General features: G+C 52.4%; 418 protein-coding genes, 6 tRNA genes, 2 other RNA genes, 8 pseudogenes and 1 riboswitch (2 of these 435 only partly in view). Of the genes and pseudogenes, 233 read left to right on the plus strand and 201 right to left on the minus strand.

Translation table 11 applies throughout. The features are described 5' to 3' along the window. Positions 1–257 carry the final stretch of an ATP-dependent RNA helicase DeaD gene (gene deaD, locus JM656_RS02475; RefSeq protein ID WP_203359855.1) on the plus strand. It extends 1,669 nt beyond the left edge of the window, so 257 of the gene's 1,926 nt are visible here — the last part of the coding sequence; its start codon lies beyond the left edge, outside the window; it ends in the stop codon at positions 255–257. A gap of 153 nt (positions 258–410) precedes the next feature. Next, complete coding sequence (mtr, locus tag JM656_RS02480; RefSeq protein WP_203359856.1) at positions 411–1,655, plus strand: tryptophan permease; 1,245 nt, start codon at positions 411–413, stop codon at positions 1,653–1,655. 84 nt (positions 1,656–1,739) lie between these two features. On the opposite strand, the gene JM656_RS02485 is transcribed toward mtr, so the two are convergent. The 3 genes from JM656_RS02485 to JM656_RS02495 all read right to left on the minus strand — a co-directional run bounded on the left by JM656_RS02485 (position 1,740) and on the right by JM656_RS02495 (position 4,708). Next, positions 1,740–2,747, minus strand: a complete 1,008-nt coding sequence (locus JM656_RS02485) for a luciferase-like monooxygenase (protein ID WP_203359857.1) — start codon at positions 2,745–2,747, stop codon at positions 1,740–1,742. A gap of 78 nt (positions 2,748–2,825) precedes the next feature. Continuing rightward, positions 2,826–3,704 carry a U32 family peptidase gene (locus JM656_RS02490; RefSeq protein WP_203359858.1) on the minus strand — a complete coding sequence of 293 codons (879 nt, stop codon included), beginning with the start codon at positions 3,702–3,704 and terminating at the stop codon, positions 2,826–2,828. Between the two features lie 8 nt (positions 3,705–3,712). Beyond that, a complete protein-coding gene (locus JM656_RS02495; protein WP_203359859.1) occupies positions 3,713–4,708 on the minus strand; it encodes a peptidase U32 family protein in 996 nt (331 codons plus the stop codon). A gap of 220 nt (positions 4,709–4,928) precedes the next feature. Between JM656_RS02495 and JM656_RS02500 the strand changes: the two genes are divergently transcribed. After that, positions 4,929–5,453: an SCP2 domain-containing protein gene (locus JM656_RS02500; protein WP_203359860.1), complete on the plus strand. Its 525-nt coding sequence runs from the start codon at positions 4,929–4,931 to the stop codon at positions 5,451–5,453. Further along, a complete protein-coding gene (locus JM656_RS02505) occupies positions 5,447–5,950 on the plus strand; it encodes a GNAT family N-acetyltransferase (RefSeq protein WP_203359861.1) in 504 nt (167 codons plus the stop codon). The genes JM656_RS02500 and JM656_RS02505 overlap by 7 nt, the downstream gene beginning before the upstream one ends. Here JM656_RS02505 and JM656_RS02510 read toward each other — a convergent pair. After that, positions 5,937–6,239, minus strand: coding sequence for a GIY-YIG nuclease family protein (locus tag JM656_RS02510; RefSeq protein ID WP_203359862.1), 303 nt, complete (start codon positions 6,237–6,239; stop codon positions 5,937–5,939). The two genes, JM656_RS02505 and JM656_RS02510, sit on opposite strands and share 14 nt — an antisense overlap. Before the next feature lie 50 nt (positions 6,240–6,289). On the opposite strand from JM656_RS02510, the gene JM656_RS02515 reads away from it, so the two are divergent. Together JM656_RS02515 and JM656_RS02520 are read left to right on the plus strand one after the other, a co-directional pair. After that, positions 6,290–6,730: a YhbP family protein gene (locus JM656_RS02515; protein WP_203359863.1), complete on the plus strand. Its 441-nt coding sequence runs from the start codon at positions 6,290–6,292 to the stop codon at positions 6,728–6,730. Positions 6,731–6,767: 37 nt separating this feature from the next. Beyond that, positions 6,768–7,403 (plus strand): NAD(P)H-binding protein, encoded by a 636-nt coding sequence (locus JM656_RS02520; RefSeq protein ID WP_203359864.1) that lies wholly within the window; start codon positions 6,768–6,770, stop codon positions 7,401–7,403. A 49-nt stretch (positions 7,404–7,452) separates the two neighbouring features. Here JM656_RS02520 and dolP read toward each other — a convergent pair whose 3' ends face one another. From dolP to JM656_RS02540, 4 genes are read right to left on the minus strand one after another with little or no spacing between them, the layout of a single operon-like run. Beyond that, positions 7,453–8,028, minus strand: coding sequence for a division/outer membrane stress-associated lipid-binding lipoprotein (gene dolP, locus JM656_RS02525; protein WP_203359865.1), 576 nt, complete (start codon positions 8,026–8,028; stop codon positions 7,453–7,455). 9 nt (positions 8,029–8,037) lie between these two features. Then, on the minus strand, positions 8,038–8,628 hold the full coding sequence (diaA, locus tag JM656_RS02530; protein WP_203359866.1) for a DnaA initiator-associating protein DiaA: 591 nt from the start codon (positions 8,626–8,628) through the stop codon (positions 8,038–8,040). Positions 8,629–8,648: 20 nt separating this feature from the next. After that, positions 8,649–9,044: a YraN family protein gene (locus tag JM656_RS02535; protein WP_203359867.1), complete on the minus strand. Its 396-nt coding sequence runs from the start codon at positions 9,042–9,044 to the stop codon at positions 8,649–8,651. Continuing rightward, the gene (locus JM656_RS02540) at positions 9,002–11,056 is read right to left on the minus strand and encodes a penicillin-binding protein activator (protein WP_203359868.1); all 2,055 of its coding nucleotides are present in this window, start codon (positions 11,054–11,056) and stop codon (positions 9,002–9,004) included. The genes JM656_RS02535 and JM656_RS02540 overlap by 43 nt, the downstream gene beginning before the upstream one ends. A gap of 62 nt (positions 11,057–11,118) precedes the next feature. Here JM656_RS02540 and rsmI point away from each other — a divergent pair, with 62 nt between their 5' ends. Further along, complete coding sequence (rsmI, locus tag JM656_RS02545) at positions 11,119–11,982, plus strand: 16S rRNA (cytidine(1402)-2'-O)-methyltransferase (RefSeq protein ID WP_203359869.1); 864 nt, start codon at positions 11,119–11,121, stop codon at positions 11,980–11,982. 2 nt (positions 11,983–11,984) lie between these two features. Further along, positions 11,985–12,998, plus strand: coding sequence for a Fic family protein (locus JM656_RS02550; protein ID WP_203359870.1), 1,014 nt, complete (start codon positions 11,985–11,987; stop codon positions 12,996–12,998). Positions 12,999–13,224: 226 nt separating this feature from the next. Here the strand turns inward: JM656_RS02550 and JM656_RS02555 are convergent, their stop codons facing one another. The 6 genes from JM656_RS02555 to kbaZ all read right to left on the minus strand — a co-directional run bounded on the left by JM656_RS02555 (position 13,225) and on the right by kbaZ (position 20,894). After that, positions 13,225–14,397, minus strand: coding sequence for a MalY/PatB family protein (locus tag JM656_RS02555; RefSeq protein ID WP_203359871.1), 1,173 nt, complete (start codon positions 14,395–14,397; stop codon positions 13,225–13,227). A 12-nt stretch (positions 14,398–14,409) separates the two neighbouring features. After that, positions 14,410–15,981 carry a maltose/glucose-specific PTS transporter subunit IIBC gene (malX, locus tag JM656_RS02560; RefSeq protein WP_203359872.1) on the minus strand — a complete coding sequence of 524 codons (1,572 nt, stop codon included), beginning with the start codon at positions 15,979–15,981 and terminating at the stop codon, positions 14,410–14,412. A 121-nt stretch (positions 15,982–16,102) separates the two neighbouring features. Beyond that, the gene (gene kbaY / locus JM656_RS02565) at positions 16,103–16,975 is read right to left on the minus strand and encodes a tagatose-bisphosphate aldolase subunit KbaY (RefSeq protein WP_203359873.1); all 873 of its coding nucleotides are present in this window, start codon (positions 16,973–16,975) and stop codon (positions 16,103–16,105) included. 12 nt (positions 16,976–16,987) lie between these two features. Next, positions 16,988–18,142 (minus strand): AgaS family sugar isomerase, encoded by a 1,155-nt coding sequence (locus JM656_RS02570; protein ID WP_203359874.1) that lies wholly within the window; start codon positions 18,140–18,142, stop codon positions 16,988–16,990. A gap of 308 nt (positions 18,143–18,450) precedes the next feature. Then, a complete protein-coding gene (nagA, locus tag JM656_RS02575; protein ID WP_203359875.1) occupies positions 18,451–19,584 on the minus strand; it encodes an N-acetylglucosamine-6-phosphate deacetylase in 1,134 nt (377 codons plus the stop codon). A 32-nt stretch (positions 19,585–19,616) separates the two neighbouring features. Further along, positions 19,617–20,894, minus strand: a complete 1,278-nt coding sequence (gene kbaZ, locus JM656_RS02580; RefSeq protein ID WP_203359876.1) for a tagatose-bisphosphate aldolase subunit KbaZ — start codon at positions 20,892–20,894, stop codon at positions 19,617–19,619. Between the two features lie 249 nt (positions 20,895–21,143). Between kbaZ and JM656_RS02585 the strand changes: the two genes are divergently transcribed. The 3 genes and pseudogenes from JM656_RS02585 (at position 21,144) to rnpB (ending at position 22,473) form a co-directional block, all read left to right on the plus strand. Then, a complete protein-coding gene (locus tag JM656_RS02585; protein WP_203359877.1) occupies positions 21,144–21,953 on the plus strand; it encodes a DeoR family transcriptional regulator in 810 nt (269 codons plus the stop codon). Between the two features lie 14 nt (positions 21,954–21,967). Next, positions 21,968–22,063: pseudogene (locus JM656_RS22200) on the plus strand (hypothetical protein); the annotation flags it as partial. 32 nt (positions 22,064–22,095) lie between these two features. After that, positions 22,096–22,473: RNase P RNA component class A (gene rnpB, locus JM656_RS02590), an RNA gene on the plus strand. A gap of 166 nt (positions 22,474–22,639) precedes the next feature. On the opposite strand, the gene JM656_RS02595 is transcribed toward rnpB, so the two are convergent. Genes JM656_RS02595 through JM656_RS02620 form a run of 6 tightly spaced genes read right to left on the minus strand, consistent with a single transcriptional unit; the run spans position 22,640 to position 26,548 of the window. Beyond that, positions 22,640–23,335, minus strand: coding sequence for a 6-phosphogluconolactonase (locus JM656_RS02595; protein ID WP_203359878.1), 696 nt, complete (start codon positions 23,333–23,335; stop codon positions 22,640–22,642). A 3-nt stretch (positions 23,336–23,338) separates the two neighbouring features. Next, positions 23,339–24,052 (minus strand): GntR family transcriptional regulator, encoded by a 714-nt coding sequence (locus JM656_RS02600; protein ID WP_203359879.1) that lies wholly within the window; start codon positions 24,050–24,052, stop codon positions 23,339–23,341. After that, on the minus strand, positions 24,042–24,479 hold the full coding sequence (locus tag JM656_RS02605; RefSeq protein ID WP_203359880.1) for a PTS sugar transporter subunit IIA: 438 nt from the start codon (positions 24,477–24,479) through the stop codon (positions 24,042–24,044). Before JM656_RS02605 ends, JM656_RS02600 begins: the two co-directional genes overlap by 11 nt. After that, entirely contained in the window at positions 24,479–25,291 is an 813-nt protein-coding gene (locus JM656_RS02610) for a PTS system mannose/fructose/sorbose family transporter subunit IID (protein ID WP_203359881.1), read from the minus strand. Before JM656_RS02610 ends, JM656_RS02605 begins: the two co-directional genes overlap by 1 nt. A gap of 1 nt (position 25,292) precedes the next feature. Next, complete coding sequence (locus JM656_RS02615; protein WP_203359882.1) at positions 25,293–26,072, minus strand: PTS sugar transporter subunit IIC; 780 nt, start codon at positions 26,070–26,072, stop codon at positions 25,293–25,295. 5 nt (positions 26,073–26,077) lie between these two features. Next, entirely contained in the window at positions 26,078–26,548 is a 471-nt protein-coding gene (locus tag JM656_RS02620) for a PTS sugar transporter subunit IIB (RefSeq protein ID WP_203359883.1), read from the minus strand. A 1,075-nt stretch (positions 26,549–27,623) separates the two neighbouring features. Here JM656_RS02620 and tdcA point away from each other — a divergent pair. From tdcA to JM656_RS02665, 9 genes are all read left to right on the plus strand, one after another. After that, complete coding sequence (gene tdcA, locus JM656_RS02625) at positions 27,624–28,562, plus strand: transcriptional regulator TdcA (RefSeq protein WP_203359884.1); 939 nt, start codon at positions 27,624–27,626, stop codon at positions 28,560–28,562. Positions 28,563–28,657: 95 nt separating this feature from the next. Continuing rightward, the gene (gene tdcB, locus JM656_RS02630; RefSeq protein ID WP_203359885.1) at positions 28,658–29,647 is read left to right on the plus strand and encodes a bifunctional threonine ammonia-lyase/L-serine ammonia-lyase TdcB; all 990 of its coding nucleotides are present in this window, start codon (positions 28,658–28,660) and stop codon (positions 29,645–29,647) included. A gap of 20 nt (positions 29,648–29,667) precedes the next feature. Then, positions 29,668–30,999, plus strand: coding sequence for a threonine/serine transporter TdcC (tdcC, locus tag JM656_RS02635; protein WP_203359886.1), 1,332 nt, complete (start codon positions 29,668–29,670; stop codon positions 30,997–30,999). Between the two features lie 26 nt (positions 31,000–31,025). Beyond that, a complete protein-coding gene (gene tdcD, locus JM656_RS02640; RefSeq protein ID WP_203359887.1) occupies positions 31,026–32,234 on the plus strand; it encodes a propionate kinase in 1,209 nt (402 codons plus the stop codon). 33 nt (positions 32,235–32,267) lie between these two features. Then, entirely contained in the window at positions 32,268–34,562 is a 2,295-nt protein-coding gene (gene pflB, locus JM656_RS02645; protein ID WP_203359888.1) for a formate C-acetyltransferase, read from the plus strand. Positions 34,563–34,575: 13 nt separating this feature from the next. Continuing rightward, complete coding sequence (locus JM656_RS02650) at positions 34,576–34,965, plus strand: enamine/imine deaminase (RefSeq protein WP_162379416.1); 390 nt, start codon at positions 34,576–34,578, stop codon at positions 34,963–34,965. Between the two features lie 94 nt (positions 34,966–35,059). After that, entirely contained in the window at positions 35,060–36,424 is a 1,365-nt protein-coding gene (gene tdcG / locus JM656_RS02655; RefSeq protein ID WP_203359889.1) for an L-serine ammonia-lyase, read from the plus strand. Positions 36,425–36,734: 310 nt separating this feature from the next. Next, positions 36,735–38,066, plus strand: a complete 1,332-nt coding sequence (locus JM656_RS02660) for an amino acid permease (protein WP_203359890.1) — start codon at positions 36,735–36,737, stop codon at positions 38,064–38,066. A gap of 27 nt (positions 38,067–38,093) precedes the next feature. Next, positions 38,094–39,404: a serine dehydratase subunit alpha family protein gene (locus JM656_RS02665; RefSeq protein ID WP_203359891.1), complete on the plus strand. Its 1,311-nt coding sequence runs from the start codon at positions 38,094–38,096 to the stop codon at positions 39,402–39,404. Positions 39,405–39,488: 84 nt separating this feature from the next. Here the strand turns inward: JM656_RS02665 and JM656_RS02670 are convergent, their stop codons facing one another. Beyond that, the gene (locus tag JM656_RS02670) at positions 39,489–39,650 is read right to left on the minus strand and encodes a hypothetical protein (RefSeq protein ID WP_203359892.1); all 162 of its coding nucleotides are present in this window, start codon (positions 39,648–39,650) and stop codon (positions 39,489–39,491) included. A gap of 25 nt (positions 39,651–39,675) precedes the next feature. Further along, positions 39,676–40,377, minus strand: a complete 702-nt coding sequence (locus tag JM656_RS02675; protein WP_203359893.1) for a pirin family protein — start codon at positions 40,375–40,377, stop codon at positions 39,676–39,678. A 104-nt stretch (positions 40,378–40,481) separates the two neighbouring features. On the opposite strand from JM656_RS02675, the gene yhaJ reads away from it, so the two are divergent. After that, the gene (gene yhaJ, locus JM656_RS02680; RefSeq protein ID WP_192613565.1) at positions 40,482–41,378 is read left to right on the plus strand and encodes a DNA-binding transcriptional regulator YhaJ; all 897 of its coding nucleotides are present in this window, start codon (positions 40,482–40,484) and stop codon (positions 41,376–41,378) included. A 39-nt stretch (positions 41,379–41,417) separates the two neighbouring features. Here yhaJ and JM656_RS02685 read toward each other — a convergent pair whose 3' ends face one another. The 11 genes from JM656_RS02685 to JM656_RS02735 form a co-directional block, all read right to left on the minus strand. After that, positions 41,418–41,783: a DUF805 domain-containing protein gene (locus JM656_RS02685; protein ID WP_203359894.1), complete on the minus strand. Its 366-nt coding sequence runs from the start codon at positions 41,781–41,783 to the stop codon at positions 41,418–41,420. A gap of 124 nt (positions 41,784–41,907) precedes the next feature. Next, entirely contained in the window at positions 41,908–42,894 is a 987-nt protein-coding gene (locus tag JM656_RS02690) for a glutathione S-transferase family protein (RefSeq protein ID WP_203359895.1), read from the minus strand. A gap of 71 nt (positions 42,895–42,965) precedes the next feature. Continuing rightward, the gene (locus tag JM656_RS02695; protein ID WP_193568566.1) at positions 42,966–43,358 is read right to left on the minus strand and encodes a DoxX family protein; all 393 of its coding nucleotides are present in this window, start codon (positions 43,356–43,358) and stop codon (positions 42,966–42,968) included. A 221-nt stretch (positions 43,359–43,579) separates the two neighbouring features. Then, complete coding sequence (locus JM656_RS02700; protein ID WP_203359896.1) at positions 43,580–43,879, minus strand: YqjK-like family protein; 300 nt, start codon at positions 43,877–43,879, stop codon at positions 43,580–43,582. Continuing rightward, complete coding sequence (locus JM656_RS02705) at positions 43,876–44,274, minus strand: phage holin family protein (RefSeq protein ID WP_203361199.1); 399 nt, start codon at positions 44,272–44,274, stop codon at positions 43,876–43,878. Before JM656_RS02705 ends, JM656_RS02700 begins: the two co-directional genes overlap by 4 nt. 2 nt (positions 44,275–44,276) lie before the next feature. After that, complete coding sequence (locus JM656_RS02710) at positions 44,277–44,582, minus strand: YqjD family protein (RefSeq protein WP_162379426.1); 306 nt, start codon at positions 44,580–44,582, stop codon at positions 44,277–44,279. Between the two features lie 41 nt (positions 44,583–44,623). Then, complete coding sequence (locus JM656_RS02715; protein ID WP_203359897.1) at positions 44,624–44,992, minus strand: DUF1090 domain-containing protein; 369 nt, start codon at positions 44,990–44,992, stop codon at positions 44,624–44,626. A gap of 147 nt (positions 44,993–45,139) precedes the next feature. Continuing rightward, on the minus strand, positions 45,140–45,523 hold the full coding sequence (gene mzrA, locus JM656_RS02720; protein WP_203359898.1) for an EnvZ/OmpR regulon moderator MzrA: 384 nt from the start codon (positions 45,521–45,523) through the stop codon (positions 45,140–45,142). A 3-nt stretch (positions 45,524–45,526) separates the two neighbouring features. After that, complete coding sequence (yqjA, locus tag JM656_RS02725) at positions 45,527–46,189, minus strand: DedA family general envelope maintenance protein YqjA (RefSeq protein ID WP_203359899.1); 663 nt, start codon at positions 46,187–46,189, stop codon at positions 45,527–45,529. A gap of 346 nt (positions 46,190–46,535) precedes the next feature. Beyond that, entirely contained in the window at positions 46,536–47,312 is a 777-nt protein-coding gene (gene exuR / locus JM656_RS02730) for a transcriptional regulator ExuR (RefSeq protein WP_203359900.1), read from the minus strand. 132 nt (positions 47,313–47,444) lie between these two features. Beyond that, a complete protein-coding gene (locus JM656_RS02735) occupies positions 47,445–48,746 on the minus strand; it encodes an MFS transporter (protein ID WP_203359901.1) in 1,302 nt (433 codons plus the stop codon). A gap of 475 nt (positions 48,747–49,221) precedes the next feature. On the opposite strand from JM656_RS02735, the gene uxaC reads away from it, so the two are divergent. The 3 genes from uxaC to JM656_RS02750 all read left to right on the plus strand — a co-directional run bounded on the left by uxaC (position 49,222) and on the right by JM656_RS02750 (position 52,767). Then, positions 49,222–50,634 (plus strand): glucuronate isomerase, encoded by a 1,413-nt coding sequence (gene uxaC / locus JM656_RS02740; protein WP_203359902.1) that lies wholly within the window; start codon positions 49,222–49,224, stop codon positions 50,632–50,634. 13 nt (positions 50,635–50,647) lie between these two features. Beyond that, on the plus strand, positions 50,648–52,135 hold the full coding sequence (locus JM656_RS02745) for a UxaA family hydrolase (protein WP_203359903.1): 1,488 nt from the start codon (positions 50,648–50,650) through the stop codon (positions 52,133–52,135). A gap of 77 nt (positions 52,136–52,212) precedes the next feature. Continuing rightward, positions 52,213–52,767 carry a YgjV family protein gene (locus JM656_RS02750; protein ID WP_203359904.1) on the plus strand — a complete coding sequence of 185 codons (555 nt, stop codon included), beginning with the start codon at positions 52,213–52,215 and terminating at the stop codon, positions 52,765–52,767. Between the two features lie 15 nt (positions 52,768–52,782). Here JM656_RS02750 and sstT read toward each other — a convergent pair whose 3' ends face one another. From sstT to JM656_RS02770, 4 genes are all read right to left on the minus strand, one after another. After that, entirely contained in the window at positions 52,783–54,024 is a 1,242-nt protein-coding gene (gene sstT, locus JM656_RS02755) for a serine/threonine transporter SstT (RefSeq protein ID WP_203359905.1), read from the minus strand. A 252-nt stretch (positions 54,025–54,276) separates the two neighbouring features. Beyond that, complete coding sequence (locus tag JM656_RS02760) at positions 54,277–55,245, minus strand: TerC family protein (protein ID WP_203359906.1); 969 nt, start codon at positions 55,243–55,245, stop codon at positions 54,277–54,279. Positions 55,246–55,517: 272 nt separating this feature from the next. Further along, positions 55,518–56,516: a Gfo/Idh/MocA family protein gene (locus JM656_RS02765; protein ID WP_203359907.1), complete on the minus strand. Its 999-nt coding sequence runs from the start codon at positions 56,514–56,516 to the stop codon at positions 55,518–55,520. 72 nt (positions 56,517–56,588) lie between these two features. Then, entirely contained in the window at positions 56,589–57,089 is a 501-nt protein-coding gene (locus JM656_RS02770) for a M48 family metallopeptidase (protein ID WP_203359908.1), read from the minus strand. Between the two features lie 86 nt (positions 57,090–57,175). Here JM656_RS02770 and rlmG point away from each other — a divergent pair, with 86 nt between their 5' ends. Next, a complete protein-coding gene (gene rlmG / locus JM656_RS02775) occupies positions 57,176–58,312 on the plus strand; it encodes a 23S rRNA (guanine(1835)-N(2))-methyltransferase RlmG (protein ID WP_203359909.1) in 1,137 nt (378 codons plus the stop codon). Positions 58,313–58,397: 85 nt separating this feature from the next. Here rlmG and JM656_RS02780 read toward each other — a convergent pair whose 3' ends face one another. The 5 genes from JM656_RS02780 to ebgR all read right to left on the minus strand — a co-directional run bounded on the left by JM656_RS02780 (position 58,398) and on the right by ebgR (position 66,812). Then, positions 58,398–60,416, minus strand: coding sequence for an NADPH-dependent 2,4-dienoyl-CoA reductase (locus tag JM656_RS02780; RefSeq protein ID WP_203359910.1), 2,019 nt, complete (start codon positions 60,414–60,416; stop codon positions 58,398–58,400). Between the two features lie 173 nt (positions 60,417–60,589). Continuing rightward, positions 60,590–62,023 carry an amino acid permease gene (locus tag JM656_RS02785; protein ID WP_203359911.1) on the minus strand — a complete coding sequence of 478 codons (1,434 nt, stop codon included), beginning with the start codon at positions 62,021–62,023 and terminating at the stop codon, positions 60,590–60,592. A gap of 59 nt (positions 62,024–62,082) precedes the next feature. Then, on the minus strand, positions 62,083–62,532 hold the full coding sequence (locus JM656_RS02790; protein ID WP_203359912.1) for a beta-galactosidase subunit beta: 450 nt from the start codon (positions 62,530–62,532) through the stop codon (positions 62,083–62,085). After that, on the minus strand, positions 62,529–65,621 hold the full coding sequence (gene ebgA, locus JM656_RS02795) for a beta-galactosidase subunit alpha (RefSeq protein ID WP_203359913.1): 3,093 nt from the start codon (positions 65,619–65,621) through the stop codon (positions 62,529–62,531). The genes JM656_RS02790 and ebgA overlap by 4 nt, the downstream gene beginning before the upstream one ends. Positions 65,622–65,828: 207 nt before the next feature. Then, a complete protein-coding gene (gene ebgR / locus JM656_RS02800) occupies positions 65,829–66,812 on the minus strand; it encodes a transcriptional regulator EbgR (protein ID WP_203359914.1) in 984 nt (327 codons plus the stop codon). 217 nt (positions 66,813–67,029) lie between these two features. Between ebgR and JM656_RS02805 the strand changes: the two genes are divergently transcribed. Next, positions 67,030–67,362 carry a tRNA-binding protein gene (locus JM656_RS02805; RefSeq protein WP_203359915.1) on the plus strand — a complete coding sequence of 111 codons (333 nt, stop codon included), beginning with the start codon at positions 67,030–67,032 and terminating at the stop codon, positions 67,360–67,362. A 102-nt stretch (positions 67,363–67,464) separates the two neighbouring features. On the opposite strand, the gene ygjG is transcribed toward JM656_RS02805, so the two are convergent. Continuing rightward, positions 67,465–68,844 carry a putrescine aminotransferase gene (ygjG, locus tag JM656_RS02810; RefSeq protein ID WP_192613541.1) on the minus strand — a complete coding sequence of 460 codons (1,380 nt, stop codon included), beginning with the start codon at positions 68,842–68,844 and terminating at the stop codon, positions 67,465–67,467. A gap of 430 nt (positions 68,845–69,274) precedes the next feature. Here ygjG and JM656_RS02815 point away from each other — a divergent pair, with 430 nt between their 5' ends. Next, the gene (locus tag JM656_RS02815) at positions 69,275–70,795 is read left to right on the plus strand and encodes a PAS domain-containing methyl-accepting chemotaxis protein (RefSeq protein ID WP_203359916.1); all 1,521 of its coding nucleotides are present in this window, start codon (positions 69,275–69,277) and stop codon (positions 70,793–70,795) included. A gap of 72 nt (positions 70,796–70,867) precedes the next feature. Here JM656_RS02815 and JM656_RS02820 read toward each other — a convergent pair whose 3' ends face one another. Then, positions 70,868–71,605 carry a PadR family transcriptional regulator gene (locus tag JM656_RS02820; RefSeq protein ID WP_203359917.1) on the minus strand — a complete coding sequence of 246 codons (738 nt, stop codon included), beginning with the start codon at positions 71,603–71,605 and terminating at the stop codon, positions 70,868–70,870. A gap of 240 nt (positions 71,606–71,845) precedes the next feature. Here JM656_RS02820 and JM656_RS02825 point away from each other — a divergent pair, with 240 nt between their 5' ends. The 3 genes and pseudogenes from JM656_RS02825 to JM656_RS02835 all read left to right on the plus strand — a co-directional run. Next, positions 71,846–72,628: a siderophore-interacting protein gene (locus tag JM656_RS02825; RefSeq protein ID WP_203359918.1), complete on the plus strand. Its 783-nt coding sequence runs from the start codon at positions 71,846–71,848 to the stop codon at positions 72,626–72,628. 237 nt (positions 72,629–72,865) lie between these two features. Continuing rightward, positions 72,866–73,189: a DUF1889 family protein gene (locus JM656_RS02830; protein ID WP_192613537.1), complete on the plus strand. Its 324-nt coding sequence runs from the start codon at positions 72,866–72,868 to the stop codon at positions 73,187–73,189. Between the two features lie 150 nt (positions 73,190–73,339). After that, positions 73,340–73,423: pseudogene (locus tag JM656_RS02835) on the plus strand (inovirus-type Gp2 protein); the annotation flags it as partial. Positions 73,424–73,491: 68 nt separating this feature from the next. Here JM656_RS02835 and JM656_RS02840 read toward each other — a convergent pair. The 6 genes from JM656_RS02840 to JM656_RS02865 are packed head-to-tail and all read right to left on the minus strand — an operon-like array spanning position 73,492 to position 78,878. Next, on the minus strand, positions 73,492–74,145 hold the full coding sequence (locus tag JM656_RS02840; RefSeq protein ID WP_203359919.1) for a hypothetical protein: 654 nt from the start codon (positions 74,143–74,145) through the stop codon (positions 73,492–73,494). Positions 74,146–74,160: 15 nt separating this feature from the next. After that, entirely contained in the window at positions 74,161–74,916 is a 756-nt protein-coding gene (locus JM656_RS02845; RefSeq protein WP_203359920.1) for a PD-(D/E)XK nuclease family protein, read from the minus strand. Between the two features lie 23 nt (positions 74,917–74,939). Beyond that, positions 74,940–75,206 (minus strand): YkgJ family cysteine cluster protein, encoded by a 267-nt coding sequence (locus JM656_RS02850; protein WP_203359921.1) that lies wholly within the window; start codon positions 75,204–75,206, stop codon positions 74,940–74,942. Then, on the minus strand, positions 75,203–76,774 hold the full coding sequence (locus JM656_RS02855) for a cobalamin adenosyltransferase (protein WP_203359922.1): 1,572 nt from the start codon (positions 76,772–76,774) through the stop codon (positions 75,203–75,205). The genes JM656_RS02850 and JM656_RS02855 overlap by 4 nt, the downstream gene beginning before the upstream one ends. Positions 76,775–76,821: 47 nt before the next feature. Beyond that, on the minus strand, positions 76,822–77,919 hold the full coding sequence (locus JM656_RS02860; RefSeq protein WP_203359923.1) for a chemotaxis protein: 1,098 nt from the start codon (positions 77,917–77,919) through the stop codon (positions 76,822–76,824). Between the two features lie 38 nt (positions 77,920–77,957). Further along, on the minus strand, positions 77,958–78,878 hold the full coding sequence (locus JM656_RS02865) for a YafY family protein (RefSeq protein ID WP_203359924.1): 921 nt from the start codon (positions 78,876–78,878) through the stop codon (positions 77,958–77,960). 126 nt (positions 78,879–79,004) lie between these two features. On the opposite strand from JM656_RS02865, the pseudogene JM656_RS22205 reads away from it, so the two are divergent. After that, a pseudogene (locus tag JM656_RS22205) lies at positions 79,005–79,360 on the plus strand (hypothetical protein); the annotation flags it as partial. A 144-nt stretch (positions 79,361–79,504) separates the two neighbouring features. Then, positions 79,505–80,029, plus strand: a complete 525-nt coding sequence (locus tag JM656_RS02870; RefSeq protein WP_203359925.1) for an SMI1/KNR4 family protein — start codon at positions 79,505–79,507, stop codon at positions 80,027–80,029. 847 nt (positions 80,030–80,876) lie between these two features. Here JM656_RS02870 and JM656_RS02875 read toward each other — a convergent pair. After that, on the minus strand, positions 80,877–81,560 hold the full coding sequence (locus JM656_RS02875; protein ID WP_238929184.1) for a hypothetical protein: 684 nt from the start codon (positions 81,558–81,560) through the stop codon (positions 80,877–80,879). Positions 81,561–81,657: 97 nt separating this feature from the next. On the opposite strand from JM656_RS02875, the gene JM656_RS02880 reads away from it, so the two are divergent. After that, positions 81,658–81,915 (plus strand): hypothetical protein, encoded by a 258-nt coding sequence (locus JM656_RS02880; protein ID WP_203359926.1) that lies wholly within the window; start codon positions 81,658–81,660, stop codon positions 81,913–81,915. A gap of 164 nt (positions 81,916–82,079) precedes the next feature. On the opposite strand, the pseudogene JM656_RS22210 reads toward JM656_RS02880, so the two are convergent. Further along, positions 82,080–82,415, minus strand: a pseudogene (locus JM656_RS22210) (Presumed portal vertex protein); the annotation flags it as partial. 2 nt (positions 82,416–82,417) lie between these two features. Between JM656_RS22210 and JM656_RS02885 the strand changes: the two are divergent. Further along, positions 82,418–82,683: pseudogene (locus JM656_RS02885) on the plus strand (hypothetical protein); the annotation flags it as partial. 565 nt (positions 82,684–83,248) lie between these two features. Further along, positions 83,249–84,405 (plus strand): IS3 family transposase gene (locus tag JM656_RS02890; protein ID WP_203359927.1). Its coding sequence is split into 2 segments (ribosomal slippage): positions 83,249–83,495 and positions 83,495–84,405, totalling 1,158 coding nucleotides; the frame shifts between segments, so codons are not numbered across the junction. A gap of 90 nt (positions 84,406–84,495) precedes the next feature. Here the strand turns inward: JM656_RS02890 and JM656_RS02895 are convergent. Genes JM656_RS02895 through JM656_RS02910 form a run of 4 tightly spaced genes read right to left on the minus strand, consistent with a single transcriptional unit; the run spans position 84,496 to position 89,073 of the window. Continuing rightward, positions 84,496–85,776: an efflux RND transporter periplasmic adaptor subunit gene (locus JM656_RS02895; RefSeq protein ID WP_203359928.1), complete on the minus strand. Its 1,281-nt coding sequence runs from the start codon at positions 85,774–85,776 to the stop codon at positions 84,496–84,498. Beyond that, positions 85,769–87,196 carry a TolC family protein gene (locus tag JM656_RS02900; protein ID WP_370552328.1) on the minus strand — a complete coding sequence of 476 codons (1,428 nt, stop codon included), beginning with the start codon at positions 87,194–87,196 and terminating at the stop codon, positions 85,769–85,771. Before JM656_RS02900 ends, JM656_RS02895 begins: the two co-directional genes overlap by 8 nt. A 22-nt stretch (positions 87,197–87,218) precedes the next feature. Further along, complete coding sequence (locus JM656_RS02905; RefSeq protein ID WP_238929185.1) at positions 87,219–88,445, minus strand: ABC transporter permease; 1,227 nt, start codon at positions 88,443–88,445, stop codon at positions 87,219–87,221. Beyond that, entirely contained in the window at positions 88,438–89,073 is a 636-nt protein-coding gene (locus tag JM656_RS02910) for an ABC transporter ATP-binding protein (RefSeq protein WP_203361203.1), read from the minus strand. Before JM656_RS02910 ends, JM656_RS02905 begins: the two co-directional genes overlap by 8 nt. A 726-nt stretch (positions 89,074–89,799) precedes the next feature. Here JM656_RS02910 and JM656_RS02915 point away from each other — a divergent pair. Beyond that, positions 89,800–90,222, plus strand: coding sequence for a flagellar protein FlhE (locus JM656_RS02915; RefSeq protein WP_203359930.1), 423 nt, complete (start codon positions 89,800–89,802; stop codon positions 90,220–90,222). Positions 90,223–90,314: 92 nt separating this feature from the next. Here JM656_RS02915 and JM656_RS02920 read toward each other — a convergent pair whose 3' ends face one another. From JM656_RS02920 to JM656_RS02995, 16 genes are all read right to left on the minus strand, one after another. Continuing rightward, positions 90,315–90,482, minus strand: a complete 168-nt coding sequence (locus tag JM656_RS02920; protein ID WP_370552282.1) for a hypothetical protein — start codon at positions 90,480–90,482, stop codon at positions 90,315–90,317. A gap of 710 nt (positions 90,483–91,192) precedes the next feature. After that, positions 91,193–92,761, minus strand: a complete 1,569-nt coding sequence (locus JM656_RS02925; RefSeq protein WP_203359931.1) for an SUMF1/EgtB/PvdO family nonheme iron enzyme — start codon at positions 92,759–92,761, stop codon at positions 91,193–91,195. 50 nt (positions 92,762–92,811) lie between these two features. Continuing rightward, positions 92,812–94,026 carry an ABC transporter permease gene (locus JM656_RS02930; RefSeq protein ID WP_203359932.1) on the minus strand — a complete coding sequence of 405 codons (1,215 nt, stop codon included), beginning with the start codon at positions 94,024–94,026 and terminating at the stop codon, positions 92,812–92,814. Beyond that, entirely contained in the window at positions 94,016–94,741 is a 726-nt protein-coding gene (locus tag JM656_RS02935; protein WP_203359933.1) for an ABC transporter ATP-binding protein, read from the minus strand. The genes JM656_RS02930 and JM656_RS02935 overlap by 11 nt, the downstream gene beginning before the upstream one ends. Continuing rightward, entirely contained in the window at positions 94,741–96,702 is a 1,962-nt protein-coding gene (locus JM656_RS02940) for a vWA domain-containing protein (protein ID WP_203359934.1), read from the minus strand. Before JM656_RS02940 ends, JM656_RS02935 begins: the two co-directional genes overlap by 1 nt. Further along, complete coding sequence (locus JM656_RS02945; RefSeq protein ID WP_238929186.1) at positions 96,699–97,712, minus strand: hypothetical protein; 1,014 nt, start codon at positions 97,710–97,712, stop codon at positions 96,699–96,701. The genes JM656_RS02940 and JM656_RS02945 overlap by 4 nt, the downstream gene beginning before the upstream one ends. Next, the gene (locus tag JM656_RS02950; RefSeq protein ID WP_203359935.1) at positions 97,706–100,420 is read right to left on the minus strand and encodes a virulence factor SrfC family protein; all 2,715 of its coding nucleotides are present in this window, start codon (positions 100,418–100,420) and stop codon (positions 97,706–97,708) included. Before JM656_RS02950 ends, JM656_RS02945 begins: the two co-directional genes overlap by 7 nt. Further along, a complete protein-coding gene (locus tag JM656_RS02955) occupies positions 100,420–103,488 on the minus strand; it encodes a virulence factor SrfB (RefSeq protein ID WP_203359936.1) in 3,069 nt (1,022 codons plus the stop codon). Before JM656_RS02955 ends, JM656_RS02950 begins: the two co-directional genes overlap by 1 nt. A gap of 17 nt (positions 103,489–103,505) precedes the next feature. Then, complete coding sequence (locus JM656_RS02960) at positions 103,506–104,966, minus strand: SrfA family protein (protein ID WP_203359937.1); 1,461 nt, start codon at positions 104,964–104,966, stop codon at positions 103,506–103,508. A gap of 50 nt (positions 104,967–105,016) precedes the next feature. Next, entirely contained in the window at positions 105,017–106,162 is a 1,146-nt protein-coding gene (locus JM656_RS02965) for a tellurite resistance domain protein (RefSeq protein ID WP_203359938.1), read from the minus strand. A gap of 131 nt (positions 106,163–106,293) precedes the next feature. Next, the gene (locus JM656_RS02970) at positions 106,294–106,776 is read right to left on the minus strand and encodes a hypothetical protein (protein ID WP_133522718.1); all 483 of its coding nucleotides are present in this window, start codon (positions 106,774–106,776) and stop codon (positions 106,294–106,296) included. A gap of 88 nt (positions 106,777–106,864) precedes the next feature. Further along, a complete protein-coding gene (locus JM656_RS02975; protein WP_203359939.1) occupies positions 106,865–107,602 on the minus strand; it encodes a hypothetical protein in 738 nt (245 codons plus the stop codon). A gap of 1,044 nt (positions 107,603–108,646) precedes the next feature. Continuing rightward, positions 108,647–109,963: an inovirus-type Gp2 protein gene (locus tag JM656_RS02980; protein WP_203359940.1), complete on the minus strand. Its 1,317-nt coding sequence runs from the start codon at positions 109,961–109,963 to the stop codon at positions 108,647–108,649. A 105-nt stretch (positions 109,964–110,068) separates the two neighbouring features. Then, the gene (locus tag JM656_RS02985) at positions 110,069–110,272 is read right to left on the minus strand and encodes an AlpA family transcriptional regulator (RefSeq protein ID WP_203361206.1); all 204 of its coding nucleotides are present in this window, start codon (positions 110,270–110,272) and stop codon (positions 110,069–110,071) included. 132 nt (positions 110,273–110,404) lie between these two features. Further along, positions 110,405–111,199 carry a hypothetical protein gene (locus JM656_RS02990; RefSeq protein ID WP_203359941.1) on the minus strand — a complete coding sequence of 265 codons (795 nt, stop codon included), beginning with the start codon at positions 111,197–111,199 and terminating at the stop codon, positions 110,405–110,407. Positions 111,200–111,315: 116 nt separating this feature from the next. Continuing rightward, positions 111,316–111,391: transfer RNA gene (locus JM656_RS02995), tRNA-Ile, on the minus strand. A gap of 125 nt (positions 111,392–111,516) precedes the next feature. Between JM656_RS02995 and mug the strand changes: the two genes are divergently transcribed. After that, on the plus strand, positions 111,517–112,023 hold the full coding sequence (gene mug, locus JM656_RS03000; protein ID WP_203359942.1) for a G/U mismatch-specific DNA glycosylase: 507 nt from the start codon (positions 111,517–111,519) through the stop codon (positions 112,021–112,023). A gap of 45 nt (positions 112,024–112,068) precedes the next feature. Here mug and JM656_RS03005 read toward each other — a convergent pair whose 3' ends face one another. The 4 genes from JM656_RS03005 to rpsU all read right to left on the minus strand — a co-directional run bounded on the left by JM656_RS03005 (position 112,069) and on the right by rpsU (position 116,799). Next, complete coding sequence (locus JM656_RS03005; RefSeq protein WP_203359943.1) at positions 112,069–112,632, minus strand: NADAR family protein; 564 nt, start codon at positions 112,630–112,632, stop codon at positions 112,069–112,071. Between the two features lie 58 nt (positions 112,633–112,690). Continuing rightward, positions 112,691–114,535, minus strand: a complete 1,845-nt coding sequence (rpoD, locus tag JM656_RS03010) for an RNA polymerase sigma factor RpoD (protein ID WP_192613530.1) — start codon at positions 114,533–114,535, stop codon at positions 112,691–112,693. Positions 114,536–114,685: 150 nt separating this feature from the next. Continuing rightward, positions 114,686–116,431, minus strand: a complete 1,746-nt coding sequence (dnaG, locus tag JM656_RS03015; protein WP_203359944.1) for a DNA primase — start codon at positions 116,429–116,431, stop codon at positions 114,686–114,688. A gap of 152 nt (positions 116,432–116,583) precedes the next feature. Then, complete coding sequence (gene rpsU, locus JM656_RS03020) at positions 116,584–116,799, minus strand: 30S ribosomal protein S21 (protein WP_001144069.1); 216 nt, start codon at positions 116,797–116,799, stop codon at positions 116,584–116,586. A gap of 236 nt (positions 116,800–117,035) precedes the next feature. Here rpsU and tsaD point away from each other — a divergent pair, with 236 nt between their 5' ends. Both tsaD and JM656_RS03030 read left to right on the plus strand, forming a co-directional pair. After that, positions 117,036–118,049 carry a tRNA (adenosine(37)-N6)-threonylcarbamoyltransferase complex transferase subunit TsaD gene (gene tsaD, locus JM656_RS03025; protein ID WP_203359945.1) on the plus strand — a complete coding sequence of 338 codons (1,014 nt, stop codon included), beginning with the start codon at positions 117,036–117,038 and terminating at the stop codon, positions 118,047–118,049. Positions 118,050–118,066: 17 nt separating this feature from the next. After that, positions 118,067–118,522: pseudogene (locus JM656_RS03030) on the plus strand (LysR substrate-binding domain-containing protein); the annotation flags it as partial. 2 nt (positions 118,523–118,524) lie between these two features. Here the strand turns inward: JM656_RS03030 and plsY are convergent. Continuing rightward, entirely contained in the window at positions 118,525–119,142 is a 618-nt protein-coding gene (gene plsY, locus JM656_RS03035) for a glycerol-3-phosphate 1-O-acyltransferase PlsY (RefSeq protein ID WP_203359946.1), read from the minus strand. Positions 119,143–119,248: 106 nt separating this feature from the next. Between plsY and folB the strand changes: the two genes are divergently transcribed. Both folB and bacA read left to right on the plus strand, forming a co-directional pair. Next, complete coding sequence (folB, locus tag JM656_RS03040) at positions 119,249–119,617, plus strand: bifunctional dihydroneopterin aldolase/7,8-dihydroneopterin epimerase (protein WP_203359947.1); 369 nt, start codon at positions 119,249–119,251, stop codon at positions 119,615–119,617. Positions 119,618–119,708: 91 nt separating this feature from the next. Beyond that, on the plus strand, positions 119,709–120,527 hold the full coding sequence (gene bacA / locus JM656_RS03045; protein ID WP_203359948.1) for an undecaprenyl-diphosphate phosphatase: 819 nt from the start codon (positions 119,709–119,711) through the stop codon (positions 120,525–120,527). Between the two features lie 54 nt (positions 120,528–120,581). Here bacA and JM656_RS03050 read toward each other — a convergent pair whose 3' ends face one another. Both JM656_RS03050 and JM656_RS03055 read right to left on the minus strand, forming a co-directional pair. Further along, positions 120,582–121,820: a multifunctional CCA addition/repair protein gene (locus tag JM656_RS03050; RefSeq protein WP_203359949.1), complete on the minus strand. Its 1,239-nt coding sequence runs from the start codon at positions 121,818–121,820 to the stop codon at positions 120,582–120,584. A 63-nt stretch (positions 121,821–121,883) separates the two neighbouring features. Continuing rightward, positions 121,884–122,504, minus strand: coding sequence for a TIGR04211 family SH3 domain-containing protein (locus JM656_RS03055; protein WP_203359950.1), 621 nt, complete (start codon positions 122,502–122,504; stop codon positions 121,884–121,886). Between the two features lie 241 nt (positions 122,505–122,745). Between JM656_RS03055 and JM656_RS03060 the strand changes: the two genes are divergently transcribed. The 4 genes from JM656_RS03060 (at position 122,746) to glgS (ending at position 128,840) form a co-directional block, all read left to right on the plus strand. Continuing rightward, positions 122,746–124,047 carry an inorganic triphosphatase gene (locus tag JM656_RS03060; protein WP_203359951.1) on the plus strand — a complete coding sequence of 434 codons (1,302 nt, stop codon included), beginning with the start codon at positions 122,746–122,748 and terminating at the stop codon, positions 124,045–124,047. A 21-nt stretch (positions 124,048–124,068) separates the two neighbouring features. Further along, a complete protein-coding gene (gene glnE / locus JM656_RS03065) occupies positions 124,069–126,909 on the plus strand; it encodes a bifunctional [glutamate--ammonia ligase]-adenylyl-L-tyrosine phosphorylase/[glutamate--ammonia-ligase] adenylyltransferase (RefSeq protein ID WP_203359952.1) in 2,841 nt (946 codons plus the stop codon). A gap of 47 nt (positions 126,910–126,956) precedes the next feature. Continuing rightward, positions 126,957–128,390, plus strand: a complete 1,434-nt coding sequence (gene hldE, locus JM656_RS03070; RefSeq protein WP_203359953.1) for a bifunctional D-glycero-beta-D-manno-heptose-7-phosphate kinase/D-glycero-beta-D-manno-heptose 1-phosphate adenylyltransferase HldE — start codon at positions 126,957–126,959, stop codon at positions 128,388–128,390. Between the two features lie 240 nt (positions 128,391–128,630). Beyond that, complete coding sequence (gene glgS / locus JM656_RS03075) at positions 128,631–128,840, plus strand: cell surface composition regulator GlgS (protein ID WP_192613516.1); 210 nt, start codon at positions 128,631–128,633, stop codon at positions 128,838–128,840. A 34-nt stretch (positions 128,841–128,874) separates the two neighbouring features. On the opposite strand, the gene ubiK is transcribed toward glgS, so the two are convergent. Further along, on the minus strand, positions 128,875–129,171 hold the full coding sequence (gene ubiK, locus JM656_RS03080; RefSeq protein WP_203359954.1) for a ubiquinone biosynthesis accessory factor UbiK: 297 nt from the start codon (positions 129,169–129,171) through the stop codon (positions 128,875–128,877). 132 nt (positions 129,172–129,303) lie between these two features. Then, positions 129,304–129,453: riboswitch (FMN riboswitch) on the plus strand. Positions 129,454–129,558: 105 nt separating this feature from the next. Between ubiK and ribB the strand changes: the two genes are divergently transcribed. Together ribB and JM656_RS22455 are read left to right on the plus strand one after the other, a co-directional pair. Then, positions 129,559–130,212 carry a 3,4-dihydroxy-2-butanone-4-phosphate synthase gene (gene ribB / locus JM656_RS03085; RefSeq protein WP_203359955.1) on the plus strand — a complete coding sequence of 218 codons (654 nt, stop codon included), beginning with the start codon at positions 129,559–129,561 and terminating at the stop codon, positions 130,210–130,212. 282 nt (positions 130,213–130,494) lie between these two features. Then, entirely contained in the window at positions 130,495–130,671 is a 177-nt protein-coding gene (locus JM656_RS22455) for a hypothetical protein (RefSeq protein WP_370552283.1), read from the plus strand. 74 nt (positions 130,672–130,745) lie between these two features. On the opposite strand, the gene zupT is transcribed toward JM656_RS22455, so the two are convergent. Beyond that, the gene (zupT, locus tag JM656_RS03090; RefSeq protein ID WP_192613513.1) at positions 130,746–131,519 is read right to left on the minus strand and encodes a zinc transporter ZupT; all 774 of its coding nucleotides are present in this window, start codon (positions 131,517–131,519) and stop codon (positions 130,746–130,748) included. A gap of 142 nt (positions 131,520–131,661) precedes the next feature. Here zupT and ygiD point away from each other — a divergent pair, with 142 nt between their 5' ends. Beyond that, complete coding sequence (gene ygiD / locus JM656_RS03095) at positions 131,662–132,450, plus strand: 4,5-DOPA dioxygenase extradiol (RefSeq protein ID WP_203359956.1); 789 nt, start codon at positions 131,662–131,664, stop codon at positions 132,448–132,450. 85 nt (positions 132,451–132,535) lie between these two features. On the opposite strand, the gene JM656_RS03100 is transcribed toward ygiD, so the two are convergent. Together JM656_RS03100 and JM656_RS03105 are read right to left on the minus strand one after the other, a co-directional pair. Continuing rightward, on the minus strand, positions 132,536–133,696 hold the full coding sequence (locus tag JM656_RS03100) for a glutathionylspermidine synthase family protein (RefSeq protein WP_203359957.1): 1,161 nt from the start codon (positions 133,694–133,696) through the stop codon (positions 132,536–132,538). Between the two features lie 5 nt (positions 133,697–133,701). After that, complete coding sequence (locus tag JM656_RS03105) at positions 133,702–134,373, minus strand: DUF1190 family protein (RefSeq protein WP_203359958.1); 672 nt, start codon at positions 134,371–134,373, stop codon at positions 133,702–133,704. Between the two features lie 28 nt (positions 134,374–134,401). Here JM656_RS03105 and JM656_RS22215 point away from each other — a divergent pair, with 28 nt between their 5' ends. Then, the gene (locus JM656_RS22215) at positions 134,402–134,557 is read left to right on the plus strand and encodes a hypothetical protein (RefSeq protein ID WP_238929187.1); all 156 of its coding nucleotides are present in this window, start codon (positions 134,402–134,404) and stop codon (positions 134,555–134,557) included. Between the two features lie 32 nt (positions 134,558–134,589). On the opposite strand, the gene tolC is transcribed toward JM656_RS22215, so the two are convergent. Beyond that, positions 134,590–136,062 carry an outer membrane channel protein TolC gene (gene tolC, locus JM656_RS03110; RefSeq protein WP_203359959.1) on the minus strand — a complete coding sequence of 491 codons (1,473 nt, stop codon included), beginning with the start codon at positions 136,060–136,062 and terminating at the stop codon, positions 134,590–134,592. 205 nt (positions 136,063–136,267) lie between these two features. Here tolC and nudF point away from each other — a divergent pair, with 205 nt between their 5' ends. The 5 genes from nudF to parE are packed head-to-tail and all read left to right on the plus strand — an operon-like array spanning position 136,268 to position 140,673. Next, positions 136,268–136,900 carry an ADP-ribose diphosphatase gene (gene nudF / locus JM656_RS03115; protein WP_203359960.1) on the plus strand — a complete coding sequence of 211 codons (633 nt, stop codon included), beginning with the start codon at positions 136,268–136,270 and terminating at the stop codon, positions 136,898–136,900. After that, a complete protein-coding gene (locus JM656_RS03120) occupies positions 136,897–137,319 on the plus strand; it encodes a DUF1249 family protein (RefSeq protein WP_012135164.1) in 423 nt (140 codons plus the stop codon). The genes nudF and JM656_RS03120 overlap by 4 nt, the downstream gene beginning before the upstream one ends. Positions 137,320–137,343: 24 nt before the next feature. Continuing rightward, the gene (gene cpdA, locus JM656_RS03125; RefSeq protein WP_203359961.1) at positions 137,344–138,171 is read left to right on the plus strand and encodes a 3',5'-cyclic-AMP phosphodiesterase; all 828 of its coding nucleotides are present in this window, start codon (positions 137,344–137,346) and stop codon (positions 138,169–138,171) included. Next, complete coding sequence (gene yqiA, locus JM656_RS03130; protein ID WP_192613506.1) at positions 138,171–138,752, plus strand: esterase YqiA; 582 nt, start codon at positions 138,171–138,173, stop codon at positions 138,750–138,752. Before cpdA ends, yqiA begins: the two co-directional genes overlap by 1 nt. Before the next feature lie 28 nt (positions 138,753–138,780). After that, entirely contained in the window at positions 138,781–140,673 is a 1,893-nt protein-coding gene (parE, locus tag JM656_RS03135) for a DNA topoisomerase IV subunit B (RefSeq protein ID WP_203359962.1), read from the plus strand. A gap of 57 nt (positions 140,674–140,730) precedes the next feature. Here the strand turns inward: parE and JM656_RS03140 are convergent, their stop codons facing one another. The 8 genes from JM656_RS03140 to qseB all read right to left on the minus strand — a co-directional run bounded on the left by JM656_RS03140 (position 140,731) and on the right by qseB (position 148,594). Next, positions 140,731–141,960 carry a NupC/NupG family nucleoside CNT transporter gene (locus tag JM656_RS03140; RefSeq protein ID WP_203361207.1) on the minus strand — a complete coding sequence of 410 codons (1,230 nt, stop codon included), beginning with the start codon at positions 141,958–141,960 and terminating at the stop codon, positions 140,731–140,733. After that, positions 141,960–142,925 carry a nucleoside hydrolase gene (locus tag JM656_RS03145; protein ID WP_203359963.1) on the minus strand — a complete coding sequence of 322 codons (966 nt, stop codon included), beginning with the start codon at positions 142,923–142,925 and terminating at the stop codon, positions 141,960–141,962. The genes JM656_RS03140 and JM656_RS03145 overlap by 1 nt, the downstream gene beginning before the upstream one ends. 18 nt (positions 142,926–142,943) lie before the next feature. Next, positions 142,944–143,678 carry an outer membrane protein OmpK gene (locus tag JM656_RS03150; protein ID WP_203359964.1) on the minus strand — a complete coding sequence of 245 codons (735 nt, stop codon included), beginning with the start codon at positions 143,676–143,678 and terminating at the stop codon, positions 142,944–142,946. Between the two features lie 26 nt (positions 143,679–143,704). After that, positions 143,705–144,925 carry a PfkB family carbohydrate kinase gene (locus JM656_RS03155; RefSeq protein WP_203359965.1) on the minus strand — a complete coding sequence of 407 codons (1,221 nt, stop codon included), beginning with the start codon at positions 144,923–144,925 and terminating at the stop codon, positions 143,705–143,707. A gap of 570 nt (positions 144,926–145,495) precedes the next feature. Continuing rightward, positions 145,496–145,810 carry a putative quinol monooxygenase gene (locus JM656_RS03160; RefSeq protein WP_203359966.1) on the minus strand — a complete coding sequence of 105 codons (315 nt, stop codon included), beginning with the start codon at positions 145,808–145,810 and terminating at the stop codon, positions 145,496–145,498. Positions 145,811–145,898: 88 nt separating this feature from the next. Further along, a complete protein-coding gene (locus JM656_RS03165) occupies positions 145,899–146,480 on the minus strand; it encodes an NAD(P)H-dependent oxidoreductase (RefSeq protein WP_203359967.1) in 582 nt (193 codons plus the stop codon). Positions 146,481–146,588: 108 nt separating this feature from the next. Then, positions 146,589–147,938 (minus strand): quorum sensing histidine kinase QseC, encoded by a 1,350-nt coding sequence (gene qseC, locus JM656_RS03170; RefSeq protein WP_203359968.1) that lies wholly within the window; start codon positions 147,936–147,938, stop codon positions 146,589–146,591. Next, on the minus strand, positions 147,935–148,594 hold the full coding sequence (qseB, locus tag JM656_RS03175; RefSeq protein WP_203359969.1) for a quorum sensing response regulator transcription factor QseB: 660 nt from the start codon (positions 148,592–148,594) through the stop codon (positions 147,935–147,937). The genes qseC and qseB overlap by 4 nt, the downstream gene beginning before the upstream one ends. A 152-nt stretch (positions 148,595–148,746) precedes the next feature. Here qseB and JM656_RS03180 point away from each other — a divergent pair, with 152 nt between their 5' ends. From JM656_RS03180 to JM656_RS03205, 6 genes are all read left to right on the plus strand, one after another. Beyond that, positions 148,747–149,139 carry a YgiW/YdeI family stress tolerance OB fold protein gene (locus JM656_RS03180; protein WP_162379494.1) on the plus strand — a complete coding sequence of 131 codons (393 nt, stop codon included), beginning with the start codon at positions 148,747–148,749 and terminating at the stop codon, positions 149,137–149,139. Between the two features lie 118 nt (positions 149,140–149,257). Next, positions 149,258–150,865 carry an ABC transporter substrate-binding protein gene (locus JM656_RS03185; RefSeq protein WP_203359970.1) on the plus strand — a complete coding sequence of 536 codons (1,608 nt, stop codon included), beginning with the start codon at positions 149,258–149,260 and terminating at the stop codon, positions 150,863–150,865. Between the two features lie 145 nt (positions 150,866–151,010). Next, entirely contained in the window at positions 151,011–153,269 is a 2,259-nt protein-coding gene (gene parC / locus JM656_RS03190; RefSeq protein WP_203359971.1) for a DNA topoisomerase IV subunit A, read from the plus strand. 185 nt (positions 153,270–153,454) lie between these two features. Continuing rightward, positions 153,455–154,192 carry a 1-acylglycerol-3-phosphate O-acyltransferase gene (gene plsC / locus JM656_RS03195; protein WP_203359972.1) on the plus strand — a complete coding sequence of 246 codons (738 nt, stop codon included), beginning with the start codon at positions 153,455–153,457 and terminating at the stop codon, positions 154,190–154,192. 71 nt (positions 154,193–154,263) lie between these two features. Further along, a complete protein-coding gene (ftsP, locus tag JM656_RS03200; RefSeq protein WP_203359973.1) occupies positions 154,264–155,676 on the plus strand; it encodes a cell division protein FtsP in 1,413 nt (470 codons plus the stop codon). 108 nt (positions 155,677–155,784) lie between these two features. Continuing rightward, positions 155,785–158,004 carry a YgiQ family radical SAM protein gene (locus JM656_RS03205; RefSeq protein ID WP_203359974.1) on the plus strand — a complete coding sequence of 740 codons (2,220 nt, stop codon included), beginning with the start codon at positions 155,785–155,787 and terminating at the stop codon, positions 158,002–158,004. A 103-nt stretch (positions 158,005–158,107) separates the two neighbouring features. Here the strand turns inward: JM656_RS03205 and JM656_RS03210 are convergent, their stop codons facing one another. The 3 genes from JM656_RS03210 to yqhD all read right to left on the minus strand — a co-directional run bounded on the left by JM656_RS03210 (position 158,108) and on the right by yqhD (position 161,854). Continuing rightward, positions 158,108–159,511, minus strand: a complete 1,404-nt coding sequence (locus JM656_RS03210; RefSeq protein WP_238929227.1) for a DASS family sodium-coupled anion symporter — start codon at positions 159,509–159,511, stop codon at positions 158,108–158,110. 247 nt (positions 159,512–159,758) lie between these two features. After that, a complete protein-coding gene (gene dkgA / locus JM656_RS03215; RefSeq protein ID WP_203359976.1) occupies positions 159,759–160,586 on the minus strand; it encodes a 2,5-didehydrogluconate reductase DkgA in 828 nt (275 codons plus the stop codon). 104 nt (positions 160,587–160,690) lie between these two features. Further along, positions 160,691–161,854, minus strand: a complete 1,164-nt coding sequence (gene yqhD, locus JM656_RS03220; RefSeq protein WP_203359977.1) for an alcohol dehydrogenase — start codon at positions 161,852–161,854, stop codon at positions 160,691–160,693. A 193-nt stretch (positions 161,855–162,047) separates the two neighbouring features. On the opposite strand from yqhD, the gene JM656_RS03225 reads away from it, so the two are divergent. Next, entirely contained in the window at positions 162,048–162,947 is a 900-nt protein-coding gene (locus JM656_RS03225; protein ID WP_203361208.1) for an AraC family transcriptional regulator, read from the plus strand. Between the two features lie 39 nt (positions 162,948–162,986). Here the strand turns inward: JM656_RS03225 and yghB are convergent, their stop codons facing one another. Together yghB and metC are read right to left on the minus strand one after the other, a co-directional pair. Beyond that, on the minus strand, positions 162,987–163,646 hold the full coding sequence (gene yghB, locus JM656_RS03230) for a DedA family general envelope maintenance protein YghB (RefSeq protein ID WP_203359978.1): 660 nt from the start codon (positions 163,644–163,646) through the stop codon (positions 162,987–162,989). 131 nt (positions 163,647–163,777) lie between these two features. Next, a complete protein-coding gene (gene metC / locus JM656_RS03235; RefSeq protein ID WP_203359979.1) occupies positions 163,778–164,965 on the minus strand; it encodes a cystathionine beta-lyase in 1,188 nt (395 codons plus the stop codon). A 253-nt stretch (positions 164,966–165,218) separates the two neighbouring features. On the opposite strand from metC, the gene exbB reads away from it, so the two are divergent. Further along, positions 165,219–165,953 carry a tol-pal system-associated acyl-CoA thioesterase gene (exbB, locus tag JM656_RS03240; protein WP_203359980.1) on the plus strand — a complete coding sequence of 245 codons (735 nt, stop codon included), beginning with the start codon at positions 165,219–165,221 and terminating at the stop codon, positions 165,951–165,953. A 6-nt stretch (positions 165,954–165,959) separates the two neighbouring features. Next, positions 165,960–166,385: a TonB system transport protein ExbD gene (gene exbD, locus JM656_RS03245; protein ID WP_162379505.1), complete on the plus strand. Its 426-nt coding sequence runs from the start codon at positions 165,960–165,962 to the stop codon at positions 166,383–166,385. 134 nt (positions 166,386–166,519) lie between these two features. On the opposite strand, the gene JM656_RS03250 is transcribed toward exbD, so the two are convergent. Together JM656_RS03250 and JM656_RS03255 are read right to left on the minus strand one after the other, a co-directional pair. Next, positions 166,520–166,930, minus strand: coding sequence for a cytoplasmic protein (locus JM656_RS03250; RefSeq protein WP_203359981.1), 411 nt, complete (start codon positions 166,928–166,930; stop codon positions 166,520–166,522). Position 166,931: 1 nt separating this feature from the next. After that, positions 166,932–167,336: a hypothetical protein gene (locus JM656_RS03255; protein ID WP_203359982.1), complete on the minus strand. Its 405-nt coding sequence runs from the start codon at positions 167,334–167,336 to the stop codon at positions 166,932–166,934. Between the two features lie 107 nt (positions 167,337–167,443). On the opposite strand from JM656_RS03255, the gene JM656_RS03260 reads away from it, so the two are divergent. Beyond that, complete coding sequence (locus tag JM656_RS03260) at positions 167,444–167,947, plus strand: ESA_00282 family adhesion-associated protein (RefSeq protein ID WP_203359983.1); 504 nt, start codon at positions 167,444–167,446, stop codon at positions 167,945–167,947. A gap of 90 nt (positions 167,948–168,037) precedes the next feature. Here JM656_RS03260 and JM656_RS03265 read toward each other — a convergent pair whose 3' ends face one another. Next, complete coding sequence (locus JM656_RS03265; RefSeq protein ID WP_203359984.1) at positions 168,038–169,078, minus strand: aldo/keto reductase; 1,041 nt, start codon at positions 169,076–169,078, stop codon at positions 168,038–168,040. Positions 169,079–169,234: 156 nt separating this feature from the next. Between JM656_RS03265 and yghX the strand changes: the two genes are divergently transcribed. The 13 genes from yghX (at position 169,235) to JM656_RS03330 (ending at position 180,907) form a co-directional block, all read left to right on the plus strand. Next, the gene (gene yghX / locus JM656_RS03270; protein WP_203359985.1) at positions 169,235–170,122 is read left to right on the plus strand and encodes a YghX family hydrolase; all 888 of its coding nucleotides are present in this window, start codon (positions 169,235–169,237) and stop codon (positions 170,120–170,122) included. 204 nt (positions 170,123–170,326) lie between these two features. Continuing rightward, positions 170,327–171,967: a methyl-accepting chemotaxis protein gene (locus JM656_RS03275; protein ID WP_203359986.1), complete on the plus strand. Its 1,641-nt coding sequence runs from the start codon at positions 170,327–170,329 to the stop codon at positions 171,965–171,967. Between the two features lie 81 nt (positions 171,968–172,048). Next, positions 172,049–172,336 (plus strand): DUF2623 family protein, encoded by a 288-nt coding sequence (locus tag JM656_RS03280; RefSeq protein WP_203359987.1) that lies wholly within the window; start codon positions 172,049–172,051, stop codon positions 172,334–172,336. Between the two features lie 188 nt (positions 172,337–172,524). Then, positions 172,525–173,643, plus strand: coding sequence for a hydrogenase 2 small subunit (hybO, locus tag JM656_RS03285; protein ID WP_203359988.1), 1,119 nt, complete (start codon positions 172,525–172,527; stop codon positions 173,641–173,643). A gap of 2 nt (positions 173,644–173,645) precedes the next feature. Next, complete coding sequence (gene hybA, locus JM656_RS03290; protein ID WP_203359989.1) at positions 173,646–174,632, plus strand: hydrogenase 2 operon protein HybA; 987 nt, start codon at positions 173,646–173,648, stop codon at positions 174,630–174,632. Then, positions 174,622–175,800: a Ni/Fe-hydrogenase cytochrome b subunit gene (gene hybB / locus JM656_RS03295; protein ID WP_203359990.1), complete on the plus strand. Its 1,179-nt coding sequence runs from the start codon at positions 174,622–174,624 to the stop codon at positions 175,798–175,800. Before hybA ends, hybB begins: the two co-directional genes overlap by 11 nt. Next, positions 175,797–177,500 carry a hydrogenase 2 large subunit gene (gene hybC, locus JM656_RS03300; protein ID WP_203359991.1) on the plus strand — a complete coding sequence of 568 codons (1,704 nt, stop codon included), beginning with the start codon at positions 175,797–175,799 and terminating at the stop codon, positions 177,498–177,500. Before hybB ends, hybC begins: the two co-directional genes overlap by 4 nt. Further along, positions 177,500–177,994, plus strand: coding sequence for a HyaD/HybD family hydrogenase maturation endopeptidase (locus tag JM656_RS03305; protein WP_203359992.1), 495 nt, complete (start codon positions 177,500–177,502; stop codon positions 177,992–177,994). Before hybC ends, JM656_RS03305 begins: the two co-directional genes overlap by 1 nt. Next, the gene (hybE, locus tag JM656_RS03310; protein WP_203359993.1) at positions 177,987–178,475 is read left to right on the plus strand and encodes a hydrogenase-2 assembly chaperone; all 489 of its coding nucleotides are present in this window, start codon (positions 177,987–177,989) and stop codon (positions 178,473–178,475) included. Before JM656_RS03305 ends, hybE begins: the two co-directional genes overlap by 8 nt. Next, the gene (gene hypA, locus JM656_RS03315; RefSeq protein ID WP_203359994.1) at positions 178,468–178,809 is read left to right on the plus strand and encodes a hydrogenase maturation nickel metallochaperone HypA; all 342 of its coding nucleotides are present in this window, start codon (positions 178,468–178,470) and stop codon (positions 178,807–178,809) included. Before hybE ends, hypA begins: the two co-directional genes overlap by 8 nt. A gap of 27 nt (positions 178,810–178,836) precedes the next feature. Beyond that, positions 178,837–179,085 carry a hydrogenase maturation factor HybG gene (hybG, locus tag JM656_RS03320; protein WP_192613473.1) on the plus strand — a complete coding sequence of 83 codons (249 nt, stop codon included), beginning with the start codon at positions 178,837–178,839 and terminating at the stop codon, positions 179,083–179,085. A gap of 77 nt (positions 179,086–179,162) precedes the next feature. Further along, complete coding sequence (locus JM656_RS03325) at positions 179,163–180,215, plus strand: ABC transporter substrate-binding protein (protein ID WP_203359995.1); 1,053 nt, start codon at positions 179,163–179,165, stop codon at positions 180,213–180,215. Next, complete coding sequence (locus tag JM656_RS03330; protein ID WP_203359996.1) at positions 180,215–180,907, plus strand: molybdate ABC transporter substrate-binding protein; 693 nt, start codon at positions 180,215–180,217, stop codon at positions 180,905–180,907. The genes JM656_RS03325 and JM656_RS03330 overlap by 1 nt, the downstream gene beginning before the upstream one ends. Before the next feature lie 89 nt (positions 180,908–180,996). On the opposite strand, the gene yghU is transcribed toward JM656_RS03330, so the two are convergent. After that, positions 180,997–181,863 carry a glutathione-dependent disulfide-bond oxidoreductase gene (gene yghU / locus JM656_RS03335; protein WP_203359997.1) on the minus strand — a complete coding sequence of 289 codons (867 nt, stop codon included), beginning with the start codon at positions 181,861–181,863 and terminating at the stop codon, positions 180,997–180,999. 238 nt (positions 181,864–182,101) lie between these two features. Between yghU and gss the strand changes: the two genes are divergently transcribed. The 4 genes from gss (at position 182,102) to JM656_RS03355 (ending at position 186,617) form a co-directional block, all read left to right on the plus strand. Then, positions 182,102–183,961, plus strand: coding sequence for a bifunctional glutathionylspermidine amidase/synthase (gss, locus tag JM656_RS03340; RefSeq protein ID WP_203359998.1), 1,860 nt, complete (start codon positions 182,102–182,104; stop codon positions 183,959–183,961). A 620-nt stretch (positions 183,962–184,581) separates the two neighbouring features. Beyond that, positions 184,582–185,082: a hypothetical protein gene (locus tag JM656_RS03345; RefSeq protein ID WP_203359999.1), complete on the plus strand. Its 501-nt coding sequence runs from the start codon at positions 184,582–184,584 to the stop codon at positions 185,080–185,082. A gap of 262 nt (positions 185,083–185,344) precedes the next feature. After that, positions 185,345–185,755, plus strand: coding sequence for a hypothetical protein (locus tag JM656_RS03350; protein ID WP_203360000.1), 411 nt, complete (start codon positions 185,345–185,347; stop codon positions 185,753–185,755). Between the two features lie 427 nt (positions 185,756–186,182). After that, complete coding sequence (locus tag JM656_RS03355; protein ID WP_203360001.1) at positions 186,183–186,617, plus strand: nuclear transport factor 2 family protein; 435 nt, start codon at positions 186,183–186,185, stop codon at positions 186,615–186,617. Between the two features lie 64 nt (positions 186,618–186,681). On the opposite strand, the gene JM656_RS22475 is transcribed toward JM656_RS03355, so the two are convergent. From JM656_RS22475 to JM656_RS03370, 3 genes are all read right to left on the minus strand, one after another. Further along, on the minus strand, positions 186,682–186,807 hold the full coding sequence (locus JM656_RS22475) for an IS1 family transposase (protein WP_203360002.1): 126 nt from the start codon (positions 186,805–186,807) through the stop codon (positions 186,682–186,684). 167 nt (positions 186,808–186,974) lie between these two features. Further along, positions 186,975–187,050, minus strand: a tRNA-Phe gene (locus JM656_RS03365). 105 nt (positions 187,051–187,155) lie between these two features. Next, the gene (locus JM656_RS03370; protein WP_203360003.1) at positions 187,156–187,863 is read right to left on the minus strand and encodes a DUF554 domain-containing protein; all 708 of its coding nucleotides are present in this window, start codon (positions 187,861–187,863) and stop codon (positions 187,156–187,158) included. A gap of 427 nt (positions 187,864–188,290) precedes the next feature. Between JM656_RS03370 and JM656_RS03375 the strand changes: the two genes are divergently transcribed. Further along, the gene (locus tag JM656_RS03375; protein ID WP_203360004.1) at positions 188,291–190,426 is read left to right on the plus strand and encodes an ornithine decarboxylase; all 2,136 of its coding nucleotides are present in this window, start codon (positions 188,291–188,293) and stop codon (positions 190,424–190,426) included. Between the two features lie 52 nt (positions 190,427–190,478). Here JM656_RS03375 and JM656_RS03380 read toward each other — a convergent pair whose 3' ends face one another. The 4 genes from JM656_RS03380 to mutY all read right to left on the minus strand — a co-directional run bounded on the left by JM656_RS03380 (position 190,479) and on the right by mutY (position 194,446). Beyond that, a complete protein-coding gene (locus JM656_RS03380) occupies positions 190,479–191,735 on the minus strand; it encodes a nucleoside permease (protein ID WP_203360005.1) in 1,257 nt (418 codons plus the stop codon). Between the two features lie 216 nt (positions 191,736–191,951). Continuing rightward, on the minus strand, positions 191,952–193,037 hold the full coding sequence (mltC, locus tag JM656_RS03385) for a membrane-bound lytic murein transglycosylase MltC (protein WP_203360006.1): 1,086 nt from the start codon (positions 193,035–193,037) through the stop codon (positions 191,952–191,954). 53 nt (positions 193,038–193,090) lie between these two features. Then, a complete protein-coding gene (locus tag JM656_RS03390; protein WP_192613456.1) occupies positions 193,091–193,366 on the minus strand; it encodes an oxidative damage protection protein in 276 nt (91 codons plus the stop codon). Positions 193,367–193,393: 27 nt separating this feature from the next. After that, positions 193,394–194,446 carry an A/G-specific adenine glycosylase gene (gene mutY / locus JM656_RS03395; protein ID WP_203360007.1) on the minus strand — a complete coding sequence of 351 codons (1,053 nt, stop codon included), beginning with the start codon at positions 194,444–194,446 and terminating at the stop codon, positions 193,394–193,396. 161 nt (positions 194,447–194,607) lie between these two features. On the opposite strand from mutY, the gene trmB reads away from it, so the two are divergent. The 4 genes from trmB (at position 194,608) to ansB (ending at position 197,662) form a co-directional block, all read left to right on the plus strand. After that, complete coding sequence (gene trmB / locus JM656_RS03400; protein WP_203360008.1) at positions 194,608–195,327, plus strand: tRNA (guanosine(46)-N7)-methyltransferase TrmB; 720 nt, start codon at positions 194,608–194,610, stop codon at positions 195,325–195,327. Beyond that, positions 195,327–195,653 carry a YggL family protein gene (locus tag JM656_RS03405; protein ID WP_046497219.1) on the plus strand — a complete coding sequence of 109 codons (327 nt, stop codon included), beginning with the start codon at positions 195,327–195,329 and terminating at the stop codon, positions 195,651–195,653. The genes trmB and JM656_RS03405 overlap by 1 nt, the downstream gene beginning before the upstream one ends. 52 nt (positions 195,654–195,705) lie before the next feature. Further along, entirely contained in the window at positions 195,706–196,425 is a 720-nt protein-coding gene (locus tag JM656_RS03410; RefSeq protein WP_203360009.1) for a DUF2884 domain-containing protein, read from the plus strand. A 190-nt stretch (positions 196,426–196,615) separates the two neighbouring features. Continuing rightward, positions 196,616–197,662: an L-asparaginase 2 gene (ansB, locus tag JM656_RS03415; protein ID WP_203360010.1), complete on the plus strand. Its 1,047-nt coding sequence runs from the start codon at positions 196,616–196,618 to the stop codon at positions 197,660–197,662. Positions 197,663–197,770: 108 nt separating this feature from the next. Here ansB and hemW read toward each other — a convergent pair whose 3' ends face one another. Genes hemW through JM656_RS03440 form a run of 5 tightly spaced genes read right to left on the minus strand, consistent with a single transcriptional unit; the run spans position 197,771 to position 201,078 of the window. Further along, positions 197,771–198,907, minus strand: coding sequence for a radical SAM family heme chaperone HemW (gene hemW, locus JM656_RS03420; protein WP_203360011.1), 1,137 nt, complete (start codon positions 198,905–198,907; stop codon positions 197,771–197,773). Beyond that, positions 198,900–199,493 (minus strand): XTP/dITP diphosphatase, encoded by a 594-nt coding sequence (locus JM656_RS03425; RefSeq protein ID WP_192613450.1) that lies wholly within the window; start codon positions 199,491–199,493, stop codon positions 198,900–198,902. The genes hemW and JM656_RS03425 overlap by 8 nt, the downstream gene beginning before the upstream one ends. An 8-nt stretch (positions 199,494–199,501) precedes the next feature. Further along, positions 199,502–199,792, minus strand: a complete 291-nt coding sequence (gene yggU / locus JM656_RS03430) for a DUF167 family protein YggU (RefSeq protein WP_203360012.1) — start codon at positions 199,790–199,792, stop codon at positions 199,502–199,504. Beyond that, positions 199,789–200,355: a YggT family protein gene (locus JM656_RS03435; RefSeq protein WP_203360013.1), complete on the minus strand. Its 567-nt coding sequence runs from the start codon at positions 200,353–200,355 to the stop codon at positions 199,789–199,791. The genes yggU and JM656_RS03435 overlap by 4 nt, the downstream gene beginning before the upstream one ends. Positions 200,356–200,373: 18 nt before the next feature. Then, positions 200,374–201,078 carry a YggS family pyridoxal phosphate-dependent enzyme gene (locus tag JM656_RS03440; RefSeq protein ID WP_203360014.1) on the minus strand — a complete coding sequence of 235 codons (705 nt, stop codon included), beginning with the start codon at positions 201,076–201,078 and terminating at the stop codon, positions 200,374–200,376. A 17-nt stretch (positions 201,079–201,095) separates the two neighbouring features. Here JM656_RS03440 and JM656_RS03445 point away from each other — a divergent pair, with 17 nt between their 5' ends. After that, the gene (locus JM656_RS03445) at positions 201,096–202,076 is read left to right on the plus strand and encodes a type IV pilus twitching motility protein PilT (protein ID WP_203360015.1); all 981 of its coding nucleotides are present in this window, start codon (positions 201,096–201,098) and stop codon (positions 202,074–202,076) included. 47 nt (positions 202,077–202,123) lie between these two features. Here the strand turns inward: JM656_RS03445 and ruvX are convergent, their stop codons facing one another. The 8 genes from ruvX to metK all read right to left on the minus strand — a co-directional run bounded on the left by ruvX (position 202,124) and on the right by metK (position 209,380). After that, positions 202,124–202,540 carry a Holliday junction resolvase RuvX gene (gene ruvX, locus JM656_RS03450; RefSeq protein ID WP_203360016.1) on the minus strand — a complete coding sequence of 139 codons (417 nt, stop codon included), beginning with the start codon at positions 202,538–202,540 and terminating at the stop codon, positions 202,124–202,126. Then, the gene (locus tag JM656_RS03455; protein ID WP_203360017.1) at positions 202,540–203,103 is read right to left on the minus strand and encodes a YqgE/AlgH family protein; all 564 of its coding nucleotides are present in this window, start codon (positions 203,101–203,103) and stop codon (positions 202,540–202,542) included. Before JM656_RS03455 ends, ruvX begins: the two co-directional genes overlap by 1 nt. A gap of 177 nt (positions 203,104–203,280) precedes the next feature. Then, on the minus strand, positions 203,281–204,228 hold the full coding sequence (gshB, locus tag JM656_RS03460; RefSeq protein WP_203360018.1) for a glutathione synthase: 948 nt from the start codon (positions 204,226–204,228) through the stop codon (positions 203,281–203,283). 12 nt (positions 204,229–204,240) lie between these two features. Next, positions 204,241–204,972, minus strand: coding sequence for a 16S rRNA (uracil(1498)-N(3))-methyltransferase (rsmE, locus tag JM656_RS03465; protein WP_203360019.1), 732 nt, complete (start codon positions 204,970–204,972; stop codon positions 204,241–204,243). Positions 204,973–205,049: 77 nt separating this feature from the next. After that, positions 205,050–205,757 carry a deoxyribonuclease I gene (gene endA / locus JM656_RS03470; RefSeq protein WP_203360020.1) on the minus strand — a complete coding sequence of 236 codons (708 nt, stop codon included), beginning with the start codon at positions 205,755–205,757 and terminating at the stop codon, positions 205,050–205,052. Positions 205,758–205,851: 94 nt separating this feature from the next. Then, positions 205,852–206,349, minus strand: coding sequence for a SprT family zinc-dependent metalloprotease (locus JM656_RS03475; RefSeq protein ID WP_192613440.1), 498 nt, complete (start codon positions 206,347–206,349; stop codon positions 205,852–205,854). A gap of 79 nt (positions 206,350–206,428) precedes the next feature. After that, entirely contained in the window at positions 206,429–207,823 is a 1,395-nt protein-coding gene (galP, locus tag JM656_RS03480; protein WP_203360021.1) for a galactose/proton symporter, read from the minus strand. A gap of 402 nt (positions 207,824–208,225) precedes the next feature. Then, positions 208,226–209,380 (minus strand): methionine adenosyltransferase, encoded by a 1,155-nt coding sequence (gene metK / locus JM656_RS03485; RefSeq protein ID WP_203360022.1) that lies wholly within the window; start codon positions 209,378–209,380, stop codon positions 208,226–208,228. A 413-nt stretch (positions 209,381–209,793) separates the two neighbouring features. Here metK and JM656_RS22460 point away from each other — a divergent pair, with 413 nt between their 5' ends. The 4 genes from JM656_RS22460 to speB all read left to right on the plus strand — a co-directional run bounded on the left by JM656_RS22460 (position 209,794) and on the right by speB (position 213,239). Then, positions 209,794–209,937: a hypothetical protein gene (locus tag JM656_RS22460; RefSeq protein WP_301699346.1), complete on the plus strand. Its 144-nt coding sequence runs from the start codon at positions 209,794–209,796 to the stop codon at positions 209,935–209,937. A gap of 93 nt (positions 209,938–210,030) precedes the next feature. Continuing rightward, positions 210,031–210,162, plus strand: a complete 132-nt coding sequence (yqgB, locus tag JM656_RS03495; protein ID WP_162380248.1) for an acid stress response protein YqgB — start codon at positions 210,031–210,033, stop codon at positions 210,160–210,162. 8 nt (positions 210,163–210,170) lie between these two features. Next, positions 210,171–212,147 (plus strand): biosynthetic arginine decarboxylase, encoded by a 1,977-nt coding sequence (gene speA, locus JM656_RS03500; RefSeq protein ID WP_203360024.1) that lies wholly within the window; start codon positions 210,171–210,173, stop codon positions 212,145–212,147. A gap of 171 nt (positions 212,148–212,318) precedes the next feature. Further along, positions 212,319–213,239, plus strand: coding sequence for an agmatinase (gene speB / locus JM656_RS03505; protein ID WP_162380198.1), 921 nt, complete (start codon positions 212,319–212,321; stop codon positions 213,237–213,239). Between the two features lie 3 nt (positions 213,240–213,242). Here the strand turns inward: speB and JM656_RS03510 are convergent, their stop codons facing one another. Next, a complete protein-coding gene (locus JM656_RS03510; protein WP_203361209.1) occupies positions 213,243–214,454 on the minus strand; it encodes an MFS transporter in 1,212 nt (403 codons plus the stop codon). A gap of 415 nt (positions 214,455–214,869) precedes the next feature. Between JM656_RS03510 and JM656_RS03515 the strand changes: the two genes are divergently transcribed. The 14 genes from JM656_RS03515 (at position 214,870) to JM656_RS03580 (ending at position 227,577) form a co-directional block, all read left to right on the plus strand. Then, positions 214,870–215,193: a non-heme iron oxygenase ferredoxin subunit gene (locus JM656_RS03515; RefSeq protein WP_035892012.1), complete on the plus strand. Its 324-nt coding sequence runs from the start codon at positions 214,870–214,872 to the stop codon at positions 215,191–215,193. Further along, the gene (locus JM656_RS03520; protein ID WP_203360025.1) at positions 215,190–215,498 is read left to right on the plus strand and encodes a recombinase-like helix-turn-helix domain-containing protein; all 309 of its coding nucleotides are present in this window, start codon (positions 215,190–215,192) and stop codon (positions 215,496–215,498) included. Before JM656_RS03515 ends, JM656_RS03520 begins: the two co-directional genes overlap by 4 nt. Before the next feature lie 10 nt (positions 215,499–215,508). Then, positions 215,509–216,531, plus strand: a complete 1,023-nt coding sequence (locus JM656_RS03525) for an aromatic ring-hydroxylating dioxygenase subunit alpha (protein ID WP_203360026.1) — start codon at positions 215,509–215,511, stop codon at positions 216,529–216,531. Continuing rightward, on the plus strand, positions 216,531–217,280 hold the full coding sequence (locus tag JM656_RS03530) for an SDR family oxidoreductase (protein ID WP_203360027.1): 750 nt from the start codon (positions 216,531–216,533) through the stop codon (positions 217,278–217,280). The genes JM656_RS03525 and JM656_RS03530 overlap by 1 nt, the downstream gene beginning before the upstream one ends. 14 nt (positions 217,281–217,294) lie before the next feature. Next, positions 217,295–218,083 carry an IclR family transcriptional regulator gene (locus tag JM656_RS03535; protein WP_203360028.1) on the plus strand — a complete coding sequence of 263 codons (789 nt, stop codon included), beginning with the start codon at positions 217,295–217,297 and terminating at the stop codon, positions 218,081–218,083. 88 nt (positions 218,084–218,171) lie between these two features. Continuing rightward, positions 218,172–219,098: a VOC family protein gene (locus tag JM656_RS03540; protein WP_203360029.1), complete on the plus strand. Its 927-nt coding sequence runs from the start codon at positions 218,172–218,174 to the stop codon at positions 219,096–219,098. Further along, a complete protein-coding gene (locus JM656_RS03545; protein ID WP_203360030.1) occupies positions 219,095–220,282 on the plus strand; it encodes an NAD(P)/FAD-dependent oxidoreductase in 1,188 nt (395 codons plus the stop codon). Before JM656_RS03540 ends, JM656_RS03545 begins: the two co-directional genes overlap by 4 nt. A 26-nt stretch (positions 220,283–220,308) precedes the next feature. Continuing rightward, entirely contained in the window at positions 220,309–221,565 is a 1,257-nt protein-coding gene (locus tag JM656_RS03550; protein ID WP_203360031.1) for an MFS transporter, read from the plus strand. 10 nt (positions 221,566–221,575) lie between these two features. Next, a complete protein-coding gene (locus JM656_RS03555) occupies positions 221,576–222,106 on the plus strand; it encodes a cupin domain-containing protein (protein ID WP_203360032.1) in 531 nt (176 codons plus the stop codon). 9 nt (positions 222,107–222,115) lie between these two features. After that, complete coding sequence (locus JM656_RS03560; RefSeq protein WP_203360033.1) at positions 222,116–222,886, plus strand: alpha/beta fold hydrolase; 771 nt, start codon at positions 222,116–222,118, stop codon at positions 222,884–222,886. Further along, a complete protein-coding gene (locus JM656_RS03565; RefSeq protein WP_203360034.1) occupies positions 222,870–223,664 on the plus strand; it encodes an SDR family oxidoreductase in 795 nt (264 codons plus the stop codon). The genes JM656_RS03560 and JM656_RS03565 overlap by 17 nt, the downstream gene beginning before the upstream one ends. A 9-nt stretch (positions 223,665–223,673) precedes the next feature. Next, a complete protein-coding gene (locus JM656_RS03570) occupies positions 223,674–224,444 on the plus strand; it encodes an aspartate dehydrogenase (RefSeq protein ID WP_203360035.1) in 771 nt (256 codons plus the stop codon). Positions 224,445–224,453: 9 nt separating this feature from the next. Then, positions 224,454–225,923, plus strand: coding sequence for an aldehyde dehydrogenase (locus JM656_RS03575; protein WP_203360036.1), 1,470 nt, complete (start codon positions 224,454–224,456; stop codon positions 225,921–225,923). 13 nt (positions 225,924–225,936) lie between these two features. Then, positions 225,937–227,577: a thiamine pyrophosphate-binding protein gene (locus JM656_RS03580; RefSeq protein WP_203360037.1), complete on the plus strand. Its 1,641-nt coding sequence runs from the start codon at positions 225,937–225,939 to the stop codon at positions 227,575–227,577. A gap of 72 nt (positions 227,578–227,649) precedes the next feature. Here JM656_RS03580 and JM656_RS03585 read toward each other — a convergent pair whose 3' ends face one another. Next, positions 227,650–228,408, minus strand: coding sequence for a M48 family metallopeptidase (locus tag JM656_RS03585; protein ID WP_192613435.1), 759 nt, complete (start codon positions 228,406–228,408; stop codon positions 227,650–227,652). Between the two features lie 280 nt (positions 228,409–228,688). On the opposite strand from JM656_RS03585, the gene tkt reads away from it, so the two are divergent. Then, positions 228,689–230,680 (plus strand): transketolase, encoded by a 1,992-nt coding sequence (tkt, locus tag JM656_RS03590; protein WP_203360038.1) that lies wholly within the window; start codon positions 228,689–228,691, stop codon positions 230,678–230,680. Positions 230,681–230,736: 56 nt separating this feature from the next. On the opposite strand, the gene JM656_RS03595 is transcribed toward tkt, so the two are convergent. From JM656_RS03595 to JM656_RS03615, 5 genes and pseudogenes are all read right to left on the minus strand, one after another. Beyond that, positions 230,737–231,408, minus strand: coding sequence for an ABC transporter ATP-binding protein (locus tag JM656_RS03595; protein ID WP_203360039.1), 672 nt, complete (start codon positions 231,406–231,408; stop codon positions 230,737–230,739). Then, a complete protein-coding gene (locus JM656_RS03600) occupies positions 231,402–232,079 on the minus strand; it encodes an ABC transporter ATP-binding protein (protein ID WP_203360040.1) in 678 nt (225 codons plus the stop codon). The genes JM656_RS03595 and JM656_RS03600 overlap by 7 nt, the downstream gene beginning before the upstream one ends. Further along, entirely contained in the window at positions 232,067–232,774 is a 708-nt protein-coding gene (locus tag JM656_RS03605) for an energy-coupling factor transporter transmembrane component T (RefSeq protein ID WP_203360041.1), read from the minus strand. The genes JM656_RS03600 and JM656_RS03605 overlap by 13 nt, the downstream gene beginning before the upstream one ends. Then, positions 232,774–233,352, minus strand: coding sequence for an ECF transporter S component (locus tag JM656_RS03610; RefSeq protein WP_203361210.1), 579 nt, complete (start codon positions 233,350–233,352; stop codon positions 232,774–232,776). The genes JM656_RS03605 and JM656_RS03610 overlap by 1 nt, the downstream gene beginning before the upstream one ends. 33 nt (positions 233,353–233,385) lie before the next feature. Beyond that, positions 233,386–233,802: pseudogene (locus JM656_RS03615) on the minus strand (PPC domain-containing DNA-binding protein); the annotation flags it as partial. 375 nt (positions 233,803–234,177) lie between these two features. Here JM656_RS03615 and epd point away from each other — a divergent pair. From epd to JM656_RS03650, 7 genes are all read left to right on the plus strand, one after another. Next, the gene (gene epd, locus JM656_RS03620; protein ID WP_203360042.1) at positions 234,178–235,197 is read left to right on the plus strand and encodes an erythrose-4-phosphate dehydrogenase; all 1,020 of its coding nucleotides are present in this window, start codon (positions 234,178–234,180) and stop codon (positions 235,195–235,197) included. 48 nt (positions 235,198–235,245) lie between these two features. Further along, positions 235,246–236,409 (plus strand): phosphoglycerate kinase, encoded by a 1,164-nt coding sequence (gene pgk, locus JM656_RS03625; protein WP_203360043.1) that lies wholly within the window; start codon positions 235,246–235,248, stop codon positions 236,407–236,409. Positions 236,410–236,501: 92 nt separating this feature from the next. Continuing rightward, positions 236,502–237,581: a class II fructose-bisphosphate aldolase gene (fbaA, locus tag JM656_RS03630; RefSeq protein WP_203360044.1), complete on the plus strand. Its 1,080-nt coding sequence runs from the start codon at positions 236,502–236,504 to the stop codon at positions 237,579–237,581. A 190-nt stretch (positions 237,582–237,771) separates the two neighbouring features. Then, positions 237,772–238,632, plus strand: coding sequence for a small-conductance mechanosensitive channel MscS (locus JM656_RS03635; protein WP_203360045.1), 861 nt, complete (start codon positions 237,772–237,774; stop codon positions 238,630–238,632). Positions 238,633–238,840: 208 nt separating this feature from the next. Further along, positions 238,841–239,476: an arginine exporter ArgO gene (argO, locus tag JM656_RS03640; protein ID WP_203360046.1), complete on the plus strand. Its 636-nt coding sequence runs from the start codon at positions 238,841–238,843 to the stop codon at positions 239,474–239,476. A 93-nt stretch (positions 239,477–239,569) separates the two neighbouring features. After that, a complete protein-coding gene (locus tag JM656_RS03645) occupies positions 239,570–240,316 on the plus strand; it encodes an oxidative stress defense protein (protein ID WP_203360047.1) in 747 nt (248 codons plus the stop codon). 149 nt (positions 240,317–240,465) lie between these two features. Continuing rightward, positions 240,466–241,362: a LysR family transcriptional regulator gene (locus JM656_RS03650; RefSeq protein WP_203360048.1), complete on the plus strand. Its 897-nt coding sequence runs from the start codon at positions 240,466–240,468 to the stop codon at positions 241,360–241,362. On the opposite strand, the gene JM656_RS03655 is transcribed toward JM656_RS03650, so the two are convergent. From JM656_RS03655 to argP, 5 genes are all read right to left on the minus strand, one after another. Then, positions 241,359–242,825: an acetyl-CoA hydrolase/transferase family protein gene (locus JM656_RS03655; RefSeq protein ID WP_203360049.1), complete on the minus strand. Its 1,467-nt coding sequence runs from the start codon at positions 242,823–242,825 to the stop codon at positions 241,359–241,361. The genes JM656_RS03650 and JM656_RS03655 overlap by 4 nt on opposite strands. Positions 242,826–242,849: 24 nt before the next feature. Further along, complete coding sequence (gene scpB / locus JM656_RS03660; protein WP_203360050.1) at positions 242,850–243,635, minus strand: methylmalonyl-CoA decarboxylase; 786 nt, start codon at positions 243,633–243,635, stop codon at positions 242,850–242,852. Between the two features lie 10 nt (positions 243,636–243,645). Further along, complete coding sequence (gene meaB, locus JM656_RS03665; RefSeq protein ID WP_203360051.1) at positions 243,646–244,641, minus strand: methylmalonyl Co-A mutase-associated GTPase MeaB; 996 nt, start codon at positions 244,639–244,641, stop codon at positions 243,646–243,648. Further along, a complete protein-coding gene (gene scpA, locus JM656_RS03670) occupies positions 244,634–246,778 on the minus strand; it encodes a methylmalonyl-CoA mutase (protein WP_203360052.1) in 2,145 nt (714 codons plus the stop codon). Before scpA ends, meaB begins: the two co-directional genes overlap by 8 nt. A 194-nt stretch (positions 246,779–246,972) precedes the next feature. Continuing rightward, the gene (argP, locus tag JM656_RS03675) at positions 246,973–247,866 is read right to left on the minus strand and encodes a DNA-binding transcriptional regulator ArgP (RefSeq protein WP_203360053.1); all 894 of its coding nucleotides are present in this window, start codon (positions 247,864–247,866) and stop codon (positions 246,973–246,975) included. 158 nt (positions 247,867–248,024) lie between these two features. Here argP and rpiA point away from each other — a divergent pair, with 158 nt between their 5' ends. Then, positions 248,025–248,684, plus strand: coding sequence for a ribose-5-phosphate isomerase RpiA (gene rpiA, locus JM656_RS03680; protein ID WP_203360054.1), 660 nt, complete (start codon positions 248,025–248,027; stop codon positions 248,682–248,684). Positions 248,685–248,951: 267 nt separating this feature from the next. Further along, positions 248,952–250,184 carry a phosphoglycerate dehydrogenase gene (gene serA / locus JM656_RS03685; protein ID WP_203360055.1) on the plus strand — a complete coding sequence of 411 codons (1,233 nt, stop codon included), beginning with the start codon at positions 248,952–248,954 and terminating at the stop codon, positions 250,182–250,184. A 433-nt stretch (positions 250,185–250,617) separates the two neighbouring features. Here the strand turns inward: serA and JM656_RS03690 are convergent, their stop codons facing one another. From JM656_RS03690 to zapA, 3 genes are all read right to left on the minus strand, one after another. Continuing rightward, positions 250,618–251,232: a 5-formyltetrahydrofolate cyclo-ligase gene (locus JM656_RS03690; protein WP_203360056.1), complete on the minus strand. Its 615-nt coding sequence runs from the start codon at positions 251,230–251,232 to the stop codon at positions 250,618–250,620. A 19-nt stretch (positions 251,233–251,251) separates the two neighbouring features. Beyond that, a non-coding RNA gene (ssrS, locus tag JM656_RS03695) (6S RNA) lies at positions 251,252–251,435 on the minus strand. A gap of 41 nt (positions 251,436–251,476) precedes the next feature. Then, positions 251,477–251,806 (minus strand): cell division protein ZapA, encoded by a 330-nt coding sequence (gene zapA / locus JM656_RS03700; protein WP_162380175.1) that lies wholly within the window; start codon positions 251,804–251,806, stop codon positions 251,477–251,479. Between the two features lie 166 nt (positions 251,807–251,972). Between zapA and JM656_RS03705 the strand changes: the two genes are divergently transcribed. From JM656_RS03705 to JM656_RS03740, 8 genes are all read left to right on the plus strand, one after another. Next, positions 251,973–252,551 (plus strand): YecA family protein, encoded by a 579-nt coding sequence (locus tag JM656_RS03705; protein ID WP_203360057.1) that lies wholly within the window; start codon positions 251,973–251,975, stop codon positions 252,549–252,551. A gap of 25 nt (positions 252,552–252,576) precedes the next feature. After that, complete coding sequence (gene pepP / locus JM656_RS03710) at positions 252,577–253,902, plus strand: Xaa-Pro aminopeptidase (RefSeq protein WP_203360058.1); 1,326 nt, start codon at positions 252,577–252,579, stop codon at positions 253,900–253,902. Next, complete coding sequence (ubiH, locus tag JM656_RS03715) at positions 253,899–255,077, plus strand: 2-octaprenyl-6-methoxyphenyl hydroxylase (protein WP_203360059.1); 1,179 nt, start codon at positions 253,899–253,901, stop codon at positions 255,075–255,077. Before pepP ends, ubiH begins: the two co-directional genes overlap by 4 nt. Positions 255,078–255,198: 121 nt before the next feature. Then, on the plus strand, positions 255,199–256,401 hold the full coding sequence (gene ubiI / locus JM656_RS03720; protein ID WP_203360060.1) for an FAD-dependent 2-octaprenylphenol hydroxylase: 1,203 nt from the start codon (positions 255,199–255,201) through the stop codon (positions 256,399–256,401). Positions 256,402–256,850: 449 nt separating this feature from the next. Next, the gene (gene gcvT, locus JM656_RS03725) at positions 256,851–257,945 is read left to right on the plus strand and encodes a glycine cleavage system aminomethyltransferase GcvT (protein ID WP_192613412.1); all 1,095 of its coding nucleotides are present in this window, start codon (positions 256,851–256,853) and stop codon (positions 257,943–257,945) included. A 25-nt stretch (positions 257,946–257,970) separates the two neighbouring features. Then, positions 257,971–258,360 carry a glycine cleavage system protein GcvH gene (gcvH, locus tag JM656_RS03730; RefSeq protein ID WP_162380169.1) on the plus strand — a complete coding sequence of 130 codons (390 nt, stop codon included), beginning with the start codon at positions 257,971–257,973 and terminating at the stop codon, positions 258,358–258,360. Positions 258,361–258,487: 127 nt separating this feature from the next. Beyond that, entirely contained in the window at positions 258,488–261,361 is a 2,874-nt protein-coding gene (gene gcvP / locus JM656_RS03735) for an aminomethyl-transferring glycine dehydrogenase (RefSeq protein WP_203360061.1), read from the plus strand. Positions 261,362–261,421: 60 nt separating this feature from the next. Further along, positions 261,422–262,165, plus strand: coding sequence for an SDR family oxidoreductase (locus JM656_RS03740; RefSeq protein WP_203360062.1), 744 nt, complete (start codon positions 261,422–261,424; stop codon positions 262,163–262,165). Between the two features lie 44 nt (positions 262,166–262,209). Here the strand turns inward: JM656_RS03740 and bglA are convergent, their stop codons facing one another. Together bglA and JM656_RS03750 are read right to left on the minus strand one after the other, a co-directional pair. Further along, entirely contained in the window at positions 262,210–263,643 is a 1,434-nt protein-coding gene (gene bglA, locus JM656_RS03745; protein ID WP_203360063.1) for a 6-phospho-beta-glucosidase BglA, read from the minus strand. A gap of 121 nt (positions 263,644–263,764) precedes the next feature. Beyond that, on the minus strand, positions 263,765–264,493 hold the full coding sequence (locus JM656_RS03750) for a MurR/RpiR family transcriptional regulator (protein ID WP_203361212.1): 729 nt from the start codon (positions 264,491–264,493) through the stop codon (positions 263,765–263,767). A gap of 52 nt (positions 264,494–264,545) precedes the next feature. Between JM656_RS03750 and yqfB the strand changes: the two genes are divergently transcribed. Together yqfB and JM656_RS03760 are read left to right on the plus strand one after the other, a co-directional pair. Next, positions 264,546–264,857, plus strand: a complete 312-nt coding sequence (gene yqfB / locus JM656_RS03755; RefSeq protein ID WP_203361211.1) for a N(4)-acetylcytidine aminohydrolase — start codon at positions 264,546–264,548, stop codon at positions 264,855–264,857. A 162-nt stretch (positions 264,858–265,019) separates the two neighbouring features. Further along, positions 265,020–265,679 (plus strand): hemolysin III family protein, encoded by a 660-nt coding sequence (locus tag JM656_RS03760; RefSeq protein ID WP_192613408.1) that lies wholly within the window; start codon positions 265,020–265,022, stop codon positions 265,677–265,679. Positions 265,680–265,772: 93 nt separating this feature from the next. On the opposite strand, the gene ygfZ is transcribed toward JM656_RS03760, so the two are convergent. Then, the gene (gene ygfZ / locus JM656_RS03765; RefSeq protein ID WP_203360064.1) at positions 265,773–266,753 is read right to left on the minus strand and encodes a tRNA-modifying protein YgfZ; all 981 of its coding nucleotides are present in this window, start codon (positions 266,751–266,753) and stop codon (positions 265,773–265,775) included. Between the two features lie 256 nt (positions 266,754–267,009). Between ygfZ and sdhE the strand changes: the two genes are divergently transcribed. Beyond that, positions 267,010–267,276: an FAD assembly factor SdhE gene (sdhE, locus tag JM656_RS03770; protein ID WP_162380161.1), complete on the plus strand. Its 267-nt coding sequence runs from the start codon at positions 267,010–267,012 to the stop codon at positions 267,274–267,276. Beyond that, a complete protein-coding gene (locus JM656_RS03775) occupies positions 267,257–267,670 on the plus strand; it encodes a protein YgfX (protein ID WP_203360065.1) in 414 nt (137 codons plus the stop codon). The genes sdhE and JM656_RS03775 overlap by 20 nt, the downstream gene beginning before the upstream one ends. Before the next feature lie 67 nt (positions 267,671–267,737). On the opposite strand, the gene fldB is transcribed toward JM656_RS03775, so the two are convergent. Continuing rightward, the gene (gene fldB, locus JM656_RS03780; RefSeq protein ID WP_192613405.1) at positions 267,738–268,259 is read right to left on the minus strand and encodes a flavodoxin FldB; all 522 of its coding nucleotides are present in this window, start codon (positions 268,257–268,259) and stop codon (positions 267,738–267,740) included. A 112-nt stretch (positions 268,260–268,371) separates the two neighbouring features. Between fldB and xerD the strand changes: the two genes are divergently transcribed. The 5 genes from xerD (at position 268,372) to lysS (ending at position 274,460) form a co-directional block, all read left to right on the plus strand. Continuing rightward, positions 268,372–269,268, plus strand: coding sequence for a site-specific tyrosine recombinase XerD (xerD, locus tag JM656_RS03785; protein ID WP_192613404.1), 897 nt, complete (start codon positions 268,372–268,374; stop codon positions 269,266–269,268). A 23-nt stretch (positions 269,269–269,291) separates the two neighbouring features. After that, positions 269,292–270,005: a bifunctional protein-disulfide isomerase/oxidoreductase DsbC gene (gene dsbC, locus JM656_RS03790; protein WP_203360066.1), complete on the plus strand. Its 714-nt coding sequence runs from the start codon at positions 269,292–269,294 to the stop codon at positions 270,003–270,005. A gap of 5 nt (positions 270,006–270,010) precedes the next feature. Then, positions 270,011–271,744 carry a single-stranded-DNA-specific exonuclease RecJ gene (recJ, locus tag JM656_RS03795; RefSeq protein ID WP_203360067.1) on the plus strand — a complete coding sequence of 578 codons (1,734 nt, stop codon included), beginning with the start codon at positions 270,011–270,013 and terminating at the stop codon, positions 271,742–271,744. A 90-nt stretch (positions 271,745–271,834) separates the two neighbouring features. Then, positions 271,835–272,933, plus strand: a protein-coding gene (prfB, locus tag JM656_RS03800; RefSeq protein WP_203360068.1) for a peptide chain release factor 2 whose coding sequence is annotated in 2 segments (ribosomal slippage) — positions 271,835–271,909 and positions 271,911–272,933 — 1,098 coding nt in all. Because the reading frame shifts where the segments join, the coding sequence is not laid out codon by codon here. Between the two features lie 9 nt (positions 272,934–272,942). Continuing rightward, the gene (gene lysS, locus JM656_RS03805; protein ID WP_203360069.1) at positions 272,943–274,460 is read left to right on the plus strand and encodes a lysine--tRNA ligase; all 1,518 of its coding nucleotides are present in this window, start codon (positions 272,943–272,945) and stop codon (positions 274,458–274,460) included. A 49-nt stretch (positions 274,461–274,509) separates the two neighbouring features. Here lysS and idi read toward each other — a convergent pair whose 3' ends face one another. From idi to JM656_RS03815, 3 genes are all read right to left on the minus strand, one after another. After that, complete coding sequence (gene idi / locus JM656_RS03810) at positions 274,510–275,058, minus strand: isopentenyl-diphosphate Delta-isomerase (RefSeq protein WP_203360070.1); 549 nt, start codon at positions 275,056–275,058, stop codon at positions 274,510–274,512. 140 nt (positions 275,059–275,198) lie between these two features. After that, positions 275,199–275,324, minus strand: a complete 126-nt coding sequence (locus JM656_RS22225; RefSeq protein ID WP_238929190.1) for a hypothetical protein — start codon at positions 275,322–275,324, stop codon at positions 275,199–275,201. 1 nt (position 275,325) lies between these two features. Continuing rightward, positions 275,326–276,774, minus strand: coding sequence for a nucleobase:cation symporter-2 family protein (locus tag JM656_RS03815; protein WP_203360071.1), 1,449 nt, complete (start codon positions 276,772–276,774; stop codon positions 275,326–275,328). Between the two features lie 455 nt (positions 276,775–277,229). On the opposite strand from JM656_RS03815, the gene ygfT reads away from it, so the two are divergent. Next, positions 277,230–279,149, plus strand: coding sequence for a formate-dependent uric acid utilization protein YgfT (gene ygfT / locus JM656_RS03820; protein WP_203360072.1), 1,920 nt, complete (start codon positions 277,230–277,232; stop codon positions 279,147–279,149). 51 nt (positions 279,150–279,200) lie between these two features. Here ygfT and ghxQ read toward each other — a convergent pair whose 3' ends face one another. The 8 genes from ghxQ to mocA all read right to left on the minus strand — a co-directional run bounded on the left by ghxQ (position 279,201) and on the right by mocA (position 292,526). Further along, positions 279,201–280,568: a guanine/hypoxanthine transporter GhxQ gene (ghxQ, locus tag JM656_RS03825; protein WP_203360073.1), complete on the minus strand. Its 1,368-nt coding sequence runs from the start codon at positions 280,566–280,568 to the stop codon at positions 279,201–279,203. 32 nt (positions 280,569–280,600) lie between these two features. Continuing rightward, entirely contained in the window at positions 280,601–281,917 is a 1,317-nt protein-coding gene (guaD, locus tag JM656_RS03830; protein ID WP_203360074.1) for a guanine deaminase, read from the minus strand. Positions 281,918–281,934: 17 nt separating this feature from the next. Then, positions 281,935–283,335 carry an NCS2 family protein gene (locus JM656_RS03835; RefSeq protein ID WP_203360075.1) on the minus strand — a complete coding sequence of 467 codons (1,401 nt, stop codon included), beginning with the start codon at positions 283,333–283,335 and terminating at the stop codon, positions 281,935–281,937. 161 nt (positions 283,336–283,496) lie between these two features. Beyond that, the gene (locus tag JM656_RS03840) at positions 283,497–286,367 is read right to left on the minus strand and encodes a molybdopterin-dependent oxidoreductase Mo/Fe-S-binding subunit (protein ID WP_203360076.1); all 2,871 of its coding nucleotides are present in this window, start codon (positions 286,365–286,367) and stop codon (positions 283,497–283,499) included. Beyond that, the gene (ygfM, locus tag JM656_RS03845; protein WP_203361213.1) at positions 286,364–287,143 is read right to left on the minus strand and encodes a molybdopterin-dependent oxidoreductase FAD-binding subunit; all 780 of its coding nucleotides are present in this window, start codon (positions 287,141–287,143) and stop codon (positions 286,364–286,366) included. The genes JM656_RS03840 and ygfM overlap by 4 nt, the downstream gene beginning before the upstream one ends. 45 nt (positions 287,144–287,188) lie before the next feature. Then, positions 287,189–288,517 carry a putative aminohydrolase SsnA gene (gene ssnA, locus JM656_RS03850; RefSeq protein ID WP_203360077.1) on the minus strand — a complete coding sequence of 443 codons (1,329 nt, stop codon included), beginning with the start codon at positions 288,515–288,517 and terminating at the stop codon, positions 287,189–287,191. A gap of 2 nt (positions 288,518–288,519) precedes the next feature. Next, positions 288,520–291,624 carry a putative selenate reductase subunit YgfK gene (gene ygfK / locus JM656_RS03855; RefSeq protein ID WP_203360078.1) on the minus strand — a complete coding sequence of 1,035 codons (3,105 nt, stop codon included), beginning with the start codon at positions 291,622–291,624 and terminating at the stop codon, positions 288,520–288,522. A 332-nt stretch (positions 291,625–291,956) separates the two neighbouring features. After that, entirely contained in the window at positions 291,957–292,526 is a 570-nt protein-coding gene (gene mocA / locus JM656_RS03860) for a molybdenum cofactor cytidylyltransferase (protein WP_203360079.1), read from the minus strand. Between the two features lie 70 nt (positions 292,527–292,596). Between mocA and yqeC the strand changes: the two genes are divergently transcribed. Together yqeC and yqeB are read left to right on the plus strand one after the other, a co-directional pair. Further along, the gene (yqeC, locus tag JM656_RS03865; protein ID WP_203360080.1) at positions 292,597–293,367 is read left to right on the plus strand and encodes a selenium cofactor biosynthesis protein YqeC; all 771 of its coding nucleotides are present in this window, start codon (positions 292,597–292,599) and stop codon (positions 293,365–293,367) included. Positions 293,368–293,414: 47 nt separating this feature from the next. Continuing rightward, complete coding sequence (gene yqeB, locus JM656_RS03870; protein ID WP_203360081.1) at positions 293,415–295,040, plus strand: selenium-dependent molybdenum cofactor biosynthesis protein YqeB; 1,626 nt, start codon at positions 293,415–293,417, stop codon at positions 295,038–295,040. Positions 295,041–295,144: 104 nt separating this feature from the next. Here yqeB and arcC read toward each other — a convergent pair whose 3' ends face one another. From arcC to ygeW, 5 genes are read right to left on the minus strand one after another with little or no spacing between them, the layout of a single operon-like run. Beyond that, positions 295,145–296,077, minus strand: a complete 933-nt coding sequence (arcC, locus tag JM656_RS03875) for a carbamate kinase (protein ID WP_203360082.1) — start codon at positions 296,075–296,077, stop codon at positions 295,145–295,147. A gap of 52 nt (positions 296,078–296,129) precedes the next feature. Continuing rightward, on the minus strand, positions 296,130–297,515 hold the full coding sequence (hydA, locus tag JM656_RS03880; RefSeq protein WP_203360083.1) for a dihydropyrimidinase: 1,386 nt from the start codon (positions 297,513–297,515) through the stop codon (positions 296,130–296,132). Between the two features lie 52 nt (positions 297,516–297,567). Then, positions 297,568–298,779 (minus strand): YgeY family selenium metabolism-linked hydrolase, encoded by a 1,212-nt coding sequence (locus tag JM656_RS03885; RefSeq protein ID WP_203360084.1) that lies wholly within the window; start codon positions 298,777–298,779, stop codon positions 297,568–297,570. Between the two features lie 57 nt (positions 298,780–298,836). Beyond that, on the minus strand, positions 298,837–300,033 hold the full coding sequence (gene dpaL / locus JM656_RS03890) for a diaminopropionate ammonia-lyase (RefSeq protein WP_203360085.1): 1,197 nt from the start codon (positions 300,031–300,033) through the stop codon (positions 298,837–298,839). Between the two features lie 57 nt (positions 300,034–300,090). Continuing rightward, complete coding sequence (gene ygeW, locus JM656_RS03895) at positions 300,091–301,278, minus strand: knotted carbamoyltransferase YgeW (protein WP_192613383.1); 1,188 nt, start codon at positions 301,276–301,278, stop codon at positions 300,091–300,093. Between the two features lie 485 nt (positions 301,279–301,763). On the opposite strand from ygeW, the gene JM656_RS03900 reads away from it, so the two are divergent. Next, positions 301,764–303,542 carry a sigma-54-dependent Fis family transcriptional regulator gene (locus JM656_RS03900; RefSeq protein ID WP_203360086.1) on the plus strand — a complete coding sequence of 593 codons (1,779 nt, stop codon included), beginning with the start codon at positions 301,764–301,766 and terminating at the stop codon, positions 303,540–303,542. A 40-nt stretch (positions 303,543–303,582) separates the two neighbouring features. Here the strand turns inward: JM656_RS03900 and xdhC are convergent, their stop codons facing one another. From xdhC to xdhA, 3 genes are read right to left on the minus strand one after another with little or no spacing between them, the layout of a single operon-like run. Then, the gene (gene xdhC / locus JM656_RS03905; RefSeq protein WP_203360087.1) at positions 303,583–304,062 is read right to left on the minus strand and encodes a xanthine dehydrogenase iron sulfur-binding subunit XdhC; all 480 of its coding nucleotides are present in this window, start codon (positions 304,060–304,062) and stop codon (positions 303,583–303,585) included. Next, complete coding sequence (gene xdhB / locus JM656_RS03910; RefSeq protein WP_203360088.1) at positions 304,059–304,937, minus strand: xanthine dehydrogenase FAD-binding subunit XdhB; 879 nt, start codon at positions 304,935–304,937, stop codon at positions 304,059–304,061. The genes xdhC and xdhB overlap by 4 nt, the downstream gene beginning before the upstream one ends. A gap of 10 nt (positions 304,938–304,947) precedes the next feature. Next, the gene (xdhA, locus tag JM656_RS03915; protein WP_203360089.1) at positions 304,948–307,248 is read right to left on the minus strand and encodes a xanthine dehydrogenase molybdenum-binding subunit XdhA; all 2,301 of its coding nucleotides are present in this window, start codon (positions 307,246–307,248) and stop codon (positions 304,948–304,950) included. Between the two features lie 317 nt (positions 307,249–307,565). Here xdhA and actS point away from each other — a divergent pair, with 317 nt between their 5' ends. From actS to JM656_RS03930, 3 genes are all read left to right on the plus strand, one after another. Beyond that, positions 307,566–308,324: an amidase activator ActS gene (gene actS, locus JM656_RS03920; protein ID WP_203360090.1), complete on the plus strand. Its 759-nt coding sequence runs from the start codon at positions 307,566–307,568 to the stop codon at positions 308,322–308,324. A gap of 79 nt (positions 308,325–308,403) precedes the next feature. Next, a tRNA-Gly gene (locus JM656_RS03925) sits at positions 308,404–308,477 on the plus strand. Positions 308,478–308,775: 298 nt separating this feature from the next. Beyond that, the gene (locus JM656_RS03930) at positions 308,776–309,603 is read left to right on the plus strand and encodes a hypothetical protein (RefSeq protein ID WP_203360091.1); all 828 of its coding nucleotides are present in this window, start codon (positions 308,776–308,778) and stop codon (positions 309,601–309,603) included. A 340-nt stretch (positions 309,604–309,943) separates the two neighbouring features. Here JM656_RS03930 and JM656_RS03935 read toward each other — a convergent pair whose 3' ends face one another. Beyond that, entirely contained in the window at positions 309,944–310,831 is an 888-nt protein-coding gene (locus JM656_RS03935; protein WP_203360092.1) for a LysR family transcriptional regulator, read from the minus strand. 90 nt (positions 310,832–310,921) lie between these two features. Here JM656_RS03935 and JM656_RS03940 point away from each other — a divergent pair, with 90 nt between their 5' ends. The 6 genes from JM656_RS03940 (at position 310,922) to JM656_RS03965 (ending at position 319,121) form a co-directional block, all read left to right on the plus strand. Beyond that, a complete protein-coding gene (locus tag JM656_RS03940; RefSeq protein ID WP_203360093.1) occupies positions 310,922–312,289 on the plus strand; it encodes an MFS transporter in 1,368 nt (455 codons plus the stop codon). Continuing rightward, the gene (locus tag JM656_RS03945) at positions 312,268–312,669 is read left to right on the plus strand and encodes a hypothetical protein (protein WP_203360094.1); all 402 of its coding nucleotides are present in this window, start codon (positions 312,268–312,270) and stop codon (positions 312,667–312,669) included. The genes JM656_RS03940 and JM656_RS03945 overlap by 22 nt, the downstream gene beginning before the upstream one ends. 940 nt (positions 312,670–313,609) lie before the next feature. Then, complete coding sequence (locus tag JM656_RS03950; RefSeq protein WP_203360095.1) at positions 313,610–314,761, plus strand: DUF2920 family protein; 1,152 nt, start codon at positions 313,610–313,612, stop codon at positions 314,759–314,761. 701 nt (positions 314,762–315,462) lie between these two features. After that, positions 315,463–316,902, plus strand: a complete 1,440-nt coding sequence (locus JM656_RS03955; protein ID WP_203360096.1) for a DASS family sodium-coupled anion symporter — start codon at positions 315,463–315,465, stop codon at positions 316,900–316,902. A 34-nt stretch (positions 316,903–316,936) separates the two neighbouring features. After that, a complete protein-coding gene (locus JM656_RS03960; RefSeq protein WP_203360097.1) occupies positions 316,937–317,629 on the plus strand; it encodes an RraA family protein in 693 nt (230 codons plus the stop codon). A 595-nt stretch (positions 317,630–318,224) separates the two neighbouring features. Further along, positions 318,225–319,121, plus strand: coding sequence for a LysR family transcriptional regulator (locus JM656_RS03965; RefSeq protein ID WP_203360098.1), 897 nt, complete (start codon positions 318,225–318,227; stop codon positions 319,119–319,121). A 200-nt stretch (positions 319,122–319,321) separates the two neighbouring features. Here JM656_RS03965 and JM656_RS03970 read toward each other — a convergent pair whose 3' ends face one another. Continuing rightward, positions 319,322–320,155, minus strand: a complete 834-nt coding sequence (locus JM656_RS03970; protein ID WP_203360099.1) for a sugar phosphate isomerase/epimerase — start codon at positions 320,153–320,155, stop codon at positions 319,322–319,324. Between the two features lie 407 nt (positions 320,156–320,562). Between JM656_RS03970 and arsR the strand changes: the two genes are divergently transcribed. The 5 genes from arsR to arsC are packed head-to-tail and all read left to right on the plus strand — an operon-like array spanning position 320,563 to position 324,867. After that, positions 320,563–320,916, plus strand: coding sequence for an As(III)-sensing metalloregulatory transcriptional repressor ArsR (arsR, locus tag JM656_RS03975; RefSeq protein ID WP_192613370.1), 354 nt, complete (start codon positions 320,563–320,565; stop codon positions 320,914–320,916). Between the two features lie 46 nt (positions 320,917–320,962). Continuing rightward, complete coding sequence (gene arsD / locus JM656_RS03980) at positions 320,963–321,325, plus strand: arsenite efflux transporter metallochaperone ArsD (protein WP_203360100.1); 363 nt, start codon at positions 320,963–320,965, stop codon at positions 321,323–321,325. A 17-nt stretch (positions 321,326–321,342) separates the two neighbouring features. Beyond that, on the plus strand, positions 321,343–323,094 hold the full coding sequence (gene arsA, locus JM656_RS03985; RefSeq protein WP_203360101.1) for an arsenical pump-driving ATPase: 1,752 nt from the start codon (positions 321,343–321,345) through the stop codon (positions 323,092–323,094). 45 nt (positions 323,095–323,139) lie between these two features. Further along, on the plus strand, positions 323,140–324,429 hold the full coding sequence (gene arsB / locus JM656_RS03990; protein ID WP_203360102.1) for an arsenite efflux transporter membrane subunit ArsB: 1,290 nt from the start codon (positions 323,140–323,142) through the stop codon (positions 324,427–324,429). A 12-nt stretch (positions 324,430–324,441) separates the two neighbouring features. Then, positions 324,442–324,867, plus strand: coding sequence for a glutaredoxin-dependent arsenate reductase (gene arsC / locus JM656_RS03995; RefSeq protein WP_203360103.1), 426 nt, complete (start codon positions 324,442–324,444; stop codon positions 324,865–324,867). A gap of 30 nt (positions 324,868–324,897) precedes the next feature. Here arsC and arsA (JM656_RS04000) read toward each other — a convergent pair whose 3' ends face one another. From arsA (JM656_RS04000) to JM656_RS04020, 5 genes are all read right to left on the minus strand, one after another. Then, complete coding sequence (gene arsA, locus JM656_RS04000) at positions 324,898–326,655, minus strand: arsenical pump-driving ATPase (protein ID WP_304521082.1); 1,758 nt, start codon at positions 326,653–326,655, stop codon at positions 324,898–324,900. 20 nt (positions 326,656–326,675) lie between these two features. Next, positions 326,676–327,038: an arsenic metallochaperone ArsD family protein gene (locus JM656_RS04005; RefSeq protein ID WP_203360104.1), complete on the minus strand. Its 363-nt coding sequence runs from the start codon at positions 327,036–327,038 to the stop codon at positions 326,676–326,678. A 74-nt stretch (positions 327,039–327,112) separates the two neighbouring features. Beyond that, the gene (locus JM656_RS04010) at positions 327,113–327,658 is read right to left on the minus strand and encodes a sigma-70 family RNA polymerase sigma factor (RefSeq protein ID WP_203360105.1); all 546 of its coding nucleotides are present in this window, start codon (positions 327,656–327,658) and stop codon (positions 327,113–327,115) included. A 287-nt stretch (positions 327,659–327,945) separates the two neighbouring features. Further along, positions 327,946–329,061: a hypothetical protein gene (locus tag JM656_RS04015; protein WP_203360106.1), complete on the minus strand. Its 1,116-nt coding sequence runs from the start codon at positions 329,059–329,061 to the stop codon at positions 327,946–327,948. Positions 329,062–329,084: 23 nt separating this feature from the next. Next, positions 329,085–330,395 carry an MFS transporter gene (locus JM656_RS04020; protein WP_238929192.1) on the minus strand — a complete coding sequence of 437 codons (1,311 nt, stop codon included), beginning with the start codon at positions 330,393–330,395 and terminating at the stop codon, positions 329,085–329,087. 360 nt (positions 330,396–330,755) lie between these two features. On the opposite strand from JM656_RS04020, the gene JM656_RS04025 reads away from it, so the two are divergent. Then, positions 330,756–332,549, plus strand: coding sequence for a glycoside hydrolase family 2 protein (locus JM656_RS04025; RefSeq protein ID WP_203360107.1), 1,794 nt, complete (start codon positions 330,756–330,758; stop codon positions 332,547–332,549). 131 nt (positions 332,550–332,680) lie between these two features. Here the strand turns inward: JM656_RS04025 and JM656_RS04030 are convergent, their stop codons facing one another. After that, positions 332,681–334,261 (minus strand): hypothetical protein, encoded by a 1,581-nt coding sequence (locus tag JM656_RS04030; protein ID WP_203360108.1) that lies wholly within the window; start codon positions 334,259–334,261, stop codon positions 332,681–332,683. Between the two features lie 252 nt (positions 334,262–334,513). On the opposite strand from JM656_RS04030, the gene yjdI reads away from it, so the two are divergent. Together yjdI and JM656_RS04040 are read left to right on the plus strand one after the other, a co-directional pair. Further along, positions 334,514–334,744: a 4Fe-4S mono-cluster protein YjdI gene (yjdI, locus tag JM656_RS04035; RefSeq protein ID WP_203360109.1), complete on the plus strand. Its 231-nt coding sequence runs from the start codon at positions 334,514–334,516 to the stop codon at positions 334,742–334,744. Positions 334,745–334,755: 11 nt separating this feature from the next. Further along, positions 334,756–335,028: a GNAT family N-acetyltransferase gene (locus JM656_RS04040; protein ID WP_203360110.1), complete on the plus strand. Its 273-nt coding sequence runs from the start codon at positions 334,756–334,758 to the stop codon at positions 335,026–335,028. A gap of 78 nt (positions 335,029–335,106) precedes the next feature. Here JM656_RS04040 and JM656_RS04045 read toward each other — a convergent pair whose 3' ends face one another. Next, positions 335,107–336,036 (minus strand): LysR substrate-binding domain-containing protein, encoded by a 930-nt coding sequence (locus JM656_RS04045; protein ID WP_203360111.1) that lies wholly within the window; start codon positions 336,034–336,036, stop codon positions 335,107–335,109. A gap of 391 nt (positions 336,037–336,427) precedes the next feature. Between JM656_RS04045 and JM656_RS04050 the strand changes: the two genes are divergently transcribed. From JM656_RS04050 to JM656_RS04080, 7 genes are all read left to right on the plus strand, one after another. Beyond that, positions 336,428–337,033: an ankyrin repeat domain-containing protein gene (locus JM656_RS04050; protein ID WP_203360112.1), complete on the plus strand. Its 606-nt coding sequence runs from the start codon at positions 336,428–336,430 to the stop codon at positions 337,031–337,033. 15 nt (positions 337,034–337,048) lie between these two features. After that, entirely contained in the window at positions 337,049–337,948 is a 900-nt protein-coding gene (locus JM656_RS04055) for a DUF2877 domain-containing protein (RefSeq protein ID WP_370552329.1), read from the plus strand. Beyond that, the gene (fdrA, locus tag JM656_RS04060; protein WP_203360113.1) at positions 337,926–339,473 is read left to right on the plus strand and encodes an acyl-CoA synthetase FdrA; all 1,548 of its coding nucleotides are present in this window, start codon (positions 337,926–337,928) and stop codon (positions 339,471–339,473) included. Before JM656_RS04055 ends, fdrA begins: the two co-directional genes overlap by 23 nt. Continuing rightward, the gene (locus JM656_RS04065; RefSeq protein WP_203360114.1) at positions 339,473–340,891 is read left to right on the plus strand and encodes a DUF1116 domain-containing protein; all 1,419 of its coding nucleotides are present in this window, start codon (positions 339,473–339,475) and stop codon (positions 340,889–340,891) included. The genes fdrA and JM656_RS04065 overlap by 1 nt, the downstream gene beginning before the upstream one ends. Before the next feature lie 118 nt (positions 340,892–341,009). After that, entirely contained in the window at positions 341,010–342,560 is a 1,551-nt protein-coding gene (locus JM656_RS04070; RefSeq protein ID WP_203360115.1) for a xanthine permease, read from the plus strand. A 24-nt stretch (positions 342,561–342,584) separates the two neighbouring features. Further along, positions 342,585–343,535: a carbamate kinase family protein gene (locus JM656_RS04075; protein WP_203360116.1), complete on the plus strand. Its 951-nt coding sequence runs from the start codon at positions 342,585–342,587 to the stop codon at positions 343,533–343,535. Between the two features lie 12 nt (positions 343,536–343,547). Next, the gene (locus JM656_RS04080; protein ID WP_203360117.1) at positions 343,548–344,930 is read left to right on the plus strand and encodes an amidohydrolase family protein; all 1,383 of its coding nucleotides are present in this window, start codon (positions 343,548–343,550) and stop codon (positions 344,928–344,930) included. A gap of 72 nt (positions 344,931–345,002) precedes the next feature. On the opposite strand, the gene JM656_RS04085 is transcribed toward JM656_RS04080, so the two are convergent. Continuing rightward, positions 345,003–345,932: a nickel/cobalt efflux protein RcnA gene (locus tag JM656_RS04085; protein ID WP_203360118.1), complete on the minus strand. Its 930-nt coding sequence runs from the start codon at positions 345,930–345,932 to the stop codon at positions 345,003–345,005. Positions 345,933–346,051: 119 nt separating this feature from the next. Here JM656_RS04085 and rcnR point away from each other — a divergent pair, with 119 nt between their 5' ends. Continuing rightward, positions 346,052–346,324, plus strand: coding sequence for a Ni(II)/Co(II)-binding transcriptional repressor RcnR (gene rcnR, locus JM656_RS04090; RefSeq protein WP_192613352.1), 273 nt, complete (start codon positions 346,052–346,054; stop codon positions 346,322–346,324). 31 nt (positions 346,325–346,355) lie between these two features. Here rcnR and JM656_RS04095 read toward each other — a convergent pair whose 3' ends face one another. Beyond that, positions 346,356–346,670, minus strand: coding sequence for a hypothetical protein (locus JM656_RS04095; protein ID WP_203360119.1), 315 nt, complete (start codon positions 346,668–346,670; stop codon positions 346,356–346,358). A 71-nt stretch (positions 346,671–346,741) separates the two neighbouring features. Continuing rightward, positions 346,742–347,443, minus strand: a complete 702-nt coding sequence (locus JM656_RS04100; RefSeq protein WP_203360120.1) for a LuxR C-terminal-related transcriptional regulator — start codon at positions 347,441–347,443, stop codon at positions 346,742–346,744. A gap of 595 nt (positions 347,444–348,038) precedes the next feature. On the opposite strand from JM656_RS04100, the gene JM656_RS04105 reads away from it, so the two are divergent. Both JM656_RS04105 and JM656_RS04110 read left to right on the plus strand, forming a co-directional pair. Beyond that, complete coding sequence (locus JM656_RS04105) at positions 348,039–348,884, plus strand: winged helix-turn-helix domain-containing protein (protein WP_203360121.1); 846 nt, start codon at positions 348,039–348,041, stop codon at positions 348,882–348,884. Beyond that, complete coding sequence (locus JM656_RS04110) at positions 348,874–349,341, plus strand: hypothetical protein (protein WP_203360122.1); 468 nt, start codon at positions 348,874–348,876, stop codon at positions 349,339–349,341. Before JM656_RS04105 ends, JM656_RS04110 begins: the two co-directional genes overlap by 11 nt. Before the next feature lie 64 nt (positions 349,342–349,405). Here the strand turns inward: JM656_RS04110 and JM656_RS04115 are convergent, their stop codons facing one another. Beyond that, positions 349,406–350,635, minus strand: a complete 1,230-nt coding sequence (locus tag JM656_RS04115; protein ID WP_203360123.1) for an amino acid permease — start codon at positions 350,633–350,635, stop codon at positions 349,406–349,408. Between the two features lie 142 nt (positions 350,636–350,777). Next, complete coding sequence (locus JM656_RS04120) at positions 350,778–351,233, minus strand: multidrug/biocide efflux PACE transporter (protein WP_192613346.1); 456 nt, start codon at positions 351,231–351,233, stop codon at positions 350,778–350,780. A gap of 104 nt (positions 351,234–351,337) precedes the next feature. Between JM656_RS04120 and JM656_RS04125 the strand changes: the two genes are divergently transcribed. From JM656_RS04125 to JM656_RS04145, 5 genes are all read left to right on the plus strand, one after another. Beyond that, entirely contained in the window at positions 351,338–352,213 is an 876-nt protein-coding gene (locus tag JM656_RS04125; RefSeq protein WP_203360124.1) for a LysR family transcriptional regulator, read from the plus strand. 112 nt (positions 352,214–352,325) lie between these two features. Beyond that, positions 352,326–353,504 (plus strand): acetyl-CoA C-acetyltransferase, encoded by a 1,179-nt coding sequence (locus JM656_RS04130; RefSeq protein ID WP_203360125.1) that lies wholly within the window; start codon positions 352,326–352,328, stop codon positions 353,502–353,504. 440 nt (positions 353,505–353,944) lie between these two features. Beyond that, complete coding sequence (kduI, locus tag JM656_RS04135) at positions 353,945–354,781, plus strand: 5-dehydro-4-deoxy-D-glucuronate isomerase (protein ID WP_203360126.1); 837 nt, start codon at positions 353,945–353,947, stop codon at positions 354,779–354,781. A 56-nt stretch (positions 354,782–354,837) separates the two neighbouring features. Beyond that, complete coding sequence (kduD, locus tag JM656_RS04140) at positions 354,838–355,599, plus strand: 2-dehydro-3-deoxy-D-gluconate 5-dehydrogenase KduD (protein WP_192613342.1); 762 nt, start codon at positions 354,838–354,840, stop codon at positions 355,597–355,599. Between the two features lie 205 nt (positions 355,600–355,804). Further along, positions 355,805–356,512: an aspartate/glutamate racemase gene (locus JM656_RS04145; protein ID WP_203360127.1), complete on the plus strand. Its 708-nt coding sequence runs from the start codon at positions 355,805–355,807 to the stop codon at positions 356,510–356,512. Here the strand turns inward: JM656_RS04145 and JM656_RS04150 are convergent. Further along, positions 356,484–357,419, minus strand: coding sequence for a LysR family transcriptional regulator (locus JM656_RS04150; RefSeq protein WP_203360128.1), 936 nt, complete (start codon positions 357,417–357,419; stop codon positions 356,484–356,486). The genes JM656_RS04145 and JM656_RS04150 overlap by 29 nt on opposite strands. Positions 357,420–357,538: 119 nt before the next feature. Here JM656_RS04150 and lysA point away from each other — a divergent pair, with 119 nt between their 5' ends. Then, on the plus strand, positions 357,539–358,801 hold the full coding sequence (gene lysA, locus JM656_RS04155; protein ID WP_203360129.1) for a diaminopimelate decarboxylase: 1,263 nt from the start codon (positions 357,539–357,541) through the stop codon (positions 358,799–358,801). Here lysA and JM656_RS04160 read toward each other — a convergent pair. Further along, the gene (locus JM656_RS04160) at positions 358,793–359,809 is read right to left on the minus strand and encodes a LacI family DNA-binding transcriptional regulator (RefSeq protein WP_203360130.1); all 1,017 of its coding nucleotides are present in this window, start codon (positions 359,807–359,809) and stop codon (positions 358,793–358,795) included. The two genes, lysA and JM656_RS04160, sit on opposite strands and share 9 nt — an antisense overlap. 4 nt (positions 359,810–359,813) lie before the next feature. Next, entirely contained in the window at positions 359,814–360,851 is a 1,038-nt protein-coding gene (gene galR, locus JM656_RS04165) for an HTH-type transcriptional regulator GalR (RefSeq protein WP_203360131.1), read from the minus strand. A gap of 601 nt (positions 360,852–361,452) precedes the next feature. Between galR and aas the strand changes: the two genes are divergently transcribed. Beyond that, positions 361,453–363,612 carry a bifunctional acyl-ACP--phospholipid O-acyltransferase/long-chain-fatty-acid--ACP ligase gene (aas, locus tag JM656_RS04170; RefSeq protein ID WP_203360132.1) on the plus strand — a complete coding sequence of 720 codons (2,160 nt, stop codon included), beginning with the start codon at positions 361,453–361,455 and terminating at the stop codon, positions 363,610–363,612. Then, positions 363,605–364,798: a lysophospholipid transporter LplT gene (gene lplT, locus JM656_RS04175; protein ID WP_203360133.1), complete on the plus strand. Its 1,194-nt coding sequence runs from the start codon at positions 363,605–363,607 to the stop codon at positions 364,796–364,798. Before aas ends, lplT begins: the two co-directional genes overlap by 8 nt. 91 nt (positions 364,799–364,889) lie before the next feature. Here lplT and JM656_RS04180 read toward each other — a convergent pair whose 3' ends face one another. From JM656_RS04180 to mutH, 4 genes are all read right to left on the minus strand, one after another. Continuing rightward, a complete protein-coding gene (locus JM656_RS04180; RefSeq protein WP_203360134.1) occupies positions 364,890–365,930 on the minus strand; it encodes an NADP(H)-dependent aldo-keto reductase in 1,041 nt (346 codons plus the stop codon). Between the two features lie 119 nt (positions 365,931–366,049). Further along, complete coding sequence (ygdR, locus tag JM656_RS04185; protein ID WP_042288923.1) at positions 366,050–366,268, minus strand: lipoprotein YgdR; 219 nt, start codon at positions 366,266–366,268, stop codon at positions 366,050–366,052. A 144-nt stretch (positions 366,269–366,412) separates the two neighbouring features. After that, on the minus strand, positions 366,413–367,126 hold the full coding sequence (locus tag JM656_RS04190; protein ID WP_203360135.1) for a TerC family protein: 714 nt from the start codon (positions 367,124–367,126) through the stop codon (positions 366,413–366,415). Between the two features lie 75 nt (positions 367,127–367,201). Beyond that, the gene (gene mutH, locus JM656_RS04195; protein ID WP_203360136.1) at positions 367,202–367,897 is read right to left on the minus strand and encodes a DNA mismatch repair endonuclease MutH; all 696 of its coding nucleotides are present in this window, start codon (positions 367,895–367,897) and stop codon (positions 367,202–367,204) included. A gap of 684 nt (positions 367,898–368,581) precedes the next feature. Between mutH and rppH the strand changes: the two genes are divergently transcribed. The 12 genes from rppH (at position 368,582) to recD (ending at position 387,082) form a co-directional block, all read left to right on the plus strand. Further along, positions 368,582–369,112, plus strand: coding sequence for an RNA pyrophosphohydrolase (gene rppH / locus JM656_RS04200; protein ID WP_162381426.1), 531 nt, complete (start codon positions 368,582–368,584; stop codon positions 369,110–369,112). A 12-nt stretch (positions 369,113–369,124) separates the two neighbouring features. Continuing rightward, positions 369,125–371,371 carry a phosphoenolpyruvate--protein phosphotransferase gene (gene ptsP, locus JM656_RS04205; RefSeq protein ID WP_203360137.1) on the plus strand — a complete coding sequence of 749 codons (2,247 nt, stop codon included), beginning with the start codon at positions 369,125–369,127 and terminating at the stop codon, positions 371,369–371,371. Between the two features lie 287 nt (positions 371,372–371,658). Beyond that, a complete protein-coding gene (gene lgt / locus JM656_RS04210) occupies positions 371,659–372,534 on the plus strand; it encodes a prolipoprotein diacylglyceryl transferase (RefSeq protein WP_192613330.1) in 876 nt (291 codons plus the stop codon). Positions 372,535–372,540: 6 nt separating this feature from the next. Continuing rightward, a complete protein-coding gene (thyA, locus tag JM656_RS04215; protein WP_203360138.1) occupies positions 372,541–373,335 on the plus strand; it encodes a thymidylate synthase in 795 nt (264 codons plus the stop codon). Between the two features lie 183 nt (positions 373,336–373,518). Beyond that, positions 373,519–373,992: a prepilin peptidase-dependent protein gene (locus JM656_RS04220; RefSeq protein WP_203360139.1), complete on the plus strand. Its 474-nt coding sequence runs from the start codon at positions 373,519–373,521 to the stop codon at positions 373,990–373,992. Then, the gene (locus JM656_RS04225) at positions 373,983–374,546 is read left to right on the plus strand and encodes a prepilin peptidase-dependent protein (RefSeq protein ID WP_203360140.1); all 564 of its coding nucleotides are present in this window, start codon (positions 373,983–373,985) and stop codon (positions 374,544–374,546) included. The genes JM656_RS04220 and JM656_RS04225 overlap by 10 nt, the downstream gene beginning before the upstream one ends. Next, positions 374,543–374,950 (plus strand): DUF2509 family protein, encoded by a 408-nt coding sequence (locus tag JM656_RS04230; RefSeq protein ID WP_203360141.1) that lies wholly within the window; start codon positions 374,543–374,545, stop codon positions 374,948–374,950. The genes JM656_RS04225 and JM656_RS04230 overlap by 4 nt, the downstream gene beginning before the upstream one ends. After that, positions 374,935–375,258 carry a prepilin-type N-terminal cleavage/methylation domain-containing protein gene (locus JM656_RS04235; RefSeq protein WP_203360142.1) on the plus strand — a complete coding sequence of 108 codons (324 nt, stop codon included), beginning with the start codon at positions 374,935–374,937 and terminating at the stop codon, positions 375,256–375,258. Before JM656_RS04230 ends, JM656_RS04235 begins: the two co-directional genes overlap by 16 nt. Before the next feature lie 12 nt (positions 375,259–375,270). Continuing rightward, on the plus strand, positions 375,271–378,639 hold the full coding sequence (gene recC, locus JM656_RS04240; protein WP_203360143.1) for an exodeoxyribonuclease V subunit gamma: 3,369 nt from the start codon (positions 375,271–375,273) through the stop codon (positions 378,637–378,639). A 178-nt stretch (positions 378,640–378,817) separates the two neighbouring features. Beyond that, positions 378,818–381,706: a pitrilysin gene (gene ptrA, locus JM656_RS04245; RefSeq protein WP_203360144.1), complete on the plus strand. Its 2,889-nt coding sequence runs from the start codon at positions 378,818–378,820 to the stop codon at positions 381,704–381,706. Then, the gene (recB, locus tag JM656_RS04250) at positions 381,699–385,238 is read left to right on the plus strand and encodes an exodeoxyribonuclease V subunit beta (RefSeq protein ID WP_203360145.1); all 3,540 of its coding nucleotides are present in this window, start codon (positions 381,699–381,701) and stop codon (positions 385,236–385,238) included. The genes ptrA and recB overlap by 8 nt, the downstream gene beginning before the upstream one ends. Beyond that, complete coding sequence (recD, locus tag JM656_RS04255; protein ID WP_203360146.1) at positions 385,238–387,082, plus strand: exodeoxyribonuclease V subunit alpha; 1,845 nt, start codon at positions 385,238–385,240, stop codon at positions 387,080–387,082. The genes recB and recD overlap by 1 nt, the downstream gene beginning before the upstream one ends. Before the next feature lie 159 nt (positions 387,083–387,241). Here recD and argA read toward each other — a convergent pair whose 3' ends face one another. Then, the gene (gene argA, locus JM656_RS04260; RefSeq protein ID WP_203360147.1) at positions 387,242–388,573 is read right to left on the minus strand and encodes an amino-acid N-acetyltransferase; all 1,332 of its coding nucleotides are present in this window, start codon (positions 388,571–388,573) and stop codon (positions 387,242–387,244) included. Between the two features lie 233 nt (positions 388,574–388,806). Here argA and amiC point away from each other — a divergent pair, with 233 nt between their 5' ends. Then, positions 388,807–390,060 carry an N-acetylmuramoyl-L-alanine amidase AmiC gene (gene amiC, locus JM656_RS04265; RefSeq protein WP_203360148.1) on the plus strand — a complete coding sequence of 418 codons (1,254 nt, stop codon included), beginning with the start codon at positions 388,807–388,809 and terminating at the stop codon, positions 390,058–390,060. Between the two features lie 87 nt (positions 390,061–390,147). Here the strand turns inward: amiC and JM656_RS04270 are convergent. The 3 genes from JM656_RS04270 to JM656_RS04280 form a co-directional block, all read right to left on the minus strand. After that, positions 390,148–390,224, minus strand: a tRNA-Met gene (locus tag JM656_RS04270). Between the two features lie 46 nt (positions 390,225–390,270). Then, positions 390,271–390,347 (minus strand) — tRNA-Met (locus JM656_RS04275). A 49-nt stretch (positions 390,348–390,396) separates the two neighbouring features. Next, a tRNA-Met gene (locus tag JM656_RS04280) sits at positions 390,397–390,473 on the minus strand. Positions 390,474–390,679: 206 nt separating this feature from the next. Between JM656_RS04280 and mltA the strand changes: the two genes are divergently transcribed. Beyond that, positions 390,680–391,777, plus strand: coding sequence for a murein transglycosylase A (gene mltA, locus JM656_RS04285; protein WP_203360149.1), 1,098 nt, complete (start codon positions 390,680–390,682; stop codon positions 391,775–391,777). A 76-nt stretch (positions 391,778–391,853) separates the two neighbouring features. Continuing rightward, the gene (gene tcdA, locus JM656_RS04290; RefSeq protein WP_203360150.1) at positions 391,854–392,660 is read left to right on the plus strand and encodes a tRNA cyclic N6-threonylcarbamoyladenosine(37) synthase TcdA; all 807 of its coding nucleotides are present in this window, start codon (positions 391,854–391,856) and stop codon (positions 392,658–392,660) included. Between the two features lie 84 nt (positions 392,661–392,744). On the opposite strand, the gene csdE is transcribed toward tcdA, so the two are convergent. Both csdE and csdA read right to left on the minus strand, forming a co-directional pair. Then, positions 392,745–393,188: a cysteine desulfurase sulfur acceptor subunit CsdE gene (gene csdE / locus JM656_RS04295; RefSeq protein ID WP_203360151.1), complete on the minus strand. Its 444-nt coding sequence runs from the start codon at positions 393,186–393,188 to the stop codon at positions 392,745–392,747. Beyond that, positions 393,188–394,393 (minus strand): cysteine desulfurase CsdA, encoded by a 1,206-nt coding sequence (gene csdA, locus JM656_RS04300; protein WP_203360152.1) that lies wholly within the window; start codon positions 394,391–394,393, stop codon positions 393,188–393,190. Before csdA ends, csdE begins: the two co-directional genes overlap by 1 nt. A gap of 192 nt (positions 394,394–394,585) precedes the next feature. On the opposite strand from csdA, the gene JM656_RS04305 reads away from it, so the two are divergent. The 4 genes from JM656_RS04305 (at position 394,586) to rlmM (ending at position 397,587) form a co-directional block, all read left to right on the plus strand. Continuing rightward, positions 394,586–394,813, plus strand: a complete 228-nt coding sequence (locus tag JM656_RS04305) for a YgdI/YgdR family lipoprotein (protein WP_203360153.1) — start codon at positions 394,586–394,588, stop codon at positions 394,811–394,813. 350 nt (positions 394,814–395,163) lie between these two features. Continuing rightward, positions 395,164–396,081 carry a glycine cleavage system transcriptional regulator GcvA gene (gene gcvA, locus JM656_RS04310; RefSeq protein ID WP_203360154.1) on the plus strand — a complete coding sequence of 306 codons (918 nt, stop codon included), beginning with the start codon at positions 395,164–395,166 and terminating at the stop codon, positions 396,079–396,081. Between the two features lie 17 nt (positions 396,082–396,098). Next, the gene (locus JM656_RS04315) at positions 396,099–396,494 is read left to right on the plus strand and encodes a DUF423 domain-containing protein (RefSeq protein ID WP_192613313.1); all 396 of its coding nucleotides are present in this window, start codon (positions 396,099–396,101) and stop codon (positions 396,492–396,494) included. Next, positions 396,487–397,587 carry a 23S rRNA (cytidine(2498)-2'-O)-methyltransferase RlmM gene (gene rlmM, locus JM656_RS04320; RefSeq protein WP_203360155.1) on the plus strand — a complete coding sequence of 367 codons (1,101 nt, stop codon included), beginning with the start codon at positions 396,487–396,489 and terminating at the stop codon, positions 397,585–397,587. Before JM656_RS04315 ends, rlmM begins: the two co-directional genes overlap by 8 nt. Positions 397,588–397,606: 19 nt before the next feature. Here rlmM and fucR read toward each other — a convergent pair whose 3' ends face one another. The 4 genes from fucR to fucI form a co-directional block, all read right to left on the minus strand. Further along, positions 397,607–398,326 (minus strand): L-fucose operon activator, encoded by a 720-nt coding sequence (gene fucR / locus JM656_RS04325; RefSeq protein WP_203360156.1) that lies wholly within the window; start codon positions 398,324–398,326, stop codon positions 397,607–397,609. Between the two features lie 42 nt (positions 398,327–398,368). Further along, positions 398,369–398,791 carry an L-fucose mutarotase gene (fucU, locus tag JM656_RS04330; protein ID WP_203360157.1) on the minus strand — a complete coding sequence of 141 codons (423 nt, stop codon included), beginning with the start codon at positions 398,789–398,791 and terminating at the stop codon, positions 398,369–398,371. Position 398,792: 1 nt separating this feature from the next. Continuing rightward, positions 398,793–400,211 (minus strand): L-fuculokinase, encoded by a 1,419-nt coding sequence (gene fucK / locus JM656_RS04335; protein WP_203360158.1) that lies wholly within the window; start codon positions 400,209–400,211, stop codon positions 398,793–398,795. Between the two features lie 125 nt (positions 400,212–400,336). Continuing rightward, on the minus strand, positions 400,337–402,112 hold the full coding sequence (gene fucI, locus JM656_RS04340) for an L-fucose isomerase (protein ID WP_203360159.1): 1,776 nt from the start codon (positions 402,110–402,112) through the stop codon (positions 400,337–400,339). Between the two features lie 450 nt (positions 402,113–402,562). Here fucI and JM656_RS04345 point away from each other — a divergent pair, with 450 nt between their 5' ends. The 7 genes from JM656_RS04345 to fucO all read left to right on the plus strand — a co-directional run bounded on the left by JM656_RS04345 (position 402,563) and on the right by fucO (position 410,741). Further along, the gene (locus JM656_RS04345; protein ID WP_203360160.1) at positions 402,563–404,062 is read left to right on the plus strand and encodes a sugar ABC transporter ATP-binding protein; all 1,500 of its coding nucleotides are present in this window, start codon (positions 402,563–402,565) and stop codon (positions 404,060–404,062) included. Between the two features lie 3 nt (positions 404,063–404,065). Next, positions 404,066–405,049 (plus strand): ABC transporter permease, encoded by a 984-nt coding sequence (locus JM656_RS04350; RefSeq protein ID WP_203360161.1) that lies wholly within the window; start codon positions 404,066–404,068, stop codon positions 405,047–405,049. 73 nt (positions 405,050–405,122) lie between these two features. Continuing rightward, positions 405,123–406,073, plus strand: a complete 951-nt coding sequence (locus JM656_RS04355) for an ABC transporter substrate-binding protein (protein WP_203360162.1) — start codon at positions 405,123–405,125, stop codon at positions 406,071–406,073. A gap of 54 nt (positions 406,074–406,127) precedes the next feature. After that, entirely contained in the window at positions 406,128–407,708 is a 1,581-nt protein-coding gene (locus JM656_RS04360; RefSeq protein WP_203360163.1) for an FGGY-family carbohydrate kinase, read from the plus strand. Between the two features lie 64 nt (positions 407,709–407,772). Then, positions 407,773–408,771 (plus strand): LacI family DNA-binding transcriptional regulator, encoded by a 999-nt coding sequence (locus tag JM656_RS04365; protein ID WP_203360164.1) that lies wholly within the window; start codon positions 407,773–407,775, stop codon positions 408,769–408,771. A gap of 146 nt (positions 408,772–408,917) precedes the next feature. After that, positions 408,918–409,565: an L-fuculose-phosphate aldolase gene (gene fucA / locus JM656_RS04370; protein WP_203360165.1), complete on the plus strand. Its 648-nt coding sequence runs from the start codon at positions 408,918–408,920 to the stop codon at positions 409,563–409,565. A gap of 27 nt (positions 409,566–409,592) precedes the next feature. Then, complete coding sequence (gene fucO / locus JM656_RS04375) at positions 409,593–410,741, plus strand: lactaldehyde reductase (RefSeq protein ID WP_203361217.1); 1,149 nt, start codon at positions 409,593–409,595, stop codon at positions 410,739–410,741. Positions 410,742–410,846: 105 nt separating this feature from the next. On the opposite strand, the gene xni is transcribed toward fucO, so the two are convergent. The 5 genes from xni to queF form a co-directional block, all read right to left on the minus strand. After that, positions 410,847–411,602 carry a flap endonuclease Xni gene (gene xni, locus JM656_RS04380; RefSeq protein WP_203360166.1) on the minus strand — a complete coding sequence of 252 codons (756 nt, stop codon included), beginning with the start codon at positions 411,600–411,602 and terminating at the stop codon, positions 410,847–410,849. A gap of 110 nt (positions 411,603–411,712) precedes the next feature. Beyond that, the gene (gene sdaB / locus JM656_RS04385; RefSeq protein ID WP_192613299.1) at positions 411,713–413,080 is read right to left on the minus strand and encodes an L-serine ammonia-lyase II; all 1,368 of its coding nucleotides are present in this window, start codon (positions 413,078–413,080) and stop codon (positions 411,713–411,715) included. A gap of 59 nt (positions 413,081–413,139) precedes the next feature. Beyond that, positions 413,140–414,429 carry an HAAAP family serine/threonine permease gene (locus JM656_RS04390; protein WP_192613298.1) on the minus strand — a complete coding sequence of 430 codons (1,290 nt, stop codon included), beginning with the start codon at positions 414,427–414,429 and terminating at the stop codon, positions 413,140–413,142. 537 nt (positions 414,430–414,966) lie between these two features. Further along, positions 414,967–416,331, minus strand: coding sequence for a nucleotide 5'-monophosphate nucleosidase PpnN (gene ppnN, locus JM656_RS04395; protein ID WP_203360167.1), 1,365 nt, complete (start codon positions 416,329–416,331; stop codon positions 414,967–414,969). Between the two features lie 112 nt (positions 416,332–416,443). Beyond that, positions 416,444–417,292 carry an NADPH-dependent 7-cyano-7-deazaguanine reductase QueF gene (gene queF / locus JM656_RS04400; RefSeq protein ID WP_203360168.1) on the minus strand — a complete coding sequence of 283 codons (849 nt, stop codon included), beginning with the start codon at positions 417,290–417,292 and terminating at the stop codon, positions 416,444–416,446. 67 nt (positions 417,293–417,359) lie between these two features. On the opposite strand from queF, the gene syd reads away from it, so the two are divergent. From syd to JM656_RS04430, 6 genes and pseudogenes are all read left to right on the plus strand, one after another. Beyond that, positions 417,360–417,905, plus strand: coding sequence for a SecY-interacting protein (gene syd, locus JM656_RS04405; RefSeq protein ID WP_203360169.1), 546 nt, complete (start codon positions 417,360–417,362; stop codon positions 417,903–417,905). A gap of 633 nt (positions 417,906–418,538) precedes the next feature. Further along, positions 418,539–418,868: a YqcC family protein gene (locus tag JM656_RS04410; protein WP_203360170.1), complete on the plus strand. Its 330-nt coding sequence runs from the start codon at positions 418,539–418,541 to the stop codon at positions 418,866–418,868. Next, positions 418,868–419,650, plus strand: a complete 783-nt coding sequence (gene truC / locus JM656_RS04415; RefSeq protein ID WP_203360171.1) for a tRNA pseudouridine(65) synthase TruC — start codon at positions 418,868–418,870, stop codon at positions 419,648–419,650. Before JM656_RS04410 ends, truC begins: the two co-directional genes overlap by 1 nt. Positions 419,651–419,668: 18 nt before the next feature. Beyond that, positions 419,669–420,118: a flavodoxin gene (locus JM656_RS04420; protein ID WP_203360172.1), complete on the plus strand. Its 450-nt coding sequence runs from the start codon at positions 419,669–419,671 to the stop codon at positions 420,116–420,118. Positions 420,119–420,235: 117 nt separating this feature from the next. Further along, positions 420,236–420,464: pseudogene (gene gudD, locus JM656_RS04425) on the plus strand (glucarate dehydratase); the annotation flags it as partial. 81 nt (positions 420,465–420,545) lie between these two features. Continuing rightward, positions 420,546–421,688, plus strand: coding sequence for a glycerate kinase (locus JM656_RS04430; RefSeq protein WP_203360173.1), 1,143 nt, complete (start codon positions 420,546–420,548; stop codon positions 421,686–421,688). An 82-nt stretch (positions 421,689–421,770) separates the two neighbouring features. On the opposite strand, the gene barA is transcribed toward JM656_RS04430, so the two are convergent. After that, positions 421,771–424,527, minus strand: coding sequence for a two-component sensor histidine kinase BarA (gene barA, locus JM656_RS04435; protein WP_203360174.1), 2,757 nt, complete (start codon positions 424,525–424,527; stop codon positions 421,771–421,773). A gap of 57 nt (positions 424,528–424,584) precedes the next feature. On the opposite strand from barA, the gene rlmD reads away from it, so the two are divergent. The 5 genes from rlmD (at position 424,585) to eno (ending at position 432,324) form a co-directional block, all read left to right on the plus strand. Beyond that, positions 424,585–425,883: a 23S rRNA (uracil(1939)-C(5))-methyltransferase RlmD gene (gene rlmD, locus JM656_RS04440; protein ID WP_203360175.1), complete on the plus strand. Its 1,299-nt coding sequence runs from the start codon at positions 424,585–424,587 to the stop codon at positions 425,881–425,883. Between the two features lie 51 nt (positions 425,884–425,934). Next, positions 425,935–428,172, plus strand: coding sequence for a GTP diphosphokinase (gene relA / locus JM656_RS04445; RefSeq protein WP_203360176.1), 2,238 nt, complete (start codon positions 425,935–425,937; stop codon positions 428,170–428,172). Positions 428,173–428,284: 112 nt separating this feature from the next. Next, the gene (mazG, locus tag JM656_RS04450) at positions 428,285–429,076 is read left to right on the plus strand and encodes a nucleoside triphosphate pyrophosphohydrolase (RefSeq protein ID WP_203360177.1); all 792 of its coding nucleotides are present in this window, start codon (positions 428,285–428,287) and stop codon (positions 429,074–429,076) included. A 227-nt stretch (positions 429,077–429,303) separates the two neighbouring features. Beyond that, a complete protein-coding gene (gene pyrG, locus JM656_RS04455) occupies positions 429,304–430,941 on the plus strand; it encodes a glutamine hydrolyzing CTP synthase (protein WP_135324499.1) in 1,638 nt (545 codons plus the stop codon). Between the two features lie 87 nt (positions 430,942–431,028). Beyond that, positions 431,029–432,324 carry a phosphopyruvate hydratase gene (eno, locus tag JM656_RS04460; protein WP_203360178.1) on the plus strand — a complete coding sequence of 432 codons (1,296 nt, stop codon included), beginning with the start codon at positions 431,029–431,031 and terminating at the stop codon, positions 432,322–432,324. A gap of 56 nt (positions 432,325–432,380) precedes the next feature. Here eno and JM656_RS04465 read toward each other — a convergent pair whose 3' ends face one another. Then, entirely contained in the window at positions 432,381–433,205 is an 825-nt protein-coding gene (locus JM656_RS04465) for a MurR/RpiR family transcriptional regulator (RefSeq protein WP_203360179.1), read from the minus strand. A gap of 166 nt (positions 433,206–433,371) precedes the next feature. On the opposite strand from JM656_RS04465, the gene JM656_RS04470 reads away from it, so the two are divergent. The 3 genes from JM656_RS04470 to queE all read left to right on the plus strand — a co-directional run bounded on the left by JM656_RS04470 (position 433,372) and on the right by queE (position 436,360). Continuing rightward, the gene (locus JM656_RS04470; protein WP_203360180.1) at positions 433,372–434,931 is read left to right on the plus strand and encodes a PTS transporter subunit EIIC; all 1,560 of its coding nucleotides are present in this window, start codon (positions 433,372–433,374) and stop codon (positions 434,929–434,931) included. Next, entirely contained in the window at positions 434,928–435,617 is a 690-nt protein-coding gene (locus JM656_RS04475; RefSeq protein WP_203360181.1) for an N-acetylmannosamine-6-phosphate 2-epimerase, read from the plus strand. Before JM656_RS04470 ends, JM656_RS04475 begins: the two co-directional genes overlap by 4 nt. Positions 435,618–435,688: 71 nt before the next feature. After that, a complete protein-coding gene (queE, locus tag JM656_RS04480) occupies positions 435,689–436,360 on the plus strand; it encodes a 7-carboxy-7-deazaguanine synthase QueE (protein WP_203360182.1) in 672 nt (223 codons plus the stop codon). A 97-nt stretch (positions 436,361–436,457) separates the two neighbouring features. Here the strand turns inward: queE and queD are convergent, their stop codons facing one another. Continuing rightward, positions 436,458–436,820, minus strand: a complete 363-nt coding sequence (queD, locus tag JM656_RS04485; RefSeq protein WP_203360183.1) for a 6-carboxytetrahydropterin synthase QueD — start codon at positions 436,818–436,820, stop codon at positions 436,458–436,460. A 305-nt stretch (positions 436,821–437,125) separates the two neighbouring features. On the opposite strand from queD, the gene cysJ reads away from it, so the two are divergent. The 3 genes from cysJ to cysH all read left to right on the plus strand — a co-directional run bounded on the left by cysJ (position 437,126) and on the right by cysH (position 441,469). Further along, a complete protein-coding gene (gene cysJ, locus JM656_RS04490) occupies positions 437,126–438,925 on the plus strand; it encodes an NADPH-dependent assimilatory sulfite reductase flavoprotein subunit (RefSeq protein WP_203360184.1) in 1,800 nt (599 codons plus the stop codon). After that, positions 438,925–440,637 carry an assimilatory sulfite reductase (NADPH) hemoprotein subunit gene (cysI, locus tag JM656_RS04495; RefSeq protein ID WP_203360185.1) on the plus strand — a complete coding sequence of 571 codons (1,713 nt, stop codon included), beginning with the start codon at positions 438,925–438,927 and terminating at the stop codon, positions 440,635–440,637. Before cysJ ends, cysI begins: the two co-directional genes overlap by 1 nt. 97 nt (positions 440,638–440,734) lie before the next feature. After that, on the plus strand, positions 440,735–441,469 hold the full coding sequence (gene cysH, locus JM656_RS04500; RefSeq protein WP_203360186.1) for a phosphoadenosine phosphosulfate reductase: 735 nt from the start codon (positions 440,735–440,737) through the stop codon (positions 441,467–441,469). A 65-nt stretch (positions 441,470–441,534) separates the two neighbouring features. On the opposite strand, the gene JM656_RS04505 is transcribed toward cysH, so the two are convergent. Next, positions 441,535–442,578 carry an aminopeptidase gene (locus JM656_RS04505; protein ID WP_203360187.1) on the minus strand — a complete coding sequence of 348 codons (1,044 nt, stop codon included), beginning with the start codon at positions 442,576–442,578 and terminating at the stop codon, positions 441,535–441,537. Positions 442,579–442,825: 247 nt separating this feature from the next. On the opposite strand from JM656_RS04505, the gene cysG reads away from it, so the two are divergent. From cysG to rpoS, 13 genes are all read left to right on the plus strand, one after another. Then, entirely contained in the window at positions 442,826–444,175 is a 1,350-nt protein-coding gene (gene cysG / locus JM656_RS04510) for a siroheme synthase CysG (RefSeq protein WP_203361218.1), read from the plus strand. A gap of 9 nt (positions 444,176–444,184) precedes the next feature. Then, complete coding sequence (gene cysD / locus JM656_RS04515) at positions 444,185–445,093, plus strand: sulfate adenylyltransferase subunit CysD (protein WP_203360188.1); 909 nt, start codon at positions 444,185–444,187, stop codon at positions 445,091–445,093. A 9-nt stretch (positions 445,094–445,102) separates the two neighbouring features. Beyond that, a complete protein-coding gene (gene cysN, locus JM656_RS04520) occupies positions 445,103–446,530 on the plus strand; it encodes a sulfate adenylyltransferase subunit CysN (protein WP_203360189.1) in 1,428 nt (475 codons plus the stop codon). Then, on the plus strand, positions 446,530–447,135 hold the full coding sequence (gene cysC / locus JM656_RS04525; RefSeq protein WP_203360190.1) for an adenylyl-sulfate kinase: 606 nt from the start codon (positions 446,530–446,532) through the stop codon (positions 447,133–447,135). The genes cysN and cysC overlap by 1 nt, the downstream gene beginning before the upstream one ends. A 49-nt stretch (positions 447,136–447,184) precedes the next feature. Next, positions 447,185–447,508 (plus strand): DUF3561 family protein, encoded by a 324-nt coding sequence (locus tag JM656_RS04530; protein WP_203360191.1) that lies wholly within the window; start codon positions 447,185–447,187, stop codon positions 447,506–447,508. A gap of 205 nt (positions 447,509–447,713) precedes the next feature. Further along, on the plus strand, positions 447,714–448,025 hold the full coding sequence (ftsB, locus tag JM656_RS04535) for a cell division protein FtsB (protein WP_192613270.1): 312 nt from the start codon (positions 447,714–447,716) through the stop codon (positions 448,023–448,025). Positions 448,026–448,042: 17 nt separating this feature from the next. Continuing rightward, positions 448,043–448,753: a 2-C-methyl-D-erythritol 4-phosphate cytidylyltransferase gene (gene ispD / locus JM656_RS04540; protein ID WP_203360192.1), complete on the plus strand. Its 711-nt coding sequence runs from the start codon at positions 448,043–448,045 to the stop codon at positions 448,751–448,753. Beyond that, positions 448,753–449,232, plus strand: coding sequence for a 2-C-methyl-D-erythritol 2,4-cyclodiphosphate synthase (gene ispF / locus JM656_RS04545; RefSeq protein ID WP_003034167.1), 480 nt, complete (start codon positions 448,753–448,755; stop codon positions 449,230–449,232). The genes ispD and ispF overlap by 1 nt, the downstream gene beginning before the upstream one ends. After that, complete coding sequence (truD, locus tag JM656_RS04550; protein ID WP_203360193.1) at positions 449,229–450,278, plus strand: tRNA pseudouridine(13) synthase TruD; 1,050 nt, start codon at positions 449,229–449,231, stop codon at positions 450,276–450,278. The genes ispF and truD overlap by 4 nt, the downstream gene beginning before the upstream one ends. After that, positions 450,259–451,020, plus strand: coding sequence for a 5'/3'-nucleotidase SurE (gene surE, locus JM656_RS04555; protein ID WP_203360194.1), 762 nt, complete (start codon positions 450,259–450,261; stop codon positions 451,018–451,020). The genes truD and surE overlap by 20 nt, the downstream gene beginning before the upstream one ends. After that, positions 451,014–451,640 (plus strand): protein-L-isoaspartate(D-aspartate) O-methyltransferase, encoded by a 627-nt coding sequence (locus JM656_RS04560; protein WP_192613265.1) that lies wholly within the window; start codon positions 451,014–451,016, stop codon positions 451,638–451,640. The genes surE and JM656_RS04560 overlap by 7 nt, the downstream gene beginning before the upstream one ends. Positions 451,641–451,780: 140 nt before the next feature. Continuing rightward, positions 451,781–452,911 carry a murein hydrolase activator NlpD gene (gene nlpD, locus JM656_RS04565; RefSeq protein ID WP_203360195.1) on the plus strand — a complete coding sequence of 377 codons (1,131 nt, stop codon included), beginning with the start codon at positions 451,781–451,783 and terminating at the stop codon, positions 452,909–452,911. 62 nt (positions 452,912–452,973) lie between these two features. After that, positions 452,974–453,966, plus strand: a complete 993-nt coding sequence (gene rpoS / locus JM656_RS04570; RefSeq protein ID WP_000081498.1) for an RNA polymerase sigma factor RpoS — start codon at positions 452,974–452,976, stop codon at positions 453,964–453,966. A 118-nt stretch (positions 453,967–454,084) separates the two neighbouring features. Here rpoS and JM656_RS04575 read toward each other — a convergent pair whose 3' ends face one another. Beyond that, positions 454,085–454,489 (minus strand): MarR family winged helix-turn-helix transcriptional regulator, encoded by a 405-nt coding sequence (locus tag JM656_RS04575; protein ID WP_203360196.1) that lies wholly within the window; start codon positions 454,487–454,489, stop codon positions 454,085–454,087. 170 nt (positions 454,490–454,659) lie between these two features. Here JM656_RS04575 and JM656_RS04580 point away from each other — a divergent pair, with 170 nt between their 5' ends. Genes JM656_RS04580 through JM656_RS04590 form a run of 3 tightly spaced genes read left to right on the plus strand, consistent with a single transcriptional unit; the run spans position 454,660 to position 456,927 of the window. Beyond that, positions 454,660–455,253, plus strand: coding sequence for a non-oxidative hydroxyarylic acid decarboxylases subunit B (locus JM656_RS04580; protein ID WP_203360197.1), 594 nt, complete (start codon positions 454,660–454,662; stop codon positions 455,251–455,253). Beyond that, on the plus strand, positions 455,253–456,680 hold the full coding sequence (locus JM656_RS04585; protein ID WP_203360198.1) for a non-oxidative hydroxyarylic acid decarboxylases subunit C: 1,428 nt from the start codon (positions 455,253–455,255) through the stop codon (positions 456,678–456,680). The genes JM656_RS04580 and JM656_RS04585 overlap by 1 nt, the downstream gene beginning before the upstream one ends. A 10-nt stretch (positions 456,681–456,690) precedes the next feature. After that, positions 456,691–456,927 carry a non-oxidative hydroxyarylic acid decarboxylases subunit D gene (locus JM656_RS04590; protein WP_203361219.1) on the plus strand — a complete coding sequence of 79 codons (237 nt, stop codon included), beginning with the start codon at positions 456,691–456,693 and terminating at the stop codon, positions 456,925–456,927. 82 nt (positions 456,928–457,009) lie between these two features. Here JM656_RS04590 and mutS read toward each other — a convergent pair whose 3' ends face one another. Then, positions 457,010–459,571, minus strand: coding sequence for a DNA mismatch repair protein MutS (mutS, locus tag JM656_RS04595; RefSeq protein ID WP_203360199.1), 2,562 nt, complete (start codon positions 459,569–459,571; stop codon positions 457,010–457,012). A 144-nt stretch (positions 459,572–459,715) separates the two neighbouring features. Here mutS and JM656_RS04600 point away from each other — a divergent pair, with 144 nt between their 5' ends. The 3 genes from JM656_RS04600 to tssJ form a co-directional block, all read left to right on the plus strand. Continuing rightward, positions 459,716–459,901: a hypothetical protein gene (locus JM656_RS04600; protein WP_203360200.1), complete on the plus strand. Its 186-nt coding sequence runs from the start codon at positions 459,716–459,718 to the stop codon at positions 459,899–459,901. 612 nt (positions 459,902–460,513) lie between these two features. Then, the gene (locus tag JM656_RS04605) at positions 460,514–461,008 is read left to right on the plus strand and encodes an SH3 domain-containing protein (RefSeq protein WP_203360201.1); all 495 of its coding nucleotides are present in this window, start codon (positions 460,514–460,516) and stop codon (positions 461,006–461,008) included. Between the two features lie 23 nt (positions 461,009–461,031). Further along, a protein-coding gene (gene tssJ / locus JM656_RS04610; RefSeq protein WP_203360202.1) for a type VI secretion system lipoprotein TssJ crosses the window boundary here: on the plus strand, positions 461,032–461,373 show its 5' portion. Its footprint extends 162 nt past the window's final position; the window shows 342 of its 504 coding nt (coding positions 1–342); the start codon lies at positions 461,032–461,034; its stop codon lies off the right edge, out of view.

Genomic DNA, 461,373 nt, shown 5'->3' on the forward strand with positions numbered 1-461,373 from the left:
TGAACAAGCCGATGAACATGCAACTGGTTGGCGATGCAGTTCCGCATACCGGTGGCGAGCGTCGTGGTGGCGGCGGTGGTCGTTTCAGCGGCGAGCGTCGTGAAGGCGGTCGTAGCGAAGGCGGTCGTGGTTTCAGCGGTGAGCGCCGTGAAGGTGGTCGTGGTGACGGCCGTCGTTTCAGCGGTGAGCGTCGTGAAGGCCGTGCGCCGCGTCGCGATGATTCCACTGGTCGTCGTCGTTTCGGTGGTGACGCGTAATTTACGCTGATCAACGCACCCGTACTGTAAAGTAAAATATACAGCCCCGATATTTATCATCGGGGCTTTTTTTATTTCTTTTGTACTCATGTACTGGTACAGTGCAACACAATAAAATGCAGTTGCAATATTATTCACTGGAGAGATGGCTGAATGGCAACACTAACCACCACCCAAACGTCCCCTTCGCTGCTTGGCGGCGTCGTGATTATTGGCGGTACCATTATTGGCGCAGGGATGTTTTCCCTGCCGGTGGTGATGGCGGGTAGCTGGTTCTTTTGGTCAATGGCGGCGCTGATCTTTACCTGGTTTTGTATGCTGCACTCGGGGCTGATGATCCTGGAAGCTAACCTCAACTACCGGATTGGTTCGAGCTTTGACACCATCACCAAAGACCTGCTGGGTAAAAGCTGGAACGTGGTCAACGGCATTTCCATCGCCTTTGTGCTGTACATCCTGACCTATGCCTACATCTCTGCGAGTGGTTCGATTCTGCACCACACCTTTGCCGAAATGTCTTTGAACGTACCGGCGCGAGCGGCAGGTTTGGCGTTTGCGCTGTTGGTGGCGTTTGTGGTGTGGCTGAGTACCAAAGCTGTCGGTCGGATGACGGCGATCGTGCTGGGCGCGAAGGTCATTACATTCTTCCTGACCTTCGGCAGTCTGTTGGGGCACGTGACGCCAACAACCTTGTTTAACGTGACGGAAAGCCATGCATCGTATACGCCTTATCTGTTGATGACCCTGCCGTTCTGTCTGGCCTCGTTTGGTTATCACGGTAATGTACCGAGCCTGATGAAGTATTACGGCAAAGATCCGCGTACTATCGTTAAGTGCCTGGTCTACGGAACGCTACTGGCGCTGGTGTTGTACGCCGTTTGGTTGCTGGGGACGATGGGCAATATTCCACGCCCGGAATTTATCGGCATCGCGCAGAAGGGCGGCAATATTGATGTGTTGGTGCAGGCGCTTAGCGGCGTACTGAATAGCCGTAGTCTGGATCTGCTGTTGGTGGTGTTCTCTAACTTTGCGGTCGCGAGCTCTTTCCTCGGTGTCACGCTGGGTCTGTTTGACTATCTGGCGGATCTGTTTGGTTTTGATGATTCTGCATCGGGCCGCTTTAAAACGGCATTGCTGACCTTTGTTCCGCCAATTATTGGTGGCCTGCTGTGGCCGAACGGCTTCCTGTACGCTATCGGCTATGCAGGACTGGCGGCGACCATCTGGGCGGCAATTGTACCGGCACTGCTGGCGCGTGCGTCACGTAAGCGCTTTGGCAGCCCGAAGTTCCGTGTCTGGGGTGGCAAGCCGATGATTGCGCTGATTCTGGTATTTGGTGTCGGTAACGCGCTGGTGCATATTCTGTCGAGCTTTAATCTGTTGCCAGTGTATCAGTAAAACCGTTTGCCGGATGGCGGCTACGCCTTATCCGGCCTACAGATCTCGTAGGCCCGGTAAGGCGTAGCCGCCACCGGGCAAAAGTTACCCCAACAGTTCCTCTTTCACATCCATCGCTAGCCCAAACGAGTGCAGCCGTGCCTGGTGATCGAAGATCTGCCCGTTGACCATGATCTCATCCGCCTGGGTTTCACGCAGGATGGATTCCAGACCGTGACGCACTTTTGCTTTATCCCCCACCAACGACATGCTCAGCGCCTGCTGCACACCATACTGCTCAGACGCAGACCATAACTGATGCATATTCTCTACCGGCGGCGGCAGTTGCCCTGTCTCGCCACGGCGTAATTTTACGAACGCCTGCTGCATCGAGGTAAACAAGAACTCAGCATCACGGTTGCTGTCGGCGGCGATAATGTTGATACACACCATGGCATAGGGCTTCTCAAGGCGTTCAGACGGCTTAAACTGGGTGCGGTAGAGATGCAACGCCTGGAACAGCATATCTGGTGCGAAGTGGGAGGCAAACGCAAACGGCAGACCGAGTTGTGCGGCCAATTGAGCACCATACAGGCTGGAGCCGAGCAGCCACACCGGGATTTTTTCGCCGTAACCGGGGACCGGGCGCACGTGCGGATTAGGATCGCGGGCGTCGAACCAGTCGACCAGTTCGGTCACGTCGCGCGGGAAGTTATCGATATCGCTGCTCATATGACGACGCAGCGCGCGCATTGTCGGCTGATCGCTGCCCGGCGCGCGACCTAACCCTAAGTCGATACGCCCCGGATAAAGCGTGTTGAGCGTACCGAACTGTTCGGCAATCACCAGCGGGGAATGATTTGGCAACATGACGCCGCCGGACCCCAGGTGCAGGGTGGCCGTATTCGCCGCCAGATAGCCAATCAGCACCGACGTTGCCGCACTGGCAATACCGGTCATGTTGTGATGTTCTGCCAGCCAGTAGCGATGATAGCCACGCTTTTCTGCCAGCCGGGCGAGATCCAGTGAGTGCGAGAAAGCTTCTTTGGCGCAGGAGCCTTCGGGGATCGGTGCCAGGTCCAGCACCGAAAAGGGAATAGTGTTGTCTGTCATAACGGCTCACTTTGTCGACGGTGAATTATTTAATACTGCATTAAAATTTGATTATCGTTGTTAACAAAGTGAGCTTTTTTACGCCTGTAACTCCAGACCGGCGAGACGCTTCCAGTAACCGTTGCAATCGCTGTTAGCCGTCAGAGGCAGCGGCGATAAACCATTTTCGTTGGCACGGAAGGCGTCGAGCATGGAGAGCGTCTCTGTGCCAAGCGGCGACAAGCGTACGATATCGACCAACCCTTGCATGGAGTTCAGTTCATTTCCGAGGTTGTAGACGTACCCACTCATCGTCTGAATCCCGTTCAACACGAACACCTGCTGATTCTCCTGAGACAGTACATTGCGACCATTCGGATAGTGGATACAGCAGGTTTCACACTCATCCTTCGGACGGTCTTCCGAGCGGGCGGTAAAGCAGCGAGCTGAATAGGCCAGCGGCAAATGACCGTAGCTCAACACTTCCACTTCAAACTGCTGGCGAATGCCCAGTTCATCGCACTGGTTGAGCAGATTCACCAGCCAGTCGCGTGAAAGCTCCACCGGCATACACCAACGCACCATCCCCTGTTTGAGCAGCAGGCGCAGCGTCACGGCGTTGTAGCAGTTGAGCGCATGCCCGGCGACAAACGGCAGTTTGCGTTCAGCGCACATGTTCACGACACCGAGATCGCTGGCTTCCAGCAGGAAGTCGCCATTTTCAACATAACGTTTCAGTTCGCCCAGTTCGGACGATGCCTGAACCAGCGCCAGCGTTGAAAGCACAATCTGCTTGCCGCTTCCAGCGAGCGATTTCGCCATATCCAGCCAGTCACCGACTTTGGTTGCGCGGCGCTTACTACAGACCGCCTCGCCGAGATAAATCACGTCGGCATGACTGGTGGCGGCTTGCTGGTAAAACGCTTCCAGCGTCTCTTTCGGCCAGTAGTAGAGCACCGGCCCTAAGGAATATTTCATTGCTTTTCTCACTGCCATTTACGGTGATATGCGCCAAGCGTTGTTTGCGTGCCTTCGGACATCGAACCGAGTGTTTCCATCCAGGCGCGTTGCGGGACAAAGTTTTGTGGGTCAGCTTTACAGCGATCGATCGCCTGGCGCCACACTTTCGCCACCTGGCTAACGTAGGCCGGGCTACGCTGACGGCCTTCGATTTTCACGGAGGCGATATTGGCGGCCAGCAGTTCCGGCAACAGCTCTAACGTGTTGAGACTGGTCGGTTCCTCCAGCGCATGATAGCGCTCGCCATCCACCAGATAACGGCCTTTGCACAGTGTTGGGTAACCGGCATTCTCACCGTCCTGATAGCGGTCAATCAGCACTTCATTCAGGCGGGATTCCAGGCCCTGCGGCGTTTGCTGCCAGCGTACAAATCGGGCAGGGGAACATGCGCCTACCGTGTTAGGCGACTCTCCTGTCAGATAAGAAGAGAGATAGCAACGACCTTCCGCCATGATGCACAGGCTGCCGAAAGCAAACACTTCCAGTGGTACAGGCGTTGAGCGCGCAAGCTGTTTGACCTGATGAATCGACAGTACGCGTGGGAGTACAACACGTGCGACGTCGAAATTACGATGATAAAAGTTCACCGCTTCCTCATTGGTCGCAGATGCCTGAACAGAGACATGGCGCTCAATATGGGGGTAACGTTCTGCGGCATACTCAAGCATGGCAAGATCAGCCAGAATCAGCGCATCCGCACCGAGTTGTGCCGCCATATCCACAGCACGCTGCCAGCGGGCGTAACCGTCCGGGTGTGCAAACGTGTTAATCGCGATGTGCAGCTTACGGCGATGTTGATGGACAAAACTCACCGCTTCCTGCAATTTTTTCTCGGTAAAGTTAAGGCCGGCGAAGTGGCGGGCGTTGGTGTCATCTTTCAGCCCGATATAAACGGCATCAGCGCCGTTCTCAATGGCCGCCTTAAGCGCCGGGAGATTTCCGGCAGGGCAGAGCAGCTCCATAATTTATCCTGAAGGTTGCGCCGCCTGGGACGCATAATTGTTAACGAACAGGGATTTTAGTTAACCTTGCTGCGACAATTTTTGATTTAAGGCAGTTAAAGTCGTATTGGTAACACCAATAACGGGGTAGCAATTTCACACGTAATTGTTGATTTACGCCGCTACGTTGTTTATCTGATATGGCAAAATAGCAGGATTAATGAAACAGGGAGTAAAGCTCGTGTTGGAAAAACTGCGTTCACGCTTAGTACATGTTGGTCCTTCTCTGATGAGTGTACCGGTTAAACTGACGCCCTTTGCGTTAAAGCGCCAGGTTCTGGAACAGGTCCTGAGCTGGCAATTCCGCCAGGCGCTGGCAGATGGGGAGCTGGAGTTCCTCGAAGGCCGTTGGTTAAGTATTCATGTTCGTGATATTGATCTCAGATGGTATACCTCTGTTGAGAATGGCAAACTTATCGTTAGCCAGAATGCCGAGGCCGACGTGAGTTTTAGTGCCGACGCCAGTGATTTGTTGATGATCGCGGCACGTAAACAGGATCCGGATACGCTTTTCTTTCAGCGCCGCCTGGTGATCGAAGGTGATACCGAGTTAGGGCTGTATGTGAAAAACCTGATGGATGCAATCGAACTGGAGCAGATGCCAAAAGCGTTACGCGTTATGCTGATGCAACTGGCAGATTTTGTTGAGGCGGGCATGAAACACTCGCCGGAAACCAAACAGACATCGGTAGGTGAACCATGCTGATTCGAGTAGAAATTCCCATTGATGCCCCTGGTATTGATGCCCTGTTACGCCGCTCGTTCGAAAGCGATGCGGAAGCGAAACTGGTCCATGACCTGCGTGAAGATGGTTTTCTGACGCTGGGCTTGGTTGCCACTGACGATGAAGGTCAGGTGATTGGTTACGTTGCATTCAGTCCTGTTGATGTGCAGGGCGAGGATCTGCAATGGGTAGGGATGGCGCCGTTGGCGGTGGATGAAAACTACCGTGGACAAGGGCTGGCCCGTCAACTGGTCTACGAAGGACTGGATTCGCTTAATGAGTTCGGCTATGCCGCCGTCGTTACATTAGGCGATGCGGCATTATACAGCCGTTTTGGCTTCGAACTGGCCGCGCATTACGATCTGCATTGCCGCTGGCCGGGAACAGAAAGCGCCTTCCAGGTGCACCGACTGGCAGAAGACGCGCTAAACGGCGTCACCGGTCTGGTGGAATACCACGACCATTTCAATCGTTTTTAAGCGATGGGGTTTGCAGGCTGGCTAACAACGCCTCAAACCCTTCCCCTTTCGCCACCAGACGCTCTTTCTGGGGCTTTGTCAGCTGCTTGACCCGATATTCCATGCGCAGAGCGAGAGAGCGATCGCCGACGGGTGCCGCAAAAGCCAGCGTTAATTCCCCTTTCCCCCGTAACGCTTTCGCCCCTTTTCCACTTTGATGCTGTCGGTAACGGCGATCCACATCGGTGGTGATCCCGGTGTAGAGAGCGTTGTCTGCGGTGCGGATGAGATAAAGATACCAGGGTGTCATTGAATGATCATATGTTAATGTTCAGGCGCTCAGTATAAGAGAGAACAGAGATGGAAACACTGACTGCTATATCGCGCTGGTTGGCGAAACAACACGTTGTGACCTGGTGTGTACACCATGACGGCGAACTGTGGTGCGCCAATGCCTTTTACCTGTTTGATGCTCAGAAAATGGCATTTTATGTGCTGACGGAAGAGAAAACCCGCCACGCCCGGATGTCCGGACCACAAGCGCCCGTCGCCGGGACGGTGAATGGTCAGCCTAAAACCGTCGCCCTGATCCGCGGCGTACAGTTTAAAGGGGAAATCCGGCGTCTTGACGGTGAGGAAAGTGACTCCGCGCGCAGGCTCTACAACCGCCGCTTCCCCGTAGCCAGAGTACTGCCTGCACCGGTTTGGGAAATTCGCCTGGATGAAATCAAGTTCACTGACAACACAATGGGTTTTGGCAAAAAAATGCACTGGTTACGTGAGCAAGCCGGTGTTCTATAGTTAGAAGGCGTATTGATGCCAGAAACCAGGAGATGCGATGAGCCAGGTGTTAATCACGGGAGCGACAGGGCTGGTGGGCGGCCATCTACTGCGAATGTTGCTGAACGAACCGAAGATCCATTCAATCGCCGCGCCTACACGTCGTCCTCTCCCGGATACGCCAGGTATCTATAACCCGCACGATCCCCAACTCACCGATGCGCTGGCACAGGTCACCGATCCGATTGATATCGTCTTTTGCTGTCTGGGAACGACCCGGCGCGAGGCGGGAAGTAAAGAAGCGTTTATTCATGCGGACTATACGCTGGTGGTGGACACTGCTCTGACGGGGAAGCGTCTGGGGGCGCAACATATGTTGGTGGTGAGCGCGATAGGGGCCAATGCCCATTCGCCTTTTTTCTACAATCGGGTAAAAGGCGAGATGGAAGAGGCGCTGATGGCGCAAAACTGGCCAAGATTGACCATTGTGCGTCCGTCCATGCTGCTCGGCGAGAGATCAAAGCAACGCATGAATGAAACGATCTTTGCGCCGTTGTTTCGGCTGCTGCCAGGGAACTGGAAATCGATTGAAGCGCGTGATGTGGCAAGCGTGATGCTGGCACAAGCCCTGTCACCGGACCAACAAGGGGTGACTATTCTGAGCTCTTCACAGCTTCGTGAAAGAGCGGCGTGAAGGTGTCGTAAACATGCCCGGTGAAGCGTCACCGGGCAATGGATGATGGCTACTTAATAAAAGTAAAGGCGGTAGTGACGCGTTTCACACCGCTGACGCGACTGGCCATATCCGCCGCTGCTTTCGCTTCACGGTCGGTCACCAGACCCATCAGGAAGACTTCTCCATTTTCGGTGGTCACTTTCACGTTAGACGATTTTACCTGGTCGCTGGTGAGCAACTGGGAGCGTACTTTGGTCGTAATCCAGGTGTCGTTAGAAGCTTCACTCAGGCTAATCGGCTGGCCCTGGCGGACCTCGTTAAACACCTCAGTCGTTCCTTCCACACCCATCGCAATTTGTTTTGCTCGTGAGGAAAGCTCAGCATTCGGCGTCTGGCCGACGAGCAGAACTTTACCCTGATACGCTGTTACGTTGATGCGTGCTTCTTTCTTGATTTGTGCGTCTTTAGACAGCGCACTGCTCACGCGTAACTCCAGGGTACTGTCGTCTACTTGGGTCCCTACGCTACGTGGGTCAGTGACGGCTTTTGTGCCAACGGCTGCAGTACCGACAACGGCAGCAGCGACGCAACCTTGCAACAGCAACGCAGAAATAAGGACTGCGAGCGGCGAAAGTGCCTTCATGTGTACTCCTTAATCATCCTGGTGAGGGAAAAGCGTGTTATCGATCAGATCGCACAAGCAGTTTACCGTCAGCATATGCATTTCCTGAATGCGCGCGCTATGGTGTGAAGGGATACGAATCTCAACATCCTGCGGCCCTAACAATCCGGCCAGTTCGCCCCCGTCATAACCGGTTAGCGCCACAATAGTCATGTCACGAGTGACGGCAGCTTCTACGGCTTTTACGATATCGCGGCTATTGCCACGCGTTGAAATTGCCAACAGGACATCTCCCGCGTGTCCCAGCGCGCGGACCTGTTTGGCATAGATTTCATCATGCAGACGATCGTTAGCAATCGCTGTTAAGACCACATTATCGGTATTAAGTGCAATGGCAGGTAAACTGGGCCGTTCTGTTTCAAAACGGTTGATCATGTTGGCAGCAAAATGCTGTGCGTTGGCAGCGGAGGTACCATTACCACAACAGAGAATTTTGTTGCCATTGAGCAGGGAGTGAACCAGCGTCATGGCGGCACGGGAGATAGCATCCGGGAGCGCTTCTGCCGCAGCAATTTGAGTTTGAATGCTTTCTGTAAAGCAAACTTTGATTCTTTCTAGCACGCTAATCCTTAAATCTTCAATTACGAGCGATCGTTAAACGCATCCTGAATCCACTCAACGTCGTTTCCGGTGAAGGCTAACACATCGAACCGGCAATCCACAGTATCAAAACTTCCGTTATGGCGCGCGAGCCACACGCGGGCGGTCTGTAATAATTTGTGTTGTTTGCTCCGGGTCACACTGGCTGCCGCTCCACCGAACAAGGCGGAGCGGCGGTATCGGACTTCAACAAAAACCGTGGTATTGCCTTCACGCATGATCAGATCGATTTCGCCACCGCGCTCATGCACGTTGGCGGCAATAAAATGCAGTCCTTTGCGCTCCAGCCATCGACGCGCGGCAGCTTCCCACGCGTCTCCGGTCTGTTTATGCGTTAACTGGCGGGAACAACCTGTCCTTGTTGGTATTTGAGCCATGATAACTTCCTGTTAATCACACAATCCGGCGTGGCAGTTAATGTGCCGGTATTTCCGTTAAGCTCAAAACCTTGCATCTGGCGCATTTGCGAGAAATGGTTGGCCAGAGACCAGGCGTCAACGCCCATGGCATACATACGGGCGAGAGAGTAGTCATTACCCACAGCGCTGAGTGCTTGCTGCATCAACGGGGCATTATTGCCCGCCAGCATGGGGATTTCACTGTATTGCAGACCTTCCATTTCCAGACGGAAGTCTGGGCCTGCGGTCCCTTGTGCGCTGCGTGAACTGGCGTACAGCGTCGCACCGCTCTGGCTACCGTTACGCATGGCGATCATCGGCTTAATAAAGGCGATTTCTTCTGGCGTTGCCAGAATATAGACCGCATCCACTCGACCACCGCTGCCTGTGATTTGCGCGTCTGTCGGCGGGGCTGGAATCGTTAGATCGCCAATTGTAACGCCAGGTTGCGACGTAGTGCTGGTGGTGACAGGGCTTCCGCTCAGCGCGATACCTGCACCACCGTTGACGCCCATTCGCAGCTCAGCGGTTGAGCCAAACTTCTGCTGCAACACGGTACCGCCGCCCAATTTCTGCCACTCCTGAGCAAACGCGTTTGTCACGCGATCGCCCAGCCCACTACGCGGAACCAGCAACAGGGGCGCTTGTTTCCCCTGCTCACGGATGTGGCGCGCCGCATCGCGAGCTTCATCTTCCGGCGAGAGGGCAAAGTAACAAATATTGGCGTGGTTCTGTACCGCTTCTGGCTGATTCAGCGCCAGCACATTCAGCGGAGTGTTGCTCTTCATCAGCTCTTCGACGTTATTTTTCAACAGCGGACCGACAACAATGCTGGCGCCATCTTGCTGAACCTGGGCCAGAACCTGGCTCAGTGGTTGGGAATTGGTGTCATAGACTTTCAGTTCCGCCGAAGGGTTCGCTGGGGCGCTTGCCGTTACCGGTTGAGCAGGTGCGGCTTGCACCGCGCTAACCGGTGCGTCGGGTTGCGTCTGCTGATCGTTCGTCAGGTCGCTGACGGAGGCCTGAGAAGGGCTGGCAACGCCGTCGGTGACTTGCGGTTGACTCTCTGCTACGACAGGTTCCGCTGCGGGGGCGGGTACTGCTGCCGGTTGTGAGGCTACCGGCTGAGTCCCCATATTTTTTGCCGCTTCAAAGCCTTTCTGGATAGTGCGACCAAAGACGGCAGCCTGGCCATTCAACGGCAGCAGAAGGGCGATTTTACTGGTGGAGGCGGGTTTGAAGCTCTGAACATTCGTCAGCTGCGTTGGCAACATTTTCGCCCCCGGGTTTTGCGGGTAGCGTTTTTGCCAGTCAACAATGCCAGCCTTCATCATGTTCGGATCGTTACGGTTATCAAACCAGACACGCTGCAGATCCAGCCATCCTTGCAGGACATTTTCATCCGCGTTGATGACCAGCGCCTGAGCTTGCTCCTGCGTCATGGACGAAAGCGCCTGCCAGGTAGCATCGATATTCTTCTGCTTGTCTTTAGCGGCCAGCAACGGCTCCTGAGCGATTAAGGCTCGCAGCAAAGAGAGGGAAGGCTGTCCCTGGCTGGCATCAATTTGCGCCTGCCAGTAACGCGCCTGTTGATTTTGATCGAAATCAGCAGGGGTCAGCTTATCCAGCAACGCCTGCGCGCCAGCCACATCTTTTTGCGCCAGCTTGATTTCCACCGCCAGCAGAGACTGTTCACGGCGTTGGCTATCGTTCAGATTTTGCGGCAACTGGTTAAACAATTCGACCGCCTGCTGACTTTTACCTTCCTTCAGCAGTGCACGAATGGCGAGTAATTGCCAGTTGGTCTTGCTATCATCTGAACTTTGCTGCATCTGTTGCAGATAAAAACCGGAATCAGCCTGTGCAGTGCCCTGCATATGGGCTGCACTCTGATCGGGCGCCTGGGTGCCACAACCGGCGAACATCAAGGCTGCCAGGATAACGGGCAGACAGCGCGCGGCTTTCAAACGACAAAATGTTGAGGGTACCATACTGTATCCAGTGATATTTTTTACGCAATGCTCAATATTAAATCGGCAATACGGACGACACAATGAAACAACACGAATCGGCGGATAATTCTCAAGGCCAGCTCTTTATTGTACCTACTCCTATCGGGAATTTGGCTGATATTACCCAACGAGCGCTCGAAGTTTTGCAAGCCGTTGATTTAATTGCTGCTGAAGATACTCGCCACACGGGTTTATTGTTACAACACTTTGCGATTAACGCTCGCCTGTTTGCGCTGCATGACCATAACGAGCAGCAAAAGGCCGAAACGCTGGTGGCGAAACTCAAAGAAGGGCAGAACATTGCGCTGGTTTCCGATGCGGGAACGCCGCTCATCAACGATCCTGGCTACCACCTGGTGCGTACCTGCCGCGAAGCAGGGATCCGCGTGGTGCCTTTACCGGGGCCGTGTGCCGCGATTGCGGCCTTAAGTGCGGCCGGACTGCCGTCGGACCGTTTTTGCTACGAAGGATTTCTGCCGGCAAAATCCAAAGGGCGTCGCGATGCGATGAAAGCTATCGAAGCAGAACCGCGTACGCTGATTTTCTATGAATCCACCCACCGTTTATTGGACAGCCTGGAAGATATGGTCACCGTGTGGGGGGAGTCCCGCTATGTGGTACTGGCCCGTGAGCTGACAAAAACCTGGGAAACGATTCACGGCGCGCCGGTGGGTGAGCTGCTTGCGTGGGTTAAAGAGGACGAAAACCGCCGCAAAGGTGAGATGGTACTGATTGTCGAAGGGCATAAGGCGCAGGACGACGATCTTCCCGCCGATGCGCTACGCACGCTGGCATTATTACAGGCAGAACTGCCGCTGAAAAAGGCCGCCGCGTTGGCCGCCGAAATTCACGGCGTGAAAAAAAATGCGCTGTATAAGTATGCGCTGGAGCAGCAGGGAGAATAAGAGTGGGTGGATATCAGCCTCCTTTCGTTGTTACCCCATTGATACTCAATCAAGTGATTGAGATTGGTGAGCTTATGGGACACTGGGCGGCGATGGCGGGTAGAACATCCCCTCTTTTACGCAAAGAGAATCGCATTCGTACAATTCAAGCTTCTTTGGCGATTGAACATAATTCGTTGACGACAGAGCAGGTTACCGCTCTGATGGAAGGTAAGCGAATTCTGGCGCCGGCTAAAGATATACAGGAAGTCAGAAATGCCATTCTGGCCTATGAAAAAATGTCGGAGTGGAAAAGTGAACGGCTATCCGATCTCCTACTTGCCCACCGGGTCCTGATGCTAGGGCTGGTCGATAACCCCGGCCAATTGCGTTCCGGGAATGTCGGTGTCTACAGGGAAAATCATCTTATTCATATGGCCCCTCCTGCCTCACAAGTTCCGCGTTTGGTTAATGACTTGCTGGGTTGGTTAAAAACGACAGAACACCACCCGCTTATTGCAGGGGCTGTTTTCCACTATGAATTTGAATTTATTCATCCTTTTGCTGATGGTAATGGGCGAATGGGGCGGTTGTGGCAAACATTAATTCTCCGTGAGTGGCGTACCGAATTGGCATGGCTGCCGGTAGAAACACTGATTCATTACCAGCAGGATCGGTATTATCAGGTGTTAGGGCAGTGCGATCGGCAAAGTAGTTGTACGCCATTTATAGAATTTATTTTGGGCAATATCATCTACGCTTTGAAAGAAGGATTAGGGCAAGCTCCGACGATGTCGGAAGAAATGTCGGAAGAAATGTCGGAAGAAATGTCGGAAGAAATGCCGTTTGAGTTGGTGGAAATAGAAAGACGCATTCTACAGCTCTTATCGACTCAGCCTAAGTTAACCGCTAAAAATATTGCTGATGGATGCGAAATCTCATCCCGAACCGTTGAACGATATCTGAAAGCGTTGCAGCAAAAAGGAAAGTTGCAACGCGTTGGCGCGAAGAAAGGCGGGACGTGGCGAGTGTGCTGAAAGCTATCGGTCTGAATAACGCAAGCCTTCCAGTAAGCATGTCGTATTGTCATGCAGCCACAAAAACGAGGCCGGAATGGCCGCCGTCACGGCAGTGGTCAAGTATTTTTCACCGCTATAGCCTGAAGTGTATTTTGCAGTTGGTTTCGTTTCACGGTGAGTTTTGGTTTTCGTTTTTTAAGATAAACAGTACTGCCCCAAAAGGGACAGTACTGTTGTTCGAGGATCAGTAATGCTTCAACATTCTGTCTATTGACTGTTCCAGCCAGTAACGTTGGGTGCCGAAGTTAATGCGCAAGTAGTTTTCACCGTCTTGTACATAATGGCTGCCATCCTCAATTACCACTCCCGCCTGCCGGGCAAAATGCTGAGTTAATTGCGTCGCACTGCGTTTATCGGCACTGACATCTATCCACGCCAGATATGAAGATTCTGGATTCATCATTTTCCAGTCAGGGAAATGTGATCTGATGGCATCCGTCAGATATAACGCGTTGCTGCGTAGATAGCCATTTAACGCATCCAGCCACGGAAGTCCCTGTTGATAGGCGAAAATAATTCCCCAGACGCCAAAGATATTTGGAGAGGTAATCGAGTTTTTCTCCAACTGCTGGCGAAAACGCTGCCGGAGTGTTGCATCCGGAATCATTGAGTAAGAGGTTTTCAACCCACCTAAGTTAAAGGCTTTGTTAGGTGACGTGAGGACAATCAGGTTATCCGGCGCTGCGCACCCCGATGTCAGGCAACTGACAAACTCCCCGTCAAGAATATGCTCAGCATGCACTTCATCGACGACCAGTATCACACCGTAGCGTTTACACAGTTCTGAAACCTGACGAATTTCAGCGGCGCGCCATATCCGCCCTGACGGGTTATGCGGAGAGCAGAAGAACCACAGTTTCGGGTGATAGGTTTTGAGCTGGCTTTCAATGAGATCAAAATCCAATTGATAGCGATTGTCCTCTACACGCAGTGGATTAGCGAGAACGCGTACATCCTGTCGCTGCGCTGCCATTGCAAACGGATCGTAGACTGGCGTATTCATCATTACGTAATCACCAGGCTGGCAAAATGCCTGAACCGTGTAGTGCAATGTAGAAACGGTACCGTAGGTTAATGTTATCCATGATTTTTCAACACTGACGTGATGACGTTGCCGCTGGAAATTAATAACGGCATCGTAAAATTCGTCAAAGCACCATGTGTATCCGAAAGTCCCGTGCGTGACTATCCGCTGGAAACCCTCAATAACCTCAGGCGGTGAAGTGAAATCCATGTCGGCAATCCACAGTGGAATAAAGTCCGCAGGAACCTCCCCAAAGCGAGAACAGACAAAAGCGTGATCCCATTTCCGGCATTTATCGCTTTTTCGTTCGATGATTTTATCAAAATCAAACACAACAACCTCCTGTTAGATTAACGCTTCAATGCCTGTTTTTACGCTCTGGACTTGTGGTCCGATAATGACCTGCACGCTGTGCGCATCAAGGACAACCACTGACAATGCACCGGCATCCTTTAGTGTTTGCTGATCAATTTTGCTCATATCTTTCACTACCAGACGCAGGCGAGTAATGCAGTTGTCCAGCGAATCAATGTTCTCTTTCCCGCCAAGGGCGCGGAGAATCAGACCATGATCGTATTTCGATTTCCCTCGTGCTTTGGTGTTAGCTTCAACCGCTTGCGATGCCCCTTGTTGATCCTCCTCGCGTCCTGGTGTTTTGATATCGTGTTTGAGGATGTACCAACGGAAGACAAAGAAGTAGGTGGCAAACCATACAATCCCAACAGGGAAGACCAGGTACCATTTTGTTGACAAGCCCTGCATGACACCGAAGATCAGTAAATCAAGAATACCGCCGTCGGTGTTACCGATTGTGACGCCTAACAGCGCCATGACCATCAAGGCCAGGCCTGACATCACAATGTGGAAGACATACAACGCTGGGGCAATAAACAAGAACAAGAATTCGATAGGTTCAGAAATCCCCGTTACCACTGACACCAGCACGCCAGAAAGCAACAGACCTTTAATCACCGGGCGGTTTTCCGGGCGAGCAGTGCGATAAATGGCGTAAGCCACGGCAGGCAGGCCGAAAATGAACGTTGGCATAAACCCTTGTGACAGAAATGCCGTAACATGTGGGCTAAACGGTAAGCCCGCTTTAAGCTCTGCATAGAAGATATTCAGTGCCCCAGCGACCTCATGACCGTTAACAATCTCCATGCCACCCGCTGGGGTGAAACGCACCATCGCGAGCAGAATGTGGTGCAGACCAAAGGGTTTGAGCAACAGTACACCCACGCCGTACAAGAATGGCCCAAAGACGCTGGTACCCTGAATGAGATGACCAATCCCTGCAATGCCAAGCGCGACGTACTCCCACAGAAGAGGAATAAACAGACCCACCAGCGAGAGCGTTAATGCAGTAATAATCGGGACAAAACGGATGCCGCTAAAAAATGCGAAAGCATCATGCAGCACGGTGTCCTGAAAACGCTCATGGAGAAAATAGGTAATTACACCAACCACAATACCGCCAAGTACCCCCATCTCAAGAGTCTGGATACCTAACACGATTGACTGACCCACTTGTTTCATTGCCGCAGGATCAGCAAGTTGGTGAGTAACGCTAAGATAGTAGTTAATGCTCATGTTCATCAGCATGTAACCCACAAAACCGGCAAAGGCGCCTACGGCTTTGTTACGTTTGGCGAGACCCATAGGGATAGCCATGGCAAACATGATAGGAAGATAGGTGAAGGCGAACCCACCTACCATAGCAATAAAGCCGAAGGTTAATTGGGTGAGCTCTCCTCCCAAAAAAGGGAAACTTTTAATTGTTGAAGGACTGGTGACTGAGCTACCAATGCCCAGTAATAAACCCATAAATGCAAGGAGGGATACTGGGAACATAAATGTTTTTCCCAGACTCTGAAAAAACTCCCACGCCTTCGATTTAAACGACTTTACCTGCGTCATGTAGGGACTCCTCGGAATCGATAATATTAATTGAAGGTCCGCCTTGTATTAAGAACGCACCTTCATATTTGAGAGGTTTAGAATTATTTTTTTATGTCGTGATTCTGGTACCTGATATTTTTCAGGCTTCAGCAGTGAGCAGCAGGCGGTTAGCCGAGCCGCAGACATTAACTTTGCTTCTCACCACGTCTTTCATGGCATTCATACCGACGCGCATGTAGTAGCGCGGGTCGTTACCCTGCGGATTTTCAGCAAACCATGCTTTGACAGCGTCGGCGAAGGCGATTTTCAGCTCTGTCGCGACATTGACTTTACATACCCCCAGTTCGATAGCGCGGCGCACATACTCGTCTGGAACATCGCTTGCGCCGTGAAGAACCAACGGCACATTAACCACTTCGCGTATTTCCGCCAGGCGCTGAAAATCAATTTTGGGGCGTTTGGTGTAGAGCCCGTGTGCAGTACCAATTGCAACGGCAAGGCTGTCGACACCGGTCTGCTCAACAAAACGCTTCGCTTCGTGTGGATCGGTCAGGAAGGCGCTTTCTGCATCAACGCTCATGTCATCTTCTACACCACCCAGACGTCCCAGTTCTGCCTCCACGCTGCAGTCACGCGCGTGGCAAAAATCGACAACCGATTTCACCAGTTTCACGTTTTCCTCGAACGGGAAGTGGCTGCCGTCGATCATGGCGCTACGAACGCCTGCATTCACTTTACGGCGGATGTCGTCCAGCGATTCATGGTGATCAAGATGCAGCGCCAGCGGCATGTCATAGGTCGTGGAATAGGCGTTGCACAGCGCGTAAATCTCTTCCAGTGCGATATGTTTGAAGGTGCCCGGCGTCCCGGCAAGGATCACCGGCGATCGCATTTCAGTGCAGACCTCGAGGATCGCCTGGATCGTTTCGGCGTTATGGATGTTGAAGGCGGGAACCGCATAGCCTTTTGCCTGGGCATCCAGAAGAAGATATTTGGTGGAAATAATGCTCATTGCGGGATCCTCTTACGCATTCCAGGGGTGAATAACGACGCCTTGCACAACACGATTTACCGTGCCGCTGGCGGAAGGTGTATCTGGGGTATTACCGACGCTGATGGATTGCGTCAGGGCAAACACTTGCGCGTACATCAGGAAGCAAAATGCCTGCTCCATATCGATAAATGGGCGCGAAGGGGGCAGCAGGATATGTGGACCTGCCTCGATGATGGCGTCGCTTTCAGCCGCAATCGCCATGACGCGCATTGCCTGCTGGTCGCGACGTAATTCAGCCAACAGATCAAGATCGTACTGGCGTGTGTATGGATGGCTGGAGACAAACACCACAACCAGTGTTTCGTCATCGACCAGCGATTTTGGACCGTGGCGGAAACCGGTAGGGGAGTCATAGAACGCAACCAGTTTACCCGCCGTCAGTTCCAACACTTTCAATGCCGATTCGCGCGCAGCACCCTGTAGTCCACCGCTACCGAGATAAACGATGCGTTTCCATGGCGCATTGCCGAACACGCCGTGACTGAAATCGCCGAGGGAAGTGAGGATCGCATGGCAACGATCGGCCACATCACGAAACGTCTGGCTGTTAATAGCTTCAGGGGCGAAAACAGCCAGGCAACTGGCCATCATGGTGGTGATGCTGCTGGTCATTGCAAACCCACGATCGTGGGTTTCTGCAGGCATCAGCAGAGCGAAGGCGTTATCGCTTTCGGCGGAATTTCGATACAAGCTTCCGGCTTCATTGCAGGTGATGGAAAGGTGGTAGCACTCGGGGATGAATTGATTTGCCAGTTCAACGGCGGCAACGCTCTCCGGACTGTTGCCAGAGCGGGCGAAAGAAACCAGCAACAGAGGGTGTGCAGGATTCAGGTAATCCATCGGATTGGTAACCAAATCAGTAGTCGGTACGGCGCTGATGTTTTTTCCGGTGTGGCGTGCGAGCCAGGGAGCGATGATGTCGCCGATAAAAGCCGAGGTGCCTGCACCGGTCAATACGATCCGCAGATCATCCTTACGCAACAGCGGTGTAAGAAAATCGTTGATAGCGGCTCGAAGAGTGTCGATGTTCTTGAGCGAGCGGATCCAGCTTGCGGGTTGCTGGCGGATCTCTTCTTCAGTCCAGGTGCCGGTTGCGGCGGTGGCGGAAGTATAGGTTTCGGGCATAACTCAATCCTTAGTCGTGTGAATTCCACATCAGACGCTGGTCAAAAGACCATAGACTTTCGTTTCATTTCACTTGTTCACATGATCAATTGAATGAAATCTATAAGAAAGAAATCGAAACTTCAATGAAAGAAAAAGGAATAAAACGAAAATTGTGATCAATGAAATGAAAGTGAAATCTATCTCATTGAAATTTAATCTATTGAATTTGGACTCTGGAGCCAGAGAAAGTTGATTAAACGAAAGGAAAAGAAAGAAAAGGCCTTTCGGGTAAACACCGAAGGCCTGTGTGAGACAACGTATCAGGGCTAAAGAGGGTGGGGGTGACCCTGAATCCAGATCTGCTGAAGATGGAGCCCACTATCGAGGGCGATAATGTTGGCGCACTTGCCTGCTCTTAATGATCCGAGTTGGCGCTCTATGCCGAGTAATCGGGCCGGGTGAAGCGAGGCCATGTGGATGGCATCTTCTGGCGAGACAGCTGTGTGTTCAACCATATTACGTACCGCCGCATCAAGTGAGAGTGTGCTGCCAGCGAGTCCGCCTGCGGCGGTTCGCACAATGCCATCACGCATCTCTACTTGCTCGCCACACAGCGAGTAACGCCCATCAGGCATCCCTGCGGCTTGCATTGCATCGGTAATCAGTACCACCCGTTCTTTTGCACAGCAGCAGCAAACTTGCATAGCGCCCGGGTGGACATGATGTCCGTCTGCAATAAGTTCCAGCCAGGCACGCGAATCAATGAGTCCGGCGCCGGCCATCCCAGGTTCACGATGATGCAGTCCGGTCATACCGTTAAAGCAGTGCACTAACCCATCGGCCCCCGCATCAAATGCCTCACGCGTTTGCTCATAGGTGGCTGCGCTGTGTCCAAGCATTACCCGAATGCCTTGTTGCCTGAGATGCTGAATAGCCGCCAGCGCCCCCGGCTTCTCCGGGGCCAGCGCCACCACGCGTAACGTGTGTTGCGAGACAGAAATCAGTGTGTCCAGCTCGGCGATATTCAGTTCGCGAAACAGCTCAGGCGGATGCGCGCCCTTGTTCTGCGGCGTGAAATACGGACCTTCCAGATAACTGCCCAACACTTGCGCGCCAGGCCCCCCGTTTTGGCAACGCTGTGCGATACGCGCCAGCGTGTTGTGGATAGCACTCAACGGAGCCGTGACGGTCGTGGGCAGCCAGCCGCCCACGCCTTCACGTGCCTTATACAGCGCCAGTTTGTCGAGCGTATCGGGAGCCTCATCCATAACATCTATACCGTTGCCGCCATGCACATGAGTATCAATGTACGAAGGGCAGAGTAATTCCGCATCGCGCTGACTGATTCCCGTAGGAATAGGTTCAATGGCGGTGATAACGCCGTTATCGACCCTTAGCTGATAATCATCGAGCCAGCCCTCTTCAGTGAGCAGGCGTCTTGCGCGCAGTAGCATGGCCATATTTTTCCTAATCCTCTGTCTGTGACGGGATGCTATTCCTGACAGGCTGCATGGTACTGTCGCAGGATGTCCTGGATATGGTCGATGATGAGGTCTCGTGGCGCAGCCTTGAGAACCCCCTCGCGGACTTTGACGTACTGCAGCGGTAAATATTGGCTAATGAGCGGCAGTGGAATTGGTTCGTCAGCCAGGTTGCGTACCAGACGGGCAAAAGCGTCATCAATGTGCTGATCCGGCCAGTAATAGCGGATGCGGTCGGAATAGCTGTAGCCGCGAGCAAACCGGCGTGCATTGCCATCGCCGTGGTAGTGGCTTTGCCAGTACTCAGGGCGGTCAATCATCACGCTCTCAAGGACCTGACGTAGTCCGGAGCCTGCTTTTGCAGGGAGTAATTCTTCTTCAATGGCCGCCAGCGAGAAGAGAGCCTCGCGCAACGCGAAGGTGAGAGCCGGTCCTACTTTCAGGATCGCGAAATGATCTTTCACCAGTTGGCGCAACGACTGCGGTGTTTGATAGTCCGTTGAATGCGCTTCAAAGATCAGCGTGTCGTACGCTTCTACCATCGTGCTGAGTGCTTCTGCTTTTTGCGGCTGGTAGTCAATAACATGCGTGTGATCGAACTCGACGCCGGGTTGTACCACCAGTCCAACGATGCGGGGCCAGATGGAATTTAACCCTTGCTTTTCAAATGCGTGTCGATGGGCTTCCAGTGTCGCGCGTGCCGCATCTGGTGTCGTGACTTCAAGTTCGGTGAGTGTCTCATGAGCGCCGCCGGGGACAGGGACTTCGGTGCCGATGACATAAACCAGATCGGCTTCGCCAAAATGTTCGCAGCAGGTTTCTTCCGCGATCCTCGCGAGGCGAGCGGCGCGCTCTGCGACAATCTCGTCAGTCAACGGAACAGGATCGTTGGCGCAGGACATACTGCAATCAAGGTGGATCTTTTTGAATCCTGCGGCAACATAGCTTTTGATCAGCTCGTCTGCATTATCCATGGCCTGATCGGCGGGGAGATTTTGCCAGCGGTTTGGGCCGAGGTGATCGCCTCCCAGAATGAGCTGCGACTGGGGGAAGCCAAGTGAGTCGGCAAGACTGCAAATAAAACCGCGAAAATCGGCGGGCGTCATACCGGTGTAGCCACCGAACTGATCAACCTGGTTCGACGTTGCCTCTACCAGCAACGGAGCCTGGTGTTGGTGGGCATAGCGTATTGCGGCTTCAAGCACCAGTGGATGTGCGGAACAAACGGCATAAATCCCGTTTGTTTTTCCCCGTTTATGCTGTTCCACCATTTCTGTCAGATGTTTCACTTCCCTCTCCCGGTCAGATATCTATGACATTAATCTTTCGTTTTGTTTCGATTGATACTGCTTTATGGTGTCGTAAAAATAAAACGAAAGATATTGGTTTTTCGATCTGTTTCACAAAAGAAACATAATGAAAGGTTTCAGCGGTGTGTTGACGGGGGCATGGCAGGCTTATGGGACTTGCATTCCGCTAAAGGAAAGGCGTTAATAAGAAAAACGAAATGAAACGAAAGATTTACTAAAGGATTTTTTATGAGTAATACCGACGCTTCTGCAGATAAGCGGGTAACGGGTACCAGCGAAAGGCGTGAGCAGATTATTCAGCGGTTGCGACAGCAGGGAAGTGTGCAGGTAAACGATCTTTCAGCATTGTTCGGGGTTTCCACGGTCACAATCCGCAACGATCTGGCGTTTCTGGAAAAACAGGGAATTGCCGTTCGAGCTTACGGCGGCGCGCTGATTTGCGATAGCAATATGCCTGCCGCGGAACCTTCGGTTGAAGATAAAAGTTCGCTTAATACGGCGGTGAAACGCAGTATTGCCCGAGCGGCCGCGGAACTGATCAAACCCGGGCATCGCGTGATCCTTGACTCCGGTACTACCACCTGTGAAATTGCCCGCATGCTACGCCAGCATACCGATGTGATTGCGATGACCAACGGTATGAACGTTGCCAATGCGTTACTCGAAGCGGAAGGGGTTGAACTGCTGATGACGGGCGGGCATTTGCGTCGCCAGTCGCAGTCGTTTTACGGCGATCAGGCGGAACAGTCATTGCAAAATTACCACTTTGATATGCTGTTTCTCGGCGTCGATGCGATCGATTTAGATCGCGGCGTCAGCACGCACAACGAAGATGAGGCCAGACTTAATCGCCGAATGAGTGAAGTGGCGGAACGGATTATCGTCGTCACAGACTCCAGCAAATTTAACCGCTCCAGCCTGCACAAAATTATTGATATGCAGCGTATTGATATGATTATTGTTGATGAAGGCATTCCCGTTGAGTGTCTGGAAGCATTACGGAAAATGGGTATTGATGTGATTCTGGTCGAGAATTAAAGCTCCCTCTTGCACTGGAAGAGACCTTTCGGGGCGCATTTGACAATATTTATCGTGCCTCGCGCAATATTGCAGCCACGCTGGCCGTCGGGATGCACAGTGCGGGGTGACAAGGGCACGCAAACCCTCTATACTTCGCGCCGAAGCTGACCAGACAGTCGCCGCTTCGTCGTCGTCCCTTTCGGGGGAGACGGGCGGAGGGGAGGAAAGTCCGGGCTCCATAGGGCAGGGTGCCAGGTAACGCCTGGGGGGGAAACCCACGACCAGTGCAACAGAGAGCAAACCGCCGATGGCCCACGCAAGTGGGATCAGGTAAGGGTGAAAGGGTGCGGTAAGAGCGCACCGCGCGGCTGGTAACAGTCCGTGGCACGGTAAACTCCACCCGGAGCAAGGCCAAATAGGGGTTCATAAGGTACGGCCCGTACTGAACCCGGGTAGGCTGCTTGAGCCAGTGAGCGATTGCTGGCCTAGATGAATGACTGTCCAACGACAGAACCCGGCTTATCGGTCAGTTTCACCTAATTATGTAAAAACCCGCTTCGGCGGGTTTTTACTTTTACGGGACAGGGAAGATGAATGACTGTCCACGACGCTATACTCAAAAGAAAGCGGCTTATCGGTCCGTTTCACCTATTAAAAAACCCCGCTTCGGCGGGGTTTTTGCTTTTCAGGGGATGGCGTTGAAATCAAATTACATCTTCGGAATACACTATTTCAGCATTAGGATGTATTTTCACCAGCGATGCAGGTAGGGACGTCGTCACGTTACTTTTGAGTAACTTGTCAAAGATCTCCTTTTTATGCTCGCCAGTCACCATCAAAATGACTTTTTTGGCTGACATAATTTCCTGCAATCCTAATGAGATACCAAATTCAATATTATTCTTACCTGATACCATCGGATGCGCTTTTGAAGCCGAGTGCAGCGTAACTTTACTGACGTTCACTGGCAAGCCGTCGTTAGGTTCGATAAAACCAATATGCCCGTTCATACCCAGACCAATAATGCACAGGTCAGGATTTTTCATTGAGTCCATGACTTCCTGAATACGTTCAACTTCGGTTTCCGGTAATTCACCACCATCGAACGCGATGTAATTTTCGGGTTGAATACCCCATGGCTTAACAACATGTTCAGTTAAATAGTGTTCACACGAGTCTTTATCCGAATTACTGAGACCCACCCATTCATCTAATTTAATGATTTTTGCTTGGCTGGCAGGACTGGACAGCATTGACGGTACCATATCAAATGCTTTAGTCGGTGTTCCACCTGAAGCAAGAATAAATGAAGCGTCTTCTTTTCTCGCGATAGTGTCGGCAATCTGTTGTGCTACATGGGCCGCAACATCTTCCTGGGTCGTTAATTTAACCAATTGCATCAGTTAACCTCTTTTCATATTTCGTGTAAATTCAAGAATGCCTGAATCAGTGATTGAGACGGTATATTCAAATACGCCATTCTCATTTGAACCGATGCGAATAACGCTCATCATGGGAGTGGGTTCATTCACCTCAAAAATTTTGCACTGCTCTTCATTGAGAATAATGGGTGTGAGCTTCTCTTTAATGCTCATTTCGCCGCTCTTGCCGATATCATCAAGGGCCCGGTACAAGCCAACCTGTTCAACATGTTCAATATTAAGCAAGTTAAATGTTGATTGCAGAAGATAGGTATCTTCAAGCACAGCCAGAGCGTCGTTGACATAACGACGACGGGATATGACTGCAAAACATTCATCTGCGGCAACACCAAAAATATTTGCGACAAACGCAGACTTTAGAAAATCAACTTTCTCAATAATGGTTTTATGTTTCAGCCCTTTTTTATCGACATCCTGAGTAAAGCTCAACTCAGGTTCGACTTCCTCACGGAGCATCGGAATGGTCACAATATTACCAATGCCCTGTTTCGAGACGAGGTAGCCACGTTCAATCAGGTAGGCAATAGCGCTACGAATGGTTGAGCGGCTGCATTGATAATTTTCTTTTAGCATCAATTCTGACGTTAATTTATCACCTTCCTGTAAGCCGCGAATCTCTTCTAAAATCAGTTCAGAAATCTGCAGATACTTCGGCAATAAATGTTTAGATTCCATCGTCTTCTTCCTCAAAGGATATCTGCGTATCTTCTATAACAAACGCAGATATTGATTCTTTCCCCTGCTCTAACACTATTTCAACAAGCTCAGGCATGGTATCGACGTCATCTCGAGCCTCGATAGCGGCCACCACCATATTGAAATTTGTACCGGTTAGAACCTCAATGTCATAACCTTTTAGTTTTAACTCTACTGACTTATTAAAAGGGGTACCACCCTTCATGTCAGTGAGGACTAAAAATGCAGAGTTCGGTTCCTGAGATGTCACCAGACATTCCAGTTGATCCCTGAAAACGGCGGAAGACATATCGTAGGCATAGGGAACGGCATAAAAATTGTCTACATCACCCAATACGCCTTTAATCAGACTCTGTAGCCCTTGAGAGAATTCTCCGTGACCGCTAATGATCACCACAACGTTCATTACACAATCCCCACTGCTGCGCCAAGGATTGAAAGTGCAGTGATGGCACCAATCATGACCAGCGGTTTGATTTTTTTCACCTTAACGGCGTAGAACACAGCGATGGCGACCAGTGCAGGCAGTAAGTTAGGCATCACTGCGTCCAGCAGATCGCTTTGCAGTTTAACCACCATGTCTCCGGCATCGAGCGTTAGCGGTGTCGATATCGATATATAGGAGGCCATTAGGCCGCCTATTACCGTCATCCCAAGAATGGTGGCGGTACGTGAAAGCTGTGCAGAAACCGTCTTGATGTTGGCAAAGGCCTTTGTGCCATTTCTGTAGGCAAAGTGCATCAGGCCAAAACGGATCGAAAACTGAATCACGAAGAAGCTGATCAGATAAAAGAACGGCGCGAACACATTACCGTGGCTTGCCAGACTCGCGGCAATACCGGCAATGATGGGGATCGCCGTCGCCCACAGTAATGAGTCGCCTAAACCCGCCATTGGCGCCATCGCGCTGATTTTAATGCTACGGATAACGTCAGGCGCCGCTTTCTTACGTTCGGCGGCCAACGCCAGGCCAAAGGCAAATGTGGGTACAAAGGTGTTGGTGTTGAAAAACTCACTGTGCAAATTCAACGACTTTTTAAGATCGTCAGGATTGGTGTGGATCTTCTTCAGTGCAGGCAGCATTGAGTAAATGACACCGCCTGCCTGCATACGCTCGTAGTTAAAGCTGGTATTCAACAGCATTGAGCGCCAGCACACCTTATTTAAGTCTGCTTTGGTTAACTCAGGCGCTTCAGTTTGGTCGATAAAATCGCTCATCTTAGATCCCTTCTTCTTCGGCTTCTGGCGCCGTTTTAGTCATAGTCTGCTGACGATGTTGATTAGAAAAGAAATCGTAAGCGGCGAAACAACCCCCAAAGATAGCCAGCGCGAGGATCGGCATCTTCAGGTAACTCACTGCGGCGAAACCGGCAATCAGGAACAGGATATGCTGGCGTTGCCACATCATTTTAAGCAGCATGGCAAAACCAACGGCAGGCAGGATCCCGCCAGCGACGCTCAGACCGTGGATGACAAACTCAGGTAACGATTTGATGAAACCGGAGGCTTGTTCGGCGCCAAAGTAAATCGGAATAAAAGCGACAACAAAGTACAAGATGAAGGCGAGGCTAAGACCCGTCCATTGAGTACGGGCAAAACCAGAGAAATTCATGGTTTCGATATAGCGATCGTTTTTATGCATGTACACCGCAAGGAAAGTACAAAATGCGGTCATGATCGCCTGCATCAGAATGGCGAATGGCACCGCCAGCGCAACAGAAACCTTTGGATCGAGCCCGCTCACAATCGTGAACGTTACGCCGATAACGGTACCGATCACCATGTTAGGGGGTTGGGCACCGCCAAATGCCGCAGTCTGACCCAGAAAGACCAGTTCCAGAATCGCACCGACCATCAAACCTGTTTTGACGTCACCCAGCACCAGGCCAACCAAAAAGCCAACAACCACCGGGCGATAGGTTTGAAACTGCTCAGCAAACGAATCTGCACCGGTAAATGCGGCAACAAGCGCAATGAGCAAAACTGTTGTTAATTCCATGAAATTTAACCTTTGTAGACTTGTTTGCTGTCATTAGGCGTCAGCGCGTAGTACACAGTAATTCCCTTGCTTACCAACGTGTCCAGGGCGGCTTTCTCTTCAGAGCTTACGTGATAGGACTTGTAAACTTTAATGTCGTGCTCGGCGGACCAGGCGCGATTCCCCAGGTTGATCTCTTTGATCGGCACGCCGTTTTCAACAAGCTTTAATGCATCCAGCGGGTTGTCCGTCATCAGCAGAATGTGTTGTTTCTGCGAGGCCTGGTGAATGACATCGATCGTTTTTTGGACTGAAAAATAGCGAACCCCAACTCCCTCTGGTGCGGCAATGGATATCAATTGTTTTCTCAATTCATCTCCGGCTACAGCGTCATTGCAGATAACAACCAGATTTGACTGTGTATGCGGAATCCATCCCGTCGCAACCTGACCGTGAATGTAGCGGTCATCTAAGCGGGTGTGCACGATATTCACCATGGTTCATTCTCCAGACCGTTGAGTGATTATTTGTCCGGATGTCCGGACAAGTGCAATTATCAACCATAACCCAGAGTAAAAATGAGAACGTGGTCAAAAAAGAGAACAAAATGAAAAACCATTTCAGACCAGAATGGAGAACGCTGAAAACTTCAGTGAGAGGCGTGGAGGGGCTGATAGCACATGAACACAGCGAATTGTGTTGCTCTGGGGACCTTGTCTGGCCTTCATTGTGGCGTAAAGGCAACGGATAATCGGCGAGAATTTCCGCGCATTTTGCGGTTTTGTGGTGAAAGAAATGAGTCAGGGGGAGGGACGTGCTTACCTCTGGAAGCCAGCACTGCGTCCGATAAACGTTTTATTAGCGGATAATGTACTCGTTGCTGGCATGAATTTAGCGCTCCTGGAGTGCAATAAACGGGAGGGATCGGGTAATAAATCGGCATATTTGAAATAACGCGGGCAGCATCCCTCTGGAGAGATTTCTTGTTTTGTGACGATTAACACAAAACGCTACCACTGCGGATTTATGCCAGATAAAAGAAATGCTGATGATCAAAATCACAAAATTACGCGCTGCAAAAACTGACAAACAAAGTGTTAAAATATTGTTTAAAATGATAATGAAAATAGCTGAATAGTTTAGCAAATGATAAATGTAATATTTATTCACACACAAACAAGGTAGAAAAATGTGATGTGCCACAATTTTTAACGGCAATTTTGTCCTGCTTATACAGATAGTTGATAAATTACTTTATAAATTTAAATGTAAATTTGCGTGATAATTACGCCGTAATTGCTTGAATTATCGTCTGTGTGGTCTTTTTAAAATAACCTCTAAAACGCAGATGTTATCGCCATAAAATATCGTTATCCCCTGTGTTTTTTCTTGATAAAAGCCCATCAAAAGTCTCTGGAGAAATGCATATGACTATGATTTATAAGTGTTTATTTTGAAAATCATAGGTCTGGCAAATGTAAGGTAAGGTAATTTGTGAGTGGTCGCACATAACCACATAACTTTTATTTGGTACACTTCCTGCCGTCAATAAAGTAATTAGTGTAGGCCGATATGAATACTATTCTTCTCCCTAAAACACAGCACTTAGTGGTCTTTCAGGAAGTCATTAGAAGCGGTTCTATCGGCTCGGCTGCAAAAGAATTAGGATTAACTCAGCCAGCGGTAAGCAAAATTGTTAGTGATGTCGAAGCCTATTTTGGTGTTGAGTTAGTTGTTCGTAAAAATACGGGTGTGACGTTGACGAGTGCGGGTCAGGTATTGTTATCCTGGTCCGAAACAATCACCCGCGAAATGAAAAAAATGGTGAGTGAGATGAACAGCATGACCTGCAATACGGTCGTCGACGTCTCGTTTGGTTTTCCTTCGCTAATTGGCTTTACGTTCATGTCAGACATGATTCACAAGTTTAAAGAGGTGTTTCCGAAAGCGCAGGTTTCGATGTACGAAGCGCAGCTTTCCTCTTTTCTACCTGCGATTCGTGATGGCCGACTGGATTTCGCTATCGGTACGCTGAGCGATGAGATGAAACTGCAAGATCTGCATGTGGAGCCGCTCTTTGAATCCGAGTTTGTGTTAGTTGCCAGCAAGTCCCGAACATGCACCGGCATCACTACGCTGGAATCGTTAAAGAACGAACAGTGGGTGTTGCCACAAACGAATATGGGCTACTACAGCGAACTCCTCACCACGTTACAAAGAAATGGCATCAACAGTGAAAACATCGTTAAAACAGATTCTGTTGTCACCATTTATAATCTTGTTCTCAATGCTGATTTTCTGACAGTCATTCCTTGCGATATGACCACACCTTTTGGTTCAAATCAGTTTATTACTATTCCAGTTGAGGAGACTTTACCGGTTGCGCGTTATGCCGCGGTATGGTCTAAGAATTATCGAATTAAAAAGGCAGCATCGGTTTTGGTTGAATTAGCCAAAGAATATTCATCATATAATGGTTGCAGACGAAAGCAATTAATCGAAATTAACTGAATTTAGTTTTAATACGCAATTGACGCCATATGTCTAAATATCAGACAGTGGTAACAGCTATTCATATTAGTTTAATACCCAGGTAAGAGGTTTTCATGCACATTACATACGATCTCCCGGTTGCTATTGAAGATGTCATCGAAGCGAAAAAAAGACTTGCGGGCAAAATCTATAAAACGGGGATGCCTCGCTCCAACTATTTGAGTGAACGTTGCAAAGGTGAAATATTCCTGAAGTTTGAAAATATGCAACGTACCGGCTCATTTAAAATCCGTGGCGCATTTAATAAACTCAGCTCTTTAACGGAAGCTGAAAGACGCAAAGGTGTCGTGGCCTGTTCAGCGGGTAACCACGCGCAAGGGGTTTCTCTCTCCTGTGCCATGCTCGGTATTGACGGCAAGGTTGTCATGCCTAAGGGCGCGCCGAAGTCTAAAGTCGCAGCCACCTGTGACTATTCTGCAGAAGTGATCCTGCACGGCGACAACTTCAACGACACGATTGCCAAAGTCAGTGAAATTGTTGAAACCGAAGGGCGTATTTTTATTCCACCTTATGATGATCCGAAAGTGATTGCCGGTCAGGGTACAATTGGCCTGGAAATCATGGAAGATTTATATGATGTCGATAACGTAATTGTGCCAATCGGCGGCGGCGGCTTAATTGCAGGTATTGCGATTGCAATTAAATCCATCAACCCGACCATTAAAATTATCGGCGTACAGTCTGAAAACGTACACGGTATGGCGGCATCTTACCATGCCGGTGAAATAACCACGCATCGAACGACCGGCACCCTGGCGGATGGTTGTGATGTCTCTCGCCCGGGTAATTTGACCTATGAAATTGTTCGTGAATTAGTTGACGACATCGTACTGGTCAGCGAGGACGAAATTCGCAGCAGTATGATTGCGTTAATACAGCGTAATAAAGTTGTCACCGAAGGCGCTGGTGCTCTGGCTTGTGCAGCATTATTAAGCGGGAAATTAGATAGCTATATCCAGAACAGAAAAACAGTCTGCATTATTTCTGGCGGTAATATCGATCTTTCTCGTGTATCTCAAATTACTGGTTTAGTTGACGCTTAATATTTCGTTGAGGATAGGATATGAGTACTACTGATAGCATTGTATCCAGCCAGACAAAACAGTCGTCCTGGCGCAAATCGGACACCACCTGGACACTGGGTTTATTTGGTACAGCCATCGGCGCAGGGGTATTGTTCTTCCCTATCCGCGCAGGTTTTGGCGGACTGATCCCCATTTTGTTGATGCTGGTGTTAGCATACCCCATCGCGTTCTATTGCCACCGCGCACTGGCACGCCTGTGTCTTTCCGGTTCTAATCCATCCGGGAACATTACAGAAACGGTTGAAGAGCATTTTGGTAAAACAGGTGGCGTGGTTATCACGTTCCTCTACTTCTTTGCGATTTGTCCACTGCTGTGGATTTATGGTGTCACCATCACCAACACCTTTATGACTTTCTGGGAAAACCAGTTGCAGATGCCAGCGCTTAACCGTGGCTTCGTGGCACTGTTCCTGCTGCTGCTGATGGCATTCGTCATCTGGTTCGGTAAAGATCTGATGGTTAAAGTGATGAGCTACCTGGTATGGCCGTTCATTGCCAGCCTGGTGCTGATCTCCATGTCGTTGATCCCTTACTGGAACTCAGCGGTTATCGATCAGGTGGATCTCAGTAATATCGCGTTGACCGGGCATGACGGTATCCTGGTTACCGTATGGCTGGGTATTTCCATCATGGTGTTCTCTTTCAACTTCTCGCCGATTGTCTCTTCTTTCGTGGTCTCTAAACGCGAAGAGTATGAGAAAGACTTTGGTCGTGAGTTCACTGAGCAGAAATGTTCCAAGATCATCTCCCGCGCCAGTATGTTGATGGTTGCCGTGGTGATGTTCTTCGCGTTCAGCTGCCTGTTCACGCTCTCTCCGGCAAACATGGCGGAAGCCAAAGCGCAGAACATTCCGGTGCTTTCTTACCTGGCAAACCACTTTGCTTCACTGTCCGGCACGAAATCGACTTTCGCGACGGTTCTGGAGTATGGTGCTTCTATTATCGCACTGGTTGCCATCTTCAAATCTTTCTTCGGCCACTATCTGGGCACCCTGGAAGGTCTGAACGGTCTGGTACTGAAGTTTGGTTATAAAGGCGATAAAACCAAAGTTTCCTCCGGCAAACTTAACACCATCAGCATGATCTTCATCATGGGTTCCACCTGGGTTGTGGCATACGCCAACCCGAACATTCTGGACCTGATTGAAGCCATGGGTGCGCCGATTATTGCATCGCTGCTCTGCCTGCTGCCGATGTACGCCATCCGTAAAGCGCCGTCTCTGGCGAAGTACCGTGGTCGTCTGGATAACGTGTTTGTTACCGTCATTGGTCTGCTGACCATTCTGAACATCGTGTACAAACTGTTTTAATCCTTAAACGCAGGATGAGTAGTGAAATGAATGAATTCCCGGTAGTTTTGGTTATTAACTGTGGATCATCTTCAATTAAGTTTTCAGTGTTGGATGCAACCCATTGTGATGTTTTGATGGCGGGTATTGCGGACGGAATTAATTCTGAAAATGCTTTTTTGGTCGTGAATGGGGGAGAGCCAGCGCAGCTGGCTCACCACAGCTACGAAGGTGCATTCCAGGCGATAGCCGTTGAGCTGGAAAAACGTAATTTAATCGATAGCGTGGCCTTAATTGGCCACCGTATCGCCCACGGCGGAAATATCTTTACTGAGTCGGCCATTATCACTGATGAGGTTATTGAAAATATTCGCCGGGTTTCTCCTTTAGCACCATTACACAATTACGCGAATTTAAGCGGAATTGAATCGGCAAAGCAGCTGTTCCCTGGTGTTCAGCAGGTGGCCGTTTTTGATACCAGCTTCCATCAAACGCTGGCACCTGAAGCTTACCTGTACGGTTTACCGTGGAAATATTATGAAGAGCTGGGTGTGCGCCGATATGGATTTCATGGCACATCGCATCGCTACGTTTCACAACGTGCGTACGATCTCCTCGAACTTCAGGAGCAGGATTCCGGCCTGGTGATTGCTCATCTCGGCAATGGCGCGTCAATCTGCGCGGTCCGTAACGGACAGAGCGTCGATACCTCAATGGGGATGACGCCGCTGGAAGGGCTGATGATGGGCACGCGCAGCGGCGACGTGGACTTTGGCGCCATGGCGTGGGTAGCCAGCGAAACCAACCAGACGCTGAGCGACCTTGAGCGAGTGGTCAACAAAGAGTCCGGCTTACTGGGCATTTCGGGTCTGTCTTCTGATTTACGCGTGCTGGAAAAAGCCTGGAACGAAGGCCATGAACGCGCACAGCTGGCGATCAAAACGTTTGTGCATCGCATTGCACGCCATATTGCTGGCCACGCTGCGTCGTTACATCGTCTGGACGGCATTATTTTCACTGGCGGTATCGGTGAGAACTCCGTGTTAATTCGCCGCCTGGTGATTGAACATCTGGCCGTACTGGGCGTGAGTGTAGACAGCGATATGAACAGTCTGCCTAATTCCCATGGCGAAAGAATTATCTCAGGCAAAGAGGCCCGTGTTATTTGCGCCGTCATTCCAACGAATGAAGAAAAAATGATTGCACTTGATGCTATTCATTTAGGCAAAGTTAACGCCCCCGTGGAATTTGCATAACTTATTTGTTGTTCTGTAGAGAGATTATTTTTCATGAAGGTAAATATCGATACCAGCGATATGCTGTATGCCGACGCCTGGCTTGGTTTTAAAGGTACGGACTGGAAAGAAGAAATTAATGTCCGTGATTTTATTCAGCACAACTATACGCCATATGAAGGGGATGAATCTTTCCTTGCAGAAGCGACCCCGGCAACCACAGCATTGTGGGAAAAAGTCATGGCGGGAATTCGTATTGAAAACTCAACCCATGCCCCGGTTGATTTCGATACCAATATAGCGACAACGATCACCGCGCATGATGCGGGATATATTGAACAAGAGCTGGAAAAGATCGTCGGTCTGCAAACGGATAAACCGCTGAAGCGTGCCCTGCACCCATTTGGCGGCATCAATATGATCAAAAGCTCGTTTGATGCTTATGGTCGTGAGATGGATGCCGATTTTGAGTACCAATATACTGAACTGCGTAAAACCCATAACCAGGGCGTGTTCGACGCCTACTCTCCGGATATGCTGCGCTGCCGTAAGTCCGGCGTATTAACCGGTCTGCCAGACGGCTATGGTCGTGGTCGTATTATTGGCGATTACCGCCGCGTCGCGCTGTACGGTATCCGCTATCTGGTGCGTGAGCGTGAACAGCAATTTGCCGATCTCCAGTCGAATCTGGAGTGGGGGCAGAATCTTGAGGCGACCATTCGCCTGCGTGAAGAGCTGTCTGAACACCGTCGCGCACTGCTGCAGATGCAGGAAATGGCCGCGAAATACGGTTGCGATATTTCCCGTCCAGCGCGTAATGCGCAGGAAGCCGTACAGTGGGTTTACTTCGCCTATCTGGCTGCGGTGAAATCGCAGAACGGCGGTGCAATGTCACTGGGCCGTACCGCGTCGTTCCTTGATATCTACATCGAACGCGACTTTAAAGCCGGCGTCCTGACGGAGCAGCAGGCACAGGAACTGATCGACCACTTCATCATGAAGATCCGTATGGTGCGCTTCCTGCGTACGCCGGAATTCGACACCCTGTTCTCCGGCGACCCTATCTGGGCGACCGAAGTGATCGGCGGGATGGGGCTGGATGGTCGCACCCTGGTGACCAAAAACTCCTACCGTTACCTGCATACGCTGCACACCATGGGGCCAGCGCCAGAACCAAACCTGACCGTGTTGTGGTCAGAAGCGCTGCCGATTGCGTTTAAAAAGTATGCTGCGCAAGTCTCTATCGTCACCTCATCGTTGCAGTATGAAAACGACGATCTGATGCGTGCTGACTTCGACAGCGACGATTATGCCATTGCCTGCTGCGTGAGCCCGATGGTAATCGGCAAGCAAATGCAGTTCTTTGGTGCGCGTGCCAACCTCGCGAAAACCCTGCTGTACGCAATCAACGGCGGTGTTGATGAGAAGCTGAAAATCCAGGTTGGGCCGAAAACGGCGCCATTGATGGATGACGTGCTGGAATACGACACGGTGATGGAGAGCCTGGACCACTTTATGGACTGGCTGGCGGTGCAGTACATCAGCGCCCTGAACATCATCCACTACATGCATGACAAGTACAGCTACGAAGCGTCACTGATGGCACTGCACGATCGCGATGTTTATCGGACGATGGCGTGCGGAATGGCGGGCCTGTCCGTTGCAGCGGATTCCCTCTCTGCAATCAAATATGCACGAGTGAAACCGATTCGTGATGAAAACGGACTGGCTGTCGACTTTGAAATTGAAGGCGACTACCCGCAGTACGGGAATAACGACGAACGTGTGGACAGCATTGCCTGCGATCTGGTTGAACGCTTTATGAAGAAAATTAAAGTGTTGCCAACCTACCGTAACGCAGTGCCGACGCAGTCCATCCTGACCATTACCTCTAACGTGGTGTATGGCCAGAAAACCGGGAACACCCCGGATGGTCGTCGCGCCGGTACGCCGTTCGCGCCAGGGGCTAACCCGATGCATGGCCGTGACCGTAAAGGGGCTGTAGCGTCGCTGACATCGGTAGCAAAACTGCCGTTCACCTACGCCAAAGACGGTATTTCGTACACCTTCTCCATTGTGCCAGCGGCGCTGGGTAAAGATGACGGCGTGCGCAAAACCAACCTGGTCGGCCTGTTGGACGGTTACTTCCATCATGAAGCGCACGTTGAAGGTGGACAGCACCTGAACGTGAACGTGATGAACCGTGAAATGCTGCTGGATGCCATTGAGCACCCGGAAAACTATCCAAACCTGACAATCCGTGTCTCCGGTTACGCTGTGCGCTTCAATGCGCTGACCCGCGAGCAGCAACAGGATGTCATTTCGCGTACTTTCACCCAGGCGATTTAACGCCGGAGGCGATATGAGAAAGAGTATTGAGACCCAACGTGCACCGGGGGCCATCGGCCCCTACGTACAGGGCGTCGATTTAGGTAGTATGGTACTGACGTCGGGTCAGATCCCGGTTTGCCCACAAACGGGCGCGGTCGCAGAAAATGTTGCCGATCAGGCGCGTCAGAGCCTTGAGAACGTGAAGGCAATCGTGGTTGCAGCCGGGTTAGAGGTGGGCAGCATCGTGAAAACAACCGTCTTCATTACCGATATGAATGACTTTGCCACCATCAATCAGGTTTACCAGCAGTTCTTTGACGAACACCAGGCTATCTATCCCGCGCGCAGCTGCGTTCAGGTTGCCCGTCTGCCGAAGGACGTGAAACTGGAGATTGAAGCCATCGCGGTACGCAGCGCGTAAGTCATCCTCTGCGGGGCGATCGTCAGGATCGCCCCGATCCCAATAATGAGTGTGAAACCTGGTCTTCACTGAACGGCAATCCGAGGGTGTGGATATGATTAGCGCATTCGAAATTTTTAAGATTGGCATTGGACCTTCCAGCTCGCATACCGTAGGGCCAATGAATGCTGGAAAATGTTTTATTGATCAACTGACCCATTCTGGAACGCTGCTGCAGACGACGCGTATGGTGGTCGATCTGTATGGATCGTTATCGCTGACCGGAAAAGGGCATGCGACCGATATCGCCATCATGATGGGACTGGCTGGAAATAGTCCACAGGATGTTGATATTGATGGTATTCCTGCGTTTATTCAGGAAGCGACCCGTACCGGACGCCTGCTCGTGGCGGACGGCGCTCACGTGGTCGATTTTCCCGTCGCAGACAGTATTCTTTTCCATGAAGAAACGCTCCCGCGCCATGAGAATGGGATGCGCATCACTGCGTGGAACGGGCAGGAAAAACTGTTAAGCAAAACCTATTACTCCGTTGGCGGTGGCTTTATCGTCGAAGAGGAGCGTTTTGGTCAGGCGCATGACGTTGAAACGTCGGTTCCTTATGGCTTTCACTCCGCCAGCGAACTCCTGAAACTGTGTGAAAGAAATGGACTCTCCGTCTCCGGCTTGATGATGCAAAATGAGCTGGCGATGCGCAGTAAAGACGAAGTGGATGCGGGATTTGCGCGTATCTGGGAGGTGATGCATGCAGGGATAGAACGTGGCATGAACACCGAAGGCGTGTTGCCTGGGCCGCTTAATGTGCCGCGTCGTGCGGTCGCGCTGCGTCGGTTACTGGTCTCCAGCGACAGCCTGTCGAGCGATCCGATGAATGTCATCGACTGGATCAACATGTTCGCCTTAGCCGTGAGTGAAGAGAACGCGGCGGGAGGACGGGTCGTGACCGCGCCTACGAACGGGGCGTGTGGCATTATCCCTGCCGTACTGGCCTATTATGACAAGTTCCGCCGTCCGGTGAATGCAAACTCAATTGCCCGTTATTTACTGGCGGCTGGCGCCATCGGCGCATTGTACAAGATGAATGCTTCCATCTCCGGGGCGGAAGTCGGCTGTCAGGGCGAGATTGGCGTCGCCTGTTCGATGGCGGCGGCAGGGCTTACGGAATTGCTGGGCGGTAGCCCGGCGCAGGTCTGTATTGCGGCGGAAATCGCGATGGAACACAACCTGGGATTAACCTGTGATCCGGTAGCCGGACAGGTACAAATTCCGTGCATTGAACGTAACGCGATTAATGCTGTAAAAGCGGTGAATGCGGCGCGCATGGCGTTGCGCCGGACATCTGAACCACGGGTTTCTCTCGATAAAGTCATCGAGACGATGTATGAGACCGGTAAAGATATGAACGATAAATACCGTGAAACCTCACGTGGCGGTCTAGCAATTAAAGTCGTTTGTACCTGACAGAACCCCCTTCTTCTCTTCCCCCTTTAGGCGCATCCTGGTGCGCCTTTTTTTATGTTGTGATCTCCCTCAAATTCATGTTGTGATCCCCTTCAAATAGAGAAAATGCACTCACTTAATGCATTTTAAATAGAAAATATTTCTTAACTTTTAGAAATTGTAAGGTCTTTATTGTGAAGTTTTTCTCTGACCCTGCGCGTATGATTTCTTCATTACAAAAGCTCGCCTGCAGAAAACGTACCGCGTATCGCCTTGATGCGGCACGAAAAAAATAATAAATACCTCTACCTGAACATTAAGCGAGAACCTTATGGAAACGGCAACGAATAACAGCGTCATACTCGACGCATCGGCCCCGGCGCGCCGGGCTGGAATGAGTGAAAGTGAGTGGCGTGAAGCGATTAAATTCGACAGCATGGACACTGGCTGGGTCATTATGAGTATCGGCATGGCGATTGGCGCGGGGATTGTTTTTCTCCCTGTCCAGGTGGGATTAATGGGGCTGTGGGTCTTTTTGCTCTCCTCCATTATAGGCTACCCGGCGATGTACCTGTTTCAGCGTTTGTTTATTAACACCCTGGCGGAATCCCCTGAATGCAAAGACTACCCCAGCGTCATCAGTGGCTATCTGGGTAAAAACTGGGGGATCTTGTTAGGCGCGCTTTACTTTGTGATGTTGGTTATCTGGATGTTTGTGTACTCCACCGCCATAACCAATGACAGCGCGTCATACCTGCACACGTTCGGCGTCACTGAAGGTTTACTCTCTGACAGCCCGTTCTATGGCCTGGTGCTGATTTGTGCTCTGGTGGCCATCTCATCACGTGGTGAAAAGCTCCTGTTTAAAATCTCTACCGGCATGGTGCTGACCAAGCTGTTAGTGGTGGCGGCGTTAGGGGTTTCTATGGTCGGGATGTGGCGTCTGTATAACATTGGCGCGCTGCCGCCGATGGCGCTGTTGGTAAAAAACGCAATCATCACGTTGCCCTTTACGCTGACCTCAATTCTGTTTATCCAAACCTTAAGCCCGATGGTTATCTCTTACCGTTCACGTGCAAAATCCATCGAGGTGGCGCGTCATAAAGCGCTGCGCGCCATGAATATTGCGTTCGGGATCCTGTTTGTCACGGTCTTCTTCTATGCAGTCTCTTTCACTCTGGCGATGGGCCACGATGAAGCGGTGAAAGCGTATGAGCAAAATATTTCCGCCCTTGCGATTGCCGCACAGTTTATCAGTGGCGAAGGGGCTGGATGGGTCAAAGTGGTCAGCGTCATTCTGAACATCTTTGCAGTGATGACGGCGTTCTTCGGGGTTTATCTGGGCTTTCGTGAAGCCACGCAAGGGATTGTGATGAACCTGCTGCGCCGTAAAATGCCTGCCGAGAAGATCAACGAAACCCTCGTCCAGCGCGGCATTATGCTGTTCGCCATCTTACTGGCCTGGAGCGCAATTGTGTTGAATGCGCCCGTCCTCAGCTTTACCTCAATTTGTAGCCCAATCTTCGGCATGGTGGGATGTTTGATCCCGGCGTGGCTGGTCTACAAAGTTCCTGCACTGCACAAATACAAAGGCGCGTCGTTATATCTGATTATCTTCACTGGCCTGTTGCTGTGCGTTTCTCCGTTCCTGGCATTTTCTTGATATTGATGAAATTTTAAGGTCATTGTTATGTTTGAGACTACAGCAAATCCATTATGGCAGCGTTTTATCCTGGCGGTGCAGGAAGAAGTCAAACCGGCGCTGGGATGTACTGAACCGATTTCACTGGCCCTGGCGGCGGCCGTTGCGGTCTCTGAGCTTGAAGGCCCGGTCGAACGCATTGATGCGTGGGTCTCGCCAAACCTGATGAAAAACGGCATGGGAGTTACCGTACCGGGCACGGGGATGGTCGGGTTGCCCGTCGCGGCAGCGCTGGGTGCGCTGGGGGGCGATGCTCATGCGGGTCTGGAAGTCCTGAAAGATGCGTCTGCTGAGACGATTGCAGAGGCGAAAAACCTGCTGGCGGCTGGCAAGGTTTCGGTGATGTTGCAGGAGCCTTGCGAAGATATCCTGTTCTCACGCGCTAAAGTTTATAGCGCGTCAGGATGGGCATGCGTGACGATTGTCGGCGGTCATACCAACATTGTGCGTGTTGAAACAAACAAGGGTGTGGTGTTTACGCAGGATGAATGCCGTCAGCATGAAGAGCAGGCATCGCCGCTGGACGTACTTGCAGAGACGTCGCTGGAGGAGATTTTAGCCTTTGTGAACGCGGTTCCGTTCGAATCGATCCGTTTTATTCTCGACGCCGCGAAGCTCAACGGCGCGCTGTCTCAGGAAGGCCTGCGTGGCGCCTGGGGGTTGCATATCGGGGCGACGATGGAGAAACAGTGTGCACGGGGTCTGCTGGCAAACGATCTGTCCACCGCCATTCTGATCCGCACCAGTGCGGCGTCAGATGCGCGGATGGGGGGCGCAACGTTACCTGCAATGAGTAACTCTGGCTCGGGTAATCAGGGGATTACCGCGACGGTGCCGGTCATGGTGGTTGCGGAGCATTTCGGTGCCGATGAGGAACGTCTCGCACGTGCGTTGATGTTGTCACACCTGAGCGCGATTTACATTCATTACCAGTTGCCGCGTTTGTCCGCCCTGTGTGCGGCGACCACGGCGGCGATGGGCGCTGCCGCGGGAATGGCGTGGCTGATTGACGGGCGTTACAACACCATTGCGATGGCAATCGGCAGTATGATCGGCGACGTCAGTGGGATGATTTGCGACGGTGCGTCGAACAGCTGCGCAATGAAAGTGTCCACCAGCGCATCGTCGGCATGGAAAGCGGTGTTAATGGCACTGGATGATACGGCGGTGACCGGTAATGAGGGGATTGTGGCGCATAACGTCGAACAGTCTATCTCGAACCTGTGCGCGCTGGCGTCTCGTTCCATGCAGCAAACGGACAAGCAGATCATTGAGATTATGGCCAGTAAGGCACATTAATCGCCAGGCCGGATAAGATGCGTTGGCGTCACTATCCGGCAATTTACCGTCTGACTCCCCGATGGCGTTGCGCTTATCGGGTTGTCAGGCGGCGTCTTCTTCCGCCAGCCGGATTTCGGCATCCGCGACAATCGCTTCCAGCTCGGTCAACATCTCTTCATAACCAAACGGAGCAGGTTTGCTCACGGTTTCCTGCACGCTTTTTTTTGATACGGATTGACGCTGTTTAGCCGACTTTTTGCTCATAGTCATACTCCCTTGTTTTTCCAGACTATATAGGCAAATCTATCAGCAATGCGCGCAATGGCGTATCGGCCACTAACGTTATGTTAGCTTCATCACGAATAAATGCGCCGTCACCGCAGGTTAGCGCTTCTTTTTCTTCGTTATGGGTCACCGCATGGAACGTACCGTGAATCGATTGCAGGTAGGCGCGTGGGCCATACAGTTGAAAATTCACGGATTCACCCTGATTGAGCATGATGTGATGCACCCACACCTGTTGGCGCAGTTGCAGACTTTCCTGAGCGCCGTCCGGGGACGCGATCAGTTGCTGTTTACCCATTGTTAGCGCGGTTTTTTGTACCAGCGCATTTTCCCTTTCAGGACAGGCGTCCAGCCACAGCTGCATCCGGGTCAGCGGCTTTTCTTTGCTGAGATTGTGTTCGCTGTAGCTGATTCCCGGCTGGGTGGCGAGCAGTAATGCCTCTCCCGCTTTCGCCTGGACATGGTTTCCTTCGCTGTCGCGATACTCAGCTTCGCCTTCCAGAATCAGGTTTAAAATATCCACCTTCGGATAGGCGCGCGGCTGGAAAGAGGCGCCAGGCGCCAGGACTTCCTGGTTCAGGACGCGCAGCGAGGCGTATCCCAACAGTTTGGGGTCAAAGTAGTGTCCAAAAGAAAAGGTATAACGGGCCTGCAACCATCCATAATCTGCCTGGCCGCATTGTTTGGCTGTTCGGGTAGTAATCATAATTCTTGACCTCTCTTTACTTCCTTTTATGTTAAGGGGCTGGACGCTGCATTGTTAGCCAGATATTCTGCCCGGTATGTTCAAATTTCCTGAATGAGAACGCTATGGCCAAAGAAAGGGCATTAACGCTGGAAGCGCTACGTGTAATGGATGCGATTGACAGGCGTGGCAGCTTTGCCGCCGCGGCGGATGAGCTGGGGCGCGTGCCGTCTGCGCTCAGCTACACCATGCAAAAACTGGAAGAAGAGCTGGATGTGGTGCTGTTTGACCGCTCGGGCCACCGGACGAAGTTCACTAATGTCGGGCGTATGTTGCTGGAGCGCGGGCGGGTACTGCTGGAAGCGGCTGACAAGCTCACGACGGATGCGGAAGCGCTGGCGCGTGGCTGGGAAACGCATCTGACGTTGGTGACTGAAGCTCTGGTGCCGACGTCGGCTTTCTTCCCGCTTATCGACAGGCTGGCCGGTAAAGCGAATACCCAGCTTTCGGTGATCACCGAAGTGCTGGCGGGTGCATGGGAACGTCTGGAGCAGGGGCGTGCCGATATTGTCATCGCGCCGGATATGCATTTTCGTTCCTCGTCAGAAATTAACTCCCGCAAGCTGTACACCCTGATGAACGTCTACGTGGCGGCACCTGACCATCCGATCCATCAGGAGCCTGAACCTTTATCGGAAGTCACTCGCGTCAAATACCGTGGGATTGCGGTGGCGGATACTGCCCGTGAGCGTCCGGTGTTAACCGTTCAGCTTCTGGATAAACAGCCTCGTCTGACGGTGAGCACCATCGAGGATAAGCGTCAGGCGCTATTGGCCGGACTTGGTGTCGCAACGATGCCGTATCCGCTGGTGGAGCAGGATATCGCCGAAGGGCGGCTACGTGTTGTCAGCCCGGAATCGACCAGCGAGATCGATATCATCATGGCGTGGCGACGTGACAGCATGGGAGAAGCGAAGTCCTGGTGTCTGCGGGAGATCCCCAAGCTGTTTGCCGGAAAGTAAAAGTGAAACGCACCTCTGACGAGAGGTGCGAAGATGACATCAGGCGTTAAGCTTCGGATCCGCTCCGAAACGGTTTTCGCCCGACACGCCGCTCTGGCAGGTAAAGATAAAAATGACCAGCCAGCCTATGATGGGGATGAGTAATATCAATAGCCACCATGCTGTGCGGTCTGTGTCATGCAGACGGCGAAACAGTACCGCTAAGCCGGGTAAAAAGATCAGAACCCCATAAATGCTGGTCAGCATGCCTTCTCCCGCAGTGCCCTCCCAGCCAAACATCTTGTCCAGTACCGCCAGTACCACTGTAAAGATGCCGTTGACCAGAACAAACATCCAGTACTCTTTGCGGCGCGCACGACCGCCAAAACCGATGTAGTTCTTTAATACTTTTAAATACCAGTCCATTTTTTCCTCAATCGTGGTCAATCACTTGTTTTTAAAGTAATCAAACCAAGAATAGCCGCGAATGGGAAAGTGGTAAATATTTGAGGTGTGAATAAACAAAGCACCCTGAAGGGTGCCCTGTAAACTAGCGAAAACGGAGATCGCGTCCGTGAGGCTCGTTAAGATCCTGCCACGGGCCGACAGAAATAATGCCGGTTGGGTTGATGGTTTTGTGACTGCGGAAATAGTGGTGACGAATATGGTCGAAATTGACCGTTTCCGCGATGCCCGGAATTTGATAAATATCGCGCAAAAAGCCATACAGATTCAGGTAGTCGCTGATACGGTGCTTGTCGCACTTGAAATGTGTCACGTACACCGGGTCGAAGCGCACTAATGTCGTCCACAGCCGGATGTCTGCTTCCGTTAACCGATCGCCGGTCAGATAGCGATGCTGCCCCAGAATCTGCTCCAGGCGCGCCAGCGAGTCAAAGACGTGGGTCACGGCGTCATCATAAGCCTGTTGGCTGGTGGCAAAACCGGCTTTATAGACACCGTTGTTCACATTGTCATAAATCCAGCTGTTCAGTTCGTCTATTTCAGTGCGCAGTTCCGGAGGGTAGTAATCGCCCGCTTTCGCGCCCAGCGCGTCAAACGCCGTGTTGAACATACGGATGATTTCCGCCGATTCGTTACTGACGATGGTGTGATTCTTTTTATCCCACAGCACCGGCACGGTGACGCGACCGCTGTAATGCGGGTCGGCGTGCAGGTAGAGTTGGTAGAGAAATTCATGCTGATAGAGCGTATCGCCCGTCGCCGCGGGAAAATCATCGTCGAACGTCCAGCCGTTTTCCAGCATCAGCGGATTGACGACCGACACCGAGATGAACGGTTCCAGGCCTTTGAGTTTACGTAAAATCAGTGTGCGGTGCGCCCAGGGGCAGGCAAGAGAGACGTACAGATGATAGCGGTCTTTTTCCGCGGCAAAACCCCCGTTGCCAGATGGACCCGGTGCGCCATCCGCAGTGAGCCAGTGGCGGAAAGCTGATACGGAACGTTGAAATTTCCCTCCGGTAGATTTGGTGTCATACCAGACATCATGCCAGACGCCGTCAATCAGTTGTCCCATTTTCTCTCTCCTGCGGATAGTAAAAACGAGGAGTAAACCTCCTCGTTTTTTGATTCTTAATTATAGTGCGCTTACCACTTTTTATTCAGCACACGGTCGATGCTGAATGCGCCCGGACCCGTGATAGCCAGCAGCAGGAAGCCGCCAGAGATGGTCAGGTTTTTCATGAACATCAGCGAGTTTACGCCTTCGGCAAAGTTGCTGTGGAACAGGAATGCCGTTAACAGTGTAAAGCCCGCAGTGAACAGCGCAGTGGTACGGGTCAGGAAACCAAACAGGATTGCCAGACCGCCGCCAAACTCAAGCAAAATCACCAGCGGCAACATAAAGCCAGGGACGCCCATCGCTTCCATATATTGTTGGGTACCCGCATATCCGCTGATTTTTCCCCATCCTGCGGTAATAAACAGGATTGGCATCAGAATGCGCGCTACCAGTACACCAACATCTTCTAATTTTTTCATTTTACTCTCCAGGAAACCACTCAGGCTGCTGATTATGTTTTTTTATGCTATTACGCGGTAAAGCGCGTCGTTGCTGTCGATGGAGGGAATCATAAACGTGGCTAATGACAATTGTTAGCAAGGAAAACTGTCAGTATTTTTCAAAAAATTTGAGTGATGCGCAGAAGAAAGGGTGTGTAGCCTGATAAGCGAAGCGTTATCAGGCTTGAGGTGTGGCAAGGTTAATCGCGTAAATGCTGCTGCCGTAGCGTCGACTTAACCAAACGCCAGGCGCTCCAGAGGCCGAATCCTCGTTTCGTCCAACGCACCAGCCTGTTGGGGTGACGAAGTGTCCAGATGGCCATCACGCTGCTGCCCACTAGCGCCCATGAGCGTAGATTGAGCAGCGTGTTCCAGCCGCGATCGTACGTACGGGTGGTTTCAAGCCAGTCCCGGCGACAGACAGACAGATCTAACCTTTGCTGCTGGATCTGACTAAGCAGGATGGCCTTACGCTTTTGGCGTTCGACTTTGCTGCTCATCGGGGATCATCCTCAAGGATTTGTCTGTCGTTCGCCAGTTCGCGTCGTGTGTGGCGCAACAAGGTAGAGCGACGCGCCTTGCGTAACGTCCAGATTCCGCCGATCAATGCCATCACCAGCAGCACCACTGTCGTGGCGATCATGACATTGAGGCGATACTGAGGATCAACGGCCCAGATGATCAGAATCATCAGGCTCATCAGACCGAAAGCGGCAAACAGCATGGTGAGACCCAGCATCAGCAAAAGCTGGATGAGATTTGCTTTTTCTTCTTCCAGCTCAACAACAGCCAGTCGCAAACGGGTCTCCACCATCTCAACGAGAATAGTGACAATTCGCTGGCCAATCCCCAGAACGCTTTTACCCGGTCCTGGTGTTTGATGGGAATCCGCCATCATTAACGACGCGTCAGCAGTACGCCCAGCACGACACCTACTGCAGCGCCGATGCCGACGCCCGTCCACGGATTTTCACGCACATAGTCATCGGCGCGGGCCGCAGCTTCACGGGTCTGTTTTGCAATCGCGTCTCCGGTTTCTCCCAGACGATGGCGGCTTTCTTTCAGCGCGCGCTCGGCTTTGCTACGAATCTTACTCAGCTCTTCTTTTGACTTATCGCCAGAGGAACTGAGCACCTCTTCAAGCGTATCGGCCAGGGATTTCAACTCAGCGCGCAGATGTTCCGTAGTGTTATCATTCGACATAGTTTTCTCCAGGTGAGTGAGTAGTGATTGTTACAGATAAATCAGTAGTCGCGAGCTTCCAGTTTTTTCAGGTCTTCCTGAGCTTCCGCAAGCTTATGTTCGCGTTTTGCAATCTTATCCGCATCGCCTTTTTGTTTCGCCTCTGCTAAGTCACGCTGACGCTCAGAGATCTCTTTTTTCTGTTCTGAGATTTTTTTCTCATGGTCAGCACGCAACTGACTGTCGCTACAGTTTGCTCTGACTTCACTGAGTGCTTTATTCAAACCGTTGATGCGGTTCTGGTTGTTGTGCTTCTCGGCATAGCTGATTTCCCGCTGAATATCCTGCTCTTTTTCCTGACAGAGGGTGTTGGCGTAGCTGCCTGCACTGAGCGTGAAAAGGGTAATAGCTAAAGCAATGCGGTATTTCATTCTTGAACCTTCCATTGTGACTCGTACCCATTTTTCGGGCGCGATGATCCAAATAACAAAGCGGCGGGTAATGTACCCGCTAACTTAATCATAGCCAGTAAACAGCGAAATCACCAAAGTGAGTGATATGATTCGGATTGTTTGAAATTATCCGAAGCGAAGCGGGGTATCTCGTAAACGGGAAATCCACTGCACCGCTGAGTTTTGGCCATCTTGTTGGGCAATGATGTAGCCACGGGGCAACGTTCTGACTAACACCGCCCGGGCGGCCGCGCTTTGCGCGTGAGAGTCGAATGTGATCAGTAAGGTGTCGTTATGCGGGGTGATGCTTTTGAAACGAATACCATTGGCATCCAGATGATGCCAAATTGAAAAACCATCCGGCATGCTGGCACCCTGAGTAATTGCGCGGATAGCCAGCGTCGACTCTTGTTGACGAATCGCTGACCACACCAGAATCAGTACGGTCAGCAGCACCAAAAATGAGGTTGTCCAGCCCAGTTGTCGAAGCGTCAGGCGTGGTTTCAGCATCACTTACCCTCGATTACCGTATTTCTTTTTCCACACCACGACCAGCGAACCTCCCAGCCCAAATACCAGCAGGACCACGGGAAGTAACATCAAGCACGACATCAACTGATCTTCGTACTTCAGGAAGACGGGCGTTTTGCCCAGCATGTAGCCCAGGGTGGTCAGTATCAGCACCCACAATAAGCCGCTCATCCAGTTGAAGAACTGAAAACGTGCATTATTGAGGCCGGACAAACCGGCGATGGTGGGCAGTAATGTACGCACAAAGGCAATAAAGCGGCCGACCAATAATGCCGATAAGCCATGCTTGTGGAAAAGGTGGTGCGCGCGTTGGTGATAGTGCGCCGGTAAATGAGACAGCCAGTTCTGTACGATTCGGGTGTTGCCTAACCATCGACCCTGTATATAGCTGACCCAGCAGCCTAAGCTGGCGGCGGTGGTGAGTAACAGAATCGTTTGTGGGAATCCCATGGCGCCTTTTGCAATGAGTACGCCGACCAAAACCAACAGGCTGTCGCCAGGCAAAAAGGCAGCAGGAAGCAACCCGTTTTCCAGGAACAAAATCATAAACAAGACTAAATAAAGCATGCCAATCATCGAAGGGTTGGCCAGTGTTTCAAAGTCCTGCGCCCAGAGGGCATGCAGCAATTGGGTAAAAAGTTCCATTCAGTATTCCTGGAGAATCGGTTATCGTCATGCCGGTTTTCTGGAGTTTGCAACATTGCGACATTCTTCGTTTTTTGTATGGGTCGCTGTAGGGTGCAAAGTCACGGGCTTGCACAATTCATTGTTAAGTTATGAAGTAAGCAAGCACTAACACACATAATTTAAAAAACATCTAAGTGTAACAAAGGTCAACGTAGTCCGTTATAGAAATTGCCGTCGATACACGCTGATTTTGCTTATCGCAAAGGAGGGTGGCGAGAGGATTTACACAGGCTGACACTTTATACCTTCCGCTTACTGAATACCGCAGACAGGCGCATTGCCGCGCCTGCCGAAGTCAGAGTGTTTATTTTGCGCCGTTGGCCGCAGTATCGAGATGAACCACGGGATTTTCCGCAAAAAGATAACGGTCGGCGTTGAACTCAAAATCGTCGCTGGTTTCATTGAATAACATCTGTTTTGTATTCTCAAGATGCTGCCACATCGCCAGTTTGGCCGCGTGGGGATCTTTGCGAATCAGCGCTTTCAGGATCTGATCATGGTCGTCGCACCAGTTATCCACAGTGCGGAGATCGATGTGATCGTGAAGTTTCTTCCAGTAGGGGTTATGCACGCGCTGAGTCCACATTTTCTCAACGATAGCGGCCAGTGCGGTATTTTGTGTGGCCAGTGCGACCTGAACATGAAACTGGAGATCCCACTCGGAGTCGCGGAAACATTTTTCGTTACGCGCATTCTCCTGAATTTGCATCAATTTCATGATGTCTTGTTTGGTCACCTGGGTGGCAGCAAATTCGGCAATATTACTTTCGATGAGTTGTCGAGCCTGGAGCAGTTCAAACGGACCATAGCTGGCGAACTCAAGGTTTTCATCTGGCGTAACATATTGCTTTGGCTGGTTCGAAACGACGTGAATACCAGAACCTTTACGCACTTCTACATAGCCTTCAACTTCCAGCATGATGATGGCTTCGCGAACCACAGTGCGGCTGACATTCTTTTCATCGGCAATAAAACGTTCTGCAGGCAGTTTTTCGCCCACGAGATAAGCGCCTTTTTCGATACGCTCTTTAAGGTCAGCAGCTAATTGTTGATACAAACGTCGTGGTTCGGTGATTTCCATATGCGCTCCAGGCATGATACGGCAGGCTACATTTGTTATACCACTTTTGCGAGTCTGGCTCCACTTGTACTGATGAAAAAGCCGCCTGTGAACAGGCGGCTGTGGCGGTAATTGATGACAGATTGTGTTGGGTCAATTTTGCGGGGCAGGTTCATTGAGCGATTCGCCTGAACCTGAATCGTCCGCCGATTTGTTTTGCAACACGGTCCAGATGACCAGCGCGCCCAGCAGGTCGAACACCGCCAGCACCGCAAACAGCGGGCTAAAGCCAATGGTGTCGGCCAGTGCACCAACCACCAGCGCAAACATCGTACTCGCCATCCAGGCGGACATCCCGGTCAGGCCATTTGCCGTCGCTACTTCGTTACGACCAAAGACGTCCGAAGAGAGCGTAATCAGTGCGCCGGAAAGCGCCTGGTGAGCAAAGCCGCCGACGCAAAGCAGCGCGATGGCGGCATAGGGGCTGGTAAACAGGCCGATCATGCCCGGGCCAATCATCAGAAATGCGCCCATGGTGACGACCATTTTACGGGAAACGATCAGATTCACGCCAAACCAGCGTTGGAACAGCGGCGGCAGATAACCCCCAACGATACAGCCCAGATCGGCAAACAGCATTGGCATCCAGGCGAACATGGCGATCTCTTTCAGGTTAAAGCCGTAGACTTTAAACATGAACAGCGGGATCCATGCGTTGAAGGTACCCCAGGCTGGTTCAGCCAGGAAACGCGGCAGTGCAATACCCCAGAACTGGCGGTTACGCAGGATCTGGCCAACGGACATTTTCTTCGCCGCCCCCACCTGGTGCTGTGCTTCCTGGCCATTAATGATGTAGTCACGCTCTTCGTCAGACAGCTTTTTCTGATCGCGAGGATGTTTGTAGAAAACCAGCCATGACATCGCCCAAATAAAGCTCAGCGCGCCGGAGATAATGAACGCCATTTGCCAGCTGTGCATGACGATCGCCCAGACCACCAGAGGCGGAGCTATCATCGCGCCAATCGAGGAACCGACGTTGAAATATCCCACTGCAATGGAGCGTTCTTTTGCCGGGAACCATTCAGAACTGGCTTTCAGACCTGCCGGGATCATGGCAGCTTCTGCGGCACCGACGGCACCACGCGCCAGGGCCAGGCCGCCCCAGCTTCCTGCCAGCGCTGTTGCACCGCAGAAAATGGCCCACAGTACGGCGAACATCGCATAGCCCACTTTCGTACCGAGTATATCCAGGACGTAGCCCGCGACAGGTTGCATAACGGTGTAAGCAGCAGAATAGGCTGCGATGATATAGGAGTACTGTTGGGTGGAGATGTGTAACTCTTCCATCAGCGTTGGCGCAGCGGCCGCAACCGTGTTACGTGTCAGGTAACCCAGCACGGTGCCTAAGGTCACCAGTGCGATCATGTACCAACGTAACCCTTTAATTTTACGCATGTAAAGCCTCATCGTTTTGTTATTTCCGCAAAAAATGCGGCTATCCTCCTGCTCGGGGCGGAGGATGTTCTTTAACGAAAGGGGGGTAGCCGTAAAATGAGATACTCCCCGAACCTTGCCATTTAAGTGATCGTGCTAATTCGGTTTCCGTACCGATTAATCCGAGGGGGAACCCTCGATATTTTTATATTCAGTCGGTTTATATATCGCGACGAAAAAAAGATAACTTGTCATACAACTTCAAAGGGTGAGTGACATCACAAAAGTATGAATCTTCGCAGGGGTATTATTTTGATTCCACGAAGCCAGTGCTGGTGCGGCCTGGAGCACTGTTTACTCCGTAAAGGGGAATTTAATTGTTTAGGTTTATTGATCTATCTCACGAAAAATTCTTCAGTGACTGGAAATTGGTGTGATAACTTTGCAGCATCTAAACATAAGCAATCTGACGCACTCGTTGAGAGGAAGACGATAAATGACTCCGTTTATGACTGAAGATTTTCTGCTGGATACCGAATTTGCCCGTCGTCTGTACCATGATTACGCCAAAGACCAGCCCATCTTCGACTACCACTGCCATCTGCCGCCGCAGCAAATCGCTGAAAACTACCGTTTCAACAACCTGTATGACATCTGGCTGAAAGGCGATCACTACAAGTGGCGTGCCATGCGTACCAACGGCGTCGCTGAACGCCTGTGTACCGGCGATGCTTCCGATCGTGAGAAGTTTGATGCCTGGGCAGCGACCGTTCCGCACACTATCGGCAACCCGTTATACCACTGGACGCACCTTGAGCTGCGTCGTCCGTTTGGCATCACTGGCAAACTGCTTTCTCCGTCTACCGCCGACGAAATCTGGAGCCAGTGCAACGAATTGCTGGCGCAGGATCAATTCTCCGCGCGCGGCATCATGCAGCAGATGAACGTGAAAATGGTCGGCACCACCGATGACCCGATCGACACTCTGGAGCACCATGCAACGGTGGCCAAAGACAGCACCTTCTCCGTTAAAGTGCTGCCGAGCTGGCGTCCGGATAAAGCCTTCAACATTGAGCAGGCGACCTTCAACGATTACATGGCGAAGCTGGGTGAAGTTTCCGATACCGATATTCGTCGTTTCACTGACCTGCAAACTGCACTGACCAAACGTCTGGATCACTTCGCCGCACACGGGTGTAAAGTCTCCGACCATGCGCTGGATGTCGTGATGTTTGCTGACGCGAACGAAGCGGAGCTGGACAGCATTCTGGCGCGTCGTCTGGCTGGCGAAACTCTGAGCGAGCACGAAGTAGCGCAGTTCAAAACAGCTGTACTGGTGTTCCTTGGCGCAGAATACGCGCGTCGCGAGTGGGTACAGCAGTACCACATTGGCGCGCTGCGTAATAACAACCAGCGTCAGTTCAAACTGCTTGGCGCAGACGTCGGCTTTGATTCCATCAACGACCGCCCGATGGCGGAAGAGCTCTCCAAACTGCTGAGCAAGCAGAACGAACAGAACCTGCTGCCGAAAACCATCCTCTACTGCCTGAACCCGCGCGATAACGAAGTGCTGGGCACGATGATCGGAAACTTCCAGGGTGAAGGGATGCCGGGCAAAATGCAGTTCGGTTCCGGCTGGTGGTTCAACGACCAGAAAGACGGCATGGAACGTCAGATGACCCAACTGGCACAGCTTGGCCTGCTGAGCCGCTTTGTCGGTATGCTGACCGACAGCCGCAGCTTCCTGTCCTATACGCGCCATGAATATTTCCGTCGCATCCTGTGCCAGATGATTGGCCGCTGGGTCGCGGCTGGCGAAGCACCGGCGGATATCCAGCTGTTGGGTGAGATGGTGCGTAATATTTGCTTTAACAATGCGCGTGACTACTTCGCCATTGAACTGAACTAAGGTCTGGGTTGATATGCAATACATCAGGATCCATTCGCTGGATAACGTTGCAGTTGCCCTGGCCGATTTGGCGCAGGGCACAGAAGTCAGCATTGATAGCCACATCGTGACGCTTGGTCAGGACATTGTCCGCGGACATAAATTTGCGTTAAGCCAGATCGCAAAGGGCGAAAACGTTATTAAATATGGCCAGCCGATCGGTCATGCTCTGGCGGACATTGCGGCGGGGGAGCACATTCACGCCCACAATACCCGTACCAATCTGAGCGATCTGGATACGTATCGCTATCAACCCGATTTTCAGGCCGAAGAAGCACAGCCTGCCGATCGCAATGTGCAGACCTATCGCCGCGCCAACGGCGAGGTGGGTGTGCGCAACGAATTGTGGATTTTGCCGACGGTCGGCTGCGTGAACGGTATTGCACGCCAGATCCAGACTCGCTTCCTGAAGGAGACCAACGACGCCAAAGGTACTGACGGCGTGCATCTCTTCAGCCACACTTACGGCTGCTCTCAGCTGGGTGACGATCACATCAATACCCGCACCATGCTGCAAAATATGGTGCGCCATCCGAATGCCGGAGCGGTGCTGGTGATTGGCCTGGGCTGTGAAAACAACCAGGTGGATGCCTTCCGCGAAACGCTGGGTGAGTTTGATGCCGATCGCGTTCACTTTATGATCTGTCAGCACCAGGACGACGAAGTGGAAGCGGGCCTCGAGCATCTCCATCAGTTGTATAACGTGATGCGTCACGACAAGCGCGAACCGGGCAAACTGGGCGAACTAAAGTTCGGTCTGGAGTGCGGGGGTTCAGATGGCCTGTCTGGCATCACTGCCAACCCGATGCTGGGACGCTTCTCCGATTACGTGATTGCCAATGGCGGAACGACCGTATTGACGGAAGTGCCGGAAATGTTTGGCGCAGAGCAATTGCTGATGACGCATTGTCGTGACGAAGAGACGTTTGAAAAACTGGTCACCATGGTTAATGACTTCAAACAGTACTTCATTGCGCATAACCAGCCGATCTACGAGAACCCGTCACCGGGCAACAAAGCGGGCGGTATCACTACGCTTGAGGATAAATCGCTGGGCTGCACCCAGAAAGCGGGGGCCAGTCAGGTAGTGGATGTGCTGCGCTACGGCGAGCGTCTGAAAACGCCGGGCCTGAATCTGCTGAGCGCACCGGGTAATGATGCTGTCGCCACCAGTGCGCTGGCGGGGGCTGGCTGTCACATGGTGCTGTTCAGTACCGGTCGCGGCACGCCTTACGGCGGCTTTGTACCGACGGTAAAAATTGCCACGAACAGCGAGCTGGCGGCGAAGAAAAAGCACTGGATCGATTTTGATGCCGGGCAACTGATCCACGGTAAAGCGATGCCGCAGCTACTCAATGAGTTCGTCGATACGATCGTTGATTTTGCCAATGGTAAGCAGACCTGCAATGAGCGTAATGACTTCCGGGAACTGGCGATCTTTAAAAGCGGCGTGACGTTATAAAACGATCGCTTTAAAATTGAAACGGCGTTTCATATAATGAGGCGCCGTTTCTTTTTGCCTGTCTACAGGGACTCTTCATGACCGCGTATTGGTTGGCTCAGGGCGTTGGCGTCATCGCCTTTCTGATTGGTATTACCACCTTTTTCAACCGCGACGAACGTCGTTTCAAACTGCAACTTGCTGTCTATAGCGCCACCATTGGCGTGCATTTCTTTTTGATGGGGGCCGCCCCAGCCGGGATGAGTGCTGAACTGAACACCGTACGTACGCTGATTTCGATGTATACCCGGCGGCTTTGGGTGATGACCGTTTTCATCGTGCTCACGTTGGTTCTCGGCCTGGCAAAACTGCAACATGCGATGGAACTGTTGCCCATTATGGGCACGCTCGCCAGCACCTGGGCGCTGTTTCGCTGTAAAGGATTAACCGTGCGTTGCGTGATGTGGTGTGCCACGGCCTGTTGGGTCATTCATAACTTCTGGTTGGGATCGATTGGCGGTACGCTTATTGAGGGCAGCTTTTTGGTGATAAATGGTCTCAATATCATCCGCTTCAGACGTATGCAAAAACGCGGTATTGATCCTTTCAGAATGGAGAATGCAGCGTCGCAGGAAAACCCCTCCGCACGTTGACGGAGGGGGAAGAGATTACCCGCGCAGTGCGTTGTTAGCCAGACGTTCGTCTTCTGCCTGGCAGGCTGCTGCGGTGAACAGGACGTCAGTCGACGAGTTCAGCGCCGTTTCGCAGGAGTCCTGCAGTACGCCGATGATGAAGCCGACGGCAACCACCTGCATGGCAATATCGTTAGGAATACCGAACATATTGCACGCCAGCGGGATCAGCAGCAGAGAGCCACCCGCCACACCCGACGCACCACACGCGCACAGCGAGGCAACCACGCTCAGTAACAGCGCTGTCGGGAGATCCACCGGAACGCCTAACGTGTTAACCGCGGCCAGCGTCAGGACGGTAATGGTGATCGCCGCTCCGGCCATATTGATGGTCGCGCCCAGCGGGATAGAGACGGAGTAGGTATCCCTGTCCAGGTTCAGCTTTTCGCACAACGCCATGTTTACCGGGATATTGGCGGCTGAACTGCGGGTAAAGAAGGCATAAACGCCGCTTTCACGCAGACAGGCCATGACCAGCGGATACGGGTTACGGCGAATCTTCCAGAATACCAGCAGCGGGTTAATGACCAGCGCGACCAGCAGCATACAGCCAACCAGTACGACCAGCAGTTGCGCGTAGCCCCAGAGCGTTGCAAAACCGGTCGTGGCGAGCGTGGATGACACCAGCCCAAAGATACCGATAGGGGCGAAACGGATAACCAGTTTCACCATGAAGGTCACGGCGTTTGCCATGTCATTCACGAGATTTTTTGTCGTCTCATTACCGTGGCGAAACGCAAAGCCCAAACCTACGGCCCAGACCAGAATACCGATGTAGTTTGCATTGAGCAGGGCATCAATCGGGTTGGTGACCATGCTCATCAGCAGGCCGCGTAACACTTCTACAATGCCTGAGGGCGGTACGATATCCCCAGCGCTGGTGGATAAATGCAGCGTTGACGGAAAGGCAAAACTGAACACTACTGCCGCCAGGGCAGCAGAAAATGTGCCCAGAAGATACAGGAACAGAATCGGACGGATATTGGTTTTCTGACCCTGCTGGTGATTGGCGATAGACGCCATAACCAGCGTTAGCACCAGGACAGGGGCAACGGCTTTCAGGGCGCCAACAAACAGCGTTCCCAGCAGACCCGACGCTTCTGCCGCAGGTTTAGATACCAGAGCCAGCAAAACGCCGAGCACTAAACCTACGAGGATTTGTTTTACGAGACTACCTTGCGACAGGCGCGCAAGCAGGCCTGAAGTTGATGACTTCATGGAGATTTCCTTAAGTGATATTGCGTCCATCCTGGAACGTACTCTTTGTTACGTTTATGCCCGGATGTAATAAATGTTTGCCTGAGTGAGTATAAGGAAAGATGCGCTCTGGGGAAGCGTAAAATGCTGAAATTTACGTGTCGCATCATATTTTTTAACTATTTGTTTACGTATTGCCAGGGGGCGCTACGTTTGTCGGTCTGCGGAACGCATTTTTGCTGGCCCGGCAGGCATACTGCCGGGCCATGGAGGTTACTGCGCTTGCTGTTTCTTATCGTTTTGATGGTTTACCCATGCGTTAACGAGCAGCGTAACGGCCAGGATGCCAAACACCACACCTAACGAGATGGCGATAGGAATATGATAGAAGTCGACAATCAGCATCTTGATACCAATGAACACCAGAATTACCGACAAACCATATTTGAGCATTGAGAAGCGCTCCGCGACCCCCGCCAGCAGGAAGTACATCGCACGCAGGCCCAGAATCGCGAACAGGTTAGAGGTCAATACAATGAACGGGTCGGTCGTCACGGCAAAGATAGCCGGAATACTGTCGACGGCGAAAATGACGTCGCTCAGTTCAACCAGAATCAGTACCAGCATCAGCGGCGTTGCGAACAGCAGGCCGTTCTTACGCACGAAGAAATGCTCGTTCTCGATGGTGTCGGTCATGCGCAGATGCCCACGCAGCCAGCGGACCACCGGTCTGTCGCCGATGCCGGACGCATCATCTTTCGCCAGCGCCATTTTTACACCGGTAAACAGCAGGAAGGCGCCGAACACATACAACAGCCACTCGAACTGCGCGATCAGCCAGCTTCCGGTAAAGATCATGATGGTACGCAGCACGATCGCACCCAGTACGCCATAGACCAACACCCGACGTTGCAGCGCGGGCGGGACAGAGAAGTAGCTGAACAGCATCAGCCAGACAAAGACGTTATCCACCGCCAGTGATTTTTCGATCAAATAACCGGTCAGAAACGCCAATGCTTGCGGATCGGCAACCGCACGTCCTTGCGTTTGAGCCAGATACCACCAGAATACGGCGTTAAACAATAATGAGAGCGTTACCCAGACCAGGGACCAGACTGCCGCCTGCTTCATTGACATCGTATGTGCGCCACGACGCCCTTGTAGCAGAAGATCAATAGCCAGCATAATCACCACAACGACAGCGAATCCACCCCATAACAACGGTGTGCCGACAGTATTCATAAAATTTCCTTACACATAAAAAAACGGCTGACGTCAGAAGACGACAGCCGTTGCTTTTTATATGCATAGACCTCGCCTTCCGGCAAGGTCTCACTTACAACAAAACAGGAATACGATGACGCATTCCTGTTTTGTTGCCCGGTGACCGGATGTGGTTTTTCACACATCGTAATGACGATCCACCGGCAATGAAGTTACTCCCCTTTGCGGGTAACAAAATATGACAGGCCATGCTTCCAGTCAATGGCCTGTTACATCTGTTTTACATTGATTTACGCAGTGGCTGCGGGGTTTTGATCATCCGCCGGGAATACTACCCCAGTCTGGCGACGAATTTCCGTTTGCAGTTTCGCAGTAATGCGGCTGACTTCCAGAGCGGGATGGTTCACCTCATGCGCTTCAACCAAATGTGCAAAGACCTCTGCCTCATAGAGCATAGTATTAATATGCTGAGGTGCAGTGAGATCCTGCGTCTTCCCGCCGCGTGGAATAAAGCAGACTTTCTGACACTCGGCGATTTTCTCAATCACCAGGGAACCCGCTTCTCCCTGAATTTCGCTGGCCAGTACAGAGTCGCTGACTTTGGAGTGCTGCAAGGTCACGCTGAAATCACCGTAATTCAGCACCACGACGCCGTGGGCATCAACGCCGCTTTCCAGCAGGCTGGCAGAAGCCTGCACGCTGCAAGGTTCACCCCAGAGTGCGATGGCGGACGCCAGGCAATAAAAGCCGATATCCATGATCGAGCCATTTGAAAACGCCGGATTAAAGGTGTTGGGGTTTTCACCGTCCAGATAGCGCTGGTAACGCGAGGAGTACTGGCAGTAATTGATAAAGGCCTTACGTACTTTCCCCACCTTCGGCAAGGCTTGTTGCAGCAGCAGAAAATTGGGCAGGCTGGCCGTTTTAAAGGCTTCAAAGAGCACGACCTGATTTTCGCGGGCACAGGCGATAGCCGCTTCAACCTCAGCCAGATTCGATGCCAGCGGCTTCTCGCAGATCACATGTTTTTGGTGACTGAGAAAGAGCCGGGTCTGGGAAAAATGCAGGGAATTCGGGCTGGCAATATAGACCGCATCAATCGCCTCGCTTTGTGCCATGGCGTCCAGCGAGGTAAACAGATGTTCGACGGGATAGTCGTTAGCGAACGTTTGCGCCTGTTCGAGGCTGCGGGAATAGACTGCGGTTAACTTATATTTGCCGGTTTCATGAGCGGCATCGACAAACTGGCGGGTGATCCAGTTTGTGCCAATAACAGCGAAACGTATCATAAACGCCTTCAGGCTCCATAAAGGGATTCTCGCGCCAATGTATCACGCCTTTATGGCAAAGCCAGTGCGCGACTACGCAGTTTCCTTTAACGACAACTGCGTCAGCCACAGGCGGGTATCAAACTCAAGCTGGTGATACTGCGGCTCCATATGACAGCACAACTGGTAGAACGCTTTGTCGTGCTCTTTTTCCTTCAGATGCGCCAGTTCATGGACGACGATCATCCGCAGGAACGGCTCCGGCGCGTTGCGAAAAACCGTGGCGACGCGGATCTCCGCCTTCGCTTTCAGCTTTCCACCCTGGACACGTGAAACGGCGGTATGCAAACCCAGTGCGTTATTCAGCACGTGGATCTTATTGTCATACATTACTTTATTGATCGGTGGCGCATTACGCAGAAACTGGCTTTTCAGATCCTGGGTGTACTGCCAGAGCGCCTTATCGGTCGCGAAGCTGTGTGTGCCTGGGTAACGTTTTTCAAGAACGCTGCCCAGCCGCTCTTCGGCAATTAAGGTGCGTACCTGGGAAAGTAAGTTCTCCGGATAGCCCTGCAGATAACTAAGATTGCTCATCAACAACGCCCCAACTGAATAATAAAAAGGTATACTCACGCACCCTTTTCAGGGATAACGCCAAATTTTACCACTCAGGAGGGCCGATGAGCCACTTAGACAACGGTTTCCGTTCACTCAATCTTAAACGTTTCCCGGAAACGGACGACGTTAACCCGCTTCAGGCGTGGGAAGCGGCGGATGAATATCTGCTGCAACAGTTGGATGACACTGAAATTGTCGGTCCGGTTCTGATCCTGAATGATACCTTCGGAGCACTGGGTTGCGCACTGGCTGAACACACGCCTTACAGCATCGGTGATTCCTATTTAAGCGAACTCGCGACGCGCGAAAACCTGCGCCATAACGATATTGCGGAATCCAGCGTCAAGTTCCTCGACAGCACTGCGGAATACCCGCAGGCACCGGGCGTGGTGCTGATTAAAATTCCTAAAACGTTGGCCCTGCTGGAACAGCAACTGCGCGCACTGCGTCAGGTGGTCACCCCAGAAACGCGCATTATCGCGGGCGCTAAAGCGCGTGACATTCACAACTCCACGCTTGAGCTGTTCGAAAAAGTGCTGGGTCCGACCACCACCACGTTGGCGTGGAAAAAGGCGCGTCTGATCAACCCAACGTTCACGAAGCCCGAACTTGCTGACGCGCCAGAAACGCTGAGCTGGAAACTGGACGGGACCAACTGGACCATCCACAACCATGCCAACGTCTTCTCGCGCACGGGACTGGATATCGGTGCCCGTTTCTTTATTGAGAATTTGCCCGACAATCTGGAAGGGGAGATCGTGGATCTCGGATGTGGCAACGGGGTGATTGGTCTGACGCTGCTGGAGAAAAACCCGGAAGCCAGCGTCATCTTTACCGATGAATCACCGATGGCGGTGGCGTCCAGTCGTCTGAACGTAGAAACCAACATGCCTGAAAACCTGGATCGCTGCGAGTTTATGATTAACAACGCGCTGTCCGGCGTGGAGCCTTTCCGCTTCAACGCGGTCATTTGTAATCCACCGTTCCACCAGAAGCATGCGCTGACCGATAACGTCGCCTGGGAGATGTTCCATCACGCGCGCCGTTGTCTGAAGATCAACGGTGAGCTGTATATTGTGGCGAACCGTCACCTCGACTATTTCCACAAACTGAAGAAGATCTTCGGGAACTGCGAAACCATCGCCACCAACAATAAATTCGTGGTGCTCAAAGCGGTGAAGCTGGGGCGTCGCCGCTAAACTATTGTTTGCCGGGCGGCGCTTCGCTTGCTCCGGCCTACGAGGTTTTGTAGGCCCGATAAGCGTAGCGCCATCGGGCAACCGGTTATATCGCCAGCGCTAGCTTTGTCCCCTGCGCAATGGCTCGTCGGGCATCCAGTTCCATTGCCACATCGCATCCGCCAATCAAATGCACCACCTTACCTGCCGCGTGCAACGGATCGGCCAGCTCGCGTCTTGGATCCTGCCCGGCGCAAATCACCACGTTGTCGACGGCCAGGAGTTGCGGCTCGCCGTTGATCAATACGTGTAACCCTTCATCATCGATCTTCTGATAACTGACCGCCGGGATCATTTTTACCCCGCGAGAGAGCAAGGTCGCGCGGTGGATCCACCCCGTTGTTTTCCCCAACCCCTGACCGGGTTTGCTGGCCTTACGTTGCAGCATCACGATTTGTCGCGGACTGCGTGATAAATGCGGACCTTCCGGGCGCAGGCCGCCCGCCTGTTGCAGGCTGGTGTCGATACCCCACTCCACGCAAAACTCGGCAATGCTCTGACTGGTGGGATCGCCTGGCTGGCTAAGGTACATGGCGGTATCAAAACCGATCCCGCCACAACCAACAATGGCCACGCGCTTCCCGACCGGGGCTTTGTCGCGCAAGACGTCAAGATAGGTCAGTACTTTCGGATGATCGATACCGGCGATCGGCGGTTTACGCGGTTCGATCCCACTGGCGAGGATCACTTCATCAAAGGACTGAAGGGTGTCGGCGCTCACGAACTGATTCAGTTTGAGCGTGACGCCAGTGACGTCGATCATTCGGCGGTAATAGCGCAGCGTTTCATAAAATTCTTCTTTGCCGGGGATCTGTTTAGCGATGTTAAATTGCCCGCCGATCTCGGCGTTGGCATCAAACAGGGTGACAGCATGACCACGCGCGGCGGCGTTGATCGCAAAAGCAAGACCTGCTGGCCCGGCCCCTACCACCGCCAGTTGTTTCTTCACCACCGCCGGCAAGACAGGCATTTTTGTTTCGTGGCAGGCGCGTGGGTTTACCAGGCATGAAGTGACTTTGCCAACGAAGATCTGATCCAGGCAAGCCTGGTTACAACCGATGCAGGTGTTGATCTCATCGGCACGTCCGGACTGCGCCTTTGAAAGCAGTTCAGCGTCGGCGAGGAACGGACGCGCCATCGACACCATATCCGCGTCGCCACGGGCCAGAATATCGTCGGCCACCTGCGGATCGTTGATGCGGTTGGTGGTGACCAGCGGGATCGTCACATGACCTTTCAGCTTGCGGGTTACCCAGCTAAATGCACCGCGCGGGACCGGCGTGGCGATGGTAGGAATGCGGGCTTCATGCCAGCCGATGCCCGTGTTAATGATCGTTGCGCCTGCGGCTTCAATGGCCTGCGCAAGCTGTACGGTTTCCTCAAAGGTGCCGCCGTTTTCCACCAAATCCAGCATCGACAGGCGATAGATAATGATGAAATCGTTGCCGACGCGCTGGCGTACAGCCCGCACGACTTCTACAGCAAAACGCATCCGGTTGGCATAGTCGCCGCCCCATTGGTCCTGGCGCTGGTTGGTACGCACGGTGAGAAACTCGTTAATCAGATACCCTTCAGAGCCCATCACCTCCACGCCGTCGTATCCTGCTTCGCGCGCCAGTTGTGCGCAGCGCGCGAAGTCGTCAATCAGTTGCAGGATCTCGTCATGGGTCAGCTCATGAGGCGTAAAGCGGTTTATCGGCGCCTGTAGCGCGGAAGGGGCCACCAGGTGCGGTTGGTAGCTGTAGCGCCCGGTGTGCAGGATCTGAAGGGCGATTTTACCGCCTTCATCATGAACCGCATCGGTAATGGTGCGATGGAATGGTAATTGCCTGGCGTCATTCAGCGTTGCGCCGCCTTCCATTCCCACGCCGGAGAGCGCAGGGGCGATACCGCCGCTGACAATCAGCGCGACGCCATGCTTCGCGCGCTCGGCGTAGAAGGCCGCCAGACGTTGTGCGCCGTCGGGATACTCCTCAAGGCCGGTATGCATTGAACCCATTAGCACGCGGTTTTTAAGCTGGGTAAAGCCCAGGTCGAGTGGGGCGAACAGCGACGGATAGCTCATAAGGGTGTCCAGTATGTAAAATTATTGTTATGTGGTCGGATGAGTTCTAATTTAGCTGTCGGCGCGCAAAAGGGAAAAGAGGAATGTAATGATTGTGATGGGATTCAAAAAAGAGGCTCCCCCCGAAGGGAGAGCAAACCGGAGATGGTGCTTTTTTTTTAGTATGCTGGTCGTTACTGAATGTTTGAAGCGGGGGCGGCTTCGATTGCTTGCTCTTCTTTGGTTAAGCCTTTTATATACCTGCTGTATTTCCACCAGGCAAAACCGAGGAAGATAACAATGCCACCCACGTTATAAAAAATAATGGTCATGATGTTACCGCCGGTAGGGAACGTAGAGGCGATAAATCCGACGGTAAACAGCGCAATCAGCATGGAAACCACAATAATGCCGGTGCGTTGTGATCCCATGCGGAAGTCGCGCGGTAAATGATCCAGTTTTACCCGCAGATTCAGATAAGCCAGCATAATAAACAGCGGCGGCAGCATGGAGGCAGCGGCAGTCATATTAATGATGGTGTTCATAAGATCCTGCACGGTATTGGAGCCGAGCATTGGGATTATCATCAGCGGAATAACAATCAGATACTGGATCCAGGCGGCTCGCGCCGGTACGCCGTTTTCATTCAGCGAGACGGTTTTCTTGCCGAAAATACCTTCCGGGATCTCAGAGAAGAAAATTTTCACCGGCGTTGCGGTCCACATCAGCAAGGAGCCGAACATGGCGGTAAAGGAGACTAGACCGACAAAACGATTGACGATGAGTTCTGGCAGACCGAAATACGCGGCCAGGCCGTGGAATACCTGCACAGAGCCGCCGGTAAACTTCAGCTCTTTGCTGCTGACAAAGACGTTGATCAGCACCGATGAAATGGAATACAGCACGCCGATAAAGATCCCGGCAATAATGATCACTTTTACGAACGATTTCGAACCGCCTTTGACGTCGTTAACGTAAACGGCGACGGATTCTGCACCGCCTGCGGCCATGAAAATCCAGGTGGTAATGCCGAGGAATGCCCAGTTGAAATTCGGGATCATCGCATCAACGGTAATCGGATCGGCAGGCTGGACGCCACCAACCAGCGCGGTGCCTGCCAGTAAAATGTAGGACAAGGTGAGCAACAGCATCAGCGTGGACGTGACTGAAGTGATGGGGCCCAGCATTTTCGCCCCGTTGGTGGAGACCCAGGTTGAGAAGGCGAACAGCACCATACTCAGGACGGTGGTCGCAATCGGCGTCAGAATATATTCGTAGCCGAGAAACGCGTAAGAGGCATAGGCAATAACGCGCGGCAGCAGCGAAGTGAAAAAGAACAGATTGACGAACCAGTAGGTGTAGGCGGTAATAAACGCCCAGCGACCGCCCAACGAACTTTTTACCCACGCATAAACCCCTGCCTCTGAGTTCTTATTCAGCGAGACAAATTCCGCGATGATTAAGCAGAAGGGAATAAAATAAAAAATCGTGGCCAGGAAAAACATCGGTGCGGATGCCAGCCCAAGCTCAATATTATTATTGATGACGTTATTGAAACTATAAACGGCGGCAAACGTGAGTGACAGTAAACCGAATTTACCGATTGTATTACGTTTGGTATCAGACATAACACATCTCCGAACATTTGTAGGGTAGGGCGATACCATTCTGACATCGCCCGTTTTTTTTATTTGTTATGGAAGTAACCGTCTTCGATGGTCACTCTGAGTACGACTTTCTTAACTGCGTTATTGCAAATAAAACGGTAAGCCTCATGGTTATCACAAATAACTATCTGGCCTTCATGCACTTCGACGGTTTGTCCGCACCCTTTCAGGTATTCGCGATCGGTTTCATCACGGTAATATTCAACAATTTGCAATTCATCCTTGGGCGCAAATTCAATTTTTTGCTGCCCCTGTAAGTAATAATGCACGTCAAAATAACGGCGATGCCCGGTAAATAGCGCATCGGTGGCAGAATCGGTTTCCACGCGATAACTGAGCGAATCGCCGATGGAATGGGCGACACCGGGTCGAATGTTATCAATATTTTCGATCGCTTCGACGCAGCGCTGCCATTTCCGACCGGAGGCGTAGAGTTGTCGGAACTGTTCTAAGTTATCGAGGATTCTCATTTTTCATTCTCGCTGTGCAAATTCGTGGAAAAGAAACCCGCGCCAAAGGCGTGACAAGCGTAGGTCTGAGCGGTGGTTTCTCCGCCAGAAACCGGCAGCAATGTAAAACCGTAGCGGAAAGGTCTAAACCAGACGCGCCAGCTATCAAGCACTTCGCTTCCCCAGGAGTTAGAACCAAGCCCGAGCAACTGGTGGTCCAGATTCAGCGTGATGTCATCGCGACGCTGCAGCTCATTACAATGCTGTGCGGAATGAATATCCTCTGTAGCGTAGTGCCAGGCGCTAAAGTTGATCGGCTGTTGCGGCACAACCAGTAGGCCATTGCCGTGACGATTAGTTAGCGCAGCCCAGCGCACATGCTGGCGGTTGCCGTTGTTTTGCGGGAAGGGATAGTTCTCGAACATCTCATCCACGGTAGCACGCCAGATGTCGATGATATTGGCCTGCTGACTGTCGGCGTAGTTTTCACCCGGACCACGGCCATAGTAAGCGACCTGGTCGAGCGCGCCGTTGATGCCCAACGTGAAACCGATGCACGGAATAATGTGCGGGTACTCGCCGTAACGCTCGCCCGAAAGCTCGACATTCACCTGACCGTCCGCCGCAATGCGCCAGCGATAGGTGCAGCGCATCCCGAAATCAAACACCGGCGGCGCGATGATGGTGCGGCTGGTGATAAGAATCGCGTCGTCAGATTGTTCAATGGCGAAATCGCGCAAATGCTCCTGCATGATCTGCAAATGGTTCGGCTGCCAGAGACCTTCAAACTCCTGTTTGTGGTTATCAATCATCGGCTTGAAGAAGTTAATCTTCGGCTCACGGGTGATCAGCTCCTCACCGTTAACCTGCCAGGAGGTGGGTTTTCCACTCAGCTTTGAGAAGGTCAGCGCGAAGTTAAAACCCCCAATAGTACAGTGCTGGCGATCTTCTTCCAGAGTCAGAGGACGCGCATTTTTCTGGCTGAACGGCACCGGTGCGGTGGTGCGAGCCTTCAGCGGGAACTGGTAAGTGGCGATGTGATGTCCGGCGTCGCTGTAGAGCGTACGGGAATCTTTCGTCACGGTGATATTGAGGAACGCTTCGCGGGCGTCCAGCGTCGGCAGCGCGCATGTCACGAGCGCGTCACTGTCTGGCGCGACACCGTGCAGTTTGATGCTCTGTGTGGAGAGCGTTTCGCCTTCTGCGCGAACGTCAATGTGCAGGGTGTAATCGTCGAGGGTGGTAAACCACAGCTTGTTTTCCACCCGCAGTTCGCCGCGCGCCAGATCCACCGCGTGAACCTTCACCGGCGCGATAACCTGTTTGTACTCTTTCAGACCCGGCCCCGGTGTTTGATCGGAATAAATCAGACCATCGAGGCAGAAGTTGTAGTTGTTCGGGTAATCACCGTAATCACCGCCGAATTTGTACCAGACGTTACCGTTGTCATCTTTTGCCTGAATGCCGTGGTCGCACCATTCCCATACATAGTGGCCCTGGATGCAGTCATGCTGGTAAAAAACGTTTTGATACTCCGTCAGTCCGCCTGGACCGTTACCCATTGCGTGGGCGTATTCGCAGATAATGCGCGGCTTGGGATGAGGATACTCACCAAATTCGTTCATCAGCGGTACACGGGTGTACATGGTGGAGATGATATCCACGACTTCCGCGTCGCGATCTTCTTCGTAATGAATCAGTCGTGTGTCGTCCAGCGCTTTGGCGGCGTGGTACATGGCACGGATATTACAGCCGTATCCGGACTCGTTACCGAGCGACCAGATAATGATCGAAGGATGGTTTTTCTGCGCGTGGACGTGGCGCACAATGCGCTCAACATACACATGTTCCCAGGCGGGATCGTCGGTGATCTGGCTGATATTGCCGACGTTGGCAAATCCATGCGATTCAACATCGGTTTCCGCCATCACAAACAGGCCATAGATATCGCACAGTTCGTAAAAACGGGGATCGTTAGGGTAATGCGCGGTACGCACTGAGTTGATGTTGTGCTGCTTCATCAGCAACAGATCTTTTTCGACGCGATCCATCCCGACCGCGCGGCCTTTGAGATGATCATTATCGTGACGGTTGACGCCGTGCAGCATCACATAGCGGTTGTTTATGTAAAACAGCCCGTCGCGAACTTTAATATCGCGGAACCCGACGCGCTGTGGCACCACTTCCAGGATATTACCGTTGGCGTCTTTCAGCACCATCACCAGATGGTAGAGATACGGCGACTCTGCGGACCACTGTTGTGGCGCGTTCACTTCAATCGCAAAATCAGCGTGGGTGAGCCCGTCTACGTTTAGCGTTTCGATAACGCCGGTGTGAACGACACGCTCGCCGTCAAACAGGGTATATTCCAGCGAGGTGAGCGCCGGGACACAGCCCAGGTTTTCCAGCGTCATCTGACAGCTCAGCTTGGCGTCGCGGTAGTTGTCGTGAAAATCGGTACGGACGGTAAAATCCTGAATGTGGGTTGCATGCTTACCGACCAGATAAACGTCGCGGAAGATCCCCGCAGACCACCACATATCCTGATCTTCAATATAGGTGGAGTCCGCCCACTGCATGACCCGCACGCACAGCAGGTTGTCGCCTGTCGTGGCGACTGCGCTAATATCGAACTCTGCTGTCAGACGACTGCCTTTGCTGAACCCAACATAATGGCCGTTAACGTAGACTTCGAAATAGGTTTCGACACCGTCAAACTTGATAATCGTCTGCTTGTCTTTCCAGTCTTCGCTAAGGGTAAAAATACGCTGGTATGCGCCGGTGGGGTTATCGCTGGGAACATAAGGCACATCGATCGGGAACGGGAACCCTTCGTCGGTGTACTGGAGCTTTCCGTGGCCTTCCATCTGCCACATGCCGGGAACCGTAATAGACCCCCAGTCATTCATATACTCAGTAGTAAACGCGTCCGGTACCTGCAGCGGATGGTCAAAGAACTGGAAGTTCCACTGACCGCTCAACGGCAAAAAGTAGCTGCTGGTTTCGCGAACAAATGAGCGAGCCTGGGCAACCGAATCATAAGAAAAAAAGTACGCACGTGGCGCCAGTCGATTTTCGTGGGTGAGCTGAATGTTTTCCCAGCGATTCATAGGGCCTCCCGGTGGAGAGAAATCGGAACCATTCATGTAGATGGTGAGTAAGTGTTATTGGAAGTGATTTTAGTAAAAGTTTTACTAAAATATAGCAATAAAGATGATTAACTTTAACTTGATCACAAAACCAGCGCGTAAGCGGGCAGCGGGTGAATGAAAATGCGCGCCCGGCGTGCTAAGTCGCCGGGCGGGAGAAAAGGGGGATTAGCGGGTGGTGCCGCGCAGCTTTAACTTGCTGGGAACGAAGACTAAAAGCGGGAGTGCGCGCCCGTCGCGGGCTTTTTCATACAGCAGGTTTACGCCCTGGCTGCCCATCATTTCAGAATGAATACGTACGGTGGAGAGGGGAGGAAAGGTAAACCGCGCGGTTGGGATGTCGTTTACGCTGATCAGTGAAATATCGCGGGGAATCTCCAGCCCACGTTCATGGATGGCACGCAGCACGCCAATGGCGATAGAGTCGGAGGCGACAAACAGCGCGCTGGGGAAATCATCTTTGGCCAGCATCTGTTTTGCCAACTTATATCCCGATGAGCTGGAGAAGCCACCGCGCCAGATATCCTCTTCACGGACAACTTTCTTCAGGCGGCCATATTCCACAAATGCCGCTTCGCGGATATCCGCTTTGCCGGGTTCATCTTCTCCGCCAATAAAGCCGATACGGTTCATGCCCTGCGCGATGAAAAAGTCGATGATTTCTTTGCTTATCCGCGCCAGATCGATGTCGATGGCGTCATATTCGCTGCTGGATTCATGAAAGTCGATAAAGCAGATATTGTCAGTTAACGCCGTTGCCGCGTCACGCAGTTCGCTAGAGGGTTTACCGACGATCAAAATGCCCGTGATGTTCCTGATTTCCGGCAATCCGCTGTGTTCATAGCAGTTGGTCAGCTCGATCCCGAGTTTTTCGCACTGTGTTTCAATCCCGTGACGGATCGCGAGATAGTAAGGATCGTTAATCTCCAGCTCCTGCTGGTAGCTGTAGATCGCCAGAATATGTTGCAGACTCACCGTGGCAGACTGGCTCTTACGGGCGCTGCTGGTTTTGTACTCCAGCTTCTCCGCAATCTCCAGAATGCGATGTTTGGTCTCTTCTTTGACATTCAGCGTGGGGTCATCGTTTAAAACCCGCGACACGGTCGCCAGGGATACGCCAGCTTCGAGTGCAATATCTTTAAGTGTTGCCATAATTACCTTTTTCGACTTTTCCCTGAGTAGCGTTTTCATTGTAAAGGAAGTGCTTATCTATTCATCTGTTTTCAGTAAATAAAGCGTGTTTATTTGACTCGCACGGGGTAAATCCTTGCCTGAAGAGTGTGATCTGCACGTCATTTTCCCTTATTTCAGCGAAGTGAAAGGAAAACATTTTGCTATGATTTAGTAAATTTTTACTAGCGGAGGAAAAATGGATACTGTCGCATTTGAGGAGTTCGCCCGACTGGAAATACGGGTTGGAAAAATTGTTCAGGTTAAGCGCCATGAAAACGCCGATAAGCTTTATATCGTTCAGGTCGATGTTGGTGAGCGGACGTTGCAAACCGTCACCAGCCTGGTGCCTTACTACAGTGAGGAGGAACTGGCAGGGAAAACGGTGGTGGTGCTGTGTAATCTCGCCAAAGCCAAAATGCGCGGCGAAACCTCGGAGTGCATGTTGCTGTGCGCCGAAACCGACGATGGTAGCGAGAGCGTCCTGTTGACGCCGGAACGTGTGATGCCCGCTGGTGTGCGGATTGTGTGAGTGGTGTGAACAGGCCGGATGGCGATGCTAATGCATCTTATCCGGCCTACGGTGCGGTGCCTGCGTAGGCCGGTTAAGAACGTCGCTGCCATCCGGCATCTGTCACACTTGCTCCACGCTGACGCGCATGGCCGCCAACGCTTTGCGAGTCGCTTTGAGTACCAGTTCACACTGCTCAATAGTCAGCGTGAGCGGCGGTTCGATACGAATCGTTTTCGCGTTGTTGAGCGTTCCGGCAACCAGTACGCGCTGGCGGAACATCTCGCTGGCAAAGTTGTAGCCGATCTCGTTATCGACAAACTCAATCGCCATCAGCATTCCTTTCCCACGCGCTTCCTGGATCAGATCCGGATATTCCCGACCCAACTGACGGAAACCATCCAGCAGGATGTCACCTTTCTGTTCCGCCTGAGCCGGTAAGTTCTGCTCCAGCAGCACGTTAATGGTGGCCAACGCCGCCGCACAGGCCAGCGGGTTACCGCCAAACGTCGTGGTATGCAGGAAGGGGTTGTCGAACAACACCGAGAACACTTCTTCGGTTGCGATAGTGGCGCCAATCGGCATCACCCCGCCCCCCAGCGCTTTTGCCAGGCACAGAATGTCAGGTTGCACATTCTCATGCTCACAGGCGAACATTTTGCCGGTGCGTCCCATTCCGGTCTGCACTTCATCCAGAATCATCAACGCGCCGAACTCATCGCAGAGTTTACGCACGGCGGTCAGATAACCTGGCGGCGGCAGGATCACCCCACCTTCGCCCTGGATCGGTTCCAGAATGACGGCGGCCACATCGTCACCGGTTTTTTTACACTCGCTAAGCGCGGTACGCATGGCCTCTACGTTACCAAAAGGCACATGACGGAACCCCGGCAGCAGCGGCATAAACGGTTTACGGAAGGTGGATTTTGCCGTCGCGGAAAGTGCACCCAGCGATTTTCCGTGGAACGCGCCGCTGGTGGCGATGAAGGTATATTTGCCACGCGGCGACTGATACGCCTTCGCCAGCTTCAGCGCGGCCTCCACAGACTCTGTTCCACTGTTACAGAAGAAGCTGTATTTCAGTTTACCGGGCGCCAGCGCGGCGAGTGTTTTCGCCAGCATGGCACGAAGCGGGTCAAGTAATTCCTGACTATGCAATGGTTGTTTCGCGAGTTGATTCTGTACGGCGGAAACCACAACTGGATTACGGTGCCCCACGTTGAAAATTCCAAAACCACCCAGGCAATCAACAAACTCCTGTCCCTGAGTGTCGACAAGCGTATTCAGACCTCCTGCTTGCCACTCTACGGCTCCGTAATCCCCGCCTGCAGTCACAGATTTTCGGTACTCTAAAAACCCCGGATTGACGTGCTCTTTGAAATACTCAATCACCTCTCGGTTCAGTGCTTTCATCTCCTCATGATCAAGCGTTCGCTTCTCAATGAGATTCAGTGCGTGCGCGCTGCAGGCTAAGGCTGAGGCGCTGGAAGGTAACCTGTTCAAAATGTGCTCCCGGGGATCGCGTATCACATGATACCGATTTAAGTATTGCAGGGATTGCGCCATCCCGAAGGCGTTCATGAAAATCGGGATAAACACCAGGAATAATCGCATTTACGCAACATTTAATCTTATTTGTTAACAATCGAGACGGCATAACCGACTTTACGTACGCAGATGCGCCCATTTTTACCCGCAAAACGCCCCGAAAAAGTGCAAAAAACGCCCAAAAATAGGGCGGAGGATTCAGCATGGCTTGATAGTTACGCAATGAAAGTAATTTAAATCAATGGATTAGATTGCGTACAAATATTGAGGTTTAATCGCAAATTGCGATCTAAATCAATTTTAACAACTAAAGATAAATCGATTAGCGCCGAAATAACATCTGACAGAAAAGTTAACACCAAAATAACCTGCATAGGACGCGATCATGTCTTCTCATCTCTACGTCAGCCAGAAAAGCATTCCGCTGGACGACGATACGACCCTCATGTCCACGACTGATTTACACAGCTATATCACGCATGCGAATGACACCTTCGTGCAGGTGAGCGGCTATTCGTTGAGCGAACTCCAGGCGCAGCCGCATAACCTTGTGCGTCATCCAGATATGCCGAAAGCGGCATTTGCGGATATGTGGTACACCCTGCAACAAGGGGAACCGTGGAGCGGCATCGTGAAAAATCGCTGCAAGAATGGCGATCACTACTGGATCCGCGCCAACGCGGTGCCGATGGTTCGCGAGGGAAAAGTGACCGGGTATATGTCCATTCGTATCCGCGCGACGGAAGATGAAATTGCGGCGGTTGAGCCGTTGTATCACGCTCTGAAGGAAGGACGCTGCCGTAAACGCCTCCACAAAGGGCTGGTGGTGCGTAAGGGCTGGTTAGGCAAACTTCCGGCGCTCCCTATCCGCTGGCGGGTACGTTGTGTGATGGTGTTTATCTTCGCGGTACTGGCGGCGAGCCTGATGCAGCAAAATGCGCCTGTGGCGTCAATCGTGATCGGCGCGCTGGTCATGCTGCTGGGGACGGCAATATTTGAGTGGCAAATTGTGCGTCCGATTGAAAATGTGGCCCGGCAGGCATTGAAGGTGGCGACAGGGGATCGTAACAGTGTGACGCATCTGAATCGCAGCGACGAGTTGGGTTTGACGCTGCGGGCTGTGGGTCAGCTCGGGTTGATGTGTCGCTGGCTCATCAATGATGTCTCAAGTCAGGTTTCCAGCGTCAGAAATGGCAGTGAAACCCTGGCGAAAGGGAACGACGATCTGAACAAACATACCCGCCAGACGGTGGAAAATGTGCAGCAAACTGTAACGACCATGAACCAGATGGCGGAGTCGGTAAAGAAAAATACTGCCACCGCATCGGCTGCCGACAAACTTTCCATCGCGGCCAGCGGTGCGGCAACTCAGGGTGGGGAAGCGATGGAGACCGTCATCAAAACGATGGATGACATTGCCGACAGTACGCAACGGATCGGCACGATCACTGCACTCATTAACGATATCGCGTTTCAGACCAATATTCTGGCGCTGAATGCCGCAGTCGAAGCTGCACGAGCTGGTGAACAGGGCAAAGGATTCGCCGTCGTCGCCGGAGAGGTTCGCCACCTTGCCAGCCGAAGCGCCAGCGCGGCGAACGATATTCGTAAGCTAATTGATGCCAGTGCTTCCCGGGTACAGTCTGGCTCAGAACAGGTTCATGCGGCAGGAAGGACGATGGATGACATTGTGGCGCAGGTGCAAAACGTTACTCAGCTCATCGCCCAAATCAGTCATTCGACGCTTGAGCAGTCGGACGGGCTTTCCAGCCTGACGCTGGCGGTGGATGAGTTAAATAACATCACACATAAGAATGCCGAACTGGTGGAAGAGAGCGCCAGAGTTTCAGCAATGGTGAGACACCGCGCCAGCCGTCTGGAAGATGCCGTCACGGTTCTGCACTGAGTCCGCGTCCCTGACGCGGTTTATCTCGCCTCCAGAGGGAGGCGGGGGCAGGGACGCGAATACACAGCCCGTTTAATCGAGTTGGGTGATGTCCAGCGATGCACGGTCAATCACACCGATGATTTTTTTGATCTGTGCTTCACTGATATCAGCCTGATTCACCCGCAGATCCAGCACGGCTTTGAAGTTATCCAGCGCCCGCTTCATCTGCGGGTTTTTACGTAATTCGAAGCCCACGCAGCGTGCTTTTACGCGCTCCTGAATACGTTCGAGCTGTTCATTATTTTCATCCAGCCACTGCTGTCCGGCCTGGGTGATGGCTATCTTCTTCCGACCGCCTTCTTCTTCGCTAATGCGGATAAATTCCTGATCTTGCAGGAAATCCAGCGTCGGATAAATCACGCCCGGGCTTGGGGTGTAGTTACCCTGCGTCAGTGTTTCAATGGCTTTGATAAGCTCATAGCCGTGGCTCGCGTCGCGGGTCAGGATATCCAGAATCACCAGACGTAACTCGCCGTGGCCGAAAAATCGCTGGCGGCGTCCGCCTCCGCCCCGACCGTGGCGATGCTCGCAGCCATGTTCATGGCCGTGATGGCGTTCCCTGCCGCAACCTTCTTGATGATGCTCTTGATGACAGCCTTCGTGCTGATGTCCTTCACCTTTACAGCAACCTTCTTGATGATGCTCTTGATGACCGCCATCGTGCTGATGTCCTTCACCTTTACAGCAGCCCTCTTGATGATGCTCGTGATGGCAGCCTTCGTGCTGATGTCCTTTGCCTTTACAGCAACCCTCATGTGGATGTTGCATGATCATCTCCTGATGTTATTTCGATATATCTAATTTATATCTAAATGTTTTTGCTATGCAAGTTTTAAGTGGGGTTGTTTTATATCTATATGAATTTATTTGTTTTTATTTTGTTTGTGGTTACAAGGTGAAGAACGCGATGTATATCATAAAAATCTTGCAATATTTTCAATTAACAATCATTATCATTTGCGATAAAAAATTTAGATATATCGTAATATATTCACGAAGGCGAAAAGAATGACCAAAAAAACCTCACACTATCCACAGCGCGTTCGTAATGAACTGCGCTTTCGCGAACTGACCGTCCTGCGTGTTGAACGTATCAGCGCGGGTTTTCAGCGTATTGTGCTGGGTGGTGATGCTCTGGAAGGCTTTCGCTCACTGGGATTTGACGATCACACCAAGGTCTTTTTCCCGGCACCGGGCAGTCACTTTGTACCGCCGACGGTAACTGACGAAGGTATCGTCTGGGCGGATGGCATTCGCCCAACAACACGTGATTACACACCGTTATACGATGAGGAACGCCATGAACTGGCGCTGGACTTTTATCTCCATGATGGCGGGGTGGCGAGCACCTGGGCAAAACAGGCCCGCGAGGGGGGCACCCTCACGATTGGCGGACCGCGCGGTTCGCTGGTGGTGCCAGAAGATTACGCATACCAGGTTTATGTTTGTGATGAATCGGGAATGCCGGCATTGCGCCGCCGCCTGGAGGCGATCAGTCGCCTGACCGTGCGCCCGAATGTCACGGCGCTGGTCAGTGTGCAAAACGCGGCGTATCAGGATTACCTCTCCCATCTTGATGGATTTGCGATTGAGTGGTTCGTCGGACAGGACGAGCAGGCGGTGGATGCGCGATTGTCACAGCTTTCGATCCCTGCAGAAGATTATTTCATCTGGATCACCGGTGAAGGGAAGGTTGTCAAAAACCTCAGTCAACGGTTCGATACTGAGGCTTTTGATCCTCATTTGGTGCGGGCGGCAGCCTACTGGCACAACAAGCCATCGCTCGATTAATTCATCAGCAATCTCCCTAACAATGCAATTAGGGGAGCCAACGATGAGGCTTGCCCGACGACCACGAACCGTGTTGCGTCGGTGCTGTCAGCATAGATATGGCATCGCCAGAACCCTCGCGCCGTTACGTACCAATGAATCAGAAACGAAGGAATGAACCGCGTAAACCGACATAAATTTAATGATTTCTTTGATATTAAGATCGGTTTAAGGTCATAGTGTAGATGTGATGTTTACGTGGTTAATTTTAAGGATAAGAGCATGCCAACAGCAATTGAGAAAGCACTGGATTTCATTAACGGTATGAATACATCCGTCGCCCCCCCAGACTCAATGGATGAAAGTACCACAAAGGGAATTTTGAAATATTTGAATGAGTTAGGTGTGCCAGCCAGCGCAGCCGAGATTACTGCACGAGGCGAGCAGGAGGGGTGGAACCCCGAATTCACCAAAAAAGTGGCCGGATGGGCTGAAAAAATTGCGTCAGGGGAGCGTGTACTGATCAAAAACCCTGAATTTTTTACTTCCTATATGCGTGAGCAACTTCAGGCTCTGGTATAGGCTGAACACGCTTTAAAAGATCACCTTATTCCCGATGCTCTCACCTCCGATGTGGGAGCATCCATTTCTGCCATAAAGGATAGGCAGAACAGCCCGCCTCTCTGGACCCTGGCCTAAAATCAGTGCAGTACTAAAACAGAGATCAACCCCATGAATCGGATTGATTATATGAGAAAGGTACGTACTAAATTCGTTGGCGATGGAGAACGTAACTTCGGCTGTAGCCGAGGATGATTTATTATGTGTAGCACTGGCCTTTCCTCCATCAGAAAGGCCAAACTGAATCAGGTGATATTCATTATTTAAACGGACTCACTTACTGCAGTCTGTGCTTCTGAAAAAAATATGGCATCCAGAATTTTTGTAGCTTGCAGCATTTTCTCAAGAACAGTTCGCAATGGCGAAAATACTTCATGTTCCACAGGAAATTCACCATACTCTTTCCAGCATTCAGTAAGTAAATTAGATTCAATAGTGACAGGTAGGAAATAGTTACCTTTCCCTTGATCCAATAGTCCTAATTCATGAAGTTGCTCACGATAGGATTGCTGAATAGTATTGGCGTAGTTGGCTATCTTCCTGACCCCACCAAAATATCCGGCATTCAGTTTAAACTCAAAACCGAACTGACCCTGTTCGGTTCCTGTACCCGTCAGGACCGCCAAAATATAATCATTTCCTTCACTAACTGTTGAACTGCTCTCAAACCAACATTTGCAGTTAACACCTTCAATGACCCAGCCGGGATGCGCCAGCCAGCAATAGTCCTGGCGCTCATAATTGGCTTTGCCAGTCCAGTTATTGTCTTTCATAAATCGTTCAATACACTGATCAAAGCTTTTCCAGAATACCGGGCTTAAATGCTGTTCAAAATAAACTACAGCTTCGTTAAACATCTTTAGTTGTGAGAGAATCAGTGTACCGGCCTGACGTTCTACATCGCTGTGTTGATTCATGTCTATTCCCTTTGATTAAAATGTACGAATCCGATTAAGAAAGCAAAATACGGCATGTGCAGCCATTTGACGCGAAGGTGAGGATTTATCGTCTGCAATAAGTTCTTTGTAATACGGTTGCAGTGAAACCTCCAGGGTTGTGGCAAGTTGCCGCCATGAAAGGCAGGGGACATCCTCAGGTGTAAAAGCCGACCCACTGGTAAACGGTTTTCCACCATGGGGCGTTAAAAATACAACGGCCCAGGGGCGTGATATGGCACGTATTTTGGCATCAGAACAATATCGGGCGACTTGTTCCTGCTGCTCACAGGCATCAATTTTCACTTCGACAAGCAGAAAAAAATTATCCGCATCGATTTCAATATCGACACGATTAGTACTATCCCCAGTGGGATTCGTTTCGACCTGAACCCGACAATAGTGGTGATAATCTTCAGGGATATCATTCCTTTTGTGCCTTATACCACTAAGAAATGCTTTTAAAGGTAGTCTCCCAAAACCATGAGTTCCTTCGGGGTCAAGAAGCCAGGCCAGGATTGCCGTGTTGCGAACTTCTTTACGCCCAAGGCCTGCAACTTCCCATGGATCAAAAGATAAAGAGCGATTCTGCACAACTTTCAGTGGCTCAGAGAGTTGGCTGAAAAACTCCGCTAAATGGGTGGCATCAATATTTATTTTTTTGTCTTTTTCTCTGGCCCACGCCATGTTTTGCGGCCATTGCTGAAAAAATTCCGGTAGCCACTCAACCAGTGAAGAATTGTTATGTTCCATCAGATTTCCCTCCCTTTTTCGCTTTAGAGCTTTTCAAGAATCAGACATGCCTCACGATTCAGCGTAATGAACTCCTGCCAGCTATAATGCTGCTGGTAGTTAAGCTGATACTGCTTCTCAACATGGCAAATCAGCGGACGCGTTTCATAAATTGCGCACAGCTTTGTCTCCATCTGATAGTGCTGACAAATACCGTCGCCTCGATCGAGGAACTGTGTTTCACTGGCGCGATCGACGTGACGACAGCAGGCGCCGCACTGGTTGCAGGGAAATTCCGGAGTGAGTGTCATAACTTGCTTAACCAGTTACGTACGGAGCGGGTATTTCCGGCCTCAAACGGCAGTGCGATATTCCGGCGGTCGACCTCGGCTTGCAGCAACAAGCCACGCTTAATTTCGCTATTCACTACGTTAAGATGCAGGGTAAATCGCGTCAACGCTGACGAATCTATCGCGAATTCCAGCGCCGTAAGCTCCAGTAGGTAACGATCGAGTTCGGTATTAACCTGTTGATAATACTCAAGCGCTTTCTGGTACTTATCTTTAAAGGTGTCCAGAAACGCCCAGACTTTTTTCATCAACGCGCTGTGTTCGAGAAAATAGTTCATCACTAGCGTCAGGATACCGGTCGCCAGCGCGCCGCAGAAGGCGGCTAATTCCGGGCCAAAGGGAAAAACGAGAATTTTTGCTAATGCTTCGTTAACCACGACACCCGCTGCGACAGCCACCCCGGCAGCCACCAGCTTACTGACCGCCTTCGCCAACTGCCCCGGTGGCAAACCCTCTGGATTAAAAACCATCACTTTGAAGGCCTGCACCAGGTTGTTCCACATCTCGCGAATGAGCCTCACCATCATTTTCTTTGTGGTAAAGAAGATATTGAAGAGCGTAGTTGTAATGCTGGACAGCATGCCGCCAATCGCACCGTCTTTAAAGGAGGTAAGGAAGGTGTGAAATTTGGTTTGTACCCGCAACCAAACGGCGCGTAATGCTTCAGTAGCATCCTGCAGGAAATCTCCGGCATCAAATGCGCGACGATGTTTCTCAAACATCACTGGAATACGCTCGCGAAATTCAAACCAGGTCTCCGCCAGAATGAGTCCAAGCATCTGCCGCGTTCCCATGCGAAAGGCGTTGTTCAGCGTAGCGCTGGCGACATTCTTCGCAAACTTGCTGCTGGTGTAATACTCTTGGTGGATAGTGCTGTTGTATTTTGCCCGCGCCTGCTTATCCGCCTCTTTCATGCGTTCAAAATCAGCGGCAGCTTTATTTTCCAGCTTATTCAGTTGCTTCTGTTCTTGCTCGGAGAGTGCTGGCTGGCTGCGTAACCGGGCAATTTCCTGCGTTGTGGCGGCATGCTGGTCTTGCAGCGTTTGCACGAAGGCATCCATCGTTTTCGCCTTCTTCGCCTTATTTAGCGACTCATTCGTGAAAGTAAGATTCGATGAGTCATTGGCCAGATCGGCGCCATCGCACTCGGCGAGAACACGTCCGGGATCGTTGTGAATCTCATGGGCGGAAATAATGTGGTCGAGATTTTTTTTATCATTGGCCGCAAAATGTTCACCGGTATAGGTATCAGTTAGCGTACCGACCTCATGCGCCTTTTTTCCTGCTCGGTTGGTGGCGATGTAGTTTTCGTGGCTGTGGTAATGATGCGAATCATACCCTTCGCGCTGTTCATACCGTTGACGTTCGGCATCTGTGGCATACACCCCCTGACGGACATTGTGAATGGTATTCACATCGCCGCCGTGCTTATCCTCCAGCAAGAGAAAATCTAACCCAAACGAGGTGGTGAGGCTCTTGACCACCGTCTGATGTAACTCTTCACCCCAGTCAAACCTGGCTGCGTTCATTGTGCTCTACCCATAGCAATGCCGGGCTGGTTAGCCCGGCCAGTCGATTAAATACGAGAGGAAAACGTGTCGAAATCAGAGGCTGATGCCGTCAGTTTTTCATCCAGCGCCTCTTTGTTAAGCAGATTCATACCGTTGCTGTCGGTCTGCAGCTGGATCACGCCATCTTCAATAACGGCTTCGCCGTTTTCCTGCGTCACCGGTTTGAATAGTGGTGTGGTAATCACGTCGGTCATGATGGCAGCTAATTCGTAGCCGTGGTCGATAAGCGTCATGATCTCTTCCGACTCATCAATTTCGGTGGTGATATTTTTTTGATGACGTTCGACGATGACCGCGTGCATCGCTTTCAGCGGCTCAAAATAGTGCTGAACGAAGACGGCATGCATACCGGTGATCGATTCATAAATGCTATTTACATATTGCTGCACCTTTGTCAGATGCGCTTCAGCTGCATTCATTTTCTCTACCGCCGCGGTTACTTCACGGGAGCTTTGGTAGGCGTTGTTGAGCGCTTTTTCCGCATGGTTATCGTAGGCCCAGCCAGCAATAGCAATCAGTGGAGCCACCACTGCACCGCCAAGCACCATCGCGCCGCCTGCCATCCCCCAACCACCTGCAGCCAGCGAACCGCCGCCAATTGCCGCCATCGTGGCATTATAAGCTGCCGCACCCGACAGCGCCGCAATCGGCGTTCCGGTAGAGGCGGCAGCAAAAGCCATCACTCCGCTGTACACGGCAAAACCGGCGGCGGCACCAGACACGCCTGCACCGACGACCGTGGTCAGGTATTCTGTTGCCGAAATAGCCAGGTTCTGAATCTTATTAATGCTGTGCTTTGGTACCGTCAGCTTGAGATTCTTATGCCCATCCTTTGCCATTCGCTCAAGAAGATCAATGGCTATTGTATTGAATTCATTGAAATCATTACCGATTTTCAGTTCCACTTCGCCTAATTCTGCGAGTTTTTCCGACGTCGTCTTGTTAGCTGTCTCAAAACTATCTTTATGCTTATCAAAACGACGCTGTGCGCGATCTAATACGTCGTCGGCTTCCGATTTTTTCTGGTAGCCGTCATACGCTTTTTTGCCACCAAAAGCTGTTGCCGCTGCCGCGACGCCCAAAATAATGAAAGGTAATGCCATAGATAATTATCTCCTGTGCAATGAGTCGTCGTTACTAGCTATCCATCACATTCCAAAACAGGAACTGAGTTGTGATCGCCAGTGACGTAGTTATGCAACATGTTGATGACGGTTGTTTTTAACCATTCAGGTTCCAGAATTTCGATATTGGGTAACCAGAATAAAATTAATGGAATAATTTGATTCTGATGTGCGGCCTGGCAGAGTAATGTCACCCCGTCGTCCCCTTCGCACAATAATTCTTGCTGAGGCAGCAAATCGCGTCTTCTGAAGTAGCTAGAAATGCTATGGTTAATACGCACCCGAACCTCAAAAGTCTCTTCGCTCACCCAAGGGTCACGATGCTCATCAATTAATGAAAGCGTGAAACTATCAACCGCAAAGTGTTCTTTTCTTATATCCAGCCAATGTATTTTGTTTAACGAAAATGACTTTAACTTACCGCCCTCTGTCGCCTGCAGATACCAGATATTTTTCTGGTTAACCAGCTTATAAGGATGAATAGTGCGCGTTTTACTTTTATATAAAATATGGCAAACACTATTTTTCTGAATCGCTTTCTCTAATAAATTAAAGTACTTTCGCAAAGCATTTCTGACCGAATGCTCAGGGCTGTTAAAATGAACTCTCACATGCTGTTCCGCAGCCCGTTTTTCCAGGCTGCCCCAGAAGTCCTCATCTCTGTCGGGAAACACCGCGTCGGCATCCAGCAGCGTTGCCAGCGGGTTATGCAGAGCATCATGGCTATTATTCTGAGCTCTTGACGGAATTAACCGATATTCCCCGCCACCACAGCCTTCAACGAATGCGGAGAGCATGTTGAGATCGCGATAAACCGTTCGTTCAGTGATATTAAATTTCTTCATCAACCGATAGCGACTGACCACGCCATAAGTTTGTAGCTCCATCAGGATATCCACTAAACGTTCTGCTGAGCGACTCCGTGCTGAATCAGCCATAAGCTCCTACCAGTCTGTTTGTCTAAAGCGAATTATATATAAAGGTCTGACACACTCTGTCAGTACATCGGCAGATGTGTATTTTTTTTTAGAGCTACCAAAAATTTATTTGATTATCATCAAGCTTCCCCGGACCGTAGGCAAACCACCAAATCGCTGGAAATGGCCTGGGAAGTCTGTGGTAAACCAGACTGCGCGATGTTGCTCCGCGAGCGGGGAAGCTATTACACAAGAAGGCAGTTACTATAGCGTGACCCGATCAAGCAAAGTATGAGCTGACGCGGAAACTGATGGGATTACAGCACGATGAAGCGTTTCTTCAGGAACTAGAAAAACGCTCGGATGTCGGTGGCAGGCCACACGAATATAACGGTAGATTACCACCAAACGAATCGGAAAACCGATACAGGAAAACTCCAAAGCGGTGGCTATGGTCACTATTTACACCACCACCACCACCAGCAAGAAAACAATGTAGTTAATCTGTTTGAAGAGGTGCGTTTGCAAAATGATCTTCGTTGATAAAGATATACATACAGCATACAAAAATAGTGAGACAAGTCTTGTTAATAGTGGGACACTTCATGTAGTTGGTGATTCAATGTGACGTGGTGAGGGTTTTTAGTATGAAAATACAGAAAGATGACTTGGTGAAATGGGAAGTAGATGAGCCAGATTTAATCGCTGACCCACTCTTGATAAGAAAAGGAATTACTGATGTCGAAAAATCGTTGTTGATTAGCTTGCCAAATGAATATAAGGATTATATTCATTTGGTAGCTGATCAAGCATGTACTCCATTATCTAATTTAGATAACTTTATAGCGAGGTACAACGAAAAAAACAGGATAATAGTAATGGCTACCTTATCTTCTACAAATAGAGTTGTGACTTCAACAAAATTGTTACAAGAATCAATATATGATCATAGATCATTACTACCTGATGGCTTGATTGTCATTGGTTCAGATTATGATGATGATGGTGATGCGTATATTATTTATGATGTGAGGGCTGATTCTCCTACTTATAGAAATGTATTTCATTGGCGATATTATGCGGACAATTTAGTAGTGGGTGATGGGTTAGGGTTATTGGCTCTATCGTTAAGAGAGTTTTTACATAAACCCGCATTAGAAGATGAGCTATAGTTCATTGAACTTAGTTAGCTGAATTTTTGTGAAAATTCATACGCCTCACAAATGCGATCGAGTGCATCAACGTAGCTCCATCCTAAAGAATCTATTCTCATCTCGATAAAGCCTATTTATTGCTTCTCAATTGGGAAGTATATTTTGTCTAAACCTATGCAATTGATGCCCCAATGTTGGTAAACGGTGGCCCTTTAATTGCAAACGTTAGTAAATAGGGAATCATGCTACATGGCTTCTGAAATCGCGATTATCAAAGTGCCTGCTCCTGTCGTCACCCCGTAACAGTTTGCTGAGCTTGGGGGGAGCAGCGAGCATCGCGAGGCGGTAAGAGGTTTTATGGGGGGGCGTGACTACAATTTCCAGGTTGTCTATCGTGGTGAAACACTACAGAGCTTTGTTGAGGGCGGGTGGATATTTTCCCAGCGTTTAAAAGAGAATGGTGGCGGTTATTCGATCGGGCGGACGTACCAGGAAAAATTTGTTTTCAGTTTTGACAGGCCAATATTTTTTGTCTAAGGGGGTAGGGTTTATTTTTACTCAGGAAATTGCTGAACGAAAACGTAATGAATCTACGATGCTGAATGATGATCAAGATTATTTACTGTTTTGAGGTGTCTTAAATATAGCTAAAATGCTCCTAAAGGAGCATTTTAGCTGCGGTAAATGCGGTTCTTATACCAACGGTTATATTTTATATATAAAAACAAAATAATAACAACCCATATTATGCTAAGTAGCGCAGCTTGATTTGGAACAAATATTGCAAATAGGAAAATCCCGCAGATAAGCAACGCGAAAGGGATTCAGTAAAAATGCGTTTGAAGCAACCATAAAAGGGACTTTTTCATTGTTTATGCATCTCATATAGCACATCTGCAACCACTTTCTCATTATTTCCTCCTGATTCAACTTGGTAAATAACCGTTGACATCTGAGGTTCAATAAGAAAGTAAAGCATCTCTGGTTTTTCATTGCGTAAACTTTGGTAATAAGCAGCATCTTGGAGTTTTAGCCTGTTTGCCGCTAAAGCCTCGATTTGAATTTTTGAATACATCGCCGCGCCTTTAACAAACCATGTCGACATATTGTTGACCATATTGATATGCGATTCCTGGAAATAAGCACTGTCAATTATTAGCATTAAAATACTTAAAGATATTGCTAATTTACTAGATTTGACGGCGGCATCGTGAGATTTATCCCCTATTTTCTTTTTGATAAAAGACACGAGATTAAAGCTCTTTTTCTCGCCAAGTCTGTTAAGATTTTTCCGAAAATAAAGTTCAGCTATGTCGAGTACAACATCATTACGTTTGTACATTTCGCTAAAGCAGAGGAAAAAACGTTTGTCTTCCTGCCATTGCTCATAGCAAGTACTACGATAGTCATCGCCAGGAATCAGGTACGAACCATAGTTTATGAATCGCTGAGCGCCTAATTTCACTTGCTTAACAGTTTCCATATGGCTCGCATGTAACTCGCACAATGCTTTTGTTACAGCGACAGCCATCCGTTTATCAGACTGCATTTTCAATTTAAGATAGTTTTCTGCAATTTCAATTAGCCTTGTTTTAGCATTGTAACTTAATAATTGATCACGCTCGTCGAAGGGGGCAAGAAAGAAAATGACAAAGGGAAAGAAAACAGCGAGTTATGTTGTTGTTGCAATTATTTTCTTTCTAATTATTCCGGAGTTCGCATTAAGGTATATTTCGACGAATTTGCTGGGTAGAATTAGTGACTTTACGAGTCTGTGGGGGACATTTAGCCCCTTTCTTTCCATGCTTGTTTTTCTTGGTTTATCTTCAATAACTCTGGCTGTTATCACCGTTGCTCTTGTGGGGAAAATTTACCGAGTTTTATCCCGTTCCGGCGGTCAATAAATCCGACCCAAAAAGCGGGCAGGCGAGGTGGGGATAGCACTGCGCGCCAGCGGCGGTGACAGCATTTAATTTTATGCGTCTGCGGGCGTCCTGACTGCGCTCATTTGTGACGCCGTGGGGACAATTGCGTGACGTATGGCGTGTCTGAGGCGCTCAGTGATGATGCCGCCCGTGCGCTGAAACGGCACGCGTGCGTTTCGAGCAGGACGCGGCGCTGACCTTCTTGATGTTGAAAAAGTCATCTTTTGTGGCGACCTCGCTCAGCAGGACAATTTTGATGCCGTCCGGCTTTCCGTTAGGCGCATAGAAAAACAGGTTTTTAAAATTCCCGAGCCCTTTCGAGTCACGCATCGCGTTGCGGAGCGATTCAACGTCGGTGCTACTCGGTGACGTACATGGTGTACCCCCGCATGTGCGTCGTTCTGGTAATACTTGCGACGAAACAGGATGGCGGATTCATTCAGCCAGGTGGAAATAAGCGCGCTCAGGTATTCCGGCAGTCGGTGCTGTGACAGTTGATGTGGGGGAAAGCCTGACAGAAAAGATTGCCGCGCTACGCAAATCTGTGGCCGCTGGCGGTCAGCAGGTTATGGGGGCAACTGTGCATATTGGCAGTGAGAGTACCAACGCCCTGACCATGATGCTGGGCACCATTGATTTGCTGGCAGAACTGGCGCGGCAGTGCGCGAGCCATGCACACACCCCAGTGCCAGTACGCCGACCAATGCCGGAGCTTTCACCCAGACGGCGACAACGCGTAACACCTGAAAAGGATCTGTGCCGTCACGTTGCGCTGACCTAGCCACATGCAGACAAAATAAATCTTTCGCAGACAAAAACGGCACTACACCGCACCCGCCTGCGGTTTCTGGATCGATAAAATTTATCAGTTTTATTTTTCTTCAAACCAGACTGCCAGACCGCGCCATTGCTGGCGGCTTTGCGGAAAACCTAAACTGAAATGATTGAAAAGAATTTCAGTGCTTTTCAGTGACAAGGATCTGTAGTTGAATCATGAAATAACATAACCAACAGATAAATAAAGATATTTTTTTTTGCGTGAAATTTTAAGATCTAATTGTTCGGTGCTGTATAGGAAACGAAATGCCTCCAATCCTGGAACGATGCGGCTAAGTTGCTAAGTAGGCATGTTTGGAAACTGAAAAACGGTGGTTAACGTGCTCCTTCCTAAACCATAGTTTGGATTCAACTAAATGAACCTAACATAAAGAGCATCTTTAAAAACCTGCGAATATTTTTTCTCAAGTCTGAATCGCCACAGGTTTAACAGACACCTCAGAGTCATATAAGATGACTTAAAAGAGAGGTGCCCATGAGCGGTAAACGTTATCCCGAAGAATTTAAAATTGAAGCGGTAAAACAGGTTGTTGAGCGTGGCTATTCTGTTTCCAGCGTCGCAACACGTCTCGATATCACTACTCACAGTCTTTACGCCTGGATAAAGAAGTACAGGCCGGACTCCTCCACCAATAAAGAACAGTCAGATGCTCAGGCCGAGATCCGCCGACTCCAGAAGGAGTTGAAGCGGGTTACTGACGAACGGGACATATTAAAAAAAGCCGCGGCGTACTTCGCAAAGCTGTCCGACTGAGGTACGCCTTTATCCGTGACAACAATCGTTGCTGGCCTGTCCGCCTGCTCTGCCAGGTGCTGGATGTGCATCCGAGTGGGTTTTACGCCTGGCTTCAGCAGCCACATTCACGACGGTATCATGCTGACCTGAAGCTGACGGGGCATATCAAACAGTTCTGGCTGGAATCGGGTTGTGTTTATGGCTATCGCAAGATCTATCTCGATCTGCGGGATACCGGGCAACAATGCGGTGTAAACAAAGTCTGGCGGTTGATGCAACGTGTGGGGATAAAGGCTCAGGTCGGATACCGAAGCCCACGGGCGCGTAAAGGTGAAGCCAGTATTGTGACTCCCAACAAACTCCAGCGGCAGTTCAACCCGGAAGCACCGGATGAACGTTGGGTGACAGACATAACCTATATACGAACCCACGAAGGCTGGCTGTATCTTGCCGTGGTCGTTGATCTGTTCTCGCGCAAAGTCATCGGTTGGTCAATGCAACCCCGAATGACAAAAGATATTGTCCTGAATGCGCTTCTGATGGCCGTGTGGCGACGTAAACCAGCCGGGGTGATGTTCCATAGCGACCAGGGCAGCCATTACACAAGCAGGCCGTTCCGGCAGTTACTGTGGCGTTACCGGATCAAGCAGAGTATGAGCCGACGCGGAAACTGTTGGGATAACAGCCCGATGGAACGCTTCTTCAGAAGCCTGAAAAACGAGTGGGTGCCGGTGACAGGTTATATAAACTTTAGCGAAGCAGCTCATGCAATCACAGGCTATATCGTCAGGTATTACAGCTCGCTCAGGCCACATGAATATAATGGTGGATTATCACCAAACGAATCGGAAAACCGATACTGGAAAAACTCTAAAGCGGTGACCAGTTTTAGTTGACCACTACAGCGTTTTCATCTTCATTAAATTTCTTTACCCATAAGTCTTCCTTATAACGATAAATATATTTCGTGAGAGATGCAGGAACATTTAATTGGTTTTCTGCAATATCATATTTTTTATAAGAACCTCCCCGGATTCTATCCCATGCACTTCAATTCCTTGAGGAACTGATTTACCGGTAGTGATCACTACCTTATGGGAAAGGTCTGTTGATAAACGACGATAAATAACATAAGTCGCACTTGTGGATTCATCAGTATTTAATGCCTGAGTCGGAACAACAAAACCATTTTTATTTTGATAAGTAATGATAGACAATCTTGCACTCATACCCAGACGAATATTTTGCCGTTGAATTTCGGATGGAGTATCTACAGATACAATAATATTAAAATACGCCCCCTGCGCCTCTCTTGGATCGCTCTGTACTGCAATATTGCGAACATATCCCTTAAAGATTTTGCCTTCAAATCCATCGCCAGTCACTTCAACCGGCATTCCTTCCTTGATTTGATGTACGTCGGCCTCTTCCACTCTGGTCTGGATCTGAATATGTTCAAGTCCAATGATATTCACCAAAGGAGTTCCCTGGTTTACCTGCAGGCCCGACTGAATTGGAGTTTCTTTCCCTCTTTCCGTGTCAGTTGGGGGGACAATAAATCCGGTAAAAGGGGCAACAACCCTTTGTTTTTGAAGCTTCGATGCAAGAGATTGATATCTGGAACGAGCGTTTTCCTGCATCATTTGTGCGATCTCAAGCTCCTCTCCTTTTCCTCTGGCTTCAGTTAAACGCAACTCTTCTTCAGCAGCTCTAAGCTCCTGCTGTTGGTTTTGAACCTGTTGCGTCAACGAATCAACCTCCATACGAGAAACAATCCCTTTTTCGTACAGAAATTGTGTATCACGAAGATTAGCTCGGATGTTACCAAGTCTGGTACGGATACTATGCAGACTCCACTTGGCACGGGATACTTCCTGACTGTTTTCCCAGTCGAGCAATTGCTGAACATCTTTCCGAGCTTTCAGTAGCTCAGCCTGAGCTTGGCGTAATTGAATTTCGATTTGTCCGGGGTCTATTTCCATCAGAAGCTGACCCTTTTCTACCCTTTGTCCCTCATGTACAGCTACTTTACGAATAATACCGTCAAAAGGAGCCGTGAGAATCTCACTCTGGGCTGGCTGGATCTTACCGATTAACCCCAGTTGATTCTCCAGCCTTTGCGGTTTAACACTTACCCAGAGTTCCTGAGGTTCAGAGGATAGCCGAGGCTTTTTCATCAAGAAAAAAATCATTACTCCAATCAGTATAATGGCCATCAGAATAACAAGTTGTTTTCCGTTTTTTAATTTTTCATTAATGTTAATCATTCAGTACAATATCCCAACTCTGAAGAGTAGTCCCTAAGGTCTGATCAAGGTTTGCCTGCGCATTTAAATAGTTAATGAGTGCATTGAGGCTGGTATTTTCAGCGTTACGCAAATCATTTTCAAAACTCAGCACCTGGAAGTTATTAGAGCGACCGGCACTGAGTTTTTCACGTTCAATTTCCAGCTTACGTCTAGAAAGATCCCTTGCCCGTTGTGCTATCTCAAATTGTCGCCAGCGCGTATTGATATCACGTACAGCATTTGAAGTATCCCGTTCCAACTGCTGACGTGCTTCGGCAAGCTGGATACTCTGATTTTTTACTCTGACCCTAGCCTGTACTTCAGCCTGTTGGGTACTTAAATCACCAAGTGGGATTTCGACCTGAATGCCAACATAATTATTCCAAGTATGAGAAGCAGTATTTTGCGCTGATGAATTACGTTGCTGTTCAGCCCCTCCAACTAAGGAAACATCCCAAAGCCTGTCATTGCGTGCTACTACCAGATTGATATCCGCTTGCTTGCTTGCAAGCAACTGAGCAAGATAACTTGGTTGGGATAATTCAGCCTGCTGGATAGCCAGTTCAGAAGAAATATTAACTGGTTTTACCTTCAACGATTCTGTTGCCTCCACAGGAGAACTTAAATCCAGTGCAAGTAGCTGTAGCAGTCCAAGACGAGCCATATCAAGCCTGTTACGGTTCTCTTCATAGGCTAGTTCCTGGGATGCCACTTCAGCTTCAGTCTGGACTATCTCAAACTCCGCCATTCGCCCAGCAGCAATCATAGCCCTGTTAACCTCAATCAACTGTCGTGCACGAGCCAGAGAATCCTGAGCTATCTTTAGCTGCTCTTGTGCCAGTAATAGTTCACGATACGCTATGATAATCTGCGTGATAGTTTGTGAGATTGTTGATTTAAGATTTAGTCGGTTAATTTGTTCATTCAGACGTGCAAGTCTTACCGTAGCGGTAGCAATATCTTTACCTGCACCACGCAGCAATGGCTGGATGACCGTGATGCTTGCCCCGTCATTCTGGGATATCCCTCTATTGTTTGAGGCAGTATGTTGATAACTCCACCCCAAACTTACTCGCGTGCCATAAGGCGTCAATAACGTTGAGTTCGGTGACACATTCCCCTGCCGGTTGCGGTCATTTTGATCGCGTGTAGACAAATAACCACCTGATATCATTAGTTTCGGTGTGAAACTGTCCTCGGCAACCCTCAGATCAAATTTTTGTGCGATTCGCTCAAGATAAGCACTTCTAATCGTCCGGTTATCACGCAACCCAAGATAAATAGCATCACTAAGAGTTAAATCAATGACTCTAACATTACCCTCGATTTGAATACTATGAAGAGGGTCTGAGTGATATATCCTGGCATTACCAGATGTAGGCAGAATTATTCCGCACATCAACACTAATAACAGTGAAAATCTATGCATCACGCAGCGCCTCTACAGGTTCGAGCCGGGCAGCAGAAAACGCTGGTGATAATCCAAAAAAGAGCCCAGTTCCAATGGAGCTAATAACCCCCAGAGGTAAAGACGACACTGATAGAGCAAATTCCGACCATCCAGAAAGATGGACAAAAAGCCACGCTAATCCGATCCCTGTAATGGCACCGGTCAGTGCGCCGATCAGTGCAAGTATCAATGCTTCAAGGAGAAATAACAGGGTAATATCGCGTGGTCGTGCTCCGAGAGCCATACGTACTCCAATTTCCTTGCGCCGTTCTGAAACATTCATAACCATCACATTCATTACGCCAACACCACCGACCAAAAGGGCAATCACTCCAAGACCAGCCAGCAACCAGGTAAACAAACGAGATTGATGATTGATGCTTTCAAGCAACATTTGAGGTATTTGTACGTTGATTTCGGTATCTGGCAATCTTTGTGAAAGCCATTCTTGAAGCTCTGATGCAGACCCTGTCAGGGTTTCAGAATCTGCGTTACGTGCAACGATACCTGTAATCTGTGCGTAAGGGGTTACACGACGCATACCTGCTGCGGGAAGAATAACAGCATCGTTTGTAGATATCGGTACCAGTGGGTTTTGTTCCTGCTTTTTTAAGATGCCGACAACTTTAAAAAGGTATCCCCCTAGTTGAATGTTGCTTCCAATGCTCACTCCGGGCCATTGCTCTGCTATATTTGCACCAATAACTGCATAAGTGTTGTGCCTGTCAAAGTCACTAAGGAAACGGCCAGCAGCAAGCCTGAGATTTAATACTATGGGATAGTCTGCACTGGTTCCAACAACTATAACATTCGCCGATTTACCATTGAGGCGGGCCAGCGTATTGGAAGGAACAATAACTGATGCAGCTTTAATGTTCGGCAGATCGCGTTGTAATGACTTACGATCGATATCTGAAGTAAACCTGTACAGGCTTTCCTGAGTACCGGTCGCCTGTTGTATATCTGCTATCAATAAGTCGCTTCCCATTCCGTGGAAAATACTTAAGGCTTCTTTCTGAGCATTGTAGCCAATGTTGAGTAAGGCCACGACTGCCGCACAACCGACAGCGATTCCCAACAGAGCCAACACGGAACGCCTGCCAAGCAGCCGGAGATCCTCCACAGTTTCAGACAGGGTTTGTAGCCCCGACATACCATAACGATTATTTAATTCACCCGATGATTTATGTTCAGTCACTACGGGTATCCCACAATTTTCCATCGCAAACCCGAACACAACGCTCCATATGCTGAGCAATTTTATTGTCATGGGTTATCATCACCAGAGTTGTGCCGAGTGTAGTATTGAGATCAAGCAGGAGTTCTATAATGTCGGATGCGGTGTTACTGTCGAGATTACCTGTAGGTTCATCTGCAAGCAGTAACGAAGGTTCTCCAACCAGAGCACGGGCGATAGCAACACGTTGACGCTGGCCTCCTGAGAGTTCAGATGGACGATGGTGAACTCGTTCGCTCAAACCGACTTTCGATAGCTGCTTAAAGGCTGACTCTTTTGCTATCTTGCGGGATACGCCACGATACAAAAGTGGCAGAGCCACATTTTCCAGTGCACTAAATCTGGGTAGCAAATTGAAACTCTGAAAAATGAATCCAATGCATCTGTTTCGGGTGACAGCTCTGACATCTGAAGTACAGCGTGACATATCTGTTCCCTTAAGCAGAATCTGTCCTGATGTCGGAATATCTAAAAGGCCTATCAGACTAAGGAGGGTGCTTTTCCCTGAACCTGAAGGCCCTACAATTGCGCAGCTTTGCCCTACAGGAATCGATAGTGAAACATTCTGTAGAACAGGCTGTGATTGCATGCCAGTCGAGTAGGTATGAGATATGTTATTTAGTCGGATTAAATCCTGCACAGGTTGCCCAGATATGTAGGTTATGTTGTAAGACTATTATTTGTTTTATCAAAGCAGATCACGAAATAAGATCAGTATGTTTTTGCATCTTTGAGTGTTCTGAACTGATATCCACAATACTGCACAGCAGGAGTAAACGATACGTAAAATCTTAAGCCATCCCGCCTTTTGTTCATTTATCATTTAACGGCAGAAAATCAGTAAACTTTAGTATCATATCCTAAAATATTTTGTCGTAAGAGTATTGCCTAATCACCGGACCTTCCTTTCCCTAACGACATAGTCAATCAAATTTAATTAAGCCACAAAACTGATTAATACGAACTATGAAGGATATGCGCTTAAATAAAAAATTTGGTATTTACCAAAACAAAACACCTTCGCGACAAACAACCTAATAATCTCACTTAAATGAAATTATCAGAATGATACTCTTCGTTATTTCTTTGGAATCTCTCTTTGAGAGCGTCATAAACGACTAAATTAGTGCTAAATAAATCATGGGCAGTTGACAATGAATAAAGTATTACTTATTTTTAAAAAGAAAATTAAATCATTACAAAGAATGTCTAAGTACTAAATATGCTTCGAAGGTTGCAGGGATGTGCAACATACCCTCTGACATAAATCAAATATCAGTGATTCACGAATTGCTAACTCAATGACGAGGTTTCAATGAAACAGAAAGCTATTACTTTTGCTTTGTCAGGTCTACTTCTTCTGTCTGCTGGCGCATATGCTACAGGAGGGTCTTATTCAAGCACAATCAGTGCCCCAACAGTCACTTTAAAAAATCAATGGTACCAGAAGGCTTTTCCTGTAACATCAGGCACACCATCGGCCGGAAAGATTAGTATGGTGTATTACAACTGGGCTTATGGGCGTGATCAGGCTGGGTTGAGAGTCTCATTATGTACAAGTACCAGTACTGTATGTATTAATGTGACTAATGCAAAGTCTGGATCAGTTAACTTCTCATCTTATAATTTATCACCTAATCAATCGTTTAGCCTAAAGGCTATCGTCGAAGGTACCGGTAAAATGGTTCCTCTGTATGGGAATCAAAGTCAGGTTATTGTTAATTATTCTTTTAATTAACATTTTATATGTGGGTTTGAGTAATTCTGACAATTAAATTATTTCTCCAGATTATTCATAACCCACTTTGTTATAAAGAACACATCTCGTTGTTATGATTCTGGTAATGCCCAGTTAACAGTTAAATGGGTGGTACCATTTCCTGTAATAAATCCAATAGCATTATGACTTACAACTTGGTGGTAAAGTGTAAAATGCGTTTCTGCACTTTCATTATGAAATAAAGCCATTTCGCCAGATTGCGAGCCAGAGATGTCCACACATCGTGAAGTTCCTCCACTACATAATTTAATGTGGAGTGTCCAATAATTAATATCACTCTGATCCAGAGCATATTGATAGGATATTTTCGGTGATATGATTTTGTTACTTTCAATATAATATGTTCATTAATGGTGGGTAATGGCAGCCACTGTCGGTATGTGATTCGTAATATTATAACTAGTTGAAAATTAGTGTGGTCAGAGCAAGTGGCTTAACTGGTTCTCTGCAAGGGATGCCCACGACATCCTCTGTCTAACGGGCCAATAGTATGTAACTTGTTAATTAAGTCGATGATACGATCGATATCCGCATCTTCTTGTGACACCCCGCTGAAGATACTACCATCCCTTTTCTTGCCCACTTTGATTAGGAAGCGTATCCCATATAAGGGTTCGCCAGCGCTCATTCCTGCGTTGTAATAAGCTGCGCCCCCCGACTGATTGGTCACGAGATTCAGCTCAGTAATGGGGGACGACGCTGTCCCCAACGCGTATCCTGAGACATCTTGAGCAATAAAGGCACTAGCTATTTATTATTGGTTAGCTGGCACCCAAATGTTAATTGCTCCTGAACATTTGCGCTATACGGCTCCGCGAAGGCGGTTTGGGGGATGACAATACAGCCAAAGGCAATTGCTGCTATTTTTAAGCTTAATTTCATCGTCTTCCCTCCTTAATAAACATGTGCATTTAATCATTGTTTGAAATTAGTTACCGTTTTTTATTTGCTTGCAGGTTTCCAGCCAGCCAGCAGTATCAATTTTGCCGTTTGTCAGGTACTTTTGCTGATTCTGCCAGTGAGCAGCGAGGAAGGGTTTAAGACCTGAGAGTCGTTTGTTAAGGGTAAGCATTTGATCGAAAATGGTTACTTCGTGCTTCAGGGCGTCCTGACCATAAAGAGTGGCTGAATCTACCAGACTACTGGCGTAGTAACTCGTCAGTTGCTGCAAGCTGTTGTTTTGTTCACTGAGTTTGTTTTTTCGGATTGCGCAGTTTTTGTCACCGTCGTCTTTATCCTTGCACAGCAATTCATAGTTGTGGTTCAGGAAGTCAAGAAAACGTCCGTCATCCTGCAATTTTGTGCACAGGAAGGAGCCTAGGTTTAGGCTGGCACGAATTGATTGCGCTCGTTCTTCTTGCTGCAGCTGGTTGCTGGCGCGAAGCTGGTTTTCCAGATCTTTAAGTTTCTTTTTCAGCTCAGTGTCTTCAACGCCGGACGCCAGACTTCCCAGCGCTTTCGCGGTATCTTTTGACGCCTCATTTTTCTTATCCACATCCGGTTTATCTTCGCCGAGTGTAGCCCAGTTTTTCTCCAGCAGTTTTACGCGGTTCGTCGATGTAATGGCAGGGGAAACCAATACCAGGCGCATGCCAGTCGTTTTGCTGGTGGAAGGATGGGTTTCATCGTAATAGTTAATTTCTTTACGAACGGCACTGCGGATCTCTGACTCATTCGACAACACGTTGCCTCCGCGCACCACAAAACCGCCGGCTTGACCGTGAAGTCTGTTGATTTTATTAAGATAAAATGGAGAAAATATCATCTCAGAAACGTTGCCCAGCATATCGTACAGGCCGAGGGGGTTAGGATTTAGCAGACCGACAAGCTGTACTTTGCCGTTAGAAGATTGCGAGCCGGAATACCACTCATAATTTTTCATGTCATCCATCGGATAATGGGAATCACGGAATTCCGCACTATTCACCTTCAGACCGCCACGTGCCGCAAATTCCCATTCGACTTCAGTGGGCAGGCGTAAAAATCCTAGATTACCATCTTCCTTTGGTAATTTATCAATGGCGTTACTGCGTAACCACTGATTATATTTATCGGCGAGGTTTACTGCATCGAACCAGCTAATATTGGTTTCTGCGATGCTCAGCTTACGCGATGGGGAAGGGCAGGTACCGCTGGTTAATGCCTGATACTGCAGCGCCGTCAGTTCATATTTGGCCATCAGATAGTAGCGGCCTTTGCTTTTTTTGGTTTCGGTAAAGCTACCGGCGATAAAGGTCGGATAACTGTGTTCTACAAAGCCCCATTCCCCACCGTCTTCTCCTAAAGTAATCGGTATATCATCCAGAGGGCCGGATACCGGGATCTCAACCCGACGGAATACCATAGAGCCTTCGCAGGGCATGGGCAAAATAATATCTTCGTTATCTGGTTTCGGGTTATAGGTTTTCTCTGCCCAAGGCTCTGCCAGCACGGGGGACATCTTCACCAGCAGGGCAAGCGCCAGCCAGCGCGATAATATGGAAGGAGTATGGGCCATGAACAATCTCCGCGAAAAATTAATGCTTTGAGCAAGTAAAGGAATTAGGGTCATACCTCGCGCAGGCTCTGCGCAGGTTCAATATTAATGGCGCGATAGGCGCCAATGCCAGCGACCAGTATCGCCACGACAATGGTCAGTAACAGGGCCACGAGGCTATGCAGCGATGTGATCTTGCAAATCATCTGTCCCGTAGCATGGTTGCCGGCTAACGCGTGGTTAAAGACCTGACTGGCCAGGAGATAGATAGCGAAACCGCCCAGATAGGCTATCAGGCTGAGCAGGCAGCCCTGGGTAATCACATAGGCTCCCACAGCCGGTCGGGTAAAACCAAGCAGGCGTAGTACCGCAATATGTTTACGCTTGCGGTCGACATTGGCGATAAAGGAGCCAATAAGCGAGGCGATACAGCCAATCAGCGCAGTGGCGGCGATGGTGTTAAAAATAATACCTAAGACACGACTGATGCTTTTTACATTCTCGATATCGGCCAGGCGGCTAGTGGTTTCGATACGTCGGGCTCTGAGGTCGCGTTCAAGGCTGGCGACCTGATCAATATCCCGGGCATATAATCTGGCGCGAGCATAAAGCGGCGGTTTGCCGTTAAGCTGAGTGCCGCTGGCAACCCCAAATTCAGTGACCGCAAAGCCATCACGGAAATGTTCAAGGGCCAGCAATAATGAAGGATGGATAAAAATGGCCGCGCGGTTGAAATAGGTCGCGGGCAAAATACCCACCACGGTAACGCTTTTGCGGCCCCATTCTCGGCGTTCGTCAAGCAGTCGCCCCACCCGTATTGTCAGAGAATCGCCCACACTAGCAGACAGTTTCCGTGCCGCTTCTTGGGTGATAACCACTTCGCTTTCCTGATGAAGTTCAAGAGTACCTAATAATGGATCTCCGGCACCAGTCGGGATAACTTCCGCATTTTCAATAAAATGAGTGCTGCTGGTTTGCAGGTCGACCAGCGTATTCAGCGAGCGCGTTTGCCCTATGGCAAAGCCTACATCGGGTCGCTGCTGTAGCTGCGTGATCCAGTTCTGGTCATAGCTACCGCTACTTAACATGCGGATCTCAAGGTTGCGAGGATCGTGGGTCAGATCTTCTTGTAACTGGTTCACAATCCCAAACCGCAGACCAAAAAGGAGCAGTAAAGGCGCGATGACGGCGACAAGAGAAGATGCGATGCAAAAAGAGATGATGCGATCGTGCCATAGATCTTGCAGGGCCAGACGGCCCAACAGTCTGGCTTGGTTAAAGGACAAAATAGGTTCCTCCCTGTTTGTGCTCCGCTAATGCCGTCGACAGTTCAGGTTGGGCAGTTAAACAGGGTAAATTGAAGTGTTGCACCAGCGGCCAGTCATGGCAAACAACTAGTGCCATCATGCCTTCCTGGCGGACTAACTCAATAAACAGACTGAATAATTTCTGCGCGTTGTAAGGGTCAAGTGCCGCAGTCGGCTCATCCGCCAGCACCAGTGCAGGACGGTGTAATATCGCGCGCGCGAATGCGGTTCTCTGTCTTTCGCCAAACGATAGCTGGGTCGGATATTTAGCCAGTAACGGCGCCAGTTTTAGCGCGTCGATAACCCTCTCAAGCATGGCGTTGTCGGGGGTTAACCCCAACAACTGGCACGGCAAAAGGATATTATCTTTGACATTCTGGTAGGGCAGCAGGCCACCGTTTTGCAGCACAAAACCCAGTTGGCGGGCGCGAATAGCGGCTAGCTCGTTATGCCGATTGCCATTCAGCAGCGTCGCAATACTAAATTGCTGCGTGCCTTCGCTGAGCTCAAAACGCCCTATTTTACTGGGCTGCAGCAATAGACCAATGGCCTCCAGTAAGGTGCTTTTACCACAGCCGCTTTCACCTGTTACCGCCACCACCTGCCCTGGTCGCAGCGTGAGCTTTGGCAGGTAAACTCGGTGGGCATTGTTTCCCTGACCACGAACAACGCACAGCTCTTCAATGTGCAACATCAGGGCATCATTTCCAGCGGAATCGGATAAACGCGATCGCGCGGGTCGCTGTCTTTCGCCAGCTCGACCCAGCGATCCACATCGGCGTTATATTTCTGGTAATGGCGAAGCTTGGATGACAGAGTGCGGATAAATTTCTCCTGCGACAATCCATCCCAACTTTTCCATGTCTCTTCGTCGAGGTTCAGGACATCGCTCTTGTACGGAAGATCGGTCAGATATTCTCCCAGTACACCCAGATCGCCGATCCGGGCATTGTCCTTCTGTTTGAGCTGGTTAGGGTCTGTCCCCATCGTTGCAGCGACGGTACGCAACTGTTCAAACATTTTGGTTGGCGAGATCATCCCTTCATTTGCCGCTTTCAGGATCTGGCTGACAGCATCGCTTAAGTCGCTAAGCTGTCCCTTGGTCAGCAAAACGCGGACGTCGGTGGTGGGGATATTCTGTTTGATCAGATCGCGGTCACTGATCCAGGCCTGGAAAACTAACGGTGCCTGGGTACTGTTGCGTTTACCCAGATAAGCTAACTGCATGGCGTGCCCAATTAACGCGGTATCCTGCAGCAGTTTCTGTTCCGGCGTCAGTTTTTTCCCATCATCCTTTGCGTACAGGGCGCTGCCAATTGCAGCATCCCCCATGTATGCCGATTTCACCTGCTCAGTAATCGCGGTGGCAAGGGCATCCACCTGCAGGCCAAACGTCTTCAGATCGCCGGCATTTACCGCCTGATAAAGGTTGGATTGGGTACTATCAAAGTTGGAGAGATCGCGATACTGGCTTTCGGCTTTAGCATGATTCTCTTTGCCACTTGGCGTTTTTAAGTGCAACGTATAGATAGCAATGCCGCGGTTACCAGCTTCCAGACGAAGTTGACTGGCATCAAGGCCGGAACCTGACAGCTTGTTGCTACCGTCAATGGCACCTGCATCGGTGATCAGAACCATGTAGCGCGCACCGAACGGGCTCCAGTCAATGTCATCAATAGCGGACATAACGCCGGAATACGCATCCTCATCATACAGAGAACTGGATACCTTCGCTTCTTTAAGATCGGCAACCTTCTTCAGGAAGTCCGGACCATCTTTAACATGGTTAGGATCTGCATAAATCTTGGTGCGATACTCAAGACCCGGTACGGCTTTGGTGTTTGAACGATAAGAGACCAGGCCAAACTTGACCTGTCCATCCAGATGCTCAGCTTTGATCTTGTCATAGATTTTATTGACCGCTTCTTTGGTGCGCTCAATATACGGCCCCATCGAAATGGTCGAGTCAATCACAAAGACCACCGAGGCGTTAAAACCTTTCAATTGGTTAACGCTATCTTCTTGTTTCGGCGCAGTATCTGCTTTGCTGACAGAGGCCACGTTAAGCAGGCGGGTGTAGAAGCCATCTTCGGTCATAACCTCTTCACCGCTCAGGATGGGCAGCAGATAGAACTGTTTTTGCATATCGACAAAATATTCTGGTTCCTCTGCCTGAATGCCCTCGGCGTGTCCGTCACGTTTCATTTTGGCACGCAGTGGTGCGACCAGTGACACCGGATCGGGGGCGGAGAGAATGTTATCAATGCTTTGTTTGTCTTTGAAAAACAGCAAACGGTCACGGTTTGCCGGGTTGGTAAATGCCAGCGTTAGCTGCATTTTCCAGTCCACGGTGCATGACTTTGGTAACCAGCCGATGGTTTTGCCATAGCTGTCTGGCCCAACTTTGAGCCAGCTTTGACCATTTGCTTCTTCCTTTTGATAAACATACAGGCTGCTAAAGGCGGGCTGTAGCTGACCTTTATCATCACCTGCAGTTGTCCCGAGTTTGCAACCTGGCGTGGTGAGCACGCGCTGGAATAATGTTTTCTTCCCTTCCTGGAGCAGCGGTTTGTCGCCATCGGTGGCAAAGACATGTCCGCTAAGCAACATACTGCACAAAGGCAGGACCAGGCGACGAATTGGATTGCGGATCATTTTCCTAACTCCTCAAGACGCTGTTTAGCCGTTTGGTTGCCGGGTTCCGTTTGCAATACTGTTTCGTACCAATAGGCTGCGGTATCTTTATCGGGCTCTTTGAAACATTCGCTTGGCTGGTGGAATTTAGGATCGTATTCACTGGCATAAACGAGTGCGATTTTTGTATCACCACCCTGAGCACGGTTAGCGTACAGACGCTGTGCGATGCCACATTTCTTAGCCTCTTTCGCGGCCTGAATAATGGTCAGCAGTTTGTCGCTGTCAAATTTTTCCTGAACGCAGCTCTGTACGAAATCAAGCTCGTTGAGGTCGTTTAAATTCTCCGCAGAACAGCTGTTGTGTGCCGCGGGTTCGGGGGCTGGGGTTGGTGCAGCAGCCGGGGTTTCCTGCTGCGCTTGTACTGCTGGGACAACGTCTGGCGCTTTATCCCGACCTAAAAACCACCACAGTACGCCGGCAATCACTACTAAGGACAGCACCGCTGCGCCAATCAGCGGAAGGCGGGAGGGGCCGGATTTCTGTTGCGGTCTCTCCTCGGCGTGGATTACTGGTACGACAGGTTCGGGGTCAACGACTGCTTCTGCCTCAGCGACTGGTGCAGCAGTGGGGGCTGGAGGCGTCAGCATACTACTACTGCTGTAGTCACCCGTTTCACCTCTGGCTCCTGATGAAAGCAGTTCATCTCGCACCAGTTGCAGGGTGGTATTGCGCGTATCTCCTGACGGCAGTTTGATCTGAATCTGCACCTGGCTTGCGGTCGCCAGTAGGGGGTCAAGCAAGGTTGGACCTATACGGAAGCCGCTGCCATTGGCAAGAGCGTAACCGCCGTTCACGGTAAACCAGTGTGGTGCTGAGCTCCAGTCACCATCGGGTTGCAGATATTCCTGCTTATTATTGCAAAGCGTAAACGTCAGATCGGGCAGTATTGCGGTATCGCCGCGCAGCCGAACCATCAGTTGTGCAGTACCCGGTGCTGCCGGTTGGCAGGCGATGATTTTAGCTAGCATGGCATGTTCTCTTGTTTCAATTGGCTGATAATCTGACCCAGTTGACGATTATGTTCGAAGGAAATATCCCGCGTGGCGCTATGGCCCGCATTGTCCAGGACGATGCTCATCAAAGCGGATAGCCAGTCTCCCAGATAGGCGACGCCAGGTTGCGGCGCGACGGCTGCTAGTTTGGGCAATTCATCGTGGGTAAGCTGCGTCTGGCGCAAAAATACTTTGTTTTTCTCGCCAACATAGCTGTTGGGTACCTTCTCTGGGGGCAGGGTGAGATAGCCAAACCAGGCAATAAAATCATGCATTGTCAGCTGAGCGCGCAAAACCTGGCGTGCCATCAGATGTTCGCGACGCGTTCCCGCCTGTTCCTGACCTGCAAGGGCGTGTTTCAATGTGCCTTCCAGATCCAGACGCGTGGCGGCAGTGATCAGTTCTTCGCTGAGCTGATTAATCAGTTCACAGCTCATGCCGAGCTGACGCCACTGTGACATCTGTTGCGGCAGTTCTCGCAGGTGTGCCACCCAGGCTTTAAAGGCCTGGTGGGCGAAATCATCATCCTGGCCTACTCTTTCTGGCGCTGAAGTTGAAGGAGTGTTAACTACGGTGTCTTCAACAGGCGTAGCCGTGAAGGGATCGCTGGCAAAGGGGTTATCGGCGAACGGATTACCACCAAACGGGTTGGCGGCAAAAGCGTTCGTCACCTGGCTTTCGCTATCTGTTTGTGGTTCTTGGTAGCGATCGCGAATACTCAGATAGATGTTATTGAGATCCTGGGTGGGTAAAACCAGACGATCGAGCATCTCCCCTATACTGTGGGAACACGCTGTCAATCCCTGCCATAGCTCTTTGGCAATGGCCTGTTTTTTCACGATCTGTCCGTCACCATCTTTTTCGTACCAGCGGCCGAGGTGTTGATCGCCGGTTTCCAGGCGACACTGAATGAGTTGTTGTTGTAAACGCTGCAGTTTGAAGTCCAGATGGGCGACCCCACGCAGAGCCTTCGTCAGGCGTGCCATTCCCCCATCGTTGAGTTCGAGCATCGCCTGCCAGGCGGTTCTCGGCTCGGCGATGTGGCGAAGCACTTTTTCACCGCAGACAAAGGTGTTGCCCATAGTGTCGAGCACGTCGCGATAACGATCAGTTATACCCACTTCCTGGAGTCGCTCCTGGCCGGTACCGCCTTCCAGTCTCAGGAAGGGGTTATCGAGCCCCGGTTTGCGCACCAGGAAACAGTTGTTGAACGGTTGATTGGGAGCCCACTGTTTGAGCCAGTCATAATGTGAGAAGCGCTCCAACAAGGTCATGTGCAGCATACCTTCCCAGCCTTCTTTTAACTGACCCACCGTATGTTGCAGGCTGTTGTTGATACGCATATCGCACATGGTAATTGCCCAGAACAGACCGGGTTTACTGCCCTCGCGTTCTTCGGCGCTCTTACCCTGGGTTTTCTCTACCCAGCGGTTTAATACCGGACCAACGTCAGCAACGTCACTCTGTTTGGCGGAGCTGGCACACACCACAAGCGCATTCATCTCCTGGTTATCGGTGTAGCGCTCGAACAGGTAAGCGACTTTGCCGCGAAGCAGCAGTTGCGAAATAGCGTTAAGCCCATCTCTGCCTGCTTCTTCCAGGGCGGTGACCTTGAGGCGACCGCGATAGCCCGGGAAGTCGAGCAAATCAACCTGTTCCACGACGCTGTTGGCTTCTACTTCCGCCAGAGGGAAAATCAGCTCGGTGGTTAATGCCGCCAACTCAGCCTGCGTTAAACTGGCGCTACCAATTTGTTGTTCTTCCTTCCAGTAGCGGATCTCGACGTTGCGATCCTGGCTGGAGCCCAGCCGATTAAGGCTGTCTACGTTCATGATGCTGCCACTGCTGTGGTCAATCAGTGTCTCCAGAGGGGCAAATACCATCCGGGCATGATTGAGTTTGGCCAGCACATTCGCTAATGAACGGTAGGTTTCGGTGAGGGCGGGCTGCTCTCCCCACAGCAGTGAAAATAGCTTTGCGCGTTCATTTGGGCTCAACGCAGGGGCAATTTTCAATACCTGCGGCCACCAGGCGTGTTCGAGCTTCTCAACCGACTTTTTAAAAGAGGCGTTAAGGTAATCCCACAAGGCGACGACATCTTCCTGGCTGACACCATTATACCCCGGGGCCTGAGTTGTACACTTCAGGAAGGGGCGTAGGTGCTCTTCAACCCGGTTTTGGTCAAGCTGATAGCTCAGTTGCTCATGGTTAAAGTCGTTAAACCAGGCGTTTGCCAAAATTTTAGCCAGGTCGATTTCACTGAACAGGCGCAATGGCACCGGGTAACCGGCGGGGGCGTCCGGTGCCTGGCGAGTAAAACGGGTGACCAAACCGGTGGCTTCTTTACCGCCGCCTACCGGGTTAACCTCTTTGATAAAGTCGACGCGCCTCTCGCCATAGAGCGCTTCCAGGGAACCGTTGCTGCCTGCTGCCAGTGCTGAAATGAGATACGATTTTCCCGCCTGGGAAATACCGAAAAAACCGACTGTCATCGGCGTTCTGGCGACCTGAGTCAGGCTATTGGCCAGATTACGCGTGCGTAGCAAACTCAGGCTGAGCTTATCGGCTTCGTTGTCCAGACGACGTGACCCGGTGCGTACGCTGTCGACCCAACCGAGCGCCTCCAGACATCCCTGAGCGATCGCTGCCCAACCTTGAGTGAGAGATTTTTGCTCGCTATTCATTATTTTTTAACACTCCCGCTATCGAGCCAGTGCCGGCTATCAATTAGCCCCGTATCGGGCATAGTATTGAGTTCCAGATCTACATCACGTTTGCTAAACGACTTATCAGTGTTGCTGCTGACATCGGCGATCGTCAGGCGATCACTAATCAACCCGAGCTGATGGGCTCGCTTCCCTTTGTCGATCGTCAGCCTGACTTTGAGATATGGAGAACCGTTATCCGTAGACGTAGCAGCGGAAAATTTTTTACGACCTTCTTCGCTAAAACGTAAGGTATAGAGCGGAGCCGCAGCCCAGCGTTCAGCATCCAGTTGACGATAACCTAAGCGCAGATCACCACGCATAATGATGCTTTGCGTAGTCTTCTCTCCATTTTCATCGGTGATGGCCGGCAGTTTTATCTGTCCATTTTCCGATTCAATATGTCGGTAAACGATGTCGGCATTGCGGATCAGATTGTCCATATCAATGGTACCAATATGGCGAATCGTGGAATATGGCTTCAGCGCCGAAGTACGGAAATGGAAGTTCGGAATGCTGTGGTTGGCGCACAGCTGTGTGAGCATCGCACCAACGGAGGCCGTGCTTTTCGGATCGTCGATATGACCGTTTTTATGGAACGGGTACCAGGTTCCGGTCTGATAGCCATGCAACGGTAAAATTCGCCCTGGGGGTAACGGAAGATTGCGGCGAATAATCGCCTGAATCCCCGGAAGCTGGGACGGACGACCAGTCAGCAGCAGCAGGTCACAATGATAACAAGACAGCACTTCACAGAGTGCGGTAAGGACTTTATCGATGTTGAACTTACCTGCACACAGATCGCTATGCAGTTTTGCCAGCGGAAGGTTAAGCATGATCTCCGCCAATTTGAAATCAGTTGGACCACCGGCTTTCTGCACTTCGCGACGAACAAATCCCTCGACTTCATCCCGAATACATCCCGCCGGCAGCAGTTCGTCGACACGTTGGTTAATCAGAGTGTGTGTTTGTTCATCCAGTGGATCGTATTGCTCGTATTTGCCAAGGATATGCAACGCGAGTGGCACGAACAGTTGCAGGCTGAGCTGCTGGCGAAGCACGGCTTCAGCTGCGCTAATATTCTGTGAGCCGCACAGCTGGGACATCAGCGTTTCAACGGACATCACGCCGGCTTCACGCAGCGCCAGCTCAAATGCGGGGAGGACGTACGACTGAATCACATCCAGCAGAATGTCATCGCCTGCGATCTTAAAGCTGTCACGAAAACGCTGGTGGGGGATGATATGCACGTTGGTGCCGCCACCGGCAAGACCATTACGATCGAGACGGTAATCACTGATCACCAGATCCGTGGTACCGCCGCCGATGTCGATTGACGCAATGGTAATGCTTTCACGATCGGTGCGGTCAGGTTGGCCAATGGCATCGAAAAACTCCTCCGGGTGACCGGCAAAGTTCTGGTTAACCTCGGTGTAGAGGTAGACCAGCTGTGCACAGGACGCTTCATCCCATTCAACCCTGATTCTGGGCAGCGGGATCTTGATGCTGCTCTGGCTGTGCTCTCCTTGCTCGTCCTCGTACGGATCGTTCTCGCCATTGTGCCAGCGTAGTGATTTCCAGACTAAACCGACGGCCTGGCGCATCCGCTCGTCAAGGACGCAGCGCTCAGCCATGGGCATACCGGGTGGTACGGTGAGAATAATATGGCGCAGCTGACGCGGGATACCCGCGTGCCCTTGGCGGATACGTTGCTCCGGGCTGTTAATCTGGCTAATGGCCTGGGTCAGCACTTCGGCCAGCATGAAGGTCATCAACGAGCTACGTGAGTAGCGCGGTGTAAACACCGGAATGCGATCCATCTCATCTTCAATGGTATGCAGCGCCTCGCCTCTTTCATCGATCAGGTTGGCAAACGGAGCCGCAGTGGCGAGTGGGTTACTGTCCTGCACGTAGCTGCCGTTAAAGCGCCAGCCCTGACCATAAAACTTCTCATCCCAGAGATAGCGTTTAGGACTGGATAAACCCGTTGATCCTTCGCTGCCCTTACGACGTGCGGCTAAACGGCTGGCTTCGCCGCCAATACGGGCGATAGTCGGCCACTGGAACGCGTCGTGGCGACCGCTGCGCACAGAGCAGTGATCTTTGCCGAAGAAGGCTTGTGAAAACTCGACCCGGCTTTCAAAGGGATCGGTATAGACATGTTCCGGCTCGCTGAGATCGCGTAGTTTCAGGACATAGTTATGCCTCATACCTGAACCTGATTGGCCATGATCCTCAATAAGAATGCCGCAGGTGCGTGAGTTACCCACATCGAGAATCAGATCGACGGCAATGGGCTTGATGGCGTTGGTTTCCCGATTAGCAATCATCCTAAACTGTGGCAATTCAATGACCGGCGCGGCCTGGCTTTGCAGACCTTCAACAGGAATGGACATCAATGACAGGAGGTTGAGGTAATGCGCCAGTGGATACTGTTGGGTAAGTTCTTGTTCGCGCTCGTCGATATCCCGGCCTTTGCTCGCCTCTTTAAACACCTCTTTGAGCCAGTCTGTTATCCAATCCTGCGTCAGATACCAGTTAAGGGCATAGGTTGCCGTCGCGACGGCAAAGGTGGCACCTGCATTCACATCTTCCTGGTTCGGACTGAGATCGGCGGCGGCCTGCTGTTTGGCCATAATACGTGTGTCGATAGCCAGCGTCATGCGATGGCTATGCCCATCCATATCCGGTTCAGGCAGTTTCACTAAACGAAAGCGTGCCCAGTTTAGTGGTCCTTCCTGGTACACATTGGGTGGGCTAAAACGCAGTAAGGGAAGCGGTAGCCAGATACCATCAAACAATTTAAGACTTTGCTCAACGGGAATATCGTACTGACTTTTCGCTTTCTCAATATTATCGGGGTTCGGCTGATAAAAATAGTAATCACGCTGCTCGTTGTAGATTAAACGGGTCAGTACACCGTTCGCTAATTTGACGAACTCGCCAGCAGGCTGGTGGCCGAGGGACAAACCAAAATCCATAAACTGGATCCCGGAGTCACCCACCAGGGTAATTTGACGATCAAAAGATATAATCTCAGGCAACATAGTTATTTCGTCCCTGTTCAGGAATTAGGTTGAAGCATGCGAATCGGGAACGTTTTTTCCCTATCACTGCTGCCAATACAATCGGCGTGGCCGGCAGCCGGTGATTTGCACTCGATTGTCGGCACGATAAAGTTTGAACCGTCACTACACGTCATCTGCTCAGGATTCGTAATGCTGAGAGCGCCTTGCTGCACATTGCCGCTGGCTGGACCACGGCAAGTTACACCGCTGGATTGATGGACGCTGACGGTGCCATTGCCCTGGTCAAAGTTATATTGCAGTTGCAGAGGACGCCCGGTGAGTTTGTCCTGAATACCACCATTCACGCGCCATTCACCGTTGAGAAACTGCGCCGGGCCATCGGGAAGGGTGGCAGGAAGCGTCAGCGGTTCACCCTGGGCCGGAATCACCGGCGGTGCGGTGACGGGGGCAGCGGCAGGTGGCGTTTGGGCGTCTGCAGCGGCTGATACAACTGGAGGGACTGGCGTTGTTGGGTGGTCAGCGCTGGTTTCATTTGCTGCAGTTTGTGGGGGCATTGTGTCGCCGCTGACCACTGCGGTAGTTACGTCTGTTGGGATGGTTGGCTCCAGAGTTGGATGCGCGACGACGGTCCCTTCCACAATGCCGGGAACGACATGTGGGCTGGCTACGATTTCTGCACGTGTGTGAGAGTCTGGGATCGTCACGTCAGAGGTGCTAACGGCTGGATGCTCAACGACAGGATCCGCCACGACCGCAATTTTATTCGTGGTGACGGCAGGGAGACCTGGGATTGAGAGAGAAGGCACGCATCCGCGCAGCAGTCCCAATAACAGCGCCAGCAGGAGTAACGCCAGCAGCAACCAGAGCAGCCAACGCCAGCTCCAGCGTCGGGTCCGTACCAGGGTATCGACAACAGGGGCTGCGGCAGGCGTCACGGATTTTTCCGTTTGCTCTTGGGATTTTTCGGCTACAAGAGATGACGCTGGTACCGATGCCGGACTCAGCCAATGCATAGGACTGCGCTGCCCGCCCTCCGGATGGACAAATCCCCAGAAGGTAATCACCAGGATCCCGTTGACGAGATAAACGAACTCGTAATCAGGGAAATATGTCACTGACTTCAGCAACTGGGCGAAGACGCGGCGATCACCACCAGTTCTGCTTTGCTCCGCATTGAGCAACTGTTCGCTGAGTGACTGAACTGCCACCTGAAACTCATTAAACTGCTGGTGTGCTGATTCCCGCTCCGCCTCGCTTGCGCCGCTCCACGGGATAACATCGCCGGGGAAACTGCTGTACCAGTCGGTTCTGTCTCCGCCTTGATCGTTTTGTGGTATGGCCAAATGACGGGCCAGATCGCGCCCGGCATCGAGACGGTAGATAGTTTCACGTAGCTGGAAAGCCATTTTGAAAACCGGATAGCCCGTTTCACCCAGAGCCTTAAATGAGGAGTTATGTCCGGTACGCAGCAGTGGTCCCTGAATCGAATTTCGCATTATCTAAACCTTTTAAGGCTGTAATTTGACAAAAGTCACAGTGATGCAGACTAATTTTTGCTCGCGCCAGCCGTCCATTCAAAACCCCAGCCATAGTGCTTATCCAGCGACTTCCGTTCCGGGAAGAAACGGTCAAGACGTTCAACGTTGATATTGCCATCGACGTTTTTGAGTCTGGCTATCGCTGCGACGTTATTGAGCTGATTGCTATCAGTGAGCGTGGATTTAATGGGGGGCTGATCGGGAACATAAATCGTGATGGTGGCATTGGTCCCTTGCCAGTTATCGGCACCGCCGTAAATGAAGCTATACACCAAGACTTCATCAATATCCTGCCAGTGGCTGCCATTGACAAAGAGCCATTCACCATCCTGGTCGTTGCCTTCACGTAGATCTTTTTGCAGCAACAGATAAGGTGGCTTGTCATAGTTTCCGAGGAATTTACTCAACGCTTCGGCGCCGCTGATCTTGCCGTTTTTAAAACGAATAAAGGCGGCGATATCAAGATCGATAGGCTCTTTGTGGTTGCCCTGTTGCCACGTCAGGTTAATTTTGATCCGCCCGAAATCTTTGCGTTTCTCCAGATTAATGCTGGGGTTCGCTTGGGTTAATTCCGTGCTGGCTGGCGCGGCGGCAGGCGTGGTGACGGGCGCTTCGTGATGAACCGGAGGGGGAACCTCGGTAGGTTTTTTTTTAGACCACCACCACCAGGAGAAGGTAATCAGCAACAGCAGCAGCAACAATAATAGCCATGGCAAAAAACGCCGCCACCATGGGATAACGACCACGGGAAGCGGGGCTGTTTTACTGACAATGGCCCAGTTGATCAGCACTGGTTCACCATTCACGCTATAACAGTTGAGTTCGCGTGAATGTGTTAGCAGCATTTGCAATGCGTATACCGAGTGTTCTTCGCCGCGCGCGACCAGTTGTTCGATCAAACCCGCCAGAATATCCTGGTACTGCTGGCGTTTGCTTTGTACGCAGAGTTGCTCTTCATCACTTAATGCTGCAAAAGGTTTAGCCAGTCCCTGGCGTTCAGTCCACCATTCTAGGTAACCTTCTGAATTACGACGAGCAGTGGCGTAGAGCAGAGCCAGGGACGGCGGAAGATGACGGTGTATGATTGCAACCGTCTCCTCGTATATTGTCAGAGTCGCTTCATCAATAGGCGCAGCAGTTGTTAGTCGTTGCATAACCGAAATCAGTGTTGTTGTGAATTAGTTACGTGATATGCGTACAGCCGCATATCAGCAAACCAGGGCAGTTTTCTTCAGCGGGCAGATAAAAGTGGCCTACGTAAACTGGTGCCACTTTTATTGCACTTCTAACGAAGCGTGTTTGCTTCTTCAAGGACTTTTATTTTCTGCTTGGCTTCAGCGACTTTTTTTTCAATTGCCGTAATTTCACTTACGCTACTGGCATGCTGAGATTGTCGCTGCAGGTCCTGCAATTGCTGAATTTCCTTCTGGCGCTCACTGCTTTTCATTTTGCTGGATTTCAGTTGTGCAAGAGTCTGCGACAGATCTGATTGAACGGCGTCTAGCCTGGCTTGTTCATCGGCCAGCTTTTGGTTTACGGTTTGCTCTCTGTTTCGGGTATAGGCCTGCTGTTGCTTCGCCGACTCATTTTCATACTGGCTGAGTCGGACCTGCTGCTCTTTTTGATCAACCTGCTGGCGATAACCACCGGAAGAGGCGCAGCTTAGTTTGGTTATAAAACTCGGATCTTGTGCATGTAAATCACAGTCCTGTGGTGATGTGGCACAACCGGTAAGTACGATTGATGCGAGAAGTACGTATTTTCTCATCAAATAGTCCATGAATAGAGTCAAATAACGACGCTTTATACGCTAAAGCTGTCTTAAAAAGGCCGATAACCCTATCGGCCGAAAGTAATCAGCCCAGAGAAATAGCCTGGCGTTGTTCGTAAAACTCGTTCGTTTCTTTTTCCAGGTCGCTGATCTTGCTATTAAGACTGGCATACTCTTTGTTTAAATTTTCCAGTTTGCTTTTCTCAGCAGTCGTCGCGGTTGTTTGTCCTTGCAGAGCGACTTTAAAGGCAGACTCTTTGTCTTTCATACCTTTTATCGTCTCTTTCATCTTGCTGATGTTGGCATCGATTTGCGCTAACTGAGTTTTGGCACCCGCTTTGTCAAATCCAGCCTTATCCTTTTGAATGCTAATTTTGGTTAAGGTAGCTTGGTTTTCACTAATAACTTGTTTCATTGCGAGGGTAGATTTTTCCACCGCAGCAGTATCTTTGCTAATGTCAGTATCCATTGCCTGCAGGCGCTCGGCCGTTGAGGCATAATCTTTTTTCAGGCCATCAAGATAGTAGTTAGCTGTCATACCAGCTGCACATCCTGCAGCACCACCAATAGCCGCCCCTGCAAGCGCATTCTTAGAATCGCCTGCGAGAGCACCAACCAGAGCACCGAGAGCAGCACCTGATACTGCACCAACACCACAACCCTGTGCACCGGAAGTGCTAAAGAACTGGGCTTGCTCACTGCTTGTTAGGCGAGGATCGGGTTTTGTTCCCGACAACAGAGAGCTACCTGTATTTGCGCAGCCGCTAAGCAGCAAGGTTGCGGAAATGAGCAGACATGCAGTATTTCGGTTAAAAGCGTTCACTATTTTTTCCTTAAATCATGAATTAGTAACGATAAAAAAGCTGTGTAGCGAATCAATTTCGTATAAGTAATGATTTCATATAGGGCAGAATGAAATTCTGCATTTTTTATAAAGTGAATACGTGTATCCCAGTAATAGAAAATGAAATAATAACAAGTGTGTTAATTTCTTTGCGTTACAATTGAAAATGGAATGACAATTACGCATTTATTTGATTGTTGTTTGAAATGTGAATTATTTGTTTTTCAATCATTTTATAATGTAGCCGCAACTTGATTTTTAGAGTTCCCATAGGATGTAAACCGTTATGAAATCACCAATAGTGAAGTTACCTGAGGCCCCCTATCACGAAACATAGATAACCGGCTCGAGTACACTGGATTCATCCATAATGGGAATTATCTTAACTCTACATGATTGTTTGTGCACGTGGTTAACGCATTGATTATATAGATTTATGCTTGTCAATAATGACGATACCCTTAAAGTTGGTAGTTGTATTGAGTTTTGAAAGCGGGAGTGCCGTTGCGTTACAATGATCATTTACTCCAGATATGCATGATTATGTGACCATCAGAAACGAACTGAAACGTTCAATCAGCTAATCCCCTGCAGTGACTTTTGTGCTGATCAATTCATAACATGTTGATATTAAAAGAAAAATAAAAGTGATCATATGAGTGTAAGGATGTATTTGCCTTATCTCATTGAAAGTATTAGAAATTAAAAGAAAATCTTCATTATTTCGCGTGTGGGATAAATCAGAAGGAAAACATTTTTTTGAAGTAAAAGGTGTTTAAAGGGGATTAGTCCTAGCGGATATGTGGCAGTAAGTAGATATAAATTGGCTTACAGGAGGTAATCAGCGTTGTCTGTGCGTTAATGTCCGTCAAGAATTGAGAGGTACTTCAGTTATCATGCTGCACAATAATTCCCTGGTAGTGTTGATAAGGCTCTGCTTACTGATGGCGGCTAAGTGTTTATATTTAAGTTACGCCGCGCTCAGTAAGTATACCAGGTGACACTGTTATGGTGTTTTCATCTCTATAACCATGGTTTCAACAGGAACGGATCGATCAGACCTATAAATGGAAAATCGACTATATAACGTCTGGCAGTGCTGGCGACCAGATTGTGTTCACGGCAGTAGTCGGCAACAGTCCAGCCTTTCGGCCAGTACTTTTGATAATATCGATCAAAATGCTGGCTCCAGTGAGAGCTCATTGGTTTACGCCGCAACTGCTTTTTAGCTGTTTTATGATTCAGCCGGTGATTGTTAATGTAGTCATCCAGTGTGGATTTGCTTTTCTGGAAGCAATAGCGATGCCATGCCCAGTGAATAATTTTAAGGCTTTGCCCCCCAACACGGCGACAGTTGGCATATACCCGTACTGGATTCAACTTGTACTTGCGTGCGTAATCAGAAAGGCTGATCCCAGTAATCAGAGCCTCTAACACGTAGTTATGACGATGGCCGGACCAACGTGGTGAATTACACCACCATTTATTTTCGTCATAAAGTTCATAGGATGAACGTTTACGCGGAACGGCGGGTAATCGGGCTTTGCCCAGAAAATATTTGTCCAACATTCCTGAGTCGGTGGATTTCAACGCCATATCCTGATCGTTGGTTTTCGTCTCCATTTTTTGGTTGATTGACTTGCAGGGTGTTATTGCAGATTTTTGGCGTGAAGGTGCGACAGGTTTCGGTTTGCGCATGCCTGAGCCAACAAGTTTAATACCTTTATCAATTGACTCTTTTGTTCGGCGCTTACCCAGATAACTAACTCTTAGCATCAGTTTGGTATAGGTCTTGAGGTCATTTTCAGCCACAAAGTAATAACCGTTTTCCGGGAACCATACCGAACCACCAGCAACTTGTTCCCAACAATGTCGGACAATCGTATTCAGCTTATTTGGATAACGGATATAGTTGCCATCCAGCATCAGCAAATAGTGATAATGCTGTGCTTCCCCTGAGCCCTGCTCTCTTACCCAGAGATAGCTGATAAACGATTTTGGGTAATTCTTACTTAACTGGCGGAAAAGTAAATTATGGAAATCATCCATTATGCGATTATCCGCACTGTAGGTCGGGAGTCGAAAATCATATCTGACCGCAAGAAAGCGAGACATCGCTGATACCTTGTCAACTACCCCGAAGATTCTTTTCATGATCTTCATGTCCTGGTCGCGTGTCTCTGGCAGCACAGACCACATAACTTCTTTGAAAACAAACGTTCCCTTTGGCTGATATTCAACAAGGTTGCCAGTCTTATCGGGCGTAATAGTATTAAATACCGGGGGAAATTCCTGACCGAGTGAGGGCTTTGTTACTTGATTAATCAGAGAGTTACTCATGTTTTAGCATGTCGCAGAATAGGTGAAAATAATCGTTTTTGTTCCAGTTTGTTTCATTGTCAGATGAAGAAAGGGCTGAATATTTCAGCCCTTTAACAAACATAATTACTTGTTATTTTGCTCGAGCCAGCATTGATACGTATTGGCTGGCCATCCTACGGTTCGACCCTCATGCATTATTGGCTGTGGGAACATGCTAGCTTTGACCCATCGGTAGAGGGTGGTGCGACTACAATCGAGGAGCTGAAGCATTGTATCAATGCGAATCAGACGTTGGGGCTGATGAAGGGCGACAACCTTATCAGACATGGTTGGTTTATTTTTCAATCGAATAACTCCTGGTGGTGAAAGCTGAAACTGAACGGAGTTAATCAAACTGAACGGTATATTTCCCGTGTACCTTCCTGAAGATTACTGGGTACCTTTTGTAACTATTTCTTTTTATGTACTTTTTCTTTTTGCTTTTTTGGCTTCCCGAAGAAATTCAATATTCTGATTTGGTTGTTCTAAAAGATGTAATGCGAAGCCTAGCTCTTTAGATGCATTCTCACGAGACATCGGAAGTTGTTTACTGTGAGGCCAGAACGCAGAGGCATGTTTTTCTATCTGGTTCAGAAGTTCAGTAACTGTTGGGATGACCTTTTTATTAGCGTCTCTTTGATTTTGAGAGATAACCGCAAGGGCTGCGATCAGCAACTCTTCTCGTTTGATAGCATAACTTTCCCCTCTTAGTGGAGGGGGAGTCGAGTGCTTTTGCACTGCTAACAACTCGAAATATTTTTCTTTGTAGTCCGGCTCATCTTCGATGCTATCCAGAAGCTCGAAATCGAGGATAGGGGCAATAGCCTCACGCAAGAAGCCATGTGTACTAAGTGGCTCATCGTTGCTGATATCTTCATTGTAGATACGCAGAAGTTGAGAAAGGGTCTTCGGGCGCTTCGCCAATTCTTCTGGGGACATTTTCCCTTTCATTGGGGCGGATAGTAGGTCCCAGGCAAAATGGTCATCGGCAACAGCGTTTAGTTTGTTTCCGTCCAGGCGGTATAGTTCCGGATGATGCTCAACTGACAGGGTAGTTAACAGCACAGAGGCGAGGTCTTCATACATGGCTTCTGGGTCTTGAGCTTTGGCTGAACGAAGAAGATCATAAAGGCTAATCCAGTCCTTTACCGTTAACTCAGGGGGACGGGCCATGCGGCGCTTTTTTTTCTCTTCAACTTTATCCTTAAAGCTCATGCTAAATCTCCCTGGCTACAACACCTACAGTAGAGTTACGTCACCCATTACGTCACCCAGATTGAAACAAAACAAAAAGGACTTAGCCAGTTTCCTGTCTAAGTCCTTGTTTTATTTGGTGGCCCCTGCTGGACTTGAACCAGCGACCAAGCGATTATGAGTCGCCTGCTCTAACCACTGAGCTAAGGGGCCGTGGCGAGGGATTATAAAGTAACTCTGTGCTGCAATCCAGCCATAACCGTACGTATGCTGTTTTTATAAACAACGTATTTTCAATTCGTTATACTTCCCCTCTGTTGTATTGTTTGGGGGATATCATGGTTAAGGACATACTGGCGCCGGGGCTTCGCGTCGTGTTTTGCGGCATCAACCCGGGGTTGTCTTCGGCAGGGACGGGGTTTCCGTTTGCGCATCCTGCTAACCGTTTCTGGAAGGTGATTCATCAGGCCGGATTTACCGATCGCCAACTAAAGCCGGAAGAGGCGCAACACCTGCTGGATTTCCGCTGTGGCGTGACCAAACTGGTCGACAGACCGACGGTACAAGCGAATGAGGTCTCGCGAGAGGAGTTACACCGTGGTGGTCGCAACCTGATTGAGAAGATTGAACGCTATCAGCCACAGGCGCTGGCCATTCTGGGTAAGCAGGCTTTTGAGCAGGGATTTAGCCAGCGTGGCGTACAGTGGGGCAAACAGTCGATGAGTATTGGCGCGACACAGGTATGGGTGCTACCGAATACCAGCGGGCTAAGCCGGATCGCTCTGGACAAGCTGGTCGAAGCCTATCGGGAGCTGGATGAGGCGCTGATGGCGCGCGGACGTTAAGTATGGAGTGTAAGCCCCGACGTAAGCCGGGGTTATGGTAAATCGTTACTCTTTCGCCAGGCGATCCCTGACTTCCATAAGAGCAAATCCCAACAGATTTTCACCCTGCCAGCGCGACGGTGTTGCGGCATCCGGATGGTCTTTTGCCAGACCAATTCCCCAGATTTTGTCTACCGGACTGGCTTCCACCAGAACACGAGGGGCGGTACTGAGGAGAAATGATTTGAGCGCCAGGTGCTGGCTAAACTTATGGTAATTGCCTTCGCACACCAGCTCGAAACAGCTCTCCTGCCAGCGACGTTCGTCAAATCCTGCGACTTTGCGCCCCAGCTTTTTGGCTTCCGCGGGCGTTTGCGCTGCGAGGATCTTCGTCAGCATGGCCTCATCGCCAAACAGACGCGCTTTTCCGGCCATCATCCAGTGCTCCGCCGTGGCATATACCACACCGTTATGACCGAATGGCGCATTCTGCCACCACTGACTGAAACAAGAGGCGGTAATCGTACCGTTAGCGGAGGGTTGATGTCCCCAGAACCACAGATATTCAACGGGCTGGCCGTTATCGAGCGCACGGACCAGTGCGGGGAGTGAATAGCATCCTTGTTGCATGGCAGTTGCTCCTGTAAAAAAGCCCTCACGAGGAGGGCTTAAGAACAATTAAAAACGATTAATCGTCGAGGAAGCTACGCAGCACTTCAGAACGGCTCGGGTGACGCAGTTTACGCAGCGCCTTCGCTTCGATCTGACGGATACGTTCGCGGGTAACGTCAAACTGTTTGCCCACTTCTTCCAGCGTATGGTCGGTGTTCATGTCGATACCGAAACGCATGCGCAGAACTTTCGCTTCACGGGCGGTCAGGCCAGCCAGAACGTCGTGCGTTGCGGCACGCAGGCTCTCGGTAGTTGCAGAGTCCAGCGGCAGCTCGAGGGTGGTATCCTCGATGAAATCACCCAGATGCGAATCTTCATCGTCGCCGATCGGCGTTTCCATGGAGATAGGCTCTTTGGCGATCTTCAGCACTTTACGGATCTTATCTTCCGGCATCAGCATACGTTCAGCCAGCTCTTCCGGCGTCGGTTCGCGACCCATTTCTTGCAGCATCTGGCGGGAGATACGGTTGAGCTTGTTGATGGTCTCAATCATATGTACCGGGATACGGATGGTACGCGCCTGATCCGCGATCGAACGGGTGATCGCCTGACGGATCCACCAGGTTGCATAGGTGGAGAACTTGTAACCGCGACGGTATTCAAACTTGTCTACTGCTTTCATCAGACCGATGTTGCCTTCCTGAATCAGATCCAGGAACTGCAGACCACGGTTGGTGTATTTCTTGGCGATGGAGATAACCAGACGCAAGTTTGCTTCAACCATCTCTTTTTTCGCACGGCGAGCTTTCGCTTCACCGATGGACATACGACGGTTGATGTCTTTTACCTGTTCGATGGTCAGGCCGGTTTCTTCTTCAATCTGCTGCAGTTTTTGCAGGCCGCGGTGAACGTCATCTGCCACGTCGTGCAGTTTTTCAGACCACGGTTTGTTCATCGCGATTGCGGCGTTGAACCAGGTTTCGCTGGTTTCGTTACCGGTGAACAGCGTGATGAAGTTTTTCTTCGGCATTTTGCACTGCTCAACGCAGAGCTTCATGATCAAACGTTCCTGGGTACGCACGCGATCCATCATGACACGCATGCTGTTCACCAGGTAGTCGAACTGTTTCGGCACCAGGCGGAACTGTTTGAACACTTCAGAAAGCTTCTGAATTTCTTCCTGAGCGGCTGCATGGCTGCGGCCTTTCGCTTTGATCGTGTCGCGGGTGATTTCGTACTGAGTACGCAGCTCACCGAATTTCTCACGCGCTAATTCAGGATCGATGCTGTTGTCGTCATCGCTGCTGTCGTCGTCTTCTTCTTCGTCTTCATCTTCGTCGTCATCCAGCTCTTCCTGGGAGAGTTCAGAACCGACGTGAGTGGCGGTAGGTGCCAGGTCTTCTTCCGCGTTCGGGTCAACAAAACCGGTGATCAGATCGGACAGACGCGCTTCTTCAGCTTCAACGCGATCGTACTGTTCAAGCAGATAGGTAATGGCTTCCGGATACTCGGCAACGGAGCATTGAACCTGGTTAATCCCGTCTTCGATACGTTTAGCGATGTCAATTTCGCCTTCACGGGTTAACAGTTCAACCGTGCCCATTTCACGCATATACATGCGTACCGGGTCAGTTGTGCGACCGATTTCAGATTCCACGCTGGAGAGAACCTGAGCCGCAGCTTCTTCCGCGTCTTCATCGGTGCTGTTGGTGTTTTCAGCAAGCAGAAGATCATCGGCATCCGGTGCTTCTTCCATCACCTGAATACCCATGTCATTGATCATTTGGATGATATCTTCAATTTGATCTGAATCGACGATATCTTCCGGCAGATGGTCATTGACCTCGGCATAGGTCAGATAGCCTTGCTCCTTACCACGTTGGACAAGAAGCTTCAGCTGTGACTGCGGGTTTTGCTCCATAAGACGGTATCCACACTTATTTCGTTTGATTGGTGTTGGGCGGTTAAACCGCCAACGGCAAAACGAGGGCGTACTTATATTTGTGCCGCTGCCTCTCAGTGCGGCTGCCGGGGGCTTCCCGAACGATATTCGGCACTTAAGCCGTTAAATTCATTTTTTTGCCAGTTCCTGGTTTAGTGTCCAGAGTTCCCGGCGTTCTTCGCTGCTTAAACCGTGTGTGCGCTCACGAGCTATCAACTCTTCCTGGCGCAGCTCAAGCATCGAATCAAACATATGGTTGAGTGAGTCGGTGAAGGTTTTTTCTGCGATATCCTTATCTGCTATATCGTCCCACATCGACAATTTTTCAAGGGTCGCCGCATCATTTGTGCCGCGATAATGTTCTAAAAGTTGCCCGGTGGTCAGACCTGGCTGAGACAGACAAGTGTTGACCAGTTCTACAAATAAGCCAAGTCCTGGCAATTTTTTTGGATCCAGTCCACCAAGCGGTGGAACCAACGGTGCTAAATCTGGGTTTTGCACCAGTAATCCTATCAGTATACGCATGGTCGTGCGTTTTAGCTGCGGAGCTGGCCGGGAAGCACCATTTTCTGCCAGTTTTGGCATTAAACGTTCAAGCTGGCTGTCATCCAGAATGCCAAGCTTGTTGCCCAGTTCCTGTCGCAAATAAATACGCAGCGTTTCACCCGGCACCTGCGTGATTAGCGGCAGCGCCAGCGTACTGAGCTGGGCACGTCCGTCCGGGGTACTCAAATCCACTTGCGGCAGCAGGCTGTTAAACAAAAACGCGGAGAGCGGCAATGCCTGCTCCATCCGGGCTTCGAACGCTTCTTTACCTTCTTTTCGCACCAGGGTGTCAGGATCTTCACCGTCAGGTAAGAACATAAAACGTAACTGGCGACCATCCGTCATATAAGGCAGCGCGGTTTCCAGCGCTCGCCAGGCGGCATCGCGTCCGGCGCGGTCACCGTCGTAACAGCAAATGACGTTGTTCGTCGCACGGAATAACAGTTGGATGTGATCGGCAGTGGTCGATGTCCCCAGAGACGCCACGGCGTAGTTAATACCGTATTGCGCCAGCGCTACCACATCCATATAGCCTTCCACCACTAACAGGCGCTGTGGGTCAGCGTTGTCCTGCTGGGCTTCATAAAGGCCATACAACTGGCGGCCTTTATGAAAAATATCGGTTTCCGGGGAGTTCAGGTATTTCGGCATGCCGTCACCCAGCACGCGTCCACCAAAACCAATCACCCGTCCACGCTTATCGCGGATGGGGAACATCACCCGTTCGCGGAAGCGGTCGTAACTGCGTCCCTGATCGTTGGTAACCAACATACCCGCATCAACCAGCGATTTGCGATTCTCGGTATTGTTGCCAAACCGTTTCAGGACGTTGTCCCAGCCGGGGGGCGCAAAACCAATGGCAAAACGGGCGATCACGTCGCGACTTAATCCTCGCTTTTCCAGATACTGGCGCGCGGGGGTTGCGGCGGGTTGCATCAGAGACTGTTGATAAAATGTGTTCAGGCCGTCCATCAATTGATAAAGACTTTGCCGTTGATGGCGCTCTATCTGACTGGGGCCGTTGCCTGCTTCATAGGGCACTTCAAGATTGTGCATCGCAGCCAGCTCTTCGACCGTTTCCACGAACTCGAGTTTGTCGTAGTTCATGAGAAAATCGACGGCGTTACCGTGCGCGCCACATCCAAAGCAGTGATAAAACTGTTTTTCACCGTTTACGGTGAAAGAGGGGGTTTTTTCGTTATGGAATGGACAGCACGCATGGTAATTTTTGCCCTGTTTTTTTAGCTTCACCCGCGCGTCGATGAGATCGACGATGTCGGTGCGCGCCAGCAGGTCATTGATAAATACGCGTGGAATTCGTCCAGCCATATGCCCCTTTTATACACTTCATCCTTCACGCATCATGAATGATTTTGTGTATATGCCAATGCATAAACGAAAATAAGCCGCGCATTCCTTTCGGAAGCACGGCCTTACAACTACAACTCGGTCTGAATTGAGGGCCGCGACCCTCAGAAGACTTAGTACAGACGAGTGCGGCGTGCGTTTTCGCGAGCCAGTTTCTTCGCGTGACGTTTCACAGCGGAAGCTTTAGCGCGCTTACGTTCGGTAGTCGGTTTTTCATAGAACTCACGACGACGAACTTCCGCCAGAACACCTGCTTTTTCGCAGGAACGCTTGAAGCGACGCAGTGCTACGTCGAACGGCTCGTTTTCACGTACTTTAATTACCGGCATGTAACTCTCACCTTTAATAAATTCGGTTTGCCGCTGGCATCAACGCCAGCTTATTTCAAAATGGTGCGGAATTTTACTGCAATTGCTGCTGCTTTGTAAAGCACCGCGGCCTTTTTGAAAGGGACTTTTATAAGGGTGAGGAGTATACACGAGGCTTCTTCCAGGGGCGAACAAAGTTTTACATCAACCCGCATTGGTCCTACACTGCGCGGTAATAGAGCGAGGTAGAATAAGTCATGCGTGTATTGGGTATTGAGACATCCTGCGATGAAACCGGCATCGCCATTTACGACGATGAAAAGGGTCTGTTGGCCAACCAATTGTATAGTCAGGTAAAATTGCATGCTGACTACGGCGGCGTGGTGCCTGAATTGGCCTCGCGCGATCACGTGCGCAAAACCGTACCGTTGATCCAGGCAGCGCTGAAAGAGGCAGGTTTAACGGCGAAAGACATTGATGCGGTGGCGTATACAGCGGGGCCGGGTCTGGTTGGTGCGCTGCTGGTCGGCGCAACCGTGGGGCGTTCACTGGCCTTTGCGTGGAATGTTCCTGCCATCCCTGTGCATCATATGGAAGGGCATCTGTTGGCACCGATGCTGGAAGATAACCCGCCGGAATTTCCGTTTGTCGCGCTGCTGGTTTCTGGCGGCCACACTCAGCTCATTAGCGTGACGGGGGTCGGCAAGTACGAGCTGTTGGGCGAATCCATCGATGATGCGGCGGGTGAAGCCTTTGATAAAACTGCCAAACTACTGGGACTTGATTACCCAGGCGGCCCGATGCTGTCGAAAATGGCGGCTCAGGGCACTGCCGGACGTTTTATTTTCCCACGCCCGATGACCGATCGTCCGGGACTGGATTTCAGTTTCTCCGGACTGAAAACTTTTGCAGCCAACACGATTCGCAACAATGGCGATGACGATCAGACCCGTGCGGATATCGCCCGTGCGTTTGAAGACGCGGTGGTGGATACGCTGATGATCAAATGCAAACGCGCGCTGGATCAGACCGGTTTTAAACGTCTGGTGATGGCGGGCGGCGTGAGCGCCAACCGCACGCTGCGCGCAAAGTTGGCCGAGATGATGCAAAAGCGTCGTGGCGAAGTGTTCTATGCGCGCCCGGAGTTTTGTACGGATAATGGCGCGATGATCGCCTATGCCGGAATGGTGCGTTTTAACGCCGGAGCCACGGCCGATCTCGGCGTGACCGTGCGTCCACGCTGGCCGCTGGCAGAGTTACCCGCGGCGTAATGCGTGTTTGCCGGATGGCGGCTTCGCGTTATCCGGCAAAACGGCCATATAAGAAGCTTATGGAAAAAGGGGCGACATCATGTCGCCCCTGCGCGGTTTACAGCAAAACAAAAGAGCGCGATATGACCCACGGAGTATGGGAACTGGGAAATGGCGTAGAGAAAAAATCGGTGAAGGTAACGGGCCATCTTTCCTCCAACAGCGGTGAAATTGTTTTGCAATGGGCGCTGGAGGGAAAAGGGATTATGTTGCGTTCTGAGTGGGATGTGCAGCCGTTTCTGACCAGCGGAAAACTGGTTCGGGTGTTACCGGAATATGCGCAAAGCGCCAATATCTGGGCTGTTTATCAGGAACCGCTTTATCGCAGCGTGAAGTTAAGGGTTTGCGTGGAGTTTCTGGCGGCATGGTGCCAACAGCGGCCAGGCAGGCCCAATGAAGGCTACCAGCCTGCGCTGACGATGGGCAGTGAATAAGATCACTCGGGATCTTTTTCGCTCTTCTTCTTCAGTTTTGTCCAGATCTTCGTCTCCTGACGACGCCACAGTCGCTGGATGTTGTCATGGTGACGCAGCAAAATCAGGCACGATAGCAAGGAGACCGGGAGGGTGAACTGCGGTTTAAACCACCAGACGTAGAACGGTGCTATCAGGGCGCTGACAATAGCACCGAGCGATGAATAGCCGCTCAGTAACACGGTCAGCAACCAGGTGCCCGCCATGACGCCCGTTAAGTCCCAGCCAATCGGCGCTATGGCGCCAAATGCGGTAGCGACGCCTTTGCCACCTTTAAAACCAAAGAAGACCGGCCAGATATGCCCCAGACAGGCCGCGATCGCAATCAATCCCAACCAGAGAGGGCTGACGCCTAACGCGTATGCGCCCCAGACGGGCAACATGCCTTTCAGGACGTCGAAAGCCAGTACTGCTATGGTCGCTCCCTTGCCACCGATTCGTAACACATTGGTCGCGCCCGGATTACCGGAACCGCTCTGACGCGGGTCGGGCAGTCCAGCGATGCGGCAGACCAGAATGGCGCTGGAAATTGAGCCGCAGAGGTACGCGAAGAGGATCATTCCAGGCGCGATTGCACTCATAAGCTGTTCCGTTTTGAAAATGTCGTGTTAAACGTTACTTCTGTGGATAATACGCATAATTCGCCGGAAGTGGTATCCGGGTTAGCCAAAAAGCGAGCAGGTCGTGATGGATATTGTATTTATAGAGCAACTTTCGGTCATCACCACTATCGGTGTTTACGACTGGGAACAGACCATTGAACAGAAATTGGTGTTCGATATCGAAATGGCGTGGGACAACCGCAAATCCGCCAAAAGCGATGATGTGGTGGATTGTCTAAGCTATGCTGACATTGCCGAAACGGTTGTCAATCACGTGGAAGGCAGTCGTTTTGCGCTGGTTGAAAGGGTGGCAGAAGAGGTTGCCGATCTGCTGTTGGCACGGTTTAATTCTCCGTGGGTGCGTATCAAGCTCAGTAAACCCGGCGCCGTGGCGCGCGCGGCAAATGTGGGCGTAATCATTGAGCGTGGCAATAATCTGAAAGAAAATAATTAACTTTATAATTTTTAAACCAACTGGGTATAAATGGGTCTTAACGCAGGATCCATTTTTTGCTGCATGATTTTTTACATTTAGGGGTTTATTGATGAGCGATATGCACTCGCTGCTGGTGGCGGCAATATTGGGTGTGGTCGAAGGATTGACGGAGTTTTTGCCCGTCTCCAGTACAGGGCACATGATTATCGTTGGCCATCTGTTGGGGTTCGAAGGCGATACCGCGAAGACGTTTGAGGTGGTGATTCAACTGGGATCTATCCTGGCCGTAGTTGTGATGTTCTGGCGACGTTTATTCGGACTGATCGGCATTCACTTTGGTAAACCGGCGCATGAAGGCACCGGAAAAGGGCGTCTGACGCTGGGCCATATTCTGTTGGGGATGATCCCTGCGGTGGTGCTGGGACTGGTGTTCCACGACACCATTAAATCGTTGTTTAACCCGGTTAACGTGATGTATGCGCTGGTGGTTGGTGGTTTGTTGCTGATTGCGGCGGAATGTCTGAAGCCGAAAGAGCCGCGCGCGCCGGGTCTGGACGACATGACCTACCGTCAGGCATTCATGATTGGCTGTTTCCAGTGTCTGGCGCTGTGGCCGGGCTTTTCCCGCTCGGGCGCCACGATTTCCGGTGGTATGCTGATGGGCGTGAGCCGTTATGCGGCCTCTGAATTCTCCTTCTTGCTGGCAGTGCCGATGATGATGGGCGCCACGGCGCTGGATCTCTACAAAAGCTGGTCGTTCCTGACGGTTGCCGACATCCCGATGTTTGCCGTCGGCTTTGTCACCGCTTTTGTCGTCGCGCTGGTGGCGATCAAAACCTTCCTGCAACTGATTAAACGCATCTCGTTCATTCCGTTTGCGATTTACCGTTTTATCGTTGCAGCGGCCGTTTACGTGGTGTTCTTCTGATTTAAGCTTGCCGGAGAAGGCGTTTACGCGACTATCCGGCATTTATTCCTGCAATTATTCCGGCTTCGGGCAGCGTAATGCTTTCCAGTCCGTCACGGCGTCAATACGGCGCCGGGTCAGCTCTTCACGGATCGCCTGGCCTTTGAATCCTGCATCAACCACCTCTTTGGTCGGTACGGCCTGTGCCACCTGCCAGGCTTCTCGCAACCAGCGGCCTTGTGGATAGTCAGCCGCTTCAAAGCCCGTACGCCCGCGAACATCCGCTTCGCTGGTCAGCGCGATTTGTTCCACCCGTTGCGGTTTTCGCCAGGCATCAATCGAATCGAACAGTTTAACGATCGTTTTTGGCTGCAAGATGGGGAAGGTATGAATGAGATCGTGGAACTCCGCCACCAGTTTGGCTAAATCGCGAATATCATTGGGAACGCGTAAACGCTGGCATAACTGCTCCACGAGCTTAACGCCCGCCGGGCCATGACCGTGATGACGCGGCCAGAACTCCTTTGGCGTTAACCCTTTCCCCAAATCGTGACACAGCGTGGCAAAGCGCACATCCACTTCAGGGCTGAGCATGGCGGCCATCGACAGCGTCATCAGCGTGTGGATCCCGGTGTCTATTTCCGGGTGCCACTTTGCCGGGGCGGGGACGCCAAACAGGGCGTCTATTTCGGGGAACAGCACGCGCAACGCGCCGCAGTCGCGGAGAACCTGGAAGAAGACCTGCGGGTTACGTGTGGTCAGGGCATTTTCGGTTTCTTTCCACACCCTTTCCGGCGTGAGGTGTTCCAGCTCACCGGCAGCCGTCATCTCACGCATGAGCGTCATGGTTTCATCAGCAATACGGAAGCTAAGGTGGGCATAACGGGCGGCAAAACGCGCCACGCGCAGGACGCGCAGCGGATCTTCGCTGAAAGCGGGAGAGACATGGCGTAGCAGGCGGTTGTCCAGATCGCGACGCCCGTGATACGGATCGATTATCTGGCCGTCGTCGTCACGCGCAAGGGCGTTGATCGTCAGGTCACGGCGCTGCAAATCGTCTTCCAGCGTCACGTCGGCGGCGGCATAACAGGTAAAGCCGGTATAACCGGAACCCGATTTACGCTCGGTGCGCGCCAGCGCATACTCTTCACGTGTTTGCGGATGAAGAAATACGGGAAAATCGCGGCCTACCTGCTGGTAGCCCGCGTCAAGCATCTCCTGAGGCGTGGCGCCAACCACCACCCAATCTTTATCTTTAACCGGTAGCCCTAATAACGCGTCCCGAACAGCACCACCGACCAGATAAATCTTCACGCCACTTCCTCTCCTGAAAAACATCATCTCTCAATGATATGTCAGTGCGGGGGAGAAGGCGATTTAGTTCATCCAGCGGTCTTTGCGTTTACGGCTTGGGATCATGTGCGGCAGGACGAGGCCGAGCAGCAGACCGAGACCCAGCACGCCGCCGCCATACATGAACCACTGCATGATGATGGTGCGCTGTTTGTCATCAAGCTGCACGCTGGCAGCATCGACTTTCTTCTGCGCAACAATCAGCTCGTTTTTCAGCTTCTGGTTCTCTTCTTTTAACCCGTTAATCACGCTGTCGCTCTGGGACACTTTTTGCTGCATGTCGGAGGTGCGCTGATTCCAGGTCGTATCAATATTGTTGAGCTTATCGGTCAGTGTTTTGACCTGATTTTCCAGATCCGGTACGCGAATACGCAGGCTGGGCGTGCTGTTCAACTCTTTCATCGGGATCCAGGCAGTACGGCCGGTACTGTCTTTTACCTGAGCATAATTGGTATTCGCGTCGGTTTGTAAGAGTGTCACTTCCTCACCGGCGTTAATCGTACCCAGCAGGCGATAGTTATCCCCCGGACCGCTGCGGACCCAGGTGTTCAGTTCGTCAGAAACATAGCGCTTTTCTTCAGCATGGGAGACGGCAGTGGCGCTAAGTGCAAGTAAAGTTAATCCAATCAGGCGTAATTTTGGCATCAGGCTGTCGTTATTGTCATAGAAAGTGGAACGATAGTAGTGGCATCAGTGTCTCTACGCAAAGCATTCGACATCAATCGGAATCTTCTGTGTCATCTATGCCACTGTTTCAAACTTTTACGCCCGTCAAATTGCTCGTTGTATGGCAATTTGGCGCAAAATACTATGTACTGACAAACAAGAACGCATTAAGTTCGCCGTCATTCTTCCCATATGTGACATAACCCATAAGTACAAGGCCATGGCTCAGGAAATCGAATTAAAATTTATCGTCAATCGCGAAGCGGTAGACGCACTGCGTGACCATCTGCACACGTTAGGCGGGGAGCATCATGCCCCCAGTCAATTGCTGAATATTTACTACGAAACATCAGATAATTGGTTGCGTAGTCACGATATGGGACTGCGTATTCGGGGCGAGAACGGTCATTATGAAATGACCCTGAAAATCGCTGGCCGGGTGACAGGAGGACTGCACCAGCGTCCGGAATACAATGTACCGCTGACAGAACCGACGCTGGATCTCGGCAAACTCTCTCCCGAAGTCTGGCCCAACGGCGAAATGCCAGCCGACCTTGCTTCGCAAGTACAGCCGCTGTTCCGCACGGATTTTTATCGTGAAAAATGGGTGGTTGAGGTTGAAGGCAGCCAGATTGAGATCGCGCTCGATCTGGGGGATGTGAAGGCGGGAGAGTTCGCGGAGCCTATCTGCGAACTGGAGCTTGAGCTGTTAAAAGGCGATACGCGCAGCGTGCTGAAACTGGCAAATCAGCTGGTTTCGCAATCCGGATTACGCCAGGGTAGCCTGAGCAAAGCAGCCCGTGGCTACCATCTGGCGCAGGGAAACCCGCCGCGTGAAATCAACGCGACACGAATTCTGAAGGTGCCAGCGAAAGCCAGCGTTGAGCAGGGGCTTGAGGCTGCGCTGGAGTTAGCGTTGTCACAGTGGCAATACCATGAAGAGTTGTGGGTTCGCGGTGAGAAAAAGGCCAAAGCCGATGTTCTGGCAGCAATGGGACTGGTTCGCCACACCATCATGCTGTTCGGCGGGATTGTTCCTCGTAAAGCGAGCGCTCACTTACGTGATTTGTTAACCCAGTCAGAAGCGACGATCGCCTCTGCGGTTTCAGCGGTGACGGCGGTTTACAGTACACAAACGGCGATGGCTAAACTGGCATTGACGGAATGGCTGGTGACCAAAGGCTGGCAGCCGTTCCTGGATGCCAAAGCGCAGGACAAAATTTCAGGTTCGTTTAAGCGCTTTGCGGATACACACCTCTCACGGCATGCCGCTGATCTGAAATCTGTTTTCGACCAGCCGTTAGGTGACCAGTATAACGATCAGCTTCCGCGCCTGAACCGTAACATTGACAGCATCCTATTGCTGGCCGGTTATTACGACACCCATGTGGCGCAGGGCTGGCTGGAGAACTGGCAGGGATTGCGTTATGCGATTGCGACCCGCCAATATATTGAAATTGAACATTTCCGCAACGAAGCGATTTCTCAGGAACCGTTCTGGCTGCACAGCGGAAAACGATAATCTGGCAAGGATACGTCTTTTATGAAGCCGCTCTCTTCTCCCTTACAGCAGTACTGGCAGACCGTTGTTGAGCACCTGCCAGCCGCAATCTCAGAGACGACGCCGGGTGTTCAGGCGAAGTCAGTACTTACCTTCAGTGATTTTGTTCGGGACAGCGTTATTGCGCATCCCGAATGGCTTGCTGAGCTGGAAAGCGCGTCGCCGCAGGCCGACGAGTGGCAACATTACGCGGCCTGGTTGCAGGAGGCACTGGCGCAGGTCGCTGACGAAGCGGCGCTGATGCGGGAGCTACGGGTGTTTCGCCGTCGCATTATGGTACGTATTGCCTGGGCGCAGGCGCTGCGGCTTGTGGAAGAAGAGAGCATTTTGCAGCAATTAAGCCATCTGGCTGAAACGCTGATCATCGCTGCGCGCGACTGGCTGTACGCCGCCTGTTGTCGTGAGTGGGGAATCCCCTGCAACCAGAGTGGCGTCCCGCAGCCGTTGCTGATTTTAGGGATGGGAAAACTGGGCGGCGGCGAGCTGAATTTCTCCTCCGATATCGACCTGATTTTTGCCTGGCCGGAGCACGGTTCCACGCAAGGCGGGCGACGTGAGCTGGATAACGCGCAGTTCTTCACGCGGATGGGGCAACGACTCATCAAGGTGCTGGACCAACCCACGCAGGATGGTTTTGTTTACCGTGTGGACATGCGTCTGCGTCCGTTTGGCGACAGCGGCCCGCTGGTGTTGAGTTTTGCCGCACTGGAAGATTATTACCAGGAGCAGGGGCGTGACTGGGAACGCTATGCGATGGTTAAAGCGCGGATCATGGGCGATACTGACGGCGTTTATGTTGACGAATTGCGGGCCATGCTGCGGCCTTTCGTCTTCCGCCGCTACATCGACTTTAGTGTGATCCAGTCTCTGCGAAACATGAAGGGGATGATTGCCCGTGAAGTTCGCCGCCGGGGTCTGAAAGACAATATCAAACTCGGCGCGGGCGGTATTCGCGAAATCGAATTTATTGTTCAGGTGTTCCAGCTCATTCGCGGTGGTCGCGAACCTTCACTGCAGTCACGTTCCCTTTTACCCACGTTGAGTGCGATTGCCGCGCTGCATCTGCTGTCTGAGAACGACGCGGAACAGTTGCGCATCGCTTATCTCTTCCTGCGCCGCCTGGAAAATTTGCTGCAAAGCATCAATGATGAGCAAACGCAGACACTGCCGGGGGATGAGCTGAATCGGGCGCGTCTGGCGTGGGGAATGGATGCGGATGACTGGTCGCAGCTCACCGATGAGCTGGACGGTCATATGGCGAATGTGCGCCGGGTGTTTAATGAGTTGATTGGCGATGACGAAACCGAGACGCAGGAAGAGTCATTGTCGGAACAGTGGCGCGAACTGTGGCAGGATACGCTACAGGAAGACGACTCTACGCCAGTTCTGGCCCATCTTACCGATGAGGGGCGGGGACGCGTGCTGGCGCTGATTGCTGATTTTCGCAAAGAGCTGGATAAACGCACCATTGGCCCGCGTGGCCGTCAGGTCCTCGATCATCTGATGCCTCACCTGCTTAGCGACGTCTGTTCCCGTGAAGACGCCTTTGTGCCGCTGTCGCGTATTACGCCGTTGCTGGTCAGCATCGTGACCCGCACCACCTACCTCGAATTGCTGAGCGAATTCCCGGGGGCGCTAAAACATCTGATCTCGCTTTGCGCCGCCTCCCCGATGGTCGCCAGCCAACTGGCGCGCTACCCACTGTTGCTCGACGAACTGCTCGACCCGAACACGCTGTATCAGCCGACCGCGACGGACGCTTACCGTGATGAGTTGCGTCAGTATCTGCTGCGTGTGCCGGAAGATGACGAAGAGCAGCAACTGGAGGCGTTGCGGCAGTTTAAGCAAACTCAGCTATTGCGCATCGCGGCGGCGGATATTGCAGGCACGTTACCGGTGATGAAAGTCAGCGACCATTTGACCTGGCTGGCGGAAGCCATCATCGACGCTGTGGTGCAACAGGCATGGACGCAAATGGTGGCGCGTTACGGCCAGCCGACGCATCTGAGCGAGCGTCAGGGGCGAGGTTTTGCCGTGGTCGGTTACGGTAAGCTGGGCGGCTGGGAACTGGGCTACAGTTCCGATCTGGATTTGATTTTCCTTCACGACTGTCCGATGGACGTGATGACCGATGGCGAGCGCGAAATTGACGGCAGGCAGTTCTATCTGCGCTTGTCGCAGCGGATTATGCACCTGTTCAGCACCCGTACTTCCTCGGGTATTTTGTATGAGGTGGATGCGCGATTACGCCCGTCCGGCGCGGCGGGAATGTTAGTTACCTCAGCCGAAGCCTTCGCCGATTATCAGCAAAACGAAGCCTGGACGTGGGAACATCAGGCGCTGGCGCGTGCGCGCGTGGTGTATGGCGATCCGCAACTGACTGCGCAGTTTGACGCCGTGCGCCGTACGATCATGACTCTCGTTCGCGACGGCAAAACGCTGCAAACCGACGTGCGTGAAATGCGTGAAAAGATGCGCGCGCATCTGGGGAATAAGCATCGCGACCGCTTTGATATTAAAGCTGACGAGGGCGGGATCACCGACATTGAGTTTATTACGCAATATCTGGTGCTGCGCTACGCGCATGAGAAGCCGAAGCTGACGCGTTGGTCGGATAATGTGCGTATTCTGGAACTGTTGGCGCAAAACGACATTATGGAAGAACAGGAAGCGCAGGCGCTGACCCTGGCCTACACCACGTTGCGTGACGAACTCCACCACCTGGCGTTGCAAGAGTTGCCGGGGCATGTGGCGCAGACGTGTTTTAGCAAAGAGCGTGAACAGGTACGGGCTAGCTGGCAGAAGTGGCTGGTTGCCGAGTGAAATGTGCTATTATCGCGCGCAAATTTTGAATCTCTCAGGAGACAGGAATGAAAGTAACGCTGCCAGAGTTTGAACGTGCAGGGGTCATGGTTGTTGGTGACGTGATGCTGGATCGCTACTGGTACGGGCCGACCAGCCGTATTTCACCGGAAGCGCCAGTACCCGTTGTCAAAGTGGACACCATTGAGGAACGTCCTGGTGGCGCGGCTAACGTGGCGATGAACATTGCGTCCCTGGGGGCCAATTCACGTCTGGTCGGATTGACCGGCATTGATGATGCCGCGCGTGCGCTCAGCAAAACGCTGGCGGCTGTGAATGTGAAATGCGACTTTGTTTCTGTCCCGACACATCCCACCATCACCAAATTGCGTGTACTTTCACGCAACCAGCAACTAATTCGCCTGGACTTTGAAGAAGGCTTTGAGGGTGTCGATCCACAACCGCTGCATGATCGCATTAGTCAGGCGCTGGGCTCGATTGGCGCGCTGGTACTCTCTGATTATGCGAAAGGCGCGCTGGCCAGCGTTCAGCAGATGATCGCGCTGGCGCGCAAAGCGGGCGTACCGGTATTGATCGACCCGAAAGGCACCGATTTTGAACGCTACCGTGGCGCTACGTTGCTGACCCCAAATTTGTCAGAATTTGAAGCGGTGGCAGGTAAGTGTAAAAACGAAGAAGAGCTTGTCACTCGCGGCATGAAAGTGATTGCAGATTTCGATCTCTCCGCGCTGCTGGTGACGCGTTCTGAACAAGGGATGACGTTGCTGCAGCCGGGCAAAGCACCGCTGCATATGCCGACCCAGGCGCAGGAAGTGTATGACGTCACCGGTGCGGGTGATACGGTGATTGGCGTGCTGGCGGCGACGCTGGCGGCAGGAAAATCGCTGGAAGAAGCCTGTTACTTCGCCAACGCGGCGGCAGGTGTGGTCGTCGGTAAGCTGGGGACATCCACCGTTTCGCCCATCGAGCTGGAAAATGCCGTACGCGGTCGTGCTGATACGGGCTTTGGCGTGATGACTGAAAATGAGTTGAAGCAGGCCGTTGCCAGCGCGCGTAAGCGCGGTGAGAAAGTGGTGATGACCAACGGTGTCTTCGATATCCTGCATGCCGGACACGTTTCTTATCTGGCGAATGCGCGCAAACTGGGCGACCGCCTGATTGTGGCAGTCAACAGCGATGCGTCCACTAAACGTCTGAAAGGCGAAACGCGTCCCGTCAATCCGCTCGAACAACGCATGATCGTATTGGGCGCGCTGGAAGCCGTCGACTGGGTGGTCTCTTTTGAAGAAGATACCCCACAGCGTCTGATTGCAGGCGTACTGCCGGATCTGCTGGTGAAAGGCGGCGACTACAAGCCGGAAGAGATTGCGGGCAGTGAAGAGGTATGGGCCAACGGCGGCGAAGTGTTGGTGCTGAACTTCGAAGACGGTTGTTCAACGACCAACATCATCAAAAAAATCCAGAAAGACAGCGACAAGTGATTGATCCGCCAGTAAGTTAGGCGGCGCTGTACACACCTTATCAGGCCTGTGAGCCTCTGCGCGATGCAGGTCTGATAAGCATTCCGTTATCATTTACTCCCATCTCTTTACATTTCCTGGAAAAGTGTGACTTCCTGCAGGTAATTTGCGCACATAATGTACAAATACTTTGCGCCCAGAAGCGAATACTGGAATCAGAAAAAGCATATGGCCTTATCAGAAATTCGTTAACTGGAGGGTATGCTCATGAACAACAAGAATGTGTATTCGTTGAACAACTTCGATTTTCTGGCCCGTAGCTTTGCCAGAATGCAGGCTGAAGGTCGCCCTGTCGATATCCACGCCGTCACCGGAAACATGGATGAGGAGCACCGGAGCTGGTTCTGCAAGCGCTACGCGCTTTACTGCCAACAGGCGACACGAGCAAAACAATTAGAACTCGAACACTGAAAAAAGAAACGGGCCCATTGGCCCGTTTCTTTTTTTACTCTTGTGTATCCACCGGCGGGATGGCGGGCGCAGGTTTGACGTCGGCAGGCGACTGGCGCGTTTCCAGTTCACTGAGGCGCTGCTCAAGCAGTGCCAGCTTTTCACGGGTACGCAGTAACACCTGAGTTTGCACATCGAACTCTTCGCGGCTCACCAGATCGAGACGCGTCAGCTGTGATTGCAGCGTTTGACGAATTTTCTTCTCGACGTCTTCCCCGAACTCCCGGATCCCTTTCGGCATCGACTCGTGAACCTGGCGAGCGATTTGCTCAATTTTTTTCGGGTCAATCATTGTGGTTTCCCTGAACTGGTAAGTGTTGAGGCACATTGTAGTGCGATCTGCGTGAGGCATAAACCAGAATTGTGTGACCTGTGGCTGAGTAAAGGCGTTGATGAAGGTAATCAATAGCGTTATAGTTATCTCGCTTATTCTCAGGGCGGGGCGAAATTCCCCACCGGCGGTAAATCAACCTATGTTGAAAGCCCGCGAGCGCTTTGGGTGCAAACTCAAAGGTCAGCAGATCCGGTGTAATTCCGGAGCCGACGGTTAGAGTCCGGATGGGAGAGAGTAACGATCCAGCCGGGCATGGACCCGCTCACGTTATTTTTTTGCCGCATTGCGGTACTCCTAAGACTGCCCTGATTCTGGTAACCATAATTTTAGTGAGGTTTTTTTACCATGAATCAGACGCTACTTTCCTCTTTTGGTACGCCTTTTGACCGTGTCGAACACGCTCTGTCCGCGCTGCGCGAAGGACGCGGAGTGATGGTGCTTGACGACGAAGATCGTGAAAACGAAGGCGATATGATTTTCCCTGCCGAAACGATGACCGTTGAGCAGATGGCATTGACCATCCGTCACGGTAGCGGCATCGTTTGCCTGTGCATCACGGAAGATCGCCGCAAGCAGCTCGAACTGCCTATGATGGTGGAAAATAACACCAGCGCTTACGGCACGGGCTTTACGGTGACGATTGAAGCCGCTGAAGGCGTGACCACCGGTGTTTCTGCGGCCGACCGCATTACCACTGTGCGTGCTGCCATTGCCGACGGTGCTAAACCTTCTGACCTCAACCGTCCGGGGCACGTTTTCCCGTTGCGCGCTCAGGCTGGTGGGGTGTTGACTCGCGGCGGTCATACGGAAGCGACCATCGATCTGGTGACGCTGGCGGGTTTTAAACCAGCAGGCGTTCTGTGTGAACTGACCAACGATGACGGCACAATGGCTCGCGCGCCGGAGTGCATCAAGTTTGCAGGTGAACACAATATGGCCGTCGTCACCATTGAAGATTTGGTGGCTTATCGCCAGGCGCACGCGCGTAAGGCCAGCTGACTGGCGTGCCACCCGTCGGGTGGTAATACGTGAAGAAAGAAACCGAAGCCAGTTTACTGACTTCGGTTTCTTGTTTTTATTGGTTCGAAAAAATACACCGTTTATCCCACAGACGTTAATTTTGCAGACGGTCTGGCCTTTAATAAAAGGCCAATCTTTTTCTCTATGATCAAAATCATATTCTCAATTTCATACTGTGCCAGTATATGAATATACCTAAAGATAGGTATGTAAAATTTTAACGTTAAATGTTTGGCAATGTTAAATTTTAAGGGTAAAAGGATGTTTATCGCCTGGTATTGGATTGTATTAATTGTTCTTGTCGTTGTAGGTTATTTTTGCCATATGAAACGTTATTGCAGAGCGTTCAGGCAAGACAGGGACGCGCTACTTGAGGCTCGCAACACGCTATTTCGCCGCACTGGTGAAGATGGTCGTGTGGCCAGGGATCGGGAATAACTTTTATTCTCATATTTTCTTGATGGGAAAGCATGATGTTGTCCTGAATGATGAGGACAACATCTGTGGTTGCGTTACCCGATTCCCATCGATTGAAGTATCACAAGGCTGAGTCCCATCACCGACATCCCACACAGAACGCCGTAGCTGGGGTTATTATTAGGGTCGATCTCTTTTGCCAGAGGCATTAATTCATCTACGGATAATGCCACCATTATTCCCGCTACCGCAGCCATAATCGACGCCATTACGACAGGCGAAATCAAACTGCCCAGAATTAACCAGGCTAATATGCCGCCGAGAATTTCCGCCATACCGGAAATTCCTGCCCAGAAAATAGCCGTGCGTTTAGAACCTGTTGCGGCATAAACCGGCCCGGCAACCGCTAAACCTTCGGGAATATTGTGTAAGGCGACCGCCAGAGCAATACCGAAGCCCAGTTCAAGATTACTGCTGGCAGTAACAAACGTCGCGATCCCTTCCGGAAAGTTGTGCAGACTGATGCCCAGCGTCAATAAGATGGCGGTGCGTTTAATGGAGCCAGGCAGCGGCCGCGTTGTTTTCTGTACTAAATCTTGCGGGTGGGCGTGAGGAAGCAGGCGATCCAGCCCGAAATAACCCAGCAGTCCGGTAATAAACATGCCGTAGCCTAAGAGGGGGGACATACCTTCTGCAGCCAGCGCTGCTGGCAGCATTTCCATCAGCGAGATAAGCAGCATGATGCCTGCCGCGAATCCCAGCGAAAACGCCAGCACGCGATTAGAGGGTTTTTGTCCCAGCACGCCAAGAAAGGCGCCAATAAAAGTGGCGGCACCCGCCAATAAGGTCAGAATTAAAGGTACTGACATCGACAACTCCTTATGATTCTGCTGTCCGGACCTGACCTTCAAAATAACTGATGATCTTCATCATGGTTATCTGAGTTCTTCAACTACCGAAAAAGCGTATTGTGAGGATATCAAAATGACCTCCCTGAGTAAGGATATCATCATGTCTTCAACGCGTATGCCAGCATTGTTTTTGGGTCATGGCAGTCCAATGAATGTTCTGGAAGATAACGTCTATACCCGCGCCTGGCGGCAACTGGGGGAGGAATTACCGCGTCCGAAAGCGATTGTGGTGGTATCAGCTCACTGGTTCACCCGCGGAACCGGCGTGACGGCAATGGAAGCCCCAAAAACCATTCACGATTTTGGCGGTTTTCCACAGGCGCTTTACGATACCCACTACCCTGCGCCCGGTTCGCCAGAGCTGGCGCAACGTCTGGTGGAGCTGCTGTCACCTGTACCTGTTACGCTCGATAAAGAGGCCTGGGGCTTTGACCATGGCTCCTGGGGAGTGCTGATCAAGATGTATCCCGACGCGGATATCCCGATGGTGCAGTTAAGCATCGACAGCACAAAACCCGCCGCCTGGCACCTCGAAATGGGGCGTAAACTGGCGGCCCTGCGCGATGAAGGCATTATGCTGGTCGCCAGTGGTAACGTGGTGCATAACCTGCGCACGGCGCGCTGGCACGGCGAGAATACACCGTATCCGTGGGCGACATCATTCAATGACTATGTGAAGGCGAATCTGACGTGGCAGGGACCCGTTGAGCAACATCCGCTGGTCAACTATCTCGAGCATGAAGGGGGTTCGTTGTCGAATCCAACGCCGGACCACTACCTGCCACTGTTGTATGTGTTAGGTGCGTGGGATGGCAAAGAGCCAGTATCAATACCGGTGGACGGTATCGAGATGGGCAGTCTGAGTATGTTGTCGGTACAGGTGGGGTGATTAATGCCCGATGGCGCTACGCTTATCGGGCCTGGCGTTTGCGCCGTAGGCCGGGTAAGGCGAAGCCGCCACCCGGCACAACGTATTACTCAACGAAAATATGTGGGTAGAAACGGGAAAGATCCTGAGTGATCAATGCTCTGTCTTCGCGAATGCCGATCCCGGCAGGTTGATCGTTAATCAACCAACTGCCGATCAACATGTAGCTGTCGCCAAATTTCGGCAACTGATAAAACTGTTGCACGATCATACCTTCTTCGCCGTACGGGCCTTCCGCCGCTTCGATCGTTTTACCGTTCTCAATGATCGAGACGTTGGCGCCTTCACGCGAGAAGATGGGCTTCACGACGAATTTTTCCATCTGCGGATGGTCATCTTCGGCGAAATACGCAGGCAGCAGGTTCGGATGGTTCGGGAACATTTCCCACAGCAACGGTAACAGTGCTTTGTTGGAGATGATACTTTTCCACGCCGGTTCCAGCCAGCGCACGCCAGCATCTTCCAGTTTGGTGGAGAACATCTCGCGCAGCATAAACTCCCACGGATAGAGCTTGAACAGGTTGGCAATAACCTGATCCTGTAAGTCCGTGAACTGACCTTTTTCACCGAGACCGATATCTTCGATGTGGAGGAATTCAGTGGCGATTTCGGCTTCAGCCGCACAATCCTGCAGGTATTGAATCGTACCGCGATCTTCAACCGTATCGCGGCAGCAGGTTAGATGCAGCAGTTGAAAACCGTACTGCTCACGAAGCTCTGCAAAACGCTCGATCAGCTTCTCTTGCAGGCTATTAAACTGATCGCTACCTTCCGGTAAGTTACCTGCATTGAGCTGGTCTTCCAGCCAGATCCACTGGAAAAATGCCGCTTCATACAGCGAGGTCGGTGTATCGGCGTTGTTCTCCAGCAGTTTGGGTTCACCGGTGCCGTCCCACGCCAGATCAAGGCGGGAATAGAGCGAAGGCTGACTCGTCTGCCATGACTGGCGAACAAATCCCCAGGTATGCTTCGGAATACGAAACTTCGTCATGAGCTCATCGCTGGCGATGACCTTCTCAACCACCTTGAGGCACATCTGGTGCAGTTCCGCGGTGACCTCTTCCAGTTTCTCAACCTGGGCGAGCGTCAGCTTGTAATACGCATCCTCACACCAGTAGGGCTCGCCGTACATGGTGTGAAAATTAAAACCGTATTCTGTGGCTTTGTCGCGCCAGTCCGGACGCTCAGTAATACTGACTCTTTCCATGAGTATCAGCCACCCATCGAGCGAGTTGTGGTGCCGCTGGCGCTACGCTGCATCGTGCTTTGCTTCGCAACAGATTCACCAAAACCACCGCGCGTCACGGTTGATGTGGTTGCCGGTTTAGGCGCCATCGCCGTCTTCGGTACGGTCATGGTGCGGCCTGGCTGTGCGGCACCGTAGTTCTTGCCGCCGGCATCGGTGTATTTACCGTAAGCAGGGCTGGCCGGGTTTTTCGAGCTAAACAGCGGTTGCTGCGCAAAGCCTGCGCCACCGCCCATCATGCGGCCCATCATGTAACCGGCCATCAACGGCATCCAGAAGCTGCCGCTGGATTGTTGCGCCTGTGCCTGATTCTCTGGTGCCACTCCTGCCTGGGCAGGCGTTTGCTGACACTGGCCTTCGCCAAATTCGGCGATGCAATCTTCACGCGTGGCATATTTTGGCGCGGTACGTTCTGCTTCTTTCACGGCATTGTTGAATGCCGTTGTACATTCCGCGCTTTTACCTGGGTTAGCTGCAGAACAGTCGTCCGCATTTTGATAAAGCGAAACCGTTTCATCGGTTTGTTCACAGCCTGCCAGCATAAAGACAGCAGTGACCGCCAGTGCGACCGGCGTTAAATGGCGAGCGCTCCAGCTTTTGCGGAACGAGGCGTGATGTATGGATTTTGTCCGTTTCATTTTCGTCTTCCAGGACCCAGTAGTGAATATGGCAAATAATGCTCAGGATAGAGGATGGCTGGTCGAAAATGAAGCGAGAAGAGGCGAGAATGCGGGGAAATCGCGGGATCTTTACGTTGTCTTACGTTCGACCAGCAAATTAGCGCCAGCTGGCGCTGCGCTTCCCGGACCTACGCGTTTGTAGGCCCGGTAAGCAGAGCGCCATCGGCAATTTCATCAGTTACGGAATGGGTTGTTGCCGTTGCTGCTGGTCGGTTGTACTGACGCAGGCTGCGTTTCCGGGGCAGCGTTGTCGGCTGGATAACCGTCAGCGCTGGCGTCCTGCTGTGCATTTTCCGGCGCCACGATATCTGGCGTAGTGGAAATCGGTTTGCCCAGCGTGTTGTTCAGAGCAACCAGGTCCTGTTCGTTCAGCGTACCGAGTGCAGCTTTGATGTTCAGCTGATTAATCAGGTAGTTATAGCGAGCGCTGGAAAGCTGTTGCTTCGCGTTGTACAGCGTAGTGGTGGCATCCAACACATCCACGATGGTACGCGTACCGACGGAATAACCGGCTTCCATGGCATCCAATGAACTTTGTGCAGAGATAACGGCTTGTTTATACGCGTTAATGCTGCTGATAGACGCATTGATGTTGTTGAAGGAGGAACGCACGGTCTGCACGACGCTGCGGTGTGCGCTTTCCAGTTGTTCACTCGCGCCAACAAAGTTGTACTGCGCTTGTTTCACCTGAGAATTAACCTGTCCGCCCTGATACAACGGCAAAGAGAAGCTCAGGCCAATTTTGTTCTGGCCCTGGTTGTTGTCGTCATACTGAGACGTGTTGGTTTTCGACCCGCTATACGAGGTATCGGAGATCCCTGTTGATGCGTTTAAATCCAGCGTTGGCAAGTGACCGTCCTGCGCCAGACGGATTTGCTCACGCGCCAGATCCTGGGTCAGGCGGGCTTGCAACAGCGCCAGGTTACGGTTTTCTGCTTCTTTCAGCAGTGCATTCACGGCCTGCGGTTTGTTGGTTTTAAAACCATCAACATTCAGGGATGCCAGTTCCGGGTAGTAATTGCCGGTGACCTGGCGCAACGTTTCAACTGCATTATCGAGGTTGTTACGTGCGGTCACTTCGTCCGCTAACACGGTATCGTATTGTGAACGGGCGTTCTGAACGTCAGTGATCGCAACCAGACCCACGTTAAAACGTTGAGTGGTTTGATCCAACTGACGATAAATCGCCTGTTTCTGCGCTTCGGTAAAGGAGAGCGCGTCAATGGCGCTCAGCACATTGAAGTAGGCTGTTGCGGTGTTCAGGATCAGCGTTTGCTGGTCTGTCTGAAAGGTGACGTCCTGAATACCGGCAGATTTTTCCTGCAATGTCAGCGCGCGCCATTTCGACATATCGAACAGGGTCTGAGTCAATTGCAAAGTGGCGCTGGTCGCGTTGGAGTCGATACCATTAGAGTCACGGTAACCGTTGCTATAGGTGTAATCGGCACCTAAACCCAGTTGCGGCAGTAAAGGACTACGCGCTTCGTTAATTTTTTCGAATGCAGCATCGCGATCGGCGGCGGATTTACGCAATTCCGGGTTGCTCAGGCGTGCTTGCTGATAAACTTGCATCAGGTTCTCTGCCTGGCTCAAAGTGCTGAACCCCGACAGGCTCAGGCCGATAAGGATGGGGAGCAATTTCTTCATTTGCATTCCTTGTTGTGAAGCAGTATTTAGCGCTGATCAAATTGTAAAATAATTGATGATTCTAGCAGAATCCGCCACTGCGAAAAGTTGGCGTTATGTGCCATACGGCGTTAATTTGCACCAATTTATCACAAGCCAGGTGAAACAGTATTCAAACGGCCTTGAAATTCACATTCTAATCACTATTGGTAACCAGGACAGAACAATGAATAAACAAGACAGCTCGCCGATGACTTTCTCCAAAAACGATGTAGAAATTATTGCACGAGAAACGCTTTATCGCGGTTTTTTTTCATTGGACCTTTATCGCTTTCGCCATCGTTTATTCAATGGAGAAATGAGTGGTGAGGTTCAGCGTGAAATTTTTGAGCGCGGGCACGCCGCAGTCTTGCTACCCTTTGACCCTGAGCGTGACGAAGTTGTGCTGGTGGAACAGATCCGTATCGCGGCGTATGACACGAGTGAGAGCCCGTGGTTGCTGGAGATGGTCGCCGGGATGATCGAAGAGGGCGAAACCGCAGAAGATGTCGCCCGCCGCGAGGCGATGGAAGAGGCTGGTCTTGACGTCAAACGGACGAAGACGGTGATGAGTTATCTGGCAAGCCCTGGCGGCACCAGTGAGCGCCTGTCAATTTTAGTGGGCGAAGTGGACGCCACGACCGCAAGCGGGATTCACGGTCTGGCGGATGAAAACGAAGATATTCGTGTTCATGTGGTAAGTCGGGAGCAGGCGTACCAGTGGGTGGAAGAGGGGAAAATCGACAACGCGGCGTCTGTCATCGCTTTGCAATGGCTGCAACTGCACTATCAAGAGTTAATAAACGAGTGGAAAAAATGAAGCGTTACACACCTGACTTTCCTGAGATGATGCGCCTGTGCGAAACCAACTTTTCGCAATTGCGCCGCCTGTTGCCGCGTAATGACGCACCCGGCGAAACAGTGAGCTATCAGGTGGCAAACGCACAATATCGGTTAACGATTGTGGAATCGACCCGATACACTACCCTGGTGGCGATTGAGCAGACCGCGCCTGCCATCACCTACTGGAGCCTGCCGTCGCTGACGGTGCGCCTGTATCATGATGCGATGGTGGCTGAAGTGTGTTCAAGTCAGCAGATCTTTCGCTTCAAAGCGCGGTATGATTATCCAAATAAAAAGTTGCATCAACGCGACGAAAAGCATCAAATTAATCAGTTTTTAGCTGATTGGTTAAGGTACTGTTTAGCACATGGAGCGATGGCGATTCCGGTTTACTAGCGTCGTGAAACCTAAGGACACCATTTGGAAAGCCTGTTAACCCTTCCTTTGGCTGGTGAGGCCAGAGTCAGGATTTTACAAATTACAGACACTCACCTGTTTGCCGCAAAGCACGAAACACTACTGGGCGTGAATACCTGGGAAAGCTACCAGGCCGTACTGGATGCGATCCATGCGCAGCAGATCGCGTTCGATCTGATCGTGGCAACGGGCGATTTGGCTCAGGATCAAAGTTCTGCGGCCTATCAGCATTTTGCTGAAGGCATCGCAAGCTTTCGTGCGCCTTGCGTTTGGTTGCCTGGCAACCACGATTTTCAACCCGCGATGTACAGCGCGTTACAGGATGCGGGGATCTCCCCGGCCAAACGCGTCTGGATTGGCGAACAGTGGCAAATTTTGTTGCTGGACAGTCAGGTTTTTGGCGTTCCCCACGGCGAGTTAAGTGAGTTCCAGCTTGAATGGCTGGAGCGTAAACTTGCCGATGCGCCGGAGCGAAATACGCTGTTGCTTCTGCATCACCACCCGCTGCCTGCGGGATGTAGCTGGCTTGACCAGCACAGTCTGCGCAACGCCGCGGAACTGGACAACATACTGGTGAACTATCCTCGCGTTAAGTATTTGTTGTGCGGGCATATTCATCAGGAGCAGGATCTGGACTGGAACGGCCGTCGTCTGATGGCGACCCCGTCGACATGCGTTCAGTTTAAGCCGCATTGCGCGAATTTCACGCTGGACACGATTGGTCCGGGCTGGCGTACGCTGGAGTTATTTGCCGACGGTACGCTGAAAACGGAAGTCTGTCGTCTGCAGGGGACACAGTTCCGACCTGATACCGCTTCAGAAGGCTACTGATGTCTACGCTTCTTTATCTCCACGGATTTAATAGTTCTCCCCGCTCGGCAAAGGCTTGCCTGCTCAAAGGCTGGCTGGCGGAGCACCATCCTCATGTTGAGATGGTGGTGCCGCAATTACCGCCGTATCCTGCCGATGCGGCAGAGCTTCTGGAATCGATTGTGCTTGAACATGGCGGAGAATCGCTGGGCATCGTCGGTTCCTCGCTTGGCGGATATTACGCCACCTGGTTATCGCAATGTTTCATGTTGCCAGCCGTGGTGGTGAACCCCGCAGTAAAACCCTTTGAACTGCTGGTCGACTACCTGGGTCAGAACGAGAACCCCTACACGGGGCAGCAATATGTGCTAGAGTCACGCCATATTTACGATCTTAAAGTCATGCAGATTGACCCGCTCGAAGCACCGGATTTGATTTGGCTGCTGCAACAAACGGGGGATGAAGTGTTGGACTACCGCCAGGCGGTGGCGAATTACGCCTCCTGCCGTCAGACAGTGATTGAGGGCGGAAACCACGCATTCACAGGCTTCGAAGATTATTTCAACCCGATTGTCGATTTCCTTGGACTGCACAGTTTTTGACGATCAACTCGAATTGCTAATTTAAACCATGACGCAAACTTATAACGCTGATGCCATTGAGGTACTCACTGGGCTTGAGCCGGTTCGCCGCCGCCCGGGGATGTACACAGATACCACACGCCCTAACCATATGGGTCAGGAAGTTATTGATAACAGTGTGGATGAAGCGCTTGCCGGGCACGCGAAACGTGTCGAGGTAATCCTTCATGCCGATCAGTCACTGGAAGTTATTGATGACGGTCGCGGCATGCCCGTCGACATCCATCCGGAAGAGGGCGTTCCGGCCATTGAGCTGATCCTTTGTCGGTTGCACGCAGGCGGTAAATTTTCTAATAAAAACTACCAGTTCTCCGGCGGCTTGCACGGCGTGGGAATTTCCGTGGTAAACGCCCTGTCAAAGCGTGTTGAAGTTGCCGTTCGCCGCGACGGCCAGATCCACAGTATCGCCTTTGAGCACGGTGAAAAGGTCGAGGATTTGCACGTTTCCGGCACCTGCGGTAAACGCAACACCGGGACCAGCGTCCACTTCTGGCCTGATGAAAGCTTTTTCGACAGCCCGCGTTTTTCCGTGTCTCGTTTAACGCATGTGTTGAAAGCTAAAGCGGTTCTGTGTCCGGGTGTTGAAATCACCTTTAAAGATGACGTTAACAATACCGAACAGCGCTGGTGTTATCAGGATGGTCTGAATGACTATCTGGCCGAAGCCGTTAACGGCCTGCCCACGCTTCCTGAAAAACCGTTTATCGGCAATTTTGAAGGTGAAACGGAAGCCATCGACTGGGCGCTGCTATGGCTGCCGGAAGGCGGCGAGTTGCTGACCGAAAGCTACGTTAACCTGATACCGACCATGCAGGGCGGTACCCACGTCAACGGCTTACGCCAGGGGCTGCTGGATGCCATGCGCGAATTCTGTGAATACCGCAATATTTTACCGCGCGGCGTGAAGCTGTCTGCGGAGGATATCTGGGATCGCTGCGCATACGTGCTCTCCGTGAAGATGCAGGACCCGCAATTTGCCGGTCAGACCAAAGAGCGTCTCTCTTCGCGTCAGTGCGCGGCCTTTGTTTCTGGCGTGGTGAAAGATGCCTTTAGCCTGTGGCTGAACCAGAACGTGCAGGCAGCGGAACTGCTGGCGGAAATGGCGATTTCCAGCGCTCAGCGCCGTTTGCGCGCCGCGAAGAAAGTGGTGCGTAAAAAACTGACCAGTGGTCCGGCGCTGCCGGGGAAACTGGCGGACTGTACCGCGCAGGATCTTAACCGTACCGAACTGTTTCTGGTGGAAGGGGACTCGGCGGGCGGTTCCGCAAAACAGGCGCGCGATCGTGAGTATCAGGCGATCATGCCGCTGAAAGGTAAGATCCTTAACACCTGGGAAGTCTCCTCTGATGAGGTTCTCGCTTCGCAGGAGGTTCATGATATTTCCGTGGCGATCGGTATTGATCCCGATAGCGATGATTTAAGCCAACTGCGTTACGGCAAGATCTGTATCCTCGCGGATGCGGACTCCGATGGTTTGCACATTGCCACCTTGCTGTGTGCGCTGTTTGTGAAACACTTCCGTACGCTGGTGAAGCATGGACACGTCTACGTTGCGCTGCCGCCGTTATACCGTATCGATCTTGGCAAAGAGGTCTATTACGCACTGACGGAAGAAGAAAAAGCCGGTGTTCTGGAGCAACTGAAGCGCAAGAAAGGCAAGCCGAACGTGCAGCGCTTTAAAGGTCTGGGCGAAATGAACCCGATGCAGTTGCGCGAAACCACGCTGGATCCGAACACCCGTCGTCTGGTGCAGCTCATCATTGATGACGAAGACGATCAGCGTACTAACGCGATGATGGATATGCTGCTGGCTAAGAAGCGTTCTGAAGACCGCCGCAACTGGCTGCAAGAGAAAGGCGACCTGGCAGATCTCGAAGGGTAATTTTCGCGAAGGTGTATGGTTACTGAAAGCGGGGGGAAGACGATTCCCCCCGTTTTTTTACTGAGCAATCAGGAAAAACAGCCCGGTCAACGCGGCGCTCATCAGATTCGACAGCGTACCGGCGAGGATCACCTTAACCCCCATTTTGGCGATAAAGCTTTTTTGTGCAGGTACAATTCCGCCCAGCACGCCGATTAGCGCCGCAGGGGCAGAGAGATTAGCGAACCCCGCCAGCGCCATAATGACAATAATTTGTGAATAGTCGGACAGGCTGGCTTTCAGCGGGATAAAGCTGGTGTACGCGACAAACTCATTGAGCACCAGCTTCTGCCCAAGCAGATTACCCACCTGCAGGATCTCAGACGAAGGCACGCCCAGTAGCCAGGCGACAGGAGCGAACAGGTAGCTGAAGATCAGCTGCAGGGTGACGTTCTCCATGCCAAACAGGCCGAACGCCCAGCCAAGCAGCCCGTTAACCATGGCGATCAGCGCAATCAACGCCAGCAGCATCGCCCCTACATTGACCGCCAGCTTCAGTCCCTGGCTGGCCCCATTGGTGGCCGCTTCGACGATGTTAATCGGTTTTTCTTCTCCGGTAGCCATTGCGCCGGAAACGTCGGCAATATTCTCTGCTTCGGTCTCCGGGTAGAGGATCTTCGCCATCAGCAGCCCGCCAGGGGCGGACATAAACGACGCGGCCACCAGGTAGCGAATTTCAATTCCCATACTGGCGTAACCGACCAGCACCGATCCGGCAATCGACGCCACGCCGCCGCACATCAGGGCGAACAGCTCAGAGCGGGTCATTTTCGGCGCATACGGTCGCATCAGCACAAACACATCCGTGTTACCGGCAAAAATATTGGCTGTTGCCGCCATCGACTCCGCCGGGCTGGTTTTCAGCAGCTTATGGATACCGGTGCCGATTAGGCGGATCACCCACTGCATAATGCCCAGGTAGTAGAGCACCGAGAACAGCGCTGACATAAAGATAATGATCGGCAGGACATGGAAGGCGAACAGAAAGCCCATTTTAAAGCGGCCCAGATCGCCAAACAGAAAATTGATCCCCTCGGAAGAGTAGGTGAGCACGCCAGACAGGCTGTTAGAAATCGCCAGCAGGATTTTTTCCCCGGCCGGGACATACAAAATAAACGCAGCCAGCCCGGCCTGAATGGCGAACGCACCGCCCACGGTTCGCAGATTAATCGCTCGTCGGTTGGTGGAAAAGAGCAGTGCGATTGTCAGCAGCACCACGATACCAAGACACAGAATGAGAATTTGCATCATCGCTCCTTGTCCGCGTCGATAATCTTGCGAAACAGATCTTTAAACAGATTGTCCCGCTCAATGAACTTCACCACCCGAATCAGATGACGGCGGTTGTCGAAGCTCCAGTTCAGGTTGTCATTAATCAGCGGCGCGGGCTGGTACTGGCAGGTGTACCAGCCTGTGTTCAGCACGAACCCGACGGTGGTGATGTCCCAGATAACCTTACGGGACGCGAAGCCAATCCACGGGCAGCGCGGGGCTATCTCCGCAAAATAGCGGCCAATCCGGCTAGTGTTGGCAAAATAAAACTGCATTTCCGGAACGGAGGTCGCCATGCAGTTCGCCACGCCGAAGCAGGGGACTTGCGTCAGCGCCACACCGCTGTCAAACAGCACGCGGCTGGCGGCGATATCCTGCATCAAATTGAATTCCTGATTATCCTTCCAGTCGTGACTATTGCCGCCGAGCCAAATCAGATGAATTTTTTCAATAATATCGGGGGCGAGCAGCAGCGCATTGGCAATATTGGTCGGCGCGCCGATGCTCAGAACCTGAAGCGTCTGCGTTGCCGAACGGGCACGGGAAATCAAATCCGCTACTGCGGGTGAACATTCCGGCATATCGCTGCCGGTCAGATAGCGCGTTGCGCCTTTGAAAATTTCAGGCAGAGCCTGACACGCCGGGAGCTTTTCAAAGACCCGGTGGATCTCTTCAAAGCTAAGCGTCATGCCCGTGGCGGGATCGTTGACGTCAGTGTGTGAATTGCCCTCGCCAAAAAAATGGTTAGTAAACGGGGCGGCGTAAACGGCCTGCAGATCGATGCGTTCCGGGTGAAGGTAAGCCCAGGCGATAGCAATCTGATCGTCGATTTCATTATAAGTATCGCTATCGATGACGACCGGGACGCGTCCACCCTCCGGAATTGACATCAGCGATATTCTTTTTTCCAGCGTTAACGCTGGCCATTGTGCGGTTAACATAGCAATTCATTCCATGGGTTAGAAATCATAAGCCAGGCGATAGATCAGAATATCTCCGTATCCGTCGGCGCCGAGTTTGTTATAGAAATAGCGGTACATAAAAGTGGTGGAGATATGATTGGTAATTTTCCACGTCAGATTAAGTCCGCCATTGAGACCTTCGCTGCCGTAGTTATTTGCAGAGTAGTCGTCATTACGATCCAGCTCAATTTCATTCCAGTTAGAGAATAAAAAATCCTGGTTAAATAGCTGGAAAGCATACCCGGCATTCCAGCCGATGGTAAAACCGTTGAGACCGTTAATATCATAAGCAGGGCCAAAGTTATTATGTGCAGTAATATATTGCCTGGCGATCCACGGTTTAAACCACCATCCATCACCTTTCAAATTTGTATAACCAAGACCTATAAATTGGTTCGTTTCTTTAAAGTCGGGACTTTGCGAGTTATAGACCTTGGTGAAAATGCTGGCTCCTGTGTCCCATAAATAGGTATGAATCTCGCCATTGGCCGTTTGCCCCTGGCTCCCTTCTTCCTCTAATATGTTTTCAAAATCGTAAAAGCCATACATTTCCCCCCAATCAAAACCTATGCCACCTTCAATGCCGATCAATGCTTGTTCATATTCTAAATCTTTAACGCCAGCATCCCATGACTGATAATCAAAATGAATATTTCCCCAGCCATATTTTTGTTCTGCTATGGCTGGTAGAGAAATTAATGCAATAATGAGTGCTGAAATTATTTTTTTCATTCTTTATATTCCTTATACCGGGATGGTTAGGCGGAATGAGAGTTTGTGAGTGAATTAAGGCGTTTGATAACCACGTTATGTTCCGGCATATTGGATGCCCCCTGACGTTCAACGGCCAGAGAGGCAAAAGCGCCGGCATAAATCAGTGCGCTGGTGATGTTTGCTCCGCTGGCTAACTGTGCTGCCAGAGCGCCATTAAAAGCATCACCAGCACCTGCGGTATCGATATTCACCGCCGGAAAGGCTGGAAATGAGCGATGTTGTAGGCCGTCAAAGAGCCAGCAACCTCTATTCCCTAATGTGATGATGACAAGTTGCGGTCCCGTGTGATGAATTGCTTCTGCGGCGCGGCGAATGTCATCTTCTGTACGAACAGGCGAACCAACAATTGATTCAGCCTCTGTCAAATTTGGCGTGACAATGGTTGCCCATGACAACAGGTTCCGCGCACTTTCACGCCATGGCGCTGGGTTCAGGATCGTAGTGATACCGCATGTATGAGCAAATTTGAGCGCCATTGCGGTAGCATCAGGGTTGTTTTCCATCTGGGTGAGAAAAACATCAGATTTACCGATAGCGTCATAACAAGTCATTACCTCGTCGGTGCTGAGCGTCTGGTTTGCGCCGGGATTAATCACAATTGCATTATCTCCCGCATCTTCAGAAATCATGACGACAGCGCTGCCGGTTGGAATGGAGGGATGGCTAAACAGCGTGAGTGATTCAAGCCCTACGTTGTCCAGGAATTGTTGTGCTTTTGCCGCAAATTCATCTTCACCCACTTTTGCAGCAAAATGTGTATGTGCTCCGGCCATGCAAGCTGCGACGGCCTGGTTGCTCCCTTTTCCACCAGGAAGGCAGCAAGAACTTAGTGCACGTATGGTTTCTCCAGAATCCGGGAAATGTTGTAAGCGATAGACTAAATCGGTATTGAATGATCCCAAAATAAATACACGTCCATTTTTTTTGGTACTGGCTTGCTTAAAACTAAACATGTTAATATCCATATTGGTATGTAAATAAAGTTTATTTTCTTCATACGGAAACGCATCGTTAATACTGCAAAGCACAGCGCCGCCATATTGAGGTTGTATCAACCCTGTGTGTTTCAAATCCTGAATGTCACGACGAATTGTTCTTTCGGCTACGCATAATGTTTTTGCTAGCGTCGTAACTTTTACACTTTTATTTTTTTTGATTTCCGAAAGGATAAAGTCTTGACGCAGTTGCCTATAGCGATGGGCCATTGTTTAAATCCTCGTTAGAAACAGTAGATGCAACGCTTAATAATAAATAATTTGTGGGTTTTTATTTTTAATATCCAGAGTAAATTCCGTTATCTGAATTAATAATTACATGCCTGGCTGTGGCTGATTATATATAATTTCTAAAGCATTTTGGCACGCGAGATTTTTTCCAGGATCTCAGAGGCAATGTCTGTAATTACACCTGTGCGTTAATTCGTATTTAAATGATACAGATAAAAGTTAAGAATTGAATGCGGCTTAAATCACATAAAAAACGTACAACTGGACATAATGTCCGATTGAATCATCGGTAGCGGTATTTATGCTATAGAAATATTTTATTCGTGAATTAAATATGGATGTTTATTCTGCTGGGTTATGCGAACTATCCTGCCGGAAAGTTTTTCAGGATATATTTGATGACAGATTTGGTATGTCAGTTGCGAGGGGACTTCAGTGTGGCTGCTTTAAGCGATAGTTCATGTTGCCTGATGGTACTGCACTCATTGCGCATACCATCAGGAGTTGGCCGGATTCGGCTTTACGCCGTCATCCGGCATTAAGACACACTTAAAGACCTGATTCCAGAATACGAATATTCGTTTCCAGCACTTCGCCTTTAACGGCTTCGCTCCAGGCTTTCATGTGTGGGGTCTGCAGATGCGCTTCAAGATGCGCCACGCTTTCCCACAGTTCGATCATCACGATTGAATCAGGGGCTGTTGCCTGGAAGCTCACACCCGCGGCGTGATCGACCATCGGCGCATAGCCGTGGCAACCCTCTTCTTTCAATACGGTGGGGACGATTTTAGCGAACTGTTCCAGTACCGCCTGGCGGTGGTGTTGACCTGGACGCGTACGGATTTCAGCAATGACTGTAAGCATGGTTAACTCCTTCTATACCCGGCATACTTCAAGCTGCAGCTGCGTTGGCTGCAACTCGAATTACTGGGGTCTAATTTTGAATGACCAGTTAACCAAAAATCTCGCTCAGATGCTTGCGATATTCTGCGATATAACGTGGGACGTCCGGCATTTTAATCACGTCGTTGACGATAAAGGTCGGCAGCGGATCCATCCCCAGGAACTGGTTAGCTTTATGGAAAGGCAGGTATGCGCCATCCACGCCCACGCCTTCAAAGAATTGATCTTTCTCGGTGAAGGCTTCCATCGGCGCGTTCCAGGTCAGTGAAAGCATATATTTTTTGCCCTGAATAAGACCGCCTGAACCGTACTTCTTCGAGGCGTCTGAACGGGTGCGTCCATCACTGGCGTACAGGATGCCATGACCTTCAGTGAAGACGTCATCAATGTATTTTTTAACCGTCCACGGCGCGCCCATCCACCAGCCTGGCATCTGCCAGATTATTGTATCGGCCCAGACGAAGTTCTGAATTTCGGTGTTGATGTCGTAATCACTTTCGGCACGGACGACTTTAACATCATGCCCGAGGTCGCGCAGGAGGCCATCCGCGACCTCGGTCAGGGTGTCATTCAACTGACCATTGGAATGGGCGAATTTTTTCGCGCCGTTGATAATCAGAATGTTGCTCATTATTTGTCCTCACAGGAATGCGTTTGAAGGCGATTTTACGCTGATGAACGGCCCGGTAAAATTAGCAAAATGTGCAAAGTCTTTTGCTAATTTAGCAATAATCCTGGTTCACCACGTCACCGTGGCTTCAAACCCTCCCTGGGCAGCATGACTAAACGTCACCTCCATGCCATGTAATGCGGCGATTCGGCGAACGATCGACAGGCCCAGCCCGCTGCCTGTCACGCTCTGTCCCGGTGGGCGATAAAAACGTTCGCCGATGTGGGGCAGAATGTCGGGCGCCACACCGGGGCCATTATCGGTAACGGTAAAACAGCGCGCCTGTAAGGTCACGTTCACGATACTACCCTGCGGGCTGTAGCGAATGGCGTTATCCAGCAGATTTCGTACCAGCAGACTCAGCAGCAGAGGCTGTGCGGTTCGCATGACATTGTGTGCATTAATGTTCAGACGCACATCGATGTGTGCCTGCTGCGCCAGATGATAAATCTCCATCACCGCGGATTGCAGAACCTCCTCCAGAGAGAGTTCTGCCACATCCTGTAGATTGTCGAGCGAGTCGAGTCGTGAAAGGGTTAAGAGTTGATCCACCAGACGTGTGGCGCGGTCAATACCTGCATGCAGTTGCACAAGCGCTTTTTCCCGGGCCTTCGGATCGTCGTCAGAGAGTTGCGCCACTTCAGCCTGGACTTTCAACGCCGTCAAGGGGCTGCGCAGTTCATGGGCCGCGTCTGAAGTGAAGCGTCGTTCACGCACCATCATTGAGTGCGTGCGGATAAATAACTGATTGAGTGCTTCAACCAGCGGGCGGACTTCACTGGGGACGCCTTTAGGATCAAGCGGCTCCTCTGATTCCGGGGCGCGCAAACGCAGCGTTTGCGCCAGTTTTTTCAACGGTTTGAGTTCCCAACTGAGTAACACAATCAGGATCAGCAGCATCAGTGGGAGGGCGATAAGCCAGGGGGTGAGTTGCGCCGTGACGATCGCCAACGCCATATCTTCGCGGTATTCCCACTCTTGCCCCGCCACAATACGGTATTTACCGTCGGCGGAGGTTAACCAGATAAACCGCCATTTGTCGTTATCCCCTTTCAACCGGCCATCATCAAAACCATCCCGATGGTAGCTATAGGGAATGTCCCGTCCGTTATCACCATCGTGCAGCACCATTCTGCCGTCGCGGGTGTACACCGCAAAGGCCAGAACATCGTCATCGACGTGACCGTGTTTGAATTTTTTCGGCGTACGCGCCATTCGGGCCGACGCGTTGATGTCGTTGATATCCAGCGCGCTCAGACGTTTGGCAAACAGCATCAGTTGCGTGTCAAACAGCTCATCAACGTTGTCGGTTGTTTTCTTCCACGCGACAAAGCTGGAAACCGCCCAGGTGAGAGATGCCAGGATCAGAAAGATCAGGGTTAGCCTGACCCGCAGACTGAGACGTTGCGTTAATTTCATGCGTCACCCAGGGTGTAGCCGATTCCATGTACGGTACGGATAAAGTCGCTGCCAAGTTTGCGGCGCAGATGATGGACATGCACTTCTACGGCATTGCTGGAGACGTCATCGTCCCAGCTATACAGTTTTTCTTCGATGAGTTTGCGTGGAAGAACTCGCCCGCTGTTGCGCATGAGTAGTTCCAGCAGCGCAAATTCTTTCGGTTTGAGCGGTAAAGGTTCGCCCGCCAGCGTCGCCATCAGGCTACCGGGATTGAGCGCCACCTGTCCGTGACGCAGTTCGTTGCTGGCCTGGCCGTTGGCGCGGCGCACCAGCGCCTCCAGTCGGGCGGCGACTTCGATGAGCGCAAAGGGTTTGCAGAGATAGTCGTCTGCGCCGAGACGCAAACCTTCAACACGTTCCGCCAGCGCATCACGCGCCGTCAAAATCAATACCGGTTCGCGTTTACCGTTTTCACGCCACTCGCGCAGAATCTCCCGCCCGTCCATTCCCGGCAGCGTCAGGTCGAGGATCACCGCATCATACGGGGCGCTGTAGAGCGCTTCTTTACCCAGGCGTCCTTCGGTAAACCAGTCGACGTTGAATCCCATTTTACCCAGACCCGCTTTGACGCCATCGCCAATCAACGCGTCATCTTCTACCAGTAAAATTCGCATGATATTCGTCCCTGCAGTGATTCAGTTTGTGGTCAGTAAACCCTGTCGTCGTGGGCGATGTACAGAAAAAATATCTCTTTTTTTGGCTTAAGAAGTTGTTAAGGATTAACGTATTTAATGGACGTGAAACAACATGAAAGGGAGAAAGTATTATGAAGAAATTGGCTGCAATGATTGCCGTGATGGCATTGAGTTCTGCACCGGTCCTGGCGGCTCAACAGGGCGGATTTTCTGGTCCGACGGCGACGCAAAGTCAAAGCGGTGGGTTTGTTGGCCCGAACGGGAGCAGCACGACGGTTGAAAGTGCGAAATCGCTGCGTGATGATACCTGGGTAACGCTACGTGGGAATATCGTTGAGCGCATTTCCGACGATTTGTATCTGTTTAAAGATGCCACCGGCACCGTGAATGTGGATATCGACCACAAACGCTGGAACGGGGTGACCGTGACGCCGCAGGACGTTGTGGAAATTCAGGGGGAGGTCGATAAAGACTGGAACTCTGTGGAGATCGATGTAAAACAGGTCACCAAAGTTGCCAAATAATCCTTATCAGGGCCGCGCTTGCGGCCCGTTTCTTTATATCAGAAAGATGATGTAAATCAGCCTTCTGACAACATTCAGGCGTAAAGTGATACGCTCTACTTTTTCTGACAGAGATATCATGAAAATGCGTCCTCTATTATGGCTGGTCAGCCTGATATGCACTCCCTCTCTTTTTGCCGCGACAGTTCCTGAAGGAACCGTACTCTCACCGCAACAAATTTTCCGCTATAACAACCACAGCGACCCAGGCACCCTGGACCCGCAAAAGGTGGAGGAAAATACCGCCGCACAGGTCGTTCTTGATCTATTTGAAGGCTTGGTCTGGATGGATGGCGAGGGCAATGTGCAGCCTGCGCAAGCAGAACGCTGGGAGGTACTGGACGGCGGCAAACGGTATGTTTTTCATCTGCGAAAAGGGCTGCAATGGTCAGATGGAACGCCACTGACGGCTCAGGATTTTGTCGTCGGCTGGCAACGCGCGGTGGATCCGCACACGCTCAGCCCCTTCGCGGGATATCTAGGCGCAGCGCACATTCGCAATGCGCAGGCTATCGTTGAAGGAAAATCGCCGGTGGCCTCGCTTGGGGTCAAGGCCGTGGACGACCAGACGCTGGAAGTTTCCCTTGAGCAACCCGTCCCGTGGTTTACCGCTATGCTGGCGTGGCCAACGATGTTTCCTGTTCCGCATCATGTGATTGCACAATATGGTGATGCCTGGAGTAAGCCTGAGCATATGGTCTTCAACGGCGCATTTGTGCTGGATAAATGGGTGGTGAACGAGAAGATCGTGGCGCGTAAAAATCCACGTTACCGTGATGCGCAGAAGACGGTATTGCAACAGGTGGAGTATCTGGCGCTGGATAATGCGGTGACAGGATACAATCGCTATCGTGCAGGCGAGGTCGATCTGACCTGGGTGCCCGCGCAGCAGGTCCCGACAATTGAAAAGAACCTGCCTGGCGAGTTGCGGGTCATTCCCCGCCTGAACAGCGAGTATTATAACTTCAATACCCGCAAAGCCCCCTTTAATGACGTGCGCGTGCGACGTGCATTATATCTTACGGTAGACCGGCAGCTTATTGCGCAGAAGGTTCTGGGGCTAAGGACGCCAGCGACAACGTTAACCCCGCCACAGGTCTCTGGTTTTGCCTCGCCCGCGCTGGATGAATTGCAGCTGCCGATGAGTCAGCGGGTCGAAATGGCAAAAGCGCTGCTGAAGCAAGCGGGCTATGACGCCCAGCATCCGTTAGCGTTTGAGCTGTTTTACAACAAGTACGATCTTCACGAAAAAACGGCGATCGCGCTCTCTTCTGAATGGCGAAAGTGGCTGGGCGCGGACGTGAAATTGCGGACAATGGAGTGGAAAACGTATCTGGATGCGCGTCGGGATGGGGATTTTATGCTCTCTCGCCAGTCGTGGGACGCCACTTACAATGAAGCCTCAACATTCCTGAATACATTGCAGTCGGAGAATGCCGAGAATGTCGGGCACTGGCAAAATGCGCACTATGATGCATTGCTTGCGCAGGCGGCACGGACAGCCGATGCAAAGCAGAGAAACGCACTTTATCAGCAGGCGGAGCTGATCATTAATCAGCAAGCGCCGCTGATTCCTCTTTATTACCAACCGCTGATTAAACTGCTTAAACCGTATGTGGGCGGCTTTCCAGTTCACAATCCGCAGGATTATATCTACAGCAAAGAGTTGTACATCACTGCACACTAGTGGCGTTGCCCCCGTCCTTGCCAATGGGACGGGGGAAAGCTGGCAGACTTTGTGACTCAACGCGCCAGATAGGGTAATATCTGCGGCAATATTGCCTGGCAGATAGCGGGTATTGTTCAGGCTAACAGTTGAGGAACCACGATTAATGAGCGATATGGCAGAGCGCCTTGCGCTGCATGAATTCACGGAAAACGCCTATCTGAACTACTCCATGTACGTCATCATGGACAGGGCGTTACCGTTTATTGGTGACGGGCTGAAGCCAGTTCAGCGTCGTATTGTGTATGCGATGTCGGAACTGGGGCTGAATGCCAGCGCCAAATTTAAAAAATCCGCCCGTACCGTCGGTGACGTACTGGGTAAGTATCATCCTCATGGTGACAGCGCCTGCTACGAAGCCATGGTGCTGATGGCGCAGCCATTCTCTTACCGTTATCCGTTAGTTGACGGCCAGGGGAACTGGGGGGCGCCGGACGACCCGAAATCCTTCGCAGCGATGCGTTATACCGAATCTCGCCTGTCGAAGTATGCGGAGATTCTGCTGGGGGAACTGGGGCAGGGAACGTCAGACTGGGTGCCGAACTTTGACGGTACGATGCAGGAGCCGAAAATGCTGCCTGCGCGTCTGCCGAACATTCTGCTCAACGGGACTACCGGTATTGCGGTCGGGATGGCAACAGACATTCCTCCACATAACCTGCGCGAAGTGGCGAAAGCGGCCATCACCCTGATTGAACAGCCGAAAACGACGCTGGATCAACTGCTGGATATCGTGCAGGGGCCGGACTATCCGACGGAAGCTGAGATCATTACCTCCCGTGCTGAGATCCGTAAGATTTACGAGAACGGGCGCGGCTCCGTGCGCATGCGCGCGGTATGGAATAAAGAAGATGGCGCAGTGGTAATTACCGCGCTGCCGCACCAGGTTTCCGGCGCGCGTGTCCTTGAGCAAATCGCGGCCCAGATGCGCAATAAAAAGCTGCCGATGGTGGACGATCTGCGTGACGAGTCGGATCACGAAAACCCGACGCGCCTGGTGGTCGTACCGCGCTCCAATCGTGTGGACATGGATCAGGTGATGAACCACCTGTTTGCCACCACGGATCTGGAAAAAAGCTATCGCATCAACCTGAATATGATCGGTCTGGATGGTCGTCCGGCAGTGAAAAATCTGCTGGAGATCCTGACCGAATGGCTGGCGTTCCGTCGTGACACCGTGCGCCGCCGCCTGAACTATCGTCTGGAGAAAGTCCTCAAGCGCCTGCACATCCTTGAAGGTTTGCTGGTGGCGTTTCTCAATATCGACGAAGTCATTGAGATCATCCGTCACGAGGATGAACCAAAACCTGCGTTGATGTCGCGCTTCGGCATCACTGAAACGCAGGCTGAAGCCATCCTAGAACTGAAACTGCGTCATCTTGCCAAACTGGAAGAGATGAAAATCCGCGGTGAGCAGGATGAGCTGGCGAAAGAGCGTGATCAGTTGCAGAGCATTCTGGCTTCCGAGCGCAAAATGAATAACCTGCTGAAGAAAGAGTTACAGGCTGACTCTGATGCCTACGGCGACGATCGTCGTTCTCCGTTACAGGAACGCGAAGAAGCTAAGGCGATGAGCGAACACGACATGCTGCCGTCTGAGCCGGTGACCATCGTGCTTTCCCAAATGGGTTGGGTGCGTAGCGCCAAAGGTCACGATATTGACGCGCAAGGGCTGAACTATAAATCGGGTGACAGCTTTAAAGCTGCCGTGAAAGGCAAGAGTAACCAGCCCGTGGTGTTCATCGACACGACCGGGCGCAGTTATGCCATCGACCCGATTACGCTGCCGTCGGCACGTGGTCAGGGCGAACCGCTGACCGGTAAGCTTACGCTACCGCCGGGGGCGACAGTGGATCATATGCTGATGGAAGGCGATGAGCAGAAACTGTTGATGGCGTCTGATGCGGGTTATGGCTTTGTGTGTACCTTCAACGATCTGGTCGCGCGCAATCGTGCGGGCAAAGCACTGATTACGTTACCGGAAAATGCGCATGTGATGCCGCCGGTGGTGATTGAAGATGACACCGATATGCTGCTGGCAATAACTCAAGCGGGCCGCATGTTGATGTTCCCGGTCAGCGATCTGCCGCAATTGTCGAAAGGCAAAGGGAATAAGATCATCAATATTCCTTCTGCAGAAGCCGCGAAAGGTGAAGATGGCCTGGCGCAGCTTTACGTTCTGCCGCCACAAAGCACGCTGACGATTCACGTCGGCAAACGCAAAATTAAACTGCGTCCTGAAGAGCTGCAAAAAGTGACTGGCGAACGTGGCCGCCGCGGCACGCTGATGCGTGGTCTGCAACGTATCGATCGTATCGAGATCGACTCTCCTCGTCGCGCAAGCAGTGGCGATAGCGAAGAGTAATTGTCTCGTCTTATTCTCCCTCCTTTCATGGAGGGAGAATAAACGTTAAAAATTCCCGTGAAACCGTTGTTTATTCGTGCGTTGCGATTAACAATACGCTTTTCCAGAGAGCCGCTCTTAACAAAGCTCTAACCTGATAGCAGGTGACGTACAATAGGTAGGCTCTTGGGGCTTCAGAGGTTGTTATGCTATATATTTTTCGTCTCTTTATTACTGTTATTTACTGCATTCTGGTCTGTATTTTTGGGTGTATCTACTGTCTCTTCAGTCCACGAAATCCTAAGCACGTCTCGACCTTTGGTCGTATGTTTGGTCGCCTGGCCCCTTTGTATGGCTTGAAGGTGGAATGTCGTTTGCCTGCCGGTGTTGAAAATCACGGCAATGCCATTTATATCGCTAACCATCAGAATAATTACGATATGGTGACGGCCGCGAATATTGTTCAACCGCCTACCGTTACCGTGGGTAAAAAAAGCCTGTTGTGGATACCGTTTTTCGGGCTGTTATATTGGTTAACCGGCAACTTATTGATCGACAGAGATAACCGGGCCAAAGCGCACAGTACCATTGCACAAGTGGTACGCCATATTAAGAAACGCCGTATTTCTGTGTGGATGTTCCCGGAAGGCACGCGCAGCCGCGGGCGTGGTCTGCTACCGTTTAAGACGGGGGCGTTTCATGCCGCGATTGCCGCAGGCGTACCCGTTATTCCCGTGTGCGTATCCAATACCTCAAATAAGATTAACCTTAACCGACTGAATAACGGTCTGGTGATTGTTGAGATGTTACCGCCGATTGATATCAGCGCCTTTGGTAAAGATCAGGTTCGGGAACTCGCGGCACATTGCCGTACACTGATGGAACAAAAAATCGCAGAACTCGATAAAGAAGTCGCAGAACGGGAAGCAGCCGGCAAGGTTTAAGTCGGTTAGTGAGAGATTTGCGGAATACGATTTCCTGCGCATTATTTTAGCCAGTTTTACATGGAGCTTATATGTCACTCAGTCGGCGTCAGTTCATTCAGGCCTCAGGGATCGCACTGTGTGCTGGTGCTGTTCCGCTGCGAGCACATGCTGCCGGACAGCAGCAACCGTTACCTGTTCCGCCACTGTTAGAGTCCCGTCGTGGACAGCCATTATTTATGACGCTGCAGCGCGCGCACTGGTCCTTTACGCAAGGGACTCGCGCACCGGTCTGGGGCGTTAATGGCCGCTATTTGGGACCGACGATCCGCGTCTGGAAAGGGGATGACGTTAAGCTTATCTACAGTAACCGGCTGGCGGAAAACGTCTCGATGACCATCGCGGGTCTTCAGGTGCCAGGGCCACTGATGGGCGGCCCGGCGCGCATGATGTCGCCGAATGCTGATTGGGCGCCGGTGTTGCCGATTCGCCAGAGCGCCGCCACCTTGTGGTATCACGCCAATACGCCGAACCGAACCGCGCAGCAGGTGTACAACGGTCTGGCCGGGATGTGGCTGGTAGAAGATGAAGTCAGCAAGTCGCTGCCGATCCCTAACCACTATGGCGTGGATGATTTCCCCATCATCATCCAGGACAAACGGCTGGATAATTTTGGCGCGCCAGAGTACAGCGAGCCGGGAAGCGGTGGTTTTGTCGGCGATACTTTGCTGGTTAACGGCGTACAAAGCCCGTATGTGGAAGTGTCTCGCGGTTGGGTGCGACTGCGTTTGCTGAACGCTTCCAACTCACGTCGCTATCTTTTGCAGATGAGCGACGGTCGCGCACTGCATGTGATTTCGGGTGACCAGGGCTTTTTACCTGCGCCCGTATCAGTTAAACAGTTGTCGCTGGCGCCGGGCGAGCGTCGTGAGATCCTGGTCGATATGACCAACGGTGATGAGGTGTCGATCACTTGTGGTGAAGCGGCAAGTATTGTCGACAGGATCCGCGGGTTCTTTGAGCCTTCCAGTATTCTGGTGTCGACGCTGGTGCTGACGTTGCGCCCAACGGGGCTTCTGCCGCTGGTGACAGACAATCTGCCGATGCGCCTGTTGCCGACGGAAATCATGAGCGGCGCGCCGATTCGCAGTCGGGATATCAGCCTTGGCGAAGATCCGGGTATTAATGGGCAGTTGTGGGATGTAAACCGCATTGATATCACCGCTCAGCAGGGCTCCTGGGAGCGCTGGACCGTACGCGCCGATCTGCCACAGTCGTTCCACATTGAGGGTGTGACCTTCCTGATTCGCAACGTGAACGGCGCAATGCCTTTCCCGGAAGACCGGGGCTGGAAAGACACCGTTTGGGTGGATGGTCAGGTGGAGCTGTTGGTCTATTATGGACAACCGTCCTGGGCGCATTTCCCGTTCTACTTTAACAGCCAGACGCTGGAAATGGCGGACCGTGGCTCTATCGGGCAGTTACTGGTGAACCCGGCGCCGTAATCCTCTTCTCGCCCGCGAGGGCGAGATAAGAATACCTTTCGATTTCTCATTCGTTCCGGCTTATAATCGCCGGCCTTTGATTATTTTTTTACCATTTTTGGAAGTGTTATGAGCGCAATATCCCTGATCCAGCCAGACAGAGACCTTTTCTCCTGGCCTCAGTACTGGGCAGCCTGTTTTGGTCCCGCACCTTTTTTGCCGATGTCACGCGACGAAATGGACCAACTTGGCTGGGATAGCTGCGACATTATTTTGGTTACCGGTGATGCGTATGTCGATCATCCGAGTTTTGGTATGGCGATTTGTGGCCGTATGCTGGAATCGCAAGGATTTCGCGTCGGCATCATTGCTCAGCCGGACTGGAACAGCAAAGACGACTTTATGCGTTTGGGCAAACCGAACCTGTTTTTCGGCGTTACCGCTGGCAATATGGACTCGATGATCAACCGCTATACCGCCGATCGCCGACTGCGCCATGATGATGCCTATACCCCGGATAACGTGGCAGGCAAACGCCCGGACCGCGCCACGCTGGTCTATACCCAGCGCTGTAGAGAAGCGTGGAAAGATGTGCCCGTGATCCTCGGCGGCATTGAAGCCAGTCTGCGCCGCACCGCGCACTACGACTACTGGTCGGATACCGTACGCCGCTCGGTACTGGTGGACTCCAAAGCCGACATGCTGATGTTCGGTAACGGCGAACGCCCGCTGGTGGAAGTTGCGCACCGTCTGGCGATGGGAGAAACCATCGACCAGATCCGCGATGTACGTAACACCGCGATTATGGTGAAAGAAGCTCTGCCGGGCTGGAGCGGCGTGGATTCCACGCGTCTGGACACGCCGGGTAAAATCGATCCCATCCCGCATCCGTATGGCGAAGACTTGCCGTGCGCCGATAACAAGCCGGTAGCACCGAAAAAGCAGGAAGCAAAAGCAGTCACTGTTCAGCCGCCGCGTCCGAAGCCGTGGGAGAAAACCTACGTGCTGCTGCCATCCTTTGAGAAGGTGAAGGGCGACAAAGTCTTGTATGCGCATGCTTCGCGTATTTTGCACCATGAAACCAACCCTGGCTGTGCGCGTGCGCTGATGCAAAAACATGGCGATCGCTACATCTGGATCAACCCGCCGGCCATTCCGCTCTCGACTGAAGAGATGGACAGCGTTTTTGCTCTGCCGTATAAGCGCGTGCCGCACCCGGCGTATGGCGACAGCCGTATTCCGGCTTATGAGATGATCCGTTTTTCGATCAACATCATGCGCGGCTGCTTTGGCGGCTGCTCCTTCTGTTCGATCACGGAACACGAAGGGCGCATTATTCAGAGCCGTTCGGAAGATTCGATCATCAATGAAATCGAAGCGATCCGTGACACCGTTCCTGGCTTTACGGGCATCATTTCTGACCTTGGCGGCCCCACGGCGAACATGTATATGTTGCGCTGTAAGTCACCGCGCGCGGAGCAAACCTGTCGACGCCTGTCGTGCGTTTATCCGGATATTTGTCCGCATATGGACACCAATCATGAGCCGACGATTAATCTTTATCGCCGCGCCCGCGATCTGAAGGGCATCAAGAAGATCCTGATCGCCTCCGGGGTACGTTATGACATCGCCGTTGAAGACCCGCGTTACATCAAAGAGCTGGCGACCCATCACGTCGGCGGCTACCTGAAGATTGCGCCGGAACATACCGAAGAAGGCCCATTGTCGAAGATGATGAAGCCGGGTATGGGCAGCTATGACCGTTTCAAAGAGCTGTTTGATACCTATTCGAAACAGGCGGGTAAAGAGCAGTATCTGATCCCTTACTTCATCTCTGCGCACCCCGGTACGCGAGACGAGGATATGGTGAATCTGGCACTGTGGCTGAAACAGCGTCGTTTCCGTCTTGATCAGGTGCAGAACTTCTATCCGTCGCCGCTGGCGAACTCGACCACCATGTATTACACCGGGAAAAACCCGCTGGGTAAAATTGGTTATAAGAGTGAAGATGTGGTGGTGCCGAAAGGGGACAAACAGCGTCGTCTGCATAAAGCGCTGCTGCGTTACCACGATCCGGCTAACTGGCCATTAATCCGTCAGGCGCTGGAAGAGATGGGTAAAAAGCATCTGATCGGCGGTCGCCGTGAGTGCCTGGTTCCGTCACCGACGCTGGAAGAGATGCGCGAAGCGCGTCGTCAGAACCGTAATACGCGTCCGGCATTGACCAAGCACACGCCAGTGGCGCATCAGCGTCAGACACCGGCGAGCGCGAAGAAAACGCCGTCAACGCCGTCGCGCAAACCGTCTGAAGGGGCGAAAAAACGCGCTAAACCTACGGCAGGGCGCTAAACCTTATTGCCCGGCAGCGCTAACGCTGACCGGGCTTTCGTTTAACGCTACGAATGGTCGGCCGGAAAGGGGCTTGCACCACCCTCCGGCCAGCATCATAGTCTTAGTACAGACCCAGCACTTTCCACCATGCCAGCCCCACGGTCAAAAAGACCGCCTGATTAAACAAGCTGATGACAAATCCCGTTCGCCACCATACGCCTGTTGGAACATATCCTGCGCCAAACAGGATCGGACCGCGTGCGTGGGTGTACTGGGTGAGTGAACAATACAGGCTGCTGGTAAACGCCAGCATCAACGCCATCGGCGCTGCCGGGATATTCAGGTGCAGGCCAACCCCCAGGAATACGGCATAGAGTGCGGCGATCTGAGCGTTACCGCTGGCGAAGAAGTAATGGGTATAGAAATAGGCGGCATTCAGGATAAGCAGAACGATCACCCAACTGGTACCCTGCATCGTGCTGCCGATACTGTCGCCAATCAGATTGCCAAACCAGGTGGTGAAACCTAATTTCTTCAACTGGTTTGCCATCATTAACAATGCCGCAAACCAGATCAGCGTATCCCATGCGCCTTTCTCGCTTTTGACGTCTTCCCAACTGAGTACGCCGCTCAGTAGCAGAATAGAGAGACCGACAAACGAGGCTGTTGTCGCATCCACCCCCAGCGCATCACCAAAAATCCACAGCACCAGCAGGACGCCGACGGTTGCCAGCATCAACCATTCACCTCGCGTCATGCTTCCCATTTCCGCCAGCTCTTTGCGTGCGATATTGGGAGCATCGGGAGTATGTTTGATTTCCGGTCGGGTCAACCAGTAGACGAGGAGGGGGACGATCAGCAGCGAGACCAGGCAGGGCAGAAGCGCCGCCATAAACCAGCTTCCCCATGTTAAGGTGACGCCTGCGTTTGCCGCCAGTTTCACCGCTAACAGGTTACCGGTGTAGCCCGTCATGAAGAGCGCGGCGGTAACGTCATTCACGTTCCCGATACAGGTGATCAGAAAGGTGCCGATTTTACTGCGAGACTCATCATCGGGTCGTGAATCAAAGCTGCGCGCCAGTGAGTCGGCGATAGGATAAATGACGCCGCCGCAGCGAGCGGTGTTACTTGGCATCGCCGGAGAGAGGATCAGATCGGCGCAGGCCAGGCCGTAGGCGAGCCCCAGCGTACGTTTGCCCAGCAGGCGGATCATTTGCAAGGCAATACGCCGACCCAGGCCGGTTTTGATAAATCCCCGGGCGATCATAAACGCCACGACAATCAGCCAGATCAGCGAACTGTTGAGTTCACTCAGTGCCGTGGTAATTGCACCACTGGCGGTTTTATCCCCGGCGGCATAGACGAGCGCAAAAACGGTAATTCCAATGAGGCCCACAGCGCCAATGGGCAGTACTTTTGCAACAATAGAGGCGATAGTGGCTACAAAGATAATGGCCGAGTGCCATGCGGGTGCCGTTAATCCGGTGGGAGGAGGGAGTTGCCACAGTCCGACGGTGATCAACATAATGATAATGAGTGGGAGCCATTTGACGCCCTGGGTTTTGTTTTCCTTCACAATAAGCCACCTATAAAATATTGTTATCAGTTATGGGTGAATATAATTTCCATGAGTAACCAAATGGTTAACTAATATAATGCTGCACCTGAGTTGGCAGGAAATATACAGAGAATCAGGCGGATATTGTTTCGGTGTATGTCAAAATGAAAAAAGCCCGACAGGAAATCGGGCTTAAAAAAGTAACGTGAACGCGTTAACCGCCGAACTGATCCGGGTCTGGCCCCAGACGTTTTCCTTGATCGAGTTTGGCAATTTCGCTCAATTCATCTTTATCGAGACGGAAGTCCCAGACGTTGAAGTTTTCCGCAATACGTGAAGGCGTGACAGATTTCGGGATCACCACCAGACCGCTGTCCAGATGCCAGCGAATCACAATTTGCGCCGGAGATTTGCCATATTTGTCTGCCAGGTCGCGAATAATGGGGCGATCGAATACCCCCTCGCCGCCCTGCGCCAGCGGACTCCAGGATTCTGTCTGGATCTTGTGGGTGGCATTCCAGGAATGCAGTTGGCGCTGCTGCATCAACGGGTGCAGTTCGATCTGGTTGATCACCGGCGCCAGGCCCGTTTCGTCGATCAAACGCTGGAGGTGATTGACCTGAAAGTTACATACGCCGATGCTTTTCACCAGCCCCTGCTTTTGCAGGTCGATCATCCCTTTCCATGCTTCAACATAATGGTTAATAGCAGGGACAGGCCAGTGCATCAGGTAGAGATCCACGTAGTCGAGCTGTAGTTTGTCCAGGCTTTCCTGTAGCGCTTCGTAAGGACGTTTTTGATCGTCATTCCACAATTTGGTGGTGATGAACAGCTCTTCCCGGGCAATGCCCGCGTTTTTTAACGCCTTGCCGACCCCTTCTTCATTCTGATACGCGGCAGCAGTGTCAATTGAGCGGTACCCCACTTCCAGCGCTTTATGAATGGCGGAGATCACTTCCTCATTGCTTGCCTTCCAGACACCCAGGCCCAGTTGCGGCATTACATTGCCATCCTGAAGCTTGATAATGGTTGGTGTAGCCATGCGTTCCTCCTTCATATGAGCTCACCGGAGCATCGCCCCGGTGAGGTTGTGTGACTTAAGTCTGGACGAAATGCCCAAAAACGAAAGTCTGAAGCGAAAAAACCTTAGCGCGCCGCCTCATAAATACGGCGGCTGACGTCCAGCGTAATATCCTGATGTTCACCAAGATTTGTGCCACCGTGCGCTTCGAGTTTTGCCAGCAACGCCGGGATAGAGCTGCCGTCCAGACCATAATCCGAGAGACGGGTAGGCACCCCTAATTGCTCAAAGAAACTGCGGGTGGCGGCGATAGCAGCATCAATACGCTGGTCATCAGAACCTTCCGTAATGTTCCAGACGCGCTCGGCGTATTGCAGCAGTTTGGCACGTTTGGTGTCGCGTTTTTCATTCCACAGCGCTGGCAGAACGATAGCCAGCGTTTGGGCATGATCGAGGCCGTGCATGGCGGTGAGTTCATGGCCCAGCATATGGGTTGCCCAGTCCTGGGGAACACCTGCGCCAATCAGACCGTTCAACGCCTGCGTCGCCGCCCACATCACGTTGGCGCGGACATCATAGTTTTCAGGCTCCTGCAGCGCTTTCGGGCCATCTTCAACCAGCGTCAGCAGAATACCTTCAGCGAAACGATCCTGAATTTTTCCGTCGACCGGGTAGGTAACATACTGTTCTACCGTGTGTACAAATGCATCGACCACGCCGTTGGCAACCTGACGCGGCGGCAGCGTGTAGGTGTAAACCGGATCCAGCACAGCGAAGACTGGCTGTACAAACGGTGTCATAAACGCCAGCTTATCGCCGGTGGTTTTGCGCGAGATAACCGCGCCAGAGTTAGACTCGGAACCGGTCGCGGGCAGCGTCAGAACCGAGCCCATCGGGACTGCGCTTTTCACGTCGTTACCGCGGGTTTCCAGAATTTTCCACGGATCGACGCCATCGGCGTAGTGAGCGGCGGCAGCGATAAATTTGGTACCGTCCAGGACGGAGCCTCCCCCCACAGCCAGCAGGAAAGTCACCTTCTCATCACGCACCATTTTGACAGCATTCATCAGCGTTTCATAAGACGGGTTTGGCTCAATCCCGCCAAACTCCAGCACATCAAGACCGCTGAGGGCGTCATGTACCTGAGCCAGAACGCCGGTCTTTTTCACGCTACCCCCACCGTAGGTGACTAACACGCGGGCGCCCTGCGGAATTTGCTGGCGCAGATCGGTGATAGCGCCTTTACCGAACAGAATACGGGTTGGGGTCTGCAGATTAAAATTGTTCATTGTTCGTTCCCTTATGTGGGTAGAAAAGAGGGCAGGTGGATGGCTGCCTGATGGTGAACATTGTGGTCTTCAGCGGCGCGCCTCTCAATGCTCATTTCTGCCAATGTCTTGCCCATTTCTCCAGAGGACTGGAGAAAACGGATAAATGTGCGCACTATGTAGAGGTTGTAAACCAATGGCAAAGTGGCGCGCTATGAACCGAGAAGAGACCTGTCTTCTGCTGACAGATAAAATTAAGCAGCTGAAAAACAATGAGAAGAAGCTTAGTGAATTGCTTCCTGATATTCGCTTGCTGTATGGCACTGAACCTGGCCTGCGTACGCCTGTGATGTATGAGCCGGGCATCATATTTCTCTTCTCCGGACATAAAATCGGTTATATCAATGAGCGCGTATTTCGCTACGACGCCAATGAATATCTGCTGCTAACAGTACCTTTACCCTTTGAATGTGAAACTTATGCGACGCCAGAACGCCCGCTGGCCGGAATTCGTCTGAATGTGGATATCCTGCAACTGCAGGAACTGCTGATGGACATCGGTGAGGACGATAGCTTCCAGCCGTCGATGGCGGCGAGCGGGATTAACTCCGCCACGCTGTCAGATGAGATCCTCTGCGCCGCCGAGAGACTGTTAGATGTGATGGAACGGCCACTGGATGCGCGTATCCTGGGCAAACAGATTATCCGTGAAATGCTTTACCACGTGTTGACCGGACCGCGCGGGGGAGCGCTGCTGGCGCTGGTGAGTCGCCAGACACACTTTAGCCTGATTAGCCGTGTGCTTAAGCGCATTGAAAATAAGTACACTGAAAACCTTAACGTTGAGCAACTGGCGGCAGAGGCCAATATGAGCGTCTCCGCGTTCCATCATAATTTTAAATCGGTCACCAGCACCTCGCCGCTGCAATACCTGAAAAGCTACCGACTGCACAAGGCGCGTATGATGATCGTTCACGATGGGATGAAAGCGAGCGCTGCTGCGATGCGGGTAGGCTATGAGAGCGCGTCGCAGTTCAGTCGGGAATTTAAACGTTATTTTGGCGTTACGCCGGGTGAGGATGCGGCGCGAATTCGGACTCTCCAGGGGAGTTAACTGACTTCCCGGCTGGTAAGGCCGGGAAAGAGGAGGGACTCAGGCGCTGCAGTACTTTTTCTTGATGACAACGATCACCGTACCGAGCAGACCTGCGGTCAGCAAGGCAATCGGCAGGATCATTAAAAACGTCATCACCTGATCTTCATGGCGTTTGACGAACGGGATCATGCTGAGCGCATAGCCGAAACTGGTCACCACGCCAACCCACAGAAGACCACTCAGCCAGTTAAAAAACTGGAATCTGCGGTTAGAGAGTCCGGAAATTCCCGCCATTGTGGGCAACAGTGTGCGGACAAACGCCAAAAAACGCCCAACCAGCAGGGCCAGAAGGCCGTGTCGGTCAAACATACAGGTTGCGCGTTGATGGTATTTGGACGGTAGCTGTGCCAGCCAGCCTTTCACCGTTTGGGTATTTCCCAGCCAGCGACCCTGAATATAGCTGAGCCAACAGCCCAGACTGGCCGCCGCGGTTAAAATAGCCACGGTGGGTACAAAGTCCATCACTCCTTGTGCAATCAGCGCTCCTGCCAGTATCAGCAGGCTGTCTCCGGGTAAAAAGGATGCAGGCAGCAGGCCGTTTTCTAAAAACAGCGTGGTAAACATCACAAAGTAGACAACGCTAACAACATGTGGATCCGCCAGCGCAGCAAAATCGTGTTGCCAGAGCGCAGCGATTATATCTTGAATGACAGCCATGGACTTTCCTGTGGAACCGCGTTTAAGTGCCTATTGTACTCTCGAATTGCCCGGGACGCTTTGATCCCGGACGCAACAAACACAGACTTTTCTGCTGGAAGTGTCTGCAATTATGTCCATTAGCGGCAATTTTACACGATCCGGGCAAATCCTGCGGCTAAATCCTCAATAAGATCGTCAACATTCTCTAAACCAATATGTAAGCGAATAAGTGTTCCGCTGAAATCCACCACGCCTTCAGGGCGAATAGCGGCAATGTGCTCAGGTTGATTCGCCAGAATCAAGGATTCAAAACCACCCCAAGAGTAGGCCATGCTGAACAGGCTGAAGTTGTCGAGGTAGGCTGACATCTCGTCATTATTGAGCTTTTTATTCAGGACAAATGAAAACAAACCGCTGCTGCCGGTAAAATCGCGCTTCCAGAATTCATGGCCTTTACTGCCGGGGAGCGCAGGATGGTTGACGCGCGCGACTTGCGGGTGGGTTGCCAGCCATTCAGCCACTTTAAGGCTGCTTTCATGATGCTGACGCAGGCGCACGCCCAATGTACGTAAACCACGGCTGGTCATGTACGCCGTGTCGGCATCCAGCATTTGTCCCATCAGATAGGCGTTCTCACGCAGTTGCTCCCAGCAGCGTGCGTTGGAAACCGCCGTGCCGACCATCGCGTCAGAGTGCCCAATCAGATATTTTGTCCCTGCCTGAATAGAGATATCGATTCCAAAATCCAGCGCTTTAAATAGCACCCCGGCGGCCCAGGTGTTATCAATCATGATAATCGCATCAGGTGCAACTCGTCTGACGGCTTCAACAATCGCTGGGATGTCATGGACTTCCATTGTGATGGAGCCCGGGGATTCCAGGAAAACGATTCGGGTGTTGGGCTGAATGTGTTTTATGATATCGGCGCCGATCATGGGGTCGAACCAGCCGGTGGTCACGCCGAGTTTGGCGAGAATTTTGGTGCAGAAATCCTGGCTTGGCTCGTAGGCTGTGTTGGTCATCAGCACGTGATCGCCCTGTTCGACGAAAGCCAAAATGGTGTTGGCGACGGCCGCTGCTCCACAGGGGAACAGGGCGCATCCGACGCCGCCCTCCAGTTCGCACATCGCTTCCTGGAGAGAGAAATGGGTCAACGTTCCGCGACGGCCATAGAAAAGCTCGCCGTTGGCGCGGTTGTGGGTGGCGTGTTTTTTCGCTTCGACTGTCTCAAATACCAGTGAAGAAGCGCGTTGAATCACGCTGTTTACCGATCCCAGGGTGTACTTTTTACTGCGCCCTGCGTTCACAAATTGGGTATCAAGGTGTTTTTTTGCCATGTCACTCGACCTGTTTTTTTATACGTCTGGATGTCTAAACTAACATGAATGCTGCACCACGCATCCAGAGGAATCTCGATAAAGCAGAAAATTTTATCAAAATAACCTCTCGTGACTTTTTTACTGCGTAAGCGCAAGGAAAAGAAACCAAAGGTGCGGCAATATGTAAATAGTAATGAGAACGACTATCAATTCGACGTCGTTTTGATATTATTGCGCTCAGATTTTGTGATTTGCGTCCTGGAGATACAGAGTGGGTAATAATTTGATGCAGACGGATCTTTCCGTCTGGGGTATGTATCAGCACGCCGACATTGTGGTTAAGTGCGTGATGATTGGTCTGATTCTGGCGTCAGTGGTCACCTGGGCTATCTTCTTCAGCAAAAGCGTTGAGCATTTCACGCAGAAGCGCCGACTCAAGCGTGAGCAAGAGCAACTGGCTGAAGCCCGTTCTTTGGATCAGGCAAGCGATATCGCTTCTGAATTTGACGCAAAAAGTTTTAGCGCGATGTTGATTAACGAAGCGCAAAACGAACTGGAACTGTCAGAAGGCAGTGAAGATAACGAAGGTATTAAAGAGCGTACAGGGTTCCGTCTGGAACGCCGCGTCGCAGCCGTGGGTCGTCATATGGGACGGGGTAACGGTTATCTGGCGACTATCGGTGCGATCTCTCCTTTTGTGGGTCTGTTCGGTACGGTATGGGGCATCATGAACAGCTTCATCGGTATCGCGCAAACGCAAACCACTAACCTTGCCGTCGTGGCGCCGGGTATCGCAGAAGCGCTATTGGCGACGGCGATTGGCCTGATTGCGGCCATTCCTGCTGTGGTTATCTACAACGTCTTTGCTCGCCAGATTGGCGGCTATAAAGCGATGCTGGGCGACGTGGCGGCACAGGTGTTGTTGCTGCAAAGCCGTGATCTGGATTTGAACGCGAGTGTCTCCGCTCAGCCGGTACGTGCCGCGCAGAAATTACGTGTAGGATAATGTTTCATGGCAATGCGTCTTAACGAAAACCTGGACGATAACGGTGAAATGCATGAAATCAACGTGACGCCGTTTATCGACGTTATGCTGGTTCTGCTGATCATCTTTATGGTGGCTGCGCCCCTGGCGACGGTGGATGTGAAGGTGAATTTGCCTGCCTCCTCCAGTGTGCCGCAACCCCGTCCGGAAAAACCGATTTATCTGTCTGTGAAGGCCGATAACTCCATGTTCATCGGCAACGATCAGGTCACGGATGAAACCATGATCAACGCGCTTAATACGCTGACCGAAGGAAAGAAAGACACCACGATCTTCTTCCGCGCGGACAAAACGGTTGATTACGAAACCATGATGAAGGTAATGGACTCGCTGCATCAGGCGGGTTACCTGAAAATTGGTTTGGTTGGCGAAGAGGTCGCAAAAGCGAAGTAATCGTTTTGCCGGACGGTGCCTGGGCCTGTCCGGCCTGCTTTCTGCGGCTCATTGGCCGGGCAGGTATCGTCGCCCGGCACAACCCTACTCACCGTTGTCCTTGAAAACCTCTTCCACACTTTCACTCTTCGCGTTTATTGTCGATTCTCATCCAGCGCTACCGTTGTGATATTGGCTGTCCGGTAATTGCCATCGGAAAGTTTACGGGTCAGACGCAATGTGGCTGTTTCCCGCGTCAGCAAGTGCTGCCAGCTGCTTTCCAGGCGAGCCATGATTTTGTCATGTAGCTCCGGGCGTTGCTGCGTGAGGGTGTTAATGATCGCGCCGTAGATCTCTTCCTTTACCTGAAGGGCATAGATTTCACGGCGGTTTTGCCATTTTAACCGCACCAGCGCGGCGGGAATTGACACCATCTCTTGCGCGACGTTTTCAAGGATGGCATTTTTATTGGCAATTAACGCGTCAAGATTTTGCTTTAAGATAAATTCATCACTTTTATCGCTATCTAAAGCTAAATAAACATTATTATCCTCAACGTCTTTCATTTTACGCATCTTCCAGAGAATAAAAGATAGGGGTGTTTTTCTCCCCGGTAATTAAATTAAGCCAAATTTTATTACCATCGTCGTTTATCCGTGCGGTTGTTTCTGCCAGTATTTTGCTGACGGTTTGCGCATCAATATCACCTTCGGCCTGCAGTGCATTTATAAGGCGGGCAAACGTTTCAATTTTGGCAACTCGATACAATCGATCTTTTAAATGGCGGTCGCGTTCTTCAAGTAGCATATTCCTGGCTTGGCCAGTTGCGGTGGCGCTAATTAAAATATCTGATTCATAATCGCTGAGTGATTTCTTTCCCTGAGCTAAATTTTCACTCTTTTCTGCGGTGCTGGGTTCAGCGGGGGAAGGCGATAAATGAAAACGAGACGGAACAAGATGCTCGGGAAGCATGCTGTAATATCCTTTCCTGTCAATAGTATAACGAGTGTGTTTATAAGGCGGGTTTCGTTGACAATAGCATGGTGTAATTTTAAAATCAAAAAAAATGGAGCCAATAAATGAACAGTATTTTTTATTCTGTTATTACCCTGCTATTGCTTACCTTTGGTGTTCTTGTCCTGATGCGAGGACTTAATAAAAATTATTCTGAAGCGGGAGCAAACGCAACCCATCAACAGGAACCGATGACGAAAGAAGAGGGTGAAGATCATTTTTCATCGCTCATGAACACTATTACGCCGGTATGGTACTGGCGAGTTAATCATGAATATATCGATTTTCTTCACGCCACGATAAAACGGATGACGGTGGCTGAATTGAATGGAACGGCAGGTTTGTTTGATGCGCAAAGACGTTGTAGCGATCTTAATTCTGCGGTGTACAAATACTATGACAATATTAAAAAACGTTGTCTGAATGGGGAAAAGGTATCGCATTCTGATCTTGATGTGCTCAATTTGCGACAATGTTTTCGGGAGTTCAGCCTGGAGGCTTATCCTTCCCTGGTCGCGCTGGTGTGGCCAGAATATCAGCGCCCGCCCGTAAAACCGGATGACGTTTGAGCGCTGTGAATCTGCTGCGGTAAGAATGGTCAGAAGCGGGTTTTCACTCACTGGCCGGGTAAGGCAAAAGGGCCGCCCGGCGCAATGTCTTTACTTATCTGATGATGCTTGCCACAGATTCAGTTTGCCATCCGCGACATGCTTATCAATCTGCGTGAGTTCTTCAGGGGTGAACGTCAGGTTATTCAGCGCCTGAACGTTCTCTTCCAGTTGTTCAGGGCGACTGGCTCCAATCAGTACGGATGTGACCCGGGGATCCTTCAGCAGCCAGCTTAATGCCATTTGCGCCATCGACTGTCCGCGCTGTTGCGCCATCTCGTTGAGCAAACGCAGGCTGGCAATATTCTCTTCGGTGAGCATGTTCTCCGTCAGGCCACGGGCCTTTTTCCCTTCACGCTGCATGCGGGAACCTTCCGGGATACCGTTCAGATATTTTCCCGTGAGCAACCCCTGGGCGAGCGGGGTAAAGGCGATGCAACCTGTCCCATTGGCTTCCAGCGTATTCAGCAGACCACTTTTATCAACCCAACGGTTTAACAGGTTGTAGGAGGGTTGATGGATCAGCAGCGGGATCTTCCATTCGCGCAGCAGGTCAGCCATCTGCTGAGTACGTTCGGGAGAGTATGAGGAGATGCCGACATAAAGCGCTTTCCCGCTTTGTACCGCCTGAGCCAGCGCAGAAGCTGTCTCTTCCATCGGCGTATTTTCATCGACCCGGTGCGAATAGAAGATATCGACGTAATCCAGCCCCATACGTTGCAGGCTCTGATCGAGGCTCGCCAGCAGGTATTTACGTGAACCGCCAGCGCCATAAGGACCCGGCCACATGTCGTATCCGGCTTTGGTGGAGATGATCAGTTCATCGCGATGGTTCGCAAAATCTCGGCGTAACAGGCGACCAAAATTCTCCTCTGCGCTGCCCGGAGGCGGTCCATAGTTATTGGCCAAATCAAAATGGGTGATACCTAAATCAAATGCTTTCCGCAGCAGGGCTTGCTGTGAATCCAGCGCGTGAACGTGACCGAAACTGTGCCACAAGCCCAGTGACAGCGCAGGCAAACGCAAACCACTTCTCCCGCAATAGCGATAAAGCATTTGCTCATAACGTTCAGGGTTAGCTAACCAGGTCATGCAATCTCCTTAGAGCTGTTGGATTTCAAAACAACGTTTCTATTCTAGCGACTGCGTCAGATCTGTCCCGTTCGCCAGGTCACATTGAGATGAAATATTGGGCAAAAATACGCTGCTATGCTTTGCTTAAAAAAACATCTGTGCCGGAGTGAGGGTATGCCGAGACTAACTGCCAAAGATTTTCCGCAAGAACTACTCGATTACTACGACTACTATGCGCATGGAAAGATATCCAAACGTGAGTTTCTCAACCTCGCCGCGAAGTACGCTGTGGGTGGCGTGACGGCGCTTGCGCTGTTTAACCTGCTGAAACCGAATTATGCACTGGCAATGCAGGTGGAGTTTACCGACCCGGATATTGTGCCGGAATACATTACCTATCCGTCACCGAACGGGCATGGCGACGTTCGCGGGTATCTGGTCAGGCCCGCAAAGGCTGAGGGTAAAACGCCTGCGGTGGTGGTGGTTCATGAGAATCGGGGATTGAATCCCTATATTGAAGATGTGGCGCGGCGAGTGGCGAAGGCCGGTTACATTGCGCTGGCGCCAGATGGCCTGAGTTCTGTGGGCGGTTACCCTGGTAACGATGATAAAGGCCGGGAACTGCAGCAACAGATTGACCCCACAAAATTAATGAATGATTTTTTTGCCGCCATTGAGTTTATGCAGCACCATCCGGCGGCGACGGGTAAGGTCGGTATCACCGGCTTTTGCTATGGCGGCGGGGTATCGAATGCGGCGGCAGTAGCGTATCCAGAGTTGGCCTGCGCGGTTCCTTTTTATGGCCGCCAGGTTCCGGCGTCAGATGTCCCCAAAATCAACGCACCTTTGTTATTACACTATGCCGCTCTGGATACGCGGATTAACGAGGGTTGGCCCGCCTATGAAACAGCGCTTAAAGCAAATAATAACGTCTTTGAAGCGTATATTTACCCTGGGGTAAATCACGGTTTTCACAATGATTCGACACCGCGCTATGACAAATCCGCCGCCGATCTTGCCTGGCAACGTACACTGGCCTGGTTCGAAAAGTATTTACGCTGAAAGGTATGAGGCTGCTTATAAGTATTAAGACCGGACATTGAATAATAATAGTTTCCCATTCCGTTAGCATTTATTCAATATTGTGATTGAGGGGGGTCTTATCGCATAAAAAATGAAAAGTAAGTATATCTTCTTCACATTTTGCCGATAACGAAGATAAGTCACGCCTAATGGCGAATCCTCATTTACGGCAAGGGAATACTTATGTACTTACTGCGAAATCTCTCTATTCGTGTTGTCATGCTGACAATATTGGGCCTTTTTTGTCTGCTCTGGTCGGGCGTCGGTGTATTTAGTATCCATGCCTTATCTAACGTCACGCAAGGGAACGAAGTTGACCGACATCTGGTGCGCCAGATGACGGTTCTTAGCCAGGGCAACGATCAGTATTTCCGCTTTGTTACCCGTCTGAGTCGCGCAATGGACGTGAAAATCGGCGGCGGCATCCCCGATTTCGCCCCTGCACAGCAATCCCTTGATAATATGCGTAAAAAGCTCGAGGAAATGAAAAGGCTGTCGCCGGGTCCAATGGATCAGGAGGTGGCTGCTGCGGTGCTGGCGAGTTGGCAGGGCTTGCTGGACAAGGGGATTATGCCGCAAATGCAACTGGCAACGCAGGGTTCTCAGGCGGCATGGCGCGAGCAGGCAACGACCGTGACGCCCGCCTTAAGCCGTACGTTTGGTGCCAGTGTAGAGCGTTTTAACCACGAAGCCGGGACCCAACTGGATCACACCCGTGTCATGGTGGATGGTCAAACATCGGTTATCCGCACGATGATCATCACCGCCGCGATTCTGGGTATCGCAATCCTCCTCTTTACTGACCGTTATCTTGTGGTGCTGCTGATGAAGCCGCTGGCGCATATCCGTCAGCAGTTTCGCCAGATTGCGCAGGGCGATCTCAGCCAGCCGATTGAAGATCTGGGGCGTAACTGTGTGGGGCAACTGATGCCTTTGCTCCGTGCAATGCAGGACAGTCTGCGTGAAGCGGTGAGCACGATTCGCTCAGGCAGTGACAATATCTGGCGCGGCGCGACGGAGATCTCAAGCGGAAACAACGATCTCTCTTCCCGTACAGAGGAACAGGCTGCCGCACTGGAAGAGACGGCTGCCAGCATGGAACAACTTACCGCAACGGTAAAACTGAATGCAGATAACGCGCGCCAGGCCAGCCAACTTGCAGATATTGCATCGGCCACCGCCGAAAAAGGCGGTGCGCTGGTGTCGGAAGTGGTTGATACCATGGACGGTATTTCTGCAAGTTCAAAGCAGATTGCCGAAATCACTACCGTTATCAACAGCATCGCCTTCCAGACCAATATCCTGGCGCTGAATGCCGCCGTTGAAGCCGCCAGAGCGGGCGAGCAAGGTCGCGGATTTGCGGTTGTCGCAGGCGAAGTGCGCAATCTGGCCAGCCGCAGTGCGGGCGCCGCGAAAGAGATCGAAACGTTGATTGCTGAATCAGCGCATCGTGTCGGGCAGGGAGCGCAGCTGGTGAAAGATACCGGCTCGACCATGGAGGCCATTCTGCGGGGCGTCACGGAAGTTACTACCATCATGAAGCAAATTGCATCGGCCTCCGAGGAGCAGAGCAAAGGCATCTCTCAGGTGGGGGTGGCGATCACCCAGATGGACAGCGTGACCCAACAAAACGCCGCGCTCGTGGAGCAGATCTCCGCGGCCGCGTCAGCGCTGGAACGCCAGACCGAGGAGTTGCAGCACTCAGTACAACGGTTCCGCCTCTCTCATAGCGAACCGCAGACTCAGCCGGGAAAAAACACCTCCGGCCCAGCCCAAACCGGGGCTTCTGCTTCTGGTTTAACCGATGAGTGGGTTGCCTTTTAATTAGGGTAAAAAGTACGTAATACCGCTGGCCTTTGTTTAAAAAATCGCTATATAATTTATTATATAGCGATTGGAGGCGGTATGAAAAATCATTTTGGCAAAGGTTTGATGGCTGGGTTAAACGCATCACACGCTGACAGCGCATGTAATGTGGCGAATTTTTGTGCCGATTATAAACGTGGTTTCGTATTAGGTTTTTCGCATCGAATGTTTGAAAAAACAGGCGATCGCCAACTTAGCGCCTGGGAGGCGGGAATTCTGACTCGCCGTTATGGACTGGATAAAGAGATGGTGATGGACTTCTTTAGAGAGAATCAGTCGAATACTACAATTCGATTTTTCATGGCCGGTTATCGACTCGAAGCTTGATCCAAAAGGGGTATTCTCTTGGTTTAATTAATTACACTATTGTCTTACACCTTCGTTTTATTGTCCCGTCGCAGTATCATAATATACATAACCATAAAGAAAGTGTGGTAAATGGCGCACCGATCGCAGTATGGTTTTTGCGATGGGTGCAAAATAGAGCCAGGTCTTTGCAACGGAATAACAATATAATGACTGGAGATAATACTCTCACCAATTCTCACGGCGTTAACCGTCGTGATTTCATGAAGCTTTGTGCAGCACTAGCCGCTACGATGGGGCTCAGTAGCAAAGCCGCCGCAGAAATGGCCGAGTCGGTTACCCGTCCTCAGCGTCCACCGGTTATCTGGATTGGCGCTCAGGAATGTACGGGTTGTACTGAATCCCTGCTGCGAGCAACTCACCCAACGGTAGAAAACCTTGTTCTGGAGACCATCTCTCTTGAATATCATGAGGTTCTTTCCGCCGCCTTCGGCCATCAGGTCGAGGAGAACAAACACAATGCTCTGGAGAAATACAAAGGGCAGTATGTGTTGGTTGTCGATGGTTCTATCCCATTAAAAGATAACGGTATTTACTGCATGGTTGCCGGTGAGCCTATTGTGGATCATATCCGCAGAGCGGCTGAAGGCGCGGCGGCGATTATCGCTATCGGCTCCTGTGCTGCATGGGGCGGCGTGGCTGCTGCGGGCGTGAACCCAACGGGTGCCGTCGGTTTGCAGGAAGTACTGCCAGGCAAAACCATCATCAATATCCCAGGCTGTCCGCCTAACCCGCACAACTTCCTTGCGACAGTTGCGCACATCATTACGTATGGCAAACCACCGAAACTGGATGCGAAAAATCGTCCTACCTTTGCCTATGGTCGCTTGATTCACGAACATTGCGAACGCCGCCCGCACTTTGATGCCGGTCGTTTTGCGAAAGAGTTTGGTGATGAAGGCCACCGTGAAGGCTGGTGCCTCTACCATCTGGGCTGTAAAGGGCCAGAAACCTACGGTAACTGCTCCACACTGCAGTTCTGTGATGTCGGCGGTGTGTGGCCAGTCGCGATTGGACACCCTTGCTACGGCTGTAACGAAGAAGGCATTGGTTTCAACAAAGGTATCCACCAGCTCGCTCATGTGGAAAATCAAACTCCGCGCTCAGAAAAACCTGACGTGAACATGAAAGAGGGCGGCAACGTTTCTGCTGGCGCTATCGGGTTGCTTGGCGGTGTTGCTGGGCTGGTTGCCGGTGTCAGCGTGATGGCGGTACGTGAACTGGGGCGTCAGCAAAAGAAAGATGACGCTGACTCACGGGGAGAATAACCGTGAACAGACGTAACTTTATTAAAGCAGCCTCCAGCGGGGCATTGCTGTTAGGCGCCGCGCCGTCTGTCAGCTATGCAGCTGCCGAAAATCGCCCGCCGATCCCAGGATCGCTGGGGATGTTGTATGACTCGACGCTGTGCGTAGGCTGTCAGGCCTGCGTGACCAAGTGTCAGGATATCAACTTCCCGGCGCGTAACCCTGAAGGGGAACAGACCTGGTCCAATAACGACAAACTGTCTCCATACACCAATAACGTTATTCAGGTGTGGCGTAGTGGCGATGGCGTCAACAAGGACCAGGAAGAGAACGGCTACGCGTACATTAAAAAACAATGTATGCACTGCGTCGATCCCAACTGTGTCTCTGTTTGTCCGGTATCTGCACTCAAAAAAGATCCCAAAACCGGCATCGTTCATTACGACAAAGATGTGTGTACCGGTTGTCGTTACTGCATGGTTGCCTGTCCTTACAACGTGCCGAAATACGACTACAACAACCCGTTTGGTGCACTGCATAAATGTGAACTGTGTAACCAGAAAGGTGTTGAGCGTCTTGATAAAGGCGGTTTGCCAGGCTGCGTCGAAGTTTGTCCGGCCGGGGCGGTCATTTTTGGTACGCGTGAAGAGCTGATGGCGGAAGCGAAAAAACGTCTGGCACTGAAACCAGGCAGCGACTACCACTATCCACGCCAAACGTTGAAATCGGACGATACCTATCTGCAGACGGTACCGAAGTACCACCCGCATCTGTACGGTGAAAAAGAGGGCGGTGGTACACAGGTGCTGGTGTTGACGGGGGTTCCTTATGAGAATCTGGACCTTCCGCAGCTGGCCGATCTTTCAACAGGCGCACGTTCCGAACATGTTCAACACACCCTGTATAAAGGCATGATGCTACCACTGGCCGTGCTGGCGGGCTTAACCGTGCTGGTTCGTCGTAACACCAAAAACGACCATCACGACGGAGGAGACGATCATGAGTCATGATCCTAAACCGCTGGGCGGAAAAATAGTCAGTAAACCGGTCATTATTTTTGGGCCGCTTATCATCCTCTGCATGATCCTCATCGTGAAACGTCTGGTATTCGGATTGGGGTCTGTCTCCGATCTGAACGGCGGTTTCCCGTGGGGCGTGTGGATCGCGTTTGACCTGTTGATCGGCACCGGTTTCGCCTGTGGCGGCTGGGCGCTGGCGTGGGCGGTGTATGTCTTTAATAAAGGGGAATATCACCCGCTGGTACGTCCTGCATTGCTGGCGAGCCTGTTCGGTTATTCCCTCGGTGGTCTGTCGATCACTATCGACGTAGGCCGATACTGGAACCTGCCGTATTTCTACATTCCGGGCCACTTTAATGTGAACTCGGTACTGTTCGAAACGGCGGTCTGTATGACCATCTATATCGGCATCATGGCGCTGGAATTTGCCCCAGCCTTGTTTGAACGTCTGGGGTGGAAAGTGTCCCTCAAGCGTCTGAACAAAGTGATGTTCTTTATCATTGCCCTCGGCGCGCTGCTGCCGACTATGCACCAGTCTTCAATGGGTTCATTGATGATTTCTGCGGGTAATAAGGTCCATCCGCTATGGCAAGCCTATGAAATGTTGCCGCTGTTCTCGGTATTGACCGCCTTTATCATGGGCTTCTCGATCGTGATTTTTGAAGGTTCGCTGGTACAAAGCGGTCTGAAAGGGAACGGTCCGGACGAGAAAAGTTTGTTCATTAAGCTAACGAACACGATCAGCGTCCTGCTGGCGATCTTCGTGGTTCTGCGCTTTGGTGAACTTATCTATCGGGACAAACTGTCGTATGCGTTTGCAGGCGACTTCTACTCAGCCATGTTCTGGCTTGAGGTTGTTCTGATGGTCTTCCCGCTGGTGGTACTGCGCATCGCGAAACTGCGTAACGACTCACGTATGTTGTACCTGTCCGCGCTGAGCGCGTTGTTAGGTTGTGCAACATGGCGTCTGTCCTACTCGCTGGTGGCATTCAATCCAGGCGGCGGCTACCACTACTTCCCGACCTGGGAAGAACTGTTGATTTCTATTGGTTTTGTGGCTATTGAGATTTGCGCATATATCGTACTCATTCGTCTACTGCCGATACTTCCTCCTTTAAAGCAAAACGATCAAAATCGTCATGAGGCGAGCAAAGCATGAGCCAGAGAATTACTATTGATCCGGTAACCCGTATTGAGGGGCATTTACGCATCGACTGCGAAATCGAAAATGGCGTGGTATCAAAAGCATGGGCATCCGGCACCATGTGGCGCGGCATGGAAGAGATCGTGAAAAACCGCGATCCGCGCGATGCGTGGATGATTGTGCAGCGTATTTGTGGTGTTTGCACCACGACTCACGCTATCTCTTCTGTGCGTGCAGCAGAAAGCGCGCTGAATATTGATGTTCCCGTGAACGCACAGTACATCCGTAACATCATTCTGGCAGCGCACACCACGCATGACCATATCGTGCACTTCTATCAGCTGTCTGCGCTGGACTGGGTGGACATCACCTCCGCACTGAAAGCCGATCCGGCGAAAGCCTCGGCGATGCTGAACGGCGTGTCGACCTGGCACCTGAACAGCGCGGAAGAGTTCACCAAGGTTCAGAACAAGATTAAAGATCTGGTTGCCAGCGGTCAGTTAGGCATTTTCGCTAACGGTTGCTGGGGTCACCCGGCGATGCAACTGCCGCCGGAAGTGAACCTGATTGCGGTGGCGCACTACCTGCAGGCGCTGGAATGCCAGCGTGATGCAAACCGCGTCGTGGCACTGCTGGGCGGTAAAACACCGCACATTCAGAACCTGGCGGTCGGTGGGGTAGCGAACCCTATCAATCTGGACGGTCTGGGCGTGCTGAACCTTGAACGCCTGATGTACATTAAGTCCTTCATCGATAAGCTGAGCGACTTTGTTGAGCAGGTTTACAAGGTGGATACCGCGGTTATTGCGGCGTTCTATCCTGAGTGGCTGGAACGCGGTCAGGGTGCGGTGAACTACCTGAGCGCGCCGGAATTCCCGACTGACGGTAAAAACGGAAGCTTCCTGTTCCCTGGTGGTTACATCACGGATGCGAACCTGTCTACCTATCGTCCGATCACCTCTCACTCCGACGAATACCTGATCAAAGGGATTCAGGAAAGTGCGAAACACGCGTGGTACAAAGACGAAGCGCCGCAGGCACCGTGGGAAGGCACAACGGTTCCGGATTACACCGGCTGGTCAGATGACGGCAAATACTCCTGGGTTAAAGCGCCAACCTTCTACGGCAAGACTGTCGAAGTGGGTCCGCTGGCCAACATGCTGTGTAAACTGGCGGCGAAACGTGAGTCTACTCATGCCAAGCTGAATGAAATCATTGCGATTTACACCAAGCTGACCGGTAAAACGATCGAAGTGGCGCAACTGCATTCGACGCTGGGCCGTATTATTGGTCGTACTGTTCACTGCTGTGAACTGCAGAATGTCTTGCAGGATCAGTATAACGCGCTGATCGTGAACATCGGCAAAGGCGACCACACGACCTTCGTGAAACCGAATATTCCGGCAACTGGCGAATTCAAAGGTGTCGGCTTCCTGGAAGCGCCACGCGGTATGCTTTCTCACTGGATGGTGATCAAAGACGGCATTATCAGCAACTACCAGGCGGTTGTACCGTCAACCTGGAACTCTGGCCCACGTAACTTTAATGACGAAGTGGGACCGTATGAGCGCTCTCTGGTAGGGACGCCGATCGCCGATCCGAACAAACCGCTGGAAGTGGTGCGTACCATTCACTCCTTCGACCCTTGTATGTCATGTGCGGTGCATGTGGTGGACGTTGACGGGAACGAAGTCGTCTCAGTTAAGGTTCTGTAATGCGGATATTAGTCTTAGGGGTCGGCAATATTTTGCTGACCGATGAAGCCATCGGAGTACGTATCGTTGAAGCGTTAGAGCAGCGATATGTGCTGCCGGATTTCGTTGAGATCCTCGATGGCGGCACGGCGGGAATGGAGCTTCTCGGCGATATGGCGAACAGAGATCACCTGATCATTGCTGACGCCATTGTGTCGAGAAAAAACACACCGGGAACCATGATGATCCTGCGGGATGAAGAGATTCCGGCACTGTTTACCAACAAGATCTCCCCGCATCAGCTTGGGCTGGCCGACGTTTTGTCGGCCCTTCGCTTCACCGACGAATTTCCGAAGAAACTGACCCTGGTGGGGGTTATCCCGGAATCGCTGGAACCGCATATTGGCTTAACGCCGACAGTGGAAGCGATGATTGAACCTGCTTTAGAGCAGGTTCTTGCCGCGCTGCGCGAATCAGGTGTTGAAGCTATCCCACGGGAGGCGGCGCATGTCTGAGGAGTTTTTAGGGTTCCAGACTCCCCCGAAGGCGCAGGTTCAGGCCGCGTTTGAAGAGATTGCGCAGCGTTCGATGCACGATCTCGCTTTTCTGCATCCGAATATGCCGGTGTACGTCTCTGATTTTACGCTATTTGAAGGTCAATGGACGGGGTGTGTTATCACCCCGTGGATGTTGAGTGCGCTGATTTTCCCTGGACCGGAACAACTCTGGCCGCAGCGTAAAGTCAGTGAAAAACTGGGGCTTCGTCTGCCCTACGGCACAATGACCTTTACCGTTGGCGAACTGGATGGCGTTTCACAGTATCTCTCCTGTTCGCTGATGTCGCCGCTTAATCACAGCATGTCGGCTGAAGAAGGGGTCCGCCTGGCGGATGACTGTGCGCGGATGCTGCTGTCGCTGCCGGTTAGCAATCCTGACGCGCCACAGCTAAATCGTCGTGCGCTGCTGCTGGGCCGTAGGAACTGCGAAAATGCATGAGTTGTCTCTGTGCCAGAGCGCCGTTGAGATCATCGTGCAGCAGGCAGAACAACATGATGTAAAGCGGGTCACCGGCGTGTGGCTGGAGATCGGGGCGCTCTCTTGCGTTGAAGAGAGCGCTGTGCGTTTCAGTTTCGATATCGTTTGCCAGGGTACGGTTGCGCAGGGATGTGAGCTTCACATCGACTACAAACCGGCTCAGGCCTGGTGTTGGGATTGTAGTCAGGCGGTTGAAATCTTGCAGCATGACGCGCAGTGTCCGCTTTGCCATGGCGATCGTCTGCGTGTTGAAACTGGCGATACGTTGAAAGTAAAAAGTATTGAAGTTGAATAACCCGTTGTACATTCCAGGTGGTTAACTATGTGTATTGGAGTTCCGGGTCAGGTGCTGGCCGTCGGTGAAGATATTCACCAGCTTGCGCAGGTTGAAGTGTGCGGCATCAAGCGTGATGTCAACATTGCGCTGATATGTGAAGGCGATACTGCTGAGCTGGTCGGGCAGTGGGTACTGGTGCATGTGGGATTTGCGATGAGTATCATCGACGAAGAGGAAGCCAAAGCCACATTAGATGCACTGCGCCGTATGGAGTATGACGTCACCAGCGCCTGATAACCCCTGATGACAATCTGTTAAGTGCCCTTACATCGCTGTATACTTAATTATACATCGATAGTGAGGACACTCCCATGCTTAAATCCTTACGCCAGCTTTCCTTGCTGGCGTTGCTTTTTTCCCTGCCATTATTGGCTCAGGCCGACCGAACATTTACCGATCAACTTGACCGCCAGGTGACCGTTCCGGACTCCGTGGATCGCGTGGTCGTGCTTCAGCATCAGACACTCAACCTGCTGGTACAGATGAATGCCACCGACAAAATTGTTGGCGTGATGGCGAACTGGAAACAACAGCTTGGCGACGGTTACGCGCGCCTGGCTCCGGAACTGACTACGAAAGCCACCCTTGGCGATTTAACTCATGTGGACGCCGAAATGCTGGTGGCTCTGCACCCCCAGGTCGTGTTCGTCACAAACTACGCGCCACAGGAGATGATCGACAAGATAAGCCACCTCGGTATTCCGGTGGTGGCTATTTCTTTGCGTCATGATACCGCCGGTGAACAGGCCAAAATGAATCCGACGATGGCGGATGAAGAACAGGCTTACGATCGGGGTCTGCGCGAAGGTATTACGCTTATCGGCGATATCGTCAACAAACCGGAAGAGGCAAAAGCGCTGATTGCAGCAACGGATCAGGGGCGCAAGAGAGTGAGCGATCGTTTGCAGGCTATTCCTGAAAATCAGCGTGTTCGCGCCTATATGGCGAACCCGGATCTGACCACCTACGGTTCCGGTAAATATACCGGGCTGATGATGGCGCATGCGGGGGCGCTGAATGTAGCGGCTGCCACGATTAAAGGTTTCAAACCGGTGGCCATGGAACAGGTGATCGCCTGGAACCCGCAGGTGATCTTCGTGCAGGATCGCTATCCGAAAGTGGTCGACGGGATCCTGCAAAGCCCGCAGTGGCAGGTGATTGATGCGGTGAAAAATCACCGCGTATACCTGATGCCAGACTATGCCAAAGCCTGGGGCTACCCGATGCCGGAAGCGATGGGCATCGGTGAATTGTGGATGGCGAAAAAGCTCTATCCACAGAAGTTTCAGGATATTGATATGCGTAACGTCGCCAATGACTGGTATCAGCGTTTTTATCGTACCGATTATCAGGGTGTTGACTGATGCACATACTGGCTGCCGGGAGTTTACGCGCGGTCTGGCGACCTCTAATTGCGTGTTTTCAGGCGCAAGAAAGACAGGATATTTCCTGTGATTATGGTCCAGCGGGGTTGCTGCGCGAACGGATTGAAGCAGGGGAGCCGTGCGACTTTTTTGCCTCGGCAAACCTGGCGCATCCGCAAGCGCTGTTGGACGCCGGGCGCGCGCTGTTTGTCGCGCCATTCACCACCAATCGCCTGTGTCTTTGCGTACGGGAAGATCTCGTGCGTGCCGGTGATGACTGGCTGGCGCTGTTAACCCGTCCGACGCTGCGGATTGGGACATCAACAGCAGGTTGCGATCCGTCCGGTGATTATACCCAGCAGCTTTTCTCACGAATGGGGGAGGCAGGAGAACGTGTGCGAGAGCGCGCAGTGGCGTTGATCGGCGGTAGGGAAACATTAGCCATTCCGGCGGGCAGGTTGGCTGCGGAGTGGTTAATCAACAACGACTACACCGATGTCTTCATCGGCTACGCCAGCTATGCGCCCAGATTGCGTGAGGTTGCTACGCTAAAAATTCTGGCGATACCGGAGCCGTATAATCCGGTTGTCCAGTACGCTTTTGCGTGTTTGAGTGAACGGGGTAAGCCGTTTTCAGACTTTCTGCTTTCACCACAAGCGGGGGCGATCCTCAGGCAACATGGGTTTAGGTAAACAGGGACAAACGTGTAAGCCTGATAAGCAAAGCGCCATCAGGCAATCATGCCGGACAGCGGCGTAAACGTCTTGTCCGGCATCCAGGTTTAGCTCTGGCGCTTATCTTCGGTCTGGGTGTCGAAGTCGCTGGCGTCATGACGTTCATGCAGTTGCTCGTCCAGCGGTCCGTGAGTGCGGTTTACAATCCGCCCGCGCTTAACAGCCGGACGCTCTGCTATCTCTTTCGCCCAGCGCTGGACGTTTTGATAACTGCCCGCATCGAGGAACTCTGCCGCGTCGTAAACGTTACCTAACACGACGTTACCGAACCACGGCCAGATTGCCATATCGGCAATGGTGTACTCATCTCCCGCGACATACTGGTTATGCGCTAACTGCTTATCCAGCACATCCAGCAGACGTTTAGCTTCCATGGTGAAGCGATTGATGGCGTACTCAATTTTCACCGGCGCATAGTGGTAAAAATGGCCGAAACCACCGCCGAGGAACGGTGCTGCGCCCTGGAGCCAGAACAGCCAGTTCAGGGTTTCCGTGCGTTTTTCCAGGTCCTGCGGCAGGAAATAGCCAAACTTTTCCGCCAGATAAAGCAGGATAGAACCCGATTCGAACACGCGACACGGCGGGGTCAGCGAATGATCGCGCAACGCCGGGATCTTCGAGTTTGGATTGACCTCAACAAAGCCGCTGGAAAACTGATCGCCTTCGCCAATGCGGATGAGCCAGGCGTCGTATTCCGCTCCGGTTACACCCTGCGCCAGCAACTCTTCCAGCAGGATTGTCACTTTCTGACCGTTAGGCGTTCCCTGAGAGTAGAGCTGCAGAGGATGCTTGCCGACAGGCAGCGTTTTTTCATGGGTTGGGCCAGAGACTGGACGATTGATATTGGCGAACGCGCCGCCGTTGGATTTTTCCCACGTCCAGACTTTCGCGGGCTGATAAGTGTTATCGGACATGTTGACCTGCCTTCTGAGGGGGTTGTGTTGAAGCAGTGTAGCAGTTCAGTACGTCCGCATTTAACAGATTGGGACATTAAGATAGCCACCCATTGTGAATTTTTCGCCTCTGAACGCCATCCGCTTCGTTGAGGTGTATGATAAGTCGACCTCTGTCCGGTTAGTGTCGCAGAGCAGGCAATCAGAGCGAAAAATTCACGCCAGGCTGCTCAGGCTGTATTGTTTTGAGGTAAGGTGCATGAGCAAAGGAACGACCAGTCAGGATGCCCCTTTCGGGACATTATTGGGCTACGCCCCCGGTGGTGTGGCGATCTACTCTTCAGATTACAGCTCCCTCGACCCACGGGACTACGACGATGATGCTGCTTTTCGTAGCTACATTGACGACGAATATATGGGCCACAAATGGCAGTGCGTCGAGTTCGCCCGCCGTTTTCTCTTTCTTAATTATGGTGTTGTGTTCACTGATGTTGGAATGGCGTGGGAAATCTTCTCGCTGCGCTTCCTGCGTGAAGTGGTGAATGACAACATCCTGCCGTTACAAGCTTTTCCTAATGGTTCTCCCCGGGCACCCGTCGCGGGCGCGTTACTGATCTGGCAAAAAGGCGGTGAGTTCAACGACACTGGCCATGTGGCGATCATCACCCAGCTACTGGGCACCAAAGTCCGCATTGCGGAACAGAACGTGATCCACACACCGCTTCCCCCGGGTCAGCAGTGGACCCGTGAACTGGAGATGGTGGTAGAGAACGGCTGTTATACCCTTCGCGACACCTTTGATGACACCACCATTCTGGGCTGGATGATCCAGACGGATGATACGCGCCACAGCCTGCCGCAGCCTGAGATCGCCAACGACGCGTTGAAGATCCGCGGCGCACGGCTGGAAGACACCGGGCAGTTTGACGGTAAATGGCTCAATGAACAGGATCCGCTGCAGAAAGCGTATGTGCAGGCGAACGGTCATGTGATCAATCAGGATCCGCATCAGTATTTCACTATTACCGAAAGCGCAGAGCAGGAGCTGATCAAAGCGACCAATGAGTTACATTTGATGTACCTGCATGCGACCGACAAAGTGCTGAAAGATGACAGCCTGCTGGCGCTGTTTGATATCCCGAAAATCCTCTGGCCGCGTTTGCGGCTCTCCTGGCAACGCCGTCGCCACCATATGATCACCGGTCGTATGGATTTTTGTATGGATGAACGCGGGCTGAAGGTATATGAATACAACGCTGATTCCGCGTCGTGTCATACCGAGGCAGGCTTGATCCTCGAAAGATGGGCGGAGCAGGGCTATAAAGGGACGGGGCATAATCCGGCGGAGGGGTTGATCAACGAACTGGCGGGCGCCTGGAAACACAGCCATGCGCGTCCTTTCGTGCATATCATGCAGGATAAGGATATTGAGGAGAACTATCATGCGCAGTTTATGCAGCAGGCGCTGCATCAGGCGGGGTTTGAAAGCAAGATCCTGCGCGGTCTGGATGAACTGCGTTGGGATGATGCCGGTCAGTTGATTGATGGCGAGGGTCGGCTGGTGAACTGCGTCTGGAAAACCTGGGCGTGGGAAACGGCCATTGAACAGGTGCGTGAGGTCAGCGAAACAGAATACGCGGCGGTACCGATTCGTACCGGGCACACCCACCAGGAAGTCCGTCTGATCGATGTGCTGCTCCGCCCGGAAGTTTTAGTCTTCGAGCCGTTATGGACAATGATCCCCGGCAACAAAGCTATCCTGCCGATTCTGTGGCAGCTGTTCCCCCATCATCGCTATCTTCTTGATACGGACTTCACCGTTAACGATGAACTGGTGCAGACAGGATATGCGGTGAAGCCGATCGCGGGCCGCTGTGGCAGCAACATCGATTTGGTCAGTCATCAGGAGGAGCTACTGGATAAAACCAGCGGCAAATTTGCAGAGCAGAAGAACATTTATCAGCAGCTTTGGTGTCTGCCAAATGTGGCGGGTAAGTACATTCAGGTCTGTACGTTCACCGTTGGCGGCAACTACGGCGGCACTTGCCTGCGTGGTGACGAATCACTGGTGATTAAGAAAGAGAGTGATATAGAACCTTTGATAGTTGTGAAGGCGTAGCCTCTTGTTTTGAAGAGAAATCAGCGGTGGTTGTCTGCCGCCGCTGATTCATTAAGGTCATTTCATTCTCAAAACGCTAAAAACGACCTCCAGGCAGGCATGCTGGTGCGACAATCCCGGTGTCGGAGTTGCATCTCCCTTGAAATATATGAATTTAGTGTTGAATGGCGATATATTTAACTGAAATTATATGCCGACTTTCATTGGTTCACTGACTTCTGTGCGATGGGGCGCAATTTGTTTCAATTTTTCTGTTGTTTTATGTAAGGCAATACTACTTTCAGATTGTTTTCGCATCACATGCTGTGTTATTTCTGAGCAGAAAATTAAAATTGTGATATTATTCCCACCATGAAAAGTGACTGGCAACGATACACAGTTGCAGAATTCAATATGCAATGAGATGAGTTAATAAGACGTTCTCATACTGTTACGCCCCATATCAAAAAATATTCATATTAAATAAAATAACGCCTGGCAGTAGTGGGTTTGTTTTTAATTTTGGATTAGTCAAATATATTTAATTTTGTTAAGTGATATTGTTTGTCAGATATAAATAATATTACATACAAAATAACATCACTCTCTATTTATTAACAGTCAACAGACAGGTATTAGCAATGCATTTCATTAAACTGGTTGCCGCTTTTTTATTTGTTTTTTCTGGTAGTGTATTTGCAGCCGATTTTACGGTGACTCCAGCAGTGATTAAAACGACTAAGATTTATCAGAGCGGTGCCGCTACCCATATGCAAAGCGCTTCTCGTCATATGGCGACTGTCGAACAGGGTGGTGTAAATAACCGGGTCTCGATTACTCAGGCGAATGCAGGGAATACAGCAGATATAAAGCAAAATGGTAATAATAATAGCCTGTCGATCTCCCAAAATGGTGGATATGATATGGCTGATGTGCAACAGGATATCACGACCTCTAACAGCGATATTACCATTAACCAGGGGACTATGGATTTAGGTACGGATTCTCGTGATGCAAGAACGGTTCACGTTCAGCAACTCGGCGCGACAGGGAGTTCAGTGAATATTACTCAAAATGCTGCGGCTTCAGCATATGTTAGCCAAAGCGGTTCACAAAATAGTGTCAGTATTGTGCAACGCTGATCAGCGTATTTTTTCTGCCCTGTATGAAGTGATTCTGACCATTTATAAAAAGTGGGATACAATCTTGCTGCACTAAAGTGCTACCTGTTCAGAAGGGAAGTGGTAATGCTTCCCTTCTCCAGCCGTTGTTGCTCCTACATCATAACAATCTGACGTTTTGCACACGGGCTGGGTATGAGTTGGTTGATCCTGCTTGCCCCATTTTTCTTTTTCACTTACGCTCAGGTCAGCGTAAAGAAGAAGAATATTTAAAAGGGTGACTATGAGAATTATAACTATCGTTTTTTTGCTGCTTTCATTTCCTGCTATGGCTAAAGATCAAATACTTACACTTTCGGAATTGCAAACTATATACGGTAAATTAAATATCTCGACTTTTCGAAGTTCTTTAATGCCAAAGAGAACGAAAGATATGGTCTATTTAAGTCAGGCAGGGCTTCCTGCTCCTGAATATTTTAGTAATGGATTCTCGATAGAGAATAAAGACTGGAGCTATACATTTAGCGTCATAGAGAAAAAAGACAAGAACAGAGACGGCGTTATCGACTACACAATCTGTTTCTCGGATAAATCGAAAACAGGAACATATCATTCAGTCCAGCCAATGTTGATTTCACCATTAGGCATCGACGGTCAATTCATCGCTCTGTCATTCACCGTAGATGGATGTTGACTTCAGGAAGTGAGCGGGTCTCGCGCGTTGCGCTGGCTATTCGTTTCAGTCTGGCATGATCGCATTTTAACACTCGGGTTTGCAGCCAAATCCGATAACACAGGTATACAATCGCCAGGGGACAAGGGACAGGGAGCAATGTAAAGGTTAAGTCGCTCGGAGGGGGAATACTGCCAGATTAGAATCCGTTAGCGTAACCACAGCGTGTTTGGTTGAGTGCTTATCACCTGTGGACTCCGGAGTTTTATAAATATGTGATGCGTGTATATAAACCGATGTTTTATTTTATTTGGTTATGTGTTTTATTTGTTTCAGGCGGTAACACTCCGCCTCTGGGATTCTGTTGCTGCCACGACTTACGGGACCTGGGACATGGCTCCCGACAGATGGTCAACTCTGACCGGAAAACGTATAACTGGAGACAAACGTGAAAAAATTATTTTGTACGGCATTATTGCTGTTGAGCAGCTCCTGCTTTGCACAAGGTACTGATGTTAAAGCGGTGACTGACGCGGTTGAAAATATGCGTCTTGCCATGCTCAGCGCTGAAAAAGCCAGTCTGGAAAAAGTGGGCCTGCCTTCTCTGAGCTATGGTCACTCAAGCGGAAGAATTGAAAATAACGCCGAGTTTGTTGATGCGATTGTGACAGGGAAATCTAAATTTGAGACGCTGAACCTTAACGACCAGACTGTTCAGGTTGATGGGGATGTTGCCATTGTCCGCCATATTCTGGAGGCAAAAACCCATGACAGTGGTAAACCGGCGGGTGAAGTTAAAATCGGCGTGATGCTGGTCATGAAAAAAGACAGCGCCGGAGAATGGAAGTTGCTAGCCCGTCAGGCGTATAAGTTACCTCAGTAATATTCAGGAATCTGGTGCATCAAATGATGGATGTACCAGAATTTGCAATACAGGCGCTGTAACCTCAGGGCACCATGAAACCAGGAAGGAGTTTCAGCCGCTTACACAGTGTCTTCTTGCTTCTGGAACCAAAGGTATGCGCGATAACGCGTTTCAGACGCGACTCCCGTGCGTACCACCACCATCGCAAACACTTTTTGCCGCCGACAAACGATCACATCTCGTCCACTTCGTAAACCAGCTAAATTTACAGATTATCCAGAGGCAGAGTAGCAGCGCCTGTAGTCAGCAAGACCAAAAATCTACCGGAACCCTGAAAAGCAAAAAACCAGCCCGTAGGCTGGTTCTTCTAAATAGTGGTGCCCGGACTCGGAATCGAACCAAGGACACGGGGATTTTCAATCCCCTGCTCTACCGACTGAGCTATCCGGGCAACGGGGCGCATTAAAACCGATCCGCCTCGTTTCGTCAACGAAATTTCTTCAAATTAACGCAGACTGCACAATCTATCACCACTTTGCTGTTATTGCACACATCTTCAGGAAAAAAACGCTGTCCAGGCGGCAGAGATCGGCATTGCCAGCAGCAGGGCAGGCAGCATATTCACCACGGCAAACATCTTAATTCCGCAGATACGTAAACCGGTCGCCAGCAGGAGCAGTCCGCCCACTGCGCTAAAATCCGCCATCATCGCGGGGGTGGTGAGTGGCAGGAGCAACACAGCGCTGGCGGCCAGCATTAACTGGATAACGAGCATTGGCGCAGAGATGGCGGAAACTGCGATCCCCAACGAGCAGGCAAAAATCATCGCGGTAAAGAAATCGAGAAAGGACTTGGCGATTAAAATGCTCGGATCGCCCGTCATTCCCTCATGCATCGAGCCGAAAATACCGGTGCCGCTTGCGCAAAAGAGCACAATGATAGCCACGTAATTCTGGATAAAAGTGTCGTGGACGGCCGTTTTTCCTGGTTTCTTAAACAGTTGCTGCGCCTTTGCGACTGCTGAATTGATGCCTCTTTCCAGAAAACAGATTTCACCAATCAGCGCGCCAATAAGGGTCGCCAAAACCATCACGGGCAGGTTGGCGCACTTGATGACCAGTAAAATACCGATTCCCAGTGAGGCCAGACCGAATATCGAGGTCATTGAGACGCGAAGACGTTCCGGTAAACGCTGGCTGAGAAGTGAACCGATCACACCGCCAATCAACACAGCGCTGGCGTTAATAAAAGGACCAATTACCATATTAGCTCCCATAACTATACTGACAGATTGCATTATTATGCTCTGATAATCGCGTTTAATGGCAGTTTCTTAGCAAAGTGAATGCATACGGATTTTATCTTGCAGCCCCTGGGGAAAGGTGCCATGATTGCGCGAATTTTCTCCTGTCTGAATGGGGTTGCCTGGGATGATTGTATTCCCCTCACATCACCTTCAACATCGCCATCTCGCGCGAAGCTTGCCCTTTCCTGTGACCTCCCGACATTCGCTCGCCATGCGGTGAGGGAAGCGTACGCTCACTGCAGGACAACAGTAAAATCAGATAATGTCTGCTTTTACTGATGTCTGGCGGTCGGAGCTGGTGACCAGTTTGACCCGACAAATCGTTCGGCAAGGCCATTGTGCTTTGTCCGGGGCTTTTACACTCCCGAAACGGGTTTTTGTGCTTATGAAATCAATGAATATTGCCGCCAGCGGTGAGCTGGTATCCTGCTTGTCTACCCACCGTCATGTGGTGGCGCTGGACAGTACCGATTTTACCGACGTCGCGGCAGTCGTCATTACCGTTGCGGACAGCCGTAGCGGCATTCTTTCCCTGCTCAAACGTACTGGCTTTCATTTGCCGGTATTTATGTTCTCAGAAGCGACGACAGATGCGCCTGCGGGCGTCGAAGTGGTCATTGCGGGCAGCGCGCAGGACTGGCTGGAGCTGGAGTCTGCCGCCTGCCGTTATGAAGAGGATCTGTTGCCACCATTTTATGACACGCTGACGCAGTACGTTGAGATGGGCAACAGTACCTTTGCGTGCCCCGGGCATCAGCACGGCGAGTTTTTTAAAAAACATCCTGCGGGTCGCCATTTTTACGACTTTTTCGGTGAAAACCTGTTTCGTGCCGACATGTGCAACGCCGATGTGAAGTTGGGCGATTTGCTGATCCATGAAGGATCGGCGAAGCATGCGCAGAAATTTGCCGCCAAAGTCTTCCATGCGGATAAAACCTATTTTGTGCTCAACGGAACGTCGGCGGCGAATAAAGTGGTCACCAACGCACTGCTGACACGCGGCGATCTGGTGCTGTTTGATCGTAACAACCACAAGTCGAATCACCATGGCGCGCTGATTCAGGCGGGCGCTACGCCGGTTTACCTTGAGGCGGCACGTAACCCGTTTGGTTTTATCGGCGGCATTGATGAGCATTGTTTTAACGAGGCGTATCTGCGCGAGCAAATTCGCAATGTCGCGCCGGAAAAGGCAGATAAAGCGCGGCCCTTCCGTCTGGCCATTATTCAGCTTGGCACCTATGACGGCACTATCTACAACGCACGCCAGGTGATCGACAAGATAGGTCATCTTTGCGACTACATCCTGTTTGACTCGGCCTGGGTGGGTTATGAGCAATTTATCCCAATGATGGCCGATGGCTCGCCGTTGTTGCTGGAGCTGAATGAAAACGATCCGGGCATTTTCGTTACCCAGTCTGTCCATAAACAGCAGGCCGGCTTCTCGCAAACCTCGCAGATCCACAAGAAAGATAACCATATTCGCGGCCAGGCGCGTTTCTGCCCGCATAAGCGGCTGAATAATGCCTTTATGCTCCATGCGTCGACCAGTCCGTTCTATCCGCTGTTTGCGGCGCTGGATGTTAACGCCAAAATTCATGAAGGGGAGAGTGGTCGACGTTTGTGGGCGGAATGCGTCACGCTGGGTATTGAAGCGCGTAAAGCCATTCTCGCCAGCTGTAAGATGCTTCTGCCTTTTATTCCTCCCATCGTCGACGGCAAACCGTGGCAGGAACATTCCACATCGGTGATTGCCAGTGAGCGCCGCTTCTTCAGTTTTGAACCCGGTGCGAAATGGCACGGCTTTGAAGGGTATGCCGACGATCAGTATTTTGTCGATCCCTGTAAGCTGCTGCTGACAACGCCTGGCATTGATGCCCAGACCGGGCGTTATACCGATTTTGGGATCCCAGCCACCATTCTGGCGCACTATCTGCGCGAAAACGGTATCGTGCCGGAGAAATGCGATCTCAACTCGATTTTATTCCTCCTGACGCCAGCTGAAAGCGCTGACAAAATGGCGCAACTGGTGGCGATGCTGGCGCAGTTTGAACAGCATATTGAAGACGATACGCCGCTTTCAGAGGTGTTGCCGACCATCTTCAATAAATACCCGGTGCGCTATCGCGACTATACCCTGCGCGAACTGTGCCAGGAGATGCACGATCTGTACGTCAGCTTCGATGTTAAAGATCTGCAAAAAGCGATGTTCCGTCAGGTGAGTTTGCCAAAGGTGGCGATGAATCCTCAGGATGCCAACAGCGCGTTTATCCGTGGTGATGTCGAGCTGGTACGTATTTGCGATGCAGAAGGTCGTATCGCGGCGGAAGGGGCGCTACCTTACCCTCCTGGCGTCCTGTGTGTGGTCCCCGGTGAAGTGTGGGGCGGGGCGGTCCAGCGTTACTTCCTCGCGCTGGAAGAGGGGGTGAACCTGTTGCCAGGTTTCTCACCAGAGCTACAGGGCGTGTACAGCGAAACAGACACAGACGGCATTAAGCGTTTGTATGGCTATGTGCTGAGGTAAGTACGAAAAAAAACGGGTCACCCAAAGGCGACCCGTTTTTGTCAGAGAAGAATTAATGTGTCACGGTCTGAGAGCCTGTTGGCGTGCGGACGTGTTTGTATTTAAACAGGGCGACGAACGCGAAAGCCAGAATCAGAGAGTAGCCGGCGAAAATCAGCCACACGGTTTGCCAATCGGTAATACCGTTCAGTGTGTAATGCTCAACCACTTTCCCGCTGACCACACCTCCCAGGATGCAACCGAAACCGTTGGTCATCATCAGGAACATACCCTGTGCGCTGGCGCGGATTTCAGGGCGGACTTCTTTTTCAACAAACACCGAACCGGAGATGTTGAAGAAGTCGAAGGCGCAGCCGTAAACAATCATCGACAGAACCAGCAGCACGGTACCGAACGGCGTCGGGTCGCCATACGCGAACAGACCGAAGCGCAGCATCCACGCCACAATACTGATCAGCATAACGTTCTTAATGCCGTAGCGGCTCAGGAAGAACGGGATCGTCAGGATAAACAGGGTTTCGGAGATCTGCGAAATCGACATCATCACCGAGGCGTGCTGCACGATAAAGCTGCTGGCAAACAGCGGGTCTTTATCGAAGCTGTGCAGGAAGGTGTTCCCGAACATGTTGGTGATTTGCAGTTCAGCGCCCAGCATCATTGAGAAGATGAAGAAGATCGCCATACGCTTGTTTTTAAACAGCGCGAAGGCATCCAGACCCAACATTGAGGTCCAGCTCTGGTTTTTCTGCTGGTTGGCTACCGGAATATGTGGCAGCGTCAGGGTGAACAGCGCCAGAACAACGGAGAGGACGGCACCAATGTACAGCTGCATATGGCTCAATTCGAAACCGGAGAAGCTCACACCCCACATGGCAAAGATAAAGCCGATGGTGCCCCAGATACGGATTGGCGGGAAGTCGGTCACAATGTCCATCCCCGCAGATTGCAAGCGGTAGTAGGAGATGGTGTTGATCAGACCCAACGTCGGCATATAGGCCAACGAGTTAAGGAGGATCACGAAGAACATTGCGCCCGGCGTGGTCACCTCCGCTGCCATAAACAGCGTTGCGGCGCCAACTATGTGGCAAATGGCATACACCCACTTCGCACTTAACCATTTGTCCGCCACAATCCCTAACAGCGTAGGCATCAGGACGGCGGCGATCCCCAGGGAGCTATAAACAGCACCGATGGAGGCACCGTCAAACTTAAGGGTGACAAACATATATGAGCCGAGGGTCGTGAGCCAGCTTCCCCACAGGCAGAACTGCAGAAAGGAGAGGACTTTCAGCTGCAGCTTAAGATTCATGTTAATTTCCTCACACCGTAATGCGGATGAATGTTTTAAAAGGCACATTTGCCGTTGCAATATGATGTGATTCTATCAACGACAGACCTTCGTTTTTTGTTACCTGTGACAAATATTTGCAAACATTTTCCTATTGCAAGGCAAAAGGGTGATGGAGTTAACACTTTTATACCCCGCCCTCGTGGTTTCCAGAGGGCGGGAGGGGACGCAGAGAGGCTATTTACGGCGATATGATTTTTGCGCCGAATTGACCTTATACAAATAACGACGCGATTCTGCAGAAGGGTGTCGGGTGGTCAGCGTCTGGTAAACATCTCCCGGCGACATGCTGTTAATAATAGCAGCAGCCCGGATCTTATCATTGGAGAATACGCGCAATACGCTGCCCGCGCCGCCATTGTAGGCCGTGATCACCGCGTAGCGTCGTGATGTCGGGTTATCGATCCCCCCTAAATACACATTATTGAGCATCGCCAGATAGGCGGTGCCGGTATCAATGTTACTGGCAGGATCGAACAGGAAGCTGCGGCTTGGGGTGCCCGAACGTCCCTGCGAACGGAAAACGTCTTTCCCGGCGCTATGCTGAACCACCTGCATCAGACCCAGCGCGTCGGCATGACTGACCGCGTACGGGTTAAAGGAAGATTCAGTCTGCATAATCGCCAGAATGAGTGATTCTTCGACGCCATATTTCCGTGATGCCTGACGCACCATACCAAGGTATTTATGCGCGCGTTTATCAAGGTGGTTTGGGACAAGGTTGATGGTGACGCTGTAAATGATGCGCAGACCGTTGCTGCGGCTCTTAAGCCGGGTTTTCAGCAGATAATCGGCGAAGTTTGTCGCCCGTCCCTCCCAGCGAATGGCCTGGCCTGTGTGATCCACTACCTGACCGTACAGGAATGGCTCCTTGGAGATCTGAATATCATCAACGTCAGAATAGAGATCGACGGTTGTCGGATCGTCGCCCATTAACAGTGTCTTGATAATGGCCCGACGCAGATGCCCGGCGGGATCTGTTCCGGCAATGGTTTCAACGGTGATGGTACCGGCATCAAAGTTGATATGGCTGCGGGTCTGAAACTGATCGGTGTATTTCACATAGTCTTTTGGACCGGCGATCAGAACTTCCTTGAACCCCCACAGATTTTCAATGTTATGGGCAAATTGCCCCATCAAAATATCAAAACCGTTGGTATCCTTGACCCAGGCTTCATTGTACGAATCGCCTTTGTTGGTCGAACTGGAACAGGAGATGAGCAACGGCGCAACAAGTGCAAGCGCGAAAAATTTTTTCATCATTCCGGGAGTGCGTGTTGTGTTGTTATGTGATGTGAAAAAGGGCGGTTAAGCCCTTATTTTTTGTCTTCCGGCGTATAGCCTTCAATGTGTACATCTTTGCCTTCAAACAGGAAGTTAATCATCTCCTGTTCCAGCAATTTACGATGCTCAATATTCATCATGTTGAGTTTCTTTTCGTTGATCAGCATCGTTTGTTTATGCTGCCACTGCGCCCAGGCTTCTTTGGAGATTTCGTTATAGATGCGTTTTCCCAGTTCGCCTGGGTACAGCTGAAAATCCTGGCCTTCGGCATCACGTTGCAGGAAAGTACAAAAAATCGTTCTGCTCATAAATTATCCTCTTTATCGCCCGACGGCTTAAACCAAAGCGCCGGTGCGTAACTGCTGTAACAAACGCTCCACGGGAGCCGCCAGTCCGACCGACGGCGGTTGCGCTAAGTTATACCAGAGCGCGTTGCCTTCATCCATGCATGAGGTGAAGGAAGACACGGGAATCCACATGGGCACAATATCCAGATGGAAATGGCTGAAGGTATGGCGAAACGCATTCAGCTGACTAAGTTTATCAGCTTTAATATTCCGTTGCGCCAGCCACTTACGCAGGCCATCCTCATCTTCAAACTGAGGAAAACAGTACAATCCCCCCCACAGTCCGCTGGGCGGCCGCTGTGCCAGCAGCACGGTGTCTTCATGCTGCATCAGCAAAAAATAGCCTGTCCGTTCTGGTAGCGTCTGTTTCGGTTTTTTGCCGGGGTAGAGCGACCAGCTGTCGTTGGCGGTCGCAATGCAGCCGTTTTGTAGTGGGCAAAGGGAGCATTTTGGCTTCGACCGCGTACACACCATCGCGCCTAAATCCATCATTGCCTGGTTAAAGCGCTCAACACCGTTGGCAGGCGTGACCTGTTCACTGATCTCCCACAGTTTTTTCTCGACCTCTTTTTTGCCCGGCCAGCCGCTCACCGCGTAGCAGCGCGCCAGCACACGCTTGACGTTGCCGTCGAGAATCGGGAAATGTTTGCCCAGTGAGAGAGAAAGTACGGCACCTGCAGTAGAACGCCCGATGCCAGGCAATGCCGCCACTTCATCGAAGGTCTCCGGAAACTGACCGCCATGTAGCGTGACAACCTGTTGGGCCGCTTTGTGCAGATTTCGCGCTCGCGCGTAATAACCTAAACCGGTCCATAAATGCAGCACTTCGTCCAGCGGCGCATTGGCTAAATCCGTCACCGTGGGAAAACGCGACATAAAGCGTTCAAAATAGGGAATAACCGTGGCAACCTGAGTTTGTTGCAACATGACTTCTGAGAGCCATACTTTGTAAGGCGTCTTGTCAATTTGCCAGGGCAGCGTTTTCCGCCCGTATTTGTCGTACCAGCCCAACACCTGAGCTGAAAATTGAGACGCTTGCATGGTCACCGCTTAATATTTGCTGGGGGGCAGATTGCAGCACAGAGGCAACAGGGTGTAAACCGGAACTTTCCGGTGCTGACTTTCTTCCTTTACTTGCATCCGCCAACTAACTTTGGATAATGCCCGTTTTCGCAACTCAATCACAAGCAGACTTAACTTTTATGAAGAACGACGTCATTTCACCGGAATTTGATGAAAACGGCCGCCCGTTGCGCCGTATTCGTAGTTTTGTTCGTCGCCAGGGGCGACTGACGAAAGGGCAGGAGCACGCGCTGGAAAACTACTGGCCGGTGATGGGCGTTGAATTCAGCGAAGATCCTGTGGATTTTGTGGCGCTGTTTGGCCGTGAAGCGCCGATCACGCTGGAGATCGGTTTTGGGATGGGCGCATCGCTGGTGGCGATGGCAAAAGAACGTCCGGAACAGAATTTCCTCGGCATTGAAGTGCATTCACCGGGGGTGGGCGCATGCCTGGCCTCTGCCCATGAGGAAGGGGTTGAGAACCTGCGAGTGATGTGCCATGACGCGGTCGAAGTGCTGCATAAAATGATTCCTGACAATTCTTTATCCATGGTTCAGCTCTTTTTCCCTGACCCGTGGCATAAAGCGCGTCATAATAAACGCCGTATCGTTCAGGTACCGTTTGCTGAGCTTGTGAAGAGCAAGCTGAAGCTGGGCGGTGTTTTCCACATGGCGACCGACTGGGAAGCCTATGCAGAACACATGCTTGAGGTGATGACCTCCATCGACGGGTATAAAAACCAGTCTGAAACCAACGATTATGTACCGCGCCCGCAATCGCGCCCGGTAACCAAATTTGAACAGCGTGGTCATCGTCTTGGCCACGGCGTATGGGACTTAATGTTCGAGAGGGTGAAATAATGGCAAAGAACCGTAGCCGTCGTCTGCGTAAAAAAATGCATATCGACGAATTCCAGGAATTAGGATTTTCGGTTGCATGGCGTTTTCCGGAAGGTACATCTGAAGAGCAGGTTGATAAAATCGTTGATGATTTTATTAATGACGTCATTGAACCGAACAAACTGGCCTTTGACGGCAGCGGTTATCTGGCCTGGGAAGGTCTGATCTGCATGCAGGAAATCGGTAAATGCACGGAAGAACATCAGGCGATAGTTCGTAAATGGCTGGAAGAGCAAAAACTTGAAGAAGTGCGCACCAGCGAACTTTTCGATGTTTGGTGGGACTAACAAAACATACGGGGCCAGCATTTGCTGGCCCGATTTGTCTTGAGGGAAAGTTATGATGCGCAAAACGCTGCTGGCGGCAGTTCTAACGTTCACGGCGATGGCCGCACACGCAGATTACAAATGCAGCGTCACACCGCGTGACGATGTGATTTTGAGCCCGCAAACGGTGCAGGTGAAAGGCGAAAATGGCAACCTGGTCATTACGCCGGACGGCAACGTGACATTCAACGATAAGTCGTACACCCTGAGCGCTGCACAGCGTGAACAGGCGAAAGATTACCAGTCTGAATTACGCAGCGCGTTACCGTGGATTGATGAAGGCGCCAGAAACCGGGTCGAGAAAAGCCGTGTGGCGCTGGACAAAATCATCGCCAAAGAAGTGGGTGAAAGCAGCAGTATGCGCGGCCGTTTGACCAAACTTGATGCGCAACTGAAAGAGCAGATGAACCGTATTATCGAACATCGCACGGACGGCCTGACATTCCACTACAAGGCGATTGATCAGGTGCGTGCGGATGGTCAGCAACTGGTGAATCAGGCGATGGGCGGCATCCTGCAGGACAGCATTAATGAGATGGGTGCCAAAGCGGTGCTCAAAGGCGGTGGTAATCCACTGCAAGGCGTACTGGGAAGCCTGGGGGGCTTGCAAACATCGATTCAAAACGAATGGAAGAATCAGGAAAAAGACTTCCAGCAGTTTGGCAAAGATGTCTGCAGCCGCGTCGTGACGCTGGAAGATAATCGTAAAGCGTTGGTCAGTAGCCTGAAATAATCCTTTCTGTTTTTTTAAGCAACGGCACGGTTTTGTGCCGTTTTGTTTTGTCTATTTCCCTCATTTTGATATCCATCTCTAAAATCAATACATTGGATGACATATTTATCTGTTTAATTGGAAGGCATCACATTATTCATCTCCTGGCTTGCGATAATGCGTCAACTTTTTACGTAACTGGAGAAATAACATGGAGTTTTTCAAGAAAACGGCACTTGCCGCACTGGTTATGGGGTTCAGCGGTGCCGCGCTCGCTTTACCTAATGTCACTATTTTAGCCACCGGTGGGACGATTGCCGGCGGCGGTGACTCAGCAACAAAATCGAACTACACAGCCGGTAAAGTTGGCGTTGAAAACCTGGTGAATGCAGTGCCTCAGCTCAAGGATATTGCTGTGGTGAAAGGCGAACAGGTCGTGAATATCGGTTCTCAGGATATGAACGATGAGGTCTGGTTAACGCTGGCGAAGAAGATCAATACCGAGTGTGATAAAACCGACGGCTTCGTCATCACTCACGGCACCGATACCATGGAAGAGACCGCCTACTTCCTCGACCTGACCGTGAAGTGCAACAAACCTGTCGTGCTGGTCGGGGCAATGCGTCCTTCTACGGGGATGAGCGCAGACGGTCCGTTCAACCTCTATAATGCGGTGGTGACCGCAGCTGACAAAGCCTCTGCCAACCGTGGCGTGCTGGTGGTGATGAATGACACCGTTCTGGATGGTCGTGACGTCACGAAAACCAATACCACCGATGTCGCTACCTTTAAGTCCGTTAACTACGGACCGCTGGGTTACATCCACAACGGCAAAATCGACTATCAACGCACTCCGGCGCGTAAACACACTTCCGCCACGCCATTCGATGTCTCTAAGCTGAACGAACTGCCGAAGGTCGGGATTATCTATAACTATGCGAATGCGTCCGATCTGCCAGCAAAAGCGCTGGTTGATGCAGGTTATGACGGGATTGTGAGTGCGGGTGTCGGTAACGGTAACCTGTACAAAACAGTCTTTGATACCCTGGCGACAGCTGCGCAAAAAGGGACTGCCGTTGTTCGCTCTTCCCGCGTACCGACTGGTGCCACGACTCAGGATGCTGAAATCGATGATGCGAAGTACGGTTTTGTTGCATCTGGTTCGCTGAACCCACAGAAAGCCCGTGTGCTGCTGCAACTGGCTCTCACGCAAACCAAAGATCCAAAACAGATCCAGACGATGTTTAATCAGTATTAATCGTTTATGCCCCGGCCTGCTGGCTGGGGCAATTTCTGAAATATCTCCCGAACACCTAAATTGAATCATCAAGTAGCGGAAAGGATGCGCCCACGGGCGCATCCAGAATCACTCGGCAAGGAACAGCTCAAGAAGAGAGTTTAAGAACAGCTTGCCGTGCTGGGTAATTTGCCAGTACTCCTCGCACTCGGTCAGATAACCCTGGGCAATGGCTTCATCGATCTGCGTACGAATAGCGTCTTCAGTCAACCCGGTGTACTGCGTAAATTCGCTACGCGGTGCGGCTTCCAGCAGGCGGAAGCGGTTCATAAAGAACTCAAATGGCTTATCAGCCACTTCGACATCGCGCTGGCTTTCGAGATAACGCCCCTGCATATAACCGCGTGGATGACGTGTTTTGGTGGTACGCAGAATACGTCCATCCGGGAACGTCACTTTGCCATGTGCGCCACAACCAATGCCTAAGTAATCGCCAAAGCGCCAGTAGTTCAGGTTGTGCTGACACTGATATCCGGGTTTCGCGTACGCGGAGGTTTCATACTGCTGATAACCGGCTGCGGTTAATAACCGATGTCCCTGCTCGAAGATATCCCACAGGGCGTCGTCATCGGGTAATACCGGTGGACGCGAGCCGAACAGCGTATTGGGTTCGATGGTGAGCTGATACCAGGAAAGATGCGGCGGATTAAGCGCAATGGCTTGCTGTAAGTCGTCCAGCGCCTCTTCCAGCGTTTGATCCGGCAGGCCGTGCATCAGATCGAGATTGAAGCTGCGCAGCCCCAGCCCACTTGCCAGATACGCGGCGCGTTTGGCTTCTTCCGGGCCGTGAATACGCCCCAGACGCTGTAGCTTGGGTTCACTAAAACTCTGCACGCCAATGGAGATACGGTTCACCCCGGCGCGCTGATAGTCAGTAAAGCGATCCGCTTCGACGGTACCCGGATTCGCTTCCATTGTGATCTCTGCATCCGCCGCCAGGTTCAGGCGCGCCCGCACGCCATCCAGCAACGTTTGCATCGCCGGGCCGGAAAGCAGGCTCGGCGTACCGCCACCGATAAAAATAGTCTTTACTTCACGTCCCTGCGCGTAAGCCACTTCAGTATCCAAATCGCGCAACAGGTGCTGCACATAATCGTCGTGCGGCACTTCGCCTTTCAGCGCATGCGAGTTGAAATCGCAGTACGGGCATTTCTGCACGCACCACGGGATGTGAATATAGAGACTCAGCGGCGGCAGCTTAACCATGTCGTAAGGCGTCCAGCAGCAGCTTCAATGCTTGTCCACGATGCGAAATCGCGCTTTTCTCTTCACGGCTCAGTTCTGCGGCGGTTTTACCTTCAGACGGCACAAAGAAGATTGGATCGTAGCCAAAGCCGCCGTTGCCGGCTGCCTCACGGGTAATGACGCCCTGCCAGCTACCGTGGCACACCAGCGGCGTAGGATCTTCCGCGTGGCGCATATAGACCAGCACGCAGTGAAAGCGCGCCTGACGTTTATCGTCCGGTACATCCTGCAGGGCATCCAGCAGTTTTTCCAGGTTCTGCTGGTCGGTCGCATCTTCACCGGAATAACGTGCGGAATAGATACCCGGCGCGCCGCCCAATACGTCAACGGCCAGGCCGGAGTCGTCGGCAATGGCGGGCAGACCCGTCACCTGCGCGGCATGGCGAGCCTTCAGAATCGCATTTTCGATAAAGGTCAGGCCGGTCTCTTCGGCCGAGTCGACGCCCAGCGCCGTCTGCGCCACAACATCAAGCCCGAAATCGCTTAACAGCGAAGCCAGCTCACGCACTTTACCGGCATTGCCGGTAGCGAGGACTACTTTTTGCATAGGGATACCTAATCAGTTAACGCCGCAATTTCTGGCGGGATCTGTTGCGGATGAATGATTTTAACCTGTTTGTGGCGGCCAAGTTCGCCCTTTTCAATAACGACCTGGCTTTTGGCCACGCGGAACTGTTTGCTGAGAAACTTGACCAGATGGCTGTTTGCCTGGCCATCGACCGGTGGTGCGGTAATGGCGACTTTTACTTCGTCGCCATGTAAACCCACAATACTGTCACGGCTGGCTTTCGGCTGAATATAGAGCCGTAAAACCAGACCGTCATCGCAGGGTGTAACGGCACTCATAGCGCCATCCACAGCCCCGGCAGCAACATATTGCCCGTCGCCTGTAAAACCTCCGCGATGCCCATGTTGATGACATACAGCAACAGCACGAGGATCATCGGAGAGAAATCGATGCCGCCCATAGAAGGCAGTAACCGGCGAATCGGGCGCAGCAGCGGATCGGCAAGCTGGATGAGCACGTATTCAACCGGGCTGCGGCCCTGGCTTACCCAACTCATGATCGCCATCAGCAACAAAACCCAGAAAATCAGCAAACCGATGGTTTTCAGTACGATAAGTACGGCAGCAATCCAGATGATAGGCTGGAAAGTGACCACTTTAAACAGCGCTATCGCCTTGATAAAGCTGAGAATGAATGCCACCAGTACCGATGCGCTGTCAATCGGACCCATCGGCGGAATGACACGGCGCAGCGGCCCGATAATCGGTTGAGTGACTTTCACCACAAACTGCGAAAACGGGTTATAAAAATCACAGCGAGCCCACTGCATCCACACGCGCAGCAACAGCACCATGGTATACAGCTCAATAACGGTCGAGAGCAGGAAGGTCAACGTGTTCATGGCGTTCCTTAGTTTTCCTTAATTTTTTGTGTAATCACGTGCACCAAAAATAGCAGTGCCGATGCGCACCATCGTACTACCTGCCGCGATCGCGGCATCCATATCGTCTGACATACCCAGAGACAGCGTATCGACATCAGGGTAACGGGTCTTTAGACCGGCAAATGCTACAGCCATTTGACGGGCAACTTCAAACTGCCTTACATAATCTGACTCAGGCGCCGGGATCGCCATCAGTCCGCGAAGGCGAAGATGCGGCATTCCCGCCACTTCTGTTGCGAGCGCGTCCAGTTCCGTCAGCGGAATTCCTGACTTGCTATTCTCATCGCTGATATTGATTTGAATGAGTACGTTCAGCGGCGGCAGCGTTGCCGGGCGTTGTTCGTTCAGACGGGCAGCAATACGCAGACGGTCGATCGTATGACACCAGTCGAAATGTTCTGCGACCAGGCGGCTTTTGTTGGACTGCAACGGACCAATAAAGTGCCATTGCAATCCGTCGACGCCACTCTCCTGGAAATGGCGAATTTTTTCCACCCCTTCCTGAACGTAATTTTCGCCAAATGCGCGTTGCCCAGCGGTAATCGCTTCTGCGATGGCGCTCGCAGGCTTGGTTTTACTCACTGCAAGCAATGTAACGTCTTCTGAAGACCGCCCGCAACGCGTCGCAGCGGCTGAGATTTTGTCCCGGATCTGTGCCAGGTTATGCGCGATATCGTTCATTTTCCGAGGATGTTCATATGAATATGGAAGAAATTGTGGCCCTTAGTGTAAAGCATAACGTCTCGGATCTACACCTGTGTAATGCCTGGTCTGCGCGTTGGCGAAAACGGGGGCGGGTGGAGGTGGCTCCCTTTACGTCGCCGGACATTCAGGCGCTATTAGCGCAGTGGCTTAGTGACGCTCAGCAGGAACAACTGCGGAAAAACGGTCAGCTTGATTTTGCCGTGTCGCTGGCGGGGAACTTGCGGCTACGCGCCAGCGCTTTTGCTCACCAGCAGGGGACATCGCTGGCGCTGCGGTTGCTACCCGCCTCCTGCCCGATACTGGCGGAACTTCAGGCACCGCCCGTCTTAACGAACCTTCTGAGCTGCGAGAATGGACTTATTCTGGTGACCGGGGCCACTGGTAGTGGGAAATCGACCACTCTGGCGGCGATGGTTGAGTATCTCAACCAGCATACTGAGGCGCATATTCTGACCCTTGAAGACCCCATCGAGTATTGTTACGCCAGTCAGCGTTGTTTGATCCAGCAGCGCGAGGTCGGTGTACATTGCAGTTCGTTTGCCTCCGGGCTACGTGCGGCATTGCGGGAAGATCCTGACGTTATTTTACTGGGCGAACTGCGAGACAGCGAAACGATCCGTCTGGCGTTGACCGCAGCAGAAACAGGGCATCTGGTTCTGGCAACGCTGCACACGCGTGGCGCGGCGCAAGCCATTGAGCGATTGATCGACTCTTTTCCGGCACAGGAGAAAGATCCGGTACGCAGTCAACTGGCGGGCAGTTTGCGTGCGGTATTGTCGCAAAAACTGGAAAAAGACAAACAGGACGGGCGCGTGGCGCTGTTTGAGTTACTCATCAATACGCCAGCGGCAGGGAATCTGATCCGGGAAGGGAAGAGTCACCAACTGCCCGGTATAATCCAGACCGGGCAGCAGATGGGAATGCAGACCTTCGCCCAAAGCCTGCAGCAGCGACAGGCGCAAGGGAGGCTTTAGAACGCGTCAGGGCGATACGCACAGCCATGACCACGGACTGAGGGAGATCAGTACCCTTGCTCGAAATAACTTTCGAGAATGATGACCGCAGAGGCGGAATCGACCTTGCCCTTGGTTAGCGCCCGGAATCCGCCTTGTTCAAACAGGCCGGAGCGTGCTTCAACCGTGCTAAGCCGTTCGTCATGCAGACTCACCGTCACGCCAAATCGACCGTGAATACGGTTGGCAAACTTGCGTGCCCGGGCGGTCAGCGGCTGTTCTGTGCCATCCATATTGAGCGGCAGTCCCACAATCACCTCGTCGGGTTGCCACTCTTTGAGCAGGCGTTCGATGAGGTTCCAGTCAGGGGTTCCATCCTGCGCTTTGATAGCAGGCAGCGGGCGGGCAGTGCCGGTGATCCGCTGGCCAATCGCGACGCCAATACTTTTCGTGCCAAAATCGAAGGCCAGTAAGGTTCCGCTCATCAGGCGTGCCCCGCCACGCCAGGCATGGTCAGGATATCAATCCCAATCAGTCTGGCTGCTTCGCGCCAACGATCGGCAATCGGCGTTTTGAATAAAATATTGAGATCCGCAGGTGCTGTCAGCCAGGCGTTATCCAGTAACTCTTGTTCCAGCTGGCCTTTTTCCCATGAGGAGTATCCCAGGGCTACCAGCACCTCAGTAGGTTGTTCTTGTGTGCCCAGGGTTTCCAGCACGTCACGGGAGGTGGTGATCACGGTGTTATCTGAAATCCGAATACTGGACGAAAAACGCGATGGCGGGGTATGCAGAATAAACCCTCGGTCTTCTGCCAGCGGGCCACCCAGCATCACGGCTTTATCCAGGCGAATGGCGGGATCACGGGGTTCCGGCGCTATTTTCAGCTTTTCCAGAATCCCTTCAATTTGTAGATTTTCCAGTGGCTTATTGATGATGATCCCCATTGCGCCATTTTCATTATGTTCGCAAATATAGACCACAGAGCGGCGGAAAATCGGATCCTGAAGAGCAGGCATGGCAATAAGAAAGTGATGCTGTAAATTCATTGTCAGAGGTTCTGTTCCTGGTTTAAAAAGCAACAGGGGTCAGTATGTGGGTAAAGAGCACGGATGTCACTACCGTAGGCCGGATAAGACGCTCGCGTCGCCATCCGGCATCGGTGTTTTAATGCCTGATGGCGCTACGCTTATCAGGCCTACAAAGGTCGTCATCCTGCAAACGGCTTACTTCTGCAGACGCGCTTCAATCGCGTCCATCAGCATACCGGTAATCGAGACCGGGAATTCTGCTTCAATCTCGCGAATACAGGTTGGGCTGGTGACGTTAATTTCGGTCAGACGGTCGCCAATGATGTCCAGACCGACGAAAATAAGCCCTTTCGCTTTCAGCGTTGGCCCAATACGACGGGCAATATCCCAGTCGCTTTCCGTTAACGGACGCGGTTCGCCACGGCCGCCAGCGGCCAGATTACCGCGGGTTTCACCGCCCTGCGGAATACGCGCAAGGCAGTACGGCACCGGTTCGCCATCCACCACCAGTACGCGCTTATCACCGTCTTTAATAGCGGGCAGATAGTTCTGCGCCATACAGTAGCGGGTGCCGTGTTCGGTCAGCGTTTCGGCAATCACGCCGAGGTTGGGATCGCCTTCCTTCACGCGGAAGATCGACGCGCCACCCATACCGTCCAACGGTTTGAGAATGATATCGCTGTGTTTTTGCCAGAAGGCTTTCAGCTGCGCTTTGTTGCGGGTGACCAACGTTTCTGGCGTCAGATCGGAGAACCAGGCGGTGAACAGCTTTTCATTGCAGTCGCGCAGGCTCTGTGGCTTGTTCACAATCAGCGTGCCTTTCTCTTCTGCACGTTCCAGAATATAGGTGGCGTAGATAAACTCAGTGTCAAACGGCGGATCTTTACGCATCAGAATGACGTCCAGATCCGCCAGCGGCAGATCCTGTTCGCCGGTAAAGTCGTACCATTTGTCGTAGTTCTGCTCGACGCTCAGGGTACGCGTGCGGGCACGGGCTTCACCGTTAATCAGATAAAGATCGGCCATCTCCATATAATGAAGTTCGTAGCCGCGGCGCTGTGCTTCCAGCAGCATAGCGAAGCTGGAATCTTTCTTGATGTTGATGCTTGCGATGGGATCCATCACGATGCCGAGCTTGATCATTGTTCTTCTCCGTTAGCCCAGATCGCCAAATCGCACCTGAAGCGCGGTAATGGCGGTGAGCGCAGTTGTCTCAGTACGCAGAACGCGAGGTCCTAACAGGATATCAGTAAACTGGTAGCGTGCGGTCATGGCAATTTCGTCTGCCGACAGCCCGCCTTCCGGACCAATCAACAGACGAATACGTTCAACCGGCAGCGGTAACGTGTTGATACTGGCGCTGGCGCGCGGGTGAAGATTCAGCTTCAGCCCTTCATCTTGCTCTGCACACCAGGCTTCCAGATCCATGGCCGGACGAATTTCCGGCACCCGATTACGACCGCACTGTTCACAGGCGGCAATGGCGATTTTTTGCCACTGCTGGAGCTTCTTATTCAGACGTTCGCTGTCCAGTTTAACGCCGCAGCGCTCAGAAAAAAGTGGCGTAATGAGGCTTACACCCAGTTCTATTGATTTCTGGATAGTGAATTCCATTTTTTCACCGCGTGACATCACTTGTCCGAGGTGAATATGCAGCGGGGACTCACGGTCGTCGAATTCACCGCTGAGTATCTTCACCTCCACGCTTTTTTTGCTGGCGCTGGCTATTTCGGCATCAAAGACCTGGTTGCTGCCGTCAAACAGTTGCAAAGCCTGCCCCGGACCCATGCGTAACACGCGACCGATATGGTTGGCGGCATCTTCGCACAGTGAAATCTGGCTGCCAGAAGAGAGAGGTTCAGGGTGGTAAATGCGGGGAATGCGCATGGTTTAAAATCCGCGTATCTCCCCACGCAAGCGAGTCGCGTGGGGGTTGGGTTAACAATTATTCCCGCTAGTGTAGGTTAGCTCTTTTGCGCCTGGCAAGCGCGTTGCACGTACGGGTTGTGGTTCCCTTGTACTCTGGCGATGCGTTCGTCGCGTTCGCATTCCCAGTCGGTGACCGGATATTGCTTATCCCAGGCGTTGAAAAGTTGTGTCTGCTGGCGGGAAAGGTTCAGGTTGTATTGATCGCGCATATAAAAGTAGGTACGGGCAATCGAACCCCGTGCGCGCGCTGGCGGTTCAGCCACTTTCTCTTTGAAATCGACCTTCATCGCGCACTGTCCATACTGGCCTTCGCCGCCGTTCCACTGGCTGTACATGAAGTTAGCGCGATCGCCGTTGACTTCACCGACCGCCGGTTGCAGGTTATGCATGTCGCTTTCCATCTTGCGGTATTCCGGGTCTTTGGCGCAGTTTTTACGCCCCCCTTCTTGCCAGCACTGACGCTGGTGGCCAAATTGCCAGGCGGGCACCACGTGTTCCCATTCGATTCTGCTGGCGCGGTTTTCATTTTTGCGCACTTTATAACCGCAGGAGTTCAGGTCTACGACACCTTTTTTACCCTGCCAGTCAATTTTGCATCCACAGTAGAAGTCGCCGGGTACGTCAGCATTGACCTTGACGCCAGCGGCTTTTGCCTGAGAAAAACTGTTAATGCCTTCGGCCAGCGCCGGGCCTGAGAGAGCAGTTGCCAGAAACGCCACTGCAAAAGTGAGATTACGGTACATCACGAACTCCGTGTTAAATCGAGCTCGCAACGTAACGAAAGTTGTTCCTGTATGCAATCAGTCAGATCAGAAAAGTTCCTGATAATTCTGAATGTTATTGTGCGACGAGCGGTTCGCCGCAATGGACGCAGCGGTAAGTTGCTTCGCCGCGCACAATTCGGTTATGGCGACGCACGGTGAGTTGATGTTCCTGACATTTGCAGCGGTAGGCAAAGGTGTTGCGACGAACGGATTGCAGCTCAAATTGGTGAGTGCGTCTGGCGGGCACGCCAAGTACGTTTTCCATCATCCATTTCCACTCTTTGCCGTGCGGCGCAACACGACCAAAGTGCTTCCACACCAGTAAATGCGCCAGTTCATGCGGGACGACTTCGTCCACAAACGCATCGACATTTTCGGTTAATAGCACCGGATTAAGGCGGATTTCATAACTTTCCAGCCACGCGGTTCCGGCAGCGGTACCGCGTTGCTGATAGACCAGTTTGGGTTCCGGATAGTCACGACCCAGTTTCAGGTTAGCCAGGGCGAGCTTTTCCCGCAGGCTGCGCATGACGGCTTGCTGGATGGCGATAGGGAGACGGACGGTTTTCATAACGGCAGAGAATAGTGCGAGGGGGCGGGGACTGCAAGGGGGAAGCTTCCTCCCGACTGCGGGAGGAAGCGGTAGCGGATTAATCGTGAGCGCCGATTTCGCGCAGTCGACGACCTTTCATCAGGTTACGTTCGATGTGCTCCAGGGAGACGTGTTTGGTTTCCGGAACCAGCCAGAGGGTCAGAATGATGAAGAACAGGTTCAGACCGGCGTACACCCAGAACGTATTTGCATTGCCCAGCGTGTTGAGCATGGTCAGGAATGTCGCGCCAACAATCATGTTGGCAATCCAGTTGGTTGCCGTAGAGCAGGTGATACCAAAATCACGGCCTTTCAGTGGCTGAATTTCAGAGCACAGTACCCAAATCAGCGGACCGGCGCTCATCGCAAAGCCAATGATAAACATCAGCAGCATGGCAATGGCAAAGTATTGTGCAGAGGCCGAATGGATACCGATATGCATCATGGTGCCCAGCGTACCCATCCCGATAGCCATCACCAGGAAGCCCAGCGTCAGCGTAGGTTTACGACCCCAGCGGTCGACCAGACCAATGGCGATGAAGGTCGCGAGAACGTTGGTCAGACCGACGATAACGGTCCCCCACATCTGCTCAGTGGTGTTGGTGTAGCCCGCCAGTTCAAAGATTTTCGGCGCGTAGTACATGATGACGTTCATCCCGGTGAACTGCTGCATCACCTGTAACAGCACGCCCAGGAAGACGGCACGGCGGAAGTTGCTGTTTTCTTTAAACAGCGCCCAGCCACTCTGTTTCACCTTCAGGCTTTCGCGGATTTCGTCCAGCTCACGTTTGGCTTCTGCGCTGGTATCACGCAAACGCAGCAGGACGCGTTCTGCATCCACGAAGCGACGTTTGGCGGCAAACCAGCGCGGGCTGTCCGGCAGGAAGAACACGCCAATCAACAGCAGAATGGCGGGAATAATGATCACGCCTAACATCCAGCGCCATGCACCGCTGTAGCTGAAGGCAGTATCCGAGAGATACGCCCCCAGAATACCGATGGTGATCATTAGCTGATACATCGAGATCATGCTGCCGCGAATTTTCTCCGGCGCAATTTCGGATAAGTACAGCGGAGCGGTATAGGAGGCGACACCGACGGCCAGACCCAACAGCACGCGGGAGAGGATCAGGATCTCAACGTTAGGCGCGGCGGCAGAACACAACGAACCCGCCACAAACAGAATCGCCCCGATCATCAGGCTTTTCTTACGACCCAGTTTGAAAGAGAGCCAACCGCTGCCGACGGCACCGACAGCGGCACCGAACATCATCGAGCTTACCACCCATTCCTGAGTGTGCGGGCTTATCTGGAATTCGTCAGTGATGAAGGGTAACGCACCGGCGATAACACCGATATCCAGGCCAAAAAGTAATCCAGCCAGGGCAGCAAGAAAGCAGACAAAAAATGTCATCGTCTTGTTGGAACGCCCCTGTTTTTTAGTGTCAGGCATAAAGCCCTCCGATTGGGTTGCCAATTTTGTTGATGGTAAGGGTAGGTGAGTACGCCGTAAAAATATGTGAGGTTAATCACATTGGTGTAATCGGTTACACTAACATTCACCAAGTGTATTGTTTAATTATATGAAAAATAGTGAATTTAATAATCATGTAACATGGGGTGTTACCCGGCATTAAGATAATGCCGAAAATCAATGTAACGACAATGCGTGTATGACTGTTGTGAAGTATTAATCCAGTTTTAATAACATAAAATCAAATGTAATCGCTTCCATTTCTTGGTCTGTGGAAGGATAAATACGGATAACCGGAATGGATAACAGCGGGGGAAGGCGGTATGAGAAAAGCAAAAGGCCAGCACGAGGCTGGCCTTTGAGAAGCGTTCAGTCAGAGGATTATTTCAGACCGGCGGCATCACGCAACAGCTGCGCTTTGTCGGTTTTTTCCCATGGGAAATGTTCGCGACCAAAGTGACCATAAGCTGCGGTTTCTTTGTAGATCGGGTGCAGCAGATCCAGCATCTGAATCAGGCCGTACGGACGCAGGTCAAAGAACTCGCGCACCAGCAGAGTCAGTTGCTCTGAAGGGACTTTCTCAGTACCAAACGTTTCAACCATGATGGAGGTCGGTTCCGCCACGCCGATAGCGTAGGAGACCTGAATTTCACAACGGTCAGCCAGGCCCGCAGCGACGATGTTTTTCGCCACATAACGCGCCGCGTAGGCTGCAGAACGGTCAACTTTAGACGGATCTTTACCGGAGAAAGCGCCGCCGCCGTGACGTGCCATGCCGCCGTAGGTATCAACGATGATTTTACGCCCCGTCAGACCACAGTCGCCCATTGGGCCACCGATAACGAAACGGCCGGTTGGGTTGATGAAGAATTTGGTGGACGCGCTCAGCCATTCGCTCGGCAGAACCGGTTTGATGATCTCTTCCATCACCGCTTCTTGCAGGGATTTCTGGTCGATATCTTCGGAATGCTGAGTGGACAGAACCACGGCATCAATACCGACGATTTTGCCGTCGTCATACTGGAAGGTCACCTGGCTTTTCGCGTCCGGACGTAACCACGGCAGGGTGCCGTTTTTACGCACTTCAGCCTGACGCTGCACCAGACGGTGTGCGTAGGTGATCGGTGCTGGCATCAGCACTTCGGTTTCATTGGTGGCGTAGCCAAACATCAGGCCCTGGTCGCCAGCGCCCTGTTCCAGCGGGTCGGCACGGTCAACACCCTGATTGATATCCGGGGATTGTTTACCGATAGCGCTCAGCACTGCGCAGGAGTTCGCGTCGAAACCCATGTCGGAATGCACATAGCCAATCTCGCGCACCGTATTACGGGTGATCTCTTCGATATCAACCCAGGCGCTGGTGGTGATTTCACCGCCAACTAAAACCATACCGGTTTTAACGTAGGTTTCACATGCGACACGTGCTTTGGGATCCTGTTCCAGGATAGCGTCCAGCACGGCGTCAGAGATTTGGTCAGCGATTTTGTCAGGATGCCCTTCTGAAACGGACTCAGACGTAAAAAGGTGTTTTGCCATGTTTAATTTCACCTAAGGAGAATTTGTTTAGCTCAAACTGTTGTGCGGGGTAGCCATAGCCGAAGATTCTACCAAGGCCTGCAGGTTAGTGACACTGGCAGTCTGAGTGTTAATCAGTATGGATGGATTAACATCTGGATGGCTATTTTAGGTTACTTGTTCACCTGATTTCCAGCTTTTTTTGAGTAAAGCCTCATTGCGTTGAAAACACAGCTGGAAATTTTTCCTGACGGTGATGGCAATGTGCGCATTTATGTTTTGCTTTTTACCTCTCATGTCGGTATAAAACGCGGCGCGCGGCTCATACAGCACACGACGTTTTCATTGTGTTGCCACTTCCAGCCGGGCTAAAACTTTTGCTTTGGCTTGTGGGTTCGTTCCGTGCGGAGCGACCGTGGAGGTGATACGAGATAATGAACCGTTGTATTCTGCTGAATCAGTCGCACCGTTCTGGTGTACGAATGTCCCCCACATACTGCATCTCTGCTTTGCATACCTGCCGATGTTATACCCATCTCGGCGCTTCTCAGGACTCCAGGGCCGGTTACGGCAACTAAGGACTGAACAAGGGCGCTCTTGGTTAAACAAGAGTTTTCTCGTGGTTTCGCCGAACCGTCATGCTTAAGTTCGGTTACGTGTTTTACAATGATATGAAAAAGAAACCGGTCGCGCAGTCGGAGCGTCAGCACTATCCGCTGGAAAATCCGCCTGTTTATGGGTTGTTATCGCGTCTTCGGACTGCGATAGTAGTCAACTGTTTTACACTTGTTAATAAAATCTGAGGTTCGCTATGTCTGACGACATTTCTATGGGTTCGCTTTCGTCAGCAGGCGGACAGGGTGTACTACGCTCCATGCAGGAGGTTGCAATGAGTTCCCAGGAAGCCAGCAAGATGCTGCGTACTTACAATATTGCCTGGTGGGGCAATAACTACTACGACGTCAATGAACTGGGACACATCAGTGTGTGCCCGGACCCGGACGTCCCCGACGCGCGCGTTGATCTTGCCAAACTGGTAAAAGCGCGCGAAGCGCAAGGCCAGCGTCTGCCTGCATTATTCTGCTTCCCGCAGATCCTGCAACACCGTCTGCGTTCGATTAACGCCGCGTTCAAACGTGCGCGTGAATCCTACGGTTACAACGGCGACTATTTCCTCGTTTACCCGATCAAAGTTAACCAGCACCGTCGGGTGATTGAATCGCTGATCCATTCCGGCGAGCCGCTGGGACTGGAAGCGGGCTCTAAAGCAGAGCTGATGGCGGTTCTGGCGCATGCCGGAATGACCCGTAGCGTGATTGTCTGTAACGGCTATAAAGACCGTGAATATATCCGTCTGGCGCTGATCGGCGAGAAGATGGGCCATAAAGTCTATCTGGTCATTGAGAAGATGTCGGAAATTGCCATTGTTCTGGATGAAGCCGAGCGTCTGAACGTGATCCCGCGTCTGGGCGTGCGTGCGCGTCTGGCGTCACAAGGCTCCGGCAAATGGCAGTCTTCAGGCGGTGAAAAATCCAAGTTCGGCCTGGCGGCGACCCAGGTACTGCAACTGGTTGAAACCCTGCGTGAAGCCGGGCGTCTGGACAGCCTGCAACTGCTGCATTTCCATCTCGGTTCCCAGATGGCGAACATCCGCGACATCGCGACCGGTGTGCGTGAATCCTCGCGATTCTACGTTGAACTGCACAAGCTGGGCGTCAATATTCAGTGCTTCGACGTCGGCGGCGGTCTGGGCGTGGATTACGAAGGAACCCGCTCGCAGTCTGACTGTTCCGTTAACTATGGCCTGAATGAATACGCCAACAACATCATCTGGGCGATTGGCGATGCCTGCGAAGAGAACGGCCTGCCGCATCCGACGGTGATCACCGAATCCGGGCGTGCGGTGACGGCACACCATACCGTGTTGGTCTCCAACATCATCGGCGTTGAGCGTAACGAATACACCGAACCTACGGCGCCTGGCGAAGATGCTCAGCGCGCGCTGCAAAGCATGTGGGAAACCTGGCAGGAGATGCACGAACCGGGTACCCGTCGCTCATTGCGTGAATGGCTGCACGACAGCCAGATGGACCTGCACGATATCCACGTCGGTTACTCTTCCGGGACCTTTAGCCTGCAGGAACGTGCGTGGGCAGAACAGCTTTACCTCAGCATGTGTCACGAAGTGCAGAAACAGCTGGACCCGCAAAACCGCGCACATCGCCCGATTATCGACGAACTGCAAGAACGTATGGCGGACAAAGTGTACGTCAACTTCTCGCTGTTCCAGTCAATGCCGGATGCCTGGGGTATCGACCAGTTATTCCCGGTTCTGCCGCTGGAAGGGCTGGATCAGGTTCCAGAGCGTCGTGCGGTGTTGCTGGATATCACCTGTGATTCCGATGGGGCGATCGATCACTACATCGACGGTGACGGTATTGCCACCACCATGCCGATGCCGGAATACGATCCTGAGAATCCGCCGATGCTCGGCTTCTTTATGGTTGGCGCGTATCAGGAGATCCTCGGCAACATGCATAACCTGTTCGGTGATACCGAAGCGGTTGATGTGTTTGTCTTCCCGGACGGCAGCGTAGAAGTTGAACTGTCTGATGAAGGCGATACCGTGGCGGACATGCTGCAATACGTACAGCTGGATCCGAACACGCTGCTGACCCATTTCCGCGATCAGGTGAAACAGACCGATCTGGACGATGCGTTGCAACAGCAGTTCCTTGAAGAGTTTGAAGCCGGACTGTACGGGTACACCTATCTGGAAGACGAGTAACCGCTCGTGCCCGGTGGCGCTGCGCTTACCGGGCCTACGGTTCACTTGAACCTGAGCAATTTAACGGCGATAATTACGCCCAATACGTGATATGCAAATCAATCCCTTCCTCGTCGGGCCTAACGACGCGGAGGGGATTTTTTTTACAGTGATTTTATAAGAGGTCAGGACATGAGCACTTTAGGTCATCAGTACGATAACTCTCTGGTATCTAACGCGTTTGGTTTTTTACGCCTTCCGATGAACTTCCAGCCGTACGACAGCGACGCCGACTGGGTGATCACCGGCGTTCCGTTTGATATGGCGACGTCCGGTCGCGCGGGCGGTCGTCACGGTCCGGCGGCGATCCGTCAGGTATCGACCAACCTGGCCTGGGAGCACAACCGCTTCCCGTGGAACTTCGACATGCGCGAACGCCTGAACGTCGTGGACTGCGGCGATCTGGTGTATGCGTTTGGCGATGCCCGCGAAATGAGCGAGAAATTACAGGCGCACGCAGAAAAGCTGCTTTCCGCCGGTAAACGCATGCTCTCCTTTGGCGGTGACCACTTCGTGACGCTGCCGCTGCTGCGCGCGCACGCGAAACACTTTGGCAAAATGGCGCTGGTGCATTTTGATGCGCATACCGACACCTACGCCAACGGTTGTGAATTTGACCACGGCACTATGTTCTTTACCGCGCCGAACGAAGGTCTGATCGATCCGAACCACTCCGTGCAGATCGGCATTCGTACCGAGTTCGACAAAGACAACGGTTTTACCGTGCTGGATGCCTGCCAGGTCAACGATCGTGGCGTGGACGACATCATCGCGCAGGTGAAGCAGATTGTCGGTGATATGCCGGTCTATCTGACGTTTGATATCGATGCGCTGGATCCGGCCTTTGCGCCTGGCACCGGCACACCGGTGATCGGCGGCCTGACCACCGATCGCGCCATTAAGCTGGTGCGTGGTCTGAAAGATCTGAATATCGTCGGTATGGACGTGGTCGAAGTGGCTCCGGCTTACGATCAGTCTGAAATCACCGCGCTGGCCGCGGCAACCCTGGCGCTGGAAATGCTCTACATCCAGGCGGCGAAAAAAGGCGAATAAGCCTCAGACGCTCACTGCTGCTGCGCGACGCATGCGCAGCAGCAGCATCCCTCCTGCCAACAGCGTGATAACCTGCGACGCCACCAGTACCGAAAAGCCGGAACTGACCGAACCCACTGATTTCATCACCACGCCCATCAGCAGCGGAATAAACGCCGCGCAAATGTTGCCAATGCCGTTAATGATCCCATAGGCGCTGCCCACCGCTTCCCGCGCGGCATGGTGCTGCACGACGGCAGGAATGGCTGCGCCCTGTAATCCCCAGAAGATATTTGCCAACAGCATAAACAGCGCCAGCAAGGCGGCCTGCTGGCTGAGCATCAGCGCCAGCACCGAAAGCGCGGTGAACAGTCCGCCGACGACAAACAGAACCGGCGCTTGCTCAGGGCGCATTTTGTCGAGCAGCACGCCGCCGAGGAATTTTGAGCCGAGGCTCAGCAGGAATGGAATAGCCGCCAGGAAACCGACGGCGTGCAGCGAGAAGTGGTGTTCATCGCGCAGCCAGGCTGGAAGCCACGCGCTGCTGCCCCACAGATAGCTCAGCGTGGCGATCTCAACCAGCAGGATCCAGCCCAGCAGCGGCGTCTGCCAGGCCAGGGTGAAGGTCTGCACAAACCCCGGCTTTTCCTGCTTCACTGTGCTGTGAGGCGCAGGCAGAAAACGCCAGATTAATCCGCCGCCCAGCACCAGATTAATCACCGCCAGCGCGTAAAATGATCCTGCCCATCCCAGATGTTCCATCAGCCAGGTCACCAGCGGAAAACCAACAGCCAGCCCCAGAGAAACACCCAGCGCGGTGACGGCGTTGGGTTTACCAATCTCCTCGGGGAGAAAATTATCGCTGATAAAACGCGTTTTGAGCGAAAAGAGCGGCCCTTCGGCAATACCTAAAATCATGCTGGCAATCAGCATCCCCATTAACGACCCTAACAGAGGTGAGATGGCGCAAACCACAGCCCAAATCGCGATGCTGCTTAATAATCCCTGTCGGTAATGTAATTTGCTTTCAATAACTGGAGTTAATAATAAAGCGGAGAATCCATAACCCAGAAGAAAGCATGTCATCAGCATTCCCTGTAACATTCTGTTTTCATTTAACTGAAAATGTTCGGCAAATTCCGGATTTAAAATCATTACCGAGATATTCACCCGGTCAACGTAGGAGATAATAATTAGCAACAAGAGTGCTATTGTTCCTTGCCATTTTACTGTCATCATGCCCGCCTTAATCTTTCTGTTTATTTATATTTTTATCGATGTGATTGTCACGCAACTAAAATGGTTCACCTGTGAAACTCTTTGTTTATAAACAATAAAATAAATTTTAGTTTCACAGGTGAAACTCTGTGTTTGCTCGGTTTTATTATTTTTAAGGAGTAAAAAGAAAAGAAGTCAATATCTATTATTCAAAATAAGAGACCATCAGTAAGCGTATCTATTCACGCCTGAATAATGAAAATTTCATATCGCTGCATTTTTTCGTGATCGTTTGCACACTTAGCTAATTAACTGCACATCAATTAACAAATCAGTCACATTTGTGCTTGACGAAACATTCATCGCTTTTATATTGACCGTATTAAATAAGAAACAGAGTTTTATATATGAAACAAAAGCCTGGAGGATCGCGATGAGCTGGATAGGCGTATGTGACGCAGAACAAGTACAGGAAGATTTCCCTTTTAGCGGCAACGTCGAAGGCAAAGAGATCGGCGTTTATTTAATTGACGGTGAATATTACGCGCTGGAAGACGTATGCCCCCACGCCTATGCGCTGCTGAGCCAGGGTTTTGTGGAAGACGGCAAAGTGGAGTGCCCGCTGCACGAAGCGGTTTTCGATGTCAAAACCGGGCAGTGCCTGCACGGCCCCGGCGGCCGCAATCTTAACCGCTACCCGGTTCGGGTATTTGAAAACCAGATCCAGATTACGTTTATCGAGGAGACCGTGGCATGAGCGACACCCCGAACTTTAACCCGGCACTGCCGGAAAGCCGCCAGTTTACCCCGCCCGCAGAAGGTGGCAACGGCGCAATCCATAAGCCGGGTGATTACCAGAACTTGATCTGGCAAACCCGCAGTCGCATGCCGGAAAACTGGGAAGTGAACCTTATCGCCACGCTGGAAGATCTTTTTGAGCAAGGGGCCGAAACCCTACCGGAGCTGGTGAAAGGACTGAACGCGGTACGCATGCACGACCAGCAGGGCGAGCCGTGGAGCGATGCCAGCTTCGAAGCATTCTTACAGGTTAACGGCTACTGAGGGCAAGGCGATGACGACAACCGTACAAAACTATCTCGATAAAGGCCTGCGCGGTCTTTGGTATCCGGTGCTGGCCAGTTGGGAAGTGCAGTCTGCGCCGGTAGGCATCACTCGTCTTGGCGAGCAGATCGTGGTCTGGCGTAACAAAGACGGCCAGGTACAGGCGCTGGAAGACCGCTGTCCGCACCGGGGCGCGCGCCTGTCGATGGGCTGGAATCTCGGCGACCGCATTGCCTGCTGGTATCACGGCGTTGAAGTGGCTGGCAACGGCGAAGTGAAAGATGTCCCCGCTGTCGACAAGTGTCCGCTGGTGGGCCAGCAGTGTGTGCGCAGCTACAACGTCCAGGAGGCGCACGGCGCCATCTTCCTGTGGTTTGGCGTGACTGCCGATCAGCAGCCGGACGCGCTGAGCTTCCCTGCTGAGCTGGCCGATACGGAAACCTACAGCAACTTCCTGTGTACTGCGGCCTGGAAATGTAACTACCAGTATGCGCTGGAAAACGTGATGGACCCGATGCACGGTACCTATCTGCACTCTTCATCGCACTCGATGGCGGAAGGCGACCGCAAAGCCGACATGGTGTTACAGCCGACTAAAACCGGCTTTATCTTTGAGAAAAAAGGCCAGAGCGGCATCAACTTTGACTGGGTTGAACTGGGCAACAGCGGCACCTTCTGGATGCGCCTGTCCATTCCGTATAAGAAGCGTTTTGGGCCGGGCGGGCACTTCTTTATCGTCGGCATGGTGGTGCCGGAAGATAACGACAATTGTCGCGTCTTCTTCTGGCGTATCCGCCGCGTGCAGGGTTGGCAGCGCGATATGTGGCGCTTTATGTACCGCAACCGTCTGGAAAAACTGCACTGGGAAGTACTTGAGCAGGACCGCGTGGTGCTGGAAAGCATGGCACCGAACGCCCGTGAACATGAGTATCTCTATCAGCATGACGTTGGTCTTTCCCGCCTGCGCCGGATGATGCAAAAGTTGGCCAAAGAGCAACTGGCAGTCCGCGAACAGCAGCAGGGAGTCGCCTGATGAATGGGCTGTTAAACGGTAAACGCATAGTGGTGACCGGCGCTGCGCGCGGCCTGGGCTACCACTTCGCCAAAGCCTGTGCGGAACAGGGGGCGGCGGTAGTGATGTGCGACATCCTGAAAGGTGAGTTGGTGGAACGTGCACACGAGTTAAGCGAGCAGGGCTACGTGATTGAATCACACGTTATCGACCTGGCGGATGCTGGCTCAATAGACGCGGTATTCACCGCCGTTGGCGAACGCGGGCCAATTGATGGCCTGGTGAACAACGCGGCGATGGCGACCGGCGTCGGCGGTAAAAACATGATCGATTACGATCCGGATCTTTGGGATCGAGTGATGTCCGTGAACGTGAAGGGGACCTGGCTGGTGACTCGCGCCGCAGTACCGCTGCTGCGAGAAGGTGCGGGGATCGTCAATGTCGCGTCGGACACCGCGCTATGGGGTGCGCCGCGCCTGATGGCCTACGTCGCCAGTAAAGGCGCGGTGATTGCTATGACCCGCTCAATGGCGCGCGAACTGGGCGAAAAACGCATCCGTATCAACGCCATCGCGCCGGGGCTGACCCGCGTTGAGGCGACGGAGTACGTGCCTGCTGAACGTCATCAACTGTATGAAAACGGCCGCGCACTCACCGGGGCGCAGCAGCCGGATGATGTGACCGGCAGCGTGGTATGGCTGCTCAGCGATCTGTCGCGTTTTATCACCGGACAGCTGATTCCGGTCAACGGCGGCTTTGTTTTTAACTGATTTTCGGAGTCGATATGGCAAACGATCAGGAAGTGAAATATCTGGTGCCGGGGCTGGAGCGCGGATTGCAACTGCTGCTGGCTTTCGGCGAGCAGCATCGCGAACTGACCTTTGCCGAGCTGCACCGGTTGGTGGATATGCCGAAGGCCACCGCCTACCGGGTGGTGCAAACGCTGGAATATATGGGTTTTCTGGAGCGTAACGCGCGCACCAACACCTTCTCGCTGGGCATGAACGTACTGCGTTTGGGCTTTGAATACATTGCTTCGCTGGATGTGGCTCAGGTGGGCCAGCCGGTGATTGAACAACTGCGTGACATCAGCCAGTGCAGCAGCCATCTGGCGATCCGCGACGGGCGCGACATTATCTATATCGCCCGTGTCAGCGCCGCTGGCTCGCGTATCAACCAGGTCAGCATCGGCACCCGCTTACCGGTGCACTGCACCTCGCTGGGGCGCATGCTTCTGACCGACCTCAGCCGCGCCGATTTTGAACAGCTGTTCCCGCAAGAACGCCTGCCGGGCAACACGCCGGGCCAGTTGCAGGACCGCGAAGCGCTGTGGCAGATGGTGCAGCAGGATAAGGTGCGTGGCTACGTGATTGGCGAATCCTTCTTCCGCCACGGTATCTCCTCCATCGTTTATCCGGTGTATGACCGCTGTGGGAAAGTGGCGGCCGTGGTGAGCATTCTGGTGCCGTCGGAAGAGATCCCGCAAAGCGATCGCGAACGGCTGCAAAGCGAGGTGAGCCTGGCGGCGGACAAAATTTCCGGCTTCTTAGGCTATCTCTCGAAAGCTAGCTAAATCAAAAGATTAACGCCAGGCGCTTGACTGCGTCGGGCATATTTTACGCCCAAATTCGGGTGATGAACGGTAAATGAGGCAACGAACGATGAGCGTAATCGGAATTGAAAAGCTGGAATTTGGCGTCGACGACCTGACGCACTGTGCCAAATTTATGCGTGATTTTGGCCTGACGGGAGACGCCAGCGGCCAGCGTTTTACCACCCTAAGCGGCGCCCGCGTGGAGCTGAGCCCGATCGACAGCCCGGATCTGCCACCTGCGTTTGAAGCCGGTAACACTCTTCGTCGCATGACCTGGTCGGTAGCCAGCCTGCAGGAACTGGAAGCCTTAAGGCCGAAGCTGGCGCAGCAGCCGGGTTTTCGTGAAGTGGACGGCGCGCTGGAATGCCGCGATCCGAACGGTATGACTCTGCGCGTACAGGTGAGCCAGCAGGTGCCGGTTGAGCTGAACGTCGAGCCAATCAATCAGTGGGGCGACGTCCGCCGTATCGACACGCCGAGCCCGGTTTACGATCGCGCCGAGCCGATCAACGTCGGCCACGTGGTGTTCTTCGTCGAAGAGCTGGCGGCGGTGGAGAAATTTTATCGCGACGTGCTCGGCTTTCAGGTTTCCGATCGCTATATCAATCGCGCGGTGTTCCTGCGCTGCGGCGTACGCGGCGGCCACCACAACCTCTTCTTACTGCAACTGCCGAACCGTAAGCGCGGTCTGAACCACGTTGCCTTTACCGTGCGCGATATCCATGAAGTGATCGGCGGCGGCATCGCCATGAACAAGAATGCCTGGAGCACCTTTATTGGGCCGGGACGCCACCCGGTGTCGTCGGCCTACTTCTGGTATGTCAACAGCCCGACCGGCGGTGCGTTTGAGTACTACACCAACGACGACTATCTGACGGAAAACTGGCAGCCGCGCGAGCTGGAGCATTCGCTGGTCTCCTTTACCGAATGGGCGGTGGAAGGCGGTATCGATCATGACACGCGCCGCCAGCAGAAGAAAACGGAGGCCCTATGACAACGCGCATTGTCATTATCGGCGGCGGTCAGGCGGGTGGCTGGGCAGCGAAAACCCTGCGCGACGAAGGCTTTGACGGCGAGATTTGCGTCGTCGCGGAAGAGGCGTGGGACTTCTACGAGCGCCCGCCGCTGTCGAAAGCCACGTTGCTGGAGCCGGACGCGGCGTTGCCGCGACTGTTCAGTGAAGCGGCGCAACAGGCGCTGAACCTGAACTGGTATCGCCCGCTGCGGGTGGAATCCATCCACCGCGAGGCGAAAACGGTACAGTTAAGCAACGGGGAACAGCTTAGTTACAACATTCTGTTAATCGCCACCGGTGGACGGGCGCGCCTGCCGGGGGCGGCGTGGGAACAGCATCAGCAGGTTTACACGCTGCGTCATTGGCAGGATGCCCAGCGTTTGAAAGGGCGTCTGGCGGAGTGCAAAACGCTGGCGATTATCGGCGGCGGCTGGATTGGCCTGGAGATTGCTGCTTCGGCGCGCAAAAGCGGCGTAGCGGTCACGCTGTTTGAGCAGCAGCCTGCGCTGTGCATGCGCTCGGTCAGTGCCGACGTCTCTGCGCACCTGGCGGCTGTCCACCGCGAACAGGGCGTGGATATCCGTACCGGCTGCGGCACGCTGGAGCTGGAGGATAACGATGGCCTGCCGACGATCCACTGTGACAGCCAGCGTGAAACCTATGACGCAGTCGTGGTGGGGATCGGCGTCGATCTCAATCTGGAACTGGCGCGTGAGGCCGGGCTGCACATCGACCGTGGGATCGTCGTCGATGCGCAGGGGCGGACCTCGGATCCGGCCATTTTTGCCGCAGGCGATGTGGCGCAGCATCACCAGTACGGCCTGTGCATTCAGTCCTGGGCCTTTGCGCAGAATCAGTCGGTGGCGACGGCAAAAGCGATGCTCAATGCAGACGCCGCAGGTTATGACGAAGCGCCGTGGCTATGGTCGGATCAATACCAGCACAACATTCAGATCCTCGGCATTCCACAGCCTGACAGTAAAACGATCGTCCGTGAGAACACGCTTTTCTTCTCGCTGGACGGTAACGGACGGCTGGCGCAGCTGGTGGCGTTCAATGACGCACGCACCGTGAAGCTGGCGAAACGCTGGATGGCGGCTGGACGGGATCTGTCTGATGTTCCGCTCGCCGACCCGACCTTTTCACTGATGTCATTGCGATAACCGACGCGCACCCTTAGGGGGGATAAATGACCACATTCGAGACGAACACCGCGCCCGCAGAGGCGAGCGGTGAGGGGACCCGTACGCCTGAAAAAGCCGTTCGCTGGGCGATCCCGCTGTCGCTGCTGGCCTGTGTACTGCTGGCGTTTTTCGACAAAATCAGCATTGCCGCGCTGTTTTCTGACGGCCATTTTCAGCAGGCGATGGGCATTGATTTTGACACCACGCGCCTTGGCATTCTGATGAGTGCGTTTTTGCTGAGCTACGGTTTTTCATCGGTATTTCTGAGTGGCCTTGGCGACAAGATTGCGCCGCTGCGCTTGCTGACCGGGATGATGGCGGTGTGGTGCGTGCTGATGGTGGCGATGGGCTTTACCCACAACTACACCCTGATGATTGTGCTGCGCATCCTGCTCGGTGTTGCTGAGGGTCCGCTGTTTCCGCTGGCTTTCGCCATCGTTCGCCACAACTTCCCGCAGCGCCTGCAGGCGCGGGCCACCATGCTGTGGCTGCTCGGCACGCCGTTTGGCGCGGCGATTGGCTTCCCGCTCTCCCTGTGGTTGCTCAACACTTTCGGTTGGCAGAGTACTTTCTTTGTGATGGCGATGCTCACCGTGCCGGTACTGATTTTCGTGCGCATTGGCCTGCGGGGCATCCGTCTGGATGCAAAGCCGACCACAGCGAAGGCGACACAAGACGAGCGACGTTTGGCGCGGCGCGAGCTGTTTGCCAGCCTGCACTTCTGGATTATTTGCATCTTTAACATCGCCTTTCTCACCTATCTGTGGGGCATCAACGGCTGGCTGCCGGGTTATCTGATCAAAGGCAAAGGCATCCATCTTGAACACGCCGGCTGGCTCTCATCGATGCCGTTTATCGCCATGCTGGCGGGCGAAGTGATCGGCGCATGGTTGTCGGACCGCGTCGATAAACGCGCGGCGGCCTGCTTTATCTCGATGGCGGGCGCAGGGGTTGGGCTGGCGGTGGTGATGCATCTGGATACCCCGCTGGCTGTCATCACGGCGATGAGCTTTAGCACCTTTATGTGGGGAACCGGCGCCCCCAACATTTTTGCGCTGTTGGCGAAGGCGACCCACCCGCGGGTGAGCGCTACCGCCGGCGGTATCTTCAACGGGCTGGGAAACTTTGCGGGTGCGCTGTCGCCAGCGGTGATGGGGGTGCTTATCGCCTTCACCCACAGCATGGATTCCGGGCTGATTTTTCTGGCGGTGATGGCGGCGGTGGGCTGCGTCCTGTTACTGCCGCTGCTGAAACGTTACTGAGGAGAGTGTCATGACTGATTCAACCGTAACCGCAAAACCGGGCATTAAACCTGACCATCTGACCATGGAAGAGTGGGTCGAGTCGCGCATTGCGCGCTTTGAAGGACGCAAGTACGACTGGAACGCGCTGAAGTTCCAGGCCGACTATGACCCGAAATATCGCCGTGCGCAGATGCGCTACATCGGCACCGGCGCGACGGGCGTGGCAACCGATGCCAATACCGTTCCCGCCGAGCACTTCACCTTCTCCACCATGGTGCTGCCGTCAAAATGCGAAGGACCGCTGCATCTGCACGATGATGTGGAAGAGGTGTTCTTCATGCTGAAAGGGCAGATCACGCTGATGATTCAGGACGGCGATAACTACACCGAAACCGTGCTGCGCGAACGCGATCTGATCTCTGTACCGCCGGGTATTTATCGCGGGCTGTTTAACCACGGCGAAGAAGAAGCGCTGATGTGCGTGATGCTGGGTACGCAGAAACCGCACATCCCGACCTATCCGACCGATCATCCTCTGTCAAAAGTGAAGCGGGGCTAAGGGGGCGCTATGACGGGTTTTCGTGAACAGGGCTGCGGTATTCCGCTGATGCTGCTGCACGGTATCAGCTCCGGCGCGACCTCCTGGCATAAGCAGATGGTGCTGGCGGGCTTCCGCGTGCTGGCCTGGGATATGCCCGGTTACGGCGAGAGCCCAATGCTTAATGTTGCACGGGCCAACGCGGGGGATTACGCCGACGCGCTGGCGGCAATGCTGGACAGCGCAGGCGTTCGGCAGACGGTGCTGGTGGGGCATTCACTCGGTGCGCTGGTCGCCAGCGCGTTTGCGGCGAAATACCCCGACCGCGTGCTGCACCTGGTGCTGGCCGATGCCGCACAGGGCTACGGCCAGAGCACGCCCGAGCAGCGCGAAAAAGTTTGGCGCAGCCGCGAGCAGCAAATTGCGCTGGGTGGCGAGATCCTCGCGCAAACCCGGGCGGCGAAGCTACTGCACCCCGGCGCACGCGAGGCAGATATCGCCACCGTTGCCGCCGGAATGGGCAGGCTGCGCGCCGAGGGTTATCTCGCCGCCGCGTGGATGCTGGCGCACGATGATATTCACGGCTGGCTCAGGATCTACGGCGGTGCATTTGAAGTCTGGTGCGGCGAGCAGGATGCCATCACCCCGCCTGAGCTGGTACACGGGCTGGCGCTGCGCTACGGCATGCCGTACACCGCTATTCCACAGGCCGGGCACGCCAGTTATCTCGATAACGACGCGTTTTTTAATCAACAGCTTTTACGTATTAAACAAGAGGTGCGCGATGAATGCACAAATTAACGGACGTGTCGCGGTAGTCACCGGAGGGTCTTCGGGTATTGGTTTTGAAACGCTGCGTCTGCTGCTGGGCGAAGGGGCGAAAGTTGCTTTCTGTGGGCGCGATCCGGACCGCCTTGCCAGCGCCCACACGGCGCTGCAAAACGAATACCCCGAGGGCGACGTGTTTTCATGGCGCTGCGACGTGTTGAAAGCCGAAGAGGTGCAGGCGTTTGCCGAGGCGGTGAACGACCGTTTTGGCCCGGCAGATATGTTGATCAACAACGCCGGTCAGGGCTATGTGGCGCATTTTGCCGATACCCCGCGCGAGGCGTGGCTGCATGAAGCCGAGCTGAAGCTGTTCGGCGTGATTAACCCGGTGCAGGCGTTTTTACCGCAGCTTGAGCAGTCGGATATCGCCTCGATTACCTGCGTAAACTCGCTGCTGGCGCTACAGCCGGAAGAGCACATGATTGCTACCTCGGCGGCCCGCGCAGCGCTGCTGAATATGACGCTGACGCTGTCGAAAGATCTGGTGGAAAAAGGCATTCGCGTTAACTCAATTCTACTCGGCATGGTCGAGTCCGGGCAGTGGCAGCGCCGGTTTGCTGACCGCGCCGATAAAAACCAGAGCTGGCCGGAGTGGACGGCGGATATCGCCCGCAAGCGCGGTATTCCCATGGCCCGCCTGGGCAAACCGCAGGAGCCAGCGCAGGCGCTGTTATTCCTCGCCTCGCCGCTGGCATCATTTACCACCGGGGCCGCTCTGGATGTCTCCGGCGGTTTTTGCCGTCACCTGTAAGGAAGCATCATGAAAAAGATCATGTTAATCGGTTATGGGGCAATGGCGCAGGCGGTGATTGAACGTTTGCCGCCACAGGTGGTTATCGGTTGGATCGTCGCGCGTGAATCTCACCACGCGACGATCTGCGAGCAGTTTGGCGGCACGGTCACAGCGCTGATCACGCCAATGGACTGTGCTGAGACGCCGGATCTGGTGCTGGAGTGTGCCAGTCAGCAGGCGGTGGCGCAGTACGGCGAGGCGGTACTGGCGCGCGGCTGGCATCTGGCGGTGATCTCTACCGGGGCGTTGGCCGACAGCGCGCTGGAGCAGCGCCTGCTGAACGCGAGCGGCAGGCTTACGCTGCTGAGCGGCGCGGTCGCGGGGATCGACGGGTTGGCGGCGGCGAAAGAGGGCGGGCTTGAGCGCGTTACCTACCAGTCGCGTAAAAGCCCGGCCAGCTGGCGCGGCAGCTACGCCGAGCAGCTTATCGATCTCAACGCCGTTTCCGAGGCGCAGATTTTCTTTGAAGGCAGTGCCCGCGAGGCGGCCAGGCTGTTTCCGGCTAATGCCAACGTGGCGGCAACCGTGGCGCTCGGCGGCATCGGAATGGATGACACCCGCGTGCAGCTGATGGTGGACCCGGCCACGAAACGCAATACCCACACCCTGCACGTTGAAGGTTTGTTTGGCGAATTTCATCTGGAACTGAGTGGCTTACCGCTGGCCAGCAACCCGAAAACGTCCACCCTGGCGGCATTAAGCGCAGTGCGCGCCTGCCGCGAGCTGGTCCAGCGCTGAGAGGCTGAAATGGATGAATTAATGATTTTTATCGGCGGCCACTGGCGGCACGGCGGCGGAAAGATGATGCAAAGCAGCTTCCCGGCTGACGGATCGCTCAACGCCACGATGCACGCGGCAAGCCTTGACGATCTGCAGGAAGCGATTGAGTGCGCGGACCGCGCATGGCGTGAGCCGACGTGGCGCAACGCGCTGCCGCACCAGCGTGCGAAGATCCTGCACAAGGTAGCGGATGACATTGAAACCCGTACCGATGAGCTGGCGCACATGCAGAGCCGCGACAACGGCAAGCCGCTGGCGGAAGCGCGTGGCCTGGTGATGAGTGCGGCGGCGACCGCCCGCTATTTCGCCGCCGCCTGTGAGCTGCTGGAAGGCGAACTGCCGACGCCGCGCCAGCCGGATCTGCTGACGCTGAGCCGCTATGAAGCGCTCGGCGTAGTGGCGGCGATTACGCCGTGGAACTCGCCGATTGCCAGCGAAATGCAAAAAGTGGCCCCAGCCATTGCCGCGGGTAACGCGGTGATCCTGAAACCCGCTGAAGCCACGCCGCTAATGGCGCTGGAGCTGGCGCGAATTTTCGAACGGGCGGGGCTGCCAGCGGGCCTGCTGAGTGTGCTGCCGGGCAAAGGCTCAGTGATCGGCGACGCTCTGGCGCGCCATCCGAAGGTACGCAAAATCTCCTTCACCGGCGGAACGACAACCGGTCGCCATCTGGCGCACGTGGCGGCGGAAAAGTTAATCCCCACTTCGCTGGAGCTGGGCGGTAAATCGCCGACTATCGTGCTGGAAGACGCCGATATCGAGCAGGCGGCGCGCGGCATCTGCTACGGCATTTTTAGTTCGGCCGGGCAGGCGTGCATTGCGGGTTCGCGGCTGTTTATTCACGAACAGGTTTACGCCCCGCTGATGGCGCGGCTGCTGGAGCTAACTCGCGGCCTGCGCGTAGGCCATCCTTTCAACCGCGACACGCACGTGGGGCCGCTGATTAGTGAAGCGCATCGCCAGCATGTGCTGGAGTATGTCGAGCTGGCGAAGCGGGAAGGCGGGCGCGTGCTGTGCGGTGGTGAGATCCCGGCGGATCCTGCACTGGCGGCGGGCAGCTTCTTTCTGCCGACGATCGTCGAGGGGTTGAACAACAGCGCTCGCGCCTGCCAGGAGGAGATCTTCGGCCCGGTGCTGGTGGCGATGCCTTTTCACGATGAAGATGCGCTGATTCACGAAGCTAATGACTCGGTCTACGGGCTCGCGGCGGGCATCTGGACGCGTGATACCGGCCGCGCCCTGCGCCTGAGCGAAAGGCTGGAGGTGGGGACGGTGTGGATTAATACCTACAAAGTTTTCTCTATTTCGACCCCGTTTGGGGGCTTTAAAGAGAGCGGTCTGGGCCGCGAAAAGGGCATTCAGGGGCTGAAGGCCTGGATGCAGCAAAAGAGCATTTATCTGGCGACGGGTAATAGCGTCAACCACTGGTGCGACTGAGAAAGGGTGAGCAATGAGCGAAATGATAACCGTCGGCGACGCCATCGCCAGAACGCTGGAGCAGTATCACGTTGAGGCCATCTACGGCGTCATCTCTATCCATAACCTACCGATCGCCGATGCGGTCGGCCAGCGCGGCAATATCCGTTTTGTGCCCGCGCGCGGCGAGGCAGGTTCGGTCACCATGGCCGACGCTCACGGGCGTTTTTCCGGGCTTGGCGTGGCGCTGACCAGCACCGGCGCGGGCGCCGGAAATGCGGTCGGGGCGCTGGTTGAAGCAATGAACGCCTGCACGCCGTTGCTGCACTTAACGGGCCAGGTCGAAAAGGCCTGGTTGGATGCCGACACCGGTTTTATTCACGAGACGCGCGATCAGCTCACCTTCCTGAAGGCGAGCTCAAAGCGGGCGTATCGCATCAGCAATGCCAACCAGGCCATTGCGATTCTGCATAAGGCCATTCAGGAGGCGAAAACGCCGCCGTGTGGGCCGGTTTCGGTTGAAATTCCGATCGATATTCAGAGCGCTAAAATCCCTGCTTCGCTGGTGACGGCACCGGTACAAACCCCTCCGGCGGCGGGTGTAACAAGCGATGTAGTGGATGCGCTGTGGGCGCAGCTGAAGCAGGCGAAGTTGCCGCTGCTGTGGCTGGGCGGCGGGGCGCTGGGTAGCGCAGACGCGGTGAAAAAGCTGGCCGATGCCGGGGTGACCGTTATTTCCAGTACCCACGCTCGTGGTGTATTGCCGGACAGCCATCGCGCCAGCCTGCGGGCCTTCCATAACTCGCCGTCCGTTGAAGCGGTCATTTCCGCCTGTGATTTTACGCTGGTGGCGGGCTCGCGTCTGCGTAGCAATGAAACGCGTTCCTGGACGCTGGAGCTGCCGCATCCGCGCGTACAAATTGATATCGACCCGGCGGCGGCCAGCCGTAACTATTTGATGGACAACACGCTGATTGCCGACTGTTCTGCGCTGCTTGCCGCTTTGGCGGAGAAAATACAGGGACGTGAGTGGGGGGATGCACAGTGGGATGCGCGGGTGAGCGGTGCGGTCGCTAAAGCGGAGCAGGAGCTGCGCACGCAGTGCGGCGAGTATGCAAAACTCAACGACGCCATCGCCCGGGCGCTGCCGGAAAACGGCCTGTTGGTACGCGATATTACCGTGTCTGGCAGCCTGTGGGGCAGCCGATTGTTCCGCGCTAACGGCCCGCTGATGAATATCCACTCCCTCGCCGGTGCGATAGGTATGGGGCTGCCGATGGCTATCGGCACGGCGATTGCCAACCCGCAGCGTAAGGTGGTGGGGTTAGTCGGGGATGGCGGTCTGAGTCTGAACCTGGGCGAGCTGGCAACGCTGGCGCAGGAGAAAGCCAACGTCACGCTGCTGATTATGAACGACGGTGGCTACGGAGTGATGCGCGGTATTCAGGATAAATACTTCGGCGGACGGCAGTACTACAACGAACTGCATACTCCGGACTTTACCCTGCTGGCGCAAGCTATTGGGCTACAGGCATGGCGTGTTGAGCGAGCGGAGGATTTTAACGCCGTGATGACCGAAGCGCTGGCGATACCGGGGCCGTCAGTGGTGGAGGTGAAGATGGGACAGATTGGCGCGCTGAAGTTCGCCGGGCCGCCGCAGAAGACGTTGTATTGAGAGAAAAGCCGGATGGCGGCTGACGCTTTATCCGGCCGACTGAACAGGGGGCAATATTGCCCCCTGGAACGATTATTTAATGCCGTCTGTCGCCATACGATCGCGAATATGTTGCGCACGTTCGGCAGACGCAGGGTGATCGTCAAACATAGAGCTTTGACGGCCCGCTTCTAACTTCGCCAGTTTCTCAAAACTGGTGGCCAGCCCCAATGGATCAATCCCACGTTTGCGCAACAGATCGTACGAATAGTCATCCGCTTCGGACTCCTGGCGCTGGGAGAACTGCGAGTTCACCAGTTTTTCGCCAAGATCGCCCAATTGCGATTGTGACAGGCTACCGACGATACCGCCCGCAGAGGCTGCGGCGACGCGAACGGCGTTAGTGCCCAGCGCAACCTGCATCCCTTTCTTCACGTGACCGAGCGCAACGTGCCCCATTTCGTGGCCGATCACCGCCTCGACTTCGTTGTCGGTCATCATATCCATCAGTCCGCTATAGACACGAATACAGCCGTTGGCCATCGCAAACGCGTTCACGTCTTTCGCCATATACACTTTGTAGTTCACCGGCTGCCCGTTGATGTTGTCACCGAGCGCGGACGCAATTTTGCTCAGACGTTTAGCGTATTCACTGCTGGCCGGGGCGATGGTTGCTTTACCGTCCATCTCCTGGCATGCCTGGTCGCTCAGTGTTTTGATCTGCGCATCACTCAGGCTATAGGCCTGCAAGGCTTCACTACCAGACGTCATCAGCCCGCCTGAATCCATGTTCTGACAACCGGTCAGAGCGAATGCAATTCCACAGGCTAGTAATGCAGAACGAATTTTCATTGTGATTATTCCACGTTAATGATTATTGCCATCATCTGAAATTTCCCGCTGTTGAAGAGCAGGGAATTTAGACAAAGTATAAAGAGAATCCTTATAAATGAGCGAGTAGATTGCGCAACATACATGCGTGTTCAGGAGATTTCCGAAACGGCAAAAGGATGCTCCATGTACATGGCACGCGGCTTGGGTTACATTGTTGGCACTTTTTTCCGGCGTAGCCCAAAACGCGCGGTCGTCAAGTCGTTTGGGTATGGCCTTCATCATCCGATCTGGAGTCAAAATGTCCTCACGTAAAGAGCTTGCCAATGCTATTCGTGCGCTGAGCATGGACGCAGTACAGAAAGCCAAATCCGGCCATCCGGGTGCCCCAATGGGTATGGCTGACATTGCCGAAGTCCTGTGGCGTGATTTCCTGAACCACAACCCGCAGAACCCGTCCTGGGCTGACCGTGACCGCTTCGTGCTGTCTAACGGCCACGGCTCCATGCTGATTTACAGCCTGCTGCACCTCACCGGCTATGATCTGCCGATGTCTGAGCTGCAGAACTTCCGTCAACTGCATTCCAAAACCCCGGGTCACCCGGAAGTGGGTTACACCGCAGGTGTTGAAACCACTACGGGTCCGCTGGGTCAGGGTATTGCTAACGCAGTCGGTATGGCTATCGCAGAAAAAACGCTGGCAGCGCAGTTCAACCGTCCGGGCCACGACATCGTTGACCACTTCACTTACGCCTTCATGGGCGATGGCTGCATGATGGAAGGTATCTCTCACGAGGTATGTTCCCTGGCCGGTACGCTGAAACTGGGTAAACTGGTTGCGTTCTACGATGACAACGGCATTTCTATCGATGGTCATGTTGAAGGCTGGTTCACCGACGATACTGCTAAACGTTTCGAAGCCTACGGCTGGCACGTGGTACGTGGTGTTGATGGTCATGATGCGGAAGCGATTAAACGCGCAGTAGAAGAAGCGCGTGCTGTGACCGACAAACCGTCCCTGCTGATGTGCAAAACCATCATCGGTTTCGGTTCCCCGAACAAAGCCGGCACGCACGATTCTCACGGTGCGCCGCTGGGCGATGCAGAAATTGCACTGACCCGTGAGCAACTGGGCTGGAAACACGCACCGTTCGAAATCCCGTCTGAAATCTACGCGCAGTGGGATGCCAAAGAAGCAGGTCAGGCGAAAGAGTCCGCATGGAACGAGAAATTCGCCGCTTACGCGAAAGCCTTCCCGCAGGAAGCTGCTGAATTCACCCGTCGTATGAAAGGCGAAATGCCGTCTGACTTCGATGCGAAAGCGAACGAGTTTATCGCTAAGCTGCAGGCTAACCCGTCCAAAATCGCCAGCCGTAAAGCGTCTCAGAATGCGATCGAAGCGTTCGGTCCTTGGCTTCCAGAATTCCTCGGCGGTTCCGCTGACCTGGCACCAAGCAACCTGACCCTGTGGTCCGGTTCTAAAGCGATCAACGAAGATACTGCCGGTAACTACATCCATTACGGTGTACGTGAATTCGGTATGACCGCGATTGCCAACGGTATCTCCCTGCACGGTGGTTTCCTGCCGTACACCTCGACCTTCCTGATGTTCGTGGAATACGCACGTAATGCCGTACGTATGGCTGCGCTGATGAAACAGCGTCAGGTAATGGTCTATACCCACGACTCCATCGGTCTGGGCGAAGATGGCCCGACTCACCAGCCGGTAGAGCAGGTGGCTTCTCTGCGTGTGACCCCGAACATGTCCACATGGCGTCCGTGTGACCAGGTTGAATCCGCGGTAGCGTGGAAATATGGCGTTGAGCGTCAGGACGGCCCGACCGCCTTGATCCTTTCCCGTCAGAACCTGGCGCAGCAGGATCGTACCGAAGAGCAACTGGCGAACATCGCTCGCGGTGGTTACGTGCTGAAAGATTGCGCGGGCCAGCCAGAGCTGATCCTCATCGCCACTGGTTCTGAAGTTGAACTGGCCGTGGCTGCATGGGACAAACTGTCTGCGGAAGGTGTTAAGGCACGCGTGGTTTCCATGCCGTCTACCGACGCGTTCGACAAGCAGGATGCCGCTTACCGTGAATCCGTACTGCCGAAAGCTGTTTCCGCACGTGTTGCTGTGGAAGCCGGTATCGCAGACTACTGGTTCAAATATGTGGGCCTGAACGGCGCCATCGTCGGCATGACCACCTTCGGTGAGTCTGCGCCGGCTGAGCTGCTGTTTGAAGAGTTCGGCTTCACCGTTGACAACGTCGTTGCCAAAGCGAAATCGCTGCTGTAATCACGCCGTTATCGTTAAAAACGGGTCGCTCAGGCGGCCCGTTTTTTTTTGAACTTTCAGGATAAAGATAACGGGAATGGGGTTAACAATTGACCTTGCTCAAGGCGAACCACCCGGGGAAAGTGACGCTGTGTAAATGCTGCGTCATGGCTAATCGCCACCACGCTGGTGTCCCGCTGGCGGCAAACCGCGAGCCAGTTCTCGAAGACAGCCAGCCAGTGTGCGTCAAAGTCCCGGCTGGGTTCATCCAGCATCAGAATGGCGGGAGTCATTGCTTCAAGGCTTGCAACGGCGACCATTCGGCGCTGCGCCGTATGCAGATCCAGCGGATGCGCATCGGCAACATCGTCTAACTGACACAAATGCAACGCAGCGGCGGTGCGTTGCGCAACTTCATATGGCGGCCGTTTTTGTAACCGCAATCCAAAGGCGACTTCGTCTGAGACCTTGCTGTGAAACAGTTGGTTTTCGGCTTCCTGAAACAGGACGCCGAACACGTTTGCTCGTTCACGGTTTTTCAGTTGCGCAATCGGTCTTCCCTGAAGGAGGACAGAACCGGATGACGGGGAGAGCAACCCGGCCATCACTCGCAGCAGCGTGGATTTACCCGCGCCATTATCACCGGTCATCGCCAGCCATTCGCCTGTTTTGATCTCCAGTGAGATTGCCCGAAGACAATCGTCCGACGCGCCCGGCCAGCGATAATTAACTTCAGTTAGCCTTAGCATTGTGCCGACAATTCTCCGTTATGAAGCTGCCAGCTGTGCTGGCAATAGGTGAGAAAAGGCTCGGGCTTGCGCTCGAAAAGGATAATCAGCGCCTGTTGCGCCTTCGCCCAGTCCTGCAAACGCTCCAGCAGCAACTGGGTGGCGTGTGCGGTTAAACGGCTGAAGGCTTCATCAAGGATCAAGAGCGTCGGTTGCATCGCCAGTGCACTGGCAATCACCACCCGTTGCGTCTCCCCGCCGGAGAGCGTACCGGGATGGCGATGGCGTAGTGTCTGACACGCTGTCAGAGTAAGCGCATGGTCGATGCGGCGCATGATTTCCGCTTCGCTGAGCCCGAGATTTTCCGGGCCAAAGGCAACTTCTTCTTCCACGCTAAAGGTACAACCGGAAAGCTGCAGGTAAGGCGACTGCTGGACGAGCTGAATGGTTTGCGACTGCTCCACCAGAGACCGCTCGCCGATTGGCGCACCCAGAAGGGAGCCTTTGCCCGCAATCTCGCCGGGCAGAAAGTCGGGATACCAGCCAGCCATCAGTTGAGCCAGCGTGCTTTTCCCGCTGCCGTTATCACCAAAAATTGCCACCATGCCGGGTTCCGCGTAGTGGAAATTAAACCTAAACGCAGGGCGCGTGGTTTGTGTTGGGTGGTAGCAAAACTGTTCTAGCGTAACCATATCCAGACTCCTGCTTCCGCCAGCATGAGAAACACCATACTGTAGCGAGCCAGACGCTGAAACGTACTGTCCGCTGGTGCCCATAGCGTGGTACGGCGTCGGTGTAAACGAAACGCCCGCATATCCAGTGCTGCGCCGCGTACCGCCAGATCGTTGAGGGCATTATGTGTCAGAGGAACAATCAGCGCTGGCATGGCGCGAAGCCGCTGATACCAGCCTCCATCCAGCGGCACACCGCGTGCGCGTTGCGCTTCGTGAATGATCGCCAGTTGTTGCCTGAGCTGTTCTACCACCAGCAGCGGCCCCGCAAACAGGTAGGCGACCCCTGGGGGTAAACGAGACGCAAACAGCGCGCGGATAAACTGGCGAACCGGCACGTACTGCATCCAAAGTTGTGACGTGGAGACTATCGCCAGAATCCGCAGCCACAACGTGATGGCTTGTGCCCAGCGCTGCGGGTCGCGCGGCTTGCCGCTGATCCACTCGCTCAACCACCCACCGTGCACGAGCCACAGGCCAAATCCCAGCGAAAGCATCAGCCACGCAACGTATTTTGCCCGCTGGCGTGTGGCCTTCACCCCCGCTAAACAGAGAAAGGCGGTTCCGCTGTAGAGCGGAAGTATGACGTCAGTGGGCAGCAGTAACGTGGAGCAGGCTGCCAATGCCCACAGGGTTAACGAGGTGAACGGGTGCATTAGCGCACGGCAGACATCGTTGGGAAATGGCGTGTAGTGCGAAGCGGCAACTGTCGCAATAGCATCCAGACGATGACCGCCGTCAGGATCTTATCGACCAGATTGGCGCCCAGCACGGTTATGGCGACAGACTCCACCAGATTCTGGCCGACAGAGTGCATCCAGGCGATGAACAGATCGGCGCCGCTGCCGGTCACGCCGCCAAAGAGTGCGGTACGCAAGGGCACGGCAACCAGCGTGACCGCCAGCGTAATCACCACGCCGCTGGCCACGACTTTCGGTAATGTGCGAAACCAGCCTGCCCGTGCCAGCCATCCTGCGACCAGACCTATGACCATGGCGACAGGCGCGAATGCCGCCGCAATAGGATCGGTCAACAATCCCCACAGTAGATTGGTCAGTAATCCGGTCAACATACCGATGACAGGACCTAACAGCACTGCGCTTATCAGGGTGCCGATAGAATCGAGAAAAATGGGCAGTTTTAGCATGCTGATGAGCTGTCCGCCGATCATATTGATGGCTATAGAAATCACTATCAGCACCAGCGACTGGCTGGAAAATTGACGATGCGCCATAAAGAACCTCTTACCAGGTGAAGGATTAACGGGGGAAATAACCAGTTCGTCATAGTGGGACACCGCACAAGGCTGGCGGCTAAACGCCAGTGCGGTCAGCTCGCCGATCACCAGTTCAAGCGTGGTGCGAACGGTGCAGCCAGGCATCATATGGCCGCCCAGCATGGCGCCTTTTGGGTCTGAGACGCAGAGATGCAGATGTTCGCCAGCGAGTTCGAGCGTGCCGCTTAACGAGATCACTTCATAGGTTCCGCGAAGCAGTGTGGTGTCTTCCTGTCCGGCGTACCGCAGGGCGACGTGGGTCAGACTGCCGGTGCAACCTGCAATCCAGGCGGCTTGCAGCTGGTGTTGATGTATAAACGCATGTAACTGTGTGAAGACTTCCTGACCGGGAAGCAAACGCAGCGCATAAAACCGTGCTTCAGACGAGGGGAGATGAGATGTAGTCATATTTTGGGGGACTCCGAGACTCGGACGTAAAGCTGATAATATAGACGCTGGTGGCTGTGCTTCCTGATATAAATCAGGATTTCTAACGTGACAACGAAAAGATCTTGCTACGCTTATTCGCAATTCTGGAATATGGAATAAAACGGACGTGTGTGGGGGCTGAAATGTGACGTAAGTCAGATAACTGCGTTCTTTGGCTGGACAATCATTCCTTTTATTCCTCGTTTCGCTTATTCTAGCTGAAGCGTTTCAGTCGATTAAATGTTCGACAAATAATCAATCAGTCGCAGTTTGCGACAGGTAAGGTTTTCCTCGACGATTTGCTGGATTACTCTGTCAGCCTCATTTGAATCGGGATAGCCTTGCAGGAGACCTATGACCGTACGCGTAGCGATTAATGGCTTTGGTCGCATCGGGCGTAATGTGGTTCGTGCTTTGTATGAATCCGGACGTCGGGCGGAAATCACCGTGGTGGCAATCAACGAGCTGGCGGATGCTGCAGGCATGGCGCATTTGTTGAAATATGACACCAGCCATGGACGTTTTGCCTGGGATGTTCGCCAGGAGCGCGACCAACTCATTGTTGGCGATGATGCTATTCGCATTTTGCACGAACGGAGTATCGACGCGCTTCCCTGGCGTGAACTGGGTGTTGATATTGTGCTGGATTGCACCGGCGTTTACGGCAACCGCGAGCACGGCGAGGCACATATCGCCGCTGGCGCAAAGAAAGTGCTCTTTTCACATCCTGGCAGCAACGATCTCGACGCCACCGTGGTATTTGGCGTGAATCAGGAACAGTTGCGGGCTGAACACCACATTGTCTCGAATGCCTCCTGCACGACCAATTGCATTATTCCGGTCATCAAGTTGTTGGATGATGCTTATGGCATTGAGTCCGGAACCGTCACCACGATCCACTCGGCTATGCACGATCAACAGGTGATTGATGCGTATCATCCTGACCTGCGGCGTACGCGAGCCGCGAGCCAGTCGATTATTCCGGTTGATACCAAATTGTCCGCCGGTATTACGCGAATTTTTCCGCAATTCAACGATCGATTCGAAGCGATTGCTGTTCGCGTTCCGACCATAAATGTGACGGCGATCGACTTAAGCGTGACGGTGAAAAAACCAGTAAAAGCCAATGAAGTCAATCAGTTGCTGCAAAAAGCAGCACAAGGTGCATTTCATGGTATAGTTGACTATACGGAATTACCGTTGGTCTCGATAGATTTTAACCACGACCCGCACAGTGCCATCGTTGATGGGACTCAAACACGCGTGAGTGGTGCGCACCTGATTAAGACTCTGGTCTGGTGCGATAATGAATGGGGCTTTGCTAACCGAATGCTCGACACAACGTTAGCTATGGCTGCTATTGGTTTCAGGTAAGGCGCGTGAGCGCTTGCAAAACTTTAAGAATCAACGAGAGGATTCACCATGTCTGTAATTAAGATGACCGATCTGGATCTTGCTGGTAAACGTGTTTTTATCCGTGCGGATCTGAACGTACCAGTTAAAGAAGGGAAAGTAACCAGCGACGCGCGTATCCGTGCTTCCCTGCCAACCATCGAACTGGCCCTGAAGCAGGGTGCAAAAGTGATGGTAACTTCCCACCTGGGTCGTCCTACCGAAGGCGAGTACAACGAAGAATTCTCTCTGCTGCCGGTTGTTAACTACCTGAAAGACAAACTGTCTAACCCGGTTCGTCTGGTAAAAGATTACCTGGACGGCGTTGAAGTTGCAGCCGGTGAACTGGTGGTTCTGGAAAACGTTCGCTTTAACAAAGGCGAGAAGAAAGACGACGAAGCACTGTCCAAAAAATACGCTGCATTGTGCGACGTATTCGTCATGGATGCCTTCGGTACGGCTCACCGTGCACAGGCTTCTACTCACGGTATCGGCAAATTCGCTGACGTAGCGTGCGCAGGCCCGCTGCTGGCTGCTGAGCTGGACGCACTGGGCAAAGCACTGAAAGAACCGGCTCGCCCGATGGTAGCTATCGTTGGTGGTTCTAAAGTTTCTACCAAACTGACTGTTCTGGACTCTCTGTCTAAAATCGCTGACCAGCTGATCGTTGGCGGTGGTATCGCCAACACCTTCGTTGCTGCTCAAGGCCACAACGTCGGCAAATCCCTGTATGAAGCTGACCTGGTTGATGAAGCAAAACGTCTGCTGACCATCTGCGACATCCCGGTTCCGGCTGACGTTCGCGTAGCGACTGAGTTCTCTGAATCCGCGGCGGCTACCCTGAAATCTGTTTCTGACGTTAAAGAAGACGAGCAGATCCTGGATATCGGTGATGCTTCTGCACAGCAACTGGCTGAAATCCTGAAGAATGCAAAAACCATTCTGTGGAACGGTCCGGTAGGCGTGTTTGAATTCCCGAACTTCCGTAAAGGCACTGAAATCGTTGCTAACGCCATTGCAGACAGCGAAGCATTCTCCATCGCTGGCGGCGGCGACACGCTGGCTGCTATCGACCTGTTCGGTATCGCTGACAAGATCTCCTACATTTCCACTGGCGGCGGCGCATTCCTCGAATTCGTGGAAGGCAAAGTACTGCCGGCAGTAGCTATGCTCGAAGAGCGCGCTAAGAAGTAAGTCATTTAAGGGCAGGGAAACCTGCCCAATTTTCAGCGCGCTTTGCAAGCACGCACCATTTTCTAAGGCCCGACGATACAGGACAACGAAACATGTCTAAAATTTTTGATTTCGTAAAACCAGGCGTAATCACTGGTGATGACGTACAGAAAGTGTTCCAGGTAGCAAAAGAAAACAACTTCGCTCTGCCAGCAGTTAACTGCGTCGGTACCGACTCCATCAATGCCGTTCTGGAAACCGCTGCAAAAGTAAAAGCGCCGGTAATCGTTCAGTTCTCCAACGGTGGTGCTTCTTTCATCGCGGGTAAAGGCGTGAAGTCTGACGTTCCTCAGGGCGCAGCAATCCTGGGTGCTATCTCTGGTGCGCATCACGTTCATCAGATGGCTGAACACTACGGTGTTCCGGTTATCCTGCACACTGACCACTGCGCGAAGAAACTGCTGCCGTGGATCGACGGTCTGCTGGATGCGGGTGAAAAACACTTTGCTGCTACCGGCAAGCCGCTGTTCTCTTCTCACATGATCGACCTGTCTGAAGAGTCTCTGGAAGAGAACATCGAAATCTGCTCCAAATACCTGGCGCGCATGTCCAAAATCGGCATGACCCTGGAAATCGAACTGGGTTGCACCGGTGGTGAAGAAGATGGCGTGGACAACAGCCACATGGACGCTTCTGCACTGTACACCCAGCCGGAAGACGTTGATTACGCGTACACCGAGCTGAACAAAATCAGCCCGCGTTTCACCATCGCCGCTTCCTTCGGTAACGTACACGGCGTCTACAAGCCAGGTAACGTGGTTCTGACTCCGACCATCCTGCGCGACTCTCAGGACTATGTTTCTAAGAAACATAACCTGCCGCACAACAGCCTGAACTTCGTCTTCCACGGCGGTTCCGGTTCTACTGCTCAGGAAATCAAAGACTCCGTCAGCTACGGCGTAGTGAAAATGAACATCGATACCGACACCCAATGGGCGACCTGGGAAGGTGTTCTGAACTACTACAAAGCGAACGAAGCTTACCTGCAGGGCCAGCTGGGCAACCCGAAAGGCGAAGATCAGCCGAACAAGAAATACTACGATCCGCGCGTATGGCTGCGTGCTGGTCAGGCAACCATGATCACCCGTCTGGAGCAGGCTTTCACTGAACTGAACGCGGTTGACGTTCTGTAATGTAAGCCATTCTGCATGACACGAGGCCCGCATTTGCGGGCCTTTTTTATGATGAATTCAAGATACTGTCAGTACAGAATGTGTGATCAACTTGGCAGAATCCGTCCTTTTTGTTTACTCTTGTCAAACTGCCAGTCTTTTGGGACCGGCTTTATTTCTCCCGTTTGGGTAAGCAAAAAAGGAATAGTGAATGGAAGATCTCAATGTTGTCGACAGCATTAACGGTGCAGGCACCTGGCTGATTCGCAACCAGGCATTACTGCTGAGTTATGCCGTTAACATCGTTGCTGCAATCGCTATCATCATCGTCGGGATGATCGTGGCGCGTATCGTGTCGAATACCGTGAACCGTCTGATGGTTGCGCGTCAAATTGATACGACGGTCGCGGACTTTCTCTCTGCGCTGGTTCGTTACGGTATCATCGCCTTTACGCTGATTGCGGCACTGGGTCGCGTTGGGGTTCAGACCGCCTCCGTCATTGCTGTACTGGGTGCCGCAGGTTTAGCCGTTGGTCTGGCGCTGCAGGGGTCTTTGTCAAACCTCGCGGCAGGGGTATTGCTGGTGATGTTCCGTCCTTTCCGTGCCGGTGAGTATGTTGATCTGGGCGGCGTCGCGGGATCGGTACTTAACGTGCAGATTTTCTCCACCACCATGCGCACCCTGGACGGTAAAATCGTGGTGATCCCGAACGGTAAAATCATCGCCGGAAATATTATTAACTTTTCCCGTGAGCCGGTTCGCCGTAACGAATTTATTATCAGTGTGACCTATGACTCCGATATTGATCAGGTGAAAAAGATCCTGACCGATATCATTCAGTCTGAAGATCGTATTCTGAAAGACCGTGAAATGACGGTACGCCTGAATGAACTGGGCGCGTCATCGATTAATTTCGTGGTGCGTGCCTGGAGCAACAGCGGCGATCTGCAAGAGGTGTATTGGGATGTACTGGAACGCATTAAGCGTGAGTTTGATGCGCAGGGCATTCGCTTCCCGTCGCCGAAAATGGACGTCAACTTCAAGCGCGTGAAAGAGAGCGCGGCAGAGTAATTTTTACGTTCGCGTATGGCCTGATGGCGCTGCGCCATCAGGCCTGGAAAGCCAGTCTTTCGTTGGCTGGATAAAGCGTTAGCGGCCATCCGGCATTTTCTCCTCGCTGCATTAATTCCTCTAATCTGTGATTAAAATTATCAATTTCCGCTAATGATTTTGCCGCGCTATAGTCTGCGTTAAAGATGAATTGCTCGGGATATCTAACGTGTTGTCTTATTATTTTCAAGGGCTTGCGCTCGGTGCGGCCATGATTCTGCCGCTTGGCCCACAGAATGCGTTTGTCATGAATCAGGGGATTCGTCGGCAGTATCACCTGATGATTGCCTTACTTTGCGCTGTCAGCGACTTACTGCTGATTTGTGCGGGGATCTTTGGCGGCAGCGCATTGTTAATGCAGTCGCCGTGGCTGATGGCGCTGGTCACCTGGGGTGGTGTGGCTTTTCTCCTGTGGTATGGCTTCGGCGCGTTAAAAACGGCAATGAGCAGTAACCTGGAACTCGCCAGCGCGGAAGTGATGAAACAGGGGCGCTGGAAAATCATCGCCACCATGCTGGCGGTAACCTGGCTGAATCCACATGTTTATCTGGATACCTTTGTGGTGCTGGGGAGTCTGGGTGGACAGTTAGATGTCGAACCCCGGCGCTGGTTCGCTCTCGGTACGGTAAGCGCGTCATTTCTTTGGTTCTTTGGTCTGGCACTGCTGGCCGCCTGGCTGGCGCCGAGATTGCGTACCGCCAAAGCCCAACGCACGATCAATATTCTGGTGGGTCTGGTGATGTGGTTTATCGCTTTTCAACTGGCAAAAGAAGGTGTTGCGCACGTTCATGCCCTCTTTATTTAGGCCTGGTCTGATAGACAATATGCAGATACCCGCTAAGCTTGCCTGCATGCGCCCTGAGTTTCAGGGCGATTAACGAAACATGGAGGAGCGACAGTGAAGTTCAAAATGATGGCCCTGGCGGCATTAGTCGGATTCAGTGCAATCTCGGTACAGGCAAATGAATTACCTGCCGGACCGCACATTGTGACCTCCGGTACAGCAAGTGTGGACGCGACCCCAGATATCGCTACCCTGGCGATTGAAGTGAATGTTGCGGCGAAAGATGCGGCAACCGCCAAGAAGCAGGCGGACGAGCGCGTGGCGCAGTATCTTTCCTTCCTTGAGCAAAATCAGATAGCGAAGAAAGATATCAGTTCAGCCAACCTGCGCACGCAGCCGGACTACGATTATCAGAATGGTAAAAGTGTCCTGAAAGGCTACCGCGCGGTGCGTACCGTTGAAGTGACTCTGCGCCAACTGGATAAACTTAACGCCCTGTTGGATGGCGCACTGAAGGCCGGTTTGAACGAGATCCGTTCCGTCTCGCTGGGTGTTGCGCAGCCGGAAGAATATAAAGACAAGGCGCGTAAAGCGGCGATTGACGATGCAATCCATCAGGCTCAGCAGCTGGCGGCGGGTTTTAACAGCAAGCTGGGACCGGTCTACAGTGTGCGCTACCACGTCTCCAACTATCAGCCCAGCCCGGTGGTACGGATGATGAAAGCGGATGCGGCGCCAGCTGTGTCGGCTGAGGAAAGCTATGAGCAGCCAACCATCCAGTTTGGCGATCAGGTCGATGTGGTATTCCAGCTGGAACCTACCGCAGGGCAGCAACAGGCAACTCCCCCTAAAGCCCAATAATCTACAGAACCCGGCGCCACTGCCGGGTTTTTTAATTCTTTCCTTATTTTCCGCATTTATTCTGTGAGCAACTGTAAAAGTGGGACGCCGCATCCAGTCTTTTTTTTCGACAGAATGAGGATATGCCATGGTGATTTTATGAGGTGACTATGGATATCTTTATTTCAAAGAAGATGCGTAATTTCATTCTGTTGGCGCAAACCAATAATATTGTCAGGGCGGCGGAAAAAATACATATGACGGCCTCTCCCTTTGGCAAAAGCATTTCGGCGCTGGAGGACCAGATTGGTTACACGCTGTTTACCCGCAAAGATAACAGCATCAGCCTGAACAAAGCGGGGCAGGAGCTGTATCAAAAACTTTTTCCGATTTATCAGCGTTTATCTGCAATCGATAACGACATTCAGCACTCGGCCCGACGCTCGCGCAATATTGTGATCGGAATTGACAATACCTATCCCACCATTATTTTCGACCAACTAATAAGCCTCGGCGACAAGTATGACGGCGTGACCGCGCAGGCCGTTGAATTTAGTGAAAATGGGGTGATCGATAACTTGTTCGACAGGAAGCTCGATTTTATTCTTTCGCCGCAGCAGGTTTCAGCCCGCGTCCAGCAGCTGGACAATCTCACCGTGACAGATCTGCCGCCGCTGCGTCTGGGGTTTTTGGTCTCCCGACGTTATGAAGAGAGGCAGCCGCAGGAACTCTTACAGGAGTTACCCTGGCTACAAATGCGCTTCCAGAACAGAGCCAATTTTGAAGCAATGCTGGATGCGTACATGCGCCCGTGTGGGATTAGCCCTACGATTATCTATCGGCCTTACAGTTTTATGGCGAAGATCAGCGCCGTAGAGCGCGGGCAGTTTTTGACGGTAATACCGCATTTTGCCTGGCGTCTGGTGAATCCGGCAAAACTCAAGTATTTCGACGCGCCGCACAGCCCGATGTATATGCGTGAGTTTCTCTATTCCCTGAAGAACCATCGTTATACCGCCACGATGCTTCAGCAAATTGCCGAAGATCGTGACGGTACCGCGAACTAACCGAGCATTGAACCGCTTTCCTGCAGGTTGCGGTGGAGATCAAACGCGTGACTAAGATCGTGATGGATATGCCCGCCGGGGGCATTTTCCAGATAACGGTGCAGATAATCCCGGTACAGCGGATGCGCGCAGTTGTCGATAATCGTGCGCGCGCGCTGAAGCGGGGATAACCCGCGCAAATCAGCAATACCTTGCTCGGTAATGATGACCTTAACGCTGTGTTCACTGTGATCAACGTGACTGCACATCGGGACAATCGTTGAAATCTTCCCGCCTTTTGCAATAGACGGCGCCATGAAGATAGACAAATAGGCGTTGCGTTCAAAATCGCCGCTGCCGCCGATGCCATTCATCAGATTGACACCGGCAATATGCGTCGAGTTGGCGTGGCCATAAATATCAAACTCAAGACCGACATTCAGCGCAATTACCCCCAGACGGCGAATAATCTCCGGATTATTGGAGATCTCCTGTGGCCGGAGCACGATGCGGCTGGCGAAGAAATCCATATTGTCGTAAATCTTCTGCAGCGAATTAGCCGAAACGGTCAGGCTGGATGCACTGGCACCGGTAATTTTCCCCGTCTCCAGCAGATGCACCACCGAGTCTTGCAGTACCTCGGAATACATCATAAACGGCGGGATCTCCGGATTTTCGCCAAGTCTCGCCATGACCGCATTGTTAATATTGCCAACCCCGCTTTGCAGGGGCAGAAATTCAGGTGGAATGCGCTGATTCACGATTTCATTGAGTAAGAACGTCACGACGTTGTCGGCAATTTGCTGGCAGGTCGGGTTTTCTTTTGTCGTCGTGTTTCCGGCGTCGGGTAATTCGGTTTCCACCAGGGCGACAATCTTTTTGGGATCAATCTGCACACAATGGCTGCCTACGCGATCCATGGTATGAAAAATAGGTACGCTATTGCGCCTCGGCGGCGCGCCGGGAATGACGATATCGGCCAGCTCGGAAACCCGCGGGCTATGGTAGTGATTCAGTTCTATGATCACTTTTTTCGCCCGCAGCAGCCAGGTTGGCGCATTGCCGATCCCGCTGGAAAGCCAGACCCGGCCATCCGGCGCAATCGACGAGGCCTCGATCACCGCAATGTCGATGTCGCCAAAGAAGCCGTAATTGACCATTTGCGCCACTTCGCTCAGATGCAGATCGACAAAATTAACCTGCCCCTGATTGATTTTTTCCCGCAGGCCGGCGGAGGTCTGATAGGGCGCTCGCCAGGAGACGGCGTCCGCCTCTGACAACGCGTCGTCTGCCGCCGCGCCGATAGAGGCACCGGTCAGTAGACGGATCTGAAAGGGCTGTTGTGCATCATGCTTTTCACTGGCGCGTCTGGCAATGGCGGCGGGCAGGGCTTTCGGCGATCCGGCCGGGGTAAAGCCGCTGAAGGCAACCATATCATCGTGCTGAATAAACTCCGCCGCTTCATCGGCGCTCATTCGTTTCATCCTGCGTTCCTTAGTTGGACGCTATTAATGACCGACAAAATTCGGTTTCCGTTTTTGCAGGAAAGCGTTCATCCCTTCCTGATAGTCCTCGCTGTCGTAAACGGCGCGGCGCATTCCCTGGATACGCTCAAATTCGTCGGAATTCATGGTGTGCGCTTCACCCAGTACGCGTAGCTCTTCCTTGATGACGGCAATAGCCAAAGGCGCTTTTTCTGAAATGTGGTGCGCTATCTGGAGGGTGAAATCTTCCAGCTCAGCGACATCGACCACATGGTTAAGAATGCCGACAGCTAGCGCCCGTTGTGCGGTAATAGGGGAGGCAGTAAAAATCAGCTCTTTGACGATATGGAAACCTGCGTCCCGCGTCAGGTTGTGAATGCCCACCAGGTTATACGGCACACCGAGATTGACCGGAGTCATCGAGAAGGTCGACGTGCTGGCGGCGATAATCAGATCGGAACTCATGATCATTTCAAACGCACCGCCCCAGACGCTGCCTTCGACCATGGAAATCACCGGTTTGGGATATTTTTGGATCATGCGGGTGATCTGGCGCAGCGGATCGTCATAAGAGAGCGGATCGCGCCGTCCGGTGGGCAGCTCGTGAATGTCATGGCCCGCCGAGAAGACTTTTGCCCCGCTGGGGGCGCGCAAAATAATGCAACGAATGTCTGGTCGATTCAGGTCGCTCAGCGCCTGCATTAAATCGTCCATAAAGACTTTACTCAGGGCGTTGAGTTTACGGGCATAGTTAAACTCAATAACCGCAACTTTATGGATAATGACAACGTTAACATATTGATAAGACATAAAAGTTCCTTTATTCAAAATACTGATGCTGAAGAAATTCGTTGATGTGACGCAGGCCGGTACGCGGTGACAGGTCATTGTTTTTGACCGCCTGCAGCATTTGATGGAAATAACGATCAAATTCGGTACGGGTGAAGAGCAGGCGCAGCGCCGATTCTTCGGTCTGTTTTTGCAGCCAGTCGACCGACTGCTGCTGGCGAACTTGCGCCAGCCGACCGCTGGCGGTGAGTGCGGCTCTGAAGTCGGCGATGGTCTGCCAGATCTCTTCAATGCCGCGTTTTTCAAGTGCGCTGCAGGCCAGAACCTGTGGCTGCCACTCTTCGTACTTGCGGCGTAAAATGTGCAACGCGGAGTCATACATATGGCGGGCAATGGCGACGTTGGGGCGATTGTCGCCATCATCCTTGTTGATGACGATCAGGTCCGCCATTTCCATGATCCCCTTTTTGATCCCTTGCAGAGAGTCGCCGCCGCCCGCGATTTGCAGCGAGACAAAGCAGTCCACCATGCGGGCGACTTCAATTTCTGACTGACCCACGCCAACGGTTTCGACAATGACCACATCGAAGCCCGCCGCTTCGCAGAGCAGAATCAATTCGTGAGCGCGCTGGCTGGTTCCACCCAGATGCCCGCTGGAGGGCACCGGGCGAATAAACGCGGCATCGGAGCGCGCCAGTTCCGTCATGCGGGTTTTGTCACCGAGAATACTGCCGCCGCTCACCGGGCTGCTCGGGTCGACGGCGATCACCGCCACCCGCAGGCCGTGGCGGATAAGCAACATGCCGAATGCGTCCAGAAAGGTGCTTTTTCCCGCACCTGGCGTACCGGTAATGCCCAGACGCAGGGCATTGCCCGTGAACGGCATGATCGCATCCAGCAGTGTTGTACTCAGCACCTGATGCCCCGGATGACGGCTTTCTATCAGCGTCATGGCCTGAGCGAGCGTGGCGCGATCGCCCAGCCGTAATCGCCGGATAGCCTCTGCCAGTGTGGCGTCGTTAATCATGCTGTTGCCCAATGCGGGTCAACACATCGCGTACGCTTTCCAGCATGGGGGTGCCGGGACCATAAATTGCCGCGACGCCGCGTTCTTGCAGGAAAGCGTAATCCTGAGGCGGGATCACGCCGCCTGCCACGACTAAGATATCGTCGCGCCCCCAGTTTTTGAGCGCGGTCACCAGTTCAGGGATCAGTGTTTTATGCCCGGCGGCCAGCGACGATGCGCCTACCACGTGCACGTCGTTTTCGATCGCCAGACGGGCGATCTCTTCTGGCGTGGAAAACATCGGGCTGAGATCAACGTCGAAACCGAGATCGGAATAGGCGCTGGCGATCACTTTCGCGCCGCGATCGTGACCATCCTGGCCCATTTTGGCGATCAGGATCCGTGGGCGGCGGCCATGGTCGGTGAGAAACTGTTCGGTTTGCGCAAGGATAGCGTCGAACTCAGCGGCGGACTTGCTGGATTGATGATAGCTTTGCGCAATCACGCCGGTGACGCACTGGCTGGGGACCAGGTAACGGTCGAACGCCGTTTCCAGTGCATCGGAAATTTCACCCAGCGTGGCGCGAGCCCGGGCGGCAATCACTGCGGCGGCAAGCAGGTTTTCATTGTGTTGTGCGGCATGGGTGAGGGCGCCCAGTGCGGATTTGACCGCCGCGCCGTCGCGGGTGGCGCGGATGTGCTTCAGTGAGGCAATTTGCTCGTTGCGGACTTTAACGTTGTCAATTTCCAGCACTGACGTTTCATCTTCTTTCTCCAGCTTGTATTTGTTCACCCCGACGATCACCCGTTTGCCCTGATCGATCAGCGACTGTTCGCGAGCAGAAGCCTCTTCGATCATCCGTTTTGGCAGTCCGGCTTCGATAGCCTTCGCCATGCCGCCCGCCTCGTCGATTTGCTGGATGATCGCTCGCGCCTGCTTGACGACCTGATCGGTCAGCGACTCTACGTAGTAAGAGCCGGCCAGCGGATCGACGGTGCGACAAATTTCTGACTCTTCCTGAATAATGATTTGCGTGTTACGGGCGATACGCGCCGAAAAATCGCCAGGCAGACCTAACGCTTCGTCGAAGGCGTTGGTATGGAGAGACTGAGTACCGCCAAGCGTAGCGCCAAGCGCTTCAATGGTGGTGCGGATGACATTGTTATAGGGATCCTGCTCGGTCAGACTCCAGCCGGAGGTCTGGCAGTGGGTACGCAGCGCCAGCGATTTCGGGTTGGTCGCCCCAAAACTGCTGACCGCTTCGCTCCACAGATAACGTGCGGCGCGCAGCATGGCGACGTTCATAAACAGATCCATGCCGATCCCGAAGAAGAAGGATAGGCGGGGGGCAAAATCATCAATTTTCAGTCCTGCGGAGAGTGCCGCCTTGATGTATTCAATGCCGTCCGCCAGGGTGAACGCGACCTGCTGTACACAGTTGGCGCCTGCTTCACCCATGTGATAACCGCTGATACTGATGGTGTTGAAGCGCGGCATATTGCCCGAACACCAGGCAATGATGTCGGCGATAATGCGCATGGAGGGTTTTGGCGGATAAATATAGGTATTACGGCACAGGTACTCTTTCAGGATATCGTTTTGAATCGTGCCGGTGAGTTGTTCTGGTGTGACGCCCTGTTCTTCTGCAGCCACGATATAGAACGCCATTACCGGCAATACCGCGCCGTTCATGGTCATGGAGACGGACATCTTATCCAGTGGGATCTGGTCGAACAGGACTTTCATATCTTCCACGGTATCAATAGCGACACCGGCTTTACCCACATCGCCAGCCACACGTGGATTATCAGAGTCGTAACCGCGATGGGTGGCGAGATCAAACGCCACGGATAACCCTTTTTGCCCCGCAGCGAGGTTGCGACGGTAAAAGGCATTGGACTCTTTGGCGGTTGAGAAACCGGCGTACTGGCGAATGGTCCAGGGTTGCGCCGTGTACATGGTGGCGCGTGGGCCACGAACGTACGGCGGCAGGCCGGGGAGGGTATCCATTACTTCCAGGTTGTCGAGGTCGGCGGGGGTATATAACGGCTTGACGGCGATCCCTTCTGCCGTGTGGCGTACAAGATCTTCGACGGTTTTTTCCTGACGACTGAGTTCCTTATTGGCCAGCCGTTGCCAGTCCTGCAAATGTGACATGTGTTGCTCCGTATTACGCAATGGAATGGGTTCTTGCGAATACGGTGAGCTTTTTAACCTGCGCTGTCGCCAGCAAAAAATAGCCAACGACGCGTCGTTTTTTGCCGCCTGGGATTATTTATTTTGTGATGGATTTCAAAGACATTTTTTTGCAAGTGAGCCGGATAAACTTAATGTTATCCGGCAATCGGGCATTAATCCTGACGCAGCACTTTATGACCGTATGCCAGCAGCGCGTCAGTGACGTTGCGCATCATGCGGCTTTCCGGCGCAAAACGGTGCCAGTAAAGCATCCGGCGTTGAAACAGACCGGGCGTTAAGTCGATCAGCTCGCCGCTGTTTAACTCTTTCTCAATCTGCAAATGCGGGATCATACAGCAGGTCGTGCCCTGGCGAGCCAGCTGTACAAAGGCTTCAGAAGAGTTAACGATGTGACACGGTACGCTACCCGGCGGTAGGTCGAAGTTCTGTTGCAGGAAGGCCTGGTGCATATCATCGAGATGGTCAAACGCCACGGCGGGCGCTTTCAGCAGCGCCGAGCGGGTGACGCCGTTCGGAAAATAACGTGCCGCAAAGGCGCGTGAGGCCACGAACAGATAGTCGAGTGCGCCGAGCTTATCGACCAGACAGCTTGGCAGCGCCTGATGCTGAATACTCACCGCACCCACCACCTCGCCGCGGCGCAGGCGCTCTTGTGTACGGGTTTCATCTTCCACCTGCAAGTTCAGACGGATAGGCGAATCAGCCAGCACGGGGGCCAGTGCAGGCAGCAGCCAGGTGGCCAGACTGTCGGCGTTAACCGCCAGCGACAACAGCAGCGGCGTGGAGCCGGTCTGCTCGTCTCCCAGCCATTCGTCTTCCAGCAGCTCAACCTGACGCAGCAGCGCCAGCAGCTTTTGCCCTTGCTCAGTCGGGCGTGGCGGAACGGTACGTACCAGCAGCGGCTGCCCGAACATATTCTCAAGCTGTTTTATGCGTTGCGAGACGGCGGATTGCGTGATGCACAGTTTCTGTGCCGCGCGCTCAAATCCTCGTTCACGTATCACCGCATCCAGTGCTTGTAGTGTTCTGTAGTCCGGACGTTTCATTGCTATGACGTACTCCTAAAATTTGGGGGGTTCTGCACTATGACACAAATTTTAGTTGGGTACAGACGAATTCCACCGTCTGCAAATGGGGTTGGGGACATTTTTCTCGTCAATGTTCTATAATGCGCCTGAAATTTCACACCACAGGCGAAACGACCATGACGCAGGATGAACTGAAAAAAGCAGTAGGATGGGCGGCACTTCAGTATGTACAACCCGGAACCATTGTAGGAGTAGGGACAGGCTCAACCGCCGCGCACTTTATTGATGCGCTGGGTACAATGAAAGGCCAGATTGAAGGCGCAGTGTCCAGTTCGGATGCGTCCACTGAAAAACTCAAAAGCCTTGGCATTCATGTTTTTGATCTTAACGAAGTGGACAGCCTGGGTGTCTACGTTGACGGCGCGGATGAAATTAACGGCCACATGCAGATGATCAAAGGCGGTGGTGCGGCGTTAACCCGTGAGAAGATTATTGCCTCGGTGGCGAAGAAATTCATTTGTATCGCGGATGCCTCCAAAGAGGTGGATATTCTGGGGCGTTTCCCACTGCCGGTAGAAGTGATCCCGATGGCGCGTAGCGCCGTTGCACGCCAGTTAGTGAAGCTCGGCGGCCGTCCGGAATATCGTCAGGGTGTGGTGACCGATAACGGCAACGTGATCCTCGACGTACACGGCATGGAGATCATCGACCCTATCGCGATGGAAAATGCCATCAACGCGATCCCTGGCGTGGTGACTGTCGGTCTGTTTGCCAACCGTGGTGCGGATGTTGCGCTGATTGGCACCGCTGACGGTGTGAAAACCATCGTGAAATAATCTGACAGGGGAACCGCTTCCCCTGTGAAAAAATTTTCGGTAGGGCAAATTTGGTGACATGTATCACGTTTAGAATGTTGCCCTGCCGATCTCGCTAAACTCCCGGTACTTCCCAGCATTTTCCTCTGTTATTTCCTGCCGAATGATATGTCCTCAGAATGGCGACGCAAACGTTCATATTGCCGCGATAGTTTTTTTTGATATGTTGAAGGCGGATGCAAATCCACACACACAACATCAGATTGATAAAAAGACAGGGTCGGGGAAATGGCAAAGGTATCGCTGGAGAAAGACAAAATTAAATTTCTGCTGGTTGAAGGCGTGCACCAACGTGCACTGGAAAGCCTTCGCGCAGCAGGTTATACCAACATCGAATTCCATAAAGGCGCTCTGGATGCTGAGCAACTGAAAGAATCGATCCGTGATGCCCACTTCATTGGCCTGCGATCCCGTACTCATCTGACAGAAGAGGTGATTGAAGCGGCAGAGAAACTGGTGGCGATTGGCTGTTTCTGCATCGGCACCAACCAGGTCGATCTGAGCGCGGCGTCAAAACGCGGGATCCCCGTGTTTAACGCGCCATTCTCAAATACCCGTTCTGTCGCAGAACTGGTGATTGGTGAGCTACTTCTGCTGCTTCGCGGCGTACCGGAGGCAAATGCCAAAGCGCACCGTGGCGTCTGGAACAAACTGGCATCAGGCTCTTTTGAAGCGCGTGGCAAAAAACTGGGCATCATTGGTTACGGTCATATCGGTACTCAGTTGGGTATTCTGGCGGAGTCGCTGGGGATGCATGTCTACTTCTATGACATTGAAAACAAATTACCGCTGGGTAATGCGACTCAGGTTCAGCACCTCTCGGATCTGCTGAACATGAGCGATGTCGTGAGCTTGCACGTACCGGAAAACGCCTCGACCAAAAACATGATGGGTGCGAAAGAGATCGCGTTGATGAAGCCGGGTGCACTGCTGATCAACGCCGCTCGTGGCACGGTCGTGGATATTCCGGCACTGTGCGATGCGCTGGCAACCAAACATCTGGCGGGTGCCGCGATCGACGTCTTCCCGACGGAGCCGGCAACCAATAGTGATCCTTTCACCTCACCTCTGTGTGAGTTCGACAACGTGATCCTGACCCCGCACATTGGTGGCTCAACCCAGGAAGCGCAGGAAAATATCGGTCTTGAAGTTGCAGGTAAACTGACGAAATATTCTGACAATGGCTCCACGCTTTCTGCGGTTAACTTCCCGGAAGTGTCGCTACCGTTGCACGGTGGCCGCCGTCTGATGCACATCCACGAAAACCGTCCAGGCGTATTAACTGCGCTTAACCAAATTTTTGCTGAGCAGGGCGTCAACATTGCGGCGCAATATCTGCAAACCTCTGCCCAAGTGGGTTATGTGGTCATTGATATTGAAGCCGATGAAGATGTGGCAGAGAAAGCGCTGCTGGCGATGAAGGCGCTCCCGGGCACCATTCGCGCGCGTTTGTTGTACTAATTTACCTGTCCTGCCCGGTGGCGCTATGCTACCGGGCCTTATTTCGTGTGGGCATCCACACCGTAGTCCCGGCCAGGCAAAGACGTCTCCCGGTTAGGATGAACATCCCTGAGTCGTTTCCAGCCGCAGTTGAGTCCTCTTGCAACATATACATCCTGTTTACGAGCGTTGCCGCAATCGGTGATTAAAGGCGTTGTGGTACGTTGAGTATCAAAAAAAGGAATTTACGATGGGGCTTCAGCATAGGGCTGAAACGGAAAAGCCCCTACCGTAGCAGGGGCTTAAAAAAGGAAAGGGACGATGATGAGATACGTCATCATGCTGCTAATCCTGTTAATCATAGCCTACCCAGCATATTAACAGAGAGGAAGCAGGAGGGAGGTTCGCCTCCCTCACCCTTTACCGAGGAATTTAGGTCAAAAAAAAAGCGGTGTCAATGGGAAGAAAACGGCGGCCATTCCCACACTTTCGACGGTGTTACTACAGCCGGTAAGGGAATATCCCACTCTTCAACCGGCAGTTTTTCGACTAACTGACAGTCATGGGCATAGCCCACCGGTTGGATCCCGTGTTGCCGCCAGTTCTGCAATGTCCGGTCATAAAATCCGCCACCCATACCCAGACGCTGCCCCTCTTCGTCAAACGCCACTAACGGCGTTACCAACACATCCAGTTGCGCAAGCGGCAATACGTCGCGCACATCCAGTTTCGGCTCCTGAATCTTCAGGCGATTGGTGACCAGTTCGCTTTGGGGGTGATAGTGCAGAAACAATAAATTGCCGGGACTAAACGGGTGCAGGACCGGGAGATAAACACGTTTACCTGCTCGCCAGAGTTGTTCGATCAGCGGTTGAGTGTCGAGTTCGCCATCGAATGAGAGAAATAACGCGACAGTGTGCGCCATTACTATCGGTGGGTAAGCAAGCATTCTGTTCGCGGCATGCTGGCCGAAATGGGTTTGCTGCTGAGGGGTCAGTGCCCGTCTACGTTGGCGTATTAGCTGGCGGATTTCTTGTCGGGATAAAGAGAGTTCGGGAAGTTGTGTCATAGCTGTTGGTAGGTAGAAGGGAATCTCCGAGATGCCGCCGCAGGCTGTAACCCTTGAACCCTTGGTTCAAGGTGAATGCGTCGTCACAGTTTTAAGGCTTCTCGGACGGACCGAGCATGCTCACCAACCGTGGAGCGCCACATTCTTGTGGTATGAAATATCGGCTCAGGGGACTGGCCCGCTTGCAAACATCTCAGAGAAATTTTGTCTTCACGGTCACTCTACCATAGTAAACCGAAAAGTGTTATTCAAAGTTTTGGCCCGTTTTTTCGGTTATGCGACCCTGATCAAGCAACGCTTGTTCGATGGTCTGTTGCAGCATCCGAATACGTTGTTCCATGCTCGCCGCGTAGTCACGCGTCTTCGCTTTTTCCTGAGCTAATTCATAGCTGATGTTCAATGCGGCGATGAAAACCAGCTGCTCAGTATTTGTGACTCTAGTGCGAACTTTTAGATCTTGCAACCGCTGATTAAGATCGTCCGCTGCCTGATTCAACGCATCCTTTTGTTCAGGCGGGCAATTCACTCGCAGTGAACGGCCAAATATTTGGATATCGACGGGTTGTGCAGACATGCCACCTTCCTGCTGATTGACTGCGCTGCCTTCGGCTCCGGACCCTGGGTCCGCGAAGGGGCGACACTATAGCTACCCTGGTATGAAGATACAAGCCCTTTTCTGGTTCACCAGGGTCCAAAGTGGTAGCATATCATGAATATCCTCCCTTTGATGACGAATGCTTATGTCTATACAGAACGAAATGCCTGGTTACACCGAAATGAACCAGTTTTTGAACCAACAAGGGGCTGGATTGACCCCAGCCGAAATGCACGGTTTGATAAGCGGGATGATTTGTGGCGGCAACAACGACAGCTCCTGGCAGCCGCTGCTTCATGACCTGACAAACGAAGGTCTGGCCTTTGGTCATGAACTGGCGCAAGCATTGCGTAAAATGCACGCCGCGACCAGCGATGCGCTGGAAGATGACGGCTTTCTTTTTCAGCTTTTTCTGCCTGAAGGAGACGACGTCAGCGTGTTCGATCGCGCCGATGCGCTGGCAGGTTGGGTCAACCACTTTTTGCTCGGACTTGGCGTCACACAGCCTAAGCTCGACAAAGTGACGGGTGAAACCGGCGAGGCAATTGACGATCTGCGCAACATCGCGCAGTTGGGCTATGACGAAGACGAAGATCAGGAAGAGCTGGAGATGTCGCTCGAAGAGATCATCGAATATGTGCGTGTTGCGGCGCTGCTGTGCCACGACACCTTTACGCGTCAGCAGCCAACCGCGCCGGAAGTGCGCAAACCGACCCTGCACTAAGAACGAAAACGCCAAGGAGAGTGTTATGAGCGAACTATCCCTGCAAGAATACCTGCGTCGTCGCCAGGCATTGCTGGCGCAAATGCCGCCAGGCAGCGCGGCGCTGATTTTCGCCGCGCCAGAAGCGACGCGTAGCGCGGACAGTGAATATCCGTATCGCCAAAGCAGCGACTTCTGGTATTTCACCGGTTTTAATGAACCGGAAGCTGTGCTGGTGCTGATTAAAAGCGATGACACTCATAACCACAGCGTTTTGTTTAACCGGGTTCGCGACCTGACTGCGGAGATCTGGTTTGGCCGTCGTCTTGGGCAGGATGCCGCACCAGAAAAGCTGGGCGTGGATCGTGCGCTGGCGTTCAGCGAAATCAACCAGCAACTCTTCCAACTGCTTAATGGCCTGGATGTGGTGTATCACGCGCAAGGCGAATATGCCTGGGCGGATGAGATTGTCTTTACCGCACTGGATAAGTTGCGCAAAGGGTCGCGTCAGAATCTGAAAGCACCTGCGACGCTCACCGACTGGCGTCCGATGGTGCATGAGATGCGCCTGTTTAAATCAGCGGAAGAAATCGCCGTGATGCGACGCGCCGGAGAGATCAGCGCGCTGGCGCACACGCGGTCGATGGAGAAATGCCGTCCGGGCATGTTTGAGTATCAACTGGAAGGGGAGATTCACCACGAATTTACGCGTCACGGCGCGCGTTATCCTTCCTATAACACCATAGTTGGCAGCGGCGAAAATGGCTGCATCCTGCATTACACCGAAAATGAAAGTGAAATGCGCGATGGCTCGTTGGTGTTGATTGACGCCGGATGCGAATACAAAGGGTATGCCGGGGATATCACACGAACCTTCCCGGTCAACGGCAAGTTCACGCCTGCCCAGCGCGAGATCTACGACATTGTGCTGGCGTCGCTGGAAACCAGTTTGCGTCTGTATCGCCCAGGCACCTCCATTCAGGAAGTGACCGGCGAGGTGGTACGCATTATGGTAACCGGCCTGGTGAAACTGGGCATCCTGAAGGGCGAAATCGATCAACTGATCGCCGATAACGCCCATCGACCTTTCTTTATGCATGGCCTGAGTCACTGGCTGGGGCTGGATGTGCATGATGTCGGTACATATGGCAAGGATCGCTCCCGTCCGCTTGAGCCGGGTATGGTTCTGACCGTGGAGCCTGGTCTCTACATCGCGCCGGATGCCGACGTACCGGAAGCGTATCGCGGTATTGGTATCCGAATTGAAGACGACATCGTCATCACACAAACCGGTAACGAAAACCTGACCGCCAGCGTAGTGAAAAAAGCCGACGACATCGAAGCCTTAATGGCTGCGGCGCGTCAACAATGAGCGTGATTATCGTAGGCGGCGGGATGGCCGGGGCGACGCTGGCGCTGGCAATATCTCAGTTGAGTCATGGCAAGTTGCCGGTGCATCTGATTGAAGCGACGGCGCCTGAAGCACAGGATCACCCGGGTTTCGACGCCCGGGCGATCGCCCTGGCGGCAGGCACCTGTCAGCAACTGGCGCGGATGGGTATCTGGCAGGCGATCGCCGATTGCGCAACGGCCATCAATACCGTTCACGTTAGCGATCGCGGGCATGCCGGGTTTGTGACTCTGGATGCGCAAGATTATCGTATTGCGGCGTTAGGGCAGGTCGTTGAGTTGCACGATGTCGGTCAGCGCTTGTTCGGGCTGTTGCGCAAAGCGCCGGGCGTGACGTTGTATTGCCCCGCTCGCGTCGCCACGGTCTCGCGCACGCAGGAACAGGTCAATGTCACGCTGGAAAACGGTGATGTGATTACCGGCGACGTTCTGGTTGCGGCTGATGGTACGCGTTCTGCGTTGGCAACGGCCTGCGGTGTGGACTGGCAGCAAACGCCATACGAACAGTTAGCGGTGATCGCCAACGTGGCTGTCTCTGTGCCCCATGAAGGTCGTGCGTTTGAGCGCTTTACCCAACATGGTCCACTGGCGATGTTGCCCATGTCCGGGGAGCGTTGCTCACTGGTGTGGTGCCATCCGCTTGAGCGGCGTGATGAGGTGATGGCCTGGTCTGATGAACAGTTTTGCCGTGAATTGCAGAGCGCATTTGGCTGGCGACTGGGACGTATTACCCAGGCGGGGAAACGCAGTGTCTATCCGCTTTCGCTGACGACGGCGGTCAAAGCCGTCACCCATCGTACCGTGCTGGTGGGAAATGCCGCGCAGACACTGCACCCTATCGCAGGACAAGGGTTTAATCTTGGATTACGCGATGTGATGAGCCTTGCCGAAACGCTGACCCAGGCATGGCAAGCAGGCGAAGACGTCGGCGAATATCGCGTGCTGTCGCGGTATCAACAACGTCGACAGGCAGACCGTGAAACAACAATTGGCGTGACGAACAGTCTGGTTTATCTGTTTGCTAATCACTGGGCGCCGCTGGTTGTCGGGCGCAATGTCGGGTTGATAGCAATGGAATTATTGACACCGGCACGCGATGTGCTGGCGGAGCGGACCCTGGGTTGGGTAGCGCGTTAAATATGACCTGTAGGTCGGATAAGGTGAAGCCGCCATCCGGCAGGGTTACCCGCACAAATGCCTGATGGCGTTACGCTTATCAGGCCTACGGATTACAGGTTTCGGTTTCGAGGAGCAAACAGTGCAAAGTGTTGATGTAGCTATTGTGGGTGGAGGCATGGTAGGTCTGGCCGTCGCCTGCGGCTTACAGGGTAGCGGTTTACGGGTCGCCGTGCTGGAACAGCATGTCCCTCAGCCACTGGAAAATGATGCTCCACCGGCGCTTCGCGTGTCGGCCATTAATGCTGCCAGCGAAAAATTGCTCACGCGTCTCGGCGTGTGGTCAGATATTGTTGCCCGTCGGGCCAGCTGCTATCACGGCATGGAAGTCTGGGACAAAGACAGCTTTGGACGCATTGCGTTCGATGATAAAAGTATGGGCTACAGCCATCTTGGGCATATCGTTGAAAATACGGTGATCCACTACGCTCTGTGGCAAAAAGCGCAGCAATCCTCGGATGTTACGCTGATGGCTCCTGCAGAACTGCAGCAGGTGGCCTGGGGGGAAAATGAAACGTTTCTGACCCTGAAAGACGGCACGATGTTAACCGCTCGCCTGGTGGTTGGGGCGGACGGCGCGAACTCCTGGCTGCGCAGCAAAGCCGATATTCCGCTGACTTTCTGGGACTATCGCCATCATGCGCTGGTCGCTACCATTCGTACCGAAGAGGCGCATGATGCCGTTGCTCGCCAGGCGTTTCATGGCGAGGGTATTCTCGCGTTTTTGCCCCTCGTCGACCCACATCTTTGCTCTATTGTCTGGTCGCTTTCGCCACAAGAGGCTGAGCGGATGCAACATGCGAGCGAAGAGGAATTCAACCGGGCATTGAATATTGCGTTTGATAACCGACTCGGGTTGTGTCGCGTGGAAAGCGAACGCCAGGTATTCCCGCTGACGGGGCGCTATGCGCGCCAGTTTGCCGCCCATCGTCTGGCACTGGTCGGCGATGCCGCCCACACCATCCATCCGCTGGCGGGGCAGGGGGTTAACCTCGGCTTTATGGATGCTGCGGAACTTATCGATGAACTGAAGCGTTTGCAGCGTCAGGGCAAAGATATCGGTCAGTATCTGTATTTGCGTCGTTACGAGCGTAGCCGTAAGCACAGTGCCGCCATGATGCTGGCAGGTATGCAAGGTTTTCGCGAGCTGTTTGCTGGGGAGAATCCAGCGAAAAAATTGCTGCGCGATATTGGTCTGAAACTGGCCGATACCCTCCCAGGAGTAAAACCGCAACTTATCCGTCAGGCTATGGGGTTGAATGATTTGCCTGAGTGGCTGCGCTAAGAAATCCCTCCGCATCTAAGAGTTTGAGACCCGTCACACTTTCTTCTCCCGGCCTTCGCGCCGGGGGACTTACCTCATTTGAAATAATCTAATTCCACGCTGTTTTTCGCATTAGATTTTTTTATATCACGATTTTCTCTCGTCTCGATTTTTGACATTTTTTTAGAATTTAATATCGATTAAATCGGTTTTTTGTACCTGTGATTTGTGTGTTATGGATTCGTTAATTATGTTTTTGGTTTTTTGTTCTGTGGTCTGCTTTGCCATTTTTTGGCATAAGCTAATGTGATAGTTAATTTTACCTTATGGTTAAGCATCAGTTTCGGTGGTAAGTTCAATGGAAAAGAGAACGTTTGCGTTGAGGCCATAACGTGGCTTCGATGACGGGTTTCGTGGCGTAAATTTCATCACGAAATGGTTGTAAGCCCTGCTTATTCAACGAGGAAAAGATGGCTCAACAGACTCCTTTGTACGAACAACACACGTTATGTGGCGCCCGGATGGTCGATTTCCATGGCTGGATGATGCCGCTGCATTACGGTTCCCAGCTCGATGAGCATCATGCTGTGCGCACCGATGCCGGTATGTTTGATGTTTCGCATATGACGATTGTCGATCTGCGAGGCAGCCGCACCCGGGAGTTTTTGCGTTATCTGCTGGCAAATGACGTGGCAAAGCTAACGAAGAGCGGGAAAGCCCTCTACTCCGGTATGCTTAATGCCTCGGGCGGCGTGATAGATGACCTTATCGTCTACTACTTCACTGAAGATTTCTTCCGCCTCGTTGTTAACTCCGCCACCCGCGAAAAAGACCTCTCCTGGATTTCCCAACACGCTGAACCTTATGCCATCGACATTACCGTCCGTGACGATCTGTCGCTGATCGCCGTACAGGGACCAAACGGGCAGGCGAAAGCCGCCGCGTTGTTTACCGAAGAACAGCGTCGCGCAGTCGACGGGATGAAACCGTTCTTTGGCGTCCAGGCGGGCGATCTCTTCATTGCGACAACCGGTTATACCGGTGAAGCGGGCTATGAAATCGCCATGCCAAATGAAAAGGCGGCAGATTTCTGGCGTGCGCTGGTGGAAGCTGGCGTGAAGCCGTGTGGTTTGGGCGCGCGCGATACGTTGCGTCTGGAAGCTGGCATGAACCTGTACAGCCAGGAGATGGACGAAAGCATTTCTCCATTAGCCGCCAACATGGGCTGGACCATTGCCTGGGAACCGACTGACCGTGATTTCATCGGTCGCGAAGCGCTGGAAACGCAGCGTGAAAAAGGGCACGAGCAGTTGGTCGGTCTGATCATGACGGAAAAAGGCGTGTTGCGTAATGAGTTGCCGGTTCGTTTTATCGATGCACAGGGCAACACGCAGGAAGGCATTATCACCAGCGGCACGTTCTCTCCGACGCTGGGCTACAGCATTGCGCTGGCGCGAGTGCCAGCGGGCATTGGTGAAACGGCGATTGTGCAGATCCGTAACCGCGAGATGCCGGTAAAAGTAACGAAACCTGTTTTTGTGCGTAACGGCAAAGCCGTCGCGTGATTCATCCTTTTTTGGAGATTGATTGATGAGCAACGTACCTGCAGAACTGAAATACAGCAAAGAACACGAATGGCTGCGTAAAGAAGCGGACGGTACTTACACCGTGGGCATTACCGAGCACGCTCAGGAACTGTTGGGCGACATGGTGTTTGTCGATCTGCCAGACGTCGGCAGCACCGTTAGCGCAGGCGATGATTGCGCGGTCGCTGAGTCCGTCAAAGCGGCATCAGATATTTATGCACCGGTGGGAGGCGAGATCGTGGCCGTTAACGACGCGCTCAGCGACTCTCCGGAGCTTATCAACAGCGAACCGTATGCGGGTGGCTGGATTTTCAAAATCAAAGCCAACGACGCGAGCGAAATCGACGCGCTGCTGGATGCCACTGCATACGAAGCCCTGTTAGAAGACGAGTAATGTTGTGCCGGATGGCACTGCGTTTATCCGGCCTACAGGTCACCGTAGGCCCGGTAAGCGTTAGCGTCACCGGGCAATTGAGTTAGAGACAATCACGATTCACTGCACGTTTCAGGAACCATCGCCCATGACACAGACGTTAAGCCAGCTTGAAAACAGCGGCGCTTTCATTGAACGCCACATCGGACCGGACGCTGAGCAACAGCAAGAAATGCTGAATGCCGTTGGCGCCGAGTCGTTAAACGCGCTGATCGGCCAGATTGTGCCGAAAGATATTCAGCTTGCGACCCCGCCGCAGGTGGGTGAAGCTGCGACCGAGTATGCTGCGCTGGCAGAACTCAAAGCTATCGCCAGCCGCAATAAGCGCTTCACGTCTTACATCGGCATGGGCTACACCGCCGTGCAATTGCCGCCGGTTATCCTGCGCAATATGTTAGAGAATCCAGGTTGGTACACCGCGTATACGCCATACCAGCCGGAAGTCTCCCAGGGTCGTCTGGAATCACTGCTGAATTTCCAGCAGGTAACTCTGGATCTGACCGGCCTGGATATGGCCTCTGCGTCTCTGCTCGACGAAGCGACTGCGGCGGCCGAAGCGATGGCAATGGCAAAACGCGTGAGCAAGCTGAAAAACGCTAACCGTTTCTTCGTCGCCTCCGACGTGCATCCTCAAACGCTGGACGTAGTTCGCACCCGTGCGGAAACCTTCGGTTTTGACGTGATCGTCGACGACGCCGCAAAAGTGGTTGATCACCAGGATGTGTTTGGCGTGCTGTTACAGCAGGTGGGCACGACCGGGGAAGTTCACGACTACAGCGCGCTGATTACCGAGCTGAAGTCGCGCAAAATTGTGGTCAGCGTTGCCGCCGATTTTATGGCGCTGGTTCTGCTGACTGCGCCAGGCAAACAAGGCGCAGATATCGTTTTCGGTTCAGCACAACGCTTTGGCGTGCCAATGGGCTACGGCGGCCCGCATGCGGCATTCTTTGCCGCGAAAGATGAATTCAAACGCTCTATGCCAGGCCGTATTATCGGCGTATCAAAAGATGCGGCGGGCAATACCGCCCTGCGTATGGCGATGCAGACTCGCGAGCAGCATATTCGTCGCGAGAAAGCGAACTCCAATATCTGTACCTCTCAGGTGCTGCTGGCCAACATCGCCAGTCTGTATGCGGTTTATCATGGTCCGGTAGGGCTGAAACGTATTGCAAATCGCATTCATCGCCTGACCGATATTCTGGCAACCGGCCTGCAACAAAAAGGGATGAAGCTGCGTCATGCGCACTACTTTGACACCCTGTGCGTTGAAGTGGCTGATAAAGCTGCGGTGCTGGCGCGCGCGGAAGCGGCAGAAATCAATCTGCGTAGCGATATCCACAATGCGGTCGGCATCACGCTGGATGAAACGACCACCCGTGAAAATGTGCTGGCGTTGTTCTCCGTACTGCTTGGCGAAAACCATGGTCTGAATATCGACACGCTGGACAAAGACGTCGCGTATGACAGCCGTTCTATTCAGGACAGCATGCTGCGTGATGACGAGATCCTGGCGCATCCGGTGTTTAACCGCTATCACAGCGAAACCGAGATGATGCGTTACATGCACTCTCTGGAACGCAAAGATCTGGCGCTGAATCAGGCGATGATCCCGCTGGGCTCCTGCACCATGAAGCTGAACGCCGCTGCCGAGATGATCCCGATTACCTGGCCGGAATTTGCTGAACTGCATCCTTTCTGCCCGGCGGATCAGGCGGAAGGGTATCACCAGATGATCAGCCAGCTTTCTGACTGGCTGGTTAAACTGACCGGTTACGACGCCGTGTGCATGCAGCCAAACTCAGGTGCGCAGGGTGAATATGCGGGTCTGTTGGCGATTCGTCATTACCACGAGAGCCGCAACGAAGGGCATCGCGACATCTGCCTGATCCCGGCGTCTGCCCACGGTACAAACCCGGCGTCCGCGCAAATGGCGGGGATGCAGGTCGTCGTCGTCGCGTGCGACAAACAGGGCAACATCGATCTGGCGGATCTGCGTGAGAAAGCGGAACAGCACGGCGACAGCCTCTCCTGCATCATGGTGACGTACCCGTCCACTCACGGTGTGTATGAAGAGACGATCCGTGAAGTGTGCGAAATCGTTCACCAGTTTGGCGGCCAGGTTTACCTTGACGGTGCAAACATGAACGCGCAGGTCGGTATCACTACGCCTGGCTTTATCGGCGCAGATGTATCGCACCTCAACCTGCATAAAACCTTCTGCATTCCGCACGGCGGTGGCGGCCCAGGTATGGGTCCAATCGGGGTGAAATCACATCTGGCGCCGTTTGTGCCAGGCCATAGCGTGGTGCAAATCGAAGGCATGCTGACCCGTCAGGGCGCGGTTTCCGCTGCTCCGTTCGGTAGCGCATCTATTCTGCCGATTAGCTGGATGTACATCCGCATGATGGGCGCAGAAGGTCTGAAAAAAGCAAGCCAGGTGGCTATTCTCAATGCTAACTACATTGCCAGCCGTCTGAAAGATGCATATCCGGTGCTGTACACGGGTCGTGATGGCCGCGTGGCGCACGAATGCATTCTCGATATTCGCCCGCTGAAAGAAGAGACGGGCATCAGTGAACTGGATATCGCCAAACGCCTGATCGACTACGGTTTCCATGCGCCGACCATGTCCTTCCCAGTTGCGGGTACGCTGATGGTGGAACCGACGGAATCCGAAAGCAAGGTTGAACTGGATCGCTTTATCAATGCGATGCTGGCGATTCGGGCTGAAATTGATCGCGTGAAAGCGGGCGAGTGGCCACTGGAAGATAACCCTCTGGTTAACGCGCCGCACACCCAGAATGAGCTGGTGGCGGAGTGGAATCATGGGTACACCCGTGAAATCGCCGTGTTCCCTGCGGGCGTAGAGAACAAATACTGGCCGACGGTAAAACGTCTCGACGATGTTTACGGCGACCGTAATTTGTTCTGCTCTTGCGTACCGATGAGCGAATATCAGTAATTTTCCGCTTCAATTATCTTTTAAAGGCGCTTCGGCGCCTTTATTTTTGGGGGTAAGGGTATGGCAATCGCACTGGTAACAGGCGGTAGTCGGGGGATCGGACGCGCAACCGCACTGCAACTGGCGACAGAGGGGTACACCGTCGCCGTTAACTTTCATCACAATATTCGCGCGGCAACGGAAGTGGTTAACACGATTGTCGCTGCGGGCGGTAAGGCATTCGCCCTGCGCGCTGACATTAGCGATGAAAGCCAGGTGATGGCGATGTTTGAATCTCTCGATCGTACCGGCGAACCGTTGACTGCGCTGGTGAATAACGCCGGGATTTTATTTGAACAAAGCACGGTAGAAAACCTGACCGCCGAACGGATTAATCGCGTGCTGGCCACTAACGTGACCGGTTATTTCCTCTGTTGCCGGGAGGCCGTGAAGCGAATGTCGCTTAAGCATGGCGGCAAGGGCGGGGCGATTGTGAATGTCTCCTCGGCGGCAGCACGGCTTGGCGCACCTTTCGAGTATGTCGATTACGCTGCGTCGAAAGGAGCGGTAGATACACTCACCACCGGGCTGGCGCTGGAGGTGGCGGCGCAGGGAATACGCGTGAACTGCGTGCGTCCTGGCCTTATCTATACCGACATGCATGCTTCCGGCGGTGAGCCTGGGCGAGTTGATCGCGTTAAGTCTACGTTACCCATGCAACGTGGCGGGCAACCGAAAGAGGTTGCTCAGGCGATTGTCTGGCTTTTGAGTGAGAAAGCGTCGTATGTGACGGGCAGTTTTCTTGAGCTGGCGGGTGGAAAATAGGACGTTAATTGCCGGAGGATGCGTTTTCGCCCTCCGGCAAAAAATCACAGATTCTCGCCGTTGCTGGCAATCACTTCTTTATACCAGTTGAAGCTCTTCTTACGTGAGCGCGACATATCGCCAGTGCCGTCGTCATGCTTGTTCACATAGATAAAGCCGTAACGCTTGCTGTACTGTCCGGTGGTGAAAGATACGCAGTCGATGCAGCCCCACGGTGTGTAGCCCATCAGGTCCACGCCATCATACGTCACGGCTTTCATCATCTCTTCGACGTGGGCACGCAGATAGTCGATACGGTAGTCATCGTTGATACTGCCGTCTTCTTCCACTTTGTCGTAGGCACCAAACCCGTTTTCCACGATAAACAATGGTTTCTGATAGCGTTCATACAGTTCGCAAAGCGCGTAACGCAGACCCGTCGGGTCAATTTGCCATCCCCAGTCCGAGGCTTTCACGTGTGGATTTGGGACACTGCCTTCGAAGCCGGAAATTGCATCGCCACTGCCGCCTTCGGCTTTCACTGCGTTGGTCATGTAATAGCTGAAACCAAGATAATCGCAGGTACCTTCACGCAGAACCGCGTTGTCTCCCTCTTCCATTTTGATGTTAAAACCACGGCGTTCCCATTCGTTTAACACATAAGAGGGGTAGTAACCGCGAAGCTGAACGTCGGTAAAGACATAACGCTCGCGCATTGATTCCTGGGTGAACATGACATCTTCGGGTTTGCAGGAGAAGGGATAAAGCGGCACCATCGCCAGCATGCAGCCGACTTTCATTTCAGGATTAATGCGGCGTGCCGCTTTCACTGCCAGAGCGCTGGCGACAAACTGATGGTGCAGCACCTGATACATAGTCTCTTCTGGGTTTTCATGTTCGGTGTAGACCACACCGGAACAGCAGTAGCCAAACAGGGGCGCGCGCCAGTTCCGCTGGTTGTTTATCTCGTTGAAGGTCATCCAGTATTTGACCTTGTGCTGGTAGCGTTCAAACACTACTTCAGCGAAACGCACAAAGAAATCCACCACCTTACGGTGAGTCCAGCTTCCGTATTGCTGTACCAGATGCAACGGCATTTCGAAGTGGGAGAGGGTGATAACGGGTTCGATATTGTATTTGAGTAGTTCATCGAACATATCGTCGTAGAACTTCAGCCCTTCTTCATTCGGCTGGGTTTCGTCACCTTGTGGAAAGATACGGGTCCAGGCGATCGAGGTTCGAAAGCATTTAAAGCCCATTTCAGCGAAGAGCTTAATATCTTCTTTGTAGTGCCCATAGAAATCGACCGCTTCGTGGTTGGGATAGTATTTTCCCGGCACCACTTGCTGGGTGATTTCACGTGGAACGCCGTGTGCGCCGCCGGTCAGCACGTCACAAATGCTCGGTCCTTTGCCGCCTTTGTTCCAGCCGCCTTCAACCTGGTGGGCAGCGACTGCGCCACCCCATAAGAAATCTTTCGGTAAGGTGAGTTTTTTCATCTGGGCTCAATCTCAAATTAATGATCTTCTGATTTTGAGTCTAACAAAGGGAAATGAAATGTCACGATATAACAAAATAGCCGTGATGTGACTTGTTACATCGAAAAAACAAATTGTTTTTTTACGCTAATTTTTTCGCCAGTTTACGACCTAACGTCTCGAGAATATAAATAACAGGGATCTGCGTCGTAATATCATAAACACCGGCAACACGCGTTTGCGGCACATGCCAGGAGAGATTAAAGTCGGCCAGTTTTGCCAGTGCGGAGTGTTCATGGCTGGTAACAGACAACACTTTGCAGTTATGCAGGCTGAACTGGCTGGCAAAACGCAGGATCTCTGCGGTTTCTCCTGAGACCGAAAGCACGATCGCGAGGGCGTTTCTGGCCATATCATTGGTGACAGGGAAATAAGGGTCATCAATATGGTTACTGAATTTTCCGACGTTTGAGAAAAAGCGCGCGCCATATTTAGCTAAGGCCCCGGAGGTTCCGGCGCCGACGAATATAATTCGCTCGGAAGATAAAATAATCTCAACCGCGTGATCGAGTAATTTATCAAATTCGTCGTTATTCACACTTTTAAAAAAGCTGATAATTTCGCTGGCACCGAAATTAGCCTGTTGCGGTTCATTCTGCTCTAAATATAATTTAAACCGCACGCGAAACTCAGAGTAGCCATCACAGTTCAGTTTACGGCAAAAGCGCAGCACCGTGGTGGTCGAAACCCCTGCAGCATCAGCCAGTTCGCGAATGGTCATGTAGACGACGTTATCGCGGTTTTTGATGACATAGTTGTAGACCAACATCTCAAGATTGTTGAGACTGGCGATGGCAGCGTGGGAGAACATACTCACAATGGCAATACTCACTCATCAGACTTCATCTTCAGGAAATAATAACATGCAGCCAAACGACATTACTTTTTTTCAGCGCTTTCAGGATGACATTTTGGCAGGACGGAAAACCATTACCCTGCGGGATGCCTCAGAGTCTCATTTTAACGTGGGGGATGTTCTGCGTGTGGGGCGTTTTGAAGATGACGGCTATTTCTGCACGATAAAAGTCACAGGAACCTCTACCGTAACCCTGGACACGATCAGTGAAAAACATGCGCAACAAGAAAACATGTCCCTTGATGAGTTGAAGCGGGTGATTACGGAAATTTACCCGGGGCAGTCACAATTTTATGTGATTGATTTTAAATGTCTTTGATTATCAAGAACAACTGTTAGTTGAAAAATTTAATTTAATTGCATGATTTATAACGATTATTTTAAATCGAAAATTTATTTGAGCTAACAGATGTTCACTGGAACCATTCTCAGTTACGCTAGAGAGGCAATCACGAACGTGAACGTTTCTCCGGAGTAGCTCATGGTTGAAAAACCTTCAATAAAACAGGGATATTCTCTGGCAGAAGAAATTGCCAACAGCGTCAGCCACGGTATTGGGTTGGTATTTGGCATTGTGGGTCTGGTTCTGCTGCTGGTACAGGCTGCAGACAGCCATGCCAGTGTCACGGCGATTACCAGCTATAGCCTGTACGGCGGCAGCATGATTCTGCTGTTTCTCGCCTCTACGTTGTATCACGCAATCCCCCATCAACGAGCGAAAGTGTGGTTGAAAAAATTCGACCATTGCGCGATTTACCTGTTGATTGCGGGCACTTACACACCGTTTTTGCTGGTAGGGTTGGATTCACCGCTGGCGCGCGGACTGATGATCGTAATCTGGAGCCTGGCGCTGCTTGGAATTCTGTTCAAGCTGACCATCGCGCATCGGTTTAAAGTGCTCTCGTTAGTGACATATCTGACGATGGGGTGGCTATCGTTGATTGTGGTGTATCAACTTGCGGTCAAACTGGCGGCGGGTGGCGTGACATTACTGGCGGTCGGCGGCGTGATTTATTCGCTGGGCGTGATTTTCTACGTCTGCAAACGCATTCCCTATAACCATGCAATCTGGCACGGTTTTGTGCTGGGAGGCAGCGTCTGCCATTTCCTGGCGATTTATCTGTATGTCGGACAGGCATGAGCCGTTGTTGCCGGATAGCGCTTGCGCTTATCCGGCCTACAAAATTTCATCGTAGGTCGGACAAGGCGTAAGCCGCTATCCGGCATTAATGTCTTACTCTTCCAGCGAATACGGCAGCGGTTCGATGTGCAATGTGTTGGCATCGTCGCGGACGCGAAATACGCTGTCGGCTTCCATGTCGTTATTCATCACAACCTGTACCCGCAACCGGCCATCGTCTAACTGTACTGCGGCGAGAACCGTACCGGTACGACGCCAGTTTTCACCCATCTGCAGTTCAAGATCTTCGCCCGCTTCCGGCACCCGACTGGCAATACCCACCAGAGACCACAGCGCCCGTTTGTTCGCGCCACGGAATTTCGCACGAGCAACCATCTCCTGACCGGTATAGCAGCCTTTCTTAAAGCTAATTCCACCCAGCGCCTGAAGGTTGGTTGCCTGGGGAATAAACTGTCCGCTATTTACCGTGTCAATGACCGGGATACCAGCTTCAATATCCAGAGCAAGCCACTGCTGGCTGTTGTTGAGAGCGGCTTCGCCACGTAATTTTTCGGTCAGCGTTTCTGCCGTGGCGACATCGGTCACCAGCAGGAAGCGCTCCGCCGGATGTTCAAACCACAGCAACGTAGAAGCCCCTTTCGTCACCACCGGGTTTTCGGCGTCCGGCAGTTCACTAAAGAGAGGTGCCAGCGCTGCGCGTGCCTGAAAACCAGCGACACCAAGCAGAACGCGTTCATCATCAGGCGCAATGACGACTTTAGAGAACACGGCGTACTTTTTCAGTTCAGTCAGTTGGGCATCGCGCAGACTGCGGCGCTCAATCCAGGCAAATCCGTCGCCATCACGGAACAAACGAAGATTGCTCCACATCTTTCCTTTGGCATCGCAATGGGCGGCCAGGACATGGTGATGCTCTGTCAGTTGACTTACGTCGGCAGTGACCTGCCCCTGGATATATTTTTCGCAGTCTGCACCGGTAATGGTGGCCAGCGCCCAGTCATCTAATGTGATCAACGTCAGAGGCAAACGCGCCGACGCTGAAGGCTGACGAGGAGGAAAAGGTGTAAAAGCCATAATAATGTCCTGATTTGCTTAACGCCGTAATAATGACTAATGGTAAAAGAGCTATTGCCCATTGCAAGCGCTTTAGACATTCCATTTGTGCCCTTTCGTCTGCTTTGCGAAGTGCCATGCAAAATGGATGAAGCATTTGACTCAATGTCTTTATATTTAGCGATCGTGCTTCCGATGATGGAGATTCCCGCAAAAGAACATGAAAAACACGTTACAATGGCCGGGTACTTCATTTTCGCGAGACAGGAAGAAGAACATGGATATTAACAACAAAGCACGTATTCACTGGGCATGCCGTCGTGGTATGCGTGAGCTCGACATTTCCATCATGCCGTTTTTCGAACATGAGTACGATAGCCTCAGTGATGATGAAAAACGCATTTTTATTCGTTTGCTGGAATGCGATGATCCGGATTTATTCAACTGGTTAATGAATCATGGTAAACCGGCAGATGCAGAACTGGAGCAGATGGTGAGACTCATCCAGACACGGAATCGGGAACGTGGTCCTGTGGCAATCTGATTTACGCGTCTCATGGCGCGCACAGTGGTTGTCCCTGCTTCTTCATGGGTTGGTCGCCGCATTGATTTTGTTGATGCCCTGGCCATTGAGCTATACCCCTCTGTGGCTGATATTGCTCTCACTGGTGGTGTTCGATTGCGTACGCAGCCAGCGGCGTATCAATACTCGTCAGGGTGAGATTAAATTACTGATGGATGGGCGTTTGCGCTGGCAGGGGCTGGAGTGGGTGATTCAGAGAGCACCCTGGATGCTCAAAACGGGCATGATGTTGCGTTTGCGCTCGGATAGCGGTCGGCGTCAGCATTTATGGCTGGCGGCAGACAGCATGGACGAAAAAGAATGGCGTGAGTTGCGTCGGGTAATGTTGCAGCAAACGGAACAAGAGAAGCACTGACGAACGGGCGGAATGCCTGATTCGTCAGTGCTAAGCGTCAGAAAGCGATCTTTTAATGGCGATGGTCTCAGGAATAGTGTTCAGCCATCTCACTGAGAATTTGCTCGCACCAGACCTGAATGCGCTCGTCGCTAAGATCGTACTGATTGGTTTCATCCAGCGCCAGGCCGACAAACAGTTGCCCATCGGCAATCACCGGTTTAGGGCTGGTGAACTCATATCCTTCCGTTGGCCAGTAGCCGACAAATTTCACCCCTTTGGTGGCGAGTTTGTCATGCAGCATGCCAAGCGCATCCAGGAACCATTCACCGTATCCCAACTGGTCGCCCATACCGTAAAGCGCGACGATTTTGCCTTCCAGATTGAGAGAGTCCAGTTGTTCCCAGACGGCTTCCCAGTCCTCCTGAATTTCACCGAAATCCCAGGTAGGGATACCTAAAATGAGCACATCGTACTGCTCCATTAAGGTGGGGGCGTCATCCTTGAGGTTGTGCAATGTCACCAGCTCGGGACCCAGAATATCGCGGATTTTTTCTGCCGCCATTTCGGTGTAACACGTGCTGGAACCGTAAAAAAGACCCATGTTCATTACGTAACATCTCGATTCTGCTGTAGCGTTGCCGGTAGTGTACCAGAATCGCTGCATTCACGGCACAATGAGGCATAATGCATCAAAAATGAGAACGGAATAAGGGGCGAAAGTGGAACAGGATCTGGCACGCATCGAGCAGTTTCTTGATGCCCTGTGGCTGGAGCGAAATCTGGCGGAAAATACGTTAAGCGCGTATCGTCGCGACCTGTCGATGGTGGTCGAATGGTTGCATCATCGTGGGGTATCGCTGGCGACGGTGCAAAGCGACGATCTGCAAGCCTTACTGGCGGAACGGATGGATGGCGGCTACAAAGCCACCAGTTCTGCGCGTTTGCTAAGCGCCATGCGACGTTTTTTTCAGCATCTTTATCGTGAAAAATTTCGTGAAGACGATCCGAGCGCACAGCTTGCGTCACCTAAACTTCCGCAGCGTTTGCCAAAAGATCTCAGTGAAGCGCAGGTAGAGCGTTTGCTGCAAGCGCCGCTGATTGAACAACCGCTGGAGCTACGCGACAAAGCCATGCTGGAAGTGCTTTACGCAACGGGGCTACGTGTCTCTGAACTGGTGGGGCTAACGATGAGCGACATCAGCCTGCGCCAGGGGGTTGTGCGGGTCATCGGTAAGGGAAACAAAGAGCGGCTGGTTCCACTGGGCGAAGAGGCGGTGTACTGGCTGGAAACGTATCTCGAACACGGCCGTCCCTGGTTGTTGAACGGTGTGTCGATTGATGTGTTGTTTCCCAGCCAGCGTGCGCAGCAGATGACGCGTCAGACGTTCTGGCACCGAATTAAACACTATGCCGTGCTGGCGGGGATCGACAGCGAGAAATTGTCGCCACACGTTTTGCGTCACGCCTTTGCCACGCATTTGCTCAATCATGGCGCGGACTTACGCGTTGTGCAGATGTTGCTCGGGCATAGCGATCTCTCGACGACGCAAATCTATACTCATGTCGCGACCGAGCGCTTGCGTCAACTTCATCAACAGCATCACCCAAGGGCGTGAATGCTGACAGTAAAGGATAGGTTATGAAAAAAAGTATTGTGATGTTCACCCTGCTGGCGACAGCGTTTACGGGTATGGCCCACGCCGACGACGCAGCGATTCGCCAGTCGCTGGCCAAACTGGGTGTACAGAGCACGGAGATTCAGTCGGCGCCGGTTGCCGGAATGAAAACGGTGATGACCAATAGCGGCGTGCTGTACGTTACCGAAGACGGTAAACACATCATCCAGGGGCCAATGTATGACGTCAGCGGCGCCCATCCGGTAAACGTCACCAATAAATTGCTGATGAATCACCTGAACGCGCTGGAAAAAGAGATGATCGTCTATAAAGCGGCGCAGGAAAAACACGTCATTACCGTTTTCACCGACATCACCTGCGGCTACTGTCACAAGCTGCATGAAGAGATGAAAGACTATAACGCGCTGGGGATCACTGTGCGTTATCTGGCCTTCCCGCGCCAGGGGCTGGCAAGCCAGGCCGAGCAAGATATGAAGTCCATCTGGTGTGCAAAAGACAAAAATAAAGCCTTTGACGATGCGATGGCGGGCAAGAGCGTTACCGCCGCCAGTTGCGATGTGAATATCGCTGACCATTATGCGCTGGGCGTGCAGTTTGGCGTCAGCGGTACGCCGGCAATCGTGTTAAGCAACGGCTATGTCGTTCCCGGATATCAAGGCCCGAAAGAGATGAAAGCGTTTCTTGACGAGCACCAGAAACAAACCAGCGGTAAATAATTCGCGTGAAACAACAGATACAACTGCGTCGGCGTGAAGCCGATGAGACGGCGGACCTTCCCGGCGATTTGCCGCCTTTGCTGCGACGTTTGTACGCCAGTCGGGGAGTGCGCTGCGCGCAGGATCTTGAGCGTAGCGTTAAAGGCATGCTGCCGTGGCAGCAACTGAGCGGCGTCGAAAAGGCCGTTGAGATCCTCTATAACGCATTTCGTGAGGGAACCCGCATTATCGTTGTGGGCGACTTCGATGCGGACGGAGCGACCAGCACCGCGCTCAGCGTGCTCGGAATGCGCGCGCTGGGCTGCGACAACATCAGCTATCTGGTGCCTAATCGCTTTGAAGATGGTTATGGTTTAAGTCCAGAAGTGGTGGATCAGGCGCATGCCCGTGGCGCGCAATTGATCGTAACTGTCGATAACGGCATCTCCTCCCATGCGGGCGTGGAACATGCGAAAGCGCTGGGGATCCCTGTCGTCGTCACCGATCACCACCTGCCGGGCGACACACTGCCCGCCGCAGAGGCCATCATCAATCCGAATTTGCGTGACTGTACCTTTCCGTCTAAGTCACTGGCGGGCGTCGGCGTTGCGTTTTATTTGATGCTGGCGCTGCGGACGTTCCTGCGTGATAAAGGGTGGTTTGACGAGCGCGGCATTGCGCCGCCGAATCTGGCGGATCTGCTGGATCTGGTCGCGTTAGGAACGGTGGCGGACGTGGTGCCGCTTGATGTGAATAATCGCATCCTGACCTGGCAAGGATTGAGCCGTATTCGGGCAGGCAAGTGCCGTCCGGGTATTAAAGCGCTGCTGGAGATCTCAAATCGCGATCCGCAAAAACTGGCGGCCAGCGACCTGGGTTTTGCCCTGGGGCCGCGACTCAATGCGGCAGGCCGACTGGATGATATGTCCGTTGGCGTGGCGTTGTTGCTGTGCGACAACATTGGTGAAGCGCGCGTACTGGCTAACGAGCTCGATGCGCTGAATCAGACCCGCAAAGAAATAGAACAGGGCATGCAGGCTGAAGCGCTGACGCTGTGTGAAAAGCTGGAACGCAGCGGTGAAACGCTTCCCGGCGGTCTGGCGATGTACCATCCCGAGTGGCATCAGGGGGTTGTTGGGATTCTGGCTTCTCGCATTAAAGAGCGTTTTCACCGCCCGGTGATTGCGTTTGCTCCTGCGGGCGACGGCACCCTGAAAGGGTCCGGTCGTTCGATTCAGGGACTGCATATGCGTGATGCGCTGGAGCGTTTAGATACGCTCTATCCGGGCATGATGCTGAAGTTTGGCGGCCATGCGATGGCGGCAGGATTATCCCTTGAGGAATCTCAGTTTGAACGCTTCCAGCAACGTTTTGGCGAGCTGGTCACCGAGTGGCTGGATCCGGCGCTCTTGCAGGGTGAAGTGGTCTCCGACGGTCCACTGAGCGTGGATGAGATGACGATGGAAGTGGCGCAACTGTTGCGTGATGCCGGACCGTGGGGACAAATGTTCCCCGAACCGCTGTTTGACGGACGTTTTCGTCTGTTGCAGCAACGGCTGGTGGGGGAGCGCCATCTGAAGGTGATGGTCGAACCCGTCGGCGGCGGTCCATTGCTTGACGGTATCGCGTTTAACGTCGACACGACGTGCTGGCCGGACAACGGCGTGCGCGAAGTGGAACTGGCCTACAAGCTGGATATTAACGAGTTCCGCGGCAATCGCAGTTTACAGATTATCATCGATAACATCTGGCCGATTTAGCATCACTTTCACTGTAATTAAAGGGCGAAATCCGCTACTATTCCGCCCTTATAACCGCATTTTGACTCGTCCAATAAAAGAAATCAGACCATGTTTGAAATTAATCCGGTAAATAACCGCATTCAGGACCTCACGGAACGCTCCGACGTTCTTAGGGGGTATCTTTGACTACGATGCCAAGAAAGAGCGTCTGGAAGAAGTAAACGCCGAGCTGGAACAGCCGGACGTCTGGAACGAACCTGAACGCGCTCAGGCGCTGGGGAAAGAGCGTTCTTCCCTTGAGGCCATTGTCGATACGCTCGATCAAATGTTGCAAGGACTGGAAGATGTTTCCGGCTTACTGGAACTGGCTGTAGAAGCCGACGACGAAGAAACCTTTAACGAAGCCGTTGCTGAACTTGATACGCTGGAAGACAAACTGGCGCAGCTGGAATTCCGTCGTATGTTCTCCGGTGAGTATGACAGCGCGGATTGCTACCTCGACATTCAGGCGGGCTCCGGCGGTACTGAAGCGCAGGACTGGGCAAGCATGCTGGAGCGTATGTATTTGCGCTGGGCAGAAGCTCGCGGCTTTAAAACAGAAATTATCGAAGAGTCGGAAGGCGAAGTGGCAGGGATCAAATCCGTGACCATTAAGATCTCTGGCGATTACGCGTATGGCTGGCTGCGTACCGAAACAGGCGTTCACCGTCTGGTGCGTAAGAGCCCGTTCGACTCCGGTGGTCGTCGCCATACGTCGTTTAGTTCTGCGTTTGTTTACCCGGAAGTGGACGATGATATCGATATCGATATCAACCCGGCTGACCTGCGTATCGACGTCTATCGCGCATCCGGCGCGGGCGGTCAGCACGTTAACCGTACGGAATCCGCGGTGCGTATCACCCACATTCCGACCGGGACGGTCACCCAGTGCCAGAACGACCGTTCTCAGCACAAAAACAAAGACCAGGCCATGAAGCAGATGAAAGCGAAGCTTTATGAACTGGAAATGCAGAAGAAGAATGCCGAGAAACAGGCGATGGAAGACAATAAATCCGACATCGGCTGGGGTAGCCAGATTCGTTCATATGTCCTTGATGACTCCCGCATTAAAGACTTGCGTACCGGGGTTGAAACCCGTAACACGCAGGCGGTGCTGGATGGCAGCCTGGATCAATTTATCGAAGCAAGTTTGAAAGCAGGGTTATGAGGAACCAACATGTCTGAACAACACGCACAGGGCGCTGACGCGGTAGCCGATCTTAATAATGAACTGAAAACGCGCCGCGAGAAGCTGGCTGGCCTGCGCGAGCAGGGTATCCCGTTCCCGAATGATTTCCGTCGCGATCACACCTCAGACCAACTGCACGCTGACTTCGACGCGAAAGAAAACGAAGAACTGGAAGCGCTGAACATCGAAGTGTCTGTGGCGGGTCGTATGATGACACGTCGCATCATGGGTAAAGCGTCGTTTGTTACGCTGCAAGACGTTGGCGGCCGCATTCAGCTGTACGTTTCCCGTGACGATCTGCCGGAAGGCATCTACAACGAGCAGTTCAAAAAATGGGATCTCGGCGACATCCTCGGCGCGAAAGGTAAGCTGTTCAAAACCAAAACGGGTGAACTGTCGATCCATTGTACCGAGCTGCGTCTGTTGACCAAAGCGCTGCGCCCGCTGCCGGATAAATTCCACGGTCTGCAGGATCAGGAAGCACGCTATCGTCAGCGTTATCTGGATCTCATCTCTAACGATGAATCCCGCAACACCTTTAAAGTGCGTTCACAGATCATGGCGGGTATCCGTCAGTTCATGGTGGGTCGTGGCTTTATGGAAGTTGAAACCCCGATGATGCAGGTGATCCCTGGCGGTGCCGCAGCACGCCCGTTCATCACCCATCATAATGCGCTGGATCTGGATATGTACCTGCGTATCGCGCCGGAACTGTATCTGAAGCGTCTGGTCGTCGGTGGTTTCGAACGTGTATTCGAGATCAACCGTAACTTCCGTAACGAAGGGATCTCCGTTCGTCATAACCCAGAGTTCACTATGATGGAACTCTACATGGCGTATGCGGATTACAAAGACCTGATCGAGCTGACCGAATCTCTGTTCCGTACGCTGGCGCAGGACGTTCTGGGCACCACTGAAGTGCCTTACGGTGATGAAGTCTTCGACTTTGGTAAACCGTTCGAAAAACTGACCATGCGTGAAGCCATCCAGAAATATCGTCCAGAGACGAATATGGCGGATCTGGACAGTTTCGATTCTGCTAAAGCGATTGCTCAAAGCATCGGTATTAAGATCGAGAAGAGCTGGGGTCTGGGCCGTATCGTGACCGAGATCTTTGAAGAAGTGGCGGAAGCGCACCTGATTCAGCCGACCTTCATCACTGAATATCCGGCAGAAGTCTCTCCTCTGGCGCGTCGTAACGATGAAAACCCAGAAATTACTGACCGCTTTGAATTCTTCATCGGTGGCCGTGAAATCGGTAACGGCTTTAGCGAGCTGAATGACGCCGAAGATCAGGCGCAGCGTTTCCAGGATCAGGTTAACGCAAAAGATGCGGGCGATGATGAAGCGATGTTCTACGACGAAGACTATGTGACGGCGCTGGAACATGGTTTGCCGCCGACGGCGGGTCTGGGCATTGGTATCGACCGTATGGTTATGCTGTTCACCAACAGCCACACCATTCGTGACGTGATCCTGTTCCCGGCGATGCGTCCGGTTAAATAAGCCTCACGGCATCAGATAAAACCAACCCCGGCAAATGCGTCGGGGTTTTTTATTTTTGGCGGCTGTAATTTAATAATGCTTCACGCGCGGCTTCGTTCGATGCCTGCATCACCATCCACGGACTGAACACCCACGGTGTGACGTCAATCCCCTCCAGAACATTCTCCAGTGCACTCCACTGGTACTCCATCACCTCATCGTTATTCACGCTGAGCTCGCTGACCATTCGCGCCGCATAGACCGGACACACTTCGTTCTCCACGATCCCGTTTGGATCGGTTGCACGGTATCGAAACGCCGAATAGACGGGGGTCAGGCTGGATATCTCCACGCCCAACTCAAAACGACAGCGTCGGATAATGGCGTCTTCAGTGCTTTCTCCTTCCTGTGGGTGGCCGCAAACCGAATTCGTCCAGACACCAGGCCACGCTTTTTTCGCTAGCGAGCGGCGGGTGACCAGCAGCTGGCCCTGCGTGTTGAACAACCAGCAAGAGAAGGCGAGATGTAAAGGGGTATTGAGGGTGTGCCCCGCATATTTTTCCAGCGTACCGGAAGGCCTGGCCTGCTCATCCAATAAAATAATGTGTTCCTGTTGCATGATGTCTCGCCGTGAATGTTAAGCACACACCATTATAGGGCATGATATATCGCGACAGAATGATTTCTCACAGATGTATGTGATGGCGAGGGATTCAACACCCGCGCCATTTGACGCGGGTGTCGGGAGAAAAAGAGGGTTCAGAAAAACAGCAGCATGAAATTGAACCGGCTTTCAATACCCAGAGCAATACCTTCAGAAATGGCGGGAATTGAGATCAGCATGAGCAGCAGAACACTCAGAATACAGCGCAATAAAATATGCATTTTATTCATCCTGCTGGTTTTTTTTCAGTTTGCGCATCAGTAACCACATACGGACGGTTCTGACCTTTAATTTTTTATCGGAGATCGATTCTTGCGCCAGCTCGGTGTGATGTTGATAGCCGTTAAAGAAGACATTCAGTACCACGGCGCTGACCGTTGCCAGCATTATGCCGCTGTGGAGTAGTGGCTGGAGGACGGCGGGGAGCTGGGAGAAAAAGTCATGGGACAGCGTGGGAGTCATGCCGACGCCAAGGCTAATCGCCACAATGTAGAGGTTGTAACGATTGGTGGTGTAGTTACAGCGTGACAGAATGCGAATCCCGGTTGCCAGCACCATGCCAAACATCACCAGACCCGCGCCGCCGAGGACAAATTGCGGAATGGAGGCGACCAGTACTGCCATTTTAGGCACCATGCCGAACAGAATTAAAATGATACCGGAAGCAATGCAAACCCAGCGGCTGTGCACGCGCGTCACGCTGACCAGACCGACGTTTTGTGAAAATGAGGTATGAGGGAAGCTGTTAAAAAACCCGCCAATCATCGTTCCTACGCCGTCCACGCGCAGCCCGCGAATAATGTCTTGTGAGGAGAGTTTACGACCCACAATTTCCCCGAGCGCCAGGAACATCCCCATCGATTCAATAAAAACAATGATCAGGACTGCCGTCATCGTCAGAATTGAGACGGGATCAAAAACCGGTGTGCCAAAGGCCAGTGGTGTAACAATCGCGAACCAGGAGGCATCGTGCAGGCCTGACAGATTAACTTCATTCATCATCCACGATAACGCAAAGCCAAATACAATGCCGAGTAATACGGCAACGTTGGACATAAAACCTTTGGCATAACGGGTAATGAGTAAAATAAAAATTAATACGGCAAAAGAAATGCCTAAATATATCGGGTTGCCGTATTCAGGGTTTCCTTTTCCTCCCGCCGCCCAGTCGATGCCAACCTGAATAATACTCAACCCAATAGAGGTAATTACCACACCGGTAACCAGAGGGGGGAATAATGGCATTAAACGCCCGATAAGCGGTGCCAGTAATGTTGTGATAACACCCGCCGCAATTGTTGCGCCAAAAATACCCAGCAAACCGATATCTGGATTCATACCGATAGCAATCATTGGCGTAACGGCGGCAAACGTCACCGACATAATCACCGGCAGGCGAATTCCCATAAAGCGACCGATGCCGATACATTGCAGAAGCGTAACGACACCACAGCAAAAAAGATCGGAGCTAATGAGCAGAGCAATTTCCGCTTTGTTGAGCCCGAGTCTGTCGCCAATCATCAACGGTACCGCGACCGCACCAGCGTACATGACAAGGACATGCTGGAGACCGAGTATGAAAAGCTTTCCTGGAGATAATATGCGGTCAACCTCATCACCAGGGCGGTTTTGACCCGAGGATGAAGGCAATTGAGAATCTATGGCGCTCATGCGTTTTTCTCCTTTAACTCGCCTGAGTGAAAAGCAACCGTTTACGTTTGCTAAAACAGTAAAAGGACATGCTCGTGGGATGCCAGTTTTAGTCTGTGTGGAAAGGTATAGGGTGGAAATGCGGAAGAAATCACATAATGACTAATTTGGGGAACATCTGGTAAAGAGAGACGACCTGGATTTGCTCTTTTGTTTTCTCATATTGATAAGTATTTAATCATTATGGGATAGGGTGATTCATATTTTATTACCCTGTAAGCCTATATTTTTAGATCCATTTCTATGAGCTTTTAAGAATCAGCGATGAGGTTAATTAAAGAGGACTTCACAGACAGTCATTTTTTAGTTTGATGTAAGTCGCAAAATATCAAATAAAATTCCCTGCTTGCAAAGATATGCCCGTTTATTGCATCGCGATATCTGAAAAAATAACCCATCAGATGAAAAGGACGCAAATGAACACATTTATTGTTGCCGATGCGATGGAATGTATAGGCTGCCATGCTTGCGAAATCGCCTGCGTTTTGGCTCATCATCAGGAAAACTGGCCACAAAATCGTCGTGACTTTTTACCCCGAATCCATCTTGTGGGGAAAGGAGAGATCACCCGCACTGTTACATGTCATCACTGTATTAACGCCCCCTGTGTTGCTTCCTGCCCGGTGGATGCGCTCACCTTTCACGCTGATAGCGTACAACTGGACGAGCGGCGCTGCATCGGTTGTAAAAGCTGCGCAATCGCTTGCCCGTTTGGGGTTATCGAGATGGTCGATGCTGTTGCCCAGAAATGTGACCTTTGCCATCAGCGGGTTTCGGGCGGGCAAGCCTGCGTTGAGGCATGTCCCACAAAGGCGCTGCGCCTGATGGATGACAAGGGATTGCTACAATTGCAAAAGGTTCGACAGCGCAGGAGTGCAGAAGGTGATGCTGCGGGAGGCTGCAGGCTCTCCCGTCGTGAAATGTTACTTTCCGCTGAGCCGCGTAAGGGGGCGGAGAAACGTTCCGCTGCGGATCGGAAAACACATTTTGGCGAAATTTATTACGGTCTGGATCAGAAACAGAGCGTTTATGAAAGCGAGCGCTGCGTCTATTGTGCTGAAAAAGCGAATTGTAACTGGCACTGCCCCCTGCATAACGCGATTCCCGATTATGTGCGCCTTGTGCGTGAGGGACGCATCATCGAGGCGGCGGAACTTTGCCACCAGACCAGTTCTCTGCCGGAGATCTGTGGGCGGGTTTGCCCGCAGGATCGTCTCTGCGAAGGCGCATGCACGTTAAAGGATCTCTCTGGCGCGGTCTCAATAGGCAACCTTGAGCGATACATTACTGATACCGCGCTGGCAATGGGCTGGCGCCCCGATCTTAGCCGCGTCGCTTCTCGCCCCCAGCATGTGGCGGTGATTGGCGCCGGGCCCGCAGGTCTCGGCTGCGCAGACGTATTGACGCGTGCGGGCGTGCAGGTTGATGTTTATGATCGCCATCCGGAAATTGGCGGCATGCTGACTTTTGGTATCCCGCCTTTCAAGCTGGAAAAAAGTGTTCTGATCCAGCGAAGAGAGATCTTTAGTGCGATGGGGAGCGATTTTCACCTGAATTGCGAAATTGGCCGCGACATTCCCTTCCATTTTCTCACCGAAAAGTACGATGCCGTTTTTATCGGGGTGGGAGCTTACGGGCTTATGCAGGCCAATTTGGCGCAGGAAGATGCCCCGGGCGTTATCCAGGCGCTACCATTTCTGACCGCACATACCCGACAACTGATGGGATTGCCCGAGGTTGCGGAGTATCCGCTTACTTCTGTCGACGGGAAACGGGTTGTGGTGCTGGGAGGCGGCGACACCACCATGGATTGCCTGCGTACCTCTATACGGCTCAACGCTGCCAGCGTGACCTGCGCCTACCGTCGGGATGAAGTCAGCATGCCAGGCTCGCGTAAAGAGGTGGTCAATGCCCGCGAGGAAGGCGTCGAATTTTTGTTTAATGTCCAGCCGCAATATATCGCGTGTGACGATGGCGGACGCGTCGCCGCAGTGGGGCTGATTCGTACCGCGATGGGGGAGCCTGGCCCGGATGGTCGCCGTCGGCCACGCCCTGTGGCAGGCTCTGAGTTCGAACTGCCAGCCGACGTTCTCATTATGGCGTTTGGTTTTCAGCCGCATGCCATGCCCTGGTTGCAGGGGAGCGGCGTTCAGCTCGATAAACATGGTCTTATCAAAACGGGTGAAGCAGGGCGTTTATCCACCCAGACGCATCTGGAAAACGTGTTTGCTGGTGGTGATGCGGTTCATGGTGCGGATCTGGTTGTCACGGCGATGGCTGCCGGGCGACTGGCTGCACGCGATATGCTCGTGATGTTCGAACGACAGGGGGGTTGACGGATATCCTCAGGGACAGGCTCCGCGCAGACTTGCGCGGAGCCTGTTTATTTATATCGCCCATCCACCCGCGTAAAATGCGACCAGCGCGACGGTGATGATGACGGTTCCGATATTCAACTTCTGCCACTCGCGTGCGAAAACGCGACCCACGACCAGGGTGACAAAACCGAGCATAATCCCTGTAACGATGTTGCACGTCAGGACGATAAAGACGGCGCAAACCAGTCCGGACATGGCATCAATAAAGTCGTTGAAATCCAGCTTCGATACGTTACTCAACATCAATAACCCCACATACATCAGCGCAGGGGCAGTCGCGTAACCTGGGATCAGGTACGAGAGTGGTGATAAAAACAGAATCAGCAGGAACAGACAGCCCACGATAGTGGCGGTCAGCCCGGTTTTGCCACCGGCAGCGGTGCCCGCAGCGGATTCGATATACACGGCGGCAGGTGCGGCGCCCACCAGTCCGGAAAACACGGAACTAATGGAGTCGCTGGTCAGCGCTTTGCCGCCATTGATTATCTGGTTGTCTTTGTCTAACAGATTCGCCTGGCCGGCGACGGCGCGGATCGTACCGGTGGCATCAAACACCGCCGTCATGACCAGCGCCAGCACGCTGGGCAATACTGCTGGCTGTAATGCGCCCATGATATCAAGACTGAAAATCAGTGATTTTCCATCTGCATCGCTCAGACTGGGCATCGCGACCAGACCTTGGTATTTGACTGCAGGATCAAAAATCAGGCCGATAACGGAGATGGCGATAATGACCAGCAGGATCCCGCCAGGGACGCGACATTTCTCCAGACCGAAAATCACCGCCAGTCCCAGCAGACTCATCATGACCGGAAATGAGGTGAATGCACCGAGCGCCACGGGCAGCCCTTCCAGCGGATTTTTAATGACCATGCCGACACCGTTAGCCGCGATAAGCAGCAGGAACAGCCCAATTCCAATCCCAGTACCGTGGGCGATCCCCATCGGCAGGTTACGCAGGATCCAGGTGCGTATGCCGGTGACGGAGATGGCGGTAAAAATAACGCCCATCAGAAAGACAGCGCCAAGGGCGACAGGAATACTGATGTGTTGTCCCAGCACCAGACTAAACGCGGTAAAGGCGGTCAGAGAGATCGCACAGCCGATCGCCATCGGCAGGTTTGCCCATAGCCCCATCAGCAATGAGCCGAATCCAGCGACCAGACAAGTGGCGACGAAGACTGCGGCAGGTGGGAAACCCGCTTTACCCAGCATTCCGGGGACAACGATGACGGAATACACCATGGCAAGAAAAGTGGTTAATCCGGCCAGCACCTCCTGGCGAACCGTGCTGCCCCGGGCTGAAATTTTGAAATAAGCATCCAACGCGCCGCGAGATTTCGGTGAGTCAGTGTTTTGTAGTAGATCTCCAGACATAATAATGTCCTCTGCAGAGAGTAAGTGTTAAATCAGGTCCGTTCGTAAACCAGACGACCGTCGACGTAGGTGCGATAAATTGAGCGGTCGTCGCCCAACGTCATCATCACGAACAATTTGTCGACCAGGGATACTGAGTTGTCATAGCGCAGCTGTTGGAGAGGCGTCGCCGTAGGCTCCAGCACCACGAAGTCCGCCTCTTTGCCTGGCATAAAATTGCCGATCAGGTTGTCGAGTCCCAGCGCTTTCGCCCCGCCCAGTGTGGCAAGGTAGAACGCTTCATAGGCCGATAGTCGGTATCCCTGCAATTGCACGACCTTGTAGGCTTCGTTAAGCGTCTGCAACATGTTGAATGTTGTTCCTGCCCCAATGTCAGTCCCCATGCCGACTTTAATTTTCTTACGCCAGGCTTTTTGCAGATTAAATAAACCGCTGCCGAGGTAGAGGTTGGAGGTCGGGCAGAAGGCGATGCTGGAGCCGGTTTCACTCAGGCGATCCCACTCTTTTTCCTCCAGATGTATGCAGTGGGCGAAAACGCAATTTTTACCGGTTAAACCATACTGGTGATACACGTCCAGATAGCCGTCATGGTCGGGGTAGAGTGCGTTCACCCAGGCTATTTCGTCTTTGTTTTCACATAAATGGGTATGCACCCACGTATCGGGATACTCTTCCCGCAGGCGCTGAGCCATCGCCATCTGCTGTGGTGAGGAGGTCGGTGCGAAGCGAGGCGTAATGGCGTACAGCAGGCGACCATTTTTGTGCCAGCGTTCAATCAGCGCCTTACTTTGCAGGTAGCTGCTTTCGGCATCATCCAGCAGATAATCCGGCGCGTTGCGATCCATCATCACTTTGCCGGCAATCATGCGCATATTGATATGACTTGCGGCTTCAAACAGCGCATCGACCGATTGTGGATGAACCGTACCGAAGACCAGAGCGCTGGTGGTGCCGTTACGTAATAACTGCTTGATGAAAAAAGAGGACATCTCGCGGGCGTATTCCAGATCCTCGTAGCGCCGCTCTGTGGGGAAAGTGTGTTTGTTCAGCCATTCCAGCAATTGCTCGCCATAAGCGCCCACCATTTCGCTCTGCGGATAGTGGATATGGGTATCGACAAACCCCGGCACGACCAGTTTCCCACGATAGTCGCGGATGCGAATGGAGTCAGGAACCTGGTGTTTTCCCTTTTCCCACTCGCCAAACCACTCGACTTTCCCCTGTCGAATCAGCAACAGTCCGTCTTCAATAAACCGCAGCGCTGACGCGATCTCTTCGGGGTCTTCAACGGTACGGGCGACATCAATAAAAGCGCCTCGTACTGCTTTTAACGTGTGTTCTCCTGACATTGTAAACTCCTTTACAGTTAATCCGTCTCTTCCACCGCAGCGATGCCCGATAAGACTTCTTCTTGTCGATAACCGCCGGGGAGAATGATATTCAGTAGAATGGCTGTCAGCCCGCCTGCGCAGATGGGGTTTTCCACTAACACGTAAATTGAGGCAGGCAATATTTTGAAAATTTCCGGGTCATAGGAGACTCCCAGCCCAAGCCCTAGCGAGGTGGCGACAATGAGCGTTTCGCGACGTTTAAGCCCGTTGGTGATAATGATGCGGATCCCGGCGATGGCTATCATCGAGAACATCAACGTCATTGCGCCGCCAAGTACCGCCGAAGGGATGGTGGTAAAGAACCCGCCGATCATCGGAAATAGCCCCAGAATCACCAGCATCACGGCGATCGCGCGTCCGATATAGCGTGAGGCGACGCCAGTCATCTGAATCACCCCGTTGTTCTGTGCGAAGGTCGTTAACGGCAGAGAACCTACCGCCGAGGCGATGACCGATACCAGACCGTCTGCCAGCACGCCCCCTTTAAGGCGAGATTGATACTCTTCTCCCTGAATAGGGCGTCTGGACACCATCGCCGTCGCGGTGATATCGCCCACCGCTTCCAGCACGCTCAGTAAGTAGATGGTGCCGACGACCAGGAAGTGATGAAAATTGAACTGAAAACCATATTTGAAGGGGAGCGGTATGGTGACCAGCGGCAGGTTCTGCATACTGCGAAAGTCCACCATGCCAAGGCATAAGGAGACGATATATCCAACGCACAGCCCGATCGCGATACCGCCCATGCGCAGTAGCGGGCTGCGACAGCAGTTGAATCCGATGACCACGACCAGCACCAGCAAACCGACGCCAATATTTTCGTAATTCCCGTAGGTGCCGCTGCTTTTTGCCGCGAAACCACCGCCAAAATCGATAATGCCGACCTTAATCAGGCTCAGTCCAATCATCAGCACCACAATACCGCTGACGGTTGGGGTTATCACTCTGCGCAAATAAGGCAGGATAAAAGAAGAACCTACCACCAGAAAGGCACCGACGAAGGAAACACCGAGCAGAGACGACATGATCAACTCTTCATGAAAACCGTCGCTTTTCATACTGCTGCCAAGCGCAATCATGACCGTCACAAACGAAAAATTAACGGATTGGATGGACAGTAAGCCGGAACCGACAATACCGTAGCGGTTTACCTGTAGCCATGTGCCGATGCCGGAGGCGATCATCGCCATTGAGACCAGATAGGCGGTCGTTTCTGCAGAGAGCTGTAGCGCGGTACCTACGATTAATGCTGGCGTGACCATCGGCACGAAGATGGCCAACAGATGGGTGATAGCGGCAATAATGGCCTGGTGAAAGGGAGGGCGATCCTCCAGTTCGTAAATAAGGTCTGAGCCTGCACGAGTTAAATCAGACATCCCTTCACTCCTTATAAGCAAATTTGATCATCTGAATCAGCAGGATTAAATTCTGCGAATTTAAGGCGTAGGACGCCCTGAGAACGGCTTATCTCATTTCCGCAGACGACATTTAATCGTTATTGAATCATGGAAACGGGCCGCCGAAGCGGCCCACGTTGTTACATTTTTTCCAGTGCGGTCAGTATTTTCTCCGGCGTGAAATGCCATTCCCGCAACCAGACGCCACAGGCATCATGAATCGCGGTAGCGATGGCGGGTGCTGCACCGTTAACACCGATTTCAGAGATGGATTTGGCGCCAAAGGGGCCGACTTTATCGTCACTCGGCACCAGGACAGCGCGAAAATCACGCGGAATATCACCTATTTTGGGTGCGCCGTAGCTGCGCAGATCGCGGGTCAGCGGATGGCCTTGCGCATCATAGATAATTTCTTCGGTCAGGCTGTGGCCGATAGCACGCATCGACGCACCGTAAATCTGGCCCAGCGCTAACTCTGGGTTCACCGGTGTGCCGCAGTCCAGCAGTGCGTAGAATTTATCCAGGCGGATTTCACCAGTACGCGTATTGACGGCGACTTCGGCAAAGTTTGCGCCATACGGGAAGGCGAAGTCGGGGGTGATATAGCTGGCGGTGGCAACCAGGGTACCAAAGCCAGTGCCGGTCTCCGCTTTATGGGCAATTTCACCGTAGCTGACCTCTCCTTGTTTGCCGCGTACGACGCCTGGCGCGGCCAGTTGAACGTCGGCCAGAGGCTCTCCCAGCATTTGCGCACCGTGGAAGAGGATTTTATCCCGCAGATTCTCCGCCGCTTTACGCGCCGCATTACCCGAGAAGCAGGTACCGGACGAGGCGTAGGCGCCTTTGTCGAAGAGCGCATGGTCGGTATCGCCTGAGATGACGTGAACCTCTTGCGGCGCACAGTGCAGCACTTCTGCTGTCAGTTTCGTCACTACAGTGTCGAGTCCGGTTCCAATATCTGCGCCGCCGGAGTGAACGATAAAGGTGCCATCCGATTCCAGTTTGATCATGCAGTTGGCCTGATCGATATCCGGAATCCCTGATTTCTGCATAATGATGGCGACCCCACGACCTGTTCTCCAGTCACCGTCCTGTGGTTTGGGGGAAGACCAGTTAATCATTTCACGTCCCTGACGCAGGATCTCCTCCAGCGCGCAGCTGGCGGCGGAAGGGACAGAGGTCGGGGCTTTACCTTCACCGATTGCGCCGAGTATTTTCAGTTCCTGTCCTTCGTGAACCCGATTGCGTTCAATAATCTCCAGTTGGTCTATTTGCAACTGTTCGGCCAGCTCCGCCAGCGCCATGGTCATGGCAAACGTGCCTTTTGGCGCACCGTAACCCTGATAAGCACCGGTAGGGCAAATGTTGCTGTAGTAGGTGGTTACCTGGAAATCGACGTTGTCACAGGGGTACAGCGGCAGCGAAAGCGCAGGACCGTTACACGGTACGGTGAGCGAATGGTTGCCATAAGGCCCTGTATTGGCGCGGAAATCCATTTTTACCGCCGTCAGACGACCGTCTTTCTTCGCACCCAGTTTCACCGTCACTTTCGCGACGTGGCGGGAAGTATTGGCAATAAACTCCTCTTCACGGGTATAGCGGAAATAAACCGGGCGTCCGGTCACGCAGGTGGCCCAGGCGCAGACCTCTTCCAGCAGGATGTCCTGCTTGGAGCCAAAGCCGCCGCCCACGCGTTCCTTAATGACATGCACCTTGTGCTGCTTCAGGCCGACAAGACGCGCAACCTGACGGCGAAGGTGCCACGGAACCTGGGTTGAAGCGTGGATCACCAGGCGGTCGCCGTCCATACGTGTAAAGCAGATATGAGTTTCTGCCGGGCACTGTTGCGCCTGAGTGGAGGAATAGGTGCGTTCGATAATGACATCAGCATCAGCAAAACCCTTTTCCATATCGCCGATATGACCGTGGATGCTGGCCGCAATATTTTTTCGGGGACGTGAGCCAATTGGGAAGTTGATGATCATGTGCTCGCCGCGCTGCGCCGCGTGGCGGTTATCTTCTTCCAGCGTGTCCGGCGCACCGGCGACATACACGACCGGTTCATCGTGAACCACTGGCGCGTCTTCCGCCATGGCTTCATCAATCGACATGACCGGCTTGAGCACTTCATACTCGACGTGGATGAGCTTCAATGCCGCCAGCGCAATCTCTTCGTTTTCCGCGACCACTGCGGCAACACGATCGCCGACGTGACGCAGTTTCTTACCAAACATACGGCGGTCGAGAGGAGAGGGTTCCGGCGCGCTCTGACCACCCGGTGTGTAATAGATGTCCGGGCAGTTCAAATGGGTTATGACGTGAACCACACCGGGCAGCGCTTCTGCTTTACTGACATCCAGACGTGTAATGAGCGCATGTGCGTGCGGGCTTCGCAACATTTTGATGACGCAAGCGTCTGGCGTAATGCGGTCTTCCACATAACAGGGCTTGGCCTGCACCATTTTAGCGGCATCTGTTTTCGGCAAGAGCTTGCCAACCACGGCGAGGTCATCACGGAAGGTGGGCGCAATATTGATACTGGCCTGCGGGTCGTTTTTACGCGCCACCGCCAGCTCGATCACCTGATAGTATTGCTGCCAGCCCGCATCGCGGCTGAATAAACCGGAGAGCGCATCGTCGATATCTTCACGGGTGGGGATGGAGATACGATCGAGCAGATCGCTGATAATCAGGGCGGCTGCCGGATCGTTGTATCCGGATTGCACTACGCCAGTATCCACCATTGCCTGTTGCACCAGGCTCAGTTCATTCCATTTACCCAATGATTCAGAGGTGCGGATCTCTGCCTGATCTAACTGAGCTGCTATCAGCAGAGAGGCGTTGACGATGCGACCGTTATAAAGAATCGCGTCGGAACCGGCGAAGCCGAAGCCGTCGTCACTGTTGCGTACTGAGTGCATGCCCAGGTTGAACAGCAGTGCTTGCGCGTTTTCGCCAGGATTCACTTTCATCTCCTGCGCCGCGCCGTTTAACGTAAAGTGAATCATCATACGGCTTCCTCCCCGGCCTGTTGGCAGTCGGCAAACAGATCGGCCACCAGGACTCCTGTGATATAGCGCTTATAGGCCACGCTGCCCCGAACATCTTCCTGCGGGAATATTGCGTTAGCCACCGCGTGTTCCAGCGCGCTGCCTTCCAGTTTCTGCGTCTCCACATCGCGCAACCGTAGCGGTTTGTCCGCTACGCCATCCAACGCGATGCGCATGCCATCGTGCTCTGTCATCGCAACGGCAGCGGTCACGACGGTTAATCCTGCCTGCGAGCGGCTGACTTTGCGGGTAGTGCAGGGGAGGTAAGGATCTTTAATGATAATTTCAGTCAGCAGGCGATCGCGCGGATCGGCCAGGTAGCTCTCCAGTGACAGGTTTTCACCGTTACCAAAAACCAACTGCGTATCCAGAGCCAGCAGCACGGGGAGTAAAACGGACTCTTCCTGCAGGGCGGCGATCTCACCGCCGATTGTTGACTGGTTGCGTAAATGGCGGGAGTAGATAAAACCTAACGCATCCCGTAGTGCTGCCGGAAGATAGCGGGCATCACGTAAGGGTTGTAGGCGAGTCATCGCCCCGATGCGCAATGCGCCGTTGTCCCAGTCCACCCAATCCAGCTCCAGATCCTGCAAGGAAATGGCAATACGTTTCTCGGTACGAGTTGGCGTGGCGTTGAGTTTGCTGCCCCCGGCAAACCAGATGGCATCATCCTGATAGCGGCGCTTAAGTTCCAGCGCCTGTTCTACGGAGTCGGGCCTGAAAAATTGATCAATCATCATCTTTCCTCATCAATCCCTCTCCTCAGAAGGAGAGGGCGTGGGCTATGCCAGTGCATCCATCCGGCGCCACATACTGGCGGCGACTTTTCTGGCCTGCGCATAAATTGAATCACAATCGAAAGTGAACTGGCGGTCCTCATATACCATCACGCCATTTACCATGACGCTATGCACGCTGCCTGAACCGAGACCGAAAGCGATATGCCCGGCGACATTCTCCGCCACCAGTGGGGTCGGCGCAGAATAATCGAAGAGGGTTAAGTCAGCTTTGTAGCCCGCTTCCAGTCGACCAAAGTTTGCCCCGAAGTTACGACTCAACAGTTCGTTACCGTTAGCCAGCGCTTTAGCAAAACTGTCTGGCCAGAGCGGTCCGCCCGCGTCGCGATGCTTGAAGAAGGCAAATTTCATCTCTTCAAGCATGTCGGAGCCGATACCGTCAGTACCCAGCGCCAGATTGCGGATGTGGGTAAGGTGATGGTTGTAGCCGACATGGTTATTCATGTTGGAGCGGGCGTTATGCACCAGGAAGGCATCCTGCTGATTCAGCAGGGCGATATCCTCTGCAGACAGATACAGGCCGTGCGCCACCAGCGTTTTACTGTCGATAAGGTCGTATTCAGCCAGCCTGACCAGCAAATCTTTGCCGTACAGGTGGTGGCTGTGGGAAACGTCGTAAAGGTCTTCTGCGGCATGGATATGTAACCCACGCTTCGTCGCTTTAACCGCCTCGCGTAGCATCTCCAGTCCGGCGTCCGGTACCGTAAAGGGGGCATGAGCGCCAATATGCGCTTCCACCAGATACGGCTCGGTTCCGGTTTTACGCGCGTCGTCTATCTGGCGAGCGAAACGAATATTCTCTTCGACGCCTTCCTGTAACTCTTTGATTCCACTGTTACGGTCAGTGGTTTCAAAGCAGGTCATGGCGCGCAGGCCAACGTTTAAAAATGCGCTGCGCAGCGTGGAGAGCGACCCGCCGATGTATGCCGGGGACGCATGGTGATCGATGACCGCTGAGCATCCGCTCTTAATGGCCTCCATTGAGCAAATCAACCCGCTGTAGTAGAGCGACTCCTCATCCAGCGCACGATCCAGTCGCCACCAGAGGTTTTTCAGCGTCGAGATAAAGTCCGGGCTGGGGGCGATGTTCGCCATGATCCCGCGTGATAAACCGGAGTAAAAATGGTTATGCGCGCAGACCAGTCCCGGCATCACAATCCGACCATGCATCTCTTTCCACTGCGCTGCAGGGTAGCGCTGCGTCAGCGCATTGCCGATATCGACGATAACGTCTTTTTCGATGGCAATATCAACGCTTTCCTGCACTTTTGCCGGGTAGAGCTGTACGGCGGTGACATTTTTCAGAATCAACATGATTACGCCTCCACGCGACCCAGCAGGTAATGATGATGCTGGTGGACATAGCTGATGATGCGACACATTTCATCCAGCTCTGGCGGTATGCTGGCGAACTGACCTTCGCTATTAATGTTTAATACCCAGTTTTGACTATTGAGCCGTACCCGTACCTGGTCATCTACAACCATGAATCCCGGGTTGCTGCTGTTGTCGAAATCCTGTGGAAGACTGAAGACAGTGACCTTGTCTTTGTACGGTTTACCTTGCCACGGGCAGAACTGGGCGCAGTTGCCGCATTCGTTGCAATACGCGTCCAGGTGCAGTGTCTGGAAGCGGTTCTGGAAGCCGGGAACGGGGATCGAAACGTTGGCGCGGTTCGGGCAAACGTCAACGCACTTGCTGCAGACATAGTTACATTCAAGACAGCGCGCCGCTTCCTGTGCAACAAACGCGTCGCGATCGTCTTTGTCGACCATCGCCACGGATATCGCGCCTTTGCGTTGGTAGATCTCTGCGGGGCTGACGTTGCTCCAGTGCTTATCTCCGCGGTGGGAACGAATATTTTCCCGATAGAGGATGGTATCCGCAGCCCGACGTGCAGAACCGATAGCCGCAACGATGGAAGAGGGACCACGCTGGACGTCGCCAATCATAAAGACGTTGGTAAGACGTGTTTCACCGCTATTGTTGACCTCCGGCCAGCCATTTTTATCCAGCGGTACACCCATTGCATTTAACGCCTCAGTATCCTGCTGTTCGCCGATAGCAGTGATCAGACTATCAGCATGAAGGGTCAGGGTTTCGCTGGTTTCAACGGGGCGGCGCCGACCTTTCTCATCGGGTTCGCCAAGTGACATCACACGCAGCGTTAGCGTGCCGTCGGCATCAAAACGTTCCGGATTGTTCAGGAAGCGGAATTCAACGCCATCATGCAGCGCTTCTTCGTACTCTTCGCGCCATGCGGGCATTTCCTGCAATGAACGGCGATAAACAACGGTGGCTTTTTCCACGCCGGGTACGCGTAGCGCGGCACGTGCGCAATCCATCGCAGTGTTACCTGCGCCGACGATCACCACATGCTTGCCCAGCGTCAGGTCTGCTCCCTGGTTGTATTCGCGCAGGAAGGGGAGTGATTTCCATATGTGTGGATTATCACCCTCCAGCTTCACGCCGCTGTTTTTATCCGTACCGGTCGCGATCAGAACATACTGGTAGCCCTGATTTTTTAACTGTTCAACGGTCAGATCCGGCGCGCAGCCATACTCAAACTTCACGCCGTGAGCGGCGACAAAGTCGATATCGTGCTGAATTAACTCCGCCGGAATACGGAACTGAGGAATGATATTTTTCACCACGCCGCCCGCGTTTGCTTCACGTTCGAACAGGGTGACTGAATGTCCAGCCCGGGCGAGGAAGTAACCCGCAGCGAGTCCCGCAGGGCCCGCGCCAATCACCGCGACAGGATGACGTGAACCGGAACCGGCCGGTTTATGCCAGCGTTGTTTGTACTCTTCCCAGCCTTTCTCCAGCGCGACTTTTTTAAGTTCGCGGATATTCAGCGCGCTGTCATAGTCCAGTCGGGTGCAGTTGTACTGACACTGGTGATCGCAGATATGGCCTGTGATGGCAGGGAGGGCGTTGCGTTGATAGATGAGTTCCAGTGCGTCGGCATAGCGGTGCTCGCCGAGCAGGCGAATGTATTCCGGAATATCCTGTTTGATGGCGCAGGCAGTAATGCATGGCGCGACATAGCAGTCGGTAAGCGGTAAACCTTCAGCAACGTCGATACGTTCTTCCGGCTTCCAGTGTTTCTGCGTGTACTCCATGGTAATGGCGTCTTCCGCCAGCTTGTTCAGGCGTGCGACATCGACGCGTTTCATCTCCCACGCATCTGATGATTCCAGTTCCCGCATGCATGCGCTCAGGCGCAGGTAACCGCCGGGTTTCAGCAGGTCGGTTGCCATGGTGATAGGGCGAATACCGGTATCAAAGATATCGCGGATCGTCAGTTGACTTGCTCCGCCGGAATAGGAGATCGGTAATTTGCCGTCGAAGGCGCGGGAAAGTACGGCTGCCACATTGATGGAGAGTGGGAACAGCGCCCGGCCAGACATGTACATCTCTTCGCCGGGAAGTGCGCCTTTGTTATTGATAGTCCCCAGCGTGTTAGTCAGTTTTACGCCGAAACCGAGCGATTTTTCTTTTGCCAGCGCCATCAGCCGTTGCAGCATTTCCAGGGCCTGAGCCAGCTTAAGATCGTGCTCGAACGACTCCTCTTTCAGTCCAATGTACCCGAAGCCGCAGTTATCAAGAATTTCACGCACTCTCTCGTAACCCAGTAGAGTGGGGTTGAGCTTCACGAAAGTATTCAGCCCTTTCTCTTCTAACATGTAGCGGCAGATAGCTTCGATTTCGTGCGGTGGACAACCGTGCATAGTCGAAAGCGTGACCCCTTGCACCATGCTGGCAGGGATGCGGGCAGGTAATGCCTGCAGGTTTTCTCGTTGTTGGGTAAGGTCGTGACGCGCCAAAAATGCGTCATCATGCAGCCACTGGTGGAGCGTGTCGCGGTATTGCGCAAACTTAGGATGCGCCGATGCGTCCATCATATTGTCGATGAACTGTTGCATCGGTGGCTGTTTAATTCCGTCAAGGTTGTAGCCGACGCTCATATTAAAGATAAATGACTTACCCGCGTCGGAGTCGGAAGGCTGCAGTAACTGTTCCAGCAAGTGCAGGGCAAACCAGGCTTTGAGGTATTCATCCCAGGCTTTTAGCAGCGTGAACTCGGTGGACCATTCGGTGTTAAAGCACTCATCTTCAGCATCAATGCAGGGTTTTTCCAGCTCCAGACGATCCAGAATCTGGACTGTTTTGAGTTCAATAAAACGACCACCGGTTAGCCAGGAGGTGATGATGTTTTGGGCAAGCTGAGTGTGCGGGCCAGCGGCGGGGCCGACGGGGGTGGCGCAGGTTTCACCAAATACGCTGACCGACTTCCCTTTTTCTGGCGAGTAAAACTGTTGTTCGGGAATACCAAAGATAGAGCGTTGTTGTTGGTATTCATCAAATATGCGCGTCAAAAGCTCCTCAAACGGAATGGGACGCATAATATCCCCCATAACCCTCTCCTTAGCTTATACAGATATCATTGGTTGACCGGTAGAGATAAATCCGGCGGTTTGGGGATATAGAGCAACATTCGCACCAGTCTGCCGAGTCAACGGCATAAAAATAAAATTTTGTGAGGGGGTTCTAATCTTGGTCGTGCTTTGTGAAATATCTCACAGATACCAAATGAGAATTAAAATCAGTCTTAGTAGATATTGGCTATGTGTGCTTCATTGGTTTGCTTTATTTTCTCAAAATTATCGAATTCTTATCATTATGATAAGAGAGAATAATGCGGTGAAATTATTTGAACGCAATCGTTTAACTCAGCTAGTTGGTTTTTTTATTGCTTTTTCTGTGCATTAATAAAATCCTCGGGGGTATCGATATCTAAAGTAACGCCAGCCTCTGTCATTTCAATCGTATAATGTTCGCCCGCCAGTAATGCCTGCCGCATACTACTGACATTGGGTTGGGATATCGCCTGTATCAGACACGTTTTCGGTAATAAAACAGGGTGTCCTGGCATGCCTTTATAGTATGGAATGAGTGCGCCATTGTTACGTAACGACCAGAGTTTACTAAAGATATTCACATTCAGACTGGGCATATCGCCATGGGTGATAAAGCAGTATTCGCTGCTCACCGCGGTGGCTGCCGTTTGTATTGACGAAAATAATCCATGGGCATACTCTGGGTTATGAGTAATAGTGATATTCGACAGGTCAGCATAACGATGATGAAGTTCATCGGCGCGATGGCCGGTGACTAAAATAATTCGGCTGCAAAATTGCAGCGCATTTTTGATACTTGCATCAAGAATTGTTCCCTCTTGCCAGGGTAACATCATTTTCCATTTCCCCATTCTTGATGATAATCCGGCGGCAGTAATTATGCAGTCGATATCTGGCATAGTGATTCCTTTATTTGGTTGTTATGGCATGACCAGAGAATGTCGTCACCACAGAGGCTCATGAAGGATAGTGAAGAGTATAATAACCCCCACATCGTTATTCTTTGATTTGGGTGTACAGAAACATCCGTCGATTATTTCGGTTGTCGGTGCGGGGGGAAAAACCAGTACCCTTTTCTGGTTGGCTCAACTTTTTCACGCCTGTGGTCGACGGGTGTTGATCACTACCACTACGCATATGTTTCTGCCCCAGATACCCTGGCCGGTTATCTTCTGTCACGAACCCGCGAAATTACCTCATCAACAACTCATGCAACCCATACAGGTTTGTTTCCAGGCGTGGAAAGCGTCGTTGGGGAAAGCACGTGGCTTTCAGCCCGCGGTGATTGATGCGTTGGTTGAACGGCCAGAATGTGACGTGATTCTCGTCGAGGCTGATGGCGCTCGTGGATTCCCGCTGAAAGCGCCGGATGAGCACGAACCTTGCATACCTGAATGCAGTTGCAGTGTGATTGCCGTTATGGGCGGGCAAACCCTGGGGAAAAAAACAGGGGCAGACAATGTGCATCGATGGCCGCAGTTTGCGGGGATCACTGGCCTGAGGGCAGATGTTCCCCTACAGCTGAGGGATCTAATCCGGCTGGTTCAACATCCGCAGGGCGCATTTAAGAACGCACCGCCAGCCAGTCGACGGATCTGGTTCATCAACCGTTTTTCTCAATGTGAGAATAACGTTGATGAAAATGAACTGATTCAACCGCTATTACAGGGAGATGTTGATGCCGTCTGGTTGGGGGATGCCCAGGAACGCCCTGCAATCACACGCAGATTTGTGAGATAGCGACCCCGGGAAACCGGGTTACCGAAAGGATATCCATTGAGGTTTTTATGAATATTTTCACAGAGGCTGCAAGACTTGAATCGCTAAATTGTCCATTTGCGCTGGCGCAAATTGTTGATAGCCGGGGTTCAACACCCCGCCATTCCGCACAAATGCTGGTACGTCAGGATGGGTCTATCATCGGTACCATTGGCGGTGGGATGGTAGAACGAAAAGTTATTGATGAAGCGCTACAGGCGTTGCAAGAAAGAAAACCGCGTCTGTTTCATGGGCGGATGGCGCGTAACGGCGCTGATGCCGTGGGATCGGATTGCGGGGGCGCGATGTCAGTGTTTATTAGTGTGCACGGTCTGCGACCTCGTCTGGTACTAATTGGTGCCGGGCATGTGAATCGCGCAATCGCGCAGGGCGCAGCGCTGTTGGGGTTTGATATTGCCGTGGCGGATATCTATCGCGACAGTTTAAACCCGGATTCCTTTCCTCCTTCTGTCCACTTGTTGCATGCCGACTCCTTTGCCGCCGCAGTGGATGCACTGGATATCCGGGAAGATAATTTTGTACTCATCGCGACGAACAATCAGGATCGGGAAGCGCTGGATAAGCTGATCGAACGACCCATTGCATGGCTCGGCTTGTTGGCGAGCCGCCGCAAGGTCCAACTTTTCATGCGCCAGTTGCGGGAAAAAGGCGTCAGTGAAGAACACATTGCCCGCCTGCATGCTCCGGTGGGTTATAACATTGGCGCTGAAACGCCGCAGGAGATTGCTGTAAGCGTGCTGGCGGAGATCCTACAGGTTAAAAACAATGCGCCTGGTGGGTTGATGATGCGGGCGGCGCATCCGTCTGGACATCAACGTGTGGTGATTCGTGGTGCGGGGGATATCGCCAGTGGTGTGGCGTTGCGTTTGTTCCATGCCGGATTCAAAGTGATCATGCTGGAGGTGGAAAAACCGACGGTGATTCGCCGTAGCGTAGCATTTGCTCAGGCTGTATTCGATGGGGAGATGACGGTAGAAGGCGTAACGGCGCGGCTGGCAACCACCTCAGAGGACGCCGTCATGCTGTCGGATCGCGGTTTTATTCCCGTATTGATTGATCCTGCCTGTACGCTGATTGATACGCTGAAACCTGTTTGCGTGGTGGATGCTATTCTGGCAAAACAAAACCTCGGTACACGCTCTGATATGGCACCAGTGACGATTGCTCTTGGGCCTGGATTTACTGCGGGCGAAGACTGTGATGCGGTGATTGAAACAAATCGCGGGCACTGGCTTGGACAAGTCATTTACGCCGGTTGCGCGCAGGAAAACACTGGCGTTCCTGGAAATATTATGGGACATACTTCCCGGCGCGTGATTCGTGCACCAGCTACGGGCATCATGCGAACCAACGTTAAATTAGGCGACCTGGTGGAAGAGGGCGACGTGATTGCCTGGGTTGGCGAAAGTGAAATTAAAGCGCCGCTGTCGGGAATGGTGCGTGGATTATTAAATGACGGGCTGGCGGCCGTGGGCGGTTTTAAAATCGGCGATATTGACCCCCGTGGAGAGACGGCTGATTTTACCAGCGTATCCGATAAAGCAAGAGCAATTGGCGGCGGTGTACTGGAGGCCTTAATGATGCTGATGCATCAGGGCGTGAAATCGACTAAGGAAGTACTGGAAGTTGCCTGACGCCGAATCGCCGGCGGGTTCTGTGCTTATCTTATCGGACCTACAGCATATGTTCGCAATGTAGGCCCGATAAGACGTGTTAGAGTTGCTACCTGGCGAACGGGTTACTGGCAAATGACCGTGCCGGTTTTCCCTTCAATCCCTTCTTTCGCTTTGCTCAACACCGTAATCAAGGATTCGCGTCCTGGACGTGAACGGGCAAATGCGGCAGCTGCTTCGACTTTTGGCAGCATTGATCCTTTGGCAAAATGGCCTTCGTTGATAAAACGCTCTGCATCGTTTAGTGACAGGCGATCCAGCCACTGTTCATTTTCTTTACCAAAGTTAATCGCCACTTTTTCAACAGCAGTCAGGATGATGAGCATATCCGCATCGATAATCTCTGCCAGTCGGGCACTGGCCCAGTCCTTGTCAATGACAGCGCTGGCGCCACGTAGATGATAACCTTCACGGATCACCGGAATACCGCCGCCGCCAACCGTAATAACGACCTGACCCGCTTCAACCAACGCTTTGACCGTCTCTTTTTCGATAATGTCTACCGGTTTAGGGGATGCGACTACGCGGCGGTAACCACGACCCGCATCTTCTTTTAGCGTATAACCTTGCTTCTCCAGTTGCTCTGCTTCCTGCTGAGTGAAGAACGAACCGATCGGTTTGGTCGGGTTGAGGAAGGCGGGATCGTTGGCGTCGACTTCTACCTGAGTCACCAGCGTTGCAACCGGATTGTGCATACCGCGAGAGAGCAACTCTTCGCGTAGCGCGTTTTGCAGATCGTAGCCGATATAGCCCTGGCTCAACGCCACACAGACGGACATCGGCAGCATCGGGGAATGCGCTTCAGTTTTTGCTGCGGCTTCAAATGCTTGGTTGATCATCCCTACCTGAGGTCCATTGCCGTGGGTGACAATCACCTGATGGCCTTGCGCAATTAAATCCACAATGGCCTGAGAGGTAATTTTAACCGCCTGCATCTGTCCCGCCAGATCGTCTCCCAACGCATTGCCGCCCAGCGCGAGAACAATTTTCTTACTCATTTTTCCTCACTCATTTTATTCAGTTGTCTGTTTCATGAATCCCGGGCTGCCGTTACATCGCGGGAGGCGTAAACGATTTGCGTCGCAGGAATCGCCCACGACCCGCTTTACCGGTAAAGACACCGTCGCAGAAGAGGGTTTCGCCACGGGAGAGTGTTCTGACAATCGTTCCCTGACAGTGGAACCCCTCCCAGGGGGAGTAACCGGCGTTATCGTGCAGGTCGGTATGGCGAATCTCCTGGCGTTGCCGCGGATCGATAATGACCACATCGCCATCAGAACCTGGCGCCAGCCGCCCTTTTTGCGGCCACAGACCGAACAGTCTGGCGGGCATTGCGCTGGTTAAATCGACAAAGCGCTCTGGCGTAATGCGTCCGCTCATTACGCCGTGGGAGAAGAGGAGCTGCATACGGTTTTCCACACCGGGTAACCCATTGGGGCAACGGCTGAAATCTCCGCCGGAGATCTGCTGGCGCTGCGCCATCGAAAATGTACAGTGATCGGTTGCTACCACATCGACCGCGCCGTCGCTGATGCCGCACCAGAGTTTGTCCTGCTCGCGGACATTGCGTAACGGTGGGCTGAGTATGAATTTCAAGCCGTCTTCTGCGTCATAACGACGCTCATCGAGCAGGAGATACTGCGGACAAGTCTCTACCCACACAGGTTGATGGTTGGCTCTGGCCAGGCGTAAATAGTCCAGCCCTAATCCGTTGGATAAGTGGACGATATACAGCGGTGCGTTGCCGGCGAGCTGCGCAAGATTGATCATCCTGGCGATAGCTTCAGCTTCACACTCCAGCGGTCTACTCAGCGCGTGATAGCGTGGGGACGTTAACCCTGCTGCGATAAATTCAGCGCGTTTACTGGCGATAGCGGCGTCATTTTCCGGATGTACGGTGGTCAGTGCGCCGGACTCATGCAAACGGCGCAGTGCCTGCAGCGTTTCGTCATCGTTGAGTTTGTACTGATAGGTCAGATACAGTTTGAAACTGCTGATCCCCTCATCCAACATCATCGGGATCTCATCGAGGATGGCGTGATTGATATGCTGAATGACGCCGTGGAAGCTGTAATCGATCACCGCTTTGTGCGCGGCATAACCGTGATAAACCTCCAGTTGATGACGCAACCGGCATTCTGTCGGCCCAAATCCCATATGGTCGATAATGGTTGTTGTACCGCCACACGCCGCCGCGCGGGTACCGGTAAAAAAATCATCACAGCTACGGGCGAGTCCTACGTCAATATTGAAATGTGTATGTACATCCACGCCACCGGGGAAAACGTAACAGCCAGCCGCGTCAATAACTTCACAGGGGAGCTGTGGCGTAATTTCTGTGTCCAGTTGGCGTACGATGCCGTTCTCAATCAGTAAGTCTTGTTTTGCTTGTCCGTCAGCGTTAACGACAGTGCCATTTTTGATTAATACGCGCATAGCAGACTCCATGTTCCCCCCGGCGAGCCGGAGGGAGACGCCTGAAGAAAAATTACTGTGTTGCCAGCCAGCTCAGTGGAATAGCGGCGTACATTGCCGCGCAGGTGACCAGATGAGATTTCCAGGTTTTCTCGTTCGGCGCATGCGCTTCTGGTTCTTTGCCTGGTCCAAAGCCGATGACCGGGATTCCGTGACGTCCCATGATCGAGACACCGTTGGTAGAGAAGGTCCATTTATCAACGACCGGCGTTTTACCAAACAGCCCTTCATAGGCGCTGACAAGCGCTTTAACAGTGAAATGATCTTCTTCTACTTTCCAGGTCGGGAAGTAGCATTCGGTCGGGTAAACCAGCCCGGTCCAGGATGGACGGTCGTAGTTGTACATGGAGACCACGGCGTTTGCGCTCTTGACCGCAGGCAGGGCACGGATTTCATCCAGCGCACCTTCCCAGGTTTCACCCCAGGTCAGGCGGCGGTCGATAGAAACAGCGCAGCTGTCTGCAACGGCACAGCGACTGGGTGACGTGAAGAAGATTTCAGAAACGGTCAGCGTGCCTTTACCGAGGAATTCGTCATAGCCCAGATGTTGTGAGAGTTCCTGCAATTCGTTGAGGATCGGGCCCATTTTGAAGATGGCGTTATCTCCGCGTTCCGGCGCCGAACCGTGGCAACTGACACCCTGCACATCGATGCGAATTTCCATACGGCCGCGTTGTCCGCGATACACCTGGCAATCGGTAGGTTCGGTACTCACGACGAATTCCGGACGGATGCCTGACTGCTCGATGATGTACTGCCAGCACAGGCCATCGCAGTCTTCTTCTTGCACCGTACCGGTGACAAGCAGCGTGTATTCATCTTCCAGACCGAGATCTTTAATGATCTTGCCAGCGTAAACCATTGACGCCATACCGCCTTCCTGATCGGAAGTGCCGCGCCCGCCGATCAGTTCATCGGTTTCCATCCCTTTATAGGGATCAAATTCCCAGTTTTTGATATTACCGATACCTACGGTATCAATGTGGGCGTCCATGGCGACCAGGCGTGGGCCGTGACCGATATAGCCGAGGATGTTGCCCATCGGATCGATTTCTACTTTATCGAAGCCGACTTTTTCCATCTCTTCTTTAATACGATGTATGACGCGTTTTTCATCACAGCTTTCGCTGGGGATGGCGACCATATCGCGCAGGAAGCGCGTCATATCGGCCTGGTAGTCTTTTGCTTTTTCCAGAATCAATTTGAATGGAATGTGCTTAGCCATTATTTTTCTCCAGTATTTAACCCCGTATCTCCTACGGAGTCTGTTCCAATAGGGTGATTACGGTGCGACCGGATGTTTGCCTTCCCAGACGACTTCACGATAGTGCTTCACATCGGTATCGCCTTCAGTACTGATAACCAGCACGACGGAGTCTTTATTCAACGCCAATTTTTCCATCAAGGTCTGACGCAACGGGTGGTGGTGAACCGCCGCCAGAACGCCTAAGCCAACAGCGCCTGACTCGCCAGAGATGACTCGCGGATCGTTGCCCAATGGATTGCCCAACACGCGCATCCCCAGCGCGGCAACGCTGTCCTGGCAGGAGATAAATTGTGTTGAGCAGTTACGCAAAATTTCCCAGCCGAGCGGGTTCGGTTCACCACAGGCCAGACCGGCCATGATGGTGGCCATATCGCCGCCGACATTAACGATGTCGCCTTTTACGCCTGAACGATAAATGCAGTCGGCTTTATCCGGCTCGACGATGATGCTGCGTAGCTGTTGCGGAGTGTAGACATCCACCAGGTAGCCCAGTACGCCGCCCGCCATTGCGCCAACGCCAGCTTGCAGCAGAACGTGGGTAGGCGTGACGCCCATTTCACGCATCTGCTCCACTGCTTCATCAGCCAGAGTGGCGTAGCCCTGCATAATCCAGGTGGGGGTTTTGGTGTAGCCTTCCCAGGCGGTATCCTGTACCACTTCCCAGCCATTTTGTTGGGCATGCTGCAGGGTCAGGCGAACGGTATCGTCATAGTTCATGTCGGTGACAATACACTCTGCCCCGAGGTTGAGAATGGCATCAACCCGTTCCTGGGCTGAGCCCTTAGGCATGTAAATAACCGCATTTTGCCCGAGCTGCTGGGCTGCCCATGCGATGCCACGACCATGGTTACCGTCAGTGGTTGTGGCGAACGTCATTTTTTCGCCAATGGTTTTTTTGAGCTGCTCGAAGGACAGCGTCTCTATATCAAGATGATATTTTTCGCAGAGCAGTCGGGCGATGGCGTAGGCACCACCGAGCATCTTGAATGCGTTAAGTCCAAAACGTTGTGATTCATCTTTGACGAGGATTTTTTTCACGCCAAAGAGGTTGGCAAGGCAGTCCAGCGCGCGGAGCGGCGTCGGATGATATCCTGCGATTTTCTGGTGGAACTGGCGTGCCACTCTGGCTTGTTTCTGCGAAAAGAGCGGTGACGTTTCGCCAGTATAAAAATGGTTATCGGCAATATCGATCTTCAATGAGAACACGGACATATCCTATCCTTTTGGCCTCCAGGAATGGAGAGCCGACCGGCAGGTCGGCTCGGGATTTTATTTCATGCGTACTTGTGCTTCTTTCAGCAATTGCTCAAGCAATGCGCCTGGTTTTGGATATTTACGGGACAGGATCATCGCGGCGATGATGTACGGTTTCCAACTGGCTTCTTTGTAGGTGGCAATGCGGTATTTTTCGAACACTTCCTCGGTGACCTCCCCCTCTTTACAGGAGACTCCGCTGATATCTGCTGGCAGGCAGTGCATGTAAAGTGCCTCACCATCGCGGGTGAGCTTCATCATCTCTTCAGTGCAGTGCCAGTCTTTATGCTTCGCGTTCTGTTCCAGACACTGTTTTTCCAGATCTTTCAGGGCTGCGTGATCGTCAGCGCGCAGAAGTTCCGTGCGTTTTTCCATCACTTTGTACGGGGCCCATGACTTCGGATAAACGATGTCGGCGTCCTTGAATGCCTCTTCCATACTGGTGACCTGACGGAAACTGCCGCCTGAGGCATTGGCGTTGTTTTTCGCGACTTCGATAACATCTGGGATCAGGTCATAGCCTTCAGGGTGCGCCAGCGTGACGTCCATGCCGAAGCGGGTCATCAGACCGATAATGCCCTGCGGTACGGAAAGGGGTTTACCGTAGCTGGGTGAGTAAGCCCAGGTCATGGCAATTTTTTTGCCTTTCAGGTTTTCCAGCGAGCCAAAGTGTTCGCGCAGCCAGGCAAGGTCGGCCATCGCCTGGGTCGGGTGGTCGATGTCACACTGTAAGTTGACCAGCGCTGGACGCTGCGGCAGGACGCCCTGTTTGTAACCGTCATCAAGTGCGGCGCCGACTTCGCGCATATAGGCGTTGCCTGCGCCAAGATACATGTCGTCGCGAATGCCGATAGCATCGGCACAGAAAGAGATCATGTTGGCCGTTTCACGCACGGTTTCACCGTGAGCGATTTGTGATTTTCCTTCGTCGAGATCCTGCTGAGCCAGACCGAGCAGGTTGAGGGCGGAGGCATAAGAGAAGCGAGTACGGGTGGAGTTATCGCGGAAAACAGAGATACCTAATCCACTATTGAAGACTTTCGTCGCGATATTCTCGGCACGCAGTATTTTCAGCGCCGCAGCAACATCCAGTACTTGTTTTAGTTCGTCCGGCGTCTGCTCCCACGTTAACAAAAAGTCCTTCTCATGAAGGTGTGAGGTCAGCGAATTGATATCCTTTATCAGCTCATTAACAGTTTTCATCGTAAGGTCCCGGTAGTGGAATGACAGGCAAAAAACGGTTTATTTTGTTTCACTGTGACTAAGCCTCCTGATTGGGGTTATCACAGCCATACCTGGGACTAACAATAAGTGTGCCAGAATTATATAAATCACGGCGGAAGGGTATTTTGTCAGGCTGTATGTGCTCTTGATCACAAATTATGCTGGCGCATCATAAAGGAATGAATAAACGAAAACGTTTGGCTTTTAAATATTGCGTTCGTCACTGTGGGTCGTCGTAAAAATTAATGTTGGTACGTACGTTACGACTCGTCAGTTTGATAAACTAATGCTGGTAATTCTCATATTGATATGGAAATGTGATTTCTCTTCCATAATTTCATTAGAAAATGATAAACAGCCCGTGTTTCTATCAAAGTAAATTCTGTCTGAGTTAATATCATTATATTTTACGAACCATAAATGTCCTAAATGATCAGTCATTTAAGCGATTCGGAAGGTAAAACATGGTGCTTGCAACTACGCAGTCCGTTTTGATGCATATTCAACCGACAATTCAGCGTTTCGCCAGAATGCTTGCCAGCGTTTTGCAACTTGAGGTTGAGATCGTTGATGAGAACCTGTGCCGCGTCGCAGGTACTGGCGCTTATGGAAAATTTCTCGGCCGTCAATTGAGCGGCAATTCCAGACTGCTGAGCTATGTTCTGGAAACAAAAAAAGAAAAAGTCGTCACACATTCCCGATTTGATCCGCTGTGCGAAGGGTGCGACAGCAAAGAAAATTGCCGTGAGAAGGCCTTCCTGGGAACCCCGGTTATTTTACAGGAGCGATGTGTGGGAGTGATAAGCCTGATTGCCGTAACGCATGAGCAGCAAGAACATATCAATGACAACCTACGGGAATTTTCAGATTACGTTCGCCATATATCCACGATCTTCGTTTCGAAACTTCTGGAGGATCAGGGAGGGAGTGACAGTATCAGTAAAATATTCTCTACGATGATTGAGAATATGGATCAGGGCGTGTTGGTTATTGATGAAGATAACCGTGTGCAGTTTGCTAATCAAACGGCGCTGAAAATACTCGGCGTTGTACAGAATAATATGGTTGGCAAATCAGTCAGGTTCAGGCCGTTAACGTTTGAAAGTAATTTCACCCATGGACATATGCAACATATTGTCTCATGGGATGATAAAAGCGAGCTGATCATCGGTCAGTTACATAGCGTTCAGGGGCGGCAATTATTCCTGATGGCATTCCACCAGTCGCATACCAGTTCGTCCGTGGCGATTGCTCCGGACGAACCGCATATTGAGCAACTGGTTGGCGAATGTCGGGTTATGCGCCAGCTTAAGCGTTTGATTGGCCGCATCGCCCCCAGTCCTTCCAGCATTATGATTGTGGGGGAAAGCGGCACAGGAAAAGAGGTTGTTGCCCGGGCTATCCACAAACTGAGTGAGCGACGAAATAAACCCTTTATCGCCATTAACTGTGCTGCTATTCCGGAGCAGTTACTGGAAAGTGAACTGTTTGGTTATGTGAAAGGCGCGTTTACCGGTGCGTCTGCTAACGGAAAAACGGGCTTGATTCAGGCGGCTAATACCGGAACGCTGTTTCTTGATGAGATTGGCGATATGCCGTTAATGTTGCAGGCAAAATTGCTAAGGGCCATTGAGGCGAGGGAGGTTTTGCCCATCGGTGCCAGTAGCCCGGTGCAGGTTGATATCCGCATTATCTCGGCTACTAACCAGAACCTTGGGCAGTTCATTGCCGAGGGAAAATTCCGCGAAGACCTTTTCTACCGCCTGAACGTCATTCCGCTCACATTACCGCCTCTGCGCGAACGCCAGGAAGACATCGAACTGCTGGTGCATTACTTCCTGCATCTGCATACTCGCCGTTTGGGGCTGGTTTATCCGGGTATCGCACCGGATGTTGTGGCTCTGCTCAGGCACCATCGTTGGCCGGGCAACCTGCGCGAGTTGAGTAATTTAATGGAGTATCTGGTTAACGTTGTTCCCTCTGGCGAAGTGATAGACAGTACGCTTTTACCGCCGAATCTTACCAGCAATGGCAAAACGCCGGACTCAGAGGGGGTTGCCACCAGCGCCACGCATCTGCTGTCTGATGATGTCGGAGGTACTGCACTGGAGGAGATGGAAAAACAGATGATCCGTGAAGCGCTGTCCCGACACTCGAATAAGAAACAGGTGGCAGATGAGCTCGGCATCGGTATCGCCACGCTGTATCGCAAGATCAAAAAGTATGAGCTGTTGAACGTATAAATCTTTTACTATCCGGCCTGCACTCAGGCCGGATAGTAGATTATTTCTGCTCTTCACAGCGTTGCACGGTATCGACGATCATCTGATAACCGGTGCAACGACACAGATTCCCAGCCAGGCCGCGGCGGATCTCAAGAATGGTTAGCGGCTGATTACGCGGTTTAGCCAGCATCGCGGTTGTTGCCATGATCAAACCTGGCGTGCAAAAGCCGCACTGTACGGCGCCGGATTTCGCGTAAGCCATTTGAACGTGGGAAAGCTGGCCACCAACCGATTCGCCTTCCAGAGTGCGGATATGCTTTCCTTCCGCCCATGCGGCCAGATACAGACAGCTGTCGATGGCCGTTCCGTCGACCAGTACGGTACAGGCGCCGCATTCACCTACACAGCACCCTTGCTTCACGCTGAGCAACCCCTGTTCGCGTAACAGTTCGGAGAGCGGCATCCCCGGCATGATGCTTAGCTGAAAGGGGATGCCATTGATTTCGCATTCCATCGCGATTCTGTCGGTGTGGTTCATTGCAGTACTCCCCCCGCCGCGACGACGGCTTCACTGATCACTTTTTTCGTCATTGTCTGGATGAGATGTAGACGAAACTCCTTACTGGCACGCCAGGAAGAGCGCGGAGCGACGTCCTGGATGACGGCTTCGCTGATGGCGTCCAGCGTTTGCTGGGTTAATGGTGCATTTTGCGCGGTCTGTTCGGCATGCTGACAGCGGATTGGCGTTGGTGCAGCGACGCCAAAAGCCAGCCTTAACTCACTGAAATTACTGTTATCCAGTCGACAGAAGGCTGCACAACCGATCGTGGATATATCCATGGCGTCACGCATTGCATATTTAAAATGCGCGCTGCCGCTATGGGTTACAGGCTGCGGTGGGAAGTGGAAGGCGACCAGAATTTCATCATGCTCAAGAGAAACCTTGCCAGGACCGGTGTGAAAACCGTTAATCGCGGCGAAACGCACCCCTTTTGGTGAGTGAATCTCAAGTGTGGCGTTATAGATTAAGGTTGGCGTCGCAGAATCTGCGCTGGTCGCGCCGTTGCATATATTGCCGCCGTAGGTGGCGACGTTACGGATTTGCGGTCCGGCGATGGAGGCGGCTGCGGCGCACAACGCAGGGAGATGATGTTGCGTTAAAGGGTGTTCAATCAGTTCGTTAAAGGTGGTGGCGGAGCCTATTCGCAGTTCACCATCATCGGTAAGCGTAATCCCTTTCAGCTCCGCCAGATTGTGAATATCGACAATATGGCGATAGCGGTCATTGTGATGATGAAGTTGAATGAGCACGTCGGTCCCACCTGCCAGCAGCTTCGCTTGCGGATAGTTTGTCAGCAGGCTGATGGCATCGGAAATAGCCGAAGCGCGGTGGTAAGAAGCAAAATCAAACATGGTGATATCCTCAAATCAAACCTGCCAGATGGAACTCCTCAAACAGACGTTTCGGCGTCAGGGGCAGCGTATCTATGGCTACGCCTGTTGCCATTCTTACTGCATTGCGAATGGCCGCTGCGACGGGAATGATGGGGGGCTCACCCAGTGATTTATGTCCGTAAGCGGATTGCGGCTCCTGCGTTTCGACAAAGGCGCTTTCCAGTTGCGGGAGGTCGGGCATGGTGGGCATTTTGTAATCCAGAAGGTTGGGATTACGCACAATGCCGCTGTCTGCATCGATGATCATCTCTTCAAACAGCGACCAGCCAATGCCCATCCCCATGCCGCCGTGGACCTGACCTTTCGCCAGCAACGGGTTCAGGATGTGCCCGGAATCGTGGACGTTAAGGATTCGGTTAATGGTGACCTTGCACAACGCGATATCGACCGTCAGATCGACAAACGTGCAGCCAAACGCGGGCGGATTCGAGGTTGTCTTTACCGAGCATTCAGCTGACAGCTGACCGCCGCGCTCCGGATGATAAAACGAATCCATGGCCAGCTCTTTTAAGGACAGTAACGGATCGTCAGGACGATCGGTGAGGACGATATTGCCTCCCGTCAGCGTCAGACTCATGGCTGACTGGTGTACTATTTCAGCGGCATGCGCCAGGATCTTTTCCCGCAACTGCAATGCCGCTTTGCGCAGTGCCGGAGCGGCAACATAACTCTGGCGAGAGGCGAATGCGCCTGGGTCGAACGGCGTAATATCGGTGTCCTGTGTTGAAATGACGTGCACATCGCTGACCGGTACGCCGACGGTTTCAGCCACCATCTGCGAGAACACGGTATCGGCCCCCTGACCAATTTCGGTAGCGCCGCTCTGAACGTTGATCGTTCCGTCCTGATTCATCAACAGACGGGCTCCGGAGATCTCGACCCCCACAGGCCAGGTGTTGGATGTATAACTAAAGCAGGCGACGCCAATCCCCCGACGGATATTACCCTGCGGGTGGTTCTGGCATTCAGCGTGGCGCGTATCCCACTCGAACAGTTCGCGGCCTTTTTCCAGACATTCCGGGAGTCCTGCACTGTAGATGCGTTTCCCCGTTATTGGATTCGAATCTCCCTCTCGGGCAGCATTACGTAAACGGATATCCACCGGATCGATGCCTAATGCGGCGGCGGCGTCATCCAACATGGATTCTACGGCGAATACCACCTGTGGCGCGCCATATCCGCGCATCGCGCCTGCGGAGGGGAGATTGGTGTAGCACGTCGTGGAGCGGTAAGCGTAAGCGCTGCGAGGATAAAGATACGCGACCTTATTACCACCGGCAGAAGCGATGGAGTGGCCGTGCGAGGCGTAAGCACCGGTATTTGACAGGACATCAAGACTGTAGCCTTTCAGCGTGCCGTCACGGTTAATGCCCAGTTGCCCGCTAATTGTAAACGCATGGCGGGTGCGCGAAGCGAGGAAACACTCTTCGCGGCTGAGAGACACTTTCACTGGAATGCCGCCGAGTTTGCTGGTCAGAAATGCTGCCATCGGTTCTTCCAACACATCTTGCTTGTTGCCAAAACCACCGCCGACATACGGTTTGATAACACGAACGCACGACCACGGAATACCAAGCGCCTGACCAACTACCCGACGCACAATATGGGGGATCTGCGTGCTGGAGACGATCGAAATTCGGGAATCCTCTTCCATCCAGGCAAAAGAGGTCACGCTTTCCATATGGCAATGCTGAATGACGGGAGTCTGATAGCGGCCCTGAATCTTATAGTCCGCCGCATCAATCGCTTGCTGTACATTACCGGTCGTCATTTCGCTCTGTTTAAGCAGATTTCCACCGGCATGGATCTCGACGGCGTCAGGCGCCAGAGCCGCTTCCGGCGTGGTAATCACAGGTAACGATTGCCATTCGACACTGACCAGCAGCGCCGCTTTTTCTGCGGTTAATTCATCTCTTGCCACAACGATAGCGACAGCATCCCCGTGATGGCGGACGTGGCGGGTCAGCAGATAACGGTCGGCAACATCACGTTTCTTGTCATCCAGGCTCCAGGCATGACCTGCTGTCGCAAACGGAATATCAGGCACATCCTCCCAGGTAAAGACGGCCAGCACCCCAGGCAAATTTTTGGCCTGGTCACAGTTGATGCTAGCGGCATAACCATGGGCAATAGGGCTACGAACGTATTTCGCGTAGCACATGCCCGCCATAACATAATCATCAGTGTATCGAGCCCGCCCGGTGACTTTCGCAATGGCATCCACGCGCATGCATGATTCCCCGGTTGCGGTTGCTTCCCGCGCTTCCATAGACGTCCCCTTGATTTGAACATTTGGTTCTTAAGGCCATGTATTCGTCAAATTAGGCAAGAATTACGCCAGAAGCCCAAATTGGCGGCAGGATGTCAGGGAAGTGTGATGATGTTAAAAATATAACGCTGCCATGATGGTAATAACCGCAGAATTCTGTCTACTCCACTTATCATTATGAGTTTAATCAAATCATTGTGATACACGGGCGTCACGTCGTGATACCGCTCATGGCGAGCCTTTCCGGACGCAATACATTGGGCATCCGGCTTCTGGCTGTTATTATAGGGTGTCTGGAAATATTGCGAGGAATGGTTTTGAGTGCGGGATGCCTGAACAAAAATAGCCTGAGTATTGCGATGTTACTGTGCGCGGGGCTGCTATTAGCCGGTTGCTCCAGCGATCAATCCTCTGATGCAGGCAGCTATTCTGGTTCTGTTTATACTGTGAAGCGCGGGGATACGCTCTATCGCATTTCGCGTGTGACGGGAACCAGCGTTAAAGAAATCGCGCGTCTTAACGGAATTTCGCCGCCTTATACCATTGAAGTCGGGCAAAAACTGAAAGTCAGCGGCGGAGCCAAAACCAGTACTGCATCCAGCAAAAAGACAACGAAATCCTCGACAAAAACGGCTGCTGTTACACCGTCTTCTGCAGTGCCGCAGTCTTCCTGGCCTCCGGTGGGGCAACGTTGCTGGGTATGGCCTGCCAACGGTAAAGTTATTCTGCGGTATTCGACAGCGGATGGCGGTAATAAAGGGATTGATATTTCCGCCGCGTCTGGAACCCCGATCTATGCGGCGGGCGCAGGGAAGGTGGTGTATGTCGGCAACCAATTGCGTGGCTACGGCAACCTCATCATGATTAAACACAATGAGGAATACATCACTGCGTACGCGCATAACGACACGATGCTGGTGAATAACGGGCAAAGCGTGAAAGCCGGGCAGAAAATTGCCACAATGGGGAGCTCTGACGCCGCTTCCGTGCGGCTGCATTTCCAGATCCGCTATCGCGCTACGGCGATCGATCCTCTGCGATATTTACCGCCGCAAGGGAGTAAACCAAAATGCTGACGGCGAATTAATCGCCAGTCAGTGTGCGAGTCCCTTGCTAACAAGAGCGTAAGGTTTATAATGCCTTACGCAATTCAAAGCGGGCGTAGTTCAATGGTAGAACGAGAGCTTCCCAAGCTCTATACGAGGGTTCGATTCCCTTCGCCCGCTCCATCATCTCCCCCTTGTGGCAAACCTTCGTTAAACTCGTTTTTCTTTCAACAGCTTACTTAACATAAGTTATCGTGAACGTTCGACCAATGAACGACGATTTACCAGCACAAGGTACACTGTTAGTTGTCACGGATAGTTACTCTGGAAGTGATGAAGTCGCTACGCTCCGCTTGTTGCTTGTACCACTAACGGGGCTTTATGGTCGCCATTGTCTGAAATCAGGGTATTGTTTCTACAACACACACCAGATAACCTAAGGCTAATCCTAGTATTGAATCTGCTAACAAGGGTTCACTCAATGTCATATACAGAAATTCAACCTGTTTCATTCAATGAGTTAGTGGGTGAAGAGATTGTAGATCTAATTTTCGACAAAGCCCCAACAAAAGTTTTATCACGCGTCGTGAATGCAATCATGCACGTAGAGAGGGCAAAAAAACTAAAAGATATTGATGCTGAGATGGCCTCGATCAGACTTATTGCAGCAGAAGAGGAGTTAGTTGTTGCAATATTTGAATGGCTGAAACTCAATAAAGAGAAAATGCCTCAGCATACTGAATTGGTCAAAAGTTATAAAAATCACCAAGTTAAGTTGATGTTTGTTCCAGTACTTCTTCTTATGAAGAATATCCTTTGGCATTGTGCCTTGCCAATACCTAGTCTAAATGAGCAAGATCTAAAGGTTTGTCCTAAATATGATGATGGTAAAATTGTTCTCATGTTCCAATTGCCATTCTCAGAAGTGATTTTTGCATTAAATCCATTGTCTGTATTTATCACTATGGGCGATGATGTGGGTGAAAATGAAGTAGTTGATTCATTGTATTCAGAATTAGAAGATAAAGTGAAAATAAAATACGGCATGACAATAAAACAATTTATTAAAGAACGTGCCGAATTTAGAAACACCCTTCTTTATGCTGGGGATGCGATGCCTGTCAATTATATGGTTGATTATGAGGAGATGACATCTACTTGTTATAGTGCCTATGAAGCCTTGTTATGGTCTTTAGCAGCGCTCCTAACAAATGATCCATTATCACCAAATCTTGGAACAGTTAGCCAATTTGTTGCTATTTACAAAAAAGTCTTATTAGATTCTAAAGTTATAAAATTAAAAGAATAATGTGATGAATATTGCAGTGAACATTTTCACCTTGTTTGGAAAGTAAAATATCTCATAACTGGTAATCTGTAGGCAATAAAAAAAGCCAACCCGTTAAGGTCAGCCTTTTTAAAACACAGTCAGTTAGCGCAGCGTTCGCTTTTTTGCCAGTGGTACACTCAAAGCATACTCAAAACAGTGTTGCACTTCCAGGCGACACAGATCAGTGTTACAGATCCTCAACTCCTTACACAGCGCTTTACGGTTAATTACTCCCGCAGACCCGGATACGTAAACTTGACTGTAACCATCCCGCATAATCGTACCATTCACATTTCGAGATCTTCCGGCATACCCAGTCTTATAACTCCAAATTCTGTACCAGGTAATCAATAAACTTGCGGCATTTAAGGCTGATCCGATGGTCTCCAGCGTAGACAATAGTGATGTCTTGTACCGGCAGTTTATAATCGGGAAAGAGTTGTACCAGTTTGCCGCTGGCGATTTCAGCTCTGACTAGCCATTCGGGTAATACGGCGATACCGAGTCCGGCGCAGGCCATAGATTTAATAGCTGTTGAGGTATTTGAGTGGAATCTGGCAACTGCGCGGACATCAAACGGTTGCCCTTTTTCATCTGTCAGCGTCCATTGTGTCGGGGCCTGTAAATTGCTGTTGGCGATCCACGGCGCGGTATTCATATCTTCTGGTGAACTGAGGGGATTATTTTCAAGCCAGCAGGCAGAGGCGACCAGAACAATCGGGTAACTTGCCAGTTTTCGGCTTTTCAATGAAGAATCGCGTAAAGAGCCCAGTCGAATTGCCAGATCAAGCCGCTCAGTCACTAAATCATTCATTGAAGAGTCGGCATAATAATTAATATTTAAATTCGGATTAAGCTGGCAAAACTGACTTATCATCGGCAACAAATAATACTCACCAAATTCAGTTGTTGAAGTAACACTTAGCGTACCTGAGAGCGAACGATGGCTGTCGGATATATTTTCCAAGGAAGTCTGGATGTTGACGAAGATCTCGCGAAAATCGTTGTACAGCACTTCTCCTGCTTCTGTCAGCGAAATGCCGCGCGTATTGCGGATGAGCAATGGCACATTCAGCACTTCTTCAAGCGATTTCACATGGATACTGGCCATTGCCTTGCTGATGAACAGGCGCTCTGCGGCTTTGGTAAAGGAGCCACAATCTACAACGGAGATGAAAGTTTGAATTCGATTAAGGTGATTAAACATTAAGCGTTAAATTTTAGTAAATAACGTGTTTAATCTAGTTTAATCGACGCCGCTGGTCAAGCCAGTCTAGACTGCGCAGCGGAGGTCAAAATGACATATCGTTATCGCGTTGCGACGCTATTTTTAGCCGGTTTTTTCATCGATTGCATAAATATTTTTATGTCAGCAATCGCCTTGCCGGATATTTCCCGTCAGTTGCATGTCTCTGAATCCAGCGTGGCGTGGGTTGCCAACAGCTATATTTTAGGTCTGACCCTGATAATCCCATTAAGTATCTGGATCGCCAGCCATATAGGGGTGCGGATGACCATGATGGCCTCAATGGCGGTATTTACTGTGGGGGCGTTGTGCGCCGGATTATCAACCGACTTTAACGGGTTGATTATATTTCGCTTTTTACAAGGTGCAGGCGGAGGATTATTGATTCCGGTCGGTCAGGCGCTGACATTTGGTTTGTTTCAAAAAAACGAGCGGGCCAGGATCTCAACGCTGATTATGGCCGTCGCACTGATCGCACCCGCGATCTCACCTGCGGCAGGCGGCGCGATTGTTGATCACTTCTCCTGGCGCTGGGTATTCCTGTGTAATATTCCGTTCAGCCTGCTCACTGCTGCTCTGGCATGGTGGTGGATTAAAGCTGAGAAAACCACAGCCCAACGCCCGGATCTTGCCGGTCTGGCGCTGGTAAGCCTTGCTTTGGCGGCTTTGTTGATGGGGATGTCGCTTTATGCAGATGCGACAAATCCGGCGTTGCCGCTGGGGTTGGTGATAGTGGGCGTCATTTTTGCCGCGCTGTATGTGCGCCATTATCGTCGACAGCCTGATGCTATTGTGGATCTCAGTGTGTTGAGCAATCCGCGAATGCGCTTCTCTGTGCTGGTGTATTACGCCGTGCCGGGCATTTTTACGGGTGTGAACCTGCTTAACATCTTCTTTCTACAACAGGTGATGGGGTGGGGGGCCAGTGAAACCGGGCTACTGATGGTGTTGTACGCAGCCGGATCGTTCTGTGCTATGAGCGTCTGTGGTCGTTTCTATAACCGTGTTGGTGCGGCAAAACTCTTTCTCCCTGGTTTGATCTGCCATGCGGCGGGTATTGCGCTATTGTCGCTGGTGGGTGCCGACTACGGGTTGCCTGTGCTGGTACTGGCATATTTGCTAATGGGTATAGGTGGCGGTATTGGCGCAAATACCGCACAAACTACCGCGATGATCGACTTCACTGGCGAACATTTGTCCCGGGCCAGCACGGTCTGGAACCTCAACCGGCAGATGTCATTTAGCGTTGGTGCTGCGCTTTTTACACTGCTGTTTAATCTGTTGCAGCAACACACCACGACAACATCTGCTTATCACACGGCCTTCCTTATTGCTGCGCTGCTTGGCCTGCTGCCCCTGCTTACTCTTATGTCACTCAATAAACAACCGGAGTCGTTATGCAATCAAAAAGAGAATTAATTGCACATCAAAGCGTAGTAGATCTGCATCGATGGATTGAAGAGGTGTTCGCGGGGCGTTCTGATTATCCCGCCGCATTGAATCGCCTGCTCGGCAGTTTCAGCCCGTCGTTCAAAATGGTGACCATGAAAGGACAGAGTATTGGTTTTGCGGAGGTGGAAAAACTGTTTCGCAATAACATCGGTGGTCGCCCGAACCTGCACATTGATATTGATAGCTTTGAAACCCTGCAGTTGTCGGCGTCTTCAGTCATTTGCCGTTACCGTGAAACTCATCGCAATGAGGGCAATGTGCACTCTCGCTGGTCGGTTGCTGTGATTGATATCCAGAATGAGCAACCCTGCTGGCATTATCTGCATGAAACAGCGATTGCGGACTGATGATGAAGTCATATTAGATTGAACAGTGCCGAAATCTGACTGACCACATACAGGAAAGGGCGTCCATCACATCACTACATTCGATGTTTCAAGGGCGGCTGTAGTTGCGATTTTTGAATGATATTATGTGGCGAGCATTAAATGCCGTTAGATTGCAGGGTGAGGTTAATTATCAGAATATCTCATCTTCGAATAACTCAGTATTCCGTAGCTATGTCAGTATGAACTTAATTGCTGACAGGACGAAATACATTGAACATGCGATTTGTATTACCCGGAACCCCCATCGGACATAGCGCCATTGATGCCGTTCTCTGGCATCAGCCTCTGCAATAGCAGGGTCGCTATGCTCTTTTTTTCGCTTTGTCCTTAGAGCATCAACGGCCCACAGAACAAGGATCGCGGCAACGATTGTTTTCAGGAGAAGGCTGATATCCACGGTAAAGAGGTCCGGCTTATCTGTTTAAGAAACCAGACTAACCGAAAGGCCCTATTATAACCATGGTTAAATGTGATATTAGTTCATTGCAATTTTAATCAGCCCGGTTATTAGTTTAGGTCAGAAGCGGAAAGCCCCTGTCTCTGGGCGAATATACGACTCTGTCAGAAATGACGCGCTGCGTCCTTGAGTAACACGGCTTTAAGCCTCCTGACCGTTTCACTTCCTTCTCATCGCCGTTATTAAATAGCGTGCAGCGGTCAACCAGACCCAGCCACAGAATAATCAGACTGCCGGATTTAAGTCAGGGGAGAATGAGGTCGCCTTTAAGGATAAGGAACTGGCACCTTACAGGTCGATGGTGGAAGAAGGATTGAGCGATTGTGCCAGTGTGTCCCTCATGGATGCCGCGAGGGTCGTCCCTCATCAACCGAATAATGCTCTAATCACAAATTTGCTGAGTACGTTACGATTTCCCTGATGCAGGAGTGGCACATCATCATGACTATCGTTGACCATACCATTGCTGGTTATCCCGATTTTGAGCTAGGTCTGAGCCCCCAGCGCGCTGTGCCTTATCGAATCTACCAACCCGAACGGGGAAGTAATGGGCTCGTCGTCTATTTACCTGGTTTTGGTGCTGATCTTGGTGGGTATACCCAGGCCTTCTGCGAAAAGGTTGCCGGGCGTCACGGCTGTGCGGCTCTGAGCATCGAATATTTTTGCATGCGTTCACGTCCTCAGGTCGGAGCCAAAGTCACGTTTGAACCTGAAGACCGTCGTCAACTCGAAGCTCATTTACCGCTCAAAATTGCCCGTTATGGCACAGATGAACAGGTGTTAAAGGCTGTTTGCGCCCTCAAACCAGACGCACCTCTTACGCTTACCGCCTCGTTGACGCCACCGGATGGTTCCTACCAAAACTTTGGCATCATGGCCGCACTGGACATTGTGGCTGCCATTAACGACGCCCTGACTCGTTATCCGATCAACCGTGACAACATCATATTGGTGGGCGCGTCTTACGGGGGATATCTTGCACAATTGGTGAATAAACTCAGGCCAGGCTTGGTTCGCGCGCTGTTTGATAACTCCTCCTGGGCTGAGCCTAACCTTACCTATGTCTTCGGGCGCGAAATAGGGGCATGTGAGTACTCCGCCGGGGCCAACGAACGGGTGACGCTGGCGATGAGCGTAAATTCTCCCTGGCGCAAAACCGCGGGGCACCCCCATTACTTCGGTCCGAGTGAATTTCTGATCCGGGGTTTTAGTCGTTCACAACTGGAGCAGATGGTCAGCCAGGGGGCTAATCAGACCTTCTGTCTGATGGTTCATTCTGCTGAAGATCGCAATATCGCCCCGCTGGCGGCTAAAGTGGAAATGGCGCAGACCATGCTGGAGCTGGGCTGGCCTGTCGAAATGCTGATCTATGATGCCAGTGACATTGATGGTAGCTACATCAAAAATACCGATCATGGCATGGGGCTTTCTATGTTTACCTTTTTCGAGCGCGGCTGTGAGATGCTTCACACCATAGCCCGCCCTTTCAAATACGCCGCCGCTGAGCACGTTATCTATCACGCCGGAAAGTATCGGTACGAATTTGACTATCGCCATGGCGATATCCGGGCCAGGCGCTGTTTACTCGACTGATCCGTGCCCAATAAAGCCGGTGATGAGAGCCTGTCAATCCATTACCAGCCCTGCATCGTCCCATCTTATTCAGGGGCATGCTGCACAAGAGGGGGAGGGTAGTATCCAGGCGAGGAAACCACCCGCTCCAGACTCAACTTTCCTTTGATAAATCAGCAGTTATAGAATTCTGTTAGCCAATTGAACTTAAACGATCCTCCCTCAGCACAAGTCCTGTTGTTAATAGATCCGTTTTAGTTCCGACCCTGACCTCGATTATGACGGGATCATATTAGAGGTTAGGGTCGGATTTCATCCCTAAAGCGAACGACGCGAATGGCGTGTCACTGACAAAACCATTGCCTGACAGAGACGTACTCGATTCCAACCGACCAGAGAACCTCAAAAAATAATGATGAGGTCACAAATATGCATAAACAACGAATGTCATCCGATAACAGGTTGATGCCTAATTTGCTGTTTTAACGAGAAAAATATAAATGAATCTTTACTAATTTGTATTGATTCATTTTTTTTTGAGCTTATGTTCAATCCTGTCTCGTTGTCTTCCGATATTAATTAGGAGACATTACGATAGTCGCATCATAAAGGATATAAATATGGATTATTAAATTTTTATACCATATTAAAAATTCCACATAAAAATAATCGAGTGGTTTTGCTGGATGCAAATTCATTTAACCATAATTAGTGGGGAGATTATGTCTGAAAAAAAAGTAAAAACTCCAGCACAGAGCATCCTTTTTTTTGGGATGGCAGTGGTAATCGTTTTTTTTATATGTTTCCTACCCACCCCGGAAGGGTTAACCCCTGAGGGGCAAAAGGCCTTAGCGCTATTTGTCGGTATTATTTTTCTGTGGGCCACAGAACCTGTTCCGCTCGCCATTGTTAGTTTAATTATGGTGCCAGTGGTGGTTGGCTTACAAATAATAACTGTGCCAAAAGCGTTAAATAACTTTTCTACATCGTCAATATTTTTAATTGTCTCTGCACTATTAATGGCACCTGCAATGTCAAAAAGTGGCTTTGCTGAGCGGTTAATTTATTGGCTGTTGTCAAAAGTAGGTTGTACCGCGGTACGTATTACATTAGGTATCACTATCGCAAATATTGCACTGGCATTCATCATTCCCTCTACGGCAGCCAGAACGGCGGCACTTTTGCCTATCTGTATTAGCATTATAGAAATTTTCAAAAAGAATTGCGGAATACCCAAAGACGAACGCAGTAAATTTGCCGTCGGATTATTGTTAACGCTGGCCTTTACCAATTCAATTATTAGTGCGGGTATATTGACGGCTACAATACCGAATCCTGTTACCGCTGACTTCATCTTTAAAGCGACCGGTACAAAGATTTCTTACGCCGAATGGTTCATGTACGGATTCCCTCCGGCACTTATTGTTACCATATTTGCATGGTGGTTGATTAAAACTGTATTTAAGGCAGAAGTTAATGAAATTCCTGGCGGGAAGGAACTGGTTGCAGAAAAACTGCACAGCATGGGGAAAATGTCATCTGATGAATGGAAGAGTTGTTTAATATTCCTGTTCGTCGTATTGATGTGGATGACAGGGAGCATTACTAACATTGATACCACAATCGCGGCGATTATCGGTGTCTGTCTGATGTTCCTCTTCGGCGTCATCAACTGGGGTGATGCTGCCAAAACGTCGGCTTTCCAGTTTATGCTAATCATGGGCGGTGGGTTCATTATCGCAGACCTGTTAATCTCGACAGGAGCCGCGAAATGGGTAGCGACATCGTTATTCCAGTTAATTAATGTCTCTGGTGAAGTCTCAATCCTGGCCTTACTGTTGATTGTTATTTTCATTGTGCAATACATGCACATCCCCTTTATGGGGACGACCAAAATGGCCACTATGCTCATCCCTATTGTGATCAGTATTGCTGAGGCTGCACATATCAATCCGATAATCCTGGCAATGCCGGCTGGTATGATTATAAGTGGATTTCCTTTATTCTTGTTTTTTAACACTATTTCAAGCTTATTAGTCTATGGCACAAATGAAATGAGAATGAGCGACTTTCCTAAGGTGGGCATTCCAATTTGTACCGTTGCCGTCTTTGTGTATAGCCTGATGGCCTTAACTTACTGGCGTTGGCTCGGTCTTTTCTAACTATCCGTTAATACCCTGTCGTAGGAGATGTGAAATGAGTAATACAGGATTTAGGATCTTTACTGAATTCAATCGCCCTGATCCAACCCTCGTCAATAATTTTAACGGGGTGCCCGTTGCAAATATCGCTGATTGTATGAACCGTTCCAGCGTTATGGCATCACGGATCTGTAAAATAGGGAAAAATAATCTCTTAGGTGTTGCCTTTACGGTGAAAACCCGGGCGGGGGACAACCTAATGGTGCATAAAGCATTACAAATGGCTTTACCAGGGGATGTCATTATCGTGGATGCCCGTGGAGATGTTTCCAATGCCATAATGGGCGAGCTAATGATAAGGACAGCAGAGCAAAAAAAACTTGCCGGTATCATTATTGATGGTGCCATTCGTGATGTCGCGGTTCTGAGCACATTAGATATTCCTGTTTACGCGGTTGGCGTAACACCCGCCGGGCCGTTCAAAGAAGGTCCCGGTGAAATTAATGTTCCCATTAGCGTGGGTGGTGTCGTGGTTAATCCCGGCGATATTTTGGTTGGAGATGACGATGGTGTTGTAGTAATCTCTCCCGGTGATGCGGAAGAGATTTACGAAAAGGCAAAAAGTAAAGGTGAGAAAGAGTTCGATTTAATTAAATTAATTAAAGAAGGTAGGCGAGACAACACCTGGGTAGATCAGGTTCTTCTGTCAAAGAAATGCGAGTTTATTAACTCTGCTTATAATAAGTAAGGAATCCAACCAGGTGTTTTTGTAAGCCGGGTGATTTTATATGAGTTGATTTCATCTTCTACCCAGGAGAATGCTATGTCTTAAATATAGTGTTCTCCTGATAAGCAGAGGAAAAAAGATATCACCCTTTCTCTATTCTATGGATTTATTCAACGAAGATAATACCGGGTTTCTTAAAGGCTTCTATGAATCATGGGGGAATTTCCCGAAAAGATCACCACTGACTGGCAGCGTTTATTTGTTGCACCCTGTACTCCGACAAGCTCACAGACCGCATTCTTGGGGGCCATTGTTGGGCCTCAGGTTTCTGAATTGATTAATGAAGTGGTACCGGGAGACTAGCAACGGAGAGTGGTTTTCCTCACGTAATGAGCAATCTGGTTGTTGCTGAGAATGCGGATATTGCTATGCCTGGAGGTCAGTGAGTGGGCTATACCGGAGCGGTGAGTGAGTTTGTTTAAATTTAGCCAAATTCTTTGTCAAGAATGAGTACAACGGCATGGTTTTAACAAAATTCAATTTATCGCTCTTAAGAAGTTCTGTATTAATTAGCTTTTAAGCATCAATGAATTGTTGTGACAGGCTGGGGGATTGCATGAATGTTAAGCAGTTGAGGTACTTCTGTAAGGTTGTGGAAAAAAACGGTATTAACCCTGCGGCAGCTGACTTACAAATTGGTGCAACGACGATCAGCATGCAAATCGCCGCCTTAGAAAAAGAAATGAACAATGAGTTATTCAATCGAAGTACCCGCCCAATGACACTGACCAAATTTGGTCGGTTTGTCTACCAACGGTCACAGGAAATTATATTTAACTTCGATTCCTTTGAAAATGATATTTGTAGTTACACCAACTCTGAATCCACCTCATTAAACATAGGTGTAATTCGCTCGCTTATTTTCAATATTTTGCCAGAAACCATAAAGCAGTTTACTAATAGCTTCGGACATATTGATATTAATTTAAAGGAAGGACTCTCCACAAATCAATATGAGTTATTAGCTGAGCAGGTTATTGATTTAGGTTTCGTCCGTGCTATGGAGCAAAAACAGGAGGTGGATAATGATTTTTGTCGGGAGTTGATTCTTATCGATCCGTTATTTGCTGCCGTACCAAAAAATCATTATCTTACAAGGAATAAATTTATAACTCTGAAAGATTTTTGCAACTCGCCATTTATTACTTTTCCGGGTAATCAAAAAAGCGAGTTCTCAGATACCGTTGTTGAAAAAATCAAACAAAATGGGTTGTCCCCGGTGATTTCCTACAAAGCCAGAGAAATACATTCCGCGTTATCCTTCGTGGCCGCTGGACTGGGGGTTACCTTAGTTGGCAAAACCGTCATTGATAATAATCGACAGGATATTGCATTTCTGCCCATCTCGGACTTTCACTGTAATTGTTATATCTATGCAATTTACCGATCAAAAAATACCAACCCCAACATTCAACACTTCCTCAGTACGATGAAAAAGGTCGCATTGAATTAGTGCCTGCGTCATCTCGCCCCCTTGTGGACAGGGGGCAACGAGTGCTGCTGCTCTCTGTCCAACGAGCGGATGAACTCCATCTTCCCGGAACACCAGAATACAATGGCAACCGCGCCTTCCGGAGAATCGAGTACTGTTCATGGCTATCAACAGTACTCGATTCCGTTCCTGAAACCACTACGTCACGGCATACCGCCTGGTCAAAACTGCAGTTGACGCAGATAAGCTATGCTGTCGCTCAGCGCTTCTCCCTGCAACTCCTCAACGATGATTGGGACCTGAGTGAGTCCGTGATTTGCCAGCATCGTAAGCACTTTCTCATAATCAATAAGGCCCTCATTCAGACGAACTGGGATTTTTTGCTCCCCTTCGAGGACGAAATTTTTAAAGTGGAACAGACGAATGCGTGGTCCGTGCTGGTTAAGGAAATCTTCGAAGATAGACTCCCATGACGCCGCATTGTCAGCATTGAGCAAATTGGCAATATCGAAGGTCACACAGAAGTGTTCGCCGAGTTGAGTATTCAGGCGCATCAGGCTGTCGGCATCATAAATGACATGATCGTATACAGGCTCAACCAGGAAACGACATTGCGCACGTTCCAGATTGGGCTGTAACTGCTGAAAACTGGCCAGTACGTGTTGAAAGGCGGGTTCTGAGTGGTTTTCCGGATGCCATGTCCATGCATCGTCATTCAGAGAGCCCGTTTCGCTACCGATGAGCCCGATACCGCAGCGCAGACCCATGTCGATATTGAACCGCGCGCGCTCTATCTCACTGGCCAAAAATGAGGTGTTCGAATGGACCGGGTTGAAGTAACTGGCGAGCAGGAACACCGATATCCCTGCTTCCTGAATCTGCTTAATATTGCCGACAATCGTCTCAATATCGCGGGCTTTGTATGCCTCTTCCCAGCTTTTGTGAATTGCCAGCTGCAGGCCGTCAATGCCCAGTTCACGGGAAAAGGCCACCATTTCTGCCGGGGTCTGCCCACTGAGGTCATGTCCCCGGGCACCAATGTTCAATTTACGCATAACGACTCCGTTAAAGTTCCATGGAAAAATGCCAGACAGTGATGTCGTTAGCGTCTTTATCCACAGGTGAAGAAAGGGGGGATACTTGTATGTTGATGCTATAGCAATGGTATCAGCCGTTTTCATCGCTGAATAGCCGCAGGTTTAACAGACACTTTAGAGTCATTAAAGATGGTTAAAGAGAGGTGCCCATGCTGCCTTCCGCCATACTGTCTTTGCTCATGGGGGGCTGCCAGTACGTTGGCCATAAACTGAGTTGAAAGCACAGGTTAGCTTGATACGCAGAGTAAGCGCTATGTCACATGTCTGAACCTATGGGGAAGGTTGTCTTTCATATCTGTTTTAGTGAACGTGTGTTTGATTTTATTTTTGAGCGGCGTATCCTGTCTTTACATTGAACAGGAGGAATGATGTCTCTGACTTCCCTACAACTCTTCAAAACTCTCTCCGATGAAACTCGTCTGGGCATCGTTTTGCTGCTCAGAGAGATGGGAGAACTGTGCGTGTGCGATCTCTGCACGGCACTGGATCAGTCTCAGCCCAAGATCTCTCGCCATCTGGCAATGCTACGGGAAAGCGGTTTATTGCTGGATCGTAAGCAGGGGAAATGGGTTCATTACCGATTATCTCCACATATTCCTTCCTGGTCTGCTCAGGTGATCGAGCAAGCCTGGTTAAGCCAACAGGACGACGTTCAGGCCATCGCCCGTAAGCTGGCATCCGCTAACTGTTCTGGCAGCGGTAAAGCGGTTTGCATCTAAAAAATTTGCCTGAACATATATGATTTTTCGAATGTGAGGAATTGAAATGAAAACGTTGATGGTATTTGACCCCGCGCTGTGTTGCAGCACTGGTGTCTGCGGTACTGATGTTGATCAGGTGCTGGTCGATTTTTCTGCGGATGTGCAATGGCTGAAAGGGCGTGGTGTTCAGGTCGAACGTTACAACCTGGCACAACAGCCGATGAGTTTTGTTCAAAACGAGAAAGCGAAAGCATTTCTAGAGGCTTCCGGGGCTGAAGGGCTTCCGCTGTTGTTGCTGGATGGCGAAACGGTGATGGCAGGGCGTTACCCAAAACGCGCTGAACTGGCTCGCTGGTTTGGTATTCCGCTGGAGAAGGTGGGATTAGCACCGACACGTTGTTGTGGTGGTGATACGTCCTGTTGTTGAAAATGTCAGGAGGACAGATGAAATTTTTACAGAATATCCCTCCCTATCTGTTTTTTACCGGTAAGGGGGGAGTGGGTAAAACCTCTATTTCCTGCGCCACGGCAATTCGTCTGGCAGAGCAGGGCAAACGGGTGCTGCTGGTCAGTACCGACCCGGCCTCAAACGTAGGTCAGGTCTTTGGCCAGGCGATAGGCAATACTATTCAGCCAATAGCCACCGTGCCTGGATTGTCGGCACTTGAGATTGATCCTCAAGCCGCTGCGCAACAGTACCGGGCCAGAATCGTTGATCCCATTAAAGGTCTTCTGCCTGAAGACGTGGTCAATAGCATCAATGAGCAGCTTTCGGGAGCCTGTACGACAGAGATTGCCGCGTTTGATGAGTTTACCGGATTGCTGACCGACGCCTCTCTGCTGACCCGGTTTGACCATATCATTTTTGATACCGCACCGACCGGTCATACTATTCGCCTTCTCCAGTTGCCAGGCGCCTGGAGCAGTTTTATTGAGAGCAATCCCGATGGCGCGTCCTGTCTCGGCCCGATGGCGGGGCTGGAAAAGCAGCGTGAACAGTATGCCCATGCCGTTGAGGCGCTTTCTGATCCGAAACGCACCCGATTAGTTCTGGTCGCCCGACTGCAAAAATCCACCTTGCAGGAAGTTGCGCGTACGCATGACGAACTTGCCGCGATTGGCCTTAAAAACCAGTTTCTGGTAATCAATGGCGTTCTGCCTGAAACCGACGCGGCAAACGATACATTGACTGCTGCAATAGGGCGGCGAGAGCAGGAGGCGCTGGCTAATCTTCCCGCAGGTTTGTCGGCACTCCCCACGGACACGTTATTCCTTCAACCAGTCAATATGGTCGGCGTACCGGCACTGAGAGGGCTTCTCACCTCGCAGCCTGCGATGGCGTCATTTCCTGAAGAAAGTATTCAGCAACACCCTGAAATTCCATCGCTTTCTTCATTGATTGATGACATCGCTCGCAATGAACATGGCCTGATTATGCTGATGGGCAAAGGCGGTGTAGGGAAAACCACGATGGCGGCAGCCATTGCTGTCAGGCTGGCCGACAGGGGATTTGATGTCCATCTGACAACGTCTGACCCTGCGGCGCATCTCAGCACAACCCTTAACGGCAGTCTTAACAATCTGCAGGTCAGCAGGATCGATCCTCACGAGGAAACGGAACGCTATCGTCAGCATGTCCTTGAGACGAAGGGAAAAGCGCTAGACGATGCGGGGAAACGCCTGTTGGAAGAAGATTTACGCTCTCCTTGTACCGAAGAGATTGCGGTCTTCCAGGCCTTTTCACGGGTGATTCGTGAAGCGGGTAAGCGCTTCGTGGTCATGGATACGGCACCCACCGGGCATACGCTACTGCTGCTGGATGCCACCGGGGCGTATCACCGCGAAATTGCTAAGAAAATGGGCGATAAGGGCCATTTCACCACGCCAATGATGCAGCTTCAGGACCCGGAGCGAACCAAAGTGTTACTGGTCACGCTGCCGGAAACCACGCCTGTGCTGGAGGCGGCAAATTTGCAGACCGACCTTGAACGTGCGGGAATTCATCCCTGGGGCTGGATCATCAATAACAGCCTTTCTATTTCGGATACACGTTCGCCGCTGCTTCGTCTGCGTGCGCAACAGGAACTCCCGCAAATAGAGGCAGTTAAACAGCAGCACGCCTCTCGTGTCGCGCTGGTGCCGCTGCTGGTGTCAGAGCCGACGGGCATCGAAAAACTCAAACAACTCGCAGGTTAATTTTTACGTAAACAGGGTGGCATAGCTGCCCTGTCAGGAGGTTTTATGTTACTGGCAGGAGCCATATTCATCCTGACCATTGTGTTGGTTATTTGGCAGCCAAAGGGATTAGGCATTGGCTGGAGCGCCACGCTGGGTGCCGTACTGGCTCTGGCATCGGGTGTGATACACATCGATGATATTCCTGTAGTGTGGAATATTGTCTGGAACGCCACGGCAACCTTTATTGCCGTCATTATCATCAGTCTGTTGCTGGATGAGTCCGGCTTTTTTGAATGGGCTGCACTGCACGTTTCCCGCTGGGGAAATGGGCGTGGGCGTCTGCTGTTTACGTATATTGTTTTGCTCGGCGCGGCGGTGGCGGCATTGTTTGCCAATGATGGCGCGGCGTTAATTTTGACGCCGATCGTTATCGCTATGCTGCTGGCGCTGGGGTTCAGTAAAAGCACCACGCTGGCGTTCGTGATGGCGGCAGGGTTTATTGCCGATACCGCCAGTCTGCCGCTCATCGTGTCAAACCTGGTCAATATCGTTTCGGCTGATTTCTTCGAGCTGGGATTCGCGGAATATGCGTCAGTTATGGTGCCGGTGGATATTGCCGCCATTACTGCCACGCTGGTGATGCTGCATCTGTTTTTCCGCAAAGATATCCCGCCCAATTACGATCTGGCGCGACTGAAAGAACCTGCAAAAGCCATCAAAGATCCGGCGACGTTCAGAACCGGCTGGATTGTACTTCTCCTTCTGCTGGTCGGTTTTTTTGTCCTTGAGCCGATGGGGATTCCTGTGAGTGCGATTGCGGCGGTGGGGGCGGCAATCCTGTTTGCGGTGGCCAAAAAAGGTCATGGCATTAACACCGGTAAAGTGCTGCGCGGCGCGCCCTGGCAGATCGTTGTCTTCTCGCTGGGGATGTATCTGGTGGTCTACGGGCTGCGTAACGCCGGGCTGACGGATTATCTCTCTGACGTGCTGAACGTACTGGCAGATAAAGGACTGTGGGCCGCCACGCTGGGGACAGGATTCCTGACCGCATTCCTCTCTTCTATTATGAACAATATGCCGACCGTATTGGTTGGCGCATTGTCGATTGATGGCAGCACCGCGACCGGCGTTATCAAAGACGCGATGATTTATGCCAACGTCATTGGCTGCGATCTGGGGCCGAAAATCACCCCTATTGGTAGCCTGGCAACACTGCTCTGGCTGCATGTACTTTCACAGAAGAATATGACAATCACGTGGGGATACTACTTCCGCACCGGGATTATCATGACCCTGCCTGTGCTGTTTGTAACGCTGGCTGCGCTGGCGCTACGTCTCTCTGTCACTTTGTAATGAGATACTGATATGAGCAACATTACCATCTATCACAACCCGGCCTGCGGCACCTCGCGCAACACGCTGGAGATGATCCGTAACAGCGGTATCGAGCCGACTGTTATTCATTATCTTGAGAATCCACCGTCACGCGATGAGTTGGTCAAACTCATTGCCGATATGGGGATCACGGTACGGGCGTTGCTGCGTAAAAACGTGGAGCCGTATGAAACGTTAGCGCTTGCCGAAGACCGTTTTACTGACGATCAGCTCATCGACTTTATGCTGCAACATCCCATTCTGATTAACCGTCCGATTGTGGTGACATCGCTGGGAACGCGACTGTGTCGTCCTTCCGAAGTGGTTCTGGATATCCTGCCGGATGCGCAGAAAGGGGCTTTCGCCAAGGAAGACGGTGAGCAAGTCGTAGATGTTGCTGGTAAACGACTGAAATAAAGATTAAGGGGGCGTTTGCCCCCTTATTCATTACTTCGCCATTTTCTCCAGCAGATCTATTCCAACCGGCTCCTCGCTTTGCAAAGGCGTTAACGCAATACGCGTCGCATACTGTTCTTCTACATCAGAGATCAGCGGTAGCTCACTACTCGCCCTGGTCATCAGGAAGGGGGAGGACGGTATCGCAGCGGCAAGACTATTATTCACAACCCATGCCCACGGCGCGATCCCGGCCCGACGCAAATCGTTCTGCAGATTCGCCGCTTCCAGCACGGGCGTGGTTTCAGCCAGCGTCACGATAATCACTTTTGTTTTGTCCGGGTCCTGCAACTGCATCATTGGCGTAATCACATGGTCATGTGTTTTCCCCATCTGGCGCACCATTTCACGGTGATACGCCCCTGTCGCATCCAGTAGCAGTAGCGTGTGGCCTGTCGGTGCGGTATCCATAATGACAAACTGGTTATCGGCTTCTTTAATGACCCGTGAGAAGGCCTGGAAAACGGCGATCTCTTCGGTGCATGGTGAACGGAGATCTTCCTCCAGCACCGCCAGTCCTTCAGCGTCTAATCCTTTGCCCTGATTTTCCAATACAAAGCGGCGATAACGCTCTGTCTCTGCCTTCGGGTCGATACGGCTAACCTGAAGATTAGGCAGCGAGCCATCCAGCGTATAAGAAAGATGTGCTGCCGGATCGGACGTCGTCAGGTGGACTTTGTGGCCGCGCTTAGCCAGCGATACCGCCACCGATGCCGCGACGGTTGTTTTACCTACGCCGCCTTTACCCATCGTCATGACCAGACCTTTTCCTGCCTGGCTCAGTTCATCGACCAGCGAAGCAAGTTTTGGCAAATTGAGGGTGTTCAGAGCAGTGATGGGCGTCTCTGATGATGCGTTGCTGTCAGTAAATAACGCCCGCAGCGCATCCAGACCAACCAGATTAAAGGGCTTCAGATACAGCTGCGAGCGGGGGAGATTCGCCAGATTCTCCGGCATTGCCCGTAGCGCTTTCTCTTCCCGCGCCAGGATACTTTGCGCCAGTCGATCGTTTTTACCCGCGAACGGGGGCAGCACGCCATTGATGGCAAGATGTTGATGCTGCAGCCCTATTGCGAAGAGTTCATCGTGGGTATGTGAAACCTCTTTTAGCGTTGAAGCCTGGGCGCGGGCGACCAGTACCAGGCGCGTAAGCGTGGCGTCAGATAATGCTTTAACCGCATCTGCGTATTGGTGCTGCTGTTTCTCCAGTCCGACCAGTGGTCCAAGATTAGCTGCGGCATCGGGATTTGCTTCCAGATAGCCGCTCCACGCTCCCGGCAGCTCAAGCATGCGGATCGTATGCCCGGTTGGCGCGGTATCAAAGACGATATGGTCATACATCTCCCGCAACTCAGGGTTGGTCAACAGGCCGGTAAACTCATCGAATGCCGCGATTTCCGTCGTACAGGAACCCGAAAGCTGTTCCTCAATACTGCGCACCACGTCGGCTGGCATCATGTCACGAACCGGATCAAGCACTCTATCGCGATAGGCTTGCGCGGCAGCCATCGGGTCAACTTCCATCGCGGAAAGATTGTCTACGGCAGTCATGTCCGTTATCCGGTGACCGATGGTTTGGCTAAATACCTGACCGACATTAGACGCCGGATCGGTACTGACCAACAGTGTTTTCTTACCCTGATCGGCCAGCCATACCGCAGTGGCGCAGGCCAGAGATGTTTTACCGACACCACCTTTACCGGTGAAGAAAATGAACGGGGGGATTGCTTTTAAAAATGGCATATTCATCAGTGCTAGCTCCTCTGGAATTAAGGCATACGTGGAATGCTGCAGCAGCGCGGTTGCGCACTGTCTTCACTCCAGTCCTGAGTAAGCGGAATACCCGCCCAACGGGCGATATCATCCCGAGTGGGAAGTTTACCGGTCATCACCAGTTTGCCGTCGAGCAAGGTGGCCGGCAGGGACGCCATCCCTGATGTGTTCAGAAATTCGTTGATAATGGGTGTATTCAGGAACGGTTGTGGGTTCTTCGCAAGGCTGTAGCGCTGAATATCAACGCCATTTTTCTTCGCCCATTCTACGCTGGCGTTCCATTTAACCGCCTCGTCGCTAACCACGACGCTGCGGGTGGCACAGCAGCCAGCCGCTTCAAAGATCTCGATTTTTGACATGTGTTACTTACCTCAGTGTTAGTCATTTGCCTTTACACTGAGGTAAACGATGGTGGCGGGAAAAAGATGCGCGGTTACGTCATTTTTTTGTGGCAGCAGACGGGAGATGTGTCATCCGCCTCAATCTGGCAAAGCTCCGTCATCGCTTCTTTCAGGTGCTTTCTCGCCCGCAGCAAGCGGGATTTAAACGCAGTCAGCGAGATTCCCAACTCATCGGCTAGCGCCTGTTGGGGACGCCGGTTAAGGTCGGATTCTTCAATCAGCCATCGCTCATCTTCTGGCAACGCCTGCAGGGTTTCAGGCAGACAGACATTCAGCGTTGAAATGGCATCAGGAGATATGTCAGACAGCAGGGTATCTTCTTCCAGTTCGACAATCTCTCTGGCGCTGCGGTATTCGTCGATGAGCAGATTTCGCGCTGCACGATACAACCATGCACGCGGATTCTCCATCTCACAAAAATGATCGGAATGAGCGCGGGCACGGAGAAAAAGCTCTTGCAGAAGGTCAGCGGCTTTCTCCTCATCCCCTGTTTTGGATACCAAAAAACGTAAGAGTTCTGGTTCGTGCTGTTGCCAGAAAATGGTCATACATGCATTGAAATCACTCACATTACTCATGTCAGACCTCCGTGGTGAAAGTGCTTTTGCGATTCGACAACATAAGAAAAGTAAGGTTACACGATGAAAAGGGAATAGAAAAAAGACAGGTCATTATATACCTGTCTTTTTATAGAACAATAACAGAACATCATTGTTCATCGTGCAGGGGGCGACCGTAACTTATACCAATATGTATAAGATAGCCTCAGGATATTATCCTGCATTGCATTATGGTTTATTCAATATCACCATTGTGTGGTAATAGCCTGTTGCCGTGAGAATATAACAACGTGCATATAAACGGTTTATTTTCCGACTGTTGGCTTAAAATAACCAATACCGATCGTTTTACGAAAACGCCAGTTTTGCCATTGTGGCCATAATACATCGGCGATCATCGCAATCGCTATCCAGCGGAACCAGGTGGCGAAGGTATTACTGTGTCCCTGAGGTTCTTTATATCCCTTCACCCAACCGTCATAACCTCGTTCGCCGAGCAAGGTGTCCGGGAACCCACCGTCTGCATTCTGGAAGTCGAGCAATTTCACCAACATACTGCGTAACCAGTGCTCAATTTCGTCTTTGCGCTGTGGGCAACGGGCATGGCCGTGCGCCAGAATATCGATAATATCGACATCAATGCAGCTGCTGCGAACAGCCAGGGGTTGCTCCAGACAACGGCTCATTGACTGGTTGAAATAGGGAATATTTTCATCGAGCGCATAAAAGACATGCAAATTATGCGTCGCACCGCAGAGAGCAAATAATAATGCCTCCTGACTGTACTGCTGGCCCGGTCCCCAGAACCCAGAATAGGGCTCGCTTTGCTGATTATGCCAGAAGATCATATCCTGCAAACGCTGAGCCGCAGGGCCGTTTGGATCTCTTTGCTGTTCGAGTAACAGAAAACTGCCCATATTGACGATATTGTTCCCTTCCAGCCAGGGATCGCGCATATCGCGTTGACCTAACCATGCCCAAAAATATTGTGGGTCGAGGTACGGTTTCAAGAACGGCAGTTCGAGGCGATCCAGTTGATCCAGAACATCCAGTGTACCCATACAGTAGTTTGTCGTATGGAAGCGCATGTACTGGCGAGTGATATTGGCATCCGGCCCTTTCCAGGTTTCGCTCCAGCACAACCCCGGCAACTGGAAAAATCCTTCCTCCTGCTGATGACCTAATACCCAGTCCGCCAGCGCTTTTTTCTCAGTTATCTCATCGCCTAATAAAACGCGAGCCATTGTCCCATCGTACGTGCCTGGCAGCAGCATCTGCGGCCACTGTTCTGGCTGGTGAAGCTCGCTGACGCGTAATACGCCAGGCGTTCCGTTGGGAAGTTGCATGCTGTTAAGCCAGAGGAGACTTTTCTCTTTGGCTGCAAGAATTCGTTCCTGTAACAGGCTATCGGTAAATGACATGTTCAGTTCCTATACGATGAAAATTATTTAAATTTAGCCGCAGCCATTGTTGGAATTAAAAAATGCATAATCAGGAAACCCAGCAGATAGGCAAAACCGCCCATCAGGAAAATAGACCAATAGTTGCCTGTCGCCTGCAGGATATGGCCTGTTGCCTGTGTAAAGAGAATTGAACCGAGAGAACCAATTAAGCAGCCAATACCGACAACGGCACCCACAGCCTGTTTAGGGAACATATCCGATACGCTGGTATAAAGATTGACTGACCAACCCTGATGCGCTGCAACAGCAAGTCCAATCAACGAAACCGCGACCCAAAGATTAGAAACATTCGAAACCAATAAAATAGGCAACACGCAGGTGGCACATAGCAATAACGTTAATTTACGTGCCTTATTGACGGCCATACCGCGGTTCACCATCCACGCCGGGAGATATCCGCCAGCAAGACCGCCCATGGTTGCCAGAATATTGATTAAAACCAGTGGCATCGCCATATGAGCCATATCAATACCGCGTGCGTCATGCAGCCATTTCGGTAACCAGAACAGGAAGAACCAGAAGATCGGGTCTGTCAGAAACTTACAAATAGCAAATGCCCAGGTTTGCTTATATTTCAGCAGCCCCAACCAGCTGATTTTTTGCTGTGACAGTTCGGCACTGCCCGCGTCATCATCCTGATTAATCCAGGCTAACTCTTCTTCATTTACTTTTTTTACCTTTTCCGGTTTTCCGTATAAAAATAACCAGAAAACAATCCAGATAAACCCGACAGCACCGGTTGCGACGAATGCTTCACGCCATCCCCATTGTAAGGCAATCCAGGGAATAATGATGGGTGCAAAAATATTACCGACATTGGAGCCGGCATTAAAAATACCGGTTGCAAATGCGCGTTCTCGTTTCGGGAACCATTCAGCGGCAACCTTTACTGCGGAAGGAAAGTTGGCGCTTTCCCCTAACCCAAGGAATATACGGGCGTAAATGAAACCAATCACTGTGCCGACCATACCATGAGCCATCGCCGCCACACTCCAGAGCGCCAGAGCGATAGGTAAGACCAGGCGGGCACCATAAACATCAACGATACGTCCACACAGGAATAAACCTAACGCATAGGCGGCCTGAAATGCCGTCACAATATTGCCGTATTCAATCTCGTTCCAGCCAATATCTTTTTGTAGCATTGGCGCGAGTAACCCTAAAATAGATCTATCAAGGTTATTTATGGTGACTGAAAAAAAGAGTAACGCGCAAATTGTCCATCGATATCGACTGGTTGTAGAACTCATCTTTACTGCTTGATTACTGACACCACTTTGCAACTGCCCCATCGTATTTCCTCCGTCACGATATGAGAACTTATCCAAACAGACCCAGCAAAAATTACGTTCAGCCAGTGTAAGTGACCTGGTCTGAGTCCGTGACGGGTTAGAAAGAGAATTGAGATCCCTGAAGTTCAGCCATAATTTTATGTGAGTAGTATCGCTACCCAAGGTTGTTAATGTGATATAGGTCACTACGATAAAATTTATTATGAGACACTGATCACACTGAGGCGCTCTGCATTTTAGACGGTTGTCACATTTACTTGTTTTTTCCTCTATCTCAGTCTTGTGATCCCGAGGATCGCCATCAAACCCGGTTTTTGAGCCGTTATTCTTCAGCAACACCTCTTTTATGAAGGATATCTCATGCTGGAAAAATCTGACCTGGCAGAAAATGCCGTTGAATGCCTGCACAACGAGCAATATGACCAGCCATACAACACGCAGAATCTTAACCATACCAATCTGTTGTTCACTGGCGGTCGCCAGTGCGAAAGCCTGAGCGGGGAGTGGCGATTCACGCTGGATCTTCACGACACAGGGTTAAGGCAAAAATGGCATCTCCTGGATAAACGCGATGCTGAAACGCGCCGGGATCCTTATGATTACGATCCTTTTGCCGGTGATACCGTTCCGGTGCCGGGATGCTGGCAGATGATGAATGAAAAATGGTTCTATTTTGAGGGGAGTGCGTGGTACACCCGCGAAATCGACTATATCGTTCAGGACGCTGATGAACGTATTTTTTTACGCGTTGGTGCCGCTAACTACGATTGCAAAGTTTTCCTCAATCATCAGTTCATTGGTAATCATTATGGTGGCTCCACTCCATTTTGTGCTGAGTTAACGCCGCTATTACAACCCGGCAATAATGTGCTGATGCTGTGTGTGAATAATAATCGCACCACCGACAGGCTTCCTCTGAGAAATAACGACTGGTTTAACTACGGCGGAATATATCGTGAAATCGATATTATCCGAACGCCGCAAACCTATATTCAGGATCTGTTTGTCTATTTAGTCCCCGATGGGAACTATAATCAAATTACCGTGAGAATAGCGGTTGAAGGTGACGCGACGGAGGTCAATTTCAACCTCGCCGAATTGGGTATCTCTGTGACTCTGCCAGTGATTGAGGGGGTTGCTGAAGCGACATTGTCTGCTGAGCCGCAACTCTGGTCTCCTGAGCATCCTAAATTGTATCGGGTCATGGCGACGCTGGGACGTGACTGTGTCAGCGACCGCGTGGGTTTCAGGCAGATCGAGGTCGTGGGAACGGATATTCGTCTGAATGGTAAGTCGCTCTATCTTCGGGGCGTAAATTGCCATGAAGATGATGTCCTGTTAGGGAAAATGACCAACGAAGCGGATATCCGCCGCCGTTTTCAGGATGCCAAAGGGCTTAACTGCAACTACCTGCGACTGGCGCATTATCCTCACCATGAGCTGGCCGCGCGTATTGCGGATGAAGTGGGCTTGTTGCTCTGGGAGGAAATTCCAAACTACTGGGCGATCGATTTTAAGAATCCAGCAACCCAACGCGATGCGCATAATCAGTTGATGGAGCTTATTTATCGTGACCGAAATCGTGCCAGCGTGATTATTTGGTCCGTCGGTAATGAAAATGCCGATACCGATGAGCGACTGAATTTTATGACTTCGCTGGTAGATGCCGCCCGCCAGGCCGATCCCAGCCGTTTGATTTCTGCCGCTTGCCTGGTCAACCATGCCAAAATGAAAATTGAAGATCGTCTGGCCGATTATCTCGATATCATCGGACTGAACGAATATTACGGTTGGTATGAAGAGAATTTTGATGATCTGATTGTACTGGGAGAAAACTCGTCGCCCACAAAACCGGTGGTGATCACCGAAACAGGGGCCGAAGGTGTGATCGGCGATCATGCTCCTCAGTCAGGGCCGTTCTCGGAAAACTATATGGCGGATGTTTATCGCAAGCAGACCGAGTATTTGCCAAAACTTAATTATGTCCGTGGTTTTACCCCGTGGCTATTGTATGACTACCGTACAGAAAGACGGCAGAATCCTTACCAGAAAGGATTCAACTGTAAGGGGCTTATTACCGCTGACAAAATAACACGCAAAAAGGCATTTTATGTGCTGCGTGATTTTTATCAGCAGCTCAAAAATGCCGGGTAATAAGCTAACACTGTTAGTTTAAGACCGAGATATCCGGGGCGACCACCGGGTTTGGCGTCCCTCCGGGAACCAAATCCCGGTGTTTCCCCTAATTCATTGACTTAAGTGTACGGTGTTAAGTCATTAGCGGATTAATCTGCGGTCAGACTTTCTGCCAGGCTCAGCAGCCTGGCAGGATCAAATAACATGGCCAGATAATGGGGTTGCTGTTGTTCTTCTTTATCGAGCCATTCGGAAATTCGATGTGCTAACAGGCGCAGTTGATTAATTTCTTTGGTTAACTCAAATAAAGAGATGCCACTTTGATTTCCGTAGCGGTCTAACATCATTTTCATTGCGACGCTTCGAGCGACGCTATTAAACATTTCGGTGTAGTAGGGGACGCGTTCCCAGACGCGTTTAAACAGATCTCTTTTCTCTTCCGACATCGCAATCGAATGTATTATTTGATGTAGCCGGTTACGGGAATCCTGGGCCAAAAAGATCGCTCGTTGCTTCTCTAATAATAATTGCTGGTATTGTTCGCGCCCGGTGTCGGGATCGCCCATCGGGAATAATACCGACATACTATAATCGTCAGAATGGCGTAAATGTAACTGAAGCTGTTTTACAGCCTGGGCATAGCTTTCAGGTACCTGGCTGTAGTGGTGTAAAACATGCCCCAAAATATAGGGCGTTTTTCTCATCCATTCGTAGCTACAGGTATACAATTGATGAAAGGTGTTTAATTCAGCCACTCCCACTTTATGCTCTAGCATATCCGTGAGCCAGCAGTGAAATGCCTGTTTTTCAGACATAAATATTTCACGGCCAAACATGGCTAAACCATGTAAATTCACCGAATTTACCGAGTTGATCAGGGAGCTGTTAGAGATCCACTCCCAACTGAGCCTGCCCGTAATTGCTTCAAGGTGCTCGCCAGCCATGCTTTCGACCCAGCTCAATCGACCCTGAATTTCTTCTAATAAGTAGCAAGGCAGCAGTGTCCAGCCGTACTCCAGACCCCACATATCAAACTCAATCCACTTGATTCGCCCTTCCAGTTGAGTCAATAAAGGATTATTCACAAAACCGGGGCGATAACCATGAGCCACGGCCTTAATTGATACCCGCACATCCGGCGGTAATACCTGTAGCGCATTGACTAATTGCCATGATGCCGCCTCATCCTCCATATAGTCACGCAGGACCATTTTCTTTCCGAGGCTTCGCAGGGTTTGATAAAGGTAAGGGATTGTCGTGACCCAACTGGCTTTGTATGGCTGATGTCGGGGAAGATTAACAATCATGCCATCAATACCGGATAATTGTTGTAAGGCCTCAAAGAGATCCTGCTGATAAAAATTTTTCCAGAAAATTTCATCTGCACTACTATTTTCAATCAACGCATATTCGGGATACTTTTCTTGTATTTTGCCATCCCGGGGTAGGGCTTCCCCTTGTAACCAAACGCCAATGCCTGATGCCCGACAGTAACGACATAAACGTTGCAGATATAATAAATGTTCCTTACGCTCGCGTAGCAGATTCTCACGGCCATGTTGACAATAAATGGAGGGTGAGACTAATAAAGATAATAAATTCTGCTGGTTAATGACAAGACCATTAAATTGGTCCCGAACCATCACCGCAATGACACTCTGCAAATATGGCCAGTGCCAGATCAGCGAAGAATTCACTTCTAATAAACGAAGCGGAATAGAAGTCTGCACTTAAAGAAACCACGCGAGCAATGTTAATCGTACCTTCTATTTTATAGCTGTTGTTTCTGTCGCACCAGAGTTAGTTAGGGCCAATAGCAGATTAAAACGCTGCGGAAAAGTAGAATACAAATCAAAAATAGCGTGAGTCCCGGAGGATGTTCTCAGGTTTGATAATATCATTTTGGTGAATGTGTCGTAGTCACCAGACGCGCACAGGACTATGCTTTGTCTCGACACCCTAAAAACAACAGAGGCAATGTCATGGATAAAGAATTACTGGAAGCGGGGTACCGGGCTTATACCGGTGAGAAAATAGATGTCTACTTCAATACGGGGATTTGCCAGCATTCGGGGAACTGCGTGCGCGGGAGCGCGAAGCTTTTTAACCTGAAACGCAAACCGTGGATTATCCCGGATGAAGTGGATGTCGCTACGGTGGTCAGAGTGATTGATACGTGCCCGAGCGGCGCGCTGAAGTATCGGCAGAAATAAGCGAGGGACGAATGGAAATACTCGAAGGTCATAACAAATTTTATGTTAACGATGCTGAAGGTAATCAGGTTGCGGAGATTGTATTTGTACCCACAGGGGAGCATTTGAGCATCATTGAGCATACCGATGTCGATCCCAGCCTGAAAGGGCAGGGGGTAGGTAAAAAACTGGTGGCGAAAGTGGTGGAAAAAATGCGCCAGGAAAACCGCAAGGTCATTCCGCTCTGCCCGTTTGCGAAACACGAGTTTGATAACACTCGTGAATATGACGATATCCGCGCCTGAGTAGGGTTTCCCGCCGGATGGCGCTTCGCTTATCCGGCAAACCGTAGGCCGGATAAGGCATAGCCCCCGTCCGGCATATCACTCCCGGTGCAGCAGATCCTGATAAATTCCCGTCAGTACACCGTGTGGGCCAAACTCTTTTTTAATCCACTGGGTCACACGGCCTGTAGCCGAATGCTGAGTCGCCAGCAACATACGTGAATCCTGACGAGGGTTGTGAATCTGACGCGTCACCAGCAGCGATTTTTCCATCGCTTCCCGCACCATGTAGTCCGGCAAAAAGCCAATCCCTTCCCCCAGAATCTGGCACTGGCACTTGGTGTTGAAATCGGGCACCAGAATCGACTCCTGACCATGCAGCAGCCAGCCCACTTTTTTATTAATCGTGTGCGCCGTATCTTCGACCATGATGTTTGGGTACAAGCGCAGTTGGCTCTCGGAAATAGGCTCCGGCATAAAGGCCAACGGATGATCCGGGGCGATAGCAAAAGCCCAACGAATGGCGCCGATTTCGGTGTAGTCGATTCCGCCGCCGTCGAGCAGGGTGTCCGGCGCGCCAATCGCGATGTTGGCCTGGTTATTGATAATGGAATCCCAGACGCCGTTGTACACCTCCGTCGTCACCGTGATCTGACAGGTTGGGAACTGCTTCTTCAGCACCTGCAACAGTCGGGCGGTATGTTTTGGGGTATAGAGCAACTGGTTGATGCAAATGCGCACTCGCGCTTCAATGCCCTGGGCAATGGTGTCAATACTGCGTTTGATGGCGTGGAAGTCGTTTAGCAGATCGGTCGCTTTGCGAAAGAAATAGCGACCAGATTCGGTTAACTCAATGCTGCGCGTGTTGCGGGTAAACAGAACAACATCAAGTCCCATTTCCATCCGCTTGATGGTGTAACTAATGGCTGAGGTGGTTACGCCAAGCTCCTCTGCCGCCTTACTAAAACTGCCATAGCGGGCAGCCATCGTGAAGGCCAGCAGATTCTCCTCGGTAAAAATTGAATTCATCCTTCTCCCCTCATGGCCTGAGTGTGTCGTCTGTCATGCAGCGATTGTTGAATGTATTTGTAATCCTTATGGCAGGCAATCAGTTTTGAACGAAATTTAACACTAAAGTTACATTTGATTTGAAGAGAATCACACTTCTGAGCTTTAGTGACAGGCCACACGCTGTGCTGCCTGGAGAGAGGGGGGCGCGCATTACACCCCGGGATAGAAAGGAGGCTAACCATAAGAGAAAGATTGCTCTGCCGCACATTTTGTCTTTATTGTGAAATTTATTTCAATAATCGACGCGCTTACGATGAATGAAATTTAAGCGGATGTTTTTCTCATCACTCTGTTGCTATTCTCAGGCTATCGGAATTGCAAGAAGTCTAAAAACTGCAGGAGAGGGAATATGTCTGAGAACGAACTCATCACAGAATTTCTGCTAGCAGCAGAGCAGGGCAATGCTGAAGGATTAAAATCCTGTCTGGAAAATAATGTGGATATTAACGCCACTAATCGTCAGGGACGAACTGCGATTATTATTGCCAGTCTGAATAAACACTACGAGTGTGTGTCTTTATTGATTGCGGCGGGTGCGGATATTAATAAGCAGGATCAAACCTGTTTTAACCCTTTCCTCATCAGCTGCCTGACCAACGATTTAACACTGCTGCGTACGGTATTACCTGCCAACCCTGATCTCGACCGTCTGAGCCGTTTTGGCGGTGTGGGAATTACGCCAGCCAGCGAAAAAGGTCACGTCGAGATTGTCCGTGAACTGCTTACACGCACGAATATTAACGTCAACCACACCAATTTTGTTGGCTGGACGCCGCTGCTGGAGGCCATTGTGCTCAACGATGGCGGCGCAAAACAGCAGGAGATCGTCAAGCTACTGCTCGATCACGGCGCAAACCCACACATGACGGACAAATACGGTAAAACCCCGCTGGAACTGGCGCAGGAGAAGGGGTATCACGAGATTGCCAAACTGTTGATTGCCGCAGGCGCCTGACGGAGGAACACCATTATCGCATCGCCATTACGGCAATGCGTCAGGGCGTTAACGGCAGATAGCGCGTTTCTCGCACAGCGAAGGGAGGGACGGGTTGAACAGGTTTTTTCCCGGGCGGTCAACCTGTTCATCCCTGGACAGCAGCGATTACTGACACTCCTCAGTGAACGTTGCGACAACGCCCCCAACAGCTGCCGTCTGGCGCTGACGCATTGCAACCACCTGTTCCGCCCTGGTGAGCAGGTCAGATTTACGGCGTCAGGGATAGCAATAGGCGATGATAAATGGATTGAAACCGTTGCCTGCACGCGCTGGTTGATGCCTGAAATATCAATAAGCGCAGACTGTTTTACCGCCATTCCCTGGCGACGCTGGGCCGGGACGCTGTATCAGCATCTCGGATGTGACGACACTCTATTTTTGTATACCGGCGATAATCCCTTTTATCGCGAATTAGCCAGAGAACTGCAGCAGCGCCGCCAATGTTTACTTTCCGCGCTGCAGCAACAACAAAATATGACTGATGCGATTACCCGCCTAATCGGTCTTGGAATCGGATTAACGCCGTCATCCGATGATTATTTAGTGGGGTTGAGCATTATTTTATTTATCCGCGGACATCCGCTGGAAAAATATCAGGACACATTTTTAACAGCCTTACGATACGCCGGAGAAAATACCACGCTGATCAGCAAAATAACGCTGGAGGAGGCTTTTCATCGACGGTATCGGGAAAGTATTACGCGACTGGTAAAAAATATTATTACCGAGTCAGATAATTTATCTGCCCACATTATTACCGACATTAAAAATATCGGTTCAAGTTCTGGCTGCGACATGCTTTACGGCATGGCGGACGCCTGCGCTTTGAGCCACTGGTCTGGAGGGAATTATGTCAATCAGGATAGTTGTTAAAAAGAACACGTATTTTGATTCCGTCTCGCTGATGTCCATCTCCACGCGCGCCAATAAGTTGGAAGGTGTGGAACAGGCGTTTGTGGCGATGGCAACAGAGATGAATAAAGGCGTACTGAAAAATCTCGGTCTGCTGACGCCCGAGCTGAACGAGGCAAAAAGCGGCGATCTGATGATTGTGATTAAGGGCGCCAGCGACGCGGCGAACGAGCAAACCCTGGTCGCCATTGAGGCGTTATTCACACATAAAGAGCAGGGCGGCCAGCATGAAGCGCGTTACGCCACCCTGGCCAGCGCGAAAACGCATGTGCCAGACAGCAACCTGGCGGTGATCTCGGTCAACGGGTTATTCGCAGCGCGCGAAGCCCGGCAGGCACTGCAAAACAACCTTAATGTGATGCTCTTCTCCGACAATGTTTCCATTGAGGATGAGCTGGCGCTCAAGCAACTGGCGCATGAAAAAGGGCTGCTGATGATGGGGCCTGATTGCGGTACAGCCATCATCAATGGTACGGCGCTGTGCTTTGGCAACGCCGTGCGTCGCGGCAATATTGGTATTGTTGGCGCATCGGGAACCGGTAGCCAGGAACTGAGCGTACGTATCCATGAATTTGGCGGGGGGATTTCCCAGCTTATCGGCACCGGCGGGCGCGATCTGAGTGAAAAGATCGGCGGTCTGATGATGCTGGACGCCATCGGCATGCTGGAAGCCGACCCGCAAACGGAGATTATCGCGCTGATCTCCAAACCTCCAGCACCTGTCGTTGCCCGCAAGGTGCTGGAACGCGCGCGCAATTGTCAGAAACCGGTGGTGGTCTGTTTCCTTGGTCGTGAAGAACCGCCCGCAGACGAAAACGGCCTGCTGTTTGCGCGCGGAACCAAAGAGGCGGCGCTGAAAGCGGTGCTGCTGACGGGGGTGAAAAAAGAGAGCCTGGATCTCCATCCGCTCAACTGGCCGCTGATCGAAGAGGTGCGCGCCCGCCTGACGCCGCAGCAAAAATACATTCGCGGACTGTTCTGCGGCGGCACGCTGTGCGACGAAGCCATGTTCGCAGCGATGGAAAAACATGACGAGGTTTATAGCAATATCCACCCGGACCCGAGCCGCCGTCTGACGGATCTCAACCGCAGCGTGGCGCATACCTTCCTCGATTTTGGCGATGACGATTTTACCAACGGCAAGCCGCATCCGATGATCGACCCCACCAATCGCATCAGCCGCCTGTTACAGGAAGCGCGCGATCCACAGGTCGGCGTGATCGTGATGGATTTTGTTCTCGGGTTCGGAGCGCACGAGGATCCGGTCGGCGTCATGATCGATGCTGTCAAAGAGGCGAAGGCGATCGCCGCCGCAGAAGGACGCCCGCTGGAAATATTGGGCTATGTGCTTGGCACCGATCTCGATACGCCGTCGCTGGAAAAACAGTGCCAGATGCTGACGGACGCTGGCGTGATTTGGGCGAGCAGCAGCACCAATACCGGATTGCTGGCGCGTGAATTTGTTTGCAAAGGGGAGGAAGCCTGATGAGCCAGTCACTGTTTAACCAGCCACTCAACGTGATTAACGTCGGCATTGCCATGTTCAGCGATGACCTGAAAAAACAGCATGTGCCGGTCACTCAACTTGACTGGACGCCGCCGGGTCAGGGCAACATGCAGGTGGTCAGCGCGCTGGATCAGATTGCAGATTCCCCGCTGGCGGAGAAAATTGCCGCCGCTAACCAGCAGGCGCTGGAACGCATTATTCAGTCCCATCCGGTACTGATTGGCTATGACCAGGCGATCAACGTCGTACCGGGGATGACCCGTAAAACCATTCTTCACGCGGGCCCGCCGATTCGCTGGGAAAAAATGTGCGGCGCGATGAAAGGCGCGGTTACGGGGGCGCTGGTATTTGAGGGGCTGGCGAGCGATCTGGAACAGGCGGCAGAGCTTGCCGCCTCCGGTGAAATTACCTTCTCGCCTTGCCATGAGCATGACTGTGTGGGGTCGATGGCGGGAGTCACTTCTGCCTCAATGTTCATGCACATCGTGGAGAACAAAACCTACGGCAATCGCGCGTATACCAACATGAGCGAGCAGATGGCGAAGATCCTGCGCATGGGCGCTAACGATCAGAGCGTCATCGAACGTCTGGTGTGGATGCGCGATGTGATGGGACCGATGTTGCGCGATGCCATGAAACTGGCGGGTGAAATCGATCTGCGACTGATGCTGGCGCAGGCGTTGCACATGGGCGATGAATGTCATAACCGCAACAACGCAGGCACCGCGCTACTGATTCAGGCGCTGACGCCGTGGATTATTCAGACCGGGTATCCGGTGGCGCAGCAGCGTGAAGTGTTTGAGTTCGTCGCCAGCAGCGACTACTTCTCTGGCCCGACATGGATGGCGATGTGTAAAGCCGCGATGGATGCCGCTCACGGCATTGAGTACAGCACCGTCGTGACCACCATGGCACGTAACGGCGTGGAGTTTGGTCTGCGCATCAGCGGTCTGCCCGGACACTGGTTCACCGGTCCGGCGCAGCAGGTGATTGGCCCGATGTTCGCCGGTTATAAGCCGGAGGACTCCGGGCGTGATATCGGCGATAGCGCCATCACGGAAACCTACGGTATCGGTGGCTTTGCCATGGCAACCGCACCCGCCATCGTGGCGCTGGTGGGAGGCACGGTGGAAGAGGCCGTCGATTTCTCCCGTCAGATGAGAGAGATAACGCTGGGCGAAAACCCGAACGTCACCATTCCATTGCTGGGCTTTATGGGGATCCCTACGGCTATCGACATCACGCGCGTCGGCAGTACCGGCATTTTGCCGGTGATCAATACTGCTATCGCGCACAAAGATGCGGGGATCGGCATGATCGGCGCCGGCATTGTCCACCCGCCGTTCGCCTGCTTTGAAAAGGCGATTCTGAGCTGGCGTGACCGCTACTGCCAATAACAACCACAGGGGCTAACAGCCGTTAGCCCTGGTGTCGCAAAGCTAACAACGTTGTTCACCTGCAGGGCCGGGCGATCGTCGGGATCGCAAATGATGCTTAACCTGTGAAGGATATTCCATGAACAGAATAAAACTAGAGTGGAAACGTGGTGACTGGGCCGCTTACTTCGGGCTGATGACCAACAATCTGACTAACCTGCTGACGATGATGGGGCTACTCATCTTTGTCGTGGGGATCCCCAAAGAGATCGTGTATGGCCGCATTGCGCCTGCTTTTGGTCTGGCGGTGCTGGTGGCGAGTATCTTTTATGCCTGGTTTGCCATGCAGATGGCGAAACAGACGGGGCGTACCGATGTGACGGCGCTGCCGTCCGGACCGAGCGCGCCGTCGATCTTTACCGTGACCTTCCTCGTACTGATGCCGGTTTACCAGCAAACCCAGGATGCCGACTTCGCCATTCAGATAGGCCTGGTCTGGTGTTTTGTTGAGGCGCTGATCCTGGCGGGCGGTTCCTTCCTCGGCGAAACCATCCGTAAGATGATCCCGCGTACCGTACTGCTCTCCTGTCTCTCCGGACTCGGGTTATTACTGCTGGCGATGAACCCGATGCTGCAGGCTTTTGAAGCGCCAACGGTTTCTTTCATCGTCTTGCTGCTGATCTTCATTAACTGGTTTGGCAAAAAACCGATCTTTGCGCGAATTCCCACTGGTCTGTTACTGCTGATTGCCGGTACTGCGCTGGCGTGGATTTCCGGTCTGCAAAGCCCGGAAGCCATTAAAGCATCGATGTCTTCATTCGGTTTCAACCCGCCGGAAGTCCATGTCGATAGCTTCCTGCAAGGGTTGCCGCATGCGCTGCCGTACCTGGCTTCGGCGGTGCCGTTGGGGCTGGCGAACTACATTTTTGACCTTGAAAACATTGAAAGCGCCCACGCCGCTGGCGATGAGTACAACACCCGCAAAGTGATGCTGGCGAACGGGCTTTCTTCCATGCTCGGCTGTTTGATGGGGAACCCGTTTCCGGTCACCGTTTACGTGGGTCATGCCGGGTGGAAAGCGATGGGCGCCAGCATTGGTTATACCCTGGCGTCGGGCGTCACCATGTTCCTCGTTCCGCTGTTTGGACTGGGGGCATTTATGCTTGCCATTATTCCGATGACCGCCATCGTACCGATTCTGGTCTTTATCGGCGTGGTGACCGCCAACCAGGTGGTGCGCGAAACGCCAAAAATAGAGGTGCCGGTCATTTTCATCTGTCTGTTCCCGTGGATAGCGAACTGGGCGCTGACCATCGTGAATAGCGTGATGGGTGCCGCAGGGACGTCGGCGGCGAAGCTGGGTAGCGATCTGTTGCACAGTAAAGGCGTCTATTACGACGGACTGGTGCATCTTGGCAACGGCGCGCCGCTCGCCAGTATGCTGTGGGGGTGTATCGCCATCTTCGCGATTATCAATAAACCGCTACGTGGCGCGGTGGCTGCCGCCTGTGGCGCTCTACTGTCGCTGTTTGGGGTGATCCACTCGCCGATGGTGGGAATTGCCGAAGGCGCTTCCCTGATGTTCGTCCTCGCCTACCTGATGGTGAGCGGCGTGTTTGTACTGAAGCATTTTCTCGACAGTCGGGAAGCGGTGGCTGATACCGCGCAAGAACCGACGAAAACCACCTGAATACGTTGATGGGATGAAGACACGATGAAAGAACTTGTGGTCGTTGCCATTGGCGGCAACAGCATTATCAAAGACAACGCCAGCCAGTCGATTGAACATCAGGCTGAGGCGGTGAAAGCAGTGGCGGATACGGTGCTGGAGATGCTGGCATCGGATTACAACATTGTGCTGACCCACGGTAACGGGCCGCAGGTGGGGTTGGATCTTCGACGTGCGGAAATCGCCCATGAACGCGAAGGGCTGCCGTTAACCCCACTGGCGAACTGCGTGGCGGATACTCAGGGCGGTATCGGTTATCTGATCCAGCAGGCGTTGAACAACCGCCTGGCGCGTCATGGAGAACAGAAAGCGGTGACCGTCGTGACGCAGGTGGAGGTGGACAAAAACGACCCAGGTTTTGCCCATCCCACTAAACCCATCGGGGCGTTTTTTAACGCCACCCAGCGCGATGAACTGCTGCGGGCGAATCCGCAATGGCGTTTTGTGGAAGATTCCGGTCGCGGCTATCGTCGGGTTGTCGCTTCGCCGGAGCCGAAACGCATTGTCGAAGCGGATGCCATTAAAACGCTGACCCAACAAGGTTTTGTGGTGATTGGCGCGGGCGGCGGCGGGATACCCGTCGTGCGAAGCCCGCAGGGCGATTATCACAGCGTGGACGCCGTCATTGATAAAGATCTCTCTACGGCGTTGCTGGCCCGCGAGATCCACGCCGACATTCTGGTGATCACCACTGGCGTTGAGAAAGTCTGCATTCACTTTGGTAAACCTGAGCAGCAGGCGCTGGAGCAGGTGGATATCCCCACCATGACCCGCTATATGCAGGAAGGGCATTTCCCGCCTGGCAGCATGTTGCCCAAAATTGTCGCCAGCCTGGCGTTTCTGCAACAGGGCGGCAAACGGGTGATCATCACCACGCCGGAATGTCTGCCTGCCGCACTGCGCGGCGAAACGGGCACCCATATTGTCCATTCATAAAAGGAAGATGCGATGAAGGAAAACAAAAGCCGCCGTGAGTTTCTGAGTCAGAGCGGCAAAATGGTCACCGCCGCCGCACTGTTTGGCGCGGCGGCGCCGGTCGCGTATGCTGCTAATTCTGTCGGGACAACCGGTGACACGAAAGGCGCTATGACCATCAACGACACACATTACTATCTGGATAACGTGCTGCTGGAAGCGGGCTTCGATTACGAGAATGCGGTGGCGGTGCATACCCGAACCGAGCTGCAAACCGTTGAGATTCAGGACGGGAAAATGGTTGCGCTACGCGCCAATAAAAGCCATCCGGATGCGACGCTGGCGCATTACGATGCGGGCGGGAAGCTGATGTTGCCCGCGATGCGCGACATGCACATCCACCTGGATAAAACTTTCTACGGCGGGCCGTGGCGATCGCTGAATCGCCCGGCGGGCACCACCATTCAGGATATGATCGCGCTTGAGCAAAAGTTGTTGCCTGAGCTACAGCCGTATACCCAGGAACGGGCAGAAAAGCTGATTGACCTGTTGCAGTCAAAAGGGACCTCTGTGGCGCGGAGCCACTGCAACATTGAGCCGGTATCCGGGCTTAAAAACCTCGAAAATTTGCAGGCAGTGCTGGCGCGCCGAAAAGCGGGCTTTGAGTGTGAAATTGTGGCCTTTCCACAGCATGGTTTGCTGCTTTCAAAATCAGAACCGCTGATGCGCGAAGCGATGCAAGCAGGAGCGCACTACGTTGGCGGCCTGGACCCTACCAGCGTGGATGGCGCGATGGAGAAATCCCTCGACACCATGTTCCAGATTGCGCTGGATTATGACAAAGGGGTCGATATTCATCTGCACGAAACCAGCCCGGCGGGCGTTGCGGCGGTGAATTACATGGTTGAACGGGTGGAAAAAACGCCGCAACTGAAAGGGAAGTTAACCATCAGCCACGCCTTTGCGCTTGCTACGCTGAATGAGCAACAGGTGGATGCACTGGCAACCCGGATGGCCGCCCAGCAAATCACCATTGCCTCGACGGTGCCGATTGGCACGTTACATATGCCGCTCAAACAGTTGCGCGACAAAGGCGTGACGGTGATCACCGGTACGGACAGCGTGATCGATCACTGGTCGCCGTATGGCCTGGGCGACATGCTGGAGAAAGCGAACCTGTACGCCCAGCTCTACATTCGCCCTAATGAGCAAAATCTGTCGCGGGCGTTGTTCCTGGCGACTGGGGATGTGTTGCCCTTGAATGATAAAGGCGAGCGCGTCTGGCCGAAAGCGCAGGATGAAGCCAGTTTTGTGCTGGTGGATGCCTCTTGTTCTGCCGAAGCAGTGGCACGGATTGCGCCGCGTACTGCGACATTCCATAAAGGCAAGCTGGTGTGGGGGAGCGTCGCCAGCTAATGTCTGTGCTCACCGTGGAACCGCATGTCCTGGATCCACGGTGGGCTTCTCCTGCCTCTCGCAGCCCCTTATCTAACTGACGATACCCATATAGCCATGGATGCCCATATAGACGCCGACCAGGCCGATTAACAGGCTGGAAAAGTAAGGGGCTTTTCTGGCGAGGCGATTAAATCCGCTCCAGCGTTTAGCCGCTTGCTGGACACTGATTGCCGCTCCCACGCCAACCGTGACCAGCGTTAACGCCAGACCAATACTGAAACAGAGCACCATCGTTGCTCCCAGGGTGAAGGCTTTAAGCTGGATGCAAATCAGCAGCACGGTGATTGCCGCAGGACAGGGGATAAGCCCGCCGGTCAGGCCAAATAATACTATCTGCCCGTTCGTCACTTCTCTGCCGTGAAAGCGGCGCTTGATGTCACTGGCATGCGCGAGTTCATGGGCATCCTGATAGTCTTTTGAACCAGCGGTTAACCCTTCCAGTCCTGCATGGTCATGATGTTCATGATCGTGGTGATGGTGTTCATGCTTATGGTGGTGATCGTGCTCATGCTCATGCTCATGCTCATGCTCATGCTCATGCTCATGCTCATGCTCATGCTCATGATGGTGATGATCGTGCTCATGGTGATGATGGTCATGCGCTTCTGTCAGCCAGTTTCGCTCACCTTGCCATGTGCGCCAGAACATCCAGGTCGCGGTTCCCAGAATAATGATTGCGGAAATAAACTGTAGCCAGGGTTCAACCGATTCTGCGGTAAATGCCCGACTGATATACATGCCCCCAAGCGCGATAAGCCACACAACCGCAGTATGCGAAAGTGTGGCGGCAAGCCCCAACATCACTGCCTGCTTGATGGTGCCTTTAATGGCGATGATAAATGCCGCCATCATCGTCTTGGAGTGCCCCGGTTCAAGTCCGTGCAAAATGCCTAACAAAATCGCGCTGGGAATAAAAAACCAGGCGTTACCTTGCTGAAGAAGTGTCGAGAATTCGCCCATGAGAATGATTCTTAGTTTTTATACCTGTTTTCATTCTACTCCCCCCAGTACCGAATACTACCCCCCAGTAGAAGCGCAATGCTATAATCCACAATGATTTATGTTAAGGAGGTACTGTTATGTCACATACAATCAGGGATAAACAAAAGCTTAAAGCGCGTACCAGCAAAATTCAGGGGCAGGTTGTAGCCTTAAAAAAAATGCTGGATGAACCGCATGAATGCGCGGCTGTTTTACAGCAGATCGCTGCGATTCGTGGTGCGGTGAACGGACTTATGCGGGAAGTGATAAAAGGTCATCTGACCGAACATATTGTTCATCAGGGTGATGAAGTAAAGCGTGAAGAAGATCTGGATGTGATCCTAAAAGTGCTGGATTCCTATATCAAATAGTCGGGGGCGCCACCCGACTATGGCGGAGTCATTAACAACAAACAGATGTTTGGTTCCGGTGCGTAATATAGCGTTCAACATATTTAAAACCGCTGATCGACTCCAGTGCCAGTAACAGGCAGGAGACGGCTTGCGCTTCTGGCTGAGTAGATTGATGCGCCAGAGGGACGTTGTGAGCGGCGATATGATTTTGCAGCGCGTTTTCACATAAACGCCGTACCGCTGGAGGAAAAGCCAACTGATGTAGTGACTGCTCTAATTCGGCAAACGCCTCGTCTGCCTGCATGGTAAAAATCAATAACAATATGGCGTTTAATGCTCGCGTCTCTTCTTCGTAATATCCCATCTGGATGTCCCTGCATGTCCAAAACATAGTGGCTTCAGACTTTCGCTCCTGAAACCCGCTCCTTGTCGATGTTACCGATGTCTTTGCCAATGAATTAGCGAGCTATCAAACTCTTTCTTTACCATCGGAAAGGGCGATTTTCCCTTTGCAATAGGCAGCGAATGAATAAATAGCGTATTTATTTTACCCCCCATTCTTTTTTCGATTCGTTGCTTATACGCATACACGCTGCGTATATCCGTATTTAATGTTTGAGCTATTTGATGTGGGTTTTGCCCTGACACCATATTTCCCATAATGGTAAATTCCATCTGCGTGAGTGTATTTCCTTTCGAAAAAGACAAGTAACGTCCAATGAATACTTGCCGTATTTTTTCGTTGGCGATCTCCAGTCCGTCGTCATGGTAGATGACAGCCGACACGGCAGTATGATTTTTTCGCCAATAGTTCGCTAACGACTGCATATTCCGATCGCTGACCAGAATTATCCCCATCCCCGTGCTGGCGAGATAGTCGATCCATTCGGTATTTAAAAACAGCCGCAGATAGCTAATTGAAAAATCCACAAAGATATAGCCACTTAATCTGGCATTGTGATTGTTATTTAAAATGCCATCCATGATCCCACGATTAAAATAAATACTTTGTTCTGGCCACATACAAAAACACGCATTGGCGCAGTACTGTAATCGAGGTGATTTCTCTGGCATGATATTACAACGTAAAGTACAACTGCTGCAGGTAATGTTTTTTAATTTAACATCAAGCCCCATAAAGAACCTCCCTATCCGTAGATAATTTCATAATTTCATCCGTTTTTAAACCTGTCAATACTTCACAACATGCCTTGTTTCTGTCGTGAAAACGTTTAAATATCAAAAATTACTACTTTTCTTACTGACCGTATTTTTTGATTTTTCAAAAAATAATTGAATGCTCGTTAGCGTTTGCACATCCAGTCGAGAGAGAGGCACAAGCTCATAACGCATGTACGCGCCGACCAGGATTTTTATCTATGGCACCAGGAATAATTATATTAAAAAATGTATGAGATTTATCTCTAAATGGCATCAATGGTTAAAGGTTGTGGTTTTGTTAGTTTTAACCGTTGTTTTGTAACGCGACTATTGAGTTATATAAATGGTAATTTATCTGTTTGTTCGGTTTTTAGTCGTGTCGTAATAATATCCAGGGAAGAGTGAATATTCATCAAAAAGAGTCTTAACTAAGAAAAAGTGATCTTATCAACAGTGAAGGTGTTTGATTTATAACTATTTTTGATTGTGTTTTTTGATGCTAATCCCATTGGTTAATATTTATAGTGATCTCAATATAAGAATTTTGTAGCATTACATTCATGATATCAATATGAAAAGGAATACCGTGCCTGACGTGTTAAAACATGCTGGATATTACGCTATTAATCATCTGATTTACTTTCATACTGGCAAGCGAACACTATCAAATAGTGTTACAGATGAAGTGGTTACCCTGCAAACGCCTGCGAGCCTGATTCTCTTATGTCTAATAATGAATAATGGGAGTGTCGTTTCGCAGAATCAGCTTATTGCTGCAGGGTGGGGGGAGAAGAACAGTGTGACATCCGCAAATACGTTTTATCAAACTATTCTTATTCTCAGAAATGCATTAGAAGGCATTGGCTTACCACGCGACATTATCAAAACAATTGCTCGCCGGGGGCTGATGATTTCAGCGGATATTCAGGTTCGCGATATCGCACAAACACCCCCAGCGGCAATGGTTTTAACACCACCGGTTGAAATACCGATTGAACCACCTGTTGTTGAACCGATTGTTACGCCGATGGTTGAAACGCAGAAGAGAGCGAAACGTCTGTCGTTTCGTTCTCCTCTGTCTGTCCTGTTTCTTTCTTTATCGCTGCTGGTTGCCATTATTGGCGGGGTTATCGGTGCCTTTCAACTGCGTCAGGAGTCCTTGCTATCGTCGTATGATATTTTGGCTACGGATAAATTTCCCTCCTGCACTGTATTTCAGAAGGGAAATGATGCGCTAAAAAACCATTACCTGCGGTTTATGCAAAATCATAATGAATTATGCCGCGAGAATAACTATATCTTTCTCTCTGGAATGAACAGTGCCAAAAATATTGCAGCCGTGATTTGCCCACAGGATGTCAGGAAAAAGATGTCTACCAAATGCACAACTTACTATTCGATTAATAATGAAAACTAAAATACTCTTGTTCGTAATTATTGTATTGTTCTCTCTGGTCACAGGGGGAAGCATCTGGTATGCCAAGAAAACTAACCCAAGAATAGATTGTAGTGGTTATGCCGTTTGGGATATCGACCATGAGGTTTTCTCTGGTGATATTTCTTATCAAATGCATAACAGTCAGGGGATCATTACCCTTACCGGTATTTTGAAAACGTCTGACTCCCGACTTTATAAAGTGAGTCGCGTCATTTACTTCACGTATAAGAAAATACGTAAGCACTATATTCTCACCAGCAGCAGTATTGTTCAGTTCCCGTCCGATAACCTAAAAGACGCCGGTGAGCGCAAAGCACTCCCCGCACTTTATTTAGCGAGTGGCGCTTCATTTTCGCTTCTGATTAACAAGTATCGGGAAGGCTGGGCATTTACTACCGTGGGGTCGCCATCGTTGCTCTGTATGGATGCGAATTAACGAGAAGTGAGGGGAAATTTAACGGCTCAACCCCTTTCAGATGGGTGAGCCGTTAAAAGGGTCGTTAGCCAAAAAACATCACGGAAACGCAGAGCAGGCCGACAATCAGGGTTATCAGATTACTCAATGAGCGGTAGGGTTTTAGCGTCGGGATCAGATAGGTCGACAGCGTCGGCATGATGAACAAAATCATGGCGATGAGTGGGCCGCTGATCGCGTAAATCATTGAGATTGCATTTGGGTTAATGCAGCAGACAATAAAGGTGATCACCGAAACCAGCATAATGGAAAGCGCGCGATAAAAGGCGCGGCTTTTCTTCACGCCAACCTGCTGTAAGCCGGTTTTCACCACCTCGGTTGCTCCTTCGATCACGCCGAAATAGGTGCCAAGAAACGACTTCGACATGGCGACAACGGCGACAATGATCCCGGAAATCGACAGCCAGGCGGGGGCATTTTGCATCATCGACAGCGCTGACAGAATGGTTACGCCCTCATGTTTGGCCGCTTCAATGTAAGCGGGCGGAATGGAGAGCAGACAGCTAAAGACGAAAAACAACACGCTCAGGCTGATGATCAGGTAGGCGACCTTCATGATTTTTTTGCATTTACCCATGGCCTGCTCGCCATATTTTTCACGTCTGTCGATGGCAAACGTGGAAATAATTGGCGTATGGCTAAAAGCGAAAACCATCACGGGGATAGATATCCATACCTGATGAAGCGTGTGCTGATCGAAAGACATCTGGCTGGTCAATAAAGAGGGCTGCCAGCTTCCGGTCAAATAGAACGAAAGAAATAAAAAGTACGCGATGAGCGGAAACACCAGAAATCCCATCACACGAAGCGTGGCATGGCGTCCCATCAGAAAAATCAGGTTCAACGTCACCACCACACCCAGACTGACCAGCATACGGATGCGGAGGTCTACCTGCAGATGCTTTGCCACTTGTTCGGTGAGCGAGTTGGTGATCGCCACGGCATAAATCAGCACGACCACAAAGAAGGCAATAAAGTACAGCGAGGTGATCAGGCTACCGATCTTTTTACCGTAGTAGTGTGTTACCGCGGCGGTGATCCCTTCTCCTGCTGAGGTTTTAGAAGAGAGGATGAACTGACACAGCGCCTTGTGCGGCCAGTAAGTCAAAGGCCAGGCGACCAGCGCGGTGATAAACAGAACAATCGCCCCCGCTGAACCCAACTGTATGGGGAGGAAGAGGGTTCCTGCACCTACGGCAGTTCCATATAACGCGAAACTCCAGAGAGTCTCTTCTTTTGACCAAATTTTCGACATTATCTGAACGTATCAACTATAAAATAAACAAAAAAGAAGCACAATTTACCATAAACAGGGGTTATTGAGGGAGGCTTAAACATAGAGGGAGCGTACAGATAAAATGCCGGAATCACAGCGACTCCGGCAAATCAGAGCGTTATCAGGCAGTAACGCGTTGCTGGCGATGTTTGATCACGCGGTGGCGCAAGGTATCGTAGGCCCAGTTATAGAGCATGGTGTAGGGCAGGAAGAACAGGAAGAAACCGATTTCCAGTGTGAATGCTTGTAGCAGGCTGACACTCAGCACATACGCCACAATACTCACCCCAATCACGATAAAGCCGCTTTCAAATCCCAGGGCATGAAAGGCGCGGACTTTGGCGGTACGTTTGACCAGATGCGCAGGCCAAAAACGATCAAACAGCGCGTTATAGATGATATTCCAGATCATCGCGGTGGTTGCCAGCAGCACGGTGAGACCGCCCATTTCGAGAACGGAGCGCTGCATTAACCATGCCGTCGTTGGGGCGAGAATAGCCGTTGCGATACCCTCAAAGCAGACGGCATGAAAAATACGCTCAGGTAAGGAGCGGCGTTGTACAGCATCGTGTTGCATAGCGTGAAACCTTCTTTTATGTTCGGAATAATGTGGAATCCTGCGCATTTTATCGCTTAATGTGATATCTAAAAGATAGTATCCATCGATAAAGTAGATAGTTCATGCGCTACTCTCCTGAAGCATTAACGGCGTTTGTAGAAACCGTCTCCTGCGGTTCCTTTTCTGCGGCGGCGCGGCGGCTGCGTAAAAGCCAGTCCACCATCAGCACGGCGATAGCGCATCTGGAGGCCGACCTCGGCTTCTCGCTGTTTGACCGATCGTCGCGGCAACCGGTACTGACGGAAGAGGGAAAACGGGTGCTCAGCTATGTGCAGGCTATTTTGTCGGCGAGCGACCGTCTGGATGAAGTGGCATTGTCGTTGTCCGGAGAAACGGAAGCACGGCTGACCTTTGTCCTTTCCGACACTCTGCATCCGGATGTTCTTGAAGAACTGATGGTGCAGTTTGATCGGCAATTTCCGCATACCGAGTTTGAATGCCTGATCGGTGAAGATGAGGATGTCATCGATCTGCTGCAAAAAGGACGTGCCCAGGTGGGGCTGATAGAGGCCCGCGACGACTACCCGACCGATATGGGCGTCACGCGTTTGCCGATGCAAACCTGGATGGGACTGTATGCTGCCGAGACGCACCCGCTGGCGACGCAGGAAAAAGTCTCCTGGGATCAACTGCATACCTGGCGTGAACTGCGACTGAATACCTATTTTGAAAGCGGCGCCAATGTGGCGCGAGGACCGGTGTGGTCGGCGCCTAACTATTTATTATTGCTCAGTATGGCCGTGCAGGGATTCGGCTGGTGCGCGCTGCCCTGTGCGCTGGTCGAAGAATTTGCCGCGGAGAAACCGTTGGTTCAGCTCGATGTGCCCGGCTGGCCCAGGGCTATCTCTATCGATCTCCTCTGGAATAAGAAATCTCCCCCAGGGGCTGCGGGAAGCTGGCTCCGATACCATTTACAACAGGGGCGTGTCGCGTCGTAGCCACAACGATACGAATTTCCTTTGTGATAAAACTCACTTTTTTTAAACATTCAAGGCAACAAATATTTAACAATCCTCTACTATTGCGGTGTTATTTTGCGCAGAGGTGGTAATGAAAGAGGTTGTGATAGTTGGGGCATTACGGACACCCATTGGCTGCTTCCAGGGAACGCTGGCGCGTCATTCTGCCGTTGAGCTTGGCAGCGTGGTCGTGAAAGCGTTACTGGCGCGCACGGGTGTTGATGTACATGCCATCGATGAAGTTATCCTCGGTCAGGTTCTCACAGCAGGAGCAGGGCAGAATCCTGCCCGTCAGTCCGCCATCAAAGGCGGGTTACCGAATACGGTTTCCGCTATCACCATCAACGATGTCTGTGGTTCAGGGCTAAAAGCGTTGCATCTGGCGACCCAGGCTATCCAGTGCGGTGAGGCGGATATTGTGATTGCGGGCGGACAAGAAAACATGAGCCGCGCACCGCATGTCCTCACCGACAGCCGTACCGGAGCGCAACTGGGCAACAGCCAACTGGTCGACAGTCTGGTTCACGACGGTTTGTGGGATGCGTTCAACGATTACCACATGGGCGTAACCGCTGAAAATCTGGCGCGGGAATACGGGATCAGCCGTGAGTTGCAGGATGCCTATGCGCTCAGCTCTCAGCAAAAAGCGCGTGCGGCAATCGATGCGGGCCGCTTTAAAGATGAGATCGTGCCTGTTATCACTCAGCGTAATGGACAATCAAGGGTGATTGATACGGATGAACAGCCGAGGACCGATGCCAGCGCCGAAGGGCTGGCCAGGCTGGATCCCACGTTCGATCTTCTGGGATCGGTCACGGCAGGAAATGCTTCGTCAATTAACGATGGCGCCGCCGCCGTGATGATGATGAGTGAAGCCAAAGCGCAGGCATTGAATTTACCCATACTGGCGCGTATTCGTGCTTTTGCCAGTGTCGGCGTGGATCCGGCGCTGATGGGAATTGCCCCTGTTTATGCTACTCGCCGCTGTCTGGAGCGGGTTGGCTGGCAGCTTGCAGATGTGGATCTTATCGAAGCCAATGAAGCGTTTGCCGCTCAGGCGCTTTCGGTCGGAAAAATGCTGGAGTGGGATGAACGTCGGGTGAACGTCAATGGCGGTGCCATTGCTCTCGGCCATCCCATTGGCGCTTCAGGCTGTCGAATCTTGGTTTCGCTGGTGCATGAAATGCTTAAGCGTAAAGCGCGTAAAGGGCTGGCGACGTTATGTATCGGTGGCGGGCAGGGCGTGGCATTGGCTATCGAGAGAGACTGATCATCGCCTTACCGCTCGCATAAAAAAGCCCTCCACACGGAGGGCAAGACCAGTTACAGAAACACTCGAACAAAGAATAATTTATCAAAACAACGTTTCAATATTTGTGATTCATGACGCAACTTGATGATAAAACGCGTCATAACCGCCTCCGCATCCCCTCTCTGTTTTCTGCACCTGGCCTCTCTGTTGGGCAATAATCGCAATATTTCAATTATCTCTTTGTTTTTAAATGAATTGTTTTTAATTTTTTTGATGCGCTGCGCCTGAGCGTGATCGGGACTACACTTTTGACAATAAAAATCATAAAAATGAAACGTTGTTTTATTTATAATTGAAAACAGATTCACGGAGGGCTATCATGGCCTCATTAGGTAAAACGGAACAGCGTTTTGCTCTCCGTTCAGGAATTCACGGTCGATTTATCATTGGAGGTAAATATGGACGTAAGACAAAGTATTCACAGTGCGCACGCGAAAACGCTGGACACCCAGGAACTGCGCAATGAGTTTTTAGTTGAAAGCGTGTTTGTGGCTGACGAATACACCATGGTTTACAGCCACATCGATCGCATTATCGTCGGCGGTATTATGCCGGTAGCGAAATCAGTTTCTGTAGGCGGTGAAGTCGGTAAGCAACTGGGCGTGACCTACTTCCTGGAACGTCGCGAATTAGGCGTAATCAACATTGGTGGTCCGGGCACGATTACCGTTGACGGCCAGTGCTATGAAATTGGTCATCGCGATGCGTTGTATGTGGGTAAAGGCGCGAAAGAAGTGGTTTTTGCCAGCGTAGATACGGCAAAACCGGCGAAGTTCTACTACAACTGCGCACCGGCACACACCACCTATCCAACCAAAAAAGTGACGCCAGCCGATGTGGCTCCGGTCACTTTAGGCGACAACACCACCAGTAACCGTCGCACCATCAACAAATATTTTGTTCCGGATGTTTTGGAAACCTGCCAGTTGAGCATGGGGCTGACCGAACTGGCGCCAGGCAACCTGTGGAATACCATGCCGTGTCATACCCATGAACGCCGTATGGAAGTGTACTTCTATTTCAACATGGACGAAGACACCTGTGTCTTCCACATGATGGGGCAGCCGCAGGAAACGCGTCATATTGTGATGCACAACGAGCAGGCGGTGATCTCGCCGAGCTGGTCTATTCACTCCGGTGTGGGCACCAAAGCGTATACATTCATCTGGGGCATGGTGGGCGAAAACCAGGTCTTTGATGACATGGACCACGTGGCAGTAAAAGATCTGCGCTAGTCGCGAACGGCAATGATGCCTGTCCGTGACAGGTACTAAAAAATTAAGGGTTTACAATGATTCTGAATGCATTTTCTCTCGAAGGTAAAGTAGCGGTCGTTACGGGTTGTGATACCGGTCTTGGTCAGGGTATGGCGCTGGGTCTGGCAGAAGCGGGCTGCGACATTGTCGGGATTAACATCGTTGAACCAACAGAAACGATTGAACGCGTTACCGCGCTGGGTCGTCGTTTTTTAAGTCTGACCGCTGATTTGCGTCAGATCGACGGTATTCCGGCTCTGCTGGAACGTGCGGTGGCGGAATTTGGTCATATCGATATTCTGGTCAACAACGCGGGCCTGATCCGTCGTGAAGATGCGATCGATTTCAGTGAAAAAGACTGGGACGACGTGATGAACCTGAACATCAAGAGCGTGTTCTTTATGTCTCAGGCGGCGGCGAAGCACTTTATTGCTCAGGGTAACGGCGGCAAAATCATCAACATCGCGTCCATGCTCTCCTTCCAGGGTGGTATCCGCGTTCCGTCTTACACCGCATCAAAAAGCGGCGTTATGGGCGTAACCCGTCTGATGGCGAACGAGTGGGCGAAGCACAACATCAACGTGAACGCGATTGCCCCAGGCTACATGGCGACCAACAACACGCAGCAGCTGCGTGCTGATGAAGAGCGCAGTGCGGCAATCCTCGAGCGTATCCCGGCGGGTCGTTGGGGTCTGCCGAGCGATCTGATGGGGCCGATCGTATTCCTGGCCTCCAGTGCGTCTGATTACATCAACGGCTATACCGTGGCTGTTGACGGCGGTTGGCTGGCGCGTTAATTCGCCAACCGTAAATGCCCGATACTGCGAAAGTGGGTCGGGCATTTTCCTCTCCTTTTCCCTTCTTCTGTTTTTCTCTTCGTCTCTTCGCTGGCCTGACTTACCCAGACTGACGTGCCATCCGCGCTCACGGCATCACAATTGAACTGGAAACTTTGAAATAACTTTGTTTCACTGCAATCAGCGTTCAACGAAGGAGTGCGCAATGAAAACGATTGGTTTGCTGGGCGGCATGAGCTGGGAATCCACCATTCCCTACTACCGTTTAATCAACGAAGGGATTAAGCAACGTCTGGGCGGTTTGCACTCTGCGAGCCTGTTGCTGCATAGCGTTGATTTTCATGAAATTGAAGCGTGCCAAAGCCGCGGCGAGTGGGACAAAGCTGGCGATATTCTGGCACAGGCGGCGCTGGGCCTTGAGCAGGCAGGTGCTGAAGGGATCGTGCTGTGTACCAACACGATGCATAAAGTGGCGGATGCCATTGAAACGCGTTGCCGGTTACCGTTTTTGCACATTGCTGATGCGACGGGGCGCGCCATTACCCGCCAAAACATGACGCGCGTGGCTTTGCTGGGAACGCGCTATACCATGGAACAGGATTTCTACCGGGGAAGACTGGCGCAGCAGTTTGCGATTGAAACCCTGGTTCCGGAGGTTGATGCGCGTGACAAAATTAACCAGATTATTTTCGATGAGCTGTGCCTTGGCGAGTTCTCCGCGCGGTCACGCCATTATTACCTGCAGGTGATCGAGAGCCTGGCGGCGCAAGGTGCGCAGGGCGTTATTTTTGGCTGCACCGAGATTGGGCTGCTGGTCCCGGAAGCGGACAGCGCGCTCCCGGTGTTTGATACTGCCGCAATTCATGCCGCAGATGCGGTGGAGTTTATGCTTTCGTCGTCTGCGAAAGAATAGCGTCCAGCGGATCGATAAGGCGCGGTAACGAGGCCTGGAGATGTTCACTGAACGCGTCTACCAACGCGGACGATGGGCGGTGTAAGGGGCGGATCAGGCTGACGGTAAAGGGAACGTCGATACTGAAACGCCGCACGGTAATGCCGCTTGCCGCATAATCCAGGGCGGTAAACGGGTTGACGACGGAGATCCCGGCTCCCGCGCGCACCATCGCGCAGACCGAGGCGGCACTGTGGGTTTCGATAACCATACGGCGCTTAACCTGATGCTCATTGAACAGCGTATCCAGCAACTGACGGTAACTGTCGGTGCGCGACAGGCTAATGTAATTTTCCCCCTGAAAATCGTCAGGCGTCAGCACGGACTTTGCCGCAAGTGGATGACCTGACGGCAGAACGCACACTTCATTTCGCGTGAGCAACGCGGTGCGTTCAGTCCCCGCAGGTGCATGCAGGGTTTCGGTCAGACCAAGATCGTGACGCTGCGCGGAAAGCCACTCTTCCAGCAACGGCGATTCCTGCGGCACAATGTTCAGGCTGACATCCGGGTAACGGGCAAGAAAAGGCTGCAGCAGCGCCGGTAAAAAGGATTGCGAGAACACCGGCAGACAGACGATAGACAACTCCCCCTGGCGGAATTCACGTAAACTTTCCGCCGCGCTCACAATGCGATCCAGCCCATACCAGGAACGCTGGACTTCCTCGAACAGCCGCAGCCCTTGTACCGTTGGGTGTAGTCGCCCGCGAGTCCGTTCAAAGAGTTTTAATCCCAGCACTTTTTCGAACCGTGCCAGTTCACGGCTGACGGTCGGCTGTGAGGTATGCAGCAGCGCCGCCGCCTCGGTCAGATTTCCGGCAGTCATCACCGCATGGAAGATTTCAATATGACGAAGATTCACGGCGGCCATCGGTTTTCCTTAGTGGGGATAATCCATATCATTTTTGCATAGAGTCAGGATAAAACGATATTTTTTATTCTCTTCAGGGTGTGGCGTAATCATAAAAAATATCTTGCCCGGAGCCCGCTATGCCACATTCGCTGAACTGCACAGAGACCTCGCTTAACGCTGAAAATTTGCTTCACTTACCGGCTGAGTTTGGTTGCCCCGTTTGGGTGTATGACGCGCAGGTTATTCGCCGCCAGATAGCCGCCCTGCAACAGTTTGATGTGGTGCGTTTCGCGCAGAAAGCCTGCTCGAACATCCATATTTTGCGCTTGATGCGTGAGCAAGGGGTAAAAGTTGACTCCGTCTCGTTGGGCGAGATCGAGCGCGCGCTGGCGGCAGGGTACAATCCGCAAACGCATCCGGATGACATTGTATTCACCGCCGATGTGATTGACGCCGCCACCATCGCCCGCGTTAGCGAGTTGCGGATTCCGGTTAATGCCGGGTCCGTGGACATGCTGGATCAGCTCGGCCAGGTTTCTCCCGGGCATCGGGTCTGGCTGCGTGTGAATCCGGGGTTTGGTCATGGTCATAGCCAAAAAACCAACACCGGCGGTGAAAACAGCAAGCACGGTATCTGGCATACCGATCTGCCTGCTGCGCTGGCGGTGATACAACGTCACCAGCTTAAACTCGTGGGCATTCATATGCATATCGGTTCTGGCGTTGACTACGGTCACCTGGAGCAGGTGTGCGGCGCGATGGTGCGTCAGGTTATCGAATGTGGTCAGGATCTGGAGGCGATTTCCGCAGGCGGTGGATTGTCGATTCCCTACCGCGACGACGAAGAGTCCGTTGATACGCAACACTATTACGGTTTGTGGAATGCCGCGCGTGAGCAAATTGCGCGTCACCTTGGACATCACGTGGCGCTGGAAATCGAACCTGGACGCTTTCTGGTCGCGCAATCCGGTGTCCTGGTGACGCAGGTGCGCAGCGTAAAACAGATGGGGAGCCGACACTTTGTGTTGGTGGATGCCGGCTTTAACGATCTTATGCGCCCGGCCATGTACGGCAGTTATCACCGTATCAGCGCCCTGGCGGCAGATGGACGCTCGCTGGAAACAGCACCGCAGGTGGATACCGTCGTTGCGGGCCCGCTGTGCGAATCAGGCGATGTGTTTACCCAACAGGAAGGCGGCAAAGTGGAAACCCGCGCGTTACCGGCGGTGGCTCCCGGTGATTATCTGGTGCTGCACGATACGGGGGCGTATGGCGCATCCATGTCCTCAAACTACAATAGCCGTCCACTGCTGCCGGAAGTGCTGTTTGATAACGGCGAAGCAAAACTGATTCGCCGTCGTCAGACTATCGAAGAGCTGCTGGCGCTGGAGTTATTCTGATTGGTAATACGGCCCGGTGGTGACGGAATCGCGGAGTACCAGGGTTCCCGTAAAGGGAGGGATGGGCTCCAGCGCTTTGCCGCTGACCAGGCGTATGGCCTGATCGATAGCCGTGGTTATCATATTATCAATGGGCAGATAAACCGTAGAAAGCCCCGGCTCAAGCCATTTTGCGCTGGGGGCATCGTCAAAGCCAAACAGTGAAATATCCTGTGGGATCCGAAGTCCAGCCTGATGCAGCGCTTTCGAGGCGCCCAACGCCATATCGTCGTTACAGGCGAAAAGAGCGCTAAACGTCACGCCTTCATCGAGCAATTCACGACACGCATCGTAGCCACGCATCATGCTGGAGTCCCCGTATTTCACCCTTGCCGGATCCCAGGCAATGCCGTTCTTTTCCAGCGCTTTACGATACCCCATTAAGCGGGATTTTCCGGTCGGGGTGTGGATGGGAACGGTAATGCAGGCGATATCGCGATGGCCCTGCGAGATCAGATAATCCACGACCTGAAAGGCGGCGTCTTCTTGTTCGAAAAAGACGGCACGATCCCGGGCCAGGCTGACGTCGCGATTGATCACCACCAGCGGCATGGCGATCGTATTGATAAGCGCCATGATCGCCTTTTCGCTCATATAGCGGGTATAGAGAATGATGGCGTCACATTGCCTGTCGGCAAGCATCTGTACCGCTTCCTGCTCGCGCTCCGGCGTGTCGTGCCCGTCGGTGACGATCAGTTGCTTACCGTGAGATTCCGTCTGGCGCGAGGCCTGTTGCAACAGCCGACCAAAGTAGAATCCGTCAAATGTCGACACCACCAGACCAATGCTGTTACTGGTACGGTTCGCCAGCGATCGCGCCAAAAAGTTGGGGCGATAATCCAGAGCCTCCATCGCGTTAAAGACTTTTTGCCGCGTGCTCTCTTTTACCTGTCCTGTCCCGTTAAGCACGCGAGAAACAGTCGCCTTTGATACGCCCGCACGACGTGAAACATCCAGCATTGTTGTCATGACGCTATTCCGGTGATTCGTTTGACGAAGGATTCCCTGACTCCGTCGGCGTCGAAACAGAGTGTCGACGGACCAGAGTGGGGCTAAACACATGAGTGATGTCCGGCACAGGACGCTTTTCCGCCAACGCGAGCGCCAACTCCGCTGCCTGCGTCGCCATCGTCACAATAGGATAACGAACGGTGGTTAGCCGTGGGCGTACATAGCGGGAAACCAGAACGTCATCGAAACCAATCAGGGAAATCTTCGACGGGACGTCGATGCCGTTATCATTTAATACCCCCATGGCGCCAGCCGCCATGGAGTCGTTATAACAGGCGACTGCGGTGAAGTTTCGTCCACGGCCTAACAGTTCCGTCATGGCATGTTCGCCCCCGCTTTCGTCGGGTTCGCCAAAGGTCACCAGCCGATCGTTACAGGGCAGTTGACTCTCTGCCAGCGCGTCGTAGTAACCTTGCAGACGATCTTCTGCGTCCGAAATAGTGTGGTTTGAACACAGATAGCCGATTCGGGTATGTCCTTGCTGAATAAGGTGGCGAGTGGCAAGCCAGGCGCCATAGCGATCGTCCAGGGCAACGCAGCGTTTCTCAAATCCAGGCAGGATCCGGTTGATCAATACCATGCCGGGAATTTGCTTCATGAGCGAGGCCAGCTCGGCATCCGGGAGCATTTTGGCGTGAACAACCAGTGCGGCGCAGCGGTGGCGGATCAGCTGTTCAATCGCCTGACGCTCTTTGTGTTCGTTGTGGTAGCCGTTGCCAATCAGTAAAAAATTACCGGTGTGATAGGCCACTTGCTCAACGGCTTTCACCATCGCGCCAAAAAAAGGATCGGAAACATCGCCCACCACCAGACCAACAGTCTCTGTCGATTGTTGGGCGAGGGCCCGGGCATTGGCATTGGGGTGATAACTGAGAGATTCCATCGCGCTGGTCACCGCAAGACGAGACGCCTCACTGGCTTTTGGGGAATCATTGATCACGCGAGAAACGGTGGCGACTGAAACACCAGCCAGTCGGGCCACATCCTTTATGGTCGCCATGACACTAGTACCTATTGAGGGTAAACGCTTACATCCTGCCAGTGTTACGGAAAAAGAGGGGCTATTCAAGCAGATTGCCCATCCTGACCTCGCAAATGTGAGCGCACACCAATGAAGTAAGACAGAAAATAGAGAATACAAACCTTTAGTTACACTTTGCTAAAGGCTGTTTCGATTGTTCGCTGGTGAGGAATTAGCGCGAATTGATAGAGTCGAGATCCCAGAGGTATTGATAGGTGAAATCAGCTTTCGGGTTGATCACACGAATTACACCAACCTGCGCAGATGCGCAGGTTTTTTTTTTGCCTCTACGCAATCTGTAAACAGTAACACATAATTTACACAACTCGTTGCATTTGCGTTCATTCCTTTGCGTTTTCGCACTGGCGCACATTCAGCGTGGAGACCACAATCAAGATCCCAGAGGTATTGATTGGTGAGATTATTCGGTACGCACTTCGTACCCTGTCTCTTGCACCAACCTGCGCAGATGCGCAGGTTTTTTTTTGCCTCTGTTTATGCTCACTGTCGCCCCCACTGCCCATCTCGTGTAATCTGCCTCCACTCATTTTTACCGAATTGATGGACAAAGGGAGTGGTAATGCTATTTGGATTTTTTCGTAACCTGTTCCGCGTGCTGTACCGCGTTCGCGTCACGGGGGATGCCGGAGCGTTGCAGGGACAGCGTGTTTTAATCACCCCAAACCACGTTTCTTTTATTGATGGCATATTGCTGGCGCTATTTTTGCCGGTTCGCCCTGTCTTTGCGGTCTACTCCTCTATCAGCCAGCAGTGGTACATGCGTTGGCTCACGCCGCTGATTGATTTTGTTCCGCTCGATCCCACCAAACCGATGGCCATTAAACATCTGGTACGTCTGGTTGAGCAGGGACGCCCGGTCGTGATCTTCCCGGAAGGGCGTATTTCGACGAGCGGTTCGTTGATGAAAATCTACGATGGCGCCGGATTTGTGGCGGCGAAATCGGGGGCGACGGTGGTGCCGATCCGGATCGAAGGCGCCGAGTTAACGCGTTTTAGCCGCCTAAAAGGTCTGGTGAAGCAGCGCTTTTTCCCGCAAATTCGCCTGCACATCCTGCCGCCGACGCAATTACCGATGCCTGAAGCGCCGCGTGCGCGCGATCGCCGAAAACTGGCAGGGGAGATGCTGCATCAAATCATGATGGAAGCGCGCATGGCCGTGCGACCGCGTGAAACCCTGTATGAGTCGCTCCTTGCGGCTCAGTATCGCTACGGCGCAGGCAAAAACTGCATTGAAGATATCAACTTCACGCCGGATACCTATCGTAAACTGCTCACTAAGACGCTGTTTGTTGGCCGTATTCTGGAAAAATATAGCGTCGAAGGTGAGAAGATTGGCCTGATGCTGCCAAATGCGGGCATCAGCGCGGCGGTGATTTTCGGCGCGGTTGCGCGTCGCCGTATTCCGGCGATGATGAACTACACGGCAGGCGTCAAAGGGCTAACCAGCGCGATTACCGCCGCTGAAATCAAAACCATTTTTACCTCTCGCCAGTTCCTTGATAAAGGCAAACTCTGGCATCTTCCTGAGCAGCTGACGCAGGTTCGCTGGGTGTATCTGGAAGATCTCAAAGCGGATGTCACCACTGCCGATAAAGTGTGGATTTTTGCCCATTTGCTGATGCCACGTCTCGCGCAGGTGAAGCAGCAGCCAGAAGACGCCGCGATGATCCTCTTTACCTCCGGTTCTGAGGGACACCCGAAAGGGGTGGTTCACAGCCATAAGAGTTTGCTGGCAAACGTGGAGCAGATCAAAACCATTGCGGACTTCACCGCCAATGACCGTTTTATGTCCGCATTGCCGCTGTTCCACTCATTTGGACTGACGGTCGGATTGTTTACGCCGTTACTGACCGGTGCGGAAGTGTTCCTCTATCCCAGCCCACTGCACTATCGCATCGTGCCGGAGCTGGTCTACGACCGTAACTGTACCGTCCTGTTTGGCACCTCAACGTTCCTCGGCAATTACGCGCGTTTTGCCAATCCTTACGACTTCTACCGTCTGCGCTATGTGGTGGCGGGCGCGGAAAAACTGCAGGACAGCACCAAACAACTTTGGCAGGACAAATTCGGCCTGCGTATCCTGGAAGGGTACGGCGTCACCGAATGTGCGCCCGTGGTCTCGATTAACGTTCCGATGGCGGCAAAACCGGGCACGGTTGGCCGGATCCTGCCTGGAATGGATGCGCGTTTGCTTGCGGTTCCCGGTATTGAAGAGGGCGGTCGTCTGCAGCTTAAAGGTCCCAATATCATGAGCGGATATTTACGGGTCGAAAAACCGGGTGTGCTGGAAGTCCCGACCGCCGAAAATGCGCAGGGTGAGATGGAACGCGGATGGTATGACACCGGCGATATTGTGCGCTTTGATGAAAATGGTTTTGTGCAAATTCAGGGGCGCGCCAAACGCTTTGCTAAAATTGCAGGCGAGATGGTCTCGCTTGAAATGGTGGAACAACTGGCGCAGGGCGTGTCGGCTGAAAAAATGCACGCCACGGCCATCAAGAGCGACGCCAGCAAAGGGGAAGCACTGGTTCTTTTCACGACCGATGGCGAGCTGACGCGTGAAAAACTGCTGCAGTATGCCCGTGCTCACGGCATTCCTGAACTGGCTGTCCCACGGGATATTCGTTACCTGAAACAACTTCCGCTTCTTGGCAGCGGCAAGCCCGATTTTGTGACGCTGAAAAGCTGGGTGGATGAACCGGAAAAACATAATGAGTGAGTCAGTGCACACTAACACTTCGATTTGGTCGAAAGGGATGATGTCCGTTATTGTCGCGCAGTTTCTCTCTGCGTTTGGCGATAACGCGCTGCTCTTTGCCACGCTGGCGCTGTTGAAAGCGCAGTTTTATCCGGACTGGAGTCAGCCGATCCTGCAAATGGTGTTTGTGGGCGCTTACATTCTGTTTGCTCCTTTTGTCGGGCAGGTCGCGGACAGTTTTGCCAAAGGGCGGGTCATGATGTTCGCCAATGGCCTCAAACTGCTGGGCGCCGCCAGTATCTGCTTCGGGTTTAACCCGTTTGTCGGCTATACGCTGGTCGGGATTGGTGCCGCCGCTTACTCTCCGGCGAAATACGGCATCCTCGGTGAGCTGACGACGGGCGACAAGTTAGTGAAAGCCAACGGCCTGATGGAAGCCTCGACCATTGCGGCTATCTTATTGGGTTCTGTTGCGGGTGGCGTGCTGGCTGACTGGCACGTGATTGCTGCGCTGGTTGCCTGCGTCCTGGCGTATGGCGGCGCGGTGGCGGCGAATGTCTTTATTCCCAAACTGGCTGCCGCGCGTCCGGGGCAATCCTGGCACCTGGGCAAGATGGCGCGTAGCTTTTTCCGCGCCTGTATCTCGCTGTGGCGCAATGGCGAAACGCGATTCTCTCTGGTAGGCACCAGCCTCTTTTGGGGGGCTGGCGTTACGCTGCGTTTCCTGTTGGTGCTGTGGGTGCCTGTGGCCCTGGGGATCACCGATAACGCGACCCCGACCTATCTTAATGCGATGGTGGCGATCGGGATTGTGGCCGGTGCAGGCGCGGCGGCAAAACTGGTCACGCTGGAATCCGTAGCACGCTGTATGCCCGCAGGGATTCTGATTGGCGTGGTGGTTCTGATTTTCTCCCTCCAGCACGCGCTGCTCCCGGCCTATGCTTTACTGATGCTGATTGGCGTACTGGGCGGTTTTTTTGTGGTTCCGCTCAATGCGTTATTACAGGAACGCGGTAAAAAAAGCGTTGGCGCAGGGAATGCTATCGCCGTGCAGAATCTGGGCGAAAACAGCGCGATGCTGCTGATGCTGGGCATCTACTCGTTAGCGGTTCTGGTGGGTATTCCGGCGGTCGCGATTGGTATCGGATTTGGGGCGCTATTTGCGTTGGCGATAACGGCGCTGTGGATCTGGCAGCGCCGCCAGTAATTTATGTGCCGGGTGGCGGCTTTGCCTCACCCGGTCAATACATCATGCGTGTTGTCGGCCCGATCCGCGTAGCGCCATCAGGCTCTTTCCATTACGGTGCCGGGTCGGTATAAACCTGATGCACCGCTTCAATCTCTGCCAGCACCTCTTCGGTTAATTCCAGATGCAGACTTTCCACGTTAGTTTTTAACTGCTCCAGCGTGGTTGCGCCGAGCAGAGTGCTGGCGACAAATGGCTGACGATGGACAAAGGCCAGCGCCATCTGCGCCGGATCGAGATTATGCCGTTTTGCGATATCGACATACGCCGCGACGGCTTTTTGCGTCTGCTCGCCGCTGTAGCGCGTAAAGCGGCTAAACAGCGTATTACGTGCGCCAGCCGGTTTTGCGCCATTCAGGTATTTTCCGCTCAGCGTGCCAAACCCCAGACAGGAATACGCCAACAGTTCCACCCCTTCGTACTGACTGACTTCCGCCAGGCCGACTTCAAAGCTGCGGTTGATCAGGCTGTAAGGATTCTGGATGGTGACGATGCGCGGCAGATCGTGTTTATCCGCCAGATGCAGATAACGCATCACGCCGAAGGCCGTTTCGTTGGAAACGCCGATATAGCGAATTTTGCCCGCCCGCTGGAATTCGGTCAGCGCTTCCAGGGTGTCCAGCAGTGAAATAACCGGCGCGGAATCCGTCCAGCTATAACCCAGTTTTCCGAAGCAGTTGGTCGGACGCTGCGGCCAGTGAACCTGGTATAAATCGATATAATCGGTCTGTAGACGCTTGAGGCTGTCGTGCAACGCCTCGCGGATATTTTTACGATCCAGTGCCTGATTGGGGCGAATACTGTTGTCATTGTTACGCGCTGGACCGCTGACTTTGGTGGCGACGATCAGTTTCTCGCGGCTGCCGTGTTTGGCGAGCCAGTTACCCACGTAGGTTTCTGTTAATCCCTGAGTTTCCGGACGAGGCGGCACCGGATACATTTCGGCAACGTCAATCAAATTGATGCCGTTAGCCACGGCATAATCGAGCTGTGCATGTGCGTCGGCTTCGCTATTTTGTTCACCAAACGTCATTGTGCCCAGCCCCAGTGTACTTATTTCAAGCGAGCTGTGGGGTATACGGTGATATTGCATAGCCGTTTCCTTTTTATTATTACGACATAAGGACTATAAAAATGGCAGAGGGAAAGGAAAAGGGGAAGCGAAAATTCTAAAGGCCAGCAGGAGGCTGACCTCAATCTCGGGGAGGTATGTTAGCGCTCGATAATTTGGGAGACATCATCACGGTTAATCTGCATGGCGTTGCCCTGCTGATCGTGATAGCTCACCAGACCGGTATCGTCATCGATTTCTGGTTTGCCGTCGGTCAGGATCATGCGGCCATCTTTCGTTGCCATGACATAATCACTGCTGCATCCAGATACAGCAAAAGCCAGTCCTACAGCGGAAATTACTACTGCCCATTTTTTCATCCATTTATCCTCGCGTGGCTTGGGTCTGATAATAGTCTAGTAATAACGCGAAGTTATGCCTGGCGAAAGCAGGAAAATCTGAAACTGTGAGGATCGGAGAGGGAAGTGAGTCTTCGCTCCCCGAAAGAGGAGCGAAGGGGTCAATCAGAGCGGATTCTTTTTATTGCGCAGCAGGTTCAGGGTCTCTACGGCAATAGAGAAGAACATGGCGAAATAAATGTACCCTTTCGGCACATGTATCTCGAAGCTTTCCAGAATCAGGGTGAAGCCCACCAGAATCAGGAAGGCGAGCGCCAGCATTTTCACCGAAGGGTGACGGTCGACAAAATCACCGATTGAGCGCGCGGCAAACATCATCACGCCAACAGAAATGACGACCGCCGTCATCATAATGAACAGATGATCGGAAAGGCCTACCGCGGTGATCACCGAATCCAGGCTGAAGATAATGTCCAGCATCATGATCTGCACAATGGCGCCCAGGAAGGAACTCACGCGGGTTTTAAGTCCTTCTTCTTCACCCTCAATCGATTCATGGATCTCTTTGCTGGCTTTCCAGATAAGGAACAACCCCCCCAGAAACAGAATGAGATCGCGCGCGGAAATGGATTGACCCATCACCTCAAACAGCGGATTGGTTAGACTAATGACCCAGGAAATTGACGCCAGTAAACCTAAACGCATCAACATAGCGCCCGCCAGCCCAAGACGACGGGCGTAATTGCGTTGTGCTGTTGGGAGTTTTGCGACAACCAGAGAAAGGAAAATGATGTTGTCGATCCCGAGAACGATCTCCAGAATCGTCAGTGTTCCGAGCGCAAGCCAGGCGTTAGGATCGTATATCCATGCAAATAACATCGAACAAAGCCCTGCAAAAAAAATGAAGCGGTGATTATATGCGTCTATCGCGGCAGGGGAAAGGTCATGGCGTGCCTAATCGTTCTGTATTAAAAAATGGCGTTCCAGAAGTGGGCGAGTGAAGCTTTTTTTCAGGTAAAAACCACGCGGTAACGTCAGGATTAGCTGGCCCTGCGCGCCAATGGCCTCTGTTAGCGCTTTCGCGTTGGCGGCCTTTGGCCGCAGTTGTAAAAATTCGCCATGGCGGGCGGTGATCCGCTCAACCTGGCCCAGTACGATCATGTCCATTAACTCTTCCCAGTCGAGACGTAACTGCTGCTCTTCTTCTTCATTTGGACTCCAGAGAAGTGGCGAACCGACGCGACGCTCTGCCAGCGGAATGGAGCGCTCGCCCTCAACGGGTATCCACAGCACCCGCTTTAACTTGTGGCGGACGTGGCTTGTCTCCCATGTCACCCCGCTGTTTCCGGTTAGTGGCGCAACACAAACGAAGGTAGTCTCAAGAGGTCGCCCCAGACTGTCCACCGGGATGGTTTTCAGCTCCACGCCTAATTCCGCGAAATCTTGCTCTGGCTTACTGCCTGCGCTGGCGCCAAGCCAAATCTCCAGCAGTACGCCGATCCAGCCTTTGTCCCGTTTCAGATCCTTTGGCGTCACGATCCCTGCCAGCGCTGCCAGTTCACCCAATGTGTAGCCTGAAAGCCGCTGTGCCTGAGCCAGCAACAAAGCCTCGGATTCAGGTGGTGAAAGTAATGGATGGAGTCCGGACATCGGGTTATCCCTTAGGTGAAAAAATGAGCAATGATTTTATACCGTGTGACCAGAGTTTATCTTTTTCCACACGCTATGTTCAATCTCATGATTTATATTGATTTTTAGTTTTCTGATTGACGAGTTGCGCAACGGCGAAATGAGTTTTCCAATTCTGGTCACTGAAAGTAAACAGGATCTTACACCATGTTATCCACAGAAAGATGGGATAACTGTGCAAAACCCTCACTACTGTTTCAATTTACAGCCTTGACGTGAGACGAAAATCGAATTTTCACACAAATTGTGCCTAACTTATTGGCACAATCTGTGGATAAAACCGACGCTGGTCGATCTTTCATCAGTCCGATGATCCTGAATGTGATGCCCATCACGATTCTATGGTCTGAGTTGCGAATATGATAGTTAACTCAATGAATATACGCGGCTATTTTTTAACGGGTTCCAGGGGCTCGTTCAGATTGTTCCAGGTTTTCCCGTAGTAATTCCATACTTCTTCACAACTATATCCACAGAAAAAGTGAATAAAATCGCCTGCAAGCCCCTTCCTCTGTTTATAACTCGGTCCTTAACTGTGAGTTATTCAATTGTTATTAGAAATGTGTACGGCTAAGAGAGTGGTTTACCGTCTCCCTGTAGTGTGAAACAATCGTTTATATATAAGGTTTATGTTGAGGTAGTCCGGTGATTGATGACGATGGCTACCGCCCAAATGTAGGGATCGTAATTTGTAATCGTCAGGGGCAGGTTATGTGGGCCCGGCGGTTTGGTCAGCACTCCTGGCAATTCCCGCAAGGTGGAATCAATCCAGGAGAATCAGCAGAACAGGCGATGTACCGGGAACTGTTTGAAGAAGTAGGGTTAAGCCGCAAAGATGTGCGGATCCTTGCATCTACTCGCAACTGGTTGCGTTACAAGTTACCGAAACGTTTGGTGCGTTGGGATACGAAGCCGGTGTGTATCGGCCAGAAACAGAAATGGTTTCTACTGCAACTGATGAGCGGTGACGCGGAAATCAATATGCAAACCAGCAGCACTCCTGAGTTCGATGGTTGGCGCTGGGTGAGTTACTGGTACCCGGTCCGACAGGTGGTATCATTTAAACGCGATGTCTACCGCAGGGTGATGAAAGAGTTCGCAAGTGTTGTGATGGCGCTTCAGGAAAGTACCCCTAAGCCGCAAAGTGCACCTGCTTATCGACGTAAAAGAGGTTAAGCCACGCAAATTATGCTCACCCGCCTGCGAGAAATAGTCGAAAAGGTGGCCAGTGCCCCGCGTCTCAATGAGGCGCTGAATATTCTGGTCACTGACATCTGTCTTGCGATGGACACAGAGGTCTGTTCGGTATATCTCGCCGACCATGACCGACGTTGTTATTACCTGATGGCGACCCGGGGGCTAAAAAAACCACGTGGTCGCACAGTCGCGCTCGCGTTTGATGAAGGTATCGTCGGCCTGGTAGGCAGGCTGGCGGAACCGATCAACCTTGCTGATGCGCAAAAACACCCCAGCTTTAAATATATTCCTTCCGTGAAAGAAGAGCGCTTCCGCGCGTTTTTAGGTGTGCCGATTATTCAGCGTCGGCAGCTTTTAGGCGTGCTGGTCGTACAGCAGCGTGAGCTGCGCCAGTACGATGAAAGTGAAGAGTCTTTCCTGGTGACGCTCGCCACGCAAATGGCAGCCATTCTTTCCCAGTCCCAGCTCACCGCGCTGTTTGGTCAATACCGACAGACACGAATTCGCGCGCTGCCCGCAGCACCTGGGGTGGCGATTGCTGAAGGCTGGCAGGATGCCACGTTGCCGCTGATGGAGCAGGTCTATGAAGCCTCGACGCTGGATGCGGCGCTTGAGCGAGAACGACTGACCGGGGCGCTCGAAGAAGCGGCAAATGAATTCCGCCGTTACAGCAAGCGTTTCGCTGCCGGTGCGCAGAAAGAGACGGCGGCAATTTTTGATCTTTACTCGCATCTGCTTTCGGATGCCCGACTGCGTCGGGAATTGTTCGCCGAGGTCGACAATGGATCGGTCGCCGAATGGGCCGTCAAAAAGATCATCGAGAAGTTTGCCGAACAGTTTGCCGCATTAACCGATGTGTACCTCCAGGAACGCGCTGGCGATTTACGTGCGCTGGGTCAGCGACTGCTGTTCCATCTCGATGATTCCATTCAGGGACCCAACGCCTGGCCCGAACGCTTTGTACTGGTAGCCGACGAGCTTTCCGCGACAACGCTGGCGGAACTGCCCCAGGACAGGCTGGTTGGCGTCGTGGTGCGTGACGGCGCGGCCAACTCGCATGCGGCGATAATGGTGCGTGCGCTCGGCATTCCGACCGTCATGGGCGCGGATATTCAACCGTCAGTTTTGCACCGGCGTACGCTGGTGGTTGATGGTTATCGCGGTGAATTGTTGGTGGATCCTGAACCGATATTGATTCAGGAATATCAGCGCCTTATCAGTGAAGAGATTGAGCTGAGCCGTCTGGCGGAAGATGACGTCAATCAGCCCGCGCAACTGAAAAGCGGCGAGCGGGTGAAGATCATGCTCAACGCCGGTCTGAGTCCGGAACATGAAGAAAAACTGGGTGCCCGGATCGACGGTATTGGGCTTTATCGCACCGAAATCCCCTTCATGTTACAAAGCGGATTTCCCTCGGAAGAAGAGCAGGTTGCACAGTATCAGGGCATGCTGCAGATGTTCAACGACAAACCGGTGACGCTGCGTACGCTGGATGTCGGAGCGGATAAGCAATTGCCCTACATGCCGATCAGCGAAGAAAATCCGTGCCTGGGCTGGCGTGGGATCCGCATAACGCTCGATCAGCCAGAGATCTTTTTGATCCAGGTTCGCGCCATGTTGCGTGCCAATGCGGCGACCGGAAATTTGAGCATTTTGCTGCCGATGGTAACCAGCATTGATGAAGTGGATGAAGCGCGCCGCCTGATTGAACGTGCCGGACGCGAAGTGGAAGAGATGATCGGTTACGCGATCCCGAAACCGCGCATTGGCATCATGCTGGAAGTACCCTCAATGGTGTTCATGCTGCCGCACCTGGCGAATCGGGTCGACTTTATCTCGGTGGGGACCAACGATTTAACCCAGTATATTCTGGCGGTCGATCGTAACAACACCCGGGTAGCCAATATTTATGACAGTTTGCATCCTGGGATGTTACGCGCATTGGCGATGATCGCCCAGGAAGCGGAAAAAAACGGTATTGATCTGCGTCTGTGCGGCGAAATGGCGGGCGATCCCATGTGTGTCGTCATCCTGATCGGTTTGGGCTTCCGGCATCTGTCGATGAACGGTCGTTCGGTCGCTCGTGTGAAATATCTGTTGCGGCATATCGATTTTGACGAAGCGCAAACCCTTGCGCAACGTAGCCTGGAGGCGCAACTGGCGACTGAAGTGCGTCATCAGGTGGCAGCATTTATGGAGCGTCGCGGGATGGGAGGCTTAATTCGCGGGGGACTGTGACAGGTGCTCTGTTTCTGGTGACGGGATGGCGGAAAAATCGCTTTATCTGGCCTACAAACGGCGGCATTCTTGCGGGATTGTGCTAAGTCTGTAGGCCTGATAAACGCAACGCCATCAGGCATTCCTGAGTATGTCATTGATAGCCTATACAGATCTTTTACATCTTCCCGGCATCTCCGATGCACCCCTTGTGCTATTATTCGCACCTTTGGAGCGCCTGTAACCTTCAGGCGCGCTTATCAATCGCTGTCTGATTTCAGCGACATAACAAGAAATTGTGGTGATAGATGACCAGTAGCTATCTGCATTTTCCGGAGTTCGATCCGGTCATTTTCTCAATTGGACCCGTCGCCCTTCACTGGTACGGCATGATGTATTTGGTGGGGTTTATCTTCGCGATGTGGCTGGCGACTCGCCGCGCTAATCGCCCTGGTAGTGGCTGGACCAAAAACGAAGTTGAAAACTTACTCTATGCAGGCTTCCTTGGGGTTTTCCTCGGCGGGCGTATTGGTTATGTGCTGTTCTATAACTTCTCGCTGTTTCTGGAGAATCCGCTCTATCTGTTCCGCGTCTGGGATGGCGGTATGTCCTTCCACGGCGGCCTTATCGGCGTGATTTTGGTGATGATTATCTTCGCCAGACGCACGAAGCGCAGCTTCTTCCAGGTTTCTGATTTTATTGCACCGCTGATTCCGTTTGGTCTGGGCGCGGGGCGTCTGGGTAACTTTATCAACGGTGAGCTGTGGGGCCGTGTCGACCCTAACTTCCCGTATGCCATGTTATTCCCGGGATCCCGTACAGAAGATATTTTGCTGCTGCAAACCAACCCGCAGTGGCAGTCCATTTTCGATACCTACGGCGCGCTGCCGCGTCATGCTTCCCAGCTTTATGAGATGGCGCTGGAAGGGATTGTGCTGTTTATCATCCTTAACCTGTTCATTCGTAAACCGCGCCCGATGGGTTCAGTTTCTGGCTTATTCCTGATTGGCTATGGTGCGTTTCGTATCATCGTTGAATTTTTCCGCCAGCCGGATCAACAGTTTACCGGCGCCTGGGTACAGTACATCAGCATGGGACAGATCCTCTCTATCCCAATGATTGTCGCGGGTATCATCATGATGGTTTGGGCGTACCGTCGCAGCCCACAGCAACACGTTTCCTGAGGAACCATGAAACAGTATTTAGAACTGATGCAAAAAGTGCTGGATGAAGGCACACAGAAAAACGACCGTACAGGTACTGGAACGCTGTCCATTTTTGGTCATCAGATGCGTTTCAATCTGCAGGAAGGATTTCCGCTGGTTACGACAAAACGCTGCCATTTGCGCTCCATCATCCATGAACTGCTGTGGTTCTTACAGGGCGACACCAACGTTGCATACCTGCATGAAAACAACGTCTCCATCTGGGACGAGTGGGCTGATGAAAACGGTAATTTAGGTCCGGTTTACGGCAAGCAATGGCGCGCGTGGCCAACGCCAGATGGTCGCCATATCGACCAAGTCACTACCGTGATTAACCAGTTGAAAAACGACCCGGACTCCCGCCGTATTATTGTTTCTGCGTGGAACGTGGGCGAACTGGATAAAATGGCGCTGGCGCCGTGCCATGCCTTCTTCCAGTTTTACGTTGCGGATGGCAAGCTCTCTTGTCAGCTTTATCAACGCTCCTGCGATGTTTTCCTCGGACTTCCGTTCAACATCGCCAGCTATGCGTTGTTGGTGCATATGATGGCGCAGCAGTGCGACCTTGAGGTCGGTGACTTTGTCTGGACGGGTGGGGATACCCATTTGTACAGCAATCATATGGAACAGACGCATCTGCAACTGAGCCGTGAGCCGCGTGCGTTGCCGAAGCTGGTGATTAAGCGTAAGCCGGACTCTCTCTTCGATTATCGTTTCGACGACTTCGAGATTGAAGGCTACGATCCGCATCCGGGCATTAAAGCGCCGGTTGCCATCTGACGGCGGTAACTCTGTCATAACCGACGCCAACGTGCGTCGGTTTTTTTTGCGTTAATTTCTTTGGTTCGACGCAGATTCCCGAAATATTGCAACGCACTGCAACAGCATAAACACTCCCCGTAGCGTCTCGCACAGTCTGAATTCTCCCCTCGTGTTTATTTCTCATCGTTCCATACTGCCGCCATGAAAAAACAGTTGGGTTACACGCTTATTGAAATGATGGTGACGATGATCCTGATTGCCGTCCTCAGCGCTACGGGGCTGTATGGCTGGCAACGTTGGCAGCAACAGCAACGCCTGTGGCAAACCGCCTTTCAGGTGCGTGATTACTTACTGCAACTGCGTGAGGACGCCAATTGGCATAACCGGGATCATGTCATCAGCATCAACAGGGAGGGTGCGTCATGGTGTTTCATCAGTTCGGTTGCCCCACAAAGCAGCACCTGCGCATCAAAGAACGCATTCGTCTTTACGCCGTTATGGGCCGATGTCGAGGTGGTGGACATAACGCCGTCACTGGCATTTTTCGGCTTACGAAATACCGCGTGGGCCGGGCATATCTATCTGAAAAATGCCGCAGGCGAGTGGCGAGTGATCGTCTCCGGGATGGGGCGGATCCGACTTTGCGAGCGCGATGAAGGGGATGTATGCCGATAAACGAGCGGGGTTTTTCCCTCCTGGAAGTGATGATAGCCATGGCGATAAGCAGCATTTTACTGATGGGTGCTGCCAGGTTTTTACCTGCGTTGCAGCGTGAGATTTTGTACAACACGCGCAAGCTTTCGCTGGAGGATGAAGCTTGGCAACGCGTCTATACCGTGGCAAAGCATCTACAGCGAGCGGGATACTGCCATGGAAAATGCGCAGGTGTTGGGTTGGTGATTACCGCGCAAGGGGACTGCGTCATTGCGCAGTGGGATGCAAACAATAACGGCGCCTGGGACGCGTTACCGGTTAAAGACGCGGAACAAACAGGGTTCCGCCTAAAAGACAAGGCGTTGGAAACATTGCGCGGGGCGACGTCATGCGAAGGTAAAGGGTGGGATAAAATGACCGACCCAGAAACTCTCCTGATAACGACATTTCAGGTTGAACGTCAGAAAATAGCGGGTTTTTCGCCGATCCTCACCGTCCATCTTCAGGGAGCGACTAAATCGGAACCCCGGATAGTCATTGAGGCTGATTACAGCGTCATGGGGTTCAATCAGTGAATCGTGAACAGGGCGTATCGTCGCTGGCAATGGTGCTGTTGCTGCTGATTCTGGGGAGTTTGATGCTCCAGGGGATGAATCAACAGCAGGTGAGTTTCACGAACCGTGTTGCGATGGAAAGTCAGTCATTACAACGCCAGGCCGTTGTGCAGTCAGCAGTGGAGTGGGGGCGAGTACAGCCCTGGCTGCTGCAACCCGCAGTGCAGTGCCGGGCGTACTCGCCGACGCAAGCGCGCGTTTGTCTGCGTGTGCTTTCTGATGATGAACTCTTGCTGATTGCACAATACGAGGGCGTTTCCCTTTGGCGTCTTGGAAACATAGTGGAGGGGCGCCTGGTCTTTTCCCCGCAGGGCTGGAGCGATTTTTGTCCACTAAACAAGGTATTGCTATGTCAGATGCCCTGAATCCGCAACGTGGTTTTAGCTTGCCGGAGGTGATGCTGGCGCTGCTTTTAATGGTGATGGTCGTTACCGCGCTGTCAGGTTATCAGCGCGAGTTAATGAACGGCTTTGCCGTCAAAAATCAGTATCAGCAGCTTTGGCGAAACGCCTGGCAGCAAACGGCGCTGCGTTCATTTTCACCGCCTGAGCACTGGCAGGTTAGCCGAATGCAGACAACCTCGGCGGGATGTGTCAGCATCAGGAGTAAACTTATTTCTCCCCTGGGCAGACAAGGCCAAATGACGCGCTTACATTGCCCAACAAGTCAGTAGCCAGGAGTTTCTATGTTAAGGGTCTACCACTCCAATCGACTGGATGTGCTGGAAGCGTTGATGGAATTTATCGTCGAGCGCGAGCGTCTGGACGATCCGTTTGAGCCGGAGATGATACTGGTGCAGAGCACCGGTATGGCGCAGTGGCTACAGATGACCCTTTCACAGAAATTTGGCATTGCCGCCAATATTGATTTTCCACTGCCTGCGAGTTTTATCTGGGATATGTTCGTGCGCGTACTGCCGGAGATCCCCAAAGAAAGCGCCTTTAGCAAGCAAAGCATGAGCTGGAAGTTGATGACCTTGCTGCCGCAACTGCTGCATCAGGATGACTTTACTTTATTGCGCCACTACCTGATAGACGACACAGACAAACGCAAGCTGTTTCAGCTTTCTTCTCGCGCTGCAGACCTGTTTGACCAGTATCTGGTCTACCGTCCGGACTGGCTCACGCACTGGGAGGCGGGGCGTCTGGTTGAGGGACTGGGAGAGGCCCAAATCTGGCAAGCGCCTCTGTGGAAGGCGCTGGTCGAGTACACAGAAGAACTGGGGCAACCCCGTTGGCATCGCGCCAATCTCTATCAGCGTTTTATTCAGACGCTGGAAAACGCAACAACCTGCCCGGCGGGATTACCCTCTCGCGTCTTTATTTGTGGTATTTCCGCGTTGCCGCCCGTTTATCTCCAGGCGTTACAGGCGCTGGGTAAACATATCGAAATCCACCTGTTGTTTACCAACCCTTGTCGCTACTACTGGGGCGATATCAAAGACCCTGCGTATCTGGCAAAGCTGATGGCTCGCCAGCGTCGCCACAGTTTTGAAGACCGCCATTTGCCACTATTTCGCGACGGCCAAAACGCAGAGGGATTATTTAACAGTGACGGCGAACAGGATGTGGGAAACCCCCTGTTAGCGTCGTGGGGAAAACTGGGGCGGGATTATATTTATCTGCTTTCCGAGCTGGACAGCGCGCAGGAGCTGGATGCGTTCGTTGATATCACGCCGGACAATCTGCTGCATAACATTCAGTCAGATATCCTTGAGCTGGAAAGCAACGCGGTGGCTGGGGTGAATCTTGACGAGTATTCCCGTAGCGACAACAAACGACTGCTCGACCCGAACGACAACAGTGTGAGCTTTCACGTCTGCCACAGTCCGCAACGAGAAGTTGAAATATTGCATGACCGACTGCTTACCATGCTGGAAGCAGACCCCACGCTGACGCCGCGAGACATTATTGTCATGGTGGCGGATATCGACAGCTACAGTCCGTTTATTCAGTCGGTGTTTGGCAGCGCACCTGCTGAACGCTATCTGCCTTATGCCATTTCGGATCGTCGCGCCCGTCAATCGCACCCGGTTTTGCAGGCATTTATCAGTCTACTTTCGTTACCGGACAGTCGCTTTGTCTCTGAAGATGTACTGGCATTGCTGGATGTTCCTGTTCTGGCTGCCCGTTTTAACATCAATGAAGAAGGGTTGCGTTATCTTCGCCTGTGGGTCAATGAGTCGGGAATTCGTTGGGGTATTGATGATGACAACGTCCGTGAGTTAGCGCTACCCGCCACCGGCCAGCACACCTGGCAATTTGGTTTGACGCGCATGTTGCTGGGATACGCCATGGAAAGTGCGCAGGGAGAGTGGCAGTCAGTTCTTCCGTATGATGAATCCAGCGGTTTGATTGCCGAGCTGGTCGGGCATCTGGCCTCGTTGCTGATGCAGTTGAATATCTGGCGTCGGGAGCTGGCGCAGGAACGCCCTCTGGACGCCTGGCTGCCGATTTGCCGTAACATGCTGAATGATTTTTTCCTGCCAGACACTGAAACAGAAGCCGCAATGACGCTCATAGAGCAACAGTGGCAGGCGATGATTTCCGAGGGCGTCGGCGCTGAGTATGCCGAAGCGGTACCGCTGACGCTGCTACGCGATGAGCTGGCGCAACGATTAGATCAAGAACGCATCAGCCAGCGTTTTCTCGCCGGGCCGGTGAATATCTGTACGCTCATGCCTATGCGTTCTATTCCTTTCAAAGTGGTGTGCCTGCTCGGCATGAACGACGGGGTATACCCCCGGCAGCTGGCGCCTCTTGGTTTTGATCTGATGAGCCAGAAACCGAAGCGCGGGGACCGCAGTCGCCGTGATGACGATCGCTACCTGTTTCTTGAAGCGCTGATCTCCGCGCAGCAGACGCTCTACATCAGCTACATTGGGCGTTCCATTCAGGATAACAGCGAACGATTCCCGTCAGTGCTGGTTCAGGAACTGATGGATTACATCGGCCAAAGTCACTATTTGCCGGGTGATGCGTTACTCACCTCTGATGAGAGCGAGGCGCGTGTAAAAGCGCACATCGTCCATTTGCATACCCGTATGCCTTTTGATGCGCAAAACTATCTGCCTGGTGAGTGGCAAAGTTATGCCCGTGAGTGGTTGCCAGCGGCAAATCAGTCCGGGGAGGCGCATGCCAATTTTGTACAACCTATCCCCTTTGTCATGCCTGAAACACTCACACTGGAAGCGCTGCAGCGGTTCTGGGCGCATCCGGTGCGCGCGTTTTTCCAGATGCGCCTGCAGGTGAATTTTCGCTCCGAAGAGAGCGATATTCCTGAAACCGAGCCGTTCACCCTTGAGGGCTTAAGCCGTTACCAGCTCAATCAGCAGTTGCTTAACGCTCTTGTGCAGGAGGAGGATGCCGAACGCCTGTTTCGCCGATTCCGTGCTGCAGGAGATCTGCCCTATGGCGCTTTTGGTGAGATCCTATGGGATACGCAACATCAGGAAATGCAAGGGCTTGCGCAGAGAGTCATCGCCTGTCGCCAGCCATGTCAGAGCATGGAAATCGATCTCATCTGTAACGGCGTGCACCTGACCGGTTGGCTACCGCAAGTACAAGAGGATGGGTTGTTGCGCTGGCGTCCATCATTAATCAGCGTTGCTCAGGGGATGCAACTTTGGCTGGAACATCTTGTCTATTGTGCGTGCGGGGGAACCGGGGAGAGCCGTTTATTCCTGCGTAAAGAAGGGGAATGGCGTTTTCCGCCGATGGATGCCGGGCAGGCGCAGGGTTACCTGGCGCAGTTAATTGACGGTTATCGGGAAGGCATGTCTTCCCCGCTCTTTGTGCTACCTGAAAGCGGTGGCGCATGGATAAAAACTTGTTACGACGCGGCAAATGATGCCATGGTAGATGACGATGACACGCTGCAAAAAGCCCGGGCTAAGTTCCTGCAGGCGTACGAAGGCAACGTGATGGTGCGTGGCGAAGGGGATGACATCTGGTATCAGCGCCTGTGGCGTCATCTGGAGTCAGACACCATGGAAACCATTATCCATACGTCGCAGCACTATTTATTACCGCTATTTCGTTTTAATCAGTCTTGATGATTGTATAAAAATTGCGCAATTGAGCGTCTTCTACTATCATGCGCTCTCTGTCACGGACTGATTTTTACATAAAGAGAGGCTGACGGGTTCAGCACAAAGTCTTTGCCCTGTTCAATCAGACATCCTCGCGGTGTTGGGTACGAGCAGGAATGAAAGTTAATGATGAGGTTCGTGAATGCCCCGCAGCACCTGGTTCAGAGCGTTATTTTTGTTTGTCGCCCTTTGGGCACCTTTAAGTCAGGCAGATACAGGTTGGCAGCCTTTGGCAGAAACCATCCGTAAAAGCGATAAAGACACCCGCCAGTATCAGGCCGTGCGCCTGGATAATGGCATGGTGGTCTTGCTGGTATCCGATCCGCAAGCCGTAAAGTCGCTTTCTGCATTAGTGGTCCCAGTGGGATCGCTGGAAGACCCACAAGCGCACCAGGGGCTGGCGCATTACCTTGAGCACATGAGTCTGATGGGCTCGAAAAAATATCCGCAGGCTGACAGTCTCTCTGAATACCTCAAGATGCACGGCGGCAGCCACAATGCCAGCACCGCACCTTATCGCACAGCTTTCTATCTGGAAGTTGAGAACGATGCGCTGGTGGGGGCGGTGGATCGTCTGGCCGATGCCATCGCAGCGCCCTTGCTTGATAAAAAATATGCCGAACGCGAACGCAATGCCGTTAACGCTGAACTGACACTGGCGCGCACGCGAGATGGTATGCGTATGGCGCAAGTGAGTGCGGAAACCATAAACCCGGCGCACCCTGGCTCACGTTTTTCTGGCGGGAATCTGCAAACGTTAAGCGACAAACCCGGTCAGCCGGTGCTGCAGGCTTTGCAGGAATTTCATGAGAAATACTATTCAGCCAACCTGATGAAGGCGGTGATTTATAGCAATAAACCGTTGCCAGAGCTGGCGCGTATTGCTGCCGATACCTACGGTCGGGTACCGAATAAAAATACCGTAAAACCGGAAATCACGGTTCCGGTGGTCACTGACGCGCAAAAAGGGGTCATCATCCATTATGTGCCTGCGCTGCCGCGTAAAGTGCTGCGCGTCGAGTTTCGTATCGACAACAACAGCGCTCAGTTCCGTAGCAAAACCGACGAACTGGTGACCTATCTGATTGGCAATCGTAGCCCAGGCACCCTCTCTGACTGGTTGCAAAAGCAAGGACTGGTGGAAGGTATTCGTGCGGATTCCGATCCTGTCGTCAACGGTAACAGCGGTGTGCTGGCCATTTCAGCCACGCTTACCGACAAAGGTCTGGCGAATCGTGATGAAGTTGTCGCGGCCATCTTTAGCTATCTCAATCTGTTACGCGAAAAAGGCGTGGATAAACGCTACTTTGATGAGCTGGCGCACGTCCTGGATCTCGACTTCCGTTATCCGTCCATCACGCGTGATATGGATTACGTGGAATGGCTGGCTGACACCATGATTCGCGTGCCCGTCGACCATACCCTGGATGCGGTTAACATCGCCGATCAGTATGACGCTGATGCGGTAAAAGCCCGTCTGGCGATGATGACGCCGCAGAATGCCCGCGTCTGGTACATCAGCCCGAATGAGCCACATAACAAAACCGCCTACTTTGTTGATGCTCCTTATCAGGTCAACAAAATCGACGACAAAACCTTTGCCCAGTGGCAGCAAAAAGCGCAGGCGATTTCGCTCTCCCTGCCGGAGCTCAACCCCTACATTCCTGATGACTTCTCGTTGATTAAGAGCGAGAAGGAATATCCGCATCCGGAATTGATCATCGATAAACCGGATTTACGCGTGGTGTATGCGCCGAGCCGTTACTTTGCCAGTGAGCCAAAAGCCGATGTGAGCGTGGTGCTGCGTAATCCAAAAGCCATGAACAGCGCCAGAAATCAGGTGATGTTTGCGCTGAATGATTATCTGGCAGGCATTGCGCTTGATCAGTTAAGTAATCAGGCTGCCGTGGGCGGGATAGGGTTTTCGACTAACGCCAATAATGGCTTGATGCTGAACGCCAATGGCTACACTCAGCGTTTGCCGCAGCTTTTCCAGGCGTTGCTGGAAGGCTACTTCAGCTACTCTGCAACGCAAGAGCAGCTGGAACAGGCGAAGTCCTGGTATGCGCAGATGATGGACTCAGCCGAGAAAGGTAAAGCCTACGATCAGGCCATTATGCCCGTGCAGATGATTTCTCAGGTGCCTTACTTCTCACGTGATGAACGCCGTAAGTTGTTGCCATCAATCACCCTGGAAGAGGTTATGGCGTACCGCGATGCGTTAAAAGTGGGTGCCCGTCCGGAGTTTCTGGTCATCGGCAACATGAGTGAAGCGCAGGCAAAAACCATGGCGCAGGATATCCAGAAACAGCTGGGTGCGAAGGGTTCAGAATGGTGTCGCAACAAAGATGTGCTGGTCGATAAAAAACAGTCGGTCATTTTTGAAAAAGCGGGCAGCAGTACGGACTCTGCGCTGGCGGCGGTGTTTGTACCTGCGGGATACGATGAACACACCAGTACCGCGTACAGCGCCATGTTGGGGCAAATCGTTCAGCCATGGTTCTATAACCAACTGCGTACCGAAGAGCAGTTGGGCTATGCGGTGTTTGCTTTTCCGATGAACGTAGGTCGCCAGTGGGGGATGGGTTTCCTGCTGCAAAGCAGCGACAAACAGCCGGCGTATCTCTGGGAACGCTATAAAGCCTTTTTCCCGAAGGCGGAAGCGAAGCTGCGGGCAATGAAACCAGCCGAATTTGCACAAATTCAGCAGGCGGTCATTACGCAAATGTTAGAAGCGCCGCAAACGCTGGGCGCAGAGGCTTCGCAGTTAAGCAAAGATTTCGATCGGGGTAATATGCACTTCGATTCGCGTGATAAAATCGTGGCTCAGATTAAACTGCTGACGCCGCAAAAACTTGCCGACTTCTTCCATCAGGCGGTGGTAGAGCCGCAAGGCATGGCGATACTGTCACAGATTTCCGGAAGCCAGAACGGGAAAGCAGAATATGCGACCCTGGAAGGCGGGAAAGTGTGGCAGACCGTCAGCGCGTTGCAGCAAACCTTGCCCCTGATGAGTGAAAAGAATGAATGATGCTGAGTCTCTTGATCCTCTACGCTTGCCCCTCACGGGCGAGCGCCTGATTGAAGCGTCCGCAGGCACTGGCAAAACCTTTACTATCGCAGCGCTCTATCTGCGTCTGCTACTTGGACTGGGCGGTTCTGCCGCCTTTCCCCGTCCGTTAACCGTAGAAGAGTTATTGGTGGTGACCTTTACCGAGGCCGCCACCGAAGAGCTACGCGGTCGAATCCGCAGTAATATCCACGAATTGCGCATTGCCTGTCTGCGGGAATCGACCGATAACCCGCTCTATGCCCGCCTGTTAGACGAAATTAACGATAAAAAGCAGGCCGCACAGTGGTTATTGTTGGCCGAACGGCAGATGGATGAAGCTGCGGTCTTCACCATTCACGGTTTTTGCCAGCGTATGCTGAGTCTTAACGCGTTTGAGTCGGGGATGTTATTCGAGCAACAGCTCATCGAAGACGAATCCCTCCTGCGTTATCAGGCCTGTGCGGATTTTTGGCGTCGTCACTGTTACCCACTCCCGCGTGAAATTGCCCAGGTTGTCTTTGAAACATGGAAAGGCCCGCAGGCGCTGCTGAAAGATATTGACCGCTATCTGCAGGGTGAAGCCCCGGTGATTAAAGCCCCTCCGTCAGACGAAGAGACGCTGGCATCGCGGCATGCGCAGATTCTGGCGCGAATCACCCGGATCAAACAGCAATGGTGCGAAGCGGTTGAGGAACTTGACGCGCTGATCGAATCGTCAGGTATCGATCGCAGAAAATTCAACCGTGGCAATCAGGCAAAATGGATCGAGAAGGTAACTGCATGGGCGCAGGCAGAAACGCAGACTTATCAGTTGCCTGAAGCGTTGGAGAAATTCTCGCAGCGCTTTTTAGAAGAGCGAACCAAAGCGGGCGGCGTGACGCCTGAGCACGCACTGTTTGTGGCAATTGACGAACTCCTTGCAGAGCCGCTGACGATTCGGGATTTGGTTATCACCCGGGCGCTGGCGGAGATTCGGGAAACGGTCGCCCGGGAAAAGCAGCGTCGGGGAGAGTTAGGCTTCGATGACATGCTCAGCCGCCTTGATGCGGCGCTGCGAAGTGAAAGCGGCGAGGCGTTGGCGTCGGCCATTCGCGGTCGTTTTCCGGTAGCGATGATCGATGAATTTCAGGATACCGATCCGCAACAGTACCGTATTTTTCGCCGCATCTGGCAGCATCAGCCGGAGACGGCACTGTTGCTGATTGGCGATCCAAAACAGGCGATTTACGCATTCCGTGGCGCGGATATCTTCACCTACATGAAGGCGCGCAGCGAGGTGACGGCACACTATACGCTCGACACGAACTGGCGTTCTGCGCCTGGCATGGTCAACAGCGTCAATACGCTGTTTGCCCGGATGGACGATGCCTTCATGTTTCGTGAGATCCCGTTTACGCCGGTGAAGTCCGCCGATAAAAATCAGGCGCTGCAATTTGTGTTGAACGGTGAAACGCAACCCGCCATGCGCATGTGGTTAATGGACGGTGAGAGTTGTGGCATTGGTGACTACCAAAGCACCATGGCGCACATTTGCGCCGCACAAATCCGTGACTGGCTGAAGGCGGGGCAATCGGGTCAGGCGCTGCTGAACAGCGGCAAAACCTCGCGACCCGTTCGCGCTTCGGATATCAGCGTACTGGTGCGCAGTCGTCAGGAAGCCGCCCAGATTCGTGATGCGCTGACGCAACTGGATATCCCGTCTGTTTATCTCTCTAACCGCGACAGCGTTTTTGACACCCTTGAAGCGCAAGAGCTGTTGTGGGTTTTACAGGCGGTGATGACGCCTGAGCGCGAAAACACGCTGCGCAGCGCGCTTGCCGCCTCGATGATGGGGTTAAATGCGCAGGACATCGATGCACTCAATAATAACGAGAACGCCTGGGACGCGGTTGTGGAGGAGTTTGATGGCTACCGTCAGATCTGGCGTAAACGCGGTGTGATGCCCATGCTGCGTGCGCTGATGTCGCAGAGAAATATTGCTGAAAACCTGCTGGCGACAGCGGGAGGCGAGCGCCGTCTCACCGATATTCTGCACATCAGCGAACTGTTGCAGGAAACGGGATCGCAACTGGAGAGCGAGCATGCGCTGGTTCGCTGGCTTTCGCAGCATATTCTGGAACCCGATAGCAATGCCTCCAGTCAGCAAATGCGTCTGGAAAGCGATAAGCATTTGGTGCAAATCGTCACCATTCATAAATCGAAAGGGCTGGAGTATCCGCTGGTCTGGCTGCCCTTTATTAGCCATTTCCGTATTCAGGATCAGGCGTTTTATCACGATCGCCGCTCCTTTGAAGCGGTACTGGATCTCAGTGAAGCGGACGAGAGCATTGAACTGGCGGAAGCCGAACGGCTGGCGGAAGATCTCCGCTTGCTCTATGTTGCGCTGACCCGTTCCGTATGGCATTGCAGCCTCGGCGTTGCGCCGCTGGTGCGTCGCCGTAGTGACAAAAAAGGGGAGACGGATGTGCACCAAAGCGCACTGGGCCGTCTGCTGCAAAAAGGCGAACCGAAAGATGCCGCCGGGCTTCGCGCGTGCATTGAATCGTTGTGTGGTGAAGATATCGCCCTGCAAATGACGGGCGCACCGGACACCGAACGCTGGCAGGTGGCGCAAGCCGCCCGCGCCGAACTGAGCGCGAAAGTGTTACAACGCGCCCTGAGCGATAGCTGGCGGGTAACCAGTTATTCCGGCCTACAGCAGCGAGGCCACAGTGTTGCTCAGGACTTAATTCCTCGCCTTGATGTTGATGCCGCCGGTGTCGCTGAGGTGACGGTTGAGCCGGGGTTAACCCCACATCAGTTTCCACGCGGCGCATCGCCGGGCACCTTCCTGCACAGCTTGTTTGAAGATCTCGATTTTACTCAGCCTGTCGATGCCGCCTGGGTACAAGAGAAACTGACGCTGGGAGGGTTCGACGCACACTGGGAGCCGGTTCTGACAGCATGGCTGGAGGCCGTCTTACAGGCGCCGCTTAACGATACGGGCGTGAGTCTGCGTCATCTCTCCGATCGCGACAAACAGGTAGAGATGGAGTTTTATCTGCCGATAACCCAGCCGCTGAATGCCAGCCAACTGGATGCGCTGATTCGCCAGTACGATCCGCTCTCTGCCGGGTGCCCGCCGCTGGACTTCATGCAGGTGCGCGGCATGTTGAAAGGATTTATTGACCTGGTGTTTCGCCATGAAGGGCGTTACTACCTGCTCGATTACAAATCTAACTGGCTGGGTGAGGACAGTGCCGCCTACACCCAACAGGCGATGGCTTCGGCGATGCAGGCGCACCGTTACGACCTGCAATATCAGTTGTATACGCTGGCCCTGCATCGGTATTTGCGCCATCGCATCGCGGACTACGACTACGAGCGCCATTTCGGCGGCGTTATCTATCTCTTCCTGCGCGGCGTGGATAGCGAACAACCACAGCAAGGCATTTACGCGACCCGTCCGGATAGCGAATTAATCGCGCAGATGGACGAGATGTTTGCAGGCGCGGTACGGGAGGAGGCGTAATGACAATCCAGAAACGCTTACTGGATGCAGTAGAACAAAAACAGTTAAGACCGCTGGATGCGCAGTTTGCGCTGGCGGTTGCTGGCAATGACGATCCGGCAGTGACGCTGGCGGCGGCGTTGCTCAGTCGTGATGCGGGGGAAGGTCACGTCTGTCTGCCGCTTTCGCGGCTGGCCATCACGGAAGACACTCATCCGCTGTTGCTGACATGGCTCAAAGAAGCGCCAGATCGCATCGACTGGACGCAACGTCTGTTAACGTCTGCCGCGGTTAGCCGTGGCGAACAGCCAACGCCGCTCATTTTGCACGACGATCGCCTCTATCTGAACCGAATGTGGCGTAATGAACGTACGGTAGCGCGCTTTTTTAGCGAGGTGAATCAGGCGATTGAGCTGGATGAGCAGCAGCTAACCCAGACGCTTGATGCGCTTTTCCCTCCCACCGATGAAATCAACTGGCAAAAAGTGGCGGCTGCCGTGGCGTTGACCCGCCGTATCTCGGTGATTTCTGGCGGCCCGGGGACGGGCAAAACGACGACCGTAGCAAAGCTGCTGGCGGCGTTGATTCAGATGGCCGACGGCGAACGCTGTCGTATCCGCCTGGCGGCGCCCACGGGCAAAGCGGCGGCGCGACTGACGGAATCGCTGGGGAAAGCATTACGTCAATTACCGCTTACCGATGAGCAAAAAAAACGGATCCCGGATGACGCCAGTACCCTGCATCGACTGTTAGGCGCGCAGCCTGGCAGTCAGCGTCTGCGTCACCATGCGGGCAACCCGCTGCATCTGGATGTGCTGGTGGTTGATGAAGCGTCAATGATCGACCTGCCGATGATGTCGCGCCTGATCGATGCGTTGCCGACGCACGGGCGGGTTATTTTTCTGGGCGATCGTGACCAGCTTGCATCCGTTGAGGCGGGCGCTGTGTTGGGGGATATCTGTGCCTGTGTGAAGGACGGCTTTACGCCTGCACGTGCGCAACAGCTCAGTCGGCTTACCGGATGCCAGGTTTCGGCTGGAGCAGAAACAGAAGCCGCCGCTTCCCTGCGTGACAGCCTTTGTTTGCTGCAAAAAAGCTACCGTTTTGGCAGTGATTCCGGCATTGGCCAACTGGCTGCTGCCATTAATCGCGGCGATAAATCTGCAGTTAAGGCGGTCTTCCAGAAGGAATTTAGCGACATTGAAAAACGGACGCTGATGAGCCGTGAAGATTACGCAGCGATGCTGGATGAGGCAATGGCTGGGTATGGGCGGTATCTTGATCTGGTTCGGGCGGGGGCGGAACCCGATGCCATCATTCAGGCGTTCAATGATTACCAACTGCTGTGCGCGCTGCGCGAAGGGCCATTTGGCGTTAAAGGACTGAATGAACGTATCGAACACGTGATGCGGGAAAAACGCAAAATTACCACGAATGCGCACTCCCGCTGGTATGAAGGGCGGCCGGTAATGATTGCGCGAAACGACAGCGCGTTGGGATTATTTAACGGCGATATCGGCATTGCGCTCGAACGCGGTCAGGGGCTGCGAGTCTGGTTTGCGATGCCGGACGGTGCCATTAAGTCTGTGCAGCCGAGCCGTCTACCGGAGCATGAAACGACCTGGGCGATGACGGTGCATAAATCTCAGGGCTCGGAGTTTGATCACGCGGCGCTTATTCTACCCACGCAGCGTACACCGGTTGTGACGCGCGAGCTGGTGTATACCGCGGTTACCCGCGCGCGGCGTCGCCTGTCGCTGTATACCGATGAACGGGTGTTGAGTGGCGCGATAGCGACCCGTACCGAGCGCCGTAGCGGGCTGTCGTCCTTGTTTAACGAGGGTAATGCGCAGCAGGATTTGTAGGCCGGATAAGCGTTAGCACCATCTGGCGATGTGCCAGATGGCAACGTGAAACTGTTTTATCAGACCGATACTGTAGGCCGGATAAGCGTTAGCGCCATCCGGCAATGTGCCTGATGGCGACGCGAAATCGTTTTATCAGACCGACAACGTATTAATCCGCTACCCCAAATCCGCCATCAACACTTTTGAGCGGCGCTGATAGTTGTACATCTCTTTTTTGCTCTCGGGGAGCAGGTCGATATCCACCGGCGTAAAGCCACGCTCCTGAAACCAGTGAATGCTCCGCGTGGTCAGCACAAACAGCTTGCTAAGCCCGATTTGTCTGGCCTGCGCGGCAATCCGCTCCAGCAGGACTTCTCCCCGCGATGAACTGCGATAATCCGGATGCACTGCCACACAGGCCATTTCGCCGATCTTCTCTTCCGGGAAAGGATACAGCGCCGCGCAGGCGATGGTCAGGTTATCACGCTGAATAATGGTGAATTTGTCGATCTCCATCTCCAGCTGTTCGCGGGAACGGCGCACCAGAATCCCTTGCTGTTCCAGCGGGCTGATAAGCTCGAGAATTCCGCCAATATCATTAATGGTGGCGCGGCGGATTTGTTCGGCGCTTTCCATCACGATCTGCGTGCCGATACCGTCACGCGAGAACAATTCCTGTAACAGCGCGCCATCTTCCTGATAGCTGATCAAATGGCAGCGACGTACGCCGCTGCGACAGGCTTTCACCGCACCGCGCAGGAAACGCACGGTGCCGGAGTTGTAATCCTCTTTCTCTTCCTGTGCTTCTACGCGGGCCTGTGCTTCATTCGGGAACAGTTCAGAAACAATGTCGCCATCGTCGTTGGTAACCCCTTGTGAGGAGCAAAAGCCAATCATTTTCTCCGCCTTCAGTTTGATGGCGAGCTGGGTGGCTATCTCTTCTGAGGTCAGGTTAAAACTTTCACCGGTGACAGAGACGGCGACCGGTCCCATCAGGACAATCGCACCGTTGTCGAGCTGGCGGTGAATCGCCTCTTCATCAATACGACGGATACGTCCGCTGTGGCAGTAATCGACGCCATCATCAACGCCCAATGGCTGTGCGATGATAAAGTTGCCGCTGACCACGTTGATGTGCGCCCCCTGTAGAGGCGTGTTATTGAGGCTCATCGACAGACGGGCGGTGATATCCAGCTGTAATGTGCCAGCCGCCTGCTTGACCAGCTCCAGGGTTTTGGCGTCCGTCACACGCGTATTTTTGTGGTACACCGGCTCATGATGGTGTGCGGCCAGGTTTGCATCGATTTGCGGACGTGCGCCATACACGACCACCAGGCGAATGCCGAGGCTGTGCAGAAGCCCGATGTCATTGACGATACTGGAGAAATTCTCATGCTCGATGGCTTCGCCGCCCAGCATAATGACAAACGTTTTCCCCCGATGGGTATTGATATAGGGAACAGAATGGCGGAATCCCTGTACCAGTTCGGTTCTACGTTCCTTCACCACGGCACACCCTCTTTGCATGATTATTCGTATTAAGTGTATTTTTATTCTGTTTTTTCTCCGGGCGCAAGTGCAAATTTGCCTGCAGTCGAAGGTATTTATCAGTAATACCGTGAATACAAAAAGAAAGTTTACCGTTTTATAGATGACAGATTATGCGTCATTCGCTAAAGTTTCCGGTCAATTCAGACGTTTTGTAAATCAGCACCGTTAGATTTGTTTTGCTCGGGAGAAGCATGTCGGGATCCAATCCAGCAATCAGCCGCCGTCGTTTACTGCAAGGGGCGGGCGCCATGTGGCTATTGAGCGTAAGCCAGGTCGGTCTGGCTGCGGTCAGTCAGGTCGTAGCGGTTCGTATTTGGCCAGCATCCAGTTACACCCGTGTGACGGTGGAATCGAACCGCGAGTTGAAATACAAACAATTTGCCCTGAGTAATCCTGAGCGCGTCGTGGTGGATATTGAAGGTGTGAATTTGAACTCCGTGCTCAAAGGCATCGGAACCCAGATCCGCCCGGATGATCCCTACATCAAATCGGCAAGAGTGGGGCAGTTTGATCCGCAGACCGTACGCATGGTGTTTGAACTGAAGCAGAACGTGAAGCCGCAGCTGTTTGCCCTCGCGCCGGTGGCGGGTTTTAAAGAACGTCTGGTGATGGATCTCTATCCTGCCAATGCGCAGGACATGCAGGATCCGCTGCTGGCGTTGCTTGAGGATTACAACAAAGGCGATCTGGAGAAACAGGTCCCGCCCGCGCAGAGCGGCCCACAGCCGGGTAAAGCAGGGCGCGATCGTCCGATTGTGATCATGCTCGATCCGGGGCACGGCGGCGAAGACTCCGGCGCTGTGGGCAAATACAAGACGCGTGAAAAAGATGTGGTGTTGCAGATCGCTCGTCGCCTGCGGTCCTTGATTGAGAAAGAGGGCAACATGAAGGTCTATATGACGCGAAACGAAGATATCTTCATTCCGCTGAAAGTGCGCGTCGCGAAAGCCCAAAAACAGCGTGCCGACCTTTTTGTCTCAATTCACGCGGATGCATTTACCAGTCGACAGCCCAGCGGGTCGTCGGTGTTTGCCCTTTCCACCAAAGGCGCAACCAGTACGGCTGCAAAATACCTGGCGCAAACCCAGAACGCCTCGGATTTGATCGGGGGGGTCAGTAAAAGCGGCGACCGCTACGTCGATCACACGATGTTCGACATGGTGCAATCGCTGACCATTGCCGACAGCCTGAAGTTCGGGAAAGCGGTGCTGAAGAAACTTGGCCAGGTCAACAACCTGCACAAGAATCAGGTAGAGCAGGCCGGGTTTGCCGTGTTGAAAGCGCCAGATATCCCTTCGATTCTGGTTGAAACTGCCTTTATCAGTAACGTTGAAGAAGAGCGGAAGCTCAAAACCGCGACGTTCCAGCAGGAAGTGGCAGAGTCGATACTGGCGGGGATCAAAGCCTACTTCGCCGATGGGGCGACGCTGGCGAGAAGAGGATAATAAAAAAGCGCTGAAAAGCGCTTTTTTTACAGCTATTTTTACCGACGCCAGAAACAAAAAAACACCCGGAAGGGTGCTTAATGTTGTTGGTTGCGGGGGCCGGATTTGAACCGACGACCTTCGGGTTATGAGCCCGACGAGCTACCAGGCTGCTCCACCCCGCGTCCGTCTTTTACTCTTCCATCGAGTAACTTCTTCTTCACAATGTGTTGGTTGCGGGGGCCGGATTTGAACCGACGACCTTCGGGTTATGAGCCCGACGAGCTACCAGGCTGCTCCACCCCGCGTCCGTCTGTTACTCTGCTATCGAGTAACTTTTCTTTCTTCACATTGTATTGGTTGCGGGGGCCAGATTTGAACTGACGACCTTCGGGTTATGAGCCCGACGAGCTACCAGGCTGCTCCACCCCGCGTCCGTGGATGCGCACTATACTCTGCTAACGTTTTCATGCAACCCTTTTTTTAACCAGATCATAAATTTGGTACGGGAGTGGTTAAAAATAATCCTTACGGCTCGTTTTTTGCACAAAATTTGCGGCAAGGGCTGTCTGCGCATTTCATTAGGTCCGGGGGTTTGTTATCTTCATCTCGCATTATTGGCAACTTAAAGACGAGAACAATGAAAGGACGTTGGGCAAAATACCTTCTCACCGGAGCCGTTGTGGCGATGCTTGCTGCGTGTTCCTCTAAACCCACCGATCGCGGACAGCAGTATAAAGACGGGAAGTTTACCCAGCCTTTCTCACTGGTGAACCAACCTGATGCGGTAGGCGCGCCGATTAACGCGGGCGATTTTGCCGAGCAGGTGAATCAGATTCGCAGTTCATCACCGCGTTTATATGGTAATCAGAGCAACGTTTATAGCGCTGTTCAGGACTGGCTGCGTGCTGGCGGCGATACGCGTAGTATGCGTCAGTTCGGCATTGATGCCTGGCAGATGGAAGGCGCGGATAACTACGGCAACGTACAGTTCACCGGCTATTACACGCCTGTCATCCAGGCGCGCCATACGCGTCAGGGAGAGTTCCAGTACCCGATTTACCGGATGCCGCCTAAACGCGGACGCCTGCCGTCCCGAGCGGAGATCTACTCCGGCGCACTGAACGACAGCTACATTCTGGCTTACAGTAATTCGTTGATGGATAACTTCATCATGGATGTACAGGGCAGCGGCTATATTGATTTTGGCGACGGCAGCCCGCTCAACTTCTTCAGCTATTCCGGGAAAAACGGTCATGCTTACCGCAGTATCGGTAAAGTGCTGATCGACCGGGGTGAAGTAAAGAAAGAAGATATGTCGATGCAGGCGATTCGCCATTGGGGGGAAACGCACAGCGAAGCAGAAGTGCGCGAGCTGCTGGAGCAGAACCCTTCATTTGTCTTCTTTAAACCGCAATCTTATGCACCGGTGAAAGGGGCCAGCGCGGTACCGTTGATTGGTCGCGCCTCTGTTGCTTCTGACCGTAGCATTATTCCACCGGGCACAACGCTGCTGGCGGAAGTGCCGCTGCTGGATAATGACGGTAAGTTTACCGGCCAGTATGAACTGCGCCTGATGGTGGCGCTGGACGTTGGCGGCGCAATTAAAGGTCAGCACTTCGACATTTACCAGGGCATTGGCGCGGACGCCGGGCACCGTGCAGGCTGGTATAATCACTATGGTCGTGTCTGGGTGCTGAAGAGCGCGCCGGGCGCAGGTAACGTTTTTAGCGGCTGATTATGGTATTCTGACCACCATTTCTACGGATAAGACAGGGTGAGGATATTCTCACCCTTTTTAATTCTGAGGTTGTATGTCTGTTGTGATAAGTGATGCCTGGCGTCAGCGTTTTGGCGGCACCGCGCGCCTGTATGGTGAAAAAGCGCTGCAGCTGTTTGCCGACGCGCATATCTGTGTGGTCGGGATCGGTGGGGTGGGGTCGTGGGCGGCAGAAGCGCTGGCGCGAACCGGAATTGGCGCGATCACGCTGATTGATATGGATGACGTTTGCGTCACCAATACGAATCGTCAAATTCATGCCCTGCGCGATAACGTTGGGCTGGCGAAGGCGGAAGTGATGGCGGATCGTATCCGTCTGATCAACCCGGAATGCCGGGTGAACGTTGTCGATGATTTCGTGACGCCGGATAACGTTGCTGAGTATATGAATGCAGGTTTTTCATATGTGATCGATGCTATCGACAGCGTACGGCCGAAAGCGGCGCTGATTGCGTATTGTCGGCGTAATAAAATTCCGCTGGTCACCACCGGCGGTGCGGGGGGGCAGATCGACCCTACGCAGATTCAGGTCGTCGATTTAGCGAAAACCATTCAGGATCCGCTGGCGGCAAAGCTGCGTGAGCGGTTGAAAAGTGATTTTGGCGTGGTCAAAAACAGCAAAGGCAAGCTGGGTGTTGACTGCGTGTTCTCAACCGAAGCGCTGGTGTATCCGCAGTCGGACGGGTCTGTCTGCGCCATGAAAGCGACGGCGGAAGGGCCAAAACGCATGGACTGCGCCTCTGGATTCGGTGCGGCGACCATGGTGACCGCCACTTTCGGTTTTGTCGCTGTTTCCCATGCGTTGAAGAAAATGATGGCAAAAGCAGCGCGTGAGGCTTGATGGCGTCGGATGGCGCTACGCTTATCCGACCTACGGTTCGTACGGCTTTGTAGGCCGGATAAAACATCCGGCACAACACAACCCTCACACGTTGCGGGCCGCCTCCATAACCGCCTCGCTAAGTGCATTCAGCCCCTGGCTGCGCGAAGCGCTGAGCTGCGCTTTCAGGCCTAATTCATCAAACAACGCCAGCGGGGATGTGGCCAACAATTCAGCCGCGGTTTTACCTTCTATCGCTGTGAGCAATACGGCCAACAGGCCGCGCACAATACGACCTTCACTATCACCGAAAAAGTGCAGGGTACCATTGGCCGACAGGGTGTGCCCCAGCCAGACGCGGTTTTCACATCCGGCAATCTCTTTTGCCTGCGCTTTTAACGCTTCCGGTAACGCGGGAAGCTGCTTACCCAGCAGGATCAGTTGGCGATATTTATCCTCCCACTGTGTCTGCGGGGTGAACGTATTACGTAACGTCTCTTCGGTTACGGTTGTGCCAAACGGGTGTCCAGCGAACAGAGGGTTTGTCATTAATCCACCAGTATTTCCAGCGCGCGGTCAATCGCATTGACCAACGCATCGACATCGCTCTTTGTATTATACGGCGCAAAAGAGGCGCGCAAAGTCCCGGTGACACCCATTTCCGCCAACAGCGGTTGAGCGCAGTGCTGTCCGGCACGCAGCGCGATGCCATATTCTGCCAGTAACGTCACCATATCGCTGTGGTGTACGCCGGCAAAGTCGAAGGCCAGCAGGCTGGAATCCTGGCAACGGTACGAGCGAAAACCCGGACGGGTAGCCAGTGCTTCTTCTGCCAGCGTGGCCAGCCCGCGACTCCAGCTTTCGGCCTGCACGATATCGATCTCAGAAAGCCATTCCAGCGCGGCGCTCAGGCCAATAACCCCTGCAACGTTCGGCGTACCGGCCTCCAGCTTCCACGGCGCGGATTGCGTGGTAAATCCCTCGAAGCTGACTTCATTGATCATTTTGCCGCCGCCGAGCCAGGGCGACATCGCATCCAGCAGTTCTGGTTTACCGTAGAGCACGCCAATGCCGGTCGGGCCATACAGTTTGTGGCCCGAGAATGCGTAGAAATCGATGTCGAGCAACTGGACGTCGGCGGGGAAATGCACCGCTCCTTGCGCGCCGTCGACCATCACGATCATCCCGGCAGCATGCGCCAGTGCGATTGCGCGGGCCAAATCCGGGCATCCGCCCGTCACGTTGGACATTTGTCCCAGCGCCAGAATGCGGCTGCGTGGGGTGATCAGATCGGACAGACGCTCAACATCGGGAATAAAATGCGCATTGAGCGGCAGTTTGACGACCTTTGCGCCCGTCTGTTCTGCCACCATCAGCCAGGGCACGAGATTGGCGTGGTGCTCGGCCGCGCTCACAATGATTTCATCGCCCGGCTGCAGGCGAGGGCGGGCGTAGCTTTGCGCCACCATGTTGATCGCTTCTGTGGTGCCTCGGGTCCAGACGATCGCTTTGTCGTCGGGCGCATTCAACAGGTGCGCGACTTTTTCTCTGGCCGCCTCGTAACGCGCGGTCAGGCGCTGGGCTTCGGCAAACTGGCTGCGATGGACGTTTCCGGCGCTCAGACTGTAAAACTGATGTGTGGCGTCGATAACCGCCTGCGGTTTGAGGGCGGTGGCGGCGCTGTCGAGATAGACACCGGCATCAATGAGTGCGGGAAACTGCGCACGAAACTGCGCGGGATTAAAAGCGTTCATGGAATTCCTCTGTTCAGTGAACAGATCGTGGCGCAAAAAGAGCCCTGATACAAGGTTTGTCCTGACCCTCGGAATCGTCTGCTTATCCATGTGAAATCCGACCAGTGGCTTATGCTGAATAGTGTTGGGCAAACGCTTTTGCCTGTTATGAACATTTATTTAGATAGCACAAATCGCTGTAAGGAGAAGAAGATGAATAAGACAGCCGCCATTATCTCTGCCTGTATGCTGACTTTTACCCTCAGCGCCTGTTCCGGTTCCAATTATGTGATGCATACCAATGATGGGCGAACCATTGTCTCCGAGGGGAAACCGAGGACTGATGATGAAACAGGGATGATTTCGTACCAGGATGCTAACGGCAACAAACAGCAGATTAATCGTACTGACGTGAAAGAGATGGTCGAACTGGATCAGTAACCGGTCAGTCGTGGGCAAAAAAAAGCACCGCAAGTTGGCGGTGCTACATTAATCACTATGGACAGACAGGGTAAATGTACAGGAAGTGAAAAAGGGTAGCCTTGCTACCGTGGTCTGAATCGCAGACCAATTGCAAACACAACAACACAACATCACAACCGTAAGCCAAAAGTTCACCAGAACACGCATTCCGATAAAACTTTTCGTTCCGGCTCAGGAAGTGACGCCACTATAGGTATTTGCTGGTAGAACCTCAACGGACAAATTATAATGGCTCAGATTAAAAAAACTAATAGGTTACATAACGTTACCTAATTGTTAAATTCTTTTAACATCAAAGTTTAAAAGCCATGTCAAAACGATTACCACCCCTGAATGCATTACGTGTTTTTGATGCCGCCGCAAGGCATTTGAGCTTCACGCGCGCGGCAGAAGAGCTTTTTGTGACACAGGCCGCAGTAAGCCACCAAATCAAGTCTCTTGAGGATTTTTTGGGACTTAAGCTGTTTCGCCGTCGCAACCGATCGCTTTTGCTGACGGAGGAAGGGCAAAGCTATTTCCTCGACATCAAAGAGATTTTTTCGCAATTAACTGAAGCGACGCGTAAACTTCAGGCTCGTAGTGCAAAAGGGGCCTTAACCGTCAGTTTATTGCCCAGTTTTGCCATTCAATGGCTGGTGCCCAGACTCACAAGCTTTAATTCAGCTTATCCGGGAATCGATGTCAGAATCCAGGCCGTGGATCGTCAGGAAGATAAACTGGCGGACGATGTGGACGTCGCGATTTTTTATGGTCGTGGAAACTGGCCGGGTTTGCGTGTCGAAAAATTGTACGCAGAATATTTACTGCCTGTCTGTTCGCCCCTGCTGCTCACCGGCGACAAACCGCTGAAGACACCGGAGAATTTGGCACAGCATACGTTACTGCATGATGCTTCGCGGCGTGACTGGCAAACCTATACGCGCCAGTTGGGGCTAAATCATATTAATGTGCAGCAGGGACCTATCTTCAGCCATAGTGCCATGGTGCTACAGGCTGCCATCCATGGACAAGGGGTCGCGTTGGCCAACAACGTGATGGCGCAGTCCGAAATTGAGGCCGGACGTCTTGTTTGTCCGTTTAATGATGTTCTGGTCAGCAAAAATGCTTTTTATCTGGTTTGTCATGACAGTCAGGCAGAACTGGGTAAAATAGCTGCTTTTCGTCAGTGGATACTGGCAAAAGCGGCCACTGAACAAGAAAAATTCCGCTTTCGTTACGACCAATAATTTATGTAGGTACTGCCATGACCAGCCGTTTTATGCTGATTTTCGCCGCCATTAGCGGTTTCATTTTTGTTGCTCTGGGCGCCTTTGGGGCGCATGTCCTGAGCAAGACCCTTGGCGTGGTTGAAATGGGTTGGATCCAGACCGGCCTTGAATATCAGGCATTTCACACGCTGGCGATTTTTGGTCTTGCCGTTGCTATGCAGCGACGCATCAGTATCTGGTTTTACTGGAGCAGTGTTTTTCTGGCATTAGGCACGGTGCTGTTTAGCGGCAGCCTCTATTGCCTGGCGCTGTCCCATTTACGCCTGTGGGCGTTTGTTACTCCTGTCGGCGGCGTGAGTTTTCTGGCAGGTTGGGTGCTGATGTTAATTGGCGCCATCCGTTTGAAACGTAAGAGCGTTAGTCATGAATAAGGTTGTATTGTTGTGTCGCCCGGGGTTTGAAAAAGAGTGTGCCGCAGAGATCACGGATAAAGCAACGCGTCGGGAAGTGTTTGGTTTCGCTCGCGTAAAAGACAATGCGGGTTACGTCATATTTGAGTGCTACCAGCAGGGTGATGCTGAAAAGTTAGTGAAAGAGCTACCGTTCAGTTCGCTGATTTTTGCTCGCCAAATGTTTGTCGTCGGCGAGTTGCTGCAATATTTGCCGCCGGAAGACCGTATTACACCCATTGTCGGTATGTTGCAGGGTGTTGTGGAAAAAGGCGGCGACCTGCGTGTCGAAGTGGCTGACACCAACGAAAGCAAAGAGCTGGTCAAGTTTTGCCGTAAATTTACCGTGCCGCTGCGCGCAGCGCTGCGCGAAGCCGGCGTACTGGCAAAATATGAGACGCCAAAACGTCCGGTCGTCCATGTTTTCTTTATCGCACCGGGCTGTTGTTACACCGGCTATTCCTGGCCTGATAATAACTCACCGTTTTACATGGGCATCCCGCGTCTGAAGTTCCCGGCTGATGCGCCGAGCCGTTCAACGCTGAAGCTGGAAGAAGCGCTGCATGTCTTTATTCCGGCAGATGAGTGGGATGAGCGTCTGGCAAACGGGATGTATGCGGTGGATTTAGGTGCCTGTCCTGGCGGTTGGACTTATCAGCTGGTGAAACGGAACATGTGGGTTTACTCCGTTGATAATGGTCCGATGGCGCAAAGCCTGATGGATACCGGGCAGGTGACCTGGCTGCGTGAAGACGGGTTTAAATACCGGCCAAACCGCAACAACATCTCGTGGATGGTCTGCGATATGGTGGAGAAGCCTGCAAAAGTGGCCGCGCTGATGGCGCAGTGGCTGGTCAATGGCTGGTGCCGTGAGACGATCTTCAACCTCAAGCTGCCGATGAAAAAGCGCTACGAAGAAGTGTCGCAGAACCTGGCGTATATTCAGGCCCAGCTTGACGAACACAACATTAATGCGCAGATTCAGGCGCGTCAGCTTTATCATGACCGCGAAGAAGTGACGGTACACGTACGTCGCCTGTGGGCTGCCGTCGGTGGTCGTCGCGACGAGCGATAATATCCGGAGGCCGGGTGAGCTATCCGGCCTCGACCTGTCTTGTATCCGACACAATATGCGTCACATCATCCAGATGCCCAATCTGCGCCTCTCCCGAACGATTGAATTTACTCTTATCGATCAGCAATAACGATTGCGATGCACGTTTTAGCAACGTTGATTTGAAATCCGCATTGAACGTGCTGGAATCCCACAACACACCACGGTTATCGATCCCTTCGCAGGAGAAAATAAACAGGTCAATGTCGAGCGGTTTTAGCTGCGAGAGCAACGACGGATTGACATAGCAGCCGTGTTTGCGTTGTAGCGTGCCGCCAGAACTGATGAGCTGGATCTGCTCGCGCTTTCCCAGTTCAAGGCAAATCGGGTGGCTGTTGGTGAACACCTGCAGGTTAATGTCCGGTAGCTGGCGGGCGAGATGCCAGCACGTCGAGCTGGCGTCCAGGGCGATCACCATCCCTTCTTCTATCCAGGCCAACGCTTCGCGGGCAATGTCCGCTTTGTGCGCATAATGACTTTTTCGTCGAAGATGAAAGGGGGCGCCGCCGTCCGGGTTTTCCCGATGAATCACGGTGGCGCGCCCGTGATGACGTCGTACTTTTCCCTGCGCTTGCAGCGCGTTCAGATCGCGTCGAATAGTCTCCTGGCTGACGTTAAGCCGTGCAGCCAGTGTCTCAGTGGTCAGACTCTGGTGATGAATGAGCAGGTCTACAATCGCGTGCTGGCGTGTCGTCTTCATTTTTCTCACTCCATCATTCGTGTACACCTGCCTGGGATGAGATTACGGCGTAACGCCTTTCTTTAAAAGAATATTGCCGTATTTTGCCCGCTCACCGGTTATCACGATCGCAAAGGCTTTTTGCGCCCGTTCGTAGAATGCAAAGCGGTCGATACGCGTAATGTCAGGGCATACGCCTTGCAATGAGAGCGCATCACGATAGCGGGACTCTACCTCCGGGTCGAGCGAATCCCCCTCAACGGCAGCCATCATCACCAACGGCGGGGCGTAGCTGTCCAGTTCAAACAGTGGAATGATTGCCCTGAGCAGGTTGCTGACCATCAGGCCGTCGGCGCGGATAACCTGCGGCCCCAGGCTGTGAGCCGGGAAATGGGCGTCAGAAAAGATAATTTCATCGCCATGGCCCATTTGCGCCATGACTTTCAGGAGTTCAGGGGAAATTAACGGCGAAATTGTTTTCAGCATTTCACACTTCCTCAATGCGTTCGGATTCGGTTTGCGGATAAAAATAACGATACTGATAACGCACCTGCGCTCTGGCCTGTTCCGGGCTGGCAAATTCACCCACGCCGAACCAGGCGAACATCGCCGCGCCGGCAACGGTGGTTTCTGCGTCATCCAGCACTTTGATCGGAATGCCAAGCGTGTCGGCTTTAATTTGATTCCACAGCGCGTTACGGCTGCCACCGCCTACCAGCAGCAGCTCTGTCGCCCTGAACTGACCGATCTTTTCCAGCGTCTGCAGGTTTTCCCTGAGTTGAGCCGTTAATGACTCGAGCGCGGCACGATACAAGTGACCCCGGGTGCTGGTGAGCGAGACGCCCTGCCATCCGGCATGCGCGTTGGTCAGCAGATCGCTGTGCATTTTCACACCGTCGGCGCCTGCGGGGATAGCGCGCGCCTCATCAATCAGCGTTTGCCAGGGCGTCTCTGGGCTCCACAGCAGTGTGCGTACCCACTCCAGCACCCCGGACGCCAGCCACTGCATTCCCGGATTGGTGAGGCCTCGCTGGCTGTCCAGTTCACCGGTAGAACCGGGATACTGACTTAACAACGGGGTATCTACCCGGGAACTGCGTACCATCAGAATTTCCCATGTTCCGGAGGACAGCACGGGCTCATCCTGCTGGGCACCCGCGCCAAACAAAGCAAATTGCGTGTCGTGCCCGGCGGAGGTAACCGGAATACCCGCTGGTAACCCCAGCCGACGAGCGATGTCGGGCTGCAGCGTGCCGATTTTCTCTCCCGCTTCGACTAACCGTGGAAACAGACGACGTGGCAAACCGGCGGCCTGCAGGATCTCCGGACTGAAATCGCGCTGGTGGATATCCAGTAACTGGCTGGTTCCTGCCATGGTGATGTCGGTGGTGAACTCACCGGTCAAACGATGGTTGATTAAGGATGAAATAAACAGCCAGGCATGAGCCTGTTCAGGCAGGTGAGGATGATTCTCTTTGAGCCACAGTAGTTTATACAATGTGTTGAAGCTGAATGCGCCGACCCCGGAAATTTCCTGCAACTGCTGTGGCGTCATCATGCGGCTGATGTTGTTCATCACTGTGGCGGTGCGCGGACATTTCCAACTGATGATCGGATAAAGTAGCTTGCCGTTTTCATCGACCAGCGCGCCATCGACGCCAAACGTAGTGACCGTAATACCGCGTATCTGGCATGTTGAGAGCTGCGCAGAGAGCGTTTGGCAGCAATCGGCAAAGCGTTGCAAAATGGCCTCCAGCGACCACTGATGCCAGGCGGTGTTTTCCGTGGCGAGTTCGCTGGCATTGGGGGTTGCGGCCCGGGCGACAATGTTTCCCTGGCGGTCGACGGCGATGGCCCTTACGTTGGTTGCGCCGCAGTCGAGAACCAGAATAACCTCTTGCTTCATAAAAACTCCTGGAACTTTGCCGGATGGCATTGCGCTTATCCGGCCTACAAAATCACTAAAAAATGCGTTGTTGTAGGCCCGGCAAGCTTTCGCCACCGGGCAAAGAAATTAGAGAGCGGGACACATCAACGTTTGTACAGCGGACCGTAGTTCTCGCAGGCGCGGTAATCCTGGCCTTCGATGTCCATCCCGTGCGCTGACCAGGAAGAGGGACGATAGATCTTCGCCGCGTCCACGTTGTGCATGCAGACCGGAATGCGCAGCATCGCGGCGAGGGTAATGAAATCAGCCCCGACGTGTCCAATGGTCAGCACGCCGTGGTTTGCTCCCCAGTTTGCCATCACGGAATAGACGTCGGTGAAGGGGCCTTGTCCCGTCAGACGTGGAGCGAACCAGGTCGTTGGCCAACTGGAGTCGGTACGTTTGTCGAGGGTGTCATGAACCTCTTTCGGCAGTTCGACGCTCCAGCCTTCGGCAATTTGCAGTACCGGGCCCAGACCTTTGATGATGTTTACGCGCGTCATGGTGAACGGCACGCCGCCTTCGGTCAGGAAGCGCGAAGAGTAGCCGCCGCCACGGAAATATTCGTGGATCGCCGGGCACCATTCGGTTGCGGCCAGGCAATCATCTGCCTCTTTGGGGCTGATATCCCAGTGAGGTTTCATGGTTGGTTTGCCGTCGTTATCGCGCTGTTTGCACGTACCGTCGAGGGCGGCAGAACCCGAGTTGATCAGGTGGATGATGCCGTGTTCCGCCAACCCGGTCAGCGGTTGTCCCGTCACGCGCTCTACGGCTTCCGGCGACCAGTAGGTGCGCACATCGGCGAACACTTGTGCCGTGCCGGTGAGCTGATGCCCGAACAGCATCGCCACACCATTCAGACTGTCGTTTTCGGTCGCCACAACAAAAGGTTCGCGTATGCCGTTCCAGTCAAAGGAGCTGTTCAGCAGCGCCTCGGCCGTGTCGCCATTGGGGTATTGATCGGTCCAGTGACGCTGTCCCTGGAAGCCCGCAGCAATGGCGTTGTAGCCCAATGATTCTTCTACGCGACCGATCTCCGCCAGCTTACTGTTACCCTGCATCATGTCGCGAATACACATCGCCATCAGCAGGCTTTCGCGCAGGATCTCCCGGTTTTGTTCGGCGTTGCGCTGATACTGCTGGGCGTTTTTATCTTCACCATAGCGGAAGTGCTGATCGGCCCAGGCCAGCGCCATTTCCAGCTCGGTTTCGTCATAAATTTTATGATCGATGCGGCGGCGCAGTTCAGTCATGTCGACGGCCTGTACTTTCATACCCAGCCAGGATTCGAAGAAATTGTGATCGACGATTGAACCCGCAATGCCCATCGAAACCCCGCCCAGTGAGAGATAGCTTTTGCCTTTCATACTGGCGACAGCTAAACCCGCTCTGGTGAATCGCAACAGTTTTTCTTCAACGTCGGCCGGAATTGAGGTGTCATTGGCATCCTGTACGTCCTGACCGTAAATGGAAAACGCGGGGAGTCCTTTTTGACTGTGGGCGGCCAGCGCAGCGGCCAGATACACCGCCCCCGGGCGTTCAGTACCATTGAATCCCCAAATGGCTTTTGGTCGTGTGGGATCCATGTCTATCGTTTCACTGCCGTAGCACCAGCACGGCGTGACGGTAATGGTTAAGCCAACATTTTGACTGCTGAATTTCTCTTCACAGGCTGCTGATTCTGCCATACCCGCAATACAGGTATCCGAAATGACACACTCAACGGGGGTGCCGCAGGCGTGGCGGAGCTTCTCGGTAAGAAGGGCCGCGGTGGCCTTCGCCATATTCATGGTCTGCGTTTCCAGCGATTCACGAACGCCCATGCGGCGTCCATCAATGACCGGGCGAATACCAATTTTCGGTAGGCTGATTTTCTTCATTCGTGGTTCCTCATCTCACTTTATGGCGCTCTGCTCCGGTGACGTTTGGACCCCACCTCAGCAGTCGGCTGAATGACTGATTTTGCTAACTCGAGTTAGCTTAGGTATTGCAGCGTTTTTTACACAACTTCTTTATTGTGGATATGTGAGTGGCTTCACGAGAAGTGGTTAAAATTCGATCTCCGTCAAATAAACAATAGTGGTATTATGTTTTTAAAATCTTGAAAATCATGCTGTTATGATAAATTGCTTGTGCGGCGTCACAATTTCAAATCAAATGATTTGGCTATTTTGGGCGGCTAAAATAGCTTTAAAAGGCAATCGCTAACTCGAGTTAGCAAAATAAGGTGTGTTGACTGGACGTATTCGCATTAACGGTGACGAGGGTTCTCTGGCATGTTCTTCGCCTGATTCACTGACTGCCATTTCTGATGATTGAGGAAAGCAGCAATGTCCGAAACATTTTTACAAATGAGTCATATTACCAAACGATTCCCCGGCGTATTGGCGTTGAGTAATGTGGATTTTAGTTTACGCAGAGGCGAAGTTCATGCGCTATTAGGTGAGAATGGTGCGGGAAAATCGACGCTGATGAAAATCTTATCAGGTGTTTACCAGCCTGATGAAGGTAATATTGTTTTTGAAGATCAACCCGTTTCATTTTCAAGCCCGCTAAGTGCGCAACTGGCTGGGATTACGATTATTCACCAGGAATTTAATCTTTTCCCAGAATTAACAGTTGAAGAAAATATATTTATTGGCAGGGAGTTTTGCAAAAATAATCGCTGGCGCCTGGACGAAAAACAACAGCGACAGGCTGCGACGGAAATTTTGCAAAAATTAAACCTGAATATTTCGCCGGACACTCTGGTTGCCGACCTTACCGTTGCACAACAGCAAATGGTCGAAATTGCGAAAGCTATTTCGGTGAATGCCAAAATCCTTATTATGGATGAACCAACTGCGGCACTGACGGAAACCGAAATAGAAAGTTTATTTCAGGTAACGCGCTTGCTTAAATCACAGGGGACGGGAATTGTCTACATTTCGCATCGACTGGAGGAGCTGGCGCTGATTGCCGATCGCGCCACCGTGATGCGTGATGGCCAATACATTGATACCGTCGACTATGATGCGGTCAATATCAGTGACCTGATTGCCATGATGGTTGGACGCGATCTGGGGAACATCTATCCGCGTCGTGAAGCGCAGTCTCACCTGACGCCCGTGCTGGAAGTCAGCGGGCTGACGCGAAAAGGCGTCCTGAACAATATCGATTTCACGCTTTATCGTGGCGAGATTTTAGGGTTTGCCGGTCTGATGGGGGCCGGGCGTACGGAACTGGCCAGAGCCATTTTTGGCGCAGACCCGATTGATGCCGGAACCATCAAACTTAACGGTAATGTGACGGTGATTAAAGATATCCCTGATGCGATCAAACAGGGAATTAGCTATTTAACGGAAGACCGGAAAAAAGAAGGTCTGGCGTTAGGCTTGTCTGTTGAACGCAATATCATGCTGGGAAATTACCCTGAATATTCCGATCGCTATGGCAACGTGGACAGTAAACGCTGCCAGACCACGAGCCAGGAACAGGTTAGCGCCCTAAGAATTAAGACTCCGCATCTGGAACAAGCGGCCTTGAATTTAAGCGGTGGTAATCAGCAGAAAATTATTATTGCTCGTTGGGTATGTAAAGATACCGATATTCTCATTTTTGATGAGCCTACCCGAGGTATTGATGTCGGTGCGAAACTGGAAATTTATGAATTAATGAATCGCCTTGTGGCAAAAGGAAAGTCAATTATTATGATTTCCTCTGAATTACCGGAAGTACTGGGTATGTGCGATCGCATTTTAGTGATGCGTAATGGACGTATTACCGGAGAGTTAACTTCTGATGACGCCACACAAGAAAAAATCATGCAATATGCGACGTTAGAGGATTAAATTATGACCATCTCTGTAACCTCTTCAGACAGCAATAATAAGAAGATAAAAATTAATAAAGAACTCTTGATGCGCCTTGCGCCACTTTTTAGCCTGATTATTTTAGTGGTGTTTTTCAGTTTCAGTTCACCTTTTTTCTTTAATACCGAAAACATTATGACGATTGCTCTGCAAACGTCGGTGATCGGGATTATGGCGATTGGCGTCACCTTTGTGATTATTACTGCCGGGATCGATCTCTCTCTGGGATCGGTGGTGGCCTTTTCCGGTGTCGCAGTCGGGATTTGCGCCAGTTTCGGTATGCCGTTGCCCGTTTGCATTCTGGCAGGGGTACTGGCGGGAGGGCTGTGCGGTTATGCCAATGCGCTGCTGGTCACGAAAGCAACCATCCCCCCCTTTATTGCCACGCTGGGTCTGATGATGTCTATCAGGGGGATCAATATGGTCATGACCGATGGCCGTGCCATTTACTTTGCTGACTACCCATCATTCAAAATGCTGGCGCAGGGTCGGTTATTCGATGTGCTTCCTTATCCGGTGTTTTACCTCGTCATCGTGGCGCTGGTGGCCAGCTACATCCTGAAGAAAACCGTTATTGGCCGCTATGTTTACGCAGTCGGCAGCAATGAAGTGGCGGCTCACCTTTCCGGGATCAAAGTTCAGCGCGTCAAGGTTTTCGTCTACGCCTTCTGTGGCCTGCTGACCGGGATCGCGGGCGTCATTCTGGCATCGCGTCTGAACTCAGGACAGCCGACGGTCGGTGTGGGTTATGAGCTGGAAGCTATCGCGGCAGTCGTCATTGGTGGCACGAGCCTGATGGGGGGAATTGGCACCATTGGCGGCACGATTATTGGCGCATTCATTATGAGTGTGCTGAAAAATGGCCTGAATCTGATGGGCGTTTCACAGTTCTGGCAAATGGTGGCGATGGGTATCGTGGTGATCGCTGCCGTCTATCTCGACACATTACGCAAAAAGATTCGTTGATTTACGCTCCCGGAAGTCACGGGGAACAATGACCCTGACGTTAAGGGTGACTCACTTAAAACGGAGTACCACAATGAAAACCAGGCATTTTGTCTATGCGTTATCTCTGCTGGCTTGCATGACATCCAGCGCGTTGGCTAAAGATTTGAATCTTCCTGTCGTCAGTAAAGGTTTCCAGCATGAATTCTGGCAAACCGTAAAAATGGGGACAGAAGCAGCGGCTAAAGAGCTGGGCGATAAAACCAGCTATGTCGGTCCTGCAGATGAAACCCAGATTGCTGAGCAAATCCAGCTGGTTGAAAACGCGATGGCGAAAAAACCGAACGGATTGCTGCTGGCTGCGTTAGACGCCAATGCCCTTGCCCCGCTGGTGGAAACCGCCAATTCGCGCGGGATCAAGGTGGTGACGTTTGATTCTGGCGTCAATTCCGATATTCCGGTCAGTTTTGTGGCGACAAACAACCGTAAAGCGGGAACCGAAGCCGCCGATGCGCTGGCGGCACAGGTCAATAATAAAGGCAAAGTCGGCATTATTGCTCACGTGGCGGGCACCTCTTCAGCGATTGAGCGTTCGGAAGGATTTGTCGCCCGCATGAAGGAAAAATACCCTGATATCAAGGTGCTGCCGGTCCAGTACAGTGATGGCGATCCACAAAAGGCGATGGATAAAACCATTGATATGATCCAGGCGAACCCGGATCTGGCGGGGATCTACGGCACCAATGAAGGATCGACACTGGGCGTCGCGAACGCAATTGATAGTCAAAACCTGAAAGGCAAAGTCAAGGTCATTGGTTTTGACAGCACTGAGGCCATTATTAATTTCCTGAACTCAGGCGTCATTCAGGGCTTCGTCGTCCAGGACGCTTTCCAGATTGGCTACCAGGGGATCAAAACGCTGAACGCCTCGCTGTCTGGTCAAACCGTACCGAAAGAAATCGATATTCCGGTGAAATTCGTTAATGCGCAGAACATTAATACGCCGGAAATTGAGAAGTTATTACACCCATTTGGTAAGAAATAAACCCGTGGGGGCAACCCTTTTGCCCCCCTTTTAAGCCAGCGTCAGGGAGTCATTATGCGTAGTGGATATTTCCTCGGTGTGGATGTCGGTTCGGCAAGCGTAAGGGCGGGGGTATTTGATGCCAGCGGAACGCGACTGTCTTTTGCCACGCTCCCTATTTCTCAATTTCGACCTGGCGGGGAGCGGGTGGAGCAATCTTCCGCTGAAATCTGGCGGCAGGTTTGCCTGGTTGTCAAAGGGGCGGTAGCCAGTGCAGGTATTTCTGTCAGTGCGATTCGCTCGTTAGGTTTCGATGCAACGTGCTCTCTGGTTGCGCTGGATGAGCATGGAAAAGGGCTGGCGGCCTCGCCTGAAGGCGTAGCCGACCACGACATTATTATGTGGATGGATCACCGCGCAACCGCAGAGGCTGAGCGCATTAATGCCACCCAGGATCCTGCACTGCGTTACGTTGGCGGCGAAGTTAGCGTTGAAATGGAACTGCCCAAGGTGCTCTGGTTGAAAAACCATTTTCCAGAAACCTGGAAGCAGGCCCATCGCTTCTTCGATCTGGCCGATTTCCTGGTGTGGAAAGCGACCGGCAATGATGTTGCCGGGCTGTGCACACTGACCTGTAAATGGAACTACTTAGCGCACGAACAACGCTTTAGCGATTCTCTGCTGGGGGCTGTCGGGTTGACCGACTTGCTCAGTAAAATTCCTGGGCAGATCCTCCCGCCTGGCGCCGCCGCAGGAACGCTGAGTCCTGACGCCGCACAGGCATTAGGGTTGACGACAGATGTTGTGGTGGCCAGTGGAATGATTGATGCCCATGCTGGCGGCGTTGCGCTCGCGGGGGCGCAGCCTGCGGGGATGCTGGCGCTGATCAGCGGAACGTCAAACTGTCACATGTTATGCAGCGAGCAGGAGATCCACACGGCGGGTGTGTGGGGGCCTTACTGGTCGGCGATGCTACCGGGCTACTGGCTGACGGAAGGTGGGCAAAGTGCCGCAGGGGCGTTGGTTGACTGGACGCTACAGGAATCCGGGGCCAGTGCTGCGTTGTTTAGCAAGGCTGAACAGCGGGGATGTCATCCGGTTGAATTGGTCAATGAATGGGTGGCGGCACTGGAAGAGAAAGAACATGAACCGACTCGCTATCTGCATGTGCTGGCCGATCATCACGGTAACCGTTCGCCACGCGCGCGTCCGGATGCCAGGGGGAGCGTTTGCGGCCTGACACTGGAGCGAGGAGAATCTCAGGTGGCGCGGTTGTACCTTGCCACGCTACAGGCTATCGCCTGCGGTACGCGGCATATTATGGATGCCATGCGCGAAAGCGGGCATACGATTTCCCGGCTGACATTATGCGGCGGCGCAACGCACAACCCGCTGTGGTTGCGTGAATATGCGGATGCCACGGGCTGCGACATCCATCTAATGCAAGAAGAGGATGCGGTAACGCTGGGGGCGGCGATTACCGGGGCTGTGGCAAGCGGTAGCTGGCCAGATTTCTCATCCGCATGCCAGGAGATGGTGGCGGCAGGTGAGGTGATTAAGGCAAACCCCGAGAGGCAGGACTTTTTTGAACGCAAGTATCAGGCTTATCTTGCGCTCTGGGAGCAGCAGCAGTTACTTAACCGACTGATGCAGTAAGACAAATGTTCAAAATACTTTTATGATTGGGCATAGGTGTTTGGAAGTGTACTGGGGCGCATAAATGGCTAAAACAGTAGAGCAGATAGCCAGTGATCTGGATTTATCGGTGACGACCGTAAGACTGGTGCTAAATGGAAAAGCTGAACAGTATAGGATCAGCGTCAAAACACAAACGCGCATCAATGAGTATGTAGAACGATATGGTTATGTGATTAATCATTCGGCCCGGAGTCTGAAGCTTAATAAGACGGACACGTTGGGTTTGATCGTGCCTAATATTTCTAACGTCTTTTTTGCCACGCTTGCTGAAAAACTTGAACAGCGCTGCCGTCGTTCGGGTTATCAATTAACGATCAGTTGTACTTATGATGATGTTGATTACGAAAATAAATTAACAAAAGCGTTAATTGCCAGGAATGTTGACGGCCTTTTTATTGTGCCTTCAACATTAGAGAACCAACAGCATCATTTACGCCAGGTCAGAAAGCCAATGGTATTACTTGACCGTGACTTTAAGTATACGGATAACGCTCTGGTCGAAAGTCACAATATCGCTGGCGGTGAAAAATTGACGCAAAGCATACTGGATGCCGGCAAATCGCCAGTATGGCTTTTAGTTGGCGATGCCGGGTTGCCCAGTATTAGCGACCGTATTACCGGTTATCTTAACGCACTGGAAAAAAACGGCATTTGTCATCGGGAGTGGGTTCGCGAAGGCCCGGTTAATACACCGGAAGGCGGCTATCTGATTATGGAGCGGTTGATCGGTGAATGGGGCTGCCCGCAGGCTTTTATCGCCTCATCGTTACCGGTGCTGGAGGGGGCTGTCAGCGCTATTCGCGATCGCTTCGGTGTGGTTCCACCAGAGATCAACATTGGCACATTCGATGAACACCCCATGCTGGGGTTCCTGTCCAATAATGTATGGTCAATGCAACAGGATGAAAATGCCTGGGCGGAAAAAGCATTCGATATGATGTTGAGTGCTATTGAGGAGCGACCCATTAAAGAGACGGTAAAAGTTGAGATGAAACTTATTAAGCGCGTACGACAAAAATAATACGCGGCAGTAATATAAATAAAACAGCCATATGAATCAGAATAAAAGTATTCAGTGGCTGCCCTTACCTGAAACCTGACCCGTCTTCATTTGCGGTTGTTTCTTTTCGCGATAAAGACGAGGGGAACTGTACCCGGAGAATAAAGATGGAAAGATCGCGTTTATCTCGTGAAATAATTGAAACCTGTCTTGAAATGACACGTCTTGGTTTAAATCAAGGCACTGCAGGTAACGTGAGCGCTCGCTATGAACAAGGCATGTTAATTACGCCTAGCGGTATTCCTTATGAGCGACTCACTGAAAATATGATCGTGTATGTCGATAACAATGGGAAATATGCAGAAGGGCAGTTACCTTCCAGCGAATGGCGTTTTCATCTTGCGGCCTACCAGACGCGGCCCGATGCAAATGCCGTGGTACATAATCACGCCATTCATTGTACAGCTGTCTCGATCCTCAACCGTCCTATCCCGGCGATCCACTACATGATTGCCGCCGCAGGGGGAAACTCGATTCCTTGTGCTCCGTACGCCACATTTGGCACGCAGGCCCTGTCCGAATTTGTCGTAACGGCGTTAAAAGATCGCAAAGCAACGCTGTTACAGCATCACGGGCTCATCGCCTGTGAAGTTAATCTGGAAAAAGCCTTGTGGCTGGCACATGAAGTGGAAGTGTTGGCGCAGCTTTACCTCAGTACGCTGGCGATTACCGATCCCGTACCGGTGTTGGATGATGAAGAAATTGCCGTGGTACTGGAGAAATTTAAAACCTACGGGTTACGTATTGAAGAGTAATTTCGCAAGGCGAAAAGGAGACGGATGATGGCGAACAGAATGATTCTGAATGAAACGGCATGGTTTGGCCGTGGGGCGGTAGAGGCGTTAACCGGCGAGGTGACACGCCGTGGTTATCTTAAGGCGCTGATTGTGACCGATGAAACGCTGGTGCAGTGCGGCGTGGTCGCGAAAGTCACCGATAAGATGGATGCAGCAGGGTTGGCCTGGGAGATTTACTCCGGCGTGATCCCAAATCCGACTATCGGTGTCGTCAAAGAGGGGCTGAGCGTATTTCAGCAAAGCGGGGCGGATTATCTCATCGCGGTTGGCGGTGGTTCTCCACAGGATACCTGCAAGGCAATCGGCATTATCAGCAATAACCCGGAGTTTGCGGACGTGTGCAGCCTGGAAGGATTGTCACCGACGCGCCACCCGAGCGTGCCGATTATGGCGATCCCTACCACGGCGGGCACTGCGGCCGAAGTCACCATTAACTACGTGATCACCGATGAAGAAAAGCGGCGCAAGTTTGTCTGCGTGGATCCGCATGATATTCCTCAGGTCGCATTTATTGATGCCGACATGATGGATGGCATGCCTGCCGCACTCAAAGCGGCAACCGGCGTTGATGCGCTGACGCACGCCATTGAGGGGTATATTACGCGTGCCGCCTGGGCTCTGACCGATGCGCTGCATATCAAAGCGATTGAAATTATTGCTGGCGCGCTGCGGGGTTCTGTTGCCGGAGATCGTGACGCAGGAGAGGCCATGGCGCTGGGGCAGTATGTTGCCGGCATGGGTTTTTCCAATGTGGGGCTGGGACTGGTGCATGGGATGGCGCATCCGCTTGGCGCGTTTTATAACACGCCTCATGGTGTCGCCAATGCGATTCTGCTCCCCCATATCATGCGCTATAACGCGGAATTTACCGGGGAAAAATTCCGTGATATTGCCAGAGTCATGAGGGTGAACGTAGAACGCCTGAGCCTGGAAGAGGCACGCAATGCGGCGGTTGATGCTGTCTTTGCCCTTAACCGTGATGTCGGTATTCCGTTGCACCTGCGCGATGTCGGTGTGCTTAAAGAGGATATTCCGGCGCTGGCGCAGGCCGCGTTTGACGATGTTTGCACCGGTGGTAATCCACGGGAAGCGACGCTTTCTGATATCGTCGAGCTGTACCATACAGCCTGGTAATTGGGCGGGGTATAAATGGCCGGATGGCGCTGCGCATATCCGGCTTACCGTGTCAGTGATATTGTCGGCCGGATACGGTGTTTGCACCGCTATCCGGCAGCACAGTTACCGCGCCAGCCGAAGCTGCTGTAAATTTCCGTCGAGATGTAAATCCGTTTGCAGGCGGGCAATGTCACGGTATAAAAACGCCATCTCTTTATGCGCTTCAAGTTTTTTCCGCCACTTTTCCTGCACCTCGTCTAACTGCGCGTAGATCCCTTCCAGCGTCTGGAACTGAACCAACAGTTGCGTGGCGCTTTTTGGGCCTATCCCGGCAACACCTGGCACTTTCGAACTGCTGATTCCCGCCAGCCCCCAGTAATCGGGGAGTTGCTGAGGAAGTACGCCAAACTCTTTCTCAATAAAGGGGGCATCCAGCCAACGTTTCTGGAAATAATCACGAATGCGCAATGTGGGGGAGAGCAGCTGACAGTAGCCTTTGTCGGTCGAGACGATGGTGGCCTGGTGTCCGGCCTGGGTGACTTTCACGGCCAGGGTGGCCGCTAAATCATCGGCTTCATTCCCGTCTGAGACCCAACAGGGCACCCCGTGCTGTTCAAAGGCGGCGCGTAACGTGGGCATTTCGCGATGCAGGTCATCGGGCATAGGCGGGCGGCCCGCTTTGTAATCCGGGAGTCGCTGGTGGCGCCAGCTATCGTTACGTGCTTCGTCATCAAACACGGCGACAGCGTGCGTTGGCTGGCTGTGCATGATCAATTGATCGAGCGCGCGCTGGCAGGTTTCGACGCAGGGAGATCCCTGAACCGCATGAATACGGCGAATCAAATTAAGTGCATCGACAATGAGCAGATGGACGGCCACGGCGTTCTCCCTGATAGATCATGCGCTAAGGGTAACATTCACGGCAAAGTCAGGCTATTAACAGCGGTGAAAATGGGAAAGGGCTTCGCAAAACGAAGCCCTTTGGGAGATTAATCGCAGGTGACAATCTTCATGGCCAGACCACCACGAGAGGTTTCGCGGTATTTGGCGTTCATGTCTTTACCCGTTTCGTACATGGTCTCGATAACTTTATCGAGGCACACGCGCGGCTCACTGGTACGACGTAGCGCCATACGAGCAGCATTGACCGCTTTTACAGAAGCGATCGCGTTACGCTCGATGCAAGGCACCTGTACCTGACCGGCAACCGGATCGCAGGTCAGACCGAGGTTGTGTTCCATGCCGATTTCTGCGGCAATACACACCTGAGTCGGGCTACCGCCCAGCAACTCGGCTAAACCTGCAGCGGCCATGGAGCACGCCACGCCGACTTCACCCTGACAACCGACTTCCGCACCGGAAATAGAGGCGTTCATCTTGTACAGGGAGCCAATCGCGCTGGCGACCAGCATATAGCGCGCCAGTGAGTTAGCGTTTACTTCGCGGATAAACTTGTCGTAGTACGCCAGCACTGCCGGAACAATACCGCAGGCGCCGTTGGTTGGCGCCGTGACCACGCGTCCACCGGCGGCGTTTTCTTCGTTAACCGCCAGTGCGAACATATTGATCCAGTCAACGACCGCCATCGGGTCGGTGGTGGTTTTGTCGCTGCTGACCAGCATACGGCGAAGCGCTGCCGCGCGACGCGGAACGCGCAGTTTACCCGGCAGTACGCCTTCGGTGGTGATACCGCGCTCAATACCGCCGCGCATCACTTCCCAGACGTTGGCAAAGTGCTGTTCCAGCTCTTCTTTGCTATGCAGCGCCAGCTCGTTTTGCATCATCAAACCGGAAAGCGATAATCCGGTTTCCTGACAATGTTTCTGCAGGTCGGCTGCGGATTTATACGGATACGGTACGTTTACCGGCGCACTGTTCGGCAAACCAAAATGTTCTTCATCAACGATGAAACCACCGCCAATGGAGTAGTAGGTCTGGCTATAAATGGCCTTTTCGCCCGCCAGCGCCGTAATACGCATCCCGTTCTCATGGAGAGACAGGTTGTCGGCATGAAAATTCATGCACTTGTCTACCGGGAATTCGACTTCATGCTGACCGTTTGCCAGCAGCAAACGCCCGTGGGTATTCACATCCTGAATAAAGGAGGGAATAGAATCGATGTCGACGGTGTCCGGCAGATTTCCCGCCAGGCCCATAATAATGGCGATGTCGGTATGGTGACCTTTCCCCGTCAATGACAGTGAGCCATAAACATCAACGACGACGCGGGTGACATCAGTGAGTAAGTTGCGTGAAATCAGGTCATCCGTGAATTGTTTGCCTGCTTTCATTGGTCCGACGGTGTGAGAACTGGAAGGGCCAATGCCGATTTTGAAGATATCGAATACGCTAATCATAAGGCATCCATTGCGGTTGTGTCGGAAAGAGGCGCCGCCCGCAAGCGGCGCTTAAGAACTTAGCTGAACAGAGAGTAGAAAATTGCAGAGATAGCAATCAGACCCATCACGACAACGAATACGTTGCTGATGTGGCCGCTGTACTTACGCATTGCAGGTACTTTCTGGATAGCATACATCGGCATCAGGAACAGAATCATCGCGATGATTGGGCCGCCCAGGGTTTCAATCATGCCCAGGATGCTTGGGTTCAGGGTTGCCACGATCCAGGTGGTCACCAGCATGAACAGCGCCGTGATTTTGTTCAGTTTGTTGATTTCGATGGTTTTACCTTTACCACGCAGAGACTTGATAACCATCCCGTTAAAGCCTTCACGTGCGCCCAGGTAGTGGCCAAGGAAGGATTTGGTGATAGCAATCATCGCAATGATCGGCGCCATCCATTCGATAAACGATACGTTAAAGTGGTTTGCCAAATAAGACAGAATCGAGATGTTCTGTGCTTTCGCGGCAGCCAGGTCTGCTGGGGTCAGGCTCAGTACGCAACTGAAGACGAAGAACATGACCGTCAGCACCATCATCACGTGTGCGCACGCCAGGATTTTGGAGCACTTCTTCTCAGCTTCCTGACCGTACTCTTCACGTTTCGCGACCGCGAAAGAGGAGATGATCGGGGAGTGGTTAAAGGAGAACACCATCACCGGGATTGCCAGCCACAGGGTCATCCACAGACCTTTACCGGTCGTAGCAGCGGAATCAAAGGAGAGGGTTTCCAGCGCCGCGCCGCTCCACTGAGGGATCAGGTACAGTGCCAGCAGCATCAGGGCTGCAACGAACGGGAACACCAGAATACTCATCGCCTTCACGATCATCTGCTCGCCAAAACGAACGATGGTCATCATACCGACGATCAGGATCAGTGACAGAATCGCACGCGGCGGCGCTGACATCTGTAACTGGTGAGTCATGAAGCTTTCAACGGTGTTGGTGATTGCAACGCTATAGACCAACAGAATCGGGTAGATAGCGAAGAAGTAGAGCAGGGTAATCAGTTTACCTGCGCCAACGCCGAAGTGTTCTTCAACAACTTCAGTGATGTCTTCGCCCGGGTTTTTACCAGACAGCACGAAGCGAGTCAGGCCGCGGTGGGCAAAGAAGGTCATCGGGAAGGCGAGGATTGCCATGATGATCAGCGGGATCATACCGCCAACGCCGGCGTTAATAGGCAGGAACAAAACGCCTGCGCCGATTGCTGTGCCGTACAGACCCAGCATCCACATGGTGTCCGTCTTGCGCCATCCGCTGCGGGTCTGGCCCGTAACGATAGTGCTGGTTTGGGTGGTTTCCATCTATTTCTCCTGGAGGAATTTAAATGTCAGTTTTTTGGACTTAGCCAATAAAAAAGAAGCCTGACCGTAAAATGAAATTCGTTAAGCGACGATTTTTATATAATTTTTCGCCGTAATTATTTGAGGGCGGAAAGATACATTTAAGTTATGAATGTATCAGTGATCGCGATCTCAAATGCCATAATCCACCTTTTATGTGGGTAAATTTGGACCATTAATCTGTCAAAAAATCATCAAAGCGGATTTATGGGCGCGAAGGCTACCATTAACGAGATATGTCCAGAAAGAGCAGACCGCGAGATACCCATTTTTGGCTATAAATTGTTCTGTTTTTGGTGAGTTCTTGCGATTAATGGCGATTTTTTGTGATAAATCACGGTTTCACTTGCAAGGTAAACGTTTGCTTTTTTCGGGCTTTTAGGGGAAATATAAGCAGAATTAACGAATGGGAATTTGCTATGTGACTGGTATCACTAAAAAATCTGGTTCTGCGGGCAAAGCGTGAGGCCCGACAGCTGGCGCTGCCGGGCATGCGAACTACCTGCAAATTTCGTAGCAGGGGATATAGGCAGAGCCAGGCAACTTCATGCGGTGCTGCGCGACAAAGCCCTGTAGCAGGTCATCCATACGGCGCATCATCTCGCGATCGCCGTGGATTTTATACGGGCCAAACTCCTCGATGGCGCGAATGCCGACTTCTTTAACGTTACCCGCAACGATACCGGAGAAGGCGCGACGCAGGTCTGCCGCCAGGATCTCAACTGGTTGATCGGGATACAGTTTCAGGTTCGACATGTTGTCATGCGATGGCTCGAACGGCAGTTGCAGATCCGGCGCAATACGAATGGACCAGTTGAAGCTGTAGGCGTCACCGGTATCACGACGGTTTTCTTTGACCAGCGGCATCGCTTTTTTCATCAGTCGCGCCACTTCCGCCGCGTCGTCAATGATGATGCGATAATGACGTCGCGCTTCCTCGCCTAGCGTATGCACAATAAACTCATCAAGCACGCGGAAGTAGTCCGCACTCTCTTTGGGTCCGGTAAGGATCAGCGGCAGAACCTGATCTTTATTTGCCGGGTTCATCAGTATTCCCAGCAGATACAACAGCTCTTCCGCCGTACCGACGCCACCTGGGAAGATGATGATACCGTGCGCAATACGAACAAACGCCTCCAGCCGTTTTTCAATATCGGGCATGATGACCAATTCATTGACCAGCGGGTTAGGCGGTTCTGCCGCAATGATGGACGGCTCCGTCATACCGATAAAGCGACTGTCTTTATAGCGCTGCTGTGCGTGACCTACTGCGGCGCCTTTCATTGGGGCTTCCATCGCGCCCGGCCCACAGCCGGTACAGATGTTCAGCTCACGCAGACCTAACTGGGTGCCAACGCGACGGGCGTACAGGTACTCATTTTCGTTAATGGAGTGACCGCCCCAGCACACCACCATATTCGGCGCTTCCCCGACGTGCAGCGCACGGGCGTTACGCAGAATGGAGAACACGAGGTTGGTGATATGAACGGAACTGTCGAGTTTCAGATGTTGAAAACGCCCTGCGTTATGAATTTGACCGTTTACAAAAAGAATGTCGCGCAGCACGGCAAACAGGTTGGCTTGCAGGGCACGGATAATACGGCCGTCAACAAAAGCGTCTTCAGGTGGGTTGATCAATTCCAACTTCACGCCACGCTCGCGACGGAGCACGTTGATGTCGAAATTCTCAAAACGAGACAGCAGCTCTTTGCTGTTGTCGGTCAAACTGCCGGAGTTCAGTACAGCAAGAGAACAGTTACGAAACAGTTGATAAAGGTCGCTGCTGGCGGTGCGTTTAAGCATATCGACTTCCAGCTGCGACAACATGTCCATTGAGCCAAGCGGGCTAATATGTGTAATCAAGTAAACTCCTTATGGGACGCAACACGCCATTCCCTAATGATTACAATAGCGCCGGCTTATGACCTTTCACAACCTTGCGCGCGGAATCCGACGCGCAAAATTGAGAAAAAAATTACTGACGGACCAGCCTTCCGATGGCAGGCACGAAATCGGTGTTGGTACGCCAGGGGTTAATGTCCAGGCCGCCGCGTCGTGTGTAACGCGCGTAGACACTCAGTTTCTCCGGCTGGCAGAAGCGCAAAATGTCATTGAAAATTCGCTCCACGCACTGTTCGTGGAACTCATTGTGATGGCGGAAAGAGACCAGGTAACGTAGCAATTTCTCACGATCAATTTTTCGACCGCGATACTGAATTTGTATGGAACCCCAGTCTGGCTGGTGAGTGATCAGGCAGTTAGATTTCAACAAGTGACTGACCAGCGTCTCTTCGACCACTTTCTCGCCGCTGGCGGCATTTTCCAGATAGTCGGTGCTGAACTGGTAGTTATCAATAGCGATATCCTGGTCGTCGATGCAGCTACCGTGGAAATGGGCGATGGGTAGCCCTTCCAGCTCATCAAGTCGGTACAGCGCAACGCTGACATCGCCCTGGGCGCAGGCGCACAGATCGTTTTCCAGCGTTCGACGGACATCTTCCCAGCTCTCAAAGCGTGTCTGGTTAAAGCTGTTCAGGTAGAGCTTAAAGCTTTTTGATTCAATCAGATTGATGCTGGTGTAATCCAGCTCGACATGACCCACGGCAACTTGCGGAAGCCCTTTTGCATTCAGCCATGACAGTTCATATAACGTCCAGATATCCGCACCGTGAAAAGGCAAATTATCTGCTTTTAAATCCAGCGGATCGCGATTCAGGCTGCGCGGGACGCCCTGCAACAAACTTGCGTCGTAAATATCCCGATAATCAGTTGATTTACCGAGAGTCAGGCCGTCAAGCGCCTGATGGTTTTCATAAGAAGACATGTTTCACCGTCATAAACCAGATACACTATGCGTCAAGTGTATCCTGCTTTTGTTAAGAGAGAAATCGGTGGACGAACAGACAGCACAGGCCCTGAAGGCCTTTACAACACGCTATTGTGACGCCTGGCATGAAAAAAACGCCAGTTGGCCGCTGAGCGAAGAACTCTACGGCGTTCCTTCACCCTGTGTTATTTCTTCAACCGGTGAGGCAGTGTACTGGCAGCCGCAACCTTTTGAAGGCGAGGCAAATGTAAACTCGGTTGAACGGGCTTTTGATATTGTGATACAACCCGCAATTCATGCTTTTTATACCACCCAGTTTGCCGGGGATATGCCCGCGAAGTTTGCCAATGAGACATTGACGCTGTTGCAAACCTGGAGTGCAGATGATTTCAGACGCGTTCAGGAAAACCTGATCGGTCATCTGGTCACGCAGAAACGTCTCAAGTTATCGCCGACGCTTTTCATTGCCACCCTGGAAAATGAACTTGAGGTCATTTCGGTGTGCAATTTGTCTGGAGAAGTGTGCAAAGAGACGCTGGGCACGCGTAATCGTACTGTCCTGGCCGCCTCTCTTGCGGATTTCCTGACTCAGCTCAAACCTCTTCTGTAATCCCCATCGCCCATTCCTTTGTGAGAGATCTCTTACAAACTCTGTAAGAGATCGCCAGGATATAAGTAAAAGCCTAGCCCATTGCTAACGCAGTAAATCAATAATAATCAATTGGTTATCTGTTGAATGCTCACTTTCAAATGAAAATATCCTTAAGGTATTGCCTGTAAGTGCCTTGTAAGACATGACGAAACAGGCGATTCTATGTCTGTCGACAAGGAGTCGCACACCGAAGTGAACATCAGGATGATGACACTTCAGCAGGACACACCAGGACGGTGTAGCAAGGAAAGGCTTCAGGATGAAGTGAAGAGGACAGCGCAGGATGCGTTAAAGGACACCTCCAGGAGGGAGAACGAGAGCCGGTCAGGATGTTCGGTGGGTCAGGATGGCCAGGAAACTTCAGGATGAAGTTGATCGCACTGGGGTGGTGTGAAGCAGGATGCTGACGTTCAGGATGAACAGGTCGCAAGACCACAGGAAAAGTTGTCATGGATGAGCAGGGAGCACTAAAAGTAGCTGGATGGCTGCGAAACGAACCGGGAGCACTGTTTATACAGTGCTCCCTTTTTTTATTTGCCCGTCTATAAATGCTATTCTTCGCGCCAATTTTTCATCAATGAGGTTTTTATCGTGACGACTCATGAACGTGTGCGCCAGCAGTTACATGCGCTTGAAGCTCTGCTGCGTGAACATCAACACTGGCGAATGGACGAACCACAAGCTCACCTGTTTACCAGCACACAGCCTTTTTGTATGGATACCATGGCGCCTGTCGAATGGTTGCAATGGGTGCTGATCCCTCGCATGCATGCGTTGATCGACAACGCGCAGCCGCTCCCGGACGCCTTTGCTATTGCCCCTTATTATGAAATGGCACTGGAGGCCGATCATCCTCAGCGCGAGATTCTCCTGCTGGCGTTGCAGGAACTGGATGCGTTGTTCACAAGCGATAAAGCCTGATGCTGGAAATTCTTTACCAGGACGAGTGGCTGGTTGCCGTCAATAAACCCTCCGGTTGGTTAGTTCACCGAAGCTGGCTGGATCGCGATGAAAAAGTCGTGGTGATGCAAACGGTGCGTGACCAGATTGGTCAGCACGTATTTACCGCCCATCGACTCGACAGACCCACTTCCGGCGTACTGCTGATGGGATTATCCAGCGAAGCCGGGCGTCGGCTTTCGCAGCAATTTGAACAGCATCAAATCCAGAAACGCTACCATGCAATTGTCCGTGGCTGGTTAATGGATGACGCTGTACTGGACTACCCGCTGGTGGAAGAGCTGGATAAAATTGCCGATAAGTTTGCCCGCGATGATAAAGGCCCGCAGCCTGCGGTGACGCATTATCGCGGCCTGGCGACGGTAGAAATGCCGGTGGCGACCGGGCGTTACCCAACGACCCGTTATGGTTTAGTCGAGCTGGATCCCAAAACGGGTCGTAAGCACCAGCTCCGGCGTCATCTGGCGCATTTGCGCCATCCCATCATTGGTGACAGCAAACACGGCGATTTACGCCAGAACCGCAGTGCCGCAGAACATTTTGGTTGCCAGAGATTGATGCTGCATGCGAGCCAGCTTGAGCTGACACATCCATTCACTGGCGAACCGCTGACGATTCGTGCTGGGCTGGATGCCGTCTGGATGCAGGCATTATCACAGTTTGGCTGGCACGGACTTCTCCCTGATAATGAAAGGGTTGAGTTTAGTGAGCTCTCCGGTCAGGATGAGAATCATCAGGTTTAATTCAGGGAGAAAATCGTCATGGCGGAAATTGGTATTTTTGTCGGCACAATGTATGGAAACGCGCTGCTGGTTGCGGAAGAGGCGGAAGCTATCCTTACCGCGCAGGGTCATAACGCGAAAGTGTTTGAAGATCCCGAATTGACCGACTGGCAGCCGTATCTGGATAAAGTCGTTCTGGTGGTGACCTCAACGACAGGTCAGGGCGATCTTCCCGACAGTATTGTGCCGTTGTTCCAGGGCATTAAAGAGAGTCTCGGCTTTCAGCCAAATCTGCGTTATGGCGTGATTGCATTGGGCGACAGTAGCTACACCAATTTCTGTAACGGCGGTAAGCAATTTGATGCGTTATTGCAGGAACAAAGCGCGCAACGGGTGGGGGAAATGTTGCTGATTGATGCCGGTGAACATCCTGAACCTGAAAGCGAATCAAATCCCTGGGTTGAACACTGGGGCACGTTACTCTCCTGAATCCATGCCCCAATGAGGGGCATCCCTTCTTTGTTATTTACCACTCAACAAAAGGCGATGCGCCAAGTGTCGCCTGTGACGTTCAGTTTGCGCGAGCGTTAGGCATCTGCACCAAAAGCGGCGGTGCCTGGTAAGATCACGGCGATCGATACGCACTGGATTTGGCAGGAAGGTAATCAACGCCTGACCAAAGAACCGTTTGAAATTAAAGGCGGTATGGGCCAGGAGATGAAAGCGCACGAGTTGTATCAGCAACACGGTCTGGGGGCGCGATGACGCTATGGGAATGCAGTACCTAATCCCTAACTGGACATTCGACAACAAGCGCCCGTGCATGGTACGCTAAGAGTTATGGTACCGCTCCCATGAGAGGCGGTTCTTCTCTCGGTGTATGCTTAACAGAGTCAACATGCATTAAGGATGCTTTATGAAAATAGTGATCGCGCCGGACTCATATAAGGAAAGTTTGAGTGCTCTTGAAGTGGCGACCGCCATCGAGCTGGGGTTTCGCGAAATCTGGCCTGACGCGGATTACGTGAAGATTCCGGTTGCTGACGGTGGAGAAGGAACGGTCGAGGCCATGGTGGAGGCGACGGCGGGTCGTATTGTTCGTGTTAACGTGACGGGACCTCTGGGAAAACCTGTTGACGCATTTTACGGATTGTCTGGCGATGAGCGCTCGGCCTTCATCGAAATGGCCGCCGCCAGCGGTCTGGAACTCGTCCCATCAGGACTGCGCGATCCGCTAAAAACGACCTCGTGGGGGACGGGTGAGCTTATTCGCCACGCCTTAGATACGGGCGTCGAACACATCATTATCGGCCTTGGCGGCAGCGCCACAAATGATGGCGGCGCGGGCATGATGCAGGCGCTGGGCGCAAGATTACTGGATTCCCGGCAAAACGAGATAGCGCCGGGCGGTGCAGCGCTGGAAGCACTCGCGCAGATCGATATCAGTCAACTGGATACACGCCTTGCCGCGTGCCGCATTGAAGTTGCGTGCGATGTGACCAATCCATTGACCGGAAACGAGGGCGCGTCGGCTGTTTTTGGTCCGCAGAAAGGGGCGACACCGGAAATGATCGTACGCCTGGATAAGGCACTGGCGCATTACGCGCAGATGATTGCCCGCGATCTCAATGTTGATGTCTCCGGGCTGGCCGGCGGCGGCGCGGCGGGTGGAATGGGCGCGGCGCTGTACGCGTTTTGCGGCGCTGAATTGCGCAGAGGGATTGAGATAGTGACCGATGCCCTGCAGCTGGATGCTTGCGTCATCGATGCAGATTTGGTGATTACCGGGGAAGGGCGGATCGACAGCCAGACGGTTCACGGCAAAGTCCCCGTCGGCGTTGCCAGCGTCGCGAAACGCTACAATAAGCCGGTGATCGGCATTGCCGGGAGTTTAACGGCGGATGTCGGTGTGGTGCATCAGCATGGCATTGATGCCGTGTTTAGCGTGATTTATAACATTTGCACTTTGGACGACGCGCTGAAAAATGCCGCCGAGAATGTGCGGATGACCGCAAGAAATGTGGCCGCGACCATCAGGTTGGGGCAGCTTATACGCTGAGTGTCTGTGAGACTCGCTTATCTGGCCTGGGCATGTGAGCCATTAGGCCAGATAAGACGCATTGCCATCCGGTCTTAGCGTTTTATCCCAGCATCTTTTTGGCTTCCCGCGCGACGTTATCCATTTCATCGAGCAGCTCCAGCAGTTCCGGCTCCAGCTCTTCTTCTTTGATCCCGCTACGCAGTTGTTGCTCAATGAACTGGCAAAGGGTTTTCATGCGAGGTACGCCGCTGTAACCGCAGCTACCATGCAATTTGTGGATTAAATCAACAAGACCTTCCGGGTTTTCCCCGACCAGTTGCTCTTCAATCTTATTGCGAACCTCCGGCAAGAAGTCGAGCAACATTTGCAGCATATCCCGCGCCAGGGAGGATTTGCCGGCTGCTTGTCTGAGCGCCAGTTGCCAGTCGAGCGTGGCATTCGGGTTGAAGATAAATTCGGCCGGTTCGGGTACCTGTGGTCGGTTTATCACTCCCGTTCCTGGCTTGTAGCGCAGCAGCAGGTTGTAGAGCTTCTCTTCTTCAATCGGTTTAGCCAGATAGTCGTTCATTCCCGCACTCAGCAACTTCTCTTTTTGCCCCGCCATGGCATGTGCGGTGACGGCAATCACGGGGGTTTGCTGTTGGTGAGGGAGTTGATGAATCAGTTCGCAGGCGCGAATGCCATCCATATCAGGCATCTGAATATCCATCAGGATCAAATCAAACTGCAGCTGTTTGGCGCGATCCACCGCCTGATGGCCGCTGTCGCAAAGCTCGACGTGCTGCACGATATCTTCCAGCAGAGCGCCGATCAGCTTCAGGTTGGCAGGGTTATCATCCACCGCCATAACCGACATCGCAATTTTGCTTTCATTAACGGGCAGTAGCTCGGTGCTTTGATTCAGATGGCAATATTCGCTCAATACAGGCAGTAAACGGGTAGAGGTCAGCGGTTTCAATAGACAGGCGGCCGCGCCTCCCTGTTTGAGTTCTTCCGCGTTGATTTGGGCATGGCAAGGCAACGCCAGCAGCAGGAATTCGGTCATTGATGCCGCTTTTGCCAGTCTTTCATGCTGCATGGTGAGCGGCTCGCGGAGCGTCACCGGCACGCTCAGCAGCAGAATATCGTAGTGATCGATCGGTAAGGCTGAAAACGTTGGGCTATAAATCACTTCAAGCGGCGTATCACTCAGCAGATCCAGGGTGCATTGCGCGGCGGTGGCATTAGGTTCGACATACGCCAGACGTTTACCCGCCAGGCAGCGGGTCGAGGGACCATCGCTGATAACGTTAGGGTTGAGATCGAGATTAATATGGAACCAGAAGGTAGAACCGCGATTAGGCTGGCTGTGAAATGAGATATCCCCACCCATTTCGTTGACCAGTTTTTGCGTAATCACCAGCCCTAACCCGGTTCCCCCGTGGCGGCGCGAAATGCTGGCGTCAGCCTGGCGGAATGCCTGGAACAACCGCGACTGATCGCGCTCAGGAATACCGATACCGGTGTCACGGATCTGCACTTCAATTTGCACTTTGGTGGTACTGAGCGCGCGTTTCTCCACCAGAATATCTATATTACCGCTTTCGGTGAATTTAATGGCGTTCCCCACCAGGTTGGTGATCACTTGCTGTAAACGCAGCGGATCGCCAATGACGTTGTCCGGCACGTCATTTTTAATATTGAGCGTCAGCTCCAGCCCTTTATCGTGCGAGGAGTGGGCTAAGAGGGTCACGACTTCATCGAGTGCATTACGCAGCGGGAAGGGAATACTCTCCAGTATCAGTTTACCTGCTTCCAGCTTGGAGAAGTCGAGCACATCATTAATGATCGCCAGCAGGTTATTCGCTGAACGTTCAATGGTATTCAGGTGATCGCGCTGGGTTGGGTTTAGCTCGGTTTTCAACGTCAGGCGGGTAAAGCCAATCACGCCATTGAGCGGGGTACGCAGCTCGTGGGACATGTTCGCCAGAAACTCAGACTTAATGCGCGCGGCCTCCTGGGCGCGTTTTTTTGCCAGGTCCAGCTCAACGTTCTGGATCTCCATCTGTTCCAGCGTTTCACGTAGGTCCGAGGTCGCCTGATCAATGTTGTGCTGCATCTCTTCATGATAAGCCGCAAGCGACATGGCCATCGAGTTAATGCCATTTTTCAGCATATCCAGCTCGCCGAGCATGAATCCTTCAACGCGACTGTCGAGCTGCCCACGGCGGATCCGGTCAACGGTATTCACCATATTACGAATAGGACCGGTGACGTCGCGCATCAGCCGCCAGCCGAAAATTAACGCGATGCCGATGCAAAACAGCATCATGACGCTGGAAATAAAGATTTCTTTGTACTGCTGTAGCCGCACCGAGCGGAGATCCAGTTCCAGCGCCACATATCCCAACATGTTTTTGGTATTTTTGGCGTCGCTCACCGCAGACTCATCCGGCGAATAGCTCTCGGAAATAATGGGCGTGCGAAGGATCATGATATCCCCGTGGCGGGTCACACTTAGCCTGCGGGGGAACGGTGCGCCAGTGGCGAGCTGCATGTCTGTCGGGTCGAGGTGAAAATTCGAGGTAACGAACAGCCGATTATTTTCATCAAAGACCGAAATCGCCCGCACAATATCGGAATGACGGCGATGCAGGACACTGATCAACTGACCGATGGATTCGCGGTTCTGCAGATTCATGCCATATTCGCTGGAGACAGCAAGGGGTTCGATAATGCTGGCACCGGCATCTTCCAGTTGACGCTGCAAGTCGTGATAGCGATGCACGACGAAAAAGATACTGAGCAGTAAACCAATAAGGACAGTCGGTGCCAGGATCAGAATCATCATGCGTGCGCGCAGGCTGTAGTTGGTCATGGAGTTCCGTTATGGGACAATTAGGGTCACACTGTTAAATTGAGAAAAATCTCGTCAATGGCGCAATTCTACTCTGCAAAACGACGCGTGACGACGCGTCAGATCATAACCGTTACAGTCAATGACCTGGATCCCTTTGGCCAGGGCGTTGCTCGCCACAACGGAAAGGCCTTGTTTATCCCGGGATTGCTGCCGCAAGAAAGCGCTGAAGTCGTTATTACCGAAGATAAAAAACAGTACGCCCGCGCCCAGGTTAAACGTCGTCTCAAAGAGAGTTCGGAGCGTGAAACGCCACGCTGTCCGCATTTTGGCGTCTGCGGTGGATGTCAGCAACAACATGCCAGCATTGCTCTGCAACAGCAAAGCAAAAGTGCGGCGCTCGCGCGTTTAATGAAAAATGAGGTTTCTGAAGTCATTGCCGGTTCTGCGTGGAATTACCGTCGTCGCGCGCGACTGAGCCTGAACTATCAACCCAAAACGCAGCATCTTCAGATGGGATTTCGCAAAGCCAACTCCAGTGACATTGTCGAGGTGATGCAGTGCCCCGTTTTGGTGCCCCAGCTTGAGGCCTTGCTGCCCGGTCTCAGGGCATGCCTTGCCGACCTGCAGGCCATTCGGCATCTTGGCCATGTTGAGCTGGTGCAGGCAGAGAATGGCACGCTGATGATCCTGCGTCATACCGGACCCTTAAGTGCGGCAGACAAAGAAAAACTGGAACGCTTTTCGCATTCTGAGGGACTGTTTCTGTTTCTGGCGCCCCAAAGCGACATACTTGAGCCGATTTCCGGGGAGGCGCCCTGGTACGATTCAAACGGGCTACGCTTAACCTTCAGTCCGCGTGACTTTATCCAGGTTAACGCCAGGGTAAACCAACTCATGGTCGCGCGAGCGATGGAGTGGCTGGATATCCAACCCGACGATCGCGTATTAGATCTTTTCTGCGGTATGGGCAATTTTACCCTGCCATTGGCAACGCGCGCGCGTCATGTGGTGGGCGTAGAAGGCGTTCCTGCCCTGGTAGAAAAAGGGCGTGAAAATGCGTTGCGCAACGGATTACACAATGTGACATTCTTTCACGAGAATCTCGAAGACGATGTGACTCAGCAGCCGTGGGCGGCTGAAGGCTTCGACAAAATCTTGCTCGATCCTGCTCGCGCTGGGGCTGCAGGCGTGATGCAACATATTATAAAATTGAACCCTGGTCGCATTGTTTATGTATCCTGTAACCCAGCCACGCTGGCTCGTGATAGCGAAGCGTTGTTGAGCGCAGGTTACCAAATAAAGCGGCTGGCGATGCTCGACATGTTCCCGCACACTGGGCACCTGGAGTCGATGGTGTTGTTTGAGCAGTTGTAATGAATTACGGTTTGCTGACGTTGGCAGGCCTGGTCCCTTAAGGAGAGGACAATGGTTGCGGTAAGAAGTGCACATCTTAATAAAGCGGGTGAATTTGATCCGAAAAAATGGATCACGAGTCTGGGAATCACCAACCAGCCGTCGTGTGAGCGCTTAGCCGAAACCTGGGCGTATTGCCTGCAACAGACACAGGGACACCCGAATGCCGAGTTGTTGCTGTGGCGCGGCGTGGAGATGGTGGAAATCCTCTCTATGCTGAGTATGGATATCGACACGTTGCGGGCTGCGCTGTTGTTCCCTCTGGCGGATGGCAATGTTGTCAGTGAGGATGTTCTGCGCGAGAGCGTAGGTAAGTCCATCGTCAATCTTATTCATGGTGTTCGCGACATGGCGGCAATCCGCCAGCTTAAAGCGACGCACACCGACTCCGTCTCGTCTGAACAGGTCGATAACGTTCGCCGGATGTTACTGGCGATGGTGGACGATTTCCGCTGCGTGGTGATCAAGCTGGCGGAACGTATTGCGCATCTGCGTGAAGTGAAAGACGCGCCGGAAGACGAACGCGTGCTGGCGGCAAAAGAGTGCACCAACATCTACGCACCGCTGGCAAACCGCTTAGGGATCGGGCAACTGAAATGGGAACTGGAAGATTACTGCTTCCGTTACCTGCACCCGGCAGAATACAAACGCATTGCCAAACTGCTGCATGAGCGGCGCATTGACCGTGAGCATTACATCGACGAGTTTGTCGGTCACCTGCGCGCAGAGATGAAGACCGAAGGCGTAAAAGCGGAAGTGTACGGTCGCCCGAAACACATCTACAGCATCTGGCGCAAAATGCAGAAAAAGCAGCTGGCGTTTGATGAGCTGTTCGATGTGCGCGCTGTGCGCATCGTGGCGGAGCGTTTACAGGATTGCTACGCCGCGCTGGGGATTGTGCATACGCACTATCGCCATCTCCCCGATGAGTTTGACGACTACGTCGCCAATCCGAAACCCAATGGTTATCAGTCTATCCATACCGTTGTGCTTGGGCCGGGTGGAAAAACCATAGAAATTCAGATTCGTACCCGACAGATGCATGAAGACGCCGAGCTGGGCGTCGCCGCGCACTGGAAGTACAAAGAGGGCCCCGCTTCGGGGGCGGCAGCACGTTCTGGTCACGAAGACCGGATTGCCTGGCTGCGTAAGCTGATTGCCTGGCAGGAAGAGATGGCGGATTCCGGCGAAATGCTGGACGAAGTCCGTAGCCAGGTCTTTGATGACCGTGTGTACGTCTTTACCCCGAAAGGCGACGTGGTGGACTTGCCCGCAGGCTCTACGCCGCTCGACTTCGCTTACCATATCCACAGTGATGTGGGGCACCGCTGCATTGGCGCGAAGATCGGCGGACGCATCGTGCCGTTTACCTATCAGCTGCAAATGGGCGATCAGATAGAAATCATCACCCAGAAGCAGCCGAACCCCAGCCGTGACTGGCTTAACCCGAACCTGGGCTATGTCACTACCAGCCGCGGTCGGTCAAAAATTCATGCCTGGTTCCGCAAACAAGACCGGGACAAAAACATCCTTGCGGGTCGCCAGATCCTTGACGACGAACTGGAACATTTGGGCATCAGCCTGAAGGAAGCGGAAAAGCATCTGCTGCCTCGCTACAGCTTTAACGAGCTGGATGAACTGCTGGCGGCAATTGGCGGAGGGGATATCCGTCTTAACCAGATGGTGAACTTCCTGCAGTCACAGTTCAATAAACCCAGCGCCGCCGAACAGGATGCTGCCGCGCTGAAACAGCTGCAGCAGAAATCGCAAGCGCCGCAGAACCGTCGCAAAGATGATGGTCGTGTAGTGGTCGAAGGTGTCGGGAACCTGATGCACCACATTGCTCGCTGCTGCCAGCCGATTCCGGGCGATGAGATTGTCGGTTTCATCACCCAGGGGCGTGGTATTTCCGTGCATCGTGCGGACTGCGAGCAACTGACAGAACTGCGTTCCCACGCGCCGGAGCGGATTGTGGATGCGGTCTGGGGCGAAAGTTATTCCGCCGGTTATTCGCTGGTTGTGCGTGTTCAGGCCAACGATCGCAGCGGGCTGCTGCGCGACATCACCACCATTCTGGCGAACGAAAAAGTGAACGTACTGGGCGTTGCCAGCCGCAGTGATACCAGGCAACAGCTTGCCACAATTGATATGACCATCGAAATTTACAACCTGCAGGTGCTGGGCCGCGTGCTCGGTAAGCTGAACCAGGTGCCGGATGTGATCGACGCACGTCGTTTGCACGGAAGTTAATTTTAATCTTTAGGCCGGATAAGGCATTAGCCGCTATCCGGCATTTTTTTGCCTGATGTCGACGCGAGACGTCTTATCAGGCCAACATTGGTTACAACTCTCAGGATCTCACATGAATCAAATCGACCGCCTGCTCGGCATCATGAAGCGTCTGCGTGACCCGGAAAATGGCTGTCCGTGGGATAAAGAGCAAACTTTTGCCACTATTGCGCCGCACACGCTGGAAGAGACTTACGAAGTGCTGGATGCGATAGCCCGCGAAGATTTTGACGATCTGCGTGGTGAATTGGGCGATCTGTTATTTCAGGTTGTGTTCTACGCCCAGATGGCGCAGGAAGAGGGGCGATTCGATTTTAACGATATTTGCGCCGCCATTAGCGACAAACTTGAACGCCGTCATCCGCATGTATTTGCCGATGCGTGCGCCAATACCAGTACCGAAGTGCTTACCCGCTGGGAGCAGATCAAAACGGAAGAACGTGCCGACAAAGCACAGCTTTCGGCACTGGATGACATTCCCCGCAGTTTACCGGCATTAATGCGCGCGCAAAAAATCCAGAAACGTTGTTCAAATGTTGGCTTTGACTGGACAACGCTCGGACCGGTCGTCGACAAGGTTTACGAAGAGATTGACGAGGTCATGTTTGAGGCGCGGCAGGTCGTCGTAGACCAGGCTAAACTGGAGGAGGAAATGGGCGATTTGCTGTTTGCGACAGTGAATATGGCCCGCCATTTAGGCACTAAAGCGGAGACTGCGTTACAAAAAGCGAACGAAAAGTTCGAACGTCGCTTTCGTGAGGTTGAACGCATTGTCGCAGCCCGCGGTCTGGAAATGACTGGGGTAGATTTGGAAACCATGGAAGAGGTTTGGCAGCAGGTAAAACGCCAGGAAATTGATCTCTAAGGAATTTAAGCGGTCAAGGGCGTTTTGTGTGATTTTTTAAATAACAAGCTCTTGATTTGCGTCAAAAACATTTAGCCCAAAGGGGCTATTTTCTCACTCCCAATATTAATGTGAGCCTGATGAAGAGGAGGAATAATGAAAGTTTGTGGCGTACGTCATGTTCGGGTATACTGCTTTCCCGTCTTGGTTATTCCATCGTCTTTTAAACCTAACTTCTCAGGTTCAGCATGACAACGAACTATATTTTTGTGACCGGCGGGGTTGTATCCTCTCTGGGAAAAGGCATTGCCGCAGCCTCCCTCGCAGCCATTCTTGAAGCCCGTGGTCTCAATGTGACCATGATGAAACTGGATCCGTATATCAACGTCGATCCGGGCACTATGAGCCCAATCCAACACGGGGAAGTGTTCGTTACTGAAGACGGCGCCGAAACCGATCTGGACCTGGGTCACTATGAGCGTTTCATCCGCACCAAAATGAGCCGCCGCAACAACTTCACCACAGGCCGTATCTACTCCGACGTTTTGCGTAAAGAACGCCGTGGCGATTATCTTGGCGCAACCGTACAGGTTATCCCGCACATCACCAATGCGATTAAAGAGCGCGTTCTGGCGGGTGGCGAAGGTCACGACGTGGTGCTGGTTGAAATCGGCGGTACCGTCGGTGATATCGAGTCCTTACCGTTCCTTGAAGCGATTCGCCAGCTGGCAGTGGATATCGGTCGTGAACACGCGCTGTTCATGCACCTGACCCTGGTGCCTTATCTGGCCGCGGCCGGTGAAGTCAAAACCAAACCGACTCAGCACTCTGTAAAAGAGCTGCTGTCCATCGGTATTCAGCCTGACATCCTGGTTTGCCGTTCTGACCGTGCGATTCCGGCCAACGAACGTGCAAAAATTGCATTGTTCTGTAACGTGCCAGAAAAAGCCGTTATTTCAATGAAAGATGTCGATTCCATTTATAAAATTCCAGGCCTGTTGAAATCTCAGGGTCTTGACGATTATATTTGTAAACGATTCAGCTTGAACTGTCCGGAAGCTAATCTGTCAGAATGGGAACAGGTTATCTACGAAGAAGCTAATCCGGCAGGCGAAGTGACGATTGGTATGGTCGGCAAGTACATTGAACTGCCGGACGCCTACAAATCAGTGATTGAAGCGCTGAAACACGGTGGCCTGAAAAACCGCGTGACCGTTAACATCAAGCTGATTGATTCGCAGGATGTGGAAACGCGCGGCGTCGAAATTCTGAAAGATTTGGATGCTATTCTTATCCCGGGCGGCTTCGGCTACCGTGGTGTAGAAGGCAAGATCGCTACCGCACGCTTTGCGCGTGAGAACAATATTCCTTATCTGGGCATTTGCCTGGGTATGCAGGTTGCGTTGATTGAGTTTGCACGTAACGTCGTCGGTATGGACAACGCCAACTCGACGGAATTTGTGCCAGACTGTAAGTACCCGGTGGTGGCCCTGATTACCGAATGGCGTGACGAAGACGGCAACGTTGAAGTCCGTACCGAAAAGAGCGATCTGGGCGGCACGATGCGCCTTGGCGCGCAGCAGTGTCAGTTGGACGACGAGAGTCTGGTGCGTAAGCTGTACGGTACGCCGACGATTGTTGAACGCCATCGCCACCGCTACGAAGTCAACAATATGCTGTTGAAACAAATTGAAGCTGCGGGTCTGCGCGTTGCAGGCCGTTCCGGTGATGATCAGTTGGTCGAGATCATTGAGGTACCGAATCATCCGTGGTTCGTGGCCTGTCAGTTCCATCCGGAATTTACTTCCACGCCACGTGATGGCCATCCGCTGTTTGCGGGCTTTGTGAAAGCCGCCAGCGAGCATCAGAAGCGTCAGGCGAAGTAAGAAGTAAAAAGTTAGAACGGCAACGCGTACCTTAGGTACGCGTTGTTTGTCTGGAGTTTTAGTTTAACTTGTACTGAGGAAAATCTAATGTCCAAAATCGTTAAAGTCATCGGTCGTGAAATCATCGACTCCCGTGGTAACCCGACTGTTGAAGCCGAAGTACACCTGGAGGGTGGTTTCGTAGGTATGGCAGCTGCTCCGTCAGGTGCTTCTACTGGTTCCCGCGAAGCGCTGGAACTGCGCGATGGCGACAAATCCCGTTTCCTGGGTAAAGGCGTAACCAAAGCTGTTGGCGCGGTTAACGGCCCGATCGCTCAGGCACTCCTTGGCAAAGACGCCAAAGATCAGGCCGGCATCGACAAGATCATGATCGACCTGGACGGTACTGAAAACAAATCCAACTTCGGTGCGAACGCAATCCTGGCTGTGTCTCTGGCTAACGCCAAAGCTGCTGCTGCCGCTAAAGGCATGCCGCTGTACGAGCACATCGCTGAGCTGAACGGTACTCCGGGCAAATACTCTATGCCGGTTCCGATGATGAACATCATCAACGGTGGTGAGCACGCTGACAACAACGTTGATATCCAAGAGTTCATGATTCAGCCTGTTGGCGCGAAAACGCTGAAAGAAGCCATCCGTATGGGTTCTGAAGTGTTCCACACCCTGGCTAAAGTTCTGAAATCTAAAGGCATGGGTACTGCTGTTGGTGACGAAGGTGGCTACGCGCCGAACCTGGGTTCCAACGCAGAAGCGCTGGCTGTTATTGCTGAAGCGGTTAAAGCTGCAGGTTACGAGCTGGGCACCGACATCACTCTGGCGATGGACTGTGCAGCGTCTGAATTCTACAAAGACGGTAAATACGTTCTGGCTGGCGAAGGCAACAAATCTTTCACCTCTGAAGAATTTACCCACTTCCTGGAAGACCTGACTAAACAGTACCCGATCGTTTCTATCGAAGACGGTCTGGACGAGTCTGACTGGGATGGTTTCGCATACCAGACTAAAGTTATGGGCGACAAACTTCAGTTAGTTGGTGACGACCTGTTCGTAACTAACACCAAAATCCTGAAACGTGGTATCGACAACGGTATCGCTAACTCCATTCTGATCAAATTCAACCAGATCGGTTCTCTGACCGAAACTCTGGCTGCGATCAAAATGGCGAAAGATGCTGGCTACACTGCAGTTATCTCTCACCGTTCTGGCGAAACTGAAGATGCGACCATCGCTGACCTGGCTGTTGGTACTGCTGCAGGCCAGATCAAAACCGGTTCTATGAGCCGTTCTGACCGTGTTGCTAAATACAACCAGCTGATTCGTATCGAAGAAGCGCTGGGTGAAAAAGCACCGTACAACGGTCGTAAAGAGATCAAAGGTCAGTAATCTGAACCTTACCTCTTAAGAAAAAACCCGCTTCGGCGGGTTTTTTTATCTCTGCGCTACAGCAGCAGCGGTAGCGTCGCGCTGGCCGTTTGTTGGCTTACATTGCTGTAACCCTCGTCCAGTGCAATCAGCGACGTGGTGAGCAGCTCAACTAACAGCATGACCCCGACTTTGGCATTCAACGCCCCGGCGCTCAGCGGCCCTTCCGGTTTGGCGGCCACCAGTTGGAAATCACTCAATGAACCCAGCGGGCTACGCGGCGTATTACTCAGGACCAACACCGGAACGCCACGCTTGCGGGCAAGCTTAACCACATGCAGTAAATCGCGGGTCGAGCCTGAACTGGAGATCGCCACCACCAGCGTCTCTTTTGAAAGCGCTGTGGCATTCATGGCGGCACGATGCATGTCGCTGAACAGCTGCGCAGGTTTACCGAGTCGCAGGAGTTTGTAATGCAAATACTCCCCAAGAATTGCACTGGCGGCCACGCCGTAGATCTGCACAGCGTGCGCCTGATGCAGCGCCAGCGCGGCTTTTTCCAGCATCGCTCTGTCGAGTAATTTTGCCGTGTCCTGCAATGCCTGCACAGACTCATTGACGACGTTATCAATTTCATCGCCGCTCTGCTGAGCGGGTTGCCCCTGCTGGATATCCAGCGCCAGCGCCATCTTAAATTCGTTATAGCCTTTACATCCCAGCGTGCGGCATAAGCGCGTGACGCTTGCTTCACTGGTATCACTTTCCCGGGCCAGTTCGGTAATCGTCAGGTAGAGCACTTTTGCCGGATCGTTCAGGACAAACTCTCCCAGCTTTTGCTGAGTCGGGCTGTATCCGGAAACCCCCTGGCGCAGCCTCAGCAGCAGATTTTCATTTTCTGACATGCAAGATCCTTAATGCGTTTCTCTGCGGCTAGTGTGGCGGAAAGCAGGGGGGCGATGCCAGTTATTTTAAAAAAGTATGATCCGCTTCCTGTATTTTTGGTGATAATTTTCACTTTTATATATTTGTGTGGTAAAAATTTTCATCGATTGATGGGGAAGTGAAAAAATGATGCAAATATTCAGCGGTGCCTCTTCGGGTGCCTGGTTTGAAAAGGCGCAACGGTTCGGTAAATCGTTCATGCTGCCGATTGCGGTGTTGCCTGCCGCGGGCTTGTTATTGGGGATCGGTGGTGCGCTGTCGAATCCGAATACCATAACAGCCTATCCGTTTTTGGATATCGGATGGCTACAGGCCATTTTTACGATCATGAGCAGCGCGGGCTCGATTGTATTTGCCAACCTCTCAGTGCTGTTTGCCGTTGGGGTAGCTGTCGGGCTGGCGAAAACCGATAAAGGTACGGCCGGGCTTGCGGCGCTGCTGGCATTTTTAGTGATGAACGCCACGATCAACGCCTTGCTGATCCTGACCGGTACGCTGGCGCTCGAGAATCCTGGCGCGGTCGGGCAGGGGATGACGCTGGGTATCCAGACCCTGGAAACGGGGGTCTTCGGCGGCGTGGTGATTGGTCTGGTGACCTGCGTTTTGCATCAGCGCTTCAACAAAATTGCATTGCCGCAGTTCCTGGGCTTCTTTGGCGGCTCACGTTTTGTGCCAATCATCAGTTCGCTGGCGGCGATTCTGGTTGGCGCGGCGATGACCGTGGTGTGGCCGCATTTCCAGAAACTGATTTTTGGTCTGGGTGGCCTGGTGGATGCGACAGGGTATCTGGGGACGTTTCTGTACGGCTTTATTCTGCGTATGCTCGGTCCGTTTGGCCTGCACCATATCTTCTATCTGCCCTTCTGGACGACGGCGCTGGGGGGAAGTGAAATCGTCAATGGTCAACTGATTGAAGGTACGCAGCGTATTTTCTTCGCCCAGCTTGCCGACCCCGCTGTTCAACAGTTTTACATCGGTACCTCGCGCTTTATGTCCGGTCGCTTTATCACCATGATGTTCGGCCTGATTGGCGCGTGCCTGGCGATGTATCACACGGCAAACGCTGAGAACAAGAAACGGGTTGCCGGGTTGCTGTTGTCTGCCGCGCTGACCTCTTTCCTGACGGGGATCACCGAACCGATTGAGTTCTCCTTCCTGTTTGTGGCGCCGGTTCTGTATGTCATTCATGCCTTCTTCGACGGGCTGGCGTTTATGATCGCGCATATTTTGCATATCACGATCGGCCAGACGTTCTCTGGCGGGTTTATCGATTTCATTCTCTTTGGCGTGCTGCAGGGCGAAGCCAAAACCCACTGGATGTACGTCCCGCTGGTCGGCGTACCGTGGTTCTTCCTGTACTACTTTACGTTCCGCTACCTGATTAACCGCTTTGGTTTTCTGACGCCGGGGCGTGAGAAAGAGACAACAGTAGAAAGTGTGCTCCCACAAAGCGAACGCGCGTCGGCAGTGATTGCCGGATTGGGCGGCAAAGACAACCTTGAAGAGGTGGACTGCTGTGCAACGCGTTTGCGCGTCACGGTCAAAGAGGGGGCAAAGGTGGATGAAGCGGCGTTGAAAGCGACCGGCGCACGTGGCGTCATCCTGCGTGGTAACGGGGTCCAGGTCATTTATGGCCCGCACGTCACGATCATTAAAAATGAAATTGAAGAGACATTATCACAATGAAAACTGTACTGGATAACCTGAAAGGCAAGTTAGTCGTCTCCTGCCAGGCGCTGGAACATGAACCCTTACACAGCCCGTTTATTATGTCGCGCATGGCGCTGGCGGCAGCACAAGGCGGAGCGGTGGCGATCCGCGCGAATAGCGTGGTGGATATTGCCGCCATCAAACAGCAGGTCTCTTTACCGGTGATTGGCATCATCAAGCGTGATTACCCGGACAGCGAGGTATTTATTACCGCCACGATGAAAGAAGTGGATGAGCTGATGAGTGTGGGGCCGGAAATTATTGCTCTCGATGCCACCGCGCGCCCACGCCCGCAGGGGCAAACGCTGGAGGCGCTGGTTGCGCAGATCCGCTCCCGCTATCCGGCGGTTTTACTGATGGCGGATATTGCCAGCGTAGAAGAGGCGGTCACGGCGCAGGCGCTGGGGTTTGACTGCGTAGGGACCACGCTCTATGGCTACACCGCAGAGACGGCAGGCCACCGCTTACCGGAGAATGACTGCAACTTTTTACGTGATGTGCTGGCTGCCGTGACGGTTCCGGTGGTGGCGGAAGGGAATGTCGAGACGCCGGAGCTGGCAGCGCGCTGTCTTGCGTTAGGCGCACACACCGTTGTGGTGGGCGGTGCGATCACCCGTCCGCAGCAGATCACAGAGCGCTTTATTGCGGCAATCACCGCCTAAAGCACCGATGGGGCATGATACTTTGGCGGGGATCTGCGATAATTATCGTTTATCCCCACATTGAGATGATTATGCAGTACCCGATTAACGAGATGTTCCAGACCCTGCAAGGTGAGGGTTATTTTACCGGTGTCCCCGCCATTTTTATTCGTTTACAGGGATGCCCGGTTGGCTGTGCCTGGTGCGATACCAAACACACCTGGGATAAGCTTGAGGATCGGGAAGTTTCCCTGTATAGCATCCTGGCGAAAACCAAAGAGAGCGACAAATGGGGCGCGGCGAGCAGCGAAGATCTGCTGGCGGTAATTGGCCGACAGGGTTATACCGCACGTCATGTGGTGATTACCGGCGGTGAACCCTGCATTCATGATTTGATGCCGCTCACCGAGTTACTGGAAAAGAACGGTTTCAGCTGCCAGATTGAGACCAGCGGCACCCACGAAGTCCGTTGTTCGACCAATACCTGGGTGACGGTTTCTCCGAAAGTGAATATGCGTGGTGGCTATGACGTGCTCTCACAGGCGCTGGAGCGAGCCAATGAAATCAAGCATCCGGTTGGGCGGGTTCGCGATATCGAAGCGCTGGATGAACTGCTGGCCACATTGACCGATGATAAACCGCGCATTATTGCTCTGCAGCCTATCAGTCAGAAAGAAGACGCGACGCGTCTGTGCATTGAAACCTGCATCGCCCGCAACTGGCGTCTCTCCATGCAGACGCACAAATATCTGAATATCGCGTGACTTAAAAGCCGGATGGCGTTGCGCTTATCCGGCCTACAAGGACGACGGGTTTTGTAGGCCGGGTAAGGCGAAGCCGCCACCCGGCAAAAAGCAAAAATCACTCGCCGCGATAAATGCAGCCCGCTGTGCAGGTTTCTTTCACCATCACCGCGCTTAGCAGAGGGACGACAGGTTTAACCTGGTCCCAAATCCAGTGCGCCAGCACTTCGCTAGTCGGATTCTCCAGACCAGGGATATCGTTCAGATAGTAGTGATCCAGACGATCGTATGTCGGTTTGAACGCCGCTTTGAGTTCGGCGAAATCGATGATCCAACCTGTGTGCGGATCGACTTCACCGGTAATTTCGAGTCGCACCATGAACGAATGACCGTGCAGACGGCCACATTTATGCCCGGCAGGTACATGCGGCAGGCGGTGGGCGGCTTCGAAGGTGAAATCTTTAAACAGGGTGGTGGTCATGATTAGCTCTCAATGATACGAAAAACCGCCGTAGGGTACCGGAAAGTACATTTTTTATCATTAACTAAAACGGCGCTTAGCCGCTGATTACGCTATTTATCCCGATTAACTTTTTTATTTTCTTTAATTTCATGGGATTAGATAATCGTTTTTGCTGTTAATAAGTATAGTTAAAACAGGTTAGTCCATTTGGTTATTTGTTATTTCCATCCCTTCTTTAATTGTTACTATCCTCGCCGTTAACCTTATCATCAGTTTGGGTTTTATTGCTTAAATCCGCATAGCTTACTGGAACATAACGACGCATGACGACACAGGCCCCACCTTCCGCTTTGCTTCCGCTGAACCCGGAGCAACTGGCACGCCTTCAGGCGGCCGCGACCGATCTCACGCCTACGCAGCTTGCGTGGGTTTCCGGCTATTTCTGGGGCATGCTGAATCAGCAACCCGGTTCAGCGGCGATGGCACCCGCGCCTGCGGCTGAAATGCCGGGCATCACGTTGCTTTGCGCATCGCAAACCGGCAATGCGCGCCGCGTGGCCGAAGCCCTGCGCGATGATCTGCTGGCGGCAAAACTCAGCGTCACCTTGGTCAACGCGGGCGACTACAAATTCAAACAGATCGCCAATGAAAAACTGCTGATCGTTGTCGCGTCGACCCAGGGGGAAGGGGAGCCGGCAGAAGAAGCCGTCGCACTGCATAAATTCCTGTTCTCGAAAAAAGCGCCAAAACTCGACGGCACCGCGTTTGCAGTCTTTGGTCTCGGCGATACTTCCTACGAGTTTTTCTGCCAGTCCGGTAAAGATTTTGACAGCAAACTGGCGGAACTGGGCGCAGAGCGCTTGCTGGACAGGGTTGATGCCGATGTGGAATACCAGCCAGCCGCAAGCGAGTGGCGCGCACGGGTGGTAGAGGTACTGAAAGCGCGTGCGCCGGTGGCCACACCTTCACTGTCGGTTGCGACGGGTGCGGTCAACGAAATTCATACCAGCCCGTATACCAAAGAAGCGCCACTTACCGCGAGCCTTTCGGTTAATCAGAAAATTACCGGTCGTGATTCTGAAAAAGATGTGCGTCATATCGAAATCGATTTAGGTGATTCTGGCCTGCGTTATCAGCCTGGCGATGCGCTGGGCGTCTGGTATCAAAACGATTCGGCGCTGGTCAAAGAGATGGTTGAGCTGCTGTGGCTGAAAGGTGATGAACCCGTCACCGTCGAGGGCAAAATTCTGCCGCTTTCAGACGCACTGGCGTGGCATTTTGAACTGACGGTCAACACCGCCAATATCGTTGAAAACTATGCCACGCTGACGCGCAGTGAATCGCTGCTGCCGCTGGTGGGCGATAAAGCGAAGTTGCAGCACTACGCCGCGACCACCCCGATAGTCGATATGGTGCGTTTCTCTCCAGCGCAGCTGGACGCTGAAGCGTTAGCCGGTCTGCTGCGTCCGCTGACGCCGCGCCTCTACTCCATCGCCTCGTCGCAGGCGGAGGTGGAGAGCGAAGTCCACGTTACCGTTGGCGTGGTGCGCTATGACATCGAAGGCCGGGCCCGTGCCGGTGGCGCCTCCAGCTTCCTCGCCGATCGCGTAGAGGAAGAAGGTGAAGTGCGCGTGTTTATCGAACACAACGACAACTTCCGTCTGCCTGCCAACCCGGAGACGCCGGTTATCATGATTGGTCCTGGCACGGGCATCGCGCCGTTCCGCGCCTTTATGCAGCAGCGTGCGGCGGATGAAGCGCCGGGCAAAAACTGGCTCTTCTTCGGCAACCCGCACTTTACGGAAGATTTCCTTTACCAGGTCGAATGGCAGCGCTACGTCAAAGAGGGCGTGCTAAACCGCATCGATCTGGCCTGGTCCCGCGACCAAAAACAAAAAATATACGTACAAGACAAACTGCGCGAACAGGGCGCGGAGCTGTGGCGCTGGATCAATGACGGTGCCCACCTTTATGTCTGCGGCGACGCCAATCGCATGGCGAAAGACGTTGAACAGGCTTTACTGGACGTGATTGCTGAATTCGGTGGTATGGACGCCGAAGCAGCGGATGAATTTTTAAGTGAGCTGCGCGTTGAGCGCCGTTATCAGCGAGATGTCTACTAATGAGCGAAAAACACCCTGGGCCTTTAGTGGTCGAAGGCAAACTGACAGATGCCGAGCGCATGAAGCTGGAAAGCAACTACCTGCGTGGCACCATTGCAGAAGATTTGAATGACACGCTTACCGGTGGTTTTAAGGGCGACAACTTCCTGCTGATCCGCTTCCACGGTATGTATCAGCAGGATGATCGCGATATCCGCGCCGAGCGTGCCGAACAGAAGCTGGAGCCGCGTCATGCGATGCTGCTGCGCTGCCGTCTGCCAGGTGGGGTGATCACCACCAAACAGTGGCAGGCGATTGATAAATTCGCCCATGACAACACCATTTACGGCAGTATTCGGCTGACCAACCGTCAGACCTTCCAGTTCCACGGCATTTTGAAGAAGAACGTGAAACCAGTGCATCAGATGCTGCACTCGGTGGGGCTGGACGCGCTGGCAACCGCCAACGACATGAACCGTAACGTGCTCTGTACATCGAACCCGTACGAGTCCGAACTGCATGCTGAAGCCTACGAATGGGCGAAAAAGATCTCTGAGCATCTGTTGCCGCGCACCCGCGCCTATGCGGAGATCTGGCTCGATCAGGAGAAGGTTGCGACTACCGATGAAGAACCGATCCTCGGCCAGACCTATCTGCCGCGTAAGTTCAAAACCACGGTAGTGATCCCGCCGCAGAACGATATCGATCTGCACGCCAACGACATGAACTTCGTGGCGATTGCCGAAAACGGCAAACTGGTGGGCTTTAACCTGCTGGTGGGCGGTGGGCTTTCCATCGAACACGGCAACAAAAAAACCTACGCCCGTACGGCGAGCGAGTTTGGCTATATTCCGCTGGAGCACACGCTGGCGGTGGCGGAAGCGGTGGTCACTACCCAGCGCGACTGGGGCAACCGTACCGACCGTAAAAACGCGAAAACCAAATACACGCTGGAGCGCGTTGGCGTTGACACCTTCAAAGCGGAGGTTGAACGTCGCGCGGGCATCACGTTTGCGCCGATCCGCCCGTATGAATTTACTGGGCGTGGCGATCGTATTGGCTGGGTGAAAGGCATCGACAATAAATGGCATCTGACGCTGTTTATTGAGAACGGTCGTATTCTGGATTATCCGGGGCGTCCGCTGAAAACCGGCCTGCTGGAGATTTCTAAGATCCACAAAGGTGAGTTTCGAATCACCGCCAACCAGAATCTGATCATCGCCGGGGTGCCAGAGAGCCAGAAAGCGAAGATCGAAAAACTGGCGCGCGAAAGCGGCCTGATGAACTCGGTCACGCCGCAGCGCGAAAACTCAATGGCCTGCGTGTCGTTCCCGACCTGCCCGCTGGCGATGGCGGAAGCAGAGCGTTTCCTGCCGACGTTTATCGATAATATCGACACGCTGATGGCGAAGCACGGCGTCAGCGACGAGCATATTGTGATGCGCGTGACGGGGTGTCCGAACGGTTGCGGTCGCGCCATGCTGGCGGAAGTCGGCCTGGTCGGTAAAGCGCCAGGGCGTTACAACCTGCACCTGGGCGGTAATCGCATCGGGACGCGCATCCCGCGGATGTTCAAAGAGAATATCACCGAACCGGAGATTCTGGCCTCTCTCGATGAACTGATTGGGCGCTGGGTGAAAGAGCGTGATGCGGGTGAAGGCTTCGGTGACTTTACGGTGCGTGCGGGCATCATTCGCCCGGTGCTCGATCCGGCGAGAGATTTCTGGGAATAACGTCTCATTGCCTGATGGCGCTACGCTTATCCGGCCTACGGATTTTGTAGGCCTGATAAGCGTAGCGCCATCAGGCAAAGCAAACAGTGAGGAACCTATGTCTGTATTCGATTTACAGGCGTTGAACGCGCTGCCGAAAGTTGAGCGGGTGATGGCGCTGGCGCAAATCAACAGCCAACTGGAAAAGCTTGACGCTGAAGGGCGCGTGGTGTGGGCGCTGGAAAATCTGCCCGGCGAATACGTGCTCTCTTCCAGCTTCGGCATCCAGGCGGCAGTCAGCCTGCATCTGGTCAATCAGATCCGCCCGGATATTCCGGTGATCCTCACCGATACCGGCTATCTGTTCCCGGAAACCTACCAGTTTATTGACGAGTTAGCAGACAAGCTCAGCCTAAACCTGAAGGTTTATCGCGCGACGGAGAGCGCCGCGTGGCAGGAAGCGCGCTACGGTAAGCTGTGGGAGCAGGGCGTTGAAGGCATTGAGAAATACAATGAAATCAACAAAGTGGAGCCGATGAATCGGGCGTTAAAAGAACTTAACGCACAAACCTGGTTTGCTGGCCTACGCCGCGAGCAGTCCGGCAGCCGCGCGCATCTGCCCGTGTTGGCGATTCAGCGCGGGATCTTTAAAGTGCTGCCGATTATCGACTGGGACAACCGTACGGTTTATCAGTACCTGCAAAAACATGGCCTGAAATATCACCCGTTGTGGGATCAGGGGTATCTGTCGGTTGGTGACACTCACACGACCCGCAAATGGGAACCCGGAATGGCCGAAGAGGAAACCCGTTTCTTCGGACTTAAGCGCGAGTGCGGGCTGCACGAAGGTTGAGTTTTCCCAATGCAATTAACGCCTCCTGCCGCAAGGCCGGGGGCGTTTTTTTAATCTGTGAACCGCTAGGCTTTCTCTGCTTTTGCCAGCTCTTTTACCAGCGGCAGCATGATGCGAACCACGTCGCGGCTACGATGCTCAATGCGTCCAGGCAGCGCCTTGTCGATATGCTGCTGGTTATCCAGTCGCACATTGTGCCAGCTGTTTCCGGCAGGGAAAGAGGCGGTTTTCGCGCGTTGCTGATAACCGTCTTTTTTGCCCAGGTTCCAGTTAGTGGCTTCAACAGAGAGCACCGCAATCCCCGCTTTATCGAAAACCTCTGCATCGTTGCAGCATCCCGTTCCTTTTGGATAATTCTTGTTAAAACCGGGGTTGGAACTGGCGGCGATGCCATGATGACGGGCGATGGCCAGGGCGCGGTCGCGCGTCAGTTTACGCACCGCTTCCGGCGTTTTTTGCCCGCTATTAAAGTAGAGCTTATCGCCGACGATCAGGTTATCGAGATTGATAACCAGCAACGTATTTTTCTTCTCGGTGGCGCTCATCCGCTTAAGCAGGTTTTCGGCACCCAGTTTTCCCTCTTCTTCGCCGCTGGTGGCGATAAAGCGGATGCTGTATTCGGTGGGAACATCTTTCAGTCTTTCCGCCAGTTCCAGCATGACGCCCAACCCTGCTGCGTTATCGTCAATGCCCTGTAACGTCAGCCCGCCAAGATTGGCATCGGAGTCCGCATCGCTTTGCGGTGCGTAGGTATCCAGGTGCGCCATAATAATAATCTGCTGTGGCACTTTACCTTCATGCGCGGCAATAACAGTACTGCCCGTAATGTTATGCCAGTTTTTGCGATTGTCCCTGGCGGTATAAATATAACGACTGTTAAACGTCCGAATATCACTGCGATATCCCATCTGTTCAAATTGCTGACGAAGATAATCGGCAGACAGCATTTCCGCGGGAGAACCGGTCATTCGTCCTGGAAAAAAAGTCGCAATATGTCGAGCCCGGGTATTTGCAATAGTGCCAGTGTTCGGCGACGTCGCGTGTGCGGGAAGGATAAAGCATACGCCGAGCGCCAGGGCAGCGGTACGGTGGCGCAATGCGGAAAACATAGTGAGTCCTTAAATGCAAAGCAGAAATTTTTACCCGCCTAGTATGAAACCGTGACAGAGGTAAGACAATTTCATTTGCTCCGAAATGCCCGAATTTCGGTGGGTTAAGCACTTTTTGATATTTGCTTTCTCAAATCGTTATTCTTTTGAGGAACTACTCATTCCAATTCGTAATTTCATTCGTTCCCTTGCGCTCCCTATAGTCACTCTATTCCTGATTGGTAGCGAGTTGTAGCTTGTGAACTATTTGCCCTTATTTGTTGCGATAAAAGAGAGACCCGTCCTGGTGGTGGGGACGGGTGAGATTGCCGATCGCAACGTCGCATTCTTGCATCGTGCGGGTGCGCAGGTGCAGGTAGTCAGCGACGCGGATTTTGTGGAATCGCAAATCGACAGCGTGGTGCTGGTCGTTGCCGCCACCCGTGACCGTGAACTCAACCAACGGATCTCCAGGGCCGCACAAGCCCGCCATCGCCTGGTCAACGTGGTGGATGATCCGCCGGAATGCTCATTTATCTTCCCGTCGATTGTCGATCGTTCACCGTTGTTGGTGGCGATCTCCTCCGGCGGTACCGCGCCGGTTCTGACGCGCGTGCTGCGGGAAAAAATCGAAGCGTTGCTGCCGACGAGCCTGGGGCGCATGGCGGAAAAAGCCAGCTACTGGCGTAATCATCTGAAAACGCGTCTGACCAGCGTGACCGAACGCCGCCGTTTCTGGGAGCGTGTTTTCCGTGGCCGCTTTGCAAGCCTAATGCATGCCGGTAATGAGTCTGCTGCGCAGCAGATTCTGGAAGATGAGCTGGATAATCCAGGCAGTAGCGCCGGGGAACTGATTCTGGTGGGCGCCGGGCCGGGAGATGCCGGGTTGCTGACCCTGCGCGGCTTGCAGGTTCTGCAGGATGCCGACGTGGTGTTCTATGACCACCTGGTGAGCGACGGCGTGCGAGAGTTAATTCGTCGCGATGCTGAACAGATCTGCGTGGGCAAACGGGCGGGTGAACACTCCGTGCCGCAACACGAAACTAATCAGATGCTGATTGCGGCAGCGAAGGCGGGCAAAACCGTTGTCCGTCTCAAAGGGGGCGATCCGTTCATTTTTGGGCGCGGTGGTGAGGAACTTCAGGCGGCCGCCGAAGCGGGTGTACCGTTTCAGGTGGTTCCGGGGATCACGGCGGCATCCGCCGTCACTGCATATGCCGGTATTCCGCTCACCCATCGCGATTACGCCCAGAGCGTGACGTTTGTGACGGGACACTACAAGGCTGACAGCACCCCCTTTGATTGGGCGCATCTGGCCCAAAGCCGACAGACGCTTGCCATCTATATGGGCACGATGAAAGCGGCGGAAATCAGCGAACAACTCATTCAACACGGTCGCGATGCGACAACGCCGGTGGCGGTGATTTCTCGCGGAACGCGCGTCGATCAACACGTTGCGACCGGCACATTACACAACCTTGCAAGTCTGGCGAAAGACGCCCCTATGCCCTCTCTGATCGTCGTAGGGGAAGTCGTGCAACTTCACGACACGCTCGCCTGGTTTCAACACACAACAGACGCAGAAGGCTTCGGTTCTTCTGTTATAAATCTGGCTTAAGGAACGGTTATGGACCAAAAACGACTCACCCACCTGCGGCAACTGGAAGCGGAAAGCATCCATATTATTCGCGAGGTGGCCGCCGAATTCTCTAATCCGGTGATGATGTATTCCATCGGTAAAGATTCCAGCGTGATGCTGCATCTGGCGCGTAAAGCGTTTTATCCAGGCTCGCTGCCGTTCCCGCTGCTGCATGTTGATACGGGCTGGAAATTTCGCGAGATGTATGAATTTCGTGACCGCACTGCCAAAACCTACGGCTGCGAGCTACTGGTCCACAAAAACCCGGAAGGGGTGGCGATGGGGATTAACCCCTTCGTCCACGGTAGCGCGAAACATACCGACATCATGAAGACCGAAGGGCTGAAACAGGCGCTGAATAAATACGGCTTTGATGCCGCGTTTGGCGGCGCACGCCGTGATGAAGAGAAATCCCGCGCCAAAGAACGTATCTATTCCTTCCGCGACCGTTTTCATCGTTGGGACCCGAAGAACCAGCGCCCGGAACTGTGGCACAACTACAACGGACAGATAAACAAAGGCGAAAGCATCCGCGTTTTTCCGCTCTCCAACTGGACCGAACAGGATATCTGGCAGTACATCTGGCTGGAAAATATTGAGATCGTCCCGCTGTATCTGGCGGCTGAACGCCCGGTGCTGGAGCGTGACGGCATGTTGATGATGATCGATGACAACCGGATCGATCTACAACCTGGCGAGGTTATCAAAAAGCGGATGGTGCGCTTCCGTACTCTTGGCTGCTGGCCGCTGACGGGCGCGGTGGAGTCGAATGCGCAAACGTTGCCGGAGATTATCGAAGAGATGCTGGTTTCAACCACCAGTGAACGTCAGGGGCGCGTGATCGACCGCGACCAGGCGGGCTCCATGGAGCTGAAGAAACGTCAGGGGTATTTCTAAGGAGCCGCTATGAACATCGCACTTGCCCAACAAATCGCTAATGAAGGCGGCGTCGAAGCCTGGATGGTCGCCCAACAACATAAAAGTCTGCTGCGCTTTTTAACCTGCGGTAGCGTGGACGACGGTAAAAGTACGCTGATTGGCCGCTTGCTGCACGATACGCGCCAGATTTACGAAGATCAGCTTTCTTCACTGCATAATGATAGCAAGCGTCACGGCACGCAGGGCGAAAAACTCGATCTGGCGCTGCTGGTGGATGGCCTGCAGGCCGAGCGCGAGCAGGGGATCACGATTGATGTGGCCTACCGCTATTTCTCTACCGAGAAGCGCAAATTTATCATTGCCGATACCCCGGGCCATGAGCAGTACACCCGCAATATGGCGACAGGTGCTTCAACCTGCGATCTGGCGATCTTACTGATCGATGCCCGTAAAGGGGTGTTGGATCAGACTCGTCGCCACAGTTTCATCTCTACGCTGCTTGGGATAAAACACCTGGTGGTCGCGATCAACAAAATGGATCTGGTGGATTTCAGCGAAGAGACATTTGTCCGTATTCGTGAAGATTACCTGACGTTTGCCGAACAGTTGCCGGGGAATCTGGATATTCGCTTTGTCCCGCTCTCTGCGCTGGAAGGCGATAACGTGGCGTCTCAGAGCGTGAACATGCGGTGGTACAGTGGTCCGACGCTGTTGGAAATGCTGGAAACTGTCGACATTCAGCGCGTGGTAGATACCCAGCCGATGCGTTTCCCGGTGCAGTATGTGAACCGCCCGAATCTGGATTTTCGCGGTTACGCCGGAACACTGGCTTCTGGCACCGTGAAGGTTGGTCAGCGAATCAAAGTGCTGCCCTCCGGCGTTGAATCCAGCGTGGCGCGCATTGTGACCTTTGACGGCGATTTGCCACAGGCGCATGCGGGTGAAGCCATCACCCTGGTGCTGAAGGATGAAATTGACATCAGTCGCGGCGACCTGCTGCTTGATGCCAGCGAAGCATTACCTGCGGTGCAGCGTGCCGCCATTGATGTGGTCTGGATGGCGGAGCAGCCGCTGTCAGCGGGGCAGAGTTATGATATTAAGATTGCCGGGAAAAAGACCCGCGCCCGTGTTGATCATGTTCAATATCAGGTTGATATCAATAATCTGACCCAGCGCGAGGTTGAAAATCTGCCGCTGAACGGCATCGGTCTGGTGAATTTTACCTTTGATGAACCTCTGGCTCTGGAGAGCTATCAGCAAAACCCGGTGACCGGGGGGCTTATCATTATTGATCGCCTGAGTAATGTGACTGTTGGAGCGGGCATGGTACGCCAACCGCTCGCGGAGTCTGTCTCAACACCGTCTGAATTCAGCGCGTTTGAGCTGGAACTGAATGCATTGGTTCGCCGTCACTTCCCGCACTGGGGTGCGCGTGATTTGCTGGGAGGCCAATAATGGCGCTGCATGACGAAAACGTCGTCTGGCATGCGCATCCCGTAACACCGCAACAGCGCGAGCAACACCACGGTCACCGTGGTGTCGTTCTGTGGTTTACCGGGCTTTCCGGCTCGGGTAAATCCACGGTGGCGGGGGCGCTGGAAGAGGCGCTGCATCAACGCGGTGTGAGTACATATCTGTTGGATGGCGACAACGTACGCCACGGCTTGTGCAGCGATCTCGGCTTTAGCGAAGCCGATCGCAAAGAGAACATCCGTCGGGTGGGGGAAGTCGCCAATCTGATGGTCGATGCCGGACTGGTGGTGTTGACGGCGTTTATTTCCCCGCATCGCGCCGAGAGACAGGCGGTACGTGAACGCGTCGGGAGCGGGCGCTTTATCGAAGTCTTTGTGGATACCCCGCTGGCCACCTGCGAAGCGCGCGATCCGAAAGGCTTGTACAAAAAAGCGCGGGCGGGTGAGTTACGTCATTTCACCGGCATTGACTCAGTTTACGAAGCGCCAGAATCACCAGAAATTCACCTGGATGGTGAACAATTAGTAACAAATTTAGTCCGCCAATTATTAGATCTACTGAGAGAGGGCGATATGATCAGATCCTGAGACACTACCGGGCTTGCGTGCCTGGCTCGTCAAGGTCACAGGATTTCATATGCGTAATAGCCATAACATTACTATCACAACGTCAGATACCTTCACCGTCGAAGACGAAACCACCTGGTCGTTATCCGGGGCCGTGGTCGGTTTCGTGTCGTGGCTGCTGGCGTTGGGTTTCCCTTTCCTCATTTATGGCTCTAACACGCTGTTTTTCTTTCTTTATACCTGGCCCTTCTTTCTGGCGCTCATGCCCGTTGCCGTGGTGGTAGGCATTGCCCTACATTCGCTGATGAAGGGCAAACTGCTGTTCAGTATTATCTCCACCTTGTTAACCGTCGGCGCGATGTTTGGCGCTTTGTTCATGTGGTTGCTGGGATAGGTCGCTTCTCTTCTTTTTTGATGACTGCTGCGGCTGGTCATAATTCAAACCGTAACCAACAATTAGATTATGTTCTCCCTGTTCGAGGTGTGCGGATCGGGGGATAAATGTGGTACATTTGCCCGCGTTGTCGCGGCATTCCCGCCCTCTGAGTAGAGTCTCAGAGGAAGTTATGGGATGATGGCGCCGTTTTTCAGGGGGCAGGATGGGTAAACTAACGCTGCTGTTGCTGGCTTTACTGGTCTGGCTGCAGTATTCACTGTGGTTCGGTAAGAACGGCTTACACGACTATAGCCGCGTCAATGATGACGTCGTCGCGCAGCAAGATACAAATGCGAAGCTCAAAGCGCGTAACGATCAGCTTTTTGCCGAAATTGACGATCTTAATGGCGGCCAGGAAGCCATTGAAGAGCGTGCTCGCAACGAACTGAGTATGACTAAACCGGGCGAAACCTTTTTCCGTCTGGTGCCCGATGCGTCTAAGCGCGCTCAGACGACGGGGCAAAACAATCGATAAACAGCCAAGGATTTAACATGGCAGCCACTTTTTTGGACGTTTGCGCCGTGGTGCCGGCTGCCGGATTTGGCCGTCGGATGCAAACGGAATGTCCGAAGCAGTACCTCTCAATCGGTGATAAAACCATTCTTGAACACTCGGTTCATGCGCTATTGGCGCATCCCCGGGTGACGCGTGTTGTCATTGCCATCAGTCCCGGCGACAGCCGCTTTGCACAACTGCCTTTGGCGCAACATCCGCAGATTACGGTCGTCGATGGCGGTAATGAGCGCGCAGACTCCGTGCTCGCCGGGCTGCAGGCCGTCGGCGAAGCGCAGTGGGTGCTGGTACATGACGCCGCCAGACCTTGTCTGCATCAGGACGATCTCGCCCGCCTGCTCGCCCTCAGTGAAACCAGTCGTACGGGAGGCATCCTTGCCGCGCCGGTACGCGACACCATGAAACGCGCCGAGCCGGGTAAAACCGCCATTGCGCATACCGTGGAGCGTACCGATTTATGGCATGCGTTAACCCCGCAATTTTTCCCCCGCGAGTTGCTGCACGACTGCCTGACCCGCGCGCTCAATGACGGCGCGACCATCACCGATGAAGCCTCAGCGCTGGAATATTGTGGTTATCATCCTGCGCTTGTTGAAGGGCGCGCTGATAATATTAAAGTGACCCGTCCGGAAGATTTGGCGCTGGCTGAATTCTATTTGACCCGAACCATCCACCAGGAGAATGCATAATGCGAATTGGACACGGTTTTGACGTACACGCCTTTGGTGGCGTTGGCCCAATTATCATTGGTGGCGTGCGTATTCCGTATGAAAAAGGGTTACTGGCGCATTCGGATGGCGATGTTGCGCTGCATGCGTTGACCGACGCGTTATTAGGGGCGGCGGCGCTGGGGGATATCGGGAAACTTTTCCCTGACACCGATCCGGCCTTTAAAGGGGCGGACAGCCGTGAACTGCTGCGCGAAGCCTGGCGTCGTATTCAGGCCAAAGGCTACACCCTGGGTAACGTGGATGTAACCATCATTGCCCAGGCGCCGAAGATGTTGCCGCATATTCCGCAAATGCGCGTGTTCATTGCCGAAGATCTCGGCTGCCATATGGATGACGTTAACGTTAAAGCGACCACCACGGAAAAACTCGGCTTTACCGGGCGTGGGGAAGGGATTGCCTGTGAAGCGGTGGCGCTCCTCATTAAGGCAACGAAATGACACAGTTTGAAAACCTGACTTACCTCCACGGGAAACCACAAGGGAGCGGTTTGTTGAAAGCAAACCCGGAAGACTTTGTGGTCATCGAAGATTTAGGCTTCGAGCCAGACGGGGAAGGTGAGCATATTCTGGTGCGTATTCTCAAAAACGGCTGCAATACCCGTTTTGTGGCAGATGCGCTGGCAAAGTTCCTGAAAATTCATGCCCGTGAAGTCAGCTTTGCCGGGCAGAAAGACAAACACGCGGTCACGGAACAGTGGCTGTGCGCGCGCCTGCCGGGCAAAGATCTGCCCGATCTGAGCGCATTTCAGCTAGAAGGTTGTAAAGTGCTGGAATACGCCCGCCACAAGCGTAAGCTGCGGTTAGGTGCCCTGAAAGGTAACGCGTTTACGCTGGTTCTGCGTGAAGTGAGTCATCGTGATGACGTTGAAGCGCGTCTGCAGGCAATCAGCGAGCGGGGCGTACCGAACTATTTTGGTGCGCAGCGCTTCGGCATTGGCGGCAGTAACCTGCTGGGCGCGCTACGTTGGGCGCAAAGCGATGCACCGGTACGCGATCGCAATAAACGCAGTTTTTGGTTGTCGGCAGCCCGCAGTGCGTTGTTTAATCAAATTGTCGACGAACGTTTGAAAAAAACAGACTTTAATCAAGTTGTTGACGGCGATGCGCTACAATTAGCGGGGCGCGGTAGCTGGTTTGTCGCCACAACGGAAGAACAGGCTGAATTACAACGCCGCGTCGATGATAAAGAATTAATGATTACAGCTGCGTTACCTGGCAGCGGTGAGTGGGGAACCCAGCGTGAGGCGCTGGCGTTTGAAGAAGCTGCCATCGCCAGTGAAACTGAGCTGCAATCGCTGCTGTTGCGGGAAAAGGTGGAGGCTTCACGCCGCGCCATGCTGCTGTATCCGCAACAATTAAGCTGGAACTGGTGGGATGACGTAACCGTCGAGTTAAGCTTTTGGCTACCGGCAGGGAGTTTTGCCACCAGTGTTGTAAGGGAACTTATCAACACATTGGGTGATTATGCGCATATTGCTGAGTAACGATGATGGGGTTCACGCGCCTGGTATACAAACGCTGGCAAAAGCCCTGCGTGAGTTTGCTGACGTACAGGTGGTTGCCCCCGATCGTAACCGCAGCGGCGCGTCTAACTCGCTGACGCTGGAATCTTCGCTTCGCACTTTTACCTTTGATAACGGTGATATCGCCGTACAAATGGGGACGCCAACGGACTGCGTGTATCTCGGGGTCAACGCATTGATGCGTCCGCGCCCGGACATCGTGGTGTCAGGAATTAACGCGGGTCCGAATCTGGGTGATGATGTCATCTATTCCGGCACGGTCGCTGCGGCGATGGAAGGCCGTCACCTCGGTTATCCGGCGTTGGCGGTCTCACTGGACGGCCATAAACATTACGATACCGCCGCCGCGATCACCTGCACTATTTTGCGTGCTCTGCGTCGTGAACCTCTGCGAACCGGCCGTATTCTGAATATCAACGTACCGGATCTTCCGTTGGATCAAATCAAAGGCATTCGTGTGACGCGTTGCGGCACCCGCCATCCGGCGGATAAAGTGATCCCGCAGCAAGATCCCCGTGGTAATACGTTGTACTGGATTGGCCCGCCAGGCGATAAATGCGACGCCGGGCCGGACACTGATTTTGCTGCGGTAGATGAAGGATACGTTTCCGTTACGCCGCTGCATGTGGATTTAACCGCCTACAGCGCGCATGATGTTGTTTCAACGTGGTTAGAAAGCGTGGGAGTTGACACGCAATGGTAAGCAGACGCGTACACACCCTTCTTGAACAATTGCGCGCTCAGGGGATCCGCGATGAGCTGGTGCTAAACGCACTAGCCGCAGTACCGCGCGAAAAATTCATTGATGAAGCGTTTGAACACAAAGCCTGGGAAAACATTGCATTGCCGATTGGCCAGGGACAGACGATTTCGCAACCCTATATGGTGGCGCGAATGACGGAGTTACTGGAACTGACGCCGCAATCCCGGGTGCTGGAAATAGGTACCGGTTCGGGATACCAGACGGCGATACTGGCGCATCTGGTGCACCATGTATGCTCTGTGGAGCGTATCAAAGGGCTGCAATGGCAGGCGCGTCGCCGCCTGAAACAGCTCGACTTACACAATGTTTCGACCCGTCATGGCGATGGCTGGCAAGGCTGGCAAGCTCGTGCCCCGTTTGATGCCATCATTGTGACGGCTGCGCCGCCGGAGATTCCTACTGCGTTAATGGCACAGTTGGATGAAGGCGGTATTCTCGTCTTGCCTGTGGGTGATGAGCACCAGTATTTGAAACGGGTGCGTCGTCGGGGAGGCGAATTTATTATCGATACCGTGGAAGCCGTTCGCTTTGTTCCTTTAGTCAAAGGCGAACTGGCATAGCGCATTCCTGAATACCTGGATTTTTCCTGGTTATTTTGTAAAGGGTAAGCGTATGGTGAACACGTTTTCCAGTGTTCAGCCTGATGCATTGCACGGTTATTACGTCACTGGTTATTAACCAAAATTTTCCTGGGGGATAAATGAGCGCGGGAAGCCCAAAATTCACCGTTAGCCGCATTGCGGCATTGTCACTGGTTTCGCTGTGGCTGGCAGGTTGTTCCAACACTTCTAATCCGCCTGCACCCGTCAACTCTGTTGATGGCGGCGCACCGTCAAGCACCAATTCAGGTATGCTGATCACCCCTCCGCCAAAAATGGGGACAACGGCGACGCAACAAACGCCGCAAATTCAGCCCGTGCAGCAGCAGCCTCAGATCACCCAACCTGCGCAAATCCAGCCTGTCGCGCAACAGCCCGTACAGACGGAAAACGGCCGTATTGTTTATAACCGTAAATACGGCGACATTCCAAAAGGCAGCTACACCGGCGGCAGCACCTACACCGTTAAGAAAGGCGACACTCTTTTCTATATTGCCTGGATAACCGGAAACGACTTCCGTGACCTTGCTCAGCGCAATAATGTTGCGGCTCCCTACGGGTTGAACGTAGGACAAACGCTTCAGGTGGGTAATGCATCCGGCGCGCCAATTACGGGTGGAAACGCCATCACCCAGGCGGATGCAGCACAGCAAGGAGTTGTGACCAACCCTGCACAAAATTCCACCGTTGCTGTTGCGTCCAAACCGACAATTACGTATTCTGAGGACTCAGGTGAACAAAGTGCTAATAAAATGTTGCCGAACAACAAGCCTGCTGGGACGGTTGTCACAGCCCCTGTAACGGCATCATCAACGAGCACAACCCAACCGACTGCAAGCAGTATGTCTACCAGTGCGCCAATCTCTAAATGGCTCTGGCCGACTGACGGCAAAGTGATCGAAAACTTCGCGGCTACCGAGGGTGGCAATAAAGGTATCGACATTGCAGGCAGTAAAGGACAGGCAATCGTCGCGACCGGAGATGGACGCGTTGTGTATGCCGGTAATGCTCTGCGCGGTTACGGTAATTTAATTATCATCAAACACAATGATGATTACCTGAGTGCCTACGCCCATAACGATACGATGCTGGTCCGGGAACAACAAGACATCAAGGCGGGGCAAAAAATCGCTACCATGGGTAGCACCGGAACCAGTTCAACACGCTTGCATTTTGAAATTCGTTACAAGGGGAAATCCGTAAACCCGCTGCAATATTTGCCGCAGCGATAAAGCGTCGGAACCAGGCTTTCACTTGCTAGTTCCGTCAAGGGATCACGGGTAGGAGCCACCTTATGAGTCAGAATACGCTGAAAGTTCATGATTTAAATGAAGACGCGGAATTTGATGAGAACGGAGTAGAGGCTTTTGATGAGAAAGCCTTGAGTGAAGAGGAACCCAGTGATAACGACCTGGCTGAAGAAGAGCTGTTATCGCAGGGTGCTACACAGCGTGTGTTGGACGCGACTCAGCTTTACCTTGGTGAGATTGGTTATTCGCCACTGTTAACGGCCGAAGAAGAAGTTTATTTCGCGCGTCGCGCACTGCGTGGAGATGTTGCCTCTCGCCGTCGGATGATTGAAAGTAACCTGCGTCTGGTGGTGAAAATTGCCCGCCGTTATGGCAATCGTGGTCTGGCATTGCTGGATCTGATTGAAGAGGGCAATCTGGGACTTATCCGTGCCGTCGAGAAGTTTGACCCTGAGCGTGGGTTCCGCTTCTCAACATACGCAACCTGGTGGATCCGCCAGACGATTGAACGGGCGATTATGAACCAAACCCGTACGATTCGACTGCCGATTCACATTGTTAAAGAGCTGAACGTCTATCTGCGTACTGCGCGTGAGTTGTCGCATAAACTGGACCACGAACCGAGTGCGGAAGAGATTGCAGAGCAACTGGATAAACCGGTTGATGACGTTAGCCGTATGCTTCGTCTTAACGAGCGCATTACCTCGGTAGACACCCCGTTGGGTGGCGATTCCGAAAAAGCGTTGCTGGATATCCTGGCCGATGAAAAAGAAAACGGTCCGGAAGACACCACGCAAGATGATGATATGAAACAAAGTATCGTCAAATGGCTGTTCGAACTGAACGCCAAACAGCGTGAAGTGCTGGCACGTCGTTTCGGTCTGCTGGGATATGAAGCTGCGACACTGGAAGATGTGGGCCGTGAAATTGGCCTCACGCGTGAACGTGTTCGTCAGATTCAGGTAGAAGGCCTGCGTCGTCTGCGTGAAATCCTGCAGACTCAGGGGCTGAATATCGAAGCGCTGTTCCGCGAGTAAGCAAAGTTCTATCAAGAAAGGCCAGCCTCAATGAGACTGGCCTTTTTCTTTTGCGTGACTCGTCCTGAAGAGTTGTAGGCCTGATATGCGAAGCGCCATCAGGCAATGTTTCCCGGAATCACCCCATCATCTTGCGGACCAGTTGCGTAAATTGCTCGCGCTCTTCATCACTTAAACGACCCAGAAACTCCTCATCAACGCAATTTCCCAGCGGCGTAACGCTCGCCAGTAATGTTTCCCCTTCTGTCGTCAGATGCACGAAACGACGTCGCTTATCCTGAGGATCGTTTTCCCGCTTCACCAGGCCCCGACTTTCCATCCGGCTCAGCATTTCAGCCAGCGTCGCTTTGGTACTGACCGCGGCTTCCATGAGGGCTACCTGCTCAATGCCGGGGCGCTCCGCAATGGCACGCATCACCGCATACTGAGGTTTGGTCAGACTCGGTAATTCATGCTGCCAGCGAGCAGTATGTTGCTGAAAAAGCTGACGTAGCAGGTGAAACGCTTTGTTTCGTAACTCCATGAGAACTCCGGGATGACTGTCTGCGTCTATCATAACGGGTTCCAGCCAGTTTTTTAATGTGGGAATTTTTAAGCGTTCAGTGCGGCGCGTTACGCTGCGACTTGTCGTGACGATATCTCAGGCGTATTTTATTCAAAACGTTCGTATGCGAACAAATATTGAGGCGATGAATGAGACTGATTGTTGGAATGACTGGCGCCACGGGTGCACCGCTCGGCGTCGCGCTACTTCAGGTGCTGCGCGAGATGCCAGACGTTGAAACCCACCTGGTGATGTCGACGTGGGCGAAAACCACTATTGCGCTGGAAACGCCCTGGAGTGCCCGCGAGGTTGCTGCGTTGGCCGATTATCGCTACAGCCCCACGGACCAGGCGGCGACCATTTCATCTGGCTCATTCCACACCGACGGCATGATTATCATTCCGTGCAGCATGAAAACGCTGGCGGGGATTCGCGCCGGTTACGCCGATGGCTTGGTGGGCCGTGCTGCCGACGTGGTGCTGAAAGAGGGGCGCAAGCTGGTGCTGGTGCCGCGCGAAATGCCGCTCAGCACCATTCATCTGGAAAACATGCTTGCACTTTCGCGCATGGGGGTGGCGATGGTGCCGCCCATGCCCGCGTTCTACAACCATCCACAAAGCGTTGATGACATCACACAGCACATTGTGGCGCGCGTGCTGGATCAATTTGGCCTGAAACACCCGCACACCAGGCGCTGGCAAGGATTGCAGCAGACACTGAATTTTTCTCAGGAGAATGAATAATGGCATTTGATGATTTGCGAAGCTTTTTACAGGCGCTCGACGACCACGGGCAGTTGCTGAAAATTAGCGAGGAGGTCAACGCCGAGCCGGACCTGGCTGCTGCCGCTAACGCCACCGGGCGTATTGGTGACGCTGCACCAGCGCTTTGGTTTGATAACATTCGCGGTTTTACCGACGCTCGCGTCGCAATGAACACTATCGGTTCCTGGCACAACCACGCGATTTCTCTCGGCCTGCCGCCCAATACTCCAGTCAAAAAGCAGATTGATGAGTTTATCCGCCGCTGGGATAACTTCCCCATTGCGCCGGAGCGTCGCGCTAACCCGGCATGGGCCGAGAATACCGTCGACGGCGAAGAGATTAATCTGTTCGATATTCTGCCGCTGTTTCGTTTAAACGACGGCGACGGCGGTTTTTATCTCGATAAAGCCTGCGTGGTGTCCCGCGACCCGCTTGATCCTGAACATTTCGGCAAGCAAAACGTTGGTATCTACCGCATGGAAGTGAAGGGAAAACGTAAGCTCGGCCTGCAACCGGTGCCGATGCACGATATCGCCCTGCACCTGCATAAAGCGGAAGAGCGCGGCGAAGATCTGCCCATCGCGATTACGCTGGGTAACGATCCGATCATCACCCTGATGGGCGCGACGCCGCTGAAATACGATCAGTCCGAATACGAAATGGCGGGCGCGCTGCGCGAAAGCCCGTACCCGATCGCCACCGCGCCGCTGACCGGTTTTGATGTGCCGTGGGGGTCAGAAGTCATTCTCGAAGGTGTCATCGAAAGCCGCAAACGTGAAATCGAAGGACCGTTCGGCGAATTTACCGGGCACTACTCCGGCGGGCGCAACATGACGGTGGTGCGCATCGATAAAGTCTCTTATCGCACGAAACCGATTTTTGAATCGCTGTATCTCGGCATGCCGTGGACCGAAATTGACTACCTGATGGGACCGGCCACCTGCGTCCCACTTTACCAGCAACTGAAAGCCGAATTCCCGGAAGTGCAGGCGGTAAACGCCATGTACACCCACGGCCTGCTGGCGATTATTTCCACCAAAAAACGCTACGGCGGTTTTGCCCGCGCGGTTGGCCTGCGTGCAATGACCACGCCGCATGGTCTGGGTTACGTGAAAATGGTGATCATGGTCGATGAAGACGTTGACCCGTTTAACCTGCCGCAGGTGATGTGGGCGCTCTCCTCGAAAGTGAACCCAGCGGGCGACCTGGTGCAGTTGCCGAATATGTCGGTGCTGGAACTTGACCCCGGCTCCAGTCCGGCGGGGATCACCGACAAACTGATTATCGACGCCACCACGCCGGTCGCGCCGGACAAGCGCGGTCACTATAGCCAGCCGGTGGTTGATTTACCGGAAACCAAAGCCTGGGCTGAAAAACTGACCGCCATGCTGGCCGCACGTAAATAAGGAGAAGATGATGATTTGCCCACGTTGTGCTGATGAACAGATTGAAGTGATGGCGACATCGCCGGTGAAAGGTGTGTGGACGGTTTACCAGTGCCAGCACTGCCTCTATACCTGGCGTGATACCGAACCGCTGCGCCGCACCAGCCGCGAACACTATCCCCAAGCGTTTCGGATGACGCAAAAAGATATTGATGATGCGCCGATGGTGCCGAGCATTCCGCCGCTGCTGGCGGAGGATAAGCGCTAATAAAACAGTGCCGGGTAAGGCTTCATCTTACCCGGCCTACAGGGTTATCCCCGAGGGTCAATGCCTCCGGGGATCATTGGGGTTACACCAAACTTTTCAACCGATAAATCCACTCCAGCGCCTGGCGCGGCGTCAGGGAATCGGGATCAAGGTTCTCCAGCGCTTCAACGGCAGGGGAGGTCTCTTCCGGGGCTGACAGCAGGGACATCTGTGTACCGTCTACCTGCGTGGCGGCGGCATTCGGCGAAAGGCTTTCCAGCTCGCGCAGCTTCTGGCGTGCGCGTTTAATCACCTCTTTCGGCACGCCCGCCAGCGCGGCAACCGCCAGACCGTAGCTCTTGCTGGCTGCGCCATCCTGCACGCTGTGCATAAACGCGATAGTTTCACCGTGCTCCAGCGCATCCAGATGGACGTTGGCAACGCCCTCCATTTTCTCCGGCAACTGAGTCAGTTCGAAGTAGTGGGTGGCAAACAACGTCAACGCTTTGATTTTATTTGCCAGATTTTCTGCACAGGCCCACGCCAGCGACAGGCCGTCGTAGGTGGAAGTGCCGCGACCAATCTCATCCATTAACACCAGGCTGTTTTCAGTAGCGTTGTGCAGGATATTGGCGGTTTCGGTCATCTCCACCATAAAGGTTGAACGACCGGAAGCCAGATCATCCGCCGCGCCGACGCGGGTGAAAATGCGGTCGATAGGGCCGATCTCCACGCTTTGCGCAGGAACATAACTGCCGATGTAGGCCAGCAGCGCAATCAGCGCAGTTTGACGCATATAGGTACTTTTACCGCCCATATTCGGACCGGTAATGATCAACATCCGACGCTGCGGAGAGAGGGTTAGCGGGTTGGCGATAAACGGTTCAGAGAGCACCTGTTCCACCACCGGATGGCGACCTTCAATAATCCGAATGCCGGGTTTATCCGTGAAGGTTGGGCAGGTGTAGTTCAGCGTATACGCGCGCTCGGCCAGATTGATCAGTACGTCCAGCTCAGCCAGTGCAGCCGCGCTCTGTTGCAGGTCTGCCAGGTGTGGCAACAGCAGATCAAACAGCTCGTCATACAGCTGTTTTTCCAGTGCAAGCGCCTTGCCTTTGGAAGTGAGGACTTTATCCTCGTACTCTTTCAGTTCAGGGATAATGTAGCGCTCGGCGTTCTTCAGTGTCTGGCGGCGTACATAGTTGATCGGCGCAAGATGGCTCTGGCCACGGCTGATCTGAATGTAATAACCGTGCACCGCGTTATAGCCAACTTTCAGGGTATCCAGCCCAGTCCGTTCACGTTCGCGAATTTCCAGTCTGTCGAGATAGTCGGTTGCGCCATCTGCCAGCGCACGCCACTCGTCCAGTTCTTCATTGTAACCCGGAGCAATGACGCCGCCGTCGCGGACCAGCACCGGCGGTGCATCGACAACCGCCCGTTCCAGTAGCTCACGCAGCTCCGTAAACTCGCCCATTTTTTCACGCAACATCTGTACGGGATCGCTGTTCACCGTTTCCAGTTGAGTGCGCAGTTCCGGCAACTGCTGGAAGGCGTGACGCATGCGGGCGAGGTCGCGTGGGCGGGCGGTTCGCAGCGCCAGACGGGCGAGAATACGTTCCAGATCGCCAACCTGTCGCAGTACCGGTTGCAGTTCGCTGGTGGCATCCTGTAGCGCGCCAATGGTTTGCTGGCGTTCGGTCAGGATTTTGGTGTCGCGTACCGGCATATGCAGCCAGCGCTTGAGCATTCGACTGCCCATCGGGGTGACGGTGCAATCAAGCACTGAAGCCAGCGTATTTTCCACGCCCCCCGCCAGGTTTTGCGTGATCTCCAGGTTGCGGCGCGTGGCGGCATCCATGATGATGCTGTCCTGCTGGCGCTCCATGGTGATGGAACGAATGTGCGGCAGCGATGTGCGCTGGGTATCCTTCACGTACTGCAACAGACAGCCTGCGGCGCATAATCCGCGCGGGGCGTTCTCGACGCCAAAGCCAATCAGATCCCGCGTGCCAAATTGCAGGTTCAGCTGCTGGCGAGCGGTATCGATTTCAAATTCCCACAGCGGACGGCGGCGTAAACCGCGACGGCCTTCGATCAGCGCGGTTTCAGCGAAATCTTCCGCGTAGAGCAGTTCGGCGGGGTTGGTACGCTGTAACTCAGCGGCCATGGTTTCACGGTCGGCGGGTTCGCTAACGCGAAAACGCCCGGAGCTGATATCCAGCGTGGCGTAACCGTAGCCTTTACCGTCTTGCCAGATAGCGGCCAACAGGTTGTCCTGGCGTTCCTGCAACAACGCTTCATCACTGATGGTGCCTGGCGTAACAATACGCACGACCTTGCGTTCAACCGGGCCTTTACTGGTCGCCGGATCGCCTATCTGTTCGCAAATCGCCACGGACTCGCCCTGATTGACCAATTTGGCGAGGTAGTTTTCGACCGCATGATGCGGGATGCCCGCCATCGGGATAGGTTCGCCTGCAGAGGCGCCGCGTTTAGTCAGCGAGATGTCGAGCAGTTGAGACGCACGCTTAGCATCGTCATAAAACAGTTCGTAAAAATCGCCCATGCGATAGAACAGCAGGATCTCTGGGTGCTGTGCTTTCAGCTTGTGATACTGCTGCATCATGGGGGTATGAGAATCTAAATTTGCTATTGAAGTCATTGGTTTGTGATGTCCATTTTCTTTAATTTTAATGAGTGAGTGATTTTTATTGTTCTCATTAAGTTTCACGGCGTCTCATTGGGTCTCATGAACGTCTGCATTATCAGTTCATGGCTACATAGAGAGCATGATAACGGACTCTTTATGGCAGGAAAACAAGCGGCAGAGCCTCTGTCGTTTAAAACGCCAGAAATGATGACGTCAGGTGATAAGCGCAACATTGTGATTAGCGAAAATCGGATCTTGCACATTTCTCGCGGTACAACCGGAGTGGCGTTTTTCTTCTACCGTTCCCCCCGCCCAACTTACGGATTAACTGACCCGAATTAATAATCTGCATCTCTCGGTACACCGCTGCATCGGGAAACATTTCGCCATGGCATGATGTTATTTCAGGTCGCAAAATTAATATCGCTGACTATTAATTCCAATTGCATTAATAATAATAGAGGCAAGAATTAAACATGCCCTTAAAATGCAACAAACGGTTCGTTTGAAATATATTCTTTAGCTACCATGATGGGTAATTCTACTAATTGTGGTAGTAGAAGTGATTGCAGGAATGGGGTAATGATATTCATCGCCATTTTAATTTTATTTTATATAAATCAATTAGTTAAGTTGTTTTTGTTGAAGCGAAAAAAACAAAGAAGACCTTTTAAGAACCTTTGCCAGGATTAATCCTATAATAGCCTGAAACCCTCTAAATATGGTGGGTAATGGCCAGATAATATTGAATTGACGAAAAGCTTATGTACACTTGTTTCCTGTTTGTTAAAAATTCCAGGATAAAATCGGGCCTTATTCTGTAAGGCTATTGCGGTAGCTATACCCAAAGGATAGTAACCCCTATAAAGTATCTGGAATATTCTTAACGATAGCATTCAAATCAAATTTACCTCTCATATTGATCATTATCTAAATATCGCTACGGAAAAGCATATGAAAATGCGCGTACTGTTTTCACTTCTGTTTGTAATGGCAGTGGCGGGCTGTAAAGCGCCGCAGAAACCTGTGATTACCGACGATACCATTGTTACCAGCCAGGTGAATGGCGTCAAGTTAACCCACCGACATGTTGTTGTTCCGCCTGCGGAATTTACGCCAGTGAACGAACCTTATCGCGCAATGTATCCGGCTTCTCTGATGAGCCGCCCAGACTACAGCGGAAAGGTCATCCGTACCCTTGAGACCGGTAAAACCTACACGGTACTGGGACAGGTAGAGTCCTTCTGGATGGCGCTCGCCGACGAGGGCAACGATCAACTGATCGGTTATGTGCCAATGCGGGCCGTGATTAAGGCCGACCAGTATGAGGCGACGGTACGTAAGCAAGCCATGCGACCAAAAGCGCGTAAGAAAACGACCTGCGTAGACGTAGACGGTAACAGCAAAGCCTGCAAAGACAGCGCCAACGGGACCTGGATCCTGAACTAAACGGGCTTCACGAGCTTATTTTTATGAATAATAAAAATTTTCACAGGATGTGGTTGGCGTTTTTCGTGGTGCTATTCACCCTGGTTAGCGGTTGTTCATCGTCTTCACACAGCGATCCCTCCCGCTACAATCTGCAGTTTCAGGCCCATCCGCAAATCAATGATTCGGCGCCGCTCAAAGTGAGAGTGCTGCTGCTGAAATCCGATGCGGATTTCATGTCCAGCGACTTTTATTCCTTACAGAACAACGCGTCGGCCACGCTTGGCGCGAATCTGCTTAACAGCGATGTGTTCTTTCTGATGCCTGACCAGCTTTCGAAAACCCTGAGCGGACAAAGCTCGCCTGAAGCACGCTACATCGGTGTG

This window comes from Citrobacter sp. R56 (assembly GCF_016811995.1).
Classification (GTDB): Bacteria; Pseudomonadota; Gammaproteobacteria; order Enterobacterales; family Enterobacteriaceae; genus Citrobacter_D; species Citrobacter_D enshiensis.

Excerpts from the sequence above, each read along its gene's own strand:
- mtr (WP_203359856.1), top strand. The coding sequence starts at position 411 with ATGGCAACACTAACCACCACCCAAACGTCCCCTTCGCTGCTTGGCGGC.
- JM656_RS02485 (WP_203359857.1), bottom strand. The coding sequence starts at position 2,747 with ATGACAGACAACACTATTCCCTTTTCGGTGCTGGACCTGGCACCGATC.
- JM656_RS02490 (WP_203359858.1), bottom strand. The coding sequence starts at position 3,704 with ATGAAATATTCCTTAGGGCCGGTGCTCTACTACTGGCCGAAAGAGACG.
- JM656_RS02495 (WP_203359859.1), bottom strand. The coding sequence starts at position 4,708 with ATGGAGCTGCTCTGCCCTGCCGGAAATCTCCCGGCGCTTAAGGCGGCC.
- JM656_RS02505 (WP_203359861.1), top strand. The coding sequence starts at position 5,447 with ATGCTGATTCGAGTAGAAATTCCCATTGATGCCCCTGGTATTGATGCC.
- JM656_RS02510 (WP_203359862.1), bottom strand. The coding sequence starts at position 6,239 with ATGACACCCTGGTATCTTTATCTCATCCGCACCGCAGACAACGCTCTC.
- JM656_RS02515 (WP_203359863.1), top strand. The coding sequence starts at position 6,290 with ATGGAAACACTGACTGCTATATCGCGCTGGTTGGCGAAACAACACGTT.
- JM656_RS02520 (WP_203359864.1), top strand. The coding sequence starts at position 6,768 with ATGAGCCAGGTGTTAATCACGGGAGCGACAGGGCTGGTGGGCGGCCAT.
- dolP (WP_203359865.1), bottom strand. The coding sequence starts at position 8,028 with ATGAAGGCACTTTCGCCGCTCGCAGTCCTTATTTCTGCGTTGCTGTTG.
- JM656_RS02535 (WP_203359867.1), bottom strand. The coding sequence starts at position 9,044 with ATGGCTCAAATACCAACAAGGACAGGTTGTTCCCGCCAGTTAACGCAT.
- JM656_RS02540 (WP_203359868.1), bottom strand. The coding sequence starts at position 11,056 with ATGGTACCCTCAACATTTTGTCGTTTGAAAGCCGCGCGCTGTCTGCCC.
- rsmI (WP_203359869.1), top strand. The coding sequence starts at position 11,119 with ATGAAACAACACGAATCGGCGGATAATTCTCAAGGCCAGCTCTTTATT.
- malX (WP_203359872.1), bottom strand. The coding sequence starts at position 15,981 with ATGACGCAGGTAAAGTCGTTTAAATCGAAGGCGTGGGAGTTTTTTCAG.
- kbaY (WP_203359873.1), bottom strand. The coding sequence starts at position 16,975 with ATGAGCATTATTTCCACCAAATATCTTCTTCTGGATGCCCAGGCAAAA.
- JM656_RS02570 (WP_203359874.1), bottom strand. The coding sequence starts at position 18,142 with ATGCCCGAAACCTATACTTCCGCCACCGCCGCAACCGGCACCTGGACT.
- nagA (WP_203359875.1), bottom strand. The coding sequence starts at position 19,584 with ATGGCCATGCTACTGCGCGCAAGACGCCTGCTCACTGAAGAGGGCTGG.
- JM656_RS02585 (WP_203359877.1), top strand. The coding sequence starts at position 21,144 with ATGAGTAATACCGACGCTTCTGCAGATAAGCGGGTAACGGGTACCAGC.
- JM656_RS02595 (WP_203359878.1), bottom strand. The coding sequence starts at position 23,335 with ATGCAATTGGTTAAATTAACGACCCAGGAAGATGTTGCGGCCCATGTA.
- JM656_RS02600 (WP_203359879.1), bottom strand. The coding sequence starts at position 24,052 with ATGGAATCTAAACATTTATTGCCGAAGTATCTGCAGATTTCTGAACTG.
- JM656_RS02605 (WP_203359880.1), bottom strand. The coding sequence starts at position 24,479 with ATGAACGTTGTGGTGATCATTAGCGGTCACGGAGAATTCTCTCAAGGG.
- JM656_RS02610 (WP_203359881.1), bottom strand. The coding sequence starts at position 25,291 with ATGAGCGATTTTATCGACCAAACTGAAGCGCCTGAGTTAACCAAAGCA.
- JM656_RS02615 (WP_203359882.1), bottom strand. The coding sequence starts at position 26,072 with ATGGAATTAACAACAGTTTTGCTCATTGCGCTTGTTGCCGCATTTACC.
- JM656_RS02620 (WP_203359883.1), bottom strand. The coding sequence starts at position 26,548 with ATGGTGAATATCGTGCACACCCGCTTAGATGACCGCTACATTCACGGT.
- tdcA (WP_203359884.1), top strand. The coding sequence starts at position 27,624 with ATGAATACTATTCTTCTCCCTAAAACACAGCACTTAGTGGTCTTTCAG.
- tdcB (WP_203359885.1), top strand. The coding sequence starts at position 28,658 with ATGCACATTACATACGATCTCCCGGTTGCTATTGAAGATGTCATCGAA.
- tdcC (WP_203359886.1), top strand. The coding sequence starts at position 29,668 with ATGAGTACTACTGATAGCATTGTATCCAGCCAGACAAAACAGTCGTCC.
- tdcD (WP_203359887.1), top strand. The coding sequence starts at position 31,026 with ATGAATGAATTCCCGGTAGTTTTGGTTATTAACTGTGGATCATCTTCA.
- pflB (WP_203359888.1), top strand. The coding sequence starts at position 32,268 with ATGAAGGTAAATATCGATACCAGCGATATGCTGTATGCCGACGCCTGG.
- JM656_RS02650 (WP_162379416.1), top strand. The coding sequence starts at position 34,576 with ATGAGAAAGAGTATTGAGACCCAACGTGCACCGGGGGCCATCGGCCCC.
- tdcG (WP_203359889.1), top strand. The coding sequence starts at position 35,060 with ATGATTAGCGCATTCGAAATTTTTAAGATTGGCATTGGACCTTCCAGC.
- JM656_RS02660 (WP_203359890.1), top strand. The coding sequence starts at position 36,735 with ATGGAAACGGCAACGAATAACAGCGTCATACTCGACGCATCGGCCCCG.
- JM656_RS02665 (WP_203359891.1), top strand. The coding sequence starts at position 38,094 with ATGTTTGAGACTACAGCAAATCCATTATGGCAGCGTTTTATCCTGGCG.
- JM656_RS02670 (WP_203359892.1), bottom strand. The coding sequence starts at position 39,650 with ATGAGCAAAAAGTCGGCTAAACAGCGTCAATCCGTATCAAAAAAAAGC.
- JM656_RS02675 (WP_203359893.1), bottom strand. The coding sequence starts at position 40,377 with ATGATTACTACCCGAACAGCCAAACAATGCGGCCAGGCAGATTATGGA.
- yhaJ (WP_192613565.1), top strand. The coding sequence starts at position 40,482 with ATGGCCAAAGAAAGGGCATTAACGCTGGAAGCGCTACGTGTAATGGAT.
- JM656_RS02685 (WP_203359894.1), bottom strand. The coding sequence starts at position 41,783 with ATGGACTGGTATTTAAAAGTATTAAAGAACTACATCGGTTTTGGCGGT.
- JM656_RS02690 (WP_203359895.1), bottom strand. The coding sequence starts at position 42,894 with ATGGGACAACTGATTGACGGCGTCTGGCATGATGTCTGGTATGACACC.
- JM656_RS02695 (WP_193568566.1), bottom strand. The coding sequence starts at position 43,358 with ATGAAAAAATTAGAAGATGTTGGTGTACTGGTAGCGCGCATTCTGATG.
- JM656_RS02700 (WP_203359896.1), bottom strand. The coding sequence starts at position 43,879 with ATGAGCAGCAAAGTCGAACGCCAAAAGCGTAAGGCCATCCTGCTTAGT.
- JM656_RS02705 (WP_203361199.1), bottom strand. The coding sequence starts at position 44,274 with ATGGCGGATTCCCATCAAACACCAGGACCGGGTAAAAGCGTTCTGGGG.
- JM656_RS02710 (WP_162379426.1), bottom strand. The coding sequence starts at position 44,582 with ATGTCGAATGATAACACTACGGAACATCTGCGCGCTGAGTTGAAATCC.
- JM656_RS02715 (WP_203359897.1), bottom strand. The coding sequence starts at position 44,992 with ATGAAATACCGCATTGCTTTAGCTATTACCCTTTTCACGCTCAGTGCA.
- mzrA (WP_203359898.1), bottom strand. The coding sequence starts at position 45,523 with ATGCTGAAACCACGCCTGACGCTTCGACAACTGGGCTGGACAACCTCA.
- yqjA (WP_203359899.1), bottom strand. The coding sequence starts at position 46,189 with ATGGAACTTTTTACCCAATTGCTGCATGCCCTCTGGGCGCAGGACTTT.
- exuR (WP_203359900.1), bottom strand. The coding sequence starts at position 47,312 with ATGGAAATCACCGAACCACGACGTTTGTATCAACAATTAGCTGCTGAC.
- JM656_RS02735 (WP_203359901.1), bottom strand. The coding sequence starts at position 48,746 with ATGCGTAAAATTAAAGGGTTACGTTGGTACATGATCGCACTGGTGACC.
- uxaC (WP_203359902.1), top strand. The coding sequence starts at position 49,222 with ATGACTCCGTTTATGACTGAAGATTTTCTGCTGGATACCGAATTTGCC.
- JM656_RS02745 (WP_203359903.1), top strand. The coding sequence starts at position 50,648 with ATGCAATACATCAGGATCCATTCGCTGGATAACGTTGCAGTTGCCCTG.
- JM656_RS02750 (WP_203359904.1), top strand. The coding sequence starts at position 52,213 with ATGACCGCGTATTGGTTGGCTCAGGGCGTTGGCGTCATCGCCTTTCTG.
- sstT (WP_203359905.1), bottom strand. The coding sequence starts at position 54,024 with ATGAAGTCATCAACTTCAGGCCTGCTTGCGCGCCTGTCGCAAGGTAGT.
- JM656_RS02760 (WP_203359906.1), bottom strand. The coding sequence starts at position 55,245 with ATGAATACTGTCGGCACACCGTTGTTATGGGGTGGATTCGCTGTCGTT.
- JM656_RS02765 (WP_203359907.1), bottom strand. The coding sequence starts at position 56,516 with ATGATACGTTTCGCTGTTATTGGCACAAACTGGATCACCCGCCAGTTT.
- JM656_RS02770 (WP_203359908.1), bottom strand. The coding sequence starts at position 57,089 with ATGAGCAATCTTAGTTATCTGCAGGGCTATCCGGAGAACTTACTTTCC.
- rlmG (WP_203359909.1), top strand. The coding sequence starts at position 57,176 with ATGAGCCACTTAGACAACGGTTTCCGTTCACTCAATCTTAAACGTTTC.
- JM656_RS02780 (WP_203359910.1), bottom strand. The coding sequence starts at position 60,416 with ATGAGCTATCCGTCGCTGTTCGCCCCACTCGACCTGGGCTTTACCCAG.
- JM656_RS02785 (WP_203359911.1), bottom strand. The coding sequence starts at position 62,023 with ATGTCTGATACCAAACGTAATACAATCGGTAAATTCGGTTTACTGTCA.
- JM656_RS02790 (WP_203359912.1), bottom strand. The coding sequence starts at position 62,532 with ATGAGAATCCTCGATAACTTAGAACAGTTCCGACAACTCTACGCCTCC.
- ebgA (WP_203359913.1), bottom strand. The coding sequence starts at position 65,621 with ATGAATCGCTGGGAAAACATTCAGCTCACCCACGAAAATCGACTGGCG.
- ebgR (WP_203359914.1), bottom strand. The coding sequence starts at position 66,812 with ATGGCAACACTTAAAGATATTGCACTCGAAGCTGGCGTATCCCTGGCG.
- JM656_RS02805 (WP_203359915.1), top strand. The coding sequence starts at position 67,030 with ATGGATACTGTCGCATTTGAGGAGTTCGCCCGACTGGAAATACGGGTT.
- JM656_RS02815 (WP_203359916.1), top strand. The coding sequence starts at position 69,275 with ATGTCTTCTCATCTCTACGTCAGCCAGAAAAGCATTCCGCTGGACGAC.
- JM656_RS02820 (WP_203359917.1), bottom strand. The coding sequence starts at position 71,605 with ATGCAACATCCACATGAGGGTTGCTGTAAAGGCAAAGGACATCAGCAC.
- JM656_RS02825 (WP_203359918.1), top strand. The coding sequence starts at position 71,846 with ATGACCAAAAAAACCTCACACTATCCACAGCGCGTTCGTAATGAACTG.
- JM656_RS02840 (WP_203359919.1), bottom strand. The coding sequence starts at position 74,145 with ATGAATCAACACAGCGATGTAGAACGTCAGGCCGGTACACTGATTCTC.
- JM656_RS02845 (WP_203359920.1), bottom strand. The coding sequence starts at position 74,916 with ATGGAACATAACAATTCTTCACTGGTTGAGTGGCTACCGGAATTTTTT.
- JM656_RS02850 (WP_203359921.1), bottom strand. The coding sequence starts at position 75,206 with ATGACACTCACTCCGGAATTTCCCTGCAACCAGTGCGGCGCCTGCTGT.
- JM656_RS02855 (WP_203359922.1), bottom strand. The coding sequence starts at position 76,774 with ATGAACGCAGCCAGGTTTGACTGGGGTGAAGAGTTACATCAGACGGTG.
- JM656_RS02860 (WP_203359923.1), bottom strand. The coding sequence starts at position 77,919 with ATGGCATTACCTTTCATTATTTTGGGCGTCGCGGCAGCGGCAACAGCT.
- JM656_RS02865 (WP_203359924.1), bottom strand. The coding sequence starts at position 78,878 with ATGGCTGATTCAGCACGGAGTCGCTCAGCAGAACGTTTAGTGGATATC.
- JM656_RS02870 (WP_203359925.1), top strand. The coding sequence starts at position 79,505 with ATGAAAATACAGAAAGATGACTTGGTGAAATGGGAAGTAGATGAGCCA.
- JM656_RS02875 (WP_238929184.1), bottom strand. The coding sequence starts at position 81,560 with ATGCAGTCTGATAAACGGATGGCTGTCGCTGTAACAAAAGCATTGTGC.
- JM656_RS02880 (WP_203359926.1), top strand. The coding sequence starts at position 81,658 with ATGACAAAGGGAAAGAAAACAGCGAGTTATGTTGTTGTTGCAATTATT.
- JM656_RS02895 (WP_203359928.1), bottom strand. The coding sequence starts at position 85,776 with ATGATTAACATTAATGAAAAATTAAAAAACGGAAAACAACTTGTTATT.
- JM656_RS02900 (WP_370552328.1), bottom strand. The coding sequence starts at position 87,196 with ATGTGCGGAATAATTCTGCCTACATCTGGTAATGCCAGGATATATCAC.
- JM656_RS02910 (WP_203361203.1), bottom strand. The coding sequence starts at position 89,073 with ATGCAATCACAGCCTGTTCTACAGAATGTTTCACTATCGATTCCTGTA.
- JM656_RS02915 (WP_203359930.1), top strand. The coding sequence starts at position 89,800 with ATGAAACAGAAAGCTATTACTTTTGCTTTGTCAGGTCTACTTCTTCTG.
- JM656_RS02925 (WP_203359931.1), bottom strand. The coding sequence starts at position 92,761 with ATGGCCCATACTCCTTCCATATTATCGCGCTGGCTGGCGCTTGCCCTG.
- JM656_RS02935 (WP_203359933.1), bottom strand. The coding sequence starts at position 94,741 with ATGTTGCACATTGAAGAGCTGTGCGTTGTTCGTGGTCAGGGAAACAAT.
- JM656_RS02940 (WP_203359934.1), bottom strand. The coding sequence starts at position 96,702 with ATGATCCGCAATCCAATTCGTCGCCTGGTCCTGCCTTTGTGCAGTATG.
- JM656_RS02945 (WP_238929186.1), bottom strand. The coding sequence starts at position 97,712 with ATGCTAGCTAAAATCATCGCCTGCCAACCGGCAGCACCGGGTACTGCA.
- JM656_RS02950 (WP_203359935.1), bottom strand. The coding sequence starts at position 100,420 with ATGAATAGCGAGCAAAAATCTCTCACTCAAGGTTGGGCAGCGATCGCT.
- JM656_RS02955 (WP_203359936.1), bottom strand. The coding sequence starts at position 103,488 with ATGTTGCCTGAGATTATATCTTTTGATCGTCAAATTACCCTGGTGGGT.
- JM656_RS02960 (WP_203359937.1), bottom strand. The coding sequence starts at position 104,966 with ATGCGAAATTCGATTCAGGGACCACTGCTGCGTACCGGACATAACTCC.
- JM656_RS02965 (WP_203359938.1), bottom strand. The coding sequence starts at position 106,162 with ATGCAACGACTAACAACTGCTGCGCCTATTGATGAAGCGACTCTGACA.
- JM656_RS02970 (WP_133522718.1), bottom strand. The coding sequence starts at position 106,776 with ATGAGAAAATACGTACTTCTCGCATCAATCGTACTTACCGGTTGTGCC.
- JM656_RS02980 (WP_203359940.1), bottom strand. The coding sequence starts at position 109,963 with ATGAGTAACTCTCTGATTAATCAAGTAACAAAGCCCTCACTCGGTCAG.
- JM656_RS02985 (WP_203361206.1), bottom strand. The coding sequence starts at position 110,272 with ATGTCTGATAAGGTTGTCGCCCTTCATCAGCCCCAACGTCTGATTCGC.
- JM656_RS02990 (WP_203359941.1), bottom strand. The coding sequence starts at position 111,199 with ATGAGCTTTAAGGATAAAGTTGAAGAGAAAAAAAAGCGCCGCATGGCC.
- mug (WP_203359942.1), top strand. The coding sequence starts at position 111,517 with ATGGTTAAGGACATACTGGCGCCGGGGCTTCGCGTCGTGTTTTGCGGC.
- JM656_RS03005 (WP_203359943.1), bottom strand. The coding sequence starts at position 112,632 with ATGCAACAAGGATGCTATTCACTCCCCGCACTGGTCCGTGCGCTCGAT.
- rpoD (WP_192613530.1), bottom strand. The coding sequence starts at position 114,535 with ATGGAGCAAAACCCGCAGTCACAGCTGAAGCTTCTTGTCCAACGTGGT.
- dnaG (WP_203359944.1), bottom strand. The coding sequence starts at position 116,431 with ATGGCTGGACGAATTCCACGCGTATTTATCAATGACCTGCTGGCGCGC.
- rpsU (WP_001144069.1), bottom strand. The coding sequence starts at position 116,799 with ATGCCGGTAATTAAAGTACGTGAAAACGAGCCGTTCGACGTAGCACTG.
- tsaD (WP_203359945.1), top strand. The coding sequence starts at position 117,036 with ATGCGTGTATTGGGTATTGAGACATCCTGCGATGAAACCGGCATCGCC.
- plsY (WP_203359946.1), bottom strand. The coding sequence starts at position 119,142 with ATGAGTGCAATCGCGCCTGGAATGATCCTCTTCGCGTACCTCTGCGGC.
- folB (WP_203359947.1), top strand. The coding sequence starts at position 119,249 with ATGGATATTGTATTTATAGAGCAACTTTCGGTCATCACCACTATCGGT.
- bacA (WP_203359948.1), top strand. The coding sequence starts at position 119,709 with ATGAGCGATATGCACTCGCTGCTGGTGGCGGCAATATTGGGTGTGGTC.
- JM656_RS03055 (WP_203359950.1), bottom strand. The coding sequence starts at position 122,504 with ATGCCAAAATTACGCCTGATTGGATTAACTTTACTTGCACTTAGCGCC.
- JM656_RS03060 (WP_203359951.1), top strand. The coding sequence starts at position 122,746 with ATGGCTCAGGAAATCGAATTAAAATTTATCGTCAATCGCGAAGCGGTA.
- glnE (WP_203359952.1), top strand. The coding sequence starts at position 124,069 with ATGAAGCCGCTCTCTTCTCCCTTACAGCAGTACTGGCAGACCGTTGTT.
- hldE (WP_203359953.1), top strand. The coding sequence starts at position 126,957 with ATGAAAGTAACGCTGCCAGAGTTTGAACGTGCAGGGGTCATGGTTGTT.
- glgS (WP_192613516.1), top strand. The coding sequence starts at position 128,631 with ATGCTCATGAACAACAAGAATGTGTATTCGTTGAACAACTTCGATTTT.
- ubiK (WP_203359954.1), bottom strand. The coding sequence starts at position 129,171 with ATGATTGACCCGAAAAAAATTGAGCAAATCGCTCGCCAGGTTCACGAG.
- ribB (WP_203359955.1), top strand. The coding sequence starts at position 129,559 with ATGAATCAGACGCTACTTTCCTCTTTTGGTACGCCTTTTGACCGTGTC.
- JM656_RS22455 (WP_370552283.1), top strand. The coding sequence starts at position 130,495 with ATGTTTATCGCCTGGTATTGGATTGTATTAATTGTTCTTGTCGTTGTA.
- zupT (WP_192613513.1), bottom strand. The coding sequence starts at position 131,519 with ATGTCAGTACCTTTAATTCTGACCTTATTGGCGGGTGCCGCCACTTTT.
- ygiD (WP_203359956.1), top strand. The coding sequence starts at position 131,662 with ATGTCTTCAACGCGTATGCCAGCATTGTTTTTGGGTCATGGCAGTCCA.
- JM656_RS03100 (WP_203359957.1), bottom strand. The coding sequence starts at position 133,696 with ATGGAAAGAGTCAGTATTACTGAGCGTCCGGACTGGCGCGACAAAGCC.
- JM656_RS03105 (WP_203359958.1), bottom strand. The coding sequence starts at position 134,373 with ATGAAACGGACAAAATCCATACATCACGCCTCGTTCCGCAAAAGCTGG.
- JM656_RS22215 (WP_238929187.1), top strand. The coding sequence starts at position 134,402 with ATGGCAAATAATGCTCAGGATAGAGGATGGCTGGTCGAAAATGAAGCG.
- tolC (WP_203359959.1), bottom strand. The coding sequence starts at position 136,062 with ATGAAGAAATTGCTCCCCATCCTTATCGGCCTGAGCCTGTCGGGGTTC.
- nudF (WP_203359960.1), top strand. The coding sequence starts at position 136,268 with ATGAATAAACAAGACAGCTCGCCGATGACTTTCTCCAAAAACGATGTA.
- JM656_RS03120 (WP_012135164.1), top strand. The coding sequence starts at position 136,897 with ATGAAGCGTTACACACCTGACTTTCCTGAGATGATGCGCCTGTGCGAA.
- yqiA (WP_192613506.1), top strand. The coding sequence starts at position 138,171 with ATGTCTACGCTTCTTTATCTCCACGGATTTAATAGTTCTCCCCGCTCG.
- parE (WP_203359962.1), top strand. The coding sequence starts at position 138,781 with ATGACGCAAACTTATAACGCTGATGCCATTGAGGTACTCACTGGGCTT.
- JM656_RS03140 (WP_203361207.1), bottom strand. The coding sequence starts at position 141,960 with ATGCAAATTCTCATTCTGTGTCTTGGTATCGTGGTGCTGCTGACAATC.
- JM656_RS03145 (WP_203359963.1), bottom strand. The coding sequence starts at position 142,925 with ATGTTAACCGCACAATGGCCAGCGTTAACGCTGGAAAAAAGAATATCG.
- JM656_RS03150 (WP_203359964.1), bottom strand. The coding sequence starts at position 143,678 with ATGAAAAAAATAATTTCAGCACTCATTATTGCATTAATTTCTCTACCA.
- JM656_RS03155 (WP_203359965.1), bottom strand. The coding sequence starts at position 144,925 with ATGGCCCATCGCTATAGGCAACTGCGTCAAGACTTTATCCTTTCGGAA.
- JM656_RS03160 (WP_203359966.1), bottom strand. The coding sequence starts at position 145,810 with ATGCTTACAGTCATTGCTGAAATCCGTACGCGTCCAGGTCAACACCAC.
- JM656_RS03165 (WP_203359967.1), bottom strand. The coding sequence starts at position 146,480 with ATGAGCAACATTCTGATTATCAACGGCGCGAAAAAATTCGCCCATTCC.
- qseC (WP_203359968.1), bottom strand. The coding sequence starts at position 147,938 with ATGAAATTAACGCAACGTCTCAGTCTGCGGGTCAGGCTAACCCTGATC.
- qseB (WP_203359969.1), bottom strand. The coding sequence starts at position 148,594 with ATGCGAATTTTACTGGTAGAAGATGACGCGTTGATTGGCGATGGCGTC.
- JM656_RS03180 (WP_162379494.1), top strand. The coding sequence starts at position 148,747 with ATGAAGAAATTGGCTGCAATGATTGCCGTGATGGCATTGAGTTCTGCA.
- JM656_RS03185 (WP_203359970.1), top strand. The coding sequence starts at position 149,258 with ATGAAAATGCGTCCTCTATTATGGCTGGTCAGCCTGATATGCACTCCC.
- parC (WP_203359971.1), top strand. The coding sequence starts at position 151,011 with ATGAGCGATATGGCAGAGCGCCTTGCGCTGCATGAATTCACGGAAAAC.
- plsC (WP_203359972.1), top strand. The coding sequence starts at position 153,455 with ATGCTATATATTTTTCGTCTCTTTATTACTGTTATTTACTGCATTCTG.
- ftsP (WP_203359973.1), top strand. The coding sequence starts at position 154,264 with ATGTCACTCAGTCGGCGTCAGTTCATTCAGGCCTCAGGGATCGCACTG.
- JM656_RS03205 (WP_203359974.1), top strand. The coding sequence starts at position 155,785 with ATGAGCGCAATATCCCTGATCCAGCCAGACAGAGACCTTTTCTCCTGG.
- JM656_RS03210 (WP_238929227.1), bottom strand. The coding sequence starts at position 159,511 with ATGTTGATCACCGTCGGACTGTGGCAACTCCCTCCTCCCACCGGATTA.
- dkgA (WP_203359976.1), bottom strand. The coding sequence starts at position 160,586 with ATGGCTACACCAACCATTATCAAGCTTCAGGATGGCAATGTAATGCCG.
- yqhD (WP_203359977.1), bottom strand. The coding sequence starts at position 161,854 with ATGAACAATTTTAATCTGCAGACCCCAACCCGTATTCTGTTCGGTAAA.
- JM656_RS03225 (WP_203361208.1), top strand. The coding sequence starts at position 162,048 with ATGAACCGAGAAGAGACCTGTCTTCTGCTGACAGATAAAATTAAGCAG.
- yghB (WP_203359978.1), bottom strand. The coding sequence starts at position 163,646 with ATGGCTGTCATTCAAGATATAATCGCTGCGCTCTGGCAACACGATTTT.
- metC (WP_203359979.1), bottom strand. The coding sequence starts at position 164,965 with ATGGCAAAAAAACACCTTGATACCCAATTTGTGAACGCAGGGCGCAGT.
- exbD (WP_162379505.1), top strand. The coding sequence starts at position 165,960 with ATGGCAATGCGTCTTAACGAAAACCTGGACGATAACGGTGAAATGCAT.
- JM656_RS03250 (WP_203359981.1), bottom strand. The coding sequence starts at position 166,930 with ATGAAAGACGTTGAGGATAATAATGTTTATTTAGCTTTAGATAGCGAT.
- JM656_RS03255 (WP_203359982.1), bottom strand. The coding sequence starts at position 167,336 with ATGCTTCCCGAGCATCTTGTTCCGTCTCGTTTTCATTTATCGCCTTCC.
- JM656_RS03260 (WP_203359983.1), top strand. The coding sequence starts at position 167,444 with ATGAACAGTATTTTTTATTCTGTTATTACCCTGCTATTGCTTACCTTT.
- JM656_RS03265 (WP_203359984.1), bottom strand. The coding sequence starts at position 169,078 with ATGACCTGGTTAGCTAACCCTGAACGTTATGAGCAAATGCTTTATCGC.
- yghX (WP_203359985.1), top strand. The coding sequence starts at position 169,235 with ATGCCGAGACTAACTGCCAAAGATTTTCCGCAAGAACTACTCGATTAC.
- JM656_RS03275 (WP_203359986.1), top strand. The coding sequence starts at position 170,327 with ATGTACTTACTGCGAAATCTCTCTATTCGTGTTGTCATGCTGACAATA.
- JM656_RS03280 (WP_203359987.1), top strand. The coding sequence starts at position 172,049 with ATGAAAAATCATTTTGGCAAAGGTTTGATGGCTGGGTTAAACGCATCA.
- hybO (WP_203359988.1), top strand. The coding sequence starts at position 172,525 with ATGACTGGAGATAATACTCTCACCAATTCTCACGGCGTTAACCGTCGT.
- hybB (WP_203359990.1), top strand. The coding sequence starts at position 174,622 with ATGAGTCATGATCCTAAACCGCTGGGCGGAAAAATAGTCAGTAAACCG.
- hybC (WP_203359991.1), top strand. The coding sequence starts at position 175,797 with ATGAGCCAGAGAATTACTATTGATCCGGTAACCCGTATTGAGGGGCAT.
- JM656_RS03305 (WP_203359992.1), top strand. The coding sequence starts at position 177,500 with ATGCGGATATTAGTCTTAGGGGTCGGCAATATTTTGCTGACCGATGAA.
- hybE (WP_203359993.1), top strand. The coding sequence starts at position 177,987 with ATGTCTGAGGAGTTTTTAGGGTTCCAGACTCCCCCGAAGGCGCAGGTT.
- hypA (WP_203359994.1), top strand. The coding sequence starts at position 178,468 with ATGCATGAGTTGTCTCTGTGCCAGAGCGCCGTTGAGATCATCGTGCAG.
- hybG (WP_192613473.1), top strand. The coding sequence starts at position 178,837 with ATGTGTATTGGAGTTCCGGGTCAGGTGCTGGCCGTCGGTGAAGATATT.
- JM656_RS03325 (WP_203359995.1), top strand. The coding sequence starts at position 179,163 with ATGCTTAAATCCTTACGCCAGCTTTCCTTGCTGGCGTTGCTTTTTTCC.
- JM656_RS03330 (WP_203359996.1), top strand. The coding sequence starts at position 180,215 with ATGCACATACTGGCTGCCGGGAGTTTACGCGCGGTCTGGCGACCTCTA.
- yghU (WP_203359997.1), bottom strand. The coding sequence starts at position 181,863 with ATGTCCGATAACACTTATCAGCCCGCGAAAGTCTGGACGTGGGAAAAA.
- gss (WP_203359998.1), top strand. The coding sequence starts at position 182,102 with ATGAGCAAAGGAACGACCAGTCAGGATGCCCCTTTCGGGACATTATTG.
- JM656_RS03345 (WP_203359999.1), top strand. The coding sequence starts at position 184,582 with ATGCATTTCATTAAACTGGTTGCCGCTTTTTTATTTGTTTTTTCTGGT.
- JM656_RS03350 (WP_203360000.1), top strand. The coding sequence starts at position 185,345 with ATGAGAATTATAACTATCGTTTTTTTGCTGCTTTCATTTCCTGCTATG.
- JM656_RS03370 (WP_203360003.1), bottom strand. The coding sequence starts at position 187,863 with ATGGTAATTGGTCCTTTTATTAACGCCAGCGCTGTGTTGATTGGCGGT.
- JM656_RS03375 (WP_203360004.1), top strand. The coding sequence starts at position 188,291 with ATGAAATCAATGAATATTGCCGCCAGCGGTGAGCTGGTATCCTGCTTG.
- JM656_RS03380 (WP_203360005.1), bottom strand. The coding sequence starts at position 191,735 with ATGAATCTTAAGCTGCAGCTGAAAGTCCTCTCCTTTCTGCAGTTCTGC.
- mltC (WP_203360006.1), bottom strand. The coding sequence starts at position 193,037 with ATGATGAAAAAATTTTTCGCGCTTGCACTTGTTGCGCCGTTGCTCATC.
- JM656_RS03390 (WP_192613456.1), bottom strand. The coding sequence starts at position 193,366 with ATGAGCAGAACGATTTTTTGTACTTTCCTGCAACGTGATGCCGAAGGC.
- mutY (WP_203360007.1), bottom strand. The coding sequence starts at position 194,446 with ATGCAAGCGTCTCAATTTTCAGCTCAGGTGTTGGGCTGGTACGACAAA.
- trmB (WP_203360008.1), top strand. The coding sequence starts at position 194,608 with ATGAAGAACGACGTCATTTCACCGGAATTTGATGAAAACGGCCGCCCG.
- JM656_RS03405 (WP_046497219.1), top strand. The coding sequence starts at position 195,327 with ATGGCAAAGAACCGTAGCCGTCGTCTGCGTAAAAAAATGCATATCGAC.
- JM656_RS03410 (WP_203360009.1), top strand. The coding sequence starts at position 195,706 with ATGATGCGCAAAACGCTGCTGGCGGCAGTTCTAACGTTCACGGCGATG.
- ansB (WP_203360010.1), top strand. The coding sequence starts at position 196,616 with ATGGAGTTTTTCAAGAAAACGGCACTTGCCGCACTGGTTATGGGGTTC.
- hemW (WP_203360011.1), bottom strand. The coding sequence starts at position 198,907 with ATGGTTAAGCTGCCGCCGCTGAGTCTCTATATTCACATCCCGTGGTGC.
- JM656_RS03425 (WP_192613450.1), bottom strand. The coding sequence starts at position 199,493 with ATGCAAAAAGTAGTCCTCGCTACCGGCAATGCCGGTAAAGTGCGTGAG.
- yggU (WP_203360012.1), bottom strand. The coding sequence starts at position 199,792 with ATGAGTGCCGTTACACCCTGCGATGACGGTCTGGTTTTACGGCTCTAT.
- JM656_RS03435 (WP_203360013.1), bottom strand. The coding sequence starts at position 200,355 with ATGAACACGTTGACCTTCCTGCTCTCGACCGTTATTGAGCTGTATACC.
- JM656_RS03440 (WP_203360014.1), bottom strand. The coding sequence starts at position 201,078 with ATGAACGATATCGCGCATAACCTGGCACAGATCCGGGACAAAATCTCA.
- JM656_RS03445 (WP_203360015.1), top strand. The coding sequence starts at position 201,096 with ATGAATATGGAAGAAATTGTGGCCCTTAGTGTAAAGCATAACGTCTCG.
- ruvX (WP_203360016.1), bottom strand. The coding sequence starts at position 202,540 with ATGAGCGGAACCTTACTGGCCTTCGATTTTGGCACGAAAAGTATTGGC.
- JM656_RS03455 (WP_203360017.1), bottom strand. The coding sequence starts at position 203,103 with ATGAATTTACAGCATCACTTTCTTATTGCCATGCCTGCTCTTCAGGAT.
- gshB (WP_203360018.1), bottom strand. The coding sequence starts at position 204,228 with ATGATCAAGCTCGGCATCGTGATGGATCCCATCGCAAGCATCAACATC.
- rsmE (WP_203360019.1), bottom strand. The coding sequence starts at position 204,972 with ATGCGCATTCCCCGCATTTACCACCCTGAACCTCTCTCTTCTGGCAGC.
- endA (WP_203360020.1), bottom strand. The coding sequence starts at position 205,757 with ATGTACCGTAATCTCACTTTTGCAGTGGCGTTTCTGGCAACTGCTCTC.
- JM656_RS03475 (WP_192613440.1), bottom strand. The coding sequence starts at position 206,349 with ATGAAAACCGTCCGTCTCCCTATCGCCATCCAGCAAGCCGTCATGCGC.
- galP (WP_203360021.1), bottom strand. The coding sequence starts at position 207,823 with ATGCCTGACACTAAAAAACAGGGGCGTTCCAACAAGACGATGACATTT.
- metK (WP_203360022.1), bottom strand. The coding sequence starts at position 209,380 with ATGGCAAAACACCTTTTTACGTCTGAGTCCGTTTCAGAAGGGCATCCT.
- JM656_RS22460 (WP_301699346.1), top strand. The coding sequence starts at position 209,794 with ATGAACCGTTGTATTCTGCTGAATCAGTCGCACCGTTCTGGTGTACGA.
- yqgB (WP_162380248.1), top strand. The coding sequence starts at position 210,031 with ATGAAAAAGAAACCGGTCGCGCAGTCGGAGCGTCAGCACTATCCGCTG.
- speA (WP_203360024.1), top strand. The coding sequence starts at position 210,171 with ATGTCTGACGACATTTCTATGGGTTCGCTTTCGTCAGCAGGCGGACAG.
- speB (WP_162380198.1), top strand. The coding sequence starts at position 212,319 with ATGAGCACTTTAGGTCATCAGTACGATAACTCTCTGGTATCTAACGCG.
- JM656_RS03510 (WP_203361209.1), bottom strand. The coding sequence starts at position 214,454 with ATGACAGTAAAATGGCAAGGAACAATAGCACTCTTGTTGCTAATTATT.
- JM656_RS03515 (WP_035892012.1), top strand. The coding sequence starts at position 214,870 with ATGAGCTGGATAGGCGTATGTGACGCAGAACAAGTACAGGAAGATTTC.
- JM656_RS03520 (WP_203360025.1), top strand. The coding sequence starts at position 215,190 with ATGAGCGACACCCCGAACTTTAACCCGGCACTGCCGGAAAGCCGCCAG.
- JM656_RS03525 (WP_203360026.1), top strand. The coding sequence starts at position 215,509 with ATGACGACAACCGTACAAAACTATCTCGATAAAGGCCTGCGCGGTCTT.
- JM656_RS03530 (WP_203360027.1), top strand. The coding sequence starts at position 216,531 with ATGAATGGGCTGTTAAACGGTAAACGCATAGTGGTGACCGGCGCTGCG.
- JM656_RS03535 (WP_203360028.1), top strand. The coding sequence starts at position 217,295 with ATGGCAAACGATCAGGAAGTGAAATATCTGGTGCCGGGGCTGGAGCGC.
- JM656_RS03540 (WP_203360029.1), top strand. The coding sequence starts at position 218,172 with ATGAGCGTAATCGGAATTGAAAAGCTGGAATTTGGCGTCGACGACCTG.
- JM656_RS03545 (WP_203360030.1), top strand. The coding sequence starts at position 219,095 with ATGACAACGCGCATTGTCATTATCGGCGGCGGTCAGGCGGGTGGCTGG.
- JM656_RS03550 (WP_203360031.1), top strand. The coding sequence starts at position 220,309 with ATGACCACATTCGAGACGAACACCGCGCCCGCAGAGGCGAGCGGTGAG.
- JM656_RS03555 (WP_203360032.1), top strand. The coding sequence starts at position 221,576 with ATGACTGATTCAACCGTAACCGCAAAACCGGGCATTAAACCTGACCAT.
- JM656_RS03560 (WP_203360033.1), top strand. The coding sequence starts at position 222,116 with ATGACGGGTTTTCGTGAACAGGGCTGCGGTATTCCGCTGATGCTGCTG.
- JM656_RS03565 (WP_203360034.1), top strand. The coding sequence starts at position 222,870 with ATGAATGCACAAATTAACGGACGTGTCGCGGTAGTCACCGGAGGGTCT.
- JM656_RS03570 (WP_203360035.1), top strand. The coding sequence starts at position 223,674 with ATGAAAAAGATCATGTTAATCGGTTATGGGGCAATGGCGCAGGCGGTG.
- JM656_RS03575 (WP_203360036.1), top strand. The coding sequence starts at position 224,454 with ATGGATGAATTAATGATTTTTATCGGCGGCCACTGGCGGCACGGCGGC.
- JM656_RS03580 (WP_203360037.1), top strand. The coding sequence starts at position 225,937 with ATGAGCGAAATGATAACCGTCGGCGACGCCATCGCCAGAACGCTGGAG.
- JM656_RS03585 (WP_192613435.1), bottom strand. The coding sequence starts at position 228,408 with ATGAAAATTCGTTCTGCATTACTAGCCTGTGGAATTGCATTCGCTCTG.
- tkt (WP_203360038.1), top strand. The coding sequence starts at position 228,689 with ATGTCCTCACGTAAAGAGCTTGCCAATGCTATTCGTGCGCTGAGCATG.
- JM656_RS03595 (WP_203360039.1), bottom strand. The coding sequence starts at position 231,408 with ATGCTAAGGCTAACTGAAGTTAATTATCGCTGGCCGGGCGCGTCGGAC.
- JM656_RS03600 (WP_203360040.1), bottom strand. The coding sequence starts at position 232,079 with ATGGTTACGCTAGAACAGTTTTGCTACCACCCAACACAAACCACGCGC.
- JM656_RS03605 (WP_203360041.1), bottom strand. The coding sequence starts at position 232,774 with ATGCACCCGTTCACCTCGTTAACCCTGTGGGCATTGGCAGCCTGCTCC.
- JM656_RS03610 (WP_203361210.1), bottom strand. The coding sequence starts at position 233,352 with ATGGCGCATCGTCAATTTTCCAGCCAGTCGCTGGTGCTGATAGTGATT.
- epd (WP_203360042.1), top strand. The coding sequence starts at position 234,178 with ATGACCGTACGCGTAGCGATTAATGGCTTTGGTCGCATCGGGCGTAAT.
- pgk (WP_203360043.1), top strand. The coding sequence starts at position 235,246 with ATGTCTGTAATTAAGATGACCGATCTGGATCTTGCTGGTAAACGTGTT.
- fbaA (WP_203360044.1), top strand. The coding sequence starts at position 236,502 with ATGTCTAAAATTTTTGATTTCGTAAAACCAGGCGTAATCACTGGTGAT.
- JM656_RS03635 (WP_203360045.1), top strand. The coding sequence starts at position 237,772 with ATGGAAGATCTCAATGTTGTCGACAGCATTAACGGTGCAGGCACCTGG.
- JM656_RS03650 (WP_203360048.1), top strand. The coding sequence starts at position 240,466 with ATGGATATCTTTATTTCAAAGAAGATGCGTAATTTCATTCTGTTGGCG.
- JM656_RS03655 (WP_203360049.1), bottom strand. The coding sequence starts at position 242,825 with ATGAAACGAATGAGCGCCGATGAAGCGGCGGAGTTTATTCAGCACGAT.
- scpB (WP_203360050.1), bottom strand. The coding sequence starts at position 243,635 with ATGTCTTATCAATATGTTAACGTTGTCATTATCCATAAAGTTGCGGTT.
- meaB (WP_203360051.1), bottom strand. The coding sequence starts at position 244,641 with ATGATTAACGACGCCACACTGGCAGAGGCTATCCGGCGATTACGGCTG.
- scpA (WP_203360052.1), bottom strand. The coding sequence starts at position 246,778 with ATGTCACATTTGCAGGACTGGCAACGGCTGGCCAATAAGGAACTCAGT.
- argP (WP_203360053.1), bottom strand. The coding sequence starts at position 247,866 with ATGAAACGTCCGGACTACAGAACACTACAAGCACTGGATGCGGTGATA.
- rpiA (WP_203360054.1), top strand. The coding sequence starts at position 248,025 with ATGACGCAGGATGAACTGAAAAAAGCAGTAGGATGGGCGGCACTTCAG.
- serA (WP_203360055.1), top strand. The coding sequence starts at position 248,952 with ATGGCAAAGGTATCGCTGGAGAAAGACAAAATTAAATTTCTGCTGGTT.
- JM656_RS03690 (WP_203360056.1), bottom strand. The coding sequence starts at position 251,232 with ATGACACAACTTCCCGAACTCTCTTTATCCCGACAAGAAATCCGCCAG.
- zapA (WP_162380175.1), bottom strand. The coding sequence starts at position 251,806 with ATGTCTGCACAACCCGTCGATATCCAAATATTTGGCCGTTCACTGCGA.
- JM656_RS03705 (WP_203360057.1), top strand. The coding sequence starts at position 251,973 with ATGTCTATACAGAACGAAATGCCTGGTTACACCGAAATGAACCAGTTT.
- pepP (WP_203360058.1), top strand. The coding sequence starts at position 252,577 with ATGAGCGAACTATCCCTGCAAGAATACCTGCGTCGTCGCCAGGCATTG.
- ubiH (WP_203360059.1), top strand. The coding sequence starts at position 253,899 with ATGAGCGTGATTATCGTAGGCGGCGGGATGGCCGGGGCGACGCTGGCG.
- gcvT (WP_192613412.1), top strand. The coding sequence starts at position 256,851 with ATGGCTCAACAGACTCCTTTGTACGAACAACACACGTTATGTGGCGCC.
- gcvH (WP_162380169.1), top strand. The coding sequence starts at position 257,971 with ATGAGCAACGTACCTGCAGAACTGAAATACAGCAAAGAACACGAATGG.
- gcvP (WP_203360061.1), top strand. The coding sequence starts at position 258,488 with ATGACACAGACGTTAAGCCAGCTTGAAAACAGCGGCGCTTTCATTGAA.
- JM656_RS03740 (WP_203360062.1), top strand. The coding sequence starts at position 261,422 with ATGGCAATCGCACTGGTAACAGGCGGTAGTCGGGGGATCGGACGCGCA.
- bglA (WP_203360063.1), bottom strand. The coding sequence starts at position 263,643 with ATGAAAAAACTCACCTTACCGAAAGATTTCTTATGGGGTGGCGCAGTC.
- JM656_RS03750 (WP_203361212.1), bottom strand. The coding sequence starts at position 264,493 with ATGTTCTCCCACGCTGCCATCGCCAGTCTCAACAATCTTGAGATGTTG.
- yqfB (WP_203361211.1), top strand. The coding sequence starts at position 264,546 with ATGCAGCCAAACGACATTACTTTTTTTCAGCGCTTTCAGGATGACATT.
- JM656_RS03760 (WP_192613408.1), top strand. The coding sequence starts at position 265,020 with ATGGTTGAAAAACCTTCAATAAAACAGGGATATTCTCTGGCAGAAGAA.
- ygfZ (WP_203360064.1), bottom strand. The coding sequence starts at position 266,753 with ATGGCTTTTACACCTTTTCCTCCTCGTCAGCCTTCAGCGTCGGCGCGT.
- sdhE (WP_162380161.1), top strand. The coding sequence starts at position 267,010 with ATGGATATTAACAACAAAGCACGTATTCACTGGGCATGCCGTCGTGGT.
- fldB (WP_192613405.1), bottom strand. The coding sequence starts at position 268,259 with ATGAACATGGGTCTTTTTTACGGTTCCAGCACGTGTTACACCGAAATG.
- dsbC (WP_203360066.1), top strand. The coding sequence starts at position 269,292 with ATGAAAAAAAGTATTGTGATGTTCACCCTGCTGGCGACAGCGTTTACG.
- lysS (WP_203360069.1), top strand. The coding sequence starts at position 272,943 with ATGTCTGAACAACACGCACAGGGCGCTGACGCGGTAGCCGATCTTAAT.
- idi (WP_203360070.1), bottom strand. The coding sequence starts at position 275,058 with ATGCAACAGGAACACATTATTTTATTGGATGAGCAGGCCAGGCCTTCC.
- JM656_RS22225 (WP_238929190.1), bottom strand. The coding sequence starts at position 275,324 with ATGCATATTTTATTGCGCTGTATTCTGAGTGTTCTGCTGCTCATGCTG.
- JM656_RS03815 (WP_203360071.1), bottom strand. The coding sequence starts at position 276,774 with ATGAGCGCCATAGATTCTCAATTGCCTTCATCCTCGGGTCAAAACCGC.
- ygfT (WP_203360072.1), top strand. The coding sequence starts at position 277,230 with ATGAACACATTTATTGTTGCCGATGCGATGGAATGTATAGGCTGCCAT.
- ghxQ (WP_203360073.1), bottom strand. The coding sequence starts at position 280,568 with ATGTCTGGAGATCTACTACAAAACACTGACTCACCGAAATCTCGCGGC.
- guaD (WP_203360074.1), bottom strand. The coding sequence starts at position 281,917 with ATGTCAGGAGAACACACGTTAAAAGCAGTACGAGGCGCTTTTATTGAT.
- JM656_RS03835 (WP_203360075.1), bottom strand. The coding sequence starts at position 283,335 with ATGTCTGATTTAACTCGTGCAGGCTCAGACCTTATTTACGAACTGGAG.
- JM656_RS03840 (WP_203360076.1), bottom strand. The coding sequence starts at position 286,367 with ATGATGATTCACTTTACGTTAAACGGCGCGGCGCAGGAGATGAAAGTG.
- ygfM (WP_203361213.1), bottom strand. The coding sequence starts at position 287,143 with ATGATTGATCAATTTTTCAGGCCCGACTCCGTAGAACAGGCGCTGGAA.
- ssnA (WP_203360077.1), bottom strand. The coding sequence starts at position 288,517 with ATGTTGATTCTGAAAAATGTCACCGCCGTACAGCTCTACCCGGCAAAA.
- ygfK (WP_203360078.1), bottom strand. The coding sequence starts at position 291,624 with ATGGGGGATATTATGCGTCCCATTCCGTTTGAGGAGCTTTTGACGCGC.
- mocA (WP_203360079.1), bottom strand. The coding sequence starts at position 292,526 with ATGCCAGATATCGACTGCATAATTACTGCCGCCGGATTATCATCAAGA.
- yqeB (WP_203360081.1), top strand. The coding sequence starts at position 293,415 with ATGAATATTTTCACAGAGGCTGCAAGACTTGAATCGCTAAATTGTCCA.
- arcC (WP_203360082.1), bottom strand. The coding sequence starts at position 296,077 with ATGAGTAAGAAAATTGTTCTCGCGCTGGGCGGCAATGCGTTGGGAGAC.
- hydA (WP_203360083.1), bottom strand. The coding sequence starts at position 297,515 with ATGCGCGTATTAATCAAAAATGGCACTGTCGTTAACGCTGACGGACAA.
- JM656_RS03885 (WP_203360084.1), bottom strand. The coding sequence starts at position 298,779 with ATGGCTAAGCACATTCCATTCAAATTGATTCTGGAAAAAGCAAAAGAC.
- dpaL (WP_203360085.1), bottom strand. The coding sequence starts at position 300,033 with ATGTCCGTGTTCTCATTGAAGATCGATATTGCCGATAACCATTTTTAT.
- ygeW (WP_192613383.1), bottom strand. The coding sequence starts at position 301,278 with ATGAAAACTGTTAATGAGCTGATAAAGGATATCAATTCGCTGACCTCA.
- JM656_RS03900 (WP_203360086.1), top strand. The coding sequence starts at position 301,764 with ATGGTGCTTGCAACTACGCAGTCCGTTTTGATGCATATTCAACCGACA.
- xdhC (WP_203360087.1), bottom strand. The coding sequence starts at position 304,062 with ATGAACCACACCGACAGAATCGCGATGGAATGCGAAATCAATGGCATC.
- xdhB (WP_203360088.1), bottom strand. The coding sequence starts at position 304,937 with ATGTTTGATTTTGCTTCTTACCACCGCGCTTCGGCTATTTCCGATGCC.
- xdhA (WP_203360089.1), bottom strand. The coding sequence starts at position 307,248 with ATGGAAGCGCGGGAAGCAACCGCAACCGGGGAATCATGCATGCGCGTG.
- JM656_RS03930 (WP_203360091.1), top strand. The coding sequence starts at position 308,776 with ATGTCATATACAGAAATTCAACCTGTTTCATTCAATGAGTTAGTGGGT.
- JM656_RS03935 (WP_203360092.1), bottom strand. The coding sequence starts at position 310,831 with ATGTTTAATCACCTTAATCGAATTCAAACTTTCATCTCCGTTGTAGAT.
- JM656_RS03940 (WP_203360093.1), top strand. The coding sequence starts at position 310,922 with ATGACATATCGTTATCGCGTTGCGACGCTATTTTTAGCCGGTTTTTTC.
- JM656_RS03945 (WP_203360094.1), top strand. The coding sequence starts at position 312,268 with ATGCAATCAAAAAGAGAATTAATTGCACATCAAAGCGTAGTAGATCTG.
- JM656_RS03950 (WP_203360095.1), top strand. The coding sequence starts at position 313,610 with ATGACTATCGTTGACCATACCATTGCTGGTTATCCCGATTTTGAGCTA.
- JM656_RS03955 (WP_203360096.1), top strand. The coding sequence starts at position 315,463 with ATGTCTGAAAAAAAAGTAAAAACTCCAGCACAGAGCATCCTTTTTTTT.
- JM656_RS03960 (WP_203360097.1), top strand. The coding sequence starts at position 316,937 with ATGAGTAATACAGGATTTAGGATCTTTACTGAATTCAATCGCCCTGAT.
- JM656_RS03965 (WP_203360098.1), top strand. The coding sequence starts at position 318,225 with ATGAATGTTAAGCAGTTGAGGTACTTCTGTAAGGTTGTGGAAAAAAAC.
- JM656_RS03970 (WP_203360099.1), bottom strand. The coding sequence starts at position 320,155 with ATGCGTAAATTGAACATTGGTGCCCGGGGACATGACCTCAGTGGGCAG.
- arsR (WP_192613370.1), top strand. The coding sequence starts at position 320,563 with ATGATGTCTCTGACTTCCCTACAACTCTTCAAAACTCTCTCCGATGAA.
- arsD (WP_203360100.1), top strand. The coding sequence starts at position 320,963 with ATGAAAACGTTGATGGTATTTGACCCCGCGCTGTGTTGCAGCACTGGT.
- arsA (WP_203360101.1), top strand. The coding sequence starts at position 321,343 with ATGAAATTTTTACAGAATATCCCTCCCTATCTGTTTTTTACCGGTAAG.
- arsB (WP_203360102.1), top strand. The coding sequence starts at position 323,140 with ATGTTACTGGCAGGAGCCATATTCATCCTGACCATTGTGTTGGTTATT.
- arsC (WP_203360103.1), top strand. The coding sequence starts at position 324,442 with ATGAGCAACATTACCATCTATCACAACCCGGCCTGCGGCACCTCGCGC.
- arsA (WP_304521082.1), bottom strand. The coding sequence starts at position 326,655 with ATGAATATGCCATTTTTAAAAGCAATCCCCCCGTTCATTTTCTTCACC.
- JM656_RS04005 (WP_203360104.1), bottom strand. The coding sequence starts at position 327,038 with ATGTCAAAAATCGAGATCTTTGAAGCGGCTGGCTGCTGTGCCACCCGC.
- JM656_RS04010 (WP_203360105.1), bottom strand. The coding sequence starts at position 327,658 with ATGAGTAATGTGAGTGATTTCAATGCATGTATGACCATTTTCTGGCAA.
- JM656_RS04015 (WP_203360106.1), bottom strand. The coding sequence starts at position 329,061 with ATGTCATTTACCGATAGCCTGTTACAGGAACGAATTCTTGCAGCCAAA.
- JM656_RS04020 (WP_238929192.1), bottom strand. The coding sequence starts at position 330,395 with ATGGGGCAGTTGCAAAGTGGTGTCAGTAATCAAGCAGTAAAGATGAGT.
- JM656_RS04025 (WP_203360107.1), top strand. The coding sequence starts at position 330,756 with ATGCTGGAAAAATCTGACCTGGCAGAAAATGCCGTTGAATGCCTGCAC.
- yjdI (WP_203360109.1), top strand. The coding sequence starts at position 334,514 with ATGGATAAAGAATTACTGGAAGCGGGGTACCGGGCTTATACCGGTGAG.
- JM656_RS04040 (WP_203360110.1), top strand. The coding sequence starts at position 334,756 with ATGGAAATACTCGAAGGTCATAACAAATTTTATGTTAACGATGCTGAA.
- JM656_RS04045 (WP_203360111.1), bottom strand. The coding sequence starts at position 336,036 with ATGAATTCAATTTTTACCGAGGAGAATCTGCTGGCCTTCACGATGGCT.
- JM656_RS04050 (WP_203360112.1), top strand. The coding sequence starts at position 336,428 with ATGTCTGAGAACGAACTCATCACAGAATTTCTGCTAGCAGCAGAGCAG.
- fdrA (WP_203360113.1), top strand. The coding sequence starts at position 337,926 with ATGTCAATCAGGATAGTTGTTAAAAAGAACACGTATTTTGATTCCGTC.
- JM656_RS04065 (WP_203360114.1), top strand. The coding sequence starts at position 339,473 with ATGAGCCAGTCACTGTTTAACCAGCCACTCAACGTGATTAACGTCGGC.
- JM656_RS04070 (WP_203360115.1), top strand. The coding sequence starts at position 341,010 with ATGAACAGAATAAAACTAGAGTGGAAACGTGGTGACTGGGCCGCTTAC.
- JM656_RS04075 (WP_203360116.1), top strand. The coding sequence starts at position 342,585 with ATGAAAGAACTTGTGGTCGTTGCCATTGGCGGCAACAGCATTATCAAA.
- JM656_RS04080 (WP_203360117.1), top strand. The coding sequence starts at position 343,548 with ATGAAGGAAAACAAAAGCCGCCGTGAGTTTCTGAGTCAGAGCGGCAAA.
- JM656_RS04085 (WP_203360118.1), bottom strand. The coding sequence starts at position 345,932 with ATGGGCGAATTCTCGACACTTCTTCAGCAAGGTAACGCCTGGTTTTTT.
- rcnR (WP_192613352.1), top strand. The coding sequence starts at position 346,052 with ATGTCACATACAATCAGGGATAAACAAAAGCTTAAAGCGCGTACCAGC.
- JM656_RS04095 (WP_203360119.1), bottom strand. The coding sequence starts at position 346,670 with ATGGGATATTACGAAGAAGAGACGCGAGCATTAAACGCCATATTGTTA.
- JM656_RS04100 (WP_203360120.1), bottom strand. The coding sequence starts at position 347,443 with ATGGGGCTTGATGTTAAATTAAAAAACATTACCTGCAGCAGTTGTACT.
- JM656_RS04105 (WP_203360121.1), top strand. The coding sequence starts at position 348,039 with ATGAAAAGGAATACCGTGCCTGACGTGTTAAAACATGCTGGATATTAC.
- JM656_RS04110 (WP_203360122.1), top strand. The coding sequence starts at position 348,874 with ATGAAAACTAAAATACTCTTGTTCGTAATTATTGTATTGTTCTCTCTG.
- JM656_RS04115 (WP_203360123.1), bottom strand. The coding sequence starts at position 350,635 with ATGTCGAAAATTTGGTCAAAAGAAGAGACTCTCTGGAGTTTCGCGTTA.
- JM656_RS04120 (WP_192613346.1), bottom strand. The coding sequence starts at position 351,233 with ATGCAACACGATGCTGTACAACGCCGCTCCTTACCTGAGCGTATTTTT.
- JM656_RS04125 (WP_203360124.1), top strand. The coding sequence starts at position 351,338 with ATGCGCTACTCTCCTGAAGCATTAACGGCGTTTGTAGAAACCGTCTCC.
- JM656_RS04130 (WP_203360125.1), top strand. The coding sequence starts at position 352,326 with ATGAAAGAGGTTGTGATAGTTGGGGCATTACGGACACCCATTGGCTGC.
- kduI (WP_203360126.1), top strand. The coding sequence starts at position 353,945 with ATGGACGTAAGACAAAGTATTCACAGTGCGCACGCGAAAACGCTGGAC.
- kduD (WP_192613342.1), top strand. The coding sequence starts at position 354,838 with ATGATTCTGAATGCATTTTCTCTCGAAGGTAAAGTAGCGGTCGTTACG.
- JM656_RS04145 (WP_203360127.1), top strand. The coding sequence starts at position 355,805 with ATGAAAACGATTGGTTTGCTGGGCGGCATGAGCTGGGAATCCACCATT.
- JM656_RS04150 (WP_203360128.1), bottom strand. The coding sequence starts at position 357,419 with ATGGCCGCCGTGAATCTTCGTCATATTGAAATCTTCCATGCGGTGATG.
- lysA (WP_203360129.1), top strand. The coding sequence starts at position 357,539 with ATGCCACATTCGCTGAACTGCACAGAGACCTCGCTTAACGCTGAAAAT.
- JM656_RS04160 (WP_203360130.1), bottom strand. The coding sequence starts at position 359,809 with ATGACAACAATGCTGGATGTTTCACGTCGTGCGGGCGTATCAAAGGCG.
- galR (WP_203360131.1), bottom strand. The coding sequence starts at position 360,851 with ATGGCGACCATAAAGGATGTGGCCCGACTGGCTGGTGTTTCAGTCGCC.
- aas (WP_203360132.1), top strand. The coding sequence starts at position 361,453 with ATGCTATTTGGATTTTTTCGTAACCTGTTCCGCGTGCTGTACCGCGTT.
- lplT (WP_203360133.1), top strand. The coding sequence starts at position 363,605 with ATGAGTGAGTCAGTGCACACTAACACTTCGATTTGGTCGAAAGGGATG.
- JM656_RS04180 (WP_203360134.1), bottom strand. The coding sequence starts at position 365,930 with ATGCAATATCACCGTATACCCCACAGCTCGCTTGAAATAAGTACACTG.
- ygdR (WP_042288923.1), bottom strand. The coding sequence starts at position 366,268 with ATGAAAAAATGGGCAGTAGTAATTTCCGCTGTAGGACTGGCTTTTGCT.
- JM656_RS04190 (WP_203360135.1), bottom strand. The coding sequence starts at position 367,126 with ATGTTATTTGCATGGATATACGATCCTAACGCCTGGCTTGCGCTCGGA.
- mutH (WP_203360136.1), bottom strand. The coding sequence starts at position 367,897 with ATGTCCGGACTCCATCCATTACTTTCACCACCTGAATCCGAGGCTTTG.
- ptsP (WP_203360137.1), top strand. The coding sequence starts at position 369,125 with ATGCTCACCCGCCTGCGAGAAATAGTCGAAAAGGTGGCCAGTGCCCCG.
- lgt (WP_192613330.1), top strand. The coding sequence starts at position 371,659 with ATGACCAGTAGCTATCTGCATTTTCCGGAGTTCGATCCGGTCATTTTC.
- thyA (WP_203360138.1), top strand. The coding sequence starts at position 372,541 with ATGAAACAGTATTTAGAACTGATGCAAAAAGTGCTGGATGAAGGCACA.
- JM656_RS04220 (WP_203360139.1), top strand. The coding sequence starts at position 373,519 with ATGAAAAAACAGTTGGGTTACACGCTTATTGAAATGATGGTGACGATG.
- JM656_RS04225 (WP_203360140.1), top strand. The coding sequence starts at position 373,983 with ATGCCGATAAACGAGCGGGGTTTTTCCCTCCTGGAAGTGATGATAGCC.
- JM656_RS04235 (WP_203360142.1), top strand. The coding sequence starts at position 374,935 with ATGTCAGATGCCCTGAATCCGCAACGTGGTTTTAGCTTGCCGGAGGTG.
- recC (WP_203360143.1), top strand. The coding sequence starts at position 375,271 with ATGTTAAGGGTCTACCACTCCAATCGACTGGATGTGCTGGAAGCGTTG.
- ptrA (WP_203360144.1), top strand. The coding sequence starts at position 378,818 with ATGCCCCGCAGCACCTGGTTCAGAGCGTTATTTTTGTTTGTCGCCCTT.
- recB (WP_203360145.1), top strand. The coding sequence starts at position 381,699 with ATGAATGATGCTGAGTCTCTTGATCCTCTACGCTTGCCCCTCACGGGC.
- recD (WP_203360146.1), top strand. The coding sequence starts at position 385,238 with ATGACAATCCAGAAACGCTTACTGGATGCAGTAGAACAAAAACAGTTA.
- amiC (WP_203360148.1), top strand. The coding sequence starts at position 388,807 with ATGTCGGGATCCAATCCAGCAATCAGCCGCCGTCGTTTACTGCAAGGG.
- mltA (WP_203360149.1), top strand. The coding sequence starts at position 390,680 with ATGAAAGGACGTTGGGCAAAATACCTTCTCACCGGAGCCGTTGTGGCG.
- tcdA (WP_203360150.1), top strand. The coding sequence starts at position 391,854 with ATGTCTGTTGTGATAAGTGATGCCTGGCGTCAGCGTTTTGGCGGCACC.
- csdE (WP_203360151.1), bottom strand. The coding sequence starts at position 393,188 with ATGACAAACCCTCTGTTCGCTGGACACCCGTTTGGCACAACCGTAACC.
- csdA (WP_203360152.1), bottom strand. The coding sequence starts at position 394,393 with ATGAACGCTTTTAATCCCGCGCAGTTTCGTGCGCAGTTTCCCGCACTC.
- JM656_RS04305 (WP_203360153.1), top strand. The coding sequence starts at position 394,586 with ATGAATAAGACAGCCGCCATTATCTCTGCCTGTATGCTGACTTTTACC.
- gcvA (WP_203360154.1), top strand. The coding sequence starts at position 395,164 with ATGTCAAAACGATTACCACCCCTGAATGCATTACGTGTTTTTGATGCC.
- JM656_RS04315 (WP_192613313.1), top strand. The coding sequence starts at position 396,099 with ATGACCAGCCGTTTTATGCTGATTTTCGCCGCCATTAGCGGTTTCATT.
- rlmM (WP_203360155.1), top strand. The coding sequence starts at position 396,487 with ATGAATAAGGTTGTATTGTTGTGTCGCCCGGGGTTTGAAAAAGAGTGT.
- fucR (WP_203360156.1), bottom strand. The coding sequence starts at position 398,326 with ATGAAGACGACACGCCAGCACGCGATTGTAGACCTGCTCATTCATCAC.
- fucU (WP_203360157.1), bottom strand. The coding sequence starts at position 398,791 with ATGCTGAAAACAATTTCGCCGTTAATTTCCCCTGAACTCCTGAAAGTC.
- fucK (WP_203360158.1), bottom strand. The coding sequence starts at position 400,211 with ATGAAGCAAGAGGTTATTCTGGTTCTCGACTGCGGCGCAACCAACGTA.
- fucI (WP_203360159.1), bottom strand. The coding sequence starts at position 402,112 with ATGAAGAAAATCAGCCTACCGAAAATTGGTATTCGCCCGGTCATTGAT.
- JM656_RS04345 (WP_203360160.1), top strand. The coding sequence starts at position 402,563 with ATGTCCGAAACATTTTTACAAATGAGTCATATTACCAAACGATTCCCC.
- JM656_RS04350 (WP_203360161.1), top strand. The coding sequence starts at position 404,066 with ATGACCATCTCTGTAACCTCTTCAGACAGCAATAATAAGAAGATAAAA.
- JM656_RS04355 (WP_203360162.1), top strand. The coding sequence starts at position 405,123 with ATGAAAACCAGGCATTTTGTCTATGCGTTATCTCTGCTGGCTTGCATG.
- JM656_RS04360 (WP_203360163.1), top strand. The coding sequence starts at position 406,128 with ATGCGTAGTGGATATTTCCTCGGTGTGGATGTCGGTTCGGCAAGCGTA.
- JM656_RS04365 (WP_203360164.1), top strand. The coding sequence starts at position 407,773 with ATGGCTAAAACAGTAGAGCAGATAGCCAGTGATCTGGATTTATCGGTG.
- fucA (WP_203360165.1), top strand. The coding sequence starts at position 408,918 with ATGGAAAGATCGCGTTTATCTCGTGAAATAATTGAAACCTGTCTTGAA.
- fucO (WP_203361217.1), top strand. The coding sequence starts at position 409,593 with ATGGCGAACAGAATGATTCTGAATGAAACGGCATGGTTTGGCCGTGGG.
- sdaB (WP_192613299.1), bottom strand. The coding sequence starts at position 413,080 with ATGATTAGCGTATTCGATATCTTCAAAATCGGCATTGGCCCTTCCAGT.
- JM656_RS04390 (WP_192613298.1), bottom strand. The coding sequence starts at position 414,429 with ATGGAAACCACCCAAACCAGCACTATCGTTACGGGCCAGACCCGCAGC.
- queF (WP_203360168.1), bottom strand. The coding sequence starts at position 417,292 with ATGTCTTCTTATGAAAACCATCAGGCGCTTGACGGCCTGACTCTCGGT.
- truC (WP_203360171.1), top strand. The coding sequence starts at position 418,868 with ATGCTGGAAATTCTTTACCAGGACGAGTGGCTGGTTGCCGTCAATAAA.
- JM656_RS04420 (WP_203360172.1), top strand. The coding sequence starts at position 419,669 with ATGGCGGAAATTGGTATTTTTGTCGGCACAATGTATGGAAACGCGCTG.
- JM656_RS04430 (WP_203360173.1), top strand. The coding sequence starts at position 420,546 with ATGAAAATAGTGATCGCGCCGGACTCATATAAGGAAAGTTTGAGTGCT.
- barA (WP_203360174.1), bottom strand. The coding sequence starts at position 424,527 with ATGACCAACTACAGCCTGCGCGCACGCATGATGATTCTGATCCTGGCA.
- rlmD (WP_203360175.1), top strand. The coding sequence starts at position 424,585 with ATGGCGCAATTCTACTCTGCAAAACGACGCGTGACGACGCGTCAGATC.
- relA (WP_203360176.1), top strand. The coding sequence starts at position 425,935 with ATGGTTGCGGTAAGAAGTGCACATCTTAATAAAGCGGGTGAATTTGAT.
- mazG (WP_203360177.1), top strand. The coding sequence starts at position 428,285 with ATGAATCAAATCGACCGCCTGCTCGGCATCATGAAGCGTCTGCGTGAC.
- pyrG (WP_135324499.1), top strand. The coding sequence starts at position 429,304 with ATGACAACGAACTATATTTTTGTGACCGGCGGGGTTGTATCCTCTCTG.
- eno (WP_203360178.1), top strand. The coding sequence starts at position 431,029 with ATGTCCAAAATCGTTAAAGTCATCGGTCGTGAAATCATCGACTCCCGT.
- JM656_RS04465 (WP_203360179.1), bottom strand. The coding sequence starts at position 433,205 with ATGTCAGAAAATGAAAATCTGCTGCTGAGGCTGCGCCAGGGGGTTTCC.
- JM656_RS04470 (WP_203360180.1), top strand. The coding sequence starts at position 433,372 with ATGATGCAAATATTCAGCGGTGCCTCTTCGGGTGCCTGGTTTGAAAAG.
- JM656_RS04475 (WP_203360181.1), top strand. The coding sequence starts at position 434,928 with ATGAAAACTGTACTGGATAACCTGAAAGGCAAGTTAGTCGTCTCCTGC.
- queE (WP_203360182.1), top strand. The coding sequence starts at position 435,689 with ATGCAGTACCCGATTAACGAGATGTTCCAGACCCTGCAAGGTGAGGGT.
- queD (WP_203360183.1), bottom strand. The coding sequence starts at position 436,820 with ATGACCACCACCCTGTTTAAAGATTTCACCTTCGAAGCCGCCCACCGC.
- cysJ (WP_203360184.1), top strand. The coding sequence starts at position 437,126 with ATGACGACACAGGCCCCACCTTCCGCTTTGCTTCCGCTGAACCCGGAG.
- cysI (WP_203360185.1), top strand. The coding sequence starts at position 438,925 with ATGAGCGAAAAACACCCTGGGCCTTTAGTGGTCGAAGGCAAACTGACA.
- cysH (WP_203360186.1), top strand. The coding sequence starts at position 440,735 with ATGTCTGTATTCGATTTACAGGCGTTGAACGCGCTGCCGAAAGTTGAG.
- JM656_RS04505 (WP_203360187.1), bottom strand. The coding sequence starts at position 442,578 with ATGTTTTCCGCATTGCGCCACCGTACCGCTGCCCTGGCGCTCGGCGTA.
- cysD (WP_203360188.1), top strand. The coding sequence starts at position 444,185 with ATGGACCAAAAACGACTCACCCACCTGCGGCAACTGGAAGCGGAAAGC.
- cysN (WP_203360189.1), top strand. The coding sequence starts at position 445,103 with ATGAACATCGCACTTGCCCAACAAATCGCTAATGAAGGCGGCGTCGAA.
- cysC (WP_203360190.1), top strand. The coding sequence starts at position 446,530 with ATGGCGCTGCATGACGAAAACGTCGTCTGGCATGCGCATCCCGTAACA.
- JM656_RS04530 (WP_203360191.1), top strand. The coding sequence starts at position 447,185 with ATGCGTAATAGCCATAACATTACTATCACAACGTCAGATACCTTCACC.
- ftsB (WP_192613270.1), top strand. The coding sequence starts at position 447,714 with ATGGGTAAACTAACGCTGCTGTTGCTGGCTTTACTGGTCTGGCTGCAG.
- ispD (WP_203360192.1), top strand. The coding sequence starts at position 448,043 with ATGGCAGCCACTTTTTTGGACGTTTGCGCCGTGGTGCCGGCTGCCGGA.
- ispF (WP_003034167.1), top strand. The coding sequence starts at position 448,753 with ATGCGAATTGGACACGGTTTTGACGTACACGCCTTTGGTGGCGTTGGC.
- truD (WP_203360193.1), top strand. The coding sequence starts at position 449,229 with ATGACACAGTTTGAAAACCTGACTTACCTCCACGGGAAACCACAAGGG.
- surE (WP_203360194.1), top strand. The coding sequence starts at position 450,259 with ATGCGCATATTGCTGAGTAACGATGATGGGGTTCACGCGCCTGGTATA.
- JM656_RS04560 (WP_192613265.1), top strand. The coding sequence starts at position 451,014 with ATGGTAAGCAGACGCGTACACACCCTTCTTGAACAATTGCGCGCTCAG.
- nlpD (WP_203360195.1), top strand. The coding sequence starts at position 451,781 with ATGAGCGCGGGAAGCCCAAAATTCACCGTTAGCCGCATTGCGGCATTG.
- rpoS (WP_000081498.1), top strand. The coding sequence starts at position 452,974 with ATGAGTCAGAATACGCTGAAAGTTCATGATTTAAATGAAGACGCGGAA.
- JM656_RS04575 (WP_203360196.1), bottom strand. The coding sequence starts at position 454,489 with ATGGAGTTACGAAACAAAGCGTTTCACCTGCTACGTCAGCTTTTTCAG.
- JM656_RS04580 (WP_203360197.1), top strand. The coding sequence starts at position 454,660 with ATGAGACTGATTGTTGGAATGACTGGCGCCACGGGTGCACCGCTCGGC.
- JM656_RS04585 (WP_203360198.1), top strand. The coding sequence starts at position 455,253 with ATGGCATTTGATGATTTGCGAAGCTTTTTACAGGCGCTCGACGACCAC.
- JM656_RS04590 (WP_203361219.1), top strand. The coding sequence starts at position 456,691 with ATGATTTGCCCACGTTGTGCTGATGAACAGATTGAAGTGATGGCGACA.
- mutS (WP_203360199.1), bottom strand. The coding sequence starts at position 459,571 with ATGACTTCAATAGCAAATTTAGATTCTCATACCCCCATGATGCAGCAG.
- JM656_RS04600 (WP_203360200.1), top strand. The coding sequence starts at position 459,716 with ATGGCAGGAAAACAAGCGGCAGAGCCTCTGTCGTTTAAAACGCCAGAA.
- JM656_RS04605 (WP_203360201.1), top strand. The coding sequence starts at position 460,514 with ATGAAAATGCGCGTACTGTTTTCACTTCTGTTTGTAATGGCAGTGGCG.